Consider the following 453,133-nt stretch of genomic DNA (forward strand, 5'->3'; position numbering starts at 1 on the left):
GCGCCTTCCGCACCGTCGGGGCGAACTCCAGCTGCTCCATCTCCGCGTTGAAGTTCGCGATGATCGTCTTGAGCACGCCGGTGGCGTCGGCCTTCGGCGACAGCTCGTACGTCGCCGGGTAGAGAAATCCCTCGATGTCGCTGCGGTTCACCTTCTTGCCGTCCGAGCGGGTGAACCAGGACTCGTCGAGCCCCAGCGCGACCGGATCCTTCGCGGCCTCGCGGAACTCGGCGACCGGGATCCGGGTGGCCTCCGACAGCTTCTGGAAGGTCTGCTGGTACGTCAGGCCCTCGGGCAGGGTGACCTTGGTGACCCAGCGGCTCTTCGGGTCCAGCATCAGGTCGAGCGCATCGCTCGCCCGCATCTCGACCCGGAGCCTGTACCAGCCGGCCTGGATGTTCTTGCTGCGGGTGTTGTCCTTGGCGGCGGCGACGAAGGCGTCCGCCGAGGCGACCACCTTCCGCTGGTACAGCGTGTTGCCGATCTCCGTGGCGGACTGACCGCTCTTGATCTCCACGATCGCCTCGGCGCCCCCGGGGCCGGGATAGTCCTCGTCGGTGAAGATGCCCTTCACCTTCGTGTACGCGAGCCACCCGCCGCCGGCCAGCAGGCCGAGCAGGACCAGCGTGAGGAAGAAGGCGACGGCCGAACGGCCACCACGCCCGCGGGCCCGGCGTCCCGGCGCGTCCGGTTTCGCCTGCCCCTCCTCCTCCAGCACCGCATCCAGATCGTCGAGCATTGTCGCCTCCGATACGCATCCAGCATGCCAGGCCCCGGCTGGAACTACGTCGCGAAGGGTGCCACGGATCGACCGCCGGCGCTACCTCACGACAGCGGCCGGCCGGATCGATGTCCCGGCCGGCCGCGTCGACGCCAATCGCTCAGTTGTTACAGATAGGGATGCCGTTCTTGCAGGCGAGTCGCCGGTTCTTCTCGTGGTCGTCGTTGGTCTTACCGAACGCCGTCGTGCCCTTCTTGTCCACGGTCAAGAAGAAGAAGTAATCATTCTTCGGGGGATTCATCGCACCCTTCAGCGCGTCCTCCCCGGGGCTGCTGATCGGGCCGATCGCCATGCCCGGCACGTTGTACCGGTACGGGTTGTCCTCGCCGTGCAGCTCGTCCACCCGCAGTTTGTCCGAGGATTTCGCGTCCTTGCCGGTGATCCGCAGCCAGTAGTTGACCGTGCTGTCCAGCTGCAGGCAGCTGCACGGGAAATCGCCGGTGTAGGCGCGGTTGTAGAGCACCCGCACGACCGGCCCCATGTCCTCCGGCAGCAGCGCCTCCACCTGCGTGATCGAGGCCGCCACCAGCGCCTCGTACGGCGAGATGTTGAGGTCGGCGAGATTGGTGCGCACCTGGTCGACGAAGTCGAGCTTCTCCATCTCGGCGTTGAAGTTCTTGATGATCATCTGGAGGATCGAGGTGGCCGTGGCCTTCTCCGGGATGTCATAGGTGGCCGGGTAGAGGAAGCCCTCGATGTCGGTCTTGTCCACCTTCTTGCCGTCGTTGCGCTTGAACCACAGCGCCGGCACACCGAGCTTCTGCGGGTCCTTGGCGGCCTTCTTGAACTCCGCGACCGGGATCTTGGTCGCCTTGGACAGCAGCTCGAAGATCTGCAGCGAGATGACACCCTCCGGGATGGTCACCCGGTTGGCGTCCAGGTTCGCCCGGTCGAGCAGCATGGCCAGCGCGTCGGTCGCCTTCATCTCCTTGCGGAGCTTGTAGGATCCGACCTGGATGCCCGAACTCTTCGGGTCGTCCTTGGCGGCGTCGATGAACGCCTCGGCGCTCTTCACCACGCCCAGCTTGTACAACGTGTTGCCGATGTCGGTCGCGGTGTCGCCGGACTTCACCTCGACGATGGCCGAGCCGGTGCCCGGACCGGCGTAGTCCTCGGCGGTGAAGAAGCCGCGCACCTTGTCGAAACCGAGGTAGGCGCCGCCGCCCAGGGCGGCGAACAGCAAGAGGACCAGGGTGAAGGCCATCAGCGTACGGCCGCGGCCACCCGCCTTGCGATGCCGCCACCGGCCGCGGTCCGCGGTCCCCTCGAACGCGAGATCCAGGTCGTCGTCGATCAATTAAGTCTGCCTCCGCTGCGCGTCCAGCCAGCCCTGCAGGATCTCCACGGCGGCCGCCTGATCCACGACCGCCCGCTGCCGACGCCCGCGAACGCCCCGCTCGCTCAGCCTCCGGCTGGCGACGACGGTCGACATCCGCTCGTCGGAGAGCACGACCGGCCGTGGCGCGAGGACCGCGCCGAGCCGTTCCGCGTACGCCCGGACGTGGCCGGCCGCCACGCCCTCGCGCCCGTTGAGCGCGACCGGGAGCCCCACGACGACCTCCACGGCCTCGTGCTCCTCCGCCAGCCGGACCAGCTCCGCCATGTCGGCCGGCACGGTGTCCGCACCGGCCTGCTGGTCCCGCGCCACGGTCGCGACCGGGCTGGCCAGGATCCCGTCCGGATCGCACTTGGCGACCCCGACGCGCACCTGCCCGACGTCCACGCCGAGCCGCACCCCCCGGGTGAAGCGGTGCGTCACGCTCTTCCCCTGCACACCAGCAAAGCGCGTCTCCTTGTCCCCGAACAAGCATCCCTGACGCGAAGTGCACCCCTATCGATTTAAATCGATCAAGGCTCACGATCGCGGGCAAAGCTTAACCGCTGAGCACGCCGATACGACGCCCCCCTATGGTCCCGCCGGTAATCCCCAAGAGAAAGGAAAGGATCCGTCGCGCAGTGCGACGGATCCCTCACCTGTCACTCGCGGGAATGACGTTCCGGCGGCGCCACCGGAGCTCAGCTCGCCTCGGACAGCGCCTTCTCGATCGCCGTCAGCAGGTTGGCCGCCTCGCTCGCCGGCACGCCGCCGCCCTGCGCCAGGTCGGCGCTGCCGCCGCCACGGCCGGACAGCGCGCCTCGGACCAGATCGGCCGCGGACAGGCCCCGGCTCTTCGCCGCCGCGTTGATCGCCACGATCAGCGACGCCTTGCCACCCGAGCGGCCGGTCACCGCGACCACCGCCGGACGCGCCTGGTCGATCTTGCCGCGGATCTCCTGGGCCAGCGTGCGCACGTCGTTGCCGGCCGCGCCCTCCGGCGCCTCGGTGCCCACGTACGCCACCCCGCGCAGGTCCTTGGCCTGGCCGGCCAGCGCGGCCGCACCGCCCAGCACCATCTGCGCGCGCAGCTTCTCCAGCTCCTTCTCCGCGTCGCGCAGCGCCGTGACGGTCTGCTCGACCCGGTCGGCGACCTGGTCGCCGGGCACCCGGAACAGGTCGGCCAGGCGGGACACCAGCAGGTGCTCGCGGGCCAGGAAGCCGAACGCGTCGATGCCGACCAGCGCCTCCACCCGGCGCACACCGGAGCCGATCGACGACTCGGTGAGAATCTTCACCAGGCCGAGCTGACCGGAGCGCGCCACGTGGGTGCCACCGCACAGCTCGCGGGCGTAGTCACCGACCTCGACGACCCGGACCTCGTCGCCGTACTTCTCGCCGAACAGCGCCATCGCACCGAGCCGGCGCGCCTCCTCCTGCGAGGTGACGAACGCGTTGACCTCCAGGTCACGCAGCAGCACCTCGTTGATCTGCTGCTCGACGTCGAAGAGCACCGACGGGTTGACCGCGCCCGGGGTGTGGAAGTCGAACCGCAGCCGGCCCGGGGCGTTCAGCGAGCCCGCCTGGGTGGCCGACTCGCCGAGGAAGTTGCGCATGGTCTGGTGGACCAGGTGCGTCGCGGTGTGCGAACGGGAGATCGCCTTCCGGCGGGTCACGTCGATCTCCGCCAGGCCGCTCTCCCCGGCGCGCACCTCACCGCGGATCACCCGCACCTTGTGCACGATCAGGCCGGGGATCGGCTGCTGGACGTCGACCACCTCGAGCTGGCCGCTGCCCACCTTGATCACGCCGGTGTCGGCCTGCTGGCCACCACCCTCGGCGTAGAACGGGGTGGTGTCCAGCACCAGCTCGACGAAGTCGCCCTCGCCGGCCACCTCGACCCGGCCCTTGTCGGTGATCAGCGCCCGGACCCGGGACTCACGGGAGATCTCCTGGTACCCGGTGAACTCCACGGAACCGCCCGCGTCCAGCGCGGAACGGTACGCCGACAGGTCGGCGTGGCCGGTCTTGCGCGCCGCCGCGTCCGCCTTCGCCCGCGCCCGCTGGTCGGCCATCAGGCGGCGGAAGCCCTCCTGGTCGACCTGCAAGCCCTGCTCCTGCGCGATCTCCAGGGTCAGATCGATCGGGAAACCGTACGTGTCGTGCAGCTGGAACGCCTTGTCCCCGGAGAGCTGCCGCGCGCCCGCCGACTTGGTCTCGGTGATCGCGGTGTCCAGGATCGTGGTGCCCGCGCGCAGCGTGGAGAGGAAGGCGTCCTCCTCCGCGTACGCGTACGTGGAGATCCGGCCGAACTCCTCGGCGAGCTCCGGGTACGACGGGGACATGCAGTCACGCGCGATCGGCAGCAGCTCCGGCAGCGCCGGCCCCTGCCAGCCGAGCAGGCGGATCGCCCGGATCGCCCGGCGCATGATCCGGCGCAGCACGTAGCCACGGCCCTCGTTCGACGGCACGATGCCGTCACCGATCAGCATCAGCGAGGTGCGCACGTGGTCGGCGATCACCCGCAGGCGTACGTCGTCCGGGTGGCTCTGGTTCGCGGCGTGACCGGAGTGCGCGCCGTACTTCTTGCCGGTCATCTCGGCCGCGCGGGCCAGGATCGGGCGGACCTCGTCGATCTCGTACAGGTTGTCGACGCCCTGCAGGATCGACGCGATGCGCTCCAGGCCCATGCCCGTGTCGATGTTCTGCTTCGGCAGGTCACCGACGATCCGGAACTCCTCCTTCGACTTCACGTCGGTGATCTCGTGCTGCATGAAGACCAGGTTCCAGAACTCCAGGTACCGGTCCTCGTCGACCTCCGGGCCGCCCTCGCGGCCGTAGTCCGGCCCGCGGTCGTAGTACAGCTCCGAGCACGGGCCGGCCGGGCCGGGGATGCCCATCGACCAGAAGTTGTCCTTCTTGCCGCGGCGCACGATCCGCTCCGCCGGCAGGCCGGTCTGCTTCCAGATCTCGATGGCCTCGTCGTCGTCGAGGTAGACGGTCGCCCAGATCCGCTCCGGGTCCAGGCCGAAGCCGCCCTGCTCGACCGGCTTGGTGGACAGCTCCCAGGCCAGCGGGATCGCGCCCGACTTGAAGTAGTCGCCGAACGAGAAGTTACCGTTCATCTGGAAGAACGTGCCGTGCCGGCTGGTCTTGCCGACCTCGTCGATGTCCGGCGTCCGGATGCACTTCTGCACGCTCGCCGCCCGCTGGTACGGCGGGGTCCGCTGGCCGAGGAAGAACGGCACGAACTGCACCATGCCGGCGTTGATGAACAGCAGGTTGGGGTCGTCGATGGCCGGCAGCGGGGCACTCGGGACCACCGTGTGCCCGTTGGCCTCGAAATGCGCCAGAAAGCGCCGTTTGACTTCCGCCGTCTTCATCGAATTCCTCCCTGCGAGCCGGGCTGCGTGTCGTCGCGCAGCTCGGCGAATGTGTCCTCGTACAGCTCCCCCGCGGCGAACGCCTCGTGGATCTGTTGTTCCCGCTCGGCCATGCCGTCGCGGACGTCTTCCACGAAGCTACGCATCGACTCGACGAGCCCGCCAGCGGATTGCGAGAGCGACGTGGCGATCCCGGTCGGGGTGAACTCCTCGGCCTTGCGGGTCAGCTTGCGGACGACGAGAGCGCCGACGGCCAGGCCGACACCGAGCCAGAGCAGGCGTTTCATGGCGACGATTCCTCTTTCCCCGGGTGGCTCAGCGACCGGACCTGCGGCGCTGCTTGATCGCGGCGCGGACCTCACGGTCCTCCTCGGCGTGCCGGCGAGCGGCGGCGGCCTTGCGCAGGCCGTACCCGAAGGACGCGACCTTGACCAGCGGATTCGCGGCGGCTGCGGAGACCACGGTGACCAGGTTGGCGACGTTCGCGGTGACGTGCTGCGCGTGCTCGGTCATCGTGTCGACCTTGGCGAGCTGCAGGTTCACGCCGTCCAAAGAGACCTGCACCTGACCGAGCGCGGTGTTCACATTCTCCACCGTGGTGTTCACGTTGCCGAGCAACGGACCGGTGCGGTCGGTCACCTCGTTGATGGCCCGGGTCGCGGCGTCCACGGTGCGCCCCAGCTTCAGGATCGGCACGGCGAGCAGAACGACGAGCATCAGGAATGCGCCCGCCGCAATCAGACCAGCGATTTCTCCGGGGTTCATGTAGCGCGTCTCCTTCGGGTGGTCACGTAACGGCGGGGACAACGTGCAGACCCTACCGTCCGTGACCACCGCGCGCGTCACGACGCCTCTGGTGTCGGCTCCAAGAGGGGATCGTTGTCGTTCAGGATCGAATCCGGTGTCTCACCGACCGGCCCAGGATTCTTGTCGGTCTTGCCGCGCTCGTCAGCTATCTCGTTGCGGACCTTGATGCTCACCGTCGATCCCTCGCACTTCGCCGGGCCAGTCTCGCCGGCCTCGGCCGCCTCGCTGCCGGCCGGCGGCACCGCCTCCTGCAGCACCTGGTCGACCGCGCAGGCGGGCAGGCCGACAGCCAGGTCCAGAGTGAACTCGTCCCGTTTCCAGCACGAGTAGGTGCCCTCCTCCGGCTGGAGCGGCGACTCCGGGCAGCCGGCGACCTTCCACGGGGTCCAGCCGGCCGCCTTGAGCGCCTTCGCGTACACCTCCGAGGTCTCCTTGAACGGCCGCTCCGACTCCGCGGTCCGTTCCCGGAAGCGGCACTCCAGGAAGCACCAGCGACTGAAGCTGCCCTTGTCGTCGACCTTCCGGGCCGCCCAGGACGGGACATTCAGCCGGTCGAGCGACGCGAAGACCGGATCGTTGCCGACCGCGCGCAGCCCGAAGAACGCGGGCAGCACCAGCAGCACCACGATCGCCAGCGTGGACAGCGTGATCAGCCGCAGCCGCCGCTGGGTGCGCAGCCTCCGCCGCAGCTCGGCCAGGCCACCCTCCGGCTCGGCGGCCTCGTCGCCGGTGCCGGTCAGCGGTCCGCTTCCGGCCTTCTCCGGTACGGCGTTGGCCGGGCCCGCGCCGACCCGGGCCACCGCCACGGTCCCGGTGCCGGGCTCCACGGCCCCGGCCGTGACCGGCACGGCGGCGGCCACAACCCGGCCGGTCCCGCCGTCCCCGCTGTCGAAGTCGCCGTCGGCGTCGTCGAACGCGCCGAGCGAGCCACCGCCCGGTACGGCCGCGGCGCCGGACGCCGTGGCCGAGCCCGTGCCCCGTCCACCCGCCGGAGCGGCGTTCCCGGGCGCCGCGGCGGCGCCTCGTCCCGGATCGCCCGGCACCGCGACGGTGGCACGCCCCGCACCGCCCGGCACCGCGGCGGTGGCACGCCCCGGCCCGTTACCGGGCACGGTCGCGGCGGCTCCTCCGGCACCGCCCGGATCGTTTCCGGGCACCGCCACAGCCGCGCGCCCCGCACCACCCGGATCAGCACCCGGCACCGCAGCAGCGCCACGCCCGGCACCGGCCGGGTCGCTTCCCGGCACCGCGGCAGCGCCACGCCCGGCACCGGCCGGGCCGTTCCCCGGCACCGCACCGGTGCCGCGACCTGGACCGCCGTGCCCGCCACCGGGCACCGCACCGGTGCCGCGACCTGGACCGCCGGGCCCGCCACCGGGCACCGGGCCGGTGCCGCGACCTGGACCGCCGGGCACCGTGACCGACGCGGCGCCGCGTGGCGGCGCACCCGGGCCGCCGGCCTGCGGGCCGCTGCCCGACCCGCCGGCAACCGGGGCGGACCCGGCGCCACGCGGCGGGCCGCCGGGCCCACCTGTGCCGGCCGGCGCAGCACCTCGCGACGGACCGCTCGGGCCGTCGGCGTCCGCACCACCGGGGGCGGCGCCAGGCGCCGGGACCGAAGCCGCGCCCCGGCCGGGACCACCCGGACCTGTCGGGCCGACCCCGGGAACCCGCGCCGAACCAGCCCCCGGACCGGGCACCGCGGCAGAACCCGCGGCACCGGCCCGGCCGGCCACCGGCACGCCACCGCGCACCGGCCCGGACTCCGCGCCGGCTCCTCGCCCGCGCGGCCCGCCGCCGCGCGGCGCCGGTGACACCGGGCCGTTGGACGTCCGGTGGTCCGGCTGGCCCGTCCCGGCCGCGAAACCCTGACTGTGCTCCGGACCGGCGGCACGGCGACTCTCCGGGCCATCGGCCGGGAAACCCTGGCTCTGCTCCGGACCCACGGCGCGACGCCCTGCCGGGAAGCCTTGGCTGTGCTCCGGACCGGCGACGCGGCTACCCGCCGGGAAGCCCTGACTGTGCTCCGGACCTGCCGGGCCACGGCCCTGGTTCTGTTCCGGGACAGCGCGTCGGCGGCGGCCCCGTGAGGTCGGCTCCGGCGCACCCTGCCCCGCCCGGAACGCCTGGCTCGACTCGGGTCCACCGGCCGCGAAGCCCTGACTCTGCTCCGGGCCACCGAAGCCCGCGGCGAACCCTTGACTCTCCTCGGACACACCCGGTCCAGCGCGGAAGCTCTGGCCCTGCTCAGGCGCGCCCGCACCCGCACGGAAACCCTGACTCTGCTCAGGCGCCCCCGCACCCGCACGGAAACCCTGACTCTGCTCAGGCGCCCCCGCACCCGCACGGAAACCCTGACTCTGCTCAGGCGCCCCCGCACCCGCACGGAAACCCTGACTCTGCTCAGCACCGGCCATGCCGGCAGGGAAGGCCTGGCCCTGCGCGGGGGCCGCTGCCCGGCCTCCGCTCGCGGCGCGGGACGGGCCGGGTTCATCGCGGCGTACGGCATGACCGGGCGCGCCGGTCACCGGCTCGCCCCCACCCGCCTCCGGGTGCCCGCCGGCCATGTCGCCGAACGGCGAGCCGGCCGTGGCACGACCGTCCGGCGCCTCGCCGCGCCCGAGCCGGCGCGGGCCGGCCTGTCCGGGCACCGGCGCACCGCCCGGGCCACGGGTGCCCTGCCCCGGCGGCACCGCGCCGGTCTGGCCGGCGTCCTGCGCGCGCCGGTCCGCGGTGAAGCCGTCCTCGTCGGGTGCCAGCTGACCGTTGCCGCCGCGCGGGCCCGGCCGCTGGATGACACCGGAGGGGCTGTCCGCCATCGCGCCCGCACGACCGGGCACCGCCGGGGCACGCACACCCTGCTTTCCGGGCACCACCGGCGGAACCACCGCCGCCGCGGCCCGGACCGGCTGCCCGTCACCGGGCCCGGTCCGGCGCGGGCCGGGTACCCCGGCCGTTCCTGCTGCCGGATTGTTGCCCTGCCCGCGCGGGCCGCCGCCGGGCATCTGGCCGGGCGCACCGGCCGTCGCGCCGGGGCCGCCCGGACCACGCCGACCAGCGACCTGTCCCGCACCGGCGGGACCACCCTGAGCGCGCGGACCGGCACCGGGACCGTTCATCCCGGCGGCCGCGCCATCCCGGCCCCCGGGCATCGCACCCGGTCCGGTGTCGGGCTCGGCAGCACGGCGGCCACCGCGTCCCCGGGGCCCGTCCTCCGGCTGGACGACACTGTGCGCACCGGTGTGCCGGCCGACCCGGGCACGCGCGCCGTCCGGCGCTTCGTGCCGGCCGGTTCCGCGCTCCCCGGGGACGGCCGCATGACCGGCCGGGCGGCCCGCCGAGCCGTCCGGCCCACCCGAGCCCGGGCCGGAGCCGTCCTCCGGCCGCGCGTGTGCCCCGGAGACCGGCCGAGCCGACCCGCCCCGGGCCCCGGCCGGGTCGGCCGCGTGCGAGCCGTAACCATCGTCCGGCGCGGAGTGCGCCGGGGCGGCGTGCAAGGCCGGGCCACCGGACACCGGCCGCGGACCACGACCGCCATAGCCGTCATCCGGCGCGGCGTGCGACACCGGACCGCCAGAGACCGGCCGCGGACCACGACCGCCGTGCGGGCCGTCCGGCCCTGCGGGGGACGGGTACGCGCCGTCCGGCCGGGCGCCGTAGACCCCTTCCGGGGTGCCGGGGTGACCGGCCGCATCGGCCCGGCCCCGGCGGTTACGTCCACGGCTCGTCCGCTCGTCACCGTCCGGCAGCGGGCCGGTCTGGTACACGCTCGGCGGCACCGGTTCGGCCTGGTAGACACCCGGGGGCACGGTGTCGCCGGACCGTCCCGCGCCGACCGGCGGGATCGGCCCGGACTGGTGGACCGGGGGCGGCACGGGTCCGGGCTGCTGCCCGGCGGCGGGCGCGGGCCCGGCATCGGTACGGAACCGGTCGCGTGCCGGACCGGCCGGCGAGGTCGGGCGGATCCCGGGCGAGACCGGGCGTACGCCGGAGGTCGTGCCTCGCGGGCCTGGCGCCGCGGCCCGCGCGACCGGGATCTCCGGCGGGTTGCCGGAGCGCGGAACAACCGGCGGCACGGCGGGGTCCGCGCCCGGGTGGCGCGCAGCGCCCGGCTGACCCGGTACGGCGGAGCCTGCCGGGCGCCGGCCGTCACCCGCCTCGGGCGCCATGCCCGCCCGGCCGGTCGGAGGAACCGGCGCACCCGGGCCACCACGGCGAGCGGGCGGCACCGAGGCCGCGGCCCTCTGGCCGGACGGCGTCTGACCGGGCGGCCTCCGATCCGGCACTTGACCAGGCGACATCTGACCCTGTGGCGCCTGACCGGGCGGCATCTGAGCCTGCGGTCCCTGACCAGGCGGCATTTGACCCGGCGCCTGACCGGGCGGCATCTGAGCCTGCGGTCCCTGACCAGGCGGGATCTGGCCCGGCACCTGACCAGGCGCCATCTGGCCCCGCGGCCCCTGGCCGGGCCCCGGTCGGGTCCCAGCCGGAGCGGGCGGGACCTGCCCCGGCGAGCCACCGGGAATCCCGCGCTGGCCGGATGGCGCCGGCGCGGCGGGCATCGGGCCGGGCTGTGACCCGGCGGGCATCCCCCGAGAGCTCACCGGCGCGGAAGCCGCGCCGTGCGGACCCGCGTGCGGGCCGGTCCGGCGGATCGGCGGGGCCTGTCCCGGTCCGGCGGGGCCGGGCACGACCGCGCCGGCGGCAGCACCGCCGGGGCCACCCGGCACCACGCCGGGCGCGGGCGGACGCTGCTGAGACGCACCAGGCGCGGGCGGACGCTGCTGCTGAGCCGGGCCACCCGCGGGGCGGTCGGCGGTGTACTCACCCGAGCCGGTCTGCCAGGCGGGCACCGAACCGGGCATCGGACGGCCGGCGATGTACTCGCCGGAACCGGTCTGCCAGGCGGGCGTGGAGTCCGGCATGGGGCGTCCGGTGGCGTGCTCGCCCGAACCGGCCTGCCAGCCGGGCCCGGGGCCGCCGGTGGGCCGGGCGGCCGGACCGGCCGGCTCGTCCTGGTCGAGGTCGCCGCCGAAGACCGGGCCGTCGTCGTCCGGCTGGTCGTCCGGCCCGGGCGCCCGGCGGCCGGACTTGCTGATCCGGGCTTCGCCGGGAAGCGTGCCGGGGCCGATCGCGCCGCCCTGCTCCTTCGCCGTACGCAGGTCGTCGAGCCAGCCGGTCTCCTCGCGCGGCACCTCGACCGGCTCCACCGGCGGCTCGGCGCGGCCCCGCCCGAAGCGACGGCCCTTCTTGCCGCCGCTCTGACCGGCGTCGTCGTCGGGCCGATCGGCACCGCGCGCTTTCACGGCTGTTCCTTCCCGGCTGCGTCGCCGCTCTCGTCTGACCGCATCTCGTCACCCTCGGCATCCGGCCCGGCCGCCGCCGAACCCGAGCCCGTAGCCGTTCCCGGCTGATCCGCGGCCCCGCCCGCCCCGGAACCATCCGCCGACTTCGCCGCGTCGCCCACCGCAGCGGAACTCTCCGCCGCGCCCGCCGAACCGGACGACTCCGTCCCGCCGTCCGGAACGCACAACTCCGCCCCGCCGTCCGGAACGGACGACTCCGCCCCGCCGTCCGGAACGGACGACTCCGCCCCGCCGTCCGGAACGGACGACTCCGCCCCGCCCGCCGAAGCGGAGGCCGAAGCCCCGCCCACCGGAACCGAAGCCGAAGCCCCGCCCGCCGGTGGCGTGACCGGCGGCGGCGAGTCCGCCGACGACTGTGACGCATCCGGGCCCGGTGCACCACCCGCCGCGCGGTCCGCGCCGCCCGCCGAAGCGGCGACCGCCCGGCCCCGGTCGGCGCGCGGCGGCTGGCCCCGCACGATCCGGCGCAGGCGGGGCACCCGTTCGCCGACGGCGCGCTCGGCCCCGTGTTCGGTCGGCCGATAGTAGTCGGCGCCCACGAGATCGTCGGGGGCGTACTGCTGGCGGACGACGCCGCGGGGATCGTCGTGCGGGTAGCGATAGCCACGGCCGTGACCGAGGCCACGTGAGCCCGGGTAGTGCGCGTCGCGCAGGTGGGCCGGGACCGCGCCGCCGCGACCGGCCCGGACGTCGGCCATGGCCGCGCCGAGCGCCGTGGTGACGCTGTTCGACTTGGGGGCGGTGGCCATGTGCACGACCGCCTGGGCGAGGTTGAGCTGGGCCTCGGGCAGCCCGATGAGCTGCACCGCCTGGGCCGCGGCGGTGGCCACCAGAAGCGCCTGCGGGTCGGCCATCCCGACGTCCTCACTCGCGAAGATCACGATGCGTCGGGCGATGAACCGCGGATCCTCGCCGGCCACCAGCATCCGGGCCAGCCAGTGCAGTGCCGCGTCCGGGTCGCTGCCCCGCATGCTCTTGATGAACGCGCTGGTCACGTCGTAGTGCGCGTCGCCGTCGCGGTCGTAGCGCACGGCGGCCACGTCGACGGCGCGCTCGGCGGTGGCCAGATCGATTTCGGTGGCGCCCTGGGCCAGCGCGGAACCGGCCGCGGCCTCCAGCGCGGTGAGCGCCTTGCGTACGTCCCCGGCGGCCAGGCGCACCACATGGTCCTCGGCGTCGGGGGCGAGCGTGACGGCGCCGCCCAGCCCGCGCTCGTCGGCGAGCGCGCGCCGGATCAACCGGCGCACGTCGCCCTCCTCGAGGGCCTGCAGGGTGAGCAGCACGCAGCGGGAGAGCAACGGCGAGATCACCGAGAAGTACGGGTTCTCGGTGGTCGCCGCGAGCAGCGTGACCGTCCGGTCCTCGACCGCGGCGAGCAGCGAATCCTGCTGGGTCTTGCTGAAGCGGTGCACCTCGTCGATGAACAGGACGGTGGGTGGCCCGCCGCGGTGGCGCTCGCGGCGCGCCGTGTCGATCACCGCGCGCACGTCCTTGACGCCGGCGGTCAGCGCGGACATCGCCACGAACTTGCGGTCGGTGGCGTGCGCGACCAGGTGCGCGATGGTGGTCTTGCCGGTGCCGGGCGGCCCCCAGAGGATCACCGACATCGGGCTGGAACCGGTCACCAGCTGCCGCAACGGGGCGCCGGGGGCGAGCAGGTGCTGCTGCCCGACCAGCTCGTCCAGGCTCGCCGGGCGCATCCGGACGGGAAGCGGCGCGTCGGCGGCGGCCGGGCCGAATCCGGCGGTCTCGACACCGGCCGGGCCGGCCGCGGCTGCTGTCCCGAAGCCCGGCTGTGCGAGAGAGAAGAGGCCGTCCGTTTCCATCGGAACCGACAGTACCGGCCCGCCAGGGGCGATCAGAAATGCAACCTCACCGCCTGTGGACACGCTCCCGGCCCGCGAGCGGCACGCTACTGAGCGTGCGCCCGCGGGCCGCTGATCATGCGTGTGTCAGCCACGGCCGGGGCGGCGGCCGTAGAAACGGCGGCCGCTGCCGGTGCCGGTGGCCGGACCCCGGCCGACGCCGGCCAGGTACAGCGCCAGCAGGAGCAGGCCGAGCGACGCCATGGTGGAGAAATTGATCAGATCGGGGGCGCCGAAGTCCGTGCCGATCAGGTCGGAGAGCAGGTAGATACCGAAGACGACAGCTGCGGCGATGGCGAGCATCAGGTTCCTCCGGGGGTGAGAGCCGATGCCGGGCTGGTACCCGTGTCGATGCCTTCCCGAAACTTGGGTTTCACCAGATAGAGCGGTGCGGCCGCGGCGAGGACCACGGCGCCGGTCACCACCGCCACGCTGACGCTCACGCTCTGCGCGACCGCGGTCAGCACGATCGCGCCGATCGCGAAGCCGGGCTGGCCGACCATCGAGTTGAGCGACAGCAGACTGGTGCGGTACTCCCCCTCGGCCTGCCGGTGCAGCAACCCGGCGTGCACCGGGTTGGCCGCGCCGTGCACCGCGTAGGTCAGCAGGAACCCGGTGATCACCCCGGCCGGGCCGGCCAGCAGTCCCATCGCGACGATCGTCAGGCCCTGCCCGATCCGCAGCGTGAAGCCCGCCCAGGCGGCGCCGGCCGTGCGGATGAGCAGGGGCGCCAGCGCCGCGCCGGCCGCCGAGGCGGCCCATCCGGCGGAGCTGAGCGGGCCCATCAGGGCGGCGGCCGCGTCCCGGTCCGCCATCACCTCGGTGAGCCGGACCGGCATCAGCTTCTCGAAGGTGACCATGCCGAAGCTCCACAGCAGCTCCACCATGATCAGCGCGAACACCACCCGGGAGCGGCGGGCGAGCCGCAGCGCGGAACCGATCGCGACCGGCACGCCGCGCACCGAGGCGGCCAGGGCCGGCAGCCCGCGCGGCCGGCGGTCCTGGCGCATCAGCAGCGCCACCGCGAGCGTGCTGACCAGGCTCAGGACAAGAGCCACCAGCACCGGTACGGTCAGCGCCGGCACGCCGCCGACCGGGCCGAGCCACACGAGGCCACCGCTGGCCAGCGCGCCGACGGCGACGCCGAGACTGAGCGCGACGGAGCCGTGGCTCAGCCCGGTCTCGATGTCGGCGGCCGGGTCGGCGGCCAGCGACTCGTCGACGAACCACGAGTCCAGCGGCCCGCTGTCCAGCGCCCGGAAGACGCCCTGCAGCAGCCAGGCCGCGGCGAAGAGGGTGACCGTGTCGGCGACGCACATGACGGCCAGCGAGGTCAGGTTGACGATCCCGGCGAGCAGCAGTACCGGGCGACGGCCGAGGGCGTCGGCGAGCCCGCCGGTGGGCAGCTCCAGCACCAGGACGGTGACGCCCTGCACCGCGGCGGCGGCACCGGCCTGCGCGATGGTGAGGCCCCGGTCCAGCGGCAGCAGCACCATGATCGGGACGGTGAGGCCGACCGGGAACCAGCGGAGCGTGATCAGCAGCAGGTAGCGCAGCCGGATCTGGGCTACGGACATGGTCATGGTGCACGCTCCTGTGGTTCGGATTCGGCTCCGGTCCGCGGCAGGGCGGCCAGGTAGAGGGCGATCGGGCGGGCATCGGGGGCGGGCGTGTCCCGGCCCGCGCGCCGGTGCCGCTCGATCACCTCGTCGAGCTCACGCATCAGGGCATGTGTCTGGTCGGCGTCGAGGTGGAGCAGGTAGTCGGAGATCTCACCGGTGTCCCGCCACCGCGGGGGCTCGTCCGGCAGCGCGCGCCGCCAGTTCCGCGCGAGCTCGGCGAAGCGGCTGACCTGCTGCGCCTCCATCCACTCGGCGGCCGCGGTGGCGTCCGGGTCGCCCTCGTAGTAGCTGCGTCGCCAGCTGGAGACGTCGTGCGCGGCCCGCCACCAGCGCTGCCGGCCGCTGGCCGGGCGCTCCTCCTCGGTCACCAGGCCGGCCTCGGCGAGCTGGCGCAGGTGGTAGCTGGTCGCGCCGGTGTTGGTGCCCAGGGCGGCGGCGAGGCCGGTGGCGGTGGCCGGACCGTCGAGTCGCAGCTGACCGAGCAGCCGGAGACGCAGCGGATGGGCGAGAGCGCGGATCTGCGCGCCGGTGAGGTGTACCTGCGTGAGTTCATCGGCCATCCCGCCATGCTTCCACAGTAACTGTGCAAAGAAATTATGCACAGCTATTGTGCATCATTGGCATCTATCTGTTGTGACCTGCTACGACGTAGCCTTGACGTCAAGCAAGCTTCATGTTGCAAGCTTCTGACCATGGGAAACGACACTCTCGACGAGGCACTGCTCCGCCTGCACCGCACCGGTCCGGAACACGAGGGCTGGCTGTCCAACCACGCGCCGATGGCCACCGAAGCGCTGATCCGGCACGGACATGCCGACCACGTACACCGGTGGATCGACGACTACCGGGACCGCCTGGAGGACGTACCGCGCGGCATCGCGCCGATCTCCCCGGAAGCCTGGCGAGACCCGCTCGGCGATCCCGTGCGTACCGGAGATTGGCTCGCCTTTTTCGATCGCGAGGTGCGCGCCGCGCCGTGGCGTGACGTGCTCGCCCTCTGGTGGCCGCGGCTGCTGCCCGGGATCGCGGCCGGGGCCACGCACGGGGTGATCCGGGTCGGTCACGCGGTACGGGCGCTGCTCGACCAGGAAACCCCGGCGCGGGTCGCTGAACTGGGCCAGGGCCTGGCCTACTGGGCGGCACGGTGGCAGCCGCTCGCGCCGGCCGGGCGTGGACCGTACCCGCGCTCGGACCCGCGGGCCGCGCTGGACGCGATTCCGCGCGTACCGGATCAGCGCTTCGACATCCGCAACCGGCTGGCCCAACTCGCCGACCTCGCCGCCTGGCCGCAGGCGGCCGGCGCGGTCCCCGGAGCCGGTCCGGCGCCGGACCGGCTCCGCGAGATCGTCGCGGCCGCGATCCGCCACCACCTTCCCTACGGGTACGGCAACCCGGTCATGCTCGTGCACGCCGCCACCGCCCCGGCGGCCGTGCTGCGCACCCTGCCCGCGCTGCCGCCGTCACTGGTCGCGCCGAGCCTGGCAGCCGCGTGGGCCGCAACCGCCGCCGTCACCGCGGCGTACTCGCCGCGCACGCCGGACCCCGCATCCTCGACGCTCCACGGTGCACCCGGCGCCCACCGTCCGCCCGGCGCCGCTTCGCCCCCGAACGACCCGGCCGCCGCCGCTCCCGCGTCCCCGAACGACCCGGCCGCCGGCGCTCCCACGCCCACGAAAGCCCCCGCACCCGACACCTCCGTTTTCGCGGTCGAGCCCGCATCCGAAGCGCTCGCGCGCACGAACGACCCGGCCCGCGGCGCCTCCTGCGCCGCGATCGACGTCGCAGCCGGGCTGGCATCCGCGGGGTCGCTCGCGCCCGACCCCGCGGAGATCTTCCAGGCGGCGGTCGACTCGGGCGACGCGCACGCCATCAAATTCGCCGACGCGGCCGTGGAGACCTGGCGGGTGATCGGCGACCCTCTCCTGCTGGCGGCGTCCGCCCACACGACCGCACTGATCGGGCGCGCCGACTGAGCCCGCCTGATCCCGGTGAGCACTCGCAGCGGGCGCTCGCCGCGGCAACCCGAAAACAGGGCGCGTCGGCCGAGACCGGACAGGGCGCGCCGGGCCGAGACCGGGCGGGGCGGAACACCCCGGATCCGAGTCGGTCGGGAACGGGCCGGGCAGCCCCGCATCAAGCCCCTGACCAGCCGCCCAGCCCCGGTGACCAAGCCGCGCCCGCCGAGTGCACGACCGCCCCGGCCGGAGCCGACGGATCGCGCGCGGGGCCCGGAGCCGGTCAGTCGGCGAGCTTGAAGAGCAGGACCGTCTCCCATTTGTGCATGTCGGGCTGTTCGGCCGGGTTGGTCATCAGCATCTCGACCCGGGCGTTCCACAGCTCGCCGGTCGGCGTCGGGGTCATGTCCCAGGTCAGGCCGTTGCGCTGGCCCCAGTCGAGCAGGCGGGCGGTGACGCCCATCAGCTGGTCCGGGTGGCCGACGTGGGTGACCGTCGCATAGCGGCCGGCGGGCAGCCTGTCCATGAAGTCGGGGGGCTCGACCCGCACCGGGGCGGCGACCGGGATGCCGGCCTCCACCACCATCTCGGCCGCCATGTCGATCATGCGGTAGCGGAAGAACGGCGCGCCGGTGACCGGCACGCCGCGCTCCGCCAGGCCGGAGAACATGGTGGGCAGGTGGTCGGCGACGCGGGCGAACTCGATCATGGCGATCGATTCGCGGCGGCCGATGTAAAGCTGCTCGGCGCACCGGACGATGGTCGGTTCCACGCCGAACAGTCTCACAGCAACGACGCGTCCGCGCACGCCGGCCGAGCGGGCCGGTTGACTGTGGACAGCGAAAACAACCCCGGCCGGGGGACCATGCCGGCCCGCGGGACTGTGGACAGCGAAACGGCCCCGGCCGGGGGACTCCCGGGCCGGGGCCGCGTCACCCCGTCAGTTCGAGCGCTCGACCGGCACGGCCTGCCCGTCGGTGCCCGGCAGGCCGGCGGTCGGCTTCGGCTTGGCGTCGACGCCCGCCTCCAGGCGCTGCTGCGCGGTGATCGGCGTGGGCGCGCCGGTCAGCGGGTCGAAGCCGCCGCGGCTCTTCGGGAACGAGATGACCTCACGGATCGAGTCGAACCCACCGAGCAGCATGCAGGTGCGGTCCCAGCCGATGGCGATGCCGGCGTGCGGCGGCGGGCCGTACTTGAACGCCTCGAGCAGGAAGCCGAACTTGTCCTGGGCCTCCTCCGGCGTGATGCCGAGCAGGTCGAAGACCCGGCTCTGCACGTCGCCGCGGTGGATACGGACGGAGCCGCCGCCGATCTCGTTGCCGTTGCAGACGATGTCGTACGCGTACGCCAGCGCCTCCCCCGGCGCCTCGTCGAACCGGTCGATCCACTCGTCGTTCGGCGAGGTGAACGGGTGGTGGACCGCGGTCCAGCCGCCCTCGTCGGTCTTCTCGAACATCGGCGCGTCGACCACCCAGCAGAACGCCCAGGCCGACTCGTCGATCAGGTTCGCCCGCTTGGCGATCTCGATCCGGGCCGCGCCGAGCAGCTCCTGCGCCTCGCGCCGCTCGGCCGCCGCCGCGAAGAAGACGGCGTCGCCGGGCTTGGCGCCGACCGCGTCGGCCAGCCCGGACAGGTGCGCGTCGGACAGGTTCTTCGCGACCGGCCCGCGCGGGGCGCCGGTCTCCGGGTCGAGCACCACGTACGCCAGGCCGCGGGCGCCGCGGGCCTTCGCCCAGTCCTGCCAGCCGTCCAGTTCCTTACGGGTCTGCGCGGCCCCGCCCGGCATCACCACCGCGCCCACGTAACCGCCCGCGTCGATGGCGCCGGCGAAGACCCGGAACTCCGTGCCGCGCAGGTACTCGGTGAGCTCGACCAGCTCGACGCCGTACCGCAGGTCGGGCTTGTCGGAGCCGTACCGGTTCATCGCGTCGTGCCAGGTGATCCGCGGGATCGGCAGCGGCACCTGGTAGTCGGCGAGCTCGCTCCACAGCCGGCTGACCAGCTCCTCGCCGAGCTCGATGATGTCGTCCTGGGTCACGAACGACATCTCGATGTCGAGCTGGGTGAACTCCGGCTGCCGGTCGGCGCGGAAGTCCTCGTCGCGGTAGCAGCGGGCGATCTGGTAGTACCGCTCCATGCCGGCCACCATCAGCAGCTGCTTGAACAGCTGCGGGGACTGCGGCAGGGCGTACCACGTGCCGGGCTGCAGGCGGACCGGGACCAGGAAGTCGCGCGCGCCCTCCGGCGTCGACCGGGTCAGGGTCGGCGTCTCGATCTCGTTGAAGTCGCGGGCGTGCAGCACCTCGCGGGCGATCTGGTTGGCCCGGCTGCGCAGGCGCAGCGCCTTCGCCGGGCCGGAGCGGCGCAGGTCCAGGTAGCGGTACTTGAGCCGCAGGTCGTCGGAGGCGGTGATGCTGTCGTCGACCGGCAGCGGCAGCGGGGCCGCCTCGGAGAGCACGGTCAACTCGCGGGCCACCACCTCGATGGCGCCGGTGGCGAGATCCGGGTTCTCGTTGCCGGCCGGGCGGGCGTTCACCTCACCGACGACCTTCACGCAGAACTCGTTGCGCAGCGCGTGCGCGTCCTCCTCGCGGAAGACCACCTGCACCACGCCCGAACCATCCCGCAGGTCGACGAAGATGACACCGCCGTGGTCACGCCGGCGGGCCACCCATCCGGCGAGCGTCACCGTCGTGCCGGCGTCGCTCGCACGCAGGCTGCCGGCGTCATGGGTCCTGATCACGGAAACGTCTCCTAACAGAGTTCGCGGGGCGCACCCGACATTCTGTCAGGAGCACCCCGCGCCGCGTGTCACGGGCCGGTGCGAAGGTCGCGGGCGACGGTCAGCGGGGGGCCAGCCAGGAGGTGGCGCGCAGACCGGCGGTTCCGGCGCCGCCGACCTCGGTGATCTCCACGAGGACCAGCTTGGCCGGCTCGGCGGCGGTCAGCACGCACAGCGCGGCGCCCCGGCGGACCGCCACCGAGGCGCCCGGCCCGAGCGGGCCGGTGCGGATCGCCCGCAGGCAGCCCTTCGCGTCCAGGTTCGCGTTGGGCACGCCGCTGCCGGCGGCGGCGCCGGCAGCCAGGGACAGCCGGGGCGGCGTGCTCCCGCACCTGCTGTCGTAGCGCAGGTCGGCGACCCGCTCCGCAGCGCCGGCGCGAGGTTCGTCGAGGTCCAGGTAGGCCAGCGCGGCGCAGCCGATCCGCACGTTCAGGGCCTCTTTCGCGTACGTCACGGGGAGCACCGTGGACGACCGCGCGGCCACCGGCCGGGGGCTCACCGGGGCCGGCGCGGTGCTCAGCCGGTGCAGCAGGAAGGCGGCGGCGCCGGAGGCCAGAAGAGCCAGCAGGCCGACCACCAGCGCGGCGACGGCGAGCCGGCGGCCCGGCGGCCGGGGCCCGGCCGGTGGCGGGAGCCGTTCGGTCGGGCCCTCGTCGGTGGGATACCAGGGGACCTGCTCGGCAGCCGTACCGGGTTTCCGGCGGGTGACCACGGCGGCGCTGACGGCCGCGCGGTTGCCGGGTGGCCGGTGCCCGGCCGGCGGGGCGGGTGACCGGTGCCCGGCCGGCGGGGCGGGTGGCCGGCTCGCGGATGGTGGGGGTTCGGCCCGCCGGGGCGCCGGGGGTGGCGGTGCGGGCGGTCCGGGCTCGGCCCGCCGGGGCTCCGGGGGCGGGGGCGGCGGAGGCTCGGCCCGCCGGGGCACGGGCGGGGCGGGTTCGGCCCGGTGCGGGGCCGGTGAGGTGCGGTCGGCTCGCCGGGAAATCGGCGGGGAGGTCTCGGCCTGCCGGGGGGCGGCCGGTGGCGGCTCGGGCGGGCGGGGAGCGGGTGGCCGCAGCGCTGCGGGGGGTACCGGTTGCGCCGCGGCCGTCTGCCGGGCCTGTGCCCGAAAGCGCGTCGCGGGCGGTCCGCCGGGTCCGCGCACCGGGGCGGCCGCGCCGCCCGGAGCGTCCGGCGGGTCGGGGTCGGACGCGGCGACGAGCGGCGCCGGCTCCGCGGAGCGGCGGGCTTGCGGCGGGACGCCGCGGGCCGGGCCGCCACCGGCGGTGTGATCATCCGGGCCGGTGCGGGCGTCCCGCTCGTCATGCCCGTCCTGACCGGCGTAGCTGGCTGCACGAAAAACCGGCATAAGCAACTCCAGCGGCGCAGTAGACGAAAACCTACCAAAAGCCTAGGAGTCAAGATCGGCCCGCGACATCCCTCAGCGAGGCGACCCACCACCGCGCGTCACCCGAGCGCGCGGACACATCCCGGCCGACGGGCGTCGCCGAGCGCGCCGGCGACGGGCTGAACTCGTCCGGGACGCCGCCCCGGCGTTCACCGGGACCCCCGGGCGACCCCGATCAGACCGACGATGTGGTCGTTGAACGCCGCCAGCTCCTCGGCCGGCACCCACAGCTGCAGAACTGCCACCGCGACACCCGGCCCGCCGCCGGTTCTCCGGCCGCCCGGCGGTGCGCGGATCCGGTCAGAGACCGCGACACCCGGCCGCCGCCCGTTCTCCCGGCCGCCCGGCGGTGCGCGGATCCGGTCAGAGACCGCGACACCCGGCCGCCGCCCGTTCTCCCGGCCGCCCGGCGGTGCGCGGATCCGGTCAGAGACCGCGACACCCGGCCGCCGCCCGTTCTCCCGGCCGCCCGGCGGTGCGCGGATCCGGTCAGAAGTACGTGTGCAGCACGTCCACCACCCGCCGGTCGTCGTCCACCACCGGGATGTCGCGCCACTTGTCGAACGCGGTGCACGGGTGCGAGATCCCGAACCGCACCAGGTCCCCGGGCGCGATCGTGGCCTCCGGCGCCACCGCCAGGTACGCGTGATGGTCGTTGAGCCGGGTCACCCGCAGCCCCGCGGCCGGCGCCGTCCGGCCGTCCGCCCGCCGGATCTCCAGCGGCACCGGCAGCCCCTCGTCGAACGGCGCGTCGCGCTTGCCCATCCCGGCCAGCGCGAGCCCGGGCTCGGGCGCCGACAGCACCTGCGCCCAGATCTCCAGCGCCGCCGCCAGCGGCCCCTCCTCGGGCATCCGGACGAACGGCGTCCGCTCCCGGTAGAAGCCGTCGTCGTGGGTGACCGAGGCCCCGCTGCGCAGGATCAGCCGGGCTCGTGCGGCGAGCCCGCCGAGCCGGTCGGCGACCCGGTCGAACCACGCGCTGCCGCCGGCCGACACGATCGGATCCTCCGGCAGCAGCCCGGCCGCGGACAGCCGGTGGAAGCCCTCGGCCAGCCGGTCCAGGTACGCGTCCACCTCGGCCCGGTCGGGGATCTGCCCCTCGTACCCGGTGATGCCGACCGGCTCGACCCCGGGCGTGGCGGCCGCGGCGCGGGCCACCTCGAGCAGTTCGTCCACGGTGCGCACCCCGGTACGCCCACCGGGGTGCCCGAGCTCGACGAGGACCCGGGCCCGCCCGGCCGCGCCCGCCGAGCGCACCCCGGCGACCGAGTCCACCTGGAAGTACACCTCCCAGCCGGCGGCGGTCTCGCCGGCCAGCCAGCGCAGCGCGGTGGCGTCGAGCACCTGGTTGGCGATCAGCACCCGCCGCACGCCCAGCCGCCGCAGCACCAGCGCCTGGTTGGGGGTGGCCACGGTCATCCCCCAGGCGCCGGCCCGCAGCTGGGCGTCGAGCAGGCCGGGCGCCATGGTGGTCTTGGCGTGCGGGGCGAAGTCGAATCCGTGCCGCCGGCAGTAGGCCGCCATGGTGGCGATGTTCGCCTCCACCGCGCTACCCCGCACGACCAGCAGCGGCCAGGTGAAGCCGCCGCCGAAGATGCTCGGCCGGTCGCCCGCGATCTGTTCCGGTGTCCGCTCACCGTCCGGCAGCCAGAACCCCTTGCTGCGCCAGTCGATCGTCACGTTCGTCCTCCCTCGGTCCGCGGTCTTGCCGCCGGTTGCCAGACTGCACGCATGGCGGAGATCACCCTGCCCGACACGTTCGTCGGTCAGGTCACGCGGTGGTGGCCGGTCGCCGGCGCCCGCTGGCTGGCCGCCCTGCCGGAGACGGTGGAGCAGGTCCTGCGGGACTGGGACCTGCGGCTGGCCGGCACGTTCCCGCTGAGCCTGAACTGGGTGGTGCGGGTGCTGCGGGCGGACGGGTCGACCGCGGTGCTGAAGCTGGGCGTGCCGGCGTCGGAGCACCTCGCGCGGGAGGCCGCCGCGCTGGAGTTCTTCGCCGGGCGCGGCGCGGTCGCGCTCCTGGCCCGCGACCCCGCCCGCGGCGCGACGCTGCTGGAGGAGGCCCGGCCCGGCGTCCCGGCGCGGGCGGTGCTCGGACCGGTCGGGGCGCGGTCCCGGCCGGACGGCCCGGAACCGGCGCCGCACGGCGCGGGTGCGGGGCGGGCGGCGACCGCGCGGCGGGACGAGGCGGCCACGGCCGCCCTGATCGGGGTGATCCGCCGCCTGCACCGGCCGGCCCCGCCCGGCCTCGCGCTCCCCGAGCTGGCCGCGCGCCGGGTGTCCTTCGACGAGCACCTGCGGCGCTTCCCGGGCGACGACCCGCTGCCCCGGGAGCTGGTGGAGCGGGCCGGGCGCCTGTTCGGCGAGCTGTGCGCGACCGCGCCCGGGCGCGTCGTGCTGCACGGCGACCTGCACCACGACAACGTGCTCACCGCCACCCGGGAGCCGTGGCTGGCGATCGACCCGCACGGGGTGGTGGGCGATCCGGGCTACGAGGTCGGGGCGATGCTCTACAACCCGGACCCGATGGGCGACGACGACACCGTGCTGCAGCTGGCGCCGGCCCGGGTCGAGCAGCTCGCCGCCGGGCTGGACATGCCGATGGACCGGGTGGTGGCCTGGGGTTTCGTGCAGGCGGTGCTGTCCGGGGTGTGGACCGCCGCGGCCGGCGGCACGGACGCCGGGCGGCCGCTGCGCCTGGCCCGCGATCTGCTGCCCCGGCTGCCCTGAGCCGCTCACCGGTTCGCGATCATCTCGCGCAGCTCGGCGAGCCGGTCGGCGAGCGTGCGCGGGTGGCCGGGGGCGTGCGCTCGCGCGTCGCCGGGCCGCGGCCCGGTCAGCGGGCGGTAGTTGACGCCGAGCGCGTCCAGCCGGGCCAGGTGCGCGGGCAGCCGGGCGGTGAAGTCGGCGAGGTCGCGCTCGGCCGGACCCCAGACCACCTCGGCGAAGGCGCACAGTCGCGGGAACGCCATGTACTCCACGCGGCGCAGCGACTCCATGTGCTCGGTCCAGATGTTCGCCTGGGCGCCGAGCACCAGCGGATGGTCCGGCGGCTCGAACCCGTAGACGTCCGCCCAGGTCAGCCGGGTGCCGACGGGTGTCGGCTCGCCGGGGTCGTCGGACTGCCGGTAGTCCAGGTACAGCTGGACGTCCGGGCAGCAGACCACCTGGTGGCCGGCCCGGATGGCGGCCTCGGCCGGTTCCGGCCCGCGCCAGGCCGCGATGACCGCGCCCGGCGGCGCGCCGCCGGCCAGGATCTCGTCCCAGCCGTACACCCGGCGGCCCCGGGCGGCGAGGTGCTCGGCGATGCGGGCGGTGAAACGCGCCTGCTCGGCGGGGTCGCCCGGGCACTCGTCCCCGCCGATGCCGATCAGCTCGGAGCCGAAGACGTCGCAGACGTGGTCCAGCACCTGCCGGCAGAAGTCCAGGGTGGCCGGTTCGTGGTTGAGCACGTGCGGGGAGACCCCCCAGGCGGTACGGACCGGTCCGGTGTACCCGTTGCCGAGGTGCGGGTACGCCGCGATGGCCGCCTGCATGTGGCCCGGCATGTCCACCTCGGGCACCACGGTGACGTGCCGCCGCGCCGCGTATGCGACGATCCGCCGCAGGTCGGCGGTGGTGTAGAAGCCGCCGTGCGGGGTGCCGTCGTAGCGGGCGTGCCGGCGGGCGCCGAGCATCGACTCGGACCGCCACGCCCCGACCGAGGTCAGCCGCGGCCAGCCGGGCACCTCGATGCGCCAGCCCTGGTCGTCGGTCAGGTGCAGGTGCAGGACGTTGAGCTTGTGGTACGCGATCAGGTCGATGAACCGCAGCACGTCGGGCACCGGCATGAAGTGGCGGGCCACGTCGAGCAGCACGCCGCGCCAGCGGAACCGGGGCGCGTCCTCGATCCGGCCGCACGGCACCGACGGCTGCAACTGGCGGAGCGTCTGCCGGCCGTAGAAGAGACCGGCTTCCGAGCCGCCGCGCAGGTCGATGCCGCCGGGGGCGCAGTCCAGGACGTACCCCTCGGGGGCCAGCGCCGGATCGATCCGGGCGTGCACCCCGGCGTGCGGGGCGACCGAGCCGGGCGACGGGCGTACCGAGACGGGCCGGGGGATCACTCCGGCACCGCGAGGCGTGTTGTCATCGGCGCTCCGCACGAATCAGGTTCGTTAATAGTTCGTTTTGGTGCTCCCCTAGCCTGCGGCCCGATCAGCCCCCCGTCAACCGTCAGCCCCCGGTCCGAGGCGAGAAACCGGACGGCGACTTGACCTCGGCCGGACGTTCCCGCACGCTACGACGGCGAATAACGAACCATTTTGGGAACGACGGCGGGGGCAGAGATGATCGGGCTGGTGGTGCACGCCGCCCACCGCGCGCGCTTCGCCGACGCGGCGCGCACGCTGACCGGCGTCACGTTCGCCTGGGCGGTCTACGAGCACGAGCACGAGATCCGCGACCGGGTCGCGTCCCTGCTGCGCGAGCACCGGCCGGACGGGCTGCTGCTCGGCCTGGTGCCGTACGCCCGCTCCCGCGACCTGATCCCGGACGGCCTGCCGGTCCGCGTCACCCGCTCGGCCGCCCTGGACCTCGCGCTGGCCTGGGCGCGCGCCCGCGGCAACGGCTGGCCGGCCACCCCGGTCAGCATCGACACCTTCGCGAGCGAGACGGTCGACGAGGTCGCCGCCGCGCTGGATCTGGACCGCACCGCGATCGCGTCCCTGCCGTTCGAGCCGGACCAGCCGGTCGCCGACGTGGTCGCGTTCCACCGCGAGCACCTGGAGCGCACCGGCGCGCCGTACGTGATCAGCGGCCGGATGGGTGTCGCCGCCGCGCTGGACGGCCGGACCGCCGTGCTGCACGCCCTGGCCACCCCCGGCACCATCCGCGCCGACCTGCACGAACTTGCCCTGCGGATCCGCAACAAGCGGGCCGACGCTCAGCGCTTCGCGGCCGGGCTGTTCCTGGTCGCCGGGCCGCCGCACACCGGCCCGGACCGGGCGCGCGCCGGGCTGCAGCACCTGCTGGGCGACACGCCCGAGTTCGCCGACGCCTGGATCGACCGCCGCGGAGCCCGCGGGGTGCTGGTCCTCGCGCCCGCGTCACTGTTCGAGGCGGTCACCCGCCAGTGGGTGGGGCTGCCGGTACTCGCCGAGGCCCGCGACACGCTCGGGGTACGCGTGGTCGCCGGTTTCGGCATCGGCGGGTCGGCGCGGCTCAGCGTCACCCTGGCCGAGCGTGCCGCGGCCCGCGCCGAGCAGGACGCCGAGCCGGGCGCCTACCTGTTCACCGGCGACGGGATGACGATCGGGCCGATGGGCGTCTCCGCCGTACCGCTCACCTACACCTACCGCGAGCACGGCGGACTGGAGGAGCTGGCCGGCCGGGCCGGGCTCAGCGCCGCCACGCTCTCCCGGCTCGCCGCCGTCGAGCGCGGGCTGGACGGCCGCCCGCTCTCCCCCGGCGAACTGGCGCGCACGCTGGGCATCACCGATCCCAGCGGTCGGCGGCTGATCCGCAAACTGACCGGCGCGGGCCTGGTCGCCGAGACCGGCAGCGCGCAGGAGCACCGCAAGGGCCGCCCGTCCCGGCTCTACCGGCTCGCGATCACGCGGGCGCTGGAGGCCGGCCGGTGACCTGGGACCTGCTGCTGGCCGGGGGCGAGCCGTACGACGTGGCGGTGCGCGACGGCCGGATCGCCGCGACCGGCCCGGGCCTGCCGCGGGACGCCACCCGGGTCGTCGACGTCTCCGGCTGCCTGGTCACCCCCGGCCTGATCGACCTGCACACCCATGTCGGGCCGGGCTACTGGGGCATCGACCCGGACCCGGTCGCCTGGTACTGCGGCGTCACCACCTGGGTGGACGCCGGGTCGGCGGGGGCCTACACGGTGGCCGGGCTGCGCCGGGTGGCGCAGAGCGCGGCGGTGCGGGTGCACGCGCTGCTGAACATCTCCGCGGTGGGACTGGCCGGGCGTACCGGGGAGAGCCGGGACCTGGCCAACTGCGACGTGCCGCTGGCGATCGACGCCATCCAGGCCAACCGCGACCTGTTCCACGGGGTCAAGGTGCGCATCGACCGTGAGACGGTCGGCGCCAACGGCGTCGAGCCGCTGCGCCGCGGCCTGGCCGTGGCACAGGCGTGCGGGGTGCCGGTCATGGTCCACATCGGCGCCGCGCCGCCGGCCCTCGACGAGGTGCTCGATCTGCTGCGCCCCGGCGACATCGTGACGCACTGCGCCAGCGGCATCGCCGCGCCGCTGGGCCCGGCGGTGCGGGCCGCGGCCGGACGGGGCGTGCTGCTGGATATCGGGCACGGGTCCGGCGGCTTCGCCTTCGACGTGCTGGAGGCTCAGCTGGCGGCGGGGCTGCGACCCTTCACGGTCTCCACCGATCTGCACGCCCGGTCGGTGCACGGGCCGGTCTTCGACCTGCCCACCACGATCGCCAAGCTGCTCGCCGCCGGCGTCGCGCTGAGCGAGGCGCTCGCCGCGGCGACCGCGAACCCGGCCCGCGCGCTGGGCCTGCCGGGCGGGTCGCTCACCGTCGGCGGCCCGGCCGACATCGCCGTCTTCGAGGTACGCGAGCAGCCCCTGCCCGTGGTCGACGCCCACCGCCAGGTGCGGGTCTCCCCCCTGCGCCTGGTGAATCGGGCGACGTACGTGGCCGGCCGGCCCCTGCCGCCGCGACTGCCCGCCCCACCGGCCCCGTGGGTCCCGCTCACCGACGCGCAGCGCACCGCCCTGGACGAGCGGGCCCGCCATCTCCGAGACCTGCTGTCCACCCCGCTGGTCGGGGTGGACGGGCTGGCCGAACAGTTCCCGCGACACCAACCGAGGAGTTCCTGATGCCCAAGCGCGCTGTGATGACCGACAAGGCGGCGCCGGCCGGTGGCCCATACTCGCACGCGGTCGTGGCCGGCGACACCGTCTACCTGGCGGGCGCCATCCCGGCCCGGCCCGACGGCACCCGGGTGACCGGCAGCTTCGCCGAGCAGGCGCACGCCGCGTTCGCCAACCTGGCGGCCGTCGCCGAGGCGGCCGGGGCCAGCCTGGACGACGCCGTACGGGTCGGGGTGTACCTGCGCGACTTCGGGGACTTCGAGGAGATGAACGAGATCTACCAGCAGTACATCCGGGGCGAGCACCGGCCGGTGCGGACCACCCTGCCGGTGCCGCTGGTCGGCTTCGACATCGAGATCGACGCGGTTCTCTACATCGGAGAGTGACCCCGGGATAGCCGGTGACTCTCCTGGGTAGAGGAACCTCCATGCCTAACCCCGGAGAGTTGCTCGGTGGACGGTACCGGCTCGACGACCGGATCGCGGCGGGTGGCATGGGTGAGGTCTGGGCCGCCACCGACACCGTGCTCAGCCGCCCGGTCGCGGTGAAGACGCTGCTGGGCGGCCACGGGACCGACCCCGGCTTCCGGACCCGGTTCCGGCACGAGGCCCAGGCGATGGCCGCGCTGCGGCACCCGGGTGTCGTGGCCGTGTACGACTTCGGCGACACCGGCGACGACGACGCCTACCTGGTCATGGCCCGGGTCGGCGGGCAGCCGCTGAACCGGCTGCTCGCCGACCGCGGCCACCTCTCGGTGGCCGAGACGATGTCGATCGTGGCACAGGCCGCACACGCCCTGCACGCCGCGCACGAGGCCGGGATCGTGCACCGCGACGTCAAGCCCGGCAATCTGATCATCGAGCCCGACGGCACCGTGGTGCTGGTCGACTTCGGGGTGGCCCGGTCGGCGAACTCGGTGACCCTGACCGGCGCCCGCGAGGTGGTCGGCACCGCCCTGTACATCGCGCCCGAGCAGGTGTCCAAGCGGGCCACCGGACCGGCCGCGGACATCTACGCGCTGGGCGCCGTGGCCTACCACTGCCTGGCCGGGCGGCCGCCGTTCCTGGGCGACAACCCGCTGGTGATCGCACTGCAGCACGTCACCGACGAGCCGCCGTCGCTGCCCCGGGAGGTGCCGCGTCCGGTCCGGGACCTGATCGGCATCGCGCTCGCCAAGGATCCGGCCGAACGCTACCCGTCCGCCGCGGCGCTGGCCGCGGCGGCGGAGGCGGCGGCCGGCACCGCGGCCGGCGACACCCTGGCGGCGACCGGCGTCCTGGCCGACCCGGCGGTCACGGCCGGCGCCGGCGCGCCGGACCGGGCGGCCGGCGCGGCCGACCCGCAAGCGGCGACCCGGCCGGTGCCGGCCGGCGCCGCGGCGGCGTTCGCCGGTCGCGCCCTGGTCGGTGGCCCGCGGTATCCCGATCCCGGTCCGGCGCGCGACGGCCACACCATGGCCGGCGCGACGGCGGCGGCGCTCGGCACGGCCATCGCGACGGTCGTCGGCGCGGACCGCGCCGACGACCGGCCGGCCGGCGCGCCGCCCGGGTCGGCCGGCGCGCCGGAGCGGGGCCGCCGGCGCGCCCTGGCCGCGGCGGCGGCCGTCCTGCTCCTGCTCGGGTTGAGTGCGGCGATCGCTCTCGCCGACCCGTTCCACCTGTTCGACGGCGGGCCGCAGGGTACGCCGCCGGGCGCCGGCACCCCGTCCCCGGCCGTCTCGGCCAGCCCGGAACCGGCCACCTCCCGGCGGCGCGAGCAGGGCGGTGGGCCGGCCGAGCGGACGCGCGGCCCGGCCGCCACCGCGCCCGGCGCCGCGACGACCGGCGCGACCGGCACGAGCGGCACGACCCGGCCCACCACGACGGCGCCGGCCGGGACCGCGGCCACCACCACCGCGCCTGCGCCGACGACGGCGGCCCCGACGCCGACCACCGGCGGCGAGGACGGCGGGAACGAGAACGACGGCGGGAACGAGGGCGACGGCGGGGACGAGAACGACGACAGCGGGCCGGGCGGCGGCGACGAGGGCGGGAACAGCGGTCCCGGCGGGGGCGCGGGCTGACCGCCTCGCGCCCCGGGATCGCGGCGTGCTGCCGGGTAACGGCGGCCACGCCCGCGGGTGACGGGCCGGACGCCTGTCGCGTTCGGCACACCGCCCGGCCTCCACCCCCGTCTGGCCGGCCTGACCTGCGCGAACGTCGTGCTCGCCGATTCGCGGGCAGAGGCCGCACAGGATTCACCACGGATCGGGACGTCATCAACTGCCCAAGCAGGGGTTAACCACACCAGGAACCCACAAAAGCAGCTTTCCCGGCGGATCCGGCGCCGGCGCTGCGCCTTGCTGGGTGCCACCGCTCGGCCCCCGGTCCCCACATCCCCAGCAGGCAGGACATGTCGGTCGCCCACGACCTCGAAACCCCAGCATCCCGGCCGGTGAACCCGGTCGGCGTCCCCCCGGCCCCGGCCCACCCGCGCCTGCGGTTCCGTGCCGACATCGAGGGCATGCGAGCCGTCGCGGTCACCCTGGTGGTGCTCTCGCACGCCGGGCTGGCCGGGCTGACCGGCGGCTACGTCGGGGTGGACGTCTTCTTCGTGATCTCCGGCTTCCTGATCACCACGCTGCTGCTCGGCGAGCTAACACGCGGCGGCACGATCTCGCTGGCCCGCTTCTACGCCCGCCGGGCCGCCCGCCTGCTGCCCGCCGCCACGCTCGTCCTGCTGGTCACCCTGCTGGCCAGCCGGCTGTGGCTGCCGGCCACCAGGTTCGGGGCGATCTGCCTGGACGCGCTGTACGCGACGTTCTACGGAATCAACTGGCGCCTGGCCCACGAGGGCGTGCAGTACCTCAACGCCGGCGCCGAGCCGTCCCCGCTGCGGCACTTCTGGTCGCTGGCCGTGGAGGAGCAGTTCTACCTGGCCTGGCCGCTGCTGCTGCTCGGCGTGGCGCGGATCTTCCGGAGCACCGCCAAGCCGCTCCTGATCACCCTCGGCGTGACCGTGGCGGTCAGCCTCGCGGCGAGCCTGCGGGTGACCGGGTCGTCGGCTCCGTACGCGTACTTCGGCGCGCACACCCGCGCCTGGGAACTGGGCGTCGGCGCCCTGGTCGCGGTCGGCGCGGCCCGGCTGGCCAGGCTCGCCCACCCGGTCGCCGCCGTACTGACCTGGGCCGGCCTGGCAGCGGTGGGGGCCGGCGCGCTGCTCTACGACGAGCGCACCCCGTTCCCCGGGATCGCGGCGGCGCTGCCGGTGCTCGGCGCGGCGGCGATCATCGCCGGCGGGTGCGCCACCCCGCGCGGTGGCGCGGCGACGGTCCTCGGGCTGCGGCCGCTGCGGTGGATCGGCAGGTACTCCTACAGCTGGTACCTCTGGCACTGGCCGGTCCTGATGATCGCCCCGCACGCGCTGGACCGGCAGCCGGGGCCGGGCCTGAACCTGAGCCTGGCCGCGGTGGCGCTGGCGCTCGCGATCGGGTCGTACCACCTGGTGGAGAACCCGGCGCGCAACCAGCCGTGGGTGCGGCGGTCGGCAGCCCGCGGGATCGCCGTCGGCCTCGCGCTCTGCCTGGCCGCCGCCGGTGTCGCGCACGCCCTCGGCCAGCACCCGCCGAGGCTGGCCAGGGGCGGCCCGGCGGTGGACACCGCGCGGGCCGTCGCGGTCGCCGCCGACCCGGAGGCCGAGCTGCGGCGGATCATCGTGGCCTCGGCGAGCCTGGGCCGGCTCCCGGCCAACGTCGTCCCGCCGGTGCCCGAGGCGCGCCGGGACCTGCCGGCCTACTACCGCAGCGGCTGCCACCTGCAGTACCGGGAGACCGTCCATCCCGGCCCGTGCGTCTTCGGCGACCCGGCCGGCGCCCGGTCGGTCTATCTGCTCGGCGACTCGCACGCCGCGCACTGGTACCCGGCGCTGGACGCGATCGCCCGCGAGCGTGGCTGGCGGCTGCTGGTCCGCACCAAGAGCGCCTGCCAGGCGGCCCGGATCCGCAACTACTCGAACATCTTCAAGCGCCCGTACGACGAGTGCGTCCGGTGGCGCGAGCGCGTCCTCGCCGAGATCGGCCGGGCCCGGCCGGCGATGGTGGTGCTGTCGTCGAACGGCAACGACAACGGCGGCCTGCTCGACGGGCGGGGCAACCGGATCGACCGGGGCAGCCCGGCGCAGGCCGACGCGCTGTGGGCGCGGGGCTGGGCGGAGACGTTCCGGGCGATCCGCAACCGGGGCACCCGGCTCGTGCTGATCGAGGACACCCCGTGGCCGGGCCGGGACGCGCCCGAGTGCCTGGCGGCGAACTCGCAGCACGCGTCGCGGTGCGCCCGCCCGGCGGCCCGGGCGATGCCGTTCCCGGCCCGGCAGGCGCTGGTCTCGCGCACCGCCCGGGCGCTGGGCGTCACCGTGATCGCCTCCCGGCCGTGGTTCTGCGCCGCGGTCTGCCCGGCGGTGGTCGGCAACCTGCTGACGTGGCGGGACAACAGCCACCTCACCACCGGGTACGCGGCCATGCTGGCCCCGGTGCTGGCGGCGAGGCTGCCGATCGGCCGGTGAAGCGCATAGGCTGTGGCCTATGCCTCGGCCCGGACGCGCCGCTGACCGGGCGACACCGGCCGCACGAGTGCGGCGCGACCGGCGGGCGGCGGGCGGCAGCACGTCCGGCGGGCCGGCCGGCGCGGGCGGCCGATCCGTCGCGCATCCGCCCGGAAGTCCCGGATGAGCGGGGTGGACGTGCTTTGATCAACGCGGGTTACACGTCCGAAACATCCCAATGTAACCATTTCCGGGCCCGACCAGGGAGGTGCTTTGTTCCTCAGCCGACATGAGCAGGAACGGCTGCTCATCCACGTGGCGGCCGACGTCGCCCAGAAACGGCGCGACCGCGGCCTCCGGCTCAACCATCCGGAAGCGACCGCGATCATCACGGCCTTCCTGCTGGAGGGGGCACGCGACGGGCGTACGGTCGAGGACCTGATGGACGCCGGCCGGCGCGTGCTGACCCGCGGCGACGTGCTGCCCGGCGTCCCGGAGATGCTGGCCGAGGTGCAGGTGGAAGCCACCTTCCCGGACGGCACCAAGCTGGTCACCGTGCACGGGCCGATCTCATGATCCCGGGCGAGATCGTCTTCGGCGACGGCCGGATCACCCTCAACCCCGGCCGGGCCACGCTGACGCTGACCGTGCGCAACACCGGCGACCGGCCGGTCCAGGTCGGCTCGCACTTCCACTTCGCCGAGTCGAACCCGGCCCTGGAGTTCGACCGGGCCGCCGCCTGGGGCCACCGGCTGGCCATCCCGGCCGGCACCTCGGTCCGCTTCGAGCCGGGAATGCCCCGCGACATCGTGCTGGTGCCGCTGGCCGGCGACCGCGTGGTGCCGGGGCTGCGCGGGCTCGCCGGCGGGACACTGGACGTCCCGCCGCCCCCGGCCGAGCCCGATCCGACCGATATCGAGCCCGCCGGCTCCCTGGACGAGGACACCGGCGAGGCGGGCGGCGACAGCTTCGGGAGCCCCCGGTGACCCATCTGGAGCGCAGCCGGTACGCGGCTCTCTACGGACCCACCGCCGGCGACCGGATCCGGCTGGCCGACACCGACCTGCTGATCGAGATCGAGGAGGACCGCAGCGCCGGGCCCCAGCCCGGTGACGAGGTGGTCTTCGGCGGCGGCAAGGTGATCCGCGAATCGATGGGCCAGTCCCGGGCCAGCCGCGCCGCCGGCGTGCCGGACACCGTGATCACCGGCGTGGTGGTGCTCGACCACTGGGGTGTCGTCAAGGCCGACGTCGGCATCCGCGACGGCCGGATCGCCGCGATCGGCAAGGCCGGCAACCCGGACACCATGGACGGGGTGCACCCGGACCTGGTGATCGGCGCGAGCACCGAGATCATCGCGGGCAACGGCAGAATCCTGACCGCCGGGGCGATCGACAGCCACGTGCACCTGATCAGTCCGACCGTCCTGGACACCGCGATCGCCTCCGGCGTCACCACGATCATCGGCGGTGGCACCGGTCCGGCCGAGGGCACCCGGGCCACCACGATCACCCCGGGCGCGTGGCACCTCGCCCGGATGCTGGAGGCCATCGACCCCTTCCCGGTCAACGTGCTGCTGCTCGGCAAGGGCAACACGATGTCCGAGGAGGCGATGTGGGAGCAGCTGCGCGGCGGCGCGGGCGGCTTCAAACTGCACGAGGACTGGGGCACCACGCCGGCCGCGATCGACGCCTGCCTGCGGGTGTGCGAGGCGTCCGGGGTGCAGGCCGCGATCCACACCGACACGCTGAACGAGGCCGGCTTCGTCGAGGAGACGGTCCGGGCGATCGGCGGCCGCTCGATCCACGCGTACCACACCGAGGGCGCCGGGGGCGGGCACGCGCCGGACATCATCACCGTCGCGTCGCACCCCAACGTGCTGCCGTCGTCGACGAACCCGACCCGGCCGTACACCCGCAACACGCTCGCCGAGCACCTCGACATGCTGATGGTGTGCCACCACCTGAACTCGGCGGTGCCGGAGGACCTGGCCTTCGCCGAGAGCCGGATCCGGCCGTCCACGATGGCGGCCGAGGACGTGCTGCACGACCTCGGCGCGATCTCCATGATCGGGTCGGACTCGCAGGCGATGGGGCGGGCCGGCGAGGTGATCATGCGTACCTGGCAGACCGCGCACGTGATGAAGTCCCGCCGCGGCGCGCTGCCCGGCGACGGGGCGGCCGACAACAACCGGGCCAGAAGGTACGTCGCCAAGTACACGATCTGCCCCGCCGTCGCGCACGGGGTGGCCGGGCAGGTCGGCTCGGTCGAGGCGGGCAAGCTCGCCGATCTGGTGCTGTGGGATCCGGCGTTCTTCGGGGTACGGCCGGCGCTGGTGCTCAAGGGCGGGATGATCGCGTACGCCCAGATGGGCGACGCGAACGCGTCGATCCCGACCCCGCAGCCGATGCTGCCGCGCCCGATGTTCGGCGCCCAGGGGATCGTCCCGGCGCACACCTCGCTCGCCTTCGTCGCCCCGGCCGCCATCGACGCGCTGCTCAGCGACCGGATCGGGGTCCGGCGGGCGCTGGTCCCGGTCGGTGACACCCGGTCGGTCGGCAAGGCGGACATGCCGCTCAACGACGCCATGCCTCGCATCGAGGTCCGGGCGGACACCTTCGAGGTGCGGATCGACGGCGCGGTCGTCGAACCCGAACCGGTGACCGAGCTGCCCATGGCCCAGCGGTACTTCCTCTTCTGATGAGCCTGGCGACGCTCCTGCTGCTCGCCGACGGGCGGCTGCCCGCCGGCGCGCACGCGCACTCGGCGGGGCTGGAGGCACAGGTGGCCGCCGGCCGGGTGCGCAGCGTGGCGGACCTGGACGCCTTCCTGCGCGGCAAGCTGGCCACCAGCGGGCTGGTGTCGGCCGCGTTCACCGCCGCGGCCTGCCGGGACGTCACCCGGTGCTCGGCGCTGGACGCCGGGCTCGACGCGCGGACGCCGTCCCCGGCGCTGCGCCGGGCGTCCCGGGCGCAGGGGCGCGCGCTGCTGCGGGCCGGACGGGCGATGTGGCCGATCCCCGCGATCGGCCGGGAGCCCCACCAGCCGGTCGCGCTGGGCGCGCTGGCGGCCGGGGCCGGGCTGACCCCGGGCGCGGCCGCGGTGGCGGCGGCGCACGGCACGGTCACCGGGCCGGCCGGCGCGGCGGTCCGGCTCCTCGGACTCGATCCGTACGCGGTGCACGCCCTGCTGGCGCGACTGGCGCCGGTTTGCGACCGGATCGCGCAGGCCGCGGCGGCCCGGTCCGGCGACCCGGTCGACGACCTGCCGGCCGCGGGAGCTCCCCTGCTCGACATCGGCGCCGAGCACCACGCCACCTGGGAGGTGCGTCTCTTTGCATCCTGAACCGCACACACCCGGCCCCGCCGGGGCCGGGCACACCCATCCGGATCCGGGCATCGACCCGCACCCGCCGCTGCCCTCGACCGGCGGCCGGCCGCGGGCGCTGCGCATCGGCATCGGCGGACCGGTCGGCTCCGGCAAGACCGCGCTGGTCGCGGCGCTGTGCCGGGCGCTGGGCGAGCAGCTGCGGCTGGCCGTGGTGACCAATGACATCTACACCACCGAGGACGCGGACTTCCTGCTGCGCAACGGGGTGCTCCCGGCGGAGCGGATCCGGGCGGTGGAGACCGGCTGCTGCCCGCACACCGCGATCCGCGACGACATCTCCGCGAACCTGGACGCCGTCGAGGACCTGGAGTCCTCGCTCGGCCCGCTGGATCTGGTGCTGGTGGAGAGCGGCGGGGACAACCTGACCGCGACCTTCAGCAAGGGCCTGATCGACCGGCAGATCTTCGTGGTGGACGTGTCCGGCGGGGACAAGGTGCCGCGCAAGGGCGGCCCCGGGGTGACCACGGCCGACCTGCTCGTGATCAACAAGACCGACCTGGCGCCGTTGGTCGGCGCGGACCTGTCGGTGATGGACCGGGACGCCCGGGCCCGCCGGCACGGGCTGCCGACGGTGTTCCTGTCGCTGGCGCGGGACCGGGCCGCGACCCCGGTCGCCGAGTGGATCCGCGGTCTGGTCGCGGCCCGCGCCACCGGCTGACCCTCCCCGGCGCGGCGGCGGGCGGCACGGGCAGGGGCCGGCGGCGGCCCCGCAAGCGCTGCCGGACGAGGCAGGCGGCACCGGCAGGGGCGGGCGTGCGGCGGCGGACCCGGAAGCGCTGCCGGACGAGAGCAGGCGGCACGGGCAGCGGCGGGCGGGGACGGGGGCGCAACGGTGCGAGCGCAAGCGCGCGTGGTCGCGGAAGCGGACGGGGCCGGCGGGACGCGGCTGGCGGTGCTGCGCGGGCAGGCGCCGCTGCTGTTGCGGCGCACCGGGCCACCGGCCGGCGACCGGGTGGCGGTGCACCTGGTCGGCGGGGCGGCCGGGCCGCTGCGCGGCGACGAGCTGTCGTTGCGCATCGAGGTGGGTCCGGGCGCTCGGCTGTCGCTGTTCAGCGTGGCGGCGCAGCTGGCGCTGCCCGGACGACCGGCTCCCGCCTCGCGGCTGACGGTCGAGGCGACCGTCGCGGCGGGCGGGACGCTGCGGTGGCTGCCGCAGCCGCTGATCGCCGCCGCCGGATGCGATCACGTCGCGGTGACCCGGGTCGCGGTGGCGGCCGGCGGGTCGCTGCTGTGGCGCGACGACCTGGTCTGCGGCCGGCACGGCGAGGTCGCCGGCGACTTCGTCGCGGACACCCTGATCTCGTACGCCGGGCGCGCCCTGTACCGGCACGAGTTGGCGGTGGGCCCGCGGGCGGCGGGCTGGGCCGGTCCCGCGGTGCTCGGCGGCGGACGCGCGGTGGGCACGCTGGTGGCGGCCGGACCGGATCTGGCCGGCTTCGGCGCGACGCCCCCGGCCGGTCCGGACGCCGCGGTGATGCCGCTGGCCGGGCCGGGGGTGCTGGCCACGGCGGTCGGGCCGGACATCCGTACGGTGCAGGCGGCGCTGGATCCGCTCTGCCGCCGCCGGTGAGCTCGGGTGAAGCGGCGGAGGGCGGCCGACCGGCCGCCCTCCGCTTCTCCCACCCCCGCGGTAACGGCTTCAGGCGGCGACCGCGATCGGGACGCCGTGGCTGTCGGTCAGTGCCAGCCGGGTGTGCAGATTGCCCTGCTGCTGAACCTTCGCGAAGTACTCGCTGCGGCGCCGTTGCAGGCAGCCCTTGCGGGTGCGCGGGCCACCCGCCGCGACGGTCAGCAGCTCCGGCGCGAGCGAGCTGTTCAAGCCCTCCCGGAGCAGGCGCAGCGCCTCGGTGCGCAGCTGGGAGATCCGGGACTCGGTCACCCCGAGCCGGGCCGCCACCTCGCTGAGCGGCTGTTCCTGCAGGAACGACTCCTCGACGACCTGGCGCAGCCGCTCGGGCAGCGCCTGGATGGCCTGGTGCAGGTAGCCCAGCCGCTCCCGCTTGAGCAGCAGATCCTCCGGCCCCTCGGACAGCTCCGGCACCATCTCCTCGGCCGCCCCGGTGGGGAAGCCCTGCAGGCTCAGCAACGAGGCCTTCTGTACGTCGTCCTCGACGCTGGCCAGCTCGGAGAGCCCGATCCCGAGCATCTCGGCGACCTCGGCGTCACTGGGGGTCCGCCCGAGGGCGGCGGTGAGTTCCTGGCGGGCGCTGGCCGCGCGCCGTGCTCGTGCCCGCACCGATCGGCTGGCCCAGTCCTGGCCACGGAGTTCGTCCAGCAGCGCGCCGCGGATCCGCACGGCGGCGAAGCGGTGGAACGGGATGCCACGGGTCACGTCGAAGGAACGAGCCGCTCCGAGCAACGCCGCAAAGCCGGCTGACGAGAGGTCATCTGCGTGGACGTGGCCGGGTACCCGGTTGAGCAGTTCCCGGACCAGATGGCCAACCATCGGCATGTGTTCGCGGATCAGGTCCTCGATGTCGCGCGCGGAGGGCGCGTCATGGGTGATGCCGATGGCGGCGGGGAGCTCGGTCGTGGCGGTCACGTAGTCCTCCTCGCTCGTACGAACCGGCTGGTGATACCGGCTGATGAGGAAAAGACTGACCGCCGTCAGGTGCAATGGGGCCGGATTTCGGTTGCTTTTATGGAGCTTTTTCACGAAAAACCTCAGGCGGCATGGGACCAACTCGGACCAGCCTTCCGCACGGCGCACGAACCGCGCCGGACCCGGCGAGAAAGGCGGAAAAGCGACGATCCGCCGGTCGTCTGCCGGGACGGCAGACGACCACGCGGATCGTCCTATCGAATCGGAACCGGGGCGGATGCGCCGGAGGGACGGTACGGAACCTCAGTGCATCACCGGTGTCCGTAGCGTCAGGCACTCCGCGAGCGCCGCCTGCACCCAGCGCATCCGGCGGACCGCGGAGTCGGGGTGGTCACCGAACTCGGTGGCCACGCCGGCGGCGCACCCGTCGCTGCCGTGCCGGAGGATCATGCTGGTGATGGCTTCCTCCACCGCGGCGCGGCTGGGGTCCTCGGACGGCTGCAGGCACGAGACGAACAGCGCCTCGGCGGCCAGTTCTTTCACAGTGCTGATCATTAGTGGAACTCCCCGTTGCGACGACCTGCTTGATTGTCCGGCTGACACCTGCGTCGGCGCAGGCGTGGCCGCCGTCCAGCCGTACGGTCCTCGCCCATCATCCCCGCGAGCGGCCTGCCGGATGGCAGCCACGCCGTGCGAAAGTACCCCGAACCGGGCAGTCGGTAATCGGTGCGAAACACCGTGACGAACCCGGGCGGATCGAGGCAGAGCGTCGGTCTTTCTCGGTTCACCGTAACTCGGTGGACACCGCTTCGGCCTCGGGTTTTTCCGCCCCGACGGACGTCCTAGCCAGTCTGCGAACTACCGGCCGCATGGCCTCTTACCCACCCCGGGCCCGGCGCAATCACAGGGGTCCGGCCTTTAGTTCTCCGCCGCGGATCGGGAAACGCCGCGCATGTCCGCGACCGCGGCCGCCGGTCGGCACGGACCGCCCCGGCGGCTCCGGGCGCTCCCCCGCGCTGCCGCAGCCACCGGTACGCCCGGAGTCAGCCGGTGGTCGCCGGGCGCGCTGCCGCAGCCACCGGTGCGCCGGGGTTCAGCCGGTGGCCGCCGGGCCGCCGCAGCCGCCGGACCGCCCGGGGTTCAGCCGGTGGCCGCCGGGCCGCCGCAGCCGCCGGACCGCCCGGGGTTCAGCCGGTGCTCGCCGGGCAGTCCGCCTCGCTGTCGCAGTCGTCGTCCGGCGCGCCGCCGCCCGGCAGCCCGGTCGGGACCGAGATCGAGGGCTCGACCCCGCCCGGCCCCTCCGAGGCGGGCACCGAGGGCTCCACGGCGAACGAGGACGTGCCCGGGACCGGCTCGCCGTCGCCGCCACCGGGCGGCGGGGCCGAGCTGGTGGCGGCGCCGGTCGGCCTGCTGGTGCGGGTGCTGGACGGCGTGCCGCTGGACCGGGTCGGCGTGATGTGCACGATCCCGCCCGGATCGACCGAGATCCCGGGCTTCGGGGTGCTGCGCGAGGCCGGCTCGCCGAACCGCACGGTGCCGTCGGACAGCCGCTCCACCGGCCGCGACGGCGCTCCCGGCTCGTTGGACACGAACGTGTCGCAGTTCTTCCCGTTGAGCTGGAAGACCATCGGGGCGGCGTTGCTCCTGGCGTAGCGCCCGGCGATCTCCAGCGTGGTGTTCTCCTGCGGCTTCAACGGGCCGGCCGAGCGGACCGTGACCGCCCGCCGGTCCTGCGTCAGGTCGAGCCTGCCCTTGCCGGAGAGCACCTGGTCGCCGGGCATCAGGAACCACAGGTCCCACTTCCCGACCGCCTGGTCGCCCCGGTTGGCCAGGGTGACCTGGGCCTTGAACCGCTTGCCGGTCTGCGACCAGACGGCGTAGCTGACGATGCAGTTGCCGGCCGCCGGGAGCAGGCTCGGGCCGGGCGTGACCGCGTTGGCCCGCTCGTCGGCGCCCTCCGGGCCGGCGGCCATGCTCCACCCGTACGTCAGCAGGCTGAGCACCGCGACCGTGCCGGCCATCACCAGGACCCGGCGGGACCGCAGCTGCTGCGGGCCGCGCGCCGGCGCCGGGTCACCGGCCGGCACGACCGGCGGGTCCGGCAGACCACCGGCGCCCGGGCGCAGCGGCGGCGCGGCGCGCCGGGCCGGAGCCGGCTCCGCGGCGTCCCCGGCCGGGCCCAGGCCGACGTACGGGTAGCCGGACGGGAGGATCGTGGTGTTCTCCCCGCCGTCCTCCCAGCCCGCTCGCAGGCCGCTGAGCTCGGCCGCCGGGGCCAGCGCCGCCACCCCGGCCAGCACGTGCGCCAGCTCGGCGGTGAGCGGCCGGTCCGCCGGGCGTTTCTCCAGGCACCGGCCGATCAGCAGGTCCACCTCGGGCGGCAGCCCGTCGACCGGCGGCAGCGGCTCGGGCTCGGTGTACTGGTGCGCGCGCAGCAGCGCCGTGGTGGTGCCCACATCCCACGGGAGCTGACCGATCAGCATCCGGTAGATCAGCAGGCCGACCGCGTAGACGTCGGTGGCCGGGCTGACCTGGCCGCCGTCCAGCCGCTCCGGAGCGAGGTAGGCCGGGGTGCCCAGCAGGCTGCCGTCCGGGTCGGTGTCGTTCTCCCCGATCAGGGCGGAGATGCCGAAGTCGACCACCTTGGCGCCGGACGCGGTGAGCATGACGTTGGCCGGGGTGACATCGCGGTGCACGATGCCGCGCGCGTGTGCGGCGGCCAGCGCGGCGGCCACATCGGCGCTGATCCGCACCGCGGTGTGCCACGGCAGGGTGCGGACCCGGGCCAGCACGGCGGCCAGCGACTCGCCGTCGACCAGCTCCATCACGACGTAGGGCACCGCCTCACCGTCGACGGTGCTGGCCTCGCCGTAGTCGTACACGTTGGTGATGTGCGGGTGGCTCAGCCGGGCCGCGGCCTGGGCCTCGGCCCGCAGGCGCCGCCGGAACGAGGGATCCGCGCTGGTGGACGGGGGCAGCACCTTCACCGCGACCTGGCGCCCCAGCACTTCGTCGAACCCTCGCCACACCACTGACATCCCGCCGGCGCCGAGGCGCTCGACCAGCCGGTACCGGCCGGCGAGCAGACCCGAACCGGGCAGGTCCGTCGTGCTCATGTGCCCCCACATGCGCGCTTCGAGAAACACCGGACCGCACCGCCATGCCGTCCGGCGCCGGGCGCGTCGGGCACCCACCGTCGGACCCCCGAGCATTCCCCATCGACGGCGAGGATGTTAGTCCCTATCGGCCGTCAGTTCGAGCGGCCACCATGCGATCTACCAGGCAATCATTACCGTCTGTGGGATCGGCTGAACGACGCGTGCGCGCGTACGAACGGTCAGGAAAGCGGTTTCCGCAACGGCTCGATCACGCAGGGCCACAGCCGCACACGGGGATTGCCCGCTTCGTCGGAACTTGCGGCTTCAACCTATGGCGTGACCCCGCGGCAGCGGACATGACCGACGGTGATGACGTGGTTACCGTGCGATCTCATAGATGTCCATGATCTGTCACACTCCTCGACATCGCCGAAGCATGCGCGGTGAGGTCGCGGCCCAGTGGCGACATGGCGTGCACCGCCGGCCGGATCGGCGCCGCCGGATGGGCCCCGGCCGGGACCGCGCCCAGCTCGCCCAGAAAGGCCCGCACCGGCGCGTACTTCTCGTAGATCACCAGCAGCACCTCACCCGGAGCGGTCAGGTCCAGCCCGGTGGTCACCGCCTGCCGGAAATCGTCCGCGCGCAGCACCCGGATCTGCGGCCGGCGCACCCGCATCTCCTGCTCGACCAGCCCGGACACCTCCCCGGCCGGCCGCCCCCGCGGGTCCCGGTCGTCGTAGAGGACCGCCCGGGTCAGCCCGTCCGCCAGGATCTGCGCGGAGGCCGCCAGCAGGTCGTCGCGCCGGTCGCCGGGCAGCGTCACGGCGGCCACGCACCGGTTCGCCCCCCACAGCCGGTGCAGCGTGCGCAGCGTCGCGGCCAGGGCGGCCGGGTTGTGCGCGTAGTCCAGGAAGATCGAGACGTCGCCGAGGCGCAGCAGGGTGCCCCGCCCCGGGTTGTCCACGCCCGGATCGAACTCGGTCAGCCGGACGGCCACGGTCTCCGGGCGCGCGCCCAGCGCCCGGGCCGCGGCGATCGCGGCGAGAGCGTTCGCGGCGGCGTGCGGAGCGGCCCCGCCGTAGGCGCCGGGCACCTCCGCCAGGCGCAGCAGCGGCATCCGCCGCGCCCCGGTGGCCTGCACCAGCCAGCCGTCGTGCAGCACGTACGCCGTGCCGCCACGCCCCAGATGCTCGGTGAGCACCGGATTGGCCGGGTCCAGCCCGAACCACACCAGCCGTTTGCGGTCGGCACGCACCCGGGGTCGGTCGGGCAGGCTGCGCACCCACGGGTCGTCCACGTTCAGCACCAGCGTGCCGCCGTCGCGGACCCGCTCGGCGACCACCGCCTTGACGTGCGCCAGATCCTCGATCGAGTCCAGCCCGTCCTGCCCCAGGTGGTCGGCGGTGATGTTGGTGATCACCCCGACGTCCGACCAGTCGTAGCCGAGGCCGCGCCGCAGCAGGCCGCCGCGCGCCGTCTCCAGCACCGCCACCTCGACCTGCGGATCGCCGAGCACCTGCTGCGCCGAGCGGGGGCCGGTGGCGTCGGCCAGGTAGATCAGCCGGCCGTCCACGTACACCCCGTCGGTGGTGGTCGTGCCGACCCGGTGGCCGCCCCCGCTGAGCAGGTGCGCGGTCAGCCGGGTCACCGTGGTCTTGCCGTTGGTGCCGGTCACCGCCACGGTCGGGATCCGTCCGTCGGAGCCGCCGGGGAACATCGCGCGCACGATCGCGTCGCCGACGTCCCGGGCCCGGCCGCCCGCCGGGGCCAGATGCATCCGGAGCCCGGGCACCGCGTTCACCTCGATCACCCCGGCCACCGGGTCCCGCTCGCCGGTCGGGGGCAGCGGCGCGGCGATGTCCGGCAGCCGCAGGTCGATGCCGGCGATGTCCAACCCGACCAGCGCGGCCACCCGCTGGCACAGCCGGGTCACGTCGGGGTGCATCTGGTCGGTGACGTCCCGGCTGGTCCCACCGGTGGAGAGGTTGGCGCACGCGTGCAGCCAGACGGTCTCGCCGTCGGCCGGCACGCCGGTCCGGTCGTAGCCCTGCCCGGCGGCCAGCCGCAGCGCCTCGGCGTCCAGCGCGATCCGGGTCAGCACCCGGGAGTGCCCGACGCCGCGGCGCGGGTCCGCGTTGGCCTGCTCGACCAGCTCGGCCAGGCTGGACCGGCCGTCGCCGACCACGTGCGCGGCGATCCGCTCGGCGGCCGCCACCACCTCGCCGGCCACCGTGAGCACGCGATAGTCGCGGCCGTCCAGCTGCCGTTCCACCACCACGTCGCCGCCGACCGCCCGGCAGGCCCGCTCGACGTCCTCGGGGGTGCTCAGGCCCAGCGCCACGCGGTGCCCCTGGCGGCCGTGCCGGGGCTTCACCACGACCGGCGCGCCCAGCTCCCCCAGCAGCGCGACCGCCTCCTCCGGGCCGCCGGCCACGCCGCCGGGAGCGACCGGGATGCCGGCCTCGCCGAGCAGCCGCCGGGTGACGTGCTTGTCGCCGGCGATGTCGATCCCCACGCCACCGGTCCGGTCGGTCATCGCGGCCCACGCCATCCGCCGCCGGGTGCCCCAGCCGAGCCGTACCAGACTGAGGTCGCCGAACCGCTCCACCGGAATGCCCCGGCGCCGGGCGGCGGCGATGATCGCCCGGGTGCTCGGCCCGGGCGCCTCACGCTCGGCGGCGGCGGCCAGCTCGGCCAGCCGGGTGGCGGGCAGCCCGGTGGCCGCTCCGTCGTGGACCGCCAGTACCAGCTCGACCGCGGCGTCCAGCAGCTCGCCCGGCACCCCGGAGTCCGGGGACTCGTCGACCGGGCATTCCAGGATGACGTCGTACCGGCCCGGCTCGCCGGCCGACACGGTCCGGCCGAAGCTGACGTCCCGGCCGATCAGCTGGGACAGCTCCAGGCAGACATGCTCGGTGACGTGGCCGAAGTAGGTTCCCCCGCGCAGCCGGCTGACGAACCCGCCGGGGGCGCCGGCCGCGCAGTGGTGCTCGGCCAGCCCGGGCAGCGCCCGCAGCAGGCGCTCGGTGAACCCGGTGACGTCCGAGGTCTCGCGGCCGGTCAGCTCCTCCAGCCGGAGCCGGGCGACCACCGCCGGCCGCGACAGATACACGTTGGGGCCGCGTAAGCGGCGCAGACTCTCGATCTTCATGCGGCTCGTCCCCGATCCCCGGCCCGGTTCTCCCCGGCCGGTGCGCCCGGCACGCGGCCGGTGAGATGGAAGGTGTGCCCGGCCGGCAGCACGTGGATACGTGCCCCGGCCAGCGCGATCGGCCCGGACGGCGGAACCCGGATGTCGGTGGCGGCGCCCGCGTCGACGACCGTCACCGCGCCGCTGCCGAGCACCTCGAACCGGTCGCCGTCGGTGAGGATCGCGGTGTCCTCGTCGATGCCCAGGCCGAGCTCGTGCGGGTACCGGGCGACCGCGCTGAGCAACCGGTTCAGCCGCCCGCGCTGGGCGAAGTGCTGGTCGATCAGCACGCCCGGGAGGAACTCCAGGCCGGGACCGGTACGCACGCTCGCCGCGGTGACCCCCGGCCCGTCCCCGCCGACGATCATGGTGGCCGACATCATCGCCGCCCCGGCGCTGGTGCCGCCGAGCACGATCGCGCCGGCGGCCACCAGCTCCTGCAGCAGCGAGTCGGCGGCCGTGCCGCCCAGCACGGTGGTGATCCGCTCCTGGTCCCCGCCGGTGAAGAACACCCCGGTGGCGGCGCGCAGCTCGGCGGCGATGCCGGGCGCGTTCGCGTCGGCGCGGGTGGTCAGGCGCAGCGGGCGGACCGAGCCGGCGCCCAGGGCGGTGAAGGTGTCGACGTAGAACTCCTCGGCCGTCTCCGGCTCCTCGGTGGCGGTGGCGATGACCAGGATCCGGGCCGCAGCCGCCCCGGCGAGCTCCACGAACCGGACGAGCAACGCCGGTCCGGCAGCGCCTCCCATGATCAGTAGCCGGGCATCCACCGTGCCTCCTCAGCAGGGCCCGCGCGGGCCACTGTTGAGGCTAATCGGAACAAAACCGCAACATACGACTAATCGGAATGCTCTGCGGGGAGCAGGTGTCGCACCTCGGGCGGACCCTCGGCGAGCGCGATCACCGCCCGTTCGATCCGTTCGTCCTCCCCGGTCAGCCGGCTCTCGTGCTGGCGCAGGTGCTCCTCCCAGGTCGGCACCAGGTAGACCTCGACGAACCGGCCCGGCTCGGCGCCGTCGCGGAACAGCCCCCACCGGGTGGCGCCGGTGCGCTGCCGGGAGCCGCGCAACCGCCGCATGGCGGCCAGGAACCCGCTCACGTCGGCCTCGCGCACCCGGTAGGTGACGGAGACCAGGATCGGGCCGTCGTCCAGGTGCGGCTGCAGCATGAGATGCGGCTCGGCCCAGAACACCGCCGGGCTGTGGTCCTCGTTCTCGTGCGTGTGCACCGGCCAGCGGCGTACGGTCAGGGCGCCGGCCGACATCAGGACCGCCGCGACCGCGAAGGCGGGCCGCAGGCCGACCGCCCCGGCGACCTGCCCCCAGGCGAACGCGCCGAGCGCCTGCCCGCCGGCGAAGACCAGCTGGTAGACCGCGAGCGAGCGGGCCCGGACCCAGTTGGGCAGGAACAGCTGCATCGCCGCGTTCATCCGCGACACCAGCATCATCCACGCCAGCCCCGCGGCGACCAGGGCGGGCGGCACCGCGTACCGGTGCGGGACGAGCGCGATGACCAGCAGCGCGGCGCCGTAGACGACACCGGTCGCGACGATCGTCCGGTTGGTGCTCAGCACCCGGCGGGCCCGGGGCATCAGCAGCGCCCCGGCGATCGCGCCGACGCCGAGCGCGGCCAGCAGCAGGCCGTAACCGCCGGCCCCCATCCGCAGCTCCCGGCTGGCCACCAGCGGCAGCAGGCCCCACACCACGCTGCCGGGCAGCACGAACAGCAGCACCCGGCCGAGAACCCGGCGGATCACCGGCGAGAAGCGCACGTAGCGGCCACCGGCGCGCAGCGCCGCGCCGAAGCGCTCCGGGTGGCCCGCCGGCCGCCGCGGCGGGCGTCGCCAGCGCAGCAGAGCCACCGCGAAGATCGCGAACGACAGCGCGTTCAGCGCGAAGACCAGGGCCGAACCGAAGTGCGCGACCAGCAGGCCGGCCAGCGCCGGACCGGCCGAGCGGGCCAGGTTGGTGTTGACCGCGCCGAGCGCGGAGGCCGACGGCAGCTGGTCGTGCGGGACGATCTCCGGGATCACCGCCTGCCAGGACGGCAGGGTCAGCGCCTGCCCGCAGCCCAGCAGGAAGGTGAAGACCAGCAGCAGGGCCGGGCCGACGCGCCCGGCGGCGGTCACCGCGGCCAGGGTCGCGGCGACGGCGAACAGCCCCACCTGTACGCCGAGCAGCAGCCACCGCCGGTCCAGCACGTCGGCGAGCGCGCCGGCCGGCAGCGCGAACAGCAGCACCGGCAGCGTGGTCGCGGTCTGCACCAGGCTGACCCAGGTCGCGGCGTCCGGCTCGGACACCACCAGCCACTGGGCGCCGACCGTCTGCATCCACGTGCCGGCGTTGCCGGCCAGGACGGCGATCCACAGAGCGCGGAACACCGGCTCACGCAGCGGCTGCCAGGCGCTGCCCGGCACCTCGGTCTTCTGTGCTGTCTGCGCGAGCGCCACGCCGAGGAATCTAGAGTTCCGGCCGCCGCCGGCGCGCACCCGGGCCCGGCCGGGGCAGCACGTCGCGCCGGTCGGTGACCGGGTGCCCGGCCGCGCAGTGCACCTCCACGTGCAGCTCGGCGGCGCAGTCGCGGTGCACGAACCGGATCGGCGGACCCTGCGGGTCGGCCAGGTACCGGTCGCCCCATCCGGCCAGCGCCACCAGCACCGGGTAGAGCGCGAAGCCCTTCTCGGTCAGCCGGTACTCGTGGCGCACCCGGGCGCCGGGCTCCCGGTACGGCTCACGGCGCAGCACCCCGTGCCCGACCAGCGCGGCCAGCCGGTTCGCCAGCACCTGCCGCGGAATCCGGGTGCGCACCCGCATGTCGTCGAAGCGGCGGATGCCGGTGAACACCTCGCGCAGCACGACCATCGTCCACTTCTCGCCGAGGATCGCCATGGCCCGCCCGATGGTGCAGTTGTCCACGTCCCAGGCGAGCGCCTCGGGCGCCGCGTCCCGGGCCCCGTGCCGCGCCGCCCCGGCCGCCTCGGGCAGCGCGTCCCGGCCCGCCTCGGGCGCCGTCTCCCGGGCCGCCGCCGATGACGAGTCCCGGGCCGCCCCCGGTGCCGAGTCCGAACGCGGCGGCGTCGAGGGTGTGACCTGTCCGACCATGCATCGAGGCTAGGTCTCGTTGACAGACGCAGCAAGCGGGTGCCAGCCTGCATCCATGACGCAGACTCAGGATGCCGCGGTTCCGACCCGGACCCGCACCTTCTCCTGGACCGACCCCACCGAGCACGTCAAGCTGCTCGCCCGGCGCAGCGGCCTGGAGATCCTGCAGGCGATGGCGGCCGGCGAGGTCCCGCCCCCGCCGATCTTCCAGTTGATCGGCGGCAGCGGCCTGCACGCCCGGGAGGGCAGCGTCACCATCGGGCTCGACCCGCAGGAGTTCCACTACAACCCGATCGGCACCGTGCACGGCGGGATCATCTCCACCCTGCTGGACACCGCGGCCGCCTGCTCGGTGCAGACCACCCTGCCGGTCGGCGTCGGCTACACCAGCATGGATCTCAACGTGAAGTTCCTGCGCCCGGTGACCGTCGACTCCGGCACGCTGACCTGCACCGGCACGGTCCTGCAGCGGGGCCGCCGCACCGCGCTGGCCGAGGCCCGGCTCACCGACGCGCGCGACCGCCTGGTCGCGCACGCGACCTCCAGCTGCCTCATCTTCGATCTGCCCCGCCCCTGACCGCCCGGCTGCCGGACCACGGAGCACTCTCCCGGCGCGCGCCGGGAGGGTCACCGGCGCGGGAACCCACCGGGCCACCGGCCGCGGCGCCCCGCCGCGCGGGCGGGCGGGACGCCGATCGGCCGGGCCGTCACCGGCCGGTGACCACCGGGTGCAGGTCGGCCGCCGGCGGCGCCCAGGCCGAGGCGTCGGCTTCGACCTGCTCACCCGAACGGATGTCCTTGACCGTGTCCGGCTCGCCGGGGAACCAGACATACGGGATGCCGCGCCGGTCGGCGAACTGGATCTGCTTGCCGAACTTCGCCGCGGTCGGCGCCACCTCGGTCGGGATGCCCCGCTTGCGCAGCGCCGCCGCGATCCGGTCGCACTCGGCGCGCCGGTCGTCACTGGGCAGCGCCACCACCACGCAGGTCGGCACCGGGCGGGACACGCTCAGCGCGTCCTGCCCGAAGAGCAGGCCGAGCATCCGCGAGACGCCGATCGAGATGCCGACGCCCGGGAAGCGGGTGTTGCCGACCGAGGCGAGCGTCTCGTAGCGGCCGCCGGAGCAGATCGAGCCGAACCGCTCGTAGCCTTCGAGCTGCGTCTCGTACACCGTCCCGGTGTAGTAGTCCAGCCCCCGGGCGATCTTCAGCTCGGCGCGGACCAGGCCGGGCGCGTGCTCGTTCGCCGTCTCGACGACCTGGAGCAGCTCGCCCAGGCCCTCGTCGAGCAGCGGGTCGGTCACCCCGAGCGCGCGCACCCGCTCGACGAACGAGCCGTCGGTCGCGGAGATCTCCGCGAGCCGCAGGCAGGCGGCCGCCTGGGCGTCGGTGGCCCCGGCGGTCTCCACCAGCAGCGCGGCGACCTTGTCCGGCCCGACCTTGTCGAGCTTGTCGATGGTACGCAGCACCTGCGCCGTGTCCTCGAACCCGAGGCCGCGGTAGAAGCCCTCGCAGACCTTGCGGTTGTTGACCAGGATGACCGCCCGGGGCATCGGCAGCGACCGGAACACGTCACCGATCACCAGCGGCATCTCGGTGTCGAAGTGGAACGGCAGGGTGTCCCGGTTCACCACGTCGATGTCGGCCTGGAGGAACTCGCGGTAGCGGCCCTCCTGCGGGCGCTCGCCGCGCCACACCTTCTGGATCTGGTACCGCCGGAACGGGAACTGCAGCCTGCCGTGGTTCTCCACGACGAAACGCGCGAACGGCACGGTCAGGTCGAAGTGCAGACCGAGCTGGTCCTCGCCCTTGGCCGGGGTGTCGCCGGAGTCCTGCAGCCGGCGCAGCAGGTAGACCTCCTTGGAGGTCTCCCCCTTGGACAGCAGCGTCTCCAGGGGTTCGACGGCGCGGGTCTCCAGCGGCGCGAAGCCGTACAGCTCGAATGTGGAACGGATCTTGTCCAGCACGTACTGCTCGATCATGCGCTGGGGCGGCAGCCACTCGGGGAAGCCGGAAATGGGCACTGTCTCTCCTACAATCCGCGGCCGGGCGCCGCGATCAGTTCCCGCAGGTACGGGTTCGACGCGCGCTCGCGGCCGATGGTGGTGGCCGGTCCGTGGCCGGGCAGCACGACGGTGTCGTCGGCCAGCGGCAGGATCTTGTCCCGCAGGCTGGCCATCATCGTCGGGGTGCTGCCGCCCGGCAGGTCGGTGCGTCCGATCGAGCCCGCGAAGAGCACGTCTCCGGAGAGACAGATCTCCTCCGCGTCCCAGGAGGAGGCCGCGCCCGGCAGGCGGAACAGCACCGACCCGCCGGTATGGCCGGGCGCGTGGTCGACGGTGACCTCCAGGCCGGCCAGCGAGAGCACGGCCCCGTCGGCCAGCTCCGCGACGTCCTCCGGCTCCGAGTACGGCAGGCGGCCGCCGAACAGCGCGGTCAGATCCGCGCTCAGCCCCTTGGCCGGGTCGGCGAGCATCTCCAGATCGGCCGGGTGCACGTACGCCGTGATCCCGCGCGCCCCGCACACCGGCGCGACCGAGAACGTGTGGTCCAGGTGGCCGTGGGTCAGCAGCACCGCGGCCGGGGACAGCCGGTGCTGCGCGAGCACCTCGTCCAGCTGGTCGAGCACGCCGATGCCGGGATCGACGACCAGACACTGCTCGCCCGGGCCGGCGGCCACCACGTAACAGTTGGTGCCGAAGGCCTGCGCCGGAAAGCTGGCGACGAGCACAGCCGGTTCCTCCCCCAGACGAAAAAACAGGTGCGAATCGTAACGAGCCTAGCTGGGCAGCCGCACACGACTTTCTCAGGAGGTAGCCGTACACTCTTGCGGGCGTGTGGCGTCCCGCACCCTTTGACATGCACAGGGAAGGACAGCGTTAGTGGCTCCCAGCAAGGACCGGCAGCGCAAGCTCGCGCGCGCGAAATACGAACGCCAGATGGCACGCCGGGCGGTGCGGGAGCGGCGTCGCCGCCGGATCCTGGCGGGCGTCGGCACCGGCCTGGCCGTCGTGCTCGTCGCGGTCGGCGGCGCCTGGATCGGGGGCGCGTTCGACAGCGACCGGGACCCCACCACCGAGGCCGCCGACGTGTGCCTGTGGTCGCCGCTGGACAAGGCCGACAACCCGGAGCGGACGGATGTGGGCACCCCGCCCGGCAGGGACATCCCGCAGACCGGCACCGAGACCATGACGATCAGCACCAACCAGGGCGCCCCGATCACGGTGAGCGTGGACGTGGCGAGCTCGCCCTGCGCCGCCGCCAGCTTCACCCACCTCGCCGGCAAGAAGTTCTACGACAACACCGACTGCCACGAGATCCTCGACATCGGCGCGGTGCACTGTGGCGACCCGAGCGGCACCAACAACGGGGGCCCGCTCTACACCTTCTACGACGAGAACCCGCCGGCGTTGCCGGAGCCGTCGCCGAGCGCCGGCGCGAAGCCCGCCGTTCTCTACCCGAAAGGCACCGTGACGCTGTTCGGCAACCCGGCCGGCAACAACGGCAGCCAGTTCCTCATCTTCTTCAAGGATTACGCGCCGACCACGGACGCGCCGTACTCCATCGTGGGCCGGGTGAGCGGCGGACTCGACACGTTGGCGAAGATCGGCAAGATCCCGACGGTGGCCGACGACGCGGGCGACAAGGTCAAGCCCAAGGAGAAGATCACCATCAACACTTTGACCGTCGGCGCGGATGCCGCCGCCACGGCCGCACCCTCGGCGAGCGCGCAGTCGTGAGTTCGGAAGAGACCAGCAGGAGGAACGACGTGTCGTCGATCAAGGACCGGCAGCGCGCGGCGGCGCGGGCCCGGCTCGAGAAGGAGATGGCCGAGCGGGCCGCGGCGGCCAAGAGCCGGCGCCGCAAGCAGGCGCTCATCGGGTCGGCCCTGGCCGTGGTGGTGATCGCCGGCGCGGCCGTGTGGATCGTGAGCGCCCTAAAGAAGGACGACAAGAAGACGACCGCGGGTGGCAGCACCACCCCGGCCGGCATGGTCGCCTGCACCTGGACCCCGGTCGACAAGGCCACGGCCGAGGCGAGCGGTGGCAAGGTCAAGGACGTCGGCCTTCCGCCGGCCACCGTGCCGAACACCGGCACCAGCGTGCTGACCTTCGACACCAACCTCGGCCCGATCGCGGCGACCATCGACCTGAGCAAGGCGCCCTGCACCGGCGCCAGCTACAAACACCTCGCGTCGAAGAAGTTCCTCGACAACACCAAGTGCCACCGCCTGGTCAACGAGGACAACTTCAAGGTCCTGCAGTGCGGCGACCCGTTCGCCACCGGCAAGGGCTACCGCAAGACCGACGGCACCGGCGGCCCGAGCTACACGATGGCCGAGGAGAACCTGCCGACCGACACGCAGAAGCCGTACCCCGCGGGCTCGATCGCGATGGCCAAGACCCAGAGTCCCAACAGCACCGGCAGCCAGTTCTTCATCTGCTCGGAGGACACCCAGCTTCCGGCGGACTACACGCTGCTCGGCACCATCAACACGGGCCTGGACATCGTGAAGTCGGTGGTCAAGGCCGGCGACGACGGCGCGTTCGCGTCCTCGGCCGGCGGCGGTCACCCGAAGAAGGAACTCGTCATCAAGACCATGTCGGTCTCCTGACGCAGGGTCCGCGAGAAAGAGCGACTCCGCCGGGGGTCGCTCTTTTTCTTTTCCGGTACGCCCTCGGAGTCCCGCCCGCAGGCCTCCCGGCCACCCCGCGTGTCCACGCCCGGTGTCCGCTGAGCGCGCGGACACGGCCCCGCCGATCCCGCCGCGGCCCAGCGACCCGGCGTCACCCCACCTGCGGGCACGGCCCGGCCGACGCCGGCCGACGTGGCGCCCCGTCAACCCTCGGGCACGGCCCGGCCGGTCCCGCCGCGGGCCGGAGATCGGATCACCCGGCCCGGCGGCCTCGGGGCGGCTCAGGCGCCGGAGGTCACCCGGTACGCGTCGAAGACCCCGTCGACCTTGCGCACCGCCGCCACCAGGTGGCCCAGGTGCTTCGGGTCGGCCATCTCGAAGGTGAACCGGCTCACCGCCACCCGGTCGCGGGTCGTGGTGACCGTCGCGGACAGGATGTTCACCCGCTCCTCGGAGAGCACCCGGGTCACGTCGGCCAGCAGCTTGTGCCGGTCCAGCGCCTCCACCTGGATGGCGACCAGGAACGTCGACGCGGACGTCGGCTTCCAGCTCACCTCGACCACGCGCTCCTCCTGCTCGCGCAGGTCCTGAGCGTTGGCGCAGTCCTCCCGGTGCACGCTGACCCCGCCGGAGCGGGTGACGAAGCCGAACACCGCGTCGCCGGGCACCGGGGTGCAGCAGCGGGCCAGTTTCACCCAGACGTCCGAGACACCCTTCACCACCACACCCGGGTCCTGCGCGGTGCTGCGGTTGCGCGGCGGACGGGTCGCGACGGCGGTCTCGGCGATGTCCTCGACCGCCCCCTCCTCGCCACCGAAGCCGGCCACCAGCTTGGCCACCACCGACTGGGCGGAGACCGTGCTCTCGCCGACCGCGGCGTAGAGCGAGGCGACATCCGGCAGGTGCAGGTCGCGCGCGATGGTGGTGAGGTTCTCGCTGGTCAGCATCCGTTGCAGGGGCAGGCCCTGCTTGCGCATCGCCTTGACGATCGCGTCCTTGCCGGCCTCGATCGCCTCCTCGCGGCGCTCCTTGTTGAAGTACTGCCGGATCTTCGTCCGCGCCCGGGGGCTCTTCACGAAGCCGAGCCAGTCCTGCGTCGGGCCGGCCGTGTTGGACTTGGACGTGAAGATCTCGATCACGTCGCCGTTGGAGAGCGTCGACTCCAACGGCACCAGCTTGCCGTTCACCCGCGCGCCGATGCACTTGTGCCCGACCTCGGTGTGCACCGCGTACGCGAAGTCGACCGGCGTCGACCCGGTCGGCAGCGGGATCACGTCGCCCTTCGGCGTGAAGACGTAGACCTCCTGGCTGGAGAGGTCGAAGCGCAGCGCGTCCAGGAACTCGGACGGGTCACTCGCCTCCCGCTGCCAGTCGAGCAGCTGCCGCAGCCAGGTCATCTCGTCGATGTGCGCCGGCGGGCCGACGATCGTCGCGCCCTTCTGCTCCTTGTACTTCCAGTGCGCGGCGATGCCGAACTCGGCGGTGCGGTGCATCGCGAACGTGCGGATCTGCATCTCGACCGGCTTACCGGTCGGGCCGATGACCGTCGTGTGCAACGACTGGTACATGTTGAACTTCGGCATCGCGATGTAGTCCTTGAACCGGCCCGGCACCGGCTGCCAGTTCGCGTGGATCACGCCCAGCGCGGCATAGCAGTCACGCACCGTGTCGACCAGGATACGCACGCCGACCAGGTCGTAGATGTCGTTGAAGTCCCGGCCCCGGACGATCATCTTCTGATAGATCGAGTAGAGGTGCTTGGGCCGGCCGGTCACCTCGGCCTTGATCTTCGCCGACTTCAGGTCCAGCTGGACCCGGTTGGTCACCTGGCGCAGCAGCGCCTCACGCTGCGGCTGGTGCTCCCCGATCAGGCGGTTGATCTCCTCGAACCGCTTCGGGAAGAGGGTGCCGAAGGCGAGATCCTCCAGCTCCCACTTGATCGTGTTCATACCCAGCCGGTGGGCCAGCGGGGCCAGGATCTCCAGCGTCTCCTTGGCCTTCTGCTCCTGCTTGGGACGGGGCAGGAAGGTCAGCGTGCGCATGTTGTGCAGCCGGTCGGCCAGCTTGATCACCAGGACCCGCGGGTCCTTGGCCATCGCGACCACCATCTTGCGGATGGTCTCCGCCTTCGCGGCGTCGCCGAGTTTCACCCGGTCGAGCTTGGTCACGCCGTCGACCAGCAGCGCCACCTCGGCGCCGAAGTCGTTGCGCATCTGCTCGAGGCCGTAGTCGGTGTCCTCGATCGTGTCGTGCAGCAGCGCGGCCACCAGCGTCGTGGTGTCCATGCCGAGGTTGGCCAGGATGGTCGCCACGGCGAGCGGATGCGTGATGTACGGATCGCCGGACTTGCGGTACTGCCCGGAGTGCCAGCGGGCCGCCACGTCGAACGCCTTCTGCAGCTGACGGACATCAGCCTTGGGGTGGCTCGCCCGGTGCGTGGCGATCAGCGGTTCGAGCACCTCGCTGACCTGCGTGCTCTGCCAGGGCGCGTTGAACCGGGCCAGCCGGGCCCGCACCCGCCGGCCGGTGGGCGCGCCGGCCAATCCGAAACCGACCGTCTCACCGGCCGGCGCGAGTGCCTGGGTGGTTTCGAGGTCGCCGGCCGCAGTCACGGGCGGGGTCCCGTTGACAGCGGTCCGGTCGTCAGCGCGAGCCCGGTCGCCGGGCGTGGCATCGCCCGAGCCGGTCCGCGAGTTCTGGGTCGGTTGCACCGTGCCCTCCGCCGGAGGGACGACGTCGCTGGACACCGGCCTCCTCATCACCTACGCCGAGAACCCCGCCGGTGCGTGATGCCCGCCGAAGTCGATTTCTCCCAGGGGTGGCCCTCTGGAACGCCCATCCTACCCGCACCCGCATCCCGTTAGGCCCGGCCGAACCGCTCAATCGACACCGCCCGGCCGGGCGAGGAACATCGAAGGCGGATCAAACGGTCAGCAGCGCGTGCACCGTACGCGGGCTCAGTTTCTCCCGCCCGTGCAGGAAACCCAGCTCCAGCAGGACGGTGAACCCGCAGACCTCGCCGCCGCCCCGCTCCACCAGCTCCAGCGCCGCCGCCGCGGTGCCCCCGGTGGCGAGCACGTCGTCGACCACCAGGACGCGATGCCCGGCGACGAACGCGTCCTCGTGCACCTCCAAGGTGGCCTCGCCGTACTCCAGCGCGTACGACGCCGACAGGGCCTTGCGCGGCAGCTTGCCGGCCTTGCGGATCGGCACCACTCCGGCACCGGTCGCGTACGCCACCGCGGCGGCCACCACGAACCCGCGGGCCTCCACGCCGGCCACCACGTCGAAGGAGCCGGCCCCGTGGTACGCCACGATCGCGTCGACCACCCGGCGGAACACCGCGCCGTCGGCGAACAGCGGCATCAGGTCCTTGAACACCACGCCCGGCTTCGGGAAGTCCGGCACGTCGATGCTGGCGCCCGCGACCAGGGCGGCCACCTCGGGGCCGCTGTCACCGGTCACTGCAGGATTCTCGCTAGTCACGGCGGACAGCCTAGTGCCGAGCCGGTCTCCGGATGCCGAACGGCCCGGCACCGCAGGGTGCCGGGCCGTCTCGACGGCGTCGCCTACCGGCGGCGGTCACCGGGCCGGTTGCCGGCGCCGCCACCGCGGTTGGTGGCGCGACGGCCGGCCGGACGCGCGCCCGGACGCGGGGTGGTGCCACCGGCCATCGCCGGCTGCACGTCCGAGTCCGCGTCGGCCGAACGGGTGCGCTCGCCGCGGGCCACGTCCTCGGAACGGCTGGCCCGGCGGTTGAGCACCCGGGCGTTGTGCGCCTTGATCTTCGGCTCCTGGTCCTTGAGCGCGCTCAGCACCGGCGCGGCCAGCAGGATCGAGGAGAGCACCCCGAAGCCCATGCCGACGAAGAGCACCAGGCCCAGGTCCTTGAGGGTGCCCGCGCCGAGCAGGCCGGCGCCGATGAAGAGCAGGCCGCCGACCGGGAGCAGGGCCACCAGACCGGTGTTCAGCGACCGCATCAGCGTCTGGTTGACCGCCAGGTTGGTCGCCTCGGCGTAGGTGCGGGTGCTGCCCGCGGTGATCCCCCGGGTGTTCTCCTGCACCTTGTCGAAGACCACGACCACGTCGTACAGCGAGTAACCCAGGATGGTCAGGAAGCCGATCACCGTGGACGGCGTGACCTCGAACCCGACCAGCGAGTACACGCCCGCGGTCATCACCAGGTCGAACAGCAGCGAGATCAGCGCGGCCGCCGCCATCCGCCACTCGAAGCGGATGATCAGGTACGCCACCACGAGCACCAGGAAGATGATCAGGCCGATCACGGCCTGCCGGGTGACCGCGCCGCCCCAGGCCGCCGAGACCTGGCTGTCGCTGACGTCCTCGGCCTTCACCCCGAGGTCGCTGACCAGCGCCGTCTTGGCCTGGTCGGCCTCCGCCGCGGACAACGCCGAGGCACGCACCGTGTAGCTGGCGTCCTTGCCGTCGCCGACCTTCTGCGCGGCGCCGACGGTGGCGTCCGGGTCCGCCTGCCGGACGGCCTTCTCCACCGCGTCGGCGATCTGCTCCTGGGTCAGCGTCTTGCCCTCGGCCGTGGCCGGGACGCTGAACGAGGTGCCACCGGCGAACTCGATGCCGAGCTCGAAGCCGCGGATCACGAAGCTACCGATCGCGATCAGCACCAGCGCGGCCGCGACGGTGAACCACATCTTCCGGCGGCCCACGATGTTGATGTTCGCCTCGCCCTGGTAAAGGCGAGTCGCGAGACCGGGACGGGCCATGTCAGGCCTCCTTCACACGCGAGGAGACGGGCTCCTCGGTCGGGGTGCGGCGCAGGACGCGGCCGAGACCGCTGACCCGCGGCGACAGGAACGCCTTGGTGTTGGCGAACATGGTCATGATCGGGTGCCGGAAGAGGAACACCACGACCAGGTCGAGGACGGTGGAGAGGCCCATCGCGAAGGCGAAGCCCTGCACCGCGCCGATCGACACGATGTACAACACCACCGCACACATGATGGTGATGGTGTTCGCCGAGATGATCGTCCGGCGCGCCCGGTGCCACGCCCGGGGCACCGCGCTGCGCGGCGACCGGCCCTCGTGGATCTCGTCCTTGAGCCGCTCGAAGTAGATGACGAACGAGTCCGCCGCCACACCGAGCGAGACGATGAAGCCGGCGATACCGGCCAGCGTCAGCGTGTAGCCCATGGTGCGGCCCAGGAAGACCAGCGCGCCGAAGGTGAGCAGGCCGGAGAGCACCAGGCTCAGGAAGATCACCGAGCCGAGCAGGCGGTAGTAGAAGAACGCGTACACCGCCACCAGCGCCATGCCGATCGCGGCGGCGAGCAGACCGGCCTCCAGCTGCTGCAGGCCGAGGGTCGCCGAGATGGTCTGCGCGGGGCCGGCCGAGAAGGTGACCGGGATCGCGCCGAACTTGAGCTGGTCGGCGAGCTGCTTGGCGGAGTTCGGGGTGAAGTCACCGGTGATCTGCGAGGAGCCGGTCAGCACGCCCTGGATCTGCGGCGCGGAGATGATCTCCTTGTCCAGCACCACCGCGACCGCGCAGTGCTCGGCCGAGCCGTACAGCGACTGGACCGCGGTGAAGCACGGGTCGCTGGAGGTCGCGTTGTACGCCACCCGGGTCAGGTCGGCCCACTTCTTCTGGCCCTCGCTCTTGAAGTCGAGCGAGACCACCCAGCGGCCGGTCTGCTGGTCGAGCTGCGGGCTGGCGCTGTCGATGTCGTCACCGACCACCTTGGCCGCGTCCAGCATGACCTTGGCCTGGCCCTCGTAGCAGGCCACCACCGGGGAGTCCTTGTCGTCGATCGAGCCGTTCGGCCGCTTGTCGAGCTGGTCGCAGCTGATCGTCGGGATGCTGAACTGCATCTGCGGGCTGAGCGCGGCCACCTCGACCGGGCTCAGCTGAGCGAACGGCTTGTACGGCAGGCCGGCCTTCGGGTCGCTGGTCAGATCGACCGGCTGCTTCAGCGCCTCGGCCTGCGCCCACAGTTTCGCGCCGACCTTCTTCGCGATCGCCTCCCGCTGGGCCTGCACGCTGGCGGCGACCGGAGCCTCGGACGCCGGCGCGCTCGGGGTGGCCGCCGGGGCACCGGCCGAGGCCGACGGGCCGGCCGACGGGGTCGCGCTGGGCACCGCCGCGCCACCGCCCTGACCGCCGGTGCCGGCCGACGGGCTGGCCTGCACCGCCGGGGCGGAGCCGTTGGTCTTCGGGGCGGCCGAGCTCTTCGGCGCGGCCGAACCGGACGGGGCGACGCTCGCCGACGCGCTGGGCGACGGCGACGCCGGGTTCAGCGCGCTCGCGGCCACGTCCATGGTGGTGCCGGTGAGCAGCCGGAACCGCATGTTCGCCGCCTGGGCGAGGTCCTTGAGCTGGTCGTCCGCCTTGCCGGCCAGGGAGACCACGATGGTGTTCTCGCCCTGGATGACCACCTCGGCCTCGGAGACGCCGAGCGCGTTCACCCGGTTCTCGATGATCGTCCGGGCCTGCTCCATCGCGTCCTTGGTCGGCGGCTGGCCCGCCTGCGAGGCGATGTAGGTGGCCTGCGTGCCGCCGACCAGGTCGAGGCCCAGCTTCGGCTCCAGGCGGTCGGTGAAGCTGCCCTTGGCGTCGGCGGCGAAGAAGACGAGAAGATACAGGACGACGAAGATCAAGCCGAGCACGCCGAGTTGGCGTCCAGGATGCATCTGTCCCTGTGGTGGTCGTGCCACGGCGTTAGGTCTCCCTGTGTTCCGGCCGCGCGGCGACGCGGCTCTGTCGATCGATGGCCGGCCGTCGACGGTCGAACGGCGGCCGGACGGACCGGGCCCGCCGACGTGGCGCCGCGGGCCGGTCCGGGGGTCTGCTCTTGTCAGTCCTGCTTGCGGACGTCGACGGCCGGGTTCGGCGGCTCGTCGGCGGCCGGCTCGTCGGCGGCGGCCGGCTCCTCGGCGGCGGGCTCGTCCGCGCGGGTCACCACGCGGGCGACCGCCGGGCGGGCGAACCGGACGTGCACGTCCGGCGCGATCTCCAGGGTCACCACGTCGTCCGCGACGGCCACCACCGTGCCGTGCAGCCCGCCGATGGTGACGATCTCGTCGCCGGGACCCAGCTTGTTCTGCATCTCCATCGCCTCGCGGCGCCGCTTCTGCTGCGGCCTGATCATCAGGAAATACATCACTCCGATGATCAGGATGAAGGGCAGGAACAGGCCCAGTGGGTTGCCGCTGGCGGACTCGGCCAGTTTCACGAGCACATGCCTTCCGTAGGCCACCGGCACCTCTGCCGAGGTGGGCCGGGGCGTCAAAACTCCGGGTTGAAGCGGGGGCGAGTCTAATCGGTCAACCTGGAGAGTACGAATGCGGCACACGTCACGTTCACATCACGAGGCATATTCACGCCTCTCGTGCGAACAGGTCCCCCTGAAACACCCCGGACCTGCCGTCTTGGGGCGGAGTCTTACCCAGGTGTGCCCAACCGGCCTCGGTCGCCACCCGGCCCCGCGGGGTACGGGCCAGCAGCCCGGCGCGCACCAGGAACGGCTCGCACACCTCCTCGACCGTGTCCGCCTGCTCACCGACCGCGACGGCGAGCGTGGACAGGCCGACCGGGCCGCCCTTGAACGACTCGATCAGCGCGCGCAGCACCGCCCGGTCCAGCCGGTCCAGCCCGAGCGCGTCGACGTCGTACACCTGCAGCGCCGCGCGGGCGATCTCGTCGGTGACCACGCCGTCGCCGCGGACCTCGGCGTAGTCGCGCACCCGGCGCAGCAGCCGGTTCGCGATGCGCGGCGTGCCGCGGGAGCGGCCGGCGATCTCGGCCGCGCCGGCCGCGGTGATCGGCACCCCGAGGATCCGCGCCGAACGGTGCAGCAGCGCGTCCAGGTCGGCGGGCGAGTAGAAGTCCAGGTGCGCGACGAAGCCGAAGCGGTCTCGCATCGGCCCGGTCAGCAGGCCGGCCCGGGTGGTCGCGCCGACCAGCGTGAACGGCTCCACGTCCAGCGGGATCGCGGTCGCGCCCGGTCCCTTGCCGACCACCACGTCGACCCGGAAGTCCTCCATCGCGCTGTAGAGCAACTCCTCGGCCGGCTTGGCGATCCGGTGGATCTCGTCGATGAAGAGCACGTCGCCGGGGCCCAGACCGGTCAGGATCGCGGCCAGGTCGCCGGAGCGCTCGATCACCGGGCCGCTGGTGGTCCGGATCGCGGTGCCCAGCTCGGCGGCCACGATGTTGGCCAGGGTGGTCTTCCCGAGGCCGGGCGGGCCGGACAGCAGGATGTGATCGGGCGGCGCGCCGCGGCCCATCGCGCCCTTGAGCAGCAGCTCCAGCTGGTCGCGGACCCGGTGCTGGGCGATGAAGTCGGCCAGCCGGCGCGGGCGGACACTCGCCTCGGCATCCAGCTCCTCGTCACCGACCAGCGGGGAGACCACGTCGTCGTCGTCCGGGAGGCCGCCCACCGGGCCGGTTCCGGAGCCGCCGCCGCTCATCGGGTCTTCCCGAGCAGCCGGATCGCCTGGCGCAGCAGCACCGGGACCGGCGGCACCTCGCCGTCGATGGTCTCGGCGACCGCGGCCACCGCCTGATCGGCCTGCGCGGCGCTCCAGCCCAGCGCGAGCACGCCCTGGCGCACCTGCTCCTGCCAGGCGCCCGCGAGCACGCCCGCGCTCTGCCCGTCGGCCCCGGCGACCGGGCCGATCCTGTCCTTGAGTTCGAGCACCAGCCGCTCCGCGCCGCGCTTGCCGATGCCCGGCACCCGGGTCAGCGTGGCCAGGTCGCCACCGGCGACGGCCCGGCGCACGGTGTCCGGCTGGTGCACCGCCAGGACCGCCTGCGCCAGCCGCGGACCCACCCCGTTCGCCGTCTGCAGCAGCTCGAACAGCTGCCGCTCGTCGTCGTCGGCGAAGCCGTACAGGGTCAGCGAGTCCTCCCGGACCACCAGGCTGGTCGCCAGCCGGGCCTCGGCGCCGACGCGAAGCCCGGCGAGCGTGCCGGGCGCGCAGAACACGCGCATGCCGACACCGCCCACCTCGACCACGGCGCTGTCATGGAGGATCGCGGCGACCACGCCGCGCACGCTGGCGATCATCGGGGGCTCCTGCGGGCGGCGGCGAGGGCCGCGGCTTGGATCTTCGCGCGGGTCCCGCCGCGCCAGATGTGGCAGATGGCCAGCGCGAGGGCGTCCGCCGCGTCGGCCGGCCTGGGTGGTGCGTCCAGTTGCAGCAGGCGGGTCACCATCGAGGTGACCTGCGCCTTACCGGCGGTGCCGGAGCCGGTCACGGCCGCCTTCACCTCGCTCGGGGTGTAGGTCTGGACCGGCACCCCGGCCCGGGCGCCGGCCAGCAGGGCGATGCCGCTGGCCTGCGCGGTGCCCATCACGGTACGCACGTTGTGCTGGGCGAACACGCGCTCGACCGCGACCGCGTCCGGCCGGTGCTCGGCCACCAGGTCGGTCAGCCCGCGGTCCAGGTGCAGCAGCCGCTGCGCGATGTCGTCGCCGGTGTCGGTGCGGACCACGAAATACCCGACCAGCTTGCCGGGACGGCCGGGCAGGCCGTCGACCACACCGACGCCGCACCGGGTGAGACCCGGGTCGATGCCGAGCACGCGCACCACGGCCTCCCCTCACGTACGTGTGTTCGACACCCTAATACGCCGCCGACTTGCGCCCGCCGCCGACACGCCTCGACCATGGAGGCGGGAGGTCGACATGTACCTCATTCCACCCATGGACGACGATCCTCCGGCGGAGTTCGTCGAGGCGGTCGCGGCTCACGAGCGGGAGCTGCGGCACGAGGCCGTGCGTCTGGCCGGCGGCGACCCGACCGGGCTGGACATCTATCAGGACGTGCTCGCCGACCTGGCCGGGCACTGGCGCCGGCTGCGCTGGTGGGCCCGGCTCAGCCGGGCCGACCCGACCGGGCGCTACCTGCGCAGGCGGCTCGCGCGACGGATCCGGGCGTGGCGTGCGGAGCAGATCCACGAGGTGGACGTCCGCGTGCTGCGCACGCCGCCGGGGACGCCGGTCGCGGTGGGCGGGCCCGCCGCCAGCGTCGCCTTCCACAAGGCCGCGGTGCTCGAGGGTACGGCGCGGACCGCCCTGCCCACCCTCGCCGACGCGGCGGTGGCCTGGGTGCACGCGTGGCGCCGCGCGGAGCATCGCCGCATCGCCCGGCTGGTGATCGGCAGCGTTCTCCTGGTCGGCGGCATGGTCCAGGGCATGTCCTGGTTCGCCGCCCCGGACTGACCACCGCCGGCTGAGCGGACCGGGGCCGGGATGCCGGGGCGGCGCCGCCCCGGGCCGCCGGCCCCGGCTCCGGGCGTCACGCGTCGATGAGCGCCATGACGTCGTCGGAGACGTCGAAGTTGGCGTAGATGTTCTGCACGTCGTCGCAGTCCTCGAGGGCGTCGATCAGCTTGAACACCTTGCGGGCCGCCTCCTCGTCCAGCGGCACCGTCATGGTCGGGATCAGCGACGACTCGGCCGAGTCGTAGTCGATGCCGGCGCTCTGCAGCGCGGTGCGCACCGCGATCAGGTCGGTCGGCTCGCTGACCACCTCGAACGAGTCACCCAGGTCGTTGATCTCCTCGGCGCCGGCGTCCAGGACGGCGAGCATGACGTCGTCCTCGGTCAGCCCGGCCTTCGGGACGATCACCACACCCTTGCGGTTGAACAGGTAGGACACGCTGCCGGCATCGGCGAACGTGCCGTTGTTGCGGGTCAGCCGGGTGCGCACCTCGGTGGCCGCGCGGTTGCGGTTGTCGGTGAGGCACTCGATCAGGATGGCCACGCCGTTCGGGCCGTACCCCTCATACATGATCGTCTGCCAGTCGGCGCCGCCGGCCTCCAGGCCGGAGCCACGCTTGACCGCGCGGTCGATGTTGTCGTTGGGGACCGACGACTTCTTCGCCTTCTGGATGGCGTCGTAGAGCGTGGGGTTACCCGCCGGGTCGCCTCCGCCGGTTCGCGCCGCGACCTCGATGTTCTTGATCAGCTTGGCGAACATCTTGCCGCGCTTGGCGTCGATGACCGCCTTCTTGTGCTTGGTCGTCGCCCACTTGGAGTGGCCGGACATGCGTAACCTCCGTGTCTACCGTGCGGGTGCGGCCTGGCGGACCATCTCGACGAAGTACCGGTGGACGCGAAGGTCGCCGGTCAGCTCCGGGTGGAAAGCCGTGGCGAGCAGGTTCCCCTGCCGAACGGCGACAATCCTACCGGCGGCGGCGCCGGAGGCCACGCGGCCCAGCACCTGCACGTCGGGACCGACCTGTTCGACCCACGGCGCCCGGATGAAGACGGCGTGGAAGTCGCCGCCGGGGATGTCCGCGATCGCCACGTCCGCCTCGAACGAGTCGACCTGCCGGCCGAACGCATTGCGCCGGACCGTCATCTCCATTCCCTGGAAGGATTCCTGGTCGGGGCGGCCGTCCAGCACCGTGCTGGCCAGCATGATCATGCCGGCGCAGGAGCCGTACACCGGCATGCCGTCCGCGATCCGCTTCCGGATCGGGTCGAGCAGTCCGAAATTGATCGCCAGGTTGCTCATCGTCGTGGACTCGCCGCCGGGGACCACCAGCGCGTCGACGCCGGCCAGTTCCTCCGGCCGGCGGACCGGCCTGGCCAGCACGTCCGACTCGGCCAGCGCGGACAGGTGTTCGCGCACGTCGCCCTGCAGGGCCAGCACTCCGATGTTCACGGCACCAACTCTAGGGCCCCGTGCCCGGCCGGCCGTCCGGGGTGCGGGGCGGCTCGGGCGTGCGGCGCTCGGGTGGCGGACTTGAGGGTTCCGGTGGCACGAACCGAACGGCAACCGGGAGGTGACCGGTCGGCACTCCGCGGGCCGCCCGGCCGCCCGAACTGGGGGGCATGACCGACACGATGGTGGTTGAGCTGGGACTGCAGGCGATGAGCATCGCGGCGAAGATGTCCGCTCCGGTGCTGCTGACGGCCCTCGCGATCGGTTTCGCGATCTCGCTGTTCCAGTCGGTGACGCAGATCCAGGAGGCGACGCTGTCGTTCGTGCCGAAGGCGGTCGCGATCGGGGCGGTGCTGCTGTTCACCGGCAACTGGATGCTGCACGAGATGCTCACCTACACCGAGCAGCTGTTCGAGCGGGTCCCCGACCTGCTGCGCTGATCCAGCCCAGAACTGATCTCGACAAGGGGCCGCCCGGTGGGGCCGGCCCCTTTTTCGTGTCCGCACACCGGGCGGCGCGCCGCGGGCCGGGGCGCCACGCGCGCCGGGGGCGCCACGCGCGCCGGGGGCGCCACGCGCGCCGGGGGCGCCACGCGGGCCTTCCGGGACGGCGGGGCTTAAGCAGTCCACCGTGGGGTCGATTGGCTATCGAGGGCGCCATCGGGCGCTTCGTAGGATCGCCGCACCGAAAACCCGCACGAGGAGTCGTATGTCTGAGAATCAGCCCGCCGTCGGAACCGCGCGCGTCAAGCGGGGCATGGCGGAGATGCTCAAGGGCGGCGTGATCATGGACGTCGTCACCCCCGAGCAGGCGAAGATCGCCGAGGACGCGGGCGCCGTCGCGGTGATGGCGCTGGAGCGGGTTCCGGCGGACATCCGCGCGCAGGGCGGCGTGTCGCGGATGTCGGACCCCGACATGATCGACGGGATCATCAACGCCGTGTCCATCCCGGTGATGGCCAAGGCCCGGATCGGTCACTTCGTCGAGGCCCAGGTGCTGCAGTCGCTCGGCGTCGACTACATCGACGAGTCCGAGGTGCTGACCCCGGCCGACTACGCCAACCACATCGACAAGTGGCAGTTCACCGTGCCGTTCGTCTGCGGCGCGACCAACCTGGGCGAGGCGCTGCGCCGGATCACCGAGGGCGCCGCGATGATCCGTTCGAAGGGTGAGGCCGGGACCGGCGACGTCTCGAACGCCACCACGCACATGCGGAAGATCCGCGGCGAGATCCGCCGGCTGCAGAGCCTGCCGGAGGACGAGCTTTACGTCGCGGCGAAGGAGCTGCAGGCTCCGTTCGAGCTGGTCAAGGAGGTCGCCGAGGCGGGCAAGCTGCCGGTCGTGCTGTTCACCGCGGGCGGCATCGCCACCCCGGCCGACGCCGCGATGATGATGCAGCTCGGCGCCGAGGGCGTGTTCGTCGGCTCGGGCATCTTCAAGTCCGGCAACCCGGCGCAGCGCGCCTCCGCGATCGTCAAGGCCACCACCTTCCACGACGACCCGGACGTGATCGCCAAGGTGTCGCGCGGCCTGGGCGAGGCCATGGTCGGCATCAACGTCGACGAGATCCCGCAGCCGCACCGCCTGGCCGAACGCGGCTGGTGATGATCCGACCCGGTGCGGGCCGCCCGGCCTTGCACCGGGTCGGGCCGTCACGCGCGGCCGTGGCGCGCGCCGGACCGCCGCGGCGGTCCCGCCGCGGTCAGACCGCGCGGGCGGGCAGCGCGGTCTCCGGCGGGGCGCTGGGCGCGGGCACCGGGCCGGGCGGCAGCTCCGGCATGACCGGCTCGACGATGTCGAAGTACCGCGGCCGGGGATAGCGCCCGGGCAGCCGCAGCACCCGCACCAGCTTGCGGCGGCGCGCGGTGAGCGCGTCGCGGACCAGGTCGGTGTGCACCTGCCGGGCCAGCACCACCCGCCGGCTGCTGAGGATCAGGGTGCGCGCCGCCGGGTCGGCCGGGTCCAGCTCGATGCCCTGCAGCTGCCGGGTCAGGTCGTTCTCCGCGGACTCGCGCTCCTCCGGCTCGGCGTCCAGCGCGAGCCGGGCCGCGGCGTACAGCTCGGCCGAGTCGCTGCGCTCGGCGACCACCGCGGCGGCCGCGGCGCGGCGCAGCAGGTGCGCGTCGAGGGCGCGTTCGGCGGACTGGGCGCGGGCGTGCACCCGCTCGACCCGCTGGGCGGTCCAGCCGAGGTACGCCGAGAAGATCGCGGCCAGCACGACGACACCCACCACCCACCACATGCCGGGCATCGTAGTGCCGGAACGGGTCCGGCCGTCACCTGGCCCGAGCGGGTCAGACCCCGTCGTCGTCGAAGACCCGCCCGTCGGTGGCCTCGATCGCCGTGGTGTAGACCTCGAGAACCCGGGCGGCCACACTCGGCCAGTCGAACGCCGAAACCGCTGTCCGGGCGCAGGAGGCCAGGTCAGCCCGTCGGCGGGGATCGTCGAGCAGCTCGCCGAGCAGCGCGGTGAGCGCGGCGGCGTCGCCGTTGGCGAACAGCGCGCCGGCCCGGCCACCGTCCAATACCCGACGGAACGCGTCCAGGTCGCTGGCCGCGATCGTGGCGCCGGCCGCCATCGCCTCGGTGAGGATCATGCCGAAGCTCTCGCCACCGGTGTTCGGCGCCACGTAGACGTCGACGCTGCGCAGCATCCGCGCCTTGTCCGGCTCGCTGACCAGGCCGAGGAACTCCACCCGGGAGTGCAGAGCGGCCGGGATGCCCGCGAACAGCTCGTCGGCGTCGCCCGGGCCGGCCACCAGCAGCCGCAGCCCGGGGCGCTGCCCGGCGAGCGCGACGAAGGCCGTACGCAGCAGGGGGAACCCCTTGCGCGGCTCGGTGAACCGGCCCAGGAACCCCAGCGCGCCGCCCTCGCCGGGCCACCCGGGCAGCGGCGTGGCGGTGGCGAACTTCGCCACCGCCACCCCGTTGGGGATCTCCACCGCGCCGCCGCCGAGATGTTCCACCTGCACCTTGCGGGCCAGCTCGCTGACCGCGATCCGAGCGGTGATCTTCTCCATCACCGGTTGCAGGAAGTTCTGCGCGGCGGCGAGCGCCCGGGACCGGGTCATCGCGGTGTGGAAGGTGGCCACCACCGGGCCGCGCGCGGAGAGCACCGCCAGCAGCGACAGGCTGGGCGTCAGCGGCTCGTGCACGTGCAGCACGTCGAACTCGCCACGGGCCAGCCAGCGGCGCACCCGGGCGGTGGAGACCGGGCCGAAGGCGATCCGGGCCACCGAGCCGTTGTACGGCAGCGGCACCGCCCGGCCGGCCGGGACGAGGTATTCCGGCAGCTGCGCGTCCTCGTCCGCGGGCGCCAGCACGCTGACGTCGTGGCCCAGCCCGATCAGCGCCTCGGCCAGGTCCATGATGTGGTTCTGCACGCCGCCGGGGACGTCGAACGAGTAGGGCGAGACGATCCCGATCCGCACGGCCGACCCCCTAGAGCCAGAGCTTCTGGAGCATGTGCCAGTCCTGCGGGTGGTCCGCGATGCCGATCGCGAAGGCGTCCGCCACCATCTGGGTGGTCCGCCGGACCCGCTGGTCGAGCGGCCCGTCCTCGGGTGGGGTGATCCGGCGCAGCACCGCCTCCACCCGGTCCCCGGAATACCACAGGTCGGCGGCGTAGAGCGGGGCGCCGGTACGCAGCGCGAGGATCGCCGGGCCGCCGGGCATCCGGGTGCGCGCGCCGAAGAACTCCACCTCGACGCCGTTGCGGGTCAGGTCCCGGTCGGCCAGCAGCGGCACCACCCAGCCCTGCTGAAGATGCTCGGCGAGCACGTCGAGCGGGGCGCGCGCGCCGCCGGTCAGCGGCAGCACCCGCATCCCGAGGTTCTCCCGGTACGCCAGGAACTTGCGGTACACCGCCTCCGGCTTGAGCCGCTCGGCCACCGTGATCATCTGCCAGCCGTTGGCGACCACCCAGGCGGCCGCCGCGTCCCAGTTGGCCACGTGCGGCAGCGCCAGCACCATGCCGTTGCCCTCGGCGACGACCCGCTTCATCTCCTCGTAGCAGTCGGCACGCATGTGGAAGCCGGCCAGGTGCTGCTCGGGGGTCAGCGACGTCAGCCGGAACGCCTCCATCCAGTACCGGGCGTACGAGCGCAGGCCGTCACGGACCAGGGTCTCCGGCATGTCCGGCCCGGCCACCTGCCGCAGGTTGCGACGCAGCCGCTGGGTGCCCTTGCCGTTGGCCTTCCAGGCCCGGTCGGCGGCCGTGGTGAACAGGGCCCGGGCGACCGGCAGGGGCAGCGCGCGCACCAGACGCCACCCGGCCGTGTAGCCGAGCGTGGTCAGCCGTTCCCTCACGCGACCGGCGCTCCGGGCTCGGTGCGGCGCGCGTGGATCAGCCGCTGGCAGACGGTGATCACGGAGAGCACGGAGAGCACCCAGAGCGCGGCGGGCAGGCCCCACCGCTGGCCGGCGGCGCCGAGCAGGCCGCCGATCCCGACGATCAGCAGCCGCTCCAGGCGTTCCGCGAGACCCACGTCGGCGTTCAGCCCGAGCGACTGGGCGCGGGCCTTGACGTACGACACCACCTGGCCGGCGACCAGGCTGATCAGGGCGGCGACCACGCCACCGTACGGGTTGCCCACGCTGGCCAGGTAGTAGACGACGGCGCCGAACACCGCGCCGTCGGCGATCCGGTCCATCGAGGAGTCGAGAAGGGCGCCGAACCTGCTGGAACCACCTCGCAGGCGCGCCATTGTGCCGTCGAGCACGTCGGTCAGCGCGCAGGCGGTTACGATCACGGTGCCCCAGAAGAGCTGACCTTGCGCACCGAGGTACGAACCGATCAGCACCCCCACGGTGCCGGCGATGGTGACGGCGTCGGGCGAGACGCCGATCCGGAGCAGGAAACGGGCGGCCGGGTTGACGCCGTACGCGACGACGGCACGGGCCGGAACTTGGACGATCTTTGCCATGGCCGTCCCACCATAACGGCGTGCGCCGGGACACGGTACGGCTCGCCCCGTCGTTGGCCGGATCGTCACCATCCGCCGCGGCGGGGTGTCCATCGGTCCTTGCGGCCAGGACAGCCCGGGTGTGGGATTTGTAGAACAGCGGTGTAACAAACCGGAAACGACGGGAGCGCTCGGCATGGCGCAGAAGACTTCGGAGAAGGGGCTCGCCGGCGCGGCCGCGCCGGTGGTGACAGAGCCCGGCAGAGTTCGCAACGTGGTGTTGGTCGGCCACTCCGGCGCCGGGAAGACGACGCTGGTGGAAGCGCTGCTGGCGGCCACCGGCACGATCCCGCGCGCGGGGAGCGTCACGGACGGCACCACGGTCACCGACCACGACCCGGCGGCCGTGCGGCAGCAGCGCTCGGTGGCGCTGTCCTGCGCGCCGCTGGTGCACCAGGGCGTGAAGATCAACCTGTTGGACACGCCCGGGTACGCCGACTTCGTCGGTGAGCTGCGGGCCGGGCTGCGCGCGGCGGACGCGGCGCTGTTCGTGGTCTCGGCGGTCGACGGGGTGGACGAGGCGACGATCGCGCTGTGGGAGGAGTGCGCCGCGGTGGGCATGCCCCGCGCGGTGGCGATCACCCGCCTGGACCACCCGCGCGCCGACTACGACCAGGCGCTGCAGGACTGCCAGGAGGCGTTCGGCGAGAACGTGATGCCGGTCTACCAGCCGATGCTGGGCGACGACGGCCAGTCCGTCGCCGGGCTCATCGGTCTGGTCACGCTGCGGGTGCTGGACTACTCGACGGGGTACCCGCCGCAGAGCGGCGCGGCCGAGCCCGAGCACCTGAACCCGATCGCCGAGGACCGCAACCAGCTCATCGAGGGGATCATCGCGGAGAGCGAGGACGAGACCCTGATGGACCGGTACATCGGCGGTGAGCTGATCGACACCGACGCGCTGGTGCCGGACCTGGAGAAGGCGGTCGCCCGGGGCAATTTCTACCCGGTCATCCCGGTCTGCGCGGGCACCGGCGTCGGCCTGGACGCGCTGCTCGACGGGCTGGTCACGAGCTTCCCGTCGCCGCTGGAGCACGACCTGCCGGTGGTCACCGGCGTGGACGGCTCGCCGCGCCCGCCGCTGACCTGCGACCCGAACGGCCCGCTGGTGGCCGAGGTGGTACGCACCACGGTCGACCGGCACGTCGGCCGGGTCTCGCTGGTCCGGGTCTTCTCCGGCACCCTGCGCCCGGACCAGACGCTGCACGTCTCCGGGCACGGGCTGGCCGAGCGCGGCCACCCGGACCACGACGCCGACGAACGGGTCGCGCACGTCTACACGCCACTGGGCGCGCAGCTGCGCGAGGTGGGGCAGTGCGTCGCCGGCGACCTCTGCGCGATCACCAAGTCGGGCAGCGCGGAGACCGGCGACACGCTCTCCGGCCGCGACGACCCGATGCTGATGGCGCCGTGGTCGATGCCGGAGCCGCTGCTGCCGATCGCGGTGGTGGCCAAGAGCCGCTCGGACGAGGACGCGCTGGCGAAGAACCTGGCCCGGCTGGTGGCCGGCGACCCCACGCTGCGCCTGGAGCGCAACCCGGACACCCATCAGCTGGTGCTGTGGACGATGGGCGAGTCGCACGCCGACGTGGTGCTGGAGCGGCTCCGCGCCGGCGGGGTGGAGCTGGACACCGAACCGGTGAAGGTGGCGCTGCGGGAGACCTTCGGCGGCCCGGCCAAGGGGCATGGGCGGCACGTCAAGCAGTCCGGCGGCCACGGCCAGTACGCGATCTGCGACATCGAGGTCGAGCCGCTGCCGCGCGGCGCCGGGTTCGAGTTCGTCGACCGGGTGGTCGGCGGGGCCGTGCCGCACAACTACATCCCGTCGGTGGAGAAGGGCGTGCGGGCCCAGCTGGAGAAGGGCATCGTGGCCGGTTACCCGGTGGTGGACCTGCGGGTCACGCTGGTCGACGGCAAGGCGCACAGCGTGGACTCCTCGGACGCGGCGTTCCAGACCGCCGGGGCGCTGGCGCTGCGCGAGGCGGCCGCCGCCGGGCAGATGACGCTGCTGGAGCCGGTGGACGAGGTCGTGGTGCGGGTGCCGGACTCCTACGTCGGCGCGGTGATGAGCGACCTGTCCGGCCGGCGGGGCCGGCCGCTGGGCACGGACACCGAGGGCGAGGGCGGGCACAGCCTGGTGCGGGCCGAGGTGCCCGCGGTCGAGCTGGTCCGGTACGCGGTCGAGCTGCGCGCCTTGTCGTCCGGAGCGGGCACGTTCACCCGGACGTACCTGCGGCACGAGCCGATGCCGGCACACCTGGCCGAGGCGGTGAAGAAGGAGCACGCGGTCCGATAGCGACGGCGGTGGCCGCCTCGCGCACGGCGAGGTGCTTCGCGACGTACGGCCGCGACCGGCGTCCGTACGTCGCGAGGCCGCCCGGCGTGGCGACTACGCCGACGGCCACGCCTTCGCCAGCATGGCCCGGGTGTCGCCGAGCAGCTGCGGCAACACCTTGGTGCGGCCGATCACCGGCATGAAGTTCGCGTCGCCACCCCACCGCGGCACCACGTGCTGGTGCAGGTGGGCGGCGATCCCGGCGCCGGCCACCGAGCCCTGGTTCATCCCCAGGTTGAAGCCGTGCGGCCGGCTCACCGCGCGGATCACCCGCATCGCCGTCCGGGTGAAGGCGGCCACCTCGGCGGTCTCCTGTTCGGTCAGGTCGGTGTAGTCCGCGACGTGCCGGTACGGGCACACCATCAGGTGACCCGGGTTGTACGGGTAGAGGTTCAGCACCGCGTAGACCAGCCGGCCCCGCGCCACCACCAGGCTCTCCGGCTCCGGCACGCCCGGGGCCAGGCAGAACGGGCATCCGGACGGCTTCTCGTAGCCACCCTCGGGCGCCTCCTCGCCGGTGATGTAGGTCATCCGGTGCGGAGTCCAGAGCCGTTCCAGGCCGTCCGGCTCACCCGTAGCATCCACCTCCGCATCCTATGCGGTGGTGGTCTCCGCGTCGGAGTCCACGTGCACGTGGTAGCGGCCGGTGCCGCCCCGCTTGGCCACGTACATCGCCGCGTCGGCGTCGCGCAGCACGTCGTCGGCGCCCTGGCCGGGCCGCGACAGCGCGATCCCGATGCTCGCCGGGGTGCGCAGCGCGTGCCCGTCCACCACCATCGGCTCGTTCAGCGCCCGCACCACCCGGTCGGCGATCACCAGTGCCCCGGCCACCTCGGTGAGGTCCTCGGCCAGGATGACGAACTCGTCGCCGCCCAGCCGCGCCACGGTGTCCTCGGTACGCACGCAGGTCCGCAGCCGGTCCGCCACGATCCGCAGCACCTCGTCCCCGGTGTCGTGCCCGTACGTGTCGTTCACCGGCTTGAACCCGTTCAGGTCCAGCAGCAGCACCCCGATCCGCCGGTCGGCGCGCCGGGCCCGGGCCAGCGACGCGGTCAGCCGGTCCCAGAGCAGCGCCCGGTTGCCCAGCCCGGTCAGCATGTCGTGCATCGCCCGCCGGGTCAGCTCGGCGGTCAGCGCCACGCTGTCGAGCGCCAGCGACACCTGGGTGCGCAGCGTCTGCAGCGCCTTGACGACGTCCGCGGGCAGCTCCCGCTCCGCGCCCACCAGCAGGATGCCGAAGAAGCGGGCGCCGTTGAGCAGCGGCAGCAGCATGATCGGCCGCTCGCCGACGGCGTCCAGGCCGGTCACCCCGAGCGTGGCCAGCGTGGTCCCGGAGATCACTTCGCCGTTCGACAGCCGGGTCAGCAGCGGGGCCGGTACCGCCTCGCCGGGCAGCCGGAAGCCGGCCACCGTCTCCGCGCCGTTGCCGGCCGCGTGCAGCACGGTCCAGTTGTCCGGATCCTCCGGGGTGACGCTGACGACCACCGTCCGGGCGCCCGGGCACGGTGCGACCAGGGCGGCCGCCGCGGCCGCCGCCAGCCGCTGCACCTGCGCCGGGTCGTTGGTGGTGAGCAGGCTGGTGCCCAGGTCGTTGAGGATCTGCTCGCGGGCCACCGCCTGGCGCAGCGCGCGCACACTGGCGTCCACCCGGACCAGCAGGCGGTTGTTGTCCCGCAGGCCGATCACCTGGCGTACCACGACCAGCCCGGTGAGCAGGATCGAGCCGCCGACCACCGGCCAGGAGCGCGCCGACAGCCCGCCCAGCAGGGCGCCGATCAGCAGCGCGCAGGCCGCGGCGATCGCCAGGTACGGCACCAGGCTGGACGGCCGCTGCGCCACCGCCTGCTCGGCGACCTCGGCGCCGGCCACCGCGCGCATCTGCGCCGCCCCGGCCGCGATGATCAGCGCGGTGAACAGCGCCCACACCGCCAGCGTCCAGTGCTGGGAGCCCTCGCCGAGCAGCCGCTGGCAGATCGAGACGACCACGCTGCAGCAGGCGGCCAGGCCGGACCACAGCAGCGACCGCCGGCTCACCTCGACCGGGCCGCCCAGCACCAGGCGGGCGATCGCGAACAGCACGACCAGCAACCCGCAGGTCTTGATCAGCACCAACGCCGGGACGAATCCGCCGTGCCCGAGCATCCGCGGGTGGATCAGGAAGTACCAGGCGAAGAGCATCCCGGCGACCTGCACGATGGCCACGTCCATCGCCAGCCGCGCGCTGCTCGCCGACCAGCGCGTGCGGATCGGCACGGTCAGCAGCCCGGCCAGCACCAGCAGCATCGCGGTCAGGTCGCCGAGCGGCACCGCCGGACTCGGCGACGGGTACGCCAGGCTGCCGGTCACCAGCATCCAGGCCAGCGCCCACCCGCCGGTGGCCGCGGTCACGGTCCAGGCCAGCGCGGTCAGCACGGCGTACCGGCGGGCGCCGGTCAGGTGGGTCCGGCGGGCGGCCCGCCAGCACAGCCAGGCCGGGATCGCGGCGAGCACCGGGGCGTAGAGCCGGTAGCCGGTGAGCTGGAAACCCCACCCGCCGACGCCGGTCAGGTGCAGCACGAACCAGAGGGCGGCCACCGCGTAGCCGGCGCGCGGTATCCACGTCCAGCGCCCGCCGCCGTGCGGGCGCGCCGCCCCGCCGGCGGTCAGCCCGCGTCCGGCCGTCCGGAACTGCATGGGTACTCCGCTCCCGCCGCCGCGTCGTGCGGAGGCTCGTCCGCCGTCATGTCGGCCGGCGGGAGCCGGAGTTGAGGCTTCAGGCGGCCGACGGCCCGGTGTTGACCCGGGAGCGGACCACCTCGACCACGTGCGCCACCGCCTCGTCCAGCGAGACGCCGTTGCGCTGCGAGCCGTCCCGGTACCGGAACGACACGGTGCCGCCGTTCACGTCGTCGTCACCGGCGATCGCCATGAACGGGATCTTCTGCTGCTGCGCGGTACGGATCTTCTTCTGCATCCGGTCGGTGGAGTGGTCCACCTCGGCGCGGATGCCCTCCCTGCGCAGCCGGGCGACGAACTCCTCCAGGTACCCGGCGTGGTCGTCCCGGATCGGGATGCCCACCACCTGCACCGGGGCCAGCCAGGCCGGGAACGCGCCCGCGTAGTGCTCGACCAGCACGCCGAAGAACCGCTCGATCGAGCCGAACTTCGCCGAGTGGATCATCACGGGCTCCTGCCGGGACCCGTCCGCCGCCTGGTACTCCAGGCCGAACCGGGACGGCATGTTGAAGTCGTACTGGATGGTGGACATCTGCCAGGTCCGGCCGATCGCGTCCCGGGCCTGGACGCTGATCTTCGGGCCGTAGAACGCCGCGCCGCCCGGGTCGAGGACCAGCTCCAGCCCCGACTCCTGCGCCACCTCGGAGAGGACCCTGGTGGCGGTCTCCCACTGCTCGTCGGTGCCGATGAACTTGTCGCTCTGCGGGTCCCTGGTCGACAACTCCAGGTAGTAGTCGTCCAGGCCGAAGTCGTCGAGCAGCGAGCGGACGAAGTTCAGCAGGTGCTTGATCTCGGCCGGGGCCTGCTCGGCGGTGACGTAGGAGTGCGAGTCGTCCTGGGTCAGGCCGCGCACCCGGGTCAGGCCGTGCACCACGCCGGACTTCTCGTAGCGGTACACCGTGCCGAACTCGAACAGCCGCATCGGCAGCTCGCGGTAGGACCGCCCGCGCGACCTGAAGATCAGGTTGTGCATCGGGCAGTTCATCGCCTTGAGGTAGTAGTTCGCCCCCTCCAGCTCCATCGGGGGGAACATGGTGTCCTTGTAGTAGGGCAGGTGTCCCGACGTGTGGAACAGCCCTTCCTTGGTGATGTGCGGGCTGCCGACGTACTGGAAGCCCTCCTCGATGTGGCGGGCCCGGACGTAGTCCTCCATCTCCCGCTTGATCACCCCACCCTTCGGGTGGAAGACCACGAGACCGGAGCCGATCTCGTCCGGGAAGGAGAACAGGTCCAGTTCGGTGCCCAGCTTGCGGTGGTCGCGGCGCTCGGCCTCGGCCAGCCGGGTCAGGTACGCCTTGAGCTCGTCCCGCGACGGCCACGCCGTCCCGTAGACCCGCTGCAGCTGCGGGTTCTTCTCCGAACCGCGCCAGTAGGCGGCGGCCGAGCGCATCAGCTTGAACGCCGGGATGAGCCGGGTCGACGGCAGGTGCGGACCGCGGCACAGGTCGCCCCAGACCCGCTCGCCGTCGGCGTTCAGGTTGTCGTAGTGGGTCAGCTCGCCGGCGCCGACCGCGGCGGCCTCCTCGTCCACGTCCCCCTTGATGTCGACGAGCTCCAGCTTGTACGGCTCGTTCGCCAGCTCCGCCTTGGCCTCGTCGAGCGAGGCGTACTCCCGGCGGCGGAAGGTCTGCCCGGCCTTGACGATCTCCTGCATCCGCTTCTCGAGCTTCGTCAGGTCCTCCGGCTGGAACGGCTTCTCGACGTCGAAGTCGTAGTAGAAACCGTCCCGGATCGGCGGGCCGATGCCCAGCTTGGCCTCCGGGAAGACGTCCTGCACGGCCTGGGCCAGCACGTGCGCGGTGGAGTGGCGCAGCACGTTCAGCCCGTCCGGGGAGTCGATCGTGACCGGGGTGACCTCGGTGTCGGCGGCCGGAGCCCAGTGCAGGTCACGCAGCCGGCCGTCGGCCTCGCGGACCACGACGACCGCCTTCGGCCCGTGCGCCGGGAGCCCGGCGGCGGCCACCGCGTCGGCCGCCGTAGTCCCGGCCGGGACGACTAGTGGGTCGGCCACGGCGGGTGTACGGGGTGCAGACACGGTGATCTCCATTCAGAAGGTGACGGCCCGGCTCCTCCGGGCCGTCACCGATGCTATCCGCCGGGTTCGGGGCGGTTTCGCGCGGCGCGCGACCTCGCCTCGCGGTCCCGGTCCGGCTCAGTGTCCCCGGCCGCCTCCGGCGTCCTCGGGACCGACCGCGGCGGTCAGCCAGGAGGGCAGCGGCTCACGGTGCGTGAGCCAGTCACCGGGGATCCCGCCGATTCCGGTGTACGCCGCCACGACGCCCCCGGTGATCGCCGCCGTGGTGTCCACGTCCCCGCCGGCCACCACGCACGCCGCCACCGCCGCCGGATAGTCGTCCAGGTGCCGGTCGGCGGCCCAGAGCGCGAACGGCACGGTGTCCTGGGCGGTCGCCCGGCTCCCGTTGCCCAGCCGGTGCGCCGCCTCGGCCGCGCCGGTCAGCCGGCCCAGACCGGCCGCCTCGCCCAGGGCGTCGCGGACCACGCTCGGCGCGGTGTGCGCCGCGGCCGCGCGCAGCAGCTGCCCCGGGCCCGGCCGGTGCCCGTCCAGGCGGGCGGCGGTCGCGACCGCCGCGGCCACGGTCACCGCGACCGCGCCGGCGATGCCCTCCGGGTGCGCGTGGGTCACCTCCGCGGCCCGCGCCGCCTGGACCGCCGCGCGGGCGAGCGAATCGGCGTGCCAGGCGCCCAGCGGCGCGGCCCGCATGGCCGCCCCGTTGCCGCACGAGCCCTGCCCGTCGAAGGATGCGGCGGCGGCGATCGGCCACGGCAGCCCGGCCCGGATCTCGCGGAGCATCACCACCGCGCCCCGGCCGTACCCCCGGGCGGGGTCGAAGCGGCGGCCGAGCGTCTCGGCGAACGCGTCCCGGTCGAAGTCGCCGTCGCGCAGCGTGGCGACCAGGCAGCAGGCCTGCTCGGTGTCGTCGGTCCACGGCCAGGGCGGGTCCGGCACCCGGGCGTCCAGCAGGTCGGACGGGCGGTTGCCGGGCACCAGGTAGCGGGCTCCGAGCGCGTCACCGACGCTGAGGCCGGCCAGGCTCTCCAGCGCCAACGCGAGCCGCGTACGGGGAAAGAGGGTGAAGGACATCGGTGCTTCGGATCGTATTCCATCACTGATTGTCATCAAAGCATCTCGCTCCATCACCCTTTAGGTTCTGCCCGCCGGGGCCGGTACGGTCTTCGCATGGCCACGGTGTTGCTCGTCGAGGACGACCATGTCGTGCGTGGCGCCATGCTCCGTTCGCTCGCCGACCGGGGGCACGCCGTGCACGCCGTCGGCACCGCGCTGGAGGCGCTGCGGCGGGTCGCCGCGGAGACTCCCGACCTGGTCGTGCTCGATCTCGGACTGCCCGACCTGGACGGCTCGGACGCGCTGCGGATGCTGCGCGGCATCACCGACGTGCCGATCATCATCGCCACCGCCCGGGACGACGAGCAGACCGTCGTGCGCCTGCTGCGCGCCGGCGCCGACGACTACATGGTCAAGCCGTTCACCGGCGCCCACCTGGACGCCCGGATCGCCACCGTGCTGCGCCGGGTGGGCCGGGCCAGCCGGGCCGCCCAGCCGGCCGTGCACGAGGTGGGCGAGCTGCGGGTGGACGTGGGCGAGCGCAGCGCCACCCTGGGCGACCAGCCGCTGGCGCTGACCCGCAAGGAGTTCGACCTGCTGGCGTACCTCGCCGCCCGTCCGGGCCGAGTGGTTTCCCGTCGTGAGCTGTTGGAGGAGGTATGGCGACAGCCGTCGGTCGGCGAGGACCAGACCATCGACGTGCATTTGTACTGGCTGCGCCGGAAACTGGGCGAGTCCGCGGCGAAGCCCCGCTTCCTGCGCACCGTGCGGGGGGTCGGCTTCCGGTTGGTGGCACCGGACTGAGGTTGCGGCTGGCGTACACCACCGCCGCCACCACCGCTGCCGCCGCGCTGCCCTTCCTGCTCCTGCTGGGCTGGGGGCTGCGCTCGGACCACCGGGACCGGGCCCTGGCCGACGCCGCGCGCCGGACCGCCACGGTGACCGGCGCGCTGGTGGCCGGCGCCGGACAGAGGGGCGTGGCCGCGGCGGTCGCCTCGGCCGGTGGCCCGGTGGTGCACACCGCCGGTCTGGCGCCCGGTGACGGCGCCCGGGTCAGCCCCGCGCAGATCGACCTGGCCGCCACGAAGGCCGAGGCGAGCATCGTGGACGTGCCCGGCGGCGTGGTCCGGCTGCAGCCGGTCGGCGCGTCCGGCCGGACGTACGTGATCGAGGCGTTCGTGCCGGACGCCGCGCTCGGCGCGGACACCGCCCGGGACTGGTGGCTGCTGATCGGCGCGGCCATCGTGCTCGTCGGCGGCTCGGTGATCGTGGTGGACCGGCTCGCCCGGCACACCGTGGACTCGGCCAACAATCTGGTCGCGGCGGCCCTCGCGGTCGGTGACGGCGACCTGGACGTGCGCATCCAGCCGTCCGGGCCGCGCGAGCTGGCCGAGGCCGGGTACGCCTTCAACCGGATGGCGGACCGCCTGGTCACCTCCCGCACCGACGAGCGGGAGCTGGTCGCCGACCTGTCGCACCGGCTGCGTACCCCGCTGACCGCGCTGCGCCTGGACGCCGAGGCGCTCGACCCGGACGACACCCAGATCATCGACCTGACCGCGGACGAGGTGGACCGCCGGCGCGGCATCCGGCGTATCCGGCAGGCCATCGCCACCCTCGAGGACGAGGTCAACCAGCTGATCAACACCACCCGGCAGGCGGTGGCCGCGCAGGTGGCGGCCGCCCCGGAGGAGGGCCTGTGCGACGCCAGCGAGGTGGTCCGGGAACGCATGCGGTTCTGGTCGGCGCTGGCCGGCGACCAGAACCGGCGGTACCGCGTGGTCGGCGCGCACCTGCGCGTCCCGGTGCCGGTGGCCCGCGCGGAGCTGGCCGCCGCGCTGGACGCGGTGCTCGGCAACGTCTTCCGGTACACCCCGCAGGGCACCGCGTTCGAGGTGGCGCTCTCCCGGCGCGACGGCTGGGTGGCGCTGCGGGTCGACGACGCCGGGCCGGGCATCGGCGACCCGGAGAAGGCGCTGCGCCGCGGGCAGAGCCAGCAGGGCTCGACCGGGCTGGGCCTGGACATCGCCCGCCGGATGACGCAGTCCACCGGCGGATCGGTCAGCCTGGACAAGGCCGCGATGGGCGGGGCCAGCGTGGTGATGCTGATCGCCGACGCCGAGGCGACGCCGAAGACGCCCAGCCGGTTCGGCCTGGTCGGCCGCGGGCGGCTGAACCGGGACCGGGAGTCCGCCCGCCGCCGCGGGCAGCAAGGCTGATCGCCGGCCGACCACAAGACCCTTGACGGACTACTCCCCCAGACGGAACAAGAGTTGCTTAGATCTGCTTTAAGAGTGTTCCCCTGGCTCTTGCGGCCTGGCAGTGTTCCCTCCGATCCCATCCGGCTCCCCGGTCCGCGCACCGCGGCTCGTCCCCATCGCCGCGGCCGGCGGAGCCCCGGCGCGGTGGGGGGCGGGCACCCCATGGTCCCCTCCCACCGCGTACCAGCTCGACGAGGAGACGCTTTGCCCGCGCATCGCCGGTCAGCGTTTCGCGGGTCGCCCGCCGGGCGGCGCCGCGCCGGAGCTGAGCAGCGACAGCCGACACGCTCCGTCACCAGCCGGATGCTTCCGGTGGCTCTCGGCCTGGCGCTGCTCGGGGTCGGCGGGGTGGTCGGTCCCAGCGTGATCGGCGCCTCGTCCCCGCACGACCCGGGCGACCTCGAGCTCACCGCGCTGCCCAAGGACGCCCCCGACCAGGGACTGGTCTATGAGGGGCTGAAACCGGCGGCGGCCGACGCGCTGTGCGCCGGGTCGTACGTGCTCTTCGACGAGACCTGCACGCACGGCCCGGACCGCGCGCCCACCGGCCTGTCCGTGCGCCGGGATGTCACCCCGGTCACCGCCGCCACCCGGCTGCCCGGCACGGTGCGCGTGGAGCAGCCGGCCGTGGTCCCGCCGGACGCCGAGATCGCCCGCGACCTGGGCGGCAGCGCGCTCACCCCGGACGCGCCGGCACTGATCCCGGACCCGGCCCCCGGCAACGCCGACTTCGTCCTCGGCGCGAACGGGGTGGCCTGCGCGGGCGACGGGCAGAGCGGCAAGCGGGTGCAGGTGGTCTACCTGTACGCGGCCGGCACGGCCACCCGGTACAACCGGTTCGTCAACTCGTTCCGCACCTGGGCCGGCGGGGTCGACGCGATCTTCGACGCGAGCGCGGGCGAGACCGGCGGTTCCCGGCACGTGCGGTACGTGACGACTCCGGAGTGCACGGTGGCGGTCTCCGAGGTGGAGCTGCCGCCCGGGTCGCTGGACTCGTTCGCCGCGACGGTCAAGGCGCTGGGCAACCTGGGTTACAACCGCACCGACCGCAAGTACCTGATGTTCGCCGACGCGAACGTGTACTGCGGGATCGCCACGTACGTCGACGACAAGCGCCCGGGCCGGACCAACCGCAACAACGGCGGCCCGTCGTACGCCCGGGTGGACGCCGGGTGCTGGGGCTCGGCGATGGCCGCCCGCGAGCTGACCCGCTCGCTGGGCGCGGTGCTCAACGGCGCGCCGAACAGCACCGGCGCGGGCGGCTGCCTGGACGACTACGACCTGCTCTGCGGCGCTGACCGGTCCGGCCGGGCGGCCCGGCAGTCCTGCCCGAAGACGCACGAGGTGCGGCTGGACTGCGGCCACGACGACTACTTCAACACCGACCCGAAGCCGGGCAGCTACCTGGACGAGAACTGGAACGTCGCGCTGAGCGACTTCCTGCTGCGCTCCGACGGCGGCGACGACATCCCGGACGTGCCCGGCGCGGTCCGGCCCGACCCGACCGAGTCGGCGCCGCCGGCCGCCACCGCACCGGTCCGCCCGGACCCGTCGCCCAGCGCGGCCGGCGCGGCGCCGACCACCGGCGCCGAGGGTGCCGAGGTCCCGGCCGGCCCCAGCGCCGAGCCGAGCGTCTCGGCCCCGGCCGAGCCGCTGCCCGGGGTGAGCATCGACCCGGGAGCGCCGATCGAGGCCGAGCCGGCCGCCTTCCAGCCGCGTGCGGGCACCGGGGCACCGGCTCCCGGGCCCGGGCCGGGCTCGGGTGACCAGGACACCGGCGCGTCGCAGCCGACGGCCGGCGGCGAGGGCGTCCAGGCCGTGCTGGAGATCCGCGACGCGACCAGCCTGTCGGTCGGGCTGACCTGGAGCGCCGCGTCGCCGGACGCCAGGTACCAGGTGTCCGTCGACGGCAAGCCGGTGGCCAGCACGAAGGCCACCCGGGCGCGGCTGATCGGGCTGCGGCCGGACGCCACCTACCGGGTGGAGATCCGCAGCGCGACGCTCGGCTACCACGCGACCGGCGCGGCGCGGACCGCACCGGCCGCGCGCCCGGTGCAGAACTCGTGGTTCGTGCTGACCAATGCGCTCACCGGCGGGGCCGCCGACCTGTACGCGGCCCGTGCCGCCGACGGCACGCCGGCCACGCTGGGCCCGGCCGACGGTGGCAACCAGCAGCAGTGGAAGCTCGTCCCGGCGGACGCGACCGGCGGGTACACGCTGGTCTCCCGGGCCAGCGGCAAGTGCCTGAGGCCGCTGGGCGGCACCCCGGTGGCCGGCGCGCCGCTGGTGCAGGGCGACTGCGCGAGCGGTGGCGTCCGGTGGCGCCTGCAGGCCTCGGCCTACGGATTCACCCTGCGCAGCGAGAGTGGCGATCTGACGATCGGGGCCGGCGGCCAACGGTTCGGCTGGCACCGGGTGCTGGCGCTGCAGCCGGACACCGGGCAGCGTCACCAGAGCTGGACCGCGATACCGAGCTGACCTGGTCATGTGGAGGGAGAGACGCGATGCCTGATGTGCTGAGCAAGCCGGACACCGAGCCGGGGGAGGATCCGGCCCGGTTCCCCCGGCGCAGGGTGGTGCGCTGGCTGGCCATCCTCACCGTCGGCACGCTGGTGATGCTGGCCTGCCTGCAGGAGCCGCTCTACCCGTAGTTCCGCGCGTAGTCGTCGATCTCGGCGAGCAGGGCGGCCTTGCCGTCGGCGGAGCGGAAGCTGTGCCGCACCGCGCTGCGGGCCAGCTCGGCCACCCCGGCGGCGTCCAGGCCGAGCAGGCGGGCGGCGACCGCGTACTCGTGCTCCAGGGTGGTGCCGAACATCGGCGGGTCGTCGGAGTTCACGCTGACCGGCACCCCGGCCGCGACCAGCCGGCCGATCGGGTGCCCGGCCAGGTCGGCGACCGCGCGGGTGCGCAGGTTGGAGGTGGGGCACACCTCCAGCGGGATCTGGTGCTCGGCCAGGTACGCCATCAGCCGCTCGTCCTGGGCGGCCGCGATGCCGTGCCCGATCCGCTCGGCGCCCAGGTGGTGGATCGCGTCCCAGATCGTCTCCGGTCCGGTGGTCTCGCCGGCGTGCGGCACGCTGTGCAGCCCGGCCGCGCGGGCCCGGTCGAAGTACGGCTTGAACTGCGGCCGCGGCACCCCGATCTCCGGACCGCCCAGTCCGAAACTGATCAACCCGTCGGGCCGCTCCTCCAGCGCGATCCGCAGCGTCTCCTCGGCCGAGGCCAGCCCGGCCTCGCCGGGGATGTCGAAGCACCAGGCGAGGTCGAGCCCGAAGTCCCGGCGGGCGCCGCTGCGGGCGTCCTCGATCGCCTCGCAGAACGCCGGGGCCGGGATGCCGCGGCGCACGCTCGAGTACGGCGTGACGGTCAGCTCGGCGTAGCGCACCCGCTGGCGGCTCAGCTCCCGGGCGATCTCGTAGGTCAGCAGGCGGACGTCCTCGGCGTCCCGGATCAGGTCGACCACGCTGAGGTAGACCTCGATGAAGTGCGCGAAGTCGCGGAACGCGAAGTACTCCGTGAGCGCCTCGGGGTCGGCCGGGACCGGCGAGCTGCCCTCGTGCCGGGCGGCCAGCTCGGCCACGATCCGGGGGGAGGCCGAGCCCACGTGGTGCACGTGGAGCTCCGCCTTGGGCAAGCCCGCGATGAAGGTCGTCAGGTCCGTCAAGATCTCTCCTTGTTTCTCGGTCGGCGCCGCCACCCCGCAGCTATGCGGTGGCGGTGCGCGCCACCACGAAGATACGGCGGAACGGGAACGCGACCCGGCCGTGTCGCTCGGGATACGCCTCGGCGAGCCGGCCGGCCAGCTCGGCCCGGAACGCCGCCCAGGCGCCCGCGTCCAGCACGGCGCGGACCGGCCGCAGCGCGGTGCCCTCCAGCCAGCGCAGCACCGGGTGGTCGGGGTCGCCGACCGGCAGCAGGTGCAGGTAGGTGGTCTCCCACGCGTCCACCTCGGCGCCGGCGTCGACCAGGGGTGCGGCGTACCCGGCCGGGTCGTCGACCGGGGACTCGCGCAGCACGTGGGCGGCGCCGTGCCGCTCGGCGGTGGCCCGCAGCAGGCGGTGCGAGGCGGCGGCGAAGTTGCCCGGCACCTGCAGGGCGAGCCAGGCCCCGGCCGGCAGCTCGGCGGCCCAGCGGGTGAGCATCTCCCGGTGGCCGGGCACCCACTGCAGGGCGGCGTTGCTGACCACCACGTCGGTGTCCGGGCCGGGCCGCCAGTCGGCGATGTCGCCGAGCCGGTACGCGACCGGGCCGGGGGCGGCGGCCGCCTTGGCGATCATCTCGGGGGACGAGTCCAGGCCGGTCACCCGGGCGCCGGGCCAGCGCTCGGCGAGCGTGCGGGTCAGCTCGCCGGGACCGCAGCCCAGGTCGACGACCGCCCGCGGCGCCCTCGCCCCGATCCGGGCGACGAGGTCGAGGAACGGTCGGGAGCGCTGGTCGCCGAAGCGGCGGTAGACGGCCGGGTCCCACATGGCGCCTCCAGTAAAACCGTACGTACGTATTGTTTGAACCTAACAGCCGGGCGGTAGGGTCTCCACGTGGAAAAACGAAGCTTTCGCCGGATGGGCCGCGACGCTGGCGTGATCGGTCTGGGCGCCTGGCAGCTCGGCGCCGACTGGGGCGAGGTCAGCGAGGCCGACGCGCACGCCACCCTGCAGGCCGCGGTGGATGCCGGGGTCACCTTCATCGACACCGCCGACGTGTACGGCGACGGCCGCAGCGAGCAGATCGTCGGCTCGTTCGTGAAGGACCGCCCGGGTCTCACCGTGGCCACCAAGATGGGCCGCCGCGTCCCGCAGGAGCCGGCCAACTATCACCTGGACAACTTCCGCGCCTGGACCGACCGGTCCCGGGCCAACCTCGGGGTGGACACCCTCGACCTGGTCCAGCTGCACTGCCCGCCGACCCCGGTGTTCAGCAGTGACGAGGTCTTCGACGCGCTCGACACGCTGGTGCAGGAGAAGCGGATCGCCGCGTACGGCGTGAGCGTGGAGAAGGTCGACGAGGCGCTCGCCGCGATCGCCCGCCCCGGGGTCGCCAGCGTCCAGATCATCCTCAACGCGTTCCGCCTCAAGCCGCTGGAGCGGGTCCTGCCCGCCGCCGCCGAGGCCGGGGTGGGCATCATCGCGCGCGTCCCGCTCGCCAGCGGCCTGCTCTCCGGGCGGTACGACGAGAGCACCACGTTCGCCGCCGACGACCACCGCAACTACAACCGGCACGGCGAGGCCTTCGACGTCGGCGAGACCTTCTCCGGGGTGGACTTCGCCACCGGCCTGGAGGCGGTCCGCCGGCTGCGGCCCCTGGTCCCGGAGGGCGCCACGATGGCGCAATTCGCGCTGCGCTGGATCGTCGACCAGCCGGGCGTGACCGTGGTGATCCCGGGTGCGCGCAATCCCGAGCAAGCGCGCGCCAACGCGCACGCCGCCGATCTGCCGCCGCTTTCGGCGGAAACCCTGGAAAAGATCAACTCGGTCTACGATGAGCTGATTCGACCCCAGGTCCACGACAAATGGTGAACAATGAAAACGGCTCAGGGGCCGGCCCGGTCCGCTTGCACGGCTGGCTGACCATGTCGCTCGGCCTGCTCGGCACGGTGCTGGGTCCGGTGTGGATCCTGCAGGGCCTGAACGTGTTCGAGCACGAGCTGATGAGCGATCAGCCGGCCTGGGCCGCGGCCGGGGGCGTGCTGACGGTGGGCGGGCTGATGCTCGTGGTCATCGGCATGCGCCGCCGCAGCGCCGGCCGGACCGCCGCGTGACCGGCGACATGCGGCCGGGGCGGCGAGCCGGCGCCGTCAAGGACTGAGAAGTCCGGCCCGGGCGCGCCCGGTGACCGCCTCTGGGCAGGCGGGACACCACGCGCGACCGGGCCGGGTGGACCGTCGCCGGGGTGCCGGCGACCGTCACGAACAGGCCCCGCAACCTCGGCGAGGCTGCGGGGCCACGGTCAGGCCGGCCTCCGCCAGGCGGCCGGCGCGCCGGCCTCGCGACCGGCTGATTGGTCTCAGAGCGGGCGAACCTGCTCCGCCTGCGGGCCCTTCTGGCCCTGGGCGATCTCGAACTCCACCCGCTGGTTCTCCTCCAGAGTGCGGTAGCCGCTCGTCTGGATGGCCGAGAAGTGGACGAACACGTCAGCACCCCCGCCGTCGACGGTGATGAAGCCGAAGCCCTTGTCTGCGTTGAACCACTTCACGGTTCCTTGCGCCATGCTGAACTCTCCTTCTGAAAATGCCGGCCCGCCGGACCGCGGCAGCGGAACGCGGGGCCGATGACCGTTTTCGAGCAGCGGCGCCGCGAGGCGGCCCTTTCAGAGGACATCCCCTCCACTCGGCTTCGAGACACCTGATGACCCTCCCGGGATCGGGTCGGTGCCGCGCCACCGGAGCGGAAGCAGCGAACCACGTACGCAAAAACTGGCCACACTGTACCCGAAAAACGGGCCGCAAAGCTCCCCCTCGACGGAATCCAATAAAGCGTGGCAGATATGGAAAAGGCTCCCCACTTCATGGTTACGAAGTGGGGAGCCGTCAAGAAGCCTGTCTATACCGCAGTTGATCTGGAGGTGACGGGCCTGCCGATCAGTCCGGCCAGTGGCCGGTCAGCCGCTTGGCGCCGGCCGCGCTGCTGCGGTGGACGGCGGCCTTCACCACCGCGAAGATCGCGCCCTGCAACGCCGCCGCGGCCAGCACCTCGCCCCAGCCACGCTCCTCGTCACCGGCGTCCGGCGCGTCGTCGTCCCCGGTGGCGAGCTTCCAGACCTGCTTGAACACCATCCCGGCCAGCGTGCCGGCCGCGATGCCCAGCGCCAGGTTCACCGGTTTGAGCGCCACCTTCTCCAGCTTTCCCGCCATCAGCGCCTCCCCCGCATGATCAGAATGACTCCCACCACCGCGGCCAGCCCGGCGAAGACCAGCGCGGCCGGGACCGGCGTGGCGCGTACCCGGGCGGTGGCCTCGTGTGCCAGCTCGCCGGGCGCCGCCTCGCGCAGCCTCTCGGTCGCCTGCCCCGCCGTCCCCCTGACACTCGCGCCGGCCTGCGCCGCCGCCGCCCGGACCCGCCCGGTCGCGACCGCCGCCTGGTCCAGCACCCGCTGCTTGGTCTGCTCGACCTGCTCACGGGCACGGGCCTTGACGTCCGCCCGCGCGGCCAGCGCCTGCACGGTCTGGCCCAGTTCGGCCCGGGTCTCCCGGATCTCCTTGCGGAGCGCCGCCAGATCCGGCTTCTCCGGCGTACCGTTGCTCTCGCTCATACCCGGCTCCGCTCCTTGACCGCGTGCCTGACCTCGTCGACGTCCGCCTTCAGGCCGGCGAGCGCGGCCTTCGGCTCCGGCGGGACGGCCCGGCTCACCTGCTTCTTGCCGAGCAACGCCAGCACACCGGCCACCAGGAAGAGCACCACGGTGACGATCAGACTCGCCAGCCAGAGCGGCAGCACCAGGTCGAGCGCGATGATCGCCGTGGCGATCAGCGCGCCCACGCCGTAACCGGCGAGGACGCCGCCGCCACCGAACAGCCCGATACCGATGCCCGCGTGCTTGCCCTTCTCGGCGAGCTCCGCCTTGGCCAGGGTGATCTCGTCCCGGACGAGCCGGCTGATCTGCTCGCTCGCGCGCTGGACCAGCTCCGCCGTGGACTGCTCGGTCAATGGTCGGGCCGGCCTACCGTTCAGGACATCGGCCATCGTGGTCCTCCTTTCGACTGTGCGGTGTATGCCCTGATCACCCGGCGCTCAATCCTCCGCGCCGGTTATCGCCGGGCCGGCGCCGGGATCGGGTCGCCGCCGTGCCCGTCGGAGCCGCCGAACGCCGCGCCGCGGGCCTCGCCGTCGTCGCCCCCGCTGAACACCCGGGCGTCGTCCGGTGACTGCGCCCGGCGGGTCTGGCGCACCGGCGGCACCGGATCCGTGGTGTCCAACTCGGCACGCATCCGCGGCAGGGTGTCACGCTGGTGCTCCCACATCCAGCCGACCAGGCGCTCCCGGACCAGGCAGCGCAGATCCCACAGCGCGCCCGCGTCCGCCGCGCTGACCAGCGCACGCAGCCGTACCATCCCGCCGGTCGCCTCGGTCACCTGCAGCACGCAGACCCGCTGGTCCCACAGCTCGGAGCCCTCGCAGACGCGCCGCAGCTCGGCGCGCAGCGGCTCGACCGGGGTGGACCAGTCGACGTCGATCTCCGCGGTGCCGAGCACCGCCGAGCTGCTCCGCGTCCAGTTCTGGAACGGCTTGGTGGTGAAGTACGAGGTCGGCAGGATGAGCCGCCGGTCGTCCCAGATCTGCACCGCGACGTAGGTCAGGGTGATCTCCTCGATCCGGCCCCACTCCTGCTCCACCACGACCACGTCGTCGACCCGGATCGCGTCGCTGAACGCCAGCTGCAGGCCGGCGAAGACGTTGCCGAGGGTGCTCTGCGCGGCGAGCGCCGCGATCACGCTGACCAGTCCGGCCGAGGCGAGCACGCTGGCGCCCAGTGCCCGGATGTCCGGGAAGGTCATCAGCATGACCCCGGCCGCCAGGATCACGATCCCGGCGACGGTGACCCGGCGCAGCATCACCACCTGTGTCTTGATCCGGCGGCGGCGCAGGTTGTCCGGGACGTCGGTACGCCACCGGGCCAGGGCCATGTCCTCCAGCACCAGCAGCAGCGCGCCCACCAGCCAGGCGAACGCGGCGATGCAGAACAGCACCAGCGCGTGCACCACGCCGGCCCGGCCCGGGAAGTCGCCGCCGAAGACGCGGATCGCCTGCTGCACGGCCACCAGGGTCACGGTGGCCAGGAACGGCCGGTGCATGGTCCGGGCCAGATCGGCGGCGAGCGCGGACCGGCGGCCGATCCGGAGCATCGCCCAGTGTGCCGCCTCGACGAGCACGACGGCCGCTCCCGCGGCCGCCGCGACACCGAGCACGGCGGTCAGAACGCTGGACACGAACTTTCCCCTCCATGGTCGAGTGCTGTGCCAGCGCTCCCACTTGCCCCGCCAGGGACCCGGCACACACCCGCGACGGCGGATGTCGGCTACAGCTCACACCCGGCGCGGCGACCCGGACGTGCCGGAGTCCGGTTTCCGTCAGCCCGGGCTCAGATCTTGCGGTACTTGGCCTGGGCCAGGCAGTACACGCCGAACGCCGCGATCCCGGCGGCGATCAGGGCCAGCAGCCACACCCCCCACGGGTGTCCGGCCAGCGTCTTGAGCGCCGCGTCCAGGCCCCGGGCCTTGTCCGGGTCGTAGGTCACCGCGGCCACGACGAACAGGACACCGGCGACCGCGTACGCCACGCCCTTGGCCATGTACCCGGCCATGCCCAGCCGGATGATCGGCTGCCGGGTGCCGGCCGGCATCTGCTGGGTGTTCAGGTGCTCGGTGAACTTGCGGGTCAGGCCGTACAGGAAGATCCCGATGCCGGCGCCGATGACGGCCACCCCGATCAGGCCGATCAGCCAGCGGCCACCACTGGACTGCATCAGACCGGACGACTTGCTCTCGTAGTTGTCGCCCATCGAGGCGTTGGCGCCCTTGACCACCTTGACCGCGAGCCAGCCGAGGTAGACGTAGAGGGCCGCGCGCACGCCGGAGAGCACCCGCTCGGCGAGCGCGGCCCGGTTCTGCTCGCCGCTCTCCCCGACGATCGCCAGGAACGCCTGCCAGACCGCCATCGCGGCCAGCCCGACCGCGATGATCACCAGCAGGGTCTTGCCGTACGAGTGCCGGGCGATCTCCTGCAGGGCGCCGGACTGGTCGCTCTCCTTGCCCGAGCCGCCGAAGGCGACCTGCAGCGCGATCCAGGCGAAGAGCAGGTGGATGATGCCGTAGCCGACGAAGCCGCCGCGGGCCAGGTACTCCAGGGGCTTGCTGTCCGCGGCGCGGGACGCGTGATATTTCACGTGCGAGGTTGTGGAGGACATGCCCTTCAATGTGTCCGAGCGTGCCGTCCGTCAAACTCCGCGTGTTATCGGGCCACCTGGACCTTGATCTCGCTGGGCGTCACGCTCGACAGCGACACCTGCAGTCCGCCCACCTCGACCGCCTGCTGGCCCTTGGTCAGGGTGACCTGCTCGCCGGCCACCTTCAGGGTGACCGTGTCGTCGGCGGCGCTGACGAACTCGGCCTGCACGCCGAGGACGCTGACGCTGGCGTCGGTCTCGCGCTGGATGGTCACCGTGCACTGGTCGACGCCGCAGCTCACGTCGTCACTGCTGCAGCCGGTCAGCAGCGCCGCCCCGAACGCGGCGGAGACGAGCACGGCGGCGATGCGGCGGCGGGAAGTGGAGATCAACACCCATGTCACAGTAGGCCATCCGGGCAACCCCGAGCTGCCGATCGACCCCAGGAGGCCGTCCATGAGCACACATCCGGTCCACGACAACACCGCGGCGCACCGGTTCGAGCTACGGGTGGACGGCGCGGTGGCCGCGCTCGCGACGTACCGGATGCGCGGCGCCGACGTCGTCGTGCTGCACACCGAGACCGACCCGCGGCTGCGCGGCCGGGGCCTGGCCGGCGAGCTGGCCGAGCAGACCCTGCGGCAGCTGCGCGCCCGCGGGCAGCGGATCGTGCCGGCCTGCCCGTTCTTCGCCCGCTACCTCGCCGAGCACCCGGAGCACGCGGACCTGGTCGCGCACTGACCGCGGTCGGCCCCGGGGGCTTCGTGACGCGAGCCGGGGCCCCGGCCCTACGCGGCGCGGGCCCGCCGCGGGCCGGGGCGCGCGGACATGCCGCCGGCCGGCTCAGGCGGCGACCGGCTCCGGGACCACCGCGCCGGCGATCAGCTCGGCGGCGGCCAGGCCGCAGGCCCGGGTCGCCCCGAAGGTCGCGATGTGCACGCCGCCCAGGACCCGGATCGGGATCCCCATCTCCACCACGATCGCGTCCGGCCGGGCGGCCAGCACCCCGGCCAGGGTGTCCTCGATCCACGGGTGCCGGTGCACGTCGCGGACCACCAGCACCAGCGGGCGCCCGGCCGAGCCGGCCAGCACCACGCCCGCCGGGTCGCCGAGCTCGGCCAGTTCGTCCCGGTCGAAGCGGACCGACGTGGTGCCGGGCAGCATCTCGGCCAGCGGCGCGCCGATCCCCCACGGCGTCTCGCTGCCGATCGCGATGTTCCGCGGCGGCGCGAACTCCACGACGTGTGGCACGCCGGCCACCGGCAGCTGCGGCACACCCTCGGCCCGGGTCACCCGGACCGCGCGGCGAGCCGCCGCGAAGCCGACCTCGGAGCCGCGCTCCGGCCCGGCCGGCACGCCGTGCGCCACGCCGGCCTCCCGCTGCGTGCGGGTGGTCCAGGCGGCGAGCGCGCGCACCCGCGCCACCGCGTCCCGCAGGCGCTGCTCGGGCAGGTCACCGGCGCGCACGGCGCCGACGATCGCGTCCCGCAGCCGGAACGCGGTCTGCTCGTCGGCGTGCTCGCCGCCCACGCAGATGGCGTCCACCCCGGCGGCGAGAGCGCGCACGGTGGCGCCCTCCAGGCCGAAGCGCCGGCGTACGCCCTGCATCTCGATGGCGTCGGTGACGATCAGGCCGTCGAAGCCGAGCTGGTCGCGCAGCAGTCCGCGGATGATGCGCGGGCTGAGGGTGGCCGGCAGGTCCGGATCGCAGGCCGGGACGAGCAGGTGGCCGGTCATCACCGCGCGGGCGCCGGCGGCGATCGCGGCGCGGAACGGGACGAGTTCGCGCTCGTGCAGCTCGTCGGCGGTACGGTCGATCAGCGGCACGTCGTGGTGCGAGTCGACGCTGGTGTCACCGTGCCCGGGGAAGTGCTTGGCGCAGCCGGCCACGCCGTACGCCTGCAGGCCCCGCACGAAGGCGGCGGTGTGCCGCGCCACCAGCTGCGGTTCGGCGCCGAAGGCGCGGACCCCGATGACCGGGTTGTCGGGGTTGTTGTTGACGTCCGCGTCCGGGGCGTAGTCCAGGGTGATGCCCGCGGTGGCCAGGTCGCGGCCGAGGTCACGGGCGACCGCCTCGGTCAGCTCGACGTCGTCGATCGCGCCGAGCGCCAGGTTGCCCGGGCGGGAGCTGCCCAGCCGCGACTCGAACCGGGTGACGTCACCGGCCTCCTCGTCGATGGCCACGATCACGTCGGGGCGCTCGGCGCGCAGCTGCGCGGTCAGCGCGGCGACCTGGGCCGGCGATTCGACGTTGCGGGCGAAGAGCGCCACCCCGCCGAGGCCGTCGGCGAGCCAGCGCCGGACCCAGTCCGGGGCGGAGGTGCCGACGAAGCCCGGCTGGAGCACCGCTGCGGCAAGTTCCGCCAGTTCGCCGTGCTTGGACATGAGCCCCCGTACCTCCATTTACGCATGAACGTCTATGTGAACGTTCTCCCCGTTGGCCGACCTATGGTCACACCACCGGCGGCATTCAGTCAACAAACCTTTCTATTAGGCGGGACGGATACGCCGGTAGAGTTGGCGCGTGCCGCTCACCCCGCTGGCGGAAGCCACCGTCGACTGGTCCCAGGTGCACGCCGTACGGCTCCTCGGCGTCGCGCTCGCGATCCTGTTCCTGCTCTGGGCGATCCGTCGCATGTTCCGCGGCAAATAGGGGTACGAGGCGGCAACTCCACCACAGATCGGATGGCCCGCCCGATGAAGCTCCCCGTCTACGGCCCCCGGCTCCGCAAGGTCGCCCGCGCCCACTTCGGGTGGCCGTCGCTGCGCCCCGGCCAGTTCAAGCCGATGCGGGCCGTGCTGCGCCGCAAGGACGCCCTGGTGGTGCTGCCCACCGGAGCCGGAAAGTCGGCCATCTACCAGATCCCGGCGGTGCTGCTGCCCGGCCCGACCGTGGTGGTCTCGCCGCTGCTCGCCCTGCAGCAGGACCAGATCACCGCGCTGAACGAGCGCGACGACCCGAAGATCCGCGCGGTCCGGGTCAGCTCCGCCGAGACGCCACGCGAACAGCAGGAAGCCATCGAAGAGCTGCGCACCGGTCGCGCCGAATTCCTCTTCATCACCCCGGAGCAGCTGGCCAACCCGGACCGGCTGGCCGAGGTCCGCTCGCTCAAGCCCGGCCTGGTCGCCGTGGACGAGGCGCACTGCATCTCCGCCTGGGGCCACGACTTCCGCCCGGACTACCTGGCGCTCGGCGACATGATCAGGGAGCTGGGCAGCCCGCCGGTGCTGGCACTGACCGCCACCGCATCGCCGCCGGTACGCGACGACATCATCAACCGCCTGCGCCTGCGCGACCCGGAGATCCACGTCTCCGGGCTGGACCGGCGGAACCTGTTCATCGAGGTGGCGTACTGCCCGGACGAGACGTACCGGTGGAAGCGGCTGACCACGCTGCTCGACGAGGGGCAGCGGCCGGGCATCGTCTACGTCCCCACCCGGCGGGCCGCCGAGGAGCTCGCCGAGAGACTCACCGAGGCCGGGTACGCCGCCGAGTACTACCACGGCGGGATGAAGACCGGCTCGCGCGAGCAGCGGCACGAGGAGTTCACCGACGACCAGGTCGACATCATGGTGGCCACGTCCGCGTTCGGCATGGGCATCGACAAGCCGAACATCCGCTGGGTGGTGCACATGGCGCTGCCCGACTCCCCGGACAGCTACTTCCAGGAGATCGGCCGCGCCGGCCGCGACGGCGAACCCGGGCGGGTGCTGCTGCTCTGGCGCGCCGAGGACGAGGGCATCCAGCGGTTCTTCACCGGCGGCGGGCCGGACGAGCAGGAGCTGCGCGGCCTGGCCGGGGCGCTGCACAAGGGCAGGACCACCAAGACCGAGCTGCAGAAGATCACCGGGCTCGGGCCGCGCCGGCTCGGGCAGTACCTGGCCCTGCTGGAGCAGGTGGGCGCGGTTCGTAACGGGAGCCGCAAGCTGACCGTCCCGGCCGGCGCGCCGATGCCGGCCGAGGCCGCCCGGGCCGCGGTCGAGGAGCACGAACGCCAGCAGGCCGTGATCCGGTCACGTACCGACATGATGCGCGCCTTCGCGGAGAGCCGGCAGTGCCGTACCGAGACGCTGCTGGCCTACTTCGGCGAGGAGATCCGGCGCACCTGCGGTCACTGCGACAACTGCGCCGACGGCAGCGCGGAGGCGGTCAACGCGGTCGAGGAGGAGGGCCCGTTCCCGATCCACAGCCAGGTCCGCCACGGCGAGTGGGGCACCGGGATGGTGATGGGCTACGAGGAGGACAAGATGACCGTCCTGTTCGACACGGTCGGCTACAAGACCCTGTCGGTCCCGGTCGTCGTCGGCCAGCAGCTGCTCGCCGCCGCCTGAGCCGCGGGGAACGCCCCGGGCGCCGGCGCGGCGCGCCCGGACGGTCACCCGAGGGTCATACGACGGCCTCGCGGAAACGCTCGACGGCGCGACCCGAGACGGCGCGGCCGTGGCCGAAGACGGCGTGTTCGAAATCCAGCCCGGCCAGCCGGGACAGGCTCTCGGCGGCCCGCGCCGGGTCGGCGGTGACCATCGGGCTGGGGCCGGTCACCCGGCCGCGGCGCCCGGCCGCCGCGTCGCCGGCGAACAGGACGCCACCGGCGCGGTCCAGCAGGAACGACAGGTGACCGCGGGTGTGGCCGGGAGTGTGCAGCGCGGTGAACCCGGGCAGCGGCTCGGCGCCGTCGGCGATCAGCTGGTCGATCCGGGTGGGCTCGACCGTGCCGACCAGGCGGACCAGGAAACGGCCCAGGCCGTTCGCGGGCGGCTGCGGCGGCAGGCCGCCGTTGACGAACGGCGCCTCGGCGGCGTGCGCGAACAACCGGGCGCCGCTGCGCTTGCGCAGGTCGGCGACGTTGCCGGCGTGGTCGGTGTGGTGGTGGGTGAGCAGGATGGCGCGTACCTCGCCCAGCGACCGGCGGATCCCGCGCAGCGCCCGCTCGATCGCCGCCGACCGCCGCGGCAGGCCGGTGTCGACCAGCACCACCCCGTCGTCGGTGACGACCAGGTGGACGTTGACGTATCCGAGGCGGAGCTCGAAGACTCCGTCGACCACTTCGCGCACGCCGGGATTCTCGCAGCCGCCCGGCCGGCCGGCGAGATCAGGATGCCAGCCCCCCGATCGGCTGGCGTGCCGACACGGACGGGAGAGCGGCGCGGTGCGCGGGCGGCGTGATCGGGTACCGGGTGTGGACACGAGCGCCGGCCCGGCGGTGCGCAACAATGCCCTGTCGGCCGCCGACGAAAGGGAAAGGAACCCGAGTGACGGACGAACCGCTCTACGCCAAGCTGGGCTTCACCGACGCCGAGTGGGGGCTGCTGGTCGGCCTTCCGCACGCGGTGCTCACCGCGGCGAGCGCCGCCACCCCCGACAGCGCCCGCAAGACCCGGGCCGAGAGCGCGGCCGGGTTGAGCCGCGTCTCCGACGCACGCGCGTCGGCCAGCACCCTGGTCGCCGCCGTGGCCTCGGCCGCGGTGGCCGAGGCCGGCGACCCGGAACTGGGCGAGGAAGCCCCGGTGATCGAACCGGCCGACCCCGCCGGGTACGCCAAGGACGTGATCGGCCGGGCGGCCGAAGCGGCCGCCCTGCTGCAGGCGAAGGCCTCCGTGGCCGACGCGGAGACCTACCGGCACTGGCTGCTGGAGATCACCGACGCCGTGGTGGGCGCCGCGTCGACCGGCGGCCTGCTCGGCATCGGCGGCGAGACGGTCACCGAGGACGAGCGCAGCTTCCGCGACCAGTTGGCCAGCGCGCTGGCCGCCTGATCGGCCCGCAACGGCGGGACCGGGCATGAGCCCGGCCGGCGGGCCGCACGGCCCGCCTCCCGCGACCCGCACGACGGGGCCGGACGCACACCGCGTCCGGTCCCGCACCCAGCGGCCGCCCGGCCCGGGCGCCTACTCGCGGCCCAGGAGGCCCCTCTCGAAGGCCGCGGCGACGGCCGCGGCGCGGTCGCGCACCCCCAGTTTCGCGTACGCGTGCAGCAGGTGCGTCTTCACCGTCGCCTCGCTGATGAACAGCTTCCCGGCCGCCTCCCGGTTGCTGCACCCGCGCGCGATCAGCGTCAGCACCTCCAGCTCCCGCTGACTGAGCGGATCCTTGTCGGCCGCCGGCGCACGCAACCGCCCCATCAGCCGCCCCGCCACCGCCGGCGACAGCACCGACTCGCCGCGGTGGGCCGCCACCACCGCCCGGAACAGCTCCTCCCGCGGGGCGTCCTTGAGCAGGTACCCGGTCGCGCCGGCCTTGATCGCCGGGAGCACGTCGCGGTCGGTGTCGTACGTGGTCAGCACCAGCACCCGGGCGGCCGACCCGCCCGCCTTGAGCTCGCGGATCGTGCTCACCCCGTCCAGCACCGGCATCCGCAGGTCCAGCAGGATCACGTCCGGGTCGACGGCGGCGGCCACGGCGAGCGCCTCCCGCCCGTCCCCCGCCTCGCCGAGCACCGTGAACCGGTCGTCGCCGGCGAACATGCCGCGCAGCCCGTCCCGGACCACGGGATGGTCGTCCACGACCAGCAAGCCGATCATGCCGCGCCGCCGACCGGGATCGCCGGGACGCACGCGGAGAGCGCGGTGCCGGCGCCCGGTTCGGACTCCACCGCCAGGGTGCCGGCGATCCGGGCCAGCCGGTCACGCATCGCGCTGAGACCGAAGCCGCCGCGCTCGGTCACCGGACGCGGCCGGTCCGGGTCGAAGCCGGCGCCGTCGTCGCGCACGTCCAGGGTCACCATGTCCTCCATGTACGACAGGGTCAGTGCGACCCGTCCCGCACCGGCGTGCCGGGCCACGTTGGCCAGGGCTTCCTGGGCCGTACGCAACAGGGTCGTCTCGATCTCCGGCAGCAACCGCCGCGCCGGCCCGGTGGTGATCAGCTCGGCCCGGACCCCGTGCAGCCCGGACCACGCCGCCACCACCTCGTCCAGCGCGTCCGGCAGCCCGGCGACATCGTCCAACCGGTGCGGGCGCAGCGCCTGCACCGACCGCCGGGCCTCGGCGAGGCTCTCCCGGGCCAGCCGTTTCGCCGCGGCCAGGTGACGTTCCCGCTCCCCCGGATGCGCCTCGGCGGCCTCCAGCTGGGTGACGATGCCGGTCAGGCCCTGGGCCAGCACGTCGTGGATCTCGCCGGCCATCCGCTGCCGCTCGTCGAGGACCCCGGCCTCGTGCGCCTGGACCAGCAGCTGGGCGTGCAGGCCGGCGTTCTCCTCGAGCGCCACCTCCAGCCGCGCGTTCGCCTCGGCCAGCTCCTCGATCACCTTGTTGCGGCGGATCGCCTTGCGTTCCTTGAGGCTCTCCATCCGGGTCATGGCGATGGAGATCCCGGCGTTGCACAGGAACAGGAAGCCGAAGAGCACGGCGCCGCCGGCCGTCCGCAGGGTCTGGAACCCGCCGGACTGCGAGGCCGCGGTGATGAACGCGACCGCCGCCGCGCCGGCCAGCCGCCACCAGCCGGGAAGCGTGTAGATGGTGAACAGGTAGCCGGTCCAGACGAAGAAGCCGTACAGCGGGTGGCACCAGACCAGCAGCCCGGCCAGGCTCAGGAAACCCAGGAAGAGCAGCACCGACACGACCCGGTGCCGGTCTGCGGCGGTGGGCAGCGCCCGCCAGAGCAGCAGCAGGACCGCGGTGGCGCCGGCCACCAGGAAGGTGACCGGCAGCGGCTGCTTCGGCAGGTCGATCGGCCGGCCCACGACGGCCAGCAGGGTGGACGCGGCGAGCAGGCCGCCGGCCACGGCCAGCAGGCGGCGCTCGCTCCAGTCGGTGCGTTCGGCGATCCCGGTCGCGCTGTTCATGGACTCCCTCCCCGACTCGACCGGTCGAGTGTGTCAGCTCCAGCGGAACACCCGGGCGGCGGCGAATCCGCACAGGAGCAGATAGCCGGCGAGGACGGCCGCGGACAACGCGTTCGGCCACCCCCCGGTCATCGCGTCGTGCAGGGCACGCTCCCCGGCGCCGAGCGGCGTGTAGTCCCCGATCCGCTGCACGATGCGCGGCATCAGCTCGCGCGGCGTCCACAGCCCGGCGAAGAACATCGACGGGAAGAACAGCAGCGTGCCGATCGAGTTGCCGGCCTTGCCGCTGGGCGCGACGGCGGCGATCAGCAGCCCGATGGCGAACACGCCGGCCGCCCCGAGCAGGAAGGCCAGCACGAACCCGGGCAGGTTCTCGGCGGGCGGGACGTCCAGGACGACCGCGGCGAACCCGATGCACAGCGCGGACGCGACGACCGCGACCAGCAGCGACGCCGTCAGGTGCGCGGCGAGCAGCGTGACCGGCCGGACCGGGGTGGTGGCGAAGCGGCGCAGCACCCCCTTCTCCCGGTACGTGGCGAGCACCGCCGGCAACACCTGCAGCCCGACCATGGCCAGCGTCATGGCGACCGCGATGCCGACGTAGACGTCGATCACCCGGGCCCCGCCCAGCGCCGGTTCCGGATCGCGGAACGCCCTGATGCAGCCGAGGATGCCGACCAGCACGGTCGGGAACAGCAGCGAGAAGAAGGCCGTGACCGGCTCGCGGAGCTGCAGCGTGAGTTCGGTCCGGGTGAGCCGGGCGAAGACGTTCATCGTCCCTCCCGGGTCTGGTCGCCGGTGAGGCGGACGAAGGCGTCGTCGAGGGTCGCCTGCTCCAGGCGCAGGTCGGCGGCGACGATCCGGTGCACGGCGAGCACCGAGCTGACCGCATGCAGCAGGTCACCGGTGCCGACCACCTCCACCCGGTCGCCGCGGCGGCGTACCTCGCGCACCTCGGGCAGCGCGGTGAGCAGGGTGTCGTCGAGCGGTTGGGCGGGGCGGAAGCGGATGGTCTGCGCGGTCCCGGCACGCGACACCAGGCCGGCCGGGGTGTCCAGGGCGACCACCGTGCCCCGGTCGATCAGCGCGATCCGGTCGCAGAGCCGCTCGGCCTCCGCCATGAAGTGGGTGACCAGCACGACCGTCACACCGCGGTCGCGCACCGACTCGATCAGGTCCCAGGTGTCCCGGCGGGCCTGCGGGTCGAGGCCGGTGGTCAGCTCGTCCAGGATGGCGATCCGCGGTGCGCCGATCAGGGCCAGGGCGATGGAGAGGCGTTGCTTCTGGCCGCCGGAGAGTTTCCCGTACGCGGTGCCGAGCCTGTCGCCCAGCCCGAGGTCACCGGCGAGCGCGCGCCAGTCGGCCGGGGCCGGGTAGAAGGCGCTGTACAGCTCGAGCGCCTCGCGTACGGTCAATCTGTCCTGCAGCCGGCCCTCCTGCAGCTGCACGCCGACCAGTGCCCGCAGGGCCGGGTCCCGCGGCGTGCGGCGCAGGACGCTGATCGTGCCGGAGTCCGGGGTCCGCAGCCCGGCGACGCACTCCACGGTGGTGGTCTTGCCGGCCCCGTTCCGGCCCAGGATGCCGAAGATCTCGCCGTCCTCGACGGCGAACGACACGTCGCGGACCGCGACGGTGTCCCCGTAACGCTTGCTGAGGTTGGCGACCTCGATGACTGTCATGCACCCAGCGTCATCGACGGCGCCGGGTGCCCGAATCGACCAGCGAGCGAACCCGCCGTCCACCGATCGGTGGACGGCGGATTACACCACCGCCTCGGTCTCCGCGCTGGTGCGGCGCAGCCCGGTCACCGCGGAGTAGACCGAGCCGATCTGCGCGGCCACCCGCTTCCACGAGTACGCCTGCCGGGCCCGGTCCAGCGCGGCCGTCGCGTACGTGAAGCGCCGCACCTTGTCGTTGACCAGCCGGCGCAGCGCCCCGCCGAGCGCGCGGGGGTCGCGGGCCGGCACCAGGTCGCCGGTCAGGCCGTCGACCACGGTCTCGGTCAGCCCGCCCACCGCGGTGCCGACGATCGGCACGCCGCAGGCCATCGCCTCCAGCGCGGACTGCTCGAACTGCTCGTTCCACGGCGCGGCGACCAGCAGGTCGGCGGAGCGGTACCAGCTGGGCATGTCCCGGTGCGGGACCGAGCCGACCAGCCGGAGCCGGTCGGCGACCTGCAGGCGCTCGGCGAGCGCGCGCAGCGACCTGGCGCCCGGGTCGCCGGGCAGCTGGTCGGCGGGCGGGCCGCCGACCACCACCACCTCGGCGCCGGGGACGTACCGCATCGCCTGGATGACGTCGCCGAAGCCCTTGCGCTCGACGAGCTTGCCGACCGAGAGGATCCGGGGACGTTCCGGGTCGCGCGGGGCGACCGGGCCCTCCGGGGTGAAGCGCTCGCTGTCCACGCCGGCCGGCACCACGGTCAGCCGCGCCCGCGGCACCCCGATCCGGACCAGTCCGCGCACCTCGTCCTGGGTCTGCGCGACGACCCGGTCGACGGCCCGGCCGAGCGCCCGTTCGTACCCGGAGCGGGACGGGCCGCCACCGCCCGGCTCGATCGCGCCGAGTTCGTGGAACGACTGCACGACCGGGATGTCGACCTGCTTGGCGGCGGTGACCGCGGCCAGACCGCTGGTCCAGAAATGGGCGTGCGCGACGTCCGGCGTCCAGCCGGTGTGCTGCCACTGCTCGCTGAGCAGCCGGGCGAACTCCGCCATGTGCGGCAGCAGCTCCTCGGCCGGCGCCGGGTGCGCCGGTCCGGCCGGCACGTGCACCACGTGCACCCCGCCCGGCGCGGCCACCACCTCGGCGACGTGCGGGTCGGTCCGGCGGGTGTACACCCGGACCTCGTGCCCGAGATCGGCCAGGGCCCGGGACAGGTCGGCGACGTGGGTGTGCTGGTCGCCCACGCCGAGCGGGCTGGCGTGCTCGGAGATCATCGCAATCCGCACGGGCTCTCCTCAGGCGACGGAAGCTAGGGGATAACGGCAGGTTTCGTTGCCCGGCTGCCCCTAGCGTAAACATCGTTGACGGCCCGGGTGGCCGGTCCGGCCGACCTCAGGCGCCGATCTGCCGCCGACGGTGCTCGGTTCTGCCGCCGACGGTGCTCGGTGTCGTCGTCGAGCAGCGCTTCGACGTCGGCGGTGGCGGCTCGTCCGTGCGGGACCCCGCGATCGCCGGCCTCCGCCCGCTCCGGGCGGACGCGCCCGCCCCGGGCCCGGGTTCTCGTTAAGGAACGGGCACGCAGGGTAAAGCACAGCCGTGGCTACCGTCGTACGCACCGTCAATGCCCCGCCCCAGCGTGTCTTCGCCGTCCTCGCCGACGGCTGGTCGTACAGCGACTGGGTGGTCGGCACCACCCACATCCGGGAGGTCGAGGCGAACTGGCCAGAGCCGGGATCGAAACTCCACCACAAGGCCGGGCCGTGGCCGATGTCGCTGCACGACTCGTCCACCGTGGTGGCGTGCGTCCCGGACCGCCGGCTGAAGATCCGGGCGGGCCTGTGGCCGCTCGGCGAGGCCGTCGTCGACATCGTGCTCGAACCGGCCTCACACGACCGCACCCGAGTGGTCATACACGAGGACTTCCAGTCCGGACCGCTGCTCTGGATCCGCAACAAGATCAATGACCTGGTGCTGCACCAGCGCAACGTCGAGGCACTGCGCCGCCTCGGCGACATCGCCGAACACCGATCTTCCACCACCCGCCGCAACGCCGCAGAAAACCGCAACGCCGCAGACCACCGCGACACCGCAGACCACCGCGACCCCGAAGGCGACCGCGCATCCCTCCCCACCGAAGAACGCTCCTAGCCGCCGGCACCCGACACCCCGTGCTCCCCTCGCGCACCGACCACTACCCGGCCCACCCCGCACGCCCCGGCTGGCCCCCACGGCGGTATCCCACCGCCCCAAGCAACCCTCAACACCAGCCACGGCGCCCCGGCTGGCGCCCACGGCGGTAGTCCGCCGGGTTCGGCGACCACCGGCACCAGCCCGGTGCACGGGGCTGGTGCCGGTGGGGGTCATGGGGTCCGGACAACCACCACCAGCACCAGCCGGGCGTGGGAGACGCCGGGCGGTCCGGTGCGGAAACGGTGTCGCGCGGGACAGCCACGGGGCTCGGCCGGTGGCCTGCGGACGGGGCCACGAGGTCGTATCCGGCATGGGTTTCCGTGGGGGTCAGCGTCCCGGGCCGCCGCGCGGACCGGATGTCGCCGACCGCGCCGCGACCCGCCACGGCGACAGAAGTCGGCCCGCGCCCGGACCCGCCGGACGGCGCCGGAGAGGCGGGGCAAGGCGGGGCGGCGGGCTCAGCGGTAGATGGCGCGGCGGGCTCAGCACTAGATGGCGCGGCGGGCTCAGCACTAGATGGCGCGGCGGGCTCAGCGGTAGATGGCGCGGCGGGCTCAGCGGTAGATGGCGCGGTGGGCGCCGCCGATGACGGCCCGGTAGACGCTGCCGGTCACGCCGCGGTCGCGGGCCAGCGCGGCCCGTGCCGCGTTCGCGCCGGGTGCGCCGTGCACGCCTCCGCCCGGGTGCGCCGACGAGCTGCCGAGGAACAACCGGTCGACCGGGGTGTCGGCCCGGCCCAGGCCGGGGATCGGGCGCAGGAACAGCTGCTGGAAGGCGGCCGCGGTGCCGCCGCCGAGGGCGCCGCCGACCAGGGACGGGTTCTCCCGTTGCAGGTCGGCCGGGCTGAGGACGTAGCGGCCGGTCACCGCCTCGCGGAATCCGGGAGCGTGCCGTTCGATCACCGCCTCCATCCGCTCGACGTGGGCGGCGATGTCGTCGCCCGACCAGGACTGCCGGTGCGGCAGGTGGGTGTACGCCCAGACCGACTCGGTGCCGGCCGGCGAGTGGCTCGGATCGGCCGTGGTCATCTGCCCGAGCAGCAGGAACGGGTCCGGTGGCAGCTCGTCGGTGGCGAGGTGGGCGGCGTAGCGGGTCAGCCCGTTGAGGTCGGCGCCCAGGTGCACGGTGCCGGCGCCGGCGGCGGCCGGGTTGCGCCACGGCACCTTGCCGCGGACCGCCCAGTCGATCTTCAGGGTGGCCCCGTCCCAGCGGAAGTGGTCCAGGTCCTCCACCATCCGCGGCGGCAGCCAGCGCGGGCCCACCAGGTCGAGGAAGAGGGTGGGCGCCGGCACGTCGGCGATCACGGCGCGCCGGGCCCGCCAGTCGCGCCCGTCCGCGGTGCGTACGCCGACCGCCCGCCCCCGTGCCACCAGCACCCGGCTCACCGGCGTCCGGCAGACGACCCGGCCGTCCCGGGCCTGCAACCGGCGCACCAGCGAAGAGGTGATCTTCCCTGCCCCGCCGACCGGCACCGGCCAGCCGACCTGCTGCCCGAGCATGGCGAGCAGCCAGCCGTACACCCCACCGCCGGCCTCCTCCGGGGACAGGTCGGTGTGCAGGGCGCAGCCGGCCAGCAGCAGTCTCCCGCCCTCCCCGGCGAACAGCTCGGAGCCCAGCTCGCGCACGGACAGCACGAGCCGGCGGGCGAGCCGCAGCGAGCCGGCGACACCGAGCCGGCGGGCAAGCGCGACGCCGCCCCGGACCGGCGGGAACGGGGTCAGGATGGTGTCCAGCATCCGTTCCGAGACGTCCTGCCAGTCCCGGTACGCCTGCCGCCAGCGGTCGCCGTCCCCTTCCGCGAACCGCTCCACCGACGCCGCCGTCCGGTCCAGGTCCCGGCTGAGCGTGGCGGCGCGCCCGTCCGGCAGCAGATGGGTCAGCACGTCCGGGGCCTGCGTCCAGCGCAGGCCGTACCGGTCGAGCCCGAGCTCGCGCAGCACCGGCGAGGCGTAGCCGAGCGGGTAGAAGGAACTGAACAGGTCGGAAAGGTACCCGGGGGCGGTCACCTCGCCGGATCGCACCGCGCCGCCCGGCTCCGGGCCGGCCTCCAGCACCAGGACCGACCAGCCCGCGTCGGCCAGCCGGTTCGCCGCCACCAGGCCGTTGTGCCCGGCCCCGATCACCACAGCGTCCACTGTCTCCACGCGCGAACGCTACCCTCCCGCCTTGCGGACAAACCGGGTTTAGGCACCGGGCTGCGGGGCACCTCGCAACCATGCAACGGGGAAACAGCAAGCACGGCGCGGTGCTTGACGACCAGATGGCGCAGGAGGTCCGGGGCATCGCCCGGGGCCCAGCCGGTGGCCGCGCCGAGGAATGGCACACACCCGAGCCGGCCGGCGAGGACCAGCCCGAGGTCACCGTCGCGCCGAACGGCGACTTCGGCCGGGGCATCCCGAACGGCGTGGGCAGCGCGCAGGGTGAGGCGTTCAGCCGGTTCGGCAGTTACCTGGGCCGCAACGCCTTCCCGGGCGACCGGACCGCGTTGGAGTCCTCGGCGCGAGCCATGACAGCCCCCGACGATGTGATACGGCGTATCGCCGCCCTGCCGGAGGGCAGGACGTTCCAGAACGCCGCCGAAGCCTGGCATGCGAGTGAAGGGAGAACCGCGTGAGCACGGTCACCGAGTTCGTTGACGTCAACGTCCCGGTCCGCACCTGTTACAACCAGTGGACCCAGTTCGAGGAGTTCCCGCGCTTCATGGAGGGCGTGGAGCAGATCCAGCAGCTGGACGACACCCACACGCACTGGAAGACCAACATCGCCGGAGTCACCCGCGAGTTCGACGCGGAGATCACCGAGCAGCTGCCCGACGAGCGGGTGGCGTGGAAGGCCACGCAGGGCGAGAAGCAGGCCGGCGTGGTGACGTTCCACCGTCTGGACGACACCCACACCCGGGTCACCGTGCAGCTCGACTACGACCCGCAGGGGCTCGTCGAGACGGCCGGCGACAAGCTGGGCATCGTGGACCGGCGGATCAAGGGCGACCTGCAGCGTTTCAAGGAGTTCATCGAGAGCCGCGGCGGCATCCCCACCGGCGCATGGCGCGGCCAGGTGGACCGCCCGGGCGCCTGAGGCGCCGGCTCACCGCCGACTTCCACGAAACGGCCGCCTTCCCGGGCGGCCGTTCTCCTTTTCGTACGCGGTGAGCCCGGCCCCGCCGGTCGGCCGTTTCGCCGGCCCGCCACCGGGTACGCGAAGGTCATGACGGAGCAACCCGAAGGCGCCTGGCGCGACGAAGAGAAACTGCCCCTGAAGGACCTCAAGCAGGCGATGGCGACCTGGGACACCGACGGGCAGAACGAGCCGAACGACAACGACACCGGCAACCAGCCCGGCGACGACGTCCGGCCCAGCACCGTGGGGCCCAGCGGCCCGCAGTGATCAGCGTGCTCGCGGTCGTGCCGGTTCGTACCGGCGCACCAGCACACTGCCCGTCCCGCCCACCGCGTGGACCGCGTACCGGTCGGCGGCCCGGTGCCAGCCGGCCTCCCGCAGGACCGCGCCCGCCGGCGTGCCGTTGTTCGCCACCCACGGGGTGACCACCGAACCGGCCCCCTCCTCCAGCACGATGCGGAACGGCGCACGGGTGCCGGCGATCAGCACCAGGCTGCCCAGCCCGCCGGTGAAGGTGACCGGGACCGTGCCGTCCGGGTCGGGCAGCCAGATCTCGGCCAGGCCGGTCGGACCGACCGCGAGCCGGGTCACCCGGCCGCCGCGCAGATCCAGCTGCTGCTCCCCGGCCCCCGCGGGCAGCCGGATGTCCCAGCGCACGTCCCGGTTCAGCACGATGCGGACCTCGTCCGGGCCGTCACTGCCGGTGGCGCGCAACCGGATCCACACCCGGCCGCCACGCCGGGTGACCACCGGCGCGATCCCGGCGTCCGGGGCAGCGCTCACCCGGTAGAGCAGGCCGGGCAGGGCGGCGGTGACGATCCGTACCCGGCTGGCCGCGTCGCTCACCGTGAGCCATCCGGCGGTCCGGCCCAGCAGCGGGCCGGTCGCCACCGGCTCCGCCGGTGGAGGCGCCGCAGGCCGGTGCGGCCGCGGCCTGCCGAGAAACCCCACAAGAAACGCCGTCACCAGCGCGAACACGCCGACGACGGCGGCGGTTGAGTGGATTCGACGCAAGCTTGGGGGCACCATCGGACAACGTAGAATCGGCCGAACGGGTGACGGCGATCCGGACGTATCGCGCCAGACTTTCCGGGTGCGATCTGCCGGATTCCTGTCTGAACGTCAGCGCCGTCTCGCGTGGCTGGGTTTCTTCCTGGCCGCCTTCCAGGCCCCGCTGGCCGCGAAGCTCATCGATGACGCCTCCTGGCTCTTCGCCGTCGTCGTCGCTCTCGTCGTCGCGACGGTCATCCTCGCCGACGACGCGCAGCGTCGCCGTCCCGAGCCGGTCAACTACAGCGAGTAGCCTGACACGCGCTCCCGTGCCGGGGCGCGCCCGATCATGCCGCGGCGACTGCGCCGCGGCATGATGCCGCGTTACCACCGGTGTCGTCGCGGTCCGGCCGGCGGTGTCACGACGCGCGAGCCGGTCAGCCGGGCAGCGCCTCGTGGCCCGGACGGCCGTGGGTGCGCCGCCGCTCCTTGAGTTCGGCCTCGTAGAGATGGCGACGGCCGCCGGCGAGCTCGTTCCGGGCGTCCCGCTCCAACTCCCGGAACTCGCTGTAGTACCCGTCGTCGAACTCCTCGACGAGTTGGAACGTCCAGCGTCCCGGCACGACGTTGCGCCCGATCAGCTCCTTCTCGATCCGCTCGGCGATCGCGGTGCGCCCGCCCTGCATGAACAGCGAGACAGCCTCGTCGAGCTGGAAGTCCGCGGTTCCGATGAGCTGATGCAGCGAGTACAGGTGGCCGCGTACCCGCTCCACTGTCTCCAGCGCCTCGCTCAGTTTCCCCAGTGCCTGCACCGTGACGTCATCCAGCCCCTCCGGCCGCTGGTGCGCCCGGTCCGGCCCGTTGCCCGCCTCGCCCGCCATCGCGCCCCTCTCCTCGAAACCCCGTTTCCCGGCGATACGCACCGGCGCCTGAGCGGCCTCCGGCCTACGCCGCATTCCCCACCGGGAGTCCGGTAACCCCCGATCCACCCAATTTCCCCGTACGCCCTGACGTCCCGGACCGGCGACACGCGATGCCGTGGTGACCGTTTCGTCCGCTTCCCGCAGCCCCGGCGCCGACCGGCTCTGCCCCGCCGCGGCTGCCGTGCCGAGCCGATCTCGGCTTCAACCGACCTGCACCGTTAGGGAGAACCGTTGGCTACCCCGCGGTCCCTAACTTTTCTTCTCATGAATGGTCTGTTCAGCAACGCCGCCGCCCGCGCCGCTCTCCGCTCCGCGCACGCTTCGCTCGCCGACCTCACCGCCGCCGTCGGTGTCAGCGGCCTCGCCGCCGCCGAGTCCTCGCCCGGCCTGATGGCGGTCATCGACCAGCACGCCGCCGGCATCCGGGACAGCCTCAACGCCGACACCCGTCCGCTGACCCCGATCCTGCTCGCCGCCTACGCCGAGGGTGTCCGCGACGCCGCCTTCCAGCACGGCTGGGTCGCTCCCGAGGGCCGGATCGACTGGTCGGAGAACGACTGGGTGCTGCGCCGCCTGCTCGCGGTGTGCATGCTCGCCCGCACCCTGCCCGCCGCTCGCTGACTCCGGCATGGGCGGGTTCGGCCCGGTCACCCGGCCTCCGGCCGGCTGATCGACAGCCCAGCCCATGCCCACGGGGCCGGCGCCGCTCACCCGGTGCCGGCCCCGCACTGTTCCCGCTCCCCGCAGCCACCCGGTCCCGGGAGCCGGCTGGCTCCACGCGGGCCGGCTGCTCGCGCCACACGCGTCGGCCTCGGGCCGGACCGGCGACCGCGCTCCGGCCACCACACCAGGGTCTCAGGACCGCGGCGGCTCGGTGGGATCGTCGCCGGCCGGATCGGCCGGGATGGCGCCGGTCTGCTCCGGAGGGGACAGCGGAACCACCTGGGTCCGCTCGCCGTCGTCGGCGTCGTCGATCACCCGCGCCCGGCCGGGTGATCCGGGCACGGTTGTCCCGTCGCCATCCGGCCTGCCGGTGACGCCCGGGACCGGCTCCCCCGCACGCCGCCCGGGCGCAGCCGGTGCGCCGGCCGCCGCACGCCCATCCGGCTCCACGACCACGGTGTTCGCGTCCCCGCTCGCCGACGCGGCGCCGGTGGCGCCGGCCGCGTCCGCGGCGCCGCTTCCCGCCTCGGCACGACCCGCGGCCTCGGTGACCACCGTCGTCTCGCTGTCATCGGCCGGCGTCGGCACCGGAATCGTCCGGTCGTCGTCGGCGCCGGGCTGTCCGCGATCAGGGACCGGGTGGCCGGAACCCGCCGGACGTGCCCCCGGGGTGATCACCGTGGGGTCCGCCGGGACCGGTCGCGGACCCGGATCGGTCGGTTCGTCGTCCCGGCCGAAGCCCGGGATGAATTGCAGGTGGTCCTCGGCCGCGGGCACCCCGAGCACCTGCGTCTCGTCGTCCGGCGACACCGGCCGGCCGGCACGCCGCCGGTCCTTCCCGCCCCGGCGGTCCGATTCGGCGCGACGCTCCGCGGCCTCGCGGGCCTCCCGCTCGCGCCGCTCGATCTCGGCGCGGCGCGCCTCGGCGGCTCGGCGCTCCTCCTCGGCCCGCCGCTGCTCCTCCGCCCGCCGCTGCTGCTCGGCACGGCGCTGCTCCTGCGCCCTGCGCTCCTCCTCCGCGCGACGGGCCTCCTCGGCCAGCTGGGCCTCCTCCGCGCGACGGGCCTCCTCCGCGCGACGGGCCTCCTCCGCGCGACGGGCCTCCTCCGCCAGCCGGGCCTCCTCCGCGCGACGGGCCTCCTCCGCGCGACGGGCCTCCTCCGCGCGACGCGCCTCCTCCGCCAGCCGGGCCTCCTCGGCGCGACGCGCCTCCTCCGCCAGCCGGGCCTCCTCGGCGCGGGCCGCGGCCTGCCGGGCGCGTTCCTCCGCACACGCCCGGGCCTGTTCCCGGAGCACCCCCGACTCCACCGCCGCGCGGTCCAGCCACCCCTCCCAGCGCTGCTGCATCGGCCGGATCAGCCCGCCCCCGACACCGACGACGATCACGCCGGCCACGGTGGCCAGGACGGTGATCAGCAACGGACGGGTCACCGTGGTGGCGATGCCGACCTGGTCCAGGCCGGCGATCACCCCGAGCGTGACGATCACCGTGGCGACGGCTCTGGCGAGCACCCGCGCATAGCCCAGATCGCCGAGCGCGTTGCGGATCAGGTCGTGTGCGGCACCGGCCACGGCCGCCGCCACCACCACGATCACGATCGCCACGAACGCCTGGGGCAGCCACGCGATCAACGAGGCGAGCAAAGTGCTCACCTGGTTCGGCCCCCACAGTCCGAAGGCGATCTGCAGGGCGATGAGCACGACCGTCCAGTAGGCGAGGCGGGCGCAGAGCGCGACCGGATCGGCGTCGCCCAGCAGGCGGCCGGCCCGCCCGCGCGCGACGGCACGATCGAGACCGGCGCGGCGCAGGGCCCGCGAGGTCACCGTACGAGCGAGGCGGGCCAGCAGCCAGCCGGCCAGCAGCACGACGACGAACGCCAGCGCGACGGGAAGATGCAGCACCACCGACCGCCACATGTCGCTCAGTCCACGGCTCAACCCGTCGCCGGTCATCCGCTCTCCCTCGCTCGGCACGGCCGCCGTCCCGGGGCCTCCTGTCGAAACCTTAGGACTCGGAGACACCACCCGCCTCCGACAAAAAATTGCCACGTCAAAGCGGGTGAATCCGGCAGACCGCGCGACAGCGGCCGGTCAGCCGGGCGGGCTCGGCGCGGCCGCACAGGGCGACCTGCGGACCGCGAGGGGGCGCGACGGCGGCTCAGGAGCGGGGCACCGCGTCGATGGCGCATCGCGTCGGCGGGCTCGACGGCACCCCGTCGAGAGTGAATCGGAAAATCACCGATTCCCCGGCGGCCACCGGCCCGCCGGAACGTGACGGTCCAGCCGGTCCGGTCCCCGGCGGCCACCGGCCCGCCGGAACGTGACGGTCCAGCCGGTCCGGGTGGCCGACACCGGACCGGACACCACCGTGAGCGCCTCCCCGCCCGGCACGGTCGACGTCGCCGGCCACCCGACCGGCTGCCGGCCGGTACGGGCGAGGCGGACGCGGTCACGGTGCTGGCGGCCCCTCACTCACGGCCGTGACATCACCGAACACGCGGTTCCCGCCACCCGATCACGCACGGTGACCAGGTGCGGGGATCACTCCGGCACACCGCCAAGAATCGGACGGTCGGCCGGTGCGGCATCGTACAAACGGCCCAGTCGGGATAGGCTTTCCGCATGGTCGGCTCGGGAGCGGCACGCCCGCCAGCGATGTCCCCGCTGCCCGTGCGGTCCGCGGGCACGGCGGGATGCGCCGCCCTCGTGCGCTCGTTCGACTGGTCGCGCACCGCGCTGGGGTCGCTCGACCGGTGGGACGCCGCGGTGCGCGCCGCGGTCGATCTGCTCCTCGAGTCGCCGATGCCGATGATGCTGCTCTGCGGCGACGAGTGCCTGGTGCTCTACAACGACGCGTACGCGGGGGTTCTGGGCGCCCTGCACCCGGCGGCCCTGGGCCGGCCGGCGGCGCAGGCCTTCGGCGACGCGTGGGACCAGCCCGGGATGGGTGACGTGATCGCCCGCGTGTTCCGCACCGGTCAGCCGGTGCTGGATCCGGAGAGCCAGGTGACGCTGCACCCGGGCGGGGCGGAGCCGGCCTTCTACACCCGGGGTCACTCGGTGGTGCGCGACTCGGACGGCGCGGTGGCCGGGGTGCTCACCGTGGCGGCCGAGACCACCCAGGTGATCCACCGGCTGCAGAGTCTCGGCGAGCTGACCGCCCGGCTGGCCGGGGCGCTGACCATCGACGACGTCACCCGCGTCGTCCTGGCCTATGCGATGGCGTCCTTCGACCTGGATCACTGCGCGCTCGCCGTCGACGACGGCGGGACGTACCGTTTCGTCCGCCGTATCCGCGGCGAGATGCTGGACGAGGCCGACGAGCGGCTGCCGCCGGTCTGGCGGCACGCCAGCACCGACCCGGCGGCGCCGCTGGTGGTGGCGGCGGAGACCGGCCGGGCGACGTTCGTCGCCGACGGCGAGCCGCTGCGGGCGGTCGCGCAGGACAGGCACGAGAGACGGGTACGATCCCTGGCCGCCCTCCCACTGCGCACGGCCTCCGTCCGTGGCGCGCTGACGATGGGCTTCCGCCGCCCGCACACCTGGCTGCCGGCCGAGCGGGCGCTGCTGCGCGCCGCCGCCGAGCTGGTGGCGCAGGCGGCCGAGCGGGCCCGCCGGTTCGAGGCCCAGCACGGCACCGCCCAGCTGTTGCAACGCAGCATGTTGCCGGAGCACCTGCCCGAGCTGGACACGTTCCGGATCGCCGCGCGCTACGACGTCGGCGTCGACGGCAACGCGGCGGGCGGCGACTTCTACGACGCGTTCCGGCTGACCGACGGGCGGCTGGCCATGGTGCTCGGCGACGTGGCCGGGCACGACGTGCGGGCGGCCGCGGTGATGGGCCAGGTGCGCGCGGCGCTGCGGGCGCTGGCCCTGACCGACCCGGCCCCACCGAGCGTGCTGGCCGGGCTGGACCGGCTGGTCGGCTCGCTGGGCGCCGAGTCCCGCAACGAAGAGATCTTCGTGACCGTGGTGTACGGCGTGCTGGACCCGTCGGACGGCTCGATCACCCTGGCCAGCGCCGGTCATCCGCCGCCGGTGCTGCGCCGCGCCGGCCTGGGCGGCGAGCCGGCCACCGCCGAGCTGGTGAAGGTGCCACCGGGCGCCCCGCTCGGGCTGGGCGGGCGCTGGCAGACCGGCTCGCTGATCCTGGAGCCGGGCGACACCGTTCTCATGTACAGCGACGGCGTGGTGGAGCGCCGCGGCCGTACCCTGAACGCCGGTCTGGACGCCCTGGTGGCGGCCGCGGCCGGGTCGGCGAGCGGCGATCCGCGGAACATGTGCTCGCTGGCCACCGCGGCGGTGGAGGGCACCACGGACGACGACGTGGCGGTGCTCGCCGTCGAGCACGCGCTGGCCATGAGCCGGTCGGCGACCATGCACGTCGCGGCCGAGCCGACCGGCCCGAGCCGGGTCCGGCAGTGGATGACCGCGCGCCTGCGGCACTGGCAGGTGCCGGAGCCGGTGATCGGCGCGGCGATCCTGTGCACCAGTGAGCTGACCACGAACGCGCTGCTGCACGCCGGCACCCCGGCGCAGGTGCACATCGACCTGAACGCGGAGCGGCTGCTGGTCTCGGTGGCCGACACCGGCACCCGGGGCAGCGTGATCCGGGCGCGGGCGGACACGCTGGCCAGCCGGGGCCGCGGGCTCGGCCTGATCGAGGAGCTGAGCGATTCGTGGGGCACCGACCCCACGGTCCGTGGTTCGACGGTCTGGTTCGAGATGCTGCTCAACAGACAGTAACCATCCGTAAGCGAAGACGATTCTCGATGCGCCCTGGAACGCGACCAATGTGAACCATCTTCCGCATTCGTGGCGATCCTCGGGCCAGGGTCACCTGAGTCACTTGCCTACTTACGCTTAGTAGTTTAATACTGCTCCAAACCGGACAATGAACCGTGCGGTGGTGACGAAGCGTTATCAGTGCCGTAGAGTGCTCAATCAACTGGGGACGTCCACCTTGGAGCGGCACATGCGGATCAGAGGCTATGCACCACTGACACCCTGCTGGGTGGAGCTGGCTAGTGCGGACCCTGCGCGAGCGGCGCAGTTCTACGGAGAGTTGTTCGGCTGGGAATCGGCCGGTGATCGTTTCAAGCTGGGCGGCCGTGCCGTGGCGGGGCTGACCCGCAGCCGGCCGGACCGTCCCGACGGATGGCTGACCCACCTCAGCACGCCCGACCTCGAGGAGACCCTGGAGCAGGTCGCCCTGGCCGGCGGCACCTGCCTGAGCCACCCGGCCGACGCACACGGAGGGCGCCGGGCGATCGTGACCGACCCGGCCGGCGCGGTGCTGGGCCTCTGGCAGCCGACCGACTTCGCGGGCGCGCAGGCCGGCGGCGAACCGGGCACGATGTCGTGGCCGGAGTTGATCACCGACGACCCGAACGCGGCGGCCCTGTTCTACGGTTCCGCCTTCGGCTGGCTGCTGCGCCACGACTTCGGCGTCGGCGAGTGGCTCAACCAGGCCCACGACGCCATCGCCGGGCTGGCCTCGGGATACCGCGGCGCCTGGTGGCGGGCGGCGTTCCAGGTGGAGGACACCCGGGCGGCGGCGGACCGCTGCGAGCGTCTCGGCGGCGCGCTGATCTCCGAGCCGGCCGAGGCCGGCCTGACCGAGTTCGCCGAACTGCGGGACCCGTTCGGCGCCCGCTTCACGGTGGCGGCGCCGGTGCACCACCCGGTCGAGCTGACGGTGTCGCTGGGCGCCCTGCCGGCCTTCGAGTAAGGATCGAGCGCTCCCGGACCACGTGCGGCCCGATGCGCCCGATTGGGGCCGCCGGATCCGGGCCGCTCGACGCAGTCCCCTCAGAGCGGGCCGCTCGCCGCGGGCCGCCCGATCCGGGCCACCCGACGCGGGGCAGGGCACGCGCGAGCGGAGCCGGTGGGCGGCCGGTCGGCGAACCGGCTGCGGAGCACGCGGAACACCGCGGAAAGGCCGGCCCCGTGGGGCCGGCCTTCCGCATACCGGCCGCGGTGGCCGGGGCCCGCCACGCCAAACGTCCGGATGTTAAGTTCAGATTTTAAAGAGTATCGTTCCGGGCATGGCCGAACCGCTCAGCGAGACCCAGTTGCAGCACTGGCGCACGTTCATCGAGAGCTCATGGGCCCTGCACACGAGACTTGAGGACGAACTGCGGGCCGCGACCGGTCTGAGCATGAACGACTACCACGTCCTGGTCGCTCTCGCCGAGGCGCCCGGCCGCCGGATCCGGATGGGTGAGCTGGCCAGCCGGATGGTCTTCTCCCCGAGCCGGGTCACCTACCAGATCAGCTCCATGATCAAGCGTGGCCTGGTCGTCAAGGAGAGCTGCCCCGACGACGGGCGCGGCCAGGAGGCCGTGCTCACCGAGCGGGGCCTGACCGCGCTGCGCGAGGCCGCCCCGGCCCACCTGGAAACGGTCCGCAACAGCTTCATCGACCACCTCGACGAGGAGGAGCTGGCCGTCATCGGCCGCGCCTTCGCCAAGATCCGAAAAGGCTGAGCGCCCGCCCGCCACCGTCGGCCGGGTCGTCGACACCCCACAGGCAACTCACCGACGAGCAGGGAGAGTGAGCCCGGGCCCTCGCCGGGAAGGGCGCCGGCCGGACCACGGCGGAACGGTACGCGGAGCAGGCATTGTGATGATCCGAAGCCCCCTCGGTCGGCCGGCTGAACTCGCTGATGGCGCAACGCCATATCGCGGTCCGGGCCGTGCAGCGCCTCCCGGTACCGCAGCCCTTCCCCCTCCCACGGCGAAGCGTGCCAACTGCGCCAGCACGTCCGGGCGCGGCCATCGATGTATGACTCGATGTAGCCGCAGAGCTCGCCGTCAGAGCCGGTGACCGGCACCTTCCCCGCCGGGTCGAAGGGCTTGAACGGCACGTGGTGCATGGACTCTCCCATGACCTGCTCGCAGGCGGCCCGGTACGGCTCGGCGTGCTGGAGCGACGCGTGCCAGGCCGCGTCGACCGGCTCGGCCGGGACGACGCGGTAGGAACGGCCGTCCGGCAGCAGCCGGCCGAAGTCGGGATCGTTCTGCGAGTCGGCGTGGGCCTTCATCATGAGCAGCATCTGCCCGACGGCCGCCGGGCGCAGGTCTTGGTGACCTCCTGCACGGCGGCGAAGTGCTCGGCGAGCTTGTCGAAGGTCTGCGGGTCGGTGCGTGCCGCTTGGAGCAGCTCAGCGGCCAGCGCACTGGCGTCGGCGCCGGCCCGTCGCGGCCGGGCTTTATCGTGCGCCCGGGATGACGCGGCTCACTGTTCTTCAGATTTGAAGCTGAACGCTGGTATTTCAGATTTGAAGGAGCTACGCTCGTGTCATCGAAGTCAGGAGGGCTCGAAATGCCTGCTATCACCGTCGATGACGTCCTCGTTCTGCCCCGTCTGCCGAAGCTCGACCCGGTCGCGACGGCCTACCGCCCGGTGCGCCGCCTGACCACCGCGCCGCAGGGCTACGAGGGCGAGGGCTTCCCGGTCCGCCGCGCCTTCGCCGGCGTCCCGCTGAGCGAGCTGGATCCGTTCATCCACCTGGACCAGATGGGCGAGGTCGACTACGCGCCCGGTGAGCCGAAGGGCACGCCGTGGCATCCGCACCGCGGGTTCGAGACGGTGACCTACATGATCGACGGGATCATGGATCACCAGGACTCGCTCGGCGGCGGTGGCTCGATCTCCAACAGCGACACCCAGTGGATGACCGCCGGCTCGGGCATCCTGCACATCGAGGCACCGCCGGAGCACCTGGTGATGAGCGGCGGCCTCTTCCACGGCCTGCAGCTCTGGGTCAACCTGCCGCGCGCGGCGAAGATGATCGACCCGAAGTACCAGGACATCCGCGGCAAGCAGTCCGCGCTGCTGACCACTCCGGACGGCGGCGCGCTGATCCGGGTGATCGCCGGGGAGATCGCCGGGCACTCCGGCCCGGGCTCGACATTCACCCCGATCAACCTGGCGCACGTCACCCTGCAGCCCGGCGCCCGGCTCGACCTGCCCTGGCAGCCGGAGTACAACGCGCTGGTCTACGCGCTCTCCGGCGAGGGCTGGGTCGGCACCGACCTGCGCCCGATCACCCTGGGTCAGCTGGCCACGCACGGACCGGGGGACGCGATCCGCGTCGAGGCGAAGACCGAGCTGGACCTGTTCGTCATGGGCGGGCGGCCGATCCGCGAGCCGGTGGTGCACTACGGCCCGTTCGTGATGAACACCAGGGCCGAGCTCCGGCAGGCCTTCGAGGACTTCCAGAAGGGCCGGTTGGGGACCATCCCGGCGGCCCGCCTCCCGCACACCGACTGATTCCTTCCGTACGATCCGAGGCCCGGGCCCACGCGCGCAGCGTGCGCCCGGGGCACCGGCCGCAAGCAGGCACACGCCGGGCCGCACGGTCGCGATGCGGCCTCGTCCCGCCGTGCCGGGCTTTCGCCGGGGAGGCCGGCATCTCGGACCGAGGGAGTCACGTGCGCAAACTCGTCTACTACATCGCCGTCACGCTGGACGGCTTCATCGCCGGCCCGGACGGAGCGGACCCCACCGGCCCGGACGGCTTCTGGCCGATCCCGGAGGACTACCTGGGGCACATCGTCGCGGAGTACCCGGAGACCCTGCCCGGCCCGGCGCGGCAGGCGCTGGGCATCACCGCCGGGGGCACCCGGTTCGACACGGCGCTGGAGGGGCGTGCCACCTTCGGCATCGGGCTGCGCGCCGGGCTCACCAACGCCTACCCGCACCTGCGCCACCTGGTGTTCTCGCGGACGCTGACGCAGAGCCCGGACCCGGGCGTCGAGGTGGTCTCCGGCGACCCGGTCGCCCGGGTGCGCGAGCTCAAGCGGGAGCCCGGCAAGGACATCTGGCTCGTCGGCGGAGGCGCCCTGGCCGGGTCCCTCTACGCCGAGATCGACCAGCTCGTCGTCAAGCTGTCGCCGCTGACCGTCGGGGCCGGGGTCCCGCTGTTCGGCCGGGAGGCGGTCTTCGAGCCGCGTGGCTGGGAGCTGACCGGGCACACGGTGCTGGACAGCGGCACGCTCTTCCTCACCTACGACCGGCGCGCTCACGGGCAGGCGCCGGGCTGATCCGCCGTACCGCCGGCCGATCGCCCGGACCACCGCGGGCCGGGCGGCGCTCGGCGGTCCGGGCCGACCGGCCACCGGGCGCCGCGCGGCGGGCGTTAGCGTTTGCCGGGTGCTGACCCGACCGGCCTCACCCGCCGACGCCGCCGAACTCGTCCGGCTGCGCGCCGTCCTGCTGCGCACCTTCACCGCCCGGGAGTGGAACGACGACTGGCGCGAGCCGGCCCACCGCACCCTGACCGAACTGCTCGGGCGGCCGGACGCCGGGCTGGCCGCCTTCGTCGTCGACCGGCCCGGCGGCGGCCTGGCCGCCTGCGCGCTCGGCAGCATCGAGCGCCGCCTGGGCAACCCGTCCAACCCGGACGGGCGGGTCGGTTACGTCTACAACGTCGTCACCGACCCGGACATGCGCCGCCGCGGATACTCCCGGGCCTGCATGAACGCGCTGCTCGGCTGGTTCCGCGAGCGGGGCGTGCGCGCCGTCGACCTGCGCGCCTCGGCCGACGGCGAGCCGCTCTACGAGTCGCTCGGCTTCCGCCGCAGTGCCGAGCCGGGTATGCGCCTGACGATCAGCCGACCGGCCGGGTCTCCAGGGAGCGGGCCAGCTCGTCACGCATCCGGGTGAAGTCCACGCCGCGGTCGGTGAGGATCCGCATCGCCAGGCCCTGACCCTCGCGCAGCATCCCGAGCAGGATGTGCTCCGGCGCGATGAACCGGTGTTTGAGCCGCAGCGCCTCGCGCAACGACAGCTCCAGCACCTTCTTGTTCCGGCCGGAGAACGGGATGCGCCCGGTCGTCGCGTGGAATCTGCCGAGGATCCCCCGCCGCTTGCGCGCCGGCCGGGGCAGATGCAGCGCGCCGGCGCCGAAGTTCTCCTCGATGGCGGCCCGCACCGCCGCCAGGTCGATGCCGATCGCCCGGAGCGCGGCCGCGTCCTCGGCGTCGCGGTCGGCCGCCGCGGCCGCCTCGTCGCCGAGGTCGCCGACCTGCCGGACGACGGCCGCCCGGACGGCCTGCCGGTCGATGCCGGCGTCGCGCAGCACCGCGGCCGCCCCGCTGTCGACGGTGAGCAGCGCGAGCAGCAGATGCTCCGTGTCGATCACCGGATGGCCCAGGGTCCGGGCCTGATCCTGGGCGCCGGTCACGACGGCGCGGGCGCCCTGGGTGAATCGCTCGAACATCTCAGCTCTCCCGCGGGTCGTTCATCGGCATCAGGCGTGCGTGTTTCTTGTGGACCCCCTGGCGGGTCACCTCGAGCGCGTCGGCGATCTCCTGCCAGGACCAGCCCTTGCTTCGCGCATTCGCCACCTGCAGGTGCTCCAGACCCTCCAGCAGGCGCCGCAGCGCCACCACCGCGCGCAGGCCGACCCGGGGGTCGGCGCTGCCCGCGGCGGCGGCGAGATCGGTCGCTTCGGTCATATCGTCAACCTACGTTGACACAGCCCTCATGTCAACCGACGTTGACGGGCATGCCGGAGCGACCCGGGGACTGGGGCTTCCGGGCGTCGCCGGGCGCGCTGGAACCGACCGAGATCCACCACCCCGGCGAGGGCACCGGCCTGGCTGCCGGGCCGATCCCCGGCTGTTGCCGCGGCGGAGGCGGGACGACCGACCCCCGCCGGGATCCCTATGCCGAACCTCCCGCCTGAGGAAGGTGTTCACCAGCGCGGACCGGCGCCGGGCGGACGGCGACCGGGTCGCGCTGCCGGTCCCGGCCCGCGCGACCCGGTCGCCGTCCGGGCTCTCAGGACATGAACAGGATCGCGGTGGTGCCCAGCAGCACCAGCATCAACACCGCGATGAGCAGGCCGGTCTCGGCGGACGGGGCGGCTTCCGGCGCGGACGTGGTGGTCAGCGGCTCGCTGCTCATGGTGGGACTCCTCCGCAGGGTGGGAACGCCACGATCACCGGATGATCGTGTGAAGATGCGCGCGGCGGTCGAGGGGCTTACGGTGAGGGCGTCATCGACCTCAGAGGGGTTGCCCGTGCCATCGGAGGACTGGCTTCTGACCGCCGCCGAACGCGGCAACCCGCACACCGACATACCCGCCTGGTGCGTCGGAAACACCGCTGAACCGCTTATTCACGGAAAAACGTACTTCTCCCGGTTGATGGCCGAGGTGGAGAAGCTCGATGCCGGCGACCACCTGCTGTTCACCGACTGGCGCGGCGACCCCGACGAGCTCGTCGACGACGACGGGCCGACCATCGCCGGGCTGTTCGCCGCCGCCGCCCGCCGCGGGGTGGTCGTGAAGGGCCTGCTCTGGCGGTCCCACCTGGACAAACTCGCCTACAGCGAGGAGGAGAACCGGAACCTCGGCGACGAGGTCCGCGAGGCCGGTGGTGAGGTGCTGCTCGACCAGCGGGTCCGGCGCGGCGGCTCGCACCACCAGAAACTGGTCGTGCTGCGGCACCCCGGACGGCCGGAGCTGGACGTGGCGTTCGCCGGCGGCATCGACCTGTGCCACAGCCGGCGCGACGACGCCGACCACCACGGCGATCCGCAGCCGGTGCGGATGGCGAAGGCCTACGGGCCCACCCCGCCCTGGCACGACGTGCAGCTGGAACTGCGCGGCCCGGTGGTCGGCGCGCTGGATCTGACCTTCCGGGAACGCTGGTGCGATCCGGCGCCGCTGGACCAGCACGGCCCGATCGCCACGGCGATGGACACCGTCAAACACGCCGACCTGCACGCCGACCGGTTGCCGCCGCAGCCGCCCGACCCGCCGCCGGCCGGCCCGCTCACCGTGCAGGTGCTGCGTACCTACCCGGCCATGCGCCCCCGCTACACGTTCGCGCCGCTCGGCGAGCAGACCGTGGCCCGCGGCTACACCAAGGCGATCAAACGGGCCCGCCGGCTGATCTACCTGGAGGACCAGTACCTCTGGTCGGCCGAGGTGGCCCAGCTGTTCGCCGAGGCGCTGGCGGCCAACCCGCAGCTGCACCTGATCGCCGTGGTGCCCCGCCACCCGGACGTGGACGGCCGGTTCGCGCTGCCGCCCAACCAGGTCGGCCGGCAACAGGCGATCGACCTGTGCACGCACGCGGCCGCCGACCGGGTGCACGTGTTCGACCTGGAGAACCACGCGGGCACCCCGATCTACGTGCACGCCAAGGTGTGCGTGGTCGACGACGTGTGGTGCAGCGTGGGCAGCGACAACTTCAACCGTCGCTCGTGGACGCACGACAGCGAGCTGTCCTGTGCGATCCTGGACGAGACCCGCGACCGGCGCGAGCCGCGGGACCCGGCCGGGCTGGGCGACGGGGCCCGGCGTTTCCCGCGTGAGCTGCGGCTCGCGCTGACGCGCGAACATCTCGACCGCGCCGACGGCGACGACGAGGACCTGCTGGACCCGGCCGCGATCGTACGTACGATGACCGCCGCCGCCGAACGCCTGCGCGACTGGCGCGACGGTGGCCGCCGCGGGCCGCGCCCGCCGGGCCGGCTGATCCCGCACCGCAACGCCCGGCTGCCGTGGTACCAGCGGGCCTGGGCGACCCCGGCATACCGCCTGATCTACGACCCGGACGGCCGCGCGTGGCGGGACCGCCGGGCCGGCCGGTGGTGAGGGGTATACCTGGCCATACCCCGATCGGGAAGCCAGGGGGATGGGCCGGACCCGACCGGCTGCCTACGGTGGGTCCGTGTCCACCACAAGCCTGCACGCGGCCCTTCGCGACCGCCGCTATCTGCTCACCGCCTGGCCGTGGCGATCGTCGCTGTTCCTGGCCACCACCGCGGTCGTCGCCGCTCCCCTGGCCTGCGGCGTCTGGCTGCTGCTGCTCCCGCTGCTGGTGGCGGTCCGCGAGATCGGCCACGGCCGGCTGCCCGACCCGGCCGTGAGCTTGCTGCTCGTGGTCGCCGCCGTGCTGCTGGCCGTCGGGGCGCCGCTGACCGCGCCGGGGGTCGCCGCGGTGGAACGGCGCCGTCTGCGCCTGGTCGACCCGCGCCCGCTGCGCGGCAGCCGACCGGCCGGGCTGGCCGCCCTGCTGCGTGCCGAGGCGACCTGGCGCGCGGCGCTCTACACCGTGCTGCTCGCCGTGCTGGCCCCGCCGATCCTGGTCGGCGCCGGCGTGGCGCTGCTCATCGACACGATGATGCTGGCCAGCCCGCTGACCTCCGGCACCTGGCAGCTCGGCGCCTACCGGGTGCACGGCGGCGGGCCGGCGAGCATCCCGGTCTGCCTGGTCGGGCTGCTGCTCACGCCCGCCCTGCTCTACCTGGCCGGCGCGCTCGCCGCCGGGCACGCCATGCTGCTGCGCCGGCTGCTCGGCGCCGGTGATCCGCTGCGCGACCAGCTCAGCGAGGTGGCCCAGTCGCGGGCCCGGCTCGCCGACGCGTTCGACGCCGAACGCCGCCGGATCGAGCGCGATCTGCACGACGGCGCCCAGCACCGGCTCACCAGCCTCACCCTGCACCTGGGCATGGCCCGCCTGGACCTGCCGGAGGACTCCCCCGCGGCCGGCCCGCTCGGGCTGGCGCACGCCCAGGCCAAGGAGCTGATGGTGGTGCTGCGCGACCTGGTGCACGGGATCCGCCCGCAGGTGCTGACCGATCTCGGACTGCCGGCCGCGCTGCGCGAGCTGGCCGCCAGCTCGCCGGTACCGGTGACGGTCGATGCCCGGCTCAGCACGCGGCCACCGGAGGGGATCGAGACCACGGCGTACTTCGTGGCCGCGGAAGCGCTGACCAACGTGGCCAAACACGCCGGCGCCACCCGGGCCGGAGTCCGGGTGCGCGGCGGCGGCGCCCGGATCGACCTGGAGATCGAGGACGACGGCCGGGGCGGGGCCGACCCGTCCGGCGGCAGCGGGCTGACCGGGCTCGCCGACCGGGTGGCGGCGGCCGGCGGCCGGTTGCTGCTGGCCAGCCCGGCCGGCGGGCCGACCCTGCTGCGGGTGGAGCTGCCATGTCCGCGGTGAACCCGGTGGCCGCCGACAGCCGGGTGGTGCTCGCCGAGGACGGGGTGCTGCTGCGCGAGGGCCTGATCGGGGTGCTGGGCCGGTTCGGTTTCCGGGTGGTGGACGCGGTCGGCGACGCGGAGGACCTGATGGTGTCGGTCGGCGTGCACCGGCCCGACCTGGTGATCACCGACATCAAGATGCCGCCCGGTTTCCGGGACGAGGGGCTGCGGGCCGCGGTGCGCCTGCGACAGGAGCGCCCGGGCCTGCCGGTGGTCGTGCTCAGCCAGTACGTGCAGGAGGAGTACGCCTCGGACCTGATCGGCACCGGGGACGGGGTGGGATACCTGCTCAAGGACCGGGTGGCCGACATCGCCGAGTTCGTCGCCGCGCTGCGCACCGTGCTGGCCGGCGGCACCGTCGTCGACCCCGAGGTGGTGCGGCGGCTGCTGCACCGCCCCCGGGACCCGATCGCCGGACTGTCGCCGCGGGAACGCGAGGTGCTCGGGTTGATCGCCGAGGGGCGGTCGAACTCGGCGATCGCGAGCGCGCTGTTCGTCAGCGAGACCGCGGTCGGCAAACACGTCGGCAACATCCTGGCCAAGCTGGGCCTGCCGCCGACCGACGACACCAACCGGCGGGTGATGGCCGTGCTGGCCTGGCTCCGCTTCACTCCGCGGGAGGACGCCGGATGACCGGCGCTGCGGTCATCCGGGGGGCGGATCGCCGGGGTCGCGCCCGGCCGGCGGCGGGCTCGCGGCAGACCGGGGTGGAGATCAGGCCCGTTCGCTTCCCGGCGGGAGTTCCCACGTCCGGGGGACGAGGATCGGCGTGCCGGGGGCGCCGCCGGGGCCGAGGGTGATCCGCCAGGCGCGGATGGGCGGGCGGTTCAGGCGCCACCAGCGGTCGATCAGCGCGGTGGCGACCGCGGTGTACCGCTCGGCCTCCGCGCCGCCGGCCAGGACCGCGCCGTCCGGCAGGATCACCGCGCCACCGGCGCCGGTCGCGTCGAGCAGGGCGAGGTGGCCCTGCTCACGGTCGGGCAGCGATGCCAGGGTGGCGCGCCGGTGCCAGGCGCCGGCGGCATACCAGAGATCGCGGTAGACGACCACGTCCAGCGACCCCCACCGGGCCGGCGCGGCGCCGGTGAGTCCGGCCAGCGTGCCGGGCGACGGCGGGTGGCTGCCCGCGTGGCGGGCGCCGAGCGGGCCGGCCGCGCTCATGAAACCGGCCGGGCACAGCACGGTGGCGGTCATCGGGTCCGCCGGCCGGGTGGCCAGCACCGGATGGTGCCCGGCGTGCTCGATCGGGGCGAGCACGAAGCCGCCCGGGGCGAGTTGCTCGAACCAGTGCGGGGAGAAGCCGGCGACGCCGACGGTCACGACGACCCGGTCGTACCGGGAATCGGGTGTGCCGAGGTAACCGTCGCCGGCGACGACCCGCACCCCGGCGATGCCGGCCCGCCGCAGCGCCCCGCGCGCCCGCGCGGCCACGTCCTCCTGTACGTCCACACTGGTCACCTCGGCCCCGAGCGTCGCCAGCAGCGCGGCGTTGTAACCGGTCCCGGCCCCGATCTCGAGCACCCGCATCCCGGGCCGCACGTCCAGCCCGGCCAGCATGAGCGCCATCAGCGACGGCTGGCTGGACGAGCTGACCGGCACGTCCCCGTCCAGCTTGGTGACCAGCACGTCGTTGCGGTACACCGAGCGCAGGAACTCCGGGTCGCCCGGCACGACCCGGCTGCCGTCGCGCCGGTGGAAGCCGTCCGGCACGAACAGCTCGCGGGGCACGCTCGCGAAGGCCTCGGCCAGCCGCGGCGGCAGCCGTACGCCGTCGTGCCGGATCTCGTCGACGAAGTCGCGCCGTACATCCGCCATGCCTGCCGCGGTACGTAACCCGGCGCCCGTGCGGCGGCCGGCGGCGACCCGGCTTGCGCGTCGCGCTCGGCGAGGTGGCCGGGCCGTGCCCGGCGTCGACGATGGCCCCGGCACGTGACACGACCGGCGGCGGCGCCGGAGTGCGTCAGCGGTCGCCGGCCGCCACCGCCGCGGCCAGCCGGTCCGGCACGTCACCGGCGTGGTACGGCCACTCCGACTGCTCGATGCGGGCCAGGAACCCGGCGTACGTGGCCGCCCCCAGCAGCGCGGCGACCGGCCGCAACAGCTCGGCCGCCCGCTCCGGATCACAGCCGGGCACGGTCTCCCGCCAGCGCCGCGCCCACTCCGTGACGATCGGCTCCGGCGCGTCCATGCCCTCGGTGAGCCGCAGCAGGTCGAACGCCGGGTTGCCGAGCGCGGAATCACCCCAGTCGATGATCACGACATGGCCGTCGGCGTCGGTGCGCACGTTGCCCGGGTGCAGGTCGCCGTGCACCAGGGTGTCCGGCAGCCCGCAGTCGGCGACCGCGGCCAGCCGGTGCGGCAGCCCGTCGATCAGGTCGGCCAGCCCGGCGATGTCACCCAGGTACGGTTCGGCCACGCAGGCGAACCGCTCGGCGTCCAGGCGGCGGTCCGGCACGCCCGCGGCGAGCAGCTGCCGCACCCGGCCGGCGTAGTGCGCCTGCACCGGGTGGAACAGCTCGCCGATCGCCGCGCGCAGCTCCGGGCCGGCGCCGTACCGGTCGGCGCCGGGCACGTGCGTGAGCAGCATCCGCCCGGACGGGCCGGCCGCCAGCACGTACGGCACCAGGTCCGGCGCCACGTCGGCGACCAGGCCGAGCACCGCCGGCTCGTGCGCGAAGAAGGCCGGCACCTGCTTGAGCCAGGCGACCGGGCCGTCCGGGCCGTCCATCCGCCAGATCGCCGACAGGTTCCAGGTGCGCTGCTGGTGGGCGGTGACCGTGCCGAACCCGAGCCGGTCCAGCACCCCGGACGCCCACGCCAGCGACGCGGCCGGCCCGCCCGGCTCGGCCCACGGCGCGCGCAGCGCGTGCGGCACCAGGTCGGCGCCGAGCGGGATCAGATCGTCCGGGCGCTCCCGGGTCTCGGCCAGGTAGGTGACGTGCCCGCCGGGCGGCGCCTCCCGGTCGGCGTGCAGCAGCCGCAGCACGGTCACCTCCACGCCGGCCCCGGCGACCACCTCCGCCACGTCCTGCCACCACGGGCTGGCGACCGGGAACGGCGGCAGCGCGCCGAGCAGCACGCCGGCCGGGTCGACCAGCACCAGGGTCACGGTTCGACGCATTGCCTCATTCTGGCCCACAGGTGCCCACGATCGGCGCGCCCGTGCAGACGCAGCCGCGCCATTCCGCCGTCGGGAAAGATGTCCAGCCGCACCCGGCCCACCTGTGGGGCCTTGACCAGCGGGAACCGGTGCGCGGTGTCCGGGCGCAGGGCCGTGCGGGGCAGCAGCTCGACGTGGTCGCCGTCCGCGGTGACGCCGGTGAGGGCGGCCCAGCCCGGGGCGTTGCCCTTGAAGTGGCTGGTGTCCAGGTCGGCGAAACGCAGCCGGGCCGGGGCGGCCAGCTGCACCAGCACCCAGTCGTTGGCGTCGTCACGCCGCCGGGACGTCTCCCAGCCGTCGCCCATGTTCTGCGCCAGCCCGGGCATCAGCATCCGCTGCGGATGGCCGTAGAACATGTCGCTGCAGTCGACGACGCGTCCGCCGTACTCGGCCGCGGCCACGTCGAAGATCTTCGGCAGCAGCGCCGGGTCGGGCACCACCACGCCGTGCACCCGCAGGCGGGCCACGCCGCCGTCCGGGTAGATGTTGAGCCGTACGTGGGTGAACCGGCGCCGGTCGGTGACCGCGAACCGGTTCGCACGGTCACCCCCGAGCTCCCGGCGCGACACGAGCGCGACCCAGTCGGCCGCGGCGAGCTGCTCCGGGCCGGGATAGCCGGGCAGCGCGACCGCGTCGAGCGACGCGTACGGCGGGTAGTTGCCGGTGAAGAACGCGGTGTCGACCTCCACCCCGTGGATCACCCCGGGCGTGCCCAGCCGGACGACCGCGAAGTCGTGTCCCGGGCTGCGGCGGCGACGGGTCTCCCAGCCGTCGTACACCTGGCCCCGGTGGTCGAAGGTGCGCGGCGCGTGCCCGGGCGCGGACGGCAGCACCAGATGGTCGGCGGCGGCGAAGAACTCGTCGCTGGCCAGCACGACGCCCCCGCCGAAGGCCCGCGACGCGAGGTCGGGCAGCGTGGTGAAGTCGGCCATCAGCGCTCCTTTCGATCCAGCAACCGGCCGTGCGGCACGGCGCCGGTCACCGGCCGCCCGCGCAGCCAGGTGGCGCGGACCACGCCGCGCAGGGTCCGGCCCGCGTAGGGCGTCACCGGGTTGCGGTGGTGCAGGGCGTGCGGATCGACCACGAATTCGGCGTCCGGGTCGAACGCCACCAGGTCGGCGTCCGCACCGGCCGCGATCCGGCCCTTGTGCCGCAGCCCGACCAGATCGGCCGGGCGGCTCGCCATCCAGCTGACCACGTCGGTGAGCGGATGCCCGCGGGCGTTCGCGGAGGTCCAGATCACCGGGAGGCCGAGCTGCACCGACGCGATGCCGCCCCAGGCCGCGGCGAAGTCGCCGGTGTCGCGCCGCTTCAGCTGCGGGGTGCACGGCGAGTGGTCGCTGACCACGCAGCTGATCAGCCCTTCGGCCAGGGCCGCCCACAGCCGGTCGGCGTTGGCCGAGTCGCGGATCGGCGGACAGCACTTGAACTCGGTGGCGCCGTCCGGGATCCGGCCGGCGTCCAGCGTGAGGTAGTGCGGGCAGGTCTCGGCGCTCACCCGTACCCCCTCGGCGCGCGCCCGGGCGATCAGCGGCAGCGCGGAGGCGGCCGACAGGTGCAGGATGTGGACCCGCCGCCCGGCGGCGCGCGCGACCGCGATCGCGGTCGCGACCGCGGCGTTCTCGGCGTCGGCCGGGCGGGAGGCGAGGAAATCGGCGTACGCGGTGGAGCCGGCCGCCTCGCGCAGGCGCCCCGGGTCCTCGGCGTGCACCACGAACAGCGCGTCCACGGCCCGCATCGCCGCGCCGAGCTGGCCGGCGTCGACCGGCGGGAACTCCGGGACCCCGGAATCGGCGAGGAACGCCTTGAAGCCGAACACCCCGGCGTCGTGCAGCGCGGGCAGCCGGGACGCGTTGCCGGGGACGACGCCGCCCCAGAAGCCCACGTCGACGTGACACTGTCCGGTCGCCGCCGCCCGCTTGACCTCCAGCGCGGCGGCGTCGACGGTGGGCGGGAGGCTGTTCAGCGGCATGTCGACGATGGTCGTGACGCCGCCGGCCGCGGCCGCCCTGGTCGCGGTGGCAAAGCCCTCCCACTCGGTACGGCCCGGCTCGTTCACGTGCACGTGGGTGTCCACCAGCCCGGGCAGCAGCACGGTGTCGCCCAGATCGACGTCCTCGGCGGCGCTCACCCCCGCGTCGTACGGATGGATCGCGACGATCCGCCCGGCGCCGACCTCCACCGCCGCCGGGGTCTCACCGCCCGGCGTGATCGCCCGGCGGGACCGCACCACGAGCTCGACCATGGCCCGACCCTAGCGGCGGTTTGTTTCCGGCGACGCCCCCGCGCCCGCGATCATGGGCGCCGGGTTTCCTCGCGTAACCTCTGGTCTCATGGCGCGAAGGTGGGGACTCGCATTGTTCAGCGCGGTCTGCGGGACGATCGTCGCCGCCGCCAAGCTGGCCCAGCAGGCGCCCGGTGCGGCGGCGGTCCTGCTGGCGATCTTCCTGGTGCTGGCGCTGGTCACGTCGCCGCTGATCTTCCCGCGCCCGGTGCCGGTGGCCGAGGCGGCCGGCAGCGGCCGGCCGGTGGTCTACTGGCGTCCCGGCTGCCCGTACTGCCTGCGCCTGCGCGCCCGGCTGGGCCCGGAAGCGGCCCGGCTGGTGTGGGTCGACATCTGGCGTGACCCGGAGGGCGCCGCGGTCGTCCGCGGCATCACCGGTGGCGACGAGACCGTGCCGACCGTCGTCCTGGACGGTGAGGGGCACGTCAATCCCGACCCCCAGTGGGTGCGCGAGCGGCTGCGGGCCGTCTAGCGCGCCCCCGCCGCGGGGGAAGTCCGGTGGCTGCCGGCCGGCCTCGCCAGCCGGGCACGCCGAAGGCCGGCGCCGGTCAGCACCCCGCCGCCAGCCCGACACACCGAAAACCGACGCCCCTCAGCACCCCGCCGCCAGCCCGACACACCGAAAACCGACGCCCCTCAGCACCCCGCCGCCGGCCCGGCACACCGGAAGCCGGCGCCGGTCAGAGCAGCGCGGTGAGCTGGTCGGGCGGGAACCCGGCGTCGGTCAGGGCGCCGCAGTCCAGGCCGCGCAGCAGGTAGCCGGCGAGGGCGCGGGCGGTGGCCGGCTCGTCCATGATCCCGCTGTCCTGCCGGTCGAGATAGCGGCGCAGCCGGGAGACCGCGGCGTCGCGGCCCTCCCGGAAGAACGCGTACGTCGCGGCGTACCGGCTCGGCAGCTGGGCCGGGTGCAGGTCCCAGCCCTGGTAGTAGCCACGCTCCAGGGACCGGCGGACCAGCCGGTGGTGCAGCCGCCACGCGGCGTGCACCTGGTCACGCTCGCCGACCGGCAGGATGTTGGTGGAGCCGTCGGACAGGCGCACCCCGGTCTGCGCGGCGGCCGCCTGCATCACCGCTTTGGCGTGGTCGGCCGCCGGATGATCCATCGACTGGTGGGCGGCGGCCACCCCGGCCGCGGCGCTGTAGTCGTACGTGCCGTAGTGCAGGCCGGTGCACCGCCCGCCGGCGGCGGTGATCAGCCGGGCGACGGTGGCCGTGCCGTCCGCGGCGAGCACCGCGGCGGGCAGCTCGATCTGGATCTCGAAGGTCAGGGCACCGGCGCTCAGGCCGTACCCGCGTTCGAGTTTCTCGCAGACCGCGACCATCGCCGCGACCTGGTCGGTACCGCTGACCTTGGGCAGGGTGATCGTGCAGATGTCCTGGTAGGAGTCCAGGAACAGGTCCAGGGTGCGCAGCGCACGGCGCCGGGTGGCCGCCTCCAGCGACTTGATCCGCAGCCCCAGGAACGGCGGGCGCGGCCCGGCCCGCAGGATCGCCGCGACGCTGCGGACCGCCGCGTCCTCCTGGGCGTCGTCGCGTACGCCGTACCCGTCCTCGAAGTCGACCCGCAGATCCTCGATCGGTTCGCGGGCCAGCTTGGCGCGGACCGTATCGTCCGGCCACGGGAAGTCGTGCTCGTCCATCACGGCCAGCGCGATCGCGCCCCAGTCCCGGAAGTCGTGGAGCCGGTCGGCGGGCACGTAGACGGTGTGCACCGGTTGCCGCCCGGCGCGCTCCCCCGGGTACCGGGCCCGGAGGAACGCGTCGTGGGCGGCCAGGCGCCGGTCGATCTCGGCATAATCATGATCGGACAGGCGCATGTGACCCTCCCCCGCTGCCGGCTGCGGTCTCAGTCGATCGAGTCGTAGGCCGCGGTGGTCAGGAAGTCGGCGAACTCGTCGGCGAGGGCGACCCGCTCGAACAGCTTGCGCGCGTCGTCGAAGCGTCCCGCGGTCCACGCCTCGTCCCCGATCGCCGCCCGGATCGTGGCCAGCTCCTCGTCCTCGATCCGGCCGACCAGCTCGGCGGTGATCGGGGTGCCGTCCGGCAGCTTGACGTCGTTGTGGATCCACTGCCAGATCTGCGAGCGGGAGATCTCCGCGGTGGCGGCGTCCTCCATCAGGTTGTGGATCGCGACCGCGCCGTTGCCGCGCAGCCACGCCTCCACGTACTGCAGCGCGACGTTGACGTTGTTGCGCAGGCCCGCCTCGGTGACCTGGGCGCCCAGCGCGGCGACGTCGAGCAGGTCGGCCGCCTCGACCGCGACGTCCGGGCGCAGTCTGCCGAGCTGGTTCGGCCTGTCGCCGAGCACGCCGTCGAAGATCTCCCGGCAGATCGGGACCAGGTCGGGGTGGGCCACCCAGGAGCCGTCGAAGCCGTCCGCGGCCTCGCGTTCCTTGTCCTCGCGCACCCGGGCCAGCGCCACCTCGTTGACCTGCGGGTCACGCCGGCTGGGGATGAACGCGGCCATCCCGCCCATGGCGAACGCCCCACGCTTGTGGCACGTGGAGACCAGCAGCTCGGTGTAGGCCCGCATGAACGGCGCGGTCATCGTCACCGCGGCGCGGTCCGGCAGGATCATCCGCGGGTTGTCGCGGAAGTACTTGATGATGCTGAACAGGTAGTCCCAGCGCCCGGCGTTGAGCCCGGAGATGTGCGGGCGCAGCGCGTACAGGATCTCCTCCATCTCGAACGCGGCCGGGATGGTCTCGATCAGCACGGTGGCCCGGATGGTGCCGACCGGGATGCCCAGCCGCTCCTGGGCGTGGGTGAAGACGTCGTTCCACAGCTCGGCTTCCTTGTGGGACTCCATCTTGGGCAGGTAGAAGTACGGCCCGCTGCCGCGTTCGAGCAGTTCCTTGGCGTTGTGGAAGAAGTAGAGCCCGAAGTCGACCAGGGCGCCGACCGCCGGTTCGCCGTCCACCGGCAGGTGCCGTTCGTCCAGGTGCCAGCCGCGAGGGCGCACCACGATGGTCGGGTACGGGCCGCCGTTCAGCTCGTACGTCTTGCGGTCGGTCTCCAGGCGGATCGTCCGCCGGATCGCGTCGTGGAGGTTCCGCTGCCCGTCGACCACGTTCGACCAGTGCGGCGTGTTCGCGTCCTCCAGGTCGGCCAGCCAGACCTTGGCGCCCGAGTTGAGCGCGTTGATGGTCATCTTCCGCTCGGTCGGCCCGGTGATCTCGACACGGCGGTCCCGCAGGTCGGCCGGCGCCGGCGGGGCGGACCACTCGGCCGCCCGGATGTCCGCGGTCTCCGTGAGGAACCCGAGGCTGGCCCCGGCGGCGATCTCGGCCCGCCGGGCGGCCCGCGCCCGCAGCAGCTCGTTCCGGCGCGGCCGGAAGCGGCGGTTCAGATCGGCGACGAACGCCACAGCCTCATCGGACAGGATCTCGGTCATCGTTGACGGCTCCTCTCGGTGTGGTTACTCCCGCGTAGCGTAGTGGTGCACCCGTGCGGCGTCAGCGGTCGCGCGAGCCAAGAAGATCACACCTGGTATCCGGCCGTCACGCGATGGACATCGATCGCTAACGCTCCGTTTCCAGCAGTCGGCGATGTGCCCGCCGCGCCCCCGCGGTGAGCGTCTCCTCGTCGGCGTTGACCAGTTCACCGCCCTTCACCACCGGCCGGCCGCCGACCAGCGCCAGCTCGACCCGGGCCGGCGGCCCGAACACCAGCGCCGCCAGCCGGTCGTCGATCCCCTCGTGCCCCAGCCCGTCGAGCCGCCACATCACCAGGTCACCCAGCTTGCCCACCTCCAGCGACCCGAGATGATCGGACCGGCCCAGGCAACGCGCCCCGCCGATGGTCCCGAGCCGCAACGCCTCGCGCGCGTCCATCGCCTTCGGCCCGCCACGCAGCCGCGCGGTGTAGAGCGCCTGCCGCAGCTCGGCGCCGAGATGCGACACCTCCTGCGAGGCCGCGCCATCGACCCCCAGCCCCACCGGTACGCCCCGGTCGAGCAGCTCACGCACCCGCGCCGCGCCCGCCCCGAGGCGGGCGTTGGAGCTCGGGCAGTGCGCCACGCCGGTGCCGGTGGCGCCCAGCCGGGTGATCGCGGAGTCGTCCAGGTGCACGCCGTGCGCCAGCCAGACATCGTCGCCGAGCCAGCCGACCCGCTCGGCGTACTCCACCGGGGTGCAGCCGAACTGGTTGCGGCAGAACTCCTCCTCGTCGCCGGTCTCGGCGAGATGGGTGTGCAGCCGCACCCCCTTGCGCCGGGCCAGCGCCGCGGCCTCCGTCATCAGCCGGGTGGTGACCGAGAACGGCGAGCAGGGCGCGACCGCGATCTGCAGCATCGCGTCCGGCGACGGGTCGTGCCAGCGGTCGATCGCCGCCTCGGTGGCGGCGAGCGCCTCGTCGGTGTCCTCGACCACGTGGTCCGGGGGCAGCCCGCCGTCCTTGCGGCTCAGATCCATCGACCCGCGGGTGGGGTGGAACCGCAGGCCGATGCGCCGCGCCGCCTCGATCTCGGCGGCCAGCACGTCGCCGCCCTCGCGGGGGAACACGTAGTGGTGGTCCATGCTGGTGGTGCAGCCGGAGAGAGCCAGCCAGCCCAGCCCGGCACCGGCCGCCGCCCCGACGATCTCCGCGTCCAGCCGGCCCCAGATCGGGTAGAGCGTGGTCAGCCAGCCGAACAGGGTCTCGTCCAGGGCCAGGCCCCGGGTCGCCCACTGGTACAGATGGTGGTGGGTGTTGATCAGGCCCGGCGTGACCAGGCAGCCGTGGCCGTCGACCCGCTCGGCGGCGTCGAACCCGGTGGCCCGGCCGGCCCCGACCGCCACGATCCGGCCGTCGTCACCGACCACCACATGGCCGTCGGCGTGCTCGGTGCCGGCCGCGTCGACGGTCGCGACCGCGACGTTCTCGATCCGGATCACAGGTACCACTGCGCATCGGCCGGCGGCACGTCGTCCCGGGTCACGGTGCCCTCGATCAACCCGTACGGCCGGTCGCCGGCGATGAACACCTCGTTGTCGTTGTCCAGCCCGAACGGCGACAGGTCGACGAGGTAGTGGTGCTTGTTCGGCAGCGCCAACCGGATCTCGGCGATCTCCGGGCGGCCGGCCAGCACCATGGTGCCCATCGCCATCAGCGTCTGCTGCAGCGAGTAGCTGTACGTGTTGACGAACGCGCCGGTCATCGCGTCCACCGCGCCCTGGAACGACCTGCCCCAGTCCGCCTCGTCCCCCAGGTGACGCCATCTGGCGTCCACCGCGGTGGCCAGGATGCGGTCGGTGGTCTCCGGCAGCGTGGTGTACCGGTCCTTGACGAAGCCGTGGAACTCCGACGCGGTGGTGTTCAGCAGCACCAGCCCGGTGACACCGGAGACGACCTGGGTGGCCTCCCGGGTCACGGTGACCGCGGTCGTGCGGGTGTGCTCGCCGCGCCGCCGGAACGAGTGCGGGCCGAGCCGGTCCCACCCGAACGACTCGACGCTCACCCGCGCCGACGTCAACCGCCCCTGGGTCTTCATGAAGTGCCGGGCCAGCAGCAGCGCGAACGTCTCGGGCTCATCGACGCCGTGCTGCTTGGCCAACGCGTACACGGTGTTCTTCATCGTGTCGGTGGGCAGCACGCCGGAGTTGTCGCCGGTCAGGTGGGTCGCGGCCAGGTCGCCGGCGAGCGCGACGCCGACGGTGAAGTCCACCAGCCGGTGCATGTCACCGTCCCGGTGCACCCGGACCAGCCGGGTCTCCGCCTTGCCGTAACGGTTCGGTCCGAGCACGATCGCCAACGGGTCAGCTCCCTCGATAGGTGGTGTAGCCATAGCGGCTGAGCAGCAGCGGCACGTGATAGTCACGGTCCGGGTCGTGAACGTGGAACGCGACCGTGATCTCCGGGAAGAAGCACTGGCCGCCGAGATACGGCTCCACGTAGAACAGCAGCCGGTAACCCCCGGCCTGCCAGTCACGCATCGGCACGCGGTAACGCAGCCGGCCGTCGTCGTCGGTGCGCCCCTCCCCGACGGTCAGCCAGCCGTCCGCGTCGCGGCGCTCCAGCCGCACGTAGACGTCCCTGGCCGGCTCGCCGGTGACGGTGTCCAGGATGTGCGTCGAGATGCGGGCGTGAGCGGCCGCCGCGGTGCCGGCGTCAGAGGGCATCGAGCACCCGCTCCAGCCGCCGCCTGGCGATCTTGCGAAGCTCCTCCGCCACGATCGTCCGCTCGGTGCTCTGGTCGTTGCCGAGCCGCTCCCGGGCGGCGGCCAGGATCTCGCCCCGGCTCCGGCCGCTCGCGAAGATCAGGAACACGTGACCGAACCGCTCCTCATACGCCTGATTGGCCTCGGCCAGCGCGGCCCCGGTCGCGTCGTCGGCGCTGCGCCCCGCGGCCGACTGCTCCGCCCGGGACCAGGCCGCCTCGCGCGAGTCACCGGCCGCCCGCTCGCCGATCCGCGGGTGCGCGGACAGGCCCCGCAGCACGTCCTCCCAGCTGAGGGCGCGGGCGGCGGCGTCGGCCGCGGCGATGATCGCGGCCCGGTCCGGATACGGTCGCCCGGCGGCGATCTCGGCACCCCAGGCCGGGGCCGCCAGGCAGGCCAGCAGCTGTCCGGTCAGGTGCTCGGCCGGCAGCTCGTTGAACGTCTCCACGGGGGTCAACACCGCACCTCCCTCTTCCCTGTCGATCAGTGCAGCAGGCGAACTCCGCCCCGGGCACCGGCGGAGCGAGAAATCAACAAGGCCACCCTGCCACGATCCCGGGCCGGAAACATGGTCCGAGCGCCGCCCTGTGGACAACCGGCGGCTGTCCACAGGCGCCGGGAAGGTCGCCGGTGGGATGGGCGAGACTGTCCGCGTGCTGATCCCCGCCGACGCCCTGCCCGATCTCCCGGTCCGCGCCCTGCTGCCGGAGGTCGCCGCCACGCTCGCCGAGGCCGGAGCCGCCGTGCTGGTCGCGCCGCCCGGCACCGGCAAGACCACGCTGGTGCCGCTCGCTCTGGCCGACGCGGGCCGGGTGCTGGTCGCCGAGCCACGCCGGGTCGCCGCCCGCGCCGCCGCCCGGCGGATGGCCGCGCTGCTGGGTGAGCCGGTCGGCGAGCGGGTGGGTTATGCGGTGCGCGGCGAGCGCCGGGTCTCCCGGCGGACCGTGGTCGAGGTGGTCACCACCGGTCTGCTGGTCCGCCGCCTGCAGCGCGATCCCGAGCTGCCCGGCACGTCGGTGGTGATCCTCGACGAGTGCCACGAGCGGCATCTCGACTCCGACCTGGCGCTGGCCTTCCTGATCGAGGTGCGCGGGGTGCTGCGTCCCGAGCTGCGGCTGCTGGCGACGTCCGCCACCGCCGACGCCGACCGGCTCGCCGCGGTGCTCGGTCCGCCGCGCCGGCCGGCCCCGGTGATCACCGCGCAGGCCCGCACCCATCCGGTCGAGACGCTCTGGTCACCACCGGCCGGTCCGCTCGCCCCGCCGCACGGCCTGCGGGTCGATCCGCGACTGCTCGACCACGTGGCGGCCACCACCCGCCGCGCGCTCGCCGAGGGCGACGGCGACGTGCTGGTCTTCCTGCCGGGCGCCCGGGAGATCGACACGGTCGCCGACCGGCTGCGCGACGTCGCGGCCGATGTCCTGCAACTGCACGGCCGCCAGTCCGGTGCCGCGCAGGACGCCGCGCTGCGGCCCGGGCCGGGCCGCCGGGTGGTGCTGGCCACCTCGATCGCCGAGAGCAGCCTGACCGTGCCCGGAGTGCGCGCGGTGGTGGACTGCGGGTTGAGCCGCGTGCCCCGGATGGACCACTCCCGGGGGCTGGGCGCGCTGGTCACCGTCCCGGTGTCCCGCTCGGCGGCGGTCCAGCGAGCCGGCCGGGCCGGACGGGAGGCGCCCGGCCGGGCGTATCGGTGCTGGTCGGCGGCTCAGCACGAGCGCCTTCCGGCCCAGCCCGAGCCGGAGATCGCGGCGGCCGACCTGACCGGCTTCGCGCTCGACCTGGCGCTCTGGGGCGATCCCGACGGCAGCGGCCTGGCCCTGCCCGACCAGCCACCACCGGGCGCCCTGCGCGCCGCCACCACGACCCTGCACGACCTGGGCGCGGTGGACGCCGAGGGCCGGGTCACCCCGCGCGGGCGCACCCTGGCCGCCGCGGGTCTGCATCCGCGGCTGGCGCGGGCCCTGCTGGACGGCGCCGCGCTGGTCGGCGCCCGGCGGGCCGCGGAGATCATCGCGGTGCTCGACGACCCCGGCACCGTGCCGGACGACCTGGCAGCGGCGGTACGGCGGGCCCGGGCCGGCAACGCCCCGGCGTGGCGCTCCGAGGTCCGCCGGCTGACCGCAGCCGCCACGCCCGACGCGCCGCAGCCGGCCGGCGCCTCACAGCCGGCCGGTGCGTCGGAGCCCGGCGACTCGCTGCCCGGCGCCTCGGAGCCCGGCGACTCGCAGCCCGGCGACTCGCTGCCCGGCGACTCGCAGCCCGGCGACTCGGAGCCGGGCACTGCCGCGCCGCTCGCCGCTTCCGCGGTCGCCGATCTCGCCGCACCACCGGTTCCCCGCTCCGAGGGAGCGCCTCTGCCCTCCGCCACGGCACCGGAGTCCGGGCGGCAGCTGCCCGACCCCACGGGCACCGCTTCCGGGCGGCCGGTCGCCTCGGCCGGGACGGCTGGTTCCAGGGTTGCCGACGACCTGGCCACCGGGCTGGTCGTCGGGCTCGCCTTTCCCGAGCGCGTGGCACGGGTCCGGGAGCCGGGCGGCCGTTCCTACCTGATGGCCGGCGGCACCGCGGCCGAACTGCCCGGGGAGAGCTCGCTGGCCGGGACCCACTGGCTGGCGGTCGCCGCCGCCGACCGGGCCTCCGGCGCGCGCACGGCACGGATCCGCAGCGCCGCGCCGCTCGACGAGGCCACCGCGCATGAGGTGGCGGGAGCGCTGTTCAGCTCGGACACCGAGATCGGCTGGGCCGACGGCGACGTGGTCGCCCGCCGGGTGCAGCGGCTCGGCGCGATCACGCTGTCCAGCACCCGGCTGACCGACCCGGATCCGGCCGCGCTGCGCGACGCGCTTCGCACCGGACTGCGCACTGCCGGGCTGGGCCTGCTGACCTGGAGCCGCGCGGCCGGGGACCTGCGCGCCCGGCTGGCGTTCGCGCATGCCGCCCTCGGCGATCCCTGGCCGGACGTCTCCGACACCGCGCTGCTCGAACACGCCGAGGACTGGCTGGATCTGGGTTCCGCGCGCCGGCGCGCCGACCTGGCGAAGATCGACGTGGCCGCCGCGCTGCGACGGTTGCTGCCGTGGTCGGTGGCGGGCCGGCTGGACGAGGTCGCCCCGGAGCGCCTCCCGGTGCCGAGCGGCTCACAGATCCGGGTGGACTACACCGATCCGGCCGCACCGGTGCTGGCGGTCAAGGTGCAGGAGGCGTTCGGCTGGCGGGACGCTCCGCGCCTGGCCGACGGCCGGGTGCCGGTCCTGCTGCACCTGCTGTCTCCGGCGGGCCGGCCGGTCGCCGTGACCCGTGACCTGGCCTCGTTCTGGCAGCAGGGCTATCCCCAGGTCCGCGCCGAGATGCGCGGCCGCTACCCGCGCCACCCCTGGCCGGAGGACCCGATGACCGCGCCACCGACCCGGCGCGCCAACCCACGCTCCCGATGACCGCACCACCGACCCGACCCACCAAGCCCACACACCCGACGACCGCACCACCGACCCGGCGCGCCAACCCACGCTCCCGATGACCGCACCACCGACCCGACCCACCAAGCCCACACACCCGACGACCGCCCCGGTCCCCGAACACCCGGCCGCCGACAACCCGGTCGCCGGGCAGGCCCGCACACCCGCGCACCGCCCCCCGGCCCGCCGACGCCGCAGCTGCCGAACGACGCGGGCGACGAGGGTGGAACGGCACCTCGGCAGGACCGAACACCGCGACCGGCCAACGGGCACCCGGCACCCGACACCCGGCACCCGGCACCCGGCACCCGGCACCCGGCACCCGGCACCGATCATCGCCGCGCCCGGACCGATCATCGCCGCGCCCGGCACCGATCATCGCCGCGCCCGGCACCGATCATCGCCGCGCCCGGCACCCGGGCCGTTCAGCAACTCCCCGGAGCGGCCGGCTCACCGAGCTGGGCCAGCGGGGTCGGCGGCCCGAAAAGATACCCCTGACCCAGCGCGCAGCCCAGCCGCGCCAGCGCGGCCGCCCGTTCCGGCGTCTCGATGCCCTCGGCCACCACCGTGATGCCCAGATCCGCGCAGATCGCGACGACCGACCGGCAGAGGGCGCCGGCCCGGTCCGGGGCGGTGTCGACGTCGGTCAGCGTGGAATCGAGCTTCACCGTGTCCACCGCCAGGCCGTGCAGCTGGGCGAGCGCGTTGTAGCCGCTGCCGAAGTCGTCCAAGGCGACCCGGACACCGCGGGCGCGCAGGCGCTCCACCACCGCGGCGGCGCGCGGCAGGTCGGAGATGCGCAGCGTCTCGGTGATCTCGACGACCAGGCGGCCGGGCGGCAGCGCGTGCCGGGTCAGGGCCGCGTCGACCGCGTCCTCCAGTCCCTGCCGGCCGAGCCGTCCGGCGGAGACGTTGACGTGGACGTCGATCGGGCGGCCGTAGCGCTCGGCCAGCGCGTGGGCGTCGGCGCAGGCCTGGTCGAGCACGAAGTCGTCGATCGCGGAGACCAGGCCGGTGCGCTCGGCCATGGTGACGAAGACGTCGGGGTGAATCGGGCCGGCGACCGGGTCGGTCCAGCGGGCCAGCGCCTCGACGGCCACGGTCGTGCGGTCGCCGAGCCGGACGATCGGCTGGTAGTGCACCTCGAAGCCGGACGCGGCCGGGTCGCCGCCGGTGAGCGCGCCGGCGAGCAGTTGCGGGAGGTCGGCGTTCGGGCCGTCGACCGGGCCGGTGTAGCGGACCAGCGCACCCTTGCCGCGACGCTTGACCGCGTACATCGCGGCGTCGGCGCGGCGCAGCAGCAGATCGGCGGAGAGGCGGTCGCCCGGCTCGGCCGCGACCAGCCCGATGCTGACGCCGACGCTGACCGAACGGCCGTCGATCAGGTACGGCTCACGGAGCGCGGCCAGCACACGCTCACCGACGCCGTCCGCCTCGGCCGCCCACGCCCGTGCCTGTGCCTGTGCCGCCGAAGCGATCGCGGACGCCATCGAGGCCGGGAAGGCCGCCGGGGCGGTGGGAGAAGCCGCCCCAGCGGCCGAAGAAGCCGCCGGGACGAAAGAAGAAGCCGCAGCAGAAGAGGAAGCCACCGGAGCAGAGGAAGAAACCGCGGCAGAGGAGGAGGAAACCGCCGCAGCGGCCGAAGAAGCCGCCGCGACGGGGCCGGACCGAGCGGCCGGCACAGCGGCGGACCCCGGCCCGCCCGGCCGCTCCGGCGCCCCGGCCACCGGCGGATCCGTGCGGCGGCGACCCGGCGTACCCGCAGCCGCCTGCTGCCCGGGCTCACCGGAGACCCGGATCCCGGCCGCGGACAGCACGTACCTCCGCTGCCGCCCCACCGCCCGGCGCAGCGCCGACACCGCGCCCCGCCGCGGTGCCGGTGCGACGACCGCCGTGTCGCTCTGGTCGAGGACCACCGCGAACTCGTCCCCGCCCAGCCGGGCCACCAGGTCCTGCGGCCGCACCGAGGCCCGCAGCCGCTCCCCGATCGCGTGCAGCACCCGGTCGCCCATGGCGTGCCCGTACGTGTCGTTGATCAGCTTGAAGTCGTCCAGGTCGGCGAAGAGGACGGCGACCGGCGTCCCCCGGTGCTGGTTGGCGTCCAGCGCCAGGACCAGCCGCTCCCGGAACAGGGCCCGGTTCGCCAGCCCGGTCAGCGGGTCGTGGTACGCCTGATGGTGCAGCCGCCGCTGGGTCTCGGCGACCCGGTCCAGCAGCATGGTGTTGTCCAGAATGATGATCATCTGGCGGGTGACCACGAGTCCCAGCCCCAGCCAGCCGAGGTAGGCCTGGAACGAGGTCAGCGGATGCCCGGCCGCCGTGCGGGCCAGCAGCACCACGCCGGTGACCAGCACCGGCACGTAGGGCAGCAGCAGGTGGAACCAGTCGCGCTGCAGCGCCGCCCGGTCCGGCGGGATCCGCGCCGGCCGGGCCGGGCTGAGCGCCGCCAGCGCGATCAGGCCGGGGCCGAGCAGATATCCGGTGACCCGCAGCCAGGACGGCCCGAGCCCGAGCAGCCGCATGCTGTCGGCGACCCCGAAGGCCAGCAGCGCCGCCCCGATCAGGCACAGCGGCCGCCGCCCGGCCGGCGAGTCGGGCCGGGTGGTCAGCAGCAGCACCACCATGGTGAACAGCACCAGGTCGGCGACCGGGTACGCGGCCGCCCACCAGGCCAGCGTGCCCCACTCGGCGATCGGGCCGAGCACCCCGGCCGGCACCGTGGACCAGCCCAGCGCCAGCACCGAGCCGGTGATCAGCACGCTGTCGATGAGCAGCGCGATCTGGTCGCGCCGGGGCGAGCTGGGCACCGGCCGCGGCCGGGTCCGGGTCACGCCGAGCAGGCCGAGCAGCATGCACAGCGGCAGCACCACGAAGCCGATGTCGAAGATCGTCGGCGGGGCGTCGCCGGCGTGCCCGGCCAGGTCCTGGACCACCCACCAGAGGCGGACCGCGGACCAGGCGGCCAGCCCGCCCGCGGCGAGCCACCGCCAGTTGCGCGGGATGCCGGTCCGGCGGCGCGCCGAGACCAGGCAGGCCCAGGCCGCGATCGTGCCCGCGGCGAGTTGCGCGGCGTCGGTGTAGAGCCGGGGCGCGCCCGCGACCTCACCGACCGCGACCACCGCGAGGGCGAGCGCCAGAGTCCCGATCAAGCGCGCCGTCGTGATCACCACCAGTCTCCGGGCCGCGGGCCTGACCCGCGGCCGGATGAAAATACCGGCTCAGTTCCCGTCGGTCACGTCGGCGATCACCACCGTGACGTTGTCCGGTCCCCCGCCGCGCAGCGCCAGATCGACGAGCCGCTCCGCGCAGGCCTTGGGGTCGGGAACGATACGCATCTCTTCTTCGATGGTCGCATCGTTGACCACTCCGGTGAGTCCGTCGCTGCAGAGCAGCCACCGGTCGCCGGCCTGGGGTTCGACGATGACGTACGCCGGGCTCACCGGCTCGCCCTGCAGGACCCGGGTGACGACCGCCCGGCGCGGGTGCCCGGCCGCCTCCTCGGGTTTGATCAGGCCCTGGTCGACCAGCATCTGGACGTACGTGTCGTCCTTGGTGAGCTGGTTGAGCCGTCCGTCCCGCAGCAGGTACGCCCGGGAGTCCCCGACGTGGGCCATCGCCGCCCGCTCCCCGTTGAAGAGCACCGCCGTCAGCGTGGTGCCCATTCCCTGGAGCGAGGGGTCGGCGGCCACCGTCTCGGCGATCCTCCGGTTTGCCACTTCCAGCGCCTTGTGCAGCGCGTCCATCTGATGTTCGGTGTCGATCGGCGCGTCGAGCGAGACCATGGACTCCACGGTGATCCGGCTGGCCAGATCGCCGGCGGCCATGCCGCCCATGCCGTCCGCGACGACGAGAAGCCGATCACCGGCGTAGTGACAGTCCTCGTTGTTGCTCCGGACGTGTCCTTGGTCGGTGACGGCCGCCCACCGCAGGTGCAAGGTCATGGCGTGCAGCCTGCCAGGTCGATGGCTGGCTGTCTGCACGTGGTGGACGGCATGTCGCACATGTCGTGGGAAGAAAATACCGTCAGGCCCGGCCACGCGGCCGACCGAGGCACCTAGGATCAATTTCGGTCACCTTGCGTGTCGGCGCGATCCACTCCAGTACCGACCGCTCGGCCGCCCAGCCGCGGACCGCCACGGCGCTCTCCGGCGGGCTCTCCGGTTCCGGGCACAGCGTCTTGGAGCGCACCTCGCCGTTGGCGATGAAGGTGACCTCGCCGGTGGGCCGCAGCACGGTCGTGGAGGTGTCGTCGACGGCGATCAGCTGCCCGCGGACCACCTCCCGGACCGGGCCGCCCTCCGGGCCCACCTCGACCGCGCTGCTGGGCAGCACCGGCGCGCGCAGGAAGACCACGCCGACCACGATGGGCAGGGCCAGGGCGGCGCCGACCGCCGGCCAGTGCGTGACCAGCCGGGCCCAGCGGGCCGGGACCGGGCCGGTGAGCAGCGGGCCGAGCAGCGGCGGCGCGCCGAGCATGAGCGCGGTGCCGTACTCTCCGCCGCGTACCGCGGCCGCCACCCCCGGCCACACGAAGATCCAGGTGAGCGCCCCGGCGAGGATCGGCACGCCCAGCATGATCCAGCGCATCAGCCACGGGTCGGCGCGCAGCCGCTGCACCGCGGTCAGCCCGAGCACCGCGACGATGAGCATCTGCAGGGTGGGCAGCAGGCGCAGCTGCCAGGTGAAGGCGGCGATCATGATGGCGATCAGCACCACCCAGTCCGGCATCCGCAGCGCGCCGACCGCGATCGGCGAACGGCCGGCGGCGCCCGGGTCGCTCACCAGCAGGATGCCGCCGAGGACCCGCAGAGTCAGGATCACCGCCGGGATCGCCCAGCTCAGCGTGATGAACAGCGCGCTGATCATGCCGAGCGGGTTGATGTACTGCACCAGCAGCAGCATGGTCGGCAGGTCCTGGCGGCTCAGGTACCACAGCCGCAGTACGAGCAGCATCAGCGGGAACGCGGGCAGGACGGTGAACAGCCAGTTCAGCTGCGCGCGCCGCCGTCGCGGCGCGATCACCGGACCCTTGACGAAGAGGTCGCTCATTCCAGGAGGTCCTCCCACGGCAGTTCGCGTACGTCCGGCCGCACCACCCGCGGTTGTTCCGCGACCGCGATCGGGGCTTTCCGGTTCGCCGCCACCTCGACCTGAAGATTGTTCCGGTACGCCCGTTCCCACCGGTCGTCGCGCGGATCCTTGTAGGAGCGGTAGAGCGTGATGTCGACCAGCTTCTTCAGCGCCGGGTTCTCACCCACGTTGACCCCCCACACCTCGGTCGGGTCCAGGCCGAGATCCCAGTGCTCGTAGCGGTCCGGGAACCTCGCCTTCCACCCGGCGAGGATGGCCGCGTCGGTGCTGACCGCCTCGACCTGGTGCCGGTCGAGCATCGCGAAGCACTCCCGGACCCGGTTCTGGCGGAACAGCTCGGCGTGCACGCTGGCCGGCGCCGCTTCGCTGGTCGCGGTGGACAGCGTGCAGACGTTCCGGCCGCGCAGGTCCTCCAGCGCGGAGACCGGCCGGTGGCCCTTCAGCGTGATCACCGACTGCTCGGTGTAGAGGTAACCCTGGGAGAAGGTCACCCCGGCCATCGCCTCGCGCTCGTCGGTGATGCTGTAGCTGGCGATCACCATCTTGACCGGTACCCGGCCACCCTTCTCGTCGGTGGCCTGCATCCGGGCCCGGTCCTCGGACTCCATGCCGTAGAACCGCACCTGGTCGCGGCGGAACCCGAGGTCCTCGGCGATCATGTAGGCGATGTCGATGTCGAAGCCGGACCAGATCTTCGTGTCCGGGTCGTAGTAGGCGGTGCCGTACTGGTCGTCCTTGACGCCGACGGTGAGCACCGGCCAGCTGTCGACACCGGACTGGGCGCGCAGGTCGGCCAGCGACGGCGGCCCGCCCACGAGCAGGCGCACCACGGTCAGGCCGAACGCCAGCACCAGCGCGAGCCCGAGGCCGGCCAGCCGGAACGCGGCCATGTTGAACCGCTCCGGCGGATCGGGAAGCGCCTCCGGCTCGGCGAGCGGCAGCGGCTCCGGCTCGGCCGGCGGCAGCCGTCCCTCGTCGACGGCCTCGTGCACGGCGATGTCCCGGGCGGCGATGTCCTCCACCGTGCGCCGGCGCAGCGGCCAGACCCGGCGCAACTGCGGCGGGAGGTCGCCGCGCAGGGCGCCGCCGAGCAGCGCGCCACCCCGCAAGGCGTCCCGCTGCGCCCGCGGAGCGCCGTCGGCGGTATCGGCCCGCGGTCCCGCGGCGGCGCCGGGAATCCGGCCGGCGTCGGCGCGTGCGGCGGCGGGAGTCCCGCCGGCAGTATTCACTTCCGGACGCGGGGCGTCACCGCCCGGCACGTCCGTGGCACCGTCGGTCATCGGCCCTCCCCACTCACCCGGTCGGGTCATGGTGCCATCACCACGTCACGGAACGGGATCCCCGGTGCCGAACGGGACCCGGGGACCGCACCGGCGCAGCCGGGCCGCGGCCAGCCGCAGCCCCTTGCCGAGGCCGTGCCGGTCGATCGCCGCCAGCGCGTAGGCGCTGCATGTCGGCTGGTACCGGCACCGGGTGGGCAGTTTCGGGGAGACCTTGCGATAGCCGCGGATCGCCGCGGTGACCGCCCGCTCGGCGGGGCGCGCGGGACGCGCCCGGTGCCCGAGCAGCGCGACCAGGGTCAGCAGCGTGCTGAGCCGGAACAGGTCACAGCCGGGATTGCAGCAGCCGGGGTCGCAGTCGCAGCCCCGGTCGCACTTGTCGTACCAGCGCTCCTTCTTCTCCGGATCCTCGGGCTGTTCCGGATGCTCAGGATGATCTTCCACCGGCACATCGTGCCGGACCGCGGCAAGCCACGACACCCCTCAAGATCAAAATCTGGAGGGTACGACCCACCCGTCCCGTCTCCAGGCTTCGCAGCCCCAGCCCCGGGTCCACCGGCCGGCGAGCCACCCGGCGCGCCGGCCCGGTCCCGCCCGCGCCCCCGGCGATCACCGCGAGGTGCGGACCACCACCGCGCTCTCCCCGGGCAGCACCACCCGGTCGCGCTCGAGCACCACGCCCTCGGCGGTCGCCAGCAGCACCGCCGACGGCACCGCGCGCAGGCTCACCGTCTGCGGCACGGCCGCCAGGTTCGCCGCGACCGCGTGCCGGCCCCGCCGGATCACGATGAACTGGTCGCCGTGCCAGACCTCGACCTGCGACAGCCACGGGTCGGTCAGGTCCGGAACCTCCCGGCGCAGCCTGATCAGCCGCTGGTACAGCTGCAACATCTCGGCGTGCCCGGGCTTGTCGCGCTCCGCCCAGTCCAGCTTGGAGCGCTGAAAGGTGGCCGGGTCCTGCGGGTCGGGCACCTCGGCCTCGGCCCAGCCGTGCCGGGCGAACTCGCTGCGCCGGCCGTTCTGCACGGCGGCGGCCAGCTCCGGCTCCGGATGGCTGGTGAAGAACTGCCACGGGCTGCTCGCCGCCCACTCCTCCCCCATGAACAGCATCGGGGTGAACGGCGAGGTGAGCAGCAGGGTGGCCCCGACCTTCAGCAGGCCGGGCGAGAGGGTGGCGGTGAGCCGGTCGCCGACCGCCCGGTTGCCGATCTGGTCGTGGTTCTGCAGGAACGCGACGAAGCGGTGCCCGGCGGTGCGCTGCCGGTCGACCGGGCGGCCGTGCCGGCGGCCGCGGAACGACGAGTGGGTCCCGGCGTGGAAGAACGCGCCCTCCAGCACGGTACGCAGGCAGTCCAGCGAGCCGAAGTCGCCGTAGTAGCCCTGCCGCTCCCCGGTCAGCGTGGCATGCAGCGCGTGGTGGATGTCGTCGTCCCACTGCGCGTGCAGGCCGTACCCACCGGCCTCGCGCGGGGTGATCAGCTTCGGGTCGTTGAGGTCCGACTCGGCGATCAGCGACAGCGGCCGGTTCAGCGCGGCGGACAGCGACTCCACCTCGACCGCGAGCTGCTCCAGCAGGTGCACCGCGCCCTCGTCGTGCAACGCGTGCACGGCGTCCAGCCGCAGAGCGTCGACGTGGTAGTCGCGCAGCCACATCAGCACGCTGTCGGCGATGTAGCGGCGCACCTCCCCGGAGTCCGGCCCGTCCAGGTTCAGCGAGCTGCCCCAGGTGTTGCTGCCGGAGCTGAGGTACGGCGCGAACATCGGGGCGTACGCCCCGCTCGGGCCGAAGTGGTTGTAGACCACGTCGAGCACCACGCCGAGGCCCCGGTTGTGCGCGGCGTCGACGAACCGCTTCAGGCCGTCCGGTCCGCCGTACGCCTCGTGCGGCGCGAACCAGCAGACCCCGTCGTAACCCCAGTTGTACTCGCCGTTGAACGCGTTGACCGGCAGCAGCTCGACCAGGTCGACACCGAGCTCGACGAGGTGGTCCAGACGCTCGATCGCCGCGTCGAAGGTGCCCTGCGGGGTGAACGTGCCGATGTGCAGCTCGTAGAGCACCGAGCCGGCCAGTTGCCGGCCGGTCCACGCCTGGTCGGTCCAGCCGAACGCGGTGTGGTCGTAGACCCGGCTGGGCCCGTGCACGCCCTGCGGCTGCCAGGCCGAGCGGGGGTCGGGCACCGGGTTGTCGACGCCGGGCAGGACGTAGGCGTAGTCGGTGCCGGGACCCGCGGACGGGACGTCGAGGCGCCACCAGCCGCCGTCGCCCTGCTCCATCACCCGGTCTTGGTCACCAAGGCGCAGCTTGGGGGCCTTCTCCGGCGCCCATACCTCGAAGGTTGTCATTCTTTCACCAGAAGCGCGACGGGATAGGTGTGGAGCAACTCGGCGACGGCCAGGCGATTGCCACCGTAGCTGGCATTGGTGAACACTTCCGTCCAACTGTGTCCGTCGAGTGACAGCGTAGTGTCGTGCCACCCGCCGTGACGTGACAATCCGACCGGGAGCCGGGTGGTGACCACCACGACACCGCCACGGTCGAAGGCCAGCACGTGCTCGCCCACCCGCCCCTCGGCGTAGACCGGCCGGTAGGTCTGGAACAGCTCCGGGCGCTGCCGCAGCAGCCGCAGCGTACGGCTGACCACCAGCAGCTTCGCCGCGCCGGTCTCGTCGACCGGGGGCTGCCAGCCCTCGTCCAGGCGGCTGAGCATCGCGCGCCGGGCGGCGAAGTCGACCGGCCGCCGGTTGTCCGGGTCGACCAGCGAGTAGTCCCACAGCTCGGTGCCCTGGTAGACGTCCGGCACCCCGGGCATGGTCAGCTGCACCAGCTTCTGGCCCAGCGAGTTGGACCAGCCGGGCGGCGTGATCGAAGCGGCGAAGTCGGACACCTCGCGGTGCAGCGCCGGGTCGTCGTAGATCTTGTCGATCATGTCCCGCAGCGCGCTCTCGAAGGCCTCGTCCGGCCGCGTCCAGGTGGTCGCCACGCCGGCCTCCCGGGCGGCCTTCAGGGCGTACCCGAACAGTCGCTCCCGGGAGATCGGCCACGCACCGACCGCGACCTGCCAGATCAGATGGGCCAGCGACGGGTCCGGGAGCGGAGCGACCCGGACCCAGCGGCGCACCACCTCGGTCCAGTCGCCGGGCACCTCGGACAGCACCGCCAGCCGGGCCCGGACGTCCTCGCTGCGCTTGGTGTCGTGGGTGGTCAGCGACGTCATCGCGTCCGGCCAGTCGTGCTGGCGGGCCGCCGCGGCCTCGTGGAACTCGTCGAGGATGACGCCGAACCGGGTGGGGTCGTTGCCCACCTCGTTGCGGGCGGCGAACCGGGTCCACCGGTAGAACGCGGTGTCCTCGACCCCCTTGGCCATCACCGCGCCGGTGAACTGCTGGAAGCGGATCGCCAGCTCGTCGTCCGGGTTGCGCAGCCGGCCGGTCAGCCGGTCCAGCACGCTGATCAGTTGCGGACGCCGACGACCGGCCTCGGCGCGGGCCTGCGCCAGATGCCGGGACCCGGCCGGCAGGTAGGAGCGGTAGACCGGGAAGCAGGCGGCCAGCTCGGCGAGCCCCCGGGGCGCGGCCTCGATCTCCGGCACCAGGCGGGCCAGCCGCCCCAGCTCGGCGGCGAGCACCCGGGTGGCCATCGCGTACTTGGTCTCGTGCACCAGGTCCTGGTAGGACCGGGTCTCCCCGGTCAGGTAGCGGTCCAGCGTGTCGAAGAACGGCTCGGTGGCCGCGTCCACGAACGCCCCGCAGACCTCGGCCATCGCGTCGTACCCGGTGGTCCCGGCGACCGGCCAGCGCGGCAGCTGCTCCCCCGGCTCCAGGATCTTCTCCACCACCAGCCACGCGTCCGGCGCCGCGTCACGCAGCCGCTGCAGGTAGCCGCCCGGGTCGCGCAGCCCGTCCGGGTGATCGATCCGGAGGCCGTCCACCACGCCCTCGCGCACCCAGCGCAGGATCTCGGCGTGGGTGGCGTCGAACACCTCCGGGTCCTCGACCCGCAGCGCGGCCAGGTCGACGATCCCGAAGAACCGCCGGTAGTTCAGCTCGCTGTCGCCACGGGTCCAGTTCACCAGCTCGTAGTGCTGCCGGTCGTGCACCTCACGGGCCGAACCGCCGCCGGTGCCGTCCGCGATCGGGTACCGCTTGTCGTAGTAGACCAGCTCGTCGCCCTCGACGGTCAGCTCGTCGAGCGCGTCCGGCTGGTCGGCCAGCACCGGCAGCAGCAGCCGCCCGCGTGACCAGTCGATGTCGTAGTACTTCGCGTAGCTCGACGCCGGCCCGTGCTTGAGCACGTCCCACCAGGTGGGGTTGTGCTGCGGGAGGGCCACCCCGGCGTGGTTCGGCACGATGTCCAGGACCAGGCCCAGCCCGGCCGTCTGCAGGGCCTGCGACAGGGCGCGCAGGCCGTCCGCGCCGCCCAGCTCCGGGTTGATCCGGGTGTGGTCGGCCACGTCGTAGCCGTGCTCGGAGCCGGGGACCGCGCTCAGCAGCGGCGCCGAGTAGAGGTGGCTGACCCCGAGATCGGCCAGGTAGTCGGCGAGCTCGGCGGTGGCCTTGAGGCCGAAGTCGGGGCGGACCTGAACCCGGTAGGTACTGGACGGACGGTTCCTCGTCCGATCCTGGGCGGCGGCGGGGTGGTTGGATGTGGGCATCAGACCGTCCTGTCCAGCACGATGAGGGACCGGTCCGGCACCCAGATCTTGTGCCCGGCCTCCACGACCGTCGGGCTATCTGGGGACGGCTCGGCGGTTTCGATGACCTTCTCCCACTTCTCCCCGTACTCCGCGGGAGGCGTGGCGAACTCCAGGGGCGCGTCGTGCGCGTTGAAGAAGAGCAGGAAGGAGCTGTCCACGTGGCGCTGGCCGTACTGGCCGCGCTCGCGGATGCCCTCGCCGTTGACGAACAGCGCGACCGCCCGGCCGAAGTCGTTGCCCCAGTCGTCGCCGGCCATCTGCCGGCCGTCCGGGGTGAACCACTCCAGGTCCGGCAGCGGGTCCCCGCCGCCGCGCGCGGTCACCGGCAGGCCGGTGAAGAAACGCCGGCGCTGGAAGACCTGGTGCCGGTGCCGGAACGCGGTCAGCTTCCGGGCGAACTCCAGCAGCTGCTCGTCGGCGTTCTCCCAGTCGATCCAGCTCAGCTCGGTGTCCTGGCAGTACGCGTTGTTGTTGCCCTGCTGGGTACGGCCCATCTCGTCACCGTGCGAGATCATCGGCACGCCCTGGCTGAGCATCAGCGTGGCCAGGAAGTTGCGGCGCTGCTTGGCGCGCAGCTGCAGCACCTTCTCGTCGGTGGTCGGGCCCTCGATGCCGCAGTTCCAGGACCGGTTGTGGCTCTCGCCGTCCCGGTTCTCCTCGCCGTTGGCCTCGTTGTGCTTGTCGTTGTAGCTGACCAGGTCGTTGAGCGTGAACCCGTCGTGCGCGGTGACGAAGTTGATCGAGTGGAACGGCTTGCGGCCGTCGTCCTGGTAGAGGTCGGCGGAGCCGGTGATCCGGCTGGCGAACTCGGCCAGGGTGGCCGGCTCGCCGCGCCAGAAGTCGCGGACCGTGTCCCGGTACTTGCCGTTCCACTCGGTCCAGTTGGGCGGGAAGTTGCCGACCTGGTACCCGCCCGGGCCGACGTCCCACGGCTCGGCGATCAGCTTGACCTGGCCGACGATCGGGTCCTGCTGGACCACCTCGAAGAAGGTGGAGAGCCGGTCCACGTCGTAGAACTCCCGGGCCAGCGTGGAGGCCAGATCGAAGCGGAAACCGTCCACGTGCATCTCGGTGACCCAGTAGCGCAGCGAATCCATGATCAGCTGGAGGCTCTGCGGGCTGCGCACGTTGAGGCTGTTCCCGGTGCCGGTGTAGTCCATGTAGAACTGCGGCTGGTCGTCGACGAGCCGGTAGTACGTCCGGTTGTCGATGCCCTTGAGGCTCAGCGTGGGCCCGAGGTGGTTGCCCTCCGCGGTGTGGTTGTAGACCACGTCCAGGATGACCTCCATCCCGGCCGCGTGCAGCGCCTTCACCATGCCGCGGAACTCCTGGGTCTGCTGGCCGAGCGTGCCGGTCGACGAGTACCCGTGGTACGGCGCGAAGAAGCCCAGCGTGTTGTAACCCCAGTAGTTGCGCAGGCCCAGGTCGTGCAGCCGGTTGTCGTGGACGAACTGGTGCACCGGCATCAGCTCGACCGCGGTCACGCCCAGGCTCTTGAGGTGCTCGATGATCGCCGGGTGCCCGATCGCCGAGTAGCTCCCGCGCATGTCCCGGGGGATCTCCGGGTGCCGCTGGGTGAGCCCCTTGACGTGGGTCTCGTAGATCACCGAGTGGTGGTACGGGATGTCCGGCCGCCGGTCGTTGCCCCAGTCGAAGTACGGGTTCACCACCACGCCCTTGGGCATGTAGGGCGCGGAGTCCAGGTCCGACATCTGGTCCGGGTTGTCGAAGTCGTACGCGTACAGCGACGGGTGCCAGTCGATGTCCGAGTCGACCGCCCGGGCGTACGGGTCCAGCAGCAGCTTGTGCGGGTTGCAGCGGAGTCCGCGGTGCGGCTCGTAGGGCCCGTAGACCCGGTAGCCGTACCGCTGACCTGGCTCGACGCCGGGCAGGTACGCGTGCCAGACGAACGCGTCCTGCTCGTGCAGCAGCACCTTCCGCTCGTTGCCGGCGGCGTCGAAGAGGCAGAGCTCGACCGCCTCGGCCACCTCGGAGAAGATCGCGAAGTTGGTGCCCGTCCCGTCGTAGGTGGCCCCCAGCGGGTACCGGTGACCAGGCCAGACCTGCATGTTGTTGCGCTCCCCTCGGCCCACGGTCCGTCGCGACCGGCCCGCGGATCATGCCCAGCCGCGAGATCGTCAAACCTGTGCGGCCGCGTCTTGGGACATTCTCGCGGAGAGGACTGATACCGTCGGCCCGACTGTCCGGTTAGGCGCTTATTTGTCCCCATACGGGGGTTTAGCGTGTTCCACCACGAGCATAGAGGCGACGTGCCGCGGATTGATCCCCTGACCTTCGGGCCGCAGGTGTGCGGCGTCCCCGCGCCGGACGCCGGAGCGGGCCGGGAATGGCTGGTCGCCGACGGCCTCGGCGGCTGGGCCGCGGGCACCGTGAGCGGCCTGCGGACCCGCCCGGAGCACGCGCTGCTGACCGTCGCCGAACCGGAGCTCGGCCCGCACGTCGCGCTGGCGTCGCTCGACCTGACCGTGACGCTTCACACAGGAACGAAGGTCCCGCTGTACACCCATGCGTGGGAGTCCGGGGCCCTGGACCCGTCCGGCCACCGCCTGCTGGAGGCCTTCACCCTCGCCGGCGGGCTGCCGCGCTGGCGCTGGCGGATCGGCGACGTGGTGATCGAACGCGAGCTCGCGCTGCGGCACGGCGAGCCGTCGCTGGCCGTCGTGCACCGGGTGGTCAGCGCGCCCGCCCCGGTCGGGCTGAGCGTCGCCGCGATGTGCACCTGGCGCACGGCGGGCGGCACGCGACGCGCGGACGGCCCCCGGCTGCGCATCGAGCGGGTCGCCGACGGGGTGCTCGTCGAGGGGGCGTACCGGCTGGCCGGGCCCGGCTGGCAGCCGGTCGGGCAGTGGCACCTGGGCGCCCGCGCCGGCGGCCAGGTCGAGGACCTCTGGCTGGCCGGCGCCTTCGGCCGGCAGGCCGGACCCGGCGAGACCCTGGAGATCTCGGCGTGGGCCGGGCGCCTCGCCGACCGGCCGCCGGCGCCGCCGGTGGTCCTGGCCGCCGCGCGCGAGCGCGCGCACCGGCTGGTCACCGCCGCCAAGGCCGAGGGGTACGCCGGAACCCTGACCCTGGCCGCCGACACGTTCGTGATCCGGGTGGCGGACCGGCCGGTGATCGCCGACGGCTACCCGTGGTCCGGCCACCCCGGCTCGCTCGCCGCCTACGAGGGCCTGTTCCTCGACACCGGACGGGCACCGGAGGGCCGCGAGCTGCTGCGCGCCGTGGCCGGCCGGCCCGCCGCGGACGACGTGCACGCGCCGTTCTGGCTGGTGCACGCGGTGGACCGGCACGTCACCCGGACCGGGGACAGCGACCTGGCCCGCGAGCTGGCCGGGCCGCTCGGCCGGGTGCTGCGCCGGTCGCTGAACGGCGCCGGCCCGCTCGTCCTGGACCCCGCCGACGGGCTGCTCGCGCTGGGCGGCGCGCCGGGCGTCCGTGGCCAGCTCAGCGGGAAGCTGGTGGAGATCAACGCGCTGTGGGTGAACGCGCTCGCCGCGCTCGCCGACCTGCTGGCCGAGGGCGGCCGGGACGGCTCCGGGCCGCGGGACCGGCACGCCCGGGCCCGGGAGTCGTTCCGGCGGCGCTTCCCGGCGCCCGAGGGATGGCTGCACGACGTGGTCGAGGGGCCCGCGGCGGCGTACCCGCTGGGGGCGGGCGCCCAGCACGACGATCCGACACTGCGGCCGTACCAGCTGTTCGGCTGGTCCCTGCCGCACGCGCCGATGCGGGGCGGCCCCGCGACCGCGGTGCGGGCCGCCGGCGAGGCCCTGCTCACCCCGCTCGGCCTGCGCACCCTCGCGCCCAGCGAGTACGGCTACGACGGCGCCGGCCCGGAGCAGGGGCTGGTCCGGCCGTGGCTGATCGGGCCGTACATCGACGCCTGCGCGGCCACCGGGCGGCCGGTCGACGGGCTGCTCGACGCTCTCGCCGCGCACCTGGCCGAGTGCGGCGTCGGCTCGATCGGGGAGGCCGCGCACGGCGACGCGCCGCACCGCCCGGCCGGCCGGCCGTTCGACGCCCGCGCGGTCGCCGAGACGCTACGAGCGGAGACGAGGTACTCACCATGACCGACAGCACCGGGCGGCGCCGCGGCACGGGACCGGGCCGATGAGCCGGATCCTGATGCTCTCCTGGGAGTACCCGCCGCTGCTGGTCGGTGGCCTGGGCCGGCACGTGCACGCGCTGGCCGGAGCGCTCGCCGCCGCCGGGCACGAGGTGACCGTGGTGACCCGGCACGCGCCGGGGGCGCTGCTGGAGGAGCACACCGAGGGCGTACGGGTGATCCGCGCCCCGGACGACCCGCCGGCCTTCGAGGTGACCGGTGGCGACCTGCTGCCCTGGGCGATGGCCTTCAACCACACGCTCACCCGGGCCGCCCTGCGCGCCGCCCGGGGCCGGCGCTACGACGTGGTGCACGCGCACGACTGGCTGGCCGCGCACGCCGCGGTGACCCTGCGCGACCACCTGGACGTCCCGCTGGTGGCCACCGTGCACGCCACCGAGTCCGGGCGGCACCAGGGCTGGCTGCCGGCCGCGCACAACCGGACCATCGACGACATCGAGCGCTGGCTGTGCGCCGAGGCGGCTCGGGTGATCGTCTGCTCGCAGTACATGCGCGGCGAGGTGACCCGGCTGTTCGGGGTGCCGGCGGAGCGTACCGAGGTGGTCCGCAACGGGGTGGACGCGCTGCGCTGGCGGGCCCGGCCGCGGGCGGTGGCGGCGGCGCGCGCCGAGCACGCCGGGCCGGACGGGCCGCTGATCAGCTTCGCCGGCCGGCTGGTCTACGAGAAGGGCGTGCAGCACCTGCTCGCGGCGGCGCCGCGGCTGCGGGACCGCTTCCCCGGGCTGCGGGTGGTGATCGCCGGGGACGGGCCGTACCGGGCGGAGCTGGCCGGGCTCGCCGGGCCCGGCGTGACCTTCGCGGGCTTCCTGACCGGCCACGACCTGACCGCGCTGATGGCCGCCTCGGACTGCTACGTGGTGCCGAGCATCTACGAGCCGTTCGGGATGGTGGCCCTGGAGGCGGCCGCGGCCGGAACCCCGGTGGCGGTGTCGTCGACCGGTGGGCTCGCCGAGATCGTCGAGCACGGGGTGACCGGCGTGCGGTTCGCGCCCGGTGAGCCGGACGCGCTGGCCGAGGCGGTGGGCAGCGTGCTCGGCGACCTGGAATACGCCCGGGCGCTGGCCCGGCAGGCCCGGGTGCGGGTGCGCGAGGAGTACCACTGGCCGGCGATCGCCGCGCACACCGCCGCGGTGTACCGCGGCGTCCTCCCGGCTCCCGCCGCCCTGCCGGACACCGGAACCGAGCGGCTGCTCAGCGGCCGGCGCGGGCCACTGCTCGATCTCGGTCAGCGGGCGGTGCGGGCCGCCTCGTAGACGCACAACCCGGTGTACGCCGCGGACAGCAGCGGCGTCGCCACCCCGTGCCGGCGCCCCTCGGCGACCAGGTCCCCGACGATCGCGTCCGCCTCCACCGGCAGGCCGGCCCGCAGATCCCGGTACATCGACGAGGTGGTCGGCTCGCCGGTGCCGATCGCCTCGTCCAGCGTCTGGCGAGCGGCGGACCGGGGCGGATGACCGGCCGCGGTGGCCACCGCGACCGCCTCGCCGGCGACCGCCCGCCCGAACTCGCGCCCGCCGGGGGCGGCGTTGATCGCCCCGACCGGGCCGCGCATCAGGGTGGTCATCGCCCCGAGGGTGGCCAGCAGCAACCACTTCTCCCACATGCCCGCGACGATGTGCCGGGACGGCCGCGAGTCGAACCCGGCGCCGGCGAGCGCCCCGGCGACCGCGTCCAGCCGGCCGTCGGGCCCGCCGTCGAGCGGGCCGAAGGCGAGCCGGTGCAGCTCGGTCATCTGCACCACGTCGCCGTCCCCGTTCAGGGTGGCGTGGATCATGCAGAGCCCGCCCCAGACGTGCCCGGCCCCGAACGCGGCGGTCAGCGTTTCCACATGACGCATCCCGTTCAGCAGCGGCACGACCACCGTGCCCGGCCCGACCGCCGCGCCCAGCGCGGCGATCACCTCGTCCAGGGCGTAACTCTTCACCGCGACGACGATCAGGTCGTACGCACCGTCGACGGTGGTGATGGTCCGCGGCGTCAGGCGCGTCCGCCCGCCCGGGGCCTCGATCCGCAGCCCGCGCTCGGCGAGCCGGGCCGCCCGCCCCGCGCGGACCAGGAACGTCACGTCCCGGCCGGCCGCCGCCAGCCGCCCGCCGAAATACCCTCCGGTGGCCCCGGCCCCGACGACGAGGATCCTCATCCCAGCTGCTCGTCGGCGAAGCACCAGCGCCACGTCTCGCCCGGTTCGAACGAACGCATCACCGGGTGGTCGGACGCCTCGTGGTGCGCGGACATGTGCCGGCGCGGCGACGAGTCGCAGCAGGCGACCAGGCCGCAGCTGAGACACAGCCGCAAATGGACCCAGTCGTCGAAACCGCCGGCCACGCACTGCGGGCAGCCGTCGGCGTAGGCGCTCTGCGGGGCCGGCTCGCCGGACACCTCGAGATGCTGGCAGCTCACTGTTCACTCCGTCGCAGCTGGGATTCTTCCAGGTCGAGCTCGCGCTGGGCGCGGACCAGCACCTCCTCCGGGATGCGCCCCTCGTTCCGGGCGATCTTGAAGACGTGCCGCTCGGCTCTGATCATCTCGCGCCGCAGCCGGCCGTACGCCGCCGAGGGGGTCTCCTGCCGCTGGCTGCCGAGCCGTTCCCACGCGTTGTTGGACCGGCTCTCGACCAGCGCGCGCAGCCGGTCCACCACCGAGGCCGGCGCGCCGTCGGCGTGCTCGTCGAGCGCCTCCAGCGCGGCCCGGCCGGCCGCGTGCTGCACCCCGGCCTCGGCCAGCGCGTCCTGGGCGCTGGTGTCCTCGCGCACCCCGAGCCGCCTGGCCAGGGTGGGCAGGGTGGTGCCCTGCACCAGCAGGGTGAGCACGATGATCGCGAAGGCGACGAAGACGAACAGCTCGCGCGGGTAGTCCGGCACGTCCTTCGCCGGGTCCGGCACGGGCAGCGTCTGCGCGGCGGCCAGGGTGACCACGCCGCGCATCCCGGCCCAGGCGATCACGGTCGGCACGGTGACCGGGGGGCGGTCCTCCCGGTTGCGGATCCGCGGGATCAGCCGGGCCAGGTAGGTGGCCGGGTACATCCACAGGAACCGGACCAGCACCAGGGCGCCGAAGACCAGCGAGGTCACCCGCACCGTGGTGGACATGTCCGTCTCGATGCTCTCCACGACCGCCCGCAGCTGCAACCCGACCAGCAGGAACACCACTCCCTCAAGGAGGAACGTGGTGAGCCGCCAGACCGCGTCCATCTGCAGCCGGGAGGTGGCCGACAGCAGGTACGGGATCCGGTGTCCGAGGTAGAGGCCGGCGATCACCACCGCCACCACGCTGGAGGCGCCCAGTTCCTCGGCGACGATCACCACCACGAACGGGGTGAGCAGCGACACCGCGTCGTCCAGCAGCGGGTCCTCGATCCGCCGGTGCAGCTTGGCCGCGCCCACCGCGGCGATCGCGCCGATCACCAGGCCACCGCCGGCCTTCAGCGCCACCTGCCCGGCGATCTCGCCGAACCCGGCCGCGACCCCGGACAGCGCGCCCACCGACACCCGCACCACCACCAGCGCGGTGGCGTCGTTGAGCAGGCTCTCGCCCTCCAGGATGGTGACCACCCGGCGGGGCAGGCCGACGCGCCGCGCGATCGCGGTCGCGGAGACGGCGTCCGGCGGCGCGACGATCGCGCCCAGCGCGACGCACGCCGCCAGCGGCGCCTGCGGGACCAGCCAATGTACGGCGAAACCCACCACGAACGCGGTGAGCAGCACCAGCCCGACGGCCAGCAGCAGGATCGGCCGCAACGCATGGCGGAACGCCGGCACCGACGTCTGCAGGGCGGCCACGTAGAGCAGCGGCGGCAGGATGCCGATCAGCACCAGCTCCGGTTCCAGGTGCGCTTCCGGGAAGCCCGGAACGTAGGACAGCCCGAGCCCGGCCACCAGCAGAACCAGTGGGGCGACGAAACCCAGCCGGCGGGCCAGTGCCGCGCCGACGACCGCGATCGCCACCAGTACGACCGTGTCGACGATGCTCTCCATGGCCGGCAAGCTTATTGGGCCGCCGCCCGCCGGACGGTCAGGTGGTACTGACCACGCCCGAGCGCGCCACGGTGCGCGCGTAGGTGCCGTCCATCCCGCGGCGGGTCCACACCCCGTCGACGGAGAAGACGTACGGCGTACCGGCGGTGAGCCCGCTGACCGTGGCGGTCATCCAGCCGCAGCGGCCCGGCGTGACCGTGATCCACCCCGGCGTCTCCGGCTGCGGGCCGGACACCAGGTCCTGGCTGACCGCGATGATCCGGTACTGCACCAGGTTCGCGTCCTGCGGGTGGAACCACTTGACGACGGCGCTGGTGCGGCCGGGGGTGACGGTCAGCCCGTCGATCGCGCCGCCGCGGAACCCGGAGCTCTCGCAGGCACTGCCGCTGGGCGTCGGGGTGGCCGGGGCCGAGGCGGTCGGCGGCAGCGTGGCGTCGGCCGCCCGGACCCGCGGCGCGAAGCTGACCGTCGGCGACGGCGCGACGCTGCCGGTGGCCATCAGCAGCCAGCCGGTGCCGGACGGGCTCGGCTCGGCCTGCGCGGTCGCGCTGGACGCGCAAGCGGCCAGCAGCAGCGAGCCGGCGAGCATGGGCAGGACGACGGCGGAGGCTTTTCCGATCCCGGGCACGTCCTTCAGATTCGGGCGGGCCCGCGGAGTCCTTAGGGCTTCCGGTAATGCTCGCCGGCGCGCCGGGCCAGGTCCCTGGTGGCGGCCGAGTTGACCCAGGTGCCCAGCACCACCCCGGCGCCCGGGACCACCTTGGCGACCATCTTGCGGGCCGCGCGCACCCCGGCCATCTGGGCCAGCCTCAGGCTCAGCTTGAGCAGCGCGCCGCCGAGCGGGCCGCCGCCGGCGCCGGTGAAGATGCGGCTGGCGCGTTCCCGGCCGGCGGCCACGCCCAGCGCGGTCCGCGCGGTCTCCGCCAGCCGGTGCACCCGCTGCAGCACCAGCAGGTCGGTGGCGCGGTCCGGGGCGGCCGGGTCGGCGTCGTACGCCGCGGCGATGTGCAGCACCATCCGGGCCTGGGTCCAGGCCAGCACGCCGACGTCGAGGATCGCGCCGGGCAGGCCGGCGGCGCCGGAGACCGCGCCGGAGAGGCGCGCCAGGGTGGTGAAGTGCTTGACGGCCAGGGCGGCCAGCTCGTCCGGGGTGATCCCGGGGCGCTCGGCACGGATCTGCGCGGCCCAGGCGGCCGCTTCCGGGCCGAGGCGGCGGACGGCCTCCAGGGCGAGGTGCTCCGGGGCATACTGCGGGTCGGCCTTCATGCGCGACCACAGTGTGCCGGGCGGGGTGGAGGGGTCGTCGGTGGACGGGGGAACCGGTACCGGGTGTTGGCTCAACGATCACTCCCGAGGGGCGAGACGGCGATCCACCCCCATAGTGGCGTCCCGGCGCACGTGGGTTGCCCGGGCCGGCGGGCTTTTCGTGTGCACCGTCACAGCGGCGGGAATCCGGCAGGATCCAACAACACTCGCGTATCGGGCGATGGTCGTACGTAATGATTCTGAACATGGCACCGTGGCCGGAATGAAGTCCCCGGCCGGGCTGTTGCCAGCGGAAAGCCCGCGCGAGCGGGCGATGTCTTCGAGGAGGTCCGCAGCGTGCTCGACCCACACGGGCTCTACGACGTGGCCGGTGAGCTGCCGGTCCTGGACGGCCCGGTGCTCGTCCAGGCGCTGACCGGGTTCGTCGACGCGGGCAGCGCGATCCAGCTCGCCCGGGAAAGCCTCTTGGAGAACCTGGAGAGCGAGGTCGTCGCGACCTTCGACCTGGACCAGCTTCTCGACTACCGGTCCCGCCGCCCTCCGATGATCTTCGTGGCCGACCACTTCGAGAGCTACGAGGACCCGGTGCTCGCCCTGCACCTGGTACGCGACCAGCTCGGCACGCCGTTCCTGCTGCTCACCGGCCCGGAACCGGACCTGCAGTGGGAGCGCTTCATCGCGGCGGTCACCGAGCTCATCGAGAAACTCGGCGTCCGGCTCACCGTCGGCCTGAACGCCATCCCGATGGCCGTGCCGCACACCCGGCCGGTCAGCCTCACCGCGCACGCCACCGACAAGCGCCTGCTCGGCGACCACGAATCCTGGTTGCAGCGGGTGCAGGTGCCGGCCAGCGTCGGCAACCTGCTCGAGTTCCGGCTCGGGCGCAGCGGCCACGACGCGCTCGGATACGCCGCCCACGTTCCGCATTACCTGGCCCAGACCGGCTACCCGGCCGCCGCCGAGCTGCTGCTCGACTCGGTCTCCGGCAGCACCGGGCTCGCGCTGCCCACCGGGACCCTGCGCGAGTCGGCCAAGCTGGTCCGCGAGGAGGTGGACAAGCAGATCGCCGAGGACGAGCAGGCCACCCGGCTGGTCGCCTCGCTGGAGGCGCAGTACGACGCGTTCCTGCGCGGCCGGCAGAACAACCTGCTGGTGGAGACCGACTCGCAGCTGCCGACCGCCGAGGAGCTCGGCGCCGAGCTGGAACGCTTCCTCGCCGAGCAGACCCGCGACGACGGTTAGCCTCCGCCGAGCCGCCGGCCAGTTCGATCGAGCCGCCGGCGGCCGGCTCGGCCTTGCAGCCGCCGGCGGCCGGCTGTTTCGCGGCCGGCGACCCCGTTCGCCCCGGCCGGCCCTTCCCGCAGCCGGCGACCCCGTTTCTCCGCGGCCGGCCCTTCCGCGGCCGCCGGCGCCTAGCTCTTCTCCAGCAGGAAGTCGATGACGGCCGGCAGCTGCTCGTCCCAGTACTCCCAGGCGTGCTCTCCGGGGCCGAACCGCGCGTTGAGTTCGACGCCGTTGGCGCGGCACGCGGCGACGAAGCGCCGGTTCTGCGCCAGCAGATCGTCCTCGGTCCCGCAGCGCAGCATCAGCCGGGGCAGGCGGCGCGGGTCGGCCTCCCGCAGCAGATGCATCAGGTCCTCGTCACCGCCGGCCACCACCCGGTCGCCGAACACCCGTGCGACCAGGGCACGCATGTGCGGCCTGCGGTCGTGCTCCTGGATGTACGCCAGGTCGAGCGCCCCGGACAGCGTCGCCGCCGCCGCGAACCGCTCCGGCTCGCGCAGCGCCCACTTCATCGCGCCGTAGCCGCCCATCGACAGGCCGGCGACGTACGTCTCCTCGCGCCGCCCGGAGACCCGGAAGAACTGCTTCACCGTCTCCGGCAGCTCGGCCGAGAGGAAGTCCCAGAAACGCATCCCGTACGCCTCGTTGGCGTAGAAGCTGCGGTGCACCTGCGGCATGACCACGGCGAGATGGTGCCCGGCGGCGTACCGCTCCACCGCGGTGAACCGGCTCCACGCCGTGTGGTCGTCGGTCAGGCCGTGCAGCAGGTAGAGCACCGGCGGCGGGGCGCCGGTGTCCCGGTCGGGCAGAATCACGGTCATCGCGGTACGCAATTCCAGCGCCTCGGAGTCGAAGTCACACCGGATCAGGGCCACGACGCCATTCTGCGGCACCCGGGCGCACGGATCCGGCGAGTGTCCCGTGTCGTGGACGACCGGACTCCCGCCCCCTCGCTACTCGCCCTGACGTGGGCGACCGGTCCGCGGCGGCTGGCGGCCGGGTTCACGGGACGTGTTCGCGCCAGTCCCGGCTTGGTGGGTCGGAGAACAGGCCGTTCTCATCGAGCGCGTTGCAGATCGTCAAGTGCCCCCGCCGCGAGGCGAAACCGAGGGCGATGCTGCCGTCGGCCACGGTCGCGCCGGCGTATTCGAGGATCTCCGCCAGGCGCGGTACCTGCCCGGAACCCTTCGAGCCGCTCGGCCGGCTCGGCCCGGAGCGGCCGGACGTGATGCGAGGCGCGGCCGACGGGCCCGGCAGGGCGACGACCGTGAGTGGCGACGACTGGATCGGGCCCCTGAAGCCATCGGGCCGGTAGCCGGTGATCCCGAAGTCGGACACCTGATCACCCCGCCGTCCGCTGTCCGCCCGGCTGTCGCGGTCGTTCGCCATCGTCGTCAGCACGGGAAGCGACCCACTGAGCCTGAGTCGGCAGGTTTCCCCGCGTCAGCCGATGCGAGATGGCCGACTTCGTCCCCGCGTCCAGGGTTTCCGGCAGCCGCTCGAACGACGGTGGCCAGACATCCAGCAACGAGAAGACCTCATGACCGTCGTGGAGCTTCAGGAGCAGCGCGCAACGCCAGTGAGGCGAGAACTCGGGCCGCCGCCCGGCGGTATGGACCACCACCGGGTACAGATGGTGGAGCGCCGATGGCGCCGCGTTCGTGGCCAACCATCCCGGTCCGTGGTGCCGGTTGAATCCACGCTCCCGTGCCTCCTCGTCGAGGCGCAATAGCTCCGCGGTGTCGATCGCCTTGACGGTACGCGGAACACTTGAGGACATCTGGCGAGTCTTCCATGAGCCGGCCACCAGCATCCTGACCGGTCGCGCGGAGCAGGCCGGGGCATCAGCGAGACGCCGTCCGGGCCTGTTCCGCGGTGCCAGGCTTCGAGGCACCTACTCCGGCGCCGGACGCACCGGCACCAGCTGCTCAGGATCGAACGGTACCCCCGCTCCTGATCGATGCGGTTCGGCGCCCGGCTCGGCGCGTACCGGTGACCCGCCACCCGTTCCGGACGGCTCGCAAGATCACTGGCAGACCCACCCGGACACTCGCAGGATTCGCGCGGAAGCGACACCCCATGTCGCGGCCGGCTCCAGGTTGTGGAGGACAAGACGCTGACCAGCGACTCACCGGGTATGTCCGGACTCCGGCGGAGTGCGTTGTCCGCAATTAGCTTCTGGATTGCTGGTTCGGCGCCTGCGGGCCGGCGGTTGCTCTTGCCAGGTGGGCGTGTCTGGCTAGGGTTTCGTCATGACCGAGGTTCCTCTGGCGGGTGGGCATATCACTCGTGAGGTGGTCCGGGTCGGTGAGACGGTTCGCCGAACAAGTCACGGCACGAGCTTCGCCGTCCGGGTACTGACCTACCTGGAAACCGTTGGCTATGAACATGCGCCGCGCTTTCTGGGCGTCGATGATCACGGCCGGGACGTGTTCACCTTCATTCCCGGCCGGACCACCGACCACCCCAGCCAGCGTGCAGCCGGCGCGTATGCGGCCGGGGGCACGATGCTGCGCGGTCTGCATGATGCGACCGCCGCGCATGAACTGGCCGGGGGTCGCGAATGCGTCATCCATGGCGATCCCGGGCCATTCAACACGATCTTCCAGGCCGGGCTTCCGGTCGCCTTCATCGACTGGGACTCCTGCCGTCCGGGCGACCGGCTGGACGACCTCGGCTATCTGGCCTGGACGTGGTGCATTCAGTCGCAGGGACGGGTGCCGGTGGCGGCGCAGGCCCGCCACCTTCGTGAGCTGCGTGATGGCTATGGCGAGGTGGAAGGTGACGTGCTTGTCCGGGCGATTCTGCGCCGCCAGACCGAGATTGCCGAAACCGAGCGGGCCAACCTTCAAGATCCGAAACATACGGCGGATCGGCGCAGTCACGCCAAGTGGGCCGTGGAGTGGGCGACAGCGGATCGGCAGCTTGTCGAGCGAAACAAGGAACAGTTTCTCGCGGCTCTGGAGTAGGCGGCCCGGGGCGAGGACGAGGCAGTGTTCAGTGAAGTGAGGTCAGCGTGGTCGGATCTCACCCCCGCGGGTCTCCTGTAGTCGGCGATGACGGGTTCGGTGGTGTCGCCGGGGGCGGTGGCCGGGGTCTCGGGAGAGTGGTTGCTGCGACGGTGCCGATGAACAGGTCCGTGTGACGTGCGCAGTCGCGGGCGAGGACGGATCCGATGTGGCGGTGGTAGAGGATTCCGCGTCCGCCTCACCGGTTGCGGGCGAACCATCGGGCGCTGCGCCGGTGCCGGTCGATGCCGTGCTGGTGGGCCTCGGGGATGGCATGGGCGCCGAAACCGCGTTCGGCGCGGCAGGTGGTTCGGCGCAGGCCGGGTGGTCGCCAGCAGTCGTCGTCGATCCAGGTGGGCGATCGGGTCTTCGGCGGCTTTCAACTGGTAGTCGGGGTGGCCGAGGCGGCGGCCGATCTCGACAGCGAAGCGGTGTCGCCCGTGCGGGTCGCCGGCGGCGAGGCGGCGCCAGTGCAGGGAGCCGATGAACGCGGCGATCCTGATAGCTTCGGGGTAGGTCGCGGCGAACAGCCGGGAGGTGCTGAAGGTGGTCTCCTCGGTGCCGTGCGGGATGAGCTCGGCGGCTCGCTCGCCCCAGTCGAGGCGGGCGTCGTCGGGGTGGTGGGCGTCTTGGTCCCAGCGGTGGCCGCAGATGAGGAAGCCGGCGAGGACGGCGTCGTAGGCGGCGGCCGGACCAAGGCGGTGCAGCGGCCACAGGTGCGCGCGTTGCGCGGCGACGATCTCGGGCAGTTGTCGAGGGTGGGATAGGGCTGGTCGACGATGTCCGGCGGGCCGATCCAGATGCGGTGCCGGGTGCCGACGTAGCGGTGGTGCGGGAACAGTCGCCGGACGGGGCCACCGGGGTGCCGGGCGACGCAGCGGGGACATCCGGGTGGATCAGCCATTCGTCGAGCAGGTCCTGCAACTCGCCGATGGTCCACTCCCCGGTCACGTCGCGGCCGCGCATGGTCGGGTTCCCGCCGGGGTAACCGGCCAGGTGCTGCGCCAACAGGGTTTCGCCCGCGGCGTCCGTGGCCTCGACGACACCGTTGCCCGTCGGGGTTCCCGGCCGACATGCCTGCACCGAGACGCCAAGCCGGTCGCAGGCCCGCACGAAGGTCTCCGACACGAACACCCGGCCGTGGCCGATGACGATCCGGTCCGGGACGATCACCGGCCGCGCTGCGTCCGTAGTCCACGAGGTTCGGGTGCAAGCGGCACCCCGGCGGGCGCTCGGGCGGTTGGGAATGTCGTACCGGTCGATTAGAATGTATGTACGAAAGAGGGGCCCTGAGCTGCTGATCTTCGGGTATCCGAGGCTGTGCAGCGCCGAGTGAGGAGACCGACGTGACCACGTCCACCCTGTCCACGATCTCGACCAACCCCGTGCCTGTCATCCCGCCGTATGCGACCATGCTCGGCTTCACGCGGTACGTCTCCCGCACCGGCCCGGCGAAGGCCACGTTCGTCGGTGGGCTCCGCCGGCAGCGGGAGCGGCGGAGCGGTTTCAACCCGCACGGTCAGCTGGTCAAGGCGCTCAAGGCGGACATCGCGTTCCGCACCGGCGGCAGCTACCTCGGCGGCGTCGTCGACCTGGTGAAGGACCGCTGGAAGCCGCTGTACGAGTCGCTTCGCGCCGGCGCCCGCGCCTACCTGGCGTCGCTGGGCGACCCCGAGCAGCTCACCCTGATCCAGACCCGCGACGCCCTGGCCAGCGTCGGCCCGCTGGCTGTGAAGATCAACCCGCACTTCGGGCTGCGCTTCGCCGACGGCCACCGGGAAGCGGTGCGGCTGCACTTCGACGAGGAGCCGCCCAGCCCGGAGCTGGTCACCGCGATGCTGCACCTGATGGCCCGCCACATGGAGCAGATCCTCCCGGACGCCGATCCGGTGCTGGTCGACCTGCGCCGCGGCGTCACCCACCGCCTCAACCCGGCCACCCGCCCGGGCGACGTCGAGAGCTGGCTCGCCGGTGAAGCCGCCGCCTTCACCGCCATGTGGTCGGCCACCGCGAGCCCGGCCGCCTGATCCCGCCCCGCCGCACCGCGGGGTTTACGCTCCCGGCCACGCCGCTCGCCCGGCCTGGCCGGGCCCTCCCCGTCGCCCGGCACGGCACGCTCCGCGCACTTCCGCGCGCCGGGGACGACCGGGTCAGGTCCGTGCGGCGCCAACCGGAGCCTCGCGCGGCGGCCCGGCCCGGCCCGCTCCCCGCGGGGGACGACCGGAACGAGGCGTGCGGCCCAGCGGCGCCCCCGCCGGCACGCTTTCCACGCCCGAACGACCGGAACGAGAGGCGTGCGACCCAGCGGCGCCCTGCCGGCACGCTGCCCGCGCCCGAACGACCGGAACGAGGCGTGCGACCCAGCGGCGCCCCGCCGGCACGCTCCCCGCGCCCGAACGACCGGAACGAGGCGTGCGACCCAGCGGCGCCCCGCCGGCACGCTCCCCGCGCCCGAACGACCGGAACGAGGCGTGCGGCCCAGCGGCGCCCCGCCGGCACGCTCCCCGCGCCCGAACGACCGGAACGAGGCGTGCGACCCAGCGGCGCCCCGCCGGCACGCTCCCCGCGCCCGGACCCCCGCGCCGGGGACGACCGGATGGAGGCGCGCGGTACGGGCGGACGCGAGGGGTGGCGGACGGCCCGGGCGCGGTCCGGACAGCCCGGGCGCGGTACGAGCGCCCCGAGCCCGATACGAGCGCCCCGGGCCCGGTACCGAGCGCCCCGGGCCCGGTACCGAGCGGCCCGGACAGGGCCGTGGGCAGCCCGACAGGGCCACGGGCGGCAAGCCCGGGCACGGCGGGGCGGCAGCCCCGGCACGGCGCGGGCGGCACCCCCGGGCACGGCGCGGGCGGCACCCCCGGGCACGGCGCGGGCGGCAGCCCGGCACGGTGCGACCGGCCGCTCGCCCGGCGCCCCCGTCACGCGGTGACGGCGATGGTCAGGGCTCCGGCGGCGACCAGGACGCCGGCCCACAGCCGGTCGACGTTGAACCACGCGCGGCGCAGGATGTTCACCCCCAGGAACTCGTAGACGACCAGAGCGCACCCGGCCATCACGGTGAACATCGCGACGGTGTGCACCCCGGCCGCGCCGAGCCCGGTCAGCGCCGCGAGTGGCGAACCGCCGGCTCCGGGGAGCTCGTGCCCGGCGTGCGCCGAGCCCGGTACCGGGGTGGTGGCCAGCACCGGGAGCAGCATCAGTCCGGCCCCGTGCGCCGAGGACATCAGGAACGACCAGCCGGCCAGTTGCGCCGCCGACAGCCGCATCCCCGCCCAGCGGAAGTGCCGCTCGGACAGCAGCCGCCACAGCCCGAACCCGACGAGCAGCACCCCACCGGTGATCCCGACCACGTTCGCCGCGACCACCGAGCGGGTCGCCGAGATGATCGCGGCGACGATCGCGACCGAGGCGAGATGCCCGGCCGCGATCGGGGGCAGGGAGCGCAGCAGCACCGTACGGCTGCGCTCCTGCATGCCCCGGGCCACCGCGAACAGCCAGCCCATCGCCGGGTTCAGCCCGTGGAAGGCGCCCAGGGCGAGCAGCGCGGCATAGGACTCCCAGGTCACGTGCGGGTGCTCGGGGACGGGAAGCAGTACGAGTCGCTCGACGCGTCCCCGCCCTGCAACCGGGTCTGATGCACCCGCCGCCCGCGGAACTCGTCACCGTGCGGGAAGAACCGAGTGTCCAGCGTGAACGAGTCCTCCGAGGCGTCCAGCCGGGCCAGCCACGCGCCGACCCCGTGCGGGTAGAACTGGTCGTCCCAGGAGCCGTAGAGCGAGTTGGTCACGTACACCCGCTTGCCGTCCCGGGAGACCTCCACCATCTGCGGCCCGCCGGCCAGCGGCTCGTCCGGGAACGCCGGGTGCGGGGTGCGCCGGACGATGCCGCCGAGGTGCACCGAGCCGGCGAACACCGGCTGGAACGGGTCGCTGACGTCGTAGCGGCGCAGCTCACCGGTGCCCCAGCAGGAGACGTACAGGAATTTGTCGTCCACCGTGAGGTCGATGTCGGTGACCAGTGGCGGCACCGCGGCGAACGGCTGCAGCGCCGGTGGCAGGTCGGCCGGGTCGGCCGGCTCGGCGGGAATGTCGATCACCTTGCGCACCTCGAACGAGCCACCCGAGCGGTGCCACAGCCAAACCGACGCGGACAGGTCCTCGACCGAGATCACCACCCCGACGAACCCGTACGTGGCGGCGGGATCGTGGGCCGGCCGCAGCTCCAGCGCCATCTGGTACTGGTCGCCGAGGTCGACGGTCTGCACCAGGCTCCGCTTGGCCAGGTCCCAGAAGTGGATCCGGTGGCCGTACTTGCGCCCGAGCAGCAGCTCCGGGACGAGACCGTCCTCGATCATGGACGGCGTGCCCCACTCCGAGGTGACCAGCACGTCCTGGGTGAGGTGCCACCAGAAGTCGTACGCGAGCCGCTGGTCGCCCCGATCGGCCTCCCACTGACCTCGTACGTCGAAGGTCTGGTGATCGAGGATGGCGATGCCGCCGGGTCCGTCGTCGCCCCGGCCCGCGCCGAGCGCGGAAAGATAGATGCCGTCCGGTCCGCAGTGCACGGTGTGCGGCCGGGAGTAGTCGGCCTTGGCGGCCAGCTCCTCCGCGCTGATCTCCTTCACCAGGCGCGGCTGCCGCGGATCGTCCTTGGTGTCCAGCACATAGACGCGCGAGGAGCGCAGACCGGGAACGATCAGGTAGCGGCGCTCCACGTGCGGGTGCGGCGCGGTCGGGCAGAGGGCGCTGCTGCACGCGTTCCAGCCGAAGTGGTGCAGCTCGTCACCGGTGTGCGGCAGGTCGGTCCAGCCGACGACCCGGCCGTAGGAGTCCGAGGCCGGATCGGTGTCGACGACCGCGATCGCGTCCGGCTTCTCGGCGGTGCGGTCGAAAGCGGCCACGTACGCCAGTTTCTCCGCCGGCGCGCCGGCCGCGTCGCTGGGCGAGGGATAGAACGTCGGATCCGGGGTCCATCGCGTCATGCAGGCCATCGTGTCTCGAAGCGGGCCCGGTGGCCAGGGTCACACCTGTCAACGACCTGTCAACGCACGTCCAGCGGGAGCCGCACCAGCACGGTCGTCCCGCTGTCCCCGCCGGTCAGCTCGACGCTGCCGTGCAGGCGTTCCACCACCGCCCGGCTCAGGGTGAGGCCGAGCCCGCTGCCCGGCAGCGTCCGGTCGTGGCCGCGGCTGGTCCGGTAGCGGCCGGTGAACAGCTTCTCCCGCTCGTCACGCGGCACGTCCGCGGCGGCGTCCGAGACGGCCAGCTCGGCGGTCCGTCCGGCGCGCCGCAGGCTGACCTCGACGTGCCCGCCGTCCGGGCTGTAGCGGATCGCGCTGCCCAGCAGGTTCTCCACGATGTGCCGCAGCCGGTCCCGGTCGCCGGGCACGATCAGCTCGGTGGGCAGGTCGGCGTCGATCACCACCGGGGCGGCGCCGATCGCCGCCCGGGTGCGGTCCACCACGTCGCGGACCACCTCGGCCAGGTCCATCGGCGTACGCCGTACGTCGGCGTGCCCGGCGTCCAGCGCCGAGAGCTCCAGCAGCTCGTTGATGATCTCCCGCAGCGCCAGCGCGTTGCGTTCCACCACCTCGATCAGCCGCGGCCCGTCCCGGACCAGGGTCTCCTCGTCCGCCTCGCGCAGCAGCTCGGTGTACGCGCTGATCGAGGTCAGCGGGGTGCGCAGCTCGTGCCCGATCAGCGCCAGGTACTCGTTCTTGCTGCGCACCAGCTGCCGCTGCAGGTCCTCGACCCGGCGCCGCTCGACGAACTGCCCCATGTGCGCGGCGATCCCGGACATCAGCGCGACCAGCTCGTCCTCCGGGTCCTCCACCGCGTCGGCGAACCCGGTCAGCACGCCGATCGCCTCGGACCCGTCGTGCACCGGGACGGCCAGCGCGGTGTGCAACCGCTCCGGGGACGCCTCGGCGGCCGGCACCAGACTCTGCGGCTGGCCCACATCCTGGATCCACAACGGCTCGTCCACCTGCCAGGCGCGCCCGGCCAGCCCCTGCCCGTACGCCAGCGTCTCCGGCACCCGCACCGCGCTGGGCCAGCCGGGGGCGCTCCACCGCGCCGCCGGCCGCAGCACCCCGGCGGGCGGGTCCAGCATCCACAGCTCGGCGTGCACCCAGTCCAGGGTGGCGACCACCGCCTCCAGCATCCGCGGACCGGCCGCCTCGATGCTGGGCGCCCCGGCCAGCGCCGTGGTCACCGCCAGTTCACAGGAGCGGAACCGTTCCGCCCGGCGCTGCCGGGTCACGTCCTGCATCGCCTGCACCGCGCCGACCACGGAAGCGTCCGGGCCGAGGATCGGCTGCGCATCCATCAGGAAGTGCCGGGTCCGTCTGGTACGGCCGGGGCGGGTCACCGGCTCGTCGCGGACCCGCTCGCCGCGCAACGCCCGGTACAGCCCGAGCTCGCCACCGCCCGGCCCGCCGGAGCCGTCCCGCGGGTCGTCCGCCCACAGCCGCCGCATCCGCTCGTTGGCGAACACCACCCGCCCGGCCGCGTCGCACGCGGTCACCCCGTCGTGCAGGCTGTCCAGCACCGCGTCCAGGAAGCGGTGCTGCTGCTCCAGCTCGTGCCGGGCCAGCTGCTCGCCGATCAGCAGGGTGGCCACCTCGGCCGCCTCGGCCACCGCGGTCATCTGCTCCGGCGCCCACGCCCGGGGCCGCAGGTCGTAGGCGCAGCACACCCCGAGCACCTGCCCGAGCCGGTCGTGCACCGGATACCCCAGGTAGGCACCGCCGTGCTTGCGGACCACCCCGGGCGGCACCCGGTCGTCCGCGGTGGCGTCGTCGACGATCACCGCGCCGCCGCTGCGTACCACCATGCCCCCGAGCGAACCCTCCAGCGGGGTGTCGGCGATGGCGTCCCAGTCGGCGGAGACGCCCCAGCTGCCGTAGAGCCGCAGCCGGTCCCCCTCGACGAACTGGATGCAGGCGCTCGGCGTCTGCGCCCCGCGCGCGGTGAGCGCGGCGAGCTGATCCGCGGTCCCGCTGGTCAGCACCCCACGATGCAGCACCGGCCGCGCGGCCGCCCCGGCCAGCACGTCCCGCAACAGATGCGCCCCGGTCACCGCGCCCGCCTCGCCGGTGGCGGCCGGGACCGCCCGCACCGGGTCCTGGTCGTGCACGCGGCCGTCGTCCCGGTTCACGCGGCCGTCGCCGCTGTCCACACGGCCGTCGTCCTCGTTCACACGACCATCGCCGCTGTCGTCCGGGCGCGGTGTGCGAGCGTCACCGACCGACCCGGAACCGCCGCCCGCCACCCGGCGCGAACCACCAGGCGACGCGGGACCGCCGCCCGCGGGACCGTCACGCGCCACCGGCAGATCACCACGCTTTCGAGAGTCACCGGTCGACGCGGCATCACCGGCCACCGGACCATCGCCGCCCACCGGCGAGTCACCACACCCACCCGAGTCGCCGACCGACGCGGCGCCACCGCGGGCCACGGACAGATCGCCGGCCCCGGGCGACTCGCCAGCCGACGCAGGACCACCGACCCGGGAATCGCTACGCGCGACCGGCGGCGATTCACTTGCCGCGGGGCCGCCCGCTGCCCGGGTGCCGGCCGTGGCGCGGACGCCCTTCGGTACCTCAGCGCTCTTGACCGCGCCGGTGTCCTTCGCCGCGCGCGACTCGCTGGCGGGATGCCGCCCGGCGGGCGGCTGGGGCCCGATGGCGGCCGCCGGCAAGCTGTGATGCTCGTCGACGGCCGTCCCCCCGTGAAGGTCAGCCTGGCGTACGGGCACCGCGGCTTGCGCCGCCCGCGCCCTCTCGGACCGCCCGGCGCCAGTGCCGGGGTCTTCTCGCCCCATGGCCGACCTCCACGATTCAGCGTAGAGGCGCGAAAAGCTCAAAACCGGCGATTCGCGAGGAGGTCCCTCCCCGGAGGTTGTCCTACCGGCACCGCAGGCGGTCGCCGCCGGCATGACGCCCGCTCCATGCCCGAAATCTCCGGTACGACCTACACCGCCCATCCACGGTCCTGCGCCCCGCATCCACCCGCAGGCCTGACCCGCCCCGCCGGGTGCTCCCGAACAGTGGCTGGGACCAGCACCGCAGCCCCCCGCTGCGCGTCACCCCACCGCAGCCGGCAAGCCTCCGGCCGGAACCCTCATCCCCCGCCTCGACAGGCACCACCAGAACCGGCCGGGGCGCACCGGCTGGCGCGTGCCGTGGTCATCTCGCGTGCATAGGCACCACCTGCACCAGCCGAGGACCGGCTGAGCGATGCGGCGGGCCGGGCGTTCAGATGCGGGCGTAGCGCAGGTCGGTGATGGGACGGCCGGCGGCCGCACCGCGGCGCTCGAACTTGGTCTCCGGGCGGGCGTGCGGGGTCGCCGGCAGGCGGCGCAGGCCGGGGTCGGCGTCCAAGGTCTCGATCATCGCCTCGGCGTATTCCGGCCAGTCGGTGGCGCAGTGCAGGATGCCACCGGGGCGGAGGCGCTCGCGGAGGACAGCGACGCTCGCGGGCTGGATCAGGCGGCGCTTGTGGTGGCGCGCCTTCGGCCACGGGTCCGGGAAGAAGACGTGCACGGCGTCGAGGGCGTTCGGGGCCAGCCGGTGCACCAGCTGCATGGCGTCGCCCTCGGCCACCCGGACATTGGTCAGCGACAGCTCACCCACCAGGGCGAGAAGGTTACCGATGCCCGGGGTGTGCACCTCGACGCCGAGGTAGTCGCGGTCCGGGTCGGCGGCGGCCATCGCGGCGGTCGCGTCACCCATGCCGAAACCGATCTCCAGGACGGTGGGCGCGTCGCGGCCGAAGAGTTCGCGGAGGTTCAGCGGGGTACGGTCACCGTCGCGCACGGTCAGGCCGAGCCGCGGCCAGAGGGCGGCGTGCGCGTCGGCGTGCCGGGTGCTCATCCGGCCGCGGCGCGGGTGGAAGGTCCGGATCGGCCGGGCGGCGGCCACGGTGTGAGCGGGCAGGCCGGCGGCGACGCGAACCGTGGCGTTCCCGGGCGAGGCGGTGGTGTCAGTCATGGCGGCGCCCACGATACGGGCGGTGCAGGGCCGCGGCCAAAATCGCACCTCGGACATATCACCCTGCGCCCTGACGAACACCGGACCGGACAGCGGAGCCCGGCCGGGAGCCAGCAGTCGAGCGGACGCCGGAGCCCGGCCCAGCAACCAACGGTCGAGCGACGCAAGAGCCCGGGCGAGGAGCCAACACGAGCGACGGCAAGAGCCAGACCGGAGGCAAGAGCCCGACCAGCGGCAAGAGTCTGGGCGGACAGGCAAGCACGCGACGAGCGGCAAGGATCCGGTCAGCATCCGGCCAGCCATGCGCGGGCCGGCCCCGCGCGACCACGAGCAGGCCGCACGGCGCCGCGCCGCCCGCAACGGCGTGCGGGCGGCGCGGCGTGGCCGGTGAACCGAAACACGGTCCGGCGTGACGGGTGGACCGAAACACGGCCCGGCGTGACGGGTGGACCGAAACACGGCCCGGCGTGACCGGTGAACCGAAACACGGCCCGGCGTGACCGGTGAACCGAAACACGGCCCGGCGTGACCGGTGCACAGGATGACGGCGCGGCGGCGCGCCGGGGTTGATCCGGGTCAGCGGCCCCGGGCGGACGGCTGGGATCCCGGGTGGAACGGCGTGCGCGCGCCCGTCCGCAGATCGATCAGGACCACCCACGAGCCGCCCTTGCTCTGGCCGGTGACCAGGGCACGGCCGGCGTCGAGATAGGTCGGTTCGCGGTCCATCGCGGCGCCGATGGTGCGCTTCCTGCCGGTACGCGGGTCGTACTCGACCACGTGCAACGGCTCGTTCTCGGCGGGCGTCTCGCCCTCCTGGTAGGCGGTGAACGCCAGCCGGGCCCCGTCGCCGCGCCAGGCCGGGAGCACCGCGAAGCCGCGGTTCTGCAGGCTGCCGCCCCCGTAGGCGGCCACCACCCGTTCCGCGCCGGTGGCGATCGTGCCGATGCTCAGGCAGGCGTCGTAGACGGCGTCGCACTCGCCGCCGCGGAACGCGATCTGCTTGCCGTCCGGGGACCAGGCCACCGCGTCGTCGGTGCGCAGCCGGTCGTTGAGCGACCCGGATCCGGTGGCCGGCGACGGCTCCTCCGGCAGTGCCTCGCCCCGGCAGTCGCGGGGGAACAGCACCTCGGGCACGGGCTTGGCCGCGGTCGTGGAGATCCGGTAGACGCCGGGCCCGCCGGTGCAGGAGAGCGAGGCGAACGCCAGCCACTTGCCGTCCGGCGACCAGGACGGGCCGGCCGCCGGGCGGGTGGTCAGCCGGCGCGGCGCGGTGCCGTCGGCCTTCATCGTCCACAGCCGGCCGCCTTTCAGGACGGCGAGCTGCCTGCCGTCGGGTGACCAGCGCGGGCGGGCGTACCCGCCACCGGTGGTGACCTTCTTCTCGGCCGGCCCGCTGCTGACGTAGACGTCGCCGCCGCGGACGTACGCGACCGGCTGCCCGAGTGTGGGAACCGCGGCGGCCGTGGCCGGCGCCGGCGTGAGGATCAGGCCGGCCAGAACCGCTGTTGTACTCGCCGCCGTCTTGATCATGGCTGACCGCCCCCCGATGGTCCTGCCTGCGTTTACGTCCTGTGACATCGTCGCAACCCATCTGCACCTAAGAAGTTCGGGCGCCGAAGTGGCGCCCGAACTCCCCGCCGTGCCGGCAACTCAGCCGATCGGGTGCACCACAGCGGCCGAACCGCTGCCGCGCCGGACCGGTTCGGCCACCGCCACCTGGGCGCCGTCGCGGGTGAACTCGATCGCGGTGGCCGCGCCGATCTCCGGCGCGTCCGGGCCGAACACGTGGCCGCGGGCGGTCAGCTCCGGCCCGTACGCGGTGCGGAAGGCCGGCTCCGCCTGGATCCCGGCGGTGTTGCGCTGCGTCGCCCGGGGCGCGGCGACCGCCTGCGGCAGGGTCATCCCCAGCTCCAGCCGGTTGAGGAGGATCTGCAGCACGGTGGTGATGATGGTCGAGCCACCCGGCGCGCCGACGGCCAGGTACGGCTTCCCGCCGGCGAGCACGATCGTCGGCGACATGGAGCTGCGCGGCCGCTTGCCCGGGCCGGGCAGGTTCGGGTCGGCGGCGTCACCCTGCGTACCGGTGAAGTTGAAGTCGGTCAGCTCGTTGTTGAGCATGAAGCCGCGCCCGGGCACGACCATCCCGTTGCCGCCGAACTGCTCCAGCGTCAGGGTGTACTCGACGACGTTGCCCCAGCGGTCGGCGACGGTCAGGTTGGTCGTGCTCATCCCCTTGTCCGGGGCCGCGTCCGCCGGGGCGGTGGCGCAGCCGGGGCCGGGCGGGACCGGCTTGACCAGTGCCCGGTGCGGGTCGATGGCGCAGGCGCGCTGCCGGGCCCAGCTGTCGGACAGCAGCCGCCGCAGCACCGGCTGCGGGGTGTCGGCGCCGACGTAGCGTCCCCGGTCGGCGAACGCCAGCGCGGACGCCTCCAGGTAGTGGTGCAGTTTGTCGAGGGTGGACGCGGAGGTCAGCGGTGACGCCTCGAGGATGTTGAGCGCCTCGCCGACCGCGGTGCCGCCGCTGGACGGGGTGGACATGCCGTACACGGTCAGGCCCCGGTAGTCCGAGCGGGTCGGCGCCGGGTGCCGGACCCGGTACCGCGCCAGGTCGGCGGCGGTCAGCACACCCGGGCGGATCGGGTACGCCCAGGGCGCCGCCGGGTGTGCCGAGACCGGCGGCGTGCGCACCGTCCGGAGCAGGTCGGCGGCCACCTCACCGCGGTAGAACACGTCGGTGCCCCGGCGGGCGATCAGCCGGTACGTGTCGGCCAGGTCCGGGTTGCGGATCGTCGCACCGAGCGCGGGCGGCGCGCCACCCGGCAGGTACAGCTCCCGGGTCGCGTCGAACTGGGCGAAGACGGCCGCGTTGTCGGTCACCTGGCGGCGGAACTCGGCGTCCACCCGGTAGCCGCGGTCGGCGACCCGCGCGGCCCGGTTCAGCGCGCTGGCCAGCGACCGGGTGCCCCACTGCCGCGCGGCGGCCTCCCAGGTGGCCAGGGTGCCGGGCACGCCGACGGAGAGGCCGCTGACCCGGGCCTCGTCGAAGGCGTACGGCTTCGCGGTGGCCGGGTCGATGAAGTAGGTCGGCGTCATCGTCGCCGGGCCGGTCTCCCGCCCGTCGATGGTGAACACCTGGCGGCGGCGCGCGTCGTAGTAGACGAAGAAGCCGCCACCGCCGATGCCGTTGGCGAACGGCTCGGTCACCCCGAGGGTCGCGGCGGCCGCGATCGCGGCGTCCACCGCGTTGCCGCCCCGGCGCAGCACCTCGATCCCGGCGGCGGTGGCGGTGGCGTCGACCGTGGCGACCGCGCCGCCGTACCCGACGGCCGTCGAACTTCCCTGATTCTGCGCGGTGGCGGGCGGCGCGGCCGCCACGACGCCGAGTGTGGTCAGCGACAGCGCCGCTAACGCGGATAGGAGCCGCATCGGCCCTCCAGACAGGACAGTGTCGGTTGTCAATTCCCTGCCTACCGCTGATCAGTGCCGGGCACAACCGGAGCCACGCTCAGCCGATCCCGAACGGCTCGGGCTCGACCGCGGGACATGTCGCCCCGGCCGCCGGCAGGGTCAGGTCGATCAGGTAGCGCTCGACCGCGGCCTGGACGCACGGGCTGTGCGTGTAGGCGACGTGTCCCCAGCCCTGGTAGGTCAGCAACCGCGCGGAGGGCCCCAGCTGCCCGGTGACCTGCTGCGCCCAGACGTGCGCGGTGGCCGGGTCGTGCAGCGCGCTGACCAGCAGGGTCGGCACCTTGGCCGGGGAGAGCCGCCGCTGCGGGGTGGCCGGCGGGACCGGCCAGCCGAGGCAGCCGGCGGCCGCGGAGAGCGCCAGCGGGGAGGCGCGGACCTGCGGCGCGAGACGGGCGAGGGCGTTCAGCCGGTTGCGGTACGCCGTGAAGTCGCCCACCGGCAGCGCCCAGTCCCCGCAGACCACGGCCGGGAAGCTGTTCGGGGTCAGGTCGACCGGTGGCGCCGGCCGGGCCGCGCGTCCGCTGGCCGCCGCGGGTTCGGCCGCGTCCTTGAGGTAGTGCGCGAACGAGAACCACTGCGGGTCGTAGAAGGCGCTGAAGGCGGCCGAGATCAGCTGCCACACGCCGAGCTTGGCCGGCGGGTCGTACGGGTCCTGCAGCGACCCGGCCGCGGCTCGGTCCATCAGGGTGGACCACAGCGTGCGGATGTCCTGGCCGCGCAGCACGCACCGGGTGTCGCGGGCGCACCAGGCGACGAACTCGTCGAAGGAGTCCTGCACCGCGGCGGTCTCCTGGCTCAGGAACGCGTCCACGTCCACGCTGTGGTCCATCACGCTGTCCAGCACCACCGCGCGCAGGGTGCCGGGGTGGGTCTCGCCGTACAGCTCGCCGATCAGCGAGCCGTAGGAGGCGCCGAAGATGCTGATCTTCGATTCGCCGAGCGCGATCCGCAGCGCCTCCACGTCGCGCACCACGCTGCCGGTGTCGGCGTGGGCGACCACCGGGCCGCTGCGGGCCGTGCAGTCGGCGGCGAGTCCGCGGTTGTAGGCGATGAGCGCCTGGAACCCGGCCTCGTCGGCGACCAGCGGGGACGGCTTCGCGTCGACCAGGGTCTGCGAACACAGCACCGGGGTGCTGCGGCCCACCCCGCGCGGGTCGAGGCCGATGATGTCGAAGCGGTTGCGCAGTTCGGGGGTGAAGAACGTGGCGTCCAGGGCCATGTTGACCGCCGACCCCCCGGGGCCGCCCGGGTTGACGATCAGGACACCGATCCGGCGGGCCGGGTCGGCGGCCGGACGCCGGGCCATGGCCAGCTCGATCGACGGCCCGTACGGGTCGGCCCAGTTCGCCGGGACCCGCATCGTTCCGCACTGCACCTGCTCGTCCTCGGGGCAGGCCGCCCAGGTCACCACCGGCGTGGTCGCCGCCCGGGCGGGCTGCGGCCCGAGGAGGGTGGTGAGGGTGAGGATCGCTGCCGTGATCGACCGCCGGAAAGCTCGCAAAACCCGTATCTCCGCCCTGCGCGGTGGGAGTGGTCCGCGCGGCACCATCTTGAGCCGCCCGGGCACAACGATTCTGGAGAATGCCCGTTTTTGCATCAACTGGGGCATTCGTCATCGCAGCATCATGGCAGGCTGGAGAGATGCCGTCCGTCACCCGCCTGGCCGTCGCGGCCGCCGGAGCCGCCCTGCTGACCGCCTGCTCCGCCGATCCGGCCAACACCGGACCGGCCGTCGACCCGGGGCCGCCGACCGCCTCGCCGCCGGCCCCGGCGACGTCCCCGGTGGCCCCGGCGACGTCGTCGGCGCCCGGCCGCACCCCGGACCTGAGCGCGGCGCCGCAGGTCGTCACCAGCGGGATCAACGTGCCGTGGGGGCTGGCGTTCCAGGCGGACGGCAGCGCGCTGGTCGCCGAGCGGGAGACCGGCCACATCCACCGGGTCCGGCCCGGCGCGCGGCGCGAGCGGGTCTACACGGTGCCCGGCGTGCGGCCCGGCGGCGAGGGTGGCCTGCTCGGCCTGGCGGTGCGAGGGGACTGGGTCTACGCGTATTTCACCGGTGAGTGGGACAACCGGATCGTCCGGTTCAGGCTGTCCGGCGGCGCCCCGCAGACCGTCTTCACCGGACTGGACCGGGGGGCGCGGCACAACGGCGGCCGGATCGCGTTCGGCCCCGACGGGATGCTCTACGTCGGCACCGGCGACGCCGGCGACGAGCCGCGCGCGCAGGACCGGGCCGACCCGAACGGCAAGATTCTGCGACTGACCCCGGAGGGTGAGCCGGCGCCGGGCAATCCGTGGCCCGGCTCACCGGTGTGGAGCATGGGCCACCGCAACGTGCAGGGGCTGGCCTGGGACGCCCGGGGCCGGATGTACGGCATCGAGTTCGGCCAGAGCACCTGGGACGAGGTGAACGTCATCCAACCCGGCAAGAACTACGGCTGGCCACAGGTGGAGGGCCGGGCCGGCGACACCAGGTACACCGACCCGATCGTGCAGTGGCGCACCGACGAGGCGTCCCCGAGCGGGGCGGCGGTCGCCGGCGACACGCTGTACGTGGCCGCGCTGCGGGGTGAGCGGCTGCTGACCGTTCCGCTCACCGGCGGGGCGGGAAGGGCCGAGCTCACGGGGGAATACGGCCGGCTGCGCACGGTGGCCGTGGCCGCCGATGGCTCGCTGTGGTTGACCACTTCGAACACCGACGGCCGCGGCCACCCGCGCGACGGCGACGACCGGGTCCTTCGCTTCCCGGCCCGGTAAGGGCTAATGGCGGTTGTTCGGGGGCAGTTCCGGCAGTGCCGAGATCGCGGCGGCGTACACCGCCATCTGCTTCGCGTTGGGCACCACGCCGAAGACCCGCAACTGGTCCTGCAGAGCCTGCTTCACCTGGTCTTCGGACTGACCGCGGTGGGTCTGGGCCACCTTGTTGACGACGTAGTCGACACGGAGCTGCGCCTGCCAGCCAGCGGCGCGCTGGCCGCCGGACGAGGCGAGGCTGCTGATTGAGGCGAGGGGGTTCATGCCCCGGTAATCGGTCGCGCGGGCACCGCTCTTGACGATATGCCGACCCTGTGCAACGCGATGGCACCCGGGGCACACCCGTGCGTACCTCAGGCCTGGCGGTCGGACGTCTCCTCGGCCGGCGGTTCCACCGGCTTCGGCGGGTTCAGCCGCAGCCAGAGCAGCATGAACAATCCCAGCGCGAGCATCGCCAGGCCCATCCACAGGTTGATCCGGACGCCCTGCGCCTTGTCCATCTCGGCTGAGCCGTCGAAGAGTCCCAGCAGCGTGACGATCACCCCGTAGACGACGAACATCCCACCGATGACCGCGCGAACATCGAAGAGCTGATTCATGTCAACCTCACCAGAAGGGGATGTAGAGAACGACGGCCAGCACCAGGGCGACGGTGCCCAGCACCACCGGGTTGCGCCACCAGACCCGGTCGCCGGCCACGATGACCTCACCCGACGTGCTGTGCCCGGCCAGGCCGTAGACCAGGCCGCGCAGCTCGTCCTCCGGCTTGCTCGGGGTGAACAGGCTGACCAGCACGGCCACCACCACCGCGGTGACGAACGCCGCGCCGGCGCCCCAGAAGCTCTCCTCCAGGTCGGAGTTGAACCTGAAGACGTCGCCCAGGTAGCCCAGGTAGAGCGTCAGCGAGGCGAGGAAGCCCAGCAGCAGCGACCAGAACCCGGCCCATGCGGACATCCGCTTCCAGAACATGCCGACGATGAAGGTGGCGAACAGCGGCGCGTTGAACAGTGAGAACAGCGCCTGGATGTAGTTCATGATGTTGTCGAAGCCGGCCGCGATGAACGCGGTGCCGATCCCGACCAGCACGCCGCCGATCGTGGCGATCCGGCCGACCCGCAGGTAGTACCGGTCGTCACGGTCCTTGCGCACGTAGGACTGCCAGATGTCGTACGTGAAGACGGTGTTGAACCCGCTCACGTTGGCCGCCATGCCGGCCATGAACGAGGCCACCAGACCGGTCACCGCCACCCCGAGCACGCCGTTGGGCAGCAGGTCGCGCATCAGCAGCGGGATCGCGTTGTTGTACGTCAGTTCTCCCTCCCGCGCGCCCAGCCCCTGCACGGTGACCAGGGCGATCAGGCCGGGGATCACGGTGACCGCGGGGATCAGCAGCTTCGGGAAGGCGCCGATGATCGGGGTACGCCGCGCCGCGCTCATGTCCTTGGCGCTGAGCGCCCGCTGCACCTCGGCGAAGTTCGTGGTCCAGTAGCCGAACGACAGCACGAAGCCGAGACCGAAGACGATCCCGATCCAGTTCGCGCCGAGCGGGTTGTCCGTGTTCGCCGTGTGGGAGAAGGTGTGCAGCGCGGCGTCGCCGAGCTGGCTCTGCTGCACCTTGTCCACGAGGCCGTTCCAGCCACCCACCTTCACCAGGCCGATCACGGTGATCGGGATCAGGCCGGCGAGGATGACGAAGAACTGCAGCACCTCGTTGTAGATGGCCGAGGAGAGGCCGCCGAGCGTGATGTACGCCAGCACGATCGCCGCGCCGATCACGATGGAGAGCCAGAGCGGCCAGCCGAGCAGTGCCTGCAGGATCAATGCCAGGGCGTACAGGTTGACGCCGGCGATCAGCACCTGGGCCACCGCGAAACTGACCGCGTTGAACAGGTGGGTCGGCCGGTTGAACCGCCGCCGCAGGAACTCCGGGACGCTGCGCACCTTGGAGCCGTAGTAGAAGGGCATCATGACGATGCCGAGGAAGACCATCGCCGGGACCGCGCCGATCCAGTAATAGTGCAGGGTCATCAGGCCGTACTGGGCGCCGTTGGCGGCCATGCCGATGATCTCCAGTGCGCCGAGGTTGGCCGAGACGAAGGCCAGGCCGGTCACCCAGGCCGGCATCGAGCGTCCGGAGAGAAAGAAGTCGGAGCTGCTGCGGATCGCCCGCCGGGCCGCGAAACCGACTCCCAGAACGGTGATGAAATAGATCGCCAGGATCAGATAGTCGACGAAGTTCACGTCGAGCCGGAGACCGCTCACGGGCCCACCTCCCAGTTTCGGCCCCGGACTACCCGGATCGAAGTTTTTTCACACTCCTGGTTTCCGGCGTGTGGCGAGCCGCTCCAGACCGTCGAGGAGGTGTTCGAGTCCGAAGCGGAACGCCTGGTCCCGCCCGTCGTCCGCGGTGATCCCAGCGAGCGCCGCGGAGATCACCGGGGCCGGCCGACCGGGCGGGCGCCGGCCGGCGAGCCCCGGTCGTACCGGGACGGGATCGGCTAGCGCAGCGCGGCGACCGCCTCCGGGGTCACCTCGGTGATCGCGCCGACCACCAGCGCGGCCTGGGCCAGCGCATCCGGGGCGGGCGGGTAGACGCCGTGCGGCACGGCGATCACCGCCAGCCCGGCGGCGCCGGCCGCGCGCAGCCCGTTGCTGGAGTCCTCGACCGCGGCGCACACCTCGCCGGGCAGGCCCAGTTTGGCGGCCGCGGCGAGGTAGACGTCCGGGGCGGGCTTGCCGCGGGCCACCTCCTCGGTCGACAGCGTGACCTCGAATTCCGCGGTCAGCCCGGCGGTCGCCAGCACCTGGTCGATCAGGACGCGGGCCGACGAGCTGGCCAGGGCCAGGCGGTACCGCGCGCCGAGGGCGCGGACGGTCTCCACCGCGCCGGGGATCAGCGGCAGCGACTCGCGGTAACGCCGCGCCATCCGGTCGAGCACCTCCGCCGCCACCCGGGTGGCCGGCAGCGGGACGCCCACCTCGTCGACCAGGTGGCTGGACCACTCGGCGGTGTTCATTCCCATCATCCGGTCCTGCGTGTCGGGGAGGAACGCGCGGCCGTGCTCGGCGACATACGCCCGGCGGACCTCCTCCCACACCGCCTCGGTGTCGATGATCACGCCGTCCAGGTCGAAGACGACCGCCTCGATGGTCACAGCGCCTCCGCCGCGGGCACGAACTCGGCCCGGAGTCCCAGTCTCATCACGGGACAAACCCTACAACCCACCCCGTTTTTCGTACGGACGGTGACGGCCGCTGAGTTGATCACGATCCACCGGTCGGTCGAGTTGCCAGCCGGTTGCCGACCGGTAGCTTGTCGCCAAGCACCGCACCGGACCCGGGGAGCCGCCACTCATGCCCGTCGCACCGCATCGCCCTTCGTCACCCTCGGTGAGTGTCGTGATCCCGGCCGGGACCGCCCTGCCGGTCCTGCTCGCCGCCCTGCCCCCGGTCGCCGAGGTGATCGTGGTGGTCGGCCGGGACGACGACACGGGCATCGCGACGCCCCGCGTCACCCGGGTGGTCCGGCAGACCCGCACCGGTGTCGGCAACGCGCTGGCCTGCGGGGTCGCCGTGGCCACCGGCGACATCGTGGCCGTCCTGGCCGGTGACGGCTCGTGCGACCCGGCCGAGCTCCCCCGCTACCTGCGGGCGCTGCGCGACGGCGCGGACGTGGCCCAGGGCTCCCGCTTCCACCACGACGGGCGCGACCTGTGCGGCGGGCGGCTGTCCCGGCTGAGCGCCCGGATCCTGCTCTGGTTCATGACCGTGCTGTTCGGCTGCCGGCGGACCGACCCCGGCTGCGGGTTCCGCGCGTTCTGGCGGGACGTGGCCACCTCGGTCGGGCTGCCCCGGGTGGCCGGGACCGACCCGGTGCGCGGCGACGGGCTGGAGATCGAGGCGCTGATGACCGTCCGGGCCGGGTTGGCCGGGCTGCTCGTGACCGAGGTGCCGGCGGTGGCCTATCCGCGTACCGCGCCGGCCGCCCGGCCCGGGCTGACACCGGCGGTCCGGGCGCTGGTCGCCGAGCACGCGGAGCGCCGCCGGGCGGCCCGCGCCGGTGAGGCGGACAGCATCGTGGTGCTGACCGGCCGGGGCGTGGGGGCGGGGCTGCTGGGGCGTACCGGGACCGACGCCGGACCGCTCCCGGGCGGGCCCGCGGCGGGCGGCACGTTCCGGGCGGACGCCGGCGGACGCGGCACGTTCCGGGCGGACGCCGGCGGACGCGGCACGTTCCGGGCGGACGCCTCGGGCCGGGGCGGGACGGACGCCGGGCACGGCGGGATCAACCGGGTGCGTGCCGGGCGGGACCGGCTGCCCGTGGCGGGCGACGTGGCCGCGCGCTGGCCCGCGACCAACTCCCGGGTGGCGGCGCCGGATCGGGCTCGTGCGGCACAGCCGGACCGGCGCACGGCGGGCGGTCCGGTGGTGGCCCCCCGGGTCGGCGACACGCCCGGCGAGGCGCCGACGGTGCGCGGCCCGTGGCGGGACAACCTCGGGACCGATCCGGGCCGTGAGGTCGGCGCCGGGCGACGGCGGCTGCAGGGCCGGCCCAACCTCCGGGTGATCAACGGGGAGGGCGGGGGCGGGGATCGTACCGGAAGGCTGCGTGCCGTGCCCCCGGCCGATCGGGACCGGTGAGCACGGCCTGAGCGACCGCCCCGGCCGACCGGACCGGTGAGCACGGCGTGAGCGACCGCCGGAGGCGGCCGCCGAGAATCCGCCGAGGTCAGCGGCGCCGAGCGGCCGGGTCGCGCGGCGCGGCGATCGGCCTCAGCCCCGGGCGCGGAGCCGGGGCAGGATCTCCGTCGAGTACAGGCGCAGGAACCGCTCCTGGTCCGGGCCGGGCGCGTGGAAGACCAGGTGCTTGAAGCCCATGTCCAGGTACTCGGCGACCCTGGCGACGTGCTCCTCCGGGTCGGACGAGACGATCCACCGGGTCGCGGTCCGCTCCACCGGCAGCGCGTCGGCCAGGCGCTGCATCTCGACCGGGTCCTCGACGCCGGTCTTCTCCTCCGGCGACAGGGCCAGGGCGCCCCAGTAGTGGGTGTCGTTGCGGGCCCGGTCCAGGTCGTCGTCGAAGGACACCTTGACCTCGATCAGCAGGTCCAGGTCGTCGATCTTGCGGCCGGCCTTCTCGGCGCCCTCGTTGACCGCCGGCAGCAGGGTGTCGGTGTAGAGCGCGTGCCCCTTGCCGCTGGTGGTGATGAACCCGTCGGCGATCCGGCCGGCCAGGCGGGTGGCGGCCGGGCCGGACGCGCCGATGTAGATCGGGACGGGCGTCTCCGGCTTGTCGTAGATGGTGGCGTTCTCGGTCCGGTAGAACTGCCCCTCGTAGGTCACCCGATCCTCGGCCCACAGCTTCTGGATCAGCAGGACCGCCTCCTTGAGGCGGGCGAACCGCTCCTTGCCGTCCGGCCACCGGGTGCCCAGCAACACCTCGTTGAGCGACTCGCCGGAGCCGACGCCCAGCACGGCCCGGCCCGGCGCGAGGCAGCCGAGGGTGGCGAAGGCCTGCGCGACCACGGCCGGGTGGTAGCGGAACGTCGGCGTCAGCACGCTGGTGCCGACCAGCACCCGCTCGGTACGCGCGGCGAGCGCCCCGAGCCACGGGAGCGCGGCCGGGGCGTGACCGCCGTCGTGGCGCCACGGTTGCAGATGATCGCTGACGAAGACCGAGTCGAAGCCGAGCTCCTCCGCGAGGATGCCGTACCTGAGCAGTTCCGCCGGCGCGAACTGCTCCGCCGACGCCTTGTACCCGAACCGAATCATGAGCCCGAGCCTAGCCCGCCGCGCGGTACGCCTCACCCGCCTTGGTCGGGGTGTCCCCGTCCCGATAGAGGCCGAAGTCGACGCTGTCGCCGACGGCGGGCAGCCCGAACCAGGCGTAACGCTCGACGAAGGAGCGCTTCTCCAGCCCGGCGGTGGCGGCCTTGATGAACGTCACCTTCTGCTGATCGCTGGGGTATTTCGGGGAGCCGGAGAAGTTCATCAGCCCGAACTCGGTGACCCAGATCGGCTTGCCGTACCGCTTGTGCACCGCGTCGACGTAGCCGAGGAACTGATCGGCTGCGGCGGCGCTGAAGTCCGAGCCGTACCAGTGCAGCGCGATCGCGTCGACCCGCAGGCCCTTCGCCCGCGCCCCGCTCATGAAACGGTCGAGCCAGCCACCCGCGGTGTCCCCGCCGTAGGCGACGGCCGGGCTGACCAGGCGCATCCCGGTAGCCTCCAGCCGGGGCCAGGCGGCCAGGGCCTCCTCGACGCTCATGTTCGCCTGCCCGGACATGTCCGGCTCGTTGAAGCCGAGCAGCACGTCGCCCTCGGCGTCGGCCCGTTCGAGGGCGGCGCTGGTGACGTTCGCCCTCCCCCAGATCATCGGGACGAACTCGACGCCGGCCGGGCCGGGGATCTCGTCGTTGCGCTCGGCCCAGTCGTAGTACCAGCCCGCGCCGACGTCCTTGAGGGCCGCCTTGGAGCCGGCGAACTTCCACACCCCGACGCCCTTCTTGGCCGACGCGGCCCTGGCCGGCACGGCCGGTTTCGGCGGGGCCGAGGTGGTCCGGCGCGGCGCCGGGGACTTGCTGGTCGGCGACGCCGACGGCGAGGCCGCCGTCGGCGCGGTGGTGACGGTGACCGGCGACGGCGCGACCACGGCCTGCGGGGCGGGGCGGGGGGCCGGGTCGCTCTGCGAGGTCAGGGCGTAGACCGCCCCGCCCCCGCCGACCACGCTCACCGCAACCGCGGAGACCAGCACCTTCTGCGCCATGCTCGCCCCGGCCTTGGCGGCGAGCTTGCCCAGGACGGCTTTGCCGCCCGCCGTCGTTCCGGAGAGGCCGGCGCCGAGTCCGGCGGTGACCGACGACGGGGGGACGATCAGGGCCAGGCCGGCCAGCAGCCGCTCCGCCGCGACCAGGTCCTGCCAGGCCGGCGCGCAGTACCGGCAGTCACGGGTGTGCCGGGCGATCCGCTTGCGCCACAGCGCGTTCGGCCGGCGGTCCCACCCCGCGATCAGCACCTCCAGCTCCGGGCAGAGCGGGTGCCGGTGCAGCGCCCGGACCACCACCCGGGCCGTCTCCAGCTGGCCCTTCATCCGCTGGATGCGGACCGCGGCGTGCTGGCGGCTGAGCCCGGTGCCGGCCACGATCTCGTCGCGGGTCAGCTCGCCGGAGGCCTCCAGCCACCAGAGCGAGAGCAGCTCGCGGTTCTCCTCGTCGAGCCAGCGGGTCGCCTCGGCGGTCTCCCGGCGCTGCCCGGACAGCTCCAGCCGGGTGATCGCCAGGTCGGTGAAGTCCGCGCCCGGGTCGCGCAGGTCCTCGTCGAGCAGGGCGTCCGGCGCGACCTGCCGGGTGCGGAACCGGTCCCGCACCTGGCGCACCGTGATGGCGACCAGCCAGGACCGGAACGCCTCCGGCTCGCGCAGCTCACCGAGGTTGCGCAGGACGCGGATCATGGTCTCCTGGACCACGTCGTCGACGTCCGCGTGGCCCTCCAGGGCCCGGCCCACGATGGTGTAGACGAGCGGGAGGTATCCGGCCACGAGCCGGTCCACCGCGGCCGGGTCACCGGCACGCGCGGCCACCACCGTGGCGGTGTCGGGTTGGTTCGCCATTCTGCTGCCCTTTCGTCCGGCGCCGGGGCGCCAGCAAGGGAGACGGGCGCGGTGATCATGGATAACACGAATCACCGGACGTGGTATCCCTCGCACGGTTAGCGGGTGAGCCGATCGGGCACTGAAGCGGTCATGCGCATGTCGGTTCGGCTCAATCTCCCCCGCGAGGTGGACAGCGTCCCCGCCGTGCGCCGGCTGCTGCGGTGCGCGTTGACCACGCTGCGGGTGGACGACCAGGCCGGCGCCGACCTGGAGATCGCGCTCACCGAGGCGTGCGCCAACGTGGTCAAGCACGCGGCGGGCGCGGAGGGTTTCGAGGTACGCCTGGACGTCGGCGAGGACCACTGCTCGATCGACGTGGTCGACCAGGGCAGCGGTTTCGACCTCGACGCCGGGCCGACGCCGACCACGACCAGCGAGCGCGGGCGCGGCCTGTTCCTGATCCGGGCGCTGGCGGAGAACGTGCACATGCAGTCGAGCCCGCGCACCGGGTCACTGATCCATTTCGAGAAGTCATTCGCCTGAGCGACACCACACCGTCGGCGGCGATGACGTCCGCACGCCCGGGTTCAGTTGCCGTACAGCACATGATGGCCGGCGGCCCCGGAGAGGAGTTCAGGTGTCCGACCATCCGGTTTCCGTCGGCACGCTGCTGCGTGCCGCGGCGCCCGACCGCCTGCCCGAGGTGGTCGCCGACCATCTCCGCCGGCACCTGGCGGCCGACCGGGTCGAGGTGCTGCTCACCGATCTCATGGTGCGCAGCCTCACGCCGCTGCTGGGCCCGCCGGAAACCGACACCGAGCCGGGCGCGCTGCGCTGCCTGGGCAGCCAGCAGCCGGGCACCGAGATCGACGCGGCCGGGCGGGCCCGGCTGCACCTGCCGCTGTCCTGCTGGGGCGAGCGGCTCGGGGTGCTGCGGGTCGAGCTGCCCGAGCGGCCCGGCCCGGAGCAGGCCGAACAGCTGCGCACCGTCGCCGACGAGCTGGCGGTGGCGCTGCGCGCGGCCGACCGGATGACCGACCGGTACCGCACGGCGCAGTGCCGGCAGCGGCCCACCATGGCGGCCGAGCTGCAGTGGGACCTGCTTCCCGGGCGCTCCCTCGGCGACGATCGCTTCCTGCTGGCCGGGCAACTGGAGCCGGCCTACGACGTGCGCGGCGACCACTTCGACTGGGCGCTCGCCGGCGACCGGCTGACCGTCACCGTGCTCAACGGCGCCGGCGAGGGCCTGGAGGCGGCGCTGATCACCGCGACCGCGGTGAACGCGATGCGCAACGCCCGCCGCTGCGGCGCGGACATCGTCGAGCAGGCCGAGCTGGCCTCCGACGCGCTGCACTCCCGGTACGGCGGGAGCGTCCACGCCGCCACCCTGCTGCTCGAGATCGACCTGGTCGGCGGCTGGGTGGACGCGGTGGACGCGGGCTCGCCGCACTGCCTGGTCGGCCGGAGCAACGAGATCAGCCAGGTCCGGCTGGAGCAGCAGCTGCCGCTGGGCATGTTCGGCGAGACGCGCTACGAGATCGAGCGCTTCCGGCTGGAACCCGGCGACCGGCTGCTCGTGGTCAGCGACGGCGTGCACGCGGCCGCGCCCGGCGGCAGCCCCCCGTTCGGCGAATCCGCCCTGCTCACCGCATTACGCGGGACTAGGCTGCAGCCGGCCACCGAAGCGGTCGGTACGGTGATGCGGGGCCTGCGGGAGTTCCACGCCGGCGCCGAGCCGGAGGACGATGCGGTCACGGTGTGCCTGGATTGGCGCCGTTGACCGTTTGTGCCGGCCTCCGGATGGGTAGGAAAAGGCCTTTGCCAGGGTCCGTGACTTCGCGACGGGATACGCCATGGAGCACGCCGCCGATGTCGCCGCGGCGATCGAGTCGTCGGTGGAGTCGCTCGCCGCTGTGCTGGAACGAGCGCGCCAGGGGCAGACTCCGCTGATCCCGCCGGCCCAGCTGCGCGTGCTGACCATCGTCGCGGAGAACCGGCAGACCAACATGAGCCGTCTCGCCGAGGCGCTGGACGTGGTGCCGTCCTCGGCCAGCCGGCTCTGCGACCGGCTGGAGGCCACCGGCCTGCTGCGCCGGGTCGCCGACCCGCGGGACCGCCGCGAGGTGCGCCTGCTGCTCACCGCCGCTGCCCGCCGGCTGCTGGCCGATCTGCGCGACCGCCGCCGGGAGGTGCTCACCGAGGTGCTCGAACGGATGCCGGTGACCGCCCGGCAGGATCTGGTCCGCGCGCTGCGGGCGTTCGAGGTGGCGGCCACCGACGCCCGGGCGGACGGCGATCTGCGCAGCGCCTAGAGCGCATCTGACGGATCATCGTGGGCTCCGTCGGGTTCGCGCGGAGCCGGATCATGATCGAGGCGAGGTCACGGTTGCCTGGTAGCGGTCCCGCACCGTTCCGGGATGCCGTCATCCGTGATCATCCCTCAGATGCGCTCTGGCCCAGATCGCACCGTCGGGCAACGAGCGGCCAGAGTCGCCGCTGCGCCGGCTGTCTAACGACGCGGTCCGGCGCCGTGTATGAGCGTGTCGATGATCCGGCCGGCGAGCGTGTCGGGATCTGGTTGTGACTCCTGCGCGTCGCTGAATGTGTGGCCGTGGGTCGATTCGCCGATCAGCGCGTAGAGCACCCGGCGTGTCCACTCCAGGTCGGCATCCGGGCGGAGCAGGCCCTGGTCACGGGCCCGCCCGAGCAGATCGACGCAGCGCTGGGCCAGAGCCCGCTGGTGGGCGAATGCCGCGGAGCCAGGGGTGTCGGCCAGCTCCAGGGCGAAACGCCAGTGGCGTTTGGTCCGCAACACGTTCGCGGTGGCTTGGTGCAGGGCGACCAGCGGGGGAGCCGTGTCCGGGCGGGCGGCGTCGACGGCGTCACGAAGCTGGGCGGCGGCAGCCAGGGCGAGGGCGTCCACCAAGGCCTGTCGGTTGGCGAAGCGCCGGTGGACCGTCGTCCGGGCCACCCCGGCAGCCTCCGCGATCTGCTCCAGTGAGGCGTTCGGCTGGACGCTGAGCACCCGCTCGGCCGCCTCCAGGATCGAGCGCATGCTCCGCTCGGCATCTGCGCGCAAAGTCCTGGACATGATCACACAATACATCACGGTCGCGGTTCAGCAGTTATCCGCTACACGGCTGTTGCTTTTAGGCCAGCATCCGATACAGTCTCGTCGCATAAGCCGATGGACTGGAGTTGTCATGGCATCCCGTACCGCCCTTGTGACCGGCGCCTCAACCGGGCTCGGCGCCGAGTTCGCCCGCCAGCTGGCCGCCCGCGGCCACGACCTCGTCCTGGTCGCCCGCTCGGCCGGCCGCCTGCAGAGCCTCGCCGCCGAGCTGCGAGCCACCGACGGTGTCCGCGTCGACGTCGTGGTCCAGGACCTCAGCGAGCCCGGCGCCGCCGCATCCGTCGTTGAGGCGGTCACCGCCCTCAACCGGCCGGTCGACCTGCTCGTCAACAACGCCGGTTTCGGCACCGCCGGCCGGTTCGAAGAGATCCCCGAGGGCCGCGACGAGGAACAACTCATGGTCAACCTGGTGGCACTGGTCGGCCTCACCCGGGCACTGACCCCCGGGATGCTGGCCCGGGGTCACGGCGCCATCATCAACGTCGCCTCCACGGGCGCGTTCCAGCCCTCGCCGTTCTTCGCCACCTACTGCGCGGGCAAGACGTTCGTGCTCAACTTCAGCCTGGCACTGCGCTCGGAATACCGCGGACGCGGAGTGAAGGTGCTGGCGTTGTGCCCCGGCCCGACCCGGACCGCATTCTTCGACGTGGTGGGCGAGCGAGCCGCGGTGGGCCGGTTCATGACGGCGGAGCCGGTGGTGCGGGCCGCGCTGCGCGGGCTCGACCGCGACCACGCCTACGTCGTGCCGGGCCTCGGCAACAAGGTGACGGCGCACCTGCTGCCACGCCGCTCACGCCGGATGGTCACCGCCATCGCGAAGCTGGTGACCCGCTCGGTGGCCGACGCGCCCGCGCCACCACAGCCCGGGCGTTGAGGAGTACGACGCGGTCCGGGAGCTGGTCGCACTTCGCACCGTTCTCGATCCGCCAGAGGATCCCGTTGATCACCCGCCGGTGATCACGCCACCGGCCACCACGCTGCGGCGCCATGCCCGGCAACAACGGCTCCAGCCGCGCCCACTCCGGATCAGTCAGATCACCCGCCACAACACGTCAACGGTAGATCTTCAGTTTCGTGATGATCCGTCAGAGGCGCTCTAGTCTGTGGCGATGCGTTTCGGCATCGTGATCCTTCCCGACCAGCGCTGGGCCGAGTCGAGCCGGCGGTGGCGCCTGGCCGAGGAGTACGGCTTCGACCACGCCTGGACCTACGACCACCTGGGCTGGCGCGATCTGGTCGACGGCCCGTGGTTCGACGCGGTGCCGACGCTGACCGCGGCCGCGACGGTCACCCAACGGATCCGGCTCGGGACGTACGTCGCCTCGCCGAACTTCCGGCATCCGGTGCACTTCGCCCGGGAGGCGACCGCCCTGGACGACATCTCCGGCGGCCGTCTGCTGCTCGGGCTGGGCGCCGGCGGGATCGGCTTCGACGCGGCCGTGCTCGGTGGCGCCGAGCTGAGCCCGCGTGCCCGGGTGGACCGGTTCGCCGAGTTCCTCGAGTTGTTCGACACGATCCTGCGGTCGCCGGCCACCACCTGGTCCGGGTCGTACTTCGCGGCGGTGGACGCGCGCAGCACGCCGGGGCCGGTGCAGCAGCCCCGGCCGCCGTTCGTGGTCGCCGCCAACGGGCCCCGCGCGCTGCGGCTGGCCGCGCGGTACGGCGACGGCTGGGTCACCACCGGCCCGCAGGCGGAGACCGCGGCGGAATGGTGGCGGGCGGTGGCCGCTGTCCGGGACCGTTTCGAGGACACCCTGGCCGCGGCCGGACGCGCCCCGGAATCGGTCGCCCGATACCTCAATCTGGACTCGTCACCGGTCTTCTCGTTGAGCAGTTTGGACGCGTTCCAGGAAGCCACCGGCCGGGCCAGGGAGCTGGGTTTCACCGACGTGATCACGCACTGGCCGCGGCAGTCCAGTTGGTATGCGGGCGAGGAGAAGATCCTGGAGGCGGTGGCCGCTGAGCTGCCCCGACTGCGCGCGACTATTTGAGGTGTCCGATCCGGACGCCGGGCCATTTCCGCGCCGGGGTCAGCGACCGTGCGCCGCCCGATAGGCGTTGCTGACCTCCTGCGGAATGCGGCCGCGCTCGGAGATTTTGTGCCCGTTGCGGATAGCCCACTCGCGGATCAGCCGGTTCTCGTCGCGCGAGCCCGCGGTCCGCGCCGGCGCGGCGCCCCGGGCCGGGGCCCGCCCGCCGGCCGGGGTGCGGCCCAGACGCGTTCCCGCGGTGATGTACGGGTCCAGCGCCTTGCGCAGCTTTCCGGCATTGGCCTCGGAAAGGTCGATCGTGTAGCTGATGCCGTCGAGGCTGAACTCGACGGTGCGATCCGCCTTCTTGCCGTCCAGATCGTCGATCAGGGTGGTGATTACCTGCCGCGCCATAACGACTCCCGAGAGAATTCAATCGCCCGGGCACAGTCTGGCCCCCGAACGCCATCTCGCGCAACTCCCCGGCACGATCCGGCAATTATTCGATCGACCGGACAGGTCCCTTATCAGAATGTGCGGAGAGTATTCGCGCCGAATCCCGAGAAAGCCCGGTTGGCCTCCGGCCGGGGCTACGTTAGGGTCGGCGCCATGCAGGACGAGCACGCCGCCTGGCTGGCGCACCACCGGCAAGCCGTGGCCGGCCGGGCCGCCGCGCTGGAGGCGGGGCGCAGCGCCGAGGCCCGGCACGCCGCCACCCTCCTGGAGGACTTCGTCCGCCGCGCCGGCGAGCGCGGGCTGCCCCCGCACCCGCTGACCGCGAGCAGTTACGACGGCCGCTGGACGTACAAGACCCGGGTCCGCGGGTGGTACCTGAAATCCAACCGGTCGGTCGCGGTCGGCGAGGACGGGGAGTATTACGTGCTCACCGTGCCGGCCTCGCTGCGCGCCCGGTTCGCCGGCGCCGAGCTGTCGCCCAGCATCCCCCGGCTGGTCGTCGGGGCCGGCGGCGGAGACGGCGAGCCGGTGCCCCTGGAACACCTGCTGCACCGCCGGCTGGAGGCGGGAGCGCGCTGGCCGTGACGGTCACCCGGATGGTGGCCGCGCTGACGCTGACCGCCGCACTCGTCACCGTTGGGCCGACACCGGCCGCCGCCGCGGAGATCCCCTGCCCGAAACCGAAGATCGCCAAGCCGAGCGCCCCGCCGCGGCCGGCCCCGCCGGCCGACGACCCGGTGGCGATGCGGGTCGGCGGCGACGCGCTGGCCACCCACGGTTTGGTGATCCCGGCCGGCGCCAGGCAGCCGCCCGCGGTCACCGCGACCACCTGGATGGTGGCCGACCTGGACACCGGCGAGGTGCTCGGGGCGTGTGGCCCGCACGTCCACCAGACCCCGGCCAGCGTGCAGAAGACACTGCTCGCGGCGACCGCCATCGACCGGCTCGACCCGCGGCAGAAGGTCCGGATCGTACCGAGCGACCTGGACATCGAGCCGAACAGCTCGGCGGTCGGGATCGTGGTCGGCGGCACCTATCCGATCTCGACGCTCTGGCTGGGCCTGCTGCTCAACTCCGGCAACGACGCGGCGAACGCGCTGGCCCGGATGGCCGGCGGGGGCGGGGCGGACGGTGTCGCCCGGACGGTGGCCGCGATGAACGCCAAGGCCCGGGAGCTGGGCGCGTTCCAGACACATGCGGTCACCCCGTCCGGATTGGACGGCAAGGGCCAGTTCACCAGCTCGTACGATCTCGCCCTGATCGCCCGGGTGTGTTTCGCCAACGCCGACTTCCGCAAGTACGTGCTGACCCGGACCGCGCGGATGCCCGCCCAGCCGGCCCGCAAGGTGGCCGGCTTCCAGTTCCAGAACGAGAACAAGCTGATCTACAACTATCCCGGCGCGATGGGCGGCAAGACCGGGTTCACCACGGTCGCCCGGCACAGCTACGTGGGCGCCGCCCAGCGCGGCGGGCGACGACTGGTGGTCACCCTGCTCGGCGCCGAGGCCCGCCCGATGCGCGGCTGGCAGCAGGGCGCGGCGCTGCTGGACTGGGGTTTCGCACAGCCGCGCGGCTCGTCGGTCGGGCACCTGGTCACCCCGGCGGAGGTGGCCGCGCCGACCGGCGACCCGGCCACGGAGAAGGCGACCACCGGCGCGGCCGGGACCGCCGCGACGCCGCCGACCGGGCCGCGCGGGCTGCCCGTGCTCGCCGCCGTCGCGGTTGCCGTGGCGCTGGCCGCCCTGCCGCTCCTGCTGCTGCTCGTCCAGCGCCGGCGCCGCCGCCTGGACGGTTGAGCCCGGCCCGGCCCGCGGGGCTCGGCCGCTCGCCCGCGGGCGGGACCCGTACGGTCGTACCGATCAGCGGCAGCGCCGGGATCCGCCCGCCCGGCGCCGGGACGCGGTCCGCCTAGCCCAGGATCAGGCCGAAGACCCAGACCACCGCGATGCCGAGCGCCGCGGCCAACTCCACCAGCAGGGACAGCCCGACCGCGGCCAGCGCCCGGCGGGTCGACGGCCACGCCCGCCCGGCGCCCAGCCGGGCTGCCTCCACCAGGTAGACACCGAGCAGGAAGCCGAGCACCAGGCCGACCACCGGAACCACGAAGAAGCCGACCAGGCCGGTCACGCCACCGGCCAGCAGCGTCGGCCCCGGCACCCCGCTGTCGGAGAGCTTGCGGCCCGGCCACAAGAACTTGGTCACCGCCCCGGCCCCGGCGATCACCGTGGCCAGCGCCAGGACCAGCCACCGCACCGGCCCGCCGGCATCCGACAGCAGCGCCCAGAACAGCACCCCGCCCCAGGTCAGCAGCAGGCCGGGAAGCACCGGCAGCAGCACCCCGAGCACCCCGGCGGCGATCACCAGCCCGGCGACGAGGTTCACGGCCGCGCCGCTGTCGCTCAGATCCATGCGGCCCACCCTGCCGTACCCCGGCGGAAACCCTCAAGCGGGCCCGGGGGCCGCCGATCGACTCCGGCAACGCGGACGACCGCCCCGGTTGGCAAGCAACCGGGAGGCAACTGTCCGTGACCTTCTCCCGCACCCTCGCGACCTCAGAGTTCTCCCTTGTCAGCCGGTGCCCACCCAGCCAACGGGGCGCCGAGAACAACCGGGGGAAACGACATGACCAGCACCGTGACGACCGCTGCCGACCTCGCCGCCGACACCGCTCCCGTGACGCCGGTGCTCTCCGCCGCCGAGCAGGAGGAGCTGATCCGCACGCACATGCCGCTGGTCGGCCACCTGGTGCGGGACATGCTCAGCCGGATCCCCAACCACATCCACCGCGACGACCTGACCAGCGCCGGCCTGCACGCCCTGGTCACCGCCGCCCGCGGCTGGGACCCGCAGCGCGGGGTGCCGTTCCACCGCTTCGCCGGCACCCGGATCCGCGGCGCCCTGCTGGACGAGCTGCGCTCGCTGGACTGGGCGACCCGCTCGGTACGGTCCAAGGCCCGCAACACCGATGTGACGCGGCAGAGCCTGACCACCACGCTGGGACGTACGCCGACGCCGGAGGAGCTGGCGCAGGCGCTCGGCACCACCACCACCGAGCTGCACCAGACCGACACCGACGTGCAGCGCGCGACGGTCCTGTCGCTGCAGGGCTTCACCACCAGCAGCGCCGACGACCTGGTCACCGAGCCCACCCCGGGCCCGGAGGAGATGCTGCTGCGCCGCGAGCAGATCGGGTACCTGCACCACGCGATCGGCTCCCTGCCGGAGCGCCTGCAGACCGTGGTGACCGAGTACTTCCTGCAGGAGCGCCCGATGGCGGAGATCGCCAAGGACCTCGGCGTCACCGAGTCCCGCGTCTCCCAGCTGCGCGCCGAGGCGCTGTCGCTGCTGCGCGACGGCCTGAACACCCACCTCGACCCGGAGCTGGCCCCGGTGCCGGAGAACCCGGAGAGCATCACCGCCCGCCGCCGCGCGTCGTACTACGCCAACATCGCCAACAACACCTCCATGCGCAGCCGGCTGGCGATGACCAACGCGAACGGCCACACCGCCATCGGCCGCGGCCTGCGCCCGACGGCGGCCTGATCGACCGGGAGGGCTCAGCGGACGCTGAGCCCTCCCGCCGTGCTGTGCGCACCGCGCCGCTGCGGGCCGAGCGGCCTTCGCAGGCACGGACGGACAAATCGGTAGACCTGCATGGAAGCTGGTCGATAGGTTGCGGGGATGCCCGACGACCTGTTCGCCCATCCACGGCTCGCGCCGCTCTACGACGCCTTCGACAGCGACCGCGGCGATCTGCCCGCCTACCTGGAGATTGTCGAGGCCCTGGACCCGGGGCACGTCGTCGACGTCGGCTGCGGCACCGGGACGCTCGCCACGCTCCTGGCCGGGACCGGCCGGACGGTGACCGGCGTGGACCCGGCGGCGGCGTCGCTGCACGTGGCGCGGGCGAAACCGACCGCTTCGCCGGTCACCTGGCTGCACGGCGGAGCCGGCGAGCTGCCGGCCGTGTGGGGTGCCCGGCCGCCGGCCGACCTGGCGCTGATGACCGGGAACGTGGCCCAGGTGTTCCTCACCGACGACGACTGGGCCGCCGCACTGCGCGGCATCCACCGGGTGCTGCGGTCCGGCGGGCACCTGGTCTTCGAGGCCCGGCGACCGGAGTTCCGCGCCTGGCGGGAGTGGGCCGCCGACACCGCGCCGGTCCTCCGCGACGTCCCGGGGGTCGGCCTGGTCGAGCGGCATTTCGGCGGTCTGCACGTGCGGCTGCCGCTGGTCTCGTTCCGCTACGAGTTCCACTTCCATGCCGACCGGACGGTGCTGACCTCGGACTCGACCCTGCGGTTCCGGTCCCGCGACGAGATCGCGGAGTCGCTGCGCACGGCCGGGTTCGACGTGCTGGAGGTGCGGGACGCCCCGGACCGGCCGGGCCGGGAGAACGTCTTCCTGGCACAGCGCGCCCGCTGACCCCGGGCGGACGCGGCACAGCGCACCCGCCGACCCGGGCGCACACCACCCAGCGCACCGGCTGACCCGGGCGCACACACCACCCAGCGCACCGGCTGACCCGGCGGACCGCTCCCGGCGTACCGAATCGCCGGAAGCGGTCGACGGCCGCGCCTCGCGGGCGCGGCCGTCAGGCCAGCGAGGACAGCACCGCGGGAAGCGGCGTGGTGTGCAGGACCCCGAGCCGCTGGGTCGCCCGGGTCACCGCCACGTAGAGGTCGGACAGCCCCCGGGGGCTCTCCGCGAGGATCTCGTCCGGGCAGACCACCAGGACGGAGTCGAACTCCAGGCCCTTGGCCTGCCGCACGGTCATCAGCACCACGTGGTTGAGCAGGTCGGGCTGCTCCCCCACGGCCGCCCCGGGCACGGCGCCGACGAGCGCGGCGCCCAGCGACGGCTCCAGGCGGGCCGGGACCAGGACCCCGACGCGACCGGCCTCCACCGCGGCCGCCTCCTTGCGGACGTCCGCGATCAGCTCCTCGGCCAGAGCCTCGGAGGGCACCTGCCGGGCCCACGGCGTGACCCCGGCCGAGCGCACCGACCGCGGCGGCGTCAGCCCGGGGCCGACCGCGGCAAGCACGTCCGCGGCGACCGCCATCACCTCGGCCGGCGTCCGGTAGTTGACGCTCAGCTCGACCAGCCGCCAGCGGTGCCCGACGTAGGGCTCGAAGACCTGGTCCCAGGTCGTGCTCCCGGACAGCTCCGAGGTCTGCGCGACGTCCCCGACCACGGTCATCGACCGGCTCGGGCAGCGGCGCATCAGCATCCGCCAGGCCATCGGCGACAGCTCCTGGGCCTCGTCCACGATCACGTGCCCGAACACCCAGGTCCGGTCGGCCGCGGCCCGTTCCGCCGCGGTCCGGGTGTCGATCACCTCGTGCCGTTCGACGAAGGCGCTCGCGTCCACCACGTCGATCGCGGAGAGGATCTCCTCCTCCACGTCCTCGAAGTCCAGCGACCGGGAGCCCTCGACGATCTCCAGGACGCCCTCGGCGTACTCGATCGCCGCCTTCCGCTGCCGGGCCTGCTCGCGGACCTTGAGCGTGTCGTCGACGCCGAGCAGCTCGGCCAGCTCGTCGAGCAGCGGCACGTCGGCCGGGGTCCATCCGGCCGACCGGTCGCGCAGCAGTGACGGCGGCAGCCCGGCCGACTCCAGCCGGTCCGCGTCGGTGAGCAGGTCGCGCAGCACCTGCCGGGGGGTCAGCACCGGCCAGAAGTCGAACAGCGCCTGCTGCACGTCGACGTCCTCGCGCAGCTCCCGCCGGGTCTCCGCGAGGTCCGCCTCGCTCAGCAGGTTCTCCCCGCCCAGCGGGTCCGCCCCGATCCGCTCGGCGATCTGCAGGGACAGCTGGTGGATCGCCTCGGTCACGAAGATGGCCCGGGCCACGTTGTGCGGCCGGCCGGAGCGGCGGGCCGCGGCGCGCGCGTCCTCCAGCACCGCCCGCTCGATCCGCAGCGGATAGCCGTCGTGGTCCACCTCGACGAAGGTGTCCGGCACGGTCTGCCGGTCGGCGACCGCGTTCTCCAGCGCCGGCAGCATCATGTCCAGGTCGCCCTTGATCGCCGCGACGCCGGCCGGCTCGACGCCCCGGGCGCGCACCCCCGGGAACATGTCCCCGAGCGTGGCCAGCAGCACCCCGGTCTCGGCCAGCGACGGCAGCACCTGGGAGATGTAGCGCAGGAACGTGGTGTTCGGCCCGAGGATCAGCACGCCGGAGCGGGTCAGCTGCTGACGGTACGTGTACAGCAGGTAGGCCGCCCGGTGCAGCGCCACCGCGGTCTTGCCGGTGCCCGGCCCGCCCTGCACGACCAGCGCGCCGGCCAGCCCGGAGCGGATCACCTCGTCCTGCTCGGCCTGGATGGTCTCGACGATGTCCCGCATCCGTCCGGTGCGGTTGGCGGTGAGCGCGGACAGCAGCGCGGCCTCGCCGGTCACGTCCTCGCGCCCGGTCCCGTCGCCGGCCTCCAGGTCGAGCACCTCGTCGTCGATGCCGGTGAGCACCCGGCCACGGGTGCGCAGGTGCCGCCGCCGGGTCACCCCGTCCGGGTTGACCGCGGTGGCCAGGTAGAACGGCCGGGCCGCCGGCGCCCGCCAGTCGATCAGCAGCGGGTCCCGGTCGCGGTCCTCGGCGAACAGGCCGATCCGGCCGATGTAGCGCGGCTGCTCCGCGGCGAAGTCGAGCCGGCCGAAACAGAGGCCGTTCTCGACGGAATTCATCTGGGCGAGCTGCTCCGCGTAGTGGGCGCGGGTGGCCTCCCGCTGGGTGCGGCCCTGCGGCGTGCCGCCGGCCTCCAGCAGGATCGCCTTGAGCCGGCTGTCGGCCTGCTCACGCAATTGATCGAGCCGCTGGTAGAGCGCGGTCAAGTACGCCTGCTCGGAACCGATGTCGGCGTTCGAGCTTGACAAAATCGCCCCTTTTCGTGCTATCATACGGGCCGCCGGGCAACCATTTTTCGATGGTTGCCTTTTCTGTTTACGGCAAACGACCAGAATAGCGGACCGCCCGAGGGTTACGGGCGCAGGCGCAACTGTCCGGAAGCTGTCACGGACACGCCGGGGCCGTTACGCCGGGCGGCATGTCGGGATTAACCGGGTCATGGACATCAACCGCCCGTTTCGACGTCTCACCGTCCTCACCCTCACCGCCGTCGCGGCCCTCGGCGTCACCTCGGCCTGCTCCTTCGGCGACGACGAGCCGGACGGCAACGCCGCGGCCGGCGACGGCCCGGAGCCGAAGACCCTCGACGGCGCCAAGAATGCCGCGCAGACCGTGTTCGACCGGTTCAGCGGCGGGGACTTCGCCGGCGCCTGGGAGATGTACACCTCCGCCGGCAAGCAGGCGATCAGCAAGGACGACTACGTCAAGCTCAACCAGGCGTGCTCCCGCAAGGGCCTGGCGATCCAGCTCACCAGCGCCCGGATGGAGGGCGCCGACAAGGCCGTCGTGATCGCCAAGCAGCTGGTCGCGGCGCAGTCGTACACCATGGTGTACGAGGGTGAGGCGTGGCGGCTGGAACCGGCGCCCGAAGGGCTGGCGCTCTACAAGCTCGGCGCGGCGAAGGCGATCGCGGCCCAGAAGAAGGCCGGGACCTGCGCCAACAAGTGACCGGAGAACGGCTGGCCCGCCGCCGTCCGCGGTGGGCCGGGAAAAGACTGGCCCGCTGCCCTCGGCGGCGGGCCGGGAACCGACTGGCCCGCCGCCATCCGCGGCGGGCCGGGGAACGATGGACCGTTCAGGCGGCGACCGGCAGCCCGTCCGGGCCGGTCAGCGCGAGCCTGGTACGCAGGGTGCCCCGGCTGGCGATCCGGTCGTAGTACGCCGCCCGCCGCCGCGCCACGCAGCCCTCCTTCGGCGGGTTCTGCGCGGCCATCGCCGGGTCCAGGTGGGCGTTCAGCCCGTCCCGCAGCAGCACCAGCGCCTCGGCGCGCAGCTGCGACACCCGGGACTCGCTGACCCCCAGCTCGGCGGCGATCTCGGCCATCGGGCGCTCCTCGAAGAAGTAGCCCTGGACCACCGCGCGCAGCCGCTCCGGCAGCGCCTCCACCGCATGCCGCAGATAACCGAGACGCTCCCGGCGGATCAGCATCTCCTCCGGCCCCGCCCCCGGCTCGGTGACGATGTCGTCGGCCGTGGCGGTGGCGAACCCTTGCAGGCTGAACACCGTGGCGCGCTGCACGTCGTCCTCCGCCTGCTCGATGTCCTCGACCGTGCAGCCGAGCCGCTCGGCCAGCTCCGGCACGGTCGGCGTGCGACCCAGCTCGGCGGTCAGCTCCTCGCGGGCCGCATCGGCGCGGCGGGCCCGCTGGCGCACCGAGCGGCTCGCCCAGTCCAGCCCGCGCAGCTCGTCCAGCAGGGCGCCGCGCACCCGGGCGGCGGCGAACCGGGGGAACGGCACGCCCCGCTCCGCGTCGAAACCACGGGCGGCCGCGACCAGGGCGGCATACCCGGCGGACAGTAGGTCATCGCGGTTGACGTGGGCGGGGACCCGGGCCAGCATCTCGCGGACAAGGTGGCCGACGAGCGGCATGTTCGCCCGTACGATGTCCTCACGACGCCGATCGACGGCAGGCGCCTCACCGTTCATCAGGGGTCTCCTCAGTCCGGCCGGAGAGGGGTGTCCGGCGCTGAGGAAAAAGATCTGCGAGGCTGAGTGCGGCCCGGTTCGTTGCCGGGTGCAGAGTGGTTGCCACGGGTGACCAGTAGGATTGATCTCCAACTGACCTACGGAGTTACCCACTTAATGACATCGTTCATCGAGCTAGGCGTCCCCGCCGTCCTGTCCGGCACCCTCGCCGAGCTCGGCATCACCGAACCGTTCCCGATCCAGGCGGCCACGCTGCCCGACTCGCTCGCCGGGCGCGACCTGCTCGGTCGCGGACGGACCGGGTCCGGCAAGACGTACGCGTTCGTGCTGCCCGTGGTGGCCCGGCTGGCCGCGGCGAAGGCGCCACGCCGCCCGGGCCGGCCCCGCGCCCTGATCCTGGCGCCGACCCGCGAGCTGGCCACCCAGATCGAGGCCACGCTGCGCCCGCTGGCCGACGCGGCCGGGCTGCGCACCCTCACCGTCTTCGGCGGGGTCGGCGCGAACCCGCAGATCACCGCCCTGCGCAACGGGGTCGACGTGCTGGTCGCCTGCCCGGGCCGGCTCGACGACCACATCCGCAACGGGCACGCGTCGCTGGACTCGATCGAGATCACCGTGCTGGACGAGGCCGACCACATGGCCGACCTGGGCTTCCTGCCGGTGGTCCGGCGGCTGCTCGGGCAGACCCCGGCGGGCGGCCAGCGGCTGCTGTTCTCGGCGACCCTGGACAACGGCATCGACGTGCTGGTCCGGCAGTTCCTGCGCAAGCCGGTCACGCACCACGTGGACGCGGCCGCGCAGGCACCCGTCGAGATGGACCACCACGTGCTGCACGTCGACCCGGACGACCGCTTCGGCGTGCTGGTCGACCTGCTGGCCGCGCCGGGCCGCTCGGTGGTCTTCACCCGTACCAAGCGGCGCGCCAAGGTGCTCACCAAGCAGCTGGTCGCGGCCGGGGTGCCGGCCGTCGAGCTGCACGGCAACCTGGCGCAGAACGCCCGCAACCGCAACCTGTCCGCGTTCTCCGACGGCACCGCCGGCACGCTGGTGGCCACCGACATCGCGGCACGCGGCATCCACGTCGACGACGTGACGCTGGTCATCCACGCGGACCCGCCGGTGGAGCACAAGGCGTACCTGCACCGCTCCGGCCGCACCGCCCGGGCCGGGGCCCGCGGCACCGTCATCACCCTGATGACCGACGACCAGCAGGCCGACGTGCGGGACCTGACCCGCCGGGCCGGCATCCGGCCGGTCACCCGGCGGGCGCGTCCGGGCGACGCGCTGCTGTCCGAGCTGGCGCCGGGTGAGCGTACGTTCGTCGCGTACGCGCCGCCGCAGCCCGAGGCCCCGTCCCGGCCCGCCTCCCCCGAGTCACCGGGCGGCGGCTCGTCCCGGCGCCGCCGCGGCGGACGCGGGCGCGGGCGGGCCGGCGCGGAGGGCGCGGCTTCGACCGGAACCCGATCCGCCGCCGACGCGGCGCCGGGCCGCGCGGCAGCCGCTCCGACCGGCCGCACGGCGGGTGCTTCGACCGGCCGCACGGCGGCCGCCGGATCATCCGAAGGCCGCACGGCGGCAACCGGCTCCACCGGCGGGCGCACGGCGGCAACCGGGCGCACGGCGGCAACCGGGCGCACGGCGGCAACCGGCTCCACCGGCGGGCGCACGGCGTCCGCCGACAAGTCCGCAGGCGGACGGCGACGTTCCGGCGTCGACGGTGCGACTCAGCGATCCGCTTCCGGCGGACCGCGGGCGGCTTCGCCCGCCCCGCACAACGGAACCGGCGGCGGACGGTCCGCCTCCGGCACACCGCGCGCCGGGCAGCCCAGGACCACCCATTCCGGTACGCCGCAGCCCCGGCCCGCCACCGGTGGCGGAGCCGCCGCGTTCTCCGCCCGCGCGGGCGGCCGCCGGTCCGGACGCTGACCGGCTGCTCCGATGCCCGCCGCTCCATCCGCCGGCCGGCCGCCGCTCCACCCAGCGGCCGACCGCCGCTCCACCCAGCGGCCGACCGCCGCTCCATCCGCCGGCCGGCCGCCGCTCCACCCAGCGGCCGACCGCCCCGGTTCCCGGTGGGAGGTCACCGCACCAGGCTGACCGGTGGCTCTGGTGACCATCCAGCCGCCGCCGCTGGGCCCGCTGACCGGCTTCGCTCGTGGTGCCATCCATCCCGGATGGCACCACGATTGCCGGCGCCGTCGGGCACCCCGGCCCCCACCGCGACACGCCAGCAGCCCGGTGGTCCTCAGCCGTGACTCCCCCGTCGGCGGCATGTGGAAGGGCGGAACGCTCGCCAGCACCAGCCCGGCCACCCGGCTGGCGCTGACAGTGGCATCCCGCCCCCCGAACAACCACCAACACCGGCCCGGCCACCCCAGCTGGCACTGGCGATCGCGATAAGCGTCCGGAAACGACCACCAACACCGGCCGAGCCGCGTCGGCTGGCGGAGACGGCGGCATCGCGACGCCGTGAACAGCCACCACCGCCAGCTCATCAGCCCCGCGGCCTGCGGGGACGCCGACAGTGGCCCGCACAGCCCGCGGCGGCTCTGCGCGCACCATCGGCGGAACCGGGAGCGGGCCGCGGCTGGCGGGCGGGTGTGGGCAGGGGCCAGCGGCAGCAGCCTTGCCGGTATCGCCCGGCATGGACCCGGACCGGCTCCGGGCGGGCGCACGAGGGCGGTGTGCGCGGGGCACGACGCACCCGGCGTCCGGACCCGGACGGACTCGCAACGGCCGCCGGTGGGCGCGCGGGAACGGCGTGTCTGCCGCCCGGCCGGACGAAGTCGGACATCCGGACCCGGACGGACCCGCAACGGCGGCCCGGCGGGCGCGCGGGAACGGCGTGTCTGCCGCCCGGCCGGACGAAGTCGGACATCCGGACCCGGACGGACCCGCAACGGCGGCCCGGCGGGCGCGCGGGAACGGCGTGCCTGCCGCCCGGCCGGACGGAGCCGGACATCCGGACCCGGGGGAACCCGGAACGGCCGTCCGGCGGGCGCACCGGAGCGGCGTGCCTGGGGCGCGCCCGGGGTCAGGCGTCCGGGACCCGGACGGAGATCTCGTCGCCGAGGGTGAAGCCGGCGTTGAGCTCCAGTTCGTCGCCGGACCAGAAACGGCCCGGGTCGTACCAGTTCGCCTTGCGGTTGCGGGGCAGCAGGCCCATGTCCTCGTAGGTGACCGCGACCACCTCGGCGCAGTACGCCCGCTCCAGCGTCGCCTCGGACGTCTCGGACGGCTTCCACGGCGGCCGGATCTGCGGGATCCGGCCGCGCATCCAGCGCCAGGCGAGCTGGGAGGTGGACGGGAACGGGGTGCCGTCGAGGCGGGCGACGGTCTTGAGCGCCCGGTCCTCCATCGCCCGGGTGACGCCCGGCTCCAGCTGGCGCAGCCAGCCGCGCTGGCCGTAGCGACGGGCCCAGACGGTGACCGCGTCGCGCAGGTCGTGCAGCTGCACGCCGCGCTGGAAGGTTCCGGACCACATGTCGGGCAGGGAGCGACCCAGCTCGGCGTGCCACATCAGGGGCGGCATGTCCTCGATCACCAGGGACATCCCGACATGGTTCACCGGGCTGTTGGTCAGGGTCTGGATGGCACGGTCCGGTCCGGACCGGCCCCGGAAGATCCAGATGTCACCCGTGCGGGTCAGGTCGATGGCCTCGTCGAGGCTGATGTCGGCAACCACGTGTCTATTCTCAGCAGATGCGGTGGTGGAAGGTAGCGGGACTGGCGGGGCTGGCGGGAGTGGCGGCGACCGGGGCGGTGATCGCCCGGGCCGAGCGCAAGCGCCGGGCGTACTCCCCGGAGGAGATCCGGGAGCGGTTGCACCACCGGCTGGCCGAGGCGTCGCAACCCCCGGCCGAGGCCGACTGACGGCTCATTCGGCCAGGTCGGTGTCGCGCAGCAGGGACCAGAGGCCGGCGCCGTCCGGGGCGGAGAACCACGTCTTGCCGCCGGACGGCACGGCCTCGGGGGTCTCGGTCGGGCCGGGGATGGCGCCGGCCAGCACCGCCTGGGTCGGCGAGAGCCGGCGGATCGCCACGGCGGCCACATTGTCCGGGTGCTCGCGGGCGAACTCCGAGTAGATCTCCTGGTCGTGCTGGCCGTCGTCGCCGACCAGCAGCCAGCGCACCGACGGGAACTCCTCGGCGAGCCGGCGCAGCGTGGTGCGCTTGTGCTCCTGGCCGCTGCGGAACCAGCGGTCCGGGGTCGGCCCCCAGTCGGTGAGCAGGATCGGACCGGCCGGGTAGAGGTGCCGGCTGAGGAAGCGGGTCAGCGCGGGCGCGACGTTCCACGCGCCGGTGGACAGATAGATCACCGGCATGCCCGGGTTCGCGTTGGTCAGCCGCTCGTAGAGCACCGCCATGCCCGGCACCGCGGACCGGGCGTGCTCGTCGAGCACGAACGTGTTCCAGGCGGCGAGCATCGGCCGGGGCAGCGCGGTCACCATCACGGTGTCGTCGATGTCGGAGATCAGGCCGAACTTGACGGCCGGGTCGATCACCCGGATCGGCGCGTCCACCGGGGCGGCACCCTCGCAGTACAGCCGGACGCTGGCCCAGCCCGGGTCGAGGTCGCCCTTGACCCGGCAGTCGACGTAGCCGCTGCGGTCGGTCCGGGTCTCGGTGACGCTGCCGCCGACCTCGATGCGCACCACCGCGCCGCTGACCGGCGTGGTGGTGAAGCTGCGCCAGCCGCGGATCTTCTGCCGCCGCTTGCTGGCCGGCCGGGGACGCGACAGCAGCACCCGGGCCATCACCCGGGCCCAGCCCGGAGCGCCGTACCCGGTGTAGGCCGTGATGTACGGCTTCCAGCCCCGGTTGCGCAGACCGCGCTCGATGATCTCGTGCACGGCGTCCTCGACCAGGGCCGCCCGGTGTATCCGAGCGACCGCCTGGGCCGTCTTCGCCGGTGTCGCCGCCACCATCTCCTCCTCGCCGTACCCTCGCGCCGCCCGCCCGGGCAACGTTACCGGGCCGGTGCGGCGGGCCGCGCGGGAACGAGGGCGCGCTCCAGGATGGACATCACGCGGCCGCCGGGATTTCGGCCGTCGTCCATTGCTCCGCCCACCACTGCTGGTCGGCCGGCTCCGGGGCGTCCACCCGCAGCGGCGCGGCCGTCGCCTCGCCGCGCAGGTCGCGCAGCGCCTCGGCGGCCGCCTCGGCGCGGCGCCAGGCGGACCGTTCGCGCTCCACCGCGGCGCGGTAGGCGGCCAGCCGGTGCGCCCGGACCGCCTGGGTGAGCACCGCCTCCTGCTGGACCGGGTGCAGCCGCGGGTTCCAGCCGCGGTGCGCGAAGACGTCGTTGAGCTGCTCGATGGAGAGATCGCGGGCGCGGCATCGGGCGCTGGCCGCGCGGTGCAGGTACCGCTGGCGGTCGACGTTCTCCCCGGGCTTGCGGCGCCGGCTCATCAACGGGTACGCCCCGGCGGCCAGGATCCGCCGGGCGTCCCGGTCGGCCCGCTCGTAGGCCGCCCACGCCTCGTCGACGGCGAGCTGCGCGGCCTCCCACTCGGCGCGCCGGCGTCGGGCGGCGCCGGCCGCGCGCGCGGCGGCGGTCGCCACCTCCTCGGCGTAGCGCTCCCGACCGGCGTCGGCCGGGGCCGGAGCGGTGCGTACCCGGGGCACCGAGACGGTGGCCGCGGCGACGGCCACGAGCAGCACGACGAGCAGCCAGATCCCGACGGCTTGCGGGACGGAGCTCAGGAATGCGGAATCCATGGAACACCCCCAGAGAAGCGAAAGATCGACAGGCCGGCGTACGGAACGGACGCGCGTGGCGCCCCGGGCGGTCAGCGGGTCGGGGGTGCGCGGGAGTCACCGGTCGCCGGCACCGCGCCGGGCGGGGCGACCGGGGCCGGCCGCGCCGACGTGGCGGGTCCGGCCAGCGGCGGGCGCGCCGGGACGGTGGGCCGCCGCCGCTCGGCCGGGGCGGTGCTCCGGGCGGCCGGGCTCCCGGAGGTGACGTCCGGGGCGGCGGTGACCGTGGTCACGGCCGGCTGCGGGGCGGGCTCGGCGAGCGGGGCGCCGGCCGGGCCGGACAGGCGCAGGGTGACGGCCAGGGCCAGCACGGCCAGGCCGGTGAGGAACCGCAGCAGCCGGGGACCGTCCCACGGACGGTTCGTCTCGTGCGCCACAGCGGTCACACGATCAACCTACCGGCGGGCCCGGGAACGTGCCCGGGCCGTCGGTCCCGGCCACCGGATCGAGGTCACCGTCACCCCGGCGAGGGACCATGGATCTCATGGACCTTGAGCTGGTGGAGCAGGTGGCGCGCCTGGACGCGTGGCTGGGCGAGGGCGGCGTGGTGGTGCTGAGCGGGGCCGGGCTGTCCACCGACTCCGGCATCCCGGATTACCGGGGCCCGTCCGGCTCGGCCCGGCGCAACACCCCGATGACGTATCAGACCTTCACCGGCGATCCGCTGGCCCGGCGGCGCTACTGGGCGCGCAGCCACCTCGGCTGGCGGACGATCGGCCGGGCCCGGCCCAACGACGGGCACCGGGCGGTGGCCCGCTGGCAGCGGCTCGGCCTGCTGCACGGGGTGATCACCCAGAACGTGGACGGGCTGCACCAGGCGGCCGGCGCCGCCGACGTGGTGGAGCTGCACGGGAACCTGGCCCGGATCACCTGCCTGGACTGCGGGGAGCTGACCGGCCGGGCGGATCTTCAGCGGCGGCTGACCGCGGCGAACCCGGGCTTCACCGCGGTGGCCGCGGCGGTGAACGCGGACGGCGACGTCGAGCTGGAGGAGAGCGCCCTGGACGGCTTCGTGGTGGTGGACTGCCTGGCGTGCGGCGGGGTGCTCAAACCGGACGTGGTGTATTTCGGCGAGACGGTGCCGGCCGACCGGGTGTCCCGGGCGTTCGAGCTGGTCGCCGGGGCGCGGACGCTGCTGGTCCTGGGCTCGTCACTGACCGTGATGTCCGGGCGCCGGTTCGTGCTGCGCGCGGTGAAGCAGGGGGTGCGGGTGGCGATCGTGAACCGGGGCGTGACGCGCGGCGAGCCGTACGCCGATCTGCTGATCGACGCGCCGCTCGGCGTGGTGCTGCCGAATCTCGCCCGGCAGACCGATACGTACCGATTGTTGCCGCACTGAACGAGCGCGGGTCACGCCGGTTATCGGAACGAAACCTAAATAGATCTCCCGGCACATTGACGTGACGGCCCTCACTGGGGTTGACTGCCGAAACCGGTCCCGAAACCGGTTCCGACCCCCGGCGAAACCGGCCGGTAACACAACCTCGGAGGAGCTGTGCCGATCACCATCGCCGACGTGGCGGCGCGGGCCAAGGTGAGCAAGACCACCGTGTCCCGGGTTCTCAACGGCAAGGGTGAGCTGGACGAGTCGACCGCCGCCCGGGTCCGTGCGGTGATCGACGAGCTCGGCTACGTCCCCAGCGCCCGGGCGGTCAACCTCGCCCGGGGCCGCACCCGGGTGATCGGCATGCTGGTGCCCTCGCTGACCTGGCCCTGGATGGGCGAGGTGCTGCAGGGCGCGGTGGACGTGCTGGAGGCCGAGGAGTACGGCCTGCTGCTGTTCACCTGCAACCGCGGCGACGAATCGATGCGCCAGTTCGCCGCGCAGGTCGCCGCCAAGTCGTTCGACGGCCTGCTGGCGATCGAGCCGGAGGGCACCCTGGACTATCTGGCCACGCTGCACCGGCGCGGCCTGCCGATGGTGCTCATCGACGATCGTGACCAGCTGTCCGGCGGCCAGATCCCGACCGTCGGCACCACCAACCACGACGGGGCGGCCGACGCCGCGCGGCACCTGCTGGAGATCGGGCGCCACAAACCGCTCGTGATCACCGGCCCGGCCCGCTTCGGCTGCACCGAGCAGCGCACCGACGGCTTCGCCTCGGTCTTCGCCGCCGCCGGGCGCCCGATCCCGGCCGGGCACGTGATGCCCGGCGACTTCACCGTCGCCGCCGGAGCCGAGGGGGTACGGCAGGCGATCGCCGCCGGCCTCGACTTCGACGCCGTCTTCTGCCACAACGACCTCTGCGCGTTCGGCGCGGCGCAGGCCATCCAGGACACCGGCCGGCGGGTGCCGGAGGACGTCGCGGTGGTCGGCTTCGACGACATCCCGATGGCGGCACACCACACGCCGCCGCTGTCCACCGTGCACCAGCCGATGCGCGAGATGGGTGAGGCCGCCGCCCGTACCCTGCTCGCGCACTTCGACGGCACCCCGCTCCCGAACCGGCCGACGGTGATCCCGGCGACCTTCACCGTCCGGGCCTCCACACAGGCCTGACACCCCCTCTCGTCCGCGCCCAGAGCACACATCGGTTCGACCGGCCGTGAGGCCGGGCGGGCACCCCCGCGCACCTCGGGGCCGGCGGCCGCCGGTCACGCGATGCCGCACGCCCTCCGGGCACCCTCTCACCCGAAAATCGCTATCCGAGGAGATTCTCCGATGCAGAGAAGGAAGCTGTTCGGCATCGCCCTGGCGGGCGTGCTCGCCACGGGCGGCCTGTCCGCGTGCGGCGACTCGCCGAACGCCAACAAGGACTCCGCCAACAAGGGCAAGGCCGCCGAGTTCCTGTCGATCGGCATGCCGAACGGCACCGTGACCGAGAACAACAACCCGTTCATCGGCACCTCGGCGGGCGCCTCGCTCGGCTACCGCTGGACCATCTACGAGCCCCTCGGCATGTGGAACAACGTCAAGCCGGCCGACCCGGCCAAGCCGTGGCTGGCCAGCGAGATCAAGTGGGCGGACGACTACAAGGCGCTGGACGTCACCATCCGCGACGGCGCGACCTGGTCCGACGGCCAGAAGCTGACCGCCGAGGACGTCGCGTACACGTTCAACCTGGTCAAGTCGAACGAGGCGCTGAACATCTTCGCCATCCCCCTCGACCAGATCACCGTCGACGGCAGCAAGGTGAAGATCACCTTCAAGTCGTCGCAGTTCACCACGTGGCACAAGATCATCAGCCAGATCCCGATCGTGCCGAAGCACATCTGGGAGAAGATCTCCGACCCGGCCGCCGACCCGATCAAGCAGCCGGTCGGCAGCGGGCCGTACACCCTCAAGACGTTCAGCCAGCAGGGCATCGTGCTGGAGCGCCGGGAGAGCGGTTACTGGCAGGAGAAGCCGGCGGTCAAGGAGCTGCGCTACACGTCGTACACCGACAACAACGCGCAGACCACCGCGCTGGCCACCGGCGCCTCGGAGTGGAGCTTCGTCTTCATCCCGAACTACCAGCAGACCTTCGTCGCCAAGGACCCGGAGCACTTCAAGGTCTGGGCGCCGGGCGTGCTGGGCATCCACGGCCTCTACATCAACACCACCCGCAAGCCGTTCGACGACCCGGCGCTGCGCCGGGCGATGAACATGGTCATCAACCGGGCGGACATCTTCAACCAGGCCGAGGCCGGCTACTTCCACCCCGAGCTGAAGAACGTCACCGGTCTGCCGGAGGGCGCGGGTGACCCGTTCGTCACCGACGCCTACAAGGGCAAGACCTTCTCGGTCGACGTCGAGGGCGCCAAGACGCTGCTCACCGGGGCCGGCTACAAGCTGGAGGGGGACACGCTCAAGGACAAGAGCGGCAAGCCGGTCACCATCAAGCTGACCGACCCGGCCCCGTGGTCGGACTACCAGACCACTCTGGAGATCATCAAGAGCAACCTCGCCCAGATCGGCATCAAGGCCACGGTCGAGAAGCCGAACCAGAACGTCTGGGACGCCAACGTGCAGAAGGGCGACTTCGACGCCACCGTGCGCTGGACCAACGGCGGTTCGACGCCGTTCGACATCTACCAGACGGTGATGGACGGCGACCTGATGAAGCCGATCGGCACCGCCGCGCAGCAGGGCAACTTCGGCCGCTTCAAGAGCCCGGAGGCGACCGCCGCGCTCAAGGCCTACGCGAACGCCACCAACGAGGCGGACCGCACCGCCGCGCTCGCCACGATCCAGAAGGTCTTCGTGGAGCAGGCCCCGATGCTGCCGATCGGCTCGGACAACGTCGGTGGCGCGTACAGCACCAAGAACTGGGTCGGCTGGCCGTCGGACAGCGACCCGTACGCCCCGAGCCAGCCCACCCAGTCCGGCGCGCTCGACGTGATCATGCACCTCAAGCCCGCCAACTCCTGATCGTCCAGCGGGCGCCCCGGCACGTGCGGGGCGCCCGCGCCCACCCCTGCTACTAAGGAAACCGGCATGACGTCGATCCCCGACGCGAAAGCGCCGGCCGACGAGGTGGTGCTTGAGGCGATCGGCCTGACCAAGCACTTCCCCGTCCGCCGGAAGCTGCGCGACCTCTTCTCCAACCGGAAGGATGCGGTTCACGCCGTCGACGACGTGAACCTCACGCTCCGCCGCGGCCGGGTGGTGGCCCTGGTCGGCGAGTCCGGCTCGGGCAAGTCCACCATCGCCCGCCTGCTCGCCCAGCTGTATCCCCGCACCGGCGGGGACATCCAGCTGCACGGCGAGTCGACCAGGGTCAAGGGGGGCGCGGCGTTCCGCCGGTACTGCTCCCGGGTTCAGATGATCTTCCAGGACCCGTTCGCGTCGCTGAACCCGACACACACCATCCGGTACCACCTGACCCGGTCGCTGAAGATCCACGACAACGCCGGGAAGAGCGCGGCGGACCTGGACCGGGCGCTGCACGAGCTGCTGCAGCAGGTGCAGCTCACCCCGCCGGAGCGGTACCTGGACAAGTTCCCGCACGAGCTCTCCGGCGGCCAGCGCCAGCGGGTGGCGATCGCCCGGGCGCTCGGCGCGCACCCGGAGGCGCTGCTCGCCGACGAGCCGGTGTCCATGCTGGACGTCTCGATCCGGCTCGGTGTGCTGAACCTGCTGCGCGACCTGCGCGACCGGCTCAACCTGGCGATCCTCTACATCACCCATGACATCGCGTCGGCGCGCTACTTCGCGGACGAGACGATGGTGATGTACGCCGGCCGGATGGTCGAGGGCGGCGACAGCGAGACGGTGACCCAGTCACCGGCCCACCCGTACACGAAACTGCTGATCTCCTCGGCGCCGGACCCGGACCGCCTGGCCGGCGGGAGCGACGGCGCGGCCGGGGACGCCGGCAACGGCGAACCGCCCAGCCTGATCCACCCGCCGTCCGGCTGCCGGTTCCACCCGCGCTGTCCGGCCGCGATGGACCGCTGTCGCACCGACCTGCCGGTGCCGTTGCAGATCGGTGACGCGCCCGGGCACTGGGCCGCCTGCTGGCTCTACGACGGGAACGAGAAGGCCGAGGTGGCCAAGTGAAGTACTTCCTCCAGCGCGTCGCCTTCTACCTGTTCACCGCGTGGGCCGCGATCACGCTGAACTTCTTCATCCCGCGCATGGTTCCGGGCGACCCGGTGCAGTCCCTGATCACCAAGTTCCAGGGCCAGCTCAGCACCCAGGCGATCGACTCGCTGTACGTGCTGTTCGGCCTGGACAAGGAGAAGAGCCTGTGGCAGGAGTACCTCGACTACTGGGGTCAGCTGTTCCGCGGTGACCTGGGCCTGTCCTTCACGTTCTTCCCGACCCCGGTCTCCGAGATCATCTCGGACAGTCTGCCGTGGACGTTGCTGCTGGTCGGCATCACCACCGTGATCAGCTTCTTCCTGGGCACCGGCCTGGGCGTGCTGGCCGGCTGGCGGCGCGGCTCGTGGGCCGACGGCCTGCTGCCGGTGACCACGTTCCTCTCCTCGGTGCCGTACTTCTGGCTCGGCATCATCGCGATCTACCTGCTCACCGGCCCGGGCAGCTTCTTCCCGCCGTCCGGCGGCTTCGACAACGGCCTGGTGCCGGCGTTCGACCAGTACTTCGTCCCGAGCGCGATCCGGCACAGCCTGCTCCCGGCGCTGACCATCCTGATCTCCTCGGTCAGCGGCTGGATCCTGAGCATGCGCAACATGATGGTGACCGTGTCCTCGGAGGACTACATCACCGTCGCGCACGCCAAGGGGCTCTCCGACCGCCGGGTGGCGATGAGCTACGCGGCCCGCAACGCGCTGCTGCCCAACGTCTCCGGCTTCGCGCTGTCGCTGGGCTTCATCGTCGGCGGCACCCTGCTGGTGGAGATCGTGTTCTCCTACCCCGGCGTCGGCTTCCAGCTGTTCCAGGCGCTGGGTGCTCAGGACTACCCGCTGATGCAGGGCATCTTCCTGATCATCACGATCTCCGTGCTGGTCGCGAACCTGCTCGCGGACGTGGCGTACCTGCTCCTCGACCCGCGCACCCGCAAGGAGGGCTGACCGGTGACCATCCCTACCTCCAGCATCGAGCAGGTCATCCCGGGCCAGGGTTCGATGGCGCAGCCGGAGACCGGCAAACCGGCCAAGGTCAAGAAGCAGCGCTTCCGGTTCGTGGCCAACCGCAAGGCGGCCACCGGCCTGGTCATCCTCGCCATCTACGTGCTCTTCGCGATCATCGGGCCGTGGGTGGCGCCGTACGAGCCGGACGCCCGCGGCAACGACCTGATCCAGCCGCCGTCGGCCGACCACTGGCTCGGCACCACCCACCTCGGCCAGGACGTGTTCAGCCAGCTGCTGGTCGGCACCCGCAGCGTCATGTTCGTCGGCTTCTTCGCCGGCATCGTGGCCACCGTGCTGTCCGTGCTGATCGGGGTCACCGCCGGTTACCTGGGCGGCAAGGCCGACGAGGGCCTGTCCGCGCTCTCCAACGTCTTCCTGGTCATCCCGGCGCTGCCGCTGATCATCATCATCACGTCCACCCTGGAGAGCGCCGAGGACTGGCTGATCGCCCTGGTGATCGGCCTCACCTCGTGGTCCTGGAACGCCCGGGTGCTGCGGGCGCAGACGCTGTCGCTGCGCCGGCGCGACTTCGTCGACGCGGCCCGGGCCACCGGCGAGAAGACCTGGCGGGTCATCGTCTTCGAGCTGATGCCGAACCTCACCGCGGTGATCGCCTCGGGTTTCGTCGGCACGGTCATCTTCGCGGTGCTCTCCGAGATCACGCTGGCCTTCATCGGCGTCACCTCCAGCACCACCTGGAACTGGGGCACCATCCTGTTCTGGGCGCAGGGCCAGCAGGCGCTCGCCCAGGAGGCGTGGTGGTGGTTCATCCCGGCCGGTCTGGCGATCGCGATGCTCGGCACCGCCCTCTCGCTGATCAACTTCGGGATCGACGAGTTCGTCAGCCCGCGCCTGCGCAGCGCCGGCAAAACCAAGATCAAGACCATCGACGGCCGGACGGTACGGATGCGCATCGGGTTCACCCCGGTGCTCAGCAACTCCCCCGCCCCGCACACCCACGCCAGCCCGACGCCCGTCGTGCGGAAGGAGGTCACCCAGTGAGCGACCCGGTTCTCGAGATCCGCAACCTGAACGTCGAGTACGGCCTGGGCGACCAGGCGGTCCGCGCGGTCCGCGACGTCAACCTGACCCTGCACCGCGGCGAGGTGCTCGGCCTGGCCGGCGAGAGCGGCTCCGGCAAGTCCACCCTGGCGTACGGCATGACCCGCCTGCTCGCGCCGCCCGGGGTGATCACCGGCGGTCAGGTCCTCTACCACCCGGAGCAGGGCGAGGCGTACGACGTGCTCAGCCTCTCCGACCGGGCCCTGCGCTCGTTCCGCTGGGCCGAGACGGCGATCGTCTTCCAGGGCGCGATGAACTCGCTCAACCCGGTGCACAAGATCTCCACCCAGCTGACCGACGTGCTGCGCGCGCACCGGCCGGAGATGAGCGAGGCGGCCCGCAATGCCCGGGCGCGGGAGATGCTCAAGCTGGTCGGGATCGCCGCCGACCGGATGGACGCCTACCCGCACCAGCTCTCCGGCGGTATGCGCCAGCGCGTGATGATCGGCATGGCGCTGATCCTGCAGCCGCAGGTGGTGATCATGGACGAGCCGACCACCGCGCTCGACGTGGTGATGCAGCGCCAGATCCTCAGCCAGCTCGTCGAGCTGCGGGAACGCCTCGGCTTCTCGGTCGTCTTCATCACCCACGACCTGTCGCTGCTGGTCGAGTTCTCGAACCGGATCGCGATCATGTACGGCGGGCGGATCGTCGAGGAGGCGCCGGCCGCGGCGATCTACCGGGACGCGCTGCACCCGTACTCCAAGGGTCTGCTCGGGTCGTTCCCCGCCCTGCGCGGCCCGCGCCGCGAGCTGACCGGCATCCCGGGCTCCCCGCCCGACCTCAAGGGGATGCCGAGCGGGTGCTCGTTCCACCCGCGCTGCCCGAAGGCCTTCGACCCGTGCCCCGACAACATCCCGGTGCTGGGCAAGCCGGACACCGCCGACGGGCCGACCCGGTCCGTCGCCTGCTGGCTGCACCCGGTCGTCGAACCCGTCGGCTAGAGCAGAGGGCCGGCCCCCTGCCGTCGGGGCCGGCCCTCACTGATTCGTGGAGAGTGGCGTGGATTTCACCTGGGGCGTGGCGACGTCGGCCTACCAGATCGAGGGCGCGGTCGCCGAGGACGGCCGGACACCGTCCATCTGGGACACGTTCAGTCACACCGTGGTCGGCGAGCACGGTGACGTGGCGTGCGACCACTATCACCGGATGCCGTCCGACGTGCAGCTGATCAAGAGTCTGGGCGTGAACGCGTACCGGTTCTCGGTCTCCTGACCGCGGGTGCAGCCCGGCGGCCGCGGCCCGGCCAACCCGGCCGGCCTGGCCTTCTACGACCGCCTGGTGGACGAGCTGCTCGGCAACGGGATCGAGCCGTGGCTCACCCTCTACCACTGGGACCTGCCGCAGGAGCTGGAGGACGCCGGCGGCTGGCCGCACCGGGACACCGCGTACCGGTTCGCCGACTTCTCGGCGCTGGTCTTCGAGCGCCTCAACGACCGCGTCAAGAACTGGCAGACCCTCAACGAGCCGTGGTGCGCGGCGTATCTCGGCTATCAGCACGGGGTGCACGCCCCCGGCCGCAAGGACTTCGGCGCCGCCCTGGCCGCCACGCACCACCTGCTGCTCGGGCACGGGCTGGCCGCCGCGCGCGTCAAGCGGCCGGACAACACGGTCGGCATCGCCCTCAACATCGGCACCGCCACCCCGCACACCGACGACCCGCTGGACGTCGCGGCGGCGCGCCGCGCGGACGGCAACGTCACCCGGATCTTCCTCGATCCACTGGTGTTCGGCCGCTACCCGGCGGACGTCCTGGCGGATCTCGCGGCCCAGGGCCACGCCCTGCCGATCCTCGACGGCGACCTGGAGATCATCGCGCGGCGGCCGGACGTGCTCGGCGTCAACTTTTACTTCGGACAGGACTTCGCCGGGCGCGACGAGCAGGGCAACACCCACGACGCGCAGGGCCGGCCGGTGGTCCGCGAGATCCAGCCGGACGTGCCGAAGACCGCGATGGGCTGGCCGGTCACCCCGGACCGGTTCACCACGCTGCTGCTGCGTCTGCACCACGACTACGGGGTGCCGCTCGCGGTCACCGAGAACGGCGCGGTCTACCACGACCGGCCGGACGACACCGGGTTCGTCGACGACGCGGAGCGCACCGCGTACCTCCAGGCGCACGTCGAGGCCACCCTGGCGGCCCGCGCCAAGGGCGCCGACGTGCGCGGATACTTCGCCTGGTCGCTGATGGACAACTTCGAGTGGGCCGAGGGTTACGGCAGCCGGTTCGGCTTGGTCGCCGTCGACTACGAGACCCAGCGGCGTACGCCGAAACGCAGTGCGCTGTGGTTCCGTGATCGCATACTCTCCGGCACGTGAGCGACTATCGGAGCATCAACCGAGCCAACTGGGACGAGCGGGCCACCGCGCACGCCGCGTCGCCCGGCTACCGCGTCGAGCGGTTCGCCACCGACCCGGCGTACCTGAGCGAGGTGGTCCGCTTCGACCTGCCCCGGCTCGGCGACGTCACCGGCCTGCGCGGCGTGCACCTGCAGTGCCACATCGGCACCGACACCGTCTCGCTGTCCCGGCTCGGCGCCCGGATGACCGGCCTGGACTTCTCCGGCGTCTCCCTGGAGCAGGCCCGGACGGTGGCTGCCCGGGCCGGCGCCGAGATCGACTTCGTGCAGAGCGACGTGTACCGCGCCCGGGACGCGCTGGACGGTGAGTTCGACCTGGTCTACACCGGCATCGGCGCGCTCGGCTGGCTGCCCGACATCAGGCGCTGGGCCACCACGGTGGCGTCCCTGCTGGCGCCCGGCGGCCGGCTCTTCATCCGGGAGGGCCACCCGATCCTGCGGGCGTGCGACTACGACCGCACCGACGACGTGATCGCCCTGGCCGAGCCGTACTTCGAGCATGTCGAGCCGCAGGTGTACGACGAGCCCGGCACGTACGTGGAGACCGACCGCGAGTTCGTGCACACCGTCACCCACGAGTGGAACCACGGCCTCGGCGAGATCGTCACCGCGGTGCTGGACGCCGGCCTGACCCTGACCGGGCTGGTCGAGCACCAGAGCGTGCCGTGGAACGCGCTGCCCGGCCGGATGCGCCAGCTCCCGGACGGCGAGTGGCAGCTGGCCGACCGCCCGCAGCGGCTCCCGCACACGTACACCCTGCAGGCGCGCAAGGCGGGTTAGGCGGCCTCGACGCGGTTGCGGCCGGCGTGCCCGGCGGCGTACGGCAGATCGTCGGCCCGGTGCGCCGGCCGGCGCCACCCCGGGCGACCGCCGCGGCCGGCTCCGCCTCGGACCGGCGCGGTCGCCCAGCCCGGTCAGCGTTCTGTCACGCCGCCCGCCGGGGAGACGCCCGCCTCGGCGTTGATCCGGTCGGCCGCATCCCGCAGTCGCGCGCGGTCGGGCGGTGGTCCGATCCTGGACAGGAGCGTCAGCGCACGAGCTTCGAGGATGCGGTAGGCATTGAGCTGTGCGGCATCGAGCGCGGCGTACGCCCGCTCGGCCGCCCCCGGCATACCGACGAGCGCCTCGGCCTCGGCCGTGACGATCTGCGCCCGAGTCCGGTGGTGTGGGGCGTCCACCTCCGCCGCCAGCCGCAATGCCTCGCGGAGGTGCGTCAGCGCTGCGGCGTGCGATCCCCCGGCCAGCAGCGCTTCGCCGAGGGTGATGAGCACGCCGCAATGACTGGCGCGGTCACCCATCGCTTCGACGGCGGTGAGCGACGCACGGGACAGGCGCCCCGCCTCGGCGTGCTCGCCGCGGGCCAGGTGCGCCTGCGCGACCTCGTCGGTCAGCTGCACCGCGGCGACGTGGAATCCGGCCGCCCGCGCGGCTGCCAACGATCGGTGCAGATACGGCATGGCCTCATCGAGCCGGCCCATCTCCCGCAGGATCATTCCCAGGTTGCCGCTGTTCACCGTCTCGGCGGCATCGTCGCCCGCGCGGTGGTTGATCTCCCACGCTTCCTCGACGAACCTCAGCGCATCCGGCAGCCGCCCCATCTCCCGGCTCAGCATGCCCAGGTCGTTCAGGGTGACCGCGCGAACGTACGCATGGGCCGCGGTCGTGCACTCGGCGAGAGATCTTGTGTAATAGCCCAACGCTGAGCGGTGATCGCCGAGGGCCAGCTCCACCAGACCGATGTTGTGCAGCAGGTACGCGGTGGCCAGGGTCCAGCCGCACCGTCGCGCCAGGTCCAGTGCCTCCTGGTAGTGCTCGAGCGACCGGCGCAGCTCGCCCACCGACCAGTGGGCCTGACCCAGGGTCTGGTGCATGGCGGCCTGCCCGCTGAGGTTGCCGGATCGGACCGCGGCGGCCAGCCCGGCGTTGCTCGTGGTGAACCACTCGGCGGTGTGACGGCCGTAGAAGAAGAAGCCGCGCAGCTGGTCGGCGATGCGCCAGGCGTAGTCGGCGGGGCCGTGCTGTGCGGCATGGACGACGGCAGCCACCACCTCCGGCAGGTCGGCCTGCAGCCAGTCGATCGCGGCAGCGCGGGATGTGAAGGAGTGCTCGGCGGCCTCGCACGGCAACCGCACCATGTTCGGGTGTTGCAGCCGGGCGACCGCGGCAACCCGCGCATAGTAGAAGTCGAGCAGGCGGCGGACCGCTGCGGTGAGCTCGCCGGGTTCGCCGAGCGTGGCTGCCGTTTCGGCGGCGAACAGCCGGACCAGGTCGTGGTAACGGAACCGATCCGGCGCGGGGGTGTCCATCAGACTGGCGTCCACCAGGTCGTCGAGCAGCCGCTCCGCCTCCCGTTCGGCACAGCCGAGCAGCGCGGCGGCCGAATCCGGCCGTAACTCGGCCACCGGCGCGATCCCGAAGAAGCTGAACGCCTCCGCCGTGCGCGGCTCCAACGATCGGTAGCTGAGCCGCACGCTGGCCCGGACCTCGAGGTCGCCGGCGCGCAGTTCGTCCAGCCGGTGCCGCTGGTCGCGGAGCCGTTCGTCGAGCACCTGCACGGTCCACGAAGCGCGGTTCGCCAGGCGCACACCCGCGATCCGGATGGCCAGCGGAAGCGCACCACACGCCTGCACCACACGCACGACCGCCGGGGCGTCGCGGCCGACCCGATCCGCCCCGGCCACCGCGCTCAGCAGGGCGAGTGCCTCCTCCGACGCCATCGCGCCCAGCTCGACGAGCCGTGCGCCCTCCAGATCGGCCAGTCTCCGGCGGCTGGTCACCAGGACCCCGCAGCCGCCGTGGCCGGGCAACAGCGGGCGTATCTGGCCGGCGTCCTTGGCGTTGTCGAGGATGAGGAGCATACGCCGGTCGATGAGCCTGGTCCGGAACAGGGCGGCACTCTCGTCCAGGTCGTGTGGGATGGTGGCGCCGTCCACGCCGAGCGCGCGCAGGAAACGGGACAGCACCTCCATCGGGCTGCTCGGCGAGACACCCGCACCGTCCAGGTTGGCGTACAGCTGGCCGTCGGGGTACCGCTCGCGCAGGCGATGCGCCGCGCGGACGGCGAGCGTGGTCTTGCCCACCCCGGGCACTCCGGAGATCGCGCAGATCGGCACACCGGGGACCGCGCGGTGCTGGTCGCCGATGAAGGCCCGGTCTATCGCGCTCAGCTGGGTCTGCCGCCCGACGAAGTCGATCACCGGGGCCGGTGTCTGGAACGGCGCGGTGCGCGGAGACATCGGGCGCGGGCCGGTGACCCACTGCCGGCGGAGAACTCGGTCGCGGAAATCGCGGAGCTGGGTGCTGGGGGCGAGGCCGAGTTCGTCGTCGAGGCGGCGGTGGATCTCGTCGTACGCACGCAGGGCGTCGGACTGTCGCCCCGCGGCGGCCAACGCCACCATCAGATGTCCGTGCACGAGTTCGTGCAGCGGATCCGCCTCGGCCGCGGCGCTCAGGTAGGGCAGCGAGCGGTCATGACATCCGGCGTCGGCGGCGGCCACCGCGTGCCGCAGGACGGCGTCGACCTGCTCGGCGGCGATCCCGACCACCGCCGGGTGCGGCCGCAGCGCGTCCAGGTCGGCGAGTGCCGGTCCGCGGCACAGATCGAGCGCGGCCTCCAGGCGGTCGAGTGCGGCGGCTCCGCTCACCGCACGCGCCTCGGCCAGGTGGGCGCGGAAGGCGAGCAGGTCCAGCCGGGATGCGTCCAACGTGAGCCGGTAGCCGCCGGGCGCGATCGCGACGGCAGCCTCGCCCAGCAGCCGCCGCAGGCGAGCGACGTACGTGTGGATGAGACTGACCGCGGACGGTGGCGGATCCTCCGGCCACAGGCAGTCGATCAGTTCGTCGCGGGACACGCGCGCGGCGGCGGCCACGGCGAGCCGGCCGAGCAGCGTGCGAACCCGCCCGCCCGCCAGCGGCTTGCGATCGACCGTCAGCGGGCCCAGGATGGCGACCGTTGCCGGCCCGGCGGCCGGCGGCTCCGGCGCCTCCTCGTCGGCGATGGCGAGTGCGGCGCGCAGCCGGCCCAGTGATTTCGGATGCGGGCGGCGGGTACGACCCTGCTCCAGGTCCCGTATGGTGCCCGCGCTCACCCCGGTGCGGCTGGCGAGCTCGGACTGGGTGAGCCCGGTCCTCTCCCGATAGGCACGCAAGCGTGCGCCGACATCGTTCATGCCAACCCCCCGTGGCATAGATGATCGGCAATTCTAATAAGGGCTGCAAAAGCCGTCTGTCTGCGATCGGACTACGGAACTACGGGATTCGCTGTACAGCGGATCTGTGGCGACCGCGCTCATCGTCATCGGTGCCCGCCGATCCGCGGCGGGCTTTCCGGAGAGGAATTTCGATGACGAGCGTTGTGATCCGTTCAGCCGTCGCCGGACTGGCGAGCATCACCGCGGCGCTGGTGCTCAGCGTGCCGGCCCCGGCAACCGCCGCCCCCGACAACGGCTCGCCGCAGGCGGTACGCGCCTCGGTCGCGGCAATCAGTCCCGGCGCCCCGATCAGCCGCGCCGACATCATCGCCCGGGCGCAGACCTGGATCGCCGCACAGGTGCCGTACAGCCAGGAGGCCTACTACGGCGGGTACCGTACCGACTGCTCCGGGTACGTCTCCATGGCGCTGCAGACCAACGGGAACTACTGGACCGGCAACCTCGAAGAGATCGGCGTGCCGATCCCGTTCGAGGCGCTCCAGGCGGGCGATTTCTTGAATTACCACAATCCGGCCAACCCCAACAACGGGTCGCACGTGGTGCTCTTCGACCGCTGGGTCGGCGCGGTCGGCGGCGACTTCTGGATCTACGAACAGGTCAAACCGCACACCAAGCACCGCAAATGGTCGGAGACGAGCGGACGCCTGCTCAGCAACTACACACCGATGCGCTACACCCGGGTCTCCGATGGCGCGGCGAAGCCCGCACCGGCGTCGTCCCGGGTGTTGACGGTCGACGACGGTCTGCATGTCTTCGAGCACGGCAGGAACGGTTCGCTCGACCACACCTGGTGGGGCGGCAGCAACTGGGCGCGGGATTCGTTGGCGTCGGGGTTCGCGGGGCAGCCGGCCTCGGTCGTCGCGGACGGACGTTCGCACGTGTTCGGGCGCAACGGCGCCGGAGGGCTGCGGCATGCCTGGTGGAACGGTACGGGGTGGGCGGTGGACACGCTGGGCACGGGGGTGTCCGGAGATCCTTCGGCAGCACAGTTCGAGGGCCGCACGCACGTGTTCGCCCGAGCGGCTGACGGCGCGCTGCGGCACGTCTGGTGGAACGGAACCACGTGGGCGCAGGACTCCCTCGGCTCCGGTTTCGCCGGCACGGTGACCACGCTGGTGTACCAGGAGAAGCTGCACGTGTTCGGCCGGGCCACCGACGGACGGTTGCGGCACGTGTGGTGGGACGGTACGGGCTGGGCGGTGGAGTCCCTCGGCTCCGGGTTCCTCGGCGACCCCGCGGTCGCGGAGTCGGACGGCAGGCTGCACGTGTTCGGCCTCGGTTCCGGCGGCGGCCTGGCACATGTGTGGTGGACCGGCAGCGAGTGGGCGCAGGACCAGGTGGCGTCCGGCCTGACCGGCATACCGACCGCGGTCCACTACGACGGAGCGCTGCATCTGTTCGCCCGCGACGGCGGCAACGGACTGTCCCACGTGTGGTGGACCGGCAGCGGCTGGGGCCAGGACCGGGTGGCCACGGGCGGCATCGCCGGGGACCCCACCGCCGGAACCTTCGACGGCCTGCTCCACGTGTTCGCCCGGTCCGGTTCCAGCACCGAAGCCCACGTGTGGTGGACCGGCTCCGGCTGGGCGTCCGACGACCTCGGCGGCAGCCTCCAGTCGTGACCACGGTCCCGGGCAGGCATCGCCCGATGCCTGCCCGGCGCATCCCCGCACCCGATCACCTTCTCCCGAATGGATCACTCGCATGCTTTTCCGAACCGTGCGTCCGTACCGCGGTGCGGTCCTGCTGGCCGGGGTCTGCCTCGGTCTCGCCGTCACCCAGTCGCCCCCGGCGGCCGCCGCGCCGCCACCCGCCCCGCCGACCACCGCCCGGTCGCTGGCCTACTCGACGAGTCCGTGTGATGCGGCCGGTCCCAGCGCCGCGGACACCGCGATCATCGGCGCGGTCGAGGGGCGGCTGCGGGGCAGTCTTCGCCATGCGCTGACGTCGTACCGGGTGTCGTGCGCCCGCAAGGTCGTCGACGCGGTCAAAGCACGCGGGCTGCCGCAGCAGGCCGCGACCATCGCGATCACCACGACCATCGTCGAGTCCGCCATCCAGAACATCGATGTCGAGGCCGACCACGACAGTCTCGGGCTGTTCCAGCAGCGGGCGTCGTGGGGCAGCCGGGCGCAGCGACTCGACCCGACGTGGGCGACGAATGCCTTCCTCGACAAGATGCTCAGCACCTATCCGAACGGCTCGTGGCGCAACGAATCCATCGGCAGGGTCTGCCAGGCGGTACAGGTGTCGGCGTACCCGGACAGGTACGCGCCGCAGGCCGAGGATGCGCAGATCATCGTCGAGGCGCTGTGGAGCGCCGAGGTGATCCCCGCGTCCTCCCGGATGGTGTCGGTCGACGGCGGCCTGCACGTCTTCGAGCACGCCGCGGGTAACTCGCTGGGACATCTCTGGTGGAGCGGGACATGGGCGCGTGACTCGCTGGCCTCGGGCTGGGCCGGCCAGCCGACCTCGGTGAACGTCGAGGGGCGGCCACACGTGTTCGGCCGGGACACCGCCGGCGCTCTGCGCCACGCCTGGTGGACCGGCTCCGGCTGGGGTGTGGACTCGCTGGGATCGGGCATCGCCGGGGATCCCTCGGCGGTGCAGTTCGAGGGCCGTACGCATGTGTTCGCGCGTGGCGGCGACAGCGCGTTGAGGCACCTGTGGTGGACGGGGGCCGGCTGGGCCGTGGAATCCGTCGGCTCCGGCTTCGCCGGCCAGGTCACCTCCCTGGTGTACGAGCAGAGGCTGCACGTGTTCGGCCGGGCCGCCGACGGGCAGCTGCGGCACGTGTGGTGGACCGGTTCGGGCTGGGCCTCCGACTCTGTCGGTACCGGTTTCGCCGGCGGCGTCAGCGTCGCCGAGTTCGAGCACAAGCTGCACGTCTTCGGCGTCGGCAGCGGTGGCGCGCTGGCGCATCTGTGGTGGACCGGATCGACCTGGGCCCAGGACCAACTCGCCTCCGGCGTGACCGGTGCGCCGACCGCGGTCAGCTACGACGGGCTCCTGCACGTCTTCGCCCGCAACGACGCGAACAGGCTGACCCACGTGTGGTGGACCGGCACCGGCTGGGGGCGGGACACCGCGCTCGCCGACGTCCACGGGGACCCGAGCGGCGGCGTACACGACGGCCTGCTGCACGTCTTCGCCCGTTCCGAGAACAACACCGAGGCACACCTGTGGTGGACGGGATCCGGCTGGGCCACCGACGACCTCGGCGGTGCTCTGCAGCCCTGACCCACCGTGCGGCGCTGCCGGGCACCGGGACCCTGTTGGCCGATTCCGAAGTAGACGCTCGCCCCGGCATGATCTCTCCTGATCATGTTCGGGGCGCTCGTCGTGGCGGGACACCTCCTGGTCGGGCTACAAGGTCCACCTCACCGAAACCCGTGACCCCGGCGAGGTCCACCTGATCACCCACATGGTCACCACCGTCGCCACGACCCCGGACACCGGCATGATCGCTGAGGTCCACCGCGACCTTGCCCAACGGGACCTGTGGCCCTCGGTGCAGCTCACCGGCGCCGCGATCAACCTCAACCGCATCGGAGCCTGGATCGACGGCCGACCTCACGGGCGAACCCGCACGTCCCACGTCGCCGCCCTGCGCCCCGGGTCCGACGATCTGAGACGGCCCACCCCGGACGGCACCGGCCAGCCGCCCTTGGTGAGGCAAGCGCTCCAGCTTTGAGTAACCGACAGTTGCATCGCCCGCCGACGCGCCGATCCTACGAACGTGCTCAACTGCCGAGTTGAGTGCGTTCGACATTGGCCGGAATAAGCACCGCGTCGTATCGTGGCGCTGAATCCCGCGATGATGCAGTTCGTCGGCTTGCGGACCGCCGGCAGTATGTTCCTCCCCGAGGGCTTCGATTCTTCCGATCCGCAAACCCTCACCTGCCGCGGTCCGGGCGTCTGGCACAGTCAGCCAGCCTGTGTCCGGCTTGTGTCCGTTGAGGTGGTTGTCGGGCAACTGGCGCCGCAGCAACAGGCGTGTTCACCGGGTCGACGCCCGGGGAGTCCCGAGTTCCCGTGGTCTCTCCAGCAGAATGACCGATATGGATGCGCAACGTGCCACGACATGGTCCGCTGACCCGCCCGCGTCCGGACCGGGCATCAGAACCGCCCTGTTCGCTGGCGGCCTTGCTACTACGCCCGGAGTGGGGCTGCTGCTCGCCTCGTTCTTCACGGACGCCTGGGCAACAGTGTCTCTAGGCATGCTTCTGTGCGTTATCTTCGGGTGCCTCATCCTGGTGGCCATACCCGGCGGCCTGACGATAATGATATGGCTCAACCATCGCCAGGAACAGCGGGAAGTAATCAAAATCCGGCTGAGCCATTCCGAGATTGTCGTAACCCGTGCGGACGGCACCACGGGCCGCTACCCCACCTCGGCGCTAACGGCAGTCCTGGTCGACCGCGAGCACTGGACCGAGCCCGTGTACCGGAGCACCGGCGTGTGGGAGTTTCGTCGCCTGAAGCTAACTTTCGGCGATGTGGCGGAGCAAACCCGGCCGGGCCATGCCGAAAACGACGAGTCGTTCGGCGCGGCCCTCGCCGGACTGGGAGTGCCGATCGAACACGGTTTCTACAACGACACTACAGACGTTGCTTAGCTCGGCTCCCGAACCGCACTGGCAATGCACACTTCCGCAATTCCCTCTTCTGCCGCAGACCGGGGATAGACCGCCGGTTGTCCATCGCGCTGTGTGGCGACTTGCCCTTTACGTTTCGCGAGGCGAGTGCGTGAGATGTCGCAGTGCGGCGACGTAGCGATTCGTGACGTGGGCTTGAACGAGTCGGGTGACCGCTCCTCCAGCTCGTGCCAGCGGTGATGCCGGCCGGCTGAAAGCACGGATGCGGACCCGGACGTTGCCGTTGTGCTCCAGCGTGACCAGGAAGGCTTCTTCGCCTTGCTCCGGGTGGCCGGGAAGGGTGCCGTATGCGAAACCGCGTCGAGCATCCTCTTCTTCGGTGTAGACCACACGGCAGGGGATGCTCAGTCGCAGCGGGCCGAGGCCTGCACGGAGGACGACGACGGCGCCGGGGACGGCCCGCTCGGCATTGCTCGCCGGCGCCAGCCCGACCTCGCGGTGCATCTGCCACCGGAAGAGCCCGTCGGCGGCGCGCTCGAAAGCGGATCGGCCCTTTCCGACCACGACATCGCGGAGCACATGCCCATATCCGCCGGGGAGCTGGTCACTACGCGTGGCGCCGATCTCGCGGTACGTCAGATCGGCGGCGGCCAGGTCGGCGAACACCTTCGCCCGTGGATTCTGCATCAAGCCGACGGTACTGCCCGACCACCTCGGGCGCGTCCTCAACTGCCACCGTCCGTGCGCGCTGACGGCTGAACCGCCCGCTACGGTCCGCCCTGCCCGCGCCATGGGTGTCCCGAGAGCTGTGCCGTTCCCGGAGCACGGCTGTCCGGGACCGGTCGACACCCTGCTGGGCGGGGTGATAGATCTTCGCCCGTGACTGACATCGATTTCGTACCGGTGACGTGCTAGAGATCGCCTGCCCGTTCGCGGAGGCGAGGGTGGCCGACGTTTCCGGCGGACACGTGTCGGTTCGCTGGCCTTGGTGGCAGAACGATCCGGATGTCGAATGGATCGAGTGGAATGGGAGCGTCGCGATTGCCAGAGGTCCTGACACGCCCGGCTGGACCGCGGAGCTGTTTCGTATCGAACCCCCTGCCGACCTGCTTCGGGCAGGATCAGATTGCCGTGTCGGCATTCGGACCGTGGGACTGGCGTGCTTACGACGAGCATGGCGGCGCCCCGGCCTGGCCTTTGACCCTGCTTCCGGGCAGCGACAGCTCGGCAGATGCCGAGCGTTCCGCACAAGTGGTTGCCACCACCCGAACCGGCTCCCACGAAGCCGAGATCGAGAAGTGGCGACGAGCAGCCCAGGCAGAACCTCCGAGCCGCTGAGCACGGCAACTGCATGACGCAGGCACGCTGCGAAGGCCGGCTCAAACGAGAGCCGATATCCGGATATGCCGTCGACAGCGCGCGCCGGGCCACCGGACTCGAACCGGCTCATCCCAGACTGCTCGGGTGCTCAGCGTCAGCATGGCGCACTTTCCCATTTGCTTTCGCCCGGCGCACGAGCAGGAGACTAGTCGACGCCGCCGTAGTCCCACGAGTGGCTTCACAGGCTCACTCTCAGGCCGCCGATAACGCGCGCTGTGGGCCCGTAACCGCGTAACGCAACGTCACGGTGAACCTTCGGCCCCTGCGCGTCCGCGGGAGGCAACTGGGCGGGGCGGCGTCGGACCTTCGGTCTCGTCCGCCCCGCCGCTAACAGCGACGGCGCGAATTCGCCAACAGAGTCCCACCGGTGACGCTGCCGGGCACCGACCCGGCAGCGTCACCCTGCATACCGGCCACGTCCAGCACCCGCCCCATCGCGGTCGCACCCTGATCGACAGCATCCGCGATATCCGGTTCCGGCCCTGTCATCAGGTCCGGCTCACCCGCGGCCGGGAAGTCGCTCACGAGCGACGCAACCAGCCCGGCGCCCTCGTGCCCACCCGGCGGACCGCCGATACCAGCCCGAAGGCTCCACAACGGCACATGCGCATCAGGATGCGACGTCTCTCCGGCATCCGTTTAGACATCGAAGGGATCCGGGTATCTGCCGCGCAACCGGCGGTAAGGAGGCCCCCGATGCGCATAGGCGCGGTAATCATCGTGATCTGGCTCTTGCTCGGCCTGGTGGCGGCGTACGAGCGCGGTTACTTCAAGGACACCGGTGACGCCAGCTGCGCCGAAGCGGGCACCGTCATCGTCACCACCCTCGCCGGTCCGCTGAACTGGCTCGGCGCCAACCCGAAGATCACCTGCGACGTCCCGGAACCGAGCGAGTAGCTCGCCGGGCGGCTCTTGAGCTGGAGCGCGCTCCAGGTTCTACCGTCCGGTACATGCAACTGCGAAACTTCGGACGACTCGGCCGGATCAGCGCACTCACCCTGGGCGGCGGCGGCATCGCCGGTGTCTGGGGCTCGACCGACCGGCGGGAGGCGGTGGCCACCATCCACGCCGCCCTGGACGCCGGCATCACCATGCTGGACCTGGCGCCGTCCTACGGCGCCGACTTCGAGGCGGAGCGGGCGGCCGGTGAGGCCCTCCGCTCCCGGCCCGGAGCCGATGTGATGATCACGTCGAAGGTGTCGCTCGAGGACGACACCGAACGCGACTTCGCCACCCGGATCCGCCGCGGCTTGACCGGCAGCCTGCAGCGGATCGGCCGCGACCACCTCGACCTGTTCCTGCTGCACACCCAGATCCGGGTGACCGGGCCGCACCCCGGCTCGATCGGCCCGGACGGCTACCGCGAGGCCGCCGCGGAATTCGAGCGCCTCCGCACGGAGGGTCTGATCCGCGCCTGGGGCATCACCGCGGTCGGCCATCCGGACAGCGTGCTCGCCGCGATCGAGGGCACGCCGCGGCCGGACGCCGCGCAGGTGGTGGTCAATCCGCTCGACCTCAACGGGGACATCTGGTTCTTCCCCGGCGTCCGGCCGCGCACCGACGACATCGTCGACGGCGCGAACCGGAACGGGGTACAGGTGATCGGTATCCGCGCGGTCGCCGCCGGGTCGCTCACCGCGAGCCTCGACCGTACGGTGGAAGCCGGCCACCCGGCCGCCGTCGACTTCGCGCGGGCCGAGCCGTTCCGCGAACTCGCCGCCGAGCTGGGGACCACGCCGGCCGTGCTGGCCCACCGGTACGCCCTGACCGTGCCCGGAGTGTCCACCGTGGTGCTCGGCGTGAAGAACCGCACCGAGCTGGCGGAGTGCCTGGCGGCCGAGGCGGCCGGGCCGTTGTCACCGGGTGAGATGGCGGCTCTGCGGGAACTGCGCGCGGCGCTCTGAGCGGTCGGCCCGCACCAGCGGCCCGGCCGGGCGGCCCGCCCCCGCTCAGCGCACCCAGGGTGGGCTCAGGAGCGAGCCGTCCGGCAGGGTCGCCGCGAAGCCGACGCTGGTGGTGACCCAGGCCGCGGCGGTCCCCGGCCCCGCGTTGTCGATGCCGAACTCGGCGCCGGCCGGCACCCGCAGCACGTCACCGGCGGTCATCTCCTCGACCACGCCGTCCAGGAACACCCGGATCCGCCCGTCGGTCAGCACGAGCACCTCCTCCCGCCCGACCCGGTGCCGGACCCCGTCCGTCCCGGGGGCGATCTCCACCCGCCAGGCGCAGAGTTCCTCGCTCCCGGCCGCCGGGGCGACGTAGGAATGAAAGACCGCCCCGTGCAGGCGGTGCGTGACCGCCTCGTCCCGGCGATGAATCGCCATCGTTCCTCCCCTTGATTTAGTCAATCTGCTTGACCAAATAGTCAACCACCTTGACGGTCATGTCAAACTGCTCCCGTGCGACGTGATCTCCTGGACCTGCCGGTGCTCCTGCTCGGCGCCGCATCCGCGCTGGTCGACGGCATCAACGCCGGGGTGCACGCCCGCGGCTTCACCGACCTGCGCCCGGCCCACGGCTTCGCCTTCGTCCGGCTCGCCCCCGACGGGGCCACGGTCGTCGAGCTCGCCGAGCACCTCGGCGTCACCAAGCAGGCCGCCAGCCAGATGGCCGACGAACTGGTCCGCAAGGGCTACGTGGCGCGCGGCCCGCACCCGGCCGACGCCCGCGCCCGCCTGCTGACCCTCACCGACAAGGGGTGGGCGTGCACCCGTGCCGCCGACGAGGCCGCCGAGGAGGCGCTGCGGCCCTGGGCCGACGCCATCGGCCCGGAGCGGCTGGCCACCGTCCGGGCGGCCCTGTCCCGCCTGACCGTCCCCGGCCGCATCCGGCCCACCTGGTGACACGCGGCTCGCGGGCCGGCCACCGGCAGGACCTCAGGACCGTCCGCTCAGCCGACGTCCCCCCGGCCGGCCGACGCTTCACGCGGGGGTCGCGGGCTCGGTAGCATCCCGCGCGGTTGACGTCAGATTCTCGGAGGAACCGTGCACCACAAGCTCCAGACCCGCGCGTTCCAGCAGGTCGCGCCCCTACTGCAGGCCGGCGAGCAGCCGGTCGTCGCGACCCGCGCGTCGGTCGGCAGCTTCTCCTCCGGCCGCCTCGGGGCGGTCGTCAAGCAGACGCTGATCGCCGAGGGCGCGGGTGCGCTGGGCGCCGCGCTGTCCTCCAGCACCAAGCAGTTCGTGGTGCTGACCACGCACCGCATGATCTTCCTGTCCCAGACATTGCTGGGCGGCCCCGGCAGGAAGGTGCTCGGCGAACTTCCCCGCGGTCACGCCGTCCTGGCCGAGGCGAAGTGGGGCATGGTCAGCCTGCTCCGGATCGCCTTCGGTGACTCCGGCGACGGCGTCGCCATGACGTTCCCGCGCGTCGACCGGAAGAACGCCGAGGCCCTGGCCGCCGCCCTCCAGCAGTCCCCGACCGGCTGAGCGGCCCGGACGCGATCCGCCCGCCGGAGGGACCCCGGCGGGCGGATCGCGTCTCAGTCGCGCTCGATGTGGTGGCCGATCAACTGCGGGCCCATGATCACCGCGGTGCCGGAACCGTCCCGGCGGGCGTCCGGCTCCGGCAGCTCGACCGGATCGCCGGTGTTGCTGGCCCCGACCGGGCGCGGCCCGACCCAGGCCACGGTCAGCGCCGACTCCCCCTTCAGGAACCGCTGCACCCGGACGCCGCCGGTGGCCCGGCCCTTCGCCGGGTACGACGCGAACGGCGACACCTTCACCTGCGTCCCGGTCGACGTGACGACCATCGGCTCGCCGTGCGCGGTGTCCTCGGTGGACACCGCGTTGAACGAGATGACCGACGCCTCCGGGGCGAGGTTGATGCCGGCCATGCCGCCGCCCTTGAGCCCCTGCGGCCGCACCAGCTTGGCCGGGAACCGCAGCAGCGACGCGTCCGACGTGATGAAGACCAGCGACTCCGCCCCGTCGGTGAGCCAGGTGGCCTGCACCACCTCGTCACCCTCCTTGAGGGTGATCACCTCGAACTCCTCGGAGCGCACCGGCCACTCCGGCGCACACACCTTGACCACGCCGTACCGGGTGCCGATCGCGAGGCCCGGGGAGTCGCCGGCGGTCAGCGGCGCGAGGCCGACCACCCGCTCCCCCTTCTCCAGCGGCACCAGCTCGGAGGCGGACATGCCGCCGCGCAGCGACACCGTCCCGGACTGCTCGGGCAGCACCGGCAGCGGCAGCACGTCCGTCTTGAACGCCCGGCCCCGGTTGGTGATCAACAGGATCCGGCCGCGGGCGGTGGAGTGGATGATCTCGCGGACCGCGTCGTGCTTGACCCGGCCGCTGCGCTTGCGCGCCTCGGTCGACTCCTCGCTCTCCGCCGCGGTCCGGGCGATCAGCCCGGTGGCGGAGAGGATCACCTGGCACGGGTCGTCGGCGACCTCCAGCGGGCCAGCCGGCGCGGACGCGGCGAGCACCTCCTTGAGATCGCCGGCGAGAAGCGTGGTGTGCCGGGGCCGGCCGAACTCGCCGGCCACCTCGGCCAGCTCGTCGGAGACCACCTGCTTGAGGACGTCCTCGTCGTCCAGGATCCGGCTCAGCTCGGCGATCTCGTTGCGCAGCCGCTGCTGCTCGGTCTCCAGCTCGATCCGGTCGAACCGGGTGAGCCGCCGCAGCGGGGTGTCCAGGATGTACGTCGCCTGGATGTCGCTGAGCCCGAACTCGTTCATCAGCCCGGCCTTGGCCGCGCCCGCGTCGTCGCTGGCCCGGATCAGCGCGACCACCCGGTCGATGTCGATCAGGGCGATCAGCAGGCCGTCGACCAGGTGCAGCCGGTCCTCGCGCTTGGTCCGCCGGTACGTCGTCCGCCGGGTGACCACGTCGTAGCGGTGCTGGACGAACACCTCCAGCAGCGCCTTGAGCCCGAGCGTGCGCGGCTGCCCGTCGACCAGCACCAGGTTGTTGATGCCGAACGAGCTCTCCAGCGGGGTCAGCCGGTAGAGGTCGGCCAGCAGCGCCTGCGGGTTGACGCCGACCTTGCACTCGATCACCAGGCGGGTGCCGTGCTCGCGGTCGGTGAGGTCCTTGACGTCGGCGATGCCCTGCAGCCGGGCCGCCTGGCGCTGCCCGCGCCGTGGACCGGAGGTGATCAGCTTGCCCTTCACCTCGTCGGTGATCGCCTCGATGATCTTCTCGGCGCCGACGCCGTAGGGCAGCTCGGTGACCGTGATCGCCTGCCGGCCACGGCCGCCCTCCAGCGGGCCGGTCTGCGCGCGGGCCCGGATCCGGACCACGCCACGGCCGGTCTCGTACGCCCGGCGCACCTCGTCGAGGCCGAGCAGCTGGCCGCCGGTGGGCAGGTCGGGCCCGGGGACGAAGCGCATCAGCTCGTCGAGGTCGGCCTCCGGGTGGGTGATCAGGTGCCGGGCGGCCGCGACCACCTCGCCGAGGTTGTGCGGGATCATGTTGGTGGCCATCCCGACCGCGATCCCGGACGTGCCGTTGACCAGCAGGTTCGGGAAGGCCGCCGGGAGCACCTTGGGCTCGGACTCGGAGCCGTCGTAGGTCGGCTTGAAGTCGACGGTGCCCTCGCCGAGCTCACCGACCAGCAGCATCGCCTCGCGGGACATCCGCGCCTCGGTGTAGCGCGCGGCGGCCGGCCCGTCGTCCGGTGATCCGAAGTTGCCGTGGCCGTCGATCAGCGGGGTGTTCAGCGAGAAGTCCTGGGCGAGCCGGACCAGGGCGTCGTAGATCGCCACGTCGCCGTGTGGGTGGTACTTGCCCATCACGTCGCCGACCACGCGGGCCGACTTCACGTACGGCCGGTCGGGGCGATGTCCCTGCTCGGACATGGACCAGAGGATCCGCCGGTGCACCGGCTTGAGACCGTCCCGGGCGTCCGGCAGCGCCCGGGAGTGGATCACCGAGTACGCGTACTCCAGGTAGGAGTCCTCGACCTCGGTGGTCAGCGGGTTGTCGATGACGCGGGCGCCGGCCTGGTCGAACGCGGACAGGTCGACGCGATTGTCGTTCTTGCGGCGTGCCATTGGTAGCGGACCTCTCAGGCGTCGATCGTCTCTTGGTCGATCCGGCCGGCAGCCTCGATCAACCAGTTCTTCCGGGGCTCGACCCGCTCGCCCATCAGCAGCTCGAGGGTGGCCTCCGCGCGCTCCGCGTCGTCCAGCGTGATCCGCCGGACGGTGCGCGACGCCGGGTTCATCGTGGTGTCCCAGAGCTCGTCGGCGTCCATCTCGCCGAGGCCCTTGAACCGGGGCACCGGTTTCTGCACCTGCCGGCCGGCGCGCTCCAGCCGGCTGACCGTGCTCTCCATCTCCTGCTGGGTGTAGGTGTACAGGGTCTGCGAGTTGCGGCCCTTGGTGACCACCTTGTGCAGCGGCGGCATCGCGGCGAAGAGCCGGCCGTGCTCGATGACCGGTCGCATGTACTTGGCGAACAGCGTGATCAGCAGGGTCCGGATGTGCGACCCGTCGACGTCGGCGTCCGCCATGATCATGACGCGGCCGTACCGCATCGAGCCGATCTCGAAGGTCCGCCCCGACCCGGCGCCGAGCACCTGCACGATCGCCGAGCACTCGGCGTTGTCCAGCACCTGTTGCAGGCTGGCCTTCTGCACGTTGAGGATCTTGCCGCGGATCGGCAGCAGCGCCTGGTACTCCGAGGAGCGGGCCATCCGGGCGGTGCCCAGCGCCGAGTCGCCCTCGACGATGAACAGCTCGGAGCGGTCGATGCCGATCGCCCGGCAGTCCACCAGCTTGGCCGGCATCGACGCGCCCTCCAGGGCGGTCTTGCGGCGGGCCGCGTCCTTCTGCTGTTTCTGGGTGAGGCGCACGCGGGACGCGTCCACCACCTTCTGCAGGACGGTGCGGGCCTCGGTTTTGGTGCGCCGGCCGTCGATCCACTCCTTCAGGTACGCCTCGACCAGGGTCTGCATGACCCGGGTGACGCCCGCGGTGGAGAGCTCGTCCTTGGTCTGCGAGGTGAACTGCGGTTCCGGCACGCGCACGTGGATCACCGCGGTCATGCCCTCCAGGAAGTCGTCCAGGACGGGCGGCTCCTCCTTGGGCTTGAGCAGGCCCCGGGCGTTGCGGATGGCCTCGGTCAGGGCGCGGGTCAGGGCCCGCTCGAAGCCCTTGCGGTGGGTGCCGCCGTGCACGTTGCGGATGGTGTTGGTGAAGCACTCGACGGTGCGGTCGTACCCGGTCCCCCAGCGGAACGCGACCTCGACCTGCGCGTGCCGCACGACGTTGGCCTGCATGACGCCGTTGGCGTCCGCGGCGTTCTCCTTGTACGTCCCCTCGCCGGTGACCACCAGGATCCCGGAGACCGGCTTGTCGACCGGCGGGGTCAGGAACTCCACCATGTCGATCAGGCCGTTGGGGTAGTGGAACGCCTCGGTGGCCGGCTCCTCGGCGGTGGCGTCGAAGAGGGTGTACTGCACGCCGGGGACCAGGAACGCGGTGTTGCGCAGCTTGGTGCGCACCGCCTCGACGTCCAGGCGGGCGCCGGCCTCGAAGTACCGCGCGTCGTACCAGTACCGGATCGAGGTGCCGGTGGGCTCGCCGCGTTTCATCCGGCGGGCCACCCGCAGGCCGGGCTGCGGGGTGAAGGCGGCGTCCGGGCCGGGGCCGTCGAAGACGCCGGGCACGCCGCGCTGGAACGAGATCTCGTGCACCTTGCCGTCGCGCTTGACGGTGACGTCGAACCGCAGCGACAGCGCGTTGACCGCGGACGCGCCGACGCCGTGCAGGCCGCCGGAGGCCTTGTAGCCGGAGCCGCCGAACTTGCCGCCGGCGTGCAGCCGGGTCAGCACCAGCTCGACGCCGCTCAGGCCGCTCTTGGCGTGCACGTCGGTCGGGATGCCCCGGCCGTCGTCGTCGACCTGGACCGATCCGTCGCTGTGCAGCGTGATGGAGATCCTGGTGGCGTGCCCGCCGACGCCCTCGTCGGTCGAGTTGTCGATGATCTCGTTGGCCAGGTGGTTGATGCCCCGGCTGTCGGTGGACCCGATGTACATCCCTGGGCGTTTCCGGACAGCGTCCAGCCCTTCCAGGTGCGTGAGGTCGTCAGCCCCGTACAAGGTCTCTGGCTGTGCGGTCACGAGGCGGCACTCCCGATCGGCCATGGTGGTCAAGGACGGCGCGAGCCTACCCGGCGCCCCCGACACTTCTGCCCCTGGCGAGCCAGGTCCCGACCAGCCGACCTGAAAAATCGGGAAAAGGGTACAAAAATGCTAGCGGACCCCGGCCAGCGGAGCGGACTGCGGCTGCAGGGCGCGCCACAGGTCCAGCGGGTACGTCTTCCCCGGCACCGACACCGGCGGCAGCTCCTGGTACGCGATGAGCGTGTCGGTGACCTCACGGGTGGCCGAGCAGACCACCACCGTGCCGTGCGGCGCGTACGCCTGCAACCGCGCCGCGGTGCTCACCACGCTGCCGCTGATCATCCCGTAGCCGCCGTCGAAGGCCAGCAGCGGATCGACGATCACCTCGCCGGTGGCCAGCCCGACCCGGGACCGCACCCGGTGCCTGCCGGCCAGGAGACGCCCCCTCAACCTCTCCTGGACCGACAGGCCCGCGCGCACCGCCGAGGCGGCCGCCTCCGGCTCGAACTCCTCCTCGCCGGCGCCGAACACCGCCATCACCGCGTCGCCCACGTACTTCTCCACGATGCCGCCGCACCGGCGGACCACCTCGGCGACCGCCGAGAAGTAGTCGCGCTGCAGCGCCCGCACCTCCGCGCAGTCCAGCCGGTCCACCAGCGAGGTGAAACCGACGATGTCTATGAACAGCACGGTCACGGTCTGGCGCCGCTCCTGAACGGCGACGGTGATGGTGGTCATGTCTCACGCTCCCCCAGATCACTGCGTTGACCGGGAGTACGGTGCCAGCCCGGCCCGGCACGCGGATCCGCAGAACGACGTATCTGTGATCGCATCCACACTGGTCATTTTTGTGACGCAGAACAGTCCGAACCGACGACAACGTGATAGTCGCTTTCGCATTAGGCTGCCGGTCATGGCCAGCCAGGGGGACGACGGGCCGCTTGTCGGGCGCACCGGCACGCTGGCCGACATCCAGTCCTACCTGCGCAACGTCGGCCCCGGTGGCACCGCCGCGGTGTTCCTGACCGGGGAGAGCGGTGTCGGCAAGAGCCGGCTGCTGCGGGAGACCGCCGACGCGTTGCGCGGTGGGGGTTTCGCGGTGCTCTTCGGCACCTGCCTGGACATCGGCGACGCCTCGCCGCTGCACCCGGTGCTGCAGGCGCTGCGCCGGCACGACAGCGCACCGGCCACTGTGGCCGACGACGCCGGCGCGCTGCTCGACCGGGTGTCGCGCGACCTGCGGGCGATCGCCGGCGACCAGCGGCTGCTGCTCGTCCTCGACGATCTGCAGTGGGCCGACCGGAGCACCCGCCAGCTGCTGCTCTACCTGCTCGCCGGGCTCGGTGACGTGCGTGTCTCGGTGCTGGCCGCGATCCGCGCCGAGGCCCTGCACGGCACCCACCCGCTGCGCCGGGTGCTGGCCGAGCTGCGCCGGCTGCGCTCGGTGCGGGTGCTCGACCTGGCCCCGCTGACCCCGGAGCACACCCGGGAGCTGGTCACCGCGATCGTCGGCCGGGACGTGGCCGGCGAGGACGCCGAGCGGGTCTACAAGCGCAGCGGCGGCAACCCGTTCGTGGCCGAGGAGCTGGCCCGCGACCTGCGCGACGGCCGGGTGGAGCTGTCCGACACGCTGCGCGAGATCTTCCTGGCCCGCGTCGACGAGCTGCCGGCCAACGCACACGCCGTGGTGCACGCGATCGCCGCCGGCGTGGAGCCGGTCGAGCACACGGTGCTGGCCCGGGTGGTGCGGCTGAGCGAGGACGAGCTGCTGGAGGCGGTCCGCGCCGCGGTGGCGTACCGGTTCGTGGTCGGCGACAGCGAGGGTTACCGGCTGCGGCACCGGCTGGTCGCCGAGGTGCTGGAGCAGGAGGTGCTGCCGGCCGAGGCGGCCGCGCTGCACCGCCGGTACGCGGAGGCGCTGGAGGAGCGCGACGGCGCGGCCGACCACGCCCGGCTGGCCCACCACTGGCAGCGGGCCGGGGTGCCGTCCCGGGCGCTGCCGTCGGTGGTCGCCGCGGCCCGCTCGGCCGAGAGCCTGTACGGCTTCGCCGAGGCGCACCGCCACTGGACCATCGCCCTGCGGCTGATCGCCGAGGACGCCCCGGAGCGCACCGAGCTGCTCGGCCACGCGGCCGAGTCGGCCCACCAGTGCGGCGAGCACCTGCTGGCGCTGGCCCGGCTGGAGGAGCTGGCCGGGCGCGCGGACGCGCCCGGCGAGGCGGAGCTGCACCTGCGCCGCGCCCGGTACCTCGCCGCGGCCGGCCGCTCGGAGACCGCCGAGCGCGAGTACGAGCTCGCCCTCCAGGCGAGCGACTGCACCCCCCAGCTGCGCGCCTCGGCCGCCGCCTACCTCGCCGAGCTGCTGCTGCACCTGGGCCGGTACGCGGACGCCAACCAGCGCGCCCGCGACGCCCTGGAGCTGGCCGCGGTCAACGGCTCGACGGCCGACCTGGTGCGGGCCAGCGCCGCGCTGGGCTTCAGCGCCGCCTTCCGCGAGGACCCGGACGCCGGCCTGGCGGTCATCCGGCACGCCGTGGAGATCGCCGAGCGGTCCGGCCACCCGGACGACCTGGGGGTGGCCTACCTGCACCTGGCCGAGCTGCTCACCGGCCCGCTCAACAGCATCGAGGAGGGCGTGCTGGTCGCCCGCCGGGGCGCCGACCGGCTGGCCTCGCGCGGTGTCGGCCGGGCGTATCAGGCGCGCCTGCTGGCGATCGCCGGCAACGGCCTGTTCCGGATCGGCCAGTGGGCCGAGGCGGACACCGTGCTGGCGGAGGCGATGCGGCACCGCCCGTCCGGCGCCGACGCGGTGGAGCTGCTGCTGGCCCGCAGCCGTCTCTGGGTCGGCTTCGGCGAGGTGGACAACGCCCGCCGGGACCTCGACGCGGCGGCGACGCTGCTGGCCGGCGGCGGCGCCCGCCACGTGCTGCCGATGCTGACCCTGCGGGCCGGGCTCGCGATGTGGCAGAAGGAGCACGCCGACGCCCGCGCCGCGGTGCAGCGGGGCCTGACCGAGACCCGCTCCGACGACCTGGTGCTGCTGGGTGTGCTGGCCTGGCACGGATTGCGTGCCGAGGCGGAGGCGCACGCCGCCGGCTCACCGGTCGACCCGGGCGCGTTGCGGCGGCTCCGGACCGTGGTCGGCCGTCTGGAGACCGGCGCGGGCAACGCCGCTCCGGAGGTCCGCGCGGTGCTCGACGGTTACCTCAATCTCTGTGCCGCCGAGCTGAGCCGCATCGAGGACCGGCAGGACCCGGAGCCGTGGGCCCGGGCCGCGGCCATCTGGGACCGCCGCCAGCAGCCCTACCCCGCGGCGTACGCGCGGCTGCGGCACGCCGAGGCCGCGTTGCAGCGCCGGGCCCGGCGCACGTCCGCGATCAACGGGCTGCGCCAGGCGTACGCCACGGCCGTCGCGATGGGCGCCCGCCCGTTCGCGAACGAGGTCAGGGGCGTCGCCCAGCGCTTCCGGGTCTCGCTCTCCGAGGACGCGGACACCGTGGCGATGATGCCCCCGGAGCCGGACCCGGGTGACGAGCTGGCCGTGCTGACCGGGCGGGAACGCGAGGTGCTGGCCGCGGTCGCCGAGGGCCTGACCAACCGGGAGATCGGTGAGCTGCTGTTCATCAGCGAGCGCACGGTCGGCGTGCACCTGGGCCACATCTTCGACAAACTGCAGGTACGTACCCGCGTACAGGCCAGCCGGGTGTATCTGACTGCAGCCTGACCTGCGGATCGTTATCTCGCCGTGACATACGTACACGGAATACGTCGTTCTACCGATCCCCCCGTGCGCCGCCTTTGCAAGGCTGTGGGCACGGGGGAGCACCGCCCGGTGGTCATCGAGCCGCCGGGCGGTGCTGGGGGCCCTCCGCGACACCGGCAAGTCCCGTGGAGGATCCGATGACCCAGCCCATCTGGGGGCCAGTACAACTGCAGATGTCCACGATCCTGCGGGAGCACCCGGACGACGTGCCCGCGGTCGTGGAGCAGCTGACCAGACTGCAGGACGCGCTCTGCCAGGTCCCGCCGCTGCTGCACGGCAATCCGCTGGCGGACTTCAACAAGCTCTACCTCACCATCACCGAGAACGTGCTGGACCGCCTCTACGCGGGCAAGTTCAAGGACCCGGCGTTCCTGTCCCGGCTCGATGTGGAGTTCGCGGCGCGCTATTTCGACGCGCTGCGCTACTGGACCGAGGGCAGCCCGGCCTGCCCCGACGTGTGGGCCGGGCTGTTCACCCGGATTCCCGGACCGGACGCCCGCGCGCTGCCGTCCGCGGTCGCCGGGGTCAACGCGCACATCAACTTCGACCTGCCGTTCGCCCTGGTCACCACATTCGACCACCTGGGCACCGACCCGATCGACGGCAGCGACCAGCACCACGACTACCTGCAGGTCAACGACATCTTCGCGGAGGAGATCCCGGGCCTGCGGCGCGGCTACCTGGACCGGTGGCAGCTGCTCATCGACACGATGAACGGCGACCTGGACGACTGGTGGCAGGGTGAGATGGTCGAGTACACCCGCAACGTCGCCTGGCGCAACGCCCAGAAGATCTGGGCGATCCGGCACGACCTGGCGGCACTCGACGCCGAGCGCCGCCGGCTCGACCGGACCGCCACCGGCCTGGGCAAACTGCTGCTGTCGCCGTTCGCCAGCTTCCTGCAGTAGCAAGCCCTCCGCTCGTGGACCTCGGGGGGAGTCCACGAGCGGAGGGCTGTTTCACGGCGATCCTCCGCGCCGTCCGCGACCCCGCCGAGGCGCGCCCGCAGGCCGGTCCTCACCCGATCACGACATCATCCGGCGCGGCGGGCGCCGCACCCGGCCGGCGCGAGGGCCGCGGCCACCACAGCTTTTCCGGTACGAATCACCGGTACGAGAGTGGCCCCGCCCCGATCGACACGGATCCGCCGTCTGTTCGGGTTCGGTTCGGAACCTCCGCGGTGACCATCGCCGCGCCCTCCGCAGCGTGCCCGGCCTCGATCCGCCCGCCCCAGGCGCCCACCCAGCCGCCCGACCAGCTGTCCGACCAGGCGCCGCCCAGCCGCCCGACCAGGCGCCCATCCAGCCGCCGCCCAGCCGCCCGACCGGGCGTGCGGCCAGCGCGGATCCGAGTCCGCTACCCACCTTGCGGACGTCGCGGTAGCGCCGGTTCAGCACGCCCCGTCGAACGCCACTGCCAGATCGTCGTCGGCGGCCTCCAGCCGGGCGAACATCGGCAGGTCGGAGATCAGCCGGCCGAGCCGGTCCCCCCGACCAGCATGGTTACCCCGGGCTGGGGCGCATCCGCCGCGCTGACCCGCCCCGATCGGAAGCGAGGGGGCGGAAAGCGCTCTCCTGCCGTGCTATAAAGGCGGCGGCCCGGCCGAGCGGTCCGCACCGAGCGGCCCGCACCCGGTGGTCCGGCAGCGCGGACCCGCACCGGGCGGCGCCTTCCCGGCGGGAGGCCCGGCGCCCTGAGCCGGGTTCCGGCGCCCTGAGCCGGGTTCCGGCGCCCTGAGCCGGGCGAGGCGTCACACACGGGGGGATGCCTCGCCCACCAGCATGGTCGATGGCCGCCCGTCGTGCGGGCGGCCATCGGCCCGGGACCCTTGGGCGCGTGGCGGGCGGCACGTGCGGGCGGCCAACAGCCCCGGACCCTTGGGCGCGTGGCGGGCGGCACGTGCGGGCGGCCAACAGCCCCGGACCCTTGGGCGCGTGGCGGGCGGCACGTGCGGGCGGCCAACAGCCCCGGACCCTTGGGCGCGTGGCGGGCGGCACGTGCGGGCGGCCAACAGCCCTGGACCCTTGGGCGCGTGGCGGGCGGCACGTGCGGGCGGCCAACAGCCCTGGACCCTTGGGCGCGTGGCGGGCGGCACGTGCGGGCGGCCAACAGCCCCGGACCCTTGGGCGCGTGGCGGGCGGCACGTGCGGGCGGCCAACAGCCCCGGACCCTTGGGCGCGTGGCGGGCGGCACGTGCGGGCCCGTCGCGGCGGGTGGCTCGGGGCGTGGTCACGGGCGGGGCGGCGAGGCCGTACCGGGAAAGGTTCTGCGGCGGACCGCCTGCCGTGCGCCTCACCTGGTCCTGGCGTCGGCTCCGGCGGTGAGCAGGGACTCCAGCATCGCGCGGTAGGCGGTCGTGGTGACGATCGGGATACCGTACTGGCGGGCCAGCTTCGCGACGCCGGACATCGAGTCCGGATCGGCGGCGACCAGCAACCGGGTCTGTTTGGTGACCTTGCGGGCGGTGCGCAGGCCGTGGGTGAGCGCGTCGACCTCGAGGTGTTCGCGCGGCGGGTGCAGGGCGCCGGTGAAGACCACCTGGTCGCCCGGGCTGAGCTGCCACTGCGTGACCGGGGCCGCGGGTTTCTCGGCCGCCTCGGCGAGCGCCCGGTCCACGTCGGCGGCGGTCAGACCGAGCAGCTCCGCGACACCGTCCAGGTCGAGGCGCTCGGCCGGGGTGAGGACCTGGTCCGCGAGCGCGACCGCGGCCAGCCCGGACAGGTACCGGTGGTGCAGGAACTCGGCGTCGGCCCGGGACAGGCCGATCCGCCCGGCGGTGGCGACCAGCTGATCCGCCTCGCTCGCCGAGATGTGCCGGTCCAGCAGCACGCCGTCGAGCAGCGCGAGGTAGGCGTCCGCCTTCGGGTCCAGCTGCCGGGGCAACCGGTCGACCAGCCGGGTCAGGAAATGGGCTTCCCGCCGCTCGGCGTGGCCGCGCGGCACCGGAGCGACGCCGGTCACCGGCAGCACCGGCCACGAGGCCTGCCGGGCCGCGGCGGCCAGCTCGGCCCACGGCGGCGGGTCCCCGGCCCGCTCCAGGTAGTAGGCGAGCAGCCCGGCGGCGGCACGCGCGCCGGGCAGGGCCGAGTAGGCCCGGTGCGGCGGCAGGCCGGCGGCGGCGCGGCAGGCGGCCAGGCTGCGCGACGCGGTGGGCAGGAAATGCCCGGCCAGGCGCATCGTGCACAACCCCCGCTCCTCGTCGACCGGCACGGTCACGCCCAGCTTGCCGAACTCGGCGACCAGGAACCCGGCGTCGAAGAGCAGGTTGTGCGCCACCACCAGCCGCCCCGCCAGGCGCTCGGCGATCTGCCCGGCCAGCTCGGCGAAGACCGGCGCGCGGCGGGCCTCCGCGCCGGTGATCCCGTGCAGCTCCTGCGGGCCGAGGTCGCGGTCCGGGTTGACCAGGGTGCACCACTCGTCGAGGACCCGGCCGGCCTCGTCCAGGCGGACGATCGCGATCTCCACGATCCGGTCGTGCCAGCTGGTCTTGGTGCCGGTGGTCTGCAGGTCGACTACGGCGTACATGAGAGAGAAGTTAGGCGACCGCTTCGGCGCCCCGCCAGCGGCCCCTTCGGGGTAGGCCGCGGGTTCTGCGGCGCCCCGCCGGCGGCCCTCGGTATCGGTGCGATCCTGGGTCCGCCGGGGCAGGATGGATCGCATGGCTTCCGGTGAGTACACCCGCGACCAGCGCTACATCGCCACCCGGATCACCGCTGACGGGCGCACCGGCTATCCGGTCGAGCCGGGCCGGTATCGCCTGGTGGTGAGCCGGGCGTGCCCGTGGGCCAACCGGGCGATCATCGTGCGGCGGCTGCTCGGGCTGGAGGACGCGCTGTCGATGGGCGTCGCCGGGCCGACCCACGACGAGCGCAGCTGGTCGTTCGACCTCGACCCCGGCGGGCGCGATCCGGTGCTCGGCATCGAGCGCCTGCGGGAGGCGTTCTTCCGGCGATTCCCGGATTACGACAAGGGCATCACCGTCCCGGCGATCGTGGACGTGCCGTCCGGCGCGGTGGTCACCAACGACTTCGCGCAGATCACCATCGACCTGTCGCTGGAGTGGTCCGCCCTGCACCGGCCGGGGGCGCCGCGGCTGTACCCGGAGGAGTCGCGCGCGGAGATCGACGAGGTGAACGCGCTGGTCTACCGGGACGTCAACAACGGTGTCTACCGGGCCGGGTTCGCGACCTCACAGGATGCCTACGAGACGGCGTACCACCGGTTGTTCGACCGGCTGGACTGGCTGTCCGAGCGGCTGGCGGGACAGCGGTACCTGGTCGGCGACTCCATCACCGAGGCCGACGTGCGGCTGTTCACCACACTGGTCCGCTTCGACGCCGTCTATCACGGCCATTTCAAGTGCAACCGGGCGAAGCTCAGCGAGATGCCGGTGCTGTGGGCCTATGCCCGTGATCTGTTCCAGACACCGGGCTTCGGGGACACCATCGACTTCGTGCACATCAAGCAGCACTACTACGAGGTGCACCGCAACATCAATCCGACCGGCATCGTCCCGGTCGGGCCGCGACTGCATGGCTGGCACAGCCCGCACGGCCGGGAGGCGCTGGGCGGGCGGCCGTTCGGGGACGGCACTCCGCCGCCTCCGCCGAAGCCCGCGGAAGTGGTTCCGGCCGGCCACGGAGCGGAGTGAGCCCTCGGACGAGCGCGGGCCCGGGCGGTCTGGCTCGGGCGCCGGGCCCACCCCTGCCGGTTGCGGGCCGTCCGGTCGCGCGAGCCTGGTCGAAGGCCGGCGCCGGACCCACCCCCGCCCGTCGCGGATGGGCCGCATCACCGGATCGGACTACTGGTCGTTGCCGGGCTCGAGGATGGTGTCGAGCAGCCCGATGAGCTGTTCGCGCTGTTCGGGTCGCAGCCGGCCGATCGCCGGCGCCAGAGCGCGCCGCCCCTCGACGAACAGCCGTTGAGTCAGTTCCTGGCCGGCGGGGGTGAGGTACACGTCGACGGCTCGGCCGTCGTGCGGGTTCTTGTCCCGCGCGAGCAGCCCTCGACGTTCGGCGCGGTCGATCAGGCCCGACATGGAGGATTTGTCGAGGCCCAGGTAGGTGGCCAGTTCGGTGACCCGGGGACGCCGGTCGCGCAGGATGCCGAGCACCCGGATCTGCGTGAGCGACAGGTCGTTCTCCGCGCCGAGACGGGTGAGCATGCCCGTCACCTGGAAGGTGCTGCGCACCAGGACGTCGATGAGCGCGTCCACGGAGTCCTCGGGAGTCATGCGCCGATGCTACTTGACTTAGTTGGGGTTACCAACGACACTCGATTTCGTTGGTAATACAAACAAATTCGGGAGGCGCCATGCACGCCGCAGTCCTGTCCTCGTACGACGCGCCGCCGGTCTACCGCGACCATCCGGAGCCGGTCGCCACCGGCGACCACGAGATGGTCGTAGAGGTTCTTGCGGCAGCTCTGCACCACCTCACCCGGGCCAAGGCCACCGGCTCGCACTACAGCGGCACCGGCGCGCTACCGCTGGTGCCCGGCGCCGACGGCGTCGTGCGGGACCCGGCCGGGCAGCTGCGCTACGCGGTCCTCGACGACACGAACGCCGGGACGTTCGCCGACCGCACCGTCATCGACGCCCGCCGCAGCGTGGTGCTGCCGCAGGACACCGACCCGGTTCTGGTCGCCGCGGCGATGAACCCGGGAATGTCGTCCTGGATCGCGCTGCGCCGACGGACCTCGTTCACCCCCGGCCGGCGCGTCCTGGTCATCGGCGCCACCGGCAATGCCGGACGGATGGCGGTGCAGGTCGCGAAGCTGTTCGGCGCCGGGCACGTGATCGCCGCCGGCCGGGACGCGGCCCGCCTGGCCACGCTGCCCGCCCTGGGCGCCGACCAGACCTGCACCCTCGACCGCATCGAGGAGGCAGCCGACGTCGACGTCGTCCTCGACTACGTCTGGGGCGAACCCGCCGCCACCGCCATGATCCCGCTCCTGTCCGCCCGCACCGACCGCACGGCGCCGCTGACCTGGATCCAGATCGGATCGATGGCCGGCCCGACCGCGCCCATTCCCTCGGTCGCGCTGCGATCAGCCCGGCTCCAGATCATCGGCAGCGGCATCGGCTCCGTGCCGGCCCGCGACATCATCGCGGAACTCCCGGAGCTCGCCGCGGCGGTGGCACAGGGCTCCATCGACGTACGGGCCCGGGCGGTGCCGCTGGCCGACATCACCCAGGTGTGGACCGCCGGCACCGACGACCGCATCGTGCTCGTGCCCGGACGTTGAGCGGAGTGCCCGGCATGACCGGACCACGCACGATCGTCGTCACCGGCGCGAGCTCCGGCATCGGGCTCGCCTGCCGCGGAACGGTTCGCCGCCCGGGGTGACCGGGTCGGGTCGTCCTGGCCGGCCGCTACGAGCGCCGGCTGGCCGCCGCCGTCGACCGGGTCCGGACAGCCGGCCGCGGGGCCGAGCCGGGACACGTCCGGGCAGACTTCGAACGCCTCGCGGACGTACGGGCGCTCGCGGAGCACCTGCTGTCCACGTACCCACAGATCGATGTCATGGCCGGCAACGCCGGCATGCCCGCCACGGCGCGGCGGCGCACCGTGGACGGCGACGAGGCCACCCTCACGCCAACCATCCGGGGGCCCTTCCAGCTCAGCAACCTGTTGCGGGACAGGCTGCGCAGGGGCCGGATCGTGAACACCTCGGCGCGGCCCGGCCGCAACGCCCAACGGCGCACTCTACGGCGCCGGTCGGCCCATCCGGCCGAATCCCCGCCTCTTCACCGCCGACCGCGCGGCGCGGCTCTGGACGGCGCCTGAAGAGGCCATCGCAGTCAGCCAGTGACACAAACCATCTCACTCGGAGCTCTGCATGCGAAGAAGGACTGGTATCAAGGCGGCCGTGGCCGTGACAGCCGTGCTCGGATCGACGGTGCCATCACCTCTGGCACAGGCGGCCGACCGGAACCCGCCGGGCGCGCGGACGGTCACCGCCGGCAGCGGCATCCCGGCGCTGGTCGACCCGGCTGCGGACCTCGGCGCCAAGACGCCGGGCCCGGAGGAGAGCTGGGCCGACTCGATCTACTTCACCAGCCGGGTGAGGTCCGCCGGCCACGACGTCGGGATTCTGGCGCACACCGTCCGGCTTCCCGGCGGCCCGGGCAACCTGATGCTGTTCTCCGTCCACGACGAAACCACCGGCTGGTACAACAGCTACGCCACCCGCTTCGCCCCCAACACGTACTCCTGGAGCACCACCGGCCTCGACATCACCGCACCCGGCCTCCGGTGGACGGGTGACGCCCGGCGCATGTCGGTCTCCCTCACCGTGCCGTGGGGCTCTCTCGACATCATCCTCGAACCACGCGGTCCGGCCCTCAACTACAGCGGCACCGGAGCCTTCACCCTGTTCGGCTACACCAACTACGAGTACGCCTTCCCCGACATGCGGACCACCGGCACCCTCACCCTCGAAGGCCGGCGTCAGCGGATCACCGGCCGGTCCTGGCTGGACCGCCAGTGGGGACCGAACGACAACGGGCCCGGCCGGCGCTGGACCTGGATGAACTTCACCATGCCCGACGGCGACGCGGTAGCCCTCTGGGACGCCGCCGACGACAACACCGGCGAAACGCACACATGGGCAACGGTCCTGCGCAAGGACGGCTCCTACCAGGTGACAGCCGCCACCCCGCTCGCCGACGACGCCAGCCGGTTCTGGACCAGCCCCACCACCGGGCAGAGATACCCAACCCGGTGGACCGTCACCGTCCCGGCGCTCGACGCCCGCCTGAACGTGCACGTCACCGGCAACCCCGGCCAGGAAATCGTCCTCGGCGGCAACGGACGCCTGGAAGCCACCGCGGCCTTCCAAGGCACATACCGCGGCACCAGGGTCAACGGCAAGAACTACGCCGAAATGTTCAGCGACTGGCAGCCATGATCAGGCGCGCATCGACGCCGACGCCGACGCCGACGCCGCGGCGATGGCCATGGCGCCGGTTCCGACGCCGGAGATGCCGTGCCGGAAGCCGCCCGTGCTCGCGCTCGCCGCCCTCTCCGGCGCCCCGCTGGTGGCGTGGGCCCGGTGGAGGTGCCGAAGATGGCCTCGTGCTGGCCCGCCGGGATGCCGATCGTTGCCGCCGCGCTCGGCTACCACCAGGTCACCACCGCCCGCGGGTTCGCCGCGCTGCTGCTGGTGTTCGGGCTGCTGCGGCGTCGGGCCCGCGCGCTCGCCCGCTGGGTCGCGGTCACCATGACCGCCGGGGGCCCGCTCGGCGCGCTGCTCAAGGTGCTGGTCGGCCGGGACAGCCCGGAACTGCGAGAACCGGTGGGCCGGGCGGTCGGCTACGCCGTCCCGTCCGGGCACGCTCTGAACAGTGCCTCGGCGCGGCGGTGTTCCTGATCGTGCTGCGGCCGGGCGGTCCGGGACCGGCCCCGGGCGGCGGCGGTGCTGTGGGTACTGGGGCGATCCACGTCCCGGTCTCGGCGGTATCGCGCGGAGATGCGGGCGGAAAGCTCCTGGCAGCGGCCCATCGGGCCGGATGTCGATCGACCAGCCGTGCGGCTCGGTGCCGGCGCCCGTGCCGCCGTCGGCGATGACGCGACAGCGTCGGCCGGAAATGCCGGACGCCGGGAGTGCCGCCGTCGCGGCGCTCCCGGCGCTTGGGTCACTTGCCGGCGGCTACCAGTTCGCCTCCGACCTCGGAGCGCCCGGCCTCCGCGGTGCCCGGCACCGGGGTGGCGGCACAGTGCGTGCCGGCCGCGGGCGGCGTACGGGTGCTCAGGTACTCGACGATCCTGTCGTCGATGCAGGCGGTGCGTCCGTACGCGATGTGCCCCATGCCGTCGTAGGTGAGCAGCACCGCGGCATCACCCAGCTGCCCGGCCGCGGCGGTGGCCCAGTTGTAGCCGGTGGCCAGGTCGTGCACCGAGTTCACCAGCAGCAGCGGGGTGGCCGGCTGGGCGGAGAGCCGGTGCTGCGGGTTGTTCACCGGGAGGGTCCCGCCGAGGCAGAGCGCCGGGGCGTGCTCGGAGCGCGGCGCGAACGGGAAGTCCGGCGCGTGCGTGGCGGCCTGCTTCACCAGCCGGGACCAGGCCGGGTAGTCGGCGACGCGCATGTCCCAGTCCTGGCAGTAGATCGCGGCGTAGCTGAAGTTCACCACGGACGGCGGCTCGCCGGGCGTCTCGTCGGCGAGAGCCGCGAACGGCACGCTGCCGGCGCGGGCGAACGGGGAGAGCCGCGCGGCCTGCTGCTCGACGGCGTTCGCGGCCCCCCGCAGCGTCCGGCTCGACGGCCGGCCCTCGTCGATGTTGCGCAGCGTCTCGGCGAGCGGCAGCCAGTACGCGTCGTACGCCAGGTAGTCGGCCAGCAGGTTGATCAGGCTCTCCTGGGTGTAGCGGGTGCCGGGCGCGTCCGGGTCGGCCAGCTCGCCGCGCGCGGCCCGGGTCAGCAGGCGGCCCCAGAACTGCCGGATGTCGCGGTTGCTCAGCGCGCAGGAGCTGATCCGCTTGCAGCCGGTCACGAACGCGTCGAAGCTGTCCTGCAGAGCCTGCGCCTCGGTGGCGAACCAGCCGGCGGGGTCGACGCTGTGGTCCATGTTGGAGTCCGCGACGATGGCGCGGACCCGGGCCGGGAAGTTCTCCGCGTACTGCTGCGCCATGAGGGTGCCGTACGACATGCCGAAGAAGTTGAGCTGTTCCTCGCCGAGGGCGGCCCGGATGGCGTCCATGTCGCGTACGGTCTGGCCGGTGTCGACGTGGTCGAAGACCGGGCCGGTGCGGGCGCGGCAGTCGTCGGTGAGGGCCCGGTTGGCGGCCACCATGACATCGAAGCGGGCCTGGCTGGTGATGCGGCTGGACGGCAGACCGTAGATCGCCTCGAGCGAGCAGAGGATCGGGGCGCTGCGGGCGACGCCGCGCGGGTCGAAGCCCACGATGTCGAAGCGGCGGGCCAGGTCACCGTCGAACGTGCTGCTGAGCACGGAACTGACACCGGACTGGCCGGGGCCGCCCGGGTTGATCAGGAGCGAGCCGACCCGGGCGTCCGGGTCGGTGGCGCGGTGCCGGGCGAGCGCGATCTCGATGGTCGGTCCGGCCGGCGCGGCCCAGTCCACCGGCACGGTCACCGTGCCGCAGTCGAGGTCGGCGTTCTCGGCGCAGGGGGTCCAGGCGATGGTCCCCGCCGCCTGGGCGGGTGTCCCGGTCACCGTGAGGCCGGCGGCGCCGGTGATGAGGGTGAGCACGAGGGCGAGCAGGCGCGAATTGCGTCGGCGCATGGTTTCCTCTCGAGGGTGAAATGGTGACAGGACTCGACGCTGAGCCGCGGGGCGAAATGCTGGAAGCGCTCCCAGAAGCTCGCCGGGACGAATTCAAACAGGAGAATGAGTCGCCGACAGGCCTCGATTTCGGCGCGTGACAACGATCACCCGAACCGGCCTGAGCTGCGCTTATCGCGAGGCCTATGAAATCCGGATGTCCGACTGTCTAAGGCGGAGTGTCGCCGATGCGTTATCCATTGCGGCCGTATTGCCGTCGAATTCAGGAAGTGTTTCCGGCCGCCCTGAGATCTGTATTACCTTGACGATCGCGAGTCGATCTTGGATGGCTGCCCCACGACCGGCGCCGATGGCGCCAGCATGGGGCATGTCGAAGCTGGGCGGACAGGAGACCGCGAAGCCGGCGCCGGACGGTGCGGTGTATCTGATCGGCGGCCCGCAGACCCGCATCCGGACCGGCAACTTCCGGACCGGGCTCGCGGTGGTGGACGCGATCGGCGCCGTCGTCGAGGAGATGGATAGCGGGTCCAGCGGCGCTGGGCGACGTCGTAGGACAGCGGGCCGCCGGCGCCGTCGATGCTGACGCGGAACAGCGAGCCGCCGGCGCCGTCGATGCTGACGCGGAACAGCGGCCCGGCCTGGTAGCCGGTGCGCTGCAGGCAGAGCTCGAGCAGGGTGAGGCAGATACGGTCAGCCAGACGGCTGGACGGGGGCACGCCGCCAGGCCCCACCTCGACTGAGGGGTCCCAGGTCAGCCCGTGGCGGCCGGCACAGGGCGATGATGGGCCCTTGCGGGGCCTGGCATTGCCCGACCGCGGTCGACGCGTCCGCGAGCCGTTCGACCCTCGGCGTACGTTGCATCGCGCCCAGCGACCGGACGCCGAGCGGCGTGCCACGATCGCCGGCATCCCCGCTGGAGGCGAGAGGCGACGTCGGGCGGCAGCTGTTGTCCGCTTCGGACAGTCGGCTTACAGGCCCGACACCCTTGCCCACCGACGTCGACCGCGGCCTCGGACCGCGAGCCGCCGCCGGGCACGGCGTCGAGCCGCCGGTGGGCTGCTGTCGGCGCGGGCCGGTGGTCAGTTACCGGCCAGCAGGGCGCGTAGCAGGGCGGAAAGCTCCGCCTGCTGCGCCGGCGTGAGGTGAGCCAGCAGGCGTTGCTGCTCCGCCAGACCGGCGGCCACCGCTTGGTCAGCCACCTGAAATCCCTTGTCGGTCAGGCGGACCAGAACGCCCCGGCGGTCGCCCGGATCGGGCGAGCGAGCGACCAGACCGGCCTTCTCCAGCCGGTCCAGGCGCGCGGTCGTGCCGCCGGTGCTGAGCATCATCGACGCGGCCAGCGCGCCGGGCGAGAGCTGGAACGGTTCGCCGGAGCGGCGCAGGGTGGCGAGGACGTCGAATTCCGGGCGGCCGATGCCGTAGGTGGCGTAGGCACGCTCGGTGGCGTCGCTCGCGAGCCGGGCGATCCGCTGGATCCGCCCGAAGATGCCCATCGCGGTGGTCTCCAGGTCGGGGCGTTCGGTCGCCCACTGGGCCAGGATCCGGTCGACACCGTCGTGCTCGATCATCCGGTCATTGTCTTGCCTCGCCTTCCTCGTCGTCGCGCCGGGTGCCTTGATGACGAAATTCTCGACGTCAGTTATCTTGATGTCGAGATACTTCACATCGAGGGAGTGACCATGCGGGTCCTGTTCGTCACGGCGCTCACCCCCGCCGTCTGGGGAACCACCTATGCGATCACCACCGAGTTCCTGCCGCCGGGGCGACCGCTGCTCAGCGGGGTGCTACGAGCGCTGCCGGCCGGACTGGTGCTGCTCGCGCTGACCCGGCGACTCCCGCACGGCGCCTGGTGGTGGAAGTCGGCGGTGCTGGGCGCACTGAACATCGGCCTCTTCTTCGCGCTGCTGTTCGTGAGCGCCTACCGCCTGCCGGGTGGCATGGCAGCGGTGCTCGGAGCGGCACAGCCGCTGTTGGTCGCCGGACTGTCGGCGGTTCTGCTCGGCGAGCGGGTCTCCCTTCGTACGGTGCTGGCAGGTCTGATCGGCGCGGTGGGCGTCGCCCTCGCGGTGCTCACCGCGACCGCCGGCCTCGACCCGATCGGGATCGCCGCCGGTCTGGCCGGCACCGCCGCGATGGCCGGCGGCCTGGTGCTGACCAAGCGCTGGGGGCGGCCCGGCGTCTCGCTGCTGACCGCGACCGGCTGGCAGCTCACCGCCGGCGGCCTGACGCTGATCCCGGTCATGCTGCTCAGCGAGGGCGTGCCCGGCCACCTGAGCGCCGAGAACCTGCTCGGATACGGCTACCTCGCGCTGATCGGCACCGCGCTCGCCTACACGTTGTGGTTCCGCGGCCTGGACCGGCTGCCGGCCACTCAGCTGTCGCTGCTGAGCCTGCTCTCCCCGGTCACCGCCACCGTGATCGGATGGGCGGCGCTCGGCCAGTCGTTGACGCCCGTGCAGGTCGGTGGGATGGCCATCGCGTTCGGCGCGGTCGTCTGGGGGCAGTGGTCACATGTCCGCGCCGGTCACCACGCGGCGCGGAAAGCCGGTGCGGACCGCACGCGGCAGCGCCCGGCCGACCGCCTCCGTGGTGGTGACGTGGCCCGGCACTGACCGGCGCAACAGCGGGATCAGCGCAGCGGTGACGGTGTAGACGGCGTCGTACCACCCGGTCCGGGAACGGGCCCCGTGGGTGGGCTGGATGAGGCCGGGGCGGAACGGGCTCAGGTCGGCGAAGTCGGCGATCGTCAGCTCGCGGAGTTTCGGATGGCGCAGCCTGGCCGGTGAACGGGTCACGACCAGCACGTCCGTCACATCCGGCGTAAAGCAGGCTCTCCCGCACCACCCCATGCCCGACCATCCCGGTCGCATCGGACACGATGACTCGCATGACCTTGCACCTCCGCTGGATCGGCCGCCTCACACCCTGCCCCGCCCGGCCGGCCGCGGATCCGTCGTCCACAGCCGGCTGGGTCGGTTTCCGGGTTTTCCACAGGGACTCGCTCGCGCCGGAAAACGTCGTACCCGCGGCCTAGGGTCGTCTCGTGCCCGCAGAACGATGGTCCACCGCCCAGGCCGAGTCGCTCGCTCCCGACGCCGCCGCGCTCAAGCGTGCCCGCTCGGTGTCCGGCCAGTTCAGCGCCACCGGGCGGCACGACGACATCCTGTGGGGCCTGTGTCGCGGTCATCAGGTCGCGGTCGACCTGGCCGGGCCCGTCTTCAAGTGCTCCTGCCCCAGCTTCCGGGCACCGTGCAAACATGCCGTCGGCCTGGTGCTGCGCTGGGCGGAGGCCGGCCCGGGCGAGGCGGCCACGCCGGCCTGGGTGACGTCCTGGCAGGCCGTCCGGGCGGCGCGCGCCCGAGCGCGCACGACACCGCCCGACCCGGTCGCCGCCGCCAGACGCGCCCGCGAGCGCGCCGAGCGGGTCGCCGGCGGCATGGCCGAGCTGCGCCGCTGGCTCGACGATCAGATCGAGCAGGGTCTGGCCGGGCTGGGCCGGCACGGGCACCGGGCCTTCGAGCCGGTCGCCGCCCGTCTGGTCGACGCGCAGGCGCCGGGCGTGGCGGGCGCGGTGCGCCGGCTCGGCGGCATCGCCGGTGTCGGCCCGCACTGGGCCGACCGGCTGCTCGGCGAGCTCGCCATGCTGCACCTGCTGGCCGCCGGGCACGACCGGCTCGACTCGCTCGACCCGGCGACCGCCGCCACCGTGCGGTCCCGGATCGGTTACCCCACCCCGGCCGAGGACGTGCTGGCCGGTCCCCGCGTCACCGACCGCTGGCAGGTGCTCGGCCAGCACGACTCCGACGACGGCGCGCTCACCACCCGGCGGGCCTGGCTGCACGGGGCGTCGACGTCCCGGTTCGCGCTGGTGCTGTCGTTCGCGGCGCCCGGCCAGTCGCTCGCCACCGACCTCGTGCCGGGCACCGAGTTCCGTGGCGATCTGTGCTTCTATCCGAGTGCGGCGCCGATGCGCGCGCTGGTCGCGGAGCGGACCAGCGCGACCGAGCCGTTCGGCGCGCCGGACGGCGCCGGGTCGGTGCGGTCGGCTCTCTCCCGGTGGTCCCGGCTCCTCGCCGACGACCCTTTCCGGTACGACGGACCGATGCTGCTCGCCGCCGTCACTCCCACGCCGGACGGCTGGCTGGTGGATCCGGAGGGCGACGCGTTGCCGCTGGCCCCCGGCCACCGGCAGCCGTGGTGGCTGCTCGCGGCCGCGGGTGGGCGCCCGGCCACGGTGGCGGCGGAGTGGTCGCCGGGCGGGCTACGGCCGCTGGGCGCCTGGGTGGACGGCCAGTTCCTGCCCGCCGGGCCACCGACGCCCGATCCCGGGGCGGCACGCGAGCCGGAGCTGCCACCGGAGATGCTGGCGGCCGCGCTGGTCGGCACGGCCCGCCGACGGTGGCCCGCAGCGTCCGTGCGAGTCGGTCCGGTGGCGATCGAGCTGCGACAGGATCCGGCCGCGCCGCCGGGCTCGGTGTGCGCCGATCCTCCGCAGTCACCGCCTTCCCCGCCCTCGGATTCCGCTGCCGCGCCGGCCGCCGCCCCGCCCGGCGTCGACGCCGCGCCGGCGCCGCGATCGGCCGCCGCCCCGGCCACGTCCACCGGGCCGGTGGCCCTGCTGGACGCGGCCGCGGTGGCCCTGACCGCGCGGCGGGCCGGGATTCTGCCCTCGGCGGCGAGGACGCCGATCGCGGCGGCGCCCGTGGAGACCGAGCCACCGCTGCCGGCCGCGGCCGGGCTGCGCCTGGCCCGGATCCTGGGTGGGGGCGCGCCGGGCGGCGCGCACCTGGAGCAGGAGCTGCTGGCACAGTGGCTGGCCGCGGCGGTGGCGCGGGGCGGCGTCGTTCCGCCGGTGACCCTGCCGTCGCTGCTGGAGGCCGCGCGGCGCAACACCACGGTGCGCGCCGGTGTGACCCGGGTCGCCGGGCGGCGTGGCGCGTGGCTGGCCCGGCAGCGTGCGGACTGGGCCTGGCTGCTCGACGAGGCCTCCCCCGGCACGGTCACCGACTGGACCACCGCCACCAGCGCGGAACGCCTCGGTCATCTGGGCGCGCTGCGGCGTACCGATCCGGCACGGGCCCGTCAACTGATGGAAAGCGCCTGGGACACCGAGTCCTCGGAGAACCGCACCCGGTTCCTCGCGAGGTTCGCCGACGGGCTGTCGCTCGAGGACGAGGAGCTGCTGGAGCGCGCGCTGGACGACCGCCGCAAGGAGGTCCGGCAGACCGCTGTCGACCTGCTACGGCGACTGCCCGGATCGGCGTTCGGCCGGCGGATGAGCCGACGCGCGCATGCCGCGGTAAGGCTGGTGCTCAGCGATCCGGTCCGGCTGGCGGTGCGGCCGCCCGAGGAACTGGACGCCGAGTTGCAGCGGGACGGGGTCGGGGCCAGCCCGGCGCACGGCGCCGGGACGAGCGCATGGCTGCTGGAGGAGGTGGTGGCCGGCGCCCCGCTGCAGTCGTGGGCCGCCCTGGAGCCGAGCGGCTATCTGGCGCTGGCCCGGGGCAACGACTGGTCCGCTCCGCTGGTGCACGGCTGGGCCAAGGCGGCCATCGTCCAGGGTGATGCCCGCTGGGCGTCGGCCCTGCTCGCCGCGGACGCGGGTGTGCTACGCGAAGCCGTGCGCTGGGATCTGCACCTGGTGCTGCCACCGGCCGAGCTGGCCCGGCTGGCCGCCGGAGCGCTGCGGGCCGAGGACGGTTCGGCGCACCGGCTGCTCGCCCTGCATCCCGGCCCGTGGCCGGAGACGCTGAGCGTCACGGTGCTGGAGACGATCGCCACGCGGGCACGTAACGATCGGCACACCTGGCAGCTCGGCGAGTTGTGCCGGACGGCCGCGACGGCCATGCCCCCGGAGTACGCCGATCTCGCCGGTCGCCTGGCCGCCCAGCTGGAGCCGGAGGTCGCCCCGAGCCGGGTCCGGCCGGTGGCGGACCTCGCGAGGACCCTGGCCTTCCGCGCGGAGATGCGCCGCGAATTCAGCACCCCGCCCCCGCCATGACGCCGCGCCGGGCGTGGGCCCGGGCGCGGCGCAGCGCCGGAAACTGTCACACCCACGCAGTAGCTTGCAGTTCGAGCCACCTACCGGGCAGGCCCCGCGGCGTGCGAGCCACGGGCCCCGAGATCCAGGAGTTCCAGTGACCGCTCTGCGACCGCACGCCGAGGATCAGTACGCGGAGGAGCTCGCTTCGCTGGCCGCCGCCGACGATCGGCCCCGCCCGCCCGGCTGGCGGCTGTCACCGCAGGCCGTCGTGACATATCTCCTGGGTGACGGCGCCAAGATCAGCCCGAAGTACGTGGGGCCCCGTCGCCTCATCGAGGTGGCCGTCTCCACCCTGGCCACCGACCGTGCGCTGCTGTTGCTCGGCGTCCCCGGCACCGCCAAGACGTGGGTGTCCGAGCATCTCGCGGCGGCCATCTCCGGCGATTCCACACTCCTGGTGCAGGGCACCGCCGGCACCGCGGAGGAGGCGATCCGGTATGGGTGGAACTACGCCCGCCTGCTGGCCGAGGGCCCGACCGAGGCGGCCCTGGTGCCCAGTCCGATCATGCGGGCGATGCAGTCTGGTGCGGTCGCCCGGCTGGAGGAGCTGACCCGGGTGCCGTCCGACGTGCAGGACGCGCTGATCACCATCCTGTCGGAGAAGACGCTGCCGGTCCCGGAGCTCAACACCGAGGTACCGGCGCAGCGCGGGTTCAACCTGATCGCCACCGCCAACGACCGCGACCGCGGGGTGAACGAGCTGTCCAGCGCGCTGCGGCGGCGGTTCAACACCGTGGTGCTGCCGGTGCCGGCGAACGCGGACGACGAGGTGGAGATCGTCGCGCGTCGGGTGGCGCAGCTGGGCAGATCGCTGGATCTGCCGGAGGTCCCGGCCGCGCTGGACGAGATCCGGCGGGTGGTCACGATCTTCCGCGAGCTGCGCAGCGGGCTGACCGAGGACGGGCGGACGAAGCTGAAATCGCCGACCGGGTCGCTCTCCACCGCCGAGGCGATTTCGGTGATCACGAACGGGATGGCGCTGGCCGCCCACTTCGGTGACGGCACGCTGCACCCCGACGACGTGGCGGCCGGCATCGTCGGCGCGGTGATCAAGGATCCGGTGTCCGACGCGGTCGTCTGGCGGGAGTACCTGGAGACCGTGGTGCGGGAGCGGCCGGACTGGCTCGATTTCTACCGGGCCGCACGCGATGCCTGAACGGTTCTACGGGGTCCGGCATCACGGACCCGGGTCGGCCCGGGCGGTGGTGCGCGAGCTGGCCGCCCAGCAGCCGGACGTGCTGCTGGTGGAGGGCCCGCCGGAGGCCGACGACCTGGTGCGCTGGGTCGCCGACAGCGGCCTTGAGCCGCCGGTCGCGCTGCTGGGATATGCCGTCGACGATCCGGGCCGGGCGGCGTTCTGGCCGTTCGCGGTGTTCTCGCCGGAGTGGCAGGCGATCCGGTGGGCGGTGGCGAACGACGTGCCGGTGCGCTTCTTCGACCTGCCCTACGCGTACCGGGTGGGGGCTCCCGGCGCCGGGCGGTCGAGTGGCTCCGAGCTGCCGGACGGCGCTTCGGAGACCGGCGGGCCGCATCCTCCCGGCGCACCGGGGCAGACGGCGGAGGCCGGCGATCCCGGCGTGCCGGAGAGAGCACCGGATGCGGTGGGTGACACGCCTGCCGCAGCGGGAGCGTCGGAAGACGGCGGAGCCGAGGCACCGAACGGCGACGCCGCAACCCACCGCGCCACGGGCGGCAACGCCGCAACCCACCACACCACGGATGGCGACGCCGCAACCCACCACACCACGGGCGGCGACACCGCAACCCACCGCGCCGCGGGCGGCGAGGCCGCAGCCCCGCAGGACAGCGAGGCCGCAGCCCCGCGGGACGGGGACGAAGGCGACCGGTCGGCGCGGCCGGTGGATCCGATCGGGGAGCTCGCGGCGGCGGCCGGATATGACGACCCGGAGCGCTGGTGGGAGGACGTGGTCGAGCACCGCGGGGTGCCGGTCTTCGAGGCCATCGCGGAGGCGATGACGGCGATCCGGGAAGCCGCGCCGGAGGACCCGGACGATCTGCTCCGGGAGGCCTACATGCGTACGGTGCTGCGGGAGGTCCGGCGCAAGCACCAGAACATCGCGGTCGTCTGCGGGGCGTGGCACGTGCCGGCGCTGATCCGGAGAGTGCCGATCAAGCAGGACACCGCGCTGCTCCGGGGTCGGCGCAAGGGGAAGGTCGCGTTCACCTGGGTGCCGTGGACGTACGGGCGGCTGGCCTCGTGGTCCGGCTACGGCGCGGGGGTGAGCTCGCCCGGGTGGTACCACCACCTGTTCACCAGCGCCGACTCGGTGGTGCCACGATGGCTGGTGAGCGCGGCTGGGGTACTGCGCGCGGAGGGTGTGCCCACCTCATCGGCGCATGTGATCGAGGCGACCCGGCTCGCCGAGGCGCTGGCCACGCTGCGCGGACGGCCGCTGGCCGGACTGGCCGAGGTGACCGAGGCCGCCGAGGCGGTGATGTGCGACGGGGAACCGCTGCGGACGGAACTGATCGCCCGGCGACTGGTGGTCGGGGAGCGGCTCGGCACCGTGCCGGACGAGATGCCCGCGGTGCCGCTCGCCCGGGACCTGGCCGCCCAGCAGCGCACGCTGCGGCTCCGTCCGGAGGCCACCGAGCGCCGGTTGGAGCTGGACCTGCGTAAGGACACCGACCTGCGGCGCAGCCGGCTGCTGCATCGGCTGCGCACGCTCGACGTGCCGTGGGGCGAGCCGGCGGCCGGTCGGCGCGGAACCGGGACGTTCCGCGAGGAGTGGATGCTGCGATGGCAGCCGGAGTTCGCGGTACGGCTGGTCGAGGGCAGCATGTGGGGCACCACGGTGGCGGCCGCGGCAACTGCCCGGGTGGTGCGGCGGGCCGGCGCGGCACGGACGCTGGCCGAGGTGACCGCGCTGCTGGAGACCTGCTTGCTGGCCGATCTCGCGGAGGCGTACCCACGGGTGCTGGCCGCCCTGGACACCAGGGCGGCGCTGGATGCCGACGTGCACCATCTGATGGCGGCGCTTCCCGCGCTGGCCCGGACACTGCGGTACGGCGATGTCCGGCGTACCGACGTGGCCGGCCTCGCCGCGGTCACCGCCAGCCTGCTGAAACGGATCTGCGCCGGGCTGCCGTCGGCGGCCGGTTCACTCGCCGACGAGGCGGCCAAGCAGTTGCGGGACGGCGTGGACGGCGTCCACCACGCGGTCAGCCTGCTCGCCGACGACGATCTGCGGGAGTTGTGGCTGGCCACGGTGGAGTCCCTGGCCCGGCGGCCGGATCTGCACGGGCTGCCGGCCGGCCGGTTGACCCGGCTGCTGCTGGAGGCCGGCCGGCTGGACGCCGCCGAGGTGCGCCGCCGGCTGCGGCTGCCGCTGACCGTGGGCACTCCCCCGGCGCACGCGGCCGCCTGGGTGGAGGGGTTCCTGTCCGGTGGCGGGTTGCTGCTGGTACACGACGACGCTCTGCTCGGACTGGTCGACGAGTGGCTGGCGGACGTTCCGGCGGAGGCGTTCGACGACGTGCTGCCGCTGCTGCGGCGGACGTTCGCAAGTTTCGACGCCGGAGAGCGGCGAGCCATCGGGGAGCGGGTGGCCGGGCCGCGGCCGGGTGCGCCCGCGACCGGGGCAGTATCCATCGACGAGGAGCGGGCGTTGTCGGTGCTGCCCGTGCTGGGCGCCCTGCTGGGCCGCGAGATCAGGATCCGGGAGGACGCATGAGCGGCGATGTCTCCGCACTGTTTTCACATTCGACGGAACCGCCCCCGACCGGCGGCACGCCGGTCCAACCGGCGGCGTTGCGGTTCTCGCACCCCGCCCAGGACGCGGCGGGTGAGCGTGCCGGGCATCCGGCCGCGGCGTCCGCGCGCCTCTTCTCGCACGTGCGGGACGGGAGCGCGCGGGCGGAGGACGGTGCGGCGTGGCCGGATGGCCGGGAACGCGTGGCCGGGGTTGAGGAGCTGACAGAAGGGGGCGACCGGGCTGGCCGGGCGAATGACCCTGCGCAGGGCACGCAGGAGCGTCGCCACGGCGCGGGCCGCGACACGGACACCGGACCGGCCGATGGCTGAGGAGGCGGAAACCGCCGACGCGCCGGACCGGCCGCGCGCGGAACGAAGAGAGGCCACCGACACACCGGCCCCACCGGACCCGGAACGCGAGCGAACCGCCCGCGTACCGGACCGGTCGGTGGCGGAGCGGGAGGAGGCCCCGCGGGAGGAGGACCCGCGGGAACGTCGGCGACGGTGGCGGCTGGTGCTGGGCGGACCGGCCGAGGAGGCGCTGGGCAGGGCCGAGGGGCGCGACGGGGCGATGGACGCGGCTCTGGCGGCGCTGTACGACGCGGCCGCGGATCCGACCGGCACGGCCACCGGGCGGTCGGCCGGGCTGGGCGGGTCGGCGCCGAAGGTGGCCCGCTGGCTCGGGGACATCCGGGAGTACTTCCCGAGCACCGTGGTGCAGGTGATGCAGGCCGACGCGATCGAGCGGCTGGACCTGACCCGGCTGCTGCTGGAGCCGGAGATGCTCGCCGCGGTGGAGCCGGACGTGCACCTGGTGGGCACCCTGCTCTCCCTGAACCGCGTCATGCCGGACGCCACCAAGGACGCCGCCCGGCAGGTGGTGCGTTCGGTGGTCGAGCAGCTTGAACGCCGGATCGCGCAGCACACCCGGGCCGCGGTGTCCGGCGCGCTCAACCGGGCCGCCCGGATCAACCGGCCCCGGCACGCCGACATCGACTGGGACCGGACGATCCGCGCCAACCTCAAGCACTACCAGGCCGCGCACCGGACGGTGATTCCGGAACGGCTGATCGGGTACGGCCGGCGGAGCACCGCTGTGCAGCGGGACGTGGTCCTCTGCGTCGACCAATCCGGCTCGATGGCCGAGTCGGTGGTGTTCTCCGGGGTGTTCGCGGCGGTACTGGCGTCGATCCGGTCGCTGCGGACCTCGCTGGTCGTCTTCGACACCGCGGTGGTGGACCTGACCGAGCAGCTGAGTGATCCGGTCGAGGTGCTGTTCGGCACGCAGCTCGGCGGCGGGACGGACATCAACCGGGCGGTCGGGTACAGCCAGCAGCTCATCACCCGGCCTAGGGACAGCATCTTCGTGCTGGTCAGTGACCTGTACGAGGGTGGGGTGCGGGAGGAGATGCTGCGCCGGATCGCCGAGATGACCGCGGCCGGCGTGCAGGTGGTGGCGCTGCTGGCGCTGTCCGACGAGGGCGCTCCGGCCTATGACCACGAGAACGCGGCGGCGCTGGCGGCGCTCGGGGTGCCGGCGTTCGCGTGCACACCGGACGCTTTCCCGGAGCTGATGGCGGCGGCGATCGAACGGCGCGACCTGAAGGCGTTCGCCGAGCGCTTCGCCGACCGGAAGGCTTCCGGCACGATTCGCTGACCGATACCCGTGGCATCGCACGTCCCGGGCCTCCCCGGCGCGAAACCGGCGCCGCCAAGAAGCTGGGCATGCGAGCCCAGCGAAGCGATCAGCCCGGCGGGAGAGCCGCCCCGACAACCCAACCATCAGCCCGGCGGGGAAGCCGCCCCGACAACGCAACGATCAGCCCGACGACAGACCCACCCCGAAAACCCGACCATCAACCCAACGACGGACCCACCCCGAAAACCCAACCATCAACTCGGCGACAGACCCACCCCGAAAACCCAACCATCAACCCAACGACAGACCCACCCCGAAAACCCAACCATCAACTCGGCGAAAGGCCCGCCCCGGCGGCGCAGCGCGGGCACCGGACCGGGCACGAGGTCAGCGCCGCGGCCTCGGACAGGCCGCTCTCGTGCAGGATGCGGTCCACTGTCTCGGACTGGGACGACGCCTCCGGGACGACCTGCTCGCCGGGGACGCCCAGCAGGTCGAGCGGGTGGTACCAGGCACGCATCTGCTCGGCCGTGACCGGGATGGGTTCGGCCCGGCGCAGGTGGCGGCGGACCGTCTCGTCGAAGGAGACGTCCAGGTAGTACACGGCGGACCGGCCCGGATGCCCGGCGATCAGATCACGTACGGCGGCGCCGTAGCGGCCGGTCCACAGGATGCCTTCGAGGATCACGTGATAGCCGGACTCCAGCGCGGCGCGGGCCGTCGTGGTGATGAAGCGCGGCGCCACCGGGTCCGGTCCGCTGTCGTGCTCGCGCAGGATGACCCGGCGCAGGTGGTCCTGCTCGATGAGGGCGCAGCCACGACCGTACCGGCGCCGCACCGCGCGGGCGATCGTGGTCTTGCCGCTGCCCGAGTTGCCGCGGATCACCACGAGCCTCGGCCGCACCACCTCCATGCCGCCGAGGCTAACCGCTCAGCGGCGCACGGCCACGGGGGGACACCTGACGGATCCCGGTGAGGTAAGCACCGTACTTCGCATGAGTGCTTACCTGAGAGGGCCCCGAGATCTGGCAGGGGTCCTGAAACAGGCAGCAAGAGGCGTTCATGCCGGACCGGCGCAACCGGTTCCAGGCGATGCTCGCCTCGGTCGCCGCGACCACCGAGGGGACCGGTGGGCCCGCGCCGCCGCCGACGACCGGCGAGGCCGCGCCACCGCCGACCGGCGAGGCCGCGCCACCGCCGACCGGCGAGGCCGCGCCACCGCCGACCGGCGAGGCCGCGCCACCGCCAACCGGCGAGGCCGCGCCACCGCCAACCGGCGAGGCCGCGCCACCGCCGACCGGCGAGGCCGCGCCACCGCCGACGAGCAGCCGGCGCCCAGGGCGGCGGAACGGCAGCGGATCTATCCGGACGGTCACGGGCCGGACTCGACTCCCCCGGCGACCTGGCACCTCGACGCGCTGCGGGCGGTGGGCTTCCGGGAGACCGGGCCGCTGGGGCGGGGCGGCACCGACGCGGCGGTCATCGGGGTCCACTGACCGACACAAGACCTCCTCCAGACGGCCACGATCCCGGCCGCGGCGCTGTCGCGCCACGGCCGGGCCGGGGTCGGCGGTGGTGGCCCACGAGCCGGGATGACCGGACGGATCCGCCGTGGAACGGCCGCGGTCAGCGGGCGCGCCCGCCGGTCTCGACGTAGCCGGCCATGCCTTCGGCCTCGGCCGCCGCGCGCAGCTGGACCTGGTGGTGGGCGATGGTCTGGGTGGCTCTCCTGGCCAGCGCCCGCACCGCCGGGTCGTCGCCCTCCTCGACCTGCGTCTGGGCCGCCTGGATGGTGGCCCGGTGGGCGGCCAGTTGGGTGGCGATGTAGTACTCGTCGAACGTGTCGGCTCCGGCCACCTCGTACCGGCGGGCCAGCGCCTGCTGCTCCGGTGTGGGCGCGTTCGGCAGGACCACGCGGAGCCGGCGCGCTGTCAGGTACAGCTCGGCGTCCATGTGGATGTGGTCGCGCATGAAGGTGGCGGCCAGTTTCTTCACCGTCGGGTCCGTGGTCTTCTGCCAGGCGATCCGGCCGGCGGTGATCTCGGCGAGGTTCGCCTGGTGCGCCGCACGGAGGAAGGCGGCGTCCTGCTCGGACGGTTCGGCGGCCTGCGCGGCGGTAGCCGGGAGGCACAGGAGCCCGGCGATACCGAGAGCCGCGGGAATACGGCGGAAAAGCATACTCATCTCCTCAAATAGGGCACGTTCACCCTACGTGGAGAGACGTGTGGACAATTCGCTTTCCGGCAATTTGCCGCTCGTCACTGGGTCCAGCGGAGGAACCGGTCGAACAGCTCCGGAGGCGGGGTCTGCGGCATGTCGCGCGCGGCCTCCTCGAGGTGATCCCACATCACCAGAGCCAGGGCGATCCGGCCGTGTCCGCCGGCCAGCTCGCGCTGAGCCGGCTCACAGGGCCAGGGCCGGCCGCACGCCCGACAGTCCCAGGACGGCCGGGCCGGCTGGTGCTCCGGCCCACCCGTCATACCCGCACCACAACGTCCCGCACGTGGACTCCCTCCCGCGGCCGGGCACGACGGGACCGCCCCGGATCCGCCCGCCAACGCATCCGTGCACCACACGATGCGCGCACGGGTTTGCCCGGTCAACCACGCGCGGGCCGGCCTCCCTCTCCGGGTGACGCGAAGGACCGAAAGTCGACAGATGTGACTGCCTCGCCGTCGTACCGGGCAAACGAGCAGATTCCCACCCGATATGTCGCGATCTTTGAAAGCATGGCCAGCAAAGGAGCCATCCGACCCCAGACACCACAGGCAGCGGCGACCACAGCGAGGGCGGTGAGATGAGCGACGAGCAGCCGGAGCGCACGCCCGCGGGCAGCCTTTACACCTCGGCGGCGGCCACCGAGTCGCACCGCCGCTCGATGCGCCGCAAGCAGGCCGTGGTGGGCGTGACGGGCGCGGCTGCCGTGCTGGCCGGGGCCGGATTCCTGGTCGGCCAGCTGATGGAGTCGGAGCAGGAGACCCTGCCCGAGCCGGCGGCGCTGCCGCCGCTGACCACGGCGGCGACGGGCGGGAGCGAGGGGACGCGACGGTCCGCCGTACCGGTGACCCGGCACGCGTTCCGCACCACGCGCCCGGCGGCGCCCGCCAGGCGCACCCCGTCGCCCACCCCGGAGAAACCGGCGGCGGAGATCGCCCGGTCCGCCGCGGCGGGCGGCCTCCCGCTGCGGTCGGCGGCATCGGCGACGGCGGACCGGGTACGGGGCACGGTCACCCGCCGCGTCGAGACCTTCGGCAACCAGACGGTACGGGTGACGAGCGCCCACACCGACCTGAGCGGCCACCCGGAACTGTCGCTCGCCGCGGATCGGGGCCACCCGGTCGCGGACGGCGTGCGCTGCACCGATCGGGTGCGACCCAGCGCGGGCGCATCCCCGGGGACCGGGGACCGCCTCCTGCTCTGCTGGCGCACCTCGGCCGAACGCAGCGTGGTGACGATGACCGTGGCCACGCGGGGCGCCCCGGACGAGACGGACAGTGTCGCCATCATCGACCGGGAGTGGGCCGCGCTGGAATGACGAGCGGGTGCGGACCCCACTGCGGTGACCGGCGGGAACGGGCCGCACCGAGCCGACCGGCCCGCACCGGCCGGCGGCACCGGCCGCACTACATGACGAGCGGCAACCGGCCGCACCCACATGACCGGCGGCAACCGGCCGCGCCCCGGTGACGCGAACGCGGCCCGGGAGGAATCCCTCCCGGGCCGCGGCCGGTCGGTGACGCGTCAGACGGTCACGGTGCCGCTCGTCGCCCCGGCGACGGTGGCCGTGGCCGGGAGCACCAGGCGGTACTGCTGCCCGGCGACCAGGCCGTTGATCGTGGCCCGGGTGCTGGTGGTGGCGGTGGTGAACTGGTAGACCTTCTTCCAGGCGCCGCCGACGTACCGCTGCAGCTCGACGTTGAGCCCGGCCGGCGAGGCGAGGGTGATCGCCAAGGCCCGGCTGCCGCCGCGCGCCGCCGACACCGTGCTGCGCACCGTGTAGGTCGCCGTCGCGGTGGCGGCCTCGTTGGCGGCGGTCGCGGCGATCCGCAGCTGGAGCTGGTAACCGCCGGTGGCGACCCGGCTGGCGGTGACCACGCCGGTGGCCGAGGTGACCACGTCGGCGCACTGGAACGCCTTGCCGGTCTCGGCGACGCAGAGCTGGGCGGCCTTCCGGGCCCACGGCCGGCCGGCGGCGGTCACGGTGAACGACGTGACGGTGCTGGCGCCGTAGGTGAGGCCACCCGAGGTGACATTCGGGACGATGACCGGCTTGACCTTGGTCGCCGGGCCGGTCGGCGCGGTCGGCACGGTCGTCGGGGCCTTGGTGACCGGCACGCTGGTCGGCGTGCTGACCGGCGCGGTCGTCGCGGGGGCGCTGGTCGGCGCGGTCCGGGCCGGCGCGGTGGAGGACGGCGCGGTGGAGGACGGCGCGGTGGAGGACGGCGCGGTGGAGGACGGCGCGGTCGTCGGAGCCGCGGTGGCCGGAGCCGTGGTGGTCCGGACCGTCGCCGGCGCGGTGGTCGGTGTGCCGGCGGTCACGGCGGCGAGGGCGGCCACGGCGTCCACCCGGCCGTACCCGAAATCGTTGTCCTTGCCGGTCGGCCCGAGGTCGACCGCGGACCGCTCCATCGCCTGCTGGATCTCGTCCGGGGTCAGGCCCGGCTGGACCGACTTGAGCAGCGCGGCCAGCGCAGCGACGTGCGGCGCCGCCATCGAGGTGCCGCTCATCGTGCCGTAGCTGGTGCCCAGGGCGGCCGGGTACGTGCTCAGGATCGCGGTGCCGGGCGCGGCCACGTCCACGTAGCTGCCGGCGTTGGAGTAGGTGGCCACCCGCTCGGCGGAGTCGGTGGCGGCGACCGCGATGACGCCCTCGTCGGCGGCCGGGTAGCTGGTCGGGCTGCCGTCCTCGCGCTCGTTGCCGGCCGCGACCACCACGGTGGCGCCCTTGCTGCGGGCGTACGTGATGGCGTTGCTGACCGTCGTGATCTTCTGGATCGCGCCCAGCGACAGGTTGATCACCTGGGCGCCGTGGTCGGCGGCCCAGATGATGCCCTCGGCGGCGTCCGACATGTAGCCGCTGCCGTCCGCGCCGAGCACCTTGACCGGCAGGATCCGGGCGTCCGGCGCGACCGCGGAGACGCCGATGGTGTTGCCGGTGACCGCGCCGATGGTGCCGGCCACGTGGGTGCCGTGCCCGTTCTGGTCGGTGTTCCCGCCGGCCTTGTCGGCGATCGCGTCGTACCCGGTCAGCACCTTGCCGGTCAGGTCGACGTTGGTCGCGTCCACGCCGGTGTCGATGACCGCGACGGTCACGCCGGCGCCGGTCGAGCGCTGCCAGGCCTCGGTGGCGCGCATGGTGGCGAGGTCCCACTGCTTGCCGCGGTACAGGTCGGTGCCGGCCGGCGCCTCCAGCGCCACCGCGCGGGCGTCGAGCTCCACGCCGATCGCGCGGTCCGCCCGCTGCGCCTGCTCGACGAGCTCGGTGGCGCTCGACCGGTCGGTCGCCTCCCGGACCGTGACGACCGGGCGTCCCTCGGCGTCCAGGGTGGTGCTGACGACGCGGGCCGGCTGGGCCGGGGACACCGTGGCCGGGACCAGTTGCTCGGCGCTGGCCGTCAGGCCGTAGGTGACGGGCGCCCAGTCCGGGCTGCCCGCGGGCAGGGCGACCGCGGCCACGGTGGCCAGCGCCCCGGTGACGACGGCTCCGACGGCGTACCGGCGCAGAACAACCTTCATGGACCACAACCCCCAGCTCGGCGACGGGAACCACCGTCCTCGGTGCGGGTTGTGACTTGAGGAGACGCCCGGTTGCGAGCCGGGAGCAGCGTTCGGCCCGGCGCCGCCGCGGCGCCGGGCCGATCATTCGCGGTACGCCGTCAGCGCACCCGGCCGGTCAGTAGGGCGCCACGACGAACACCGAGCCGCTGCTGATGATCGTCGGGTGCGCGGCGCCGGCCGCGCCCGGGTCCCCGGTGGCGACCACGGTGACGATGTACGCCCCGTCCACGATCGCCGCCCCGGGTACGGGCTGGCTGGTCGCCGGGTCCAGCCGGCTCGTCGACAGGTCGAGGGTGCAGACCAGCTCGGTGTCGGCCACCACCATCACGCCGGTGCACTCGGCCACGCCCCGGTTGGTGGCCGGGTCGTACGCGCCGTCGACCAGGAACACGTGCGCCCGGCTGCTGGTCGGGGTGCCGCCGGCGGCGTCGAAGAGCAGGTCGGCGAACCCGGCGCCGGTGATGTCCAGAGTGACCACGGCGCCGGCCGCGGCGGTGGACGGGGCGATGGTGATGCCGTTGCTGTAGGTGAACGTGATCGGGGCGTCGTTCGTGGCGCTGTCGTTGTCCGGGTCCAGGCTGCCGACCCGGCCGCCCGGGGTGTCCACGGACAGCTCCAGACCGCTGCCCGCGCCGTGCGGCCCGGTGGTCGCGGTGAAGCTGTTGCCGTTCGCCGCGACCCGGATGTTGGTCAGTTCCGCCCCGCCGATCTCCGCGGTGATCGGGGTGGTGACCGCCGTGAAGCCGGTGCCGGTGACCGTGATGGTGGTGCCGCCGCCGGCCGGGCCGGCCGCCGGGGTCACCGCCGTGATGGTGGGCCGCTGCACGAGCGTGTACGAGGCCGTGGCCAGCAGCGTGCCGGCGGTGGTGGAGGCGCTGTCGTAGACGCAGACGCTCCACCGCGCGGTGGTCTGGCCACTGCCCAGCACCAGCCCGTTCGGGTTGACGGTGCTCGCGTTGCCGCTGCTGTCGGTCGCCGGGTACGCGCTGGACGGCACCTCGAAGGTGATCTTCGTGTCGGTGATCCGCCGGACGTCGGCGGGATCGGCGTTGACCACACCGGCCGTGGTGTTGGCCCCGCTGGTCGCGATCGGCACCGGGTTCTTCGCCATCGCGCTGCACGAGCTGTACTGGAATTGCACGGCGGGCACGCTGCCCGGGACGAACACGCTGGTGGTGGTGCCCGCGACCGTGCCGACCAGCCTGTTGCCGCCGCCGCTGAGGCCGACGCTGCTGCTCAGCGTCATGGTCGGCGCGGCGCTCGCCGGGCCGGCCGCACCGGTCAGGACCAGGGTGGTGGCCGCGGCCGACGCCAGGCCGGCCCGCGCGGACCGGCGGAGCCTGCGCTGGGACATGGGTACGCCATCCTTCGTGCGGCCGGGGCGTGGCGGTGCCGGACCGCCTCTCCGGCAGCGTAACGAGCCGATCGCGCCGGGATCGGGAAGAACCGGAAAGAGGCCGGCCGCCGCGGAGCCGAGCGCGGGCTGTCATTCGTTTTGACCCGGTATGTCGGGCTGATTGGGACGATGAGGTCGAGGGACCTACGGTCCGCAGCCGAGACACCGGAGGACAGCGGAAGATGACAAGTCGTGATGACGATCGGCCCGGCGACGGCACCACTGCACCACCACTGCCGCGGCGGCGTCCGGGACAGCGCCGCGCCCTGCAGGTCGCCGGAGTCGCCGGTCTGGCCGTCACGCTCGGCGGCGCCGCGTACGTGACCACGTCCGCGATCGTGGCGCACGACGCGACGACGACCCGGGACATCGCCGCGGTCGGCCCGATCACGGCGGCCCCGTCCGGACCCACCCCGTCGGTCGCCGGGTCGGCGTCCGCGTCCACCCCGGTCCGTCCGAGCGCGACCACCAGCGCCACACCGTCCACCCCGCCGGACGTGGTCAAGAAGATCAAGGAGGCCCGGGAGAAGGCCGCCCGGGACGGTTACGAGGTGCAGCGCCCCGTCCCGCAGAAGACCGAGGGCACCGTCGACCCGGACCGGGTGGAGACCCGGACCAGGGGCTCGCTCAAGGAGGGTGGCATCGTCCGCATCGTGGCGGCCCCCGGTGACCTGACCGGTCAGGGCGAACTCGCCTGGGTGGCCGGCGGGGTCCGGTCCTACCGGGACGCCCGGTGTTCGCAGACCTTCAAGTTCAGCACCAGCCCCACCCCGCGGAAACGGGACAATCTGCTGATCTGCTGGCGGACCAGCGCGACGAAGAGCGTCGTCGCCGTGGTGGTCGATCCGCAGGGGCGCCCGTCCCGGGCCAAGGCGCTGGCCGAGCTGCACAAGAAGTGGGCCAGCATGGATTGACCCGGCCGGCGCACAGCCCGCCCGACGCGACAGCGCGGCGGCCCGGAGTAAAGACTCCGGGCCGCCGCTTCAGCCGGTGCGGATCCGTCCGCTTCGGATCAGAAGTCCGCCACCGTGAAGGTGGAGCCGCTCGACACCACCGAGTAGTTGGAGGCCGACGCCTGCAGCCCGCTACCCGTGCCGCCGCCCTGGTTGAGGACGGTGATCTGGTAGGTGCCGTACGGCACGTTCCCGGCGGTGATGGTGGGCGCGGTCGCGTGCCCGACGACCGTGTTCGCCAGGTCCAGGTTGCAGATCAGCTCGGTGTCGCTGATCGGCAGCACGTTGCGGCACTGGGCGATCGGCGGCGCGGCGGTCGCGCCCAGCACCGGGAAGGCGTTGGCGAGGCCGGCGCCGGTGAGCGCCGTGTTGTTCAGCGCGTACCAGTTGTTGTCGGTGAGCACCACGTGCGCGGTGGTCAGCGGCGTGGTGCCGGCGCCGGTCGTGGTGAGGTCCTCGAAGGTGAGACCGGTGAAGCCGGCTCCGGTGATGTCCACGGTCTGCACGACTCCCGGAGCCGCCGTGTTCGGCGTCACGTTCACACCGTAGGTGTACCGGAAGGCGCCCGCGGTCGTCGTGGTGAAGAGGGTGGTCCTCGTCCCGGCGGCCGTGGTGACGCTGAGGTTGACGAAGCCCGCGCCGTGCGCCGTGGTGACACCCGTCAGCGAGGTCGAGCTGAGCGCCCGGACGTTGGTCAGGTTGCTGCCACCGAGCGAGGCCTGCAGCAGCGCGCCCTCGGCGGTCGGGATACCCGTCAGGTTCTCGATCGTGACCGTGGTGCCGCCCTGCGCCGGGCCGGAGGCCGGCTGGATGCTCGGGTGGCCGAGGGCGTTGACGTTGGGGCCGGTGGCGCCGCCGCTGGTGGCGTTGTTCAGGGTGTTGGTGACGTTCGCGACGCTGAGCACCGGAGCGACCGTGTAGGTCGCCGGCGCGACGATCAGCGTGTCACCGGCGACACCGGTGTTACCCCGGTAGAGGCACACGTTGTACGACGTGGTGGGGTCGCCCGCGCCGGAGGTCACCTCGGTCGGCACCGCAACCGCCACCTTGGCGGTGGTGATCTCCTGGACCGCCGGGTTCGCGGTCGAGATGAAGGCGTCGCCGGTGCTCGCCGTGATGTACGTCGCCGGGCAGGCGAAGCGCGAGAAGACGGCGCCGTAGGTGTAGGTGCCGGGGAAGGTCCCGGTCGGCGCGGAGAGCGTGACGTAGCCACCCTGACCGCTGCTGCCGTTCGGCGGTGTGATGGTCGGTGCCACCAGGGCGCCGGTGCCGGTGGCCGGGTAGGCCGAGTAGGTGCCCCAGCTGCGGGCGGCGAGGGCGCTCGTGCCCACGGTGGTGCCGCTGTAGGCGCAGACGTAGTAGCCGGTGCCCGCGGTCAGCGTCGCCGGGGCGGTGATGGTCACCGCGTTGCTCGACGTCCTGGTGCCGGTGGCCTGGAAGACCGTGCCGGCCGCGGCTGCGGCGTACCGCTCCGGGCAGACCGCCGTGGTGAACAGGCCACCGACCGTTGTCGTGGTGGTGAAGGCGCCGGGGGCGGTCAGGGTGACCGGACCGCCGGTGGTGACCCCGGTCAGCGGGCTCTGCTGACCGAACGGCACGGCGAGGACGGTGCCGGCGGTGCTGTGCACGTTCACCGCTCCGGTGCCGGTGACCGTTTCGTAGATGCAGACCCGCCAGGCTCCGGCGGGGAGGGCCGGGGTGACTATGGAGGAGGTGTTGGCGTCCAGGCCGGCCGTGATGGTACCGGCGTTGACCACCGGGTTGGTGGCGGTGAGGCTGGGCGCCGCCGGGCCTGTGCCACACGCCGGGTTCGTCCCCCCGACGAACCGCCCGACGAACGTGCTGCCGGCGAGCGGGAAGGCGCCGGTGCCGGTGAGCGTGAGCGTGAGACCGCCCGCCGTCGGCACCTGCGTGGTGCTCGTCGTGAGCGTGACCGCCCAGGCCGGTGTCGCGATACCGACCACCGCGGCAGCGGCCGTCACCGCTACAGCGGCACCGGCCCGCAAGGGCCGGAAGCCGGTTTTCTTACGAGACTTACGCATGCGAGGTCCTCCTACGGGTTCTGACGAACCGCGTTTGTGGAATGGGTGGGCCCGCACGTGACGCTGACGGCGGGCCGTCTCGCCGGAAGCGTAACTATTAGTGGCGGTTCAGTAGCTCAGAGTCAGGAAGATCGGTAGATGTCAGACATCGGGCCCCGGACCGGCTACCATCGCCCGCCGCGTCGCCTACCTCCCGACACGGATGAAATCGATCAGCATTGCGCGGGCCCGAGCCAGGGGGCGCCTAACCCCTCGCACAAAAGGAAAGGCTTGCCTAACAATTCCTTCGGGTTTAGTCGCGCGCTGCCGGGAAATCGTGTACGGCACCAGAACAATGGCTAGTTTGGAAAAGGCGAGGAAACCGGTAACCCAGGAGGGGAACGCGCGATGACCCAGATGATGCACATGCCTCGGGTGCAGACCTGCACGGTTACGGACTGTGGCTACAACCACGACGGATGCACCGCGTTCGCGATCACCATCGGGGACATGAACGCGGAGTGTGACACGTTCATCGGCTCCGGCCTCACCGGCGGGATGGGGGTGGCCACCGCGCAGGTGGGCGCCTGCAAGCGCGCCGACTGCAAGTACAACAAGGATCTGGAATGTCAGGCTCCGGCGATTACCGTGGGCGCCTCGGCGGATCACGCCGACTGCCTGACATACGAACGCTGAGCTGACCGACTTCGAACAGCCCGCCGTCTCCGCGCCGCGAGACGGCGGGTTTTTCGCGCCCGCATCACGTTGACACCCGCCAATCGACCGCGCTAGGTTCATCTCACATCGAGTAATACTCAAACCGAGTAGTACTCAGATTGATCAAGACTGGCGTCGCGGAGACGTCGTACCGAGAAGGACCTGATCATGGACGAGGCGAGTTTCCTGGCCGGCTACAACCCCCGGGACTACCCCGCCGTCGCCGTGACCGTCGACGTGGTGGCGCTGACCATCCGCGACGGCCGGCTCTGCGTGCTGCTGGTCGAGCGCGGCCAGCAGCCGTTCGCCGGTCACCGCGCGCTGCCCGGCGGCTTCGTCCGCGACGAGACCCTCGACGAGGCCGCGCTGCGCGAGCTCGCCGAGGAGACCGGGCTGACGCCGGACACCGGTGACGTCCTCGACCGGGTCCACGTCGAGCAGCTCCGGACGTACGGCGATCCCGGCCGCGACCCCCGGATGCGGATCGTGTCGGTCGCCTACCTGGCGTTCGCCCCGCACCTGCCGGAGCCGGTCGCCGGCTCGGACGCCGCCCGCGCCTACTGGGTGCCCGTCGACGAGGCGAAGGACCTGGCCTTCGACCACGACCAGATCCTCGCCGACGGCCTGGAGCGGGCCCGCGACAAGCTGGAGTACACCCCGCTGGCCACCGCCTTCGTCGGCACCGCATTCACCATCTCCGAGCTGCGGCAGGTCTACGCCGCGGTCTGGGGCGAGGAGCTGCACGCCGGCAACTTCCACCGCAAGGTGCTGTCGGTGCCGGGCTTCGTGGAGAGCACCGGCGAGACCGCGGCCCGCGGCGGCGAACGCGGCGGGCCGCGCGCCCGCCTCTACCGGGCCGGCGACGCCCGGCTGTTGCACCCCGCACTGCTGCGGCCGACACGGGAGGACAGGATCAGATGAACCCCGGGTACGCCACCACCACTCCGGCCCGCTTCCGGATCTCCTTCGAGGAGGCGGCCGCCCGGATCGCGGCCGCCGGCACGTTCGCCGAGCTGATCGCCACGACCGGGCTCGGCATCGACCGCCGCGCGGCCAGCGGCGCCCGGTACGTGAGCGCCCGGTCGGCGTACCGGCAACTTGCCAAGATCGTCCACCCGGACGCCGCCGGGGCGGCGCGGGTCGAATCCGCGACGCTGGCCTTCGCCCGGCTCGGCGCCCTCTATGCCGAACGCGACTCCGGGGTGGTCCACCCGCACCGCCCGGCCGGCCGGGCGCAGCAGCATCCCTCCACGGGCCGGCGGCAGACGGCCCGCGACCGGGTCCGGACCGATCCGGGCCCGGTCCCCCACCCCAAGCCGTGGTCCCGCTTCGACCGGCGGTTCGCCGCCGGTGACGTGACGGACCTGTTCGCCGAGGGCGACCAGCTGCTCAAGGTGCCGCGCGACCCGGCCGACAGCGATCTGCTGGCCGTCGAGGCGGCTGCCCTGCGCCGGCTGCGCAGTCACGGCCGCGCCGGCTTCCGGGCCTACGCGCCCCGGCTGATGGACACCTTCGTGCACGTCGACGGGGCCGGCCACCGCCGTACGGTCAATGTCGTCACCCGGCAGCGCGGCTTCCGCGACCTGGCCGCGACCGGCGACCTGGATCCGGCCGACCTGGTCTGGATCTGGCGGCGCCTGCTCGCCGGCCTGGGCTGGGCGCACCGCGCCGGGGTCGTGCACGGCGCGGTCTTCGAGGAGCACGTGCTGGTCGACCCGCGGCCGCGCGGCCTGATCCTCATCGACTGGTGTTACGCGGCCCCGGCCGGTGGCCGGCCGAAGGCGCTGATCGCCCGCCGCGAGCCGGAGTACCCGCCGGAGGTGCCGGTCGGGCGCCCGGTCACCCCGGCCACCGACATCTACCTGGCCACCCGGCTGATGACCCGGCTGTTCGGCCCGGACATGCCGCACCCGCTGCGGCGGTTCGCCGACGGCTGCCTGCACCCCGCGCCCCGGATGCGCCCGCAGGACGCGTGGCGGCTGCTGGCCGAGTTCGACGAGCTGATCCCGCAGCGGTACCGGATCTAGTCACCGCCTGACCTGACCATCCCCTCGACGAGGAGAACGTGACCATGGGAAGTGGACGCTGGTCCACCGACGTCTACACCGCCGCCGCGAACTACCGGGCGGCGACCGGGCCGAGCGCCTTCGCGCACGGCGACGGCGGCGCCCGGCGGGCGCACCCGGCGCTCGACCCGGCCGGTGTGTTCATGCGGGAGAGCCGGGACAGCGCGGAGCACCCGGCCAGCACCCCGATCGTGGTGATGTTCGACGTCACCGGCGCGACGCGGGCCGTGCCGCGGGCGTTGCAGGCCCGGCTGCCGCGGCTGCTCGGGCTGCTCACCGGCCCGGGCGGCGTGACCGACCCGCAGCTGATGTTCGGCGCGATCGGCGACGCCACGCGCGACCCGGCGCCGCTGCAGGTCGGCCAGTTCGAATCGGACAACCGGATGGACCAGGACCTGTCCCGCATCCTGCCGCGGGGCGGCCCGGGCGCGGGCCGGCGGGCGTCGTACGAGCTGGCGATGTACTTCCTGGCCCGGCACGTGGTGCTGGACTCGCTGATCGAGCGGCGGCGGAAGGGCTACCTGTTCCTGGTCGGCGATCGGATGCCGGGCGAGTACGTGCAGCCGGCGCAGGTGCGCCGGGTGATCGGCGACGAGCTGGCGCAGCCGGTACCGACCCGGGCGATCCTCACCGAGTTGCAGCGCAAGTTCGAGGTCTTCTTCATCCGGCCGGGCGGCGCCGGGCACGGCGCCGACCCCGCGGTGCTGGCCGCCTGGCGCGACCTGCTCCCGCAGCACGTACTGGAGCTCGAAGACGTCGCGGAAATCTGCGAGACCGTCGCACGCGCCGTGCGCACGGACGCGGAAACCCCGGAGCTGTCGCTGGCGCTCAGGCGGCCGTGATGGACCATGTGGCGGTCGTCGACCTGGGCTACGGGGACGCCGGCAAGGGCACGGTCGTCGACGCCCTGTGCGCGACCCTGCCGGTGCGCGCGGTGATCCGGTTCAACGGGGGCGCGCAAGCCGGGCACAACGTGGTCGCCGACGACGGCCGGCACCACACGTTCGCCCAGTTCGGCTCCGGCACACTGCGCGGCGTGCCGACCCACCTGACCCGGTTCGTGGTCGTCGACCCGCTCGCGCTGTCCGCCGAGGCGGCCGCGCTGGGCAACCCGTTCCACCTGCTCACCGTGGACGGCGACGCGCTGCTGGCCACCCCGTGGCACCGGGCCGCGAACCGGCGCCGCGAGCGCGTCGACCGGCACGGCTCGTGCGGCCTGGGCGTCGGCGAGACCGTTTCGTACGCCCGGCGCCACCCGGACGCGCCACGGGTCGCCGACGTGCGGTCACCGGCGCGGCTGCGGCGCCGCCTGGCCGCGGTGCAGGAGGCGTACGGCTACGCCGACACCGCGCTCGACGACGTGGTGGACGCGTTCACGGCGTTCGGCCGCGCGGTCCGCATCGTGCACGAGAGCCACACCATGCGGCTGCTGTCCGAGGGCGGTTGCGTCTTCGAGGGCGCGCAGGGCGTGCTGCTCGACGAGTGGCGCGGCTGGCACCCGCACACCACCTGGTCCACCACGACGTTCGGCAACGTGACGCAGCTGTGCCCGTCGTTCCGGCGGCTCGGCGTGGTGCGGGCGTACACCACGAGGCACGGGACCGGGCCGTTCGTCACCGAGGACCCGGCGCTGTGCCTGCCGGAGGCGCACAACGGCCACGGCGAGTGGCAGGGCGCGTTCCGGACCGGTCACTTCGACGCGGTCGCCCACCGGTACGCCGTGGAGGTGGCCGGCGGGATCGACGAACTGGCCGTCACCCACCTGGACGTGGCCGAGGCGCACCCCGAGCTGGCGGTCTGCACCGCGTACCGGGTGGACGGCCGGCTCTGGGACCGGATCGTCCCCGGCCCGTACCGCGACCTGTCCTATCAGGAGGAGCTGACCACCCGGCTGCTGCGGGCCCGCCCCGCGCGCCTGCACCGCCCGCGGGACTGGGCGGGCGAGATCGGCGCGCTGCTGGACGCCCCGGTCGCCGTGGAGTCGTACGGCCCGCGCGCCGCCGACAAGCGGTTCGCCGGCGCACGCGCAGCCGCCCGGCCGGGCCACGACCACCGGCGGGTCGCCTGAGGGGACCGCCCGGAAAGCGGGGCACAGCCGCCCGGCCCGGCCACGACCACCGGCGGGTCGCCTGAGGGGACCGGCCGGGAAGGGCGGCGCGCACCGGTGCGCCGGGCGCGCCATCGCTCCGCCGAGCCCCGGGCGGTGGCATCGGCCTACAGGTACATGCCGGTGGGGCCGGACTGCCTGGGGACGGTGACCGGCTGGGCGCCGGTCTTCAGCGCGTACAGCTCGGCGAGGGTGGCGCCGTCGGGCCCGATCCCCTTCGCGGTGCCCAGCCAGTCCACCGCCTCCCGGTACGACAACCGCCCCACCTCGATGCTGGCCAGGCACCGGCCCGGCCGGATCACCGCCGGGTGCAGGGCGGACAGGTCCTCGTTCGTGGTGATCGCGATCAGCGCGTTGCGGCCCTGGCCGAGCAACCCGTCGGTGAGGTTGAGCAGCCGGGACAGCGACTGCCCGGCGCTCGCCTTGGCGTCGCCGCTGATCAGCTCGTCGCAGTCCTCCAGCATCAGCAGCCGCCACTTCGGCTCGTCCTCGTCGCCGCTGCCCAGCGCCACGCTCATCAGGTAGGCCGGGTCGCCGAACAACCGCTCCGGGTCGAGCACGCAGTCCACCTGGCACCAGGAGCGCCACTGCTGGGCCAGCGCCCGCAGCGCGGTGGTCTTGCCGGTGCCCGGCTCACCGTGCAGCAGCAGGAGGCGACCGGTGACCGTGGACGCGTCGATCGCCATCAGCCGTTCCAGCGTGTCGGCGACCGGCCGCGCGTAGTTGGCCCGGATCGCCTCCCACGGCGCGGCGCCGATCTCCCGCTGGGTGCGGCGCGGCCCGTGCGGGCCGAAGTGCCAGAAGCCGACCGGCACGCTGTCGTCGGCCGGGGCCGGCTCCTCCACCGCGCCGGCGGTCGCCGCGGCGAGGACGGTGTCGGCCAGCTCGCCGCTGGTCGCGGTGACCGTGACCCGGGCCCGGCGGCTCTGCTTCCAGCGCATCACGTGCAGCGTCCAGCCGTCACCGGCGCTGAGCCGGCCGTGCCCGTCGTCCTCCACCGCGTCGCGCACCACCCGGGCCCCGGGCGCGGTCAGCGGCGCGTCGGCGCGCAGGTTCTCCAGCCAGGTGGTGCGGCCGAACGGTTCACGGCCGGTGACGAACGGGTCGAGGGCGATCAGGTCGACCAGGTCCACCAGCCGGTCACCGTCGTCGATGGCGCCGGACAGCGGCAGGCTCGCCGGGGCGGCCGCGCTCGTGCGGGCGGCCGGAGTCGCCCCGTTGGCGCGGTCGAGGGGCTGCTGGGGGGTCCGCATACCCCCATGATCGTGCGCGGACGGCCTGGTGGCATCCGCTTTTCCCGCACGATCCGCACCCACCGGACCGGTTGCGCCGGTGCTCAGCGGCGGGTCAGCAGGAAGATCGGGATGACCCGCTCGGTCTTCTCCTGGTACTCCGCGTAGTTCGGGAACGCCTCGACCGCCCGCTGCCACCACACCTCCCGCTCGGCGCCGGACAGCTCCCGCGCCGTGTAGTCGTGCCGCTGCGCGCCGTCCTGCACCTCGACATGCGGGTTGGCGCGCAGGTTGTAGACCCACACCGGGTTCTTCGGGGCGCCACCGAGGGAGCCGACCGCGAGGTACTCCCCGTCGTGCTCGACCCGCATCAGCGGGGTCTTGCGCAGCTTGCCGCTCTTCGCGCCGACGCTGGTGACCACGACGATCGGCCGGCCGAGGATGTCGTTGGCCTCCGCGCCGCCGGTCGCTTCGTACCGTTCCGCCTGGTTGCGTGCCCAGTCGAGGGTGCTGGGCTCGTATTCACCGGTCAATGGCATAGGTCAGAGTCTACGGCGATCACCGCAACCCGATCGCAACCCGCGCCTGCCCGGTTCGCACTCGAAACGACCGACCTTTTGCTGGAGAGGTCGCGGGGGCGGCCGCGGACGGGGAGTGGGACGGGATGAGGGTGGCCACGCGACGCAGGGTTCTGGCCGGTGTGCTGACGGCGGCGGCGCTCGCCGGGGTCGGGGCGCTGGCCGTGCCGTCCGGGTCGGCGGGCTGGCAGCCGGTCTCCTACGCCCGGGTCGCGCCGCACGGCAGCCCCGCCGCGCCGGTGGTCCCGGCCCCGCCGGCCGTCGCCGAGGGCGCCGGCTCGCGCACGCTCGCCGCGGCCCCGCGCTCGCGCGCCCTCAGCGCCGCCCCGGAACGGATCCTGCCCGCCGAGGTGTCCGCCGCCCGGCCGGTCCGGGTGGTCGGCACCGCCCTGGACGCCGGCGGCCGTCCGGTGATCACCGTCCATGAGGCCCGCGACCGGGCCACCGCGACCCGGCTGGTGCGGCAGGCGCAGCAGGCGGAGAACGCGCTCGGCGTGGAGGTCGACGGCGTGGTGCACACGCTGGAGGCGCCGGGCGGCAGCGACCCGCTGCGGTCCCGGCAGTGGGACCTGACCCGGATCAACGCGCCCGCGGCCTGGGCCCGGTCCACCGGCGCCGGGGTGACCGTCGCGGTGATCGACACCGGGGTCGACGCGCGCCACCCGGACCTGGCCGGGCAGGTGCTGACCGGCTGGGACGCCATCGCCGGCCGGGCCGGCGGTGACACCGACCCGCAGGGGCACGGGACCCACGTGGCGGGCACCGTCGCCGCGCTGACCGGCAACGCCGTGGGCGTCTCCGGGGTCGCCCCCGATGTGCGCGTGCTGCCGGTACGGGTGCTGAACGCGACGGGCAGCGGATACGACTCGGACACCGCCGAGGGCATCGTCTGGGCCGCCGACAACGGCGCGGACGTGATCAACCTGTCGCTGGGCGGAACGGCGCACTCCAGCGCGGTCACCAGCGCGGTCGCCTACGCCCGGAGCCGGGGCGTGGTCGTGGTGGCGGCGGCGGGCAACGAGCGTACGAAGGGCAGCCCGGCCAGTTACCCGGGCGCCGACCAGGGTGTGATCGCGGTGGCCGCCACCGATTCCGCCGACACGGTCGCCCCCTACTCCAACGCCGGCGACTACGTCGACGTGGCCGCGCCGGGCAGCGCCGTCCTGAGCACCTACCCGACCGCGCTGGGCAGCAGCGGGTACGCCACGATGAGCGGCACCTCGATGGCGTCGCCGCACGTCGCGGCGGTGGCCGCGCTGCTCGTCGCCGCCCGGCCGGGGCTCACCCCGGACCAGGTGGAGTCCGCGCTCGAGGCGTCCGCCGTCGACCTGGGCCCGGCCGGCCGGGACACCGACTACGGCCACGGCCGCATCGACGCCGCGGCCGCCCTCGCCAGGATCGCACCCGCCCCGTCGCCCTCCACCCCGCCGTCGCCGTCGGCCTCGTCGCCGGCTCCCTCCACCCCGGCAGCGTCGCCCTCGTCGCCGGCCCCCTCCACCCCGTCGCCGTGGCCCTCGTCGCCGGCCCCCTCCACGCCGTCGCCGTCGCCCTCGTCGCCGGCCCCCTCCACGCCGTCGCCGTCGCCCTCGTCGCCGACCGCCCCGACGCCGTCGGTCCCGGTGGTCGCCAAGCCGGTGGTCACCGCCGGCACGGGCAGCCGGACGGTCCCCTACGGGGCCCGCACCAGCACGACGTTCCGGGTCACCGCGGACGGCCGGGCGTGGGCGGGCCGCCCGGTCTCGGTCTGCGTCTCGGTGGCCGGCCGCGCCTGGTCGTGCACCCCGGGCCGAACCAGCGTGACCGGCACGTACACCGTGTACCGGACCGCGACGGCCGCCTTCCGGGTACGCCTGTCCGTGCCTGCCACCCGCACCAACACCGCCGCCTCGGCGACCAGCTCGTACACCTTGACGGCGGCGCTGACGGTGACCCGTAGCGCGCGCAAGACCCTGACCGTCCGGGTCGCCGGCGCCACCGGCCAGAAGCTGACCGTGCAGCGGTACGTCGGCGGGCGCTGGACCACGGTCCGGACGTACCCGGCCACGAGCAGCCGGAAGATCACCGGCCTGGTCAGCGGTGGCCGCTACCGGGTGGTGCTGTCCTCGACCACGAGGGTGCCCGGCGCCACCAGCCCGGCCGTGCGGGCCTGAGCCACGCGGATCACGGTCACAGCCAGCCGCGCTGGGCTGCTTTCAGACCGGCCTCGAAACGGCTGCGCGCGTCCAGCCGCTCCATCAGGTCGGCCATCATCCGGCGCGCGGTCCGCGGGGAGAAGCCCAGCCGGGCCGCGGCCGCCTCGTCGGTGAGTCCCTCAGCCAGCAGTTTGAGCAGCGCGCGTTCCCGTGTGCTCAGCCCCTGGCGATCCGGGTCGGTCGCCGCGCCCAACGGCGTCGCGATCTCCCACACCTGATCGAACAGGGCGATCATCGGGGCCAGGATGCCGGGGCCGAGAACGAGCAGGGCGCCCTTGCGGGAGTCGCGTGGATCGATCGGCACCAGTGCGGCGCGATGGTCCATGATGATCATTCGGTGCGGCAGCACCGCCGACGTACGGAACTCCGCGCCGTTCTCGGTGAGGAAGCGCGCGTGCGCCATGGTCGCCGGGTCGTTACGCATGCTGTCCAGCCCGACGGTGCGCATCCGGATCCCCCGGGCCAGGGCGCGGGCGTCGTTGCGCCGGGCGTGCGCGAGCGCGGCCGGGGATTGCGCGCCGCCCGGCATGAACGTCATGACCTCGCGCTCGGTCTCCTGCGCGAGCAGTTCCAGCCGGTCCTGCACCTGGTCCATGCCCAGCAGTTCGGTGGCGGCCGGACCGGCTCGCTCCTGGACGCGCCCGCAGCTCTCGATCAGCCGCGCGATAGCCGCCTGCCCCTCGGCCACCTGCCGCTGCCGACGAGCCAGTTCGGCCTGTTGCCGGGCCAGCGCCTGCCGCAGGCCGATGCCCGGATCCACGGCGTGCAGACGGCCCGGCGTCTCCGCCGACTCCCGCAACAGCGCCAGTTCGAAGAGGTCGTCGAGCGCGACACGCACCTCGTCCTCGGTGATGCCGAGCCGCTCGACCATCTCGGCGACTCCGTGGTCGGGTTGCTCCCGCAACGATTGGTAGACGGCCTCCGCCGTCCGGCTCAAACCTAGAGCAGCCAGCACTTTCCCTGCCCCCGTCGCAGAGGAATGAATTTGATCTAGAACGGGATGCTCGCACAGCAGTAGTCGCAGTGCAACGGGCGGTAAACCCCCGTTCCCGGGCCATTGGGGGCGTTGCCCGCGGATGACCCGTACCGGTCCATCGCGGCGTGGCCGCTTGCGGTCATGGCCGGAAGCGACCCGGCCATCACCCTTCCGCGACGCCGACGGCCCTGCCCAGAATATTGGCGCAACGCCGGCCGCCACCCGGGAAGCGGCAGAACGCGTTTCGCTCGCCCACCTCTTTCTCGAAACGGGTTCAGACATGCCTGCACGCATTTCCGTCGCCGCCGCCATGCTTGCATTCCTCGCATCTTTCCAGGCGTTCTCCGGGCCGATCACCAACGCCGGCGACCTGTCACCGGAAGTGGCGTCCACCGCGGGGCCAGCACCGCTTCCGACCGCCCCCTCCGGAAGCTTCATCTGGGACTGACCCGATGCGCCTGGCCATGATCGCCATCCGGACCGGTGCTGCACCGACGCTCGTGGCCAGCCGAGAAATCCTGGTGGACGCCCTGTGGGCGGCCACCTTGCCGGAGGACGACGTCGAACACATCACGGTGCGAATACGTCCGGATCACATTGCCGTCGGCATATGGATGAAAGCCGTCTCAGGAACGGATCCGGCAACCACGGCAGATGCCCTCGTCACACGGGCCGTCGATATGTCGCCGCTCCTACGGAACGGCAGCACAACAGCGGCCCGGAACATTCGGATACCCCATCTCCCCCGCGAGGGGCACAGCCTTTGACGCCCTCGCCGATCTTTCTGGACAACATTTTCCGACAAGGAGTTCCCATGCGTACCCGACATGCCCTGCGCGCAGCGATCGCCTTCGCGGTGGTGGCCGGCACCGTCGCCGCCGGCGCGCAGCCGGCCCCGGCGGTGAGCCCGCTCGGCTCGGTCGCGGCGGCTGCGGCCACCACCGACACGCCCAGTGACCCGCCCCTGCCGGAGTACCCGGGACTGCCACCGCGGGGCGACACCTCGGCCGCGGTGCCAACGACCGGCATTCCGTGCGACGACAACGGCAGCGATTTGCGCCCCACCCGCGACCAGGTGCTGGATCGCGCGCAGAGCTGGCTGGACGTCGGCATCCCCTACAGCCAGAGCCGGTGCTACGAGAACAGGTACGGTGACTACCGCACCGACTGCTCCGGCTTCGTCTCGATGGCCTGGGGCATCGGCGGCTCCGGTTCCGGCCACTGGACGGGCAACCTGCTCGACAAGGCCGACAAGATCGCGCGCAGCTCGCTCAAGCCCGGCGACGCGCTGCTGCGGTACACCGGCGATCCGCATCAGAACCACGTGGCCCTGTTCGTGAAGTGGTCGGATGCCGAGCACACCAAGCCCGTCGTCATCGAGCAGACCGGCAGCAGCGACACGATCCGTGACACCTGGAGCGAGAGCTACGCCGCCCAGTACACACCGGTGCGCTACAACCACATCCAGGAGGAGGACACCCGCCCGTACGACAGTTTCACCGGTGACGCCAAGGCCGACCTGATCGTGCACTCGGGCACGGACGTGGCGGTACGCCAGGGCAGCGGCAACGGCTTCGCCGACCTGGGCGTGGTCAGCTCCGGCTGGGGCCGCTTCCACGGCCTGCAGATCACCAACGGCATGGGCCGGCTCTACTTCGCCGACTACAACGCCGACCACCGCACCGACATGATCGTCCACAACGGCACCGACATCAGCGTCCGCCTCAACACCACCACCGGCTGGACCGACCTCGGCGTCGTCACCAGCGGATGGGGCCGCTTCCACGGCCTGCAGATCACCAACGGCATGGGCCGGCTCTACTTCGCCGACTACAACGCCGACGGCCGCGCCGACATGATCGTCCACAACGGCACCGACATCAGCGTCCGCCTCAACACCACCACCGGCTGGACCGACCTCGGCGTCATCAGCAGCGGATGGGGCCGCTTCCACGGCCTGCAGATCACCAACGGCATGGGCCGGCTCTACTTCGCCGACTACAACGCCGACGGCCGCGCCGACATGATCGTCCACAACGGCACCGACATCAGCGTCCGCCTCAACACCACCACCGGCTGGACCGACCTCGGCGTCATCACCAGCGGATGGGGCCGCTTCCACGGCCTGCAGATCACCAACGGCATGGGCCGGCTCTACTTCGCCGACATCGACGGCGACGGCCGCGCCGACATGATCGTCCACAACGGCACCGACGTCTCCGTCCGGAAGAACACCCCCACCGGCTTCTCCGACCAAGGCGTCGTCACCACCGGCTGGGGCCGCTTCCACGGCCTCGACACCACCGACGGCATGGGCCGCCTCTACCTCGCCTGATCACGGCGCACGCACGCTCGGATCAATCCCTCCCGCCCCGGATGGTCCCGGGTCTGCCGGCCGGCCCCGCCGACAGACCCGGGCCCCTCGCCGCCCCTCTGGAGTAGTCATGACGTTCCTGGATTCGATCAAGCGCGGGCTCACCGTGACCCTGGCAAGCAGTCTGATGGTGACGGCCATGTCGTCGACCGCGCGAGCCGAGGACGAGCCGACCGCCGGAACCCTGGCCATCTCGAACGCCCCCTGCGACGACGACGGCACCACGAGCACCGACAGTGCTCTCGCCGACCAGCTCAACGGGGTGCTGGAGAACAAACTCGACGGATACATGAACGCCTACCGGGTGTCCTGCGCCCGGATGATCATCAAGGCGGTTCGTGAGCGTGGCATGGTACGCCGGGCGGCTGTCATCGCGATCGACACCGCGATCGTCGAGACCGGACTGCAGAACCACGACCAGAAGGTGGACCACACCAGCCTCGGACTGTTCCAGCAGCAGGACCCCTGGGGCAGCGCCGCGGACCGCCTCGACCCGATCTGGGCCACCAACGCCTTCCTGAACAAGATGATCAAGCTGTACCCGAACAACACGTGGCAGAGCGCGCCCGTCGGCAAGGTGGCCCAGGACGTCCAGGTGTCCGCCTACCCGGAGCGCTACCCGGTCGAGGTCGCCGATGCCGGCCGGATCGTGGACGCGGTCTGGGACCACGCCCTCGACACCCGCCCGTACGACAGTTTCACCGGTGACGCCAAGGCCGACCTGATCGTGCACTCGGGCACGGACGTGGCGGTACGCCAGGGCAGCGGCAACGGCTTCGCCGACCTGGGCGTGGTCAGCTCCGGCTGGGGCCGCTTCCACGGCCTGCAGATCACCAACGGCATGGGCCGGCTCTACTTCGCCGACTACAACGCCGACCACCGCACCGACATGATCGTCCACAACGGCACCGACATCAGCGTCCGCCTCAACACCACCACCGGCTGGACCGACCTCGGCGTCGTCACCAGCGGATGGGGCCGCTTCCACGGCCTGCAGATCACCAACGGCATGGGCCGGCTCTACTTCGCCGACTACAACGCCGACGGCCGCGCCGACATGATCGTCCACAACGGCACCGACATCAGCGTCCGCCTCAACACCACCACCGGCTGGACCGACCTCGGCGTCATCAGCAGCGGATGGGGCCGCTTCCACGGCCTGCAGATCACCAACGGCATGGGCCGGCTCTACTTCGCCGACTACAACGCCGACGGCCGCGCCGACATGATCGTCCACAACGGCACCGACATCAGCGTCCGCCTCAACACCACCACCGGCTGGACCGACCTCGGCGTCATCACCAGCGGATGGGGCCGCTTCCACGGCCTGCAGATCACCAACGGCATGGGCCGGCTCTACTTCGCCGACATCGACGGCGACGGCCGCGCCGACATGATCGTCCACAACGGCACCGACGTCTCCGTCCGGAAGAACACCCCCACCGGCTTCTCCGACCAAGGCGTCGTCACCACCGGCTGGGGCCGCTTCCACGGCCTCGACACCACCGACGGCATGGGCCGCCTCTACCTCGCCTGACCGACTCCACCGTCTCGTCCGGGTCCGCCGGGGCGCCTGCCCGGCGGGCCCGGACGACGTGGCGGCGCGGGCGAGCCGGCCGGGCGTGACTCCGGCATGTAACGATCATGGGGTTTACTCGTACCCCATGGGCATCATCTCCCGGGGCTTCGGCGGCCGGCGGCGCGACTCCGCGCCCGACCTGCCGCCCGGCCAGTACCTGACACACGACTTCCCGGTGCTCTCCGCCGGTCCGACCCCACGCATCCCGCCGAACTCGTGGAACTTCACCATCACCACCGAGACCGGCGCCGAGCACACCTGGGACTGGGCGGCGTTCACCGCCCTGCCGGCCGAGGAGGTGACCCGGGACATCCACTGCGTCACCAAGTGGTCCAAGCTGGGCACCACCTGGAAGGGCGTCGCGCTGGACACGCTCTTCGAGGAGGTGGAGACCGCCGCGGACTTCGTGATGGCGCACAGCGCCGGCGGGTACACCACCAACGTGCCGCTCGACGACCTGCTCGACGGCAAGGCGTGGATCGCGTACGAGTTCGACGGCGAGCCGCTGCGCCCGGAGCACGGCGGTCCGGCCCGGCTGCTGATCCCGCACCTGTACTTCTGGAAGTCCGCCAAGTGGGTGCGCGGCCTGCGGATGATGCACGAGGACGAGCCCGGTTTCTGGGAGAGCGCCGGCTACCACATGTACGGCGACCCCTGGTCCGAGCAGCGCTACCACGGCGACTGAGCGGATGAGCACGCGGATGGGCTGGCGGGTCGCGACGGTGTCCGCGGCCCGCTGGGAGACCCCCACGGCACGCACCCTGACCCTCGAGGTGCCGGACTGGCCCGGCCACCTGCCCGGCCAGCACCTCGACCTGCGCCTGACCGCCGAGGACGGCTACTCGGCGCAGCGCAGCTACTCGATCGGCTCGGCGTGGCCGGGCACCGGCCCGGTGGAGATCACCGTGCAGCGCCTGGCCGACGGCGAGGTCTCGCCGTACCTGACCGACGTCGTCGAGGTGGGCGACCGGATCGAGCTGCGCGGCCCGATCGGCGGCTGGTTCGTCTGGCGGTCCACCCGGCCGGCGCCGGTCCTGCTGGTCGCCGGCGGCTCCGGGGTGGTCCCGCTGATGTCGATGATCCGCCAGCGCGGCCAGGTCCGCGGCCGGCAGCCGTTCCGGCTGGTCTACTCGGTACGCGGCCCGGAGGACGCCTGCTACGCCGACGAGCTGCGCCGCCGGGTCCGCGACGACCCGGGCCTCGACGTCCACTTCGTCTACACCCGCCGGACCCCGGACGGCTGGCCCGCCCCGCCGAAGCGGATCGACGTCGCGGTCCTCAACACCCACGGATGGCCCCCGGAGTTCGCCCCGGACGTGTTCGTCTGCGGCCCCACGCCGTTCGTCGAGACGGCCGCGGACATCCTCGTCGCGCTGGGGCACGACCCGGTGCGGGTGCGCACCGAGCGCTTCGGCGGCGCCTGAACGTCAGGGCCGCGCGGTGAGCGTGAACAGCGCGGCCTGCTCGGGGGCCAGCAGCGGGGGCGGCAGGCCCACCTCGGTCAGCACCCGGCCGGGCAGGGTGACCGCTCCCGCGGCCAGCCACGGCGGCGGCGCGTCCTGGACCGTGCGGGGCGGGTGGCCCAGCGGCCGTACCTCGTAGTCGCGCGCCTCATCGAGGCCGGGGAACCGCAGCGGCGGCGGCAGCGCGGCCGCCGGGGAGCCCACCGCGACCAGCGCGAACACCGCCGCGGAGCGGTCCTGGGCGACCACGCCGTGGACCAGGTGCGCCGGGTCCGGCGAGTCGGCGCGGACCACGACGCCGGAGTGCAGCAGCGCTCGTAGCCGCTTGTACTTCGCGGTCCAGGCGGCGATCCGGGCCCGGTCCCCGGCGGACGCCCGGGAGACGTCCCACTCGATGCCGGCGTGGCCGAACAGGGCCGTGGCGAGACGGAAACCCAGGGCCGACGTACGCCCGGTGACATGCGCCGTGCCCGCGCCGAGGTGACCGCCGAGGAACTCCGGCGGGATGAGCACCCCGGTCCAGCGCTGGATGTGCTGGCGGTCGAGCGGATCGTTGGTGTCCGAGGTCCAGAACCGGTCGACGTGCTCGCACATGCCGAGGTCGATGCGGGCCCCGCCGGACGCGCAGCTCTCGATCTCCAGGTCGGGGAAGGCCGCGCGCAGGGCGGCCAGCAGCCGGTAGACCGCGGCCGTCTGCCGGTGTGCGGCGCCGGCTTCCAGCAGGTCCCGGTTGTGGTCCCATTTGAGGAAGGCGATCGGGTACTCGGTGAGCAGGTCGGTCAGCCGGCCCAGGACGTGACCGAACGCGCCGGGGTCGGCCAGGTTCAGCACCCGCTGGTGGCGCCAGGTCGGGGCGGACGGCGCGCCGAGGATCCAGGAGGGGTGCGCGCGGGCCAGGGCCGAGTCCGGGCTGACCATCTCCGGCTCGACCCACAGCCCGAAGTCCATCCCGGCCGCGTGCACCCGGGCGATCAACGGGTGCAGGCCGTCCGGCCAGACCTGCGGGTCGACGGACCAGTCGCCGAGCGCGCGCCGGTCGTCGCGGCGCCCGGTGAACCACCCGTCGTCCAGCACGAACCGCTCCACGCCCACCTCGGCGGCCACGTCGACCAGCCGGGACAGCACCGCCGCGTCGTGGTCGAAGTACACCGCCTCCCAGGTGTTCAGCACGACCGGCCGGGGCCGGGACGGGCCCCGGCGGGCCCGGATCCACGGGTGCAGACGGTCGGACAGGCCGTCGATGCCGGTGCCGGAGAAGACCGCGACCGCCCACGGCGTACGGTACGTTCCGCCCGGCGCCAGCCGGATCTCGCCGGGCGCGAACAGCTCGCCGGCGCCGATCAGCGCGGGCCCGAGCGCGGAGCGCTCCGCCCAGATCCGCTTGTCCCCGCTCCACGCCAGGTGCAGCGCCCAGACCCGGCCGGCGCGGAAGGAGAACCCGGGTTCGCCGGCCATGAGCAGGAACGCGTCGTCGTGGCCGGGCCGCCCGTGCCGGCTCTCCCGGCTCCACACCCCGTGCCGCAGCGCGGACCGTTGCGGGCGCCGCTCGTGCGCCCACAGGCCGGTGAAGTCGAGCAGCTCGCCCGCTTCGGCCGGGATGGGCAGCACGACGTCCAGGGCGGTCAGCTCGAAGACGCCCGGCCCGTGATTGGTCACGGCGTGCCGGATGCGCAGCACGCCCTGGGGCGACAACTCGATCTCGGTGGTGACGTGCAGGCCGCCGTCCGGGCTCTGCGAGCGTACCGAAATGGTGTCATCGACGGCCCGGACCTCGGCGGTCCGCAACGCTGCGACCGGTGTGCCGTCGCGGTGCCCGGCCAGGGCGGGCCGGCCGCTCCAGCCCTCGCCGAGGGTGGGCAGCAGCGACAGCCGCAGCGGCACGTCGAGCGAGCTCGGCGGGACCGCCGGGGTCCGGCTGGCGGCGAAGCCGTCGGGCAGCTCGCCGAGGTCGGGGCCCCAGTGCAGGACGGCGCCGCGGGCGTCCAGCACGAGGCCGGCGCCCGCGGCGCGCAGGTGGTGCACGGTCATTCGGCGACCGGGATGCTCTGCGACTTGAGGTTCTCGATCGTGGTGGTCTGCGCCTTCTTCAACGCGTCGAGCAGGGTGCCGTCGCCGGAGACGGCGGCCTTGAACCCGTCGGAGGCGGCGGTGTAGGTGGAGGTCATCGTCGGGCCCCAGGTGAAGTCGGGGGTGACCTGTGTGGATGCCTCGGCGAAGACGTCGTAGATCTTCTGGCCGCCGTAGAACTCGACGCCCTTGGCGAGCGCCGGCAGGCGCGCGCCGTCCCTGGTCGCCGGGTACAGGTTCGCCTTCTCGTTGAGCAGCGTGAGCGCCTCCTGCGAGGTGTTCAGCCAGATCGCGAACTGGGCCGCCTCGTACGGGTGCTTCGCGCCCTTGAACACCGCGGTGGACGAGCCACCCCAGTTGCCGGCGGCCCTACCGCCCGCGGTCCACTGCGGCATCGGGGCGACCGCCCACTTACCGGACGTGTCCGGTGCGCCGGAGGAGATCGAGTTGGCTCCCCAGACGGCGGACACCCAGGTCCAGGCCTGCCCCTTGTTGTAGGCGTTGTCCCACTCGGTGGTCCACGGCGGCACCGCGGAGACCAGGTTCCGGCTGATCAGGTCCTGCCAGTACCCGGCCACCCGGGTGGTCGCCTGGTCCTGAAGGTTCACGGTCCACCTGGTGCCGTCGTTGCCGAACCAGCGGCCGCCCGCCTGCCAGACCAGCCCGGCGAACTGGTTGATGTCGCTCTGCGAGAAGTTGGTGATGTAGCCGCCGGCGGCCTTCACCTTCTCCGCGGCCTTCGCGTACTCCTCCCAGGTGGCGGGGACCGCGATGCCGTTCTTCTCGAACAGGTCCTTGCGGTAGAACAGCGCCATCGGGCCGGCGTCCTGCGGTACGCCGTACACCGCGTTCTGCTCGCCGAAGGTGACCTGGTTCCAGGTCCAGTCGACGAACAGGTCCTTGGCGTCGGTCACCGGCTTGCAGCCGGCCAGGTTCGTCAGGCCGTCCTGGACCCGGAAGCCGGGCAGCGCGTCGTACTCGATCTGGCCCAGGTCCGGGGCGTTGCCGGCCTTGAGCTGGTTGAAGAAGTTCTGGTACGTCCCGCCGTTGCCGTTCGGGCCGGTCTGCACCTTGACCTGGATGTCCGGGTGCGCGTCGTTCCACACCTTCACGACCTGCTCGATGTTCGGGATCCACGAGGTGTAGGTGAGCGTGACCGGGCCGCTCGCCGGGGCGCAGCCGGCCGCCGCGGCGGTGGTGGTGCCGTCGTCGCTCGCCGACGAGCAGGCGGTCAGCGCCAGTGTGGCGCTCAGCAGCGGGCCGAGCAGTTTCTTCGTCATTGAAGGATTCATCTCCAAAAGGCGGGAGGAAGGGGCGTTACTTGACCGAGCCGGTGCCGAGACCGCTGCGCCAGAAACGCTGGAGCAGCAGGAACGCGACCACCAGCGGGACGATCGAGACCAGGGCGCCGGTGAGCACCAGCATCCGCAGCTCGGGGAGCTGGTTGACCTGGGTGTTCCAGGTGTACAGGCCGAGCGTCACCGGGAACAGCCGCTCGTCGCCGAGCATGATCAGCGGCAGTAGGAAGTTGTTCCACACCGCGACGAAGTGGAACAGGAAGATGGTGACCAGGGCCGGGAACATCAGCTTGCCGGAGACCGTGAAGAACGTCCGCACCTCGCCGGAACCGTCCAGCCGGGCCGCCTCCAGCAGCTCGTCCGGGACGCTCGCGGTGGCGTAGATGCGGGCCAGGTACACCCCGAACGGGTTGACCAGGCTCGGCAGGAAGACCGACCAGAAGGTGTTGGTCGCCTCCACCTGCGAGAAGATCAGGAACAGCGGGAGCGCCAGCGCGGTGGCCGGCACCAGGACCCCGCCGAGCACCACGTTGAAGATCAGCTCCCGGCCGGGGAACCGGTACTTGGCCAGGGCGTACCCGCACATCGCGGCCAGCAGGGTGCCGAGCAGGGCGGCGCCGCCGGTGTAGACCACGCTGTTGGCCATCCAGCGCAGGAAGACCCCGTCGCGGTAGCTGAACAGCTCGTGCAGGTTCTCACCGAGGTGCAGGTCGGCGAACCAGAGCGGCGCCGTGCCGGAGAAGTCGCCCCGGGACTTGGTCGCGCCGACGACCAGCCACCAGATCGGCACCAGGAAGTAGAGCGTGCAGATGCCCATCACGCTCATGGCGGCGGCTCTGCTCTTCACCGGTCACCTCCGCGCTGGGTGAACTTGAGGAACGTGAAGGACAGGACGAACGTCGCCAGCGCCAGCACCACGGAGAACGCGGCGGCGAGAGAGAAGTTCGGGATGGACGAGGTGGAGTAGACCGTCAGGTTGGGGGTGTACGTGCTGGACACCGCGGAGCTGAAGGTGCGGAACACCTGCGGTTCGGCGAGCAGCTGGAGGGTGCCGATGATGGAGAACACCGTGGTCAGCACGATCGCCGGCATCACCAGCGGGATCTTGATGGACCAGGCGGTGCGCCACGCTCCGGCGCCGTCGAGGGTGGCCGCCTCGTAGATCTCCGGCGGGACGGCCAGCAGGGCGGAGTAGATGATCAGCATGTTGTAGCCGACGTAGACCCAGGTCACCACGTTGGCCATGGCCCAGAGCACCAGGTCGGCGGAGAGCAGGTCCCAGGAGCTGGTGATCGCGGTGAACGGGGACAGGTTCGGCGAGTACAGGAAGCCCCACATGATCGCGGCGAGCACCCCCGGCACCGCGTACGGCACGAAGAACGCCAGCCGGAAGAACCGCCGCCCCCGGACCAGGCCGGAGTCGAGCAGCAGGGCGAGCAGCAGCGCCAGCCCGAGCATGACCGGGACCTGCACCACGCCGAACAGCAGGACCCGGCCGACCGACTCCCAGAACGGGCCGTTCTGGAACACCCGCCGGTACTGTTCCAGCCCGCCGAAGACCTCCCGGGCCGGGCCGAACGTGCCGGTGCGGGCCACCGTGTACAGCGACTGCTTGATCGCGTAGCCGATCGGGGCCAGGTAGAAGGCGAGGAAGAGCAGCCCGAACGGCGCGATGAAGACGAGCAGGTGCTTCTTGCGGGTCACGCCGGCTCCCCCTCCCGGACGACGGCCACGCCGCCGCCCTCGACGCGCAGCAGCCCGTCCACGCCGGCGCCGGTCACCAGCTCGACGCCGGTGGCCTCCAGCTCGACCGGGACCGTGCCGTGGTTGATCACGAAGAGGTAGCCGCGCCCGCCACCGGTGCGGCGGATCGCCTCCACCGCGCCGCCGGGCTCCGGCGCCACCGGGACGACGCCGGCGGCCCGTACCACGTCGCGGGTCAGGTCCCGCATCCCGCGCGCGTCCAGCGCGGTGGCCAGATACCACGCCACCCCGGCGCCGTACCGGTTGCGGGTGATCGCCGGGGTCCCCGGCAGCGGCCCGTCGAGGTACCGCGCGACCGGCTGCGCCGTGGTGGCGCGCAGCCGCTCGGTCCACAGCGAGCCGGCGCCGCCGGTGCTCAGCATCACCTCGTGGCCGGGCCGCAGCGGCGCGAACTCCTCCACGAGCACGCCCAGCACGTCCCGGAAGGCGCCCGGGTAGCCGCCGAGCCGGATCCGGTCCCGTTCGTCGACGATGCCGCTGAAGAACGTCACCAGCAGGTGCCCGCCGGCCGCCACGTAGTCGGCGATCCGCTGCGCGTCCCGGTCGCCGACCATGTACAGGCACGGCACGACGACCGCCCGGTACCGGCTCAGGTCCGCCGCCGGGGACACGACGTCGCAGGTGACGCCCAGCTCGCGCAGCGCCCGGTGGGCCGCGTGCACCCGGTCCAGGTAGGTCACCGCCTGCGACGGGCGGGCCTCGCCCTCCGCCGACCACCACGACTCCCAGCTGAAGACCAGCGCCACCTCGGAGTCGACGGTCGTGCCGGCCACCTCGCCGATCCGGTCCAGCGCCCCGGACAGGCGCAGCACCTCGCGCCAGCCCTCGGTGTCGGTGCCGGCATGCGGCAGCAGCGCGGAGTGGAACTTCTCGGCGCCCTGCGCGGACGCCCGCCACTGGAAGAAGCAGATCGCGTCGGCGCCCCGGGCCACGTGCGTGAGCGTGTTGCGCAGCAGCTCGCCGGGCGTCCGGGTGAGGTTGTACGGCTGCCAGTTGACCGCGCCGGCGGCCTGCTCCATCAGCATCCACGGGCGGCCGGCGGCCAGACCCCGGGTCAGGTCGGCGGCGAAGGACAGCTCCGCGCCCGGGTCGTCGAGGCGGTGGTCGAGGTAGTGGTCGTTGGCGATCACGTCCATCTCCGGCGCCCAGGACCAGTAGTCCAGGTTGCGGATGTGCGCGGTGACCATGAAGTTGGTGGTGACCGGGGCGGCCGAGTGGGCCCGCAGGATCCGCGCCTCACCGCGGTAGTGCTCCAGCAGCTCGTCGGAGCTGAACCGGTGGAAGTCCACGATCTGTGCCGGGTTGCGGATCGACAGGGCCAGCCGCGGCGGCTGGATCTCGGACCAGTCGCCGTACCGCTGACTCCAGAACGCGGTGCCCCACGCCTCGTTGAGCGTTTCGATCCTGCCGTACCGCCGGCGCAGCCAGCAGCGGAACGCCTCGGCGCTGGTCTCGCAGTAGCACAGCGCGTTGTGGCAGCCCAGCTCGTTGGAGACGTGCCAGAGGGCGAGCGCGGGATGGTCGCCGTAGCGCTCGGCGACCTGACGGACCAGGGCGTACGCCCGGTCGCGGAAGATCTGCGAGCTCGGGCACCAGGCCTGGCGACCGCCCGGGAACCGGGTGGTGCCGTCGGCGGCGGCCGGCAGCACCTGCGGGTGCAGGGTGGTCAGCCAGGGCGGCGGGGAGGACGTGCCGGTGCCCAGGTTGAGGCGGATGCCGTTGGCGTGCAGCAGCTCGACGACCTCGTCCAGAGCGGCGAACTCGTACCGGCCGGGAGCCGGTTCCAGGTCGGACCAGCCGAAGATGTTGACCGCGACCAGGTCGACGCCGGCCTCGCGCATCAGCGCCACGTCCTCGCGCCAGACGTCCGGCGTCCACTGCTCCGGGTTGTAGTCGCATCCCAGCGTGATACCGGGTGACGGCAAACGGAAGTTGTCCATGAAACTCCTGGTCACAGATGTGTGCACGTGCACACATTGCCGCGCGGCGACAGACTCGTTGCGGATGTGTGAACGTGCACACAGTAGGACCGGGTTGACGCAACGTCAATAGCGGTCGCGGCGCTATCGTGATCGCATGCCCCCGCCCCGCAAACGCGCCACGGTGCACGACATCGCGGCCGCCGCCGGCGTGTCCCGGGGCACCGTCAGCCGCGTCCTCAACGGCGGATACGTCTCGGCCGAGGCGCGCGCCGCCATCGAGGCGGCCATCACCGAGGTCGGCTACGTGCCGAACACCGCCGCCCGCACCCTCAAGATGCGCCGGTCACAGGCCGTCGGTTTCGTCGCCCTCGAACCGCACTCGCTGTTCCTCGACGACCCGAACATCGGCGCGATCATGCTGGGCGCCAACGCCGCGCTGTCCCTCGCCGACCACCAGATGGTCAGCCTGGTGGTCGAGTCGGCCCGGGACACCGAGCGGGTCGGGCGCTACCTGAGCGGCGGCTTCGTCGACGGCGCGATCGTCGTGTCGGCACGCACCCACGACCCGATCATCAAGGTGATCAGCGACCTGCGGCTGCCCGCCGCGTTCGTCGGGCATCCGCCCGACCTCGATCAACGGATCCCGTACGTCGGGATCGACAACGCCGGCTCGGCCCGCGCCGTCACCGAGCGCCTGCTGGCGACCGGACGCCGCCGGGTCGGCATGATCGCGGCCGCGCTGGACCGCGACTCGGGGATCGACCGGCTCGCCGGATTCCGCGCCGCCCTCGGCGACGCCTTCGACGGCGACCTGGTCGCCGAGGTGCCGCACTACGACTACGGCTCCGGCATCAAAGGCATGCGCCTGCTGCTCGACCGCGAACCGGCGATCGACGGGGTGTTCGCGGCGTCGGACGCCATCGCGGCGGGCGCGCTGGAGACCCTGCGCGAGGCGGGGCGCAGCGTGCCCGGCGACGTCGGGCTCGTCGGCTTCGACGACAGCACGTGGGCGGTGCGCACCCAGCCGCCACTGTCGACGGTGCACCAGCCGGCGAAGCAGATCGGCACGGTGGCGGCCCAGTTGATCCTGCGCCAGCTGCGCGGCGAGCAGCTCGACCCGGGCGGCCAACTGCTGCCCACCCCGATCGTCTGGCGCGACTCGGCCTAGAGGCGGCGCGGGGCCCGGCCCCGACACGGTGCCCGGCGCCGACACGAGGCCCGGCGCCGACATGGGGCCCCGCCCCCCACACAGGCCCGGCGGCAACACCAGGCCCGGCGCCGACACGAAGCCCCGCCCCCACAAACCCGGCGGCAACACCAGGCCCGGGATCAACAACAGGCCCGGCGCCGACAGGAAGCCCCGCCCCCACAGCAAGCCCGGCGGCAACACCAGGCCCTCCCCAACAGCAGGCCCGGCGCCACCGACACCAGGCACCAGCACCAGGCCCGGCCGCAACACCCAGGCCCGGCGCCAAACAGGAGGCCCGACTCCAACCAGGCCCGGCCCCATCACGAGGCTCGGCTCTGGCACGAGGCGCGGCTCCGCACGGGGATCGGCTCCGGCCCGACCACGGGGCGGGTGGTTCGTATCGGAGCGGAACCTCGGTGGGGAACGGCCGCGAGCGGGCGGCCTGGCTTTCCGGCGACCTCGCGCCCCGGGGCGACCGGCCGTCGACCGCGCAGGCGACGTCGGCCGCCGAAGGTGCCGGGCAGGCGGCGCGAACCGCCGAAGGTGGTGCGCAGGCGGCGCGAACCCCCGAAGGTGGTGCGCAGGCGACCGTCAGCCGCCGAAGGTGGTGCGCAGGCGACCGTCAGCCGCCGAAGGTGGTGCGCAGGCGGCGGGCCAGCGACGGGGGTGGCGGGGGTGGCGTCGGCCGGCGGCCGGGCACCGGCTCGGACCGGCCGATCGGCCGGTCGTAGTCGGCGGCGGCGATCGCGGCGATGATCTCGGGCTCGCCGAAGGTCTCCGAGCCGGGGATCGACGGGACGAAGCCGACCAGGACGCCGTCGCGCATGACCTGGGCCTCCAGCCCGGCGGTGCCGTCGTTGTCCCAGATCGCCTCGCGGCCGTCGGGCAGGACGACGCGGATGCCATACCGGGTGCGGCCGGCGTGCGGGAGTTTCAGATGAGCGAAGACATTGCGCTCGCGCAGCCGCTCGACGACGCGGCGGGCCCGGTTCTCGTCCATGCGAGCGACGGTAACGCGGTTGCCTGCGGACACGCTGAGGGCCGGCTCGGCGACCGTTGAGAACCGGTCACGAAGCGCGCATGTAACATGACCCGCAGACGTATCTGCAGGTCACATCGACGCATGTTACTCCCCTGTAACAGGAAATGCACCGGATTCCATTTCTCGGCCCCCTGCCTTACTGTGCGGTAACCGAAGCGCTTCGGCCCCCCAGGAATCCCCTCGTGGATATCGGAGGCCATCGATGAGTAGGGCTACCGTCCTCGCCTGCCTCGTCTCCTCGTCCGTCCTCGCCCTCACCGTCGCCGCCGCATCCCCCGCCCAGGCGGCCGGTGTCGACTACGTCGCTCTCGGCGACTCCTACTCCTCCGGGGTCGGCGCGCCCGGACAGTCCGGCATCTGCCTGCGCAGCAACCACAGCTACGCCGCGCAGTGGGCCGCCCGCAACAGCCCCACGTCGTTCCAGTTCCTGGCCTGCGGCGGCGCGGTCACCGACGACGTCGTCAAGACGCAGGTGCCGGCCATGAACAGCGGCGCCGACCTGGTCAGCATCACCATCGGCGGCAACGACGCGGGCTTCGCCCCGACCGTGCTGACCTGCCTGACCAGCAGCGACGCCACCTGCACGGCCAAGGTGAACCAGGGCCGGGCGTACGTCGCGAACACGCTCCCCGGCAAGCTCGACGCGACCTACGCCGCGATCCGGGCGAAGGCGCCCGGGGCGCGCGTGGTGGTGCTGTCCTACCCGAACATCTTCGACACCTCGTCGGTCCTCTGCGAGATGAGCACGACCAAGCGCAAGGCGCTGAACGGCGGCGCCCAGGCGCTGGACGACATGATCAAGTCGCGGGCGACGGCGGCCGGGTTCGTCTACGCCGACGTGCGGGACAACTTCGCCGGGCACGGGGTGTGCTCGTCACGGCCGTACCTGAACGGGCTGACCATCATCCCGCCGCAGAACTCCTACCACCCGAACGTCAACGGCTACACGTCCGGCTATCTGCCCGCGCTGACCGGCGCCGCCTGACCGGTGCCGGGGCTCCCGCACACCGGCGGGAGCCCCGGCAACGGGGCCGCAACCGGTGGGCACCGCCGGTGGCCGCCCGGGTCGGGCAGCATCTCCTGCCATGGCCCGAGTGAACACGCTGCTCTTCCTCGTCACCGTCGCGCTCACCGTGGTGGCGGCGATCGACTGCCTGGCGGCCGACCGCGTGCGGCACTTCCCGCGTGGCGCGTGGCTGCTGCTCGTGGCCTGCTGCCCGGTGGCCGGACCGATCGCCTGGTTCCGGGCCGGGCGCGGGGACACGGCACCGGCCGGGCGTCCGGCGACAGGAACCGCTCCGCTCGGACCCGAGGACGACCCGGAGTTCGTCCGGATGCTGGCCGAGGCGATCCGCGACCGCTGACCGGTCCCGGCCGCGCCGGGACCGGACGACGCCGGCCCGGACCGGACGCCGGGCAGCCGGACGCCGGCCGGGACCCGGTGCTGCGGTCAGCCGGCGAGCGGGCGCCAGGCGTGGCGCAGCTTCCAGCTCTGCGCGCCGGCGAGGAACTCGGTCAGCAGCCGGACCGCCTCGGCGCGGTCCGCGGTCTCGGTACGGAAGTGGCGCTCCGGACCGCCCTCGCGGTACTCCAGCGCGTACCGGCCGGGCTCGGCGCCGGCCGCCGGACCGTAGCCGACCTGGACGAACCAGCCGTCCGCGCGCTCCAGGATCAGGAAGTAGTTGTCCGGCCCGATGCGGCTGACCATCCGCTCGATCCGGTCCGGGGTGGGATCGGCGATGTCCGGGCCCACCGCGGAGGTCAGGACGAAACCCGGGGCGTGCCCGGCCGCGTTCGGGTTGAGCAGGTGGCTCTGCGGCTCGTAGCAGACCAGGCCGTATTCGCGGGCCAGCGCGACCACGGCGGCGCCCACCTCGCCGGCCCGGGGCCAGGCGACGGTCAGCGACAGGACCGCGTCGGAGGGCGTGGGCACGACACTCCAGACGTCCGAGGACGGCGGGAAGCGTTCGACGAGGGCGGCGAACATCTCCGGTACGGCGGGGTGCGGCCGGAACACCTCGGCGTCCCCCTCGTGCCAGCGGCGCAGCTTGGTCTCGGCGATGGCGGGTGTGATCGGTTCCGGCTCGTGCCAGACGTGCAGATCGAAGCTCATGACGGGCACCCCCTCCCGGTGTATCGACGGATCTTAGTGTGCTGTGTCACTGCGCGGGGACGCGACCCGCGCGGCGCGGCGCTCACCAGGTGAAGATCCGACCTCGGGCGGTGCTGATCGACGTGTGGCCGTCCCGCTCGTACCGGTACGCCATCACGACCGTGTAGGTGCCGCCGCGTCGGGGCCGGGCGCCGACCGGCCCGCACCCCTGCGTCATCGCGCCCCGGGTGAAGGTGAGGTCGGCGCAGGTGGTGGGACCGGCCACGGTACGGCCGGTGCCGGCGTCGCGCAGGGTCACCTCGATCTGCGCGCGGCCCCCGGCCGGGGCGGTCAGCGAGGCCTGGAACCGGACGCTGTCGCCCACCGAGTGGCACGGGCGCGGGGCGAGCGGGCTGCGGGTGGGCAGGTCGAAGATGAAACCCTGGGCACACTGCCACGGGCCGTACACCTGGCCCTCCGGAATCGGCGAGCGGGTGCGGCGCGACTGCACGGCGCGGGTGGTACGTACGCCGGTGGGTTCCGGGGTGGGTGAAGCGGTCCGGCGGCGCGGCCGTGGCTTCACCGGAGGCGGACGCCGCGGCGTGGCGGACGCCGCGGCCGGCAGCCGATGACTGGGCAGGACGCCGATGTGCGGGCGCGTGGCGGGGGCGGCGCTGTCGTGCTCCGGCCGCCAGACCGAGGTGGCCAGGCCGGAGGCGAGCAGGACCCCGGCGAGGACCGCGACGACGGCGCCGGAACGGACCCAGCGGTGGCGCGGGGCATCGTTGCGCGGCTTGCGGGCCCGGGGTACGGCGTGCCGCCCGCCCCGCGGCAGCCGGATGCCGGCGCGCAGCTCGGGCGGTGCGATCGCCATGTCGTCGGGGTCGGCCGGGGGCAGGCTCGGCGTGCGCAACGGCGGCAGCGCGGGCACCTCGGCCAGCGTGCGGGCCAGCAGGCGCAGATCCCGGACCAGCGCGGTGGCCGGCGGGCGCTGCCGGGGTTTGGCACAGATGCAGGCGCGGATCAGTCGCCACAGCTCGTCGGGGATGCCCGGGCGGCGTTCCGGGCGGCCCTCGGCGTGCAGGCGCATCAGCTCCGGGACCGAGTCGCTCAGGTACGGCGGCCGGCCGCAGACCAGCTCGTAGAGCAGCACGCCGAGGGCGTACACATCGGTGGCCGGGCTCGGGGTGGCGCCGTGGAACGCCTCCGGGGCCATGTAGTGCGGCGTGCCGACGACCGCGTTCGGGGTGGTCATGCTCGGCACGTTGAGGATCCGGGCGATGCCGAAGTCGGTGAGCCGGGTCTCCAGGCGCCCGTCCCGGCACAGCAGCAGGATGTTGTCCGGTTTCAGGTCCCGGTGGATGACGCCCATCTCGTGCGCCTCGGCCAGCGCGTCGGCGACCTGGGCGGCGAGCCGGGCCGCCTCGGCGGGCGCCAGGGTCCGCTCCCGTTCCAGGTGGTCGCGCAGGCTGCCGCCGGCCACCAGGTCCATCACCAGAGCCAGCGTCTCCCCGACGCTGAACAGGTCGCGCACCCGCACCACGTTGCGGTGCCGCAGCATCAGCAGGATGGTGCGCTCCTGCACGAAGCGGGTGACCAGCCGGGGCTGGCGCAGCAGGCTCTCGTGCAGGAGCTTGACCGCGACCGGCTCCCGCGTGGCGCGGTCCTCGCCCTGCCAGACGGTGCCGGTGGCACCCTGCCCGATCGGTCTGACCAGACGGTACGAATTTCCGACACAGCGTCCGGCAAGCTCACCACTGTCCGTGGGATCCTGCGTGGGATCCTCCATCACTCCGGGGTCCTTCCGCCTGACGGCAATGCCCCGGAATACTGCTTTTTGTCCGGATGAATCGGCAAGCCCCCCGGCGCAGATTCGCACGGTCCGGCAGGAGTGACCGCCCGCCCGTCACGTATCCCCGTGGATCTCGTTCAGCCGGTTGCCGGGGTCGGCTGCGGGCCGCACAGCGAGCGGATCGCGCCCAGCAGCGTCGAACGGGTGAACGGCTTCTCCAGCAGCATGCTGTTCTCGTCCAGATGCAGCTGCGGGCCCAGCGACGCCGCGGTGTACCCGGACATGTAGAGCACCGGCAGGTCCGGCTGGTGGGTGCGCAGCGCACCGGCCAGTTCCGGACCGGTCATCGTCGGCATCACCACATCGGTGATCAGCAGGTCCGGGCGTGCGCCGGAGGCCACCTGGGTGACCGCGGTCAGCGCGTCGGTGGCCACGCTGATCTCGTACCCGGCCGGGGCGATCAGCCGCTGCACCAGCTGCGCGACGTCCGGCTGGTCCTCCACGATCAGCACCCGGCCGATCACCGCCTGCTTCTCCCGGCGCTCCCCGGTCGGCTGCGGGCGTTCCTCGGCGGCCGGCAGGTAGATGTGCACGGTGGTGCCGATCCGCGGCTTCGACTCCAGCTCGATGTACCCGCCCAGGTTCTGCACGATCCCGGCGGTGGTGGCCAGGCCCAGCCCGGCCGCGGTGGGACGGGTGGTGAAGAACGGCTCCAGGGCCCGCCGGCGGACCTCGTCGTCCATTCCGGTGCCGGTGTCGGTGACCACCAGGTGCACCAGCTTTCCGGTGGGCGCGCCCTCGGCCAGCTGCCCCGGCTCCACCACCTCGTTGGTCGCCGCCACCCGGACCATGCCGCCGTGCAGCATCGCGTCCCGGGCGTTCGCGGCCAGGTTCACCAGCGCCTGCTCCAGCGGGCCGCGCTCGGCCTTGACCGGCCAGACGTCCGGGCCGAACGCGAGGTCCAGCCCGATCCGCTCGCCCAGCGTCCGGCTGAACAGCGACTGCACGTCGGTGAGCAGGTCCGGGATCGGGATCACCTCGGGCCGGTTGCCCTCGCTGCGGCCGAACGCGAGCAGCTGGTGGGTGAGCGTCCGCCCGGTCGACACCGCGTCCAGGATGTCCTTGGCGAGCTGGTGCGTCGACGAGCCCTCCTCGGACTGGCTCAGGATCATGTCGGCCGAGCCGGCCACCACGGTCATCAGGTTGTTGAAGTCGTGCGACAGCCCGCCGATCAGCTGGCCCAGGCTGTCCAGCCGGCGCAGGTGGTCCAGCTGCCGCTTGAGTCCGCGGGCGTCGATGTGGTCGGTGGTGTCGGTGACCATGCACAGCACGCCGCCGAAGTCGCCGTGATCGTCACGGACCGGCATCATGCTCATCCGCACGCTGCGGCGCGAGCCGTCGGCGCGCATCAGCCGGGTGGCGCCGACCGTGGACCGGCCCTGCTTGCACTCGGCGATCCGGCGGTCCAGCTCCTTCTGGCCCTGGTTGTCCAGGAAGCCGCGCAGCGACACCCCGATCAGCTCCCGGCGCGGCATGCCCAGGACCACGCCGATCGGCTCGTTGGCGTACGTCGCCACGCCCTCCGGGTCCAGCTGCAGCACCCCCTCCGGGATGGTCTCCAGCACCCGGCGGTACCGCTCCTCGGAGGCGCGCAGCCGTTCCAGCGCGCGGGCGCTGGACACCGCGAGCGACAACTCGCCGGCGATGTCCCGGGCCAGCTCCACCTCGGGCGTGGAGTAGAAGGCGTTCGGCGTGTGCCGGGTCAGCAGCAGATAACCGGCGTACGTGTTGTCCACGATCACCGGGCTGAGCACCGCGGCGGTGATCTGGTGCTCCGGCGCCGCCAGGGCCGCGGCCGAGTCGCCGGCCAGCACGATCGGGCGGCGGCTGGCGGCCAGCGTGGTCGAGTACTCGTCGTCCGGGGTCTGGCCGGCCCGGTCCAGCGCCCGGGCCAGCGGGGCGGAGCGAGCGTCCTCCAGGTGGTGGTACGCGATCTGTTCGTACCGGCCGTCGTCACGCAGCAGCTGCACGCCGGCGCCGTCCCCGATCATGTCGGCGGCGGCACGTGCCGCCGTTGATCGCACCTCGGCCGGATCCTCGGCGGCGCGGCTGAGCGCGAGAGCGAGGTCGGCGAGCGCGTACCGCAGGGGGTAAGCCATGACACCCATGTGCACATTTTTCGCGTTATGGAACGTGCGCGAGGGGTGTTCAGCGGAATCCGGCCCGGTTGTTCGCCACCGGACCGGATTCCCCTCGGGTTTTCGGCTGTTTTCAGGCGAACAGGGCGCTGACCGACTCGCCGTTGTGTATCCGGCGCATCGCCTCGGCCAGCGCCGGTGCCACCGACAGCACGGTCAGCTTCTCGTGCCGCTTGGCCGGCGGGATCGGCACCGTGTTCGTGCAGACGATCTCCTCGACCTCCTTCTCCGCGGCCAGCCGCTGCACCGCGTCGTTGGTGAGCAGGCCGTGCGTGCAGGCCACCCGGACGCTGCGGACGTTGCGCTCGCGCAGCCGGGCGAGCAGCTCGAACACCGTGCTGCCCTTGGCGATCTCGTCGTCCAGCACGATCACGTCCCGGTCGGCGACGTCCCCGATGACCGAGCTGATCACCACCTTGTCGTCGGCGAACCGCTGCTTGGCGCCGGCCGCGACGTCGATGTCCAGCAGCCGGGCGAACGCGGCGGCCTCCTTGGCGTTGCCCAGGTCCGGGGAGACCACCACGGTGTTGCTCAGGTCGTAGCGGCGGAAGTGGTGGGCCAGCTCGCGCAGCGCGTGCAGGTGGTCCACCGGGATGCTGAAGAAACCGTGCACCTGCGGGGAGTGCAGGGTCATCGCCAGCACCCGGTCGGCGCCGGCGGTGGTCAACAGATCGGCGACCAGGCGGCCGCCGATCGAGATGCGGGGCGCGTCCTTCTTGTCGGAACGGGCGTACGCGTAGTGCGGCAGGACCACGGTGATCCGGCCGGCCGACGCGCCACGGGCGGCGTCGAGCATGAAGAGCAACTCGGCGAGATGCTCCTGGGTCGGGGGCACCAGCGGCTGGATCAGGAACACGTCGCGTTCCCGGCAGTTGCCCTCCAGCTGCACCTCGATGCAGTCGTTGGCGAACCGGGAGATCCGGGTGGGCGAGAGCGGAACGGCGAGCTGCTCGCAGATCTCCGCGGCGAGCTCAGGATGGGCGGATCCGGTGAAAACGGCGATGTCACGCACGGGCACTCATGGTAGGAGGCGGCCGTACCGGGTCGTCAGGACGGTCCGGCACGGCCGGCGCGCGCGTCGGCGACGCCCCTACAGCCAGCCACGTCTCTTCAGGTAGAGGTAGAGCGCGCCGGCGGAGAGCACGAGCAGCGCCAGGCTCTGCACGAACCCCCAGGTCCGCTCGTAGCCGGGATAGGGCACGTTCTGCCCGAAATAACCGGTCAGCGCGGTCGGCACCGCGATCACCGCGGCCCACGCGGCGAGTTTGCGGGTGATGTCGTTGAGGATGTTGCTCTGCTCGTTGAGATCGGCGTCGAGCAGTTCGGTGATCCGGGTGAGGGAGTGCTCGATCGATTCCAGCGCGCGCTCCGCGTGGTCCTCGACGTCCCGGTAGTACGGCCGCAACTGGTCGTCGACCAGCTCGCCGCCGGTGCGGCTCACCTCGGCCACCACGTCCTGCATCGGCGCGACCGCCCGGCGCAGCACGGCCAGCGCGCGGCGCAGCGCGAACCCGTGCATCCGGACCGGTCGGGGCGCGCCACCCGGACCGAGCATCCGGTCCTCGATCGCGTCCATCGCCTCGTCGACCGCCCGGGCGGCGGCGTACTGGCTGTCGACGACCACGTCGAAGAGGCCGTACAGCAGGAAGTCGACGCCGGAGGCGGCGGCCAGCCCGGTGTCGCGGTCCCACCGGTCGACCAGCTGGTCCACGTCGCCGCGGTGCTTGTGGACGGTGATCAGCGCCCGGTCCGTCACGAATGCGCTGATCTCCACTTTCCGCACCTTCGCCGTGGCGTCGTCGCCGTCGCCGCTGTCGCCGTCGAAGGAGAGCGCGTAGACGTTCACGAACAGGTGGTCCGGATAACGGTCGAGTTTGGGGCGCTCGTGCTCGGCGAGCGCGTCCTCCACGGCCAGCGGGTGCAACCCGAACTCGGCGGCGACCGCGGCCAGGTCGGCCGCGGAGGGTTGCAGCAGGTCCAGCCAGGCGACCGCGTCCGGGTTGTCGCGCAACCGGCCGGCCAGCTCACCGGCGCCGAAGTCCCGCGCGATCACCCGACCGCCCGAGTAGAGACGCGACTGTACGGGGCAGGAGATCGCTGCGGTCACCGCCTCACTATGCCCGGGCGGAAATCGGGCGGAAACCCGACTCGGCCTACGATGAACCGTGACTTGGCTCGATGACTTGCTGACCGCGTTCTACACCGCCAAATGGCAGGTGACCCCGGACCAGGCGATCTACTGGCGGGAGATCGTCGGGAACGCCTTCGGACTGGGCTCGGCGCTGTTCGGTCTGCGCCGCAGCGCGCTGGCCTGGCCGATCGGGATCGTCGGCAACGTGCTGCTGTTCACCGTCTTCCTCGGCCAGGCGCTCGGCAACGACCAGGGCACCCCGCTCTACGGCCAGGCCGCCCGCCAGGTGTTCTTCCTGATCACCAGCCTCTACGGCTGGTGGCGCTGGCGACGCAACCGGTTGGTCGAGCACGGCGCGGCCGTCGTGCCGCACTGGGCCGGCCACCGGCAACGCCTGATCTTCGTCCCGGCCGCGCTGGTCGCCGTGGTGGCCTGCTTCTTCGTGTTCCGTGCGATCGGCGCCGGCTTCCCGGTGCCCTGGTGGTACTACCTGGCCGACTCGTGGATCTTCGTGGGGTCGATGCTGGCCACCTACGCGATGGCCCGCGGCTGGGTGGAGTTCTGGCTCTGCTGGATCGCGGTGGACCTGGTCGGCGTGCCGGAGCTGCTGCACTTCGGCTACTACCCGTCGGCCGTGCTCTACGCCGTCTACGCCGGTTTCGTGATCTGGGGCTTCGTGGTCTGGCTGCGGATCTCCCGGACCGAGCGGCCGCGGGGCTCCGGCGAGCCGCTGCCGGTGCCGGCCTGACCGCGCAGGACCAGGTGCACGCACACGCCGGCCACCAGCCCCCAGAACGCCGAACCGATGTGCGCGACGGTCATCCCGGACGCGGTCGCGGCCAGGGTGACCAGCGCGCCCTCCCGGGCCGGCCGGTCGTCCAGGGCGCCGGCCAGGCTGCCCAGCAGCGCGCCGAGCAGGGCCACCCCGCAGACCGCGGCGACCAGTGGCCGCGGTAACGCGGTGAAGAAGCCGACCAGCCCGGTGCCGAGGAATCCGCAGATCAGGTAGAAGACGCCGCAGGCCGCCCCGGCGACGTAGCGCAGCCGCGGGTTGGGGTGGGCCTGCTCGCCGGTGCAGATCGCCGCGGTGATCGCCGCCAGGTTGATCCCGTGGCTGCCGAACGGGGCGAGCAGCACCGAGGCCAGGCCGGTGCCGGTGAGCAGCAGGCGGTCGTCCGGCCGGTAGCCGCTGCCGCGCAGCACCGCCAGGCCGGGCGCGTTCTGCGAGGCCATGGTCACGATCAGCAGGGGCAGGCCGATGCTGGCCAGCGCCGACGGGTTGACCGTCGGCACGGTCAGGTGCGGCAGCGCGACCGCCGGCCGGACCCCGCCCAGATGCAGGTCGTGCCCGAGGGCGGCGACCGCGGTCCCGGCGCCGAGGGCCAGCAGCACCGCGTAGTTCGGCAGCAGCCGCCGGCCCAGGAAGTACCCGGCCAGCACGGTGAGCACGATCGCCGGCGCCCCGGGCAGCTGCCGGAACGCGTCCAGCGCGAACGGCAGCAGGATCCCGGCCAGCATCGCCGAGATGATGCCCTGCGGGACCCGGGACAGGATCCGGCCGAACAGGCCGGAGAAGCCGAGGACGGTCATCCCGAGCGCGGCGAACAGGAACGCGCCGACCGCGTCGGCGTACCGGTACGCGCCGAGCGAGCCGACCAGCAGCGCGGCGCCGGGCGTGGACCACGCGGTGATCACCGGCATCCTGGTGAGCAGGCTCAGCACCAGGCAGGTCAGGCCGCTGCCGACCGCGATCGCCCAGACCCACGAGGTGGTCTGCGCCTCGCTCAGGTGTGCGGCCGAGGCGGCGGTGAGCACCACCACGAACGGGCCGGAGAACGAGACCAGCACCGCGACGAGGCCGGCCACCAGGGCACTCACCGGAATTCTCACCGGAGGAGTCGAACACGCGGGTCCGGCTCCTCCGGGGGCGGGCGTCAGACCGTCTCAAGAACAGGGATCGGGGACACCGCGCGGTCCGGGGTGCGCCGCCGGCGCAGCATCCAGAGGCTCACCGGGATCCCGGCCGCGACCAGCAGCGCCGCCACGATCAGGGAGAATTGGTAGCCGGCGAGGAAGCGGTGCAGCTGCGCCCCGGCGGCGGCGCCGGCCCGGTTGCTCAGGATGGCGCCCAGCACGGTGACCCCGAGCAGGCCGAACACCTCACGGGAGACGTTCAGCATGCCGGAGGCGATGCCGGCCCGCTCGGGTGGGAGGGCGCCGACCACCACGTTGCTGAGCGGGATGAGCAGGCCGCCGCCGACGCCGTAGAGCGCGAACCAGGGCAGCAGGTCGAGGTAGGTGGTGCCCTCGCCGTACCCGGCGATGCCGCCGATCGCCGCGGCCATCGTCGCGAGGCCGAAGGCGGTCACCCGGGCGACGCCGAAGCGGGTCTCCAGGCGTGGCGCGAGGATGGCGCCGACCGCGGTGATCAGGGCCAGCGGGATGAACCCGGCGCCCGCCTCGGTGGGCGAGAAGCCGAGCACGTTCTGCAGGTAGATGGCCATGTAGAAGTAGATGCCGAAGACTCCGAACGCCCACAGGCCCGTGGCCAGCAGTCCGCCGGTGAACATCCGCAGCCGGAAGAACGACAGGTTCACCATCGAGTCGGCGGACCGGCTCTGCTGGATGACGAACGCCAGCGCGGCCACCGCCGCGACCGCGAAGGAGCCCAGGATCAGGCCGGAGGTCCAGCCCTCGGCGTCCCCCTCGATCAGGGCGTAGGTCAGGGCGAACAGCGAGAGCGAGGACGCGGCCACGCCGAGCGGGTCGAGGCGCCGCCAGGCGCCGGGGGCCCGGACCGCCACGGCGCGCCCGGCCGGCATGCTGATCATCGAGAGGGCCACGGTCGCCACGCCGATCGGCAGGTTGATCAGGAAGATCCAGCCCCAGGAGGCGTGCTCGCTGAGCAGGCCGCCGGTGAACGGGCCGACGGCCAGCGCGAGCGCCCCGACCGCGCCCCAGATCCCGATCGCGGTGCCGCGCTCCTTCGGGTCCGGGAACAGCTCCTGCAGCAGCGCCAGCGCCGCCGGGGACAGCAGCGCCGCGCCGACACCCTGTACGGCCCGGGCGCCGATCAGCAGTTCCTGGCTGCCGGCCAGGCCGGCGGCGACCGACGCCGCGGTGAAGACGACCAGGCCGGCGAGGAACGCCGTCCGGTGCCCCAGGACGTCGGCGACCCGGCCGCCGGCCAGCAGCAGGCCGGCGAAGACCAGGATGTACGCGCTGGTGATCCACTCCAGCCCGGAGATGCTCAGGTGCAGCTCCCGCTGGATCGACGGCAACGCCACGTTGACCACGTTGTTGTCGAGGTACGTCATGAAGGTTCCGAGCGCCACCGCGACCAGCGCCCACCACCGACGGTTCCTGTCCATCCCACTCCCCTATACGAAGTACTTGTACGACGTACATGTACCCCGTACATGAGACCTGTACGTTGTATGGTTGTCAAGTGACCCCGGCAGAACGACTCAGCAAGGCGACCGTCGCCGAACGCGCCCTGCGCCTCGGCGACGAGGAGGGCCTGGACGCCATCACCATCCGCCGTCTGGCCAAGGAGCTCGGGGTCACCCCGATGGCGCTGTACTGGCATTTCAAGAACAAGGACGAGCTGCTGCTCGGCGTCGTCGACCACGTGCTGCGCGACGTGCGGGCCAGCCGCAGCGCCGGCGATCCGTGGCAGCGGCAGCTGCGCGCGATAGTCGAGGCCATGATCGGCGTCATGCGCGCCCACCCGTGCCTGCCCGACCTGCTGCACGCGTGCGACAAGACCCGCACGGAGAGCTTCACCCGGGCCACCAACGACACCCTCGTCCTGCTGGCCGACGCCGGATTCGACGTCGAGGAGTCGTACTGGATCGCGACGTACCTGCTGAGCGGCGCGATGGGCCTGGTCGCCGGGCAGCCGGACCGGCCGGCCGGCGTGCCGGCCGAGGCGGCCGACGAGTGGCGCCGGCAGCGGCGCGTGCAGCTGGAGTGCCTGCCCGCCGACCGGTTCCCCATGATGATCCAGTTTGCGAAGACCTATCGGCACGCGCCCGACCTGGAGCGCTACTTCACCTTCGGCATCGACCTGCTGATGTCCGGGGTGGCGGCGATGGCGGCCGGCCGCCGCTGATCCACCCGTCCCTGCTCACCATCCGGGACGATCCCGCGGTAACCGGTGGTCAATCCCGCACCGTGCTGGCATCGTTCCCCGGGTACGCCGGAGTTGAGGAGGGTCCGATGCGGCAGGCGCAGCGGCTGAGAAGTGTCCGGTACGACATCCGCGGCCCGGTGCTGCGCCGGGCACAGGAGCTGGAGGCCGCCGGGCACCGGATCCTCAAGCTCAACCTCGGCAACCCGGCCCCGTGGGGGCTGGCCACGCCCGAGCCGATCGTCGCCGACGTGGTGCACAACCTGATCGACGCGCAGGGCTACAGCGACGCCCGCGGCATCTACTCGGCCCGGGTCGCGGTCGCCCAGCACTACCAGACCCGGGGCGCGATCAGCGTGCAGCCGGACGACGTGCTGCTCGGCAACGGCGTCTCGGAGCTGATCGTGATGGTGCTGCAGGCGCTGCTGGACTCCGGCGACGAGGTGCTGGTGCCGAGCCCGGACTACCCGCTGTGGACCGGTGCGGTGAACCTGTGCGGCGGCCGGGCGGTGCACTACCGCTGCGAGGAGAGCGCGGACTGGGCTCCCGACCTGGAGCACCTGGCCGCCGGGGTCACCGAGCGCACCCGCGCCCTCGTGGTGATCAACCCGAACAACCCGACCGGGGCGGTGTACTCGAAGGAGACGCTGCTCGGCATGATCGAGGTGGCCCGCCGGCACGGCCTGATGATCTTCGCGGACGAGATCTACGACAAGATCGTCTACGAGGGCGCGGTGCACCACACCCTGGCCTCGCTCGCCCCGGACGTGCCGGTGGTCAGCATGGGCGGCCTGTCCAAGACCCACCGGGCCGCGGGCTTCCGCTCCGGCTGGCTGGCCACCAGCGGGTTCACCGGCGTCGACTCGGACTACCTGGACGGTCTGCAGCTGCTGGCCAACATGCGGCTCTGCCCGAACGTGCCCGCCCAGCACGCCATCCAGACCGCGCTCGGCGGCTACCAGAGCATCGAGGAGCTGATCCGGCCCGGCGGCCGCCTGCTGGAACAGCGCGACCACGCCTGGCGCCAGCTGGTCTCGATCCCCGGCGTGGACTGCGTGAAGCCGGCCGGCGCGCTCTACCTCTTCGCGCGCCTCGACCCCGCGGTGCACAAGATCCACGACGACGAGCGGCTGGTGATCGACCTGCTCGAGCAGCAGCACCTGCTGATCTCGCACGGCACCGGCTTCAACATCGACACCCCGGACCACCTGCGCCTGGTCTTCCTCGCCCCGACCGACGTGCTGGACGACGCGATCGGCCGGATCCGCACCTTCCTGTCCACCTATCGGCAGTAGGGCACGCGGAACGGCGAGGCCGCCCCGGCCGGTCCCACCGGGGCCGGACCCGGTCACACCGGACCGCGCCGGTCCCGGGCGCGGGGCGGCCCCGGTCGGCTCACACCGCTTCGGCCTTCCCGCGCAGCGCCTCGGCGACCGCGGCCTGGATCCGGGCCTGCTCGCGCGCCGTGCGGCGCCGCCGGTGGCGGCGGGTCAGCACCACACCGCCCGCGACGGCCGCCGGCCCGGCGATCAGCAGCACGGTCAGCGCCCACGGCAGGGCCCAGGCGTGCGCGCTCGCGGTGACCGGCCGCAACGCCGTGGTCGAGCCGGACTCGTCGGTGACCAGCGGGGTCAGCGTGGCGGTCGCGGTGAGCAGGACGGCCGGCGCGACACCGGCGACCGGCACGGTGACCCGCCACCGCTCCCCCGGCAGCAGCTGCGGCGGCGCGGCGATCGCGGTGGCATCGGTGCGGAACCAGCCGAACGGCCCGGTCAGCGTGACCGCCTGCCGCGCCGACTGCACCGCGTTGCCGGTGTTGTGGAGGGTGTAGGTGACGCGGGCGTCGCCCTCGGCCGCCGCCGAGCCGTGCCAGTCGACCCGCAGGTCCTCGACGGCCAGCGCGGGCGCCAGGTCCCCGCCCACCCGCAGCTTGATCTTGATGCCCAGCCGGCGTTCCACGGCGACCCGCGCGGTCGGGTCCGGCGGGGCCAGCGAGGTGAGGATGCCACCGACGTAGTCGCCGGGCGTGGCATCGGCCGGGACGCTCACCGTGAACGGCACCTCGACGGTCCGCCCGGCCGGGACGGTCACCGTGCCGGTGGCGGGCTCGACCCAGGCGCCGACCCCCCGGGACGGCCGGTCCCGGGGGAGCAGGTCGAGCTGGCCGGCGGCGGTGGTGAGGCCGTCGGCGGCGTACACCGACAGGCGCAGCGGGCCGGCGCCCCGGTTGGCCACCACCAGGCTGTCGCGTGCCGAGCCGCCGGGGTTGACGGCGTAGCTGTAGCTGGACCGGTCGCTGCCGTAGGTGTTCGACGCGGTGCGGACCGCCCAGGCGACGTCACCCTCCTGGGCGAGGGCGGGGCCGGCGGTGAGGCCGAGGACCGTGGAGACGGCCGCCAGCAGGGCAACGGTGCGACGCATGTGGGATTCCTTGCACGGGTACGGCGGGCGGGGCGCCGGGACGCCCCGCCCTTCGAGCGGGAACGTCAGCTGCTCAGCGCAGTGATCGTCAGGGTGGTGCGGTAGTTGCCCTTGTCGACGCTGTCCGGGACCCTCAGGTCCAGGCCGGCGCCGAGCACCGCGGAGCCACGGGCGTGCCCCTGGGCGGCCGAGCCGAGCACGCTGGGCTGGGCGAGGCCCTTGCCGCCGTCGACGTAACCGGACGGGACCGGGTCACCGGCGACCGCGCCGGCGCCCCGCGTCACCAGGTACGGCGACCAGCCCAGGTACGAGCCGGAGAAGGACTTGCCGGCGTCGGTGAAGTCGCCCACCCCGGCCGACAGCGACCAGGGCGAGAGCGTACGCCGGCTGTCCGTCACCCGGATCGGGTTGATCCTGCCGGCCGCGGTGAGGTAGTTCTGGTTCGGGTTCTCGGTCGCGGTGCCCAGGTCGACCAGGGAGTTCTGACCGTTCACGGTCCAGCCGAACTCGCCCGGCGCCAGGGCCGGGACGTTGACCTGGATGTCCTGGCCGTCGCCGTGGTACGGATGCACCGTCACCCGGTCGACGATGGTGCCCACGCCCTGGGTGGCCGCGTCGTTGCCGCACGAGCTGCCCAGTTCCACCGAGGCGTTCGGGGCGGCGCACGTGCCGCTGCGGACGTTCTCGACGACCAGCTTGTCGTTGCGCACCTGGACCTTGACGTACGAGCGCACGTGCTCCTGGTTCTGCACGGAGTTGTACCAGTAGTTCTCCGGTTTCCGCGGGTCGGCGCCGTTGCCCGCGCCGCTGGTCCCGCTGCTGTCCGGCCTGCTGATGTCGTAGTACTTCGAGCCCGAGGCCGAGTTCGCGGTCACGTACAGCACGCCGCCCGGGCCGGCGAACACGTCGGACTGGCCGGGTTGCTCGGCGGGGTCGGCCTTGGCGCCGTTCTTGATCAGGTAGCTGCGGGTGTACACGTGGTCGTGACCCTGCAGCACCAGGTCGACGCCGAGCTTGGAGAAGGTGGTCGGGAAGTCCACCCGGCGCACCTTGTTGTCGGCGTCCTTGGCGTGCGCCGCGGCCGAGTAGATGGAGTGGTGGTAGACCAGCACGGTCCACTTCGCCTCGGCGCCGTGCCTGTCGATCACGTCGGTGACGTACGCGACGTGCGCCGCGTCCCCGCCGCCGCCCTGCGAGGCGGCGTAGCTGTTGCTGTTCAGGTCGATGAACAGGGTGTCCTTGTAGATGTACCAGTAGTCGCCGCCGGACGTGGTGACGCCCTTGCCGTCGGCGTAGTACGCCGCCGAGCGGTCCGTGTTCGGCGTGTACAGGTGCTGCTCGTAGGCCTTGCCGCCGACGTCGTGGTTGCCGATGGTGGCCGCCCACGGGTACTGGCGCAGCCGATCGGAGGCCAGGAACGCGTTCCACTGCGATTCGGTGTTGGCGTTCTCGACCTGGTCACCGCCGGAGACCAGCAGCTCGGCGTCCGGGTTGGCGGCCAGCGACACCTCCAGCGTGTCCACCCAGCCGGCCTGGTCCTTGGCCAGGTTGCCGGAGGCGCCGATCTGCGGGTCGCCGTAGAACAGGAAGTCGTAGTCGCCCTCGAAGTCCCGTGTCCGGAACGTGTACGCCGCCGACCAGCCACCCTCGGCGCCCACCCGGTACGTGTACGAGGTGTTCTCCCGCAGCCCGGTGAGGGTCGCGTGGCGGTTGTACCCGCCGCTGCTCGCGATGTTCGCCGTGCCGGTGGCGGCGAAGGTCACCGCGCCGGCCGGGAACTCGCCGCCGGCGCCGAGCTCGGCGGTCGGCGCGAGCTGCACCTGCTGTGCCGTGTCGGCGCTGGTGTACCAGGTGACGATGCGCTGGGCCTCGTTGGCGCCGACGCCCAGGATGACGGCGGAGACCGCCGTGGTGTCGGCCGCGCGGGCGGGGGCGGTCAGGCCACTGCCGAGGGCGACCGACACACCGAGGAACACCGCGATGGCCCCTGCGGACACGCGGCGCCGGTGATTGGTTCTCATCGGTTTCCGTTCCTTTTCCTGATGAGAGAGATCGCTTCCCGATGGGAAAGTTCCGGGAGGCATGATCAAGCTGGTCCGGCGCCATGAACCGGGCATGAACAAGATCAAGATCACCGGCGGCGCCCACCGGAAGTCCTCAGCCGCCGAGCGTCCGCTGGACGAACCAGATCAGTCCTATCACGGACACACCCACCGAAACGGCGCCGGTCAGCCAACGCCCCACCCGCGGGCACCCGCGCCGCAGCCCGGCCAGCACCGGGAAGACGGCCGCGATGAGCGCCAACTGGACGGTCTCGATGCCGACGTTGAACACCAGCAACGACCAGAGCAGCGTCCAGGAGAACGCCTCGTCGATGCCGAGCGCGCCGGCGAACCCGAGACCGTGCACCAGCCCGAAGCAGAAGACCACGCCCAGCCGTCCCCAGCCGGCCCGGCCCCGGGAGCCGGCCCGCGACCCGGCGGCGAGGTGCCAGGCGGCCACCACGGCGATCGACAGCGCGATCACCGGCTCCACGATCCCGGCCGGCACCTCGACCAGACCCAGCGCGGCCAGCATGAACGTCACCGAGTGCGCCACCGTGAAGGCGGTGGCGGCCAGCACGATCTCGCGCGGCCGCCGGGAACCGGCGATCAGCGCCAGCAGGAACAGGAGGTGATCGGCGCCGGTCAGCAGGTGCTCGGCGCCGAGCCGGAAGAACTCGCCGAACCGGCGCTGCCACGGCTGACCGGTGGAGAACGACGGCCGGGTCGCATCCAGCACGGCGCTGCCGGCGCGGCCGTCCAGGCGGTACGTGACGATGGTCTTGACACCCTTGACGTACGTCTCGTGGTCCGGGAACAGCGCGCTGCGCACCTGGTGCGTGTCCGCCCGCCGCGGACAGCTCCACTGCAGCACCACCCGGGCGTACGGCACCCCCTCCCGGCCGCCCACGGTGAAGTCCCCGGCCGGGGCGGCGGTGCAGGCCGCGCCGGCCGCGCTGACCGCGAACCGCTCGGTGACGTACCGCAGCGCGGCGTCCCGGTGGGCGTTCAGCGCCGCCCCCATGGCCGCGTCGTGCGCCGCCTCGAACGCGTCGGTGCCGGCCCGGAACAGCGCGTCGTCGCGGCCGTAGTCCGCGGCCGAGACGATGTACAGGTCGTACTCCAGCTCCACCGCGGTGCGCACGTGACCCGCGTCGCCCGCGGTCACGTCGACGTAGACGGTGGAGCTGAAGCCGTGCGCGAGCGCCGGCCCGGCGCTCAGCAGGACGCCGGCCGCGGCGGCGAGTCCCAGGACGGCGGCGGCAACGGTACGCAAGATGGCTCCTTCGCAAGTGGCCTGAGCACCGTGCACGTCTCCGGTTAACAAGATCAAGACAGCCGGCGAACCGCTGACGACAAGGTCCCCCGGGCACGCCGGAACCGGCCGGTCCCGGTGTAGTAAGGGTGATCATCGGCTCGACCCGTGAGGCAGACGCACCGTGCGCCACCCGTTCCGTACCGCCGCCGCGCTCGTCGCCGCGGCGATCCTGGTCACCGGCTGCGGCGCCGGCGACGACTGGTCGCGGCCGCACGCGCCGCCCACCCCGGCCGGCTCGCTCGGGCCGGGATTCCTCGCCCCGTCGGCCACGCCCGCGCCGGAGAGCACGATCACCCCGGCCCCCGGTTCGTGGTCGGCCGTGCACCCGCCGGCGGGCTACCGGGTGGTGCTGCTCACCACCGGCGCCGACGCGCCGACGCGGGCGCTGGTCAGCGCGGTGCGGTCGTGGGCCGCGGCGGAGCGGGCCGAGCTGCGTACCGTCGAAGCCGACCCGGCCGACCCGGTCCCGGACATCGCCGAGGCGGTCCGGATGTCCCCCGACCTGATCGTCAGCGCCGGTGACGGCCTGGTGGACCCGCTCGCCCTGGTCACCGCCAACCACCTGGACCAGCAGTTCCTGGTGGTGGGGGCGGAGCTGGCCGAGCCGACCGAGAACGTCACCGCCGCCGACTGGGCCGGCGCGTCGTTCCGCGGCGAGGGCCTCGGGTCCGCGTCCACCTACGACCCGGCCTCCTTCACCGCGCAGCGCTGCGGCGACGCGGTTCGCGCCGGCGTGGCCGCCGTCCTGCACGACCTCACCGGGATCGTCGTCTGGCTGCGCTGAGGCCGGCGCCGCCGGGCAGCCCCGGCTCACCGCGCCCAGCGGCCGGACCCACGCGTGACCCGGCGCCACCGGGCAGCCCCGGCTCACCGCGCCCAGCGGCCGGACCCACGCGTGACCCGGCGCCACCGGGCAGCCCCGGCTCACCGCGTCCAGCGGCCGGACCCGCGCGTGACCCGGCGCGACCGCGCGGGGCGCGGGCCGGGCCCGGCAAGCCCGGCCCGCTCGGCTATCTATCCCGAGGCCGGGATCCCCGCCCGGGCGGCCCGCTCGGCGTCGGCGCCGCCCGGTTCCCGGTTCTCACCCTGGCCCGGTCCCGGGTGGCGGATCGTGGCGATGAAGGTCGTGCCGCCGCCGGGGGTGTCGCCGATGTCCAGCCGGCCGTGGTGCGTGCGCAGGATCTCCGCGCAGGTGGCCAGGCCGATGCCGTGCCCCGGCAGGTCGCTGCGCAGCCGCACGAAGGGCCGTAGCACGTCGTCACGCTGGGCGGCCGGGATGCCGATGCCGTTGTCGCTGATCCGGAGCATCCACTCGTGTGGCCGCACGGCGGCGTCGACGCTGATCCGGCAGGGCCGGTCGGGGTGGCGGAACTTGAGCGCGTTGCTGAGCAGGTTCTGCACCAGCAACCGGATGTGGGTCGGGTCGGCCTCGACGGTGGGCAGGTCACCGGTGTGCACGGTGGCGTGCGCCGCGGTGATGTCGGCGCGCAGGTCCTCCAGGACGTCACCGACCAGATCGCTGAGCTGCACCCGGCAGCGCCGCGTCTGCCCGCCCACCCCGGCGTAGCTGAGCAGGTCGTTGAGAATGTTGCCCATCCGCCGGGCGGCCCGCGCGATCGTCTGGGCGTCGGCGGCGACGGCGTCGGGATCGTTCTCGTACGCCTCCTCCGCGAGCAGCGTGGCCGTCCCGGAGATGCTCATCAGCGGGCTGCGCAGGTCGTGGGCGACGGTTCCGGCGAAGCGCAGCAGCGCGTCGTTCGAGCGTTCCAGCTCCGCGCGCAGCCTTCGCAGCTCGCCGATCACCTGATCGCGCGCGATGAGGGTGTGTTCCAGCTGGCGGGTGCGGCGGCGCAGCTCCAGCACGTCGACGACCAGGACGGCGAGCTTGTCGAGCGCGGCCTTCTGCTCGATGGTCAGGGTGCGCGGCCGGTGGTCGAACACGCACAGCGTGCCCAGCACGTGCCCGGCCGGGCCGCGCAGCTGGGAGGCGGCGTAGAACCGGATGGTGTCGATGACCCCGGTGACGAACGGGCTGTCGGCGAACCGGGGGTCGGTCCGGGCGTCCGAGACGACGACCGGGTCGGGGCTGACCACGGTGATCGAGCACATGGCGTCCTCGCGGCGGCACGCCGACCGCTCGAAGCCGACGGCCGCGATCTGGATCTGGCGGTCGGCGGTCAGCACGTTGATGACCGCGGCCGGCACGTCGCACAGTTTCGCGGCCAGGTCGACGATCGCGTCCAGATCCGGGATCCGTTCGCCGTTGAGCACCTCGTAGGCGTCCAGTGGCGGTGGCGCCGGCTGCCCGTGCTCGTCGGTCAGCAGCATGCCCCGGCCACCGCTGTCCGCTCGCACACCGGGGCTTTCCACGCTCACCTCACGTCCCACCTCTCGGTCGGTGTTCGGTATCGCAGCCGCAGCTCTCCTCCGGAAGCGTACTCGTCATCCAGCGATCGTCAGCGCTGTTTGCCCTGGTTATGCCAGTATGGAAGGGATGACCCGCGGCGCGCGGCGCTCACCGGGCCGCCGGTGGGTCCGAGGGGTGGTGACGGCATGACGCTGATCCCGGCCCCGGCTCCGGAGGCAGCCGGACGGGTCACCGATCCGCGTCGCTTGGCCGTGCTGCGCTCGATGGGCCTGGCCACCGAGTCGGTGTCACCGGGCCTGGACCGGCTGACCGCGATGGCCGCACGGCTGCTGGACGTCCCGGTCTCCCTGGCCAGCGTCGTGGAGCACGACCGGCAGTGGTTCGCCAGCGTGCGCGGGATACCCGAGCCGTGGGCGTCGGCCCGGCAGACCCCGCTGACGTACTCCTTCTGCCAGCACGTCGTCGACGCGGACGCCCCGCTGGTGGTCGCCGACGCCCGCGGCGACCCGCGGCTGCGCGACAACCTGGCGGTCACCGAGTGGTCCCTGGTCGCCTACGCCGGCAACCCGCTGCGCGCCCCCGACGGCACCCTGCTGGGCGCCTTCTGCGTGGGCGACACGGCGCCGCGGCAGTGGTCCGCCGAGGACCTGCTCCTGCTCGACGACCTGGCCGCGGTCGCGGCGACCGAGATAGCCGCTCAGGTGCACGCCGCCCGGCTGTCCCGGGCGAACGAGCAGGCCGAGCAGACCACCCGCGACCTCGAACGGCAGGAGCTGTTCCTGCAGGCCCTGCTGGACAGCCTGGACACCGGCGTGGCGGCGTGCGACCCGGAGGGCCGGCTGGTGATGTTCAACCGGGCGATGCGGGAGTCCCTGGGCAGCGACGCCGACCCCAGCCTGACGCCGCGCGAGTGGGCGGCGCGCCTGCGGGCGCTGCACCCGGGCGGGGAGCCGTTCGCGGTGGGCGAGATGCCGCTGATCCGGGCCCTGAACGGCGAGCACGTCCGCGGCGTGAACGGCATCATGGTCGGCCGGGACGGATCGCAGAAGTGGTACTCCACGCACGCCCACCCGATCCTGAGCCGTACCGGTGAGCTTCTCGGCGCGGTCTCCGCCTCGCACGAGATCACCGAACGCCGCCGGGCGGAGCGGTTCCGCGACACCGAACTCGCCGTGCACCGCGTCTTCGCCGCCGCGACCGACACCGCCGCCGCCGCACCCGCGGTGCTCGAGGCCGTGATCACCACGCTGGGCTGGGCGCACGCCGAGCTGTGGCTGGCCGACGACCTCACCGGCCTGCTCTACCCGGTCGGCACGTGGACGTCCCCGGAGCACCCCACGACGGTCACCGTGCCGGCGAGCATCAGCCGCGGCTTCGGCCTGGCCGGCACCGCCTGGGACCGCGACGAGCCGGTGTGGGTGCCGGACGCCGCCACCGACCCGGCGCCGCTGTCGGAGGCCACCGCCCTGCGCTGCGGGCTGCGCACCGCGCTGGCCGTGCCGGTGCACGGCGGTGACCGGGCCATCGGCGCGCTCACCGCGTTCGGGGCGAGCCCGGCCACGCAGGACGCCTCCTGTGTCGCCCTGCTCTCCGGAGTCGCCGCGCAGATCGGCGAGTTCGTCCAGCGCCGCCGCGCCGACGACCTGGCGCAGCAGCTGACCCGCGCGCAGGACGAGTACATCGCGCTGGCCGGTCATGAGCTGCGCACTCCGCTGACGTCGATCCTGTCGTCCACCGGGCTGCTCGAGGACATCGACCCGGACACCCCGGTGGGCGAGGTGCAGGACCTGATCCACATGATCGGGCGCAACACCGCCCACATGCGCAACGTGATCGACGGCCTGCTCGACCTGGCCGCGCTGGACTCCGGGCACATCGAGCTGGACCGGCAACCGGTCGACCTGGCGCACCTGGTCCGCGACGCGTGCACGGCCGCCGCCGGGCGCGCCGCCGACCTGGGCATCACGGTGCACACCGCGCTGCCCGACCACCTGCCGGTGTCCGGTTCCGCGCACCGGCTCCGGCAGCTCGTCGACAACCTGCTCAGCAATGCCGTCAAGTACTGCATCGACGGCGGCCGCGTCGAGGTCGCGCTGCAGACCCGCGACGGGGTGGCCCAGCTGAGCGTGACCGACACCGGCATCGGCATCCCCGCCGCCGACCGCGACCACGTCTTCCGGCGGCTCTACCGCTCGCCGAACGCCGTCCAGCACGCCATCCCCGGCGCCGGGCTGGGGCTCGCGCTGTGCTCGGCGATCACCGCCCGTCACCACGGCACCATCGCGCTGGCCCCCGCCGACGGACAAGGGACCACCGTGGTCGTCCGGATCCCCGAGGGTCTCGCGCACCGCCCGCCGGCGGCCGCCGCGGCGCGACCGTGACGCGCGCCGCCGGCCGCACGGCTGCGGCGACCGGCACACCGCCACCCGTCCCGGGAACCGGTCCCGGTCGGACACGGTCACGTCGGCAGCCGGCACGCGGCCGGGCGGGGAACCGGCGGCTCGCAGGCAACGCCCGCATCACCGGATGCCGCATGCCCCGACCCGACGCGCCGGATGTGCGGAACACCGGATGGCCGACGGCCCGGCCGCCTTAAATAGGAGGCAAATATCGCCTCAAAGGTGGGGAAAATGAATCGATCACGAGCCATCGGGCCGGTGCCGGTCATGCTGGCGGCCGTCGTCGCGCTCTCTTCCGGGCTGCTCGACGGCCGCCCGGCAGCCGCCTCGACCAGCGCCGCGGCGGACTGCCCGTCCACCGCGCAGAGCCGGGGAAGCGTCCTGGTGACCGGGACCGGCGTGGTGTACGGCGAGCCGGACACCCTCATCGCGAACTTCGCGGCGGAGACCACCGCCGCCACGGTCGGCGAGGCCCTGGAAAGCGCCAACACCGCCGCGACCCGGATGCGCGACACGCTCGTCGGCGGCGGGGTGGCCCGAGCCGACCTCCAGACGTCCAACGTCAACATCAGCGCGAAGCAGAACGACAAAGGACAGATCACCGGCTACACCGTGAACCAGGGCCTCACCGCGAAGATCCGGAAGCTGGCGGGCGCCGGAGCGCTCATGTCCGCGACCGTCGCGGCGGGCGGTGACGCGGCGCGGTTGAACGGCGTGTCGTTCACCATCGAGAACGACGCCGCGCTGCTCGCCGAGGCCCGCAGGAAGGCGTTCGCCGACGCCCGCGGAAAGGCCGCCCTGTACGCCGGTCAGGCCGGCCGGCCGCTCGGCCGGGTGATCCGGGTGAGCGAGGTGCCGCTCAGCTGCGGATACTTCGACAACCAGGACCGGATGGCCGCGGCCTACTCGCCGGTCCCGATCGAGCCGGGCCGGCAGCAGCTGGCGGTGACCGTCACGGTGGAATGGGCCCTCGGCTCGCTACCGCCGTCCTCTCTGGGGTGAGGGCGCCTCGCCCCGGAGCACGCGCGCGGGTCACGGCGGCGCGCGGTGCCCTTCTCCTACCTTCAGCGCCGGCCGATCGGCCGATCGGTCGCGCGCGCCGCCGTCCCGGCAGCTGATCCCAACCGGACACGCGACCCGCCGGACCGGACGGCGCGGCCCATGACCGCCACAATCGGTCTCCTCCATCGAGCCTCCTGGGAGACCTGGTCATGCGCACACTGTCATCCGTCGTCGGCGCTCTCGCCCTCACCGCCTGCGGGATCGTCGCCACCACCACCCCGGCCCAGGCCGCCCCGGCCCTGCGCTTCCACTCCACGCAGTACGACTCGCCGGGCAAGGACACCCGTACCAACAAGTCGCTGAACGCGGAGTGGATCGCCCTGGTCAACACCGGCAGCAAGCCGGTCAGGCTGACGGGCTGGAAGATCGTCGACAAGTCCCGGACGTACACGTTCGGCAACGTCACGATCGCCGGCAAGGGCGGCAAGATCTACCTGCACACCGGTAAGGGCACGAACACCAGGGCCCATCTGTACTGGGGTTCCGGTAACTACGTCTGGAACAACACCGGCGACACCGCCACCCTGAAGACGAAGGCCGGCAAGACCCACGACACGTGCAAGTGGGGAAACAAGAAGGGCCGCACCAAGGTCTCCTGCTGACCGCTGCGCGGCCGGCCGGCCCGCCGTCACCCGGCGGGCCGGTGCACCGTCAGGTCGCCGTGTTCCGCCAGCGTGGTGGTCAGGTCGGCGGCGTGGCCGTACAGGGTGGCGTCGAGGAACGCGGCGCTGGTATCCGCCGTCATCCGGACACTGTGGACCGCGCCCAGTGAACCCACCAGCGCACGGACCGGTGGCAGGTAGAGCGGGGCGTCGGTGAAGGTGAGGTGGGCGCTGCCGGGCACGCTGAGCCGGTAGCCGGTCGCCCGGCCGCCGTCGAGCACCTTCGCCACCCGCGCGACGTAGTCGGCGTCCGCCTGGTCCTGGACCGCGTGGGTCAGCACGAGCACGGGCTGGCGCAGCGGGCCCTGGTCGGCGTCCAGGCCGCCGTCCAGGTTGATGACCGCGGTGAATCGCGGATCCCGCTGGGCGGCGCGCATGGCGGCGGCACCGCCCAGGGAATGGCCGGTCGCCGCCGCCCGCGCGGTGTCGAGCCGCCCGGTGAGAGGTCCGGCGAGCTCACCGGAGTCGAGGCGGCCGAGCTGGGTGAGGACGAAGCTGAGATCCGCCGCCCGCACCGTCGCCCAGGAGATTCTCCTGCGGTCGTCCTCGTCCGGATCGCCGCTGGCCGCGATGCGGGTTGCGACGGTACGCCCGTCGGCGAGCACCACCGCGGCCGAGTCGTACGGGTGGTCGATACCGGCCACCAGGTAGCCACGGCTGGCCAGGTCCTCGGCCCACGCCGTGTTCTGGGTGCGTACCCCGCCGAGCCCGGGCGAGAACAGCACGACCGGGAAGCGGCCGGCCGCGGGCGCGGCGTCGAGCACCGCGTGACTGTGGGCGCGGGTCGGCCCGTCGAGCAGGAAGCCGGGCGCCCCGAGATAACCGGCCACCGCGGCGGCGACGGTGTCCGCCTCCTGGCGGGTGCGGCCCAGGTACCGCGCCCGCGGCGTGTCGGGCGCCACCTGCCGCGCCGGATACCACAACTGCACCACCACGGTACGGCGGTCCGCCGGGTCCGGCGTGGCCGCCTCGGCACGGGCCGGGTCGGTCCACTGCACCACCGTGGTGCCGACCGCCGACGGCCCGGACAGCCGCGGAAACGTCGGCACGGGCAACGCCCCGGCCGCGACCGCGCCCACCAGCACGAGCCCGACACCCAGCAGCGAGCCGGGCAACGCCAGCCACCGCGGGGCCCGCCGGCCGCCCCGGCCGGTGCGCCGGCCCAGCAACCACACCGCGCCGGTCGCCATCCCGGCGAGGAGGTCCGCACCCAGCACCAGCAGGATCTGCCAGCGCGGCCCCGGCATCGTCCAGGCGGCCCCGGCGATCGCCACGGCGGCCGCGCCGGCAGCGGTACGCCGGCGGGCGGCCGGCGGCAGCCAGCGGGCCAGCACCAGCACGACCGAGGCCAGCACGACAGCGAACTCGACGACGGTCAGGCGCAATCCGGGGATCATGGTCGTCACGGCCACAGCATTCCGGGGGATCGCTGAGCGCACGCTGAGGACGGCGCCGGCCGCACGCCGGGGCGAGCCCCCGGCACGAATACCGCATTCCGCAGCTGAGGCGGGCACCTCGACACTAGGATCTGCGAGGGAGGAGCCCCAGGAACGGGACGGGACCGGTGGCGACGATTCTGGTGGTCGACGACGAGCCCGACCTGCGCTTCCTCATGCGACGCATCTTCACCCGCGCCGGGCACCAGGTCGTCGAGGCCGGCAACGGGGCCGCCGCGCTGGACGCCGTACGGCAGGCCCGGCCCGATCTCGTGGTGACCGACGTGATGATGCCGGTGATGGACGGCGTGGAGCTCATCCGCCGGCTCCGAGCCGATCCGGCCACCATGACGATCCCGATCCTGTCGGTCAGCTCGGACTGGCACCTGGCCGTGCACGCCGACGCCGCACTGGCGAAACCCTACGAACGCGCCCAACTGGTCGCAGCGGCTGAACGCCTGCTCTCGGAAGGACGTGACGGGCGATGACAACCCTGAGCACCGGACTTCCGGATCTCGACCTGATACTCGGCGGGGGCCTGCGACCGGGTTCGGTGGTGGTCGTGGCCGGGCCGCCCGGCACCGGCAAGACCGTCCTGGCGCAGCAGATCTGCTTCGCCGCGGCCACCACCGAGCGCAAGGCCGTCTACTACACCACCCTGTCCGAGCCGCACGCCAAGCTGGTCGAGCACCTGCGCGACTTCTCGTTCTTCGATCCCGAGTCGCTGGGCCCGCGTGTGGAGTACGTGCATCTCGGGGACATGTTGCGCGACCGGAGCGCCACCGACATCGATCCGCTGATCAACGAGGTGGTACGCAAGGCGCTCGACGACGAGCCGGCGCTCGTGGTGATCGACAGCATCATGATGCTGCGCGACTTCGTCAGCGCCCAGACGCTGCGCACCGCGCTCTACGATCTGACCAGCCGGGTCGCGCACAGCGGAGCCGTCCTGCTGCTCCTCGGCGAGTACGGCGACGACGACATGCGGTCCGCCATCGAGTTCACCCTGGCCGACGGCATCGTCCTGCTGTCCCACCAGATCCGCGAACCGGTCGACCGGCGCGGCCTGCGGGTCGCCAAGATGCGCGGCGCCGGGCCGCTGGGCGGCACCCACACCATGCACATCACCGGCGACGGCCTCCGCGTCCATCCCCGCATCGAGTCCTTCCTGCCCACCGACATCCCCGGCTGCGGCCCGCGGATCCGCTCGGGCATCCGCGGCCTCGACGACCTGATGGGTGGCGGCATCCCCAGCAGTGACGCCACCGTCGTGCTCGGCCCCACCGGGGTCGGCAAGACCATCGGCTGCCTCGGATTCCTCGCCGAGGGCATCGCGCAGGGGCAGCGGTGCCTCTACGTCACGTTCCAGGACAGCCTCGAAGAGCTGGAGGAGATGGCCGGCCGCTTCGGCTGGGACTTCCGGACCGCCCGGCAGCGGGACCAGCTGGTCATCGCCCATGTCCCGGTCGGCGCGCTGGACCTCGACCTGGACGTGCTCGCCTCGATGATCCGGCACACCGTCGACGACGGTTCGATCCACCGCGTCGTCATCGACAGTCTTGCCGAGATGGCCCACGCCGCGCGGGAGGCGAAACGGTTCCCGGCGTACCTGCGCAGCCTCCTGAGCATCGTCCGCGCCGCCGGCGCATCGCTGTGGGTGACCAGCGAGACGCGGACGTTCGGCCCGGTCGAGGATCCCCTCACCGGGCTCATGTACCTGTTCCACAATGTCATCCAGGTGCGCTACATCGAGCACTGCGCCGAGGTCGGCCGCTTCCTCAACGTGGTCAAGATGCGCAACAGCCGCCATGACCACGCCATGTACGCCTGCCACATCGTCGACGGCGGCGGTCTGGTGGTGGGTGACCGGCTCGACCGGGCCACCGGATTGCTGGGGTGGAACGTGCCGCGCGACTGCCCGCCGCTGCCGGGCCAGCAAGACTGACCGAGCCGGCGGACCCGGCGCTGCCGGTGCCCGTGCCCTGCCGGCCGGCGTCTGCGCCACGGCACCGGCTCGGGGCGGCCTGCGGCGTCACTCGCCGCCGGCCGGGGACCGCCACGTGTCGGGGGCCGGCGCGGGGCCGGACTGGCGCGGGATGACCTCGGTGACCGGCTCCACGGGCTGGCGTTCGGTGAGAACATCGGGCGGGCGCCGGGTCAGGAGGGTGTGCAGCAGCAGCGGTATCCCGTACACCGCCAGCAGCCAGGCGGCGATGTAGATCCGCGAGCCCTGGGTGACGTTCGGGTGGCCGATCTGGTTCGCCAGACCGGCCAGCAGGGCGGCGAACACCACGTACCCGGCGGGTCGGTGGAAGCGGATCACGCCCCACGCCCCGGCGGCCCAGGCGACCAGCAGGAACGGCTCCTGGAGCTGCTCGGCGAGCCAGCTCCGCCAGAAGTCCAGGTTGGTGCGCAGCCAGCCGCCGAGCGGGTCGGCCACGTCCGGCTCACGGAAGTGGTTGGTGAGCAGGTCCTGCATGGTGTCGGCGGTCCCGGGCCAGCCGAGCAGCTTGGAGACCAGGAACATCGCGGCCGCCGCGGCGACCGACACGCCGATCAGCGTGGCCGCGCCGTCGGCGCCGCCGCCGGCGCGGCGACGGCGCACCAGCACGACCACGGCCAGGACGCCGGCCAGGGCGGCGGCGAAGAGCAGGAACTGGGAGTACTTCACGAAGGTGCCGACCGCGAAGCCGGCCCCGAGCAGCGCCAACCCGCGACGGCGGTCCCCGGTGAGCAGATACACCGCGCCGAGCAGGCAGGTCATCAGCAGGCCGAGGGTGATGCCCTCGGACAGCGGCGCCATCGTCCACACCCGTATCGGCAGGATGAGGTAGAGCACCTGACCGAGCACCGCCACCCCCGGCGCCACGCCGAGCCGGCGCAGCAGCAGAAACACCAGGACGCCGCCGAGCAGCGTCCAGGCGAGCGTGGTCAGCCACATCCCGGCGCGCGGGCCGAAGGCCACCACGCCGGGCAGGTAGAGCACCGCCACGCCGGGACGGGACAGGAAGATGTCCTCGTACCGGCTGGACGGGATCGACGCGCCGCGGGTGATCGCCGGGCCGTACCGGGTCTCCGGGCCCTGGTCGTCCTGGGCGTGCAGCCGCTTGACGCAGTTGCCGGCGGCCTTCGCGCCCGCCTTCGCGTCGAAGCCGACCGGATCGAGCACCAGGCTCTTGTGCCGGTACTGATCACAGAACGCGCGGATCGCCCGGTCACGGCCCTCGGCGCGGCTGTCGCCGAGCATCCCGTAGACCTGGGTCAGGTACTCGGTGGAGTCCGGATAGAAGTTGCCCGGCGCCGACGGGAGCTGGACCAGCGAGAAGAGCGCCGCCACCGCGAGCACCCACACCCACGGCCGGCCCATCCAGGTCCGCGCCGGCCGAGCCGTACGTTGCTCTGTCCTCATTCACCCACACGCCAGTCACCGGCACCCGGGCCGAGAATTGTCGATCGGCCGCGAATCTTAACCCTCCACCTCGGCTCAGGACCACGACCGGTTCCCGGTACGACGTCCGCCGTGCCTTCAGCGCCGCGGCCGTGACGCGTTCCGCCCGGCCGTTTCCGCCAGCAGCCGGAAGCCGGACCTGTCGACGCCCCTCGACGTCGCGGTCAGCACCACCGCTCCGGCGCCGGCGGCCCGGTCCAGCCCCAGCCATGCCCGGAACCCCCCGGTACCGCCGTTGTGCCAGGTGACCGTGTGGCCGTCGCGCTCCAGCGCGATCCATCCGGCCCCGATGCGGACGGCACTGCCGGCGAATCGCGCGACCGGATCCAGAGCGCTGAGGCCGGGAGCCGATCCGTCCAGCATCGCGGCGGCCAGGCGGGCCATCGCCTGGATCGAGGCGCGGATGCCACCCGCGGGCCCTACCGCCTCACCGGTCCACGGCTGCCGGTGGCGTCCGAATCCGGTCGTGCCGGTCAGTGCGTCGGGGCGCAACTGCGCCGGGGTCGCCGGAACGTAGAAGACATCGAGGCCGAGCGGGTCGGCGACACGTTCGCGCACGAGTGCGGGGTAGCTGGCTCCGGCGGCGGCCGCAATCGCGTGGCCGAGCAACTGGAAGCCGAGGTTGGAGTACCGTGCCCGCGGTTTGCCGACCGGCACCGACCGGGTCTGGACGATGAGCTGGTCCAGGGTGTCGCCGTAGGGGTTGGCGCCGTGCCGCCACAGCGCCACGCTGCGCCGCACCAACCCGGCCGACCTGGGCAGGCTGGGCAATCCCGAGTGATGGGTGGCGAGCGACGCCAGGGTCACACGCGCGGCCGGGCAGTCGCCGAGCGGCAACAGGTCGCCGAGGGTCGCCGTCCGGTCGATCTCACCGCGGGCCAGCGCGTCGGCGTACAGCAGACCCGTCACGCCCTTCGAGACCGAGCCGATCTCGAAGTCCGCCCCGGCGCCCGCGCCGAGTCCCGCCACCCGCTGCTGTCCGGGGGAGATCGTGGCGGCCGCGGCCACCGGGTGCCGGTCGCCCAGGAGGGCGCGAAGCCGCGCCGCGAGCGCCTCGTCGCCGTGCTGGATCGGCATGGCCGACGTCCGACCGGATCCTGACAATCGCTTCATTCGTCAACCGTAGTTGACACGCGCCCGGCCGTCAACCCGGGTTGACACCATCGACTCGTCCCCCGCCACCGGAGCCCACCGGCCACCACGGTCGGCGGGCCGGGATGGCGCAATGCGCCCCTTCGAGGTCGACGACGCGCGGGCCGCCGCCGGCCGGCAGGCGGCGAGGGGATCCGCCCGCCGGCCGCCGATCCCGGGTGTCAAATTTCTTGTACACCAAGTCAAAGATTGCTACCTTGGCGGTGTCAAATTTCTTGGACATGCAGGGGACGCCGATGACGTACGAAGAAAAGCGGGTGTGGATCAGGCTGGTGGTCGCCGTACTCGGTTACGCGGCCTATGTGATCGTCATCGTCGGCCGCCTGGGCGACCGTGCGCTGCCCGACGTGCCCTACACCGATGCGCTGCTGTGGACCGTCGGTCTGGCCGTCGCCGCCTCCATCGCCGCCGAGACCGCCGTGAACACGGCCCCGGGCGCCTCCCGGGCCACCGACGAGCGGGACCGGGAGATCGGCCGGCTCGGCGAGCACGTCGGCCGGTCGTTCGTCGTGATCGGCGCGGTCGCGGCGATGCTCATGGCGATGGCCGGGTGGGACCGGTTCTGGATCGCCAACGTCGTCTACCTGTGCTTCGTGCTGTCCGCGATCCTCGGCGGCGTCGCCAAGGTCGTGGTCTACCGCAGGGGCGTGCCGCAGTGGTGAAACCGACACGGGTCACCAACCGCATCCGCGCGCTGCGCTTCACCCACGACGAGATGACCCAGGCCGACCTCGCCGAGCGCATCGGCGTCACCCGGCAGACCCTCAACGCCATCGAGCAGGGCAAGTACTCGCCCAGCCTGGAGGTGGCCTTCCGGGTCGCCCGGGTCTTCGGGGTCCCGCTCGACGACGTGTTCCAGTACCCGGAGACCCCCGAGGAGCAGTCATGAGAGCGATCGTCCGCGACAGCTACGGCCCGGCGGACGCTCTGGAACTGCGAGACGTCAGCCGGCCCCCGCTCGGCGAGCACGACGTGCTGGTCCGGGTACGTGCGGCCGCGGTGGACCCCGGCGTCTGGATCTTCATGACCGGGCGGCCCCTGGCCGTACGCCTGGCGGCCGGCCTGCGCCGGCCGCGCGTCGCCGGCCTGGGCCGCGACGTCGCCGGCGTCGTGGCGCAGACCGGCGCCGCCGTCACCGACCTGCGCCCCGGCGACGAGGTGTACGGCACGTGCCGGACCGGCTCGCTCGCCGAGTACGCGGTCGCGCGGCAGCATCGGCTGGCACGCAAGCCGGCCGGTCTCACCTTCGAGCAGGCGGCCGCGGTGCCGGTCTCCGCGGTGACGGCGCTGCAGAGTCTCCGCGCCGCCCGGGTCGGCGCCGGCCATCGCGTGCTGGTCATCGGCGCCGGTGGTGGCGTCGGCACGTTCGCGGTCCAGCTCGCCCGGGCCTCCGGCGCCGTGGTCACCGGCGTCTGCAGCGGGGCCAAGGCCGAGCTGGTGCGCTCGCTCGGCGCCGAGCACGTCATCGACTACACCCGCCAGGAGATCACCGACGGCGGTGCGCGCCATGACGCCGTCATCGACACCGCGGGAAACCGCCCGCTGCCGGTGCTCCGCCGGGCCGTCACCGAGCGCGGGACGATCGCCCTGGTCGGCGGTGGCCACATGCGCGGACGGTGGCTCGGCGGCTTCCAGCGGCAGCTGGCCGCACCGTTGCTCTCCCGGTTCGGCACGGCCCGGGTGTGCGGTGTGACCGCGCGCGAGGGCCGGCAGAGCCTGGAGGAGCTCACCCCGCTGCTGGAGTCCGGGGCGGTGACCCCGGTCGTCGGCCGTACGTACCCACTGGCCGACGCGGCCGCCGCCATCCGCGAGCTCGCCCAGGGCCACCCCACCGGGAAGATCGTCGTCGTGGTGCGGGGCCGGTAGCCGAGGCCGGCCGTCCTCCGGTCATGCGCGGCGGTACGTCATGACCCAGTTGGACTCCCAGGTCCGTCCGCCGTCGGCGGAGAACTCCTGCTCCCATCGTGCCGAGTCGGAGGTGATGTCGGACCAGATGAAATGAGCCCTGATCGGCTTGCCGTCGTGGACGTCGTCGCCGTAGAAGTCGCCCCGGCCGTCGGTGAAGGTTCCCACCACCGGCGGGTAGAGCGTGCCGGCGCGGCTGCTCGCCCAGTAGATCGACCACTCCTTGCGGTCACGGTCGAACAGGCGCAGCGTGAGGCCGTGGCTGCCGAGGGTCGGGAAAGCGATCTCCTCGGTGTTCCCGCCACCGTCGAGGACCGGCCGGCAGACACTGGTGCCGGGGAAGGTCTCCCACCGGTCGCTGCCGGCGAACAGGTTCGAGAGCCGGCGGTTGGTCACGTTCCAGGAGCCGATGAGGAAGTCGAAGTCGTTCATGCGGCGATCGTGACCGGCTACCCCTGACATCTTCTGTCAGGGTCCTGGCAGACTCTCGCGGATGCGTGCCAGCCGCCTGCTCTCCCTGCTGCTGTTGCCGCAGGACCGCGGCCGCCCGACTGGCCGCTGAGCTCGACGTGAGCGCCCGGACGGTGTACCGCGACGTCGAAGCCCTCACCGCGGCCGGCACGCTTCCACCTCGACGCGCCCGGCTGGTACCGAGAACCCGACGCGGTGCCGCGCCTGCTCGCCTCGGCGCGGGCGTCCCGGTCCTGGCCCCCGCCGAGCTGGTCACCCGGATGACCGACACGATCCAGGCGATGGGCCGCCTGGATCCCGCATGACCGGCCGGGCGGCGTCCCGGCCGCACCCGGTCCGGGCACGGCGACCGGACAGCGCTGATGAACCGGTCAACCGGAGGAGCGTGACAGGCGCGCACCCGTCGACCTCACCGGCTGGGTGCCGCCGGGTCCCCGCCGACCACGGCGTGGTGGGTATTGTCTCTCTGCAGGGGACAGTGCACCGTCACCGGCGCGTAAGATCGGACGCTCAACCGGGTAAGCACCAGGGCCAGCTGTGCGCGCAGGCGGCGATCATTGCCGTGGGCGAGCACGGCCGCGGCGGATCTCTCCCCGCGCCACGGCGCCGAGCCGGAAGGAACTTCGTGGCGCCGCCGGGCACACCATCCGGGGGCTGCGGCAGGAATCAGTGCGCACACCGCCGCGGCGGCCCACCGAGCCGATGGCCGATGCGCGCCGTCCGCCGGGCCGGGAGGACCATCCCCGGAGCGCCTCCCGGTGGGACAGCGGCAACGAAGCCGCCACCGCCCGGCTGTCCGGCACCACCTTCGTCGACCTACCGCCGAGATCTTCGGGACGGACGTGACGCGCGCCGACGACGTCGCCGGCATGGTGGCCGCCGTCCACGATCGTTTCGGGCACATCGACGTCCTGGTGGCGAACGCGCACATGCATTTCCGCCATCGGCCCTTCCTCGAGTACGAGTGGGCGGATCTCGACCGGAGGGTCAGCGACGAGCTCAAGGCGATCCTCCACCCGTGCCGGGCCGTTGCCCCGGAGAAGCTGCGGCGCCGAAGCGGCAGCATCATCGCGATCTCGAGCACCTGCTCGAAGCGCAGCAACGACGGGTTCCTCGCGCAGAGCACCGCCAAGGCCGCGGTCGACGCGTTCGTGCGATCGCTGGCCACCGAGCTGGGCCCGCACGGCGTACGGGTCAACACGGTCGCGCCCGGGCTCACCCTGACCGATGCGGCGATGCCGATGGCGCCGCACGTCAAGGAGTCGATCGCGGCCCGGAGCCCGATGCGCCGCAACGGGTTGCCCGAGGACATGGCCGGTGCCGTGATCTTCCTGGCGAGCGACCTGTCACGCTTCATGACCGGCACGTACCTGCCGGTCGATGGCGGTTTCACCATGCTGCAGCGCCGCGTCGACGATTCTTCTGGCAACGACCGCGGCGGCGATTCCTCGGGAGAGACAGGTCCACAGCATGAGCGCCAGGCTCCTCGTCATCGACAACTACGACTCGTTCACCTTCAACCTCGTCCAGATGTTCCAGAACTACGACCTCGAGATCTGCGTGGTCCGCGCCGACGAGCTCGCCGTGGACGACGTCGCGCGTGAGCGGCCCGACTACGTCCTGGTGAGCCCCGGCCCCAGGAGCCCGGGCGCGGCCGGGATCTCCACCGAGCTCATCCGTCGCTACCACGGCGCGTTCCCGATCCTGGGCGTGTGCCTGGGCATGCAGTGCATCAACGAGGCGTTCGGCGGACGTACGGTGCACGCGCCCGTTCCCATGCACGGCAAGACGAGCGCCGTGCATCACGACGGGTCGGGTCTGTTCGCCGGAGTTCCCGAGCCGGTCACGGTAGCGCGCTACCACTCGCTGGCCACGACGGGCATCAGCGCGGAACTCCGGGTCAACGCACGCTCCGCCGACGGCGTGACCATGGGGATCCAGCACGTCCGCGACCCGCTGTTCGGCGTCCAGTTCCACCCGGAGAGCTTCCTCACCGAGCACGGGTTCACGATGATCGAGAACTTCCTGCGCACGGGTCCGCTGAAAGGAGCGCGATCGTGAACGCCGACCTTCTGTCCTCGCTGCGGCGGGTCACCGGGGTGCACTCCGAGCCCCTTCGACTGCGGGAGCCGTTCGTCGAGGTCGTGCGCCGCTTCGCCGACGAGCCCGGCACCGTCGCCCTGCTGAGCGGGGGGACGCTCGACTGCGCGCGGTACCACATCCTCGGCGTACGTCCGTGGCTGTCGCTGAGCGGGCAGCGCACCCGGACCACGATCACGGACGGGGACCGGCGGATCGAGCTGGACGCCGACCCGTTCACAGCGCTGCGCCGGCTCCTGCGGCACTCCCCCGTGCCGGCGCCGGCCGCGCCGCTGCCGCTGTCCAGCGGACTGCTCGGCTACCTCGCGTACGACCTGAAGGACTGCCTGGAGCGGTTGCCGAGAACCAGCGTCGACGATCTCGGGCTGCCCCTGATGCACCTCGTGGCGCCGACCGTCATCCTGGTCCAGGACCGGGTCACCGAGGCCACGACGCTCCTCGCGATGCGCGTGGCCGGCGAGGACACCGCGGTGAGCCGGCACGTGGCGCGTTTCAAGGAGACGCTCGGCGCGCCGGCGGCCCCCCGCGATCGGCAGACGGAGGCGACCGGCCGGTGCGTGTCGGCCTTCTCCCGGGACGAATACCTCTCCGCCGTGGAGGCGATCCGCCGGTACATCGTCGACGGCGATGTCTACCAGGTGAACATGTCGCAGCGTTTCCAGGCGCCGTTCACCGGGGACCCCTTCGACTGCCTCGCCGGCATGTTCGCGGAGAATCCGGCCCCCTTCTTCGCCTACGTCAACGCGGGTGACCACCAGATCGTCTCGACCTCCCCGGAACGGTTCATCGAGCTCAGGAACGGCGCCGTCGAGACGCGGCCGATCAAGGGCACCCGGCCCCGCGGCACGACCCCGGCGCAGGACGACAGCCTGCGGGCCGAGCTGCGGGAGAGCGCCAAGGAGGACGCCGAGCTGTCGATGATCGTCGACCTGCTCCGCAACGACATCGGCAAGGTCTGCCGTCCGGGCTCGGTACGCGTGCGGGAACACAAGCGCCTGGAAACCTACCGGAACGTCCATCACCTCGTGTCGACCGTGACGGGCGAGCTGGGTCCGGGAATGGACGCCGTGGATCTGCTGCGGGCCACCTTCCCCGGCGGCTCGATCACCGGCTGCCCCAAGATCCGGGCGATGGAGGTCATCGACGAGCTGGAACCGGTACGGCGGCACGTCTACACCGGCAGCATCGGCTACCTCGGGTTCGACGGCACGATGGATCTCTCCATCGCGATCCGGACGGCGACGTTCACCGGCGGCACGGCCGTCTTCTCCGTGGGCGGCGGCATCGTCTTCGACTCGGATCCCGCGAGTGAGTACGAGGAGACCCTGCACAAGGGCCGGACGCTGATGAACGCCCTGCACGCGACGGCCGGTGACGAGCGGAGCGCCGCCACGGTGTGGCAGGACGGGCTCTTCAAACCCCGCACCGCCGCCACGGTGCCGATCGACAGCGAAGGGCTGTCGTACGGCCTCGGGTTCTTCGAGACGCTGCGCGTCCACGCGGGCCGTCCGATCCTCCTCGAAGCCCACGTGCGGCGCTTCGAGCTCGCTTGGCGGGAGTTCTTCGGCACCACGCCACCGGATGTGACCTGGGCCGACGTCATCGCCCGGCTCGTGGACAGGAACGGGCTGTCGCGCACCGACGCGGTGGTCAAGCTGGTGGCGACCGCCGGCAACCCGAGCGGCGCGCGGCTGTCCCCGGTGCTGTTCGCCAGCGCCAAGCCGTACGCGCCGCGCCCGGTCCTGAGCGCACGGCCCGGGCTGCGCCTGATGACGTACCCACACCCACGAGAGACCCACCTGGCCGGCCACAAGACCCTCAACCACCTGCACTACCGGTTGGCGGGTGCGTGGGCCGAGCGACACGGCGCGGACGAAGCGTTGATCCGCAACGCCGACGGCTCCGTGTCGGAGACCAACACCGCGAGCATCTGCTGCATGTACGGCGCGACCGCGTGCTTCCCCGTCTCCGGGCCCGCTCTGCCCGGCACCATGTCGGCCGAGGTCGCTCGGCTCCTGCGGAGTTGGGGCTACGCGGTCGAGAACCGGCGCCTCACGGTGGCGGATCTGCTGGCCGCCGACCACGTGTTCGTGACCAACTCGGTGATGGGCGCGGTCCCCGCGATCAGCCTCGACGACGCGCCGCTGGGCTACGACTCCGCGCTCTGCGAGAAGCTCACCGAAGCCGTGTTCGAGGACGATTCGCCGGACGGAGTCCGTCCGGCGCGCTGAGGTCGCGCGCCGGACGCGACGTCATGCCGGGCCACCGGCCCGGCATGACGTCCTACCCGGCCTGACGCCGACCGTCGGTCGGCTACCGGTGAGCCTCGTCTGCCGTGAGCTGAACGACAGCGCCACGACGGGACGCCGGGTACGCGCGGTCGAGGCCGGCGGTGGTGTCAGGATCCGGCCATCCGGATCAGCGCGTTGCCGCCCAGCATCAGCACGTCCGCGCCGGCGACCAGCGCCATGCTGCGCCGCATCCATCGCGCGCTGGACTCCGGATCGGGGTTGGTGATGCTGCGCACCGCGCAGACGAGCGCGGCCACGACGAGCGGGATGCCGGGTACGAGCAGCAGCCCCACCGATCGCGGTGTGTTGCCGCCGGCCACCAGCAGGGTCACCATCACCGCCGGGACGACGCCGAACAGGACCACGGCGATGCCGCCGGACCACCGCAGAGTCCGCACCACGTCCACGATCCTCATCCTTCCGTCGGGCGAAGCTTATCCGCGCTCGGCCGCTCCCGGCACGCCGGGCACGGCCGCCGTTCGCTTCCGCTAGGTGACCGTCAGCGTCAGGGTCGGGGAGAGGCCGGCGGCATTGGTGTTGCCACCGCTGGTCACCACGCGCAGGTTCCAGTTGCCGCGGGTGAAGGCCCGGCGAATCGCATAGGAGCCGTCGGCCGCGATCGTGGCGCTCTGCAGGGTCACCCACGCGCCGTTGGCGTAGTGCTGCAGGTTCGCCTTCACCCCCGCTGTCGCCGGGCTGACCGTACCGGTGAAGGTGACCGTACTCCCGGCCCTGGCGGACAGGGTGCTGGGCGTGACCGTCACGGCATGACGGACCGTGATCGTCGATATGGCCGACGTCGCGGGCCACCAGCCGATCGCCCGTGCCGGGTACGACACCCGGTAGGCCGTCGTCACGGTGGGGTTCACCGTGAGGCTCCACGTCCCGGTCGCATCCGCCGTGATCATGGAGACCCGCGTCCAGGTGGCCGACGTGGGCGCCTTCTGCTCCAGGTAGGCCCGGCCGTTCGCGGGCGGACCGGTGACCGCGCCGGTCAGCGTGACCGGGCCGGCATGATCGACGGTCGCCGACGGCGGCGACAGCGTCAGCCGGGTCGGCTTCATCGTCAGTGTCTTCTCGGCGCTGTCGATCGCGGTGCCGCGAGCACGAACACCGATCTCGTACGCCTGCGCCGGGTCGAGACCGGTCAGGGTGACCGAACGGGCCGTCGCCGGCAGCACCTGCTCCGAGCCGGGCGTGACCCGGATGACGTAGCCGGTGACCTGAGGACTTCCGGCGATCGGCTCACCCCAGCTCACGATCGCGGTGCCGCTGACGTCGCCGGCGTACACGGACGCGGTCGGCGGGGTCGCCGGTGCCAGCGGCGGCCCGACGGTGTACGGCAGGGCGAAGGTCGCCGTCTCGCCGTCGGGATCGGTCGCCGTGAACCGGATCGTCCCGGTGCCCGCGGTGCTCGGCGTGCCCCTCACGGTGACCCTGGTCATCCAGTCGAAGGTGCCGTCGACGGTGGCGGTGGCGGTCAGGCCGTCGGGCAGCCCGGTGGTCTCCACGGCCACCGTCTGGACCTGGCCCAGAGCGTGATGGTCGGGGTAGTCCTCGAAGCGCACCAGGAACGACGTCTCGGCGCCCACGGTGAAGGTTCGCGAGACGGGCAGCGGCACCATCAGGGTCGGCGGCCCCGTGACGTACCAGGGCGCCTCCTGCGAGCTGGTCCGGTTACCGTCCGGGTCGGTGGCGTGGATCCGGACCGTCGACGTGCCCTTGGCCGTCGGCACGCCGCTGATCAGGCCATGCGGCGTGATCGTCAGGCCGGGCGGCAGGCCCTCCGCCGACCAGACGATGGCCTGTCCCTGCGGGTCGTGGCCGGTCAGCTGATGCGTCACCGGCGTGCCCAGGTGCGCCGGCGTGAACGGGATCGGGTCGATCACGGGTGCGGTGTCCGACGGCGGCACGGCGCCCGAGCCGTCCACCCCGACCGCGAGCCACGCGGCCCGCACCGCGGACCGTTCGGCGCTGTCCGGGCCGTACAGGTCGGTCGCCGCCTGCAGCGTAGCCTGGCGCGCCCCGGCGAAGTCGGTGTTCGACACCATGTATGTGGTCAGGGCGCGGTACCAGATGGCGCCGGCCGCGTCGTTGCCGATGCCGGTCACCGGCGCCGCGCCGCCGCACGGGGTGCTGCTGCCCCACCGCGTCGAGCCGCTGCCCACGGCCAGGGTGTAGAAGAACTTGTTGGCCACACCGGACGAGCGGTGCACGTCGAGGTCCTTGACCGAGGGACTCCAGCACGACACCGACTTGACGTCGCGGGTGGGCTCGTCCATCCAGCGCAGCGGTTGCGGACCGGTCATCTCACTGATCAGGTAGTCGGGCTCGTCGGCCGGGTTGTTCGCCGCGAACTCGACCAGTGTGGCGAAGATGTCGCTGGTGGCCTCGTTGAGCGCCCCGGACTCGCCCTGGTAGACGAGGTCGGCGGTGCGGAAGGTGAGCCCGTGCGCCGTCTCGTGCGCGACGTCGTCGAGCGACGTGAACGCCTTGCGGGTGCCGTCGCCGTCGCCGAACATCATGCAGACGCAGGAGTCGTTCCAGGATGCGTTGGCCCAGTTGACGTCGTGGTGGACGTACGCGGTGACGCCCTTGCCGTCGCCGTCGATGCCCGCGCGGCCGAAGGTGTCATGGAAGTAGTCCCAGGTCCGGGCCATACCGTAGTGCACGTCGGCGCCCGCGGTCGCCCGGTCGGCCGTCGTGCCGTCGCCCCACATGTCGTCGGCATCGGTGAACGCCCGGGAGTTGGCTTCCGTCGGCCTGTCGGTGCTGTTCAGCGCGTCCCGGGTCGTGTTGCCACCCCGGTCCGGGTCGATCAGGGCGAAGGAGCCCTGATCGGTACGCGTGGTGGACAGCTTGACCTCGCCGTTGTGCAGCCCGTGCCCGGTCGCGGTGTCAGCGGCCTTGGTCAGGTCGTACGTGCGCCGCGTACGGCCCGTGGTGGCGTCCACGATCACGACGAGGTGGTCCGCGATCGTCACCTGCCATGCCAGCGCCGGCTCGCCCTGGTGGGCGTCGACGACCAGCCGCGCCTCCGCCGGCCCGGTCGACTGCTTCCCGGCCGTGGCGATCGCGTCGTGCTTCGCCACCGCAGGCGTGCGGGCGACGTCGACGGCGGCGTCCTGAGCCACCGTGGCGCCGGCGAACCTGCCCGCGCCGGTGGTGTGCACGACGAAGTCACCGCCGAGCACGCGAAGGCCGTTCCAGGTGCGGTCGAAGCGGACGTGCCGGGCCCCGCCGCTGTCGATGACGACGTCCTTGGCCTGGTAACTCTCACCCGCGACGGCGTGCACGGCTTTCCTGTTGCCCCGCACCACTTCGCGTGCTGCCGCGACGGATGCGGGCTGTGCGTCCGGCGGGACGGACCGGCCGACCCGGACGGGGCGTGGGGAGCGCTGGTCATCCTGAACCGCGCCGGGCTGACGTGCCGACGACGGCGTGGGGGACTCGGGTGCCCGGCCGGCCACGACCGCTCCGGAGGCGCCGGGCGGCGAGGATACCGCGGCGTGGGCTCCGGTCCCGATCAGCGCTGCCGCGGCAGCCGTCGCGATGAACTTACGGGCATGGCTTCGCCTGACCGTCACTGATCCTGTCCCCCGTCACAATCGATGAAGGCGAATACTAGGCGATCGGGTGGCTTCTCGCGTGCCCGGCCACAGCGTCGGTGGTGCCGCAGCAAGCCGCGCCGTCCCGTACCGTGTCGGGGCCCGGCTGAGACCTGGCCGAAAGGGGGTGGGCATCAGATGTCCAGCCGACCGGTATTCGGCTGATCCGCTTAGGAGCGAGGCGCTAGCCTGCGGCGATGCGTACCAGGACAGTGTCCGCGATCACTCTCAGCCTTGCCGTTGCTCTGGCGGGCTGTTCGAGCACCAGCGACGGCAATGCAGCGACGGCGCCGGCCGCAGCGACCACGGCCACCGCTACGGCCGATGCCACGAGGCCGGTTCCGACTCAAGCGAGTCCGACGAGGACGGTTGCACCGACCGCAGCTGTGACCACCACGAAGGCGGCGGCTGCCCCGGCCAAGGTCGTGGTACCGAACGGTGTCGGGCTCGACTACCAGTCGGCGCAGGATCTGTGGCGCGCGGCCGGATTGCATGTCGCGCCGGCTACCGACGCGACCGGCGCCCACCGGCTCCCGTTGGTCGACGCCAACTGGGTGGTCGTCTCGCAGGACCTGAAGGCGGGCACCAAGGTTGCCGCCGACTCGTTCATCACCGCGACCGTCAAGAAGTACTCCGACAGCTGATCCCGGTCCCCACCTGTGGGTCGTCGGGCCCGAGGATTCCCGCTCCTGGCACTCGACAGAAGGGGCCACGGCCGCGAGATCGAGGACGACGAGCAGGTACCCAAGGTAAGGGTCGTGCTGCTCGTGCGCGTGAACCCGCGTAGAAGCAACGGGCCGCTCAGGTCACCAGGCCCCGGCGGTACGCGTACACCACGGCCTGCACCCGGTCGCGCAGGTGCAGCTTGGTGAGGATGCGGGACACGTACGTCTTGACCGTCTCCTGGCTGATCACCAGGGCCGCGGCGATCTCGCTGTTGGACAGGCCCTCCGCGATGAGCCGGAGCACCTCCAGCTCGCGCGGGGTCAGCGCGCCGCCGTCCGGGTCGCCCTCGGCCGGGCGGATGCGGGCCGCGTACCTGCCCACCAGCTGCCGGGTCACCTCCGGGGCCAGCAGCGCGGCGCCCGTCGCCACCGTGCGGATGCCGCCCAGCAGCTGCGCCGGTGGGGCGTCCTTGAGCAGGAAGCCGCTGGCGCCCGCGCGCAGCGCCTCGTAGACGTACTCGTCGAGGTTGAACGTCGTCACCACGAGGACCTTCGCCGGCTCGGCGACCCCGGCGCCGGCCAGCAGGCGGGTCGCCTCGATGCCGTCGAGCACCGGCATCCGCACGTCCATCACCACCACGTCCGGCCGGAGCCGGGCGGCCAGGTCGACCGCCGCGCGCCCGTCGCCGCACTCACCGGCGATCTCCATGTCCGGCTGGGCGTCGATGATCGTCGCGAAGCCGGCGCGGATCAGCTCCTGGTCGTCGCAGACCAGCACCCGGATCGGCGCGGTCACGACGGGTTTCCGGCCGGGATCCGGGCCCGCACGAGGAAGCCGCCGCCGGCCTGCGCGCCCGCGCTGAAGTCGCCACCGAGGACGGTGACCCGCTCGCGGAGCCCGGCGAGGCCGCGTCCGCCGCCGCCCGGGGACGCGCTGCCGGACCCGGAGCCGTCGGTGCTGATCTCCACGGTCGTCTCCCCTTCCCCGTGGTGAACGTGAACGCTGGTCCGACTGCCGTGTGCGTACTTCAGCGCGTTCGTCAGCGCCTCCTGCACCACCCGGTACGCCGCCACCTCGGCGCTGCCGGTGGCCGCCGCCGGCGTGCCTTTCCGGACGAACTCGACCGGCTGCCCGGCCTGCCGGGTCTGGTCGACGAGGGCGTCCAGGTCGCCGACGGCGGGCGTACGCGGGTCACCTGTGCTGTGATCCGGATTGAGCAGGTCGAGCAGCTGCCGCAGGTCACCGACAGCCCGGCGACCGGTGCCGGTGATCGCGGTCAGGGTCTGGTCCAGCTTGTCCGGGGCGCCCGTCAGGTAGCGCGCCGCCTCGGCCTGCACGACCATCGCCGTCACGTGGTGGGTGACGACGTCGTGCAGCTCCCGGGCGATGCGCGTGCGCTCCGCCGTACGGGTGGCCTCCTCGACATGGCGGCGACGTTCCGCCTCGGCGGCGCGGGTCTGGCGCAGCCACGCCCCGACGCCCCACGCGAGCGCCAGCAGCAGGTAGAAAGTGGTGAACCCGGCGACGCCCTCACCCGAACCGAGCCGATCGAGGGAGATCGCCAGGAGCACGTACGCCAGCGAGGCCAGCCCCGCGACCACCCGGCGGCGCCGTTCCACATAGGCGCCCGCACTGACGAGTGCGATGGCCAGTCCCGTACCCGCGATCGTGTGGTAGCCGCGCAGCTGGTCGATCGCGAAGCCGAGCGACACCAGCGCGAGGCAGACGACCGGCCACCGACGGCGGACGGCCAGCGGCAGGCACTCCAGGGCGACGACCCCGACGGTCAGCGCGTCATACGGGTGGTCCGGGAGGTCGCCGAGCTGCGTACCCTGCCGCTTCAGGGCCGGGACCACCACCGCGAGCGCGAGAGCCAGAGCGAAAAGGAGATCCCGCACCGTGATCGGCCACTGCCGCCACAGACCCGGGAGCCTCCGGAGCTTGGTCACGGGGTGACTGTAACGGTTGCCGGGGCCTGCACCGGGCGGCGACGGCGCGGGACGAGGTGTCCGCGGCGCTTGGCCAGCCACAGGAACACCACGGTCAGCACCACGCCGGCCACCACCGCGTACAGACTGCCCTCCGGCCCGAAGGCGCCACCGCTCAGCGTGACCGGCCCCGACGTCGAGGCCTCAAGCAGTCCTTTCGACTCGCCGTTGCCCGAGACCACGACGCTGAAGACGCCACCGGCGGCGAAATTCCAGCCGAAGTGCAGACCGATCGGGACCCACAGATTCCGGGTGGCGGCGTAGCACGCGGCCAGCATGAACCCGGCCTCGATCGCGATGGCGGTCGCCCCCCACAGGCTGGCGTCCGGGTTCACCAGGTGCATCGCGCCGAACCCCACGCCGGTCAGAGCCAGAGCGATCCAGGTTCCCGTACGCTCCTCGATGATGCGGAACAGCAGCCCCCGGAACAGCAGCTCCTCGGTGACCGCGGCGGCCGCCATGAGCCCGAGCAGACCCAGCGCTCCGGTCGGCGAGCCCCAACCCTCGACGTGGTAACCGCCGAGGAAGGCGATGCTGGCGATGACGGCCGCGAACATGGCGAAGCCGATGAGCGTCCCGCGACCCAGCTTCCCACCCCAGCCGTCCAGGCCGAGCTCGGCCGGCTCGCGGCGTTCGGTGCGCCGCACGACCCACCGGTGGACGACCACGGCCAGCACGGCCGTCACCGCGCCGATCACCAAGGTGGGAAAGAAACTGCCCTCGACGGCGGCGATGCTCTGCCCGCCGACGAGGGCGACGGCGGCGACGGCGAGAAGCTGTTTGACGAATCGCATGACGACTCCTTCGCAGACCGCGACCGGAGCGCCGCGGACACGAAGAAACCTATGGATTTCCGCCGCCACAGTCGTCACCGTGCGGTGGACACCTGCGGGTAGCTCGCACGGGGGACAAGACCCCCTCCCGAGCCTCTCCGCGCCGCGGTGACCGGCGGAGGCACGCCGAAGAGAGCACACCGAACAGCGTCCCGGCCGGCGCCCCCCGCCTGCCGCCGAGCCCGTGCAGGCCCTGCCGCCGGGCGGATCACCCAGGGCGTGGTCGGATTTACTCATCTACCGATGTGAGTACATCCGCCCGAGTCCAGCCTGCCGGGATTGACCCCGTCGACGGTGGCGGCGACCATCGACAGGTGAATGCCGCCGGGACTCCTGTAGAACTGCAGATCCACGAGGTTCGAAACTCTCAGTGGACTGAAGCGACGGTGGTCGTGCGAAACCTCGGCGGCACGGTTTTCCGCGGCGCCAGATTCCACCGAGTCGACGACTCGGCGGACCTGATCGACTTAGAGCTGACCCAGATCATCCGGTACGAGAGAACGGTCGACGAGATTCCGCGCGGCCACACGGCCCTGGTCACGCTGAGTGGGTCCGGCGCGCGCGTCCTTCGGTCGGGCACCATAGCCGACGGCTGGCAGCGCATCGGGGGCCGCAACGGTCACCGTCTCGGTACGCCGGATCAGCGGGCTGGTTGAGTCGTGACCTGCGGCCCACGCTCGAATTCTCACCGGGGCCAGGCCTGGCTCGTCACGGCGGTCGACGCGTGTGTCGCTCCGGGACGGTAGAGGTCGTCGGCGTTATTCTGGTGGGGCATGACCGATTCACAGCAGCCACCCCGTGCGGACGATCTCATGCGGCCCAACTCCGTTGAACCCACCACCGATGTCGATGGGCACCTGGCTGCCTACGGCGCGGCCTTCGCGACCGGCTCGAGTGCCGTAGTGGACCGGTTCTACGAGCCCGACGCGGTTCTGGTCCCACAGCCGGGAACCGCGTTGACGGGTGCATCCGCGCGCCTGGCCGCGTACGAACATCTTCTCGGCTTCGGCGTCCCCATGATCGCGGAAACCAGGCACCTCTACGTCGCGGGCGACATCGCGCTCTCGGTCGTCGACTGGTCGATGCGCGGCACCGCCCACCAGGGCTACCGGCTCGACCTGGGCGGCGTCGCCGCCGACGTCCTCCGCCGAGGCGCCGATGGCCGCTGGCGCTATCTGATCAACAACCCCTTCGGCACCGGTTCCTGAGCGCACCGGCCGCCGGCGTCACCAGCGGCCGTGTCCGCTCACGCCGCGGCGTGCGTGGCGGCGTCGCGTCCCGTCACGCTCCATGTGGCCCGCGCGACGCCGGGACGGCGCACGCTCCTGCCGAGTCGAGGATGTTCGCGCGCAGCGCTCGTCGCGCGCCGTTCCGGGTTGACGGTCGTGGGGCATGGTGGCCGGGTGGCCGCCATGCCCCACGAGGAACGGCCTACCGGAAGTCGGCCGCGTGGTCGGTGGCCCATTGCGCGAATGTCCGTGCGGGCCGGCCGGTCAGCTGCGGGACGACGTCGGCCCACTCCTGATTCGTCGGGGTGGGGTTACGCGCGGATTCCGCCCACATGGCGAAGATCCAATCGACGAACGCCTCCGGATAGCCGTTGCCGATCCACTCGGCTCGGGCCTGGGCCGGATCGAGATCGTCGAATCGCACCGTGGCACCGATCGCCGCGCCGATCGCGTCGACCTGCGCGGCCGCGGTGAGCGCCTCGGGGCCGGCGAAGGTGTAGGTCCGGCCGGCGTGGCCGTCCTCGACGAGCACCCTCGCCGCGACCGCGGCGATGTCCGCCTCATGGGTGGGTTGGGTCACCGCGGCCCGGTACGGCCGGCGGACCACCCGAGCTTCCTTGATGGCCGGGGCCCAGTCCAGCCAGTTGGCGGCGAACTCCCCGGGTCGCACGTGCGTCCACTCGAGACCGGACTCCTCGACCGCACGCTCGACCGCCAGGTATCCGTCCTCACTGAGATCGGTGTCGGCCAGCGCCCCGGACAGCACGACGACGCGCCGCACGCCGGCCCGCTCCGCAGCAGCGACGACGTCACGCGCCGTACGTCCGACCGGGAACAGGTACATCCGCTCCACCCCGTGCAACGACGGCTCCAGGGACCTCGGGTCGGTCAGATCGCCGCCGACGACCTCCACCCCGTCCGGAAGATTCGCCGCCGACGGCGTCCGGGTCAGTGCGCGGACCCGGTGGCCGGTGTTCACCAGTTCGGCGACGACGTGTCGGCCCACCATGCCGGTGGCGCCCGTGACCAGAATCGTCATCGTGTCGCCTCCGGCCGGAAGTCGGCGGCGTGGTCGTGGGCCCACTGGGCGAACGTGCGCGGTGGTCGCCCGGTCACCCGCAGATAGGTGTCCGTCGGCGGCAACGCACCCGTCCCGTCGACCGCGTCGGCGAGCAGCGCGATCATCCAGTCGGCGGTCTCCTCATCGACGCCGGCGCGCAGCCACCGCCTGCGCGCCTCGGCCGGGTCGAGCTCCTCGAAGCGCACCGGCACGCCGATGGCGGCGCCGATCGCGGCGGCCTGTTCCGCCTGCGAGACCTTCGCCGGGCCGGTGACGGTGTACGCGGCACCGACATGGTCGTCGGTCAGCAGCGCCGCAACCGCCACGTCGGCGACGTCGGCCTCGTGGACCACCGGGTAGCCGGCGGCGGCGTACGGCCCGCGCACCACCCGACCGGTCCGGATCTGGTCGGCCCACTGCAGCGCGTTGGCGGCCAACAGGCCTGGCCGCACATGGGTCCATTCAGCGCCGGAGGCCTCCACCAGCAGTTCCAACGCGCGGTGTGCTTCCCTTTCCTGGGTCAGGTGCCACCCGAGTGCGCCGTCGCCTCCGGTTCCGGGTGCGAACCCGGCCGCCGCTGCGGAGTGCACGACGAACCGGGTGACGCCGGCCTTGACCGCCTCTTCGACGAACCCGTGGTCGGTCCCGGCGTACGCGAAGGGGAACAGGTACACCGACTCCACCGCGTCCAGCGCCGCCGACCAGGTGCCGGGACGTTCGAAGTCTCCCCGGACCACCTCGACACTGTCCGGCAGCCGACCTGCCTGCGGCCGGCGGGTCATCGCCCGTACCGGTTGCCCGGCCCGGACCAACTGGGCCACCACCTGGCGACCCACGTTTCCGGTCGCTCCGGTTACTAGGATTGTCACGTTGCTCCTTCTCGAAACACCTGGAGTGGGGCAATAGACCGCCGCCGCGAATCCACGGCCAAATGGCGCGGCGGCGGTCACCATGCAGGCTAGGTTGAAATCCGGAAAGCCGCACATCGTACATATGTACGACGCGCGACCGTCGCGGTCGACCCACGCCCCGCGACCAGATCTGCCGCGACGCGCGCGCCGGCGTTTCGGCATGGGGTCACGCCGCGTGCGGCGCGCCCGGTTGCCGGGTGCACGACTGTGGCATGCGGACATCTGAGGGGGCCCTTGATCGGCGGCCACTCACCGCGGCGCGTGAGATGCTCCGCCAGTGCCGCGGATCGACGTGACCGATAGCGGCATCGCTGTGACGACGGCGACCGCGCCAGTGGCGTCGGTGTTCGGCGAAGTGATGCGACCGGGGGCCACTCGGACGGCTCCTATGCTGCTGGCAGAAGCGGGGTCGAGTGGGTGCCGGCGACGACGCCGGCTCACTACCGTCGGCGTATGGAAGACGTGACGTACCGACCCCGGCCGCTGTTGCGCACCCTGCTCGGTGAGGTGCTGCGGCGCTGCCGGCTGGAGCAGGAGCGGACCCTGGCCGAGGTCGCTCGGGACGCGTGCGTTTCGGTGCAGTACCTGTCCGAGGTCGAGCGTGGCCGCAAGGAGGCGAGCTCGGAGATCGTGGCTGCCGTCTGCGACTCGCTGGGCATCGGGCTGGCCGACCTGCTGGCCGAGGTGGGGCGCGACCTCACGGCGCATCGCGCCCCGGTTCTGCGGCTGGAGGCGGCCCGGTGGCGCCGCGCGGCACATGCGCCGCGCGGTGCCCGCTCCGGCGATGTCGTCCTGTCGGCCGCCTGATCAGGCGGCGTTGAGCCGGTAACCGAGCGGTTCCCGCCGGGTGATGACCCGATCGGCGAGGCCGTAGGCGACGGCCTCGGGGGCGGTCAGGGTCATCCGCCGGTCGGTGTCCTCCCGGATCCGGGCAATCGAATGCCCGGTGTGCTCGGCCAGGATCTGATCCATCTCGGCCCGAACCTTGGCCACCTCCTTGGCCTCCACGGCCAGGTCCGGCAGCGTGCCCCGGGCCTGGCCGGACGGCTGGTGCAAGGTGACCTTCGCGTGCTTCAGCACCGACCGCTTGCCCGGGGTGCCGGCCGCCAGCAGCGCCGCGGACGCCGACGCTGCCTGGCCGACGCAGATGGTGGCGATGTCGCACCGGATGAAATGCATGGTGTCATAGATCGCCGTCAGCGCGCTGAACGAACCCCCCGGGGAGTTGATGTACAGCCCGATCTCCTGTTCCCCGGTGGACTCCAGGTGGATCAGCTGGGCGATCACCACGTTGGCGACCCCGTCGTCGATCTCGGTCCCGAGAAAGATGATCCGGTCCGACAGCAGCCGGGAGTAGATGTCGAAGGCGCGTTCCCCGCTCGGCGTCTTCTCCACGACGGTCGGGATGGTGTAGTGGCTCATGCGCTCAGGCCCATCGGCTGGCGGGCCACCCCGGGGCGTACGTCGTCGACACTGTCGAGGATCCGGTCGATGAGGCCGTACTCGACCGCCTCCTCGGCGGTGAACCAGCGGTCACGTCGGCTGTCGCGTTCGACCGTGTCGATCGGCTGCCCGGTGTGCTCGGCGGTCAGTCGCAGCAGCGTCCGGCCGAGCCGCTCCAACTGGTTGGCGTAGATCTCCACGTCCGCCGCGGTGCCGCCGAAGCCGGCCGAGCCCTGGTGCATCAGGATCTGGGCGTGCGGCAGCGCGTACCGCTTGCCGGGAGTACCGGCGGTGAGCAGAAACTGCCCCATGCTCCCGGCAAGGCCGAGGGCCAGCGTACTGACCGCGTTGGGGATCAGCCGCATGGTGTCGTAGATCGCCAGCCCGGCGGTGACCGATCCGCCCGGCGAGTTGATGTAAAGGTTGATGGTGCTCAGTGGGTCTTCGGCGGACAACAGCAGCAGCTGCCCGCAGATCCGGTTGGCGATCGGGTCGTCGACCTCGGTCCCGAGCACGATGATGCGCTGGTGCAGCAGCTGGACGGACAACTGGTCATCGACGGACCCGGGTCCGCCTGGCGTCGCGGCAGTGCATGGATGCATGGCTCTCTCTCCTCCGGCTCGGCCCTGCGTGCCGTCTCCACCTTCACGGCGACGGCGCCCGCCGGCCAAGCCGATCTGCGGTCAGCAGATGAGGCGGGACCACGCCCTGCGCTTACCCCGGTCCCCTTCCGGATCGGCGTCGTTCTCCGGCCGAGGACAGCCACGCGAGCCGCAGTCATGGACGTCACGAGCGCGAACGTGAAGTGCCCCGCGATCTTCCACGGTTGTTCGGTAAGGGCGCGGCCGCAGCCGTGACCTGCGGCACGCGGCAGGACGCTACTGCGGCTCTCGCCAACCGCGCTCCAGGATTTCGAAAATGGTCTCCACCGCGGCCCGGCGATCCGGCCGCCGTGCGGTCAGAACCGGGATGTCGAGCACGAACCGCGCCAGCGCGACACACCCCAGATCGTCCTGGGCCACGCGGAGCTCATCGGCGATCGCCGCGGCCAGCGTGTAGGTATGGCGGGTCCACATTCGTTCGTAGTAAGCCCGTAGCGCCGGCGTCGAATCGACCAAGGCGACGAACTCGGCCCGCTGCGGGTGCGCGGCGACCGGCAACCAGGTGTCCAGGACGTGCCGGCGCAGTGCGTCCAGGATGCCCTCGCCGGCGGCGCGCTCGCGGACGGCCGCGGTCAGCTGCGCCTCGCGTTCGGCTTCGCGGTCGAACAGCAGCGCCTCCTTGCCGGCGAAGTGCTTGAACAGCGTGGTCGTGGAGACGTCCGCCGCGTCCGCGATGTCGCGGATGCTGACCTGGTCGTAGCCGCGCTCCAGGAACAGGCTCAGGGCGGCGTCGGCGATCGCCTGCCGGGTGGCGGCCTTCTTACGTTCGCGGCGGCTCAGGGAAACCTCGGTCACAGGTTGACTCTATCCGAGAGTGTACTCGAACACAAAGTTGACTCGTTGCACTTTTGAATCGAGTCTGCTTTTCTGAGCACGGTGACGTGAACCGACGCACCGCACCCGACGAAAGGGGCGACCATGACCCGGATCAGCATCATCGGCGCCGGCCCCGGCGGCCTCACCTGCGCCCGCATCCTGCAACGACACGGCATCACGGTCACCGTCTACGAGCGCGACCCCGGCCGCGACGCCCGCAACCAAGGCGGCAGCCTCGACCTGCACGCCGACGACGGGCAGATCGCCCTGCGCGAGGCCGGCCTGCTCGACGCATTCCACGCCGTTGCCCGCCCGGAGGGCCAGGAGATGCGGCAGCTCGACATCAACGGCGAGATCCGCACCCACCACATCCCCGCGGCAGGCGAGCTGTTCAAGCCGGAGATCGACCGCGGCACGCTGCGCGACCTGCTGCTCGACTCGCTGACACCCGGAACCGTCCGGTGGGGTCACGCGCTGACCGCCACCGACGGACGGACCCTGCGGTTCGAGAACGGCTCCACCGTCGAGACCGATCTGGTCATCGGCGCCGACGGCGCCCACTCACGGGTACGCCCCGCCGTCTCCCCGGCCGTCCCGCAGTACACCGGTATCTCGTTCCTGGAGGCCAGGTTCGACGACGTCGACAACCGGCACCCCGAGATCGCCGGCCTCGTCGGCCAGGGCAGCGCGCACGCCGCTGACGGTGACCGCGCCCTGTTCATCCAGCGCAACAGCGGTGGACACATCCGGGTCTACATCATCCGCCGGGCCGCGGCCGACTGGATCGCCGCGGCCGGCCTCACCCCCGGCGACACGACCGGCATCCGAGCGCACCTGCTGGACGAGTTCGCCGGCTGGAACCCGCGCCTGCGGCAGCTGATCACCGACAACGACGGCCGGTACGCCGACCGGCCCATCTACGCGCTACCGGTCCCGCACACGTGGGCACACCACCCGACGGTGACCCTGCTCGGCGACGCCGCCCACCTCATGCCGCCACTGGGCGTGGGTGTCAACATGGCCATGCTCGACGCGAGCGACCTGGCTCTGGCCCTGGCCGGTGGCGACACCGTGGGCACAGCGGTCCAGGCGTACGAGCGCATCATGCTCCCCCGCTCAGCCGACCTCGCCACGATGCTGGATGGCCGCGCCGAAGACCTGCTGACCACTGATGATCACGCGAACGCGAGCTGACTGCGGGTCGTCGCCCGCACCGGCGTCGCCATCGCGGATCGGCGCGATGGGGACGGCGAGGGTGGACGGGCCGGGTTCAGCTTCGGTGCGAGCACGGGGGTGGACACCTAAAAGTGCGTGCTGTCAGCTGATCCTGTCGTCGCCGATGCCGCATGTGCCTCCATGAAAGGAGCCCCTCGTGATCCTCAAAACCTACGCCCGGGTATTCGTCGCCTCACTGGACCAGTCGCTGCCGCTGCTGGAGAAGCTGGTCGGTCGCCCCGCGGACTTGCGCTTTCCGTTCGACCAGGTCGAGATCGCCGCGGTCGGGGACTTCCTTGTCATCGCCGGCGACCAGCAGGCACTCGATCCCCTGCGCGAAGCCGTCGGCCCGGTCATCGTCGACGACCTCGAGAAAACCATCCGCGAGCTCATCGATGCCGGCGCGACCATCGACCAGCCCGTGTCACCGAGCGTCACCGGCTCGTTCGCCTATCTCCGTCACCCCGACGGCAGTCTTGTCGAGTACGTTCAGTGGCGCCCTGAACTAGTCACCCGCATCATCACCTGAACCGTGCCCACCATCGAGGTACGTACTCGGCTCGAGGATCGGTGCGGCGGGGCGACATCCGCTGTAGTGGCTGCCGCCAGCCGGCCGGCTCTGGTGGGCACCCCGTGGGCTCGCGCACCGCCGCCTTCACCGGGCGCCTTCCGGCGGTCGCGGCGGGCAGGCGGTGTGCGGGGGTCCGACGTCGACGGAGGTCATGGCGAGTCCTTCGCTGGTGGGAAGATGCACGTCGTCCGGCGGTGGATCGCCGCCGCGCCGGGGCTGCCGGGTTCAGGTCATGGGCAGGACGAATCCGGGCAGGGTGAGGGCCGAGTGGGCCGGTCGTCCGCCCGCGAGGGGCATGGAGCTGAGACTGCGCAGCCGGGTGTTGCGCTGCTGCAGTCCCTCGGGCGTGGTCGGGAAGAGGCCGGCACCACCTGTGCCGGCGAGCTGCTGGTTCGCGGTCACGAACTCACGGGTGCCGCGTTCGTAGGCGGCGAAGCCGGCGGCGTGGCCGCGCTCGGCCAGGGAACCGGCGAGCATGTACGCGCCGACCAGCGCCAGGCTGGTGCCCTGTCCGGTGCGGAAGGCGGGCGCGTACGCGGCGTCGCCCACCAGGGCGGCCCGGCCGCCGGACCAGCGGGGCAGGTGGATCTGGCTGACCCCGTCGACGTACACGTCGCGGGCGTCGCGCATCGCGGCCAGCATGCGCGGGACCTCCCATCCCGCGTCGGCGAAGACGGTGGCGACCAGGTCGCGTTGGGCCCGCGGGTCCGCTGACGCGCCGGGCGGCGGTTCCGGCTGCGCGAAGGTCAGGAAGGCGTGCACGTCGTCGTCGCCCGCGGCGTACAGGGCCGCGGCCCGGCCCGGGCTGTTCCACATCACGGTCTCCCGGGACAGCCCGACGGTGTTGCGCATGGTGAACACGGCGAACCGGTAACCGAGGTACCGGGGGGACTGCTGTTCGGGGCCGAGGACGAGCTCCCGGGTACGCGAGTGCACACCGTCGGCGCCGACCACCATGTCGAACGTACGCCGGTCGCCGCCGCGGAACGTGATCTCGACCCGGTTCCCGGACTGGTCGAGGGTGTCGACGGAGTCGTCGAACAGGAACTCCACGTCGTCACGGACGGCCGCGTACAGCGCGTCGGTCAGGTCGCCGCGCCGTACCTGCAGGTCTCGTCCCTCGACACCGCCGGTGACGGCGTGCGGGTTGAGCGACACGACCTCGCTGCCGTCCTCGTTCAGGAACGTCAGCCGGCGCAGGTCGAGGTGTGCGTCCCGCAGCCGCGGGAGGATCCCCATCCGCCGGACCACCTCCAGCGCGGTGCCACGCACGTCGAGGGGATAGCCACCGCTACGGACCGTGCCCGCCTTCTCCACCACCGTGACCGCGTACCCGTACCGGTTCAGCCAGAACGCGAGGGCGGGGCCCGCGACGCCGGCACCCGAGATCAGGACCTTGCGCCTCGGCGTGGCGCGGCCGCCCGTGGTCGCATCAGCACGGCTCATTCCCCGGCTCCTCTGCTCATGGTGCGGATGGCGAGCAGCGACAGTGCCGTGACGACGCTCGCGACGACCAGGGCGGTGACGTAGGCCGATTCGGCCGGGACATCGGATCCGCCGGGGGTCCCGGCGGTGAGGGCGGCGCCGCCGACCTGGGCGCCCGTGGCGAAGCCGAGGACCCGGATCACCAGGACCAGGCTCGTGGCGGTGCCGGTCGTGCCCTCGTCGACGGCGGTGGCGGTCCGGATGACCAGCGCCGTGATGCAGGCGCCGTTGGCCAGGCTGATCAGCGCCTTGCCGACGACCAGGTGCCAGACCTCGGTGTGGACGAACGCCATGCCGATCAGCGCGGCCGTCATGAGAACGATGCCGGCGGCGACCACGGCGGTCGAGCCGAGGCGCCGCGTCCCCAGCCCGCCCAGCGGCCCGCTGAGCGCCGCCATCGCGGCGGCGGGCAACAGGTACCGCCCGATGTCGGTGAGACCGGCTCCGAAGCCGTATCCGTCGCCGGACACCGCGAACAGCTGCGGCACGCCGAAATCGCCGACCGCCTCACCCTCAGCCCGTTCACCGTCAAGACGCACGTCAACCACGCCATGACCAAATGGGATGCCCGCGACCGCGCCCAACTCGTGGTCATCGCCTACCAGGCCGGCCTCCGCGGTCCCGCATAGCCGGGGTGCCACCGCCGTCAGGTGCGCCGGTGGCCGTGGGCCGGGGTCGTCGATCCAGTTCTGGGCCGCGTGGTGGAAGGCGGCCCATGCGGTGTGCGCGGCCAGATCGGCCAGCCGGCCGTCGACGCCGCGACGACGCGGTGCTTCGGCGACGGCGAGGGCCATCGCCGCGCCCTTGGCAAGGTCGCGTTCGCGCAGCGTCGGCGTCGCGGCGCTCAGGGCGAGCCGGGGCTCGGCGAAGGACCGGTTCTCCTCCAGGATGTGTGCCGCTCTGCCGAAGGCCTGCAGCAGCACCTCGGCCGGTGTCAGGCCATCGGGCGCCTCGCTCACGTACTGCGTCAGGGCGGTGCGCAGGTCGGCTTCGCCGGCGAGGAGGACCTCGCGCTTGTCGGGGAAGTGGCGGAAGCACGTCCGCGGGTTGACTCCGGCACGCTGAGCTATGTCGGCGGCGGTGGTCTGCTCGAACCCGCGCTCCAGGGACATCGCCGAAACCATCGGCCAGGGTCTCGGGCCGCCCACCGCCCAGCTCTCCACCGCCTGCGCTGGCGCCTCCGGCGCCTCGCCGACGATTACGGCGTCACCACGATCTTGCCCACCGGCATTCCCCTCGCCAGGTATCGGTGCGCCTCGATGATGTCGTCCAACGCGAACACCCGGTCCACCGCCGGCTGCAGCACGCCGGTACGGACACCGGCGGCCAGGAACGCGGCGACGCGCCGGACGGTCACCGGGTCGGCCATGTCGGCGAAAGCCATGTAGCGATAGATGGTCAGCGACGGATTCGCCGGGAACGACGCCGGCCGCGGATCCAGCCGGCCCACCGTGGCCAAGGTGCCGCCGAGCTTCGCGGCCAGCGACAGCTCGGCCAGTCCCGGGCCCATGACGGCGTCCAGGATGATGTCGGCGCCCACCTCACCGGTGTGCCGCCGGACAGCCTCCCCGATGTCCTCCCGGTCGGTGGCGATGACCGCAGCGGCTCCGGCACCCAACAGGCTCTCCACCTTGGCGCTCTGCCGGGTGACCGCGATCGGCACGGCACCGATCTGGTTGGCGATCTGGATCGCGGCACGTCCGACACCGCCGGACGCCGCGGTGATCAAAACCTGGTCCCCGGGCCGCATCCCGGCGCTCTCCACCAGCGCGCCGTAAGCGGTGAAGTACGACACCCAGAGCGCCGCCGCACCGACGGGCTCCAGGCCGGCGGGCCGTGGCACCACACGGTCGGCCGGCAGCGTGGTGTACTCAGCGTACGCGCCCCTGGTCTCGAAGTCGGGAATCGCACCGAGGATGACCGGCTCGCCGACGGCCAGCCCGCTCACCCCGGATCCGAGCGCGTCGATCACACCGGTCCCCTCGACGCCCAGCCGCGCATGCGGCAACTGCACCGGCCGCGGGGACTGCCCAGCCCGGACCATCTGGTCGAGCGGGTTGACGGCGAAAGCCTCGATCCGTACGCGTACCTCGCCGGTTGCGGGCTCGACGACCGGCTCGTCGACGACGCGCAGAACTTCCGGACCGCCGGTCTCGTCGAACACGACTACTCGTGGCATGGATGGCTCCCTGTGTTCCTGATGGGCTTCACCGCGCGACGCTACGGAGCCGATAGGAACCCGCTGGTACCTTTCACCCTTGTGTACCATGCCCCGGGCCCGGTCTTCCTCGCTGACTGCCCCGCCCGCCTGGCCATCGAGATCATCGCCGAGAAGTGGGCGGTGATCGTGCTGTTCGCGCTCAGCCTGCAACCTCAGCGCCCCGGCGACCTGGCCCAACTCATCGGCGGCATCTCCCACAAGGTCCTCACCCAGACCCTGCGCCGCCTGCAGGCATACGGCCTGGTCGCGCGCCACGCCTACGCCGAGGCACCCCCACGCGTCGAGTACAGCCTCACCCCACTCGGGCAGACCCTGGTCGAGCCGATCAAGGTCCTGACCGACTGGGCCCGAGACAACGGCGAAGCCATCGTCGACTTCCAGGAACGGGACAAGCCCTGAACTGACTCCGCCCACCGAGAGGCGGGGGCGACGCCGCCGGCCGAGCGCCTCGGGATTCGCCGCCGACAAGGCGCGTCGTCGGCCGCAACCCTCGGGGAGCGTCCTGCGCAGACCGTCGCCGGCCGCATCTTCAGCACGGGCCAGCAAGAACATGCCCTCCCAGGCGCTCTGATCGATCGCGCTGGCGATGGCTGGCGTGTCCTGGGCAGGGTGAGGGGCCGCCTGTCGCGGCAGGGGTGGTCTCCTCGGGTTCTCCGGTGGTGAGGTCGGGGCTGAGTGGAGTCAGCCGGGTGCCGGATCGCGGTGATCCGGGTGAACGCCGCGGGAGGTCGGGCGGCCCAGGGCCAGCTGGCGGGGATGGGTAGCCGGCGGCGGCGTTGGCCGTGGGTCAGGCGGGCGGCGGTGTGCAGAACCCGAATCGGCGCAGCCTTGGCGAGGTCACCGTCGCGTGGGTCCACCCCGGCGTCCGGGGGATGGACAGCCACGTCAGCCCCGTCGCCGAGCAACGCCTCGTCGATTGCCTGCACCACGCCGGGAGAACACCGGCGACCCGTAATCCGGTCGAGGACCACTGTCCCGACACGGTGGCGGTCACGGGGGGAACGCACAAATCACGATCAGGAGAGGTCACCCGCAATCAGACAACCGGCCCTGCGCCCCGAACCATGGCAAAACACCCGCCGTCATGATCTATGACGGCGGGTGTTTACAGCTGAATGACTATGTGGGCGATACTGGGATCGAACCAGTGACCTCTCCGGTGTGAACGTAGTCCGATCAAGCCACTGACCAGGAACAACGCAAATCAGGCCTGGTCAGACGATGCCACCCGACGCTACTGAACGCTGTTCGACGCCGCCTAGCACTGCCAGTAACCACCCCACCTGCTCCCCACCGATCACCCGGATTGGGGAGCAGCGCCGCACGACCCCCACCAGAAACGCGGAATTCATCGCCACGGTGCTCCCCACAACCAACAAGAACAGATACTGAGCAGCACAAACACGCTCACCGGGAAGACCTCCGCTGCTCCCCCACCGGCGACACCTCGGCCGATGCCCGACGGCCAGCCGAACCGGGAAGGCCTGCTCCCCGCAGAACCTCGGCAAGACACCTCGTGGGGAGCAGCGCGGAGGCACAAGACCGCCGAAAGACAGTCCAGACAAGGCCTCCTTACTACCGCGCTGCTCCCTCATCAGCGGAACACCGCCAGACTCACAGTCACCGACCGTAGTCGAGATGGATTGCCCGATCCATGATCGAGTTTACGGATCTGCCCAGTGAGGGCCTTCCATCATGCTGATGAGCGGCAGCCGACTAATGACCTCCCGAAACTGTCACTGCCTGCTCGTCATTAATGGGGACCGCCCCCGCGTGCCCGGGGAGCACTACCAGGACATGGACATCGTCCCGTCCCCCTTGGGACCACCCCGCGTGCGCGGGGAGCACGACTGGCTCGGCGGCCCGGGTGCCGGCGCGGAGGGACCACCCCCGCGTTCGCGGGGAGCACCGGGGGCCCAGGGCATGTCTAGCTGTCCGCGGCCGGCCCGGGACCACCCCCCGCGTACGCGGGGAGCACATGGAGATCGTGCCGTCGCCGCTGCTGCGCCAGGGACCACCCCCGCGTGCGCGGGGAGCACGGTGACCCGTACCACCCGGCCGCCGCGTTGACGGGACCACCCCCGCGTGCGCGGGGAGCACGCGGCTTCCCCGGCTGCGTTGCGCTGCACGACGGGACCACCCCCGCGTGCACGGGGAGCACCTGAAAAGTCGCGCCGTTCGGGACGCTGATCGGGGACCACCCCCGCGTGCGCGGGGAGCACCAGATTCATCAGCCCATGACCTTCTGGATGTCGGGACCACCCCCGCGTGCGCGGGGAGCACCCGAGCACGCCGCCGATGATGAGCCACTTGTAGGGACCACCCCCGCGTGCGCGGGGTGCACCGACGAGGAGCAGTAGGCAACCCTCGGCCGGCGGGACCACCCCCGCGTGCGCGGGGAGCACAGCTGGGCGTACAGAGTGTTCGCCGTCTTCGGGGGACCACCCCCGCGTGCGCGGGGAGCACGACCGCGATGGCCGACCCGGAGCTGGCGGCGCAGGGACCACCCCCGCGTGCGCGGGGAGCACGACCGCGGCCCGGGGTTGGCGTGTGGCATTGCGGGACCACCCCGCGTGCGCAGGGAGCACTTTTCGCGATCTCGGCGGTGCTAGCCCACCTGGGGACCACCCCCGCGTGCGCGGGGAGCACAAGTCCTGGTCATCGCTGCGTCTCGTCGCACGAGGACCACCCCCGCGTGCGCGGGGAGCACATCGGGGCCCGGCCGTGGCGTGCCCGGTACGCGGGACCACCCCCGCGTGCGCGGGGAGCACCCGCGCCGCAACGCCCCCCGGTTCGCCCGCCCGGGACCACCCCCGCGTGCGCGGGGAGCACAGGCGTGTCGTTCGGGTAAGGGTCGAACGTCAGGGACCACCCCCGCGTGCGCGGGGAGCACGTGTAGTCCGACCGGTTCCAGTACTGCGTGGTGGGACCACCCCCGCGTGCGCGGGGAGCACGCGTTCCGGACGGTCGGGGACCTGGCCGACGCGGGACCACCCCCGCGTGCGCGGGGAGCACATGTGAGCCTCGAACTCACCCATCGCGTCCTTGGGACCACCCCCGCGTGCGCGGGGAGCACTCGGACCGTCGGGGGCTTTCTGATCGGTCATCGGGACCACCCCCGCGTGCGCGGGGAGCACGGCTGTCCCAGGAGATCCGCACCCAGGCAATGGGGACCACCCCCGCGTGCGCGGGGAGCACTATGAGGGCCTGGAGGCGTACGTCCAGGCCCAGGGACCACCCCCGCGTGCGCGGGGAGCACACGACAACACGGCTTCCACCGGCCCGCGGAACGGGACCACCCCCGCGTGCGCGGGGAGCACTCTCGACCACCGCGGCGGCCGCCGCTTGGCGCCGGGACCACCCCCGCGTGCGCGGGGAGCACCTGCAGCAACTCCCGCCCGGCCGGGCCTGGCTGGGACCACCCCCGCGTGCGCGGGGAGCACCCCGGCCCGCACTAGAGCGTCCGTCAGCACCAGGGACCACCCCCGCGTGCGCGGGGAGCACCACCGGGTGAACGCAGCGAGGGTGTCGCCCGGGGGACCACCCCCGCGTGCGCGGGGAGCACTGCTCGTACCGCTTCGCTGCCGCCTCGAACGGGGGACCACCCCCGCGTGCGCGGGGAGCACGTCCCCGCCGCCCGGCTCGGCGCGAGCTTTTTGGGACCACCCCCGCGTGCGCGGGGAGCACTACCTCGGACCGTGCGGAGCCGACCTCAGCCTGGGACCACCCCCGCGTGCGCGGGGAGCACGTGCCCGCGATGTTGCGCGCGACGCCCCGGTCGGGACCACCCCCGCGTGCGCGGGGAGCACGACCACTTCCAGCCGGCCAGCTTCTCCTTCAGGGGACCACCCCCGCGTGCGCGGGGAGCACGACCACTCCGTGATCCGCTCGGCGAGCGTGCCGGGACCACCCCCGCGTGCGCGGGGAGCACCTTATCTAGAACGTGGCACGCCACACGTCGCTGGGACCACCCCCGCGTGCGCGGGGAGCACAGCTCCGCGCCGACCAGGTGCGAGAAGTCCCGGGGACCACCCCCGCGTGCGCGGGGAGCACTTGTCCAGGAACTCCCGTGCCGCGTCTGCGCTGGGACCACCCCCGCGTGCGCGGGGAGCACCACGGCCCCGAGTTGCAGACGTACGGCGTCTTGGGACCACCCCCGCGTGCGCGGGGAGCACCACGGCCCCGAGTTGCAGACGTACGGCGTCTTGGGACCACCCCCGCGTGCGCGGGGAGCACCCGAAGTCCATGTCGGCGTCCTGGTCAAGAAGGGGACCACCCCCGCGTGCGCGGGGAGCACATCGACGCCATACACAAGGCCCTCGCCGAGCCGGGACCACCCCCGCGTGCGCGGGGAGCACGCCGGGCCCGTCGGCCGGCGCACGATGCGCCGGGGACCACCCCCGCGTGCGCGGGGAGCACCAGCCGGGCCTTCAGCTCGGTCGGGACGGTGAAGGGACCACCCCCGCGTGCGCGGGGAGCACCGGGCCACCGTGACGCCCAGCTGCGCGCTGTCGGGACCACCCCCGCGTGCGCGGGGAGCACACTTCCTGACCTGGGATTCTATAGGTCAACTTGGCGGAATTTGTTCAGTCCGTGTGGTGGAGGTGTTCGGGGATCGGCGTGCGAAGCGTCGCCGTTTACTAGCGCTGCTCCATCCTTGGGGGGCTGCTGGGTTGTAGGTGCTACGTTGGGTCGGACGTCGCATCAGGGTGATGCCGTCGAAGTCGACCGGCTCCCAGTCGTGATCGTGCGTTTCGAAGGTCAGTCGTTGCTCGCCGGGCTGCTGGTAGACCAGTAGCGCTCGACCGGGTCCGGACAGTTCGATGACGCGGTGCCAAAGTCGTCGGCGGATGCGTGGATTGACGTGGCCGATGTATACGCCGGCGGAAATCTCGAGTAACCATTGGGTCAGGTGCCCGCGCAGGCCGGGCGGGCACGAGGTCAAGATGATGACGGTCATCAGAAATCGACCTCGTACTCGGACCCGTGGTTGAAGCCAGCCGGTATGTCGGCTCCACTTTCGTCCCAGAGGTTGACCTCGTCGGCGTCTAGCCAGTCTTCCTCGATGGCGCCTGACTGCGGGGTGAGCAGGAGGGCGCGGATGTCGCGTACGCAACGGTCGAGGATGGCGCCGTCGTGGACGCGGTCACGTACGGCCCTGCGGGTGTCCGCGCCGATGTCGGTGGAGTCACTGGCGGCGATGTCGAAGGCTACGGGAATGGTGACCTCGGCCTTGTAAAGGTCTGCTATGTCATAGACGAAGGATCTTTCGTGGCCTGTGTGGACAAATCCGAGACCTGGGGAGGCGCCGATGGCGACGATTGCGGCGTGCACGACGCCGTACAGGCAGGCGTGTGCAGCGGAGAGTGCCTGATTGATGCGGTCGCCGCTGGCGAAGTCGTCCGGGTTGTAGTCACGTTGGTTCCAGGGCACTCCGGTTCGTTTGGAGTGCTCCCTGTAGCAGCGGCGGACTCGGGCGCCTTCCTTGCCTCGTAGTTGTTGCATGGTTAAACGTGCTGTGTCTTCGCCGGGGAACCGCATGCTGTACATGGTTCGGGCGACATTGAGCCTGCGTGTCCGGTCGGAGACGGCAGCCGCCTGGGCGATGAGCAGGCGACTGGATCGGGCGAGAGAGCGGCCGTGAGCGTAGTAGCGCACGCCTCGTTCGCCGACCCAGATGGCCGTCGCCCCGTTGTCTGCGATCAGAGTCATGGCTTGGTGAGTGATCGATGTCCCCGGCCCGAGCAAGAGAACGCTCAGGGTGGCCGCCGGGATGTGAACGACTCCTTTGTCGTCGGCGGCGGTGATGGCGTTCGCGTCTCGGTGGATGACGCATCGTTCCAGGTAGAGGAAACTGATGCGGTCCTGCGCCCGGGTGAGCTCGGGAAGCTGTGGTGGCGGCACGCCGGGGATGTTCATGGCCGGCCCGTTGGTGCGAGGGTAAGCAGGCCGCATCCGTAGGCGCGAGCGTGGCCGATGCCGCGCGTCAGCGCGGCGCGAAAGCCGTCGACGTCCTGAATTGTCAGTACGCCGTCGTACGTGGCGGTGACCAGGCTGACGGGCCGTTCGCCGCGTCGGCGGGTGAAGCGCAGCGATTGGCGTTGGTGCAGCAGGAGGTTGGGCTGGCCGTCGGGCTGGTCGGCGATGATGAATCCGTTGCGTTCGGTGCGCTCCCGCAGCCATCGGGTTTGCTGGTCGGCGGTGAGGTGGCCGTACCGCTGGGTGTCGTCTCCGTCCTTGCGTCGTCCGCTGCGTACGGGGTTGGCGGTCAGGCGGAAGGCCCACTGCTGACCGTTTTGCAGCGTGTCGAGGAAGGGCTGGTAGGGGCGGGTGAGCCATGTGTCGATGGTGGGCCAGCCGGCCTGCTCGACCAGGTGGGTGAGGTCAGGTTGGCCGGGGCTGACGATGTACAGGGTGATCTGCCGGTCGGTGCTCTGGTCGAGGCGCCATAGTGTGCGTGCGTCGGATCGGGTGTGGTCTTCCGGGTGAGGGAAGCCGGCCAGGACTGCCGCGTGCATGGCCTGCGGTGAAGTGAGCAGCTTGCGGGCGTCGCGGCGGGCGGGGTTGATGCGGAAGCGGGTCAGGTACATGACCATCCCTCGAGGGCGTCCATCGGATCGTGGTCGGTGATTGGCCGGAAGAGCGGGTTATTGACGTCGGTGTGTTCGCGTACGACGGATCGCCAACCGTGCTGGCGGTGGGTGGGGTCGTAGCTGACGGGTTCGTCTGGTGTGGTTTCGGTGATCGGGTCGCCGTCGTGCGCGTCGCGCAGGATTTCCAGCCGTACGGTGCGCTGGCTTTTGTGTTCGCGCTGGTGCCAGGCTGATGCCTGCCAATTCCAGGTGGCGAGCCGTTCGGTGAGCTCGCCGTCGTGGACGCCGAGGCTGACCACACCGGCTGGCGGGCATGAGCGGCGGCCCAGGAAGATGGGGAAGTGGGGGTGGGTGAGCGCGTCGTGGAGCCCATCCAGCAGTGCCCGGCCGCCGCTGACTGCGGCCAGGAATACGGCGTCGGCCAGGTAGTAGCGGTAGGTCAGCGGCATGCTGGTGCGTCCGTCGAGTGTGCGGGCTACCTGGAAGTCGCGGATGACCTGGCCGGGCTGGTCGATACGGACACCGAAGCTAACCTCGAGCAGTTCGGTCAGCGGGTCGGTACGGCGTATGCCGCGGGCCGCGGCAAGCATGCCGATGACACCGCTTTTGGTGGGTGCGGCCTCGGTGTGTCGGTGCACGAAGCGGCTGCGGGTCCCCCAAGCCTGCAACGGCCCCGCCAGCCGCATCAGCAGCACGCTCACGGTCGTCCGCCGATCCGTTCGGCTACCTTGCTCGCGACGGCCTCGGCCAGCCCTGGCAGTGGGAGCACGGTGCCGAGGGTGGCGAGGGGTGCGGTGCGGGGACCGACGTGGGTGACCCATGCCTCGACTGGTTCGTCGCCGTAGGCTTGGTGCACTTGGGTCGTGTAGTCGGCCAGCGCTTGCGCCGCGAGGCCTACTCGGCCGGCGGTGTCGGTCTGGTCACCAACCGGTTCCTCGAACGCGCCGACCAGATTGATCGACCGGGTGTCGCGTAGCTGGACTACTACCGCGTCGGGGCGGGTTCCGTTGGCGAAGGTGTTCTGCTTGCCGGTCGGCATGCTGAGAGCGAAAGCGAGAAGGAACGCTTGTACCGCGTTCTTGGTGGCGGCCGGGTCGCCGAGGGTTTCCTGGAGGCGGTCGACGTCGATGGTCGCGTATCGGTAGAGGGTGGAGGAGTTGAATTCGATGGAGCCGATCATGCCGGCTCCGGTTTCTTGGATGTCGTGCTTGCGGTCGTCGACAGCGGTGAAGTAATCGAACTCGTTGCTCACGCCGTGCACGCTGATGGCGTGCGCGACCTGTACGGCCGCGTCGACGTTGATGTCGCTGACGTCGGCGACCATGCGGCCGAACATGGCGATGTCCACCGAGTGCTCGCGGTTGGCGGCGTCCTTGGCCGCTTTGCCCTCGGGTGCTTTGCCGGCACGGGCGCTGTCCACGGCGAGTTCGGCGAGGCGCTGCTGTTGACGGTGGCTGAGGAACAGTAGGTATTCCGACTCGGCTTGGGTCCCGTTCTTGGGTTCCTTCTTGGCCAGCCCGGCTGCTTTGAGCACGTCGAAGGCGAGCGTGGCGGCCTCGTCCTTGAGAGCCGGGTCGAGGTTGGTGATGCGCGCGGCGATGGCTTCGCCGACGCGCTTGGTGCGTTCGCCGAGTTGTTCGTCGTCGAGGTGATCTTCGAAGGCCAGTCGGACGGCACGTTTCCAGGCTTGGCTGGAGACGCGTGCTCGGCGCACGCCACCGTAGACGGCGGTCTTGGGCGAGCCCGCGTCGTCCCGGTTGAGGTTGCTCGGGGGGACGGTGTGCAGGATGTGGACGTCGATGATTGTACGAGTCATGGTCACTCCTGGGAGTCGTCGCTGGTGGGTTGGGCGGTGAAGGTGCGGTAGAACTCGCGGCCCCATTGAGCTCGGACGCGGTCACGGCCGTCCGGCCATTGCAGTTGGACGAGGTCGTCGGCGAGGGCACCGTAGTCGAGCGGGATGCGGTGCTGCTTGAGCAGGGTGACCAGCCCGCGCACGTGGTAGATGACCGTGTCGTAGGTCATGGCGCTGCCAAGGGCGGAGAATCGGCGGCGTACCGCTTCCGGGCTGTCAGCTTTGCGGGCGAGGCTGCTGACGGCCGCGCCGAGGCCTATGCCGTCGACATGCATCGGGGCGCTGACTGACTGTTGGTGTCCGGCGTACAGGGTCAGCGCAGTGTGTTTGGCCCACTCCTGCCGGGTGGGTTCGTCGCCGGGTGGGAACTGGTGGAAGCGATCGGGAACGCGGGTTACGGTCAGCACGGTGTAGTCGGCGCCGGGGGGCTTGGTGGCCGCAGCACGTAGCCGGGCCATGGTGGCGACCGCGCTGCTCTCGCGGCTCTGTAGTAGGCGGGTTTGCAGGTCGGCGGTGGTGGCGGCTACGTGGTTGCCGAACGGTTGACGGCGCCGTGCCGGCGGTCGGCGACCACCAGCGGTGGGGGGTGGAGACGTGGCTTCGGCGGTCATGCTGATACCTCCTCGGTGTCGAGGGTCTGCGCGTCGCCGGTGCTCGGCCGGGCCAGCGGTAGATCATGGTTGAGCCGCCGCCGGAACCAGATCTCGGCCAGGGATGCGCAGATGAACTGTGGTTTGTCCCCACCGATCTCCCGCCCGGTCCAGGCCGCCGGCCCTGCCTGGCTGATCAGATCGGCTGCCAGGGTGCGTAGCCGATGTTGGACGGTGTCCTGCCAGTCGGCGCGGGCGGTGGCGATGTCGGTCTGCGGGCCGAGGCTGGCGAGCCAGCGACGGAACTGTTGATCCAGCACGGCAAAGGCTGCGTCGGCGGCACGCGAGCCGGCTTTTGCCGGGGCGTCACCCTTCGCGCCGGCGGCGCGAGCGAGGTTGGCTGCCAGCGTCCGTAGCGCTTTGACGCCAGATTCGGCGTCGGCGGCGCTGCTGATCACGAGAGTCCGCAGCCGGGCATCGGGGTGGAAAACCTGCACCGACATGATCAGCGCATCGTCGACGGTCTGGTCGATGACCGACTGCTGAGTCCCGTACACCGCGCCAACCGCGCGGACGGCGATCCGGGCATCAGCGGGTAGGTGTTCGTCGTAGCGCAGCCGGGCCAGCCAGTTGGTGACGGTCGGGGCCAGCTGCAGTGCGCCGGTCTTGCTCGTGCCGGTCGTCGCGGTCGGTAGCAGCGCCTCGAGACCGCGCCACAGGGCACGAGACGGGTCATGACGGATGGGCACGTACACCGGGGAACGTTTGAGTTTCTTCTCCCGGCTTTCGCTGCGACGCCAGCCGGTCAGCGGTTCCAGGTGGTGGCGGTCTGTGGCGTCCAGCGGGTCGCCATTGGCGATCAGCGCGCCAGTGATCGTCGCCGCGTCGCCGAAGAGCCGGATTCGCCGCGACTGCCAGGTGTAGAGACTCAACGGGCCGAAGGGGCCGCGCGTACGGACGTCTTCCTCCGCGGCGTTTAGCGGCTCACGTTCCCAGGCCGGTAGATCGTTATCGTTTCCTGCGAGGCCCAGGTAGTTCTGCGGGATGAGGTTGAGTAGCAGCGTTTCGCGCAGTGAATCTGCTTCGAGGAACAGTCCGCCAAGGTTGCCGCACCAGCCCGTGCCGATGGGGTATCCCTTGCCGCTCTTGACTCGGGGGTCACCGACCGCACCCGATTTGATGCCGGAGGTGTCGTATGCCTGGCAGTGCACCAGCCATCGCGCTGCTTCCGCAGGTGTAATCCTTGACAGGCCCGGTCCCACGCGTGAGGTCAGGTACGGTGTTCCGTTGGGCACGTCGGCGATCAGCTTCTGCAACCCGGCCGGCTCCTCTTTGGCTGTGCGCAGATCGGCTACCTGGTAAAAGGGCGTCACCGGGTGCAGCAGATCTAGCCGGTCCCGGAAATCGTCCAGGTAGTCGTCGATGTCGGCGGAAGGCAGGCTCGGCCGTTGCCAGAGCTGGCGCCACTCCCGCTCATCCGCCGGCCCCTCCAGCGAGCGATGCATGACCGCTAGCAATAGCCGTAGGATCGCAAAGGTCTGGGTTGGGAGGTCTCCGACGATCGCGCGTATCCGGCTGGCCTCGGCGAACAGCTGCTTCAGCGAGACCGTGTCCTGTCTGCCGGTGCGGTACAGCACCGCGAGCCAGGGCTCATCGATCAGAGGGAAGGTAGGCGGCGTGTCGGACATGTAGGACGACCTCCATCAAGGAGCTGCCGTAACGTGTGGTCGAACGTATTACTTCAGGGCCAATATCGGTAGCCCACCGTGAGGGTGGGGTGGCCCGGTATTGCTTCAGGCATCCACGTGCTCCCCGCGTAGGCGGGGGTTGAGCAGGCCAATCGATGTAGGTCCGGCGCGCCGCAACCGCGCACTGGTCCAACATGTCCCTCTTATGAGGGATCCCGTGCCACGCGCAGGCCGTCGAATCTGTCGTATGCCAAGGAGAAGCCGGCGATGTTCGCCGTCCCAGCCTCATCGAGCTCGAGGATCAGCTCGCCACCCAGCCAGGGGTTGTCCTTCCACGCGGGGTAGTAGGCGCGCCGCTCCAGCTCGTCAATGAGCCGGTCCATCTGCCCTGGCCCTGACGTCATCGCCGCGGGAAGCGACAGCGTGCAGGAAGCGACCGTACGTGCCAGCCAGGCTGGTGGGATCACGTCGGTAGGAACGAAAGCGCCGCCGTTTTCCGCCAGCCAGGACGGCGTCCGCAGCCCCTCACCGGTACGGACCAGGACCAGCACGTCGAGCGTCTCGGGCCCGTCGTCGCGAACGTGCGCGCGACCCCTCGCGTCGTCGGAGCCGCGTTCGGCGTCGCCGGTCTCACCGGCCAGCCACCCGCGCAGATCCGATCCCGCTGCCCCGACTTTGCCCAAACGATAGTCATTCGCGCGTTGCGTCCGCTTGGATTCCTTCTTCTCCGCGCGCTCGGCAGCCTCCTGCAGCCGAGCCTGCCACTGGCCTGGCCCGACCGGGCCACCGCCGTATGCGGCCTGCACGAGTGACGAGATGTCAGCGGGTAACTCGAGCACCCGGTCTTCAGCCAGGTACGGCCACAGGACGGCCGCGGCGCGCAACAGATTGGACTCCCCATACACCGCACGAGACCCACTGACCGGGGCTGGAGGTTGGGCGTCCCAGTCGGCGCCGGTGATTAGGCAGCGCGGTTGCGACAGCGGCGCCGGTCGGTTACGGCGATGCCGGTGCAGCCGGCCGATGCGTTGGAGGATCAGATCCACCGGCGCCAGGTCGGTGACGAGCACGTCGAAGTCGATGTCCAGCGACTGCTCGGCGACCTGGCTGGCGACCACGACGTGCCGGCCGGGGCGTTGCCTGCCCAGGCGAGCGAGGTGCTCAGGCGAACCGAACGCATCCACGAGCCAGCGGTCCTTGGCAGACCGGTCAGGTCCCATGAATCGTGAATGGGCGACCGACACCTCGAGTTCGTCGCCGAACTGTCGTCGCAGCTCGTCGGCCGTCTCCTGAACCCGGGTGACGGTGTTGCGCACCACCAGGGCGCAACCACCCTCGGCCAGCGCTTCTCGTAAGGTTTCGGCGAGAAGCACCAGGTCATCTCCGTGCCGCTCAACGGTGACACGCGCCGTTCGGCTGGAGGAGTCACACGCAACAGCCGTCGGCGCCCGGCCCACTCCGGAGAAGCTCAGCAGCGGATACCGCATATCCTCCTGCAGCGCCTGATAGGGCGACGGTTCACCGCTTCCCGTACGCCTACGGCGGCGCGGGCGCGGTTCCGATCCGAACCGACCGTTGTCGTACGCCTGCAGCATCTCGGCACGCCGACGCGCTGGCAGCGTCGCGGAAAGCACGACCACCGGCACTCCATAGGCACCCAGCCACTCCAGCGCCCGGTCAAGGTATTGGCTCATGTAAACGTCATAGGCATGTGCTTCGTCAATCACCACGACTTTGCCGGCCAGGCCGAGGTGCCGCAGGACCAGGTGCCGCTTTTTGAGCGCCGTGAACAGGAGCTGATCGATGGTGCCGATCACGAAGCCGGCAAGCATCGCCCGCTTGCGGCCCGCCAGCCATCGGTGTGCAGCCGCACTGGCCCCACCTTCGTCCATCCCGATCCCGCTTGGTAGCGGCGCTCTGAACAACGTAGTGAACTCAGTGTTGAGCCGGGCCTTGCCGTGAGCCAGCGCTACTCCATGCGCGCCGCGACCGATGTCGGCATCCGGTAAACGCCGGAGCCACCCCAACACCCGGGAAAACATGGCATCACTAGTCGCCCTGGTCGGCAGGGCGATGAAACACCCACCGGCACCACTACGCTCGGCCAAGACTTCCACAGCGGCCAGCGCCGCCTCAGTCTTGCCCTCCCCCATCGGCGCCTCAACGATCAACAACCCGGGAACGGGCATCTGCCGGGCAGCATCGACCACGGCCCGCTGCACCGGACGAGGGCGGGCACCCTCCGGCAACTCGAAACGCGTCGCGTACAGGACGTCAGCATCGGCTGGCGGAGAAACAGCGGACCAAGGACTAGGCAGATCCAAGGCCTCCCACGCTGCGGCAAGCCGGTCTGAGCCATTAAGGAACACCGGCTGGTACGGGAAGTACTCCTCGTTACTAGCGATCCAGTCCGCGACGATGACAATGCCGGTCAGCAACGCCTGCACCGGCGGAGAAAGGATCACATCACGCCACGCCTCCAAGCGACCCTGCGCGCCGAGCCGGACCGTCATCCACTCCAGCAATTCAGCGCGGACCTGCGGCCACGGGCTCTCAACCCCGACCAGATAGGGAGCATCCAGCACCCCTTGAATCTCCGAATCCGTTGGGGGGACACCGTGATGGCCACCAACGACAACAGCCAGCGGTATCGCCGCCGAACGATGCCACCCATACCGGTGAACCAGCCAGTCCGTCAGCACGACAAAGCCGGCGGTCGCATGCGGAGCACGACGACGGTCAGCCTCCACTTGGGAATCGAAACGGAAGCCTTGATAACGCATTCGCTCCCGCAGCGACGGCACCTGCCAGGCAAACGCCGGTGTGGCCTTGCCGATGTCGTGGACACCCGCCAACCATTGAACGAGAACCCGGCCATCCGCAGCACCTAAAGGCATCTCGTCGGCGATTCGCTGACGAACCGCCATGGGCAGCCACTCATCCCACAGCGACCCCGCAACCTCGGCCGCATCGGCAAGATGCCTCCACAACGGAAGCGGCTGCACCTGGTCCCCCGACTTACCCCAGACCGTCCGCGCTGCGGAACTCAATTCGGAAGCGATGTCCACGGCTGCGGATTCAAGCACGGAGGTATGACGGTTCCCCAGACGACCGAGGCGCGCCTTCTACCCGTATAAGCAAATAGTTACTTTCTGTCGGTATCGATACTTCTTCCAGGTGACGTAACATGCGTTGGTCTCAGGGGCAAGCTCGTCGGCGGTAGGAGGGAGGGGAGCCATCACGCCCTATGTCGCCTCTAACGGGAAACGAGTGAATAAAAACAACACTCAGGCACTACATTCCCGCAGGTCAGGAAGTGTGCTCCCCGCGCACGCGGGGGTGGTCCCGGGTAGACCCGCAGATGGTCACGATGAACAGAGTGCTCCCCGCGCACGCGGGGGTGGTCCCTGATCGAGGATGTTGCGGACGACGTGCAGCGCGTGCTCCCCGCGCACGCGGGGGTGGTCCCGCGGTCAGCACCAGCGGCGCCGGCCAGGCGAGGTGCTCCCCGCGCACGCGGGGGTGGTCCCAGGGCCAGGCACTCCACCGCCTCCGGTACCCAGTGCTCCCCGCGCACGCGGGGGTGGTCCCGCAGCAACGGCACCTACACGCTGGCCACCAAGGTGCTCCCCGCGCACGCGGGGGTGGTCCCTGCATCAGCGACACCGTCGGCGGCGTGCTCGGGTGCTCCCCGCGCACGCGGGGGTGGTCCCCCCGGCCACGGCGAGCTGTCCATCCGGGCGCTGGTGCTCCCCGCGCACGCGGGGGTGGTCCCAGCAGACCGTGGGCGGCCCTGGCTCGGGCGTACGTGCTCCCCGCGCACGCGGGGGTGGTCCCCCGTCCGCCAGGAAGTTGTGCGGATCGTCGGCGTGCTCCCCGCGCACGCGGGGGTGGTCCCCACGCCCTTGGGCGCCGGATCAGCTACAAGTAGTGCTCCCCGCGCACGCGGGGGTGGTCCCAGTGGCTTACGGTGGTCCCGGCCTACGGTTGTGTGCTCCCCGCGCACGCGGGGGTGGTCCCGCGGCAGCCAGTACGCCGATGAACGACATGATGTGCTCCCCGCGCACGCGGGGGTGGTCCCTGGCTCAGCAGGATGAACGGCTCGCAGCCAGAGTGCTCCCCGCGCACGCGGGGGTGGTCCCTGTTTGGGATCGTTGATCCGGATCTTCATGCGGTGCTCCCCGCGCACGCGGGGGTGGTCCCGAGCGGATCCTGTCCCCTAGAACACGGCAGTGGTGCTCCCCGCGCACGCGGGGGTGGTCCCAGGCTCGCCGCGGTGTGCTCCCGCGGCTGTGGGGTGCTCCCCGCGCACGCGGGGGTGGTCCCGGAGCGCTGATCGCGGTAGCAACGGAGGCGTAGTGCTCCCCGCGCACGCGGGGGTGGTCCCACCACGCTCAAGGACGTGCCCGGCGCGAACATGTGCTCCCCGCGCACGCGGGGGTGGTCCCGACGCGCCGAGCATCGCGGTCGGGATGATGCGGTGCTCCCCGCGCACGCGGGGGTGGTCCCTGAGAAACGGACGGGGCCGGCACGCCCATGCCGTGCTCCCCGCGCACGCGGGGGTGGTCCCCTGCCCTGTTCGCCGGGGTTGATGTTGAACCTGTGCTCCCCGCGCACGCGGGGGTGGTCCCGACGATGCGGACGCTGGCGAGTGGGAGGACGAGTGCTCCCCGCGCACGCGGGGGTGGTCCCGGCTGGTCGCGGACATGCAGCGCGATGCGGAGGTGCTCCCCGCGCACGCGGGGGTGGTCCCCGCATCCCTCACCTCGGAGGTGTACTAGTGGGGTGCTCCCCGCGCACGCGGGGGTGGTCCCCGGCCGGCGACGGCCCGCTCGTCGCGGGTTTCGTGCTCCCCGCGCACGCGGGGGTGGTCCCGTCCCGCGGGCAAGACGCCAGATGCCGGACGCGTGCTCCCCGCGCACGCGGGGGTGGTCCCAACCGCACGAACCCGAGGGCAAGGAATCCTTCGTGCTCCCCGCGCACGCGGGGGTGGTCCCGGGGTCGAGCAGGGTCGCCGGCCAGCGCACGAGTGCTCCCCGCGCACGCGGGGGTGGTCCCGTCCGAGCCAGCGCTCCCGCTCGGACCTGCCCGTGCTCCCCGCGCACGCGGGGGTGGTCCCGCGTTCGACTGCTCCGGGCTGATGCAGTGGATGTGCTCCCCGCGCACGCGGGGGTGGTCCCTACCCCGGGGCGTTCACCGGCGCCCTGCACGTGTGCTCCCCGCGCACGCGGGGGTGGTCCCTACGTCGCGGGCGTGGCGGGCTGGTCGATTGAGTGCTCCCCGCGCACGCGGGGGTGGTCCCGGACAGCAGCGCCGCGAGCAGAGCGGTGGTGCCGTGCTCCCCGCGCACGCGGGGGTGGTCCCGGCACCACCGTCGACCTGTCCGGGATCGGGCTGTGCTCCCCGCGCACGCGGGGGTGGTCCCACGCTGATCCTCGGCATCGTCGGTGCTGCAGGGTGCTCCCCGCGCACGCGGGGGTGGTCCCGGGCTTGGGCTGCGCGGGCAACCGAACCCCTGGTGCCCCCCCCGCGCACGCGGGGGTGGTCCCCTGTTCGATAAACCGAACAGTCAGGAGATCGTGCTCCCCGCGCACGCGGGGGTGGTCCCGCGGCCTTGTCGGTCACCGGGTTGTGGTAGGTGTGCTCCCCGCGCACGCGGGGGTGGTCCCCGGTGGTCGACGGCCTTACGGCCGGAGTGACAGTGCTCCCCGCGCACGCGGGGGTGGTCCCTCGACCCGGCGTCAGGCCCGGACGCCCCCCGTGTGCTCCCCGCGCACGCGGGGGTGGTCCCACGAGGTCGCCGGGGCGGGGGTCGGTGATGGGGTGCTCCCCGCGCACGCGGGGGTGGTCCCGGGGTCGACTTTGAAGGGTCGATGACCGGCAAGTGCTCCCCGCGCACGCGGGGGTGGTCCCGGGTTGGCCGCCGGGCAGTCCGGGCAGTCGTTGTGCTCCCCGCGCACGCGGGGGTGGTCCCCGGATGATCCGGAAGATCACCGATCCGCAGGGCGTGCTCCCCGCGCACGCGGGGGTGGTCCCGCCATGACGCGCCACCGGTACGACTGCCCGCCGGTGCTCCCCGCGCACGCGGGGGTGGTCCCACCCGTGACACCGCGCGCAGCTCGGCGATCACGTGCTCCCCGCGCACGCGGGGGTGGTCCCATCAAGCAGGACGCGAAGAAGCGGATCGGCTAGTGCTCCCCGCGCGCGCGGGGGTGGTCCCCCGGGCACCGTCACCGCGGTCGCGGCGCCGGCGTGCTCCCCGCGCACGCGGGGGTGGTCCCTGCGGGTCACCGGCGAGACTTTGAAACTCGTCGTGCTCCCCGCGCACGCGGGGGTGGTCCCAGCTCGGCATCGTCATGTCGGTGCTGGAGATCGTGCTCCCCGAGCACGCGGGGGTGGTCCCCACTGGTCGCGCACCCTCAACGGCGCCGGTCGGTGCTCCTCGCGCACGCGGGGGTGGTCCCCGGTACACCCGGGCGTGGCTCACGCCTCCGCCGTTTTTGGGCCACGACCGCCCGCCGGCCCCGGTGACCACGCCAGCCCCCGCGTCGACGCGTTCGGCACCACCACCGTCGCCATGTACCGCATCAGCGTCGACGCCGCCCTCGGCGACACCGGCACTGCCCTGCAGCACGCTGCCAGCGTCAACTCTGCTGCTCAATTTTTTTGGTCAGAGGATGGTCCACGCGGTGAGCTCGCGGCTCCCTCGCCGTAGGCCTGCAATACGGCGGTGCACCTCTGCCGCTGCCGGTGTGCCTGGCAAGGACTTGCGTGCATTGGTAGTAATCATCTGCAGCTCACGGAGCTGACACAGGTCCTCGAACTCAGCCCAGTGTCGAGGGTCCCAGCCGTAGGTTTGAACGAAGGCGTCGAATCCGTGATCATTGCCGAATCGGCGGCAGTGCACAGCTACCGTGGCGACATCCCAGACGCGGTCGCCGATGCGGGCGCCGTCCCAGTCCGCGAGTACCGCGGTTCCATCATGTCGACGCAACGCATTGCGGATCTGAGGGTCGGTCTGAATGAGGCCCCAGCCCAGCGGGGAGCGCACCGTGCGTAGCCTGCTGGTTAAGTCGTCTAGGCGCTCAGTCAGGAGAATTCTATCGTCTGCGGCAAGGATGGCCGATGCACTGATTGAGTGACGAATCCCGGGCATCGGATCCAGTTGGGGCATCGGCCAAGGGGGTAATTCCAGCGAGTGAAGGCGGCGAAGAAGTTCACCCAACTCACCGGTCTCCACCGGTCGGTCGATGGCCCCGTCGAGCCTTTCCCACACGGTGACGCCATAGCCCTCGACAGTCAGGGGCTGTTCGAAACCCGCAGCAAGGTGGACCGTCGGAAAGTCGGCCTTGGCGAGCCATTGCACGAGGTCGACGACCCTTCGTAGGGTATCCACGCCGATGGCAGGTGGCGCGATCTTGATAACGAGATCGTCGACGGCGTACACCGCGTTGGTGTGGTGGCGCAGAAGAACCGCATCATCCGCAGACCGGTCAACCAGACGGCAGACCTTGGCGAGCACCGGCCGAGTCCGCTGCTCCACGAACATGGACACCCCTACCCGTCGAGAGCGGCTCGACCCCCCGCCAACATACGGGTGCGCCGACGGCACTCACGAACATAGTCGTCAAGGTCCACCACCGGTCCACGGCGTTCGGCAGGTGGCACCGCCGAGACCACCTCGTGAGCTCGAGCTAAAACTATCTCGGTGCGTTGTCGTTCGGGCAGCATGGCAACTGCGTCGTGCGCCACTGTGGCAGCCTCATCCGCATGGGCGTTATCCGCCAGGCAACGCGCCCGATCGAGAAGGATCAATGCCGGGTCGATAGACGCTGTACTACTTGTCCGGTAGAGCGCCAGGGCCTCGTCCTGCAGCCGGTAGGCGGCCTCAGTGTCTCCCATCCAGGTAGCAGCCCCGGCGAGATAGAACAGGAACCGCTTAACGGGGAAGTGAAAAGCCGCGTCGCTGTTGTCTCCGCCGACCTCGTCGAACAGCGCGCGTGCCTGCTTCACTGCGTCGCGGGCGGACTCCGTGTCACCGATACGTGCCAATGCCCGTGCTCGGGAGGCAGCAGCCAACGCACTGGATCGACACGGTTTGGCAGATATCGATAGTGCCTCATCCGCGAGTTGCACCGTCTGCCTGGGGTCGCCGAAGTAGTACGGCAACATCGCGGCCTGGGCGCGAACAAGGACCCTGAGCGCCGGCCGCTCAGTGTCATCCGCGGCGAGCATCGCTGTTCGGTACCACAGCTGCGCATCGGTTGTCTGTCCGAGTCGCATGAGCGCATCGGCGCACAGTGTCGCCAGCAACGCTGCGCAATTGGACAACCGAGCCTGGACCGAGGCCGGCTGACGACGCCTGGATAGAGCCGTGACCTCAGCGCATTCGGTGGCGATCCTGGACAGCATGACTGTCGGCGGGGTCGCCGGGTAGTCGTTGACATGGCCTCGGGTTGATCTTTCGATCAGCTCTATCTGCCGCATCGAAACGCTGGAGGCTGCCAACGCCTCATCGAGTTGGCGACGTAGGCCGGCGAGCTCCGACAGGAGATGCTCGTCCGCGCTGGAATGGCCAGCTGGGGCCTCAGATCGCCGCGGCAAACGGGGCGCTGTCGAGCAGTCCCGTCCTGCTGCTTCAACGTCATCATCTGCTGTGATGCAGCGTCTCGGATCAGGGGTGCCTGCCCGAAGCTCTGAGAAGGCCGGCTCCCCGGCTTCCGTCCGGTCCCGAATCTGTGTTCGTACGACCTCCGTGCCCGCCCGCTGACCGCCTTCGTCACGAGAGCCGACCGGCATCGCAAACCAGAGCAATTCATCCGGGATGGTCAACAGTCGGGCCCAGAATTGGAGGCGGTCGATCTGCTTGTCGGAGGTGCTGGTCTCGTACCGGCTGATCTGAGCCTGGCTCATCCCTGCCCAACGGCCCACCACCTCCTGCGCAATAGGCATGCCGTGCTCGGGGTGACGACGGTATGCGGCAAGCACCCGGCCCATGTGCCGCTCAGTCACGGCCTTCTGGATGCTTGGATGCTGCCAGAAGTCGCCAGTCACCGACGGCGGCCCCTGCTGACGTCGCAACACCACCGGCAAGCACGCAGAGCACTGTCGAGCCGGGCTATCCGCCGCCAGGCGCGCTTTACACCGAGAACACTGGCCCCCTCTCGCGCGCATGATGTGACCCCTTTCTGGATGCTCGACACGGAGTACTCGCCAGATCAAGCGGAGGATACCGCTTATCATCGAGCATTATCGATTGAGTCAAGGGCTCCCTGCGGAGCTCCGCCGAAAGAGCCACTTCGTCCGGCCGTCGACACGGCGACAACCGCTTCCCCGCAAGTGCACTCCGGTGCAGGAGTCCTGGGCCCTCGGCTTCGCCCACATAGAACTGCCCATTAAAGCGTGCTTCTCTCCGAGCCGCCACTATTCCTATGAATAATGATTATGCATAACCGGTCATGGCGGGCCTCGCAGGCGGCGTCAATGATCGGAGACACCGACGATCGAATGCCACTCGCTGGCATCCCCGACCAGGCGATGGTGTTTAGCTTGTCGTCGCTGCGCGACTTTCGGCTGACGTGATCCGTACCCGAGCTCGTACCGCTACAGCAGCGAGCAAGGCTAGACGGCCCGTCACCATTTAAAACCGCACTCTGTCCGACACGTCAGCAGATCTTAGGGAGGTGGAGCTGGCGATGGCCGCCACTCGTCCGCATGAATCGCCTCTGCACGCCCCTCTCACTCTGCTGCGCGTCGCCCGCCCGCACGTCGGTGCCCCCGTGCTGACGAGCAGGCGGGGTAGCGCCCGATGGTGGCCGTTGCGGCGGCCGGCGCCGGGCGCTGTCCGGGTGGCGCTGCGACACGTCTTGAGCGTGCTCGGCGTGTCGCAGCGCCGCCTTCGACTCTCCCTGCTGCTGTGTGTCGATACGCAGACCGCGGTGGTGGGCGAGGTGGTGGCACCCGTTTCGGCGGGTGCCACCCATTCACCAGCCCAGACCGGCTCCCAGGCGCAGCATGTTGCGGTGCACGTTCACCGTCTGGCGCGGAGGCGATCGTGACCGCTGGAGAGACGGGCGCGGCGAGATTTGCCGAGCCGCTGTCACTGGAGGCGGTGCGGGAACGGGTGTGGAAGGAGCCGGCCGGCGCGGTGTTGCTGCTGCAACGTGAACCGTGGCAGCACGAGTACGCCGGGGGGCTGTGGTCGGCTCAGCCGGCCGCGGTCTGGTGCACCGTCCTCGCTGAGGCGTACCTGCGGGTCGACGCTGCCGAGGCGGCGTTCGATGCCGTTGATGATGCAATCGACCTGGTGAGCGGGCCGGCGGGGGCTGTCACCGACGACGTACGAACTGCACTGGTTCCGGTCGCGGCGGTATGGGCCGATCTCGGCGTCTACATCGGCGACGAGGACGCTGAGGCACGGTGCCACGTCTATGCACGCCTGGCCGAACGCGTCGACGACGAACGTCGCCTGCTTCTGGCCGGAGCTATACGCGCTATCGCGGTCTACCACCACGCCGACGGCGAGCGTGGCCGGCGGTGGCTTGAACGGGTCTTGACGCGCTATCAGCAGATCGCCGGTCACACCGACGCCGGCATCAGGATGCTCACGAGTGGGCTCGCGGCGATGGATGACGGGCTTACCCGCGGCGAGTACCGGCCCGGCTCGCGTGAGGCGTTCCGGATTCCGGTGCCGGGCGGCATGGTGCAGCCGGACGTCGCAGCCCCGCCCCATCACTACCTCGCCAGCCGGGTGCGGCTGCATCGGCCGTATCCGGCGGCCGGTGCAGGCGGTCGGACGTGATGAAACCCATGTCCGCGTACCAGCCGAGCGGGGGACGTGGCGGAACCGGCGCCGGTCAGCACTGCTCAATTCGACCACAACAGGGAGGCGTGGTGACCACGGAACCGGTGCCGCTGGACGAGGCGCTCGCCGACGTGCACGAGGGCGTGGTGGCCGTGGGAGCTTGGCTCACCGGCCAAGCCCGGGGTCAAGAGCCGGCGGGTACCCGGAGCCGGCACATCTGCAGACGGGGTTGTCCGGCTGAGCCGGGCCGGCAGGTCGCCGGGATCGCCATCTACGACGGTGGGTTGCGTGCCGCCCGCCGCGCCGAGCTGTCCGATATCGCATCAGGCGACGATGAATCGGTCGCCAAGGGGATCCGGTCATGATGGCGCTGCCCGAGCCGCCATCGGGTGTGACGATCCGTGACGCGACCCAGTGGGACGTGGCGCCTGTAGCGGGGATTCTGGCGTGTACCGTGCTGCCGACATCGATCGGGACGTGGCTGGAATCGGACCCGCTGGTTCGTGGCGGCCAGCTTCACGCCTTCTATCTCGACCGCGTCAGGGAAGCGCTGCGGCACGGCGCGGTACGGCTGGCTGACGTAGCCGGTGCGACGATCGGCGCGGCGGTGTGGCTGCCGTGCACCGACCCGGCTGCCGACGCTCCTATGGCCGTGGCGGGGGCTGGTGTCGCCCTGCGCATGAGCCAGATGGAAGCCGTTGTCTGGCGGCCGCACCTGTCGCAGCCGCATCTGCGCCTGGCCGGCCTGGGCGTGCTGCTACATCAACGGCATCACGGTGTCGCGACCGCCTTGCTGACAGAACACCTGCACGGCCTGTTGCATTCGGCTCGATGCCTCGCGGTCGAGGCGTCGCTCACGGGGTTGTGTGCCCGGTGCGGATACCGCCCGCACGGCGAGGCGGTGCGGCTGACGCCCGGGGGCGTGATCGTGCAGCCGATGCTGCGAGGTCCGGGCGGGCCCGTGGCTCGTGCCCGAAATTCGGCCGCGGCCCGGTATCCGAGCGGCCCAGCCCCGCACCGTGCTGCGTACGGTGCCGCGCCAGTACGTGAGGCGACCGGAGACAAGCCATGACCAGCGAGTTCGATCTCGACACGAGCGTGCCGCACTCCGCGCGCCTCTACAATTACTGGCTCGGCGGCAAGGACAACTTCGCCGTCGACCGCGCGGTCGGCGACGCGATGATTCGAGCCATCCCCGACCTGCAATACATGGCCGGGGAGAACCGCAAGTTCGTGCACCGCGCCGCCCGGGACCTCGTCGACCAGGAGGGCATCCGGCAGTTCCTGGACATTGGGACCGGCATCCCGACCTCTCCGAACCTGCACGAGGTGGCTCAGCGCATCGCCCCGCAGACCCGGGTGGTCTACGTCGACAACGACCCGCTCGTCCTCGTCCACGCCCGCGCTCTGATGGTCAGCACTGCCCAGGGCCTCAGCAGATGCTTGGCTGCCGACCTGCGTAAACCACGATCGATACTGGATGACCCGGTGCTGCTGGACACCGTGGACCTGTCCGAGCCTGTCGGTCTCACGTTGATGGCGATCCTGATGCTGATCGCCGACGAGGACGACCCGTGGGGCGCGGTGGCCGAGCTACGCGACGCGATGCCATCCGGCAGCTGTCTGGCGATCACTCATCCGTCGGCCGACTTCAACCCTGCCGAGATGGCCGCGGCGGTCAACGCCGCGACCGGTGCCGGGATGACTTTCGTACCCCGGTCGAAAGAGGCGGTCGCTAAATTTTTCGGTGACTGGCCGCTGCTGGAGCCAGGCCTGGTGCCGGTATCGGCTTGGCGCCCGGACACCTCGGTCAGCGACGCGCGGGCCGCCTACTACTGGGCCGGCGTGGCGAGGAAACCGTAGATGGATGCCTTGCCGGAAGGGCCGAACATGAATGCCGCCAATTCTGCCAACGACCCCGGCAGCTGGGCCGCGACGGACAGTGCCGCCGTCGCAACGGCGCCGGCTGCGACGGTGGCCTGTGCCGAATACCTCCTCGACGTCCGGCACGCCGACGACGCCGCATTTGCTCTCGTCGCGCCGCTGTTCGTCGGACTCGACCCGGCCAGCGTGCCACCGGACCTGGAGTTGGCCAGAGCCGCGCTGATCCACGTGGTCAGCAGCGCTGAGGGCCACGACGACTCAACGGATGTGGCGTGGGCGGTCTACGCCCATACAACGCATGTGCGGATGCTGGGGACCGATCACCGGCGGACACGGCGCGCCGCCACGACGCTCGCCGAGGTCTACGAGACCCGGGCCGAGGCCGATCTGGCTTCCTTCGAACGGGCCGCCGAGGTTTACCGGCAGCTGGTCAGCACCTGTGCGAGAGCTGGCAGCGAGGCGGAGACCGTTGAGGCCCGGATGGGGCGCGCGATCTGCTTGCATGCCGGCGGGCGGTGCGGTGATGCGATCAACCTCATGGACCAGATGTGGCGGAACTGGATCCGCACGCCGGATGCCAGCCCCAGCCGCGGCGCTGAGATTGCCGGCGCGTACTCCGCGATGCTGCGCCAGTGTCACCGCGTCGACGAAGCGATCGGCATCGAAGTCGAGGCGCTGGGTCTGCTCATCGGCGTATCCGGACCCGCTCAGCTGCTGTTCGACATCGCTGACCGCGCTCCTGCTCTGCAGGCGCACGTGCACGTGCCGAGCGCCGTCCGAAGCGCGTCTCTGAACTGTCTGCTCAAACTGCACAGGGTCTGGTAGCGGCCGTGGCCGGTGAGGTGAAGGGAGCCGGATGGGCGAATGCCGTCGCATTCGCGGGTCCCGCCGGGGTCTCGGAAAGGTGAAACGCCATGCAGCGTTGTGCGCCTTCGTCGTTGCCCGCGCTTCCGCATTCTATCCGAGGTGTGAAAGGGATGCCGATATGTTCGCCGTCAGCGACATCGATCGCCGCGTCGCGCTCGCGTGTGTCGCCGAAAGCCGGAGCGCCGTCCGATGACGCTCGACATCCGACACAACGTCCACATCCGCAAGGCTAGGAAACGTCCGCGCGACAGCGACGTCGCGGCTCTGGCCACGGTGCTGAGCAGCGCCTTCATGCATGCAGATCTGGCCGACTACCTCATCCCGGACTGGGATGAACGCCGGACCCGGTACCCGGACTATTTCGCGCTGCTTGCCGAGCACGCTCTGACCACCGCGCACGTCGACCTGCTCACCATCTGGAATCACTCCATCATCGCGGGCGCGGCCGTCTGGTACCAGGTCGACGAAGACGGGCTCCCCGATCCCGAGGCTGACTACGGTCATCGGCTCAGCGCCGCGGCGGGCCCAGCGATGGAGCGATTCACTGCTTTGAAACGGGCGATGCACGAACATCACCCACGCGCCGAACCACACGACTACCTCGCATATCTCGCGGTTCGGCCTCCATACCGGCGCTACGGATTCGCTTCCCGGCTGCTCGATCACCGTCATCAGCAACTCAATGCGGCCGGACGACCCGCCTACCTCGAAGCCACCGGCGACCACAACAGGGCGCTGTACGCGGCGCACGAGTACCTCGAGCTGGACCCGTACCCGATAGCTGCGGACGGCCCGCACCTGTTCCCGATGTGGCGCAAACCCAGCAACGCCGCGTAGATGGCCTCCGGCCGTGCATCTCTCCCCCGCAATCGCGCGGCCGGAACGGAGGGCGTACCGCTCGGCGCCTCTGGCCAGGCACCCGAGCGGTACGCCCTCGCCCCGCATCGTTGCCCGCCACCAAGGCCGGCATACCCACCTACCCCGGCAAAACCCACCATATCACCCACAAGCAGGGAAGACATGCCGTCCACACCAGCAACCAGTTTCAGCGCGAACAACGAGATCCTCGCGCGGCGCCGCCGCATGCCATCGCCGTACCGAGCCGGTCAGTACATGTCTCGGGCCGAGCTGGCCGAAGCGGTGAATAGGGCTTTGCGCGAGCTTCACCCGGGCCGGGGCGATCTCGCGTCGCTGGAGGTCGATGCGCGCTGGGTCGGTCACATGGAACGAGGAGCGCATCGGTGGCCCCGGGAAGAACGCCGGGCGGCGCTACGTCGGGTGTTCGACGCCAAACATGATCACGAGATCGGGTTGTATAACCCGCGCCGCACCGGCACGCTGCCGCACGCCGAGACGGCATCGGCGGCGGGCAGCGCCATTCCGGTGTCGCGGCCTGCCGTAGAGGACCGTGCGGCGCCGGCCGGCCGGTCGCCGGCAGCAGGTGGTGCAGTGGCGAGTTCGCGGATGGACACGTCGGTGCCGCATCCGGCTCGCCGCTACAACTACTGGCTCGGCGGCAAGGACCACTTCGCCGCTGACCGGGCCTCCGGCGACGCCATCGCCGAGGCGTTCCCGTCAGCGCCAGCCGCCGCCAGGGCCAACCGTAGGTTCCTGCAGCGCGCCGTGCAGTACCTGGCCGAGGAAGCCGGCGTGCGGCAGTTCCTGGATGTCGGCGCGGGTCTGCCCGTGCCGGACAACACCCATGAGATCGCGCAACGCATCGACCCGGCCGCCCGGGTGCTCTACGTCGACAACGATCCGCTGGTGATGGCTCACGCGCGGGCGCTGCTGTGCGGCACTGCGCAAGGGCGCACCGACTACCTGGAGGCTGACCTGCGCGATCCACGCAGCATCCTGACGTCGCCGGCTTTCCGAGCGACGTTGCGGCAGGAGCAGCCGATCGCGGTGCTGCTGGCCGCCGTCCTGCATTTTCTGACCGACGACGGTGAAGCGGCGCACGCGGTCGGTTGCCTGGTCGAGGCGTTGCCGTCGGGTAGCTATTTGGTGATCAGCCACTTCACCCTGGATCTCTCGCCGCAGGAGGATCGTCAGAGGTATCAGCGCATGTACCGCGCGGGTCAGACCGACGTACACGCCCGGACCGGCGAAACGATCGAGGGCTATTTCCGCGGCCTGAACCTCGTCGACCCGGGCATCGTGCCGATCACCCAGTGGCGCCCCGACACCGACGACTCGGAGCTCACCCCGGCGCAGGTAGCAATCTACGGCGCCGTCGGTCGCGTGCCATAACCCGTTGACGGCTGCAGAGCACGGCCTCGTGCACCGCCCCCGAGGCCAGCCCCGCACCCCACCCTGCTCGCTCCTGCGCCTGATCGCACCGGACAGTTCGTTCGATGTCGTCTGGTGATCCGCGCTCGAGGCGGTCGCCTGGTCCTTGCCTGCTGAGGCGCGGACGGCTTCACCGCTGTCACCGCGGGCGCGAACGGGTTGCTCACGATCAGGCCGCGCGCCAGAAAACGAAAACCGACACAAAAACCGCATTCCCGGCCATCGATCTTTATGCCATTTTTGATGGGCGCTTCCGGCCGCTAGCCGCCGGCCGCACTCACGGCCGGGGACTCACCTGCCACCTTCAGCGGAAGGAACACGCCCATGTCCTTCGACCGGCCCTCCGTGCGGGCCCCGGTAGACCACCCGCAACCCGTCGGGCAACGGCCACCCGACCCTGCCTGGCTGACCAGGCTGCCCCCACAGCCACCACCGGCACCCCAACCCCCGCTTGGCGAGCTGTCGATGACACAGTCCGTCGGCCGGCACGCCAAAGACCGAACATACCCAGCGGACGGCCCCGCCGCGCATCCCGCGCCGCAACCGGATGCATCTCCTAGGCCCGGTGTGGTGTCGGCGGTGGTGGCTATGCCAGCGGCCAAACGGCCCCGTACGCGTGGAGCGGTTCGCAACGCGCCGCTCGCCGACGACCTGTTCCGGCTGATGCACAAAGAACGCGACGGCGCGCTGCAACTGCACGAGGACGTAGCAGGCTTGGTGCTGGCCGCAGCGCTGCTCGGCGAACTCGTCCTGGGCGGACATCTGATGATCACCGCCGACTACGCGGTCACAGTCCCCACCCGTCCAGCGCCGTACGAGCCGCTCGCCCACGAGGTCCTGGACATCGTGACCTGCGAGAGTCACCCCGCGCCGACATGGCTGCTGTTCCTGGCAACCACTGCGTACGACCGGGTGGCGGGCCGGATGGTCCGTGAAGGCCACGTGGAACAGGTCGCGGCACGCCGGCTGTTTTCCCGAAACCGGACCGGCTACCGCCCAGCGGACGGCAACAACGCCGCCTGGCCGTGGGCGCGGCTGCTCAACCGACTCCAGCGGCAGGAGCCGCTGGACAACACCGACCGGCTCCTCGGTGGGCTGTTGCTGGCCTGCGACTGGCACCGCACGGTCCTGCGGACCGCGGACCTCAACGTGACCCTGTCACTGCGCCACGAGCTGCAGCAAGCGCCCGAGCCGGTACAGCTACTGGCCGCCCTCACCGAGAACGCTGTTGGCTCTGCGGTCACTTCCCGCCTCCGATAAGCGCACCCCTGCACCCACCCACCCACCTTCTTCAAAGGAGCCGTCTGCTGTGTCCCGTCCCCCTGCCGCCGCTCGGCCGAGCATGGTCCTGCAAACGCTGGCCGCGAACCGGCTCGGACCGTGGGCGCTGATCTTCGGCGTGCTCGCCGCGGCAGCACCGCTGACCGTTGCCGGGTCCGGCGCAACCACCGGCTGGGCCGTCACCGGCGTCGCCGGCATCCCGATCGGCTACGTCGCCGACGCGATCGCGCTGGCCCTGTTCTTCGTCGGCTTCGTCGCGATGGCTCAGCGCATACCGAACGCCGGCGCGTTCTACTCCTACATCACCCACGGCCTCGGCCGACCCGCCGGTGTCGCCGCCGTGTTCCTCGCGATCGTTGCCTACAACGCGATGCAGATCGGGCTCATCGCCGGGTTCGGACCCATCGCCGCGAGCTTCCTCGCCGAACACGACATCCTCGACGTGCCGTGGTGGGCGATCGCCTACCTCGGCATCATGATCGTCGCCTGGTTCGGCGCCAGCAGCATCGAGCTCAGCGGCAAAGTGCTGGGCACCTTGCTGATCGCCGAGATCGCCATCGTCATCGTCATCGCAGTCGCGCTGGTCACCCACCCCGCGGGCGGCACCGTCAGCTGGAACACCCTGGATCCGACAACGCTGTTCGGCGTCGGCGGCGGCACCGCGATGGCCATCGGCATCGCCGGCTACGTCGGGGTGGAAAGCGTCCCCGTCTTCCGCGAGGAAGCCAAGAACCCGGCCCGCACCATCACCCTGGCCATCTTCACCGCGCTGGGCATCATCGCCGTGCTGTACTCGTTCGTCTCCTGGTCAGCCTCGGTCGCCACCGGCCCGGAAAACATCATCGACCGCGCCCGCGCCGAGGGCCCGAACCTGCTGTTCAACCTGGCCGACGACCACATCGGCAGCGCCCTACCCGTGATCGGCAACATCCTCATGATCACCAGCCTGTTCGCAGCCATGCTCGCCTTCCACCACGGCGCCGCACGATACTTCTACTCCCCCGGCCGTGAAGGCGTACTCCCCCGCTTCCTCGGCACGACCGCCCCCCGCTCGAAAGCCCCACTCGGCGGCTCGCTGCTGCAAACCGGCCTGGCACTGCTTCTGGTGACCACGTATGCGATCACCGGCTGGGATCCTCTGACCAAGGGGTTCTACTGGCTGACCGTCGTCGGCGGCGTCGGCGTCCTACTCCTGATGACCATCACGTCCCTCGCCGTCATCGTCTACTACACCAAACTGCGCCGAACCGGCGAACCGATCCACGAGTCGTCCTGGCGTACCACGATCACACCGGTCATCGCCTTCGTCGGCCTCGCCTGGATCACCTACGAGACCTTCCGCAGCTTCGACACGCTGCTCGGCGTGGAGCAAGGACACCCCGCGAGCCTGCTGTTCCCGCTGCTGTATGTGGCAGCCGCGGTCGCCGGGCTGCTCCATGCCGTATACCTCGCCGGTGCCCGACCGCAGGTCTATCGCGTGATCGGCCGCGGCGCAGAGGCCGCCGTCGCCGCCCTCACCTCCGAGGCAACCCCGACGAAGACGCGCCGATGAACACCGCTGACGTCACGGTCCGACTAGCGGGAACCGATGATCTCAACGACGTGGCGCTCCTCCTCGCCGCAGCGTTCGAGGACGGCGACTACGCAAACTGGCTGGTCCCTGACAAGGTGGCACGCCACCTCATGTATCCGCCGTACTTCACGCTGCTGCTCGAACCCGCGATCGAGCACGGCCAAATCGAACTCACCAGCGACGGCGCAGCCGCCGCCGTCTGGTACCGGCTCTGCGGGCCGCCACCGGCACCCACGGACTACGAGCAGCGGCTGACCGACATCTGCGGCGCCCGCACCGCCTGGTTCAAACGCTTAGACGCGGCCCTGGAACGGCACCACCCACGGGACACCTCGCACGACTACCTGGCGTTCCTCGCCGTACGACCCGGGCGGCAACGGCAAGGACGCGGCAGCCAGCTGCTGAAACACCACCACACACTCGTCGACGCCGCCGGGCTGCCCTGCTACCTGGAGGCAACCGGCCCCGCAAACGCCGACCTCTACGAGCGTCACGGATATCACCGGCACGAGCCATTCCCCCTCGCCAGCAGTGGCCCGTCCGCCCATCCGATGATGCGACCCGCGGCACCGGTCGTCGCCCTACCCGCTGCCGACAGCTCGACCAGCAGCCGACCTGTCTGAAGCGACACCCGCTGGTGGCGCCGCACCGCGCCTCTCCCACCCGCGCCCAAGACCGCGGCGCCACCGCTTCGTCACTGTCCACCCAGTCGCTGTCCTCAACTTCTCGACCCACAAGAACACCCAATACGGCGTACTCAACGGCGCTGTGCGCCACGTCGGCGGAAACCCGAGGAAGACCCACTCGATCAGCCGCAGGCGACATACAGCTTCGGCCCAGCTCTACAGCTGCGAGAAAGAGACAACAGACAAGACCAGCGCAGCAACATCGCACCTTCCCCGAAGCCACGCAATCCATCGCCAAAAAGGAGAACATCTTGACGCCCCAAATCCGTCACGATACGGACAACGCCTCATCCCCGCACCGGCCCAAACGACATCAAGCCGCAGAAGTTCCCTCAACACGGCAACGGATCCCCGCCAGCGACCGACCCCGCGTACTCGCAATGGTCAAGGAACTCTACGTCCAACAAGGCAAGCCAATCCGGAAGATCGCCGCCGAGCTGGACCGCTCCTACGGGCTGGTGCACCGGATGCTCAAGGACGAACTCGGCGTGCAGATGCGGCCGCGTGGCGGCCAACACCCGATCCACCGCAGAAGCGCCGCCGACCGCGCCACCGAATGACCATCCGCCGAAAGCGGTCATGCAAACAGCCCCTAGAGGACGTCTGATTAACGTATCTTGTGGTGCTATCTGATTTGGGGGTCTCGCCAGGTTGGGGTGTTTTCGTCCGTGAGCCGGCGGGCGAGATTGTCGATCATGGCGAGGGTGATCATGGATTCGGAGTTGCCGGGCAGGGTTTCGTAGTCGCGGGCGAGTCGGCGGTGGTGCATGAGCCAGCCGAGGGTGCGCTCGACGACCCAGCGCCGTTTGGTGACGCTGAAGCCTTTGACCTGTGGGTCTTTGGTGACGATCTCGACGTCGACGCCGAGTGTGGCGCCGTGTTCGACGGTTTTGACCTTGAAACCGGCATCGACCCAGGTCTTGGCCAGAGTGGGGTAGGTGGCGGTGGCCTGGTCGAGCAGGTCGTTGCCGATCACGTTGTCGCTGACGTTGGCGGCGGTGACGAGCACAGCGAGCAGTAAGCCGAGGGTGTCGGTGATGATGCCGCGTTTGCGGCCGGCGATCTTCTTGCCGGCGTCGATGCCCTGGGTTTCGAGCGGCACGTTCGTGGATGTCTTGATGCTTTGGGTGTCCATGATCGCTGCGGTGGGCTCGACGGTGCGGCCGTGGTGGTCGCGGACGAGTCCGGTGAGGTTGTAGTTGAGTTCGGTGAAGATCCCTTCCTTGCTCCATAAGGCGAAGTAGCCGTAGACCGTCGCATGTGGAGGAAAGTCGTGGGGCAGGTAGCGCCAGGCGATGCCGGTGCGGTTGACGTAGAGGATCGCATTGAAGATCTCGCGCAGGTCGTGGGTGGGGACGCGGCCCTTGATGCCGAGCTGGGTTCGGGCGTCGGTGCGGGCCTGGCGCCAGGCGCTCAGGCGCGGCTCGATCAGGGCCCAGCGAGCGTCGGACAAGTCGGATGGGTATGCGCGTCGTTCGGTCATGACCTGGGGATACGGTGGCATCGGCGGGCGAGGGGGACACCAGGTCCGTCGATTCCGGGCGGAAAACTAATCAAACACGATCGAGGGATCAAAGGCCGCAGATCTCCTCATATCAGAGTCATCTCGAAAGGGTTGATTCGGGCGTATCGGCCAGCCGTAGCCATGATCGCGGGTTCTCAACCCTCCGATAACTCACCAACGTTATTAAAACGTCCAGTGAATGCTCAACCGGCCAGCCATCGTCGACGACACGCTGCACCAGCAGGCGTCGGCCGTGCACGGTCAGCCGGGCGTTACGGTCGGCCATGAGACCTCCGGTTTCGGCGAAAGGGTCGTAACTTCCACCACGCCGGAGGTCCCTTTAACTGTCCCATCCGGTGGGCGGCTGGTGGGCAACCGCCGTGGTGTCATACCGTCATCGATGCCCAGACTGCTTTGCCGTCTTGCCGGTAGAGCACCAGGTTGCCGTCGTTCTGCAATGCCAGCGTCGTGCGGTTCTCGCCGACAGTGTTGGATGCCCAGAGCGGCCGGTTCGCGTGGTCGTACAGCACCAGGTTGCCGTCGTTCTGGTTGGTGAGCCGGTAGCCGCGCAGGTTTCCTTTTACCCACAGCGGGGTGCTGCCGGAGGCGGTGACGCGATAGAGGACCAGGTTTCCGTCGGGCTGCATCCACAACCAATAGCGGCCGTCGGTTGAGCGCAGCGCGGCTCCGCGGAACACGGATCGGCCCGGCGCGAGGTCGGCTTGCCATGGGTCGCCGCGCAGTGCGGCGCCTACGTCGGTGAACATTGGTTCCTTGGGGTTGCCGTCGGCGTCGCGGAGCCCGAAGTGGCATTCGGCGTCTGCCGGGTTGGCGCGGCAGGGTTCATGCGAGTGTGGCGCGTCCTGGAATGAGAACATGAACAGTGGCCCGGTGTAGTCGCGGGAGCGCCACATCCGTACGCCCTCCTCGAGGGCGTCCCGGATGTATTCCGGGGGTTGCGGCTGGCGTGAGCCCATGGTCGGGAAGCCGAACTCGGTGCCCAGATTTTCTTCGCTGTGTCGCCGTGGCGGAGCATGACGTCGCGTACGGCTGCCAGGCCGCCGCAGTTGGCGTCATCGGGCCCGAAGGTGGACCAGAAGCGGTACCAGGTGCCGTTGGTGCATGGTGTCATCGCATACGAGGGCAGGTGTCCGCCGGTCCAGTCCGGGTAGGGATGGTAGGCGACCGCGTCGAAGTAGCCGGCCTTCTTGTTCTGGTATGCCCATTCCAGCCAGTCGGAGGCTTCATCGTTGTTGTGGATGGTGCCGTTCTTGGTGACGGTGTCGCCGCTGGCGGAGCCGCCCGCCAGTACCGAGCACTGCGGGCACTTCGCCTTGATGTGCTGGTAGGCGATGCGGGTCAGTTCCCAGTAGCGGCCGGCGCGGGCGTCGAGGCTGTTGTCGCCGTAGTTGCCGAAGCGGCTGATGTTCGGTTCGTTCCAGACTTCGTACGCCTGCACTTTGGGGCCGAAGTGGGAGACGGCTGCGTCGATGATGGCTGCCCAGGCGGCGTCGTCGGTGGGGAAGTAGCTGGGGTCTCTGTCGCCGTTAGCCCATGGCGCCGCGTAGTCGAGGATGAGCAGCACGCGGGCACCGCGCTCGTAGGCAGCATCAACGCGTGGATCGAGGGCTCGCCAATCGGGTGCGCACGTGGAGCACTTCTGGACGTTGTCCCAGAGCAGATCGAGGCGAATGATGGGCTTCTTGTCGCCCAAATACTCGTCCATGGCGGTGATCCGGTCGATCGAGGATGCGTCGTCGCCGTTGCCGCCGCCTTCGGCGAATCCGACATCGTCGGAGGTGAACGTGTACGGCGATGCGGCCGCTGCCGCGCTGGCGATAGCCGGCAGGGACGAGACGTTGCTCAGCGCGATGCCGAGGATGGGCAGGATGATTCGTGCCGTCATCCGGCTTAGGTGTGCGGCAAGCGCCATGGATTCTCCTGTTGTCGTGTCTTGCTCACCGGCACGACGGTCACGTTGGTCGAGCTGTCACTGATCGGCCGAGGGGCCGGTATGAACGCTTTTGCCCTGGGTGCACGGGTGGCAAGGGCTGCTTGGCGTGGGCTGCCGAGATGTGGGCTAGGGGCGTTTTGGTTGGCGCGTCGAAGCTGATGTGAGTGCGCGGGGCATCCCGGCCGACGCTGTTGCTGGCGCGAGCGTCGCGAGGCGTCAGGATGCGGAGGGGCATCCTGACGCCTCGCATGGTCATTCAGGGTTGGAGCGCCGGTGCGTCGTGTGCCTCACCGGTGTCGCCATCCCTGGTGCTGGCTACTGCCTGCGCCATTTCTGGTTGTTCTTGGTGGTGCAGTCGGAGATCTGCAGCTTGGCGCCGTCGCCGGTGGCGCTGCCGGCGATCTCGACGCACTTGTTCGACTGCGGGTTCACCAGTCGTCCGCTGCTGTCGACCCAGAATCGCTGGGCGCCGCCGCCGTCGCACGCGCCGAGTTGCACAGCGGTGCCGTTGGTCTTCGCGCCTCCGGCGACCTCGGCGCACTGGTTGTTGGAGCTCACCAGCGCCTCGTTGATGATCATCCATTTCTGCGCTGGCGAGCCGTTACAGGTGTACATCTGCAGCTTGGTGCCCGGCTGGAAGGTTGAGTTGGGCACGTCTGCGCACTTGCCGTTGAGGTAGCTGATGACCGGCAGGTCTAGGGTGTTGGAGTACCAGACGGCTTTGCCGTCCTTGTTGCTGTAGAGCACCAGGTTGCCGTCGTCCTGCAGCAGCAGCGTGCTGGGGCCGTTGCCTGCGGTGTTGGATGCCCACAGGGGGGTGTTGTCGGCACGGTAGAGGACGAGGTTGCCGTCCATCTGGTTGAGCAGGCGCACACCCGTGGTTGTGTTGGTGGCCCACCCTGGGCGCTGGCCCTTGTAGACCACGAAGTTGCCGTCACCTTGCAGATTCGCGGTGTGCCCGGCCTGGGAGTGCAGTACCCGGGCCTCTTCCAGCCGCTGGCCCGGGGTGAGCGCGGTGCTGGTGGCGAACCACTGCTGGCTGGCGCTGTCGGTGACCTCGCCGGTGATGGCGGGTGCGCCGGCGTCGCGGCTGGCGCCCTGGACGGTGATCGCGCGGTTAACTTGCTCGTTGATCCAGATGTAGTTGCCGCCGACCTTCTTGTAGGAGAAGTACTGGTCGGCTTTGCCGTCGCAGGTTCGCACGACGAACGCGGCGTTGGTGACACTTATGCATTTGGTGCGGTCCTTGGCGCTGATCAGTCGGTAGCGGCCGCCGGTGTTGTAGACGCGCATCCCGATCCACAACTGGTCGCCGGCGTGGGTGCAGTTGCTCTGCTGTAAGGGTGAGCCGTCGCCGGTGCTGCCGCCTCTGATGGCCAGGCACTGGTCGGAGTTGGCGTTACGCCACTCCCAGCTGCCCTTGCTCGGCCGGTTGGCCTCATCGGGGGCGACCTGGTGCTGCCCGAGCAGGAGGAAGTCACTGACGACTCGCCGGTCGCCGATGAGGGCCTGGGTCGCTGCCGTGACCAGGTTGTCGGCGCCGTCGGCGATGGCGCGGCTCTTGATCGACTCGATCGAACGGCGGTCGGCGGCTTCCGCCTCGGCCAGCTGCCGATCAAGGTCGGCCTTGTTGGCGGTGTGGATGCCGGTGGTGATGAATTCCCGCCAGACGGTCCGGTCGCTACTGCGCAGGGCACGTTCGGCGGCGGCGCTGATTTCCGGCCGGTTCATCCTGTCGACTGTTTCCCAGATCCACCGGATGAAATCGTCGTTGGCCATGGCGAGCTTGCCGGCATCGGCGACGACGCCCAGTACCGCAGCCGCGGCTTGCATCGCTCCTTCACGGGCGATGCGTTCCTGCTCCTCCTTGCCCTGATCCTCGGCGGCCTTGATCGCGTCCTGTACGTCCTGGTCGGCGGCAGTCATCACGCCGGATGCCAGGAAGGTGTGCAAAGCACCCCCGCCCGCCCGGAGAGCGGCATCAGCTGCCGCCTTCACCCGATTACCGGGAGCCTTGGTGAAGATCTCGTACACCGCGTCGCGTTCGGACAGCAGCAGCATGCGCCCGTCAGTGTCGATGGTGAGTCCTGCAGCAGCGTAGGCAGCACGCCGGAGGTCGCGTGCCTGCCGGGCAGCCGTCTCGTCGGCGATTTTCTTCGCGTCGTCGGCCTTCTTGGCGTCGAAAATACCGACCACAATGAACGCTTTGCAGACAGCTTCGATGATTTCCTCATCGGCGGTCAAGGCGAGTTCCGCAGCGTTACGAACAAGCGGATAGTTAGCCGAATTCTGCCAGATTTTGAAGACGAAGTTTCGGTCGCTCAGAGCGAGCCATGTTCCGTCAGGTTCGATTTCAATCTCGCGGGCCGCTTCGACTTTCTGCGCCATGTCAGTCGGCAAGCCGTCATCATCGAAAAGATCAGTGCTCGCGGTCGCCGAAATTGCCGATGGGGCGGTGGGCGTAGGTGCCGCAACGGCAGGAACCGGGCTCGTGAGCAGCGTCACGATAGCAGCGGCAGAGGCTGCAAGCAGGCCTCGGCCGGCGCCGGGACGTCTGATGGCGATGTGCATAAACTTCCCCGTCGTTGGTGCTGTCGTGCCTGGTCAGCACCTCATTGGCGAGGCCACGATGGACCGCTGCGGCCGCCGGGAGGCCACTGTCAAGATGCCGTGTTCCAGGCTGGCCATGGGAACGTAACCATGCCACTACACCCGCAGTCAACATTGATGGAGATTTGTCTCCTGGCTCACTCGAAACAGCCAGCGTATGAGCTGTTCGTGGGCCATTCGGCCCCGTGGGAACCCTGGTGCGCGGAGGTGATCACGTGTTAGATGGTCGTGAGGTCAGTCATGGCGGGCGATTCGTCGCCGCCTTCATCGGCCGATGGCTCATACCCATTCTGGGTGCCGAACCCCGCTGACCTGGGCGAATGCCAAATGTTGTCTGAGGTGTCGTTATGGCACGCGTCAAGGGCCGGGGTGCAGGCGGCTGATAGGTGCCTGCGGTGAACGGGGGATGAAATTATGAATTTGCCGAGACGAACTCGCTGGGCTGTGACGCTTGCCGCCGTCACGGCAACCTCCGGCGTACTGGCAAGCGAGGTCACGCCCGCCTGGGCGGTTACGTCTCCCGCGCATGCCTCTTATGCCTCGGCCGCGTCGTTCGATCCGGCAGCCGCCGACCGCCTCTATGTGAACTACCTGGCCCTCTACGATCCTCGGTCACTGGTCCGGACCGCCGCATGGTCGGCGCTGATCGCCACCAACGTGAATGCCGCCGTAGCGCGGTTCCTCAACTCGGAACTGGCGTACGCGGTGAACCGGTCCGACGAGCTCAACGCGCGTAACGCTGACTTCGCCCGGCGAATCCTGGCCACACACACCGCTGAGTTCGCCCCGGAGGTCCATGCCGCAGCGAAGTTCGCGTTGAACAGCGGCCCAACCGCACTCGACGCCTTCGCCCGTACCGGATACGCCGCGGCGATGCAACGCGACCGAGCCGCCCGCGAGGCGGCCGGCGCGCAGGCCGCCGCGCTGGTGCAAGCCGACCGTGACTTCGTCGCCGCGCTGCGAGACACCGACCCCGGCGCCCAGGTGCGTGCCGCCGCCGGATACGCGCTACGAGCCGAAGCGACCGACGCCGACGTGGTGGAGTTCTTCGCCTACGACTGGGCTGCCGCCGCCAGCGCCGACATGCAAGCCCAGCAGGTGCAGTGCGCCAACAGCGACATGGTCTGGCTCGCCGCCGTGAAGCGGCTGCAAGCTGAGGCCGAAGCCGCGGAGAAGGCCGCGCTGGCAGCCGTCGGCGAAGCACAAATCCAGGCACGGGCTGCGGCCGCCCGTGCGTGGCACGCCATGGGCGAACAAGCCAGCTCCGCCCAGACCACCTGGGAGGCCGCCGAGAAGGTCGCTGCGGGCCAGGCAGCCAACTGGCAGCAGATCGCCCGTGCTGCCGCCGATGCGACGGACAACCCGAACTGGCAACCCATCGCTGACACGGCCCCGACCACGGCACAGCAATGGACCACCTGGCGCAACAATGCCGCCTCGCGGACCGCCTACTGGGCCGGCCTTTACGAGCTCGCACTGCAGGGCGAACGCAAGATGCAGCCCTAACCGGCAGCGGCATCACCGCCGGTCGACTGTCCCGGCAACGGAGCTACTCGTAGGCCCGCGAGTAGCAGTGCGGCGTACCCACGGCACGTCGCCATCGCGATCTTCCGCCAACCCCCGCATCAGGAATCAGGTGTCGTGAACATCTCACTGTCAAAACCAGCCGCGGCGCCGCGGCGCCGCCGTGACCGGCCGTGGCTCATCCGTGTCGGCGCCGCGCTGCTGGCAGCCACCATGATCAGCACCGGCGTCGACGTGCCGGCCCACGCCGCACCCGTACGCGCCACGCCCCTGGCAGCAGCTCTACAAGCCCTGGCTGAACAAGAATCCGACGACGGCATCGTTCTCGACAACCGGCTGCGAGATCTGGTCGCCGACATGGCCGGGCTCGACGCCGACGACGAAGTCCGTGCCGCCGCGCAGCAGGCCCTGAACGCGGGCACTCCTGAAGCGATCATGGCGTTCCTCAACGGAGGCGCCGACGCCGCCAGGAAACAGGCGAAGAAACGCCGCACCGATATCGACAACCGCAACATCGCCACGATCACCGCGCTCGCCAACACCGGTGGGCCCGAATTCAACGCCGCGGTCCAGCGAGCGTTGAAAGGCACCGCCCTCGACCGCGAAGCCTTCCTCGCCTACGGCCGGGACGTCGCCACCGCCCGGGACGTGGCCGCCGGCGCCGCGGAAGCCGAACGCCGGCGAGTACTACGCCAGCGAGTGACGATGCTGGCCTCCGGCAACGGCACTGAAGTCGCCAAGGCCGCCGCCGCAGCGCTGCAGGCCGGTGACACCGCCATCGCCGAATTCTTCACCACCGGCTACCTGGCCGCGGCCAAGAAGGACGCCGAGGCATACGAGGCCTATGCCGAACAGCTCGCCGCCCGGCAGAAAGCCGCCGACGACCTGACAGACCTCGCCCAGCGATCCCGCCGCGCCAACGAAGCCCGCCGCCTCATCATGATCGCCCATGGCGACGGGGTCCGAGCACTCGAGCGCGCCGCGAACGCGATGACCTCAGCCGGCAACGCCGCACGAGCCGCGCAGCAGCGCCTGACCACCAACACCGCCAATGGGACCAAGGGCGGGTTCGACACCCTCACCGCGGAAGTAGTCCGCCAAAGCGGCTACGCCACCGAATACGCCCGGCAAGCCCAGACCGCGGCCGTGCAAGCCGGCGTCCAGGCACAGGTTCTGATCGACACCGGCCTCGACTACGGCACCCAGTGGGTCACCGTGGTCCAGGCGATGGGCGCTTCTGCCGCCGCCGCCGCCGGCGCCGCCGACTCGGCCAAGCATGCTGTGGACGCGATCGTCGCCGACGACGCCGCCACCGGCGCCGCCGACAAGGCCACCAAACACACCGCCAACGCCGCGCAGTGGGAAGGCGCCGCCAAGGAACACGAGAAAGCCGCAGCCCAGATCGCCGCCGCGGCCAAAGCCCAAGCTCTGACCGCCGCCGATGCCGTCGCCCGCAGCAAACGCGCACGAGCCGACGCCGAAGCGGCACTCCAACAGGCCATCACCCATGCCGGCAAAGCCAAGCAGTACCGGCAAACCGCGGAGACCGAACGCGACACCGCCGCCGAGCAGCGCACCATCGCCGAACGCGAAAGAACCGTAGCAGCGCAACAGAACGCCCTGGCCCAGCAACAAGCCGCAGTCGCCGAACAGAACCGCAAAGTCGCCGTCGAGCAGCGCAACATCGCGACCCAGAAACGCGCCGAAGCCGACGCGCAGGCGAAGATCGCGTCAGACAAACGCGCTGCGGCGCAGCGAGAAGAAACTGCCGCCGCCACTGCTAGCACCAAGGCCCAAGACCAGGACCGCCTTGCCACCAAGGCCAACGAGGCAGCAGCCGCTGCCGACACCAACGCGACGGCTAAATCCCGCGCAGCCAGGGAAGCCGCCAGGCAGCAGAACTTCGCCGAGGCGCGCGCCCGTCACGCCGAGGCCGTGGCCGCCAGCATCACCGCCGGCGCAGAGAAGGACAAGGCCAAGGCCGCGGCAGTAGCAGCCCGGCAGCAAGCCAACGACGCGGCTGCCGCATCCGACCGCGCGCAACTGGACGCCGATGCCGCTTCCAACGCCGCCATCGCAGCACGCCAGGCCGCCATCCAAGCGGACGGAGCCGCCGCCAGGGCACGTGCCGCCGCCAGCCAGGCCAGGGCCGCCGCCGCCAACGCCCGGGCAGCAGCCAGCGAAGCGGAATCCGCCGCAGCGCGAGCCCACACAGCCGCCAGCATCGCCAACACCGCCGCATTCAACGCCAACCGTGCCGCCACCGCCGCCGAAGCCGAAGCCTCCGCCACCCACGCCGCTGCCCTGCGCGCTGACGCCGCCGCAGCACAAGCGACCGTCCAGCAGAGTCGTGCCGCCGAGGCCGCACGAACTGCAGCAACCCAAGCCCAAGACGCCCTCGTCCAGTCCGGCTTGGCGAAGCTGGCCGCGCAGCACACCATGGACGAAGCGAACGCCGCCGCCACCGAGGCATCCACAGCAGCGCTGCAGGCCAGCATCGCCACCAGAGCTGCCACCGCGACCAGGCAAACCGCGTCCGGGATCGCCGAACCCGCCAATACCGCGATCGGCCAGGCCGCGCCGTTCACCCAAGCCGACATCGACGCTGCCTTCGCCACACAGGTCGCCGAACGCGCCCAAGACCTCGGCGACACCCACGTCAGCCTCGCCGACGCGGCAGCAACCGACGCCGCCAAACAGGCAGACTGGGCCACCCGGGCCGCGCAAGCCGCCAACGAGCAAGTTCGCCCAGCATTCACCGCTGCCGCCAACACCGCAACGTCGGCATATGAGGCGGCGAAGTCAGCCGCCCAGGCGCAGCGTTCCGCCGCCGAGGCCGCACAGCACGGTGCAGCCGCTCGCACGGCTGCCGCCCAAGCCGACGCCACCGACCGCGTCGCCCAGGCCGACGCCAAAGCTGCCCGCGCCGCCGCCAACCAAGCAACAGCCGACGCCAACCTAGCCGGCCGCGCGGCCGCCGACGCCGAGACCGACGCGAAAAACGCCCGTGCCGCCGCGGACCGAGCCACCGCAGCCGCCACCGCCGCTACTACCGCCGCCCAAGAGGCCACCCGTCAGGCGACCGCGGCTCAAGCCGCCGCAGACCAGGCTGCCATCGACGCCAACGCGGCCCAAACCGCAGCCAACAATGCCAAGAACCACGCCACCACAGCAGACAATGCTGCTAAACATGCCGAAGACCAAGCCAAAGAGGCTGAGGATCATGCCGTTCATGCCGCCGATGAGGCAGAGGACGCGCTCGGTTACATCGAGGATGCCGAGGATTCAGCCGAGTATTTCGACAAGAGAGCTCGTGCGGAGCAGCAGGCTGAGCAATACAAAGATTCCCTGCTCAAGCTGCGTGAAGTAGCTGGAAACACGCCCGGCGCCGAAGGGCTGAAAGAGGAGATTGATGAATTCCTTGCTGCCCTTGAGGGTGATATTGATTGGTTCATAAACTTTATTATTGAACATCAGGAAGAAATTTCCGCTCTCGCTCAAGACGTCCTGGAGATCGCTGCTGGTACGGGCGTCGCTGCGGCCGGAGTGGGTGGCGCTGTGTGGGCCGACTCTGTCCTCGCTGGCTGCGGTACGGCTCTTCTAGTTACGGCTGAAGGCCCAGTTATCGTCGTGGGGGCCGTTGCTTGCCTAGCGCTGGGTGGCGCTGCGCTTGCCGGCAGTGCGGTTGTTGCCGGGGCCGGAGCCAAAGTTTTGGGTGACGGACTCAATAAGGCGCGGAATGATCTCAATGCGCTTCACCGGGAATGGGACGCGAGTAGGGCTGGCTGTGCGGGTAAGTGTGGAAATGAAATCGGTTCGCAGGTCGATGCGTTTGGCGGAAGCGATCTCACTGTCGCGACTCAAAAGCGTAGGCGGGTAGACGGTGCTCGCGGCAAATCGGGGAACTACGGAGCAGCTCTCTTGGACGACGGTTCTATCATCACTGGAAGATCAGGAAAGGGAGTGCATGCAGAAGAAGATCTACTCGACCAAGCCGCCACGTTGAAGAAGACGGTCGTTAAACTTTATACTGAGCGAGCGCCCTGCGCTAACAAGTGCCAAGGGAAGCTCAAGAAAACCGAGGTAGAATGGTCTTGGCCATGGAATGGAGCGACTAAGGAGGAAACGACTCAGATCAGAGATGAAACTAACAAGGCGGTAAAAGAGTACGTCCAAAAACTTTTCAATTCTTGAATTGCGGTGCGGCTTGTGCGTAGTACTGAATTGCTGCCGTGGCCTCGCTTTGCGTTGAGGTCGGTGACTTGCCCGGAAGGTGTGCCGGATTCCATCCGGCAGGTGCTGGAGCAGCGGGGGGTCCCTGAGCGTAGCGTTGGCGGAGAATACCTCGCTCTCGAGTCGGCGGTCTTCTTGGAAAGACCCGAAGGTCTGCTGGCCTTCGGCAAAAGCGGGCTGGATGGACGTATTTGTGTAGACGTTTATTCGCTTGAGGTTGTTCATGTTCCAACGCCAGGAGGTTGCACGATTAACTCAGTTAATTCTAATCTGATACTTTTCTCGTCCTGCGTGGAAGCAGTATTTTCTCGTTTCCCGTTTTACTCCTATGAGACAGTAGAAGAACTTGGGGAAAGAGTCGCGGAATCGTTACGGGAGGAGTTATCGAGGATTGACTCCTCGGTAGGTGAGCATAATGGCTTCTGGGAAACTTTCCTCGATGATGTAGCTATCGGCGACTATGCCGATGAGGAGTATGAGCGTGCAGGGTAAGGATTGAGGCTTTTTCATCCTGCGTAGCGGTTGGCTTCGACGTGGTGCAGCACGAGGATGGCCTGCACGATCGCGGTGGCTCGGCGTGGGCAGCAGCGCAGCTTGGCCAGGATCTTCCAGGTCTTGAGCGTGGCGATCGCCCGCTCACCGCGGGCGCGGATCTTGGCGTGGGCGCGGTTGACCGCCTTCTGCCGGCGTGACAGCTTCGGCCGGAACCGCCGGCGTTTGAACGGGGTGCGCACGCTGCCGCGGGCACCTTGGTAGCCCTTGTCCGCGAAGGTCATCACGTCGGCGCGGGCCAGCGCGTCGATGATGCCGTGGGTGCGCGCGGCGGTCAGGTCGTGGGTCGAGCCGGGTAGCGCGGCCGAGGTCCAGACGAGACGTCCGGTCGCGTCGGCGATGATCTGCACGTTGACGCCATGGCGCTTGTGCTTGCCGGAGTAGTACGGCCTTTGATCGGCGACCCGGTCGATCGGGATCAGCGTGCCGTCCAGGATCGCGTACGCCAGTTGCCGGATGCGCCGCATCGCGCTGTTAAGGTCGTCGGCGACTGCGCAGGTAGATCGCTTCCTGGACGTAGCGCCAGGCGGTCGCTATCCCGATCTCGAAGCCGGCGGCGAGGCGGGTGTAGGTGTCGCCGTTGCGCAAGTGGGCCAGGGCGAGCAGGGCCTGCCGACCCGGGTTCAATCGCCTCCATCGAGATTGCGCTGCTGACGGTGGCCGCGGGTCCATTGGCGTGACGCGTCCGGAGAGCGGCGGTCGCGTGTATTTGACGGGGTATGGGATGGCGAATAGTGATGCGGCAGTGATTGAGGCGCGCTACAGGAAGGAACACGCGGATAATCCCGCGATGCTGTCTTCTGTGGAGGACGTAGACAGGTTCGTGGATGCGCTGCGCGATGGATCCGCGGGGGAGAACCTTGCTCAACTGCATTCTTTGAGTCGCCCCCTTCTTTCCTCCGGGTGTCCTGATCATGAATTGCTCGTGGGAGTCAACGGGGCATCGAATGTCGGTATGCTGGCATGGATGGACGCCAGTGGCAATTTCGCGACGCTAGGGGTGTCGGAACAGCAGGCGCGTGGAACGTACTCCATCATGGGTGAGTGGACAGAATTCCCTGAAGATGTAGAGGTTCCTCTTGAGGTTATCCGCCAAGCGGTTAAGGATTTCTTGATATCGGAGGGGCGCCCGACCTGCGTGGAATGGCAGACTGAATAGCGGTGCCGTGTCGGCGTTATATGAATGGTAGTTGAGGCGTAGCGCTCATTGACGCAGTGGCGCCCGGCCGGTGGGTGAACGTGACCTTCAGCGGTTCATGGCTTCCGCCGGCCTGGCATCCCGCCAGTCTCAACGATCGGCCAGGTCGAGCGGTAGCTGAGCGGCAGCCGGGCCGAGCGAGTAGAAGATCAGTCGCACCGGGCTGCCAGTGGCTGCTGTGGTGAGCACTGATTCAACGTCTGGCCACCGCAGCCCGCCGATTCCTGCCGCGATCTGCGGCAGGCCGATGGCCGTGATACCGCGCTGCTCGGCGTCGGCCAGCATGCCTGCAACCGCATGCTGGACGGCGTCGATCCTGGCATGCGGGCCGGGCCTGTCTTGGGTGGCGAGGTTGTACACGGTCATCCCGTCGGGTGTCTGCCACACGTGCATACCGCCGATGGTGAGATGGCCGGTACGGCAGGCGGTGCGGTAGCTGTCGTACAGGTGGGTCCATCGGTTGCGGATTTGCCGGGCGATGCCGGCACCCATGATGCCGCGGCAGTTGACGCCGTGGGCGATCGCGGGTAGCTGGGAGGCGAGTAGGTCACCGGTGCGGTGTTCGACTGCCTGCATGGCGGCGCCGGGGCCAATCACCATATCGTCGCGCCACTTCCCGGCCTTTCGGATCGCCGCCACGCAATGGGCGGTGCCGCGGCTGGCCGGGTCCCACACGACGAAGTCGTCCGCGTTGTCGACCATGAACTGGTTTCGCCAGAAGTTGGCGTGCAACCCGTCGACCTTGAGTGCGGTGGTGCCGTGGATCTGCTCCATCACGTACGTCGCCTTCCACGCCGCGGCGGCGATCTCCGCGAACTCTGGCAGCCGGTTCCGTTCGAGCACAGACGCCTTGCCCCAGTAGTACTGGGCGTACCCCTTGTTCGGCAGGGCTAGCCACAGCCGTATTCCGAGCCGGATCGCGACCCGGGCCAATAGTTCGTCCCAGCCCTCAGCCGCCCCGCTCATGACGACCAGGCGGCTGCCGTGCTTCGACAGCCGCCGCGCGACCGCGTCCATGCAGCGGTCCATCGCCTCCACCTGCACGTGACGTGGCGCCGTGCGCAGGCTCCGGGAGCCGGTGCCTGCGAGCACGAAATCACCGGTCATGCGACTGGCCCTGTTCGGCCACGGCAGGTGACAAGACTCGGATCGTCGGTCATCCGGTCTGCGGGGCCCAGATCAGCGAACTTCGTCTCGCAACAGCCAGTCTCGTTGGTGCCGGGGAAAGCCTTGAAGTGCCACACCTTAGTCTCGGCGGCTGGGCTGGCGGCACTGTCGTCGGTGTGGTGGGCGTTCATCGCCATCCTCCTTCAAGCACAGCCAGGATCGGCTTGGTCGTGATTGCGGGCATCTCGTCGGCGTCGCCCAGCACCAAGGTCAGGGTCGGCTTATGGAACCGTTCGCCCTCGGGTGGGGGAGTCCAATTCTTGTCGACGTGCCGCCACACCTGCCACCAATCGATCTCCGGAAGGTGCCGTTCGAGAACACCGCCGGTGTTCGCGGCGGGCGTCGGCGCCGGGTGGGTGGCAAGTTCGGCGGCGTTGCGGGCGAGCAGGTCTGCGTACCAGGTCCGGCAGTTTGGCTGTGAGCACGCTCCTACGGTGTGCCGTTTCCCGGTGAGCGGGTCGGTGAGCTGCCGCTGCTGATCCCAGGAGGCGTTACGGCCGCACAAGCCTTCCCGCCGTTGCATGGGCCGCCCGCAGGTGGCCTGGCCGAGGCCGCGGTCTCCGTCGGTTCGGGGCGAGTAGCGGCGCCGATCCTGGTAGAACACGTCGACAATTCGTTTGCGGGGGTGCGAGTCGGCCGGGCGGTCTGGTCCGGCAGGAGCATGTCCATGCCGAGCCGGCGCCGCCCGTAGACGGCGTCCGCGATCGGGGCGAGGGGCATGTGTTCGCCAGCGGGCCAGTGCGGGTCGCCGAGGTCGAGGCAGCGGGTCATGCCGATGCCGACGAGGAGGAGTTCACCGACGCATTCGGGGTCGGCGAGCATCACGGCGATCCGCTTTTCGTGGGCTCGGAGCTGGGCGGCAGCCGGGCCGTTCACTGGCACTCCCGCGAGTGCTGATCGGCACGCCGGTTCAGTTCGGCGAGGGCTAGGCCGCGTTTCGTAAAGGTCATCAGAGCCATTGGTTGATGACGGCGATGGTGACGGTGGCTTCGAAGCGGACGGCAAGCTTGTCGTACCGGGTGGCCATCGCCCGGTTCTGTTTGAGCTGGTTGATGCCGCATTCCACGGCGTGACGCTGCCGGTACACGACCGGGTCGAACGCCGGAGGACGCCCGCCCTTGGAGCCTTTGGCCTTGCGGTAGGCGTCCTGGTCGGCCTTGCTCGGGATGCACACCCTGATCCTGCGGCGGCGGGCGTACCCGCGATTGCCCCGGCTGGTGTACGCCTTGTCCGCCAGGACCAGATCCGGCCGGGTACGGGGCCGGCCACCACCGACCCGATAGACCTTGATGCGTTCCAGGACCTTGATGAACTGCGGACTGTCACCCCGCTGACCAGCGGTGATCACCGTCGACAGCGTCTTACGACCCTGCTCACAGGCCAGATGGGTCTTGGTGGTGAACCCGCCCCGGGACCTGCCCAGAGCATGATCGCCGGGTTCGGCGAACACCCCACCCGGCGGTTCCTTCTGCAGGTCACCATCACGACGGGCACCCGCGGCATGCTGATGGGCACGGCTGATCGTGGAATCGACGCTCACCGCCCACTCGATGTCACCGGCGGCGTCGGCCCGGGTCTGGAGCCGGGCCAGGATCTTCGCCCACGTCCCGTCGCGCTGCCAGCGCCGGAACCAGCGATACAACGTCTGCCAGGGTGCGTACACCTCGGGCACGTCCCGCCACGGTGTTCCCGCCCGGACCCGCCACCGGATCCCATCGATGATCTGCCGTTTCGTCCATCGCGGCGGACGGCCTCGCCGTGGCTCCGCAGGCAGCGCAGGTTCCAGCACCGCCCACTGAACGTCGGTGAGATCGTGTCGCCTCGCTGCCGCTACCCTGGGCACGAGGTCTCCGGTGGTTCAGGTTTGCTTGGTCGCTAACCCGTTTACCGGAGACCTCACTTCGTATCGACAACCGCCACGCCGGGACACGTCACACCTCGCCCGCACTTACGAAACGCGGCCTAGGCGCGGTTGCATGACGACACTCCCCGTTCGCGTGCTGCCGTATGCAGAGACTACCTTCAATGGGCAATGTCGGTTCACCCTGGTCAGTGGCCGCGCTTCAGCACCTGATGCTGCTTTCGCCGTTCTATGTGCATCACTCGGAGACCGTTGTTCTTGGCCGAGTGCTTCAGGATGCGTTGACCGTGGCGGTTATGCGTTGCTGGATGCTCGTGTTGTACGGGTCGATCTTGGTGGCGGTGTGAAGCCAGTCGAGTGCTTGGGCTGGGGTGCTGTGGTCGGCGAGGTGGGTGCAGGCGTCGAGGGCGTCGCGGCGTATCGCTTCTCGGGTCGGGGAAATCCAGGGCCAGGTGTGGCCGGCGGCGAGTTCGCCTTGGTACAGCTCGATCAGGCGCCGGCAGGACTTGGTGCGGCTGGATGTGCTGATGGCGCTCACCGCTTTCGCCGCCTCGGTTCGCCATAGGTTGAGGTCGGTGTCGATCACGTCGGTGTTGAGCTGGTAACGGTCCTCACGGCGGGTGATGGGGTCGCCGATGATGGGTTGGAGCTGGCGTCGCAGGTCGCTGAGTGTGGTGTGCAGGCGCTGGGTGATCGTGGCTGGGGCAAGGTTGGGCCAGACGGCACTGATGATTTCTTCGCGGCGCGCGCCTTCGGGGTGGACGGCGAGGTAGGCCAAGATCTGCAGGCCAGCGGTGCGGCGTAGCCGGATGGGCTGGCTATCGACGGTTAGTTCGCAGGCACCCAGCAAGGTCAGTGTCGCGACGGGGCGCGAGGGTGTGGTGGTTGGGCCGGAAGGCTGGGGTCCGGATGCTGCGCCGCGCACGGTGCCGGCGTGGCGCTGTTGGATCAGTGTTAGCAGGTCGGTAGCGGCGCGCGGGTCGAGAGTGCACAGCCGCCGGCCCGTGGAGATGCCGGTGCCGGTGGTGGTGCCGTCTTCTGTGATGTGCCATTGGGCTGCGGGGACGCTGGTGGCGTCGAAGCCGAGTACGGTGATCGCCGCAGAAGAGCCGGTAGATGGTTGGTCGCCGCGGTCGGCTCGGTCAGGCAAGGATGGGCCGGCGGCGTAGTGCGGTTCTGGCGCTGCGCCCGGGGGCCCGGCGACTACGTGGATGCCGGGCAGAGGCGTGGTGGGATTGATTTGTGGGAGAAGCTTCCGCAAGTCGTCGTGCCGCACGGCGAGCCGGGTGTGGCTGCCTGGGGTTGTGGCGGCGGAGACGGCAGTGGCGACGAGCAGTCCGCGGGCGGCAGCGGGTGCGCCGGGGCCGTGCAGGGACAGCAGGCCGGTCGGCAGCTGCTCGGGCGCGGTGGCAGCGTGCGCGGGAGGGCTGGTGGCGGTGTTGTCACTGAGGGTGGTGGTGATGGCTTGAGCGGCGGGCGGAAGCGGTTGTAGGTCGGGGTCGTGGTGGTGCGTGCTGATCCGGCGGGGGTTGGGTTGGTAGGTGCGCCGTCGGTGCAGCAGCGCCATGCCAGAGAGAGCCGTTACAGCGAGAGCTGTGTGATAAGGCATCCATCCGCCGTCGGGCAACACGACTCCGGCCGGGGTTGGGGCGGTGGATATAGCCGTGTTGTGGCTGGGGTCGGCGCTGGTGGGGTCGTCCGGTGGTGGCGTGGTGGCGACGGGTGGTGCGGTGGCGTGGTCAGCGGTGATGGCGGGAAGCGTGAGCGCGGCGACGCTGGCCATGGATCCGGCGGTCATCTGGGCGGGCGTGGGTAACGGCAGTTTCCGCAGCCGCCGCCATCGTGCGGTGGCGGCGAGCACGATGCGACGCACGAGGTAGCCGCCAAGGAGGAGCCAGAGCAGGGTGGCGATGAGCACGATGGCGGCGAGCACATCGGCGGTGGTGCGGGGCTGCTGAAGCCAGTTTTGTACATCTTCGGCGGTCAGTGCCGGTAAGGGATGGTGCAGGAGCCAGACTCCGGCGAGCAGCGGTGGACCGGCGATGAAAGCGACGGTGATCAGCGCTGTTGCGGCACGGTACATCCAACGCATGGCCTACATCCCGAGTCAGCGGGGGCCGGCGTGCAGCGCCCACAGCCGTTTGAGGAGCCAGACGGTGGTGGCGCCTGCGTAGAAGGCGCCGAGCATGTGGCGACCCCATGGGGTCTGCACGAGGATCATCAGGGGAATGGCTAGAGCGACGCTCAGGCCGGCTCGGACGGCGAGGTGGCGAGCAAGGGCGCAAGCGATTCCCACGGCGACGAGCAGTCCAGCGGTGTACTGGAATGCTGGCCCCCAGGGGGCCAGCCAGTACGGCAGCGGAATGATCGAGTAGAACGAGCCGATGACGACACCCGCTGTCGCGCTGATCAGTGAGCTGGCTGGGAAGCTGAGAAAGGCGTCCCAGCCGCCGGTAGGAGTGTCCCTGCGGCGCCAGGCAGCTACGGCGAGCAGCGCGGCACATCCGGCGACGGGCAGGATCGGCCAGACAGCCCATTGCAGCGTCCACGACGGGACGTTGGTGCCGGCCCCGTTGAAGTAGGCGGTAGCCACCAGTGCGTACAAGTAGGCGACCGCGGGTCCGGCGATGACGGCGATGCCGATTCCGGCGGTGATCCTGCTGTTCGGCCTCGATCGGCCGGGGGTGTGCGCGTTCTGGTCGAGCAAGGCGGCGAACACCGAGGCTGCCTGTAAGAAGCAGACCTGGGCCAGCACGACGGCGACGGTCAGCTGCGACCAGGCGGCGTACAACTCGTACACCGCTCCCCGGTACTCGCCAAACGGGACGCTGCCGTAGAGATCGGCTTTCCAGAGGAAGAAGGCGTACAGCACCAGTGATGCCGCTCCCGGTACGCCGAGCAGGAAGATCCGCCGCTGCGGCGGCAACTGTAGTGGTTCCTCCTGGCGGACGGCTCGGGCCGCGGCGCCCGCAGGGTCGGAGTCGGCCGCGCCGATGACCGCGGTCAACGCTGGCTGTGCCGCGATCTGCGGCGTGACGCCGAGTTTGGCCGCGATCACCTCGGCGGCACCGGGTAGCAAGGCGACGCCACCGATGAGGTGCACGCCGTGGACTTCGGCGAGGGTGAGATCCGCGGCCGCGACCGCCTCGGCGGCCAGTTCGCCGACGCGTTCGAGCACCGGTTGCGCAGCCTGCGTCACCTGGAGGTTGGTGACCACTAGCGGCCCCGCCGCGCCGGGGATCGGCACGGTCACCGCCACCTGGTCGGGTAGCGCTTGCTGTGCGGTGCGGACCACGGCGAGGGTGTTCCATCGCTGTTCGGCGGGTAGGTCCTCCAACATCGTGCCGGTCAATGCCACCGTCAGCAGCGCCTCGATGCGATCTCCGCCGGCCTGCGCGTCATCAAGCGTGGACAGGATTTCGACCTGCTGCCCACTTTGGCGCAGGACGGTAATCTCGCAACCCGCTCCAACGTCGATGACCAGCAACACCCGGTCCGTGTCTGCTGACGACCCGGCCGGAGGAGCGATCCTCGAGGCGGCTGCGACAGGTACCTCGACCAGCCGCGACGCATGCAGGCCGGCGGCGCGGGCAACATGCCGCAGCCACGTCTTGCGGCGCGGCCCCCACCCGGCCGGCACGAGCAGCTGCGCCTGCTGCACCGGTTCGCCCATGATCCGGGTCGCCTCTGCGGCAACCTGCCGCAGCGTGGCCGCCGCCAGCTCCGCGACCTCGACCGTCACACCGGCGACGGTGACATGCCCGCTACCGGCCTGTAGTGGCGATGCGACGAACCCGTCCGGGTCGGTGACGGCTCGCCGCCAGGCTTCCGCACCGACTACCACCTCACCGGCACTGACGTGCACTGCGGAAGACAGCCACCAGCCGCCGTCAGATTGCAGCAGGAGCCAGGATCCGTCCGAGCGGATCAGAACCGCACGCGTGATGGCCGCCCCGTAATCGATCACCAGCGATGGAATCACCGGCTCAGTCAAACAGAAGATCCCCGATCAGTCACGCCGCGACAGCACCGTGTCGTTCCAGTGTGAGCTATCACCCGCACCGCTCTCTGACCAGCACATGTAAGGCACACCGCGGGAAGTGTGAGCGTTTGTGAGTAGCGCAGACCAGTCCCGCCGCAGCATTCGGGCTTAGCGTCACGCCATAGCCCTCCCGGCTTCGCGGAGGCATTCGACCTTGCGCACGGGGCCGCTACCCGTTAGCCATTCGACTCCAGGAGCGAACGAGTTGATTCGCATGCTCGCGGCACTACGAACCATGATCGTCAGGCTGGTGGTTCTGGCCGGCATCCCCACCATGATGATCACGGTCAGCGGACCGCCATGGCCGCAACACCCACCGTCCGCCGAACAGGTGCAGGCGTACCTGAACACCCCGCTGAATCCCGACCACGCCGCCACAACCGGCTGGGCACTCGCCTGGGCCCTCTGGGGCATCACCGCTATCGGTACCCTCGCATGGAGCATCACGCGGGCACGGTCACGCGACTGGCAAAACAGCTGGGAACGCCTCTGCTACTACCTGCCCGGCCCGATGCAAAGCCTCGCAGCCGGACTTCTCGGGACCGCGGCTGTAACGACGACCGCCACGGCGCTGCCCGCCCACGCCACTCCCCCAGCACCCACCGCGGACGTCCACCCGCTCCGCGACGCTCCCATGAGCACAGAGAGCCACACCATCACACCGAACGACCCCCGGGCCATGGTCGGAGCTCGTATCCCCGCAACGACGGCACATCCCCGGACGGTGAAGGTGCACCGCCATGACACGCTGTGGGGCATCGCCAAGCACAAGCTTGGTGACCCCTATCGATGGCATGACATCTACAAACTCAACCGGGGCCACCAACAGGCCAACGGGCACGCGCTCCAAGATCCCGACGAGATTCACGTCGGATGGGTGCTGGCACTGCCTACCGCCAGGCACACACCTCCATCGAAGAGCACCCCGGCACCGCCAACCGAGCCCACCATCCGCCCCAGCCACACAGCCACCGGTACGCCGAGCCGCACTACCGCGCCGCCGCAGGCGACGCTGGCACCCAGCATCACCACGAGCACATCACCGGCGACCAGGAGTCCGGCGCCCACCTCGCACCCGGACAGCAGGGTCTCAGCACCCGTTGCCCCGCAGCAAGACGACGACACCGATTACCGGGGCGAGCAAGGCGTCGCTCTGCCCCCGCAGGGATGGGTGAGTCTCGGCCTAGCTGTGCTGCTCACAGCCGTTGCCTCCCTGGTACGCCTGCAACGCCGCCGACGCGCTCGCCCAGCCTTTCCCGTCCCGGCCCGGCTCGCATCCCAACCGGCGCCGCTGCCTGAATCACTAGCCCTGGTGGAAACTGCGGCATGCCGCCTGGGCTCCGGCGCCGGCCCGGACCACCTGCCCGCCACATCGACTGTCGACGCGCCCATCGGCGTGAATGCCGCCGGACGGGAGGTGGGCCTGTTCGAGTTGCCCGGCCTTGGCCTCGCTCTGCACGGTGACGAAGCCGATGCGGCGGCTCGCGCGGTGCTGACCGCCGTCCTCGCCACCGGCATCACCCAACGCACCGAGGCCCGCCCCATCGTCATCACCACCACCGGCGTACTCGCGCGCCTCCTACCCGACGGCCCACCAGTGCTCGGCCTCGACCCGGACGGGACCAGCTACGACGGCGAACGGCTCATCGTGCTCGCCGACGCCGCGACGGCCGTCACCCACGCCGAAGAGGAGATGATCCTGCGGCGCCGGCTGCTGGATAACTTCGACCTCGACACGATCGAGGCGCTGAACGGGCGCACCGACCACGCCGAGATCCAGCCGCCGTACGTGCTTCTCATCGAGGCCACGCCCCGGCACGCCGCCCGTCTGCGCGCGGTCGGCGCGCACCGGGCAGCGCTGCACCTGCACCCGGTCGTCCTCGGCGAACTCGACGGCATCCCCACCGCCGAGACCGCCGGGGTGGTCCGGCTGTCCACCCTCGCGGCGAGCGATCTCGCCGCCGTCATGACCATGCTCACCGACGCCACTGCGCGCCCGGAGCCCGGCCACGACATCGACATCGACCCGCCTCCGAGTGACCCGGCCGCGGCACCACACGAGGTAAGCGCCGAGCAGGACGAGCCGGTTCCCTCCCAGCAGGCCGAGGCGTCGGCCCCGGTGCGGCTGCGGGTCCTCGGCCCGGTCCTCGTCGAAACCGAGACCGGGGCGGTAGCGACCGGGATGCGTAGCGGCTCCTACACCGTCCTCGCTTCCCTGGCCGCACACCCAGGCGGGCGCACCCTCGACCAGCTCGCCGCCGACCTACACCCCGACACGACCCCGAGCACCGCCGGGAAGCGCATTCGCACCGACATCAGCACCACCCGCCGGGTGCTGCGCGCCGCCACCGGCAACGGCCAGGCGATGTTCGTCGTCTACGACCCCGCGACCGGCCGCTACCGGCTCGACCCCGAGCTGATCGCCGTCGACCTGTGGCAGATGCTCACCGCCATCAAGGCCGCAAATACCGCCGACAACGACACCCAGGCCCTCGCGCTACTGCGCGAGGCGGCCGAGTTGTACGGCGGCGACTTCGCCGACGGCGCCGACCAGACCTGGATCACCGACTACGCCACCACCTACCGCCACCAGATCCTCTCGGTGCTGGCCCGCATCGCCGAGCTCCTCGAAGCCGACCACCCCGACCAGGCCGTCACCGCCCTCGAACGCGCGCTGGAGTTCGACCCGGTCAACGAGGAGCTGTACCAGCGCATCATGCGCATCCACGGCCGCGCCGGACGGCCGGACGCTGTCCGGCGCACCCTGCGCCGCCTCGAAGACCGGCTGGCCGACCTCGGCGGCGCTGAACCGTCGGAGGCCACCCGCCGGGTCGCGGAACGCCAGCTGCGGCCCGCCACCGCCACCAGAGGTCACCGATGACCGAAAACGTGAGGAAGGACGGCCACGCCATCAGCACCCCCGCCACAGTCTCCAACGGCAACCCTCAGCCGAGCACGGGTCACCGAGGCTGGTCGCCGGCCCGGTGGGCGTACTCGTTCTATGCCGTGGCGGCCACCGGCGCCGTGATCGGTCAGACCTGGGTGGCCCTCGACCATCTGCCCTGGCCGCCCGCGGTACCGCTCGTGCTGCGCGTGCTGGCGGTGCTGCCGTTCGCGCTCTGCCTGGAGCTGCTGGCCATGGCGCTCGCCGCGATGGCCGACGAACGGATGCGCCTCGGCGAGCGCGCCTACGGCCTACGGGCGTTCTCGGCCGTGGTCGCCGTTGTGGCCGTCGGTATCCAGGTGGCCGGGCACTGGCCGGACTACTACTGGTCGAGCGTGTTCGGCGTGCTGTCGGGCTCGGCATACGCACTGTGGATGCTGCACGCCGCCGCCCGCCGCCGAGACGCCCTGCGCGCGGCGGGCAAACTCGCCGACACCGCCCCCGACTACGGCCTGTGGCGGCGAGTGCGGCACCCGATCTGGACCGCCCGCGCCGCCGAGCTGGCCCGCGAAGGTCGCCGTGACCCCGGCACCGGCGCATGGCGCCCGCTCGGCTTGTACGAGTCCCTGCGCGCCGCCGAGCTGGCCATCGGCGACGAGAAACGCCGACCGGCGGTTGCCCGCGCGGTCGAGCACGTTGTACGCGCTGACCAGCGCGATCCGCGCATGGCCGAGATCGCCGTCCGCACCCTGGACCTCGACCGGCTCGCCGCCGAGCTGGCCGCCCGAGTCGACTACCACGCCTGGGCGGACCGGGTGGCTCCCGCCATCACCGCCCCCGCTCCGCTGCGAGCGGACAGCGATGCCAACAGCCACGCCGAGCTGCCCCGCGCCGACGACGAAGCCGTACCTGAACAGCCACAACAACCTCCGGCCACGCCGGACACGGACGCTTCCACCGCCGAAGAGGTACCGAGCCCTGGACCGCTCGACCGTGACGACAGCGAAGAGGCGTACAGCGACCAAGACGACCGCGAAGGCGACGAGGACGGCGATGAGTTCGACGGGGACGACGATGTCGACCTTGCCTCGGACCTCGTCCCGCTGCTGCCCGCGGCCCGCACCGCCCGCGACGAGCTGCTTCGTGAAGGACGCACGGTCAGCCGAGACGCCCTCGCACACCGCCTTCGCCGCAACGGCACCGCCATCCGCAACAACCGCGTGTCCGAGCTGCTCGGCGCGCTGCGCCGCGAACAGAAGGCCCTCGACGGCGCTCGTCCGAAGGTGCCGGCATGACGAGGCCGCACCGGCCCGCACCTCCGCCGCTCGATGAAATTGAGGGAGACCGCACATGGACGACTTCACCCTGCCGGCCGGCAGTGCCTTGCCGGTGACGCGGCCGGTGTCCTGCCCGCCATTGATGCACCGACTGTTGCCACGACAACCTCGACCCGTCCGGCACGGCGCTGCACCGCAGCCCACCCTCCACCGTGACGCTCTACGACGAGGCGTGTGAGCCGGTTACCGCAATCGTCCGGACGGCGTTCTGGGACAAGGCACCAGCCTGGATCGGCACCGACCCGGCCGAGCTGGAACGCCCCCACGTCGAGATCACCTTCGCCGATGGCAGCGCACCGCTGTACTGCACCCCTGGCCAGGCGCGCCGCTTCGCCGCTGGCCTCGTGCGTGCCGCCGACGCCGCCGAGACCGAAGTCTTTGACCACGTGCCGGTGTCGCCCGGTGCCGCCTCGCAGGCCGCGCCCGCCAGTGTGCCGCCGCTGTCGGCTTGATGCCTCGCCGCCGGTCGGCATGGATAGGGGTGCCGGTGCCCGATCGGCGGGCCGCCCGTAATGACCAGGAGGAACCAATATGACCATGCCTGCGCCCGGACGCCGCATCATCGAGATCAGCGACGAGGCATTCGATGTTCTCGCCCGCACGGCTGAAACGCAGGGGACCGACTTCGACGGCGCGTTGCGGTACCTGATGCAGGCTCCGGCCGTGCCGACCGCCGGCCAGAACGAGGACCAGGACGAGGACGAGTGAACTGAGACGCGAGGCGCCGCCGGTTGAAGTGGCCGGCGGCGCCTGGGGTGCTCTAGGGGTTAGAGCGCATCTGACGGATCATGGTCGGGTCTTGTCGGGTTTCGCGCGGAGCTAGACCATGATGGATGCGAATGTGACAGTTGCCAAAAATCGGTCCTTGCGTTTGTCGTAGTGCGTCGCTACCGCGCGGAACTGTTTGAGCCGGTCGAAGGTCCGTTCTACCTGGTTACGTTGCTTGTATCGCTCGGCGTTGAAGTTCGGTGGCTGGCCGCCACGCCCCTAGCGGCCAGCTGTGATGCCGGACCGAGGGGTGAAGCTGACCAGATACCTGGGCTGAGCAGGCCGCATGTCGCAGCATGCCAGCCGCTCGTTCATCTTGCCGGTGGCGCGGCGGTTGGCGATATTCTTCCGTCCGTGACGACGCGGGCGGATCGACTCCTTCAGGAGCTTGAGACAGGCGCACTGGATAGTCAGAAGCCGATTGCCGATCTCTTGCGGAAGGCGATCGCGCTCGGCGGCCAGTCCGGCTCAGCCGAACTTCGCGACTGGGCCCGCCGTGAGCTGCAGGGTTACGCTCCCGAGGATGAACTCCCCGAGTATCGGAAGATCGTGGCTCCGCTGACGCTCGACGGGATGACTATTCACGGGATCATCAAGGGTCAGCAGATCAGCTCCATGAATCTTCCTGACTTCGCGCAGGACCGCATCACCGACGAGATCGAGCTGCGGATGGGCATCGGTCAGATCGAGAAGCTGGCGCCCGTCCAAGGTGCCGACCATGTCAAGTTGCAGCCTCAGGGAGCTGCCGATCTCGCGGCGTTCATGAACCAGACCGGCGCTGTAAAAGGCCATATCGAGCGGATCTACTGGTCCGTCGCTCCGGTAGCTCTCGCGGGCGTCGTGGACCACGTCCGCACCATGCTCACGGTCCTGGTCGCCGAGATTCGCGCCACCGCGCCCACCGGAGCCGCGACGCCGCCCGCCGAAGTTGCGACGAACGCAATCCACTTCGCGGTCACGGGCACTCGAAACAAGATCAATTTCACTGCCCCACAGGGCACGGTCGTGACCTCGCATCCGCAAGCTGGTGAGGACGACTCCCCGAAGCCGTGGCTGCGCATCGCAGGGGCGGTGCTTGTCGGGCTTGTCACCATCGCGGCCGGAGTGTTCGCCCTGATGCAGGTCCAGGGCTGGAAATTCAAGTAGGCATCCGGCCGGACCATTGACCGTAGACCTAGCCCGCTGGCTAAGGTCGCATGCCGTAGCTCGACGGGTCTCCCTCGGCGGCGGTCAGCAGCCGTTGCGCGGTCCGCTCGGTGATGCCTAGGCGGCGGGCCAGCTCGACGCCGAGGCCGCGCCGGTCGCATCCGGCCTTCTTGGCCTCGGCGAGCAGTTGAGCGGCGGCGTGAAGGCGGGGGTCGTCGGCGTAGGGGTGCGGTTTCCGAACGCGGTTGGTGGTGCCGGGGGTGCGGCCGGTGGATTGGCGGCCGGTACGGGCGTCGGCATGTGCCCACACGGTGCGCCGGTACCAGTAGCGGCGGATACGCCCGCTCGGCAGCTCCTCCACGAAGTCTGGGTGATCGATGAGTTCGTCCGGCAGGTTGCGGTGCGAGGCGTAGCCGAGGATGGCGGCGGCGCCGCCGGAGGTGACGCGGTCGTTGGGGCCGCCGCTACGGTCTACCTCGGTGAGCACGGCCTTCTTCGCCGCGAGGTGCGCGGCGTGGAACGCGGTGATGTCGTCGAGCCAGAACCACTCGCCGCCGTCGTGGGTGAACGCCTCCGGGAAGCCGAACCGGTCGCGGTTACGGTGCCAGTGGTTGACCGTGGAGCGCGAGGCGCCGGTCTGCGCGGCCACGCCCGCCCGGTCGAGGGCTACTCGTCCGTCGATGCTGCGTTGCGCCACGACGATCATCCTTACACCTCCGGTCACGCTGAGGTCCAGCACGCGAGGCCCGGCAGCTCGCGGACTGTGCGGCTACGATCGCTCGCACACCCATCCCGGGGAATGCGGCTCGTGGGACCCGGTGGCCCGGGACTCGGGTGAGGTGACCGGCGGGGTTGCGCGCACCCTCGGGGTGTGCCCGCCGGTCACCGAACCTCCTACCCCTTGCGCCGCTGGCCGATCTGTCGGCCGGTGCCGTCGCCGGTGTCCACCCGGCCCGGCGTCTCTTCCCACGCCATGACCGGATACCTCGCCGTGATGCGCCCACGGCCGGGCCGCAACGTCTCCAGAACGGTGCTGTAGTGGCCGTGGAGCAGCCCGCGAACGGTCATGAGTTTCCTGCCTCGGATCAGTCTCGGAGGCATCGCGTCAGTGACCCGGGCGATCAACCCATAGAGCTCACGGCCTTCGAGCAGTGCGGCACAACCGTCACACGCGCTCCACCGTTCGCCCCAGATCCGCAACGGCCCTTGTTCGCTCTCGACGGCCCGCGTCCGAGCCGCATAGTGGCGGCGTTGGTAGTCGCCCACGTTCACGGTTCGCCGGGTGACGTAACTCGTCTCGGTCTCCTGGTCGGCGCACACGTAGACCCAGAGGGCCTCGGGGCTGGAGCAAAAGTCACACTCGATGATCGGATCGGGAACCTCGGTCACCGGCGCCGGCCGAGGCTCATGGTCGAGGGTGTCACCGCGGAGCTCGTTCGGGTGCTCGAAGGTGAGCACACCGTTGGGAGTCTGGCGGCGGTGTAGTGCTCGGCGGCAGGTCCGGCAGTGGAACGGCATCTCGTCGGGCGTCGGGGACATCCACGCTGGGGTGAGGGTCACCGAGCGTCTCCTTCCGCTTCGTCGTGGAGGATGGCCCAGGCCAGCCGGGTCATGAGGGTCAGCGGCAGACTCGCGATCTTCGTCTGCGTTCGGGGAGTGGCCGCCTCGTAGACGGTGAGGATGGCGTCTGCGGTGGTCGCATCAACGATGACGCCGTCGATCTTGCGGGTGTGGCCGTCGCGTGCTTCCCGCAGCGTCTGCATGATGTGCGGGTCTTCGGTGACCGCGTTGTCCGGGACGAGTTCGATCTCGGCGGCGTCCGGGCAGTCCGGGCAGGTGACCAGGCTCGGCTCATCGGTGATGCGAGTGTCCGGCCCGTCGTCGCTGCCGCACACCGCCCCGGTGTGCCGGGCGGACCGGCCATGCGTGAAGGCGGCCCTCATGACGCGGCCTCGCCGTTCTCTGCCTCGTCCGCTGCAAGGCAGAAGTCGGTGCCGAGATAGGTACGGAATACGGCCGAAAGAGTGTCGAAGGTGGCGCCGTGATCGGCCGGTTCGACCGCGACACCACCCGGCGGTTCGGCCTGCAGATCCCCCTTTTACGCGCACCAGCGGCATGCTGATGCGCCCGGGCCACCGTCGAGTCGATCGACACGTCCCACACGATCCGGCCGGACGCATCCGCCGCTGCCTGCAACGCGGTCAGGATCCGCGCCCACGTCCCGTCACGCTGCCACCGCCGGAACAGCGCATACACGGCTGCCCATGATCCGTAGCACTCCGGGATGTCACGCCAGGGCGTGCCGGCCCGGATCCGCCACCGAATCCCGTCGATGAGCTGCCGTTTCGTCCAGGTCGGCGGACGTCCCGGACGACGAGGCGCGGGCAGCAACGGCTCCAAGGCCGCCCACTCGACGTCGGTCAGGTCGTACCGCCTCGTCACCGCTAAGGTGTCCACGAGGTCTCCGGTGGTCTCCGGTTTTGCTTGGTCGCTAAGCCGTCTACCGGAGACCTCGCTATTTAACGATCACCGACACGCCCGTGATCTCACCTGAACCACCGACTTCGATACACGCCCTAGGGCGGGCTCGATCGGGCCGAGCACGCGCAGAGCCTCGCTCAGCCGGCGCCCGTCGAGGGCCGCGTGGTAGACCTCGACCTCGTGCCCGCCGTCACCGGAGGTGCCGGTCATGCCCGCCTCCCGGCGTCGGGCGTGTCCGGACCAGCCGTGGCTGGCCCGCTGGCCTCGGCGGAAGGGAACGTTCCGAGGAGGTGCGACAGGGTGCCGCCGACGCGCACATCGGTGACGGCCGCGCAGGCGATCAAGGCAGCGCCGGTGGCGAGGGCCTGTTCGGGGGTGTACCGCACGCGCACGGGTCGTTCGTCGGTCTTGGCGAGGGCGCGGATCAAGACTTGGCCCTGCCGCCAGGTGCACACGGGCAGCTTCGTTTCGGGCACGGCGTACACCGGCAGCCCGAGTGCGTGGTGCAGGTCGGCGCGGAGCGCGGCGCGGGCGGCCTCGACGGCGGAGTCCGCCTTCTCCACGTTAGAGGGGGCGGCGGCTTGCGCGGCTCGGGTGGTCGCCGAGCGAGCGAAGGCTCGTTCGCGGTCCGCCCACACGGCGGCCTCGGCGTACGCGGTGGCGAGAGCGAAGAGGCGTTCAACGATGGTCACGGCGTCTCCTTGTTGGAGGGGTTGGTGGTGGCCCGGGTGGAGCGGCTTGGCCGCTCCGCCCGGGGCCTGTTCACCGGGGGTTCGGGACGGGCGCGCGGCCGGTGGCGGTGGCGGGCGGCGTGGACACGGGGACCGCAGGTAGGAGCGGGTCGACCTTGGCGCCGGTGCGGTCGAGGCCGATCGCGGCGTGGGCGGTGAGGTGGATGGCGACGGAGACGGCCTCGGCGCCGGTGAAGGTCGCGACCACGGGGCGGGCGTGCTGGTCTCGCGCGTGGACCTCGACGTGGCCGTTCGGCAGGGTCCGCACCGGCAGGAACTCCTCGATCTGCACCGGGCGCGGAGCCACGGTTTCGATCGTGGGGACGAGGGCGTCGTACCGGGTGCGCGACTCCTGCTCCCAGTAGTCGGCGAGGGTGGCGTGGCGCTCGTGTTCGGCGTGGTCGGCGGAGTGCTCGGCCAGGGCGCGGGCGACGCGCGCCTTCGCGTACGCCTCGCAGAGGTTGTTGATCTCGTCGAGAAGTTGGGTGGAGTTCGGCGTGCCGGCCGGAGTCGCGGAGACCGCGGGCATGAGGGGTACCTCCGTGGTGGAGTCGGTTCGAGGGGTTCGAGGTGCGGGCGCCGCCGTGGCGGGGCCCGGCGGGCCGGGGATGACGGGCACACCGCGACGGCCGGGAAGCGCCGTTGGCGGGCGTCGTGGGCCGGGTTGCGCGGGCGGGCGGGACCGTCCCGGACCGCCCGGTCGCGCGTCGTCACGGGGACGCTGCGCCGGGGCGGCGGTCGTGGTGGTGCCCGCCGGTGGCGGGGCCGAGCGCCGCCCGGTGCGGCGGTGTCGGCCCCGGTACCGGGCCATGCTCAGACCGCCAGCAGCTCGAACGCGCGAGCTTTCAGATCGGCGCCCTGACCGGTGACCGCGCGCCGGGCGCGGACCTCGGCGGTGCTGGCCTTCGCGTAGTGATCCACGTACTCGGTGATGGCCTGGTATCCGGCCCACCGGGTGCCCTTGATCGCCTTCTGGGTGTCCGCGTCGCGGATGAGGAACCGCAGCGTGGCCGAGCGCTGCTTCGCGTTGTTCTTGGCCACGTCCGAGGCGTCGTCCTCGGTCGGCCACAGCTGCGCGACGGCCTTCTCGAACTCGCCCATGGTCAGCGACTCGTTGATCATCTTCTCGGCCTCGCGCTCGAAGGCGTCGAAGTGCTTCCACACCAGGTTGAGCGCCTGCCGCGCCTCGCTGATCTTGGAGGTGATGTTCGGGGTGTGCCGGAAGGTGTACGAACCCTCGCTGCGGGCGTATGCCATGCGCTGCGTGTTCGCGCACACGATCCGTACCGGGGTGGCGTCCACCCGTAGCGAGGCGGTTCCGTCGTGCGAGGTGGTGGCCGCAAGGTAGAGGTCCATCCGGTCCACCCCGGCGATCTCCATCGCCTTCGGCAGCTTCATGGTGACGAAGACGCTCTTGCCTTTGCGCATCGAGCCGGCCGTCTCGAAGTGCGCGCCGGAGGCGTCAACCAGCAGGTTGAGCATCTCGGCGACCTGCTCGTTCTGAACGGTCGCGTAGTCCTCGCCGACGATGCCGAGATACTCGGTCTCGCCGCTGTGCGGGTTGGTCCGCACGGTCATCCACTTGTCCGGGCAGTCGATCTTCGTGACACCCTTCGCGTTGACCTCGATGCCCTGAAGCGGGATCTTGCGGACCTCCCAGCCGCCGAGCCACGCCTTGCTCATGATCTCCTCGGCGGTCATGCAGTCCTCGGTGACCTGGCCAAGTTGGTGCCAGGCGGTCAGCCGGGCGGAGGCGAAGGCGGTCTGGCCGTTGGCGAGTTTCTCCAGCTCGTGTGCCACGGGTTTCCTTTCCGGGTTCGTGGGGTCGGTGGGTAGCGGGCCAGGGTTGCGACCCCAGCCGCGCCGTCACAAGCAATGTTTCCAACCTTTGGGCCTGGATCAAGTCGATCCGGACCGGTCTATCGAGGTTTCTGCGGCGAATCTGACGCCCGCCGCCAGCGCAGCCCTACCGGGCGCGCGGGGTGGTGACCAGGCGCCCGTCCGGGCCGTACTCGTACTCGTGAACGGACTTGAACGGCGCCGGCAGATACACGGAGAAGCCGTGCGAGGGCACGAACTCCGTGCGGTAGGAGCGGGTGATGCCGAGGACGTACTTCTCGGGTTTCTCGCCGTGCGATCCGGGCGGGATCATGCCGCCGCCGGGCCGGTCCGCGCGTGCGCGCCGGTGCCGGGCCAGAGCGATATGCGGGCACAGCGACAGCGCCGCCGTCATGCACTCCGCGTGCCCCGGCGGGTCGGTGTAGCGCAACAGCTCCGCCGCGCCGGGGCCACCGAGGAACGCCACCCAATACCCCATCGGACCACCGCACAGCGAACACCGCCGCGCGAGCGCGAGCTCCGTGGAGATCGTGGTGTTGATCGTGGTGGAGTCCACGCGCAACCCGTCGGGACCGTCATGCACGTTGACCGGCGGAATCGGCAACCCGCGCCGTGCGTCACGCGGACGGGCGCTGAGACCGGCCGGAAGGCCGGACACCGCATCATCAGGACGGCGTTGCCCGCTCATTGGTTCGCCTCCGACCATGCGACATACCGCCGTTCTGTCTCGTCGGCGTAGGCGATAGCGGCGGCGGCATCGGTGACCGGGTAGGCGCATTCGGACTTGCCGCTCACGGTGCGCACGTACAGACCGGCGGGGACGCTACCGCCCGCGCAGGTCAGGCGGGTTTGCAGCGCGTACACATGCACCGCGACCTCCCAATCCGACTCCCCGCCCACGGCGATCGGGTCGGCCGATTCGCGCAGGGCCTCGGTCTGCCGGTCCGACAGCTTCGGCGCCCCGCCATCGGGGCCGGGGCGGGTCATCGGTCGCCCCCGGCCCGGAGATCCACGACCACGAGGCCGGGGACCGTGGCGATAAGCCGCGCCCGGATGACCGCCCACCGGTCGGCGCGGACTGTTCGCGCGATCGGTTCGAGGTTCGCGCCGACCATGACCATGTACTCGATGGCGGCGGAGTCCCGGTCGGTGAACACGGCGTCCATGTCGCCCCCGGCCACCACGTACACCGGCCCCGGCCCGGAAGCCACGTCTACGTCGGTCGTGGGCGCCCCGGCGGGGGTGCCCACCCGGCGGCGGGCGCGCCGCGCGGGCGGGGCCGGGTGCGGGTCGGCGGGCCGGTAACCGGTCGCGCCCATCATCGGGCACAACGCCTCACCATCGGTGTGCGACCAACGCGGGCGCGGGCCGGTGGCAGCGAACCACCGGCGCGGCGGGCACTTACGGGCGGGCGCACCGCACACCGGGCACACGAGGTGCCGCACGGTGCGGCGCCGATTCGTTCTCATGACTGCGTCTCCTAGCGTTGAGGGGTTGTGAAAGATCGGTTGCAACGGCGGCGGGGCCGGGACGCTTCCCGCGTCTCGGCCCCGTGAGTTGTTCACGCCGTCCGCGCCTCGTCGGCCTCGTCGATGGCGTCACCGGCGGGCGCGTCCGCGCCTTCGGCGGAGGGACTGGCGTCGTCGGCCGTCGCCGTGCTGGCGTCATCGGCGGTCCCATCGGCGGTGGCGGTGTCGTCGGCCGTCGCCTCGGCGGTGTCGATGTCGTCGGTCCGGTCGTCGGCCGCCGCGTCGTCGGCGGTGTCGGCGGTGTCGGCCTCGTCCCCGCTGATCCCCGGGCGCGTCATCAGGGCGGCCACCTCAGCGTCCGGGGCGGGCGCGTCGTCGGCGAGGGCGTACTTCACCGGCGCCTCGCTGGTCATCACGACAACCCCGGCAATGGTGAGCTTCTGCAACGCGTTACCGCACGCACCGGAGCTGCGCCCGCCCAACTCACGCCCAACGGTGCCGGGGGTGACCTCGTGGCCGGTGCCGAGGTCCCGCATGAACGCCTCCACCAGGTTGCGGAGGCCGTTCTTGCCCAACTTTTCCGACCCGTCGGTGTTGATCTCACCGCTGGAGGCGCCGGTGCGACCGGGGCGGCGGGCCGGGGCTGTGACCGTGACACGGTTCTTCACCCGGTGCTTGTGGCCGCACGAACACACGCACTCGCGGTACGGGGCCGCGTTCGCGAGGTCAACCGTGCTCAGGTCGGCATCCCCCCGAACCCACCTGTCCGGGTTGTTCTCCTGGTTGCTACCGCCCGGAATCCGCACCGCCGCACCGGCAACCTCCATTGCCATCAGCACCCGCGCCACGACCGGCGCCCGAAGGCCGGACTGATCGGTGATGACCGCCGCCGCAACACCGTTCGGGTGGTCACCCAGAATGCCCGCCACCATCACGATCTTGAAATAGTCGGCTCCGCCACCCGACGGCGCACCCGACACAGGCGCACCCGACACAGGCGCCGCCGACACGGGCGCCTCCGGCAAGTCGGCGGGGGCCTCGTCGGTGGTGGCGTCGTCGCTAGCGGCGGGGATCTCGTCGGTGGTGGGGTGCCAGATGTCGGCGGGCTTGCGGTTGCCGTTGGCGGGGCCGGGGGTGCGGGTCGCGGTTCCGGCCGCCTCCATGGCGACTAGGACCTTTGCGGCGGTGGAGGCGCCGACTCCGGCGGCGGCGGCAAGGCCACGGGCGGTAATGCCGTCGGGGTGCGCGGTCAGGGCGCGGGCGACGGACTCGGCGGCGGGGGTGGCGGTGGCGGACATGGAAATACCTCCATAGGGAAAGGGAATGGCAATGCGATTCCGCGTGGCGCGGGTGCGCCTCGTTTGCGGTTTCGCCGGGGCCGTTGTTGTTGCCTACATCCATGGACGCTCTGCACCGCCGCATTGTCAACCCGCGTTTCCATGACTCTTTTGAAACCGCACCGCTAACCGATCGCGGCTCGTACGTGGATGGGAATGCCGCACCCAATGCCGCATTCAACGGCCCTAGCGCCGTCCCTCTGCCACGTTCGGACGCAGGCCGGTATGCCAGCATGGATGCACGGTGCGGCGCGCGTGCGGGGCCGTGAGCCGGTCGCGGGAACGCCCGGAGTCCTCACGGATCCCGGGGCACTGTCACCTTCGGCCGGGCCGGGCCAGCTACCTCGACTAATTGATGGAGTCCAGTCGATGCGCCGTGCGAAAAATCACTTCAACGGGTTTATAGGATGACCCCTTTTCTGGCCATGAATGGCACCGGGTCGGTGGCGTTGCTTTCCGTTGCCGGGTAGCCCTCGTGGATCTCGAAATGCAAATGCGGGCCGGACGAGTTGCCGGATGATCCGACGTAGCCGATCGGCTGTCCGGCGGTCACGGTCTGACCGACAGTCACGAGGGGTTGGCGCACCATGTGGCAGTACCGGGACACGATTTCGCCCGCGTGGCGCACCTCGGCATACCAGCCACACCCGCCGAATCCCGGGTACCCGTCGGTGTCGCACAGCGTCCGGCCCCGGAACGGGCCATCCCAGGAGCCGCCGCCCGCGTTGCACCGCACCCGCACCACCACCCCGGCGGACGCGGCCCGGATCACGGTGCCTTTGTCGGCCATGATGTCGGTGCCATCATGGCCGGGGCGTTCGGGCGTGCGGAACCCGGACCCGGCCTCACCGGCAACGGGGCGGGTCCACCCGGAGGCGCTCACGCCGCCGCACGCCGGCAGCGTGCCGCCGGTGAACGCCGCCACGATGGCCGCAGCGCGCGGCTCGTGTTTGGCGTAGGCGTCTGGGTACGCCGACCGTTGCACCGCCTGAGCCGTCTCGGTCAGCGGCAGCGATTGCCACCCCGGCACGGTCAGCAACCGCTCGTAGAACTTCCCGGCGGCGTAGTCCGGCGTCATGACCTGTTCCGGGGTGCCCCATCCCTGGCTCGACCGCTGCTGAAACAGCCCCAACGAGTCGTGATCGTTGCCCGCCCCGAGGTGCCCTAGGTTGATCAGGTCCGATTCTTGGAGGGCCGTTGCGACCGCGATCACCCACCCTCGCACCGGCACCCGCATCCGTTGACCGACGGCCACGATCACAGAGGCGTTACGGGTCTGATCGGCGGTCAGACCCGCCGGAGCCGCGCTGGGCGTGATGACCGCACCGGCACACCCCGGCCCGCCTCCGGCACTCCCGCCGCCGCCGAACAGCGACCCGGCCACCCCGGCGGCGGCCCCCGCGATCAAAACCACCAGCGCCACGAAACCCACGGCGACGCCGGTAACTATGCGCCCCACACCGCACCCTCGGCGGGCGTGAGGTCGGCCAGGGTGACCCGCCCGCCGCGCCCGGCGACCCGCCACACCGGCCCCGCCGGGCCGTCGGGCGCGTTGTCGGCGGCGGCGGTCGCCACGGTCACCCCGTCCGGCACCCCGGACCGGGTGAGGTAGGCGTGCACGTTGACCTCACGCGCGCCGTTGGGCAGCCAGAACAGCACCGGATACGCCCGCGCGGGCGGTAACGCGGCGTAGCCGGTGAGCTTCCCGGCGACCCGCGACAGCGTTTCGGTGCCGAGGTCGGCCTCCAACCAGAACGGCACGGCCCGCCCGTCGTCATGCCAGACGCCGTGACCGTCGGGCCGGACGACGGTCCCGACCGCCTCACGGCACCGGGCCTCGTTCCACCACCGGGTGAGCCGGGCCGCCGGGTCGGTGCGGGCGTGCGCGGACAGCGCGACGAAGAACCCGTTGGTGGTCACGAGGTGCGCCAGTGTCGGGGACATGGCGATTCGGGCCGTGGCGTCGCGCACCGCGGCGGGGCGGGGCAGCGTGGCGCCTCGTCCGGCCGCCAGGATGGCGGCGCCGATGGGGCCGAGGGTCCACCGCCAGGATTGCGAGCCGGGGCGCTGGTAGTGGCGGAACCGGTCGAGGATCTCGCGGGTGTAGAGCTGCCCGAGGCGGATGCGGGTCCGGGCGAGGGACGTGAAGGCGAGGGTGTGGATCTGCTCGGTCGTGAAGGTCTTGTGCTGGTCGAGCAGGTCGAGCAGGAGCCGGTCTCGGGGGGTGAGTCTCGTGAGTTCGCCGGCCACGACGGACGCCGTCAGGCGGGCACCGGTAGGGGCAGAGCTTGAAGTGCTAGTGGAAGGGATATCTCTTATCAGTCGGTTCCAGTCCACCAGTGCTCCACAGGGTCCGTGACGTGCGCGTACGACGTGTCATAGGGGGCGTGTTGACCGGCGTGTTCGTCGTCGTGAGCCGCCTCGTGAGGTACCTCGTGAGCCGTCATCTGAGGGGTCACTAGTGACCGCTCGGGGTGCAGGGCGAAGTTGTTCGGCTCCACCGGCGGCTGCACCATCACCGCGGAGGGCTGCTCCTCTTCACCGGCCGGCGGCGCCGTGCTCGCCACGCCGAGCAGCGCCCTGCGGTCGGAGTGCGACAGCCCGGTTCGTTCCCTGGCCGCTGCCCGCAGCACCGCTGCCCGGCCCTTGATCGGCGCACGGGGTGGCTCGGTGTCAGCGGTCGCCGGTGGCACCACCCGCCCGTTCGCCACCGGCCGCAGAACGACTTCGTAGCCACCGAGGCGGATAAGGTCCCCGTCGTCGAGGTAGGGGCGCAGGTGTCGGGCCTGGTCGATGGCGTCGCGCGGGGCCAATGCGAAATAGACCTTGTTGCGGGCGTTGGCGTCGATCGCCGCCGCCATCTCCCCGGAGAGCTGGCCGAGGTACTGGTGGGCCAGGACGAACGAGGTGTGCAGGCCGCGGGCTTCGGCGAGGGCGTCATCGATGCCGATCGGCAGGTGCAGGAAGTTGTGGCACTCGTCCAGCACGACCATCGCGTCCGGGCGCTCGTTCTCGGGGATGCGGGCGCGGGCGGTGGTGGCCTGCCACAGCCCGGCCAGCAGCAGCGAGCCGATTAGGCGGGTGCCGTCCTCGCCGATGACGCCTTTGGGTAGCCGGCACAGCAGCACGCCGCCGTCGAGGATGTCGGCGAAGGAGAACGTGGTCGCCGGGACTCCGAACAGCGAGTTCGCCATCGGGTGCGCCAGCACCAGGCGCAGCCGCGACAGCAGCGGCGCGACGAGCCCGGCACGCTGCCCGGCGGGCAGGCTGTCGAAGCCTTCCCAGAACTCGCCGAGGGTGTTGCCCTCCCACGCCTTGATCGCGTTGGTTACTGCCTTGACCCGTGCGGCCCGCCACGCGGTGTCGGACAACAGTCGCGGCAACTGCGCGAGGGTGGAGCCTTCCAGATGGGCCAGGGTGAGCAAGGCGTGATAGCAGATGTCGGCGGAGCGATGGCCCCACCAACGCGCCCACACCTTGCTCATGACGGAGGTGAGGTTGGCGGCCACGTCGTGCGGGGTGCCGCCGTGCACGGCCGGATCCAAGAGGTTGATCGCCGGGGGCGCGTGCCGCTCGTCCGGGTCGATGAGCACCAGGCGGTCACCAGCAGACTCGGGCAGCCGGTCGAGCAGGTCGCGGATCAGGTCGCCCTTGGCCGGGTCGAACGCCGCAACCCCTCGGCCCGCCTCGACATCGTCGAGGATCATGTTCATCAGCAGGGTGGTCTTGCCGGTGCCGGTCGGGCCGAGCGCGTGCACGTGGTAGCGGCAGTCATCCAGCGAGATGCCGATCCTCGTGCGGGGGCCGGCGTTGGCGACCCCGATGACTTTGCCGCCGAGGCCGTACCGCTCATCGACGGGAACAAGGTTCAGGCGGCGCTCCGGCGAAGCCGTGGCCGGGTTGATGGGTGCGGTCACGGAATGCTCCAAGCGGTCGGCGGGTCCTCGTCGGTGCTGCCCGGATTCGGCGAGCCGGTCCGCTTCGCACGTGTGGGGCGTTGGCTGGCGGGTCCGGCGCGGAAGACGTCGCGGTTGCCGGGTCGGCGCCGCGACGCAGCAGCCGGGAGGCCGTAGGCGGCCGGTTCCGCCGGGAGCCCGGCGAGAGCGGCGGCCTCGGCGACGGCGGCGACGCTCATCCGGGACTCAGGCACCCATCGCTGCGCCGCCACGGTGCTACCGCCTCGCAGACGCCGGCGGGCGAAGTGCGCCGACAGCAGCCCGAACCCGCTTGTAATGTCGGCCGCTGCCGCCAGGGCGGCGGCCTTCGTCGGCCCCGCTCCGGTGGCGTAGATGGCGACGAGCAGGTGCGGCGCGGCGTTGGACTTGGCCCGTGCCTGCCGCGCCAGCTCGGCCAGATACGGGTCGGTTCTGCCGATCGGATTGCGGCGGGTCGTCGGGCCGGGAGTGACCACGTTGAGTACGCCGAGGATGAGTGCCCGCAGTCCGTCGGCCAGCAGCCCTACCGCGCGGGAGGCTCCCCGCGCTTTGCGGGCACGTTCGGGGTGGGTGGCGGCCTGGCGCAGTATCCGTGTCCGGCGATGGGGGGCGCGGCTGATGTGGACTTGCAGCAGGCCGCCGCCGGTGCGCCCCGCCGAGGCGAGCCCGTCATAGACCGCCCGGAGCCGGTCCTCGTCCGGCGGCGCGGTCTCCCAGTTCCTCGAGCTGGCCGTGGTGGTGTCGTCTACCAGCGGCAACCAGTCCGGCTGTGTCGGCAGCACCGTGAGCGTGGTCGCGGTCCCGCCCGGCACTCTCGGCGGGGCGGTCTGCTCGGCGCGTACGCCCGGCCAGGCCCGTTGCAACAGGCGCAGCACGGCGGTCGGGTTCACTCCGGGCGGTAGCCACATCCCTACGCGCATGCCGTGCGGGTCTGCCTCGACCTCCCACACGATGCGGGCCGGGCGCAGCGTCCACCGGCTCGGCGGAGGCAGCGCGGTGGCGAGGAGCTGCCACAGGCCCACGGTGGCGGCCGGAGTCGCGGTGACCGGCGGGATGATCTGCAACCAGCGCGCTCGGGCGGCATGCAGTCGCCAGACCCGGCGTCGCCACGCCCGCCACGCCACCACGAGCGCGACCAGGACCACGAGTCCGGCGAGCAGCAGCGGCCAGCGCTGCCGGACGAAGTCAGCCACGGCGCTGGGGGCCTTCGGTCCCCAGGTGCCGCACAGCAGCTCGCCGAGCACGCCGTCGGGCATCCCGGCCTGGCCGGGCACGCACCCGGCCACCGGCGGCGGGGACGGGGCGGGCGACGGCGGGGTCAACAGCACCGCCAGGGGGTGTGACAACGTGACGAAAAGGGACATGGAGAACTCCGTTCTCGGTGCGGAGGTGGTTAGCGACGGGCGGCGGGCGGACCGGTCACGACCAGCTCGTGCTCGACGTCGGAGGCGAGGCTGTGAAACGCCACCCGCGACGACCCCGAGGCCAGCAGCGCGTCTCCGCGTGCGCAGGAGAGAAGGAACGCCTGCTCACCGTCGGTGAGCCCGAACGCCTCGGCCACGGCGTTGATCGCCTGCGGCGCCTGGCGCAGCAGCACCTGCGTGGCCGCGTTCGAGACGACGGCCCGGCCGACATCGGTGGCGAGCACGTCGGCGGCGTCCTGGGTGATCACGCTCAGTCCGGCGCCGTACTTGCGGGCGCTCTTGGACAGCCGGAACAAAAACTGCGCCCCGAGTCCGGCGCGCAGCATCAGCCACGCCTCGTCCACCAGCACCAGCCGCCGGGTGGAGTTGCCCGTGCGGTTGGCGGTGCTGACGGTGCGCCAGATCACGTCGAGGATGAGCAACGTCCCGACCGGCTTGAGCTCCTCCGGCAGGTCCTTGATGGCGTAGACGACCAGGTGCCCCTCGGCGGCCGTGGTGGTGGGACCGTCGAACAAGCCCTTGAAGCTGCCGGCCACGTACGGGTGCAACCGAGCCGCCAGAGTCCGCCCGGCATCGCCCACGTCCTTGAGCGCCTCGGCGACATCGGCCAGCAGCGGCGCCGGGCGCCGCCAGGTGCGCGGGTCGGTGGTGATGCCCTTGGCCCGGTAGGCGGCCAACACCGCCACGTCCAGCGCGGCGGCCTCCTCCGGCGCGATCTGACCAGCGCCGGACTCCCCGCCGGTCAGCACAGCGACGAAGGTCTGCAGGAACAGCGCACGCCGCACGAGGGCGTCATCGCCGTTCCCGGCCGACAGGTCCAGAGGGTTGATCCGAACCCCGGGGGTGCCGGGCCGGATGATCGTCCCGCCGACCGCCTCGGCCAAGCGGACGTATTCGTCTTCGGGGTCGATGACGAACGCCTCAACCCCCAGGTAGAGGTTGCGCAGTAGGTCAAGCTTGGCCAGGTAGGACTTGCCCTCACCGGAGCGGGCGAGGATGACGGAGTTGTAGTTGGACTGCGCCCACCGGTCCCACACCATGACACCGGGTGAGTGCAGGTTGAGGCCGTAGAGCACACCCATCCCGGTGTCGCCCGCCGTGGTCGGCAGGTCCGGCGACGTGAACGGGAACGCGGCGGCGAGCGCGTCGGTGTCGAACACCCGCTTCATGCCGAGCGCGTCGAAGGCCAGGGGCAGGCCGGCGACCCAGCCTTGAAGCTGCCGCCACGTCGCCGGCGCGACGTCGAGCAGCAACGACGAGGCCAGAGCCCGGACCTCGCTGACCCGGTCGGCCAGTTCCTCTTCGCTGTCGGCGTGCACGGTCAGGTACAGGCCGAGCCGGAACAGCCGGGCTTCCCCTCGGGCGACGCGGGTGGCCAGCTCGGCGGCGTCCGCGGCCGCCGCGTCGAGTTCCGGATCGTCGAGACGCCCCTTCGCGGCGTCCTGGCGCCGGGACGCCTCGAACCGGCCGCGCTGCTTACGCAACCGCCGCGAGGCGATCACGGGCGGGACGGGCTCGATGTGCAGCGACACGTCCACCCGCCCGGGGTAGGCGAGCAGCGGTTCGAGCCAGCCGGGGCCGACCTCGGCCGGGTAGCCGGTCACGGCGAGGGCGGCGGTGTAGCCGTCCCCGACCCGCACCGACCGTCCCCCGACTTCCACGACGTCGGGGGCGCCGGGGACGACCGTCCCCGGCTCGGGGACGGCGTTGCTGCGACGGCGGGAGAACAGGCTCACAGCTCCTCGCTCTCATCAAGCTCGGGGACGGGCCGTCCCCGCGGCGGGGACGGCCCGGCGGAGGGGTTGAGCGCGCCGGCCAACGTGGCGGCGGCGTCGAGCGGGTCGAGGACCCGCGCGGCGACCTCGCAGCCCGACAGCGCCCGCACGGTCTCGGCCGTCTGGTGGGTGGTGTTGCCGGGGCTACGGGTGCTGCGCACCGCGACGGTGACGTGCCGGTGCAGCAGCTCCCGGCGCGCGGCGAGGTCATCGAGGAACTCCGCGTGCGAATGCGCCGCATCTTCCAGGGCCGGATGCGGCAGGCTCGGCGCCCGCGAGGCCAGCCGGTCGCCGAGATGGGTCAGGTCGACGCGCTGGGCGCGGACGAGGATCTGCGCGGGGCCGTCCAGCGAGTGCAGCCAGCGGGCGAACCCGGCGACCAGGCCGTTCTGCTCGGCCGGGGTGCGCAGCCCGAACGCCACCGTGGAAGCGGCCACGAGACCGGTGGTGCCGTCCGGGCCGAGGTCGACCAAGCCATCGGCGGTGATGCCCTTGGCCGGTAGCCGCAGCGGGGCGGGCAGTGGGAGCCGGTCACCCGGCCCCCGCGTGGTGGTCACCCACGCCGGTGCCGGGGTGATCGGGCCTTCGGACGGCACGAGCTGACGCGGTGCCCGCCGGTGCCGCCACGCGGCGAGCAGCCACACGTCGAGGCCGATCCCGTCGCGGCGCCCGACGGCCAGGAAGAACGCCGCCCCGAGGATCGGCACGCAGCATGCGGCGAACACCAGCGGCGGCACCACGCGCACGAGTGCGGTCCATGCCGCGTACAGCACGAGTCCGGTGATGGTCAGGATGACCAACTGGCGGGCCGTCAGACCGAACGCGACGCGGTCAGCGCGTTCCACGTCGGCGGGCACGCGGGCGCGCATCGGTGCCTCGTCGTCACGGCGGCTCATGACTTACCTCCCTTGGGACGGCGCCGCACCGGCGGCGGGGACGGCGGGGACGGGGCCGTAGCCGGGCTCGGCGACGGCGGGGACGGTGGGGACGACGTGGCCCGCCTGAACACAGGAGTTGCGCTCCCGGCCGGCCGAGGCGGGGACGGCGGCGGGTCCGCCGGTGTCGGTCCAGAGACCGGGGACGGCCGGGCAGCCGGACCGGGCGACGGCGCCGAGCGCGGTGTGGCGGTGGGCGGTGTCGTGGTCACCGGAGTTCGACCGCCTCCCGTGGCCGCCGTACGCGATCGGGTCGTCCGGGATGGCGCCGGGGCGGGTGTGGTGGTGGGTCGCTGTGCCGCCGTGGCTCGTGTGCTCGGGGTGGGCGGGGCGGCGGAGAACACCGGAGTGACGGGTGCGGGTGGCCGGCGCGGTGCACTCTGCGGCTTCTGCGGCGTCGAGAACGTTGCCGCAGGTGGCGGCCCTGCCGGAGTCGGGCTCGCCGGGGTGGGTGTGGCGTTGCTGAACGTGGCCGGGGCAGGGTGTCCGCTCGGCCGTGTGGTGGCCGCCGGTGAAGGGTCGGGGTGCGAAAACGACGTGGCCGGGGCCGGGCCGGTCGGTGTGGCCGTCGGGGTGGCCGGTTGTGGCGGGTTGCTGAATGTCGGTGCCCCGGCGGTGCCAGCTGGCGCCGATAGTGGCGTCTGCGTGGTCGGTGCGTTACTGAATGTCACCGGGGCGGGCGGGGACGGCCGCGCCGGGGCGGGGCGCGGGGTACCCGAACGTCCCCCGGTACGGGAAATGGGCCGAGCGGTGCTCGCCGTCGTTGCGTTGCCTGTGGTGGTGGCCGCCCGTTGGCGGGCGGTCGTCGCCGTACGGGCCGCGCGGGAACCTCCGCCGAGCAGCCCCGCGGCGGCACCGAAGGTCTTGAACATCACGTACGCCTGCAAGAGCTGCCCGATCAGGCCCTGGCTCTGCATGCCCATCGGGGCGAGAACGAACTGCTTCATCAGCCCCGGCAGCTTGGTCAGCAGCCACAGCATCGTGAGGCAGACCAACACTCCGAGCAGGCCCTCCCCGCTGGCCGGCACACCGAGCACGACGAGGCCGCTCGGGGTGAGAAACACCCGGATCGTGGCCAGCACGATCAACGCCTGGGCCAGTTGCAGGCCGAGGCAGGCCGCGAACGCGCGCCACCAGGTGTAGGCCAGGTTCTCGGTCTGGGGCGTCGCGTGGAAGATCAACGCCATCGGCGCGAAACCGGTGAGGACGATCATCAGCGCCACCCGCATCACGAAGGTGACGATCACGACGAGGGCCAGGACAAGCGCGGCGATGACCAGCAGCGCGAGAAGGATGTTCGGGCTTCCCGCGTTGAGCGGCTGGATCAGGATGCCGATCATCGCGTCGGCTGCCGTCTTCGGGTCCACGCCTTGCCCGAGGATCGCGGCGGTCAGCGCGTTAGTGGCTTCGATGCCCTTGCCGCAGATGATGAGGCTGACGTTGGACAGCACCGCACCCAGCACCAGCCGGGGAGCGATCTGCTTGAACCCGTACTGCGATTGCAGAGACTCGCGGGACGTGATGATGAAGGCCCCCGCGATGACGAACAGCACGTAGATGCCGTTCGCGACCACCAGGCACGTCGTCCAGATCGCCATGACGTGCGGGCTCGCGGTCGGGTCCGGGGTGGACAACACGGTCGAGCCCAGTGTCTCCATCACCGGGTTGATGGCCTTCTTCGCCATCCACGCGAAGAAGCTCTGGAGGGCCTTGCGGATCTGTCCGGGGATGTCGTACCAAGCGGGGTCGTCGTCCCCGTCATCGGTGGTCGGGGCGGGAGCCGGGGACGGACCCGGGGACGGCGTGGGCGTTGGCGGGGACGACGGCTCGCTCGGTGTCGGCCCGCCCGGCGGCGGAGTCGGGATCGGGGACGGCACCCCGGGAGTCGGGGACGGTGCCCCGGAGTCGGGGACGACCCGCCCGGCCCCGGAGCAGGTGCCGGGGACGGGACGCCCGCTCCCGGCGCGGGAGCCGGGGTCGGCTCGGCCCACGCCGGCCCCGCGAAGGCGAGGCCGAAGGCCACGCCGAGCATGAGCAGACTCAGCAGCCGTGTCCGGCGGCGCGACTTGGTGAGGTGGGCTGCCATCACGCCACCCACTGACCGACGATGGTGACGAACAGCGGAGCCAGCATCGCCAGCCCGTAGCCGATCGCGGCGGACCTGAGCGCGAGCTTGGCCTTCTCGACCTCGCCGGGATCACCGTTGGCCGCCGCGTAGCGCAGCCCGCCGACGGTGAGGAACAGGGTGGCGACGGCGACGAGGATGCCGACCAGCCAGGTGCGGATGTTGGTGACGACTTGTTCGAGGGACTCGGCCGCGTACGCGGGGTCCGCAACCAGCGCGACAGCGACGGCGGCGCTGGTCACGACGGCGGCGGCCGGAGCCAGACGGCGCACCGTGCGGCGCAGACGGCGGCCGGGCCGGTCGGTGACCGGGCGGCGCGGAGTCGGGGTGGGGCGGTGCAAAGGACGGTGGTTCATGGGACCGGGCACCTCCAGGGCAGCCCCGCCCCACACCCTCGAAGGCGTGGGGCGGGCAGGCGAGCAAGGGGTGGGTGGTGACCTCGACCGGCGCTGTGGCCGTCCTCCTTCGAGAGGTGTCGGCAGAGCCGTTGCGGAGGTGTCAGCGCCGTCGGCGGGGCCGGTCGAAGAAGGTCACCGGGTGCGGGAAAGTCCCGCACTAAGAGATACAGATTTCGGCCCTCGTTTGGACATCGGGCCGTGAAGGTGCAGGTCAGCCCTGGTACGCCGGGTCGGCCGCGAGGGTCATCGTGGCCTCGGCGATCACGGCCGCGTCCTGGTCGGCCAGCGCCCCGCCACGCACCGCCGCGACCAGGCGCTCCTCGGCACGCGAGCGCTCCTTGACCACCGCCCAGTAGCTGCGCTCGACGCGCTCGGCGTAGTCGGCCACCGACACGCCCTCCAGACGGGTGGCGCCGATCAGCTCCGCCTCCGCCGCGCTGATCACCCCGGCCGCCACGGCGCGAGCCAGCACCATGTCCGGGTGCCCGGCCGCCGTCACCGGGGCAAGGACCAACGCGGTAGTACGGATCGGCTCCTCGGCGTTCAACGCCGACCGCGCGGCGGTGAACGTCGCGGACAGCAGCCGCTGCGCCACCTTCGCGCCGCCCGGCTTCACCGTGCGCAGCGCCGCCACGAACGCGGTCAGCAACTCGGCCTGCACGTCACCGGCAGAGTGCCGCAGCCGGTAGGCGCCCTGACGCAGCCCCGGCATCGCGACACCGGCAGCGCCGACCACCCAGGCCGGGCCGCCCGTGCGGGCCTGCTCGATCAGCAGCCGCCACACGCGGTCACTCGTGGTGTAGCCGCACGAGGGGTGCATCAGGATCGCGGCCAGCTCCGACAGCGCGATCCGCCGCGCGGGCAGTCCTCCGCCGAGGGCGGCACCGTCGATCGACAGCGGCTCCGGACCGGTCGTCAGCAGCCGAAACGAATTCGCCGCTACGTCGAAGGGCTGCTCACCGAGGACCAGACGCGGCGCGTCGGCACCGGCGGCAGGCAGCACGGAATCCAGGTACTCAGACATGAAGAATCCCCCGAGAAGTGGGTGTGGGATGCCGGCGCCTCGCTGAGGCCGTCCGGCGGGAACAGCGCCCATCCCGCCACTCGGGTGTCACAGATCATGAACAGCGCGGATCTTGTTCAAGGATCACGGAGTGTGTTCAACCCTCGTGCTAGCTCGCCGGTCGGGACACCGCCCAGCCCCACGCCGCACTCGGCGCCGCGCCCACGTCGAGGTCTTTGAACTGTGTGTTCAACGCCCGCGAGCCGACGTGCGACGACGAGTCCCGCAGAGGGCCAGACGCGCCTTGAACATCGATGTTTGCGCGGACACCGGACGCCACTTGACGGCCATGGGGAGCGCCGCGCGAGACGCGTGTGTTCAACCTCCAGAGAAGCCACGAGCCTGCTCGGGCACCCATTTGTTGATCTCGTTACACCTCGGAGCCGATCTTGTTATCGCGGCTCCTGATCTTGTTCGACTCTGCGGCGACCTTGTTACACCTAGATGATCTTGTTATAGGCGGCGGTCGCCCCTGAAGCGTCAGAAGCCCCGTGCGCGATGCCGAGGCGGCACCACGCACGAGGCTGTGAGCTGCGTGTTTCACCCTAAATGATCTTGTTATTGGTGCCGCGCTCGTGGATCCACTCGGGCACCGGCAGGTGTCACAGGCCGAGGCTGATGTCCAAAACGGCCCCGAAATCCGTATCTCTATATGTCAGCGTTCGTCGGCGGACATGGCCACCGTACCCATGCCGCAGACCCACACCACCGACACCCGCCCGACCCGGGCGCCCGTCGGACTTCTCTTGCGCCCCACCCACCCTCACCGGCCCGCCGATCCGAGCGGGCAAGCACTGCCCGACTGGTACGGCGTCCACCCCGACCACGTCGCGCACCTCATCGCCCGCTACACCCGTGACGGCGACATCGTCCTCGACGCCGACGCCCACCCGACCGTTACCGCAGCCGCCGAGCACCTGCACCGCCACCCCGGCCTCGCTATCACCGACCGTGACTGTTCACGAGGCGGTGCTGAGTCTCTCGACCACCGGTCGGCAGCGACCGCCGGGCTCGTCCTGGCGACGCTGCCGCGCCTGAATGTCGACAGCCGCAACCCGCACGCTCTGAGCCAGGCTCTCGGCGCCTGGCGAGAGTTCCTGCGCCCTGGCGGGTTCCTCGTTGTCCTGCTGACCGCCGGGCCTGGCACGGGTGCGCTCGGGCACCGCTCGACGGTCATCGCCGCCGCCCGCGCCGCCGGACTGCTCTACCACCAGCACATCCCGGCTCTGCTCGTGCTGCTGCCCGAGACCGAGCCCCGCACCGACACCCGGCCCGCCGCTCGGCCTCCGCTCGTCGAGGGCCGGCACATCCGAGCGCATCGAGACCTTCTCGTCTTCGCCACGATCACCCCGGAGGCCGCTGATGTCTGACGCCCCGACGATCCGCCCCGTCCCCGGCCTCGTCCCCACCCCGCACGCGGCTTCCGCCACCGTCCCCGGACCGGTGCCCGGCTACGGTTCGGACCCGGCCGACGCCCCCGCCTCGAACCCCGCCCCCGTTACCGTCCCCGGCGTCGTCCCCACGTCCAGCTCCGTCCCGCCCGCCGTCCCCACTACCGTCCCGATGGCCGCCCTGGCACCGGCACTGCGCGCCGACGGGTCTCCCGGATCGGTGTGGCTGACCGGACAGCAGCAATCTCGGGCGCTACGCCGAGGCCGGTACACCCCGGAGTCGATCACCCATCCGGGCAAGATGCTGCCCACCATCGCCCGCTACGCCATCCACACCTACACCGACCCCGGCGACCTCGTCCTCGATCCGATGGCCGGCATAGGCACCACCATGGTCGAAGCCATGCACCTCGACCGCCACGGCGTCGGCGTCGAGTACGAAGCCCGCTGGGCCGCGCTGGCCGCCGCCAACATCGCCCTCGCAGAGAAGGCTGGCGCTCCCGGCACCGGCGCCATCTACACCGGCGACTCCCGGCACCTGCCCTCACTGCTACCGCCACAGGTCCGCGGCCAGGTCGCACTCGTCATCACCTCACCGCCGTACGGGCCGTCCACCCATGGCCACGTCCGCACCCCCGGCCCGAGGCGCGGGAAGGTTCGCAAGATCCACCACCGGTACGGAGACTCCGACAACCTCGCCTACCGCAATCACAACGAACTGACCGAGGGCTTCACCGAGATCCTCGCCGGATGCCGGGCGACCTTGCGACCCGGCGGGCACGTCGTCGTCACCGCCCGCCCTTACCGGCGCCACGGCGAACTCATCGACATCCCCGGCATGGTCGTCGCCGCCGGACATGCCGCCGGGCTCGAACTGGTCGAGGAATGCGTCGCGCTGATGGCCGGCGTCCGCGACGGAGTCCTCGTACCTCGAGCGTCCTTCTTCCAACTGAAGAACGTCCGCGACGCCATCGGCAGCGGAGACCCCCAATGGATCCCGCAGCACGAAGACGTCCTGATTCTGCGGGTCGGATGAGCCGGTCCGCGGAAGCCGCGTCCGGCTCAACCGGCCAAGCTGCACCACCCGATCCATCGGTTCTTCTCTACACGGCGGAGCAAGCCGCCGCACTCCTGCAAATCAGTCCATGGTGGCTCCGCCGGAAGGCAACGGCCCGCCAGGTGCCGTGCACCTTCATCGGCAGGTACCTGCGGTTTTCGACGGCGGACCTTGAACACCTCATTCGAGCGAGCGTTCGCCCCGCTACGAGCAGAGCCGGGCACTCCACACCAGATCAACGGGCTTGATCCCGCCGCCATCTGGCACGTCCATGGGGTCTGACCGCTACCACGGTCGCCCCCTTCCGCACGACAGCAAGGAGCCAACATGGCATGGGTAGAAAAACGCGGTGACGGCTACCGGGTCCGTTACCGACGGCCCGACGGCAGGGTCGGCACCGACAGCACGCACGCCAGCAAGAAAGCCGCCCAGACCCGCGCCACCGCCGTTGACGCTGAACAGCAGCAGGACACGTATATCGACCCCAGCAGCGGCAAGATCACCCTCCGCGAATGGGCGGACATGTGGCTGAAGATCCACCGTGTTAGCGCCACGACCACGGCGAAGTACAACAGCTATCTGAAGAACCACATCCTGCCGGCCTTCGGTGACACCTCGCTCAACGCCATTACCCGGATGAGAGTCAAGAGCTGGGTCAACGAGGTCGGCGAAGGTCGGGCCTCCTCTACCGTGGTCGACATTCTCGCCCTGTTCTCCATGCTCATGGGCGAGGCCGTCGAGGAGCGGCGCATCAGCGCGAACCCCTGCCGGAGGCTCCGCCCGTCCGCCGATCACAGGCCGGAACGGCCCTGGGCCACGCCAGCGCAGGTCCTCGCCATCGCTAACCACCTGAAACCGGCGGAGGCTCACCTCGTCATCACCGCGGCCTACACCGGCATGCGTTGGGGGGAACTGGTTGGCCTCCAACGGCACAACTGCAAGCTCGACGACGCCCTGATCTACGTGGACCCAGACGTCGGCGCCCTTCACGAGGTCAGCGGCAAACTCGAACTCGGGTCTCCGAAAACTCCAGCCGCTGTCCGGCCCATCCTGCTGCCGCCATTCCTGGTCGCTCGGCTCCGCGAACACTTGGAGAGCCACGACAACTCCCACGTCTTCGTAGGTGAAGACGGCGGGCTGTACCGGCGCTCTAATTTCAGCCGCCGCTTCTGGCGACCCGCCACCGACGGATCGCCTGATGGACTGGTCGCGCCGGTCATCCCCGGCATGCACTTCCACGATCTCCGGCACACCCACAAGACCTGGATGATCGAGGACAGCGTTCCGGAAGCCGCTCAGGCGAAGCGGCTGGGCCATCGGCTACCGGGGGTTCGCGGCATCTACAGCCACGTCACCCCCGTCGTCGAACAGCGCCTCGTCGATGGCCTGCAAAAACGCTGGGAGAGCACCGCCAAACCCGAACCCGAGCGGTGACCACATTTGCGACATAGTGGTGGTCAGCCGGGGAGCGAACAAATCAAACTCAGGAGTGGTCAGCAGGACGTGACCGCCGCTGCTCCCCGATTGCTCCCAGAACTATGACAAAACACCCGCCGTCGTGGATCATGACGGCGGGTGTTTTTGCAGCTAGATGCTATGTGGGCGATACTGGGATCGAACCAGTGACCTCTCCGGTGTGAACGGAGCGCTCTCCCGCTGAGCTAATCGCCCTCAACGAGATGGAACTCTACCGGACGGCGATCCCGCCGCGCGAATCGGGTCCCACCCCGCGCCGCTTCAGTGCTCGGCCAGCCAGTCCTGGGCGAACTGGATGAGGTCGACGCCCAGGCTGATCCGGACGGTGGCCCAGACGATGCCGGTCACGAAGGCCATCCCGACGAGGCCGATCAGGGCGCGCAGCGCCAGGCTCTGCCGGGCGATCCAGTGCGTCCAGTTCTTCACGTGCCGCTTGGTGAACTCCAGCAGGTGCCGGGCCCAGGCGAACTCCAGGGCGAGGATGGCCAGCCCGAGGATCACGATGGCCCAGCCCGGGCCGGGGAACGGGATCAGCACGATGCCGATGGCCACGACCAGGCCGCCGAGCACCCCGATGCCGATCTTCAGAGCCAGCCGGCCGCTCGGGTTGGAGCGGATACGGTCGAGCAGACGCACGTCAGAAGCCTTGTCGTCCGGTTTTACACCCATTTCATCCCCCAGTGTCCGGGAGCCCCGTCACTACCCGGGAGGAATGGACGTTACCGGAGTAAGTCAACTGCTGGACCACCCGACGCCGGGCGGAACCGAGTACATGGGCAGAACAGGACAAGATATCTAATTGCGTCCTGGGCGGCGGGGTTTTCGGAACCGTCTTCCCACTACTGGGTGAGATCAGCGTATGGCGGAGCGTAACGACAGGGATCACCTGAGTATGGGAAACGCGGGGTTCACCAGCCTCGCAGCGGTGCCGGGGGGAGTTCGTCCATGAGTACCATTCGTCCAACGACCGTCGAGGTCGAAACCTCGCTGCGGCTCGTAGCGCCAGACGCGACGGCACTGCCGGTGCGCGCCAGTCTTCGCTACGACCCGGCGGACCCGTACGCGGTGCACGTGTTGTTCCACGCAGAATCAGCCGGTGGGGAAGCCGTGAGCTGGTCCTTTGCGCGCGAACTGCTGGTCACCGGGCTCGACGAGCCGGCGGGTATCGGCGATGTCCGGGTGTGGCCGTGGGCCACGCCGCGCGGGGACTTCGTCGCCTTGGCGTTGTCGTCGCCGGACGGCAATGCGCTGTTCGAGGTGCCCCGCAGTGTCCTGGTCCGATTCCTGCGGCGCACCTATGTGGTGGTGCCGCGCGGACGGGAATCCGAACACCTGGATGTGGACGCGGCGGTCAACCGGCTGCTGGCCGGCCGGTGATACGCGACCGACGAGAAGGGCGACCCGCACGGACTCTGCCGGTCCGGCGGGTCGCCCTTTATCCGAGAAAGGTCGGTCTCTCCAAAAAGGGATCGGAATCGGACGTATAGCGAATACCGAGGCACCAATCAGACAAATACCCCGGTCGGTGCAGTAAGGGATGCGTCGATGCCCTCCGACGGTTACCGTCAGGCACGATGTCAGCACTCATTCACCGCGCCGAGCGCGCGTCAGCCTCTACGCCGCCCGAGTGGGCGGGGGTCGGTGCCTGCGCCCTGCCGGTGGCGGCCGGAGCCGCCACCGGGCTGCTCGAGTGCCATGCGCTCGTGCTGAACCCCACTGGGCCCTTGCTAGCCGACGTCGATTTCACTTCCCACCTGGCCGGACCGGGAACCCTGCTCTGGGTGCGCCCCGGGCAGGCCCTCCACTTCGACGTCCCGGCGTCGCCGCCCGCGGCGGCCGGCGACGCCGTGACGATCGTCTTCCGGCCGGGCCTGTTCGCGCCGGACGAGCTTCCCGGCCTGGCGCCCGACGATCCGGTCGGCCCGGCCCGCAGCCCGCTGATCCTGCCGGATCCGGCGGTCTTCCGCGCCGCGATGGACCACCTCGCCGCCGATGTGGCGGGCCCGCCGGGCCGGGTCGCCGCCGCGCTGCTGCGCCACCAGCTCGCCGCCCTGCTGCTGCGGCTGCGGCTGCTGGACGACTCCGGCAGCGATCCCGGCAACGTGGAGGGCCGCACCTTCGAGCGCTTCCGCCGCCGGCTGGAAGCGCGGTATGCGTACAGCCGCCGGGTCGAGGACTACGCCGCCGAGCTCGGATGTTCCGTCCGCACCCTGACCCGGGCCAGCCTGGCGATGACCGGGCGCACCGCCAAACAGGTGGTCGACGACCGGGTGGCCCTGCAGGCCCGCCGGCTGCTGGCGGCCACCGATCTGTCGGTGGCCGAGGTGGGGCGCAGCCTCGGCTTCGGCGAGCCGACCAACTTCGGCCGCTTCTTCCACCGGGAGACCGGGCTGAGCCCGGGCCAGTTCCGGGCCCGCTTCGCCGACCGCCCGGGCGGGATTCCGGGGCCACGCCAGCCCTGGGACTAGCCGAATCGCGAACGGCTCCGGCCGGCTCGTGGCCGCGCCCTTTCCGGGGTACGGCCGGTGGGGCGGGCGCCCCCGGCCCCACCGGTCGTACCGGGAAAGGGACGGACCGTGAGCGTCCGCGGCCGGGACGCCCGTCTTCTGCCGGAATTCCCACATCGCCCTGGGGTATGTGCACCCGGGATGCGGGGGCGAGGCAGAATAGTCGGGTGCAGATCTCCGCGCGCGGCGACTACGCGGTCCGGGCAGCCCTGAGCTTGGCACAGGCCTACCCGTCCCTGATGTCCGCCCAAGCCATTGCCCAGGACCAGGACATGCCTCGCAAGTTCCTCGAGGCCGTGCTCGCCGATCTGCGCCGCGCCGGGGTGGTGCGGGCGCAGCGCGGCGCGGAGGGTGGATACACGCTGTCGCACCCACCGCGGGACGTGACGATCGGCCAGATCCTGCGCGCCGTCGACGGCCCGCTGGCCGGCGTGCGCGGCCTGCGGCCGGAGGAGACGCAGTACGCCGGCGCCGCGGAGAACCTGCCGAGCCTGTGGGTGGCGGTGCGCGCCGCGGTCCGCGAGGTGGTCGACGAGGTGAGCCTGGCCGAGCTGATCAGCGGCCGGATGCCGGCCCACGTGCGCAAGCTGACCACCCGCCCGGACGCCTGGCAGCCACGCTGACGTTTGTCGAAACGTCCGATCGGGAACCGTGCGTGCACCGCACCAATCGTTCCTGCGAAGGAGACGTTTCCGATGGGCCTCGTGTTCCGCAGCCGCAAGAAGATCGGCCCGCTGGTCCTGAACTTCACCGAGAACGGCTTCTCGTCGTGGAGTCTCAAGGTCGGCCGCTGGTCCTGGAACTCCCGGACCCGCGCACACCGCGTCGACCTGCCCGGCCCGCTGTCCTGGAAGCAGGACAGGTCGCGCTCATGACGGCCTGATCAGCACGTCGCCACCGAGCCGGCCGTGCTCCGGCTCACGGGCCACCACCCCGGCGTCGAGCATCAGATGCAGCACCCGGGTCGCGTCCGCGGCCCGGTAGACCGTCTCGGTCAGCGTGAACGTGCGCAGGTCGCTCACCGTCGCCGCCCCCACCTCGGCCAGATATGCCAGGATCTCCCGGCGCAGCGGGCCGGGGTGCGGCCGCAGCGAGATGTCGATCAGGTGGCGTTCCGGGTCGGCCGGGTCACGCAGGCGCACCCCGGCGAACTCGTCGACCGCCCACAGCGCCTCCTTGAAACCCTCCAGGCTCCGGCCCGATCCGGTCGCGAACACCAGCACCTGCCCGGGCTCCTCCCCGGTGGCCAGCTCCGCCGCGGTGACCAGCGGGAAGCCGGCCGCGCGGTACGGCCCGACCGGGGTGCCGGGCGCCAGCACCAGCAGCGCCTCGGCCGGGCGGCCGGCGGCCAGCGCCGCCACGGTGCGCACCGCGGGCGGTTCGCCCGCCGCCCCGGCGTCGAGGAAACCCAGCACGGGTACGCCACTCGCCCCGGCCGCCCGCAGCGCGACCTCGCACCGCGCGTCCGTGCCGCCGCCGACGCCCAGCACGGACAGTCCCGCCCCGGCGCCCGCCTGCCGCTGCACCTCGCCGAGCCGGTCAGTGATCGTCGTCATGTCCTGGCCGACGGCCACCATGGACAGCTCGCGCCCGCGGGCCAGATCGGGCAGGTCGGCGAGCACCCGGACCGCCGCCCCGGCCGCCGCCCCGCCGTCCGCGTCGGCGTATCCGTGCAGGTAGATGGCGCGGCGGCCGCGGTGCAGGGCACCCGGGGCCCACGCTTGCAGGCGCCGGATCAGCAGTTCCCGTTTGACCGTCGTGACAGACATGCCGGTTGTTCTACCCCGTCCACTTCGCACCCCGCGGCACACCCCGGGACTTGTACCTAAGGTAGTCACACGAGCACTATGAGGTACGTGCCTCCACCGCTCGCCGCACTCACCGCCCGGGCCCAGACCCTGACGTCGGCCGGTGACCTCGCGGGTGCCCGGGCCGTGCTGACCGAGATCCTGCGCAGCGCCGACGCCGACCCGCGCCGCGCCACCGCCGAGCTGGCCGTCGCCGCGGCCCTGTTGGCCCGGGTCCTGATCGCCCTCGGCGACCCGCAGTCGGCCCGGCTCTGGGCCGCCTTCGCACACGCCGCCGAGGAACAGCTGCACGGCCCCCGGGACGAGCGGACCATCGCCGCCGCCGCCACCCACGCCGCCGTCCTGTACCGCGTCGGGCAGTACGGCCGGGCCGCTCTGGTCTATCACGACCTGGTCGGCGCGCTGGCCCGGATCGACGATCCGGACTCGCCGCGACTGCTCGCCGCGGAAGCCGACCTGGCCACCGCCGAGCACGCCGCCGGCCACTGCGCGGCGGCCCGGTCCCGGCTGACCGGCGCCTGGCGGCGGCACCGCGACCGGTACGGCGAGGCCGCCCCGGCCGGGATCAAGATGCTGGCCCGGCTGGGCGCGATGGAACGCGAGTGCGGCCGGGAGGCGGCGGCCCGCGAGCACCTGGCGGCCGCCCGGCGGCTCGGCGAGCTGCACCTGCCGGCCGGGCACCCGCTGGCCCGGCAGGCCGCCGCGGTGGCCGCCGGCGAACGCTCCGGCCGGCACACCTGCGGCCGGATGACCCGGCCCGGCCGCGACGACGACACGCAGCCGCGACCCGGCCGGTTCCGCCCGTTCCCGCGCCGTCCCACGGTGCCCGATCCGGCGCGGGCGCGGCCCGGGCGGGCGTTCCCCGCGGCGCCCGACGACACCCTGGACGACGCCATCCAGCCGCCACCCGACAGCCGGGCCACCGACCCGCACGGCACGGTCCACCGGCAGCCGTTCCCGCTGAGCGACCCGAGCCTGCCCGGTGACGTGACCGGCCGGCACGCCCGGGCGGACACCCCGCCACCGCTGCCCGGCCACCGCGCCCCGGGCAGCCGGCCGGCGCCGCGCGGCACCGCCCCGGCCGCCGTGCCGGTCGGCTCCTTCGGCGAGCGCGGCAGCCACCCGGCGCTGCTGGCGGCCGCGCTGGCCGGCGGTGTCGCGACGGCCGCGGCGGTGGTGATCGTGACCCTGCCGGACGCGGACCGGACCGGCACGCCACCGGACGCCCCACCGGCGGGCACCGCCCCGGTCCGGGCGACGGTCGTCACCGCCGGGCCGGGTGCGCCCGGTTCGCCGCAGCGGGTGACGCTGCGGGACAACGGCGCCAGCGTGACCCTCACCTGGGCGTACCCTGCCGCGGCGACGGGCCCGGTGGTGATCTCCGGGGGCCGGGCCGGGCAGGCGCCGGCCGAGTTCCAGCGGCTGCCGACCGGCGCGGCCGACTTCCAGGTGTACAGCCTGAACCAGCGGCTGAACTACTGCTTCACCGTCGCGGTGCGCTGGCCCGGCGGGCTGGCCTCCTCCGCGCCGGTGTGCACCGCCCGGTGAGCGCGCAACCGGTTTGCACCCGGCCGGGACCCCCGCTGCCACCGCGCCACGGGAGTGTTGACGGTCACGGCGACGACAGGAAGCAGGGGCAGTGACGACGGAAACGGCGAACTGTGTCCCCACCGGGCTGGACCAGCTCGGTGCGCTCGAGGCCGCCGTGGCCGAGCTGGAGAGCCGGCCGAGCTCGCAGTTCCGTACCCTGCGCACACCGGCCACGGAGATCCGGCGGCGGGCCGAGGAGCTCGGCGCCGAGGAGCTGTACCAGCGGGCGGAGCTGCTGCTGGCCTCGGTCGATCTGCGCGAGGGCCGGGTCGGCGAGGGCGGGCAGACCGCGCACCGGGTGCTGGCCTGGGCGGAACGCCAGAACTCCCGGCACCTGCTGGCCCGGGCCCACCGTCAGCTGTCGGTCTTCTACCGGTACGTCGGCGACTTCGCCGACGGGCTCAAGCACGCGGTGCAGGCGGTCGCCCACCTCACCGAGGACATGCCGGTCTCGATCCGGGCCCAGCACCTGATGTCGCTGTCGGTGGCGCTGGAGGAGACCGGTTCGCGCGCCGACGGCGACCAGCGCGCGCGGGAGGCGCTCGCACTGGCCAAGGCCGGCGGCGACCACGAGATGACGCTGCTCGCGCTGAACAACATGGTGTACAGCGCGTACGAGAACGACGACGAGCCGGCGGCGCGCGCGCTGGTCGCCGAGATGCACGAGATCCAGGCCCGGACCGGTCACCGGTTCGGCGCCAACGAGCTGGACACGATGGCCCGCGTCGAGCTGATGAGCGGCCACTACGACGAGGTCGAGGCGCTGCTCACCCCGGTCCTGGCCGACCTGGTGGCGGCGAACGAGGGCGACGCGGTCGCCGAGTGCCGGCTCACCCTCGCCCTGGCCCGCCGGCTGGCCGGGCGGTACGCGGAGGCGCAGGCCGCCATCGACGCCAACCTGCGCATCTGCGCGGAGCGCGGGCTGGCCGCGATCCGCGCCCGGACCCGCGAGGAGCAGGCCGCGCTCTACGCCGCGACCGGGCGTTACGCCGAGGCGTACGAGGAGCACCGGGCGTTCCACGCGGAAACCGCCGCGCTGCTGTCGGTGCAGCGCGACGCCCGCGCCCGGGCGCTGCAGGCGGTGTTCGACGCCAACGAGGCGCGCCGGGCCAGCGAGCACTTCCGCGAGATGGCCCACCGGGACGCGCTGACCGGGCTGTACAACCGCCGCTACGTGAACGAGCGGGTGCCGGCGCTGCTGCTGGAGGCGGCCGCCGCGCACGCCCCGATCTCGGTGGCCATCGTGGACCTGGACCACTTCAAACGGATCAACGACACCCTCTCGCACGCCACCGGCGACACCGTGCTGCAGCACGTGGCCGAGCTGCTGGAGGAGGCCACGCCCGGGTCGGCCCTCGCCGCCCGGATGGGCGGCGAGGAATTCCTGCTGGTCTACCCGGGTGTCGGCGCGCAGGAGGCGGCGGTCCGCTGCGAGCGGCTGCGGCTGCGGCTGCGCGCGTACCCGTGGGGGCCGATCACCGGCACCCTGCAGGTGACCACCAGCATCGGGATCACCACCGCGCCGGACGGGCACGGCTCGCTGTCGGCGCTGCTGTCGCAGGCCGACCGGAACCTGTACGCCGCCAAGCGCGGTGGCCGTGACCGCGTGGTCGCCGGCCCGGTCACCTGACCGGTCACGAATGTGAACGCGCGCCGCGGGGTAAGGACAGCCGCCATGCGCCGCCCCCTCGCGATGATCCTCCTGCTCCTGGTTCTGGTGCTGGTCTGCACCGTGGTGGTGAACCTGTTCGTCTGAGACGGGTCACTCGCCGACCGCGCCGACCGCCAGTTCGACCACGATGTCCAGGTGCCCGACGTGCCGGGCGTACTCCTGGACCAGGTGGAACAGGATCCGTTCCAGGGTGGGCGGCGCGGCGCCGTCCCAGCGCGGGCCGGGCTTGCCGACCGCGTTGAGGTCGGTCCGGGCCACCACCTCGGCGGTGTGCTCGCCCTGGGCCCGCAACGCCTCGGCGAGTTCGGCGAAGGTCTCCTCGGGGGCGACGTACCACCGGTCGACGTTCCGGTCACCCCACGGGTCGTCGAACGGCACGCCCTCGAAACCCCACTCGATCCAGCGCAGTTCGACGTACCGGAGGTGTTTGACCAGCTCGATCGGCGTCCAGCCGGAGGGCAGGCGGCTGGCGCGCCGCTCGCTCTCCCCGAGGGCGGCGACCTTGGCCAGCAGGGTCTCACGGAAGTACGCCAGGTAACCCGCGAAGACCTCCGCCGTGCCGGCGGCGGGACGGGTCGGCGAGGGGAACTCGATCGTCATTCCGCGAGTATGCGGGTTTTCCGCACGCGATGACCGTCTTGCGGGCCCGTGCCGCCGGCCGGCTCCCGGGGCGGGCCTGGCCGGCACCCGGCCGGCGGCGATCGCGCGTCCGGCCGGCACCGATCGGGTGACGGCTGTAACACCGTGGAAACTGCCGGGTTCCCGGGCGGAAACCGGCGGTAGCGACGCTGATCTGCGGCAGCGCGGCCACCCGAGAAACCCTCACCGGCCCAGGAGGTCGCATGCCCGTCAGTCCGGATTCCGGGGACACCGCCTGGCTGCTGGTCAGCGCGGCGCTCGTACTGCTGATGATCCCCGGCCTGGCGCTGTTCTACGGCGGCATGGTGCGGATCAAGAGCACCCTGAACATGCTGATGATGACGTTCGCGGCGCTGGCCGTGGTGAGCGCGATCTGGGTCACCTACGGCTACTCGCTGGCGTTCGGCCCGGACGCCGGCGCCGGCCTGATCGGCGACCTGAGCCTGGCCGGGATGGCCGGGATCGGCCCGGACGCGGTCACCGGCTCGGTGCCCACCCTGGTCTTCGCGGCCTTCCAGATGATGTTCGCGATCATCACGGCGGCGCTGCTCAGCGGCGCCATCGCGGACCGCGCCAAGTTCGGCACCTGGGTGCTGTTCGTGGCGATCTGGGTGACCCTGGTCTACGCCCCGATCGCCCACTGGGTATTCACCCCGGACGGTTGGATCGCGCACCACCTGCGCATCCTCGATCTGGCCGGCGGCACGGTCGTGGAGATCAACTCGGGGGCGTCCGGCCTGGCGCTGGCGATCGTGCTCGGCCCGCGGCTCGGCTTCCGCTCCGACCCGATGCGCCCGCACAGCCTGCCGCTGGTGGTGCTCGGCGCCGGCCTGCTCTGGTTCGGCTGGTTCGGGTTCAACGCCGGATCGGCGCTGGCCGCCGACGGCTCGGCCGCGCTGGCGTTCTTCAACACCCAGGTGTCCGGGGCGGCCGGGATCGCCGGCTGGCTGCTGGTCGAACGGCTCCGCGACGGGCACGCCACCACCCTGGGCGCGGCGTCCGGCGCGGTGGCGGGCCTGGTCGCGATCACCCCCGCGTGCGGCTCGGTCAACCCGGTCTGCGCGTTGCTGATCGGCCTGGCGGCCGGCGCGCTCTGCGGGTACGCGGTCGGCCTCAAGCACCGGCTCGGCCTGGACGATTCGCTGGACGTCGCCGGGGTGCACGGCGTCGGCGGCTTCCTCGGCACGGTGCTGATCGGCCTGCTGGCCACCGCCACGGCCACCGGCGGGCCGCGCGGGCTGCTCTTCGGCGGCGGCTTCTCGCTGCTCGGGCGGCAGGCGCTGGCCGCGGTCACGGTGGCGCTCTTCTCCTTCGCGGCCACCTGGCTGATCGCCACGGCGCTGAACCGGACGGCCGGCTTCCGGGTCAGCCCCGAGCACGAGCACGGCGGCCTGGACCTGGCGGTGCACGGCGAGTCGGCGTACGACCTGGGGGTCACCGGCGCGCACAGCGGCCACCCCACCCGCCCCGCACCGCGCGCGGAGCCGGTCGAGGCGTGAGGGCGGCGGTACGCCCTCAGAGGTCGAGCTCGACGCGGACCGGGTAGTGGTCGGAGGCGTGCTCGGTCGCCCCACCCCGGATCACCCGCATGTCGTGGGCGCCCCCGGCCACCTCCGGGGTGGCCAGCACGTAGTCCAGGCGCATCCCGCCGAACTCACGTCCGCCGCCCCGCGTGGTCGGCACGGTACGCGGATCGCCGCTGCCCGCCGTGCCCCACAGGTCGACCAGCCCGGCCTCGCCCAGCGCCGCCACCGCCCGGCTGTCCACGCTGCCGTCGGCGTGCAGATGGCGCCGCCGGAACAGGGAGTGCTGGCTGGCCAGCGCCTCGGTGTGGTCGCCGACCGGGTCCAGGCCGTTCAGGTCGCCGGCCAGCACCACGTGTGAGCCCTTCACGTAACGGGCGGCCAGCCAGCGCGCCTCCCGCATCCGCCGGTACGGCCAGAACGGATCCAGGTGCGCGCTGATCACGGTGAGCGGCGCCGAGCCGGTGTCCACCACGGCCACCGCCGCCGCGTGGTGCAGCCGCCAGGTCACGCTGGCCGTGTGGGTGATCCGCAGCGGGGCCCGGACCAGCACCGCGACCGGCATCCCGAACGCCGACCGGGCCAGGTGCGCGGTCATCCCGACCGCGCCGGCCAGCTCGTTCATCCGGCGCCCGTCGTTGCGGGTGAAGTCGCGCAGCTCCTGCAGGGCGAGCACGTCCGGTTTCTCGGCGCGGATCACCTCGGCGATGTCCGGCAGGCGGAACCGCTGCCCGCGGTCGACTCCCCCGGTCTTGATGTTCCAGGTCATCATCCGCATCAGGCCACCACCAGCTGCCGGTTGGCCAGCGCCGCCTCGGTGGCGGTGACGGCGTTCGCGTTGGGTCGCACGGTCCACCACAGCACACCGATCCAGGCCGCGGTGAGCAGAACCGCGCCGAGCACGTCGGTCGGGTGATGCATCCCCCGGTACATCCGCGACAGTGCCACCCCGACCGGCATCAGCACGGCCAGCACCGGGAACACCCACCGCCACGGCTTGCGGACCCGGGCCATCACGATGATCGCGATGGCGGTCCACAGGCAGATCGTCGCGGCGATGTGCCCGGACGGGAACGACGAGGTCGGCATCCGGCCGTCCAGCTGCTCGACCGGCGGCCGCGGGCGGTCCACCGCGGCGGCGGTGGTCAGGAACAGGGTGAGCTCGCCGACCATGGTGAGCACCAGGAACAGGACCGGGCGCCACTGCCGCCACAGGGCCAGCGCCAGCGGGCAGAAGATCAGGCAGACGGCGAGGATCGCGTGTGTGTCGCCGGCCTTGCTCCACAGCCAGCTCAGGTCGTCGAGCGCCGGGGTACGGAAGGTCTGCAGCCAGCGCGGCACGCCGTCGTCGAACCGGCCCAGCCAGGTGCCGGGGGTCCAGGTGGTCAGGGCGTACCCGACCGTGTAGAGCAGCCCGAAGGTGAGCACCCAGCCGACCAGGATCTCCGCGCCCTTGGCCCACGGGTGCGGCAGGATGACCTCCTCGGCGGGCGCGAGCCGCAGGTCCGGGGCCGCCTCCGGCTCCAGGCCGTCGCGGATCGGCCGCGGCGCCGGATGCCCGGTCTCACGCCGCCACAGCCGGAACGCGTACGCCGTGACGCTGATCCAGGCGATCCCGAGCAGCCACCCGGCCACCACGTCGGAGAGGAAGTGCACGCCCAGCGCGATCCGGCTGAACCCGATCAGCGCCACGATCAGCGCGCACAGCCCGAGGAACCAGGGCCGCCACCGGGGCCGGACACCCGCCAGCAGGACCAGGGCGAGCATCCCGTAGACGACCATCGAGCCGAGCGCGTGCCCGCTCGGGAAGCTGTGGCCGGGGGCGTGCGCGACCGGCGACTCGACCACCGGGCGCAGCCGTCCGACCAGGACCTTCAACGACGGGTCCAGGATCATCGCGCCGAGCCCGGTGATCACCAGGTAGAGGGCGGGGCGGGGCCGGCGGCGGATCAGCAGCGCCGCGACCACCACCGCCACCAGCGGGATCATGAAGCCGCGCCCGCCGAACGAGGAGATCTCCCGCAGCGCCTTCACCCGGGTGTCCGAACCGGCCACCTGGTGGTTCAGGCCGTCGGCGACCGCGTGGTCCAGGCTCTGCAGCGGCGACCAGTGGAACCGCACGAGCAGCAGCAGCGTGGCGAACCCGAGACCGACCGCGATCACCGCGATCAGGCCGAGAACGCTGCGCTCGGCGAAGTGCCGGACCGGCGCCCAGCCGGTGCGTTCCACCACACGGTTGTCATCGGTCACGGCAGGCTCCATCGGGTCGGGTGCCGCGTTCTTACCCGCCCGGCTCGGCCGGTACACCGGGCGGGCGTTGCTCCGGCACCTCCGGGGCGGGTTCCCACTGATCGGGTTGCGCCGGCCGGGCGCCGACCCGGCGCGCCTCCAGCTGGGCGGCGAAGGCCAGCCCGAGGAAGAACGCGATCCCGGTCAGGTTCGCCCACAGCAGCAGCGCCATGATCGCGGTGAGCTGGCCGTAGGTGGCGTCGAAGCTGCCGCTGAGCCGGATGTAGCCGGCCAGCATCAGGCTGGCCAGCCACCACAGCACGGTCGCCAGCACCGCGCCGAACAGCAGCCAGGACAGGGCCGGCTGCTTGCGGCGCGGCGAGTGCCGGAACAGCACCCCGACCGCGAAGATGATCAGGGCCAGGCTGAGCGGCCAGCGCACCACGTCCCAGGCCACCCGCAGCGTCCCGGGCATGTCGAAGTGCTCCTCCGCGGACTCGCCGGCGGCGCGCCCGGCGACCAGCAGCAGGAAGCCGAACAGCGCCGGCAGGCCGGCCCCGAGGGCGAGGACCGTGGCGCGCAGGTACTTGCGCAGCGCCGGGCGGTCGCGTTCCACCCCGTAGATGCGGTTCGCGCCCCGCTCGACCTGGGCCATCGCGGTGACCAGCGCGACCACGCCGGTGATCAGACCCAGGGTCAGCGCGACCTCGCCGGCCTCCTCGGTACGGTCGTCGTCCTGCAGCAGCTCCCGCACCAGCGGGTCGCTGGCGCGCGGGGTCAGCGCGATCACGGTGTCCGCGACCACCTGGCCGCCGGACTCCACGCCCAGGTCGGTGGCGAGGCCGGAGAGTGCGATCAGGAACGGGACGATGGCCAGGCACAGCTGCAGCGCGAAGGCGCGGGAGTGGCTGAACCCGTCCCCGTACCGGAACCGGATGAACGCGTCGCGCACCAGCGGCCACCTGCCGTAGTGCCGCAACGCCAGGAAGGCGTCGTCGGCCGACAGCTCGTCGCCGGACATGGTGCGGGTCTCCGGGACCGGCTCGGTGCTGCTCACGACCGGTGCGCCCGTCGCGCCGCCGCCGAGGCGTCGTGGGCCAGGTCCGGATCGGCGTCCGGCTGCGGGACGCACAGCAGCAGGGCCCGATGGCGTACCGAGATCTTCATGGCCTTGCCCGGCGCGATGAGATCGCCGTCCAGCTGCCGCGGCTGCGCCCGGTTGCTGTAGATCTCCACCCGGGAGGCGGTGAACGTCTCCATCTTCGGCACCCGTTCACGGCGGCTGGCCACCGCCGCGATCAGCCGGGCCCAGGAGAACAGGTTGTTCGGGCTGATGACGGCCACGTCCAGCTGGCCGTCGTCCGGCGCGGCCCGTTTCAGCAGCCGCACCCCGCCCTGCAACCGGCCCACGTTGCCGACGATCACGGTACGCGGCCGGCGCGGCATCGGCGCCCCGCCGTCCAGCCGGATCCGCACCCGCATCGGCCGGTCCAGCAGGTGCTTGGCCGCCCCGAACACGTACGCCGGCCAGCCGATGTGCTTCTTCGCCCGCTCCGAGGTGTCCTGCAGCATCATCGCGTCGAAGCCCATCCCGGCCATCACCACGAAGCACTGGTCGTCGATCACTCCGACGTCGATCCGGCGCCGGCCGCCCTCCAGGGCCACCTGCAGCCCGGCCGCCGGGTCGGTGCCCAGCCCCAGGTTGGCGGCGAGCAGGTTGCCGGTACCGGCCGGCAGCACGGCCAGCGCCACGTCGGTGCCGGTCAGCGCGGTGGCCACGGCGGTCACGGTGCCGTCGCCGCCACAGGCGAAGACCAGCTCGGCGCCCTCGGCCACGGCCCGCCTCGCCTGGCCGCGGCCCGGGTCGCCGGGGGTGGTCTCGTACCACGCGGGCGCCGGCCAGCCGGCCTTGCTCAGGCCCGAGCTGATGGTGCGCCGCAGCTGATCGACATCGGCCACCTTGCTGGGATTCACCACAACGGCGGAGCGGGGTCCTGTCACGGGCTCAGTGTGCCGGAGACATGTCACAGCTGCGACTCAGGAATCATTGCGTCCCGGGACGGGCACACTTTCTCAGGTGACCCGCTTGACGTACCCCGAGATCGGCCGCACCCGCACCGGACCGCTGCCGGACGGCTACCGCCACCTGCGCTACCGACGGTGGATCGGAGCCGGTCCGGCGGTTTTCGCGGCCGCCGGCGAGGCCGTGCTGACCTTCCGGATGCACCGCGCCACCGGCGCCCGGATCCGCACCGAGGCCGAGCGCGCCGCGCCCGGCGTCCGGCTGACCATCGGCCTCGGCCCGCTCCGCGCCCCCTGCGAGGTGGTCTGGGTCACCCGCGAGGAGGACCGGATCGGTTTCGGATACGGCACCCTGCCGGGCCACCCGGCCACCGGCGAGGAGGCGTTCGTGGTCGAGCGCGACCCGCAGGGCCGGGTGTTCTTCGCGGTGACCGCGTTCAGCCGGCCGGCCGGCGCGCTGATGCGGCTGACCGGCCCGTTCGCGGTGCTGGCGCAGCACGCCTACGCGCGCCGGTGCGCTCAGGCGCTGCGGCGGCACCTGGGTGGCGTGGCCCGGTGAGCACGACAGCGGTCACCTGGTGGGGGCACAGCACGGTGTGGCTCGCCGATTCGGGTGTCACCCTGCTCACCGACCCGGTGCTCACCGGCCGGCTGGCGCACCTCAAGCGCCGGGCCGGCCCGCCGCCCCGGCTGCCCGGCGCGCCCGACGCGATCCTGCTCTCGCACCTGCACGCCGATCACTTCCACGTGGCGTCGCTGCGGGCCGTACCCGGAAAGCCGCTGCTGATCGTGCCGCGCGGCGCCGCCGCCTTCACCGCCCGGGCCCTGGGCGCCGAAGCGGCCGGACGGTGCGTCGAGCTGGCGCCGGGCGACGAGGTCACGGTCGGCGCGGTGCGTGTCCGCGCCGTCCCGGCACGGCACGACGGCGGGCGCGGCCCGTGGTCGCGCCAGCGGGCCGCGGCCATCGGGTTCGTGGTCGAGGGCGCTTCGCGGACCTGGTACGCCGGGGACACCGGCCTGTTCGAGCAGATGCACGAGCTGGGCCCGCTGGACCTGGCGCTGATCCCGGTCGGCGGCTGGGGGCCGAGCCTGGGCTCGCACGGCCACCTGGACGCGGCGGACGCGGCCGAGGCGCTGCGCCGGGTGAAGGCGTCCTGGGCGGTGCCGGTGCACTACGGCACGCTGTGGCCGATCGGCCTGGACCGGGTCCGCCGGCACCTGTTCGACGAACCCGGCGAGCGCTTCGCCGAGCACGCCGCGCGACGCGTGCCGGACACCCGGGTACGGGTGCTGACGCACGGCGAGACGCTGAGCCTCGGGCCGGCCGCGTGATCGCCACCGTCGCCGCGCTGGGCTGGTTGTTCGTGGTGGTGTGCTTCGGCGCGATCGTGCCGATCGTGCCGACCGGCGCGGCGGTCAGCGGGGCGGCCGCCCTGGCCTTCCACGAGGGCCGCCCGGTCACCATGCTCCTGGTGGTCGCCGCCGGCGCGGCCGGCGCCTACGTGGGCGACCTGGCGATGTACGGGATGTGCCGGTTCGGCGGCGAGCAGCTGGCCCGCCGGCTGCGCTGGCTGCGCGACGGGGAGCACCTGGCGGCGGTGAAGGCCCGGCTGCGGGACCGGCAGGTCCCGGTGCTGCTGGTGTCCCGGCTGCTGCCGGGCGGACGGGTGCCGGTGCTGCTGGCCGCCGCGTTCGCCGGCCTGTCCTGGCGTACGTTCGTGGTCGCCAACCTGCCCGCCTGCGCCCTGTGGGCGGTGGTCTACGCGGCGATCGGCCTGGCCGGCGGCTCGATCTTCCCCGAGCCGTGGCAGGGCGTGCTCGCCGCGATCATCCTGATCCTGCTGGTGAACCGGGCGGTCACCTGGTGGAACGCGCGCCGGGGGGCGGCTAGTACCTGAGGTACGACCGGGTCGTCCCGACCACCTTCTCGACCACCGCGATGCCGCCCAGCCGGCTCTGGTGCCGGTGTGACAGCACCGCGACGGAGACGTCCACGCCGTCGCCGGTGATCCGGCCCACCGAGTTGATGATCCAGAGGTTGTTCTCGGTGGAGCGCTGCAACCAGCCGTTCTTCACGGTGGCCTGTTCACCCTGCCGCGCCGCGGCCGGGACGCCCCAGTTCTGGTCGGCGGCGACCGTGCCCATCAGGGTCCGCACGTACGCCCGGCCCCGCGCCGACAGCGGCCCCTCGTCGTCGACCAGCTCGGACAGCAGCCGCAGCTGGTCGCGGACGGTGGTCCGGGTCAGGCCCCAGGCGCTGTTCACCGTGGTGTCGGTCAGGCCCAGCCGCTCGTTGCACCGGCTGATCGCGCTCTGCCGGCCGAGCTGGTGGAAAAGCGAGGTGGTCGCGTCGTTGTCGCTGTTGCGGATCATCAGATTGGCCCGGGAGTCCTCGGACGCCGTCAGCCGGCGGCCGGCGTCCTGCACGGTCAGCAGCAGGCAGGCGAGCACCTGCACCTTCACCACGCTGGCCGTCTCGTAGTGCTCATCACCGCGGAACGCGTACGTGGCGCCGGTCTTGGCGTCGTGGACCGCGACGGAGAACTCGGGGACCGTGGCGGCGTACCGCGTCAGGGCGGCGTCCAGCGCCTTGCCCCGTTTCGCCCACTCGATCCTGGCCAGCTCCTCGGGGCTCGGCCGGGTCGGTGACGGGCTCGCCGCGTCACCGGCGAAGAACGTCGCGGCGACTCCCTCGCTGCCGATCAGCCCCTTGCCCACCAGGCCGGCACCTCCCAGGAGAACCACGGCAACCACCATCACGATCCACTTCGGCGTACGTCGCACCCCTGCATACTGCCGTGCCGATCACCCCGATGCGTGCCCGGACTCCTGTGGATCGCCCACTAATATCCGAATTTCCACAGTGAGCCGCGCGACGGCCACGCTTCGTGACCGTTTGGGACGTGCCCGCACGGAGCAGAATGAGGGGCATGGCGTCCCTGCTGTCCCGAGCCGTCCAGATGTCCCGCGTCGCACTGGCCGCGCCGGGCGTCGCCGCCGACCTCACGCGCGCCGCGATCGGGCAGGTGATCGAGACCGCGGGCGCCGTGGCGAGTGTGCCGGTCCGCGCGATGAACCTGCTCGGCCAGACGGAGCTCCTGGTCAACCAGGCCGGCCTGGCGATCGGGCAGGCCGAGGAGCTGATCCGCCGGGTCAGCGCGGTGGCGCTCGCCGCCGAGGCCGCCGTCACCGACATCCAGGCGATCAGCAGCTCCGCCGAGAGCACGATCGCCGAGGTCCGGGCCGTCGCCACCGCCGCCGCCCTGACCGTCGAGGAGGCCGGGGCGATCTCCACGGCCGCCGGCGACCTGGTGCGCCGCGCCGCCGGCACCGCCGACGCGGCCGGCACCATCGTCATCGAGGCCGGCACGCTGACCAGCTCGGCGGCCGAGATCGTCGCCGAGGTCGGCGCGGTCAGCGCCACCGCCCGCGGCATCGTCACCGAGGTCGGCACGGTCGTGTCCGCGGCGCACGACATCGTGGCGGAGGTGGGCGAGGTCAGCGCCACCGCCCGCGGCATCGTCACCGAGGTCGGCGAAGTCAGCGCCACCGCCCGTGGCATCGTCACCGAGGTCGGCGAGGTCGCCTCCGCGGCCCGCGGCATCGTCGGCGAGGCCGGCACGGTCAGCTCCGCGGCGCGCGACGTCGTGACCGACGCGGCCGCCGTCTCGGCGCAGGCGTCCGCCGTGGTCGCGCGGGCCGAGCAGGCCGCCGCCGTGACGACCGAGCTGCTCGACGGGTACGCCCCGACCCTGCGCAAGGCCGCTCCGCTGGCCGCCCGCTTCATCGACCAGCTCACCCCGGAGGAGGTGACCGCGGCGATCCGGATGGTCGACGAGCTGCCGGCGCTGCGCGATCACCTGGTGAACGACGTGATGCCGCTGCTGGGCAAGCTCGACCAGGTCGGCCCGGACCTGCACAAGCTGCTCGAGGTGACCGAGGACCTGCATCTGGCGATCGCCGGCCTGCCCGGCCTGAAGCTGCTGCGCCGGCGCGGCGAGGAACGCACCGAGGACCACCACCTCAAGCCCTGACCGCGGCCCCATCCCGGGCTGCGCTCGTCCGGCGCCGCCTCGCCCGCCCTGCCAATCGCCAGCCCGGCCTCGCGCTCCCGACAGCACCCCGCCCCGGCTTCCAAGAGCATCAGCTGAGCCCACCGCTCCCAGGAGCACCAGCCGGGCCTAGCCAGGGCGTGGCTGAGAAGCCTGCGGACGGGACGGCCAGGTCGTATCGGTGAGAATCTCCTGTGAAGCGCCTGACCCCGACCCGCGGCACGGACCTCGCGCCGCACCGCCGTGCGGAGACCAGCAGACCCGGATGCCGCGTGCCGACCAGGTGTTCCGCTACGACGACGCGGGGGTGAGCCGGGCGGAAGGCGGCGCCGTGGCGACCGGGGTCTCCGGACGACCACTCTCGAAGAGCGCAAGCACACCCGACGTCCCGCCACAGCCGAACGTCGGACGTGGCACGGCCGGCCCTCGGGGAGGGCCGGCCGTGGGGATGAAACCGTTGCTCAGTAGACCGAGACGCCGTAGACGCTCAGCGGCTCGACGACCGGCTGGAAGTACGTGATGCCGCCGGAGGAGCAGTTGCCGCTGCCGCCCGAGGTGAGGCCGAGCGCGGTGGTGCCGGAGTAGAGCGAGCCGCCGCTGTCGCCGGGCTGGGCGCAGACGGTGGTCCGGATCAGGCCGGAGACCGAACCCTCGGCGTAGTTCACCGTGCTGTTGAGGGCGGTGACCCGGCCGGAGTGGATGCCGGTGGTGGAACCGCGCCGGTAGACCGTGGCGCCGACGGCCGGGGTGCCGGCGGAGGTGATCTCCTGCGAGCCGACCGTGCCGGACTTGGTGATCGTCGTGTTGGTGTAGCGGACGATGCCGTAGTCGTTGCCCGGGAAGCTGGTGCCGGCCCGGGTGCCGAGCGTGGTCGAGCCGTTGGTCCAGGTCGAGCCGATGTTGGTGCAGTGGCCGGCGGTCAGGAAGTAGTACGTGCCGGCGCTGTTGCGCACGTTGAAGCCGAGGGAGCAGCGGCCGCTGCCGGCGTAGATCGCGTCGCCGCCGGAGATCCGAGTGCTGATCTTGCCGGGGATGCTCTCGATCCGGGCGGCGTCGCCGAGCTTGGCGACGGTCGCCTTGACGGCGGCCAGCTTGGCGCCGGTCACGCTCTCGTCGTAGCTGACCACGACCTGGTTGGTCACCGGGTCGACGGCGAAGGCGGTACCGGGGGTCTTGAGGCTCGCCTTGAGGGTCGCGTCGGCCGCCGCGAGGGTGGCGCCGCTGCGGGCGACGTACCGCGGGGTCGCCCCGGCCGCCGTGACCTCGGCCGCCGTCGTCGCGTCGGTCACGTTGACCACCAGCTTGCCGGAGGCGTCCAGGTAGGACCCGGCGTCACGAGCACCGAGCTGGTCGTCCAGCCTGCTGGCGAGCGCGGACGGCGCGAAGGACGCGTCACCCACGGCCGGGGCAGCCGAGGCGGGTGACGTAGCCGCGAAGGCGCTGCCCACGAGAATGCCGACGGCCAGGCCGACGATCGGTCGGCGAAGCTTCGGGTTGAGCACGGTTTCCTCCCAGGGGGATTGGGTAGGTGGCATACCGGTCCGGTACGCCAGTGCTCGCAAGTATTTAAATTGGTCGATCCAATTGCAAGGACTGGTCAATCTGTAACAATCGTTATCAAGCCCCTGTTGAGCTGCGGAAACCTTCGTCCCATAGTGCGGGGATATGACCCCTTCGGGATGAGTCAGCGCTCCAGCACGGCGATCGGCGCGTCGTCGGCGAGGCGGTAGCCCAGGCCGTACACCGTGGTGATCAGCTCCGGGTCGTCCAGCTTGGTGCGCAACCGGCTGACGTGCACGTCGACGGTGCGGTTGGTGGTGTGCCGGTGACCCCAGACATGGGTGAGCAGCTGGGTCCGGCTGAACACCTGACGGGGGTGCTGGGCGAGGAACAGGAGCAGGTCGTACTCCAGCCGGCTGAGGTCGAGACGCCGCCCGTCCCGCAGCGCGGTGCGCGCCCGCGGATCCAGCCGGATCTCGCCCTCGACACGCGACTCGGCCGGCGGCTCCAGCTCGATCGCGGCGCCTGGACCGGCGGCATCCACCAGTTCTCGCAGCGCGGCCAGCACCCGGTCCCGGCCACCGACCCCACCGGCGATGCTGATCGTGACGGTGACCGGCGCCTCCTCGGGTAGGTCCGGAACCGGCCGCAGATCGGGACGGGCATGGGGGGCGCGCGGATGGGCGATGGCGAGCGCGGACATGTGCGACTCCTTCGACGGTCGGCGCCACCGGATCGGGCGACGCCCAGCAAGGATATTATTCCTATCTGTTAGATAGGCATACCGCATCGTAGTCACGCACGCCACATCCCACCAAGCCCATGTCATTACTAGGATTTGGGATCGCTGTTGACCGCGGCGCTTCCCACCACGATGGTGGATCTGTTCCAACTGATGGACGGATCGTCGGAAGACACCTGACCGCCGGCCCGGCTCGCCCAGCGCGCCTCGGCCGGAAACCACCGTGGCGACCGACGACCGGGCACCATGACGGTTCGTACCCGAACCTGCGCCGGGCGGCAGCCGCCCGCTTCTGGAGGAAGGAGGCGCGGCGTGCCGCTGCGGGCGCCGCGAATCGGATGACTGGAATCGTTGTGGTGTCCGGCAACCCACGGGCCGGATCACGGACGTCCACCCTGGCCGTCGCGGTCGGGGAGGCGCTCGCCGCCCGGCACGGCTCACCGGCGCCCACCGTCATCGAGGTCGGCGAGCTGGGGGCCGGGCTGCTCACCGGCGGCGACCCGGCCACCACGGCCGCGGTGGAGGCGCTGACCGGCGCGGATCTGCTGGTGGTGGCGACCCCGACGTACAAGGGCAGCTACACCGGAGTGCTCAAGGTGCTGCTGGACCAGCTGCCGAACCAGGCGCTGGCCGGGAAATTCGCCGTGCCGGTGGTCACCGCCGGGATCGCGCCGCAGGCCGTCGCCGCGGAGGCGGTGCTGCGGCAGCTGCTGGTCGAACTCGGGGCGATCGTGGCGCGGCCCGGGCTCCCGGTGGTCGAGGCCGACCTGCCGGAGTCCGTACCGATCGCCCAGAAGTACGCGGCGGCGCTCGACTGGTAGCCGGCGGGACCGGGCGTCGACGCGGCCCGGTCCCGGTCAGCCCTACGCCCCGGCGCTCACCGCCAGCGTGTACTGCCTGGTCGCGGTGTTGCCCCAGCCGTCGGTGAAGCGGACCGTGAACGTCGCGGTCTCCCCCGCCGACGCCGCCGGCACCCCGCTGATCAGGCCCGATCCGTCCAGGCCGAGCCCGGCCGGCAGCGCGCCCGACACCAGCGTCCAGGTGCCGTCCCGGCGGTCCGCCGTGGACAGCCGCGCCGTGTAATCCGTGCCCGCCTCGGCGCCCGGCAGTTCGGCGTCGATCACCGGGGTGTCGGCCACCACCGGGACAACGATCCGCCGGGTCACCGCCTGCGGCACGTAGTCGGTGAACCGCACGGTCACCGCGTAGACGCCGGGCCTCCTCGGCGTTCCGGCAATCGTTCCGGCGGACGTCAGCGACAGCCCGGGCGGCATGCTGCCGCCGGCCACCTGCCAGACGCCGGTCCGGGCCGCGGTCAGGGCCAATCTCCCGGAGTACGGCGTACCGACCCTGCCCGCGGCCACGCGAGACGTCGCGATCACCGGCCTGGCGGGCGGCGCCGGGACGAACAGCAGCCGGTTGGGCGTACCGCGCCGGTCGGTGACCTTGCCGGTGGTGGCGTTCGCGACCAGCCGGTTGCGCACCTGCACCGGGGTCAGCTTCGGGCTCGCGTCCAGGATCAGCGCCGCGGCGCCGGCCACGTGCGGGGTGGCCATCGACGTGCCGCTGTAGAGCGCCGTCGCGGTGTTGCTCGCAGCCACCGACGACCTGATGTTCACACCGGGCGCGAAGATGTCGACCAGGCTGCCGTAGTTGGAGAACGCGGCCCGCCGGTCCCGGTTGTCGGTGGCCGCCACCGTGATCGCCGCCGGCACGTCGGCCGGGCTGCTCCACACCGCGTTGTCGTTCTCGTTGCCGGCCGCCACCACGTAGGTCACGCCCGAGGCGATCGACTGCTCCACCGCGAAGTCCAGCGACGGGCTCGACGATCCGCCCACGCTCATGTTCGCCACGGCCGGCTTGATCGCGTGTTCGGTGACCCAGTCGACGCCGTCGATCACGTCGGACAGCATGCCCTCGCCCTGGCAGTTCAGCACCCGCACCGCCACCAGCCGCACCTTCTTGGCGACACCGTAGGTGAGCCCGCCGATGGTGCCGGCCACGTGCGTGCCGTGCCCGTCGCAGTCCGCGGCGTTGCGGTCGCCGTCGGCGAAGTCCCAGCCGTACGACGCCCGCCCGCCGAACTCCGCATGGGTGATCCGGATGCCGGTGTCGATGACGTAGGCGTGCACCGACGAGCCGTCGTCGGTCGGCGTGTAGCTCCTTGAGGCGTTCACCGACCGCTGGTCGATCCGGTCCAGGCCCCAGGCCGGCGTCCGCTGGGTGCTCGCCACCCGCACCTCCCCGGCTGCCGTCCGCACCGTCGCGGCCGGCGCCTTCCCGGCTACCGCCCGCACCGTCGCGGCCGGCGCCTCCCCGGCCGTCACCCGAACCCTGCGGTCCTGCTCGACGGAGCGGACCGCCGGGTCGGCGGCCAGGCGGCGCGCCTGGGCGGCGGTCAACTCGGCGGCGAAGCCCGGAATCGCGCGGAAGCTGCGCAGCAGCCGCCCGGCCCCGAGGCTGTGCACGCTGGGACCCATTCCGTGGTTCTTCAGGGTGACGATGTATCGGCCGGGCACCGCGCCGGGGGCATCGGCGCCGATCACCGCGCCGACGGCGACGGCGGGGGAAGGGACGGCGAGGACGGCCGAGGCGGCGACCGCCGAGGTGACGAGAGCGCCGAGGGTCCACTTACGCATGCCTCGCGTGATCGGTTGCCGACCGCCCGGGTTGAGGCGACCTTTCCCACGAACCGACCTGCCACCGAACGGATGACCGGTCTGCTCCCGACAGCAGGCATCTGACGACCACCGCTCCGGCAAGCCCGCGTGCCCCGGCGGGCCGCACTTCTCCGGAGCACGACGAAGAATGCCAGGAACCAGAAAGGCCAAAAACGAAGAAAGGCCCACCCCGTCCGGGGTGGGCCTTTCTCAACGTTAAGTCCGGCGGCGTCCTACTCTCCCACACCCTCCCGAGTGCAGTACCATCGGCGCTGGAGGGCTTAGCTACCGGGTTCGGAATGTAACCGGGCGTTTCCCCTCCGCTATGACCACCGAAACAGCCATCAGCGAAACCACAACCAGCAACCCACACACCACAAACAGCAGCATGGGATGGTTGTTCGTTTGCTGTGAATCACACAGTGGACGCTAAGCATAAAGCATAGAGTGGTTAAGCCCTCGGCCTATTAGTACCGGTCAACTCAACACGTTACCGTGCTTACATCTCCGGCCTATCAACCCAGTCGTCTAGCTGGGAGCCTTACCCACTCAAAGGTGGTGGGATACCTCATCTCGAAGCGAGCTTCCCGCTTAGATGCTTTCAGCGGTTATCCCTTCCGAACGTAGCCAACCAGCCATGCTCCTGGCGGAACAACTGGCACACCAGAGGTTCGTCCGTCCCGGTCCTCTCGTACTAGGGACAGCCCTTCTCAAGTATCCAACGCGCACGGCGGATAGGGACCGAACTGTCTCACGACGTTCTAAACCCAGCTCGCGTACCGCTTTAATGGGCGAACAGCCCAACCCTTGGGACCTGCTACAGCCCCAGGATGCGACGAGCCGACATCGAGGTGCCAAACCATCCCGTCGATATGGACTCTTGGGGAAGATCAGCCTGTTATCCCCGGGGTACCTTTTATCCGTTGAGCGACACCGCTTCCACACGCAAGTGCCGGATCACTAGTCCCGACTTTCGTCCCTGCTCGACCCGTCAGTCTCACAGTCAAGCTCCCTTATGCACTTACACTCAACACCTGATTGCCAACCAGGCTGAGGGAACCTTTGGGCGCCTCCGTTACCCTTTAGGAGGCAACCGCCCCAGTTAAACTACCCACCAGACACTGTCCCTCGACCCGATCAGGGCCGCAAGTTAGATACCCAAACCCAACAGAGTGGTATTTCAACAACGCCTCCACCCGAACTGGCGTCCGAGCTTCACCGGCTCCCACCTATCCTACACAATCGAATTCAGATACCAATGTCAAGCTATAGTAAAGGTCCCGGGGTCTTTCCGTCCTGCCGCGCGTAACGAGCATCTTTACTCGTACTGCAATTTCGCCGGGCCTGTGGTTGAGACAGTGGGGAAGTCGTTACGCCATTCGTGCAGGTCGGAACTTACCCGACAAGGAATTTCGCTACCTTAGGATGGTTATAGTTACCACCGCCGTTTACTGGCGCTTAAGTTCTCCGCTTCGCCCCGAAGAGCTAACAGGTCCCCTTAACGTTCCAGCACCGGGCAGGCGTCAGTCCATATACATCGTCTTACGACTTGGCATGGACCTGTGTTTTTAGTAAACAGTCGCTTCCCCCTGCTCTCTGCGGCCATACCACGCTCCACCCGCAAGGGGCTTCACGCGTCCGGCCCCCCTTCTCCCTAAGTTACGGGGGCAATTTGCCGAGTTCCTTAACCACAGTTCACCCGTCGCCTCGGTATTCTCTACCTGACCACCTGTGTCGGTTTCGGGTACGGGCCGCTCGGAACATCGCTAGAGGCTTTTCTCGGCAGCATAGGATCACTGACTTCACCAGAACGGCTCGGCATCACGTCTCAGCCTCATGTGTCACGGATTTGCCTATGACACGGCCTACACGCTTACCCCGGCACAACCACCGGCCGGGATCAGCTACCTTCCTGCGTCACCCCATCACTAAACTACTACCACCCAAGGTCCCAGACTCCACGCCCTTGGTCCGAAGACCGCCGGCGCTTTGCGTGGTTAGTACAGGAGGGTTCATCTTGGGCGTTCCTTTGCGGGTACGGGAATATCAACCCGTTATCCATCGACTACGCCTCTCGGCCTCGCCTTAGGCCCCGACTCACCCAGGGCGGATTAGCCTGGCCCTGGAACCCTTGGTCATCCGGCGGAAGGGGTTCTCACCCTTCATTCGCTAC

392 protein-coding genes, 1 tRNA gene, 2 rRNA genes, 7 pseudogenes and 2 CRISPR repeat arrays (2 of these 404 running past the window's edge) are annotated in these 453,133 nt (G+C 72.3%); of the genes and pseudogenes, 177 read left to right on the plus strand and 225 right to left on the minus strand.

The window, feature by feature from the left end; translation table 11 throughout:
* The 7 genes from mltG (ACTEI_RS26720) to ACTEI_RS26750 all read right to left on the minus strand — a co-directional run.
* Positions 1-739, minus strand: the 5' portion of a protein-coding gene (gene mltG / locus ACTEI_RS26720) for an endolytic transglycosylase MltG (RefSeq protein WP_122980175.1). Its footprint begins 452 nt before the window's first position; 739 of the gene's 1,191 nt are visible here — the first part of the coding sequence; the start codon lies at positions 737-739; its stop codon lies off the left edge, out of view.
* A gap of 142 nt (positions 740-881) precedes the next feature.
* Positions 882-2,078, minus strand: coding sequence for an endolytic transglycosylase MltG (gene mltG / locus ACTEI_RS26725; RefSeq protein ID WP_122980176.1), 1,197 nt, complete (start codon positions 2,076-2,078; stop codon positions 882-884).
* On the minus strand, positions 2,079-2,540 hold the full coding sequence (gene ruvX, locus ACTEI_RS26730; protein ID WP_122980177.1) for a Holliday junction resolvase RuvX: 462 nt from the start codon (positions 2,538-2,540) through the stop codon (positions 2,079-2,081).
* 257 nt (positions 2,541-2,797) lie between these two features.
* The gene (gene alaS / locus ACTEI_RS26735) at positions 2,798-5,479 is read right to left on the minus strand and encodes an alanine--tRNA ligase (protein WP_122980178.1); all 2,682 of its coding nucleotides are present in this window, start codon (positions 5,477-5,479) and stop codon (positions 2,798-2,800) included.
* A complete protein-coding gene (locus ACTEI_RS26740) occupies positions 5,476-5,766 on the minus strand; it encodes a hypothetical protein (protein ID WP_122980179.1) in 291 nt (96 codons plus the stop codon). The genes alaS and ACTEI_RS26740 overlap by 4 nt, the downstream gene beginning before the upstream one ends.
* 28 nt (positions 5,767-5,794) lie before the next feature.
* On the minus strand, positions 5,795-6,244 hold the full coding sequence (locus ACTEI_RS26745; RefSeq protein ID WP_122980180.1) for a DUF948 domain-containing protein: 450 nt from the start codon (positions 6,242-6,244) through the stop codon (positions 5,795-5,797).
* A 77-nt stretch (positions 6,245-6,321) separates the two neighbouring features.
* Positions 6,322-7,398 carry a hypothetical protein gene (locus tag ACTEI_RS26750; protein WP_145830967.1) on the minus strand — a complete coding sequence of 359 codons (1,077 nt, stop codon included), beginning with the start codon at positions 7,396-7,398 and terminating at the stop codon, positions 6,322-6,324.
* Positions 7,399-10,572: 3,174 nt separating this feature from the next.
* Here ACTEI_RS26750 and ACTEI_RS37410 point away from each other — a divergent pair.
* Positions 10,573-10,863: a hypothetical protein gene (locus tag ACTEI_RS37410; protein ID WP_145830968.1), complete on the plus strand. Its 291-nt coding sequence runs from the start codon at positions 10,573-10,575 to the stop codon at positions 10,861-10,863.
* A gap of 725 nt (positions 10,864-11,588) precedes the next feature.
* Here the strand turns inward: ACTEI_RS37410 and ACTEI_RS26775 are convergent.
* From ACTEI_RS26775 to ACTEI_RS26790, 4 genes are all read right to left on the minus strand, one after another.
* Entirely contained in the window at positions 11,589-13,478 is a 1,890-nt protein-coding gene (locus ACTEI_RS26775; protein ID WP_122980186.1) for a replication-associated recombination protein A, read from the minus strand.
* A 126-nt stretch (positions 13,479-13,604) separates the two neighbouring features.
* On the minus strand, positions 13,605-13,820 hold the full coding sequence (locus ACTEI_RS26780; RefSeq protein WP_122980187.1) for a hypothetical protein: 216 nt from the start codon (positions 13,818-13,820) through the stop codon (positions 13,605-13,607).
* Positions 13,820-15,100 (minus strand): MFS transporter, encoded by a 1,281-nt coding sequence (locus ACTEI_RS26785; RefSeq protein WP_122980188.1) that lies wholly within the window; start codon positions 15,098-15,100, stop codon positions 13,820-13,822. The genes ACTEI_RS26780 and ACTEI_RS26785 overlap by 1 nt, the downstream gene beginning before the upstream one ends.
* Positions 15,097-15,699 (minus strand): helix-turn-helix domain-containing protein, encoded by a 603-nt coding sequence (locus ACTEI_RS26790; RefSeq protein ID WP_122980189.1) that lies wholly within the window; start codon positions 15,697-15,699, stop codon positions 15,097-15,099. The genes ACTEI_RS26785 and ACTEI_RS26790 overlap by 4 nt, the downstream gene beginning before the upstream one ends.
* A 132-nt stretch (positions 15,700-15,831) precedes the next feature.
* On the opposite strand from ACTEI_RS26790, the pseudogene ACTEI_RS26795 reads away from it, so the two are divergent.
* Positions 15,832-16,722: pseudogene (locus ACTEI_RS26795) on the plus strand (questin oxidase family protein); the annotation flags it as partial.
* Between the two features lie 655 nt (positions 16,723-17,377).
* Here ACTEI_RS26795 and ACTEI_RS26800 read toward each other — a convergent pair.
* From ACTEI_RS26800 to ACTEI_RS26815, 4 genes are all read right to left on the minus strand, one after another.
* A complete protein-coding gene (locus ACTEI_RS26800) occupies positions 17,378-17,866 on the minus strand; it encodes a GyrI-like domain-containing protein (protein WP_239082357.1) in 489 nt (162 codons plus the stop codon).
* A 168-nt stretch (positions 17,867-18,034) separates the two neighbouring features.
* A complete protein-coding gene (aspS, locus tag ACTEI_RS26805) occupies positions 18,035-19,837 on the minus strand; it encodes an aspartate--tRNA ligase (protein WP_122980192.1) in 1,803 nt (600 codons plus the stop codon).
* A 100-nt stretch (positions 19,838-19,937) separates the two neighbouring features.
* Entirely contained in the window at positions 19,938-20,588 is a 651-nt protein-coding gene (locus ACTEI_RS26810; RefSeq protein ID WP_122980193.1) for a hypothetical protein, read from the minus strand.
* A gap of 1,161 nt (positions 20,589-21,749) precedes the next feature.
* The gene (locus ACTEI_RS26815) at positions 21,750-22,940 is read right to left on the minus strand and encodes an alanine racemase (RefSeq protein ID WP_122980194.1); all 1,191 of its coding nucleotides are present in this window, start codon (positions 22,938-22,940) and stop codon (positions 21,750-21,752) included.
* A 51-nt stretch (positions 22,941-22,991) separates the two neighbouring features.
* Here ACTEI_RS26815 and ACTEI_RS26820 point away from each other — a divergent pair, with 51 nt between their 5' ends.
* Entirely contained in the window at positions 22,992-23,990 is a 999-nt protein-coding gene (locus ACTEI_RS26820) for an aminoglycoside phosphotransferase family protein (protein WP_122980195.1), read from the plus strand.
* A 5-nt stretch (positions 23,991-23,995) separates the two neighbouring features.
* On the opposite strand, the gene ACTEI_RS26825 is transcribed toward ACTEI_RS26820, so the two are convergent.
* Positions 23,996-25,363, minus strand: a complete 1,368-nt coding sequence (locus ACTEI_RS26825) for a beta-N-acetylhexosaminidase (protein ID WP_122980196.1) — start codon at positions 25,361-25,363, stop codon at positions 23,996-23,998.
* 222 nt (positions 25,364-25,585) lie between these two features.
* Here ACTEI_RS26825 and ACTEI_RS26830 point away from each other — a divergent pair, with 222 nt between their 5' ends.
* From ACTEI_RS26830 to ACTEI_RS26880, 11 genes are all read left to right on the plus strand, one after another.
* Positions 25,586-26,878: a helix-turn-helix domain-containing protein gene (locus ACTEI_RS26830; RefSeq protein ID WP_122980197.1), complete on the plus strand. Its 1,293-nt coding sequence runs from the start codon at positions 25,586-25,588 to the stop codon at positions 26,876-26,878.
* Complete coding sequence (locus ACTEI_RS26835; protein WP_122980198.1) at positions 26,875-28,089, plus strand: amidohydrolase/deacetylase family metallohydrolase; 1,215 nt, start codon at positions 26,875-26,877, stop codon at positions 28,087-28,089. Before ACTEI_RS26830 ends, ACTEI_RS26835 begins: the two co-directional genes overlap by 4 nt.
* A complete protein-coding gene (locus ACTEI_RS26840; protein ID WP_122980199.1) occupies positions 28,089-28,469 on the plus strand; it encodes a RidA family protein in 381 nt (126 codons plus the stop codon). The genes ACTEI_RS26835 and ACTEI_RS26840 overlap by 1 nt, the downstream gene beginning before the upstream one ends.
* A gap of 41 nt (positions 28,470-28,510) precedes the next feature.
* Positions 28,511-30,145, plus strand: coding sequence for a serine/threonine-protein kinase (locus tag ACTEI_RS26845; RefSeq protein WP_122980200.1), 1,635 nt, complete (start codon positions 28,511-28,513; stop codon positions 30,143-30,145).
* Positions 30,146-30,474: 329 nt separating this feature from the next.
* Positions 30,475-32,622 carry an acyltransferase family protein gene (locus ACTEI_RS26850; RefSeq protein WP_122980201.1) on the plus strand — a complete coding sequence of 716 codons (2,148 nt, stop codon included), beginning with the start codon at positions 30,475-30,477 and terminating at the stop codon, positions 32,620-32,622.
* A 252-nt stretch (positions 32,623-32,874) separates the two neighbouring features.
* The gene (locus tag ACTEI_RS26855) at positions 32,875-33,177 is read left to right on the plus strand and encodes an urease subunit gamma (protein WP_122980202.1); all 303 of its coding nucleotides are present in this window, start codon (positions 32,875-32,877) and stop codon (positions 33,175-33,177) included.
* Complete coding sequence (locus ACTEI_RS26860) at positions 33,174-33,587, plus strand: urease subunit beta (RefSeq protein ID WP_122980203.1); 414 nt, start codon at positions 33,174-33,176, stop codon at positions 33,585-33,587. Before ACTEI_RS26855 ends, ACTEI_RS26860 begins: the two co-directional genes overlap by 4 nt.
* Positions 33,584-35,302 (plus strand): urease subunit alpha, encoded by a 1,719-nt coding sequence (locus ACTEI_RS26865; protein WP_122980204.1) that lies wholly within the window; start codon positions 33,584-33,586, stop codon positions 35,300-35,302. Before ACTEI_RS26860 ends, ACTEI_RS26865 begins: the two co-directional genes overlap by 4 nt.
* Positions 35,302-35,946, plus strand: coding sequence for an urease accessory protein UreF (locus ACTEI_RS26870; RefSeq protein WP_122980205.1), 645 nt, complete (start codon positions 35,302-35,304; stop codon positions 35,944-35,946). The genes ACTEI_RS26865 and ACTEI_RS26870 overlap by 1 nt, the downstream gene beginning before the upstream one ends.
* Positions 35,936-36,649, plus strand: a complete 714-nt coding sequence (ureG, locus tag ACTEI_RS26875) for an urease accessory protein UreG (protein ID WP_122980206.1) — start codon at positions 35,936-35,938, stop codon at positions 36,647-36,649. The genes ACTEI_RS26870 and ureG overlap by 11 nt, the downstream gene beginning before the upstream one ends.
* Positions 36,650-36,823: 174 nt before the next feature.
* Entirely contained in the window at positions 36,824-37,561 is a 738-nt protein-coding gene (locus ACTEI_RS26880) for an urease accessory protein UreD (RefSeq protein ID WP_122980207.1), read from the plus strand.
* 69 nt (positions 37,562-37,630) lie between these two features.
* On the opposite strand, the gene ACTEI_RS26885 is transcribed toward ACTEI_RS26880, so the two are convergent.
* The 7 genes from ACTEI_RS26885 to ACTEI_RS26915 form a co-directional block, all read right to left on the minus strand.
* Positions 37,631-38,533 carry a sigma-70 family RNA polymerase sigma factor gene (locus tag ACTEI_RS26885; RefSeq protein ID WP_122982428.1) on the minus strand — a complete coding sequence of 301 codons (903 nt, stop codon included), beginning with the start codon at positions 38,531-38,533 and terminating at the stop codon, positions 37,631-37,633.
* A gap of 303 nt (positions 38,534-38,836) precedes the next feature.
* Positions 38,837-39,088 (minus strand): hypothetical protein, encoded by a 252-nt coding sequence (locus ACTEI_RS26890; RefSeq protein ID WP_122980208.1) that lies wholly within the window; start codon positions 39,086-39,088, stop codon positions 38,837-38,839.
* Positions 39,089-39,720: 632 nt separating this feature from the next.
* On the minus strand, positions 39,721-41,649 hold the full coding sequence (locus ACTEI_RS26895; RefSeq protein ID WP_239082356.1) for a serine/threonine-protein kinase: 1,929 nt from the start codon (positions 41,647-41,649) through the stop codon (positions 39,721-39,723).
* Between the two features lie 373 nt (positions 41,650-42,022).
* The gene (gene cphA / locus ACTEI_RS26900; RefSeq protein WP_122980209.1) at positions 42,023-44,782 is read right to left on the minus strand and encodes a cyanophycin synthetase; all 2,760 of its coding nucleotides are present in this window, start codon (positions 44,780-44,782) and stop codon (positions 42,023-42,025) included.
* Positions 44,779-45,588, minus strand: a complete 810-nt coding sequence (locus ACTEI_RS26905; protein WP_239082355.1) for a cyanophycinase — start codon at positions 45,586-45,588, stop codon at positions 44,779-44,781. The genes cphA and ACTEI_RS26905 overlap by 4 nt, the downstream gene beginning before the upstream one ends.
* A gap of 68 nt (positions 45,589-45,656) precedes the next feature.
* Positions 45,657-47,267, minus strand: a complete 1,611-nt coding sequence (locus ACTEI_RS26910) for an MFS transporter (protein WP_239082354.1) — start codon at positions 47,265-47,267, stop codon at positions 45,657-45,659.
* A gap of 10 nt (positions 47,268-47,277) precedes the next feature.
* On the minus strand, positions 47,278-47,706 hold the full coding sequence (locus ACTEI_RS26915; protein WP_122982430.1) for a winged helix-turn-helix transcriptional regulator: 429 nt from the start codon (positions 47,704-47,706) through the stop codon (positions 47,278-47,280).
* A gap of 268 nt (positions 47,707-47,974) precedes the next feature.
* On the opposite strand from ACTEI_RS26915, the gene ACTEI_RS26920 reads away from it, so the two are divergent.
* Positions 47,975-48,496 (plus strand): PaaI family thioesterase, encoded by a 522-nt coding sequence (locus ACTEI_RS26920; protein ID WP_122980211.1) that lies wholly within the window; start codon positions 47,975-47,977, stop codon positions 48,494-48,496.
* Positions 48,497-48,626: 130 nt separating this feature from the next.
* Here ACTEI_RS26920 and hisS read toward each other — a convergent pair whose 3' ends face one another.
* Entirely contained in the window at positions 48,627-49,901 is a 1,275-nt protein-coding gene (hisS, locus tag ACTEI_RS26925; protein WP_239082365.1) for a histidine--tRNA ligase, read from the minus strand.
* Between the two features lie 50 nt (positions 49,902-49,951).
* On the minus strand, positions 49,952-50,650 hold the full coding sequence (locus tag ACTEI_RS26930; protein WP_122980213.1) for an MBL fold metallo-hydrolase: 699 nt from the start codon (positions 50,648-50,650) through the stop codon (positions 49,952-49,954).
* A gap of 151 nt (positions 50,651-50,801) precedes the next feature.
* Here ACTEI_RS26930 and ACTEI_RS26935 point away from each other — a divergent pair, with 151 nt between their 5' ends.
* Together ACTEI_RS26935 and ACTEI_RS26940 are read left to right on the plus strand one after the other, a co-directional pair.
* The gene (locus ACTEI_RS26935; protein ID WP_122980214.1) at positions 50,802-51,659 is read left to right on the plus strand and encodes a peptidylprolyl isomerase; all 858 of its coding nucleotides are present in this window, start codon (positions 50,802-50,804) and stop codon (positions 51,657-51,659) included.
* 29 nt (positions 51,660-51,688) lie between these two features.
* The gene (locus ACTEI_RS26940; RefSeq protein ID WP_122980215.1) at positions 51,689-52,534 is read left to right on the plus strand and encodes a peptidylprolyl isomerase; all 846 of its coding nucleotides are present in this window, start codon (positions 51,689-51,691) and stop codon (positions 52,532-52,534) included.
* Positions 52,535-52,836: 302 nt separating this feature from the next.
* On the opposite strand, the gene ACTEI_RS26945 is transcribed toward ACTEI_RS26940, so the two are convergent.
* From ACTEI_RS26945 to ruvC, 8 genes are all read right to left on the minus strand, one after another.
* A complete protein-coding gene (locus tag ACTEI_RS26945) occupies positions 52,837-55,314 on the minus strand; it encodes a RelA/SpoT family protein (RefSeq protein WP_372443253.1) in 2,478 nt (825 codons plus the stop codon).
* Positions 55,315-55,477: 163 nt separating this feature from the next.
* Positions 55,478-56,041 (minus strand): adenine phosphoribosyltransferase, encoded by a 564-nt coding sequence (locus ACTEI_RS26950; RefSeq protein ID WP_122980217.1) that lies wholly within the window; start codon positions 56,039-56,041, stop codon positions 55,478-55,480.
* An 83-nt stretch (positions 56,042-56,124) separates the two neighbouring features.
* Positions 56,125-57,297, minus strand: a complete 1,173-nt coding sequence (gene secF / locus ACTEI_RS26955; RefSeq protein ID WP_122980218.1) for a protein translocase subunit SecF — start codon at positions 57,295-57,297, stop codon at positions 56,125-56,127.
* Position 57,298: 1 nt separating this feature from the next.
* Entirely contained in the window at positions 57,299-59,221 is a 1,923-nt protein-coding gene (gene secD / locus ACTEI_RS26960; RefSeq protein WP_122980219.1) for a protein translocase subunit SecD, read from the minus strand.
* A gap of 164 nt (positions 59,222-59,385) precedes the next feature.
* Complete coding sequence (gene yajC / locus ACTEI_RS26965) at positions 59,386-59,763, minus strand: preprotein translocase subunit YajC (protein WP_239082363.1); 378 nt, start codon at positions 59,761-59,763, stop codon at positions 59,386-59,388.
* A 145-nt stretch (positions 59,764-59,908) separates the two neighbouring features.
* Positions 59,909-61,000, minus strand: coding sequence for a Holliday junction branch migration DNA helicase RuvB (ruvB, locus tag ACTEI_RS26970; protein ID WP_122980220.1), 1,092 nt, complete (start codon positions 60,998-61,000; stop codon positions 59,909-59,911).
* A complete protein-coding gene (gene ruvA, locus ACTEI_RS26975) occupies positions 60,997-61,599 on the minus strand; it encodes a Holliday junction branch migration protein RuvA (RefSeq protein ID WP_122980221.1) in 603 nt (200 codons plus the stop codon). The genes ruvB and ruvA overlap by 4 nt, the downstream gene beginning before the upstream one ends.
* Positions 61,596-62,123, minus strand: coding sequence for a crossover junction endodeoxyribonuclease RuvC (ruvC, locus tag ACTEI_RS26980; protein WP_122982432.1), 528 nt, complete (start codon positions 62,121-62,123; stop codon positions 61,596-61,598). Before ruvC ends, ruvA begins: the two co-directional genes overlap by 4 nt.
* Positions 62,124-62,238: 115 nt before the next feature.
* Here ruvC and ACTEI_RS26985 point away from each other — a divergent pair, with 115 nt between their 5' ends.
* A complete protein-coding gene (locus ACTEI_RS26985) occupies positions 62,239-62,757 on the plus strand; it encodes a hypothetical protein (protein ID WP_122980222.1) in 519 nt (172 codons plus the stop codon).
* 76 nt (positions 62,758-62,833) lie between these two features.
* On the opposite strand, the gene ACTEI_RS26990 is transcribed toward ACTEI_RS26985, so the two are convergent.
* Together ACTEI_RS26990 and pdxT are read right to left on the minus strand one after the other, a co-directional pair.
* Positions 62,834-63,586 (minus strand): YebC/PmpR family DNA-binding transcriptional regulator, encoded by a 753-nt coding sequence (locus tag ACTEI_RS26990; RefSeq protein WP_122980223.1) that lies wholly within the window; start codon positions 63,584-63,586, stop codon positions 62,834-62,836.
* Between the two features lie 15 nt (positions 63,587-63,601).
* Positions 63,602-64,207, minus strand: coding sequence for a pyridoxal 5'-phosphate synthase glutaminase subunit PdxT (gene pdxT / locus ACTEI_RS26995; protein ID WP_122980224.1), 606 nt, complete (start codon positions 64,205-64,207; stop codon positions 63,602-63,604).
* A 170-nt stretch (positions 64,208-64,377) separates the two neighbouring features.
* Here pdxT and fliQ point away from each other — a divergent pair, with 170 nt between their 5' ends.
* Both fliQ and pdxS read left to right on the plus strand, forming a co-directional pair.
* On the plus strand, positions 64,378-64,647 hold the full coding sequence (gene fliQ / locus ACTEI_RS27000) for a flagellar biosynthesis protein FliQ (RefSeq protein WP_122975918.1): 270 nt from the start codon (positions 64,378-64,380) through the stop codon (positions 64,645-64,647).
* A gap of 268 nt (positions 64,648-64,915) precedes the next feature.
* Positions 64,916-65,812, plus strand: coding sequence for a pyridoxal 5'-phosphate synthase lyase subunit PdxS (gene pdxS / locus ACTEI_RS27005; protein WP_122980225.1), 897 nt, complete (start codon positions 64,916-64,918; stop codon positions 65,810-65,812).
* Positions 65,813-65,909: 97 nt separating this feature from the next.
* On the opposite strand, the gene ACTEI_RS27010 is transcribed toward pdxS, so the two are convergent.
* From ACTEI_RS27010 to pgsA, 4 genes are read right to left on the minus strand one after another with little or no spacing between them, the layout of a single operon-like run.
* Positions 65,910-66,458 carry a hypothetical protein gene (locus tag ACTEI_RS27010; RefSeq protein ID WP_122980226.1) on the minus strand — a complete coding sequence of 183 codons (549 nt, stop codon included), beginning with the start codon at positions 66,456-66,458 and terminating at the stop codon, positions 65,910-65,912.
* A 43-nt stretch (positions 66,459-66,501) separates the two neighbouring features.
* Positions 66,502-67,638, minus strand: coding sequence for a glycosyltransferase family 4 protein (locus ACTEI_RS27015; RefSeq protein WP_122980227.1), 1,137 nt, complete (start codon positions 67,636-67,638; stop codon positions 66,502-66,504).
* A gap of 10 nt (positions 67,639-67,648) precedes the next feature.
* Positions 67,649-68,515: a phosphatidylinositol mannoside acyltransferase gene (locus tag ACTEI_RS27020; protein WP_122980228.1), complete on the minus strand. Its 867-nt coding sequence runs from the start codon at positions 68,513-68,515 to the stop codon at positions 67,649-67,651.
* Positions 68,512-69,132 (minus strand): phosphatidylinositol phosphate synthase, encoded by a 621-nt coding sequence (gene pgsA, locus ACTEI_RS27025; protein WP_122980229.1) that lies wholly within the window; start codon positions 69,130-69,132, stop codon positions 68,512-68,514. The genes ACTEI_RS27020 and pgsA overlap by 4 nt, the downstream gene beginning before the upstream one ends.
* 175 nt (positions 69,133-69,307) lie before the next feature.
* Between pgsA and ACTEI_RS27030 the strand changes: the two genes are divergently transcribed.
* Complete coding sequence (locus ACTEI_RS27030; protein ID WP_122980230.1) at positions 69,308-71,467, plus strand: elongation factor G-like protein EF-G2; 2,160 nt, start codon at positions 69,308-69,310, stop codon at positions 71,465-71,467.
* A 93-nt stretch (positions 71,468-71,560) separates the two neighbouring features.
* On the opposite strand, the gene ACTEI_RS27035 is transcribed toward ACTEI_RS27030, so the two are convergent.
* The 4 genes from ACTEI_RS27035 to ACTEI_RS27050 form a co-directional block, all read right to left on the minus strand.
* Complete coding sequence (locus tag ACTEI_RS27035; RefSeq protein ID WP_122980231.1) at positions 71,561-72,037, minus strand: HIT family protein; 477 nt, start codon at positions 72,035-72,037, stop codon at positions 71,561-71,563.
* Positions 72,038-72,100: 63 nt separating this feature from the next.
* The gene (locus ACTEI_RS27040) at positions 72,101-74,179 is read right to left on the minus strand and encodes a GGDEF domain-containing protein (RefSeq protein ID WP_122980232.1); all 2,079 of its coding nucleotides are present in this window, start codon (positions 74,177-74,179) and stop codon (positions 72,101-72,103) included.
* 79 nt (positions 74,180-74,258) lie between these two features.
* Entirely contained in the window at positions 74,259-76,256 is a 1,998-nt protein-coding gene (gene thrS, locus ACTEI_RS27045) for a threonine--tRNA ligase (protein ID WP_187645942.1), read from the minus strand.
* A gap of 117 nt (positions 76,257-76,373) precedes the next feature.
* On the minus strand, positions 76,374-77,324 hold the full coding sequence (locus ACTEI_RS27050; protein WP_122980234.1) for an ADP-ribosylglycohydrolase family protein: 951 nt from the start codon (positions 77,322-77,324) through the stop codon (positions 76,374-76,376).
* A 96-nt stretch (positions 77,325-77,420) separates the two neighbouring features.
* Between ACTEI_RS27050 and ACTEI_RS27055 the strand changes: the two genes are divergently transcribed.
* The 4 genes from ACTEI_RS27055 to ACTEI_RS37415 all read left to right on the plus strand — a co-directional run bounded on the left by ACTEI_RS27055 (position 77,421) and on the right by ACTEI_RS37415 (position 82,218).
* Positions 77,421-78,110 carry a response regulator transcription factor gene (locus ACTEI_RS27055; protein ID WP_092555028.1) on the plus strand — a complete coding sequence of 230 codons (690 nt, stop codon included), beginning with the start codon at positions 77,421-77,423 and terminating at the stop codon, positions 78,108-78,110.
* A gap of 2 nt (positions 78,111-78,112) precedes the next feature.
* Positions 78,113-79,525 carry a HAMP domain-containing sensor histidine kinase gene (locus ACTEI_RS27060; protein ID WP_187645941.1) on the plus strand — a complete coding sequence of 471 codons (1,413 nt, stop codon included), beginning with the start codon at positions 78,113-78,115 and terminating at the stop codon, positions 79,523-79,525.
* Between the two features lie 345 nt (positions 79,526-79,870).
* On the plus strand, positions 79,871-82,045 hold the full coding sequence (locus tag ACTEI_RS27065; RefSeq protein WP_239082353.1) for an RICIN domain-containing protein: 2,175 nt from the start codon (positions 79,871-79,873) through the stop codon (positions 82,043-82,045).
* 26 nt (positions 82,046-82,071) lie between these two features.
* Positions 82,072-82,218: a hypothetical protein gene (locus tag ACTEI_RS37415; protein ID WP_164466128.1), complete on the plus strand. Its 147-nt coding sequence runs from the start codon at positions 82,072-82,074 to the stop codon at positions 82,216-82,218.
* On the opposite strand, the gene ACTEI_RS27070 is transcribed toward ACTEI_RS37415, so the two are convergent.
* Together ACTEI_RS27070 and ACTEI_RS27075 are read right to left on the minus strand one after the other, a co-directional pair.
* The gene (locus ACTEI_RS27070; protein ID WP_122980235.1) at positions 82,209-83,231 is read right to left on the minus strand and encodes an adenosine deaminase; all 1,023 of its coding nucleotides are present in this window, start codon (positions 83,229-83,231) and stop codon (positions 82,209-82,211) included. The two genes, ACTEI_RS37415 and ACTEI_RS27070, sit on opposite strands and share 10 nt — an antisense overlap.
* A 40-nt stretch (positions 83,232-83,271) precedes the next feature.
* Positions 83,272-84,036 carry a trans-aconitate 2-methyltransferase gene (locus tag ACTEI_RS27075; protein ID WP_122980236.1) on the minus strand — a complete coding sequence of 255 codons (765 nt, stop codon included), beginning with the start codon at positions 84,034-84,036 and terminating at the stop codon, positions 83,272-83,274.
* Between the two features lie 66 nt (positions 84,037-84,102).
* Here ACTEI_RS27075 and ACTEI_RS27080 point away from each other — a divergent pair, with 66 nt between their 5' ends.
* Together ACTEI_RS27080 and ACTEI_RS27085 are read left to right on the plus strand one after the other, a co-directional pair.
* The gene (locus ACTEI_RS27080) at positions 84,103-85,080 is read left to right on the plus strand and encodes an aldo/keto reductase (RefSeq protein ID WP_122980237.1); all 978 of its coding nucleotides are present in this window, start codon (positions 84,103-84,105) and stop codon (positions 85,078-85,080) included.
* Positions 85,074-85,322, plus strand: a complete 249-nt coding sequence (locus ACTEI_RS27085; protein ID WP_122980238.1) for a hypothetical protein — start codon at positions 85,074-85,076, stop codon at positions 85,320-85,322. Before ACTEI_RS27080 ends, ACTEI_RS27085 begins: the two co-directional genes overlap by 7 nt.
* A 245-nt stretch (positions 85,323-85,567) precedes the next feature.
* On the opposite strand, the gene ACTEI_RS27090 is transcribed toward ACTEI_RS27085, so the two are convergent.
* From ACTEI_RS27090 to ACTEI_RS27120, 7 genes are all read right to left on the minus strand, one after another.
* Positions 85,568-85,771: a cold-shock protein gene (locus ACTEI_RS27090; RefSeq protein ID WP_011905669.1), complete on the minus strand. Its 204-nt coding sequence runs from the start codon at positions 85,769-85,771 to the stop codon at positions 85,568-85,570.
* 370 nt (positions 85,772-86,141) lie between these two features.
* Positions 86,142-86,414, minus strand: a complete 273-nt coding sequence (locus ACTEI_RS27095; protein WP_122980239.1) for a DUF4235 domain-containing protein — start codon at positions 86,412-86,414, stop codon at positions 86,142-86,144.
* The gene (locus tag ACTEI_RS27100; protein WP_122980240.1) at positions 86,414-86,812 is read right to left on the minus strand and encodes a DUF3618 domain-containing protein; all 399 of its coding nucleotides are present in this window, start codon (positions 86,810-86,812) and stop codon (positions 86,414-86,416) included. Before ACTEI_RS27100 ends, ACTEI_RS27095 begins: the two co-directional genes overlap by 1 nt.
* Complete coding sequence (locus ACTEI_RS27105; protein WP_122980241.1) at positions 86,809-87,243, minus strand: phage holin family protein; 435 nt, start codon at positions 87,241-87,243, stop codon at positions 86,809-86,811. Before ACTEI_RS27105 ends, ACTEI_RS27100 begins: the two co-directional genes overlap by 4 nt.
* Positions 87,244-87,308: 65 nt before the next feature.
* Positions 87,309-88,487 (minus strand): mechanosensitive ion channel family protein, encoded by a 1,179-nt coding sequence (locus tag ACTEI_RS27110; protein WP_187645940.1) that lies wholly within the window; start codon positions 88,485-88,487, stop codon positions 87,309-87,311.
* Positions 88,488-88,639: 152 nt separating this feature from the next.
* A complete protein-coding gene (locus ACTEI_RS27115; RefSeq protein ID WP_122980242.1) occupies positions 88,640-89,464 on the minus strand; it encodes a DUF1206 domain-containing protein in 825 nt (274 codons plus the stop codon).
* Between the two features lie 44 nt (positions 89,465-89,508).
* Positions 89,509-89,838: a hypothetical protein gene (locus ACTEI_RS27120; protein ID WP_164466130.1), complete on the minus strand. Its 330-nt coding sequence runs from the start codon at positions 89,836-89,838 to the stop codon at positions 89,509-89,511.
* Positions 89,839-89,899: 61 nt separating this feature from the next.
* Between ACTEI_RS27120 and ACTEI_RS27125 the strand changes: the two genes are divergently transcribed.
* Entirely contained in the window at positions 89,900-90,184 is a 285-nt protein-coding gene (locus ACTEI_RS27125; RefSeq protein WP_122980243.1) for a GNAT family N-acetyltransferase, read from the plus strand.
* Positions 90,185-90,286: 102 nt separating this feature from the next.
* On the opposite strand, the gene ACTEI_RS27130 is transcribed toward ACTEI_RS27125, so the two are convergent.
* Positions 90,287-91,828, minus strand: coding sequence for a glycoside hydrolase family 3 N-terminal domain-containing protein (locus tag ACTEI_RS27130; RefSeq protein ID WP_187645939.1), 1,542 nt, complete (start codon positions 91,826-91,828; stop codon positions 90,287-90,289).
* Positions 91,829-91,967: 139 nt separating this feature from the next.
* Between ACTEI_RS27130 and ACTEI_RS39055 the strand changes: the two genes are divergently transcribed.
* Together ACTEI_RS39055 and ACTEI_RS27135 are read left to right on the plus strand one after the other, a co-directional pair.
* On the plus strand, positions 91,968-92,096 hold the full coding sequence (locus tag ACTEI_RS39055; protein ID WP_262384717.1) for a hypothetical protein: 129 nt from the start codon (positions 91,968-91,970) through the stop codon (positions 92,094-92,096).
* Between the two features lie 44 nt (positions 92,097-92,140).
* Complete coding sequence (locus ACTEI_RS27135; RefSeq protein WP_122980245.1) at positions 92,141-93,775, plus strand: RecQ family ATP-dependent DNA helicase; 1,635 nt, start codon at positions 92,141-92,143, stop codon at positions 93,773-93,775.
* Positions 93,776-93,830: 55 nt separating this feature from the next.
* Here ACTEI_RS27135 and ACTEI_RS27140 read toward each other — a convergent pair whose 3' ends face one another.
* Entirely contained in the window at positions 93,831-94,499 is a 669-nt protein-coding gene (locus ACTEI_RS27140) for an MBL fold metallo-hydrolase (protein ID WP_239082352.1), read from the minus strand.
* Positions 94,500-94,696: 197 nt separating this feature from the next.
* On the opposite strand from ACTEI_RS27140, the gene ACTEI_RS27145 reads away from it, so the two are divergent.
* Positions 94,697-95,200 (plus strand): hypothetical protein, encoded by a 504-nt coding sequence (locus ACTEI_RS27145; protein WP_122980247.1) that lies wholly within the window; start codon positions 94,697-94,699, stop codon positions 95,198-95,200.
* A gap of 132 nt (positions 95,201-95,332) precedes the next feature.
* On the opposite strand, the gene ACTEI_RS27150 is transcribed toward ACTEI_RS27145, so the two are convergent.
* The 5 genes from ACTEI_RS27150 to ACTEI_RS27170 all read right to left on the minus strand — a co-directional run bounded on the left by ACTEI_RS27150 (position 95,333) and on the right by ACTEI_RS27170 (position 100,178).
* Positions 95,333-95,965: a response regulator gene (locus ACTEI_RS27150; protein ID WP_122982437.1), complete on the minus strand. Its 633-nt coding sequence runs from the start codon at positions 95,963-95,965 to the stop codon at positions 95,333-95,335.
* Positions 95,962-97,227: a sensor histidine kinase gene (locus tag ACTEI_RS27155; protein ID WP_122980248.1), complete on the minus strand. Its 1,266-nt coding sequence runs from the start codon at positions 97,225-97,227 to the stop codon at positions 95,962-95,964. The genes ACTEI_RS27150 and ACTEI_RS27155 overlap by 4 nt, the downstream gene beginning before the upstream one ends.
* A 33-nt stretch (positions 97,228-97,260) precedes the next feature.
* A complete protein-coding gene (locus ACTEI_RS27160) occupies positions 97,261-98,001 on the minus strand; it encodes an ABC transporter permease (protein WP_122980249.1) in 741 nt (246 codons plus the stop codon).
* On the minus strand, positions 97,998-98,906 hold the full coding sequence (locus ACTEI_RS27165) for an ABC transporter ATP-binding protein (RefSeq protein ID WP_122980250.1): 909 nt from the start codon (positions 98,904-98,906) through the stop codon (positions 97,998-98,000). The genes ACTEI_RS27160 and ACTEI_RS27165 overlap by 4 nt, the downstream gene beginning before the upstream one ends.
* 81 nt (positions 98,907-98,987) lie before the next feature.
* Entirely contained in the window at positions 98,988-100,178 is a 1,191-nt protein-coding gene (locus ACTEI_RS27170) for a glycosyltransferase (protein WP_122980251.1), read from the minus strand.
* Positions 100,179-100,488: 310 nt separating this feature from the next.
* Here ACTEI_RS27170 and ACTEI_RS27175 point away from each other — a divergent pair, with 310 nt between their 5' ends.
* Positions 100,489-101,040 (plus strand): SRPBCC family protein, encoded by a 552-nt coding sequence (locus ACTEI_RS27175; RefSeq protein ID WP_122980252.1) that lies wholly within the window; start codon positions 100,489-100,491, stop codon positions 101,038-101,040.
* 596 nt (positions 101,041-101,636) lie between these two features.
* Here ACTEI_RS27175 and ACTEI_RS27185 read toward each other — a convergent pair.
* Positions 101,637-103,226 (minus strand): phytoene desaturase family protein, encoded by a 1,590-nt coding sequence (locus ACTEI_RS27185; protein ID WP_122980254.1) that lies wholly within the window; start codon positions 103,224-103,226, stop codon positions 101,637-101,639.
* Positions 103,227-103,297: 71 nt separating this feature from the next.
* Between ACTEI_RS27185 and ACTEI_RS27190 the strand changes: the two genes are divergently transcribed.
* From ACTEI_RS27190 to ACTEI_RS27200, 3 genes are all read left to right on the plus strand, one after another.
* Entirely contained in the window at positions 103,298-103,696 is a 399-nt protein-coding gene (locus tag ACTEI_RS27190; protein ID WP_122980255.1) for a DUF2795 domain-containing protein, read from the plus strand.
* Complete coding sequence (locus ACTEI_RS27195; protein WP_122980256.1) at positions 103,693-104,157, plus strand: SRPBCC family protein; 465 nt, start codon at positions 103,693-103,695, stop codon at positions 104,155-104,157. Before ACTEI_RS27190 ends, ACTEI_RS27195 begins: the two co-directional genes overlap by 4 nt.
* A 129-nt stretch (positions 104,158-104,286) precedes the next feature.
* Complete coding sequence (locus ACTEI_RS27200) at positions 104,287-104,466, plus strand: hypothetical protein (RefSeq protein ID WP_122980257.1); 180 nt, start codon at positions 104,287-104,289, stop codon at positions 104,464-104,466.
* Here the strand turns inward: ACTEI_RS27200 and ACTEI_RS27205 are convergent, their stop codons facing one another.
* Positions 104,467-105,090, minus strand: coding sequence for a Rossmann-fold NAD(P)-binding domain-containing protein (locus ACTEI_RS27205; RefSeq protein WP_122980258.1), 624 nt, complete (start codon positions 105,088-105,090; stop codon positions 104,467-104,469). It lies immediately after the preceding gene.
* A gap of 202 nt (positions 105,091-105,292) precedes the next feature.
* On the opposite strand from ACTEI_RS27205, the gene ACTEI_RS27210 reads away from it, so the two are divergent.
* The gene (locus ACTEI_RS27210; RefSeq protein WP_122980259.1) at positions 105,293-105,502 is read left to right on the plus strand and encodes a hypothetical protein; all 210 of its coding nucleotides are present in this window, start codon (positions 105,293-105,295) and stop codon (positions 105,500-105,502) included.
* Between the two features lie 124 nt (positions 105,503-105,626).
* On the opposite strand, the gene ACTEI_RS27215 is transcribed toward ACTEI_RS27210, so the two are convergent.
* Positions 105,627-106,070, minus strand: coding sequence for a hypothetical protein (locus ACTEI_RS27215; protein WP_122980260.1), 444 nt, complete (start codon positions 106,068-106,070; stop codon positions 105,627-105,629).
* Between the two features lie 306 nt (positions 106,071-106,376).
* On the opposite strand from ACTEI_RS27215, the gene ACTEI_RS27220 reads away from it, so the two are divergent.
* Positions 106,377-106,733 (plus strand): DUF6401 family natural product biosynthesis protein, encoded by a 357-nt coding sequence (locus ACTEI_RS27220; protein ID WP_122980261.1) that lies wholly within the window; start codon positions 106,377-106,379, stop codon positions 106,731-106,733.
* A gap of 234 nt (positions 106,734-106,967) precedes the next feature.
* Here ACTEI_RS27220 and ACTEI_RS27225 read toward each other — a convergent pair whose 3' ends face one another.
* Positions 106,968-108,728: a mechanosensitive ion channel family protein gene (locus ACTEI_RS27225; RefSeq protein ID WP_122980262.1), complete on the minus strand. Its 1,761-nt coding sequence runs from the start codon at positions 108,726-108,728 to the stop codon at positions 106,968-106,970.
* A gap of 669 nt (positions 108,729-109,397) precedes the next feature.
* On the opposite strand from ACTEI_RS27225, the gene ACTEI_RS27235 reads away from it, so the two are divergent.
* From ACTEI_RS27235 to ACTEI_RS27260, 6 genes are all read left to right on the plus strand, one after another.
* The gene (locus tag ACTEI_RS27235; protein WP_122980264.1) at positions 109,398-111,521 is read left to right on the plus strand and encodes an ATP-binding SpoIIE family protein phosphatase; all 2,124 of its coding nucleotides are present in this window, start codon (positions 109,398-109,400) and stop codon (positions 111,519-111,521) included.
* A gap of 268 nt (positions 111,522-111,789) precedes the next feature.
* Complete coding sequence (locus tag ACTEI_RS27240; protein WP_239082351.1) at positions 111,790-112,506, plus strand: VOC family protein; 717 nt, start codon at positions 111,790-111,792, stop codon at positions 112,504-112,506.
* A gap of 316 nt (positions 112,507-112,822) precedes the next feature.
* On the plus strand, positions 112,823-113,263 hold the full coding sequence (locus tag ACTEI_RS27245) for a MarR family winged helix-turn-helix transcriptional regulator (protein ID WP_122980266.1): 441 nt from the start codon (positions 112,823-112,825) through the stop codon (positions 113,261-113,263).
* 838 nt (positions 113,264-114,101) lie between these two features.
* A complete protein-coding gene (locus tag ACTEI_RS27250; protein WP_122980267.1) occupies positions 114,102-115,052 on the plus strand; it encodes a pirin family protein in 951 nt (316 codons plus the stop codon).
* A gap of 161 nt (positions 115,053-115,213) precedes the next feature.
* Positions 115,214-115,825, plus strand: a complete 612-nt coding sequence (locus tag ACTEI_RS27255; RefSeq protein ID WP_122980268.1) for a dihydrofolate reductase family protein — start codon at positions 115,214-115,216, stop codon at positions 115,823-115,825.
* A 109-nt stretch (positions 115,826-115,934) separates the two neighbouring features.
* Complete coding sequence (locus ACTEI_RS27260) at positions 115,935-116,447, plus strand: GNAT family N-acetyltransferase (RefSeq protein ID WP_122980269.1); 513 nt, start codon at positions 115,935-115,937, stop codon at positions 116,445-116,447.
* On the opposite strand, the gene ACTEI_RS27265 is transcribed toward ACTEI_RS27260, so the two are convergent.
* The 3 genes from ACTEI_RS27265 to ACTEI_RS39060 form a co-directional block, all read right to left on the minus strand.
* A complete protein-coding gene (locus ACTEI_RS27265) occupies positions 116,392-117,003 on the minus strand; it encodes a Clp protease N-terminal domain-containing protein (RefSeq protein WP_122980270.1) in 612 nt (203 codons plus the stop codon). The two genes, ACTEI_RS27260 and ACTEI_RS27265, sit on opposite strands and share 56 nt — an antisense overlap.
* A 1-nt stretch (position 117,004) precedes the next feature.
* Positions 117,005-117,241: a helix-turn-helix domain-containing protein gene (locus ACTEI_RS27270; protein ID WP_122980271.1), complete on the minus strand. Its 237-nt coding sequence runs from the start codon at positions 117,239-117,241 to the stop codon at positions 117,005-117,007.
* A 325-nt stretch (positions 117,242-117,566) separates the two neighbouring features.
* Positions 117,567-117,692, minus strand: coding sequence for a hypothetical protein (locus ACTEI_RS39060; RefSeq protein WP_262384716.1), 126 nt, complete (start codon positions 117,690-117,692; stop codon positions 117,567-117,569).
* 55 nt (positions 117,693-117,747) lie between these two features.
* On the opposite strand from ACTEI_RS39060, the gene ACTEI_RS27275 reads away from it, so the two are divergent.
* The 3 genes from ACTEI_RS27275 to ACTEI_RS27285 all read left to right on the plus strand — a co-directional run bounded on the left by ACTEI_RS27275 (position 117,748) and on the right by ACTEI_RS27285 (position 121,419).
* Positions 117,748-119,391, plus strand: coding sequence for a phospholipase D family protein (locus ACTEI_RS27275; RefSeq protein WP_372443252.1), 1,644 nt, complete (start codon positions 117,748-117,750; stop codon positions 119,389-119,391).
* Between the two features lie 76 nt (positions 119,392-119,467).
* Entirely contained in the window at positions 119,468-120,745 is a 1,278-nt protein-coding gene (locus ACTEI_RS27280) for a sensor histidine kinase (RefSeq protein WP_239082350.1), read from the plus strand.
* Entirely contained in the window at positions 120,733-121,419 is a 687-nt protein-coding gene (locus ACTEI_RS27285; RefSeq protein WP_187645938.1) for a response regulator, read from the plus strand. The genes ACTEI_RS27280 and ACTEI_RS27285 overlap by 13 nt, the downstream gene beginning before the upstream one ends.
* Before the next feature lie 81 nt (positions 121,420-121,500).
* Here the strand turns inward: ACTEI_RS27285 and ACTEI_RS27290 are convergent, their stop codons facing one another.
* The 4 genes from ACTEI_RS27290 to allB form a co-directional block, all read right to left on the minus strand.
* Positions 121,501-122,601: a protein-L-isoaspartate O-methyltransferase family protein gene (locus ACTEI_RS27290; protein WP_122980274.1), complete on the minus strand. Its 1,101-nt coding sequence runs from the start codon at positions 122,599-122,601 to the stop codon at positions 121,501-121,503.
* A 145-nt stretch (positions 122,602-122,746) separates the two neighbouring features.
* Positions 122,747-123,907 carry an aminoglycoside phosphotransferase family protein gene (locus tag ACTEI_RS27295; RefSeq protein WP_122980275.1) on the minus strand — a complete coding sequence of 387 codons (1,161 nt, stop codon included), beginning with the start codon at positions 123,905-123,907 and terminating at the stop codon, positions 122,747-122,749.
* Positions 123,892-124,878: an allantoicase gene (gene alc / locus ACTEI_RS27300; RefSeq protein ID WP_122980276.1), complete on the minus strand. Its 987-nt coding sequence runs from the start codon at positions 124,876-124,878 to the stop codon at positions 123,892-123,894. The genes ACTEI_RS27295 and alc overlap by 16 nt, the downstream gene beginning before the upstream one ends.
* Positions 124,878-126,191: an allantoinase AllB gene (gene allB, locus ACTEI_RS27305; protein WP_122980277.1), complete on the minus strand. Its 1,314-nt coding sequence runs from the start codon at positions 126,189-126,191 to the stop codon at positions 124,878-124,880. Before allB ends, alc begins: the two co-directional genes overlap by 1 nt.
* An 88-nt stretch (positions 126,192-126,279) precedes the next feature.
* Between allB and ACTEI_RS27310 the strand changes: the two genes are divergently transcribed.
* The gene (locus ACTEI_RS27310; protein ID WP_122980278.1) at positions 126,280-126,702 is read left to right on the plus strand and encodes a glutaredoxin domain-containing protein; all 423 of its coding nucleotides are present in this window, start codon (positions 126,280-126,282) and stop codon (positions 126,700-126,702) included.
* A 208-nt stretch (positions 126,703-126,910) separates the two neighbouring features.
* Here ACTEI_RS27310 and ACTEI_RS27315 read toward each other — a convergent pair whose 3' ends face one another.
* The 6 genes from ACTEI_RS27315 to uraD form a co-directional block, all read right to left on the minus strand.
* The gene (locus ACTEI_RS27315; RefSeq protein WP_122980279.1) at positions 126,911-128,047 is read right to left on the minus strand and encodes a DUF6986 family protein; all 1,137 of its coding nucleotides are present in this window, start codon (positions 128,045-128,047) and stop codon (positions 126,911-126,913) included.
* A gap of 29 nt (positions 128,048-128,076) precedes the next feature.
* On the minus strand, positions 128,077-129,624 hold the full coding sequence (gene aceB / locus ACTEI_RS27320; protein ID WP_122980280.1) for a malate synthase A: 1,548 nt from the start codon (positions 129,622-129,624) through the stop codon (positions 128,077-128,079).
* A gap of 127 nt (positions 129,625-129,751) precedes the next feature.
* A complete protein-coding gene (locus ACTEI_RS27325) occupies positions 129,752-131,104 on the minus strand; it encodes an 8-oxoguanine deaminase (RefSeq protein ID WP_122980281.1) in 1,353 nt (450 codons plus the stop codon).
* On the minus strand, positions 131,101-131,952 hold the full coding sequence (gene pucL / locus ACTEI_RS27330; protein WP_239082361.1) for a factor-independent urate hydroxylase: 852 nt from the start codon (positions 131,950-131,952) through the stop codon (positions 131,101-131,103). Before pucL ends, ACTEI_RS27325 begins: the two co-directional genes overlap by 4 nt.
* Before the next feature lie 13 nt (positions 131,953-131,965).
* Positions 131,966-132,328: a hydroxyisourate hydrolase gene (gene uraH, locus ACTEI_RS27335; RefSeq protein ID WP_122980283.1), complete on the minus strand. Its 363-nt coding sequence runs from the start codon at positions 132,326-132,328 to the stop codon at positions 131,966-131,968.
* Positions 132,318-132,827 carry a 2-oxo-4-hydroxy-4-carboxy-5-ureidoimidazoline decarboxylase gene (gene uraD / locus ACTEI_RS27340; protein ID WP_239082349.1) on the minus strand — a complete coding sequence of 170 codons (510 nt, stop codon included), beginning with the start codon at positions 132,825-132,827 and terminating at the stop codon, positions 132,318-132,320. Before uraD ends, uraH begins: the two co-directional genes overlap by 11 nt.
* A gap of 199 nt (positions 132,828-133,026) precedes the next feature.
* Here uraD and ACTEI_RS27345 point away from each other — a divergent pair, with 199 nt between their 5' ends.
* The gene (locus tag ACTEI_RS27345) at positions 133,027-135,801 is read left to right on the plus strand and encodes an ATP-dependent RNA helicase (RefSeq protein WP_239082360.1); all 2,775 of its coding nucleotides are present in this window, start codon (positions 133,027-133,029) and stop codon (positions 135,799-135,801) included.
* Between the two features lie 446 nt (positions 135,802-136,247).
* Here the strand turns inward: ACTEI_RS27345 and ACTEI_RS39065 are convergent, their stop codons facing one another.
* From ACTEI_RS39065 to glgX, 8 genes are all read right to left on the minus strand, one after another.
* Positions 136,248-138,971, minus strand: a complete 2,724-nt coding sequence (locus tag ACTEI_RS39065) for a putative bifunctional diguanylate cyclase/phosphodiesterase (RefSeq protein ID WP_275412260.1) — start codon at positions 138,969-138,971, stop codon at positions 136,248-136,250.
* A gap of 69 nt (positions 138,972-139,040) precedes the next feature.
* Entirely contained in the window at positions 139,041-139,763 is a 723-nt protein-coding gene (locus ACTEI_RS27355) for a PP2C family protein-serine/threonine phosphatase (RefSeq protein WP_122980286.1), read from the minus strand.
* A gap of 82 nt (positions 139,764-139,845) precedes the next feature.
* Positions 139,846-140,871 (minus strand): hypothetical protein, encoded by a 1,026-nt coding sequence (locus tag ACTEI_RS27360; protein WP_122980287.1) that lies wholly within the window; start codon positions 140,869-140,871, stop codon positions 139,846-139,848.
* On the minus strand, positions 140,868-142,193 hold the full coding sequence (locus ACTEI_RS27365) for a transporter substrate-binding domain-containing protein (RefSeq protein ID WP_122980288.1): 1,326 nt from the start codon (positions 142,191-142,193) through the stop codon (positions 140,868-140,870). The genes ACTEI_RS27360 and ACTEI_RS27365 overlap by 4 nt, the downstream gene beginning before the upstream one ends.
* Before the next feature lie 45 nt (positions 142,194-142,238).
* Positions 142,239-142,637, minus strand: coding sequence for a membrane protein insertion efficiency factor YidD (gene yidD / locus ACTEI_RS38645; protein ID WP_239082348.1), 399 nt, complete (start codon positions 142,635-142,637; stop codon positions 142,239-142,241).
* A gap of 165 nt (positions 142,638-142,802) precedes the next feature.
* A complete protein-coding gene (treZ, locus tag ACTEI_RS27375; RefSeq protein ID WP_122980289.1) occupies positions 142,803-144,536 on the minus strand; it encodes a malto-oligosyltrehalose trehalohydrolase in 1,734 nt (577 codons plus the stop codon).
* On the minus strand, positions 144,533-146,845 hold the full coding sequence (treY, locus tag ACTEI_RS27380) for a malto-oligosyltrehalose synthase (protein ID WP_122980290.1): 2,313 nt from the start codon (positions 146,843-146,845) through the stop codon (positions 144,533-144,535). Before treY ends, treZ begins: the two co-directional genes overlap by 4 nt.
* A complete protein-coding gene (gene glgX, locus ACTEI_RS27385) occupies positions 146,845-148,956 on the minus strand; it encodes a glycogen debranching protein GlgX (RefSeq protein ID WP_122980291.1) in 2,112 nt (703 codons plus the stop codon). The genes treY and glgX overlap by 1 nt, the downstream gene beginning before the upstream one ends.
* Before the next feature lie 201 nt (positions 148,957-149,157).
* Here glgX and ACTEI_RS27390 point away from each other — a divergent pair, with 201 nt between their 5' ends.
* Together ACTEI_RS27390 and ACTEI_RS27395 are read left to right on the plus strand one after the other, a co-directional pair.
* Positions 149,158-150,975 carry a glycogen debranching enzyme N-terminal domain-containing protein gene (locus ACTEI_RS27390; protein WP_239082347.1) on the plus strand — a complete coding sequence of 606 codons (1,818 nt, stop codon included), beginning with the start codon at positions 149,158-149,160 and terminating at the stop codon, positions 150,973-150,975.
* A gap of 40 nt (positions 150,976-151,015) precedes the next feature.
* On the plus strand, positions 151,016-152,284 hold the full coding sequence (locus ACTEI_RS27395) for a glycosyltransferase family 4 protein (RefSeq protein WP_122980293.1): 1,269 nt from the start codon (positions 151,016-151,018) through the stop codon (positions 152,282-152,284).
* On the opposite strand, the gene ACTEI_RS27400 is transcribed toward ACTEI_RS27395, so the two are convergent.
* The 5 genes from ACTEI_RS27400 to ACTEI_RS27420 are packed head-to-tail and all read right to left on the minus strand — an operon-like array spanning position 152,257 to position 156,346.
* Positions 152,257-153,171 carry a ketopantoate reductase family protein gene (locus ACTEI_RS27400; RefSeq protein ID WP_122980294.1) on the minus strand — a complete coding sequence of 305 codons (915 nt, stop codon included), beginning with the start codon at positions 153,169-153,171 and terminating at the stop codon, positions 152,257-152,259. The genes ACTEI_RS27395 and ACTEI_RS27400 overlap by 28 nt on opposite strands.
* Complete coding sequence (locus tag ACTEI_RS27405; RefSeq protein WP_122980295.1) at positions 153,168-153,431, minus strand: UBP-type zinc finger domain-containing protein; 264 nt, start codon at positions 153,429-153,431, stop codon at positions 153,168-153,170. The genes ACTEI_RS27400 and ACTEI_RS27405 overlap by 4 nt, the downstream gene beginning before the upstream one ends.
* Positions 153,428-155,005: a Na+/H+ antiporter gene (locus ACTEI_RS27410; RefSeq protein WP_122980296.1), complete on the minus strand. Its 1,578-nt coding sequence runs from the start codon at positions 155,003-155,005 to the stop codon at positions 153,428-153,430. Before ACTEI_RS27410 ends, ACTEI_RS27405 begins: the two co-directional genes overlap by 4 nt.
* A gap of 37 nt (positions 155,006-155,042) precedes the next feature.
* Entirely contained in the window at positions 155,043-155,633 is a 591-nt protein-coding gene (locus tag ACTEI_RS27415) for a fibronectin type III domain-containing protein (protein ID WP_145830970.1), read from the minus strand.
* Positions 155,634-155,665: 32 nt separating this feature from the next.
* Complete coding sequence (locus ACTEI_RS27420; protein ID WP_239082346.1) at positions 155,666-156,346, minus strand: EcsC family protein; 681 nt, start codon at positions 156,344-156,346, stop codon at positions 155,666-155,668.
* 261 nt (positions 156,347-156,607) lie between these two features.
* Between ACTEI_RS27420 and ACTEI_RS27425 the strand changes: the two genes are divergently transcribed.
* A complete protein-coding gene (locus tag ACTEI_RS27425; protein WP_122980299.1) occupies positions 156,608-157,513 on the plus strand; it encodes a proteasome assembly chaperone family protein in 906 nt (301 codons plus the stop codon).
* A 170-nt stretch (positions 157,514-157,683) separates the two neighbouring features.
* Here ACTEI_RS27425 and ACTEI_RS27430 read toward each other — a convergent pair whose 3' ends face one another.
* The 3 genes from ACTEI_RS27430 to ACTEI_RS27440 all read right to left on the minus strand — a co-directional run bounded on the left by ACTEI_RS27430 (position 157,684) and on the right by ACTEI_RS27440 (position 159,335).
* The gene (locus ACTEI_RS27430) at positions 157,684-158,430 is read right to left on the minus strand and encodes an alpha/beta hydrolase (protein WP_122980300.1); all 747 of its coding nucleotides are present in this window, start codon (positions 158,428-158,430) and stop codon (positions 157,684-157,686) included.
* A 127-nt stretch (positions 158,431-158,557) separates the two neighbouring features.
* Complete coding sequence (locus ACTEI_RS27435; RefSeq protein WP_149100700.1) at positions 158,558-158,893, minus strand: hypothetical protein; 336 nt, start codon at positions 158,891-158,893, stop codon at positions 158,558-158,560.
* A gap of 4 nt (positions 158,894-158,897) precedes the next feature.
* Entirely contained in the window at positions 158,898-159,335 is a 438-nt protein-coding gene (locus ACTEI_RS27440; RefSeq protein ID WP_122982441.1) for a hypothetical protein, read from the minus strand.
* 472 nt (positions 159,336-159,807) lie between these two features.
* On the opposite strand from ACTEI_RS27440, the gene ACTEI_RS27445 reads away from it, so the two are divergent.
* The 3 genes from ACTEI_RS27445 (at position 159,808) to ACTEI_RS27460 (ending at position 162,590) form a co-directional block, all read left to right on the plus strand.
* Positions 159,808-160,524: an aminoglycoside phosphotransferase family protein gene (locus tag ACTEI_RS27445; RefSeq protein ID WP_122980302.1), complete on the plus strand. Its 717-nt coding sequence runs from the start codon at positions 159,808-159,810 to the stop codon at positions 160,522-160,524.
* Between the two features lie 308 nt (positions 160,525-160,832).
* The gene (locus tag ACTEI_RS37420) at positions 160,833-161,330 is read left to right on the plus strand and encodes a hypothetical protein (protein ID WP_164466134.1); all 498 of its coding nucleotides are present in this window, start codon (positions 160,833-160,835) and stop codon (positions 161,328-161,330) included.
* A gap of 645 nt (positions 161,331-161,975) precedes the next feature.
* Entirely contained in the window at positions 161,976-162,590 is a 615-nt protein-coding gene (locus tag ACTEI_RS27460) for a hypothetical protein (RefSeq protein WP_122982442.1), read from the plus strand.
* An 891-nt stretch (positions 162,591-163,481) separates the two neighbouring features.
* On the opposite strand, the gene ACTEI_RS27465 is transcribed toward ACTEI_RS27460, so the two are convergent.
* The 7 genes from ACTEI_RS27465 to ACTEI_RS27495 form a co-directional block, all read right to left on the minus strand.
* Positions 163,482-164,129 (minus strand): hypothetical protein, encoded by a 648-nt coding sequence (locus tag ACTEI_RS27465; protein WP_122980303.1) that lies wholly within the window; start codon positions 164,127-164,129, stop codon positions 163,482-163,484.
* Positions 164,126-165,544, minus strand: a complete 1,419-nt coding sequence (locus tag ACTEI_RS27470; protein WP_122980304.1) for a selenium-binding protein SBP56-related protein — start codon at positions 165,542-165,544, stop codon at positions 164,126-164,128. The genes ACTEI_RS27465 and ACTEI_RS27470 overlap by 4 nt, the downstream gene beginning before the upstream one ends.
* A 59-nt stretch (positions 165,545-165,603) precedes the next feature.
* Positions 165,604-167,763 (minus strand): ATP-binding protein, encoded by a 2,160-nt coding sequence (locus tag ACTEI_RS27475; RefSeq protein WP_239082345.1) that lies wholly within the window; start codon positions 167,761-167,763, stop codon positions 165,604-165,606.
* A gap of 1,057 nt (positions 167,764-168,820) precedes the next feature.
* Positions 168,821-169,438: a tRNA (guanosine(46)-N7)-methyltransferase TrmB gene (gene trmB / locus ACTEI_RS27480; RefSeq protein ID WP_222942279.1), complete on the minus strand. Its 618-nt coding sequence runs from the start codon at positions 169,436-169,438 to the stop codon at positions 168,821-168,823.
* A gap of 693 nt (positions 169,439-170,131) precedes the next feature.
* A complete protein-coding gene (locus ACTEI_RS27485) occupies positions 170,132-171,085 on the minus strand; it encodes a TolB family protein (RefSeq protein WP_122980305.1) in 954 nt (317 codons plus the stop codon).
* 120 nt (positions 171,086-171,205) lie between these two features.
* Entirely contained in the window at positions 171,206-172,981 is a 1,776-nt protein-coding gene (gene ggt, locus ACTEI_RS27490; RefSeq protein ID WP_122980306.1) for a gamma-glutamyltransferase, read from the minus strand.
* A 79-nt stretch (positions 172,982-173,060) separates the two neighbouring features.
* Positions 173,061-174,524, minus strand: coding sequence for an alpha/beta hydrolase (locus ACTEI_RS27495; RefSeq protein ID WP_122980307.1), 1,464 nt, complete (start codon positions 174,522-174,524; stop codon positions 173,061-173,063).
* A 140-nt stretch (positions 174,525-174,664) separates the two neighbouring features.
* Here ACTEI_RS27495 and ACTEI_RS27500 point away from each other — a divergent pair, with 140 nt between their 5' ends.
* Positions 174,665-175,780, plus strand: a complete 1,116-nt coding sequence (locus ACTEI_RS27500) for a PQQ-dependent sugar dehydrogenase (RefSeq protein WP_122980308.1) — start codon at positions 174,665-174,667, stop codon at positions 175,778-175,780.
* 3 nt (positions 175,781-175,783) lie between these two features.
* Here ACTEI_RS27500 and ACTEI_RS27505 read toward each other — a convergent pair whose 3' ends face one another.
* The 4 genes from ACTEI_RS27505 to ACTEI_RS27520 form a co-directional block, all read right to left on the minus strand.
* The gene (locus tag ACTEI_RS27505; RefSeq protein WP_122980309.1) at positions 175,784-176,041 is read right to left on the minus strand and encodes a hypothetical protein; all 258 of its coding nucleotides are present in this window, start codon (positions 176,039-176,041) and stop codon (positions 175,784-175,786) included.
* Between the two features lie 89 nt (positions 176,042-176,130).
* A complete protein-coding gene (locus tag ACTEI_RS27510; protein WP_122980310.1) occupies positions 176,131-176,376 on the minus strand; it encodes a hypothetical protein in 246 nt (81 codons plus the stop codon).
* Between the two features lie 7 nt (positions 176,377-176,383).
* The gene (locus ACTEI_RS27515) at positions 176,384-178,039 is read right to left on the minus strand and encodes a sodium:solute symporter family protein (RefSeq protein WP_239082344.1); all 1,656 of its coding nucleotides are present in this window, start codon (positions 178,037-178,039) and stop codon (positions 176,384-176,386) included.
* A gap of 236 nt (positions 178,040-178,275) precedes the next feature.
* Complete coding sequence (locus ACTEI_RS27520) at positions 178,276-178,932, minus strand: HAD family hydrolase (protein WP_122980312.1); 657 nt, start codon at positions 178,930-178,932, stop codon at positions 178,276-178,278.
* Positions 178,933-179,167: 235 nt separating this feature from the next.
* On the opposite strand from ACTEI_RS27520, the gene ACTEI_RS27525 reads away from it, so the two are divergent.
* The gene (locus ACTEI_RS27525) at positions 179,168-180,418 is read left to right on the plus strand and encodes a glycosyltransferase family 2 protein (RefSeq protein WP_122980313.1); all 1,251 of its coding nucleotides are present in this window, start codon (positions 179,168-179,170) and stop codon (positions 180,416-180,418) included.
* Positions 180,419-180,550: 132 nt separating this feature from the next.
* Here ACTEI_RS27525 and fgd read toward each other — a convergent pair whose 3' ends face one another.
* The gene (fgd, locus tag ACTEI_RS27530) at positions 180,551-181,549 is read right to left on the minus strand and encodes a glucose-6-phosphate dehydrogenase (coenzyme-F420) (RefSeq protein WP_122980314.1); all 999 of its coding nucleotides are present in this window, start codon (positions 181,547-181,549) and stop codon (positions 180,551-180,553) included.
* A gap of 10 nt (positions 181,550-181,559) precedes the next feature.
* Entirely contained in the window at positions 181,560-183,386 is a 1,827-nt protein-coding gene (locus ACTEI_RS27535) for a sigma-70 family RNA polymerase sigma factor (protein WP_122980315.1), read from the minus strand.
* 132 nt (positions 183,387-183,518) lie between these two features.
* On the opposite strand from ACTEI_RS27535, the gene ACTEI_RS27540 reads away from it, so the two are divergent.
* The 3 genes from ACTEI_RS27540 to ACTEI_RS27550 all read left to right on the plus strand — a co-directional run bounded on the left by ACTEI_RS27540 (position 183,519) and on the right by ACTEI_RS27550 (position 185,680).
* The gene (locus ACTEI_RS27540) at positions 183,519-183,911 is read left to right on the plus strand and encodes an ATP-binding protein (protein ID WP_122980316.1); all 393 of its coding nucleotides are present in this window, start codon (positions 183,519-183,521) and stop codon (positions 183,909-183,911) included.
* A gap of 94 nt (positions 183,912-184,005) precedes the next feature.
* Positions 184,006-185,148 (plus strand): PP2C family protein-serine/threonine phosphatase, encoded by a 1,143-nt coding sequence (locus ACTEI_RS27545; protein ID WP_122980317.1) that lies wholly within the window; start codon positions 184,006-184,008, stop codon positions 185,146-185,148.
* A gap of 73 nt (positions 185,149-185,221) precedes the next feature.
* Positions 185,222-185,680, plus strand: a complete 459-nt coding sequence (locus tag ACTEI_RS27550; RefSeq protein ID WP_122980318.1) for a MarR family transcriptional regulator — start codon at positions 185,222-185,224, stop codon at positions 185,678-185,680.
* 197 nt (positions 185,681-185,877) lie between these two features.
* Here the strand turns inward: ACTEI_RS27550 and ACTEI_RS27555 are convergent, their stop codons facing one another.
* A complete protein-coding gene (locus ACTEI_RS27555; RefSeq protein WP_122982445.1) occupies positions 185,878-186,459 on the minus strand; it encodes a TetR/AcrR family transcriptional regulator in 582 nt (193 codons plus the stop codon).
* Positions 186,460-186,571: 112 nt separating this feature from the next.
* Here ACTEI_RS27555 and ACTEI_RS27560 point away from each other — a divergent pair, with 112 nt between their 5' ends.
* Positions 186,572-187,375 (plus strand): SDR family NAD(P)-dependent oxidoreductase, encoded by an 804-nt coding sequence (locus ACTEI_RS27560; RefSeq protein ID WP_122980319.1) that lies wholly within the window; start codon positions 186,572-186,574, stop codon positions 187,373-187,375.
* On the opposite strand, the gene ACTEI_RS27565 is transcribed toward ACTEI_RS27560, so the two are convergent.
* Positions 187,305-187,490, minus strand: a complete 186-nt coding sequence (locus ACTEI_RS27565; protein ID WP_372443251.1) for a hypothetical protein — start codon at positions 187,488-187,490, stop codon at positions 187,305-187,307. The genes ACTEI_RS27560 and ACTEI_RS27565 overlap by 71 nt on opposite strands.
* Positions 187,491-187,610: 120 nt before the next feature.
* On the opposite strand from ACTEI_RS27565, the gene ACTEI_RS27570 reads away from it, so the two are divergent.
* Positions 187,611-188,492 (plus strand): LLM class flavin-dependent oxidoreductase, encoded by an 882-nt coding sequence (locus ACTEI_RS27570; protein ID WP_122980321.1) that lies wholly within the window; start codon positions 187,611-187,613, stop codon positions 188,490-188,492.
* Positions 188,493-188,531: 39 nt separating this feature from the next.
* Here ACTEI_RS27570 and ACTEI_RS27575 read toward each other — a convergent pair whose 3' ends face one another.
* A complete protein-coding gene (locus ACTEI_RS27575) occupies positions 188,532-188,885 on the minus strand; it encodes a histone-like nucleoid-structuring protein Lsr2 (protein ID WP_122980322.1) in 354 nt (117 codons plus the stop codon).
* A 195-nt stretch (positions 188,886-189,080) separates the two neighbouring features.
* Between ACTEI_RS27575 and ACTEI_RS27580 the strand changes: the two genes are divergently transcribed.
* A complete protein-coding gene (locus ACTEI_RS27580; protein WP_122980323.1) occupies positions 189,081-189,512 on the plus strand; it encodes a hypothetical protein in 432 nt (143 codons plus the stop codon).
* Between the two features lie 11 nt (positions 189,513-189,523).
* Positions 189,524-190,723: a D-alanyl-D-alanine carboxypeptidase family protein gene (locus ACTEI_RS27585; RefSeq protein WP_122982446.1), complete on the plus strand. Its 1,200-nt coding sequence runs from the start codon at positions 189,524-189,526 to the stop codon at positions 190,721-190,723.
* A 112-nt stretch (positions 190,724-190,835) separates the two neighbouring features.
* Here the strand turns inward: ACTEI_RS27585 and ACTEI_RS27590 are convergent, their stop codons facing one another.
* Positions 190,836-191,336: a DUF456 domain-containing protein gene (locus ACTEI_RS27590; protein WP_122980324.1), complete on the minus strand. Its 501-nt coding sequence runs from the start codon at positions 191,334-191,336 to the stop codon at positions 190,836-190,838.
* A gap of 213 nt (positions 191,337-191,549) precedes the next feature.
* On the opposite strand from ACTEI_RS27590, the gene ACTEI_RS27595 reads away from it, so the two are divergent.
* Together ACTEI_RS27595 and ACTEI_RS27600 are read left to right on the plus strand one after the other, a co-directional pair.
* The gene (locus ACTEI_RS27595; protein ID WP_122980325.1) at positions 191,550-192,470 is read left to right on the plus strand and encodes a sigma-70 family RNA polymerase sigma factor; all 921 of its coding nucleotides are present in this window, start codon (positions 191,550-191,552) and stop codon (positions 192,468-192,470) included.
* 138 nt (positions 192,471-192,608) lie between these two features.
* Positions 192,609-193,352, plus strand: coding sequence for a class I SAM-dependent methyltransferase (locus tag ACTEI_RS27600; RefSeq protein WP_122980326.1), 744 nt, complete (start codon positions 192,609-192,611; stop codon positions 193,350-193,352).
* 169 nt (positions 193,353-193,521) lie between these two features.
* Here the strand turns inward: ACTEI_RS27600 and ACTEI_RS27605 are convergent, their stop codons facing one another.
* Positions 193,522-195,822: a HelD family protein gene (locus ACTEI_RS27605; RefSeq protein ID WP_122980327.1), complete on the minus strand. Its 2,301-nt coding sequence runs from the start codon at positions 195,820-195,822 to the stop codon at positions 193,522-193,524.
* A 166-nt stretch (positions 195,823-195,988) separates the two neighbouring features.
* On the opposite strand from ACTEI_RS27605, the gene ACTEI_RS27610 reads away from it, so the two are divergent.
* Positions 195,989-196,498, plus strand: a complete 510-nt coding sequence (locus ACTEI_RS27610; protein WP_122980328.1) for a hypothetical protein — start codon at positions 195,989-195,991, stop codon at positions 196,496-196,498.
* 127 nt (positions 196,499-196,625) lie between these two features.
* Here the strand turns inward: ACTEI_RS27610 and ACTEI_RS27615 are convergent, their stop codons facing one another.
* On the minus strand, positions 196,626-197,477 hold the full coding sequence (locus ACTEI_RS27615) for a sigma-70 family RNA polymerase sigma factor (protein WP_122980329.1): 852 nt from the start codon (positions 197,475-197,477) through the stop codon (positions 196,626-196,628).
* A gap of 156 nt (positions 197,478-197,633) precedes the next feature.
* Here ACTEI_RS27615 and ACTEI_RS27620 point away from each other — a divergent pair, with 156 nt between their 5' ends.
* Complete coding sequence (locus tag ACTEI_RS27620) at positions 197,634-199,403, plus strand: DEAD/DEAH box helicase (RefSeq protein WP_122980330.1); 1,770 nt, start codon at positions 197,634-197,636, stop codon at positions 199,401-199,403.
* A 1,108-nt stretch (positions 199,404-200,511) separates the two neighbouring features.
* Here the strand turns inward: ACTEI_RS27620 and ACTEI_RS27625 are convergent.
* Complete coding sequence (locus tag ACTEI_RS27625; protein WP_122980331.1) at positions 200,512-201,162, minus strand: hypothetical protein; 651 nt, start codon at positions 201,160-201,162, stop codon at positions 200,512-200,514.
* Between the two features lie 17 nt (positions 201,163-201,179).
* On the opposite strand from ACTEI_RS27625, the gene ACTEI_RS37425 reads away from it, so the two are divergent.
* Positions 201,180-201,350 (plus strand): hypothetical protein, encoded by a 171-nt coding sequence (locus ACTEI_RS37425; RefSeq protein WP_164466136.1) that lies wholly within the window; start codon positions 201,180-201,182, stop codon positions 201,348-201,350.
* A gap of 4 nt (positions 201,351-201,354) precedes the next feature.
* Here the strand turns inward: ACTEI_RS37425 and ACTEI_RS27630 are convergent, their stop codons facing one another.
* The 3 genes from ACTEI_RS27630 to ACTEI_RS27640 form a co-directional block, all read right to left on the minus strand.
* The gene (locus ACTEI_RS27630; protein WP_122980332.1) at positions 201,355-202,404 is read right to left on the minus strand and encodes an App1 family protein phosphatidate phosphatase; all 1,050 of its coding nucleotides are present in this window, start codon (positions 202,402-202,404) and stop codon (positions 201,355-201,357) included.
* A 97-nt stretch (positions 202,405-202,501) separates the two neighbouring features.
* Complete coding sequence (locus tag ACTEI_RS27635) at positions 202,502-203,197, minus strand: hypothetical protein (protein WP_122980333.1); 696 nt, start codon at positions 203,195-203,197, stop codon at positions 202,502-202,504.
* Positions 203,198-203,268: 71 nt separating this feature from the next.
* Entirely contained in the window at positions 203,269-203,622 is a 354-nt protein-coding gene (locus tag ACTEI_RS27640; protein WP_145830972.1) for a hypothetical protein, read from the minus strand.
* Between the two features lie 98 nt (positions 203,623-203,720).
* On the opposite strand from ACTEI_RS27640, the gene ACTEI_RS27645 reads away from it, so the two are divergent.
* The 9 genes and pseudogenes from ACTEI_RS27645 (at position 203,721) to ACTEI_RS27685 (ending at position 213,957) form a co-directional block, all read left to right on the plus strand.
* Positions 203,721-204,575 (plus strand): NAD-dependent protein deacetylase, encoded by an 855-nt coding sequence (locus ACTEI_RS27645; protein WP_239082343.1) that lies wholly within the window; start codon positions 203,721-203,723, stop codon positions 204,573-204,575.
* Between the two features lie 156 nt (positions 204,576-204,731).
* Complete coding sequence (locus ACTEI_RS27650; RefSeq protein ID WP_122980336.1) at positions 204,732-205,736, plus strand: LacI family DNA-binding transcriptional regulator; 1,005 nt, start codon at positions 204,732-204,734, stop codon at positions 205,734-205,736.
* Positions 205,737-205,898: 162 nt separating this feature from the next.
* Positions 205,899-207,587: an ABC transporter substrate-binding protein gene (locus tag ACTEI_RS27655; protein ID WP_122980337.1), complete on the plus strand. Its 1,689-nt coding sequence runs from the start codon at positions 205,899-205,901 to the stop codon at positions 207,585-207,587.
* A gap of 66 nt (positions 207,588-207,653) precedes the next feature.
* Entirely contained in the window at positions 207,654-208,718 is a 1,065-nt protein-coding gene (locus tag ACTEI_RS27660) for an ABC transporter ATP-binding protein (RefSeq protein ID WP_122980338.1), read from the plus strand.
* On the plus strand, positions 208,715-209,695 hold the full coding sequence (locus ACTEI_RS27665) for an ABC transporter permease (RefSeq protein WP_122980339.1): 981 nt from the start codon (positions 208,715-208,717) through the stop codon (positions 209,693-209,695). Before ACTEI_RS27660 ends, ACTEI_RS27665 begins: the two co-directional genes overlap by 4 nt.
* Before the next feature lie 3 nt (positions 209,696-209,698).
* On the plus strand, positions 209,699-210,757 hold the full coding sequence (locus ACTEI_RS27670; protein ID WP_122980340.1) for an ABC transporter permease: 1,059 nt from the start codon (positions 209,699-209,701) through the stop codon (positions 210,755-210,757).
* On the plus strand, positions 210,754-211,761 hold the full coding sequence (locus ACTEI_RS27675; RefSeq protein ID WP_122980341.1) for an ABC transporter ATP-binding protein: 1,008 nt from the start codon (positions 210,754-210,756) through the stop codon (positions 211,759-211,761). Before ACTEI_RS27670 ends, ACTEI_RS27675 begins: the two co-directional genes overlap by 4 nt.
* Positions 211,762-211,819: 58 nt before the next feature.
* Positions 211,820-213,136: pseudogene (locus ACTEI_RS27680) on the plus strand (GH1 family beta-glucosidase).
* Entirely contained in the window at positions 213,133-213,957 is an 825-nt protein-coding gene (locus ACTEI_RS27685; RefSeq protein WP_122980342.1) for a class I SAM-dependent methyltransferase, read from the plus strand. Before ACTEI_RS27680 ends, ACTEI_RS27685 begins: the two are co-directional and overlap by 4 nt.
* A 134-nt stretch (positions 213,958-214,091) precedes the next feature.
* Here the strand turns inward: ACTEI_RS27685 and ACTEI_RS27690 are convergent, their stop codons facing one another.
* Entirely contained in the window at positions 214,092-217,346 is a 3,255-nt protein-coding gene (locus tag ACTEI_RS27690) for a tetratricopeptide repeat protein (protein ID WP_164466138.1), read from the minus strand.
* Between the two features lie 173 nt (positions 217,347-217,519).
* On the opposite strand from ACTEI_RS27690, the gene ACTEI_RS27695 reads away from it, so the two are divergent.
* The 4 genes from ACTEI_RS27695 (at position 217,520) to ACTEI_RS27710 (ending at position 222,007) form a co-directional block, all read left to right on the plus strand.
* Positions 217,520-219,010 carry a DUF8189 domain-containing protein gene (locus ACTEI_RS27695; RefSeq protein WP_145830973.1) on the plus strand — a complete coding sequence of 497 codons (1,491 nt, stop codon included), beginning with the start codon at positions 217,520-217,522 and terminating at the stop codon, positions 219,008-219,010.
* A gap of 82 nt (positions 219,011-219,092) precedes the next feature.
* A complete protein-coding gene (locus tag ACTEI_RS27700) occupies positions 219,093-220,628 on the plus strand; it encodes a DUF8189 domain-containing protein (RefSeq protein ID WP_122980345.1) in 1,536 nt (511 codons plus the stop codon).
* Positions 220,629-220,812: 184 nt separating this feature from the next.
* The gene (locus ACTEI_RS27705; RefSeq protein ID WP_122980346.1) at positions 220,813-221,082 is read left to right on the plus strand and encodes a hypothetical protein; all 270 of its coding nucleotides are present in this window, start codon (positions 220,813-220,815) and stop codon (positions 221,080-221,082) included.
* 367 nt (positions 221,083-221,449) lie between these two features.
* Positions 221,450-222,007 (plus strand): hypothetical protein, encoded by a 558-nt coding sequence (locus ACTEI_RS27710; RefSeq protein WP_145830974.1) that lies wholly within the window; start codon positions 221,450-221,452, stop codon positions 222,005-222,007.
* A 108-nt stretch (positions 222,008-222,115) separates the two neighbouring features.
* Here the strand turns inward: ACTEI_RS27710 and ACTEI_RS27715 are convergent, their stop codons facing one another.
* Positions 222,116-222,673 carry a DUF1990 domain-containing protein gene (locus tag ACTEI_RS27715; protein WP_122980348.1) on the minus strand — a complete coding sequence of 186 codons (558 nt, stop codon included), beginning with the start codon at positions 222,671-222,673 and terminating at the stop codon, positions 222,116-222,118.
* Positions 222,674-224,062: 1,389 nt separating this feature from the next.
* Here ACTEI_RS27715 and ACTEI_RS27725 point away from each other — a divergent pair.
* A complete protein-coding gene (locus ACTEI_RS27725) occupies positions 224,063-224,263 on the plus strand; it encodes a hypothetical protein (RefSeq protein WP_122980350.1) in 201 nt (66 codons plus the stop codon).
* A gap of 53 nt (positions 224,264-224,316) precedes the next feature.
* Complete coding sequence (locus ACTEI_RS27730; RefSeq protein WP_122980351.1) at positions 224,317-225,270, plus strand: aldo/keto reductase; 954 nt, start codon at positions 224,317-224,319, stop codon at positions 225,268-225,270.
* 45 nt (positions 225,271-225,315) lie between these two features.
* Here the strand turns inward: ACTEI_RS27730 and ACTEI_RS27735 are convergent, their stop codons facing one another.
* Positions 225,316-225,690: a cupin domain-containing protein gene (locus tag ACTEI_RS27735; RefSeq protein ID WP_122980352.1), complete on the minus strand. Its 375-nt coding sequence runs from the start codon at positions 225,688-225,690 to the stop codon at positions 225,316-225,318.
* Positions 225,691-225,765: 75 nt separating this feature from the next.
* Here ACTEI_RS27735 and ACTEI_RS27740 point away from each other — a divergent pair, with 75 nt between their 5' ends.
* Both ACTEI_RS27740 and ACTEI_RS27745 read left to right on the plus strand, forming a co-directional pair.
* The gene (locus tag ACTEI_RS27740) at positions 225,766-226,209 is read left to right on the plus strand and encodes a MarR family winged helix-turn-helix transcriptional regulator (RefSeq protein WP_164466140.1); all 444 of its coding nucleotides are present in this window, start codon (positions 225,766-225,768) and stop codon (positions 226,207-226,209) included.
* Between the two features lie 141 nt (positions 226,210-226,350).
* Positions 226,351-226,794, plus strand: a complete 444-nt coding sequence (locus tag ACTEI_RS27745) for a hypothetical protein (protein WP_122980353.1) — start codon at positions 226,351-226,353, stop codon at positions 226,792-226,794.
* A 53-nt stretch (positions 226,795-226,847) separates the two neighbouring features.
* Here ACTEI_RS27745 and ACTEI_RS27750 read toward each other — a convergent pair whose 3' ends face one another.
* The 3 genes from ACTEI_RS27750 to ACTEI_RS27760 all read right to left on the minus strand — a co-directional run bounded on the left by ACTEI_RS27750 (position 226,848) and on the right by ACTEI_RS27760 (position 232,180).
* Positions 226,848-229,367 (minus strand): DNA gyrase/topoisomerase IV subunit A, encoded by a 2,520-nt coding sequence (locus tag ACTEI_RS27750; RefSeq protein ID WP_122980354.1) that lies wholly within the window; start codon positions 229,365-229,367, stop codon positions 226,848-226,850.
* 14 nt (positions 229,368-229,381) lie between these two features.
* Positions 229,382-231,463 (minus strand): DNA gyrase/topoisomerase IV subunit B, encoded by a 2,082-nt coding sequence (locus ACTEI_RS27755; protein WP_187645944.1) that lies wholly within the window; start codon positions 231,461-231,463, stop codon positions 229,382-229,384.
* 108 nt (positions 231,464-231,571) lie between these two features.
* Complete coding sequence (locus ACTEI_RS27760; protein WP_122980356.1) at positions 231,572-232,180, minus strand: adenylate/guanylate cyclase domain-containing protein; 609 nt, start codon at positions 232,178-232,180, stop codon at positions 231,572-231,574.
* Between the two features lie 175 nt (positions 232,181-232,355).
* On the opposite strand from ACTEI_RS27760, the gene ACTEI_RS27765 reads away from it, so the two are divergent.
* Positions 232,356-235,166, plus strand: coding sequence for a helix-turn-helix transcriptional regulator (locus ACTEI_RS27765; protein ID WP_122980357.1), 2,811 nt, complete (start codon positions 232,356-232,358; stop codon positions 235,164-235,166).
* Between the two features lie 176 nt (positions 235,167-235,342).
* Complete coding sequence (locus ACTEI_RS27770; RefSeq protein ID WP_122982448.1) at positions 235,343-236,113, plus strand: DUF5995 family protein; 771 nt, start codon at positions 235,343-235,345, stop codon at positions 236,111-236,113.
* A gap of 1,384 nt (positions 236,114-237,497) precedes the next feature.
* Here ACTEI_RS27770 and ACTEI_RS27780 read toward each other — a convergent pair.
* Complete coding sequence (locus ACTEI_RS27780) at positions 237,498-238,730, minus strand: exonuclease domain-containing protein (RefSeq protein WP_122980359.1); 1,233 nt, start codon at positions 238,728-238,730, stop codon at positions 237,498-237,500.
* 133 nt (positions 238,731-238,863) lie between these two features.
* On the opposite strand from ACTEI_RS27780, the gene ACTEI_RS27785 reads away from it, so the two are divergent.
* Positions 238,864-239,856, plus strand: coding sequence for a glutathione S-transferase family protein (locus ACTEI_RS27785; RefSeq protein ID WP_122980360.1), 993 nt, complete (start codon positions 238,864-238,866; stop codon positions 239,854-239,856).
* Positions 239,857-240,006: 150 nt separating this feature from the next.
* On the opposite strand, the gene ACTEI_RS27790 is transcribed toward ACTEI_RS27785, so the two are convergent.
* Positions 240,007-240,438, minus strand: a complete 432-nt coding sequence (locus ACTEI_RS27790) for a MarR family winged helix-turn-helix transcriptional regulator (protein WP_122980361.1) — start codon at positions 240,436-240,438, stop codon at positions 240,007-240,009.
* An 80-nt stretch (positions 240,439-240,518) separates the two neighbouring features.
* Here ACTEI_RS27790 and ACTEI_RS27795 point away from each other — a divergent pair, with 80 nt between their 5' ends.
* The 4 genes from ACTEI_RS27795 (at position 240,519) to ACTEI_RS37430 (ending at position 243,578) form a co-directional block, all read left to right on the plus strand.
* Positions 240,519-241,451, plus strand: a complete 933-nt coding sequence (locus ACTEI_RS27795) for a quinone oxidoreductase family protein (protein WP_122980362.1) — start codon at positions 240,519-240,521, stop codon at positions 241,449-241,451.
* A 140-nt stretch (positions 241,452-241,591) separates the two neighbouring features.
* Positions 241,592-241,993, plus strand: a complete 402-nt coding sequence (locus tag ACTEI_RS39440) for an SDR family NAD(P)-dependent oxidoreductase (RefSeq protein ID WP_249040735.1) — start codon at positions 241,592-241,594, stop codon at positions 241,991-241,993.
* A gap of 112 nt (positions 241,994-242,105) precedes the next feature.
* Positions 242,106-243,116, plus strand: coding sequence for a lipocalin family protein (locus ACTEI_RS27805; protein ID WP_203723630.1), 1,011 nt, complete (start codon positions 242,106-242,108; stop codon positions 243,114-243,116).
* A 159-nt stretch (positions 243,117-243,275) separates the two neighbouring features.
* On the plus strand, positions 243,276-243,578 hold the full coding sequence (locus ACTEI_RS37430; RefSeq protein ID WP_145830975.1) for a phosphatase PAP2 family protein: 303 nt from the start codon (positions 243,276-243,278) through the stop codon (positions 243,576-243,578).
* Between the two features lie 265 nt (positions 243,579-243,843).
* On the opposite strand, the gene ACTEI_RS27815 is transcribed toward ACTEI_RS37430, so the two are convergent.
* Positions 243,844-245,451 (minus strand): alpha/beta fold hydrolase, encoded by a 1,608-nt coding sequence (locus ACTEI_RS27815; RefSeq protein WP_122980365.1) that lies wholly within the window; start codon positions 245,449-245,451, stop codon positions 243,844-243,846.
* A gap of 136 nt (positions 245,452-245,587) precedes the next feature.
* Here ACTEI_RS27815 and ACTEI_RS37435 point away from each other — a divergent pair, with 136 nt between their 5' ends.
* Positions 245,588-246,034, plus strand: a complete 447-nt coding sequence (locus ACTEI_RS37435) for a hypothetical protein (RefSeq protein ID WP_164466142.1) — start codon at positions 245,588-245,590, stop codon at positions 246,032-246,034.
* Between the two features lie 496 nt (positions 246,035-246,530).
* On the opposite strand, the gene ACTEI_RS27825 is transcribed toward ACTEI_RS37435, so the two are convergent.
* Positions 246,531-247,115, minus strand: a complete 585-nt coding sequence (locus ACTEI_RS27825) for a MarR family winged helix-turn-helix transcriptional regulator (protein ID WP_239082342.1) — start codon at positions 247,113-247,115, stop codon at positions 246,531-246,533.
* Positions 247,116-247,130: 15 nt separating this feature from the next.
* Between ACTEI_RS27825 and ACTEI_RS27830 the strand changes: the two genes are divergently transcribed.
* The 6 genes from ACTEI_RS27830 to ACTEI_RS27865 all read left to right on the plus strand — a co-directional run bounded on the left by ACTEI_RS27830 (position 247,131) and on the right by ACTEI_RS27865 (position 256,866).
* The gene (locus tag ACTEI_RS27830) at positions 247,131-248,063 is read left to right on the plus strand and encodes an EamA family transporter (RefSeq protein ID WP_122982449.1); all 933 of its coding nucleotides are present in this window, start codon (positions 247,131-247,133) and stop codon (positions 248,061-248,063) included.
* A 431-nt stretch (positions 248,064-248,494) separates the two neighbouring features.
* Positions 248,495-251,452: an SWIM zinc finger family protein gene (locus ACTEI_RS27840; RefSeq protein ID WP_122980367.1), complete on the plus strand. Its 2,958-nt coding sequence runs from the start codon at positions 248,495-248,497 to the stop codon at positions 251,450-251,452.
* A 136-nt stretch (positions 251,453-251,588) separates the two neighbouring features.
* Positions 251,589-252,650 carry an ATP-binding protein gene (locus tag ACTEI_RS27845; RefSeq protein ID WP_122980368.1) on the plus strand — a complete coding sequence of 354 codons (1,062 nt, stop codon included), beginning with the start codon at positions 251,589-251,591 and terminating at the stop codon, positions 252,648-252,650.
* Entirely contained in the window at positions 252,643-255,189 is a 2,547-nt protein-coding gene (locus ACTEI_RS27855) for a DUF5682 family protein (protein WP_222942277.1), read from the plus strand. Before ACTEI_RS27845 ends, ACTEI_RS27855 begins: the two co-directional genes overlap by 8 nt.
* Positions 255,186-255,539 (plus strand): hypothetical protein, encoded by a 354-nt coding sequence (locus tag ACTEI_RS27860; protein WP_145830976.1) that lies wholly within the window; start codon positions 255,186-255,188, stop codon positions 255,537-255,539. The genes ACTEI_RS27855 and ACTEI_RS27860 overlap by 4 nt, the downstream gene beginning before the upstream one ends.
* Positions 255,532-256,866, plus strand: coding sequence for a VWA domain-containing protein (locus ACTEI_RS27865; protein WP_239082341.1), 1,335 nt, complete (start codon positions 255,532-255,534; stop codon positions 256,864-256,866). The genes ACTEI_RS27860 and ACTEI_RS27865 overlap by 8 nt, the downstream gene beginning before the upstream one ends.
* 310 nt (positions 256,867-257,176) lie before the next feature.
* Here the strand turns inward: ACTEI_RS27865 and ACTEI_RS27870 are convergent, their stop codons facing one another.
* From ACTEI_RS27870 to ACTEI_RS27885, 4 genes are all read right to left on the minus strand, one after another.
* A complete protein-coding gene (locus ACTEI_RS27870; RefSeq protein WP_122980370.1) occupies positions 257,177-257,761 on the minus strand; it encodes an AAA family ATPase in 585 nt (194 codons plus the stop codon).
* 10 nt (positions 257,762-257,771) lie between these two features.
* Positions 257,772-258,224: a hypothetical protein gene (locus ACTEI_RS37895; protein WP_211344343.1), complete on the minus strand. Its 453-nt coding sequence runs from the start codon at positions 258,222-258,224 to the stop codon at positions 257,772-257,774.
* A gap of 250 nt (positions 258,225-258,474) precedes the next feature.
* On the minus strand, positions 258,475-259,026 hold the full coding sequence (locus ACTEI_RS27880; protein ID WP_122980371.1) for a DUF4142 domain-containing protein: 552 nt from the start codon (positions 259,024-259,026) through the stop codon (positions 258,475-258,477).
* A gap of 80 nt (positions 259,027-259,106) precedes the next feature.
* The gene (locus ACTEI_RS27885; protein WP_122980372.1) at positions 259,107-259,328 is read right to left on the minus strand and encodes a hypothetical protein; all 222 of its coding nucleotides are present in this window, start codon (positions 259,326-259,328) and stop codon (positions 259,107-259,109) included.
* A 317-nt stretch (positions 259,329-259,645) separates the two neighbouring features.
* Between ACTEI_RS27885 and ACTEI_RS27890 the strand changes: the two genes are divergently transcribed.
* A complete protein-coding gene (locus tag ACTEI_RS27890) occupies positions 259,646-260,383 on the plus strand; it encodes a hypothetical protein (RefSeq protein ID WP_122980373.1) in 738 nt (245 codons plus the stop codon).
* Between the two features lie 206 nt (positions 260,384-260,589).
* On the opposite strand, the gene ACTEI_RS27895 is transcribed toward ACTEI_RS27890, so the two are convergent.
* Positions 260,590-262,584, minus strand: a complete 1,995-nt coding sequence (locus ACTEI_RS27895) for a S8 family serine peptidase (RefSeq protein ID WP_122980374.1) — start codon at positions 262,582-262,584, stop codon at positions 260,590-260,592.
* A gap of 157 nt (positions 262,585-262,741) precedes the next feature.
* Positions 262,742-263,980: an IPT/TIG domain-containing protein gene (locus ACTEI_RS39070; protein ID WP_122980375.1), complete on the minus strand. Its 1,239-nt coding sequence runs from the start codon at positions 263,978-263,980 to the stop codon at positions 262,742-262,744.
* 224 nt (positions 263,981-264,204) lie between these two features.
* Here ACTEI_RS39070 and ACTEI_RS27905 point away from each other — a divergent pair, with 224 nt between their 5' ends.
* Positions 264,205-264,936 carry a hypothetical protein gene (locus ACTEI_RS27905; RefSeq protein WP_145830977.1) on the plus strand — a complete coding sequence of 244 codons (732 nt, stop codon included), beginning with the start codon at positions 264,205-264,207 and terminating at the stop codon, positions 264,934-264,936.
* A gap of 98 nt (positions 264,937-265,034) precedes the next feature.
* On the opposite strand, the gene ACTEI_RS27910 is transcribed toward ACTEI_RS27905, so the two are convergent.
* Positions 265,035-266,957 carry an IPT/TIG domain-containing protein gene (locus tag ACTEI_RS27910; protein ID WP_122980377.1) on the minus strand — a complete coding sequence of 641 codons (1,923 nt, stop codon included), beginning with the start codon at positions 266,955-266,957 and terminating at the stop codon, positions 265,035-265,037.
* Positions 266,958-267,404: 447 nt separating this feature from the next.
* Here ACTEI_RS27910 and ACTEI_RS27915 point away from each other — a divergent pair, with 447 nt between their 5' ends.
* From ACTEI_RS27915 to ACTEI_RS27935, 5 genes are all read left to right on the plus strand, one after another.
* The gene (locus tag ACTEI_RS27915) at positions 267,405-267,692 is read left to right on the plus strand and encodes a DUF1540 domain-containing protein (RefSeq protein WP_122980378.1); all 288 of its coding nucleotides are present in this window, start codon (positions 267,405-267,407) and stop codon (positions 267,690-267,692) included.
* Positions 267,693-267,881: 189 nt separating this feature from the next.
* On the plus strand, positions 267,882-268,634 hold the full coding sequence (locus ACTEI_RS27920) for an NUDIX hydrolase (protein ID WP_122980379.1): 753 nt from the start codon (positions 267,882-267,884) through the stop codon (positions 268,632-268,634).
* Positions 268,631-269,740: a molecular chaperone DnaJ gene (locus ACTEI_RS27925; RefSeq protein WP_122980380.1), complete on the plus strand. Its 1,110-nt coding sequence runs from the start codon at positions 268,631-268,633 to the stop codon at positions 269,738-269,740. Before ACTEI_RS27920 ends, ACTEI_RS27925 begins: the two co-directional genes overlap by 4 nt.
* A 44-nt stretch (positions 269,741-269,784) precedes the next feature.
* Entirely contained in the window at positions 269,785-270,621 is an 837-nt protein-coding gene (locus ACTEI_RS27930) for a hypothetical protein (RefSeq protein ID WP_122980381.1), read from the plus strand.
* On the plus strand, positions 270,621-271,847 hold the full coding sequence (locus ACTEI_RS27935; protein WP_122980382.1) for an adenylosuccinate synthetase: 1,227 nt from the start codon (positions 270,621-270,623) through the stop codon (positions 271,845-271,847). The genes ACTEI_RS27930 and ACTEI_RS27935 overlap by 1 nt, the downstream gene beginning before the upstream one ends.
* Before the next feature lie 146 nt (positions 271,848-271,993).
* Here the strand turns inward: ACTEI_RS27935 and ACTEI_RS27940 are convergent, their stop codons facing one another.
* Both ACTEI_RS27940 and ACTEI_RS27945 read right to left on the minus strand, forming a co-directional pair.
* Positions 271,994-273,139, minus strand: coding sequence for a DUF5925 domain-containing protein (locus tag ACTEI_RS27940; protein WP_122980383.1), 1,146 nt, complete (start codon positions 273,137-273,139; stop codon positions 271,994-271,996).
* 83 nt (positions 273,140-273,222) lie between these two features.
* The gene (locus ACTEI_RS27945) at positions 273,223-273,657 is read right to left on the minus strand and encodes a nitroreductase family deazaflavin-dependent oxidoreductase (protein WP_122980384.1); all 435 of its coding nucleotides are present in this window, start codon (positions 273,655-273,657) and stop codon (positions 273,223-273,225) included.
* A 131-nt stretch (positions 273,658-273,788) separates the two neighbouring features.
* Here ACTEI_RS27945 and ACTEI_RS27950 point away from each other — a divergent pair, with 131 nt between their 5' ends.
* Complete coding sequence (locus ACTEI_RS27950) at positions 273,789-275,846, plus strand: S8 family peptidase (RefSeq protein WP_239082340.1); 2,058 nt, start codon at positions 273,789-273,791, stop codon at positions 275,844-275,846.
* Between the two features lie 16 nt (positions 275,847-275,862).
* Here the strand turns inward: ACTEI_RS27950 and ACTEI_RS27955 are convergent, their stop codons facing one another.
* A complete protein-coding gene (locus ACTEI_RS27955; protein ID WP_239082339.1) occupies positions 275,863-276,759 on the minus strand; it encodes a helix-turn-helix domain-containing protein in 897 nt (298 codons plus the stop codon).
* Between the two features lie 385 nt (positions 276,760-277,144).
* Here ACTEI_RS27955 and ACTEI_RS37440 point away from each other — a divergent pair, with 385 nt between their 5' ends.
* The 6 genes from ACTEI_RS37440 to ACTEI_RS27980 all read left to right on the plus strand — a co-directional run bounded on the left by ACTEI_RS37440 (position 277,145) and on the right by ACTEI_RS27980 (position 282,241).
* Entirely contained in the window at positions 277,145-277,312 is a 168-nt protein-coding gene (locus ACTEI_RS37440) for a hypothetical protein (protein ID WP_164465795.1), read from the plus strand.
* 4 nt (positions 277,313-277,316) lie between these two features.
* Positions 277,317-277,631 (plus strand): hypothetical protein, encoded by a 315-nt coding sequence (locus ACTEI_RS27960; RefSeq protein ID WP_122980387.1) that lies wholly within the window; start codon positions 277,317-277,319, stop codon positions 277,629-277,631.
* 47 nt (positions 277,632-277,678) lie between these two features.
* Complete coding sequence (locus ACTEI_RS27965; RefSeq protein WP_122980388.1) at positions 277,679-279,199, plus strand: FG-GAP repeat domain-containing protein; 1,521 nt, start codon at positions 277,679-277,681, stop codon at positions 279,197-279,199.
* Positions 279,200-279,308: 109 nt separating this feature from the next.
* A complete protein-coding gene (locus tag ACTEI_RS27970; protein ID WP_122980389.1) occupies positions 279,309-280,775 on the plus strand; it encodes an FG-GAP repeat domain-containing protein in 1,467 nt (488 codons plus the stop codon).
* A gap of 127 nt (positions 280,776-280,902) precedes the next feature.
* Positions 280,903-281,502, plus strand: coding sequence for a sulfite oxidase-like oxidoreductase (locus tag ACTEI_RS27975; protein WP_122980390.1), 600 nt, complete (start codon positions 280,903-280,905; stop codon positions 281,500-281,502).
* Between the two features lie 4 nt (positions 281,503-281,506).
* Positions 281,507-282,241 (plus strand): ferredoxin reductase, encoded by a 735-nt coding sequence (locus tag ACTEI_RS27980; protein WP_122980391.1) that lies wholly within the window; start codon positions 281,507-281,509, stop codon positions 282,239-282,241.
* Positions 282,242-282,244: 3 nt separating this feature from the next.
* Here the strand turns inward: ACTEI_RS27980 and ACTEI_RS27985 are convergent, their stop codons facing one another.
* From ACTEI_RS27985 to ACTEI_RS28005, 5 genes are read right to left on the minus strand one after another with little or no spacing between them, the layout of a single operon-like run.
* Positions 282,245-284,308, minus strand: a complete 2,064-nt coding sequence (locus ACTEI_RS27985) for an alpha-galactosidase (protein ID WP_122980392.1) — start codon at positions 284,306-284,308, stop codon at positions 282,245-282,247.
* Positions 284,305-285,627 (minus strand): ABC transporter substrate-binding protein, encoded by a 1,323-nt coding sequence (locus tag ACTEI_RS27990; protein WP_122980393.1) that lies wholly within the window; start codon positions 285,625-285,627, stop codon positions 284,305-284,307. The genes ACTEI_RS27985 and ACTEI_RS27990 overlap by 4 nt, the downstream gene beginning before the upstream one ends.
* 37 nt (positions 285,628-285,664) lie before the next feature.
* A complete protein-coding gene (locus ACTEI_RS27995; RefSeq protein WP_239082652.1) occupies positions 285,665-286,492 on the minus strand; it encodes a carbohydrate ABC transporter permease in 828 nt (275 codons plus the stop codon).
* Positions 286,489-287,349: a carbohydrate ABC transporter permease gene (locus tag ACTEI_RS28000; protein WP_122980395.1), complete on the minus strand. Its 861-nt coding sequence runs from the start codon at positions 287,347-287,349 to the stop codon at positions 286,489-286,491. The genes ACTEI_RS27995 and ACTEI_RS28000 overlap by 4 nt, the downstream gene beginning before the upstream one ends.
* Complete coding sequence (locus ACTEI_RS28005) at positions 287,346-289,349, minus strand: beta-galactosidase (RefSeq protein WP_122980396.1); 2,004 nt, start codon at positions 289,347-289,349, stop codon at positions 287,346-287,348. Before ACTEI_RS28005 ends, ACTEI_RS28000 begins: the two co-directional genes overlap by 4 nt.
* Positions 289,350-289,485: 136 nt before the next feature.
* On the opposite strand from ACTEI_RS28005, the gene ACTEI_RS28010 reads away from it, so the two are divergent.
* On the plus strand, positions 289,486-290,499 hold the full coding sequence (locus tag ACTEI_RS28010) for a LacI family DNA-binding transcriptional regulator (RefSeq protein WP_122980397.1): 1,014 nt from the start codon (positions 289,486-289,488) through the stop codon (positions 290,497-290,499).
* Positions 290,500-291,142: 643 nt separating this feature from the next.
* On the opposite strand, the gene ACTEI_RS28015 is transcribed toward ACTEI_RS28010, so the two are convergent.
* Entirely contained in the window at positions 291,143-291,520 is a 378-nt protein-coding gene (locus tag ACTEI_RS28015; protein WP_122980398.1) for a hypothetical protein, read from the minus strand.
* A 244-nt stretch (positions 291,521-291,764) separates the two neighbouring features.
* Between ACTEI_RS28015 and ACTEI_RS28020 the strand changes: the two genes are divergently transcribed.
* Both ACTEI_RS28020 and ACTEI_RS28025 read left to right on the plus strand, forming a co-directional pair.
* On the plus strand, positions 291,765-292,547 hold the full coding sequence (locus ACTEI_RS28020) for an SGNH/GDSL hydrolase family protein (RefSeq protein WP_122980399.1): 783 nt from the start codon (positions 291,765-291,767) through the stop codon (positions 292,545-292,547).
* A gap of 100 nt (positions 292,548-292,647) precedes the next feature.
* Positions 292,648-292,926 carry a PLD nuclease N-terminal domain-containing protein gene (locus tag ACTEI_RS28025; protein ID WP_122980400.1) on the plus strand — a complete coding sequence of 93 codons (279 nt, stop codon included), beginning with the start codon at positions 292,648-292,650 and terminating at the stop codon, positions 292,924-292,926.
* Between the two features lie 86 nt (positions 292,927-293,012).
* Here the strand turns inward: ACTEI_RS28025 and ACTEI_RS28030 are convergent, their stop codons facing one another.
* The 5 genes from ACTEI_RS28030 to ACTEI_RS28050 form a co-directional block, all read right to left on the minus strand.
* Positions 293,013-293,675 carry a hypothetical protein gene (locus ACTEI_RS28030; RefSeq protein WP_122980401.1) on the minus strand — a complete coding sequence of 221 codons (663 nt, stop codon included), beginning with the start codon at positions 293,673-293,675 and terminating at the stop codon, positions 293,013-293,015.
* A gap of 82 nt (positions 293,676-293,757) precedes the next feature.
* Positions 293,758-295,443, minus strand: coding sequence for a serine/threonine-protein kinase (locus ACTEI_RS28035; RefSeq protein WP_122980402.1), 1,686 nt, complete (start codon positions 295,441-295,443; stop codon positions 293,758-293,760).
* A gap of 140 nt (positions 295,444-295,583) precedes the next feature.
* Positions 295,584-297,614, minus strand: coding sequence for a hybrid sensor histidine kinase/response regulator (locus tag ACTEI_RS28040; RefSeq protein WP_122980403.1), 2,031 nt, complete (start codon positions 297,612-297,614; stop codon positions 295,584-295,586).
* A 103-nt stretch (positions 297,615-297,717) separates the two neighbouring features.
* Positions 297,718-298,656, minus strand: coding sequence for a ribose-phosphate diphosphokinase (locus tag ACTEI_RS28045; protein WP_122980404.1), 939 nt, complete (start codon positions 298,654-298,656; stop codon positions 297,718-297,720).
* Between the two features lie 78 nt (positions 298,657-298,734).
* Complete coding sequence (locus ACTEI_RS28050) at positions 298,735-299,751, minus strand: magnesium transporter CorA family protein (RefSeq protein WP_164466144.1); 1,017 nt, start codon at positions 299,749-299,751, stop codon at positions 298,735-298,737.
* A 58-nt stretch (positions 299,752-299,809) separates the two neighbouring features.
* Between ACTEI_RS28050 and ACTEI_RS28055 the strand changes: the two genes are divergently transcribed.
* Positions 299,810-300,523 (plus strand): nicotinamide mononucleotide transporter family protein, encoded by a 714-nt coding sequence (locus ACTEI_RS28055; protein ID WP_122980405.1) that lies wholly within the window; start codon positions 299,810-299,812, stop codon positions 300,521-300,523.
* On the opposite strand, the gene ACTEI_RS28060 is transcribed toward ACTEI_RS28055, so the two are convergent.
* Positions 300,424-301,665 carry a benzoate/H(+) symporter BenE family transporter gene (locus ACTEI_RS28060; RefSeq protein ID WP_203723794.1) on the minus strand — a complete coding sequence of 414 codons (1,242 nt, stop codon included), beginning with the start codon at positions 301,663-301,665 and terminating at the stop codon, positions 300,424-300,426. The genes ACTEI_RS28055 and ACTEI_RS28060 overlap by 100 nt on opposite strands.
* Before the next feature lie 44 nt (positions 301,666-301,709).
* Positions 301,710-303,146, minus strand: a complete 1,437-nt coding sequence (locus ACTEI_RS28065) for an MFS transporter (protein ID WP_122980407.1) — start codon at positions 303,144-303,146, stop codon at positions 301,710-301,712.
* Positions 303,147-303,223: 77 nt separating this feature from the next.
* On the opposite strand from ACTEI_RS28065, the gene ACTEI_RS28070 reads away from it, so the two are divergent.
* On the plus strand, positions 303,224-303,889 hold the full coding sequence (locus tag ACTEI_RS28070; protein ID WP_239082653.1) for a TetR/AcrR family transcriptional regulator: 666 nt from the start codon (positions 303,224-303,226) through the stop codon (positions 303,887-303,889).
* Between the two features lie 107 nt (positions 303,890-303,996).
* Positions 303,997-305,202 carry a pyridoxal phosphate-dependent aminotransferase gene (locus tag ACTEI_RS28075; RefSeq protein ID WP_122980409.1) on the plus strand — a complete coding sequence of 402 codons (1,206 nt, stop codon included), beginning with the start codon at positions 303,997-303,999 and terminating at the stop codon, positions 305,200-305,202.
* A 100-nt stretch (positions 305,203-305,302) separates the two neighbouring features.
* On the opposite strand, the gene ACTEI_RS28080 is transcribed toward ACTEI_RS28075, so the two are convergent.
* From ACTEI_RS28080 to ACTEI_RS28090, 3 genes are all read right to left on the minus strand, one after another.
* Positions 305,303-306,328: a WxL protein peptidoglycan domain-containing protein gene (locus ACTEI_RS28080; RefSeq protein ID WP_122980410.1), complete on the minus strand. Its 1,026-nt coding sequence runs from the start codon at positions 306,326-306,328 to the stop codon at positions 305,303-305,305.
* A 65-nt stretch (positions 306,329-306,393) separates the two neighbouring features.
* A complete protein-coding gene (locus ACTEI_RS28085) occupies positions 306,394-308,349 on the minus strand; it encodes a purple acid phosphatase family protein (protein WP_122980411.1) in 1,956 nt (651 codons plus the stop codon).
* Positions 308,350-308,485: 136 nt separating this feature from the next.
* Positions 308,486-309,646, minus strand: coding sequence for a HupE/UreJ family protein (locus tag ACTEI_RS28090; RefSeq protein WP_239082654.1), 1,161 nt, complete (start codon positions 309,644-309,646; stop codon positions 308,486-308,488).
* A gap of 163 nt (positions 309,647-309,809) precedes the next feature.
* Between ACTEI_RS28090 and ACTEI_RS28095 the strand changes: the two genes are divergently transcribed.
* Positions 309,810-310,472 (plus strand): type 1 periplasmic-binding domain-containing protein, encoded by a 663-nt coding sequence (locus ACTEI_RS28095; protein ID WP_122980412.1) that lies wholly within the window; start codon positions 309,810-309,812, stop codon positions 310,470-310,472.
* 230 nt (positions 310,473-310,702) lie between these two features.
* On the opposite strand, the gene ACTEI_RS28100 is transcribed toward ACTEI_RS28095, so the two are convergent.
* The gene (locus tag ACTEI_RS28100; protein ID WP_145830979.1) at positions 310,703-312,064 is read right to left on the minus strand and encodes a sensor histidine kinase; all 1,362 of its coding nucleotides are present in this window, start codon (positions 312,062-312,064) and stop codon (positions 310,703-310,705) included.
* Positions 312,065-312,241: 177 nt separating this feature from the next.
* Between ACTEI_RS28100 and ACTEI_RS28105 the strand changes: the two genes are divergently transcribed.
* From ACTEI_RS28105 to ACTEI_RS28115, 3 genes are all read left to right on the plus strand, one after another.
* Positions 312,242-314,437, plus strand: a complete 2,196-nt coding sequence (locus tag ACTEI_RS28105; protein ID WP_122980414.1) for a GAF domain-containing protein — start codon at positions 312,242-312,244, stop codon at positions 314,435-314,437.
* A gap of 249 nt (positions 314,438-314,686) precedes the next feature.
* The gene (locus ACTEI_RS28110; RefSeq protein ID WP_122980415.1) at positions 314,687-315,457 is read left to right on the plus strand and encodes an SIMPL domain-containing protein; all 771 of its coding nucleotides are present in this window, start codon (positions 314,687-314,689) and stop codon (positions 315,455-315,457) included.
* A gap of 209 nt (positions 315,458-315,666) precedes the next feature.
* Positions 315,667-316,119 carry a lamin tail domain-containing protein gene (locus tag ACTEI_RS28115; RefSeq protein WP_122980416.1) on the plus strand — a complete coding sequence of 151 codons (453 nt, stop codon included), beginning with the start codon at positions 315,667-315,669 and terminating at the stop codon, positions 316,117-316,119.
* Between the two features lie 26 nt (positions 316,120-316,145).
* Here the strand turns inward: ACTEI_RS28115 and ACTEI_RS28120 are convergent, their stop codons facing one another.
* A complete protein-coding gene (locus ACTEI_RS28120; protein WP_122982453.1) occupies positions 316,146-317,576 on the minus strand; it encodes an alpha/beta hydrolase family protein in 1,431 nt (476 codons plus the stop codon).
* A 167-nt stretch (positions 317,577-317,743) separates the two neighbouring features.
* Between ACTEI_RS28120 and ACTEI_RS28125 the strand changes: the two genes are divergently transcribed.
* Together ACTEI_RS28125 and ACTEI_RS28130 are read left to right on the plus strand one after the other, a co-directional pair.
* Positions 317,744-318,103 carry a response regulator gene (locus ACTEI_RS28125; protein WP_122980417.1) on the plus strand — a complete coding sequence of 120 codons (360 nt, stop codon included), beginning with the start codon at positions 317,744-317,746 and terminating at the stop codon, positions 318,101-318,103.
* Positions 318,100-319,560: an RAD55 family ATPase gene (locus tag ACTEI_RS28130; RefSeq protein ID WP_122980418.1), complete on the plus strand. Its 1,461-nt coding sequence runs from the start codon at positions 318,100-318,102 to the stop codon at positions 319,558-319,560. Before ACTEI_RS28125 ends, ACTEI_RS28130 begins: the two co-directional genes overlap by 4 nt.
* A gap of 87 nt (positions 319,561-319,647) precedes the next feature.
* Here the strand turns inward: ACTEI_RS28130 and ACTEI_RS28135 are convergent, their stop codons facing one another.
* Positions 319,648-321,024 carry a hypothetical protein gene (locus ACTEI_RS28135; RefSeq protein WP_145830980.1) on the minus strand — a complete coding sequence of 459 codons (1,377 nt, stop codon included), beginning with the start codon at positions 321,022-321,024 and terminating at the stop codon, positions 319,648-319,650.
* Positions 321,025-321,141: 117 nt separating this feature from the next.
* Positions 321,142-322,176, minus strand: a complete 1,035-nt coding sequence (locus ACTEI_RS28140) for a serine hydrolase domain-containing protein (protein WP_203723795.1) — start codon at positions 322,174-322,176, stop codon at positions 321,142-321,144.
* 275 nt (positions 322,177-322,451) lie between these two features.
* On the opposite strand from ACTEI_RS28140, the gene ACTEI_RS28145 reads away from it, so the two are divergent.
* Genes ACTEI_RS28145 through ACTEI_RS28155 form a run of 3 tightly spaced genes read left to right on the plus strand, consistent with a single transcriptional unit; the run spans position 322,452 to position 324,081 of the window.
* Positions 322,452-322,877 (plus strand): hypothetical protein, encoded by a 426-nt coding sequence (locus tag ACTEI_RS28145; protein WP_122980421.1) that lies wholly within the window; start codon positions 322,452-322,454, stop codon positions 322,875-322,877.
* The gene (locus tag ACTEI_RS28150; RefSeq protein WP_122980422.1) at positions 322,871-323,104 is read left to right on the plus strand and encodes a helix-turn-helix transcriptional regulator; all 234 of its coding nucleotides are present in this window, start codon (positions 322,871-322,873) and stop codon (positions 323,102-323,104) included. The genes ACTEI_RS28145 and ACTEI_RS28150 overlap by 7 nt, the downstream gene beginning before the upstream one ends.
* Positions 323,101-324,081, plus strand: a complete 981-nt coding sequence (locus tag ACTEI_RS28155) for an NAD(P)-dependent alcohol dehydrogenase (protein WP_122980423.1) — start codon at positions 323,101-323,103, stop codon at positions 324,079-324,081. Before ACTEI_RS28150 ends, ACTEI_RS28155 begins: the two co-directional genes overlap by 4 nt.
* A gap of 21 nt (positions 324,082-324,102) precedes the next feature.
* Here ACTEI_RS28155 and ACTEI_RS28160 read toward each other — a convergent pair whose 3' ends face one another.
* Positions 324,103-324,552, minus strand: coding sequence for a hypothetical protein (locus ACTEI_RS28160; protein WP_122980424.1), 450 nt, complete (start codon positions 324,550-324,552; stop codon positions 324,103-324,105).
* Between the two features lie 137 nt (positions 324,553-324,689).
* Here ACTEI_RS28160 and ACTEI_RS37900 point away from each other — a divergent pair, with 137 nt between their 5' ends.
* The 4 genes from ACTEI_RS37900 (at position 324,690) to pabB (ending at position 328,922) form a co-directional block, all read left to right on the plus strand.
* The gene (locus ACTEI_RS37900) at positions 324,690-324,896 is read left to right on the plus strand and encodes a hypothetical protein (protein WP_239082655.1); all 207 of its coding nucleotides are present in this window, start codon (positions 324,690-324,692) and stop codon (positions 324,894-324,896) included.
* A 537-nt stretch (positions 324,897-325,433) separates the two neighbouring features.
* Positions 325,434-326,195: an SDR family oxidoreductase gene (locus tag ACTEI_RS38665; protein WP_239082656.1), complete on the plus strand. Its 762-nt coding sequence runs from the start codon at positions 325,434-325,436 to the stop codon at positions 326,193-326,195.
* Positions 326,122-326,652 carry an anthranilate synthase component II gene (locus tag ACTEI_RS28175; RefSeq protein WP_203723801.1) on the plus strand — a complete coding sequence of 177 codons (531 nt, stop codon included), beginning with the start codon at positions 326,122-326,124 and terminating at the stop codon, positions 326,650-326,652. Before ACTEI_RS38665 ends, ACTEI_RS28175 begins: the two co-directional genes overlap by 74 nt.
* Entirely contained in the window at positions 326,649-328,922 is a 2,274-nt protein-coding gene (gene pabB, locus ACTEI_RS28180) for an aminodeoxychorismate synthase component I (protein ID WP_164466148.1), read from the plus strand. The genes ACTEI_RS28175 and pabB overlap by 4 nt, the downstream gene beginning before the upstream one ends.
* A 167-nt stretch (positions 328,923-329,089) precedes the next feature.
* Here pabB and ACTEI_RS28185 read toward each other — a convergent pair whose 3' ends face one another.
* A complete protein-coding gene (locus ACTEI_RS28185; protein WP_164466150.1) occupies positions 329,090-329,398 on the minus strand; it encodes a hypothetical protein in 309 nt (102 codons plus the stop codon).
* A gap of 72 nt (positions 329,399-329,470) precedes the next feature.
* Entirely contained in the window at positions 329,471-332,278 is a 2,808-nt protein-coding gene (locus ACTEI_RS28190) for a M4 family metallopeptidase (RefSeq protein WP_164466152.1), read from the minus strand.
* A gap of 698 nt (positions 332,279-332,976) precedes the next feature.
* Here ACTEI_RS28190 and ACTEI_RS37905 point away from each other — a divergent pair.
* Positions 332,977-333,234, plus strand: a complete 258-nt coding sequence (locus ACTEI_RS37905) for a PASTA domain-containing protein (RefSeq protein WP_203723796.1) — start codon at positions 332,977-332,979, stop codon at positions 333,232-333,234.
* 157 nt (positions 333,235-333,391) lie between these two features.
* Here ACTEI_RS37905 and ACTEI_RS28200 read toward each other — a convergent pair whose 3' ends face one another.
* From ACTEI_RS28200 to ACTEI_RS28210, 3 genes are read right to left on the minus strand one after another with little or no spacing between them, the layout of a single operon-like run.
* Entirely contained in the window at positions 333,392-334,051 is a 660-nt protein-coding gene (locus ACTEI_RS28200) for a response regulator (protein WP_122980429.1), read from the minus strand.
* Positions 334,048-335,205: a sensor histidine kinase gene (locus ACTEI_RS28205; RefSeq protein WP_122980430.1), complete on the minus strand. Its 1,158-nt coding sequence runs from the start codon at positions 335,203-335,205 to the stop codon at positions 334,048-334,050. Before ACTEI_RS28205 ends, ACTEI_RS28200 begins: the two co-directional genes overlap by 4 nt.
* Positions 335,202-336,038, minus strand: coding sequence for a CPBP family intramembrane glutamic endopeptidase (locus ACTEI_RS28210; protein WP_122980431.1), 837 nt, complete (start codon positions 336,036-336,038; stop codon positions 335,202-335,204). Before ACTEI_RS28210 ends, ACTEI_RS28205 begins: the two co-directional genes overlap by 4 nt.
* A 353-nt stretch (positions 336,039-336,391) precedes the next feature.
* On the opposite strand from ACTEI_RS28210, the gene ACTEI_RS28215 reads away from it, so the two are divergent.
* Entirely contained in the window at positions 336,392-336,733 is a 342-nt protein-coding gene (locus tag ACTEI_RS28215; protein ID WP_145830981.1) for a hypothetical protein, read from the plus strand.
* 117 nt (positions 336,734-336,850) lie between these two features.
* Positions 336,851-337,285, plus strand: coding sequence for a YybH family protein (locus ACTEI_RS28220; protein WP_239082657.1), 435 nt, complete (start codon positions 336,851-336,853; stop codon positions 337,283-337,285).
* Positions 337,286-337,508: 223 nt separating this feature from the next.
* Here the strand turns inward: ACTEI_RS28220 and ACTEI_RS28225 are convergent, their stop codons facing one another.
* Positions 337,509-338,345 (minus strand): NAD(P)H-binding protein, encoded by an 837-nt coding sequence (locus ACTEI_RS28225; protein WP_122980434.1) that lies wholly within the window; start codon positions 338,343-338,345, stop codon positions 337,509-337,511.
* Positions 338,342-339,235 carry an NAD(P)H-binding protein gene (locus tag ACTEI_RS28230; protein WP_239082658.1) on the minus strand — a complete coding sequence of 298 codons (894 nt, stop codon included), beginning with the start codon at positions 339,233-339,235 and terminating at the stop codon, positions 338,342-338,344. The genes ACTEI_RS28225 and ACTEI_RS28230 overlap by 4 nt, the downstream gene beginning before the upstream one ends.
* A gap of 495 nt (positions 339,236-339,730) precedes the next feature.
* On the opposite strand from ACTEI_RS28230, the gene ACTEI_RS28235 reads away from it, so the two are divergent.
* Positions 339,731-340,084 (plus strand): helix-turn-helix domain-containing protein, encoded by a 354-nt coding sequence (locus ACTEI_RS28235; RefSeq protein ID WP_122980436.1) that lies wholly within the window; start codon positions 339,731-339,733, stop codon positions 340,082-340,084.
* Here ACTEI_RS28235 and ACTEI_RS28240 read toward each other — a convergent pair whose 3' ends face one another.
* The 3 genes from ACTEI_RS28240 to ACTEI_RS28250 all read right to left on the minus strand — a co-directional run bounded on the left by ACTEI_RS28240 (position 340,085) and on the right by ACTEI_RS28250 (position 342,177).
* Positions 340,085-340,699, minus strand: a complete 615-nt coding sequence (locus ACTEI_RS28240; RefSeq protein WP_122980437.1) for a ClpP family protease — start codon at positions 340,697-340,699, stop codon at positions 340,085-340,087.
* Positions 340,696-341,322, minus strand: a complete 627-nt coding sequence (locus ACTEI_RS28245) for a ClpP family protease (RefSeq protein ID WP_122980438.1) — start codon at positions 341,320-341,322, stop codon at positions 340,696-340,698. The genes ACTEI_RS28240 and ACTEI_RS28245 overlap by 4 nt, the downstream gene beginning before the upstream one ends.
* A 276-nt stretch (positions 341,323-341,598) precedes the next feature.
* Positions 341,599-342,177 (minus strand): TetR/AcrR family transcriptional regulator, encoded by a 579-nt coding sequence (locus ACTEI_RS28250; protein WP_122980439.1) that lies wholly within the window; start codon positions 342,175-342,177, stop codon positions 341,599-341,601.
* Between the two features lie 123 nt (positions 342,178-342,300).
* On the opposite strand from ACTEI_RS28250, the gene ACTEI_RS28255 reads away from it, so the two are divergent.
* Positions 342,301-343,392 carry an FAD-dependent oxidoreductase gene (locus tag ACTEI_RS28255; protein WP_122980440.1) on the plus strand — a complete coding sequence of 364 codons (1,092 nt, stop codon included), beginning with the start codon at positions 342,301-342,303 and terminating at the stop codon, positions 343,390-343,392.
* Positions 343,393-343,570: 178 nt separating this feature from the next.
* Positions 343,571-343,942, plus strand: a complete 372-nt coding sequence (locus tag ACTEI_RS28260; protein WP_122980441.1) for a VOC family protein — start codon at positions 343,571-343,573, stop codon at positions 343,940-343,942.
* 267 nt (positions 343,943-344,209) lie between these two features.
* On the opposite strand, the gene ACTEI_RS28265 is transcribed toward ACTEI_RS28260, so the two are convergent.
* Positions 344,210-345,430 (minus strand): FAD-dependent monooxygenase, encoded by a 1,221-nt coding sequence (locus tag ACTEI_RS28265; RefSeq protein WP_122980442.1) that lies wholly within the window; start codon positions 345,428-345,430, stop codon positions 344,210-344,212.
* A gap of 317 nt (positions 345,431-345,747) precedes the next feature.
* Between ACTEI_RS28265 and ACTEI_RS39230 the strand changes: the two genes are divergently transcribed.
* Positions 345,748-346,098, plus strand: coding sequence for a helix-turn-helix transcriptional regulator (locus ACTEI_RS39230; protein WP_307837897.1), 351 nt, complete (start codon positions 345,748-345,750; stop codon positions 346,096-346,098).
* A 417-nt stretch (positions 346,099-346,515) separates the two neighbouring features.
* Here the strand turns inward: ACTEI_RS39230 and ACTEI_RS38675 are convergent.
* Both ACTEI_RS38675 and ACTEI_RS28280 read right to left on the minus strand, forming a co-directional pair.
* A pseudogene (locus ACTEI_RS38675) lies at positions 346,516-346,593 on the minus strand (TetR family transcriptional regulator); the annotation flags it as partial.
* 74 nt (positions 346,594-346,667) lie between these two features.
* On the minus strand, positions 346,668-347,648 hold the full coding sequence (locus ACTEI_RS28280; protein ID WP_122980443.1) for a zinc-dependent alcohol dehydrogenase family protein: 981 nt from the start codon (positions 347,646-347,648) through the stop codon (positions 346,668-346,670).
* A gap of 81 nt (positions 347,649-347,729) precedes the next feature.
* Between ACTEI_RS28280 and ACTEI_RS28285 the strand changes: the two genes are divergently transcribed.
* The gene (locus ACTEI_RS28285; RefSeq protein ID WP_203723797.1) at positions 347,730-348,089 is read left to right on the plus strand and encodes a winged helix-turn-helix transcriptional regulator; all 360 of its coding nucleotides are present in this window, start codon (positions 347,730-347,732) and stop codon (positions 348,087-348,089) included.
* Between the two features lie 287 nt (positions 348,090-348,376).
* On the opposite strand, the pseudogene ACTEI_RS39445 reads toward ACTEI_RS28285, so the two are convergent.
* The 11 genes and pseudogenes from ACTEI_RS39445 to ACTEI_RS28340 form a co-directional block, all read right to left on the minus strand.
* A pseudogene (locus ACTEI_RS39445) lies at positions 348,377-348,535 on the minus strand (IS1380 family transposase); the annotation flags it as partial.
* Between the two features lie 1,775 nt (positions 348,536-350,310).
* Positions 350,311-352,232: direct repeats of the CRISPR family, unit length 29 nt; unit sequence GGGACCACCCCCGCGTGCGCGGGGAGCAC.
* 25 nt (positions 352,233-352,257) lie between these two features.
* Positions 352,258-352,650 (minus strand): type I-E CRISPR-associated endoribonuclease Cas2e, encoded by a 393-nt coding sequence (cas2e, locus tag ACTEI_RS28295; protein WP_122980444.1) that lies wholly within the window; start codon positions 352,648-352,650, stop codon positions 352,258-352,260.
* Entirely contained in the window at positions 352,650-353,609 is a 960-nt protein-coding gene (cas1e, locus tag ACTEI_RS28300; protein ID WP_122980445.1) for a type I-E CRISPR-associated endonuclease Cas1e, read from the minus strand. Before cas1e ends, cas2e begins: the two co-directional genes overlap by 1 nt.
* Positions 353,606-354,280: a type I-E CRISPR-associated protein Cas6/Cse3/CasE gene (gene cas6e, locus ACTEI_RS28305; protein WP_122980446.1), complete on the minus strand. Its 675-nt coding sequence runs from the start codon at positions 354,278-354,280 to the stop codon at positions 353,606-353,608. Before cas6e ends, cas1e begins: the two co-directional genes overlap by 4 nt.
* Positions 354,271-354,984, minus strand: a complete 714-nt coding sequence (gene cas5e / locus ACTEI_RS28310) for a type I-E CRISPR-associated protein Cas5/CasD (protein WP_122980447.1) — start codon at positions 354,982-354,984, stop codon at positions 354,271-354,273. The genes cas6e and cas5e overlap by 10 nt, the downstream gene beginning before the upstream one ends.
* Positions 354,981-356,099 carry a type I-E CRISPR-associated protein Cas7/Cse4/CasC gene (cas7e, locus tag ACTEI_RS28315; RefSeq protein WP_122980448.1) on the minus strand — a complete coding sequence of 373 codons (1,119 nt, stop codon included), beginning with the start codon at positions 356,097-356,099 and terminating at the stop codon, positions 354,981-354,983. The genes cas5e and cas7e overlap by 4 nt, the downstream gene beginning before the upstream one ends.
* A 2-nt stretch (positions 356,100-356,101) precedes the next feature.
* Complete coding sequence (casB, locus tag ACTEI_RS28320; RefSeq protein ID WP_122980449.1) at positions 356,102-356,749, minus strand: type I-E CRISPR-associated protein Cse2/CasB; 648 nt, start codon at positions 356,747-356,749, stop codon at positions 356,102-356,104.
* The gene (gene casA, locus ACTEI_RS28325; protein WP_122980450.1) at positions 356,746-358,416 is read right to left on the minus strand and encodes a type I-E CRISPR-associated protein Cse1/CasA; all 1,671 of its coding nucleotides are present in this window, start codon (positions 358,414-358,416) and stop codon (positions 356,746-356,748) included. The genes casB and casA overlap by 4 nt, the downstream gene beginning before the upstream one ends.
* Before the next feature lie 203 nt (positions 358,417-358,619).
* Complete coding sequence (cas3, locus tag ACTEI_RS28330) at positions 358,620-361,484, minus strand: CRISPR-associated helicase Cas3' (RefSeq protein WP_164466154.1); 2,865 nt, start codon at positions 361,482-361,484, stop codon at positions 358,620-358,622.
* A gap of 250 nt (positions 361,485-361,734) precedes the next feature.
* Positions 361,735-364,880: a CRISPR direct-repeat array (repeat unit 29 nt; unit sequence GTGCTCCCCGCGCACGCGGGGGTGGTCCC).
* A gap of 206 nt (positions 364,881-365,086) precedes the next feature.
* A complete protein-coding gene (locus ACTEI_RS28335) occupies positions 365,087-365,965 on the minus strand; it encodes a phosphotransferase enzyme family protein (RefSeq protein ID WP_122982459.1) in 879 nt (292 codons plus the stop codon).
* A gap of 8 nt (positions 365,966-365,973) precedes the next feature.
* Positions 365,974-367,470 (minus strand): NsdA family TPR-like regulatory protein, encoded by a 1,497-nt coding sequence (locus tag ACTEI_RS28340; protein ID WP_122980451.1) that lies wholly within the window; start codon positions 367,468-367,470, stop codon positions 365,974-365,976.
* A gap of 1,000 nt (positions 367,471-368,470) precedes the next feature.
* Here ACTEI_RS28340 and ACTEI_RS28345 point away from each other — a divergent pair.
* The 11 genes from ACTEI_RS28345 (at position 368,471) to ACTEI_RS39075 (ending at position 378,360) form a co-directional block, all read left to right on the plus strand.
* Positions 368,471-369,217 (plus strand): hypothetical protein, encoded by a 747-nt coding sequence (locus tag ACTEI_RS28345; RefSeq protein WP_122980452.1) that lies wholly within the window; start codon positions 368,471-368,473, stop codon positions 369,215-369,217.
* Between the two features lie 92 nt (positions 369,218-369,309).
* Positions 369,310-369,585 (plus strand): hypothetical protein, encoded by a 276-nt coding sequence (locus ACTEI_RS28350; protein ID WP_145830982.1) that lies wholly within the window; start codon positions 369,310-369,312, stop codon positions 369,583-369,585.
* The gene (locus ACTEI_RS28355; protein ID WP_122980454.1) at positions 369,582-370,292 is read left to right on the plus strand and encodes a hypothetical protein; all 711 of its coding nucleotides are present in this window, start codon (positions 369,582-369,584) and stop codon (positions 370,290-370,292) included. The genes ACTEI_RS28350 and ACTEI_RS28355 overlap by 4 nt, the downstream gene beginning before the upstream one ends.
* Positions 370,289-371,083, plus strand: coding sequence for an SAM-dependent methyltransferase (locus ACTEI_RS28360; RefSeq protein ID WP_122980455.1), 795 nt, complete (start codon positions 370,289-370,291; stop codon positions 371,081-371,083). Before ACTEI_RS28355 ends, ACTEI_RS28360 begins: the two co-directional genes overlap by 4 nt.
* Positions 371,084-371,929: a hypothetical protein gene (locus tag ACTEI_RS28365; RefSeq protein WP_122980456.1), complete on the plus strand. Its 846-nt coding sequence runs from the start codon at positions 371,084-371,086 to the stop codon at positions 371,927-371,929. It begins immediately after the preceding gene.
* 231 nt (positions 371,930-372,160) lie between these two features.
* Positions 372,161-372,808, plus strand: coding sequence for a GNAT family N-acetyltransferase (locus tag ACTEI_RS28370; RefSeq protein WP_122980457.1), 648 nt, complete (start codon positions 372,161-372,163; stop codon positions 372,806-372,808).
* A 183-nt stretch (positions 372,809-372,991) separates the two neighbouring features.
* Positions 372,992-374,221, plus strand: a complete 1,230-nt coding sequence (locus tag ACTEI_RS38680) for an SAM-dependent methyltransferase (protein WP_239082659.1) — start codon at positions 372,992-372,994, stop codon at positions 374,219-374,221.
* A gap of 609 nt (positions 374,222-374,830) precedes the next feature.
* Entirely contained in the window at positions 374,831-375,520 is a 690-nt protein-coding gene (locus ACTEI_RS28380; RefSeq protein WP_164466157.1) for a GOLPH3/VPS74 family protein, read from the plus strand.
* Positions 375,521-375,602: 82 nt separating this feature from the next.
* Positions 375,603-377,093, plus strand: a complete 1,491-nt coding sequence (locus ACTEI_RS28385) for an APC family permease (protein WP_122980460.1) — start codon at positions 375,603-375,605, stop codon at positions 377,091-377,093.
* Positions 377,090-377,737: a GNAT family N-acetyltransferase gene (locus ACTEI_RS28390; protein WP_122980461.1), complete on the plus strand. Its 648-nt coding sequence runs from the start codon at positions 377,090-377,092 to the stop codon at positions 377,735-377,737. Before ACTEI_RS28385 ends, ACTEI_RS28390 begins: the two co-directional genes overlap by 4 nt.
* 14 nt (positions 377,738-377,751) lie before the next feature.
* Positions 377,752-378,360 (plus strand): helix-turn-helix domain-containing protein, encoded by a 609-nt coding sequence (locus ACTEI_RS39075; RefSeq protein ID WP_262384862.1) that lies wholly within the window; start codon positions 377,752-377,754, stop codon positions 378,358-378,360.
* A 65-nt stretch (positions 378,361-378,425) separates the two neighbouring features.
* On the opposite strand, the gene ACTEI_RS28400 is transcribed toward ACTEI_RS39075, so the two are convergent.
* From ACTEI_RS28400 to ACTEI_RS28415, 4 genes are all read right to left on the minus strand, one after another.
* Complete coding sequence (locus ACTEI_RS28400) at positions 378,426-379,283, minus strand: IS5 family transposase (protein WP_122980462.1); 858 nt, start codon at positions 379,281-379,283, stop codon at positions 378,426-378,428.
* 407 nt (positions 379,284-379,690) lie between these two features.
* Positions 379,691-380,071 carry a bulb-type lectin domain-containing protein gene (locus ACTEI_RS37450; RefSeq protein WP_164466159.1) on the minus strand — a complete coding sequence of 127 codons (381 nt, stop codon included), beginning with the start codon at positions 380,069-380,071 and terminating at the stop codon, positions 379,691-379,693.
* On the minus strand, positions 380,056-381,237 hold the full coding sequence (locus ACTEI_RS37455) for a hypothetical protein (protein ID WP_164466161.1): 1,182 nt from the start codon (positions 381,235-381,237) through the stop codon (positions 380,056-380,058). The genes ACTEI_RS37450 and ACTEI_RS37455 overlap by 16 nt, the downstream gene beginning before the upstream one ends.
* 336 nt (positions 381,238-381,573) lie before the next feature.
* A complete protein-coding gene (locus ACTEI_RS28415) occupies positions 381,574-383,763 on the minus strand; it encodes a ricin-type beta-trefoil lectin domain protein (protein ID WP_164466162.1) in 2,190 nt (729 codons plus the stop codon).
* A gap of 519 nt (positions 383,764-384,282) precedes the next feature.
* On the opposite strand from ACTEI_RS28415, the gene ACTEI_RS28420 reads away from it, so the two are divergent.
* The 3 genes from ACTEI_RS28420 (at position 384,283) to ACTEI_RS28450 (ending at position 390,117) form a co-directional block, all read left to right on the plus strand.
* Positions 384,283-385,374, plus strand: coding sequence for a hypothetical protein (locus tag ACTEI_RS28420; RefSeq protein WP_145830983.1), 1,092 nt, complete (start codon positions 384,283-384,285; stop codon positions 385,372-385,374).
* Between the two features lie 135 nt (positions 385,375-385,509).
* On the plus strand, positions 385,510-389,586 hold the full coding sequence (locus tag ACTEI_RS37460) for a hypothetical protein (protein ID WP_164466164.1): 4,077 nt from the start codon (positions 385,510-385,512) through the stop codon (positions 389,584-389,586).
* A gap of 81 nt (positions 389,587-389,667) precedes the next feature.
* Positions 389,668-390,117 (plus strand): SUKH-4 family immunity protein, encoded by a 450-nt coding sequence (locus ACTEI_RS28450; RefSeq protein ID WP_262384900.1) that lies wholly within the window; start codon positions 389,668-389,670, stop codon positions 390,115-390,117.
* Positions 390,118-390,131: 14 nt separating this feature from the next.
* On the opposite strand, the pseudogene ACTEI_RS28455 reads toward ACTEI_RS28450, so the two are convergent.
* Positions 390,132-390,822 (minus strand): annotated as a pseudogene (locus ACTEI_RS28455) (transposase family protein); the annotation flags it as partial.
* 79 nt (positions 390,823-390,901) lie between these two features.
* On the opposite strand from ACTEI_RS28455, the gene ACTEI_RS28460 reads away from it, so the two are divergent.
* Entirely contained in the window at positions 390,902-391,336 is a 435-nt protein-coding gene (locus tag ACTEI_RS28460; RefSeq protein WP_145830984.1) for an Imm1 family immunity protein, read from the plus strand.
* A gap of 129 nt (positions 391,337-391,465) precedes the next feature.
* Here the strand turns inward: ACTEI_RS28460 and ACTEI_RS37910 are convergent, their stop codons facing one another.
* Together ACTEI_RS37910 and ACTEI_RS37465 are read right to left on the minus strand one after the other, a co-directional pair.
* A complete protein-coding gene (locus ACTEI_RS37910; protein WP_203723877.1) occupies positions 391,466-392,482 on the minus strand; it encodes a macro domain-containing protein in 1,017 nt (338 codons plus the stop codon).
* 187 nt (positions 392,483-392,669) lie between these two features.
* Positions 392,670-393,146, minus strand: coding sequence for a hypothetical protein (locus ACTEI_RS37465; RefSeq protein ID WP_145830985.1), 477 nt, complete (start codon positions 393,144-393,146; stop codon positions 392,670-392,672).
* A gap of 116 nt (positions 393,147-393,262) precedes the next feature.
* On the opposite strand from ACTEI_RS37465, the gene ACTEI_RS37470 reads away from it, so the two are divergent.
* Positions 393,263-393,439, plus strand: coding sequence for a hypothetical protein (locus ACTEI_RS37470; protein WP_164466166.1), 177 nt, complete (start codon positions 393,263-393,265; stop codon positions 393,437-393,439).
* Positions 393,440-393,491: 52 nt separating this feature from the next.
* Here ACTEI_RS37470 and ACTEI_RS28470 read toward each other — a convergent pair whose 3' ends face one another.
* The 3 genes from ACTEI_RS28470 to ACTEI_RS28480 all read right to left on the minus strand — a co-directional run bounded on the left by ACTEI_RS28470 (position 393,492) and on the right by ACTEI_RS28480 (position 398,397).
* On the minus strand, positions 393,492-394,385 hold the full coding sequence (locus tag ACTEI_RS28470; RefSeq protein ID WP_122975831.1) for an IS5 family transposase: 894 nt from the start codon (positions 394,383-394,385) through the stop codon (positions 393,492-393,494).
* 289 nt (positions 394,386-394,674) lie between these two features.
* Entirely contained in the window at positions 394,675-396,495 is a 1,821-nt protein-coding gene (locus ACTEI_RS28475; RefSeq protein WP_145830986.1) for a hypothetical protein, read from the minus strand.
* Positions 396,496-396,510: 15 nt separating this feature from the next.
* Positions 396,511-398,397, minus strand: coding sequence for an Hsp70 family protein (locus tag ACTEI_RS28480; protein ID WP_164466167.1), 1,887 nt, complete (start codon positions 398,395-398,397; stop codon positions 396,511-396,513).
* A 262-nt stretch (positions 398,398-398,659) separates the two neighbouring features.
* Here ACTEI_RS28480 and ACTEI_RS28485 point away from each other — a divergent pair, with 262 nt between their 5' ends.
* The 4 genes from ACTEI_RS28485 to ACTEI_RS37475 all read left to right on the plus strand — a co-directional run bounded on the left by ACTEI_RS28485 (position 398,660) and on the right by ACTEI_RS37475 (position 403,374).
* Complete coding sequence (locus ACTEI_RS28485; RefSeq protein ID WP_122980474.1) at positions 398,660-401,326, plus strand: bacterial transcriptional activator domain-containing protein; 2,667 nt, start codon at positions 398,660-398,662, stop codon at positions 401,324-401,326.
* The gene (locus tag ACTEI_RS28490) at positions 401,323-402,624 is read left to right on the plus strand and encodes a hypothetical protein (RefSeq protein ID WP_244940651.1); all 1,302 of its coding nucleotides are present in this window, start codon (positions 401,323-401,325) and stop codon (positions 402,622-402,624) included. Before ACTEI_RS28485 ends, ACTEI_RS28490 begins: the two co-directional genes overlap by 4 nt.
* Before the next feature lie 170 nt (positions 402,625-402,794).
* Positions 402,795-403,118, plus strand: coding sequence for a DUF6907 domain-containing protein (locus tag ACTEI_RS28495; protein WP_483396353.1), 324 nt, complete (start codon positions 402,795-402,797; stop codon positions 403,116-403,118).
* A 79-nt stretch (positions 403,119-403,197) separates the two neighbouring features.
* Positions 403,198-403,374, plus strand: coding sequence for a hypothetical protein (locus ACTEI_RS37475; RefSeq protein ID WP_164466168.1), 177 nt, complete (start codon positions 403,198-403,200; stop codon positions 403,372-403,374).
* Between the two features lie 111 nt (positions 403,375-403,485).
* On the opposite strand, the pseudogene ACTEI_RS39450 reads toward ACTEI_RS37475, so the two are convergent.
* Positions 403,486-403,572 (minus strand): annotated as a pseudogene (locus ACTEI_RS39450) (hypothetical protein); the annotation flags it as partial.
* 216 nt (positions 403,573-403,788) lie between these two features.
* Here ACTEI_RS39450 and ACTEI_RS28505 point away from each other — a divergent pair.
* Entirely contained in the window at positions 403,789-404,580 is a 792-nt protein-coding gene (locus ACTEI_RS28505) for an AbiTii domain-containing protein (protein WP_122980475.1), read from the plus strand.
* A gap of 40 nt (positions 404,581-404,620) precedes the next feature.
* Here ACTEI_RS28505 and ACTEI_RS28510 read toward each other — a convergent pair whose 3' ends face one another.
* From ACTEI_RS28510 to ACTEI_RS28605, 20 genes and pseudogenes are all read right to left on the minus strand, one after another.
* Positions 404,621-405,286, minus strand: coding sequence for a hypothetical protein (locus ACTEI_RS28510; RefSeq protein WP_122980476.1), 666 nt, complete (start codon positions 405,284-405,286; stop codon positions 404,621-404,623).
* 188 nt (positions 405,287-405,474) lie between these two features.
* On the minus strand, positions 405,475-406,140 hold the full coding sequence (locus ACTEI_RS28515; protein ID WP_145830987.1) for a hypothetical protein: 666 nt from the start codon (positions 406,138-406,140) through the stop codon (positions 405,475-405,477).
* On the minus strand, positions 406,137-406,523 hold the full coding sequence (locus ACTEI_RS28520; protein WP_122980478.1) for a hypothetical protein: 387 nt from the start codon (positions 406,521-406,523) through the stop codon (positions 406,137-406,139). The genes ACTEI_RS28515 and ACTEI_RS28520 overlap by 4 nt, the downstream gene beginning before the upstream one ends.
* 98 nt (positions 406,524-406,621) lie before the next feature.
* Positions 406,622-407,037, minus strand: a pseudogene (locus tag ACTEI_RS28525) (IS5 family transposase); the annotation flags it as partial.
* Positions 407,038-407,267: 230 nt separating this feature from the next.
* Positions 407,268-407,753, minus strand: coding sequence for a hypothetical protein (locus tag ACTEI_RS28530; RefSeq protein WP_122980479.1), 486 nt, complete (start codon positions 407,751-407,753; stop codon positions 407,268-407,270).
* 70 nt (positions 407,754-407,823) lie between these two features.
* Positions 407,824-408,321 (minus strand): hypothetical protein, encoded by a 498-nt coding sequence (locus tag ACTEI_RS28535; protein ID WP_122980480.1) that lies wholly within the window; start codon positions 408,319-408,321, stop codon positions 407,824-407,826.
* A 284-nt stretch (positions 408,322-408,605) separates the two neighbouring features.
* Positions 408,606-409,592: a DUF932 domain-containing protein gene (locus ACTEI_RS28540; RefSeq protein ID WP_122980481.1), complete on the minus strand. Its 987-nt coding sequence runs from the start codon at positions 409,590-409,592 to the stop codon at positions 408,606-408,608.
* Between the two features lie 166 nt (positions 409,593-409,758).
* Positions 409,759-410,214: a hypothetical protein gene (locus ACTEI_RS38685; RefSeq protein WP_239082721.1), complete on the minus strand. Its 456-nt coding sequence runs from the start codon at positions 410,212-410,214 to the stop codon at positions 409,759-409,761.
* 101 nt (positions 410,215-410,315) lie between these two features.
* Entirely contained in the window at positions 410,316-410,618 is a 303-nt protein-coding gene (locus ACTEI_RS28550; RefSeq protein WP_122980482.1) for a hypothetical protein, read from the minus strand.
* A complete protein-coding gene (locus ACTEI_RS38690; protein WP_239082722.1) occupies positions 410,615-411,100 on the minus strand; it encodes a hypothetical protein in 486 nt (161 codons plus the stop codon). Before ACTEI_RS38690 ends, ACTEI_RS28550 begins: the two co-directional genes overlap by 4 nt.
* A gap of 92 nt (positions 411,101-411,192) precedes the next feature.
* The gene (locus ACTEI_RS28560) at positions 411,193-412,398 is read right to left on the minus strand and encodes a MarR family transcriptional regulator (protein WP_483396350.1); all 1,206 of its coding nucleotides are present in this window, start codon (positions 412,396-412,398) and stop codon (positions 411,193-411,195) included.
* Between the two features lie 439 nt (positions 412,399-412,837).
* Positions 412,838-413,896 (minus strand): M23 family metallopeptidase, encoded by a 1,059-nt coding sequence (locus ACTEI_RS28565; protein WP_122980483.1) that lies wholly within the window; start codon positions 413,894-413,896, stop codon positions 412,838-412,840.
* Positions 413,884-414,687, minus strand: coding sequence for a replication-relaxation family protein (locus ACTEI_RS28570; protein WP_122980484.1), 804 nt, complete (start codon positions 414,685-414,687; stop codon positions 413,884-413,886). Before ACTEI_RS28570 ends, ACTEI_RS28565 begins: the two co-directional genes overlap by 13 nt.
* A 68-nt stretch (positions 414,688-414,755) precedes the next feature.
* Positions 414,756-416,354, minus strand: coding sequence for a type IV secretory system conjugative DNA transfer family protein (locus tag ACTEI_RS28575; protein ID WP_122980485.1), 1,599 nt, complete (start codon positions 416,352-416,354; stop codon positions 414,756-414,758).
* Positions 416,351-417,736 carry a hypothetical protein gene (locus ACTEI_RS28580; protein ID WP_145830988.1) on the minus strand — a complete coding sequence of 462 codons (1,386 nt, stop codon included), beginning with the start codon at positions 417,734-417,736 and terminating at the stop codon, positions 416,351-416,353. The genes ACTEI_RS28575 and ACTEI_RS28580 overlap by 4 nt, the downstream gene beginning before the upstream one ends.
* A gap of 29 nt (positions 417,737-417,765) precedes the next feature.
* Positions 417,766-419,532: a VirB4 family type IV secretion system protein gene (locus tag ACTEI_RS28585; protein WP_122980487.1), complete on the minus strand. Its 1,767-nt coding sequence runs from the start codon at positions 419,530-419,532 to the stop codon at positions 417,766-417,768.
* Complete coding sequence (locus tag ACTEI_RS28590; protein WP_187646012.1) at positions 419,529-420,467, minus strand: PrgI family protein; 939 nt, start codon at positions 420,465-420,467, stop codon at positions 419,529-419,531. Before ACTEI_RS28590 ends, ACTEI_RS28585 begins: the two co-directional genes overlap by 4 nt.
* Positions 420,464-422,191, minus strand: coding sequence for a TrbL/VirB6 family protein (locus ACTEI_RS28595; protein ID WP_122982466.1), 1,728 nt, complete (start codon positions 422,189-422,191; stop codon positions 420,464-420,466). The genes ACTEI_RS28590 and ACTEI_RS28595 overlap by 4 nt, the downstream gene beginning before the upstream one ends.
* A gap of 400 nt (positions 422,192-422,591) precedes the next feature.
* Positions 422,592-422,987: a pilin gene (locus tag ACTEI_RS28600; protein WP_122980488.1), complete on the minus strand. Its 396-nt coding sequence runs from the start codon at positions 422,985-422,987 to the stop codon at positions 422,592-422,594.
* A gap of 253 nt (positions 422,988-423,240) precedes the next feature.
* Positions 423,241-424,053, minus strand: coding sequence for a hypothetical protein (locus ACTEI_RS28605; protein WP_122980489.1), 813 nt, complete (start codon positions 424,051-424,053; stop codon positions 423,241-423,243).
* A 728-nt stretch (positions 424,054-424,781) separates the two neighbouring features.
* On the opposite strand from ACTEI_RS28605, the gene ACTEI_RS28610 reads away from it, so the two are divergent.
* The 4 genes from ACTEI_RS28610 to ACTEI_RS28625 all read left to right on the plus strand — a co-directional run bounded on the left by ACTEI_RS28610 (position 424,782) and on the right by ACTEI_RS28625 (position 427,974).
* A complete protein-coding gene (locus tag ACTEI_RS28610; RefSeq protein ID WP_122982467.1) occupies positions 424,782-425,462 on the plus strand; it encodes a hypothetical protein in 681 nt (226 codons plus the stop codon).
* A gap of 193 nt (positions 425,463-425,655) precedes the next feature.
* Positions 425,656-426,519: a TRM11 family SAM-dependent methyltransferase gene (locus tag ACTEI_RS28615; protein ID WP_122980490.1), complete on the plus strand. Its 864-nt coding sequence runs from the start codon at positions 425,656-425,658 to the stop codon at positions 426,517-426,519.
* Positions 426,516-426,788 (plus strand): helix-turn-helix domain-containing protein, encoded by a 273-nt coding sequence (locus ACTEI_RS39235; RefSeq protein WP_122980491.1) that lies wholly within the window; start codon positions 426,516-426,518, stop codon positions 426,786-426,788. Before ACTEI_RS28615 ends, ACTEI_RS39235 begins: the two co-directional genes overlap by 4 nt.
* A gap of 79 nt (positions 426,789-426,867) precedes the next feature.
* Complete coding sequence (locus ACTEI_RS28625; RefSeq protein ID WP_122980492.1) at positions 426,868-427,974, plus strand: site-specific integrase; 1,107 nt, start codon at positions 426,868-426,870, stop codon at positions 427,972-427,974.
* 165 nt (positions 427,975-428,139) lie between these two features.
* Here ACTEI_RS28625 and ACTEI_RS28630 read toward each other — a convergent pair.
* Both ACTEI_RS28630 and ACTEI_RS28635 read right to left on the minus strand, forming a co-directional pair.
* Positions 428,140-428,211: transfer RNA gene (locus ACTEI_RS28630), tRNA-Val, on the minus strand.
* A gap of 66 nt (positions 428,212-428,277) precedes the next feature.
* Positions 428,278-428,685, minus strand: coding sequence for a TIGR02611 family protein (locus tag ACTEI_RS28635; protein WP_122980493.1), 408 nt, complete (start codon positions 428,683-428,685; stop codon positions 428,278-428,280).
* Between the two features lie 276 nt (positions 428,686-428,961).
* Between ACTEI_RS28635 and ACTEI_RS28640 the strand changes: the two genes are divergently transcribed.
* The 4 genes from ACTEI_RS28640 (at position 428,962) to ACTEI_RS28655 (ending at position 431,398) form a co-directional block, all read left to right on the plus strand.
* On the plus strand, positions 428,962-429,393 hold the full coding sequence (locus ACTEI_RS28640) for an SsgA family sporulation/cell division regulator (protein ID WP_020514863.1): 432 nt from the start codon (positions 428,962-428,964) through the stop codon (positions 429,391-429,393).
* Between the two features lie 347 nt (positions 429,394-429,740).
* A complete protein-coding gene (locus ACTEI_RS28645; protein WP_372443315.1) occupies positions 429,741-430,484 on the plus strand; it encodes a helix-turn-helix domain-containing protein in 744 nt (247 codons plus the stop codon).
* Positions 430,485-430,690: 206 nt separating this feature from the next.
* The gene (locus ACTEI_RS28650) at positions 430,691-431,146 is read left to right on the plus strand and encodes an RrF2 family transcriptional regulator (protein ID WP_122980495.1); all 456 of its coding nucleotides are present in this window, start codon (positions 430,691-430,693) and stop codon (positions 431,144-431,146) included.
* Between the two features lie 72 nt (positions 431,147-431,218).
* Positions 431,219-431,398 carry a DUF4236 domain-containing protein gene (locus tag ACTEI_RS28655; RefSeq protein ID WP_122980496.1) on the plus strand — a complete coding sequence of 60 codons (180 nt, stop codon included), beginning with the start codon at positions 431,219-431,221 and terminating at the stop codon, positions 431,396-431,398.
* On the opposite strand, the gene ACTEI_RS28660 is transcribed toward ACTEI_RS28655, so the two are convergent.
* The gene (locus ACTEI_RS28660) at positions 431,393-432,292 is read right to left on the minus strand and encodes a hypothetical protein (protein ID WP_122980497.1); all 900 of its coding nucleotides are present in this window, start codon (positions 432,290-432,292) and stop codon (positions 431,393-431,395) included. The two genes, ACTEI_RS28655 and ACTEI_RS28660, sit on opposite strands and share 6 nt — an antisense overlap.
* Before the next feature lie 78 nt (positions 432,293-432,370).
* Here ACTEI_RS28660 and ACTEI_RS28665 point away from each other — a divergent pair, with 78 nt between their 5' ends.
* Both ACTEI_RS28665 and ACTEI_RS28670 read left to right on the plus strand, forming a co-directional pair.
* The gene (locus ACTEI_RS28665) at positions 432,371-433,879 is read left to right on the plus strand and encodes a fibronectin type III domain-containing protein (protein ID WP_122980498.1); all 1,509 of its coding nucleotides are present in this window, start codon (positions 432,371-432,373) and stop codon (positions 433,877-433,879) included.
* A gap of 91 nt (positions 433,880-433,970) precedes the next feature.
* Complete coding sequence (locus tag ACTEI_RS28670) at positions 433,971-435,551, plus strand: tetratricopeptide repeat-containing diguanylate cyclase (protein WP_122980499.1); 1,581 nt, start codon at positions 433,971-433,973, stop codon at positions 435,549-435,551.
* Positions 435,552-435,683: 132 nt separating this feature from the next.
* On the opposite strand, the gene ACTEI_RS28675 is transcribed toward ACTEI_RS28670, so the two are convergent.
* Entirely contained in the window at positions 435,684-436,193 is a 510-nt protein-coding gene (locus ACTEI_RS28675) for a mycothiol transferase (protein WP_122980500.1), read from the minus strand.
* 242 nt (positions 436,194-436,435) lie between these two features.
* Between ACTEI_RS28675 and ACTEI_RS28680 the strand changes: the two genes are divergently transcribed.
* Positions 436,436-437,731 (plus strand): ammonium transporter, encoded by a 1,296-nt coding sequence (locus ACTEI_RS28680; RefSeq protein WP_122980501.1) that lies wholly within the window; start codon positions 436,436-436,438, stop codon positions 437,729-437,731.
* A gap of 16 nt (positions 437,732-437,747) precedes the next feature.
* Here the strand turns inward: ACTEI_RS28680 and ACTEI_RS28685 are convergent, their stop codons facing one another.
* The 4 genes from ACTEI_RS28685 to ACTEI_RS28700 are packed head-to-tail and all read right to left on the minus strand — an operon-like array spanning position 437,748 to position 441,985.
* Positions 437,748-438,533 (minus strand): endonuclease/exonuclease/phosphatase family protein, encoded by a 786-nt coding sequence (locus ACTEI_RS28685; protein WP_187646011.1) that lies wholly within the window; start codon positions 438,531-438,533, stop codon positions 437,748-437,750.
* Entirely contained in the window at positions 438,533-440,017 is a 1,485-nt protein-coding gene (locus ACTEI_RS28690; protein WP_122982469.1) for a phosphatase PAP2 family protein, read from the minus strand. The genes ACTEI_RS28685 and ACTEI_RS28690 overlap by 1 nt, the downstream gene beginning before the upstream one ends.
* A 19-nt stretch (positions 440,018-440,036) precedes the next feature.
* Complete coding sequence (locus ACTEI_RS28695) at positions 440,037-441,041, minus strand: YihY/virulence factor BrkB family protein (RefSeq protein ID WP_122980502.1); 1,005 nt, start codon at positions 441,039-441,041, stop codon at positions 440,037-440,039.
* Positions 441,038-441,985 (minus strand): diacylglycerol/lipid kinase family protein, encoded by a 948-nt coding sequence (locus ACTEI_RS28700; protein ID WP_122980503.1) that lies wholly within the window; start codon positions 441,983-441,985, stop codon positions 441,038-441,040. Before ACTEI_RS28700 ends, ACTEI_RS28695 begins: the two co-directional genes overlap by 4 nt.
* 76 nt (positions 441,986-442,061) lie before the next feature.
* Between ACTEI_RS28700 and ACTEI_RS28705 the strand changes: the two genes are divergently transcribed.
* Genes ACTEI_RS28705 through ACTEI_RS28715 form a run of 3 tightly spaced genes read left to right on the plus strand, consistent with a single transcriptional unit; the run spans position 442,062 to position 443,904 of the window.
* Complete coding sequence (locus ACTEI_RS28705) at positions 442,062-442,565, plus strand: DUF1990 domain-containing protein (RefSeq protein ID WP_122980504.1); 504 nt, start codon at positions 442,062-442,064, stop codon at positions 442,563-442,565.
* Positions 442,562-443,338, plus strand: a complete 777-nt coding sequence (locus ACTEI_RS28710) for an MBL fold metallo-hydrolase (RefSeq protein ID WP_122980505.1) — start codon at positions 442,562-442,564, stop codon at positions 443,336-443,338. The genes ACTEI_RS28705 and ACTEI_RS28710 overlap by 4 nt, the downstream gene beginning before the upstream one ends.
* Positions 443,335-443,904: a DedA family protein gene (locus ACTEI_RS28715; RefSeq protein ID WP_122980506.1), complete on the plus strand. Its 570-nt coding sequence runs from the start codon at positions 443,335-443,337 to the stop codon at positions 443,902-443,904. The genes ACTEI_RS28710 and ACTEI_RS28715 overlap by 4 nt, the downstream gene beginning before the upstream one ends.
* On the opposite strand, the gene ACTEI_RS28720 is transcribed toward ACTEI_RS28715, so the two are convergent.
* A complete protein-coding gene (locus ACTEI_RS28720) occupies positions 443,894-444,751 on the minus strand; it encodes a serine hydrolase (protein WP_239082724.1) in 858 nt (285 codons plus the stop codon). The two genes, ACTEI_RS28715 and ACTEI_RS28720, sit on opposite strands and share 11 nt — an antisense overlap.
* Before the next feature lie 185 nt (positions 444,752-444,936).
* Between ACTEI_RS28720 and ACTEI_RS28725 the strand changes: the two genes are divergently transcribed.
* Positions 444,937-446,040 carry a hypothetical protein gene (locus ACTEI_RS28725; RefSeq protein WP_122980508.1) on the plus strand — a complete coding sequence of 368 codons (1,104 nt, stop codon included), beginning with the start codon at positions 444,937-444,939 and terminating at the stop codon, positions 446,038-446,040.
* Positions 446,041-446,519: 479 nt separating this feature from the next.
* On the opposite strand, the gene ACTEI_RS28730 is transcribed toward ACTEI_RS28725, so the two are convergent.
* Both ACTEI_RS28730 and ACTEI_RS28735 read right to left on the minus strand, forming a co-directional pair.
* The gene (locus tag ACTEI_RS28730) at positions 446,520-447,560 is read right to left on the minus strand and encodes a S1 family peptidase (RefSeq protein WP_187646013.1); all 1,041 of its coding nucleotides are present in this window, start codon (positions 447,558-447,560) and stop codon (positions 446,520-446,522) included.
* A gap of 182 nt (positions 447,561-447,742) precedes the next feature.
* The gene (locus ACTEI_RS28735; protein WP_122980510.1) at positions 447,743-448,261 is read right to left on the minus strand and encodes a winged helix-turn-helix domain-containing protein; all 519 of its coding nucleotides are present in this window, start codon (positions 448,259-448,261) and stop codon (positions 447,743-447,745) included.
* A 395-nt stretch (positions 448,262-448,656) separates the two neighbouring features.
* Here ACTEI_RS28735 and ACTEI_RS28740 point away from each other — a divergent pair, with 395 nt between their 5' ends.
* Complete coding sequence (locus ACTEI_RS28740) at positions 448,657-449,121, plus strand: NADPH-dependent FMN reductase (protein WP_239082725.1); 465 nt, start codon at positions 448,657-448,659, stop codon at positions 449,119-449,121.
* Between the two features lie 42 nt (positions 449,122-449,163).
* Here the strand turns inward: ACTEI_RS28740 and ACTEI_RS28745 are convergent, their stop codons facing one another.
* The 3 genes from ACTEI_RS28745 to ACTEI_RS28755 all read right to left on the minus strand — a co-directional run.
* Positions 449,164-450,939, minus strand: a complete 1,776-nt coding sequence (locus ACTEI_RS28745; protein ID WP_122980512.1) for a S8 family peptidase — start codon at positions 450,937-450,939, stop codon at positions 449,164-449,166.
* A 241-nt stretch (positions 450,940-451,180) separates the two neighbouring features.
* Positions 451,181-451,297 (minus strand): 5S ribosomal RNA (rrf, locus tag ACTEI_RS28750).
* 110 nt (positions 451,298-451,407) lie between these two features.
* Positions 451,408-453,133 (minus strand): 23S ribosomal RNA (locus tag ACTEI_RS28755); it runs 1,382 nt beyond the window's last position.

The sequence above is a fragment of the Actinoplanes teichomyceticus ATCC 31121 genome, assembly GCF_003711105.1.
GTDB lineage: Bacteria > Actinomycetota > Actinomycetes > Mycobacteriales > Micromonosporaceae > Actinoplanes > Actinoplanes teichomyceticus.

Bases quoted from the DNA above. Each gene is read 5' to 3' on its own strand.
- ACTEI_RS27275 (WP_372443252.1), top strand. From the start codon at position 117,748: ATGCGCGCGGCGGTCGAGGGGCTTACGGTGAGGGCGTCATCGACCTCA.
- ACTEI_RS27920 (WP_122980379.1), top strand. From the start codon at position 267,882: ATGGACGAGGCGAGTTTCCTGGCCGGCTACAACCCCCGGGACTACCCC.
- ACTEI_RS27155 (WP_122980248.1), bottom strand. From the start codon at position 97,227: ATGAACAGCGCGACCGGGATCGCCGAACGCACCGACTGGAGCGAGCGC.
- alc (WP_122980276.1), bottom strand. From the start codon at position 124,878: ATGGCCGACTTCACCACGCTGCCCGACCTCGCGTCGCGGGCCTTCGGC.
- ACTEI_RS28590 (WP_187646012.1), bottom strand. From the start codon at position 420,467: ATGAGCCGCCGTGACGACGAGGCACCGATGCGCGCCCGCGTGCCCGCC.
- fgd (WP_122980314.1), bottom strand. From the start codon at position 181,549: ATGATTCGGTTCGGGTACAAGGCGTCGGCGGAGCAGTTCGCGCCGGCG.
- ACTEI_RS28680 (WP_122980501.1), top strand. From the start codon at position 436,436: ATGCCCGTCAGTCCGGATTCCGGGGACACCGCCTGGCTGCTGGTCAGC.
- ACTEI_RS28685 (WP_187646011.1), bottom strand. From the start codon at position 438,533: ATGCGGATGATGACCTGGAACATCAAGACCGGGGGAGTCGACCGCGGG.
- ACTEI_RS26850 (WP_122980201.1), top strand. From the start codon at position 30,475: ATGTCGGTCGCCCACGACCTCGAAACCCCAGCATCCCGGCCGGTGAAC.
- ACTEI_RS27125 (WP_122980243.1), top strand. From the start codon at position 89,900: ATGAGCACACATCCGGTCCACGACAACACCGCGGCGCACCGGTTCGAG.
- ACTEI_RS27055 (WP_092555028.1), top strand. From the start codon at position 77,421: ATGGCCACGGTGTTGCTCGTCGAGGACGACCATGTCGTGCGTGGCGCC.
- ACTEI_RS28490 (WP_244940651.1), top strand. From the start codon at position 401,323: ATGACCGAAAACGTGAGGAAGGACGGCCACGCCATCAGCACCCCCGCC.
- ACTEI_RS27190 (WP_122980255.1), top strand. From the start codon at position 103,298: ATGCAACGGGGAAACAGCAAGCACGGCGCGGTGCTTGACGACCAGATG.
- ACTEI_RS27945 (WP_122980384.1), bottom strand. From the start codon at position 273,657: ATGCCATTGACCGGTGAATACGAGCCCAGCACCCTCGACTGGGCACGC.
- ACTEI_RS28360 (WP_122980455.1), top strand. From the start codon at position 370,289: ATGACCAGCGAGTTCGATCTCGACACGAGCGTGCCGCACTCCGCGCGC.
- ACTEI_RS27975 (WP_122980390.1), top strand. From the start codon at position 280,903: ATGGGCATCATCTCCCGGGGCTTCGGCGGCCGGCGGCGCGACTCCGCG.
- ACTEI_RS28185 (WP_164466150.1), bottom strand. From the start codon at position 329,398: ATGAGGATCGTGGACGTGGTGCGGACTCTGCGGTGGTCCGGCGGCATC.
- ACTEI_RS27605 (WP_122980327.1), bottom strand. From the start codon at position 195,822: ATGATAGCACGAAAAGGGGCGATTTTGTCAAGCTCGAACGCCGACATC.
- ACTEI_RS27560 (WP_122980319.1), top strand. From the start codon at position 186,572: ATGGCATCCCGTACCGCCCTTGTGACCGGCGCCTCAACCGGGCTCGGC.
- ACTEI_RS27985 (WP_122980392.1), bottom strand. From the start codon at position 284,308: ATGACCGTGCACCACCTGCGCGCCGCGGGCGCCGGCCTCGTGCTGGAC.
- ACTEI_RS27795 (WP_122980362.1), top strand. From the start codon at position 240,519: ATGCACGCCGCAGTCCTGTCCTCGTACGACGCGCCGCCGGTCTACCGC.
- ACTEI_RS27445 (WP_122980302.1), top strand. From the start codon at position 159,808: ATGACCGAGGTTCCTCTGGCGGGTGGGCATATCACTCGTGAGGTGGTC.
- ACTEI_RS27220 (WP_122980261.1), top strand. From the start codon at position 106,377: ATGAATGGTCTGTTCAGCAACGCCGCCGCCCGCGCCGCTCTCCGCTCC.
- ACTEI_RS27085 (WP_122980238.1), top strand. From the start codon at position 85,074: ATGGTGAACAATGAAAACGGCTCAGGGGCCGGCCCGGTCCGCTTGCAC.
- ACTEI_RS27360 (WP_122980287.1), bottom strand. From the start codon at position 140,871: ATGAGCGACCTCTTCGTCAAGGGTCCGGTGATCGCGCCGCGACGGCGG.
- ACTEI_RS27610 (WP_122980328.1), top strand. From the start codon at position 195,989: ATGGACATCAACCGCCCGTTTCGACGTCTCACCGTCCTCACCCTCACC.
- allB (WP_122980277.1), bottom strand. From the start codon at position 126,191: ATGGTCGAGCTCGTGGTGCGGTCCCGCCGGGCGATCACGCCGGGCGGT.
- ACTEI_RS27250 (WP_122980267.1), top strand. From the start codon at position 114,102: ATGCCTGCTATCACCGTCGATGACGTCCTCGTTCTGCCCCGTCTGCCG.
- ACTEI_RS28595 (WP_122982466.1), bottom strand. From the start codon at position 422,191: ATGGCGAAGAAGGCCATCAACCCGGTGATGGAGACACTGGGCTCGACC.
- ACTEI_RS28510 (WP_122980476.1), bottom strand. From the start codon at position 405,286: ATGATCGTCGTGGCGCAACGCAGCATCGACGGACGAGTAGCCCTCGAC.
- ACTEI_RS28675 (WP_122980500.1), bottom strand. From the start codon at position 436,193: ATGACGATCGAGTTCCCCTCGCCGACCCGTCCCGCCGCCGGCACGGCG.
- ACTEI_RS28255 (WP_122980440.1), top strand. From the start codon at position 342,301: ATGACCCGGATCAGCATCATCGGCGCCGGCCCCGGCGGCCTCACCTGC.
- ACTEI_RS28400 (WP_122980462.1), bottom strand. From the start codon at position 379,283: ATGACCGAACGACGCGCATACCCATCCGACTTGTCCGACGCTCGCTGG.
- glgX (WP_122980291.1), bottom strand. From the start codon at position 148,956: ATGCAGGTCTGGCCTGGTCACCGGTACCCGCTGGGGGCCACCTACGAC.
- ACTEI_RS26775 (WP_122980186.1), bottom strand. From the start codon at position 13,478: ATGGAAACGGACGGCCTCTTCTCTCTCGCACAGCCGGGCTTCGGGACA.
- ACTEI_RS28665 (WP_122980498.1), top strand. From the start codon at position 432,371: ATGAGGTACGTGCCTCCACCGCTCGCCGCACTCACCGCCCGGGCCCAG.
- ACTEI_RS28635 (WP_122980493.1), bottom strand. From the start codon at position 428,685: ATGGGTGTAAAACCGGACGACAAGGCTTCTGACGTGCGTCTGCTCGAC.
- ACTEI_RS28135 (WP_145830980.1), bottom strand. From the start codon at position 321,024: ATGAGGACAGAGCAACGTACGGCTCGGCCGGCGCGGACCTGGATGGGC.
- ACTEI_RS27690 (WP_164466138.1), bottom strand. From the start codon at position 217,346: ATGAACGATGTCGGCGCACGCTTGCGTGCCTATCGGGAGAGGACCGGG.
- ACTEI_RS26990 (WP_122980223.1), bottom strand. From the start codon at position 63,586: ATGTCCGGCCACTCCAAGTGGGCGACGACCAAGCACAAGAAGGCGGTC.
- ACTEI_RS28485 (WP_122980474.1), top strand. From the start codon at position 398,660: ATGCTCGCGGCACTACGAACCATGATCGTCAGGCTGGTGGTTCTGGCC.
- ACTEI_RS27365 (WP_122980288.1), bottom strand. From the start codon at position 142,193: ATGACCGACGGTGCCACGGACGTGCCGGGCGGTGACGCCCCGCGTCCG.
- ACTEI_RS27310 (WP_122980278.1), top strand. From the start codon at position 126,280: ATGGCGCGAAGGTGGGGACTCGCATTGTTCAGCGCGGTCTGCGGGACG.
- ACTEI_RS27075 (WP_122980236.1), bottom strand. From the start codon at position 84,036: ATGTGGGACCCGGCCGTCTACCGCCGCTTCGGCGACCAGCGCTCCCGA.
- ACTEI_RS28110 (WP_122980415.1), top strand. From the start codon at position 314,687: ATGAATCGATCACGAGCCATCGGGCCGGTGCCGGTCATGCTGGCGGCC.
- ACTEI_RS27115 (WP_122980242.1), bottom strand. From the start codon at position 89,464: ATGTCCTCCACAACCTCGCACGTGAAATATCACGCGTCCCGCGCCGCG.
- ACTEI_RS28225 (WP_122980434.1), bottom strand. From the start codon at position 338,345: ATGACGATTCTGGTCACGGGCGCCACCGGCATGGTGGGCCGACACGTC.
- ACTEI_RS37910 (WP_203723877.1), bottom strand. From the start codon at position 392,482: ATGACCGGTGATTTCGTGCTCGCAGGCACCGGCTCCCGGAGCCTGCGC.
- ACTEI_RS28365 (WP_122980456.1), top strand. From the start codon at position 371,084: ATGGATGCCTTGCCGGAAGGGCCGAACATGAATGCCGCCAATTCTGCC.
- ACTEI_RS28600 (WP_122980488.1), bottom strand. From the start codon at position 422,987: ATGAACCACCGTCCTTTGCACCGCCCCACCCCGACTCCGCGCCGCCCG.
- ACTEI_RS28655 (WP_122980496.1), top strand. From the start codon at position 431,219: ATGGGCCTCGTGTTCCGCAGCCGCAAGAAGATCGGCCCGCTGGTCCTG.
- ACTEI_RS28080 (WP_122980410.1), bottom strand. From the start codon at position 306,328: ATGCGTCGCACCGTTGCCCTGCTGGCGGCCGTCTCCACGGTCCTCGGC.
- ACTEI_RS28145 (WP_122980421.1), top strand. From the start codon at position 322,452: ATGACGTACGAAGAAAAGCGGGTGTGGATCAGGCTGGTGGTCGCCGTA.
- ACTEI_RS27940 (WP_122980383.1), bottom strand. From the start codon at position 273,139: ATGCGGACCCCCCAGCAGCCCCTCGACCGCGCCAACGGGGCGACTCCG.
- ACTEI_RS27575 (WP_122980322.1), bottom strand. From the start codon at position 188,885: ATGGCGCGGCAGGTAATCACCACCCTGATCGACGATCTGGACGGCAAG.
- ACTEI_RS28745 (WP_122980512.1), bottom strand. From the start codon at position 450,939: ATGCGTAAGTGGACCCTCGGCGCTCTCGTCACCTCGGCGGTCGCCGCC.
- ACTEI_RS27590 (WP_122980324.1), bottom strand. From the start codon at position 191,336: ATGGATCTGAGCGACAGCGGCGCGGCCGTGAACCTCGTCGCCGGGCTG.
- ACTEI_RS26860 (WP_122980203.1), top strand. From the start codon at position 33,174: ATGATCCCGGGCGAGATCGTCTTCGGCGACGGCCGGATCACCCTCAAC.
- uraH (WP_122980283.1), bottom strand. From the start codon at position 132,328: ATGCCCTCTGACGCCGGCACCGCGGCGGCCGCTCACGCCCGCATCTCG.
- ACTEI_RS27880 (WP_122980371.1), bottom strand. From the start codon at position 259,026: ATGCTTTTCCGCCGTATTCCCGCGGCTCTCGGTATCGCCGGGCTCCTG.
- ACTEI_RS26915 (WP_122982430.1), bottom strand. From the start codon at position 47,706: ATGGCGATCCTCGGCGAGAAGTGGACGATGGTCGTGCTGCGCGAGGTG.
- ACTEI_RS27870 (WP_122980370.1), bottom strand. From the start codon at position 257,761: ATGGAGGTGGTGCGGCCGAGGCTCGTGGTGATCCGCGGCAACTCGGGC.
- ACTEI_RS27780 (WP_122980359.1), bottom strand. From the start codon at position 238,730: ATGTACGCCGTAGTCGACCTGCAGACCACCGGCACCAAGACCAGCTGG.
- ACTEI_RS27010 (WP_122980226.1), bottom strand. From the start codon at position 66,458: ATGCCCGGCATGTGGTGGGTGGTGGGTGTCGTCGTGCTGGCCGCGATC.
- ACTEI_RS27855 (WP_222942277.1), top strand. From the start codon at position 252,643: ATGCCTGAACGGTTCTACGGGGTCCGGCATCACGGACCCGGGTCGGCC.
- ACTEI_RS27235 (WP_122980264.1), top strand. From the start codon at position 109,398: ATGGTCGGCTCGGGAGCGGCACGCCCGCCAGCGATGTCCCCGCTGCCC.
- casA (WP_122980450.1), bottom strand. From the start codon at position 358,416: ATGTCCGACACGCCGCCTACCTTCCCTCTGATCGATGAGCCCTGGCTC.
- ACTEI_RS37440 (WP_164465795.1), top strand. From the start codon at position 277,145: ATGCCTGCACGCATTTCCGTCGCCGCCGCCATGCTTGCATTCCTCGCA.
- ACTEI_RS27585 (WP_122982446.1), top strand. From the start codon at position 189,524: ATGGTGGCCGCGCTGACGCTGACCGCCGCACTCGTCACCGTTGGGCCG.
- ACTEI_RS27890 (WP_122980373.1), top strand. From the start codon at position 259,646: ATGAGCGACGAGCAGCCGGAGCGCACGCCCGCGGGCAGCCTTTACACC.
- ACTEI_RS28475 (WP_145830986.1), bottom strand. From the start codon at position 396,495: ATGCGTTGGATGTACCGTGCCGCAACAGCGCTGATCACCGTCGCTTTC.
- secF (WP_122980218.1), bottom strand. From the start codon at position 57,297: ATGGCCCGTCCCGGTCTCGCGACTCGCCTTTACCAGGGCGAGGCGAAC.
- ACTEI_RS26740 (WP_122980179.1), bottom strand. From the start codon at position 5,766: ATGAAACGCCTGCTCTGGCTCGGTGTCGGCCTGGCCGTCGGCGCTCTC.
- ACTEI_RS27730 (WP_122980351.1), top strand. From the start codon at position 224,317: ATGCAACTGCGAAACTTCGGACGACTCGGCCGGATCAGCGCACTCACC.
- ACTEI_RS27225 (WP_122980262.1), bottom strand. From the start codon at position 108,728: ATGACCGGCGACGGGTTGAGCCGTGGACTGAGCGACATGTGGCGGTCG.
- ACTEI_RS27355 (WP_122980286.1), bottom strand. From the start codon at position 139,763: ATGACCTTGCACCTGCGGTGGGCGGCCGTCACCGACCAAGGACACGTC.
- ACTEI_RS28690 (WP_122982469.1), bottom strand. From the start codon at position 440,017: ATGGAGCCTGCCGTGACCGATGACAACCGTGTGGTGGAACGCACCGGC.
- ACTEI_RS27935 (WP_122980382.1), top strand. From the start codon at position 270,621: ATGGACCATGTGGCGGTCGTCGACCTGGGCTACGGGGACGCCGGCAAG.
- ACTEI_RS28245 (WP_122980438.1), bottom strand. From the start codon at position 341,322: ATGCATCCATGCACTGCCGCGACGCCAGGCGGACCCGGGTCCGTCGAT.
- ACTEI_RS26895 (WP_239082356.1), bottom strand. From the start codon at position 41,649: ATGAGCACGACGGACCTGCCCGGTTCGGGTCTGCTCGCCGGCCGGTAC.
- ACTEI_RS26745 (WP_122980180.1), bottom strand. From the start codon at position 6,244: ATGAACCCCGGAGAAATCGCTGGTCTGATTGCGGCGGGCGCATTCCTG.
- ACTEI_RS27565 (WP_372443251.1), bottom strand. From the start codon at position 187,490: ATGGCGCCGCAGCGTGGTGGCCGGTGGCGTGATCACCGGCGGGTGATC.
- ACTEI_RS28015 (WP_122980398.1), bottom strand. From the start codon at position 291,520: ATGGACGAGAACCGGGCCCGCCGCGTCGTCGAGCGGCTGCGCGAGCGC.
- ACTEI_RS28280 (WP_122980443.1), bottom strand. From the start codon at position 347,648: ATGCCACGAGTAGTCGTGTTCGACGAGACCGGCGGTCCGGAAGTTCTG.
- ACTEI_RS27655 (WP_122980337.1), top strand. From the start codon at position 205,899: ATGCAGAGAAGGAAGCTGTTCGGCATCGCCCTGGCGGGCGTGCTCGCC.
- ACTEI_RS28725 (WP_122980508.1), top strand. From the start codon at position 444,937: ATGGCGTCCCTGCTGTCCCGAGCCGTCCAGATGTCCCGCGTCGCACTG.
- ACTEI_RS28075 (WP_122980409.1), top strand. From the start codon at position 303,997: ATGCGGCAGGCGCAGCGGCTGAGAAGTGTCCGGTACGACATCCGCGGC.
- ACTEI_RS27500 (WP_122980308.1), top strand. From the start codon at position 174,665: ATGCCGTCCGTCACCCGCCTGGCCGTCGCGGCCGCCGGAGCCGCCCTG.
- ACTEI_RS28370 (WP_122980457.1), top strand. From the start codon at position 372,161: ATGACGCTCGACATCCGACACAACGTCCACATCCGCAAGGCTAGGAAA.
- ACTEI_RS27635 (WP_122980333.1), bottom strand. From the start codon at position 203,197: ATGGATTCCGCATTCCTGAGCTCCGTCCCGCAAGCCGTCGGGATCTGG.
- ACTEI_RS27705 (WP_122980346.1), top strand. From the start codon at position 220,813: ATGGTCACCACCGTCGCCACGACCCCGGACACCGGCATGATCGCTGAG.
- ACTEI_RS27620 (WP_122980330.1), top strand. From the start codon at position 197,634: ATGACATCGTTCATCGAGCTAGGCGTCCCCGCCGTCCTGTCCGGCACC.
- ACTEI_RS28390 (WP_122980461.1), top strand. From the start codon at position 377,090: ATGAACACCGCTGACGTCACGGTCCGACTAGCGGGAACCGATGATCTC.
- ACTEI_RS28220 (WP_239082657.1), top strand. From the start codon at position 336,851: ATGACCGATTCACAGCAGCCACCCCGTGCGGACGATCTCATGCGGCCC.
- ACTEI_RS28660 (WP_122980497.1), bottom strand. From the start codon at position 432,292: ATGTCTGTCACGACGGTCAAACGGGAACTGCTGATCCGGCGCCTGCAA.
- ACTEI_RS27755 (WP_187645944.1), bottom strand. From the start codon at position 231,463: ATGGCCGATCGGGAGTGCCGCCTCGTGACCGCACAGCCAGAGACCTTG.
- alaS (WP_122980178.1), bottom strand. From the start codon at position 5,479: ATGAAGACGGCGGAAGTCAAACGGCGCTTTCTGGCGCATTTCGAGGCC.
- ACTEI_RS27735 (WP_122980352.1), bottom strand. From the start codon at position 225,690: ATGGCGATTCATCGCCGGGACGAGGCGGTCACGCACCGCCTGCACGGG.
- ACTEI_RS28605 (WP_122980489.1), bottom strand. From the start codon at position 424,053: ATGTCTGAGTACCTGGATTCCGTGCTGCCTGCCGCCGGTGCCGACGCG.
- cas1e (WP_122980445.1), bottom strand. From the start codon at position 353,609: ATGAACATCCCCGGCGTGCCGCCACCACAGCTTCCCGAGCTCACCCGG.
- ACTEI_RS27600 (WP_122980326.1), top strand. From the start codon at position 192,609: ATGCCCGACGACCTGTTCGCCCATCCACGGCTCGCGCCGCTCTACGAC.
- ACTEI_RS28615 (WP_122980490.1), top strand. From the start codon at position 425,656: ATGGCCGCCCTGGCACCGGCACTGCGCGCCGACGGGTCTCCCGGATCG.
- cas7e (WP_122980448.1), bottom strand. From the start codon at position 356,099: ATGACTCGTACAATCATCGACGTCCACATCCTGCACACCGTCCCCCCG.
- ACTEI_RS27860 (WP_145830976.1), top strand. From the start codon at position 255,186: ATGAGCGGCGATGTCTCCGCACTGTTTTCACATTCGACGGAACCGCCC.
- ACTEI_RS26780 (WP_122980187.1), bottom strand. From the start codon at position 13,820: ATGCTCGCCATCGCCGCAGCTGTCGTCTTCGGTATCTACCTGCTCTCC.
- ACTEI_RS28265 (WP_122980442.1), bottom strand. From the start codon at position 345,430: ATGAGCCGTGCTGATGCGACCACGGGCGGCCGCGCCACGCCGAGGCGC.
- ACTEI_RS27270 (WP_122980271.1), bottom strand. From the start codon at position 117,241: ATGACCGAAGCGACCGATCTCGCCGCCGCCGCGGGCAGCGCCGACCCC.
- ACTEI_RS27630 (WP_122980332.1), bottom strand. From the start codon at position 202,404: ATGGTGGCGGCGACACCGGCGAAGACGGCCCAGGCGGTCGCTCGGATA.
- ACTEI_RS27595 (WP_122980325.1), top strand. From the start codon at position 191,550: ATGACCAGCACCGTGACGACCGCTGCCGACCTCGCCGCCGACACCGCT.
- ACTEI_RS28030 (WP_122980401.1), bottom strand. From the start codon at position 293,675: ATGAGCTTCGATCTGCACGTCTGGCACGAGCCGGAACCGATCACACCC.
- ACTEI_RS37430 (WP_145830975.1), top strand. From the start codon at position 243,276: ATGGCCTCGTGCTGGCCCGCCGGGATGCCGATCGTTGCCGCCGCGCTC.
- ACTEI_RS27135 (WP_122980245.1), top strand. From the start codon at position 92,141: ATGAAGCTCCCCGTCTACGGCCCCCGGCTCCGCAAGGTCGCCCGCGCC.
- ACTEI_RS27100 (WP_122980240.1), bottom strand. From the start codon at position 86,812: ATGAGCGAGAGCAACGGTACGCCGGAGAAGCCGGATCTGGCGGCGCTC.
- ACTEI_RS28240 (WP_122980437.1), bottom strand. From the start codon at position 340,699: ATGAGCCACTACACCATCCCGACCGTCGTGGAGAAGACGCCGAGCGGG.
- ACTEI_RS28520 (WP_122980478.1), bottom strand. From the start codon at position 406,523: ATGAGGGCCGCCTTCACGCATGGCCGGTCCGCCCGGCACACCGGGGCG.
- ACTEI_RS27980 (WP_122980391.1), top strand. From the start codon at position 281,507: ATGAGCACGCGGATGGGCTGGCGGGTCGCGACGGTGTCCGCGGCCCGC.
- ACTEI_RS27410 (WP_122980296.1), bottom strand. From the start codon at position 155,005: ATGGAGAGCATCGTCGACACGGTCGTACTGGTGGCGATCGCGGTCGTC.
- ACTEI_RS28130 (WP_122980418.1), top strand. From the start codon at position 318,100: ATGACAACCCTGAGCACCGGACTTCCGGATCTCGACCTGATACTCGGC.
- ACTEI_RS27725 (WP_122980350.1), top strand. From the start codon at position 224,063: ATGCGCATAGGCGCGGTAATCATCGTGATCTGGCTCTTGCTCGGCCTG.
- ACTEI_RS28580 (WP_145830988.1), bottom strand. From the start codon at position 417,736: ATGTCCCTTTTCGTCACGTTGTCACACCCCCTGGCGGTGCTGTTGACC.
- ACTEI_RS28010 (WP_122980397.1), top strand. From the start codon at position 289,486: ATGCCCCCGCCCCGCAAACGCGCCACGGTGCACGACATCGCGGCCGCC.
- ACTEI_RS28335 (WP_122982459.1), bottom strand. From the start codon at position 365,965: ATGTTCGTGGAGCAGCGGACTCGGCCGGTGCTCGCCAAGGTCTGCCGT.
- ACTEI_RS28020 (WP_122980399.1), top strand. From the start codon at position 291,765: ATGAGTAGGGCTACCGTCCTCGCCTGCCTCGTCTCCTCGTCCGTCCTC.
- ACTEI_RS28140 (WP_203723795.1), bottom strand. From the start codon at position 322,176: ATGAAGCGATTGTCAGGATCCGGTCGGACGTCGGCCATGCCGATCCAG.
- ACTEI_RS27160 (WP_122980249.1), bottom strand. From the start codon at position 98,001: ATGAACGTCTTCGCCCGGCTCACCCGGACCGAACTCACGCTGCAGCTC.
- ACTEI_RS37450 (WP_164466159.1), bottom strand. From the start codon at position 380,071: ATGTTCACCGACGTAGGCGCCGCACTGCGCGGCGACCCATGGCAAGCC.
- ACTEI_RS27165 (WP_122980250.1), bottom strand. From the start codon at position 98,906: ATGACAGTCATCGAGGTCGCCAACCTCAGCAAGCGTTACGGGGACACC.
- ACTEI_RS27215 (WP_122980260.1), bottom strand. From the start codon at position 106,070: ATGGCGGGCGAGGCGGGCAACGGGCCGGACCGGGCGCACCAGCGGCCG.
- aceB (WP_122980280.1), bottom strand. From the start codon at position 129,624: ATGACCGAGATCCTGTCCGATGAGGCTGTGGCGTTCGTCGCCGATCTG.
- ACTEI_RS27615 (WP_122980329.1), bottom strand. From the start codon at position 197,477: ATGAACGGTGAGGCGCCTGCCGTCGATCGGCGTCGTGAGGACATCGTA.
- hisS (WP_239082365.1), bottom strand. From the start codon at position 49,901: ATGATCGAGCAGTACGTGCTGGACAAGATCCGTTCCACATTCGAGCTG.
- ACTEI_RS27095 (WP_122980239.1), bottom strand. From the start codon at position 86,414: ATGGCGGGAAAGCTGGAGAAGGTGGCGCTCAAACCGGTGAACCTGGCG.
- ACTEI_RS28550 (WP_122980482.1), bottom strand. From the start codon at position 410,618: ATGACCCGCCCCGGCCCCGATGGCGGGGCGCCGAAGCTGTCGGACCGG.
- ACTEI_RS28115 (WP_122980416.1), top strand. From the start codon at position 315,667: ATGCGCACACTGTCATCCGTCGTCGGCGCTCTCGCCCTCACCGCCTGC.
- ACTEI_RS27715 (WP_122980348.1), bottom strand. From the start codon at position 222,673: ATGCAGAATCCACGGGCGAAGGTGTTCGCCGACCTGGCCGCCGCCGAT.
- ACTEI_RS27760 (WP_122980356.1), bottom strand. From the start codon at position 232,180: ATGACCACCATCACCGTCGCCGTTCAGGAGCGGCGCCAGACCGTGACC.
- ACTEI_RS27540 (WP_122980316.1), top strand. From the start codon at position 183,519: ATGCGCATGTCGGTTCGGCTCAATCTCCCCCGCGAGGTGGACAGCGTC.
- ACTEI_RS27895 (WP_122980374.1), bottom strand. From the start codon at position 262,584: ATGAAGGTTGTTCTGCGCCGGTACGCCGTCGGAGCCGTCGTCACCGGG.
- ruvA (WP_122980221.1), bottom strand. From the start codon at position 61,599: ATGATCGCCAGCGTGCGCGGCGTGGTCGCCGCGATCCTCCATGACAGC.
- trmB (WP_222942279.1), bottom strand. From the start codon at position 169,438: ATGAGCACCCGGCACGCCGACGCGCACGCCGCCCTCTGGCCGCGGCTC.
- ACTEI_RS28025 (WP_122980400.1), top strand. From the start codon at position 292,648: ATGGCCCGAGTGAACACGCTGCTCTTCCTCGTCACCGTCGCGCTCACC.
- ACTEI_RS27150 (WP_122982437.1), bottom strand. From the start codon at position 95,965: ATGATCGGCTTGCTGGTCGTGGACGACCATCCCGTGGTCCGGGACGGG.
- ACTEI_RS26840 (WP_122980199.1), top strand. From the start codon at position 28,089: ATGCCCAAGCGCGCTGTGATGACCGACAAGGCGGCGCCGGCCGGTGGC.
- ACTEI_RS27580 (WP_122980323.1), top strand. From the start codon at position 189,081: ATGCAGGACGAGCACGCCGCCTGGCTGGCGCACCACCGGCAAGCCGTG.
- ACTEI_RS28625 (WP_122980492.1), top strand. From the start codon at position 426,868: ATGGCATGGGTAGAAAAACGCGGTGACGGCTACCGGGTCCGTTACCGA.
- ACTEI_RS28735 (WP_122980510.1), bottom strand. From the start codon at position 448,261: ATGTCCGCGCTCGCCATCGCCCATCCGCGCGCCCCCCATGCCCGTCCC.
- ACTEI_RS27105 (WP_122980241.1), bottom strand. From the start codon at position 87,243: ATGGCCGATGTCCTGAACGGTAGGCCGGCCCGACCATTGACCGAGCAG.
- ACTEI_RS27965 (WP_122980388.1), top strand. From the start codon at position 277,679: ATGCGTACCCGACATGCCCTGCGCGCAGCGATCGCCTTCGCGGTGGTG.
- ACTEI_RS28160 (WP_122980424.1), bottom strand. From the start codon at position 324,552: ATGAACGACTTCGACTTCCTCATCGGCTCCTGGAACGTGACCAACCGC.
- ACTEI_RS28120 (WP_122982453.1), bottom strand. From the start codon at position 317,576: ATGATCCCCGGATTGCGCCTGACCGTCGTCGAGTTCGCTGTCGTGCTG.
- ACTEI_RS27970 (WP_122980389.1), top strand. From the start codon at position 279,309: ATGACGTTCCTGGATTCGATCAAGCGCGGGCTCACCGTGACCCTGGCA.
- cas6e (WP_122980446.1), bottom strand. From the start codon at position 354,280: ATGTACCTGACCCGCTTCCGCATCAACCCCGCCCGCCGCGACGCCCGC.
- ACTEI_RS37475 (WP_164466168.1), top strand. From the start codon at position 403,198: ATGACCATGCCTGCGCCCGGACGCCGCATCATCGAGATCAGCGACGAG.
- ACTEI_RS27770 (WP_122982448.1), top strand. From the start codon at position 235,343: ATGACCCAGCCCATCTGGGGGCCAGTACAACTGCAGATGTCCACGATC.
- ACTEI_RS27040 (WP_122980232.1), bottom strand. From the start codon at position 74,179: ATGCAGTTCCGGACGGCCGGACGCGGGCTGACCGCCGGCGGGGCGGCG.
- ACTEI_RS28065 (WP_122980407.1), bottom strand. From the start codon at position 303,146: ATGGACAGGAACCGTCGGTGGTGGGCGCTGGTCGCGGTGGCGCTCGGA.
- ACTEI_RS28560 (WP_483396350.1), bottom strand. From the start codon at position 412,398: ATGTCCGCCACCGCCACCCCCGCCGCCGAGTCCGTCGCCCGCGCCCTG.
- ACTEI_RS28610 (WP_122982467.1), top strand. From the start codon at position 424,782: ATGCCGCAGACCCACACCACCGACACCCGCCCGACCCGGGCGCCCGTC.
- ACTEI_RS28155 (WP_122980423.1), top strand. From the start codon at position 323,101: ATGAGAGCGATCGTCCGCGACAGCTACGGCCCGGCGGACGCTCTGGAA.
- ACTEI_RS27395 (WP_122980293.1), top strand. From the start codon at position 151,016: ATGAGCCGGATCCTGATGCTCTCCTGGGAGTACCCGCCGCTGCTGGTC.
- ACTEI_RS28035 (WP_122980402.1), bottom strand. From the start codon at position 295,443: ATGGAGGATCCCACGCAGGATCCCACGGACAGTGGTGAGCTTGCCGGA.
- ACTEI_RS27660 (WP_122980338.1), top strand. From the start codon at position 207,654: ATGACGTCGATCCCCGACGCGAAAGCGCCGGCCGACGAGGTGGTGCTT.
- fliQ (WP_122975918.1), top strand. From the start codon at position 64,378: ATGACCGACACGATGGTGGTTGAGCTGGGACTGCAGGCGATGAGCATC.
- ACTEI_RS27400 (WP_122980294.1), bottom strand. From the start codon at position 153,171: ATGAGGATCCTCGTCGTCGGGGCCGGGGCCACCGGAGGGTATTTCGGC.
- ACTEI_RS27440 (WP_122982441.1), bottom strand. From the start codon at position 159,335: ATGTCCTCAAGTGTTCCGCGTACCGTCAAGGCGATCGACACCGCGGAG.
- ACTEI_RS27865 (WP_239082341.1), top strand. From the start codon at position 255,532: ATGGCTGAGGAGGCGGAAACCGCCGACGCGCCGGACCGGCCGCGCGCG.
- ACTEI_RS28420 (WP_145830983.1), top strand. From the start codon at position 384,283: ATGAATTTGCCGAGACGAACTCGCTGGGCTGTGACGCTTGCCGCCGTC.
- ACTEI_RS39060 (WP_262384716.1), bottom strand. From the start codon at position 117,692: ATGAGCAGCGAGCCGCTGACCACCACGTCCGCGCCGGAAGCCGCCCCG.
- ACTEI_RS27570 (WP_122980321.1), top strand. From the start codon at position 187,611: ATGCGTTTCGGCATCGTGATCCTTCCCGACCAGCGCTGGGCCGAGTCG.
- treY (WP_122980290.1), bottom strand. From the start codon at position 146,845: ATGCCCACATCCAACCACCCCGCCGCCGCCCAGGATCGGACGAGGAAC.
- ACTEI_RS27960 (WP_122980387.1), top strand. From the start codon at position 277,317: ATGCGCCTGGCCATGATCGCCATCCGGACCGGTGCTGCACCGACGCTC.
- ACTEI_RS27460 (WP_122982442.1), top strand. From the start codon at position 161,976: ATGCTCGGCTTCACGCGGTACGTCTCCCGCACCGGCCCGGCGAAGGCC.
- ACTEI_RS27050 (WP_122980234.1), bottom strand. From the start codon at position 77,324: ATGTCCTTCACCCTCTTTCCCCGTACGCGGCTCGCGTTGGCGCTGGAG.
- ACTEI_RS27290 (WP_122980274.1), bottom strand. From the start codon at position 122,601: ATGGCGGATGTACGGCGCGACTTCGTCGACGAGATCCGGCACGACGGC.
- ACTEI_RS28175 (WP_203723801.1), top strand. From the start codon at position 326,122: ATGTTCCAGAACTACGACCTCGAGATCTGCGTGGTCCGCGCCGACGAG.
- ACTEI_RS27930 (WP_122980381.1), top strand. From the start codon at position 269,785: ATGGGAAGTGGACGCTGGTCCACCGACGTCTACACCGCCGCCGCGAAC.
- ACTEI_RS26985 (WP_122980222.1), top strand. From the start codon at position 62,239: ATGGACGACGATCCTCCGGCGGAGTTCGTCGAGGCGGTCGCGGCTCAC.
- ACTEI_RS28535 (WP_122980480.1), bottom strand. From the start codon at position 408,321: ATGCCCGCGGTCTCCGCGACTCCGGCCGGCACGCCGAACTCCACCCAA.
- ACTEI_RS28385 (WP_122980460.1), top strand. From the start codon at position 375,603: ATGGTCCTGCAAACGCTGGCCGCGAACCGGCTCGGACCGTGGGCGCTG.
- ACTEI_RS28210 (WP_122980431.1), bottom strand. From the start codon at position 336,038: ATGCGATTCGTCAAACAGCTTCTCGCCGTCGCCGCCGTCGCCCTCGTC.
- ACTEI_RS38690 (WP_239082722.1), bottom strand. From the start codon at position 411,100: ATGAGAACGAATCGGCGCCGCACCGTGCGGCACCTCGTGTGCCCGGTG.
- ACTEI_RS26830 (WP_122980197.1), top strand. From the start codon at position 25,586: ATGATCGGGCTGGTGGTGCACGCCGCCCACCGCGCGCGCTTCGCCGAC.
- ACTEI_RS27765 (WP_122980357.1), top strand. From the start codon at position 232,356: ATGGCCAGCCAGGGGGACGACGGGCCGCTTGTCGGGCGCACCGGCACG.
- casB (WP_122980449.1), bottom strand. From the start codon at position 356,749: ATGACCGCCGAAGCCACGTCTCCACCCCCCACCGCTGGTGGTCGCCGA.
- ACTEI_RS27295 (WP_122980275.1), bottom strand. From the start codon at position 123,907: ATGCGTCGAACCGTGACCCTGGTGCTGGTCGACCCGGCCGGCGTGCTG.
- ACTEI_RS27245 (WP_122980266.1), top strand. From the start codon at position 112,823: ATGGCCGAACCGCTCAGCGAGACCCAGTTGCAGCACTGGCGCACGTTC.
- ACTEI_RS27750 (WP_122980354.1), bottom strand. From the start codon at position 229,367: ATGGCACGCCGCAAGAACGACAATCGCGTCGACCTGTCCGCGTTCGAC.
- ACTEI_RS26920 (WP_122980211.1), top strand. From the start codon at position 47,975: ATGACGCAGACTCAGGATGCCGCGGTTCCGACCCGGACCCGCACCTTC.
- ACTEI_RS26945 (WP_372443253.1), bottom strand. From the start codon at position 55,314: ATGAGGAGGCCGGTGTCCAGCGACGTCGTCCCTCCGGCGGAGGGCACG.
- ACTEI_RS27710 (WP_145830974.1), top strand. From the start codon at position 221,450: ATGGATGCGCAACGTGCCACGACATGGTCCGCTGACCCGCCCGCGTCC.
- ruvB (WP_122980220.1), bottom strand. From the start codon at position 61,000: ATGAGCGGCGGCGGCTCCGGAACCGGCCCGGTGGGCGGCCTCCCGGAC.
- ACTEI_RS37455 (WP_164466161.1), bottom strand. From the start codon at position 381,237: ATGGCGCTTGCCGCACACCTAAGCCGGATGACGGCACGAATCATCCTG.
- ACTEI_RS27925 (WP_122980380.1), top strand. From the start codon at position 268,631: ATGAACCCCGGGTACGCCACCACCACTCCGGCCCGCTTCCGGATCTCC.
- ACTEI_RS27035 (WP_122980231.1), bottom strand. From the start codon at position 72,037: ATGACCTACATCACCGGCGAGGAGGCGCCCGAGGGTGGCTACGAGAAG.
- ACTEI_RS28460 (WP_145830984.1), top strand. From the start codon at position 390,902: ATGGCGAATAGTGATGCGGCAGTGATTGAGGCGCGCTACAGGAAGGAA.
- ACTEI_RS27885 (WP_122980372.1), bottom strand. From the start codon at position 259,328: ATGACGGGTGGGCCGGAGCACCAGCCGGCCCGGCCGTCCTGGGACTGT.
- ACTEI_RS26890 (WP_122980208.1), bottom strand. From the start codon at position 39,088: ATGATCAGCACTGTGAAAGAACTGGCCGCCGAGGCGCTGTTCGTCTCG.
- ACTEI_RS27695 (WP_145830973.1), top strand. From the start codon at position 217,520: ATGACGAGCGTTGTGATCCGTTCAGCCGTCGCCGGACTGGCGAGCATC.
- ACTEI_RS27905 (WP_145830977.1), top strand. From the start codon at position 264,205: ATGACAAGTCGTGATGACGATCGGCCCGGCGACGGCACCACTGCACCA.
- ACTEI_RS27790 (WP_122980361.1), bottom strand. From the start codon at position 240,438: ATGACTCCCGAGGACTCCGTGGACGCGCTCATCGACGTCCTGGTGCGC.
- ACTEI_RS28235 (WP_122980436.1), top strand. From the start codon at position 339,731: ATGGAAGACGTGACGTACCGACCCCGGCCGCTGTTGCGCACCCTGCTC.
- ACTEI_RS26845 (WP_122980200.1), top strand. From the start codon at position 28,511: ATGCCTAACCCCGGAGAGTTGCTCGGTGGACGGTACCGGCTCGACGAC.
- ACTEI_RS27550 (WP_122980318.1), top strand. From the start codon at position 185,222: ATGGAGCACGCCGCCGATGTCGCCGCGGCGATCGAGTCGTCGGTGGAG.
- pdxS (WP_122980225.1), top strand. From the start codon at position 64,916: ATGTCTGAGAATCAGCCCGCCGTCGGAACCGCGCGCGTCAAGCGGGGC.
- ACTEI_RS27700 (WP_122980345.1), top strand. From the start codon at position 219,093: ATGCTTTTCCGAACCGTGCGTCCGTACCGCGGTGCGGTCCTGCTGGCC.
- ACTEI_RS27265 (WP_122980270.1), bottom strand. From the start codon at position 117,003: ATGTTCGAGCGATTCACCCAGGGCGCCCGCGCCGTCGTGACCGGCGCC.
- ACTEI_RS27830 (WP_122982449.1), top strand. From the start codon at position 247,131: ATGCGGGTCCTGTTCGTCACGGCGCTCACCCCCGCCGTCTGGGGAACC.
- ACTEI_RS27785 (WP_122980360.1), top strand. From the start codon at position 238,864: ATGGCTTCCGGTGAGTACACCCGCGACCAGCGCTACATCGCCACCCGG.
- ACTEI_RS27955 (WP_239082339.1), bottom strand. From the start codon at position 276,759: ATGGTCGAGCGGCTCGGCATCACCGAGGACGAGGTGCGTGTCGCGCTC.
- ACTEI_RS26785 (WP_122980188.1), bottom strand. From the start codon at position 15,100: ATGACCATGTCCGTAGCCCAGATCCGGCTGCGCTACCTGCTGCTGATC.
- ACTEI_RS27285 (WP_187645938.1), top strand. From the start codon at position 120,733: ATGTCCGCGGTGAACCCGGTGGCCGCCGACAGCCGGGTGGTGCTCGCC.
- ACTEI_RS37415 (WP_164466128.1), top strand. From the start codon at position 82,072: ATGCCTGATGTGCTGAGCAAGCCGGACACCGAGCCGGGGGAGGATCCG.
- ACTEI_RS26790 (WP_122980189.1), bottom strand. From the start codon at position 15,699: ATGGCCGATGAACTCACGCAGGTACACCTCACCGGCGCGCAGATCCGC.
- ACTEI_RS38680 (WP_239082659.1), top strand. From the start codon at position 372,992: ATGCCGTCCACACCAGCAACCAGTTTCAGCGCGAACAACGAGATCCTC.
- ACTEI_RS27130 (WP_187645939.1), bottom strand. From the start codon at position 91,828: ATGTCCAAGCACGGCGAACTGGCGGAACTTGCCGCAGCGGTGCTCCAG.
- ACTEI_RS28105 (WP_122980414.1), top strand. From the start codon at position 312,242: ATGACGCTGATCCCGGCCCCGGCTCCGGAGGCAGCCGGACGGGTCACC.
- ACTEI_RS27815 (WP_122980365.1), bottom strand. From the start codon at position 245,451: ATGCGCCGACGCAATTCGCGCCTGCTCGCCCTCGTGCTCACCCTCATC.
- cas2e (WP_122980444.1), bottom strand. From the start codon at position 352,650: ATGACCGTCATCATCTTGACCTCGTGCCCGCCCGGCCTGCGCGGGCAC.
- ACTEI_RS26820 (WP_122980195.1), top strand. From the start codon at position 22,992: ATGGCGGAGATCACCCTGCCCGACACGTTCGTCGGTCAGGTCACGCGG.
- ACTEI_RS28005 (WP_122980396.1), bottom strand. From the start codon at position 289,349: ATGGACAACTTCCGTTTGCCGTCACCCGGTATCACGCTGGGATGCGAC.
- ACTEI_RS27555 (WP_122982445.1), bottom strand. From the start codon at position 186,459: ATGTCCAGGACTTTGCGCGCAGATGCCGAGCGGAGCATGCGCTCGATC.
- ACTEI_RS27645 (WP_239082343.1), top strand. From the start codon at position 203,721: ATGGACCTTGAGCTGGTGGAGCAGGTGGCGCGCCTGGACGCGTGGCTG.
- ACTEI_RS27990 (WP_122980393.1), bottom strand. From the start codon at position 285,627: ATGACGAAGAAACTGCTCGGCCCGCTGCTGAGCGCCACACTGGCGCTG.
- pgsA (WP_122980229.1), bottom strand. From the start codon at position 69,132: ATGGCAAAGATCGTCCAAGTTCCGGCCCGTGCCGTCGTCGCGTACGGC.
- ACTEI_RS28355 (WP_122980454.1), top strand. From the start codon at position 369,582: ATGATGGCGCTGCCCGAGCCGCCATCGGGTGTGACGATCCGTGACGCG.
- ACTEI_RS27065 (WP_239082353.1), top strand. From the start codon at position 79,871: ATGCTTCCGGTGGCTCTCGGCCTGGCGCTGCTCGGGGTCGGCGGGGTG.
- ACTEI_RS27505 (WP_122980309.1), bottom strand. From the start codon at position 176,041: ATGAACCCCCTCGCCTCAATCAGCAGCCTCGCCTCGTCCGGCGGCCAG.
- ACTEI_RS28040 (WP_122980403.1), bottom strand. From the start codon at position 297,614: ATGGGTGTCATGGCTTACCCCCTGCGGTACGCGCTCGCCGACCTCGCT.
- ACTEI_RS27510 (WP_122980310.1), bottom strand. From the start codon at position 176,376: ATGAATCAGCTCTTCGATGTTCGCGCGGTCATCGGTGGGATGTTCGTC.
- ACTEI_RS37425 (WP_164466136.1), top strand. From the start codon at position 201,180: ATGCGGTGGTGGAAGGTAGCGGGACTGGCGGGGCTGGCGGGAGTGGCG.
- ACTEI_RS27030 (WP_122980230.1), top strand. From the start codon at position 69,308: ATGGCGCAGAAGACTTCGGAGAAGGGGCTCGCCGGCGCGGCCGCGCCG.
- ACTEI_RS27315 (WP_122980279.1), bottom strand. From the start codon at position 128,047: ATGCGCCTGTCCGATCATGATTATGCCGAGATCGACCGGCGCCTGGCC.
- cphA (WP_122980209.1), bottom strand. From the start codon at position 44,782: ATGAAGATCGAGAGTCTGCGCCGCTTACGCGGCCCCAACGTGTATCTG.
- ggt (WP_122980306.1), bottom strand. From the start codon at position 172,981: ATGCGGCTCCTATCCGCGTTAGCGGCGCTGTCGCTGACCACACTCGGC.
- ACTEI_RS39070 (WP_122980375.1), bottom strand. From the start codon at position 263,980: ATGTCCCAGCGCAGGCTCCGCCGGTCCGCGCGGGCCGGCCTGGCGTCG.
- ACTEI_RS27470 (WP_122980304.1), bottom strand. From the start codon at position 165,544: ATGACGCGATGGACCCCGGATCCGACGTTCTATCCCTCGCCCAGCGAC.
- ACTEI_RS26870 (WP_122980205.1), top strand. From the start codon at position 35,302: ATGAGCCTGGCGACGCTCCTGCTGCTCGCCGACGGGCGGCTGCCCGCC.
- ACTEI_RS28640 (WP_020514863.1), top strand. From the start codon at position 428,962: ATGAGTACCATTCGTCCAACGACCGTCGAGGTCGAAACCTCGCTGCGG.
- ACTEI_RS27915 (WP_122980378.1), top strand. From the start codon at position 267,405: ATGACCCAGATGATGCACATGCCTCGGGTGCAGACCTGCACGGTTACG.
- secD (WP_122980219.1), bottom strand. From the start codon at position 59,221: ATGCATCCTGGACGCCAACTCGGCGTGCTCGGCTTGATCTTCGTCGTC.
- ACTEI_RS27485 (WP_122980305.1), bottom strand. From the start codon at position 171,085: ATGATCAAGACGGCGGCGAGTACAACAGCGGTTCTGGCCGGCCTGATC.
- ACTEI_RS39235 (WP_122980491.1), top strand. From the start codon at position 426,516: ATGAGCCGGTCCGCGGAAGCCGCGTCCGGCTCAACCGGCCAAGCTGCA.
- ACTEI_RS27200 (WP_122980257.1), top strand. From the start codon at position 104,287: ATGACGGAGCAACCCGAAGGCGCCTGGCGCGACGAAGAGAAACTGCCC.
- ACTEI_RS37420 (WP_164466134.1), top strand. From the start codon at position 160,833: ATGGCATGGGCGCCGAAACCGCGTTCGGCGCGGCAGGTGGTTCGGCGC.
- treZ (WP_122980289.1), bottom strand. From the start codon at position 144,536: ATGACAACCTTCGAGGTATGGGCGCCGGAGAAGGCCCCCAAGCTGCGC.
- ACTEI_RS27535 (WP_122980315.1), bottom strand. From the start codon at position 183,386: ATGGCGAACCAACCCGACACCGCCACGGTGGTGGCCGCGCGTGCCGGT.
- ACTEI_RS27090 (WP_011905669.1), bottom strand. From the start codon at position 85,771: ATGGCGCAAGGAACCGTGAAGTGGTTCAACGCAGACAAGGGCTTCGGC.
- ACTEI_RS28085 (WP_122980411.1), bottom strand. From the start codon at position 308,349: ATGAGAACCAATCACCGGCGCCGCGTGTCCGCAGGGGCCATCGCGGTG.